439 protein-coding genes, 2 tRNA genes and 3 pseudogenes (1 of these 444 running past the window's edge) are annotated in these 454,782 nt (G+C 63.0%); 276 read left to right on the forward strand and 168 right to left on the reverse strand.

Translation table 11 applies throughout. The annotated features are described in order from the left end of the window. The first annotated feature begins 50 nt into the window (after positions 1-50). Positions 51-1,949, forward strand: coding sequence for a sulfate adenylyltransferase subunit CysN (gene cysN, locus I9018_RS04820; protein WP_241108856.1), 1,899 nt, complete (start codon positions 51-53; stop codon positions 1,947-1,949). A 115-nt stretch (positions 1,950-2,064) separates the two neighbouring features. Here the strand turns inward: cysN and I9018_RS04825 are convergent, their stop codons facing one another. From I9018_RS04825 to I9018_RS04835, 3 genes are read right to left on the reverse strand one after another with little or no spacing between them, the layout of a single operon-like run. After that, the gene (locus I9018_RS04825) at positions 2,065-2,970 is read right to left on the reverse strand and encodes an acyltransferase (protein WP_241108857.1); all 906 of its coding nucleotides are present in this window, start codon (positions 2,968-2,970) and stop codon (positions 2,065-2,067) included. Then, on the reverse strand, positions 2,971-5,070 hold the full coding sequence (pta, locus tag I9018_RS04830) for a phosphate acetyltransferase (protein ID WP_241108858.1): 2,100 nt from the start codon (positions 5,068-5,070) through the stop codon (positions 2,971-2,973). Between the two features lie 58 nt (positions 5,071-5,128). Continuing rightward, complete coding sequence (locus I9018_RS04835; RefSeq protein WP_124345766.1) at positions 5,129-5,467, reverse strand: DUF3565 domain-containing protein; 339 nt, start codon at positions 5,465-5,467, stop codon at positions 5,129-5,131. On the opposite strand from I9018_RS04835, the gene I9018_RS04840 reads away from it, so the two are divergent. From I9018_RS04840 to I9018_RS04850, 3 genes are all read left to right on the forward strand, one after another. After that, positions 5,436-5,921 carry a peptidylprolyl isomerase gene (locus tag I9018_RS04840; protein WP_022642345.1) on the forward strand — a complete coding sequence of 162 codons (486 nt, stop codon included), beginning with the start codon at positions 5,436-5,438 and terminating at the stop codon, positions 5,919-5,921. The two genes, I9018_RS04835 and I9018_RS04840, sit on opposite strands and share 32 nt — an antisense overlap. A gap of 117 nt (positions 5,922-6,038) precedes the next feature. Next, positions 6,039-6,521 (forward strand): glutathione peroxidase, encoded by a 483-nt coding sequence (locus I9018_RS04845; RefSeq protein ID WP_068584168.1) that lies wholly within the window; start codon positions 6,039-6,041, stop codon positions 6,519-6,521. Between the two features lie 212 nt (positions 6,522-6,733). Further along, entirely contained in the window at positions 6,734-7,837 is a 1,104-nt protein-coding gene (locus I9018_RS04850) for an NADH:flavin oxidoreductase (protein WP_241108859.1), read from the forward strand. On the opposite strand, the gene I9018_RS04855 is transcribed toward I9018_RS04850, so the two are convergent. Next, complete coding sequence (locus I9018_RS04855; RefSeq protein ID WP_241108860.1) at positions 7,834-9,105, reverse strand: glycosyltransferase family 1 protein; 1,272 nt, start codon at positions 9,103-9,105, stop codon at positions 7,834-7,836. The genes I9018_RS04850 and I9018_RS04855 overlap by 4 nt on opposite strands. A gap of 121 nt (positions 9,106-9,226) precedes the next feature. Then, a complete protein-coding gene (gene cysZ / locus I9018_RS04860) occupies positions 9,227-9,982 on the reverse strand; it encodes a sulfate transporter CysZ (protein WP_241108861.1) in 756 nt (251 codons plus the stop codon). 310 nt (positions 9,983-10,292) lie between these two features. Between cysZ and trxB the strand changes: the two genes are divergently transcribed. Continuing rightward, the gene (gene trxB, locus I9018_RS04865) at positions 10,293-11,255 is read left to right on the forward strand and encodes a thioredoxin-disulfide reductase (RefSeq protein WP_068584152.1); all 963 of its coding nucleotides are present in this window, start codon (positions 10,293-10,295) and stop codon (positions 11,253-11,255) included. A gap of 99 nt (positions 11,256-11,354) precedes the next feature. Here trxB and I9018_RS04870 read toward each other — a convergent pair whose 3' ends face one another. The 6 genes from I9018_RS04870 to I9018_RS04895 form a co-directional block, all read right to left on the reverse strand. Beyond that, complete coding sequence (locus I9018_RS04870) at positions 11,355-11,696, reverse strand: HopJ type III effector protein (RefSeq protein ID WP_068584149.1); 342 nt, start codon at positions 11,694-11,696, stop codon at positions 11,355-11,357. Beyond that, on the reverse strand, positions 11,689-11,985 hold the full coding sequence (locus I9018_RS04875; protein WP_068584146.1) for a DUF1244 domain-containing protein: 297 nt from the start codon (positions 11,983-11,985) through the stop codon (positions 11,689-11,691). Before I9018_RS04875 ends, I9018_RS04870 begins: the two co-directional genes overlap by 8 nt. Before the next feature lie 94 nt (positions 11,986-12,079). Then, complete coding sequence (gene folX / locus I9018_RS04880; RefSeq protein ID WP_068584143.1) at positions 12,080-12,451, reverse strand: dihydroneopterin triphosphate 2'-epimerase; 372 nt, start codon at positions 12,449-12,451, stop codon at positions 12,080-12,082. Next, positions 12,452-13,012, reverse strand: a complete 561-nt coding sequence (gene folE / locus I9018_RS04885; protein ID WP_068584140.1) for a GTP cyclohydrolase I FolE — start codon at positions 13,010-13,012, stop codon at positions 12,452-12,454. It abuts the gene before it with no gap. Between the two features lie 21 nt (positions 13,013-13,033). After that, positions 13,034-13,744, reverse strand: coding sequence for a dihydromonapterin reductase (gene folM, locus I9018_RS04890; protein WP_241108862.1), 711 nt, complete (start codon positions 13,742-13,744; stop codon positions 13,034-13,036). A 117-nt stretch (positions 13,745-13,861) separates the two neighbouring features. After that, complete coding sequence (locus I9018_RS04895; protein ID WP_068584134.1) at positions 13,862-14,431, reverse strand: antibiotic biosynthesis monooxygenase; 570 nt, start codon at positions 14,429-14,431, stop codon at positions 13,862-13,864. Positions 14,432-14,642: 211 nt separating this feature from the next. Here I9018_RS04895 and I9018_RS04900 point away from each other — a divergent pair, with 211 nt between their 5' ends. Next, positions 14,643-15,599, forward strand: coding sequence for a MerR family transcriptional regulator (locus I9018_RS04900; RefSeq protein ID WP_241108863.1), 957 nt, complete (start codon positions 14,643-14,645; stop codon positions 15,597-15,599). A gap of 17 nt (positions 15,600-15,616) precedes the next feature. On the opposite strand, the gene I9018_RS04905 is transcribed toward I9018_RS04900, so the two are convergent. Together I9018_RS04905 and I9018_RS04910 are read right to left on the reverse strand one after the other, a co-directional pair. Next, positions 15,617-16,222, reverse strand: coding sequence for a hypothetical protein (locus I9018_RS04905; RefSeq protein ID WP_241108864.1), 606 nt, complete (start codon positions 16,220-16,222; stop codon positions 15,617-15,619). Positions 16,223-16,275: 53 nt separating this feature from the next. After that, positions 16,276-16,749, reverse strand: a complete 474-nt coding sequence (locus tag I9018_RS04910; protein ID WP_068584125.1) for a PAS domain-containing protein — start codon at positions 16,747-16,749, stop codon at positions 16,276-16,278. Positions 16,750-16,903: 154 nt separating this feature from the next. Between I9018_RS04910 and I9018_RS04915 the strand changes: the two genes are divergently transcribed. Then, on the forward strand, positions 16,904-17,359 hold the full coding sequence (locus I9018_RS04915; RefSeq protein ID WP_068584124.1) for a flavodoxin: 456 nt from the start codon (positions 16,904-16,906) through the stop codon (positions 17,357-17,359). On the opposite strand, the gene I9018_RS04920 is transcribed toward I9018_RS04915, so the two are convergent. Continuing rightward, a complete protein-coding gene (locus tag I9018_RS04920; RefSeq protein WP_068584121.1) occupies positions 17,340-18,236 on the reverse strand; it encodes a LysR family transcriptional regulator in 897 nt (298 codons plus the stop codon). The two genes, I9018_RS04915 and I9018_RS04920, sit on opposite strands and share 20 nt — an antisense overlap. A gap of 98 nt (positions 18,237-18,334) precedes the next feature. Between I9018_RS04920 and I9018_RS04925 the strand changes: the two genes are divergently transcribed. The 5 genes from I9018_RS04925 (at position 18,335) to I9018_RS04945 (ending at position 22,264) form a co-directional block, all read left to right on the forward strand. Continuing rightward, complete coding sequence (locus I9018_RS04925; protein ID WP_124345771.1) at positions 18,335-18,721, forward strand: CidA/LrgA family protein; 387 nt, start codon at positions 18,335-18,337, stop codon at positions 18,719-18,721. Then, a complete protein-coding gene (locus I9018_RS04930; RefSeq protein WP_053134186.1) occupies positions 18,711-19,397 on the forward strand; it encodes an LrgB family protein in 687 nt (228 codons plus the stop codon). The genes I9018_RS04925 and I9018_RS04930 overlap by 11 nt, the downstream gene beginning before the upstream one ends. 143 nt (positions 19,398-19,540) lie before the next feature. Next, positions 19,541-20,323 carry a class II aldolase/adducin family protein gene (locus I9018_RS04935; protein ID WP_124345772.1) on the forward strand — a complete coding sequence of 261 codons (783 nt, stop codon included), beginning with the start codon at positions 19,541-19,543 and terminating at the stop codon, positions 20,321-20,323. Then, positions 20,323-21,225, forward strand: a complete 903-nt coding sequence (locus I9018_RS04940) for an alpha/beta hydrolase (protein WP_068584112.1) — start codon at positions 20,323-20,325, stop codon at positions 21,223-21,225. Before I9018_RS04935 ends, I9018_RS04940 begins: the two co-directional genes overlap by 1 nt. Before the next feature lie 127 nt (positions 21,226-21,352). Beyond that, positions 21,353-22,264: an SDR family oxidoreductase gene (locus tag I9018_RS04945; RefSeq protein WP_068584108.1), complete on the forward strand. Its 912-nt coding sequence runs from the start codon at positions 21,353-21,355 to the stop codon at positions 22,262-22,264. Positions 22,265-22,754: 490 nt separating this feature from the next. Here I9018_RS04945 and I9018_RS04950 read toward each other — a convergent pair whose 3' ends face one another. Beyond that, entirely contained in the window at positions 22,755-23,555 is an 801-nt protein-coding gene (locus I9018_RS04950; RefSeq protein ID WP_241110109.1) for an IclR family transcriptional regulator, read from the reverse strand. 167 nt (positions 23,556-23,722) lie between these two features. On the opposite strand from I9018_RS04950, the gene hmgA reads away from it, so the two are divergent. From hmgA to I9018_RS04970, 4 genes are all read left to right on the forward strand, one after another. Then, positions 23,723-25,027 carry a homogentisate 1,2-dioxygenase gene (hmgA, locus tag I9018_RS04955; protein WP_241108865.1) on the forward strand — a complete coding sequence of 435 codons (1,305 nt, stop codon included), beginning with the start codon at positions 23,723-23,725 and terminating at the stop codon, positions 25,025-25,027. Positions 25,028-25,030: 3 nt separating this feature from the next. Then, positions 25,031-26,335 carry a fumarylacetoacetase gene (gene fahA / locus I9018_RS04960; RefSeq protein ID WP_068584099.1) on the forward strand — a complete coding sequence of 435 codons (1,305 nt, stop codon included), beginning with the start codon at positions 25,031-25,033 and terminating at the stop codon, positions 26,333-26,335. A gap of 12 nt (positions 26,336-26,347) precedes the next feature. Further along, positions 26,348-26,986 (forward strand): maleylacetoacetate isomerase, encoded by a 639-nt coding sequence (gene maiA / locus I9018_RS04965; RefSeq protein ID WP_068584096.1) that lies wholly within the window; start codon positions 26,348-26,350, stop codon positions 26,984-26,986. Positions 26,987-27,134: 148 nt separating this feature from the next. After that, positions 27,135-28,505, forward strand: a complete 1,371-nt coding sequence (locus I9018_RS04970; RefSeq protein ID WP_068584094.1) for an aromatic acid/H+ symport family MFS transporter — start codon at positions 27,135-27,137, stop codon at positions 28,503-28,505. 7 nt (positions 28,506-28,512) lie between these two features. Here the strand turns inward: I9018_RS04970 and I9018_RS04975 are convergent, their stop codons facing one another. Both I9018_RS04975 and I9018_RS04980 read right to left on the reverse strand, forming a co-directional pair. Beyond that, entirely contained in the window at positions 28,513-28,980 is a 468-nt protein-coding gene (locus I9018_RS04975; protein ID WP_068584092.1) for a GNAT family N-acetyltransferase, read from the reverse strand. Positions 28,981-29,059: 79 nt separating this feature from the next. Next, positions 29,060-29,863, reverse strand: a complete 804-nt coding sequence (locus I9018_RS04980; protein ID WP_241108866.1) for a transglutaminase family protein — start codon at positions 29,861-29,863, stop codon at positions 29,060-29,062. Positions 29,864-30,045: 182 nt separating this feature from the next. Here I9018_RS04980 and I9018_RS04985 point away from each other — a divergent pair, with 182 nt between their 5' ends. Next, the gene (locus I9018_RS04985) at positions 30,046-31,065 is read left to right on the forward strand and encodes a Glu/Leu/Phe/Val dehydrogenase dimerization domain-containing protein (protein ID WP_068584084.1); all 1,020 of its coding nucleotides are present in this window, start codon (positions 30,046-30,048) and stop codon (positions 31,063-31,065) included. Between the two features lie 103 nt (positions 31,066-31,168). Then, positions 31,169-31,423 carry a hypothetical protein gene (locus I9018_RS04990; protein WP_241108867.1) on the forward strand — a complete coding sequence of 85 codons (255 nt, stop codon included), beginning with the start codon at positions 31,169-31,171 and terminating at the stop codon, positions 31,421-31,423. 201 nt (positions 31,424-31,624) lie between these two features. Here the strand turns inward: I9018_RS04990 and I9018_RS04995 are convergent. Further along, a pseudogene (locus I9018_RS04995) lies at positions 31,625-31,864 on the reverse strand (YebG family protein); the annotation flags it as partial. Positions 31,865-32,145: 281 nt separating this feature from the next. On the opposite strand from I9018_RS04995, the gene I9018_RS05000 reads away from it, so the two are divergent. Continuing rightward, positions 32,146-32,646, forward strand: coding sequence for a phosphate-starvation-inducible PsiE family protein (locus I9018_RS05000; protein WP_068584076.1), 501 nt, complete (start codon positions 32,146-32,148; stop codon positions 32,644-32,646). On the opposite strand, the gene I9018_RS05005 is transcribed toward I9018_RS05000, so the two are convergent. From I9018_RS05005 to I9018_RS05015, 3 genes are all read right to left on the reverse strand, one after another. Beyond that, positions 32,643-32,960: a DUF3509 domain-containing protein gene (locus I9018_RS05005; RefSeq protein ID WP_241110110.1), complete on the reverse strand. Its 318-nt coding sequence runs from the start codon at positions 32,958-32,960 to the stop codon at positions 32,643-32,645. The two genes, I9018_RS05000 and I9018_RS05005, sit on opposite strands and share 4 nt — an antisense overlap. A 219-nt stretch (positions 32,961-33,179) precedes the next feature. Continuing rightward, entirely contained in the window at positions 33,180-34,481 is a 1,302-nt protein-coding gene (locus I9018_RS05010) for a serine/threonine transporter (RefSeq protein ID WP_241108868.1), read from the reverse strand. 63 nt (positions 34,482-34,544) lie between these two features. Then, the gene (locus I9018_RS05015; protein ID WP_124345778.1) at positions 34,545-35,921 is read right to left on the reverse strand and encodes an L-serine ammonia-lyase; all 1,377 of its coding nucleotides are present in this window, start codon (positions 35,919-35,921) and stop codon (positions 34,545-34,547) included. Between the two features lie 135 nt (positions 35,922-36,056). On the opposite strand from I9018_RS05015, the gene I9018_RS05020 reads away from it, so the two are divergent. The 14 genes from I9018_RS05020 to I9018_RS05085 all read left to right on the forward strand — a co-directional run bounded on the left by I9018_RS05020 (position 36,057) and on the right by I9018_RS05085 (position 51,728). Continuing rightward, positions 36,057-37,004 (forward strand): LysR substrate-binding domain-containing protein, encoded by a 948-nt coding sequence (locus tag I9018_RS05020; protein WP_068584064.1) that lies wholly within the window; start codon positions 36,057-36,059, stop codon positions 37,002-37,004. A gap of 212 nt (positions 37,005-37,216) precedes the next feature. After that, entirely contained in the window at positions 37,217-37,624 is a 408-nt protein-coding gene (locus I9018_RS05025) for an HPF/RaiA family ribosome-associated protein (RefSeq protein WP_031320917.1), read from the forward strand. 358 nt (positions 37,625-37,982) lie between these two features. Then, positions 37,983-38,288 (forward strand): DUF3649 domain-containing protein, encoded by a 306-nt coding sequence (locus I9018_RS05030; RefSeq protein ID WP_241108869.1) that lies wholly within the window; start codon positions 37,983-37,985, stop codon positions 38,286-38,288. Continuing rightward, entirely contained in the window at positions 38,285-39,862 is a 1,578-nt protein-coding gene (locus I9018_RS05035; RefSeq protein WP_241108870.1) for a PepSY-associated TM helix domain-containing protein, read from the forward strand. The genes I9018_RS05030 and I9018_RS05035 overlap by 4 nt, the downstream gene beginning before the upstream one ends. Then, the gene (locus tag I9018_RS05040; RefSeq protein ID WP_068584046.1) at positions 39,863-40,189 is read left to right on the forward strand and encodes a DUF3325 domain-containing protein; all 327 of its coding nucleotides are present in this window, start codon (positions 39,863-39,865) and stop codon (positions 40,187-40,189) included. Positions 40,190-40,203: 14 nt separating this feature from the next. Next, positions 40,204-40,779 carry an RNA polymerase sigma factor gene (locus I9018_RS05045; RefSeq protein WP_068584041.1) on the forward strand — a complete coding sequence of 192 codons (576 nt, stop codon included), beginning with the start codon at positions 40,204-40,206 and terminating at the stop codon, positions 40,777-40,779. After that, positions 40,776-41,765 (forward strand): FecR family protein, encoded by a 990-nt coding sequence (locus I9018_RS05050; protein ID WP_068584038.1) that lies wholly within the window; start codon positions 40,776-40,778, stop codon positions 41,763-41,765. The genes I9018_RS05045 and I9018_RS05050 overlap by 4 nt, the downstream gene beginning before the upstream one ends. Positions 41,766-41,933: 168 nt before the next feature. Further along, a complete protein-coding gene (locus tag I9018_RS05055) occupies positions 41,934-42,341 on the forward strand; it encodes a biopolymer transporter ExbD (protein ID WP_068584035.1) in 408 nt (135 codons plus the stop codon). Between the two features lie 4 nt (positions 42,342-42,345). Continuing rightward, positions 42,346-43,125: a TonB family protein gene (locus I9018_RS05060; protein WP_068584032.1), complete on the forward strand. Its 780-nt coding sequence runs from the start codon at positions 42,346-42,348 to the stop codon at positions 43,123-43,125. A 42-nt stretch (positions 43,126-43,167) separates the two neighbouring features. Then, positions 43,168-45,408, forward strand: coding sequence for a TonB-dependent receptor (locus I9018_RS05065; RefSeq protein ID WP_241108871.1), 2,241 nt, complete (start codon positions 43,168-43,170; stop codon positions 45,406-45,408). Positions 45,409-45,436: 28 nt separating this feature from the next. After that, positions 45,437-46,081: a MotA/TolQ/ExbB proton channel family protein gene (locus tag I9018_RS05070; protein ID WP_068584027.1), complete on the forward strand. Its 645-nt coding sequence runs from the start codon at positions 45,437-45,439 to the stop codon at positions 46,079-46,081. Positions 46,082-46,212: 131 nt separating this feature from the next. Next, positions 46,213-47,916, forward strand: coding sequence for a bifunctional metallophosphatase/5'-nucleotidase (locus tag I9018_RS05075; RefSeq protein WP_241108872.1), 1,704 nt, complete (start codon positions 46,213-46,215; stop codon positions 47,914-47,916). Positions 47,917-48,228: 312 nt separating this feature from the next. Then, on the forward strand, positions 48,229-50,664 hold the full coding sequence (locus I9018_RS05080) for a TonB-dependent receptor (protein ID WP_241108873.1): 2,436 nt from the start codon (positions 48,229-48,231) through the stop codon (positions 50,662-50,664). Next, complete coding sequence (locus I9018_RS05085) at positions 50,664-51,728, forward strand: hypothetical protein (protein ID WP_068584019.1); 1,065 nt, start codon at positions 50,664-50,666, stop codon at positions 51,726-51,728. Before I9018_RS05080 ends, I9018_RS05085 begins: the two co-directional genes overlap by 1 nt. An 8-nt stretch (positions 51,729-51,736) precedes the next feature. Here the strand turns inward: I9018_RS05085 and I9018_RS05090 are convergent, their stop codons facing one another. Continuing rightward, on the reverse strand, positions 51,737-52,612 hold the full coding sequence (locus I9018_RS05090; RefSeq protein WP_241108874.1) for an AraC family transcriptional regulator: 876 nt from the start codon (positions 52,610-52,612) through the stop codon (positions 51,737-51,739). 154 nt (positions 52,613-52,766) lie between these two features. On the opposite strand from I9018_RS05090, the gene I9018_RS05095 reads away from it, so the two are divergent. Beyond that, positions 52,767-53,666 carry a DMT family transporter gene (locus I9018_RS05095; RefSeq protein ID WP_241108875.1) on the forward strand — a complete coding sequence of 300 codons (900 nt, stop codon included), beginning with the start codon at positions 52,767-52,769 and terminating at the stop codon, positions 53,664-53,666. Between the two features lie 54 nt (positions 53,667-53,720). On the opposite strand, the gene I9018_RS05100 is transcribed toward I9018_RS05095, so the two are convergent. From I9018_RS05100 to I9018_RS05110, 3 genes are all read right to left on the reverse strand, one after another. Next, positions 53,721-54,089, reverse strand: coding sequence for a hypothetical protein (locus tag I9018_RS05100; RefSeq protein WP_124345789.1), 369 nt, complete (start codon positions 54,087-54,089; stop codon positions 53,721-53,723). A 174-nt stretch (positions 54,090-54,263) separates the two neighbouring features. Next, positions 54,264-55,241, reverse strand: coding sequence for a D-glycerate dehydrogenase (locus tag I9018_RS05105; RefSeq protein WP_068605608.1), 978 nt, complete (start codon positions 55,239-55,241; stop codon positions 54,264-54,266). A 105-nt stretch (positions 55,242-55,346) separates the two neighbouring features. Next, positions 55,347-56,315, reverse strand: a complete 969-nt coding sequence (locus I9018_RS05110) for a LysR family transcriptional regulator (protein ID WP_241108876.1) — start codon at positions 56,313-56,315, stop codon at positions 55,347-55,349. A gap of 272 nt (positions 56,316-56,587) precedes the next feature. Between I9018_RS05110 and I9018_RS05115 the strand changes: the two genes are divergently transcribed. The 4 genes from I9018_RS05115 to I9018_RS05130 are packed head-to-tail and all read left to right on the forward strand — an operon-like array spanning position 56,588 to position 61,382. Next, positions 56,588-58,099, forward strand: a complete 1,512-nt coding sequence (locus I9018_RS05115) for an efflux transporter outer membrane subunit (protein WP_241108877.1) — start codon at positions 56,588-56,590, stop codon at positions 58,097-58,099. An 11-nt stretch (positions 58,100-58,110) separates the two neighbouring features. Further along, the gene (locus I9018_RS05120) at positions 58,111-60,318 is read left to right on the forward strand and encodes an FUSC family protein (protein ID WP_241108878.1); all 2,208 of its coding nucleotides are present in this window, start codon (positions 58,111-58,113) and stop codon (positions 60,316-60,318) included. Further along, positions 60,308-60,508: a DUF1656 domain-containing protein gene (locus I9018_RS05125; RefSeq protein ID WP_007930063.1), complete on the forward strand. Its 201-nt coding sequence runs from the start codon at positions 60,308-60,310 to the stop codon at positions 60,506-60,508. The genes I9018_RS05120 and I9018_RS05125 overlap by 11 nt, the downstream gene beginning before the upstream one ends. A gap of 10 nt (positions 60,509-60,518) precedes the next feature. Further along, complete coding sequence (locus I9018_RS05130) at positions 60,519-61,382, forward strand: HlyD family secretion protein (RefSeq protein ID WP_022642420.1); 864 nt, start codon at positions 60,519-60,521, stop codon at positions 61,380-61,382. Positions 61,383-61,424: 42 nt separating this feature from the next. Here I9018_RS05130 and I9018_RS05135 read toward each other — a convergent pair whose 3' ends face one another. The 4 genes from I9018_RS05135 to I9018_RS05150 all read right to left on the reverse strand — a co-directional run bounded on the left by I9018_RS05135 (position 61,425) and on the right by I9018_RS05150 (position 65,066). Next, positions 61,425-62,450 carry a sel1 repeat family protein gene (locus I9018_RS05135; protein ID WP_241108879.1) on the reverse strand — a complete coding sequence of 342 codons (1,026 nt, stop codon included), beginning with the start codon at positions 62,448-62,450 and terminating at the stop codon, positions 61,425-61,427. 49 nt (positions 62,451-62,499) lie between these two features. Beyond that, entirely contained in the window at positions 62,500-63,498 is a 999-nt protein-coding gene (locus I9018_RS05140; RefSeq protein WP_241108880.1) for a hypothetical protein, read from the reverse strand. A gap of 244 nt (positions 63,499-63,742) precedes the next feature. Next, positions 63,743-64,567, reverse strand: a complete 825-nt coding sequence (locus tag I9018_RS05145) for an SDR family oxidoreductase (protein WP_241108881.1) — start codon at positions 64,565-64,567, stop codon at positions 63,743-63,745. 34 nt (positions 64,568-64,601) lie between these two features. Continuing rightward, on the reverse strand, positions 64,602-65,066 hold the full coding sequence (locus I9018_RS05150) for a multidrug transporter (RefSeq protein ID WP_241108882.1): 465 nt from the start codon (positions 65,064-65,066) through the stop codon (positions 64,602-64,604). 286 nt (positions 65,067-65,352) lie between these two features. Between I9018_RS05150 and I9018_RS05155 the strand changes: the two genes are divergently transcribed. Continuing rightward, positions 65,353-65,835: a YhfG family protein gene (locus I9018_RS05155; protein ID WP_085596252.1), complete on the forward strand. Its 483-nt coding sequence runs from the start codon at positions 65,353-65,355 to the stop codon at positions 65,833-65,835. Beyond that, entirely contained in the window at positions 65,828-66,415 is a 588-nt protein-coding gene (locus tag I9018_RS05160; RefSeq protein ID WP_241108883.1) for a putative adenosine monophosphate-protein transferase Fic, read from the forward strand. Before I9018_RS05155 ends, I9018_RS05160 begins: the two co-directional genes overlap by 8 nt. Positions 66,416-67,089: 674 nt before the next feature. Here the strand turns inward: I9018_RS05160 and I9018_RS05165 are convergent. From I9018_RS05165 to yaaA, 14 genes and pseudogenes are all read right to left on the reverse strand, one after another. Next, positions 67,090-67,365 carry a short-chain dehydrogenase gene (locus I9018_RS05165; protein ID WP_233319779.1) on the reverse strand — a complete coding sequence of 92 codons (276 nt, stop codon included), beginning with the start codon at positions 67,363-67,365 and terminating at the stop codon, positions 67,090-67,092. A 437-nt stretch (positions 67,366-67,802) separates the two neighbouring features. Continuing rightward, positions 67,803-69,254, reverse strand: coding sequence for a mannose-1-phosphate guanylyltransferase/mannose-6-phosphate isomerase (locus tag I9018_RS05170; protein ID WP_085596249.1), 1,452 nt, complete (start codon positions 69,252-69,254; stop codon positions 67,803-67,805). Positions 69,255-69,356: 102 nt separating this feature from the next. Further along, entirely contained in the window at positions 69,357-70,013 is a 657-nt protein-coding gene (locus tag I9018_RS05175; RefSeq protein WP_053134255.1) for an alginate O-acetyltransferase AlgF, read from the reverse strand. A gap of 173 nt (positions 70,014-70,186) precedes the next feature. After that, positions 70,187-71,347 (reverse strand): annotated as a pseudogene (locus tag I9018_RS05180) (alginate O-acetyltransferase); the annotation flags it as partial. An 11-nt stretch (positions 71,348-71,358) separates the two neighbouring features. Continuing rightward, complete coding sequence (locus I9018_RS05185) at positions 71,359-72,936, reverse strand: MBOAT family protein (protein WP_241108884.1); 1,578 nt, start codon at positions 72,934-72,936, stop codon at positions 71,359-71,361. A 149-nt stretch (positions 72,937-73,085) separates the two neighbouring features. After that, positions 73,086-74,210 carry a mannuronate-specific alginate lyase gene (locus I9018_RS05190; protein WP_068583220.1) on the reverse strand — a complete coding sequence of 375 codons (1,125 nt, stop codon included), beginning with the start codon at positions 74,208-74,210 and terminating at the stop codon, positions 73,086-73,088. An 8-nt stretch (positions 74,211-74,218) separates the two neighbouring features. Further along, positions 74,219-75,667 carry an alginate O-acetyltransferase gene (locus I9018_RS05195; protein ID WP_241108885.1) on the reverse strand — a complete coding sequence of 483 codons (1,449 nt, stop codon included), beginning with the start codon at positions 75,665-75,667 and terminating at the stop codon, positions 74,219-74,221. Between the two features lie 11 nt (positions 75,668-75,678). Beyond that, positions 75,679-77,265 (reverse strand): mannuronan 5-epimerase AlgG, encoded by a 1,587-nt coding sequence (algG, locus tag I9018_RS05200; RefSeq protein ID WP_241108886.1) that lies wholly within the window; start codon positions 77,263-77,265, stop codon positions 75,679-75,681. A 26-nt stretch (positions 77,266-77,291) separates the two neighbouring features. Then, positions 77,292-78,770 carry an alginate export family protein gene (locus I9018_RS05205; RefSeq protein ID WP_277398111.1) on the reverse strand — a complete coding sequence of 493 codons (1,479 nt, stop codon included), beginning with the start codon at positions 78,768-78,770 and terminating at the stop codon, positions 77,292-77,294. A gap of 53 nt (positions 78,771-78,823) precedes the next feature. Continuing rightward, positions 78,824-80,218: an alginate biosynthesis TPR repeat lipoprotein AlgK gene (algK, locus tag I9018_RS05210; RefSeq protein WP_241108887.1), complete on the reverse strand. Its 1,395-nt coding sequence runs from the start codon at positions 80,216-80,218 to the stop codon at positions 78,824-78,826. A 2-nt stretch (positions 80,219-80,220) separates the two neighbouring features. Then, the gene (locus I9018_RS05215; RefSeq protein WP_124345800.1) at positions 80,221-81,390 is read right to left on the reverse strand and encodes an alginate biosynthesis protein Alg44; all 1,170 of its coding nucleotides are present in this window, start codon (positions 81,388-81,390) and stop codon (positions 80,221-80,223) included. A gap of 35 nt (positions 81,391-81,425) precedes the next feature. After that, the gene (alg8, locus tag I9018_RS05220; RefSeq protein WP_241108888.1) at positions 81,426-82,907 is read right to left on the reverse strand and encodes a mannuronan synthase; all 1,482 of its coding nucleotides are present in this window, start codon (positions 82,905-82,907) and stop codon (positions 81,426-81,428) included. Between the two features lie 95 nt (positions 82,908-83,002). Beyond that, on the reverse strand, positions 83,003-84,319 hold the full coding sequence (locus I9018_RS05225; protein WP_241108889.1) for a nucleotide sugar dehydrogenase: 1,317 nt from the start codon (positions 84,317-84,319) through the stop codon (positions 83,003-83,005). A gap of 813 nt (positions 84,320-85,132) precedes the next feature. Continuing rightward, positions 85,133-85,912, reverse strand: coding sequence for a peroxide stress protein YaaA (gene yaaA / locus I9018_RS05230; protein WP_068583196.1), 780 nt, complete (start codon positions 85,910-85,912; stop codon positions 85,133-85,135). 137 nt (positions 85,913-86,049) lie between these two features. On the opposite strand from yaaA, the gene I9018_RS05235 reads away from it, so the two are divergent. From I9018_RS05235 to I9018_RS05245, 3 genes are all read left to right on the forward strand, one after another. Next, entirely contained in the window at positions 86,050-87,174 is a 1,125-nt protein-coding gene (locus I9018_RS05235) for a polysaccharide deacetylase family protein (RefSeq protein ID WP_241108890.1), read from the forward strand. A gap of 359 nt (positions 87,175-87,533) precedes the next feature. After that, positions 87,534-88,928, forward strand: coding sequence for a PhoH family protein (locus I9018_RS05240; protein WP_068583191.1), 1,395 nt, complete (start codon positions 87,534-87,536; stop codon positions 88,926-88,928). Between the two features lie 104 nt (positions 88,929-89,032). After that, the gene (locus I9018_RS05245; RefSeq protein ID WP_022642444.1) at positions 89,033-89,950 is read left to right on the forward strand and encodes a LysR family transcriptional regulator; all 918 of its coding nucleotides are present in this window, start codon (positions 89,033-89,035) and stop codon (positions 89,948-89,950) included. A 6-nt stretch (positions 89,951-89,956) separates the two neighbouring features. Here I9018_RS05245 and I9018_RS05250 read toward each other — a convergent pair whose 3' ends face one another. Then, entirely contained in the window at positions 89,957-90,403 is a 447-nt protein-coding gene (locus I9018_RS05250; protein WP_085596238.1) for a DMT family transporter, read from the reverse strand. Positions 90,404-90,591: 188 nt separating this feature from the next. Here I9018_RS05250 and moaC point away from each other — a divergent pair, with 188 nt between their 5' ends. From moaC to I9018_RS05270, 4 genes are all read left to right on the forward strand, one after another. Beyond that, complete coding sequence (gene moaC, locus I9018_RS05255) at positions 90,592-91,065, forward strand: cyclic pyranopterin monophosphate synthase MoaC (protein ID WP_068583260.1); 474 nt, start codon at positions 90,592-90,594, stop codon at positions 91,063-91,065. After that, positions 91,062-91,304: a MoaD/ThiS family protein gene (locus tag I9018_RS05260; protein WP_241108891.1), complete on the forward strand. Its 243-nt coding sequence runs from the start codon at positions 91,062-91,064 to the stop codon at positions 91,302-91,304. Before moaC ends, I9018_RS05260 begins: the two co-directional genes overlap by 4 nt. A 1-nt stretch (position 91,305) precedes the next feature. Then, positions 91,306-91,758 (forward strand): molybdopterin synthase catalytic subunit MoaE, encoded by a 453-nt coding sequence (gene moaE, locus I9018_RS05265; RefSeq protein WP_068583267.1) that lies wholly within the window; start codon positions 91,306-91,308, stop codon positions 91,756-91,758. Between the two features lie 213 nt (positions 91,759-91,971). Further along, entirely contained in the window at positions 91,972-92,748 is a 777-nt protein-coding gene (locus tag I9018_RS05270; protein WP_068583269.1) for an ABC transporter substrate-binding protein, read from the forward strand. Positions 92,749-92,800: 52 nt separating this feature from the next. Here I9018_RS05270 and I9018_RS05275 read toward each other — a convergent pair whose 3' ends face one another. From I9018_RS05275 to I9018_RS05295, 5 genes are all read right to left on the reverse strand, one after another. Next, positions 92,801-93,430: a transcriptional regulator gene (locus tag I9018_RS05275; RefSeq protein WP_068608077.1), complete on the reverse strand. Its 630-nt coding sequence runs from the start codon at positions 93,428-93,430 to the stop codon at positions 92,801-92,803. Between the two features lie 85 nt (positions 93,431-93,515). Beyond that, positions 93,516-94,643 (reverse strand): FAD-binding oxidoreductase, encoded by a 1,128-nt coding sequence (locus I9018_RS05280; RefSeq protein WP_068583471.1) that lies wholly within the window; start codon positions 94,641-94,643, stop codon positions 93,516-93,518. Between the two features lie 29 nt (positions 94,644-94,672). Next, on the reverse strand, positions 94,673-95,626 hold the full coding sequence (locus I9018_RS05285; RefSeq protein ID WP_241108892.1) for an ornithine cyclodeaminase family protein: 954 nt from the start codon (positions 95,624-95,626) through the stop codon (positions 94,673-94,675). Positions 95,627-95,752: 126 nt separating this feature from the next. Next, positions 95,753-97,231, reverse strand: coding sequence for an ATP-dependent RNA helicase RhlB (rhlB, locus tag I9018_RS05290; RefSeq protein ID WP_241108893.1), 1,479 nt, complete (start codon positions 97,229-97,231; stop codon positions 95,753-95,755). A gap of 96 nt (positions 97,232-97,327) precedes the next feature. After that, complete coding sequence (locus I9018_RS05295; RefSeq protein ID WP_241108894.1) at positions 97,328-97,984, reverse strand: alpha/beta fold hydrolase; 657 nt, start codon at positions 97,982-97,984, stop codon at positions 97,328-97,330. Here I9018_RS05295 and I9018_RS32685 point away from each other — a divergent pair. The 6 genes from I9018_RS32685 to I9018_RS05320 all read left to right on the forward strand — a co-directional run bounded on the left by I9018_RS32685 (position 97,983) and on the right by I9018_RS05320 (position 102,154). Next, positions 97,983-98,117, forward strand: coding sequence for a hypothetical protein (locus I9018_RS32685; protein ID WP_277398093.1), 135 nt, complete (start codon positions 97,983-97,985; stop codon positions 98,115-98,117). The genes I9018_RS05295 and I9018_RS32685 overlap by 2 nt on opposite strands. Positions 98,118-98,246: 129 nt before the next feature. Next, the gene (locus I9018_RS05300; protein WP_068583486.1) at positions 98,247-98,906 is read left to right on the forward strand and encodes a FadR/GntR family transcriptional regulator; all 660 of its coding nucleotides are present in this window, start codon (positions 98,247-98,249) and stop codon (positions 98,904-98,906) included. Between the two features lie 14 nt (positions 98,907-98,920). Further along, the gene (locus I9018_RS05305; protein ID WP_241108895.1) at positions 98,921-100,192 is read left to right on the forward strand and encodes a CynX/NimT family MFS transporter; all 1,272 of its coding nucleotides are present in this window, start codon (positions 98,921-98,923) and stop codon (positions 100,190-100,192) included. Positions 100,193-100,290: 98 nt separating this feature from the next. Further along, on the forward strand, positions 100,291-100,761 hold the full coding sequence (locus I9018_RS05310) for a nuclear transport factor 2 family protein (RefSeq protein ID WP_241108896.1): 471 nt from the start codon (positions 100,291-100,293) through the stop codon (positions 100,759-100,761). 52 nt (positions 100,762-100,813) lie between these two features. Beyond that, complete coding sequence (locus tag I9018_RS05315) at positions 100,814-101,131, forward strand: GIY-YIG nuclease family protein (RefSeq protein WP_068583765.1); 318 nt, start codon at positions 100,814-100,816, stop codon at positions 101,129-101,131. A gap of 87 nt (positions 101,132-101,218) precedes the next feature. Beyond that, positions 101,219-102,154: a glutathione S-transferase family protein gene (locus I9018_RS05320; RefSeq protein WP_241108897.1), complete on the forward strand. Its 936-nt coding sequence runs from the start codon at positions 101,219-101,221 to the stop codon at positions 102,152-102,154. 16 nt (positions 102,155-102,170) lie between these two features. Here the strand turns inward: I9018_RS05320 and I9018_RS05325 are convergent, their stop codons facing one another. Both I9018_RS05325 and yejK read right to left on the reverse strand, forming a co-directional pair. Further along, positions 102,171-102,524 (reverse strand): glutaredoxin family protein, encoded by a 354-nt coding sequence (locus tag I9018_RS05325; protein WP_241108898.1) that lies wholly within the window; start codon positions 102,522-102,524, stop codon positions 102,171-102,173. Continuing rightward, positions 102,524-103,528 (reverse strand): nucleoid-associated protein YejK, encoded by a 1,005-nt coding sequence (gene yejK, locus I9018_RS05330; protein ID WP_022642461.1) that lies wholly within the window; start codon positions 103,526-103,528, stop codon positions 102,524-102,526. The genes I9018_RS05325 and yejK overlap by 1 nt, the downstream gene beginning before the upstream one ends. A 394-nt stretch (positions 103,529-103,922) precedes the next feature. Here yejK and I9018_RS05335 point away from each other — a divergent pair, with 394 nt between their 5' ends. After that, positions 103,923-104,204, forward strand: a complete 282-nt coding sequence (locus I9018_RS05335) for an HU family DNA-binding protein (protein WP_003440137.1) — start codon at positions 103,923-103,925, stop codon at positions 104,202-104,204. Positions 104,205-104,298: 94 nt separating this feature from the next. Here the strand turns inward: I9018_RS05335 and rlmF are convergent, their stop codons facing one another. The 5 genes from rlmF to I9018_RS05360 form a co-directional block, all read right to left on the reverse strand. Further along, complete coding sequence (gene rlmF, locus I9018_RS05340) at positions 104,299-105,324, reverse strand: 23S rRNA (adenine(1618)-N(6))-methyltransferase RlmF (RefSeq protein WP_241108899.1); 1,026 nt, start codon at positions 105,322-105,324, stop codon at positions 104,299-104,301. A gap of 154 nt (positions 105,325-105,478) precedes the next feature. Next, complete coding sequence (locus I9018_RS05345; RefSeq protein WP_241108900.1) at positions 105,479-108,325, reverse strand: valine--tRNA ligase; 2,847 nt, start codon at positions 108,323-108,325, stop codon at positions 105,479-105,481. A 119-nt stretch (positions 108,326-108,444) separates the two neighbouring features. After that, complete coding sequence (locus tag I9018_RS05350; protein ID WP_068583505.1) at positions 108,445-108,894, reverse strand: DNA polymerase III subunit chi; 450 nt, start codon at positions 108,892-108,894, stop codon at positions 108,445-108,447. A gap of 7 nt (positions 108,895-108,901) precedes the next feature. Next, positions 108,902-109,330, reverse strand: coding sequence for a DNA polymerase III subunit chi (locus I9018_RS05355; protein ID WP_068583509.1), 429 nt, complete (start codon positions 109,328-109,330; stop codon positions 108,902-108,904). 55 nt (positions 109,331-109,385) lie between these two features. Next, the gene (locus I9018_RS05360; RefSeq protein ID WP_241108901.1) at positions 109,386-110,876 is read right to left on the reverse strand and encodes a leucyl aminopeptidase; all 1,491 of its coding nucleotides are present in this window, start codon (positions 110,874-110,876) and stop codon (positions 109,386-109,388) included. 305 nt (positions 110,877-111,181) lie between these two features. Here I9018_RS05360 and lptF point away from each other — a divergent pair, with 305 nt between their 5' ends. The 8 genes from lptF (at position 111,182) to pdxJ (ending at position 119,579) form a co-directional block, all read left to right on the forward strand. After that, the gene (gene lptF, locus I9018_RS05365) at positions 111,182-112,300 is read left to right on the forward strand and encodes an LPS export ABC transporter permease LptF (RefSeq protein ID WP_068583515.1); all 1,119 of its coding nucleotides are present in this window, start codon (positions 111,182-111,184) and stop codon (positions 112,298-112,300) included. Then, positions 112,293-113,354, forward strand: a complete 1,062-nt coding sequence (gene lptG / locus I9018_RS05370; RefSeq protein WP_241108902.1) for an LPS export ABC transporter permease LptG — start codon at positions 112,293-112,295, stop codon at positions 113,352-113,354. Before lptF ends, lptG begins: the two co-directional genes overlap by 8 nt. Before the next feature lie 165 nt (positions 113,355-113,519). Continuing rightward, complete coding sequence (gene lepA / locus I9018_RS05375; RefSeq protein ID WP_053134309.1) at positions 113,520-115,319, forward strand: translation elongation factor 4; 1,800 nt, start codon at positions 113,520-113,522, stop codon at positions 115,317-115,319. Positions 115,320-115,324: 5 nt separating this feature from the next. After that, complete coding sequence (gene lepB / locus I9018_RS05380; RefSeq protein ID WP_016967828.1) at positions 115,325-116,179, forward strand: signal peptidase I; 855 nt, start codon at positions 115,325-115,327, stop codon at positions 116,177-116,179. 205 nt (positions 116,180-116,384) lie between these two features. Beyond that, on the forward strand, positions 116,385-117,074 hold the full coding sequence (gene rnc, locus I9018_RS05385; RefSeq protein ID WP_031320944.1) for a ribonuclease III: 690 nt from the start codon (positions 116,385-116,387) through the stop codon (positions 117,072-117,074). Then, positions 117,067-117,969 (forward strand): GTPase Era, encoded by a 903-nt coding sequence (gene era / locus I9018_RS05390; RefSeq protein ID WP_068583522.1) that lies wholly within the window; start codon positions 117,067-117,069, stop codon positions 117,967-117,969. The genes rnc and era overlap by 8 nt, the downstream gene beginning before the upstream one ends. Before the next feature lie 68 nt (positions 117,970-118,037). After that, the gene (recO, locus tag I9018_RS05395) at positions 118,038-118,727 is read left to right on the forward strand and encodes a DNA repair protein RecO (protein WP_068583524.1); all 690 of its coding nucleotides are present in this window, start codon (positions 118,038-118,040) and stop codon (positions 118,725-118,727) included. 108 nt (positions 118,728-118,835) lie between these two features. After that, on the forward strand, positions 118,836-119,579 hold the full coding sequence (gene pdxJ, locus I9018_RS05400) for a pyridoxine 5'-phosphate synthase (RefSeq protein ID WP_241108903.1): 744 nt from the start codon (positions 118,836-118,838) through the stop codon (positions 119,577-119,579). 94 nt (positions 119,580-119,673) lie between these two features. Here the strand turns inward: pdxJ and mltF are convergent, their stop codons facing one another. After that, positions 119,674-121,134: a membrane-bound lytic murein transglycosylase MltF gene (gene mltF, locus I9018_RS05405; RefSeq protein ID WP_241108904.1), complete on the reverse strand. Its 1,461-nt coding sequence runs from the start codon at positions 121,132-121,134 to the stop codon at positions 119,674-119,676. A 287-nt stretch (positions 121,135-121,421) separates the two neighbouring features. Here mltF and purL point away from each other — a divergent pair, with 287 nt between their 5' ends. Next, a complete protein-coding gene (purL, locus tag I9018_RS05410; protein ID WP_241108905.1) occupies positions 121,422-125,318 on the forward strand; it encodes a phosphoribosylformylglycinamidine synthase in 3,897 nt (1,298 codons plus the stop codon). A gap of 4 nt (positions 125,319-125,322) precedes the next feature. Continuing rightward, positions 125,323-125,634 (forward strand): YqfO family protein, encoded by a 312-nt coding sequence (locus tag I9018_RS05415; protein WP_068583537.1) that lies wholly within the window; start codon positions 125,323-125,325, stop codon positions 125,632-125,634. 75 nt (positions 125,635-125,709) lie between these two features. Here I9018_RS05415 and nagE read toward each other — a convergent pair whose 3' ends face one another. The 7 genes from nagE to I9018_RS05450 form a co-directional block, all read right to left on the reverse strand. Further along, positions 125,710-127,416: an N-acetylglucosamine-specific PTS transporter subunit IIBC gene (gene nagE, locus I9018_RS05420; RefSeq protein ID WP_241108906.1), complete on the reverse strand. Its 1,707-nt coding sequence runs from the start codon at positions 127,414-127,416 to the stop codon at positions 125,710-125,712. Between the two features lie 18 nt (positions 127,417-127,434). Then, the gene (gene ptsP / locus I9018_RS05425; RefSeq protein WP_241108907.1) at positions 127,435-129,957 is read right to left on the reverse strand and encodes a phosphoenolpyruvate--protein phosphotransferase; all 2,523 of its coding nucleotides are present in this window, start codon (positions 129,955-129,957) and stop codon (positions 127,435-127,437) included. A 28-nt stretch (positions 129,958-129,985) separates the two neighbouring features. Then, positions 129,986-131,008: an SIS domain-containing protein gene (locus I9018_RS05430; RefSeq protein ID WP_241108908.1), complete on the reverse strand. Its 1,023-nt coding sequence runs from the start codon at positions 131,006-131,008 to the stop codon at positions 129,986-129,988. Then, on the reverse strand, positions 130,989-132,095 hold the full coding sequence (gene nagA / locus I9018_RS05435) for an N-acetylglucosamine-6-phosphate deacetylase (protein WP_068583549.1): 1,107 nt from the start codon (positions 132,093-132,095) through the stop codon (positions 130,989-130,991). Before nagA ends, I9018_RS05430 begins: the two co-directional genes overlap by 20 nt. A gap of 29 nt (positions 132,096-132,124) precedes the next feature. Beyond that, a complete protein-coding gene (locus I9018_RS05440; RefSeq protein ID WP_241108909.1) occupies positions 132,125-132,856 on the reverse strand; it encodes a GntR family transcriptional regulator in 732 nt (243 codons plus the stop codon). A 270-nt stretch (positions 132,857-133,126) separates the two neighbouring features. Beyond that, positions 133,127-133,630: a L,D-transpeptidase family protein gene (locus tag I9018_RS05445; RefSeq protein ID WP_068583555.1), complete on the reverse strand. Its 504-nt coding sequence runs from the start codon at positions 133,628-133,630 to the stop codon at positions 133,127-133,129. A gap of 48 nt (positions 133,631-133,678) precedes the next feature. Next, entirely contained in the window at positions 133,679-134,230 is a 552-nt protein-coding gene (locus I9018_RS05450) for an NUDIX hydrolase (protein ID WP_068583558.1), read from the reverse strand. A 149-nt stretch (positions 134,231-134,379) separates the two neighbouring features. Here I9018_RS05450 and I9018_RS05455 point away from each other — a divergent pair, with 149 nt between their 5' ends. The 5 genes from I9018_RS05455 (at position 134,380) to purT (ending at position 137,615) form a co-directional block, all read left to right on the forward strand. Further along, a complete protein-coding gene (locus I9018_RS05455; protein ID WP_068583561.1) occupies positions 134,380-134,979 on the forward strand; it encodes a CoA pyrophosphatase in 600 nt (199 codons plus the stop codon). Between the two features lie 55 nt (positions 134,980-135,034). Beyond that, entirely contained in the window at positions 135,035-135,559 is a 525-nt protein-coding gene (locus tag I9018_RS05460) for a gamma carbonic anhydrase family protein (RefSeq protein WP_068583772.1), read from the forward strand. Continuing rightward, positions 135,556-135,771, forward strand: a complete 216-nt coding sequence (locus I9018_RS05465; protein WP_241108910.1) for a DUF1289 domain-containing protein — start codon at positions 135,556-135,558, stop codon at positions 135,769-135,771. The genes I9018_RS05460 and I9018_RS05465 overlap by 4 nt, the downstream gene beginning before the upstream one ends. 100 nt (positions 135,772-135,871) lie before the next feature. Continuing rightward, positions 135,872-136,339, forward strand: coding sequence for a VUT family protein (locus I9018_RS05470; protein ID WP_241108911.1), 468 nt, complete (start codon positions 135,872-135,874; stop codon positions 136,337-136,339). Between the two features lie 94 nt (positions 136,340-136,433). Next, the gene (gene purT / locus I9018_RS05475) at positions 136,434-137,615 is read left to right on the forward strand and encodes a formate-dependent phosphoribosylglycinamide formyltransferase (RefSeq protein ID WP_068583570.1); all 1,182 of its coding nucleotides are present in this window, start codon (positions 136,434-136,436) and stop codon (positions 137,613-137,615) included. A gap of 88 nt (positions 137,616-137,703) precedes the next feature. Here purT and I9018_RS05480 read toward each other — a convergent pair whose 3' ends face one another. The 3 genes from I9018_RS05480 to ccsA all read right to left on the reverse strand — a co-directional run bounded on the left by I9018_RS05480 (position 137,704) and on the right by ccsA (position 141,346). Next, positions 137,704-139,020: an MFS transporter gene (locus I9018_RS05480; protein WP_068583573.1), complete on the reverse strand. Its 1,317-nt coding sequence runs from the start codon at positions 139,018-139,020 to the stop codon at positions 137,704-137,706. Between the two features lie 283 nt (positions 139,021-139,303). Beyond that, the gene (locus I9018_RS05485; protein ID WP_241108912.1) at positions 139,304-140,533 is read right to left on the reverse strand and encodes a transporter associated domain-containing protein; all 1,230 of its coding nucleotides are present in this window, start codon (positions 140,531-140,533) and stop codon (positions 139,304-139,306) included. Between the two features lie 9 nt (positions 140,534-140,542). Then, complete coding sequence (gene ccsA / locus I9018_RS05490) at positions 140,543-141,346, reverse strand: cytochrome c biogenesis protein CcsA (protein ID WP_176719774.1); 804 nt, start codon at positions 141,344-141,346, stop codon at positions 140,543-140,545. A 217-nt stretch (positions 141,347-141,563) separates the two neighbouring features. On the opposite strand from ccsA, the gene ffh reads away from it, so the two are divergent. The 6 genes from ffh (at position 141,564) to I9018_RS05520 (ending at position 145,638) form a co-directional block, all read left to right on the forward strand. After that, complete coding sequence (ffh, locus tag I9018_RS05495; protein WP_068583582.1) at positions 141,564-142,940, forward strand: signal recognition particle protein; 1,377 nt, start codon at positions 141,564-141,566, stop codon at positions 142,938-142,940. Positions 142,941-143,189: 249 nt separating this feature from the next. Continuing rightward, positions 143,190-143,441 (forward strand): 30S ribosomal protein S16, encoded by a 252-nt coding sequence (rpsP, locus tag I9018_RS05500; RefSeq protein WP_007927680.1) that lies wholly within the window; start codon positions 143,190-143,192, stop codon positions 143,439-143,441. A gap of 4 nt (positions 143,442-143,445) precedes the next feature. Further along, positions 143,446-143,982, forward strand: a complete 537-nt coding sequence (gene rimM / locus I9018_RS05505) for a ribosome maturation factor RimM (protein ID WP_068583586.1) — start codon at positions 143,446-143,448, stop codon at positions 143,980-143,982. 2 nt (positions 143,983-143,984) lie between these two features. Continuing rightward, entirely contained in the window at positions 143,985-144,737 is a 753-nt protein-coding gene (trmD, locus tag I9018_RS05510) for a tRNA (guanosine(37)-N1)-methyltransferase TrmD (RefSeq protein ID WP_068583589.1), read from the forward strand. Between the two features lie 45 nt (positions 144,738-144,782). After that, positions 144,783-145,133, forward strand: a complete 351-nt coding sequence (gene rplS, locus I9018_RS05515; protein WP_009047143.1) for a 50S ribosomal protein L19 — start codon at positions 144,783-144,785, stop codon at positions 145,131-145,133. Positions 145,134-145,224: 91 nt separating this feature from the next. After that, positions 145,225-145,638, forward strand: a complete 414-nt coding sequence (locus tag I9018_RS05520; protein WP_022642499.1) for an acyl-CoA thioesterase — start codon at positions 145,225-145,227, stop codon at positions 145,636-145,638. 4 nt (positions 145,639-145,642) lie between these two features. Here I9018_RS05520 and I9018_RS05525 read toward each other — a convergent pair. Then, a pseudogene (locus I9018_RS05525) lies at positions 145,643-147,446 on the reverse strand (sodium:proton antiporter). 106 nt (positions 147,447-147,552) lie between these two features. Between I9018_RS05525 and xerD the strand changes: the two are divergent. From xerD to I9018_RS05555, 6 genes are all read left to right on the forward strand, one after another. Beyond that, positions 147,553-148,449: a site-specific tyrosine recombinase XerD gene (gene xerD, locus I9018_RS05530; RefSeq protein WP_068583594.1), complete on the forward strand. Its 897-nt coding sequence runs from the start codon at positions 147,553-147,555 to the stop codon at positions 148,447-148,449. A gap of 144 nt (positions 148,450-148,593) precedes the next feature. After that, positions 148,594-149,325: a thioredoxin fold domain-containing protein gene (locus tag I9018_RS05535; RefSeq protein WP_068583598.1), complete on the forward strand. Its 732-nt coding sequence runs from the start codon at positions 148,594-148,596 to the stop codon at positions 149,323-149,325. Positions 149,326-149,460: 135 nt separating this feature from the next. Continuing rightward, positions 149,461-150,765 (forward strand): homoserine dehydrogenase, encoded by a 1,305-nt coding sequence (locus I9018_RS05540; protein WP_241108913.1) that lies wholly within the window; start codon positions 149,461-149,463, stop codon positions 150,763-150,765. Positions 150,766-150,869: 104 nt separating this feature from the next. Further along, positions 150,870-152,279, forward strand: a complete 1,410-nt coding sequence (thrC, locus tag I9018_RS05545) for a threonine synthase (protein WP_068583604.1) — start codon at positions 150,870-150,872, stop codon at positions 152,277-152,279. Between the two features lie 88 nt (positions 152,280-152,367). Beyond that, a complete protein-coding gene (locus tag I9018_RS05550) occupies positions 152,368-155,961 on the forward strand; it encodes a transporter substrate-binding domain-containing protein (RefSeq protein WP_241108914.1) in 3,594 nt (1,197 codons plus the stop codon). A 91-nt stretch (positions 155,962-156,052) separates the two neighbouring features. Continuing rightward, positions 156,053-157,315, forward strand: coding sequence for an EAL domain-containing response regulator (locus I9018_RS05555; RefSeq protein WP_241108915.1), 1,263 nt, complete (start codon positions 156,053-156,055; stop codon positions 157,313-157,315). Here I9018_RS05555 and I9018_RS05560 read toward each other — a convergent pair. Continuing rightward, a complete protein-coding gene (locus I9018_RS05560; protein WP_241108916.1) occupies positions 157,312-157,974 on the reverse strand; it encodes a response regulator transcription factor in 663 nt (220 codons plus the stop codon). The two genes, I9018_RS05555 and I9018_RS05560, sit on opposite strands and share 4 nt — an antisense overlap. A gap of 196 nt (positions 157,975-158,170) precedes the next feature. On the opposite strand from I9018_RS05560, the gene I9018_RS05565 reads away from it, so the two are divergent. Next, positions 158,171-158,458, forward strand: a complete 288-nt coding sequence (locus I9018_RS05565; RefSeq protein ID WP_068583615.1) for a DUF3509 domain-containing protein — start codon at positions 158,171-158,173, stop codon at positions 158,456-158,458. Between the two features lie 167 nt (positions 158,459-158,625). Here the strand turns inward: I9018_RS05565 and I9018_RS05570 are convergent, their stop codons facing one another. Both I9018_RS05570 and I9018_RS05575 read right to left on the reverse strand, forming a co-directional pair. Then, positions 158,626-159,474 (reverse strand): TIGR02285 family protein, encoded by an 849-nt coding sequence (locus I9018_RS05570; RefSeq protein ID WP_241108917.1) that lies wholly within the window; start codon positions 159,472-159,474, stop codon positions 158,626-158,628. A gap of 40 nt (positions 159,475-159,514) precedes the next feature. After that, a complete protein-coding gene (locus I9018_RS05575) occupies positions 159,515-160,714 on the reverse strand; it encodes a CaiB/BaiF CoA-transferase family protein (protein ID WP_068583622.1) in 1,200 nt (399 codons plus the stop codon). A gap of 309 nt (positions 160,715-161,023) precedes the next feature. On the opposite strand from I9018_RS05575, the gene I9018_RS05580 reads away from it, so the two are divergent. The 6 genes from I9018_RS05580 to I9018_RS05605 all read left to right on the forward strand — a co-directional run bounded on the left by I9018_RS05580 (position 161,024) and on the right by I9018_RS05605 (position 171,204). After that, the gene (locus I9018_RS05580) at positions 161,024-161,644 is read left to right on the forward strand and encodes a YjfI family protein (RefSeq protein WP_068583624.1); all 621 of its coding nucleotides are present in this window, start codon (positions 161,024-161,026) and stop codon (positions 161,642-161,644) included. Between the two features lie 15 nt (positions 161,645-161,659). Continuing rightward, positions 161,660-162,355 carry a PspA/IM30 family protein gene (locus tag I9018_RS05585; protein ID WP_068583625.1) on the forward strand — a complete coding sequence of 232 codons (696 nt, stop codon included), beginning with the start codon at positions 161,660-161,662 and terminating at the stop codon, positions 162,353-162,355. Between the two features lie 66 nt (positions 162,356-162,421). After that, positions 162,422-163,063: an OB-fold-containig protein gene (locus tag I9018_RS05590; RefSeq protein ID WP_241108918.1), complete on the forward strand. Its 642-nt coding sequence runs from the start codon at positions 162,422-162,424 to the stop codon at positions 163,061-163,063. A gap of 36 nt (positions 163,064-163,099) precedes the next feature. Then, positions 163,100-165,172, forward strand: a complete 2,073-nt coding sequence (locus I9018_RS05595; RefSeq protein ID WP_241108919.1) for a flotillin family protein — start codon at positions 163,100-163,102, stop codon at positions 165,170-165,172. A 149-nt stretch (positions 165,173-165,321) separates the two neighbouring features. Next, on the forward strand, positions 165,322-170,469 hold the full coding sequence (locus tag I9018_RS05600; RefSeq protein WP_241108920.1) for a DNA repair ATPase: 5,148 nt from the start codon (positions 165,322-165,324) through the stop codon (positions 170,467-170,469). 45 nt (positions 170,470-170,514) lie between these two features. Continuing rightward, complete coding sequence (locus I9018_RS05605; RefSeq protein WP_241108921.1) at positions 170,515-171,204, forward strand: phospholipase D-like domain-containing protein; 690 nt, start codon at positions 170,515-170,517, stop codon at positions 171,202-171,204. 24 nt (positions 171,205-171,228) lie between these two features. Here the strand turns inward: I9018_RS05605 and I9018_RS05610 are convergent, their stop codons facing one another. Further along, the gene (locus tag I9018_RS05610; RefSeq protein WP_241108922.1) at positions 171,229-172,965 is read right to left on the reverse strand and encodes a hypothetical protein; all 1,737 of its coding nucleotides are present in this window, start codon (positions 172,963-172,965) and stop codon (positions 171,229-171,231) included. 218 nt (positions 172,966-173,183) lie between these two features. On the opposite strand from I9018_RS05610, the gene I9018_RS05615 reads away from it, so the two are divergent. The 3 genes from I9018_RS05615 (at position 173,184) to I9018_RS05625 (ending at position 176,909) form a co-directional block, all read left to right on the forward strand. Then, on the forward strand, positions 173,184-173,726 hold the full coding sequence (locus I9018_RS05615) for a YaeQ family protein (RefSeq protein WP_241108923.1): 543 nt from the start codon (positions 173,184-173,186) through the stop codon (positions 173,724-173,726). A gap of 57 nt (positions 173,727-173,783) precedes the next feature. Next, positions 173,784-175,493: a single-stranded-DNA-specific exonuclease RecJ gene (gene recJ / locus I9018_RS05620; protein ID WP_022642524.1), complete on the forward strand. Its 1,710-nt coding sequence runs from the start codon at positions 173,784-173,786 to the stop codon at positions 175,491-175,493. A gap of 309 nt (positions 175,494-175,802) precedes the next feature. Continuing rightward, a complete protein-coding gene (locus I9018_RS05625; protein WP_241108924.1) occupies positions 175,803-176,909 on the forward strand; it encodes an NADH:flavin oxidoreductase/NADH oxidase in 1,107 nt (368 codons plus the stop codon). A gap of 65 nt (positions 176,910-176,974) precedes the next feature. Here I9018_RS05625 and I9018_RS05630 read toward each other — a convergent pair whose 3' ends face one another. Beyond that, positions 176,975-178,600: a glucan biosynthesis protein D gene (locus tag I9018_RS05630; protein WP_241108925.1), complete on the reverse strand. Its 1,626-nt coding sequence runs from the start codon at positions 178,598-178,600 to the stop codon at positions 176,975-176,977. Between the two features lie 200 nt (positions 178,601-178,800). On the opposite strand from I9018_RS05630, the gene I9018_RS05635 reads away from it, so the two are divergent. Further along, entirely contained in the window at positions 178,801-179,334 is a 534-nt protein-coding gene (locus I9018_RS05635) for a GNAT family N-acetyltransferase (protein WP_241108926.1), read from the forward strand. On the opposite strand, the gene I9018_RS05640 is transcribed toward I9018_RS05635, so the two are convergent. The 10 genes from I9018_RS05640 to I9018_RS05685 form a co-directional block, all read right to left on the reverse strand. Next, positions 179,331-180,530, reverse strand: coding sequence for a DUF418 domain-containing protein (locus tag I9018_RS05640; protein ID WP_241108927.1), 1,200 nt, complete (start codon positions 180,528-180,530; stop codon positions 179,331-179,333). The genes I9018_RS05635 and I9018_RS05640 overlap by 4 nt on opposite strands. Beyond that, a complete protein-coding gene (locus tag I9018_RS05645) occupies positions 180,527-181,129 on the reverse strand; it encodes a TetR/AcrR family transcriptional regulator (protein WP_241108928.1) in 603 nt (200 codons plus the stop codon). Before I9018_RS05645 ends, I9018_RS05640 begins: the two co-directional genes overlap by 4 nt. A gap of 244 nt (positions 181,130-181,373) precedes the next feature. After that, a complete protein-coding gene (locus I9018_RS05650) occupies positions 181,374-182,393 on the reverse strand; it encodes a hypothetical protein (RefSeq protein WP_241108929.1) in 1,020 nt (339 codons plus the stop codon). A gap of 35 nt (positions 182,394-182,428) precedes the next feature. Next, the gene (locus tag I9018_RS05655; RefSeq protein ID WP_241108930.1) at positions 182,429-182,827 is read right to left on the reverse strand and encodes a hypothetical protein; all 399 of its coding nucleotides are present in this window, start codon (positions 182,825-182,827) and stop codon (positions 182,429-182,431) included. A gap of 233 nt (positions 182,828-183,060) precedes the next feature. Then, positions 183,061-184,485, reverse strand: coding sequence for a gamma-aminobutyraldehyde dehydrogenase (locus tag I9018_RS05660; protein WP_241108931.1), 1,425 nt, complete (start codon positions 184,483-184,485; stop codon positions 183,061-183,063). Positions 184,486-184,557: 72 nt separating this feature from the next. Further along, complete coding sequence (locus I9018_RS05665) at positions 184,558-185,073, reverse strand: DUF3156 family protein (protein ID WP_241108932.1); 516 nt, start codon at positions 185,071-185,073, stop codon at positions 184,558-184,560. Position 185,074: 1 nt separating this feature from the next. Continuing rightward, positions 185,075-186,502: an APC family permease gene (locus I9018_RS05670; protein ID WP_241108933.1), complete on the reverse strand. Its 1,428-nt coding sequence runs from the start codon at positions 186,500-186,502 to the stop codon at positions 185,075-185,077. A gap of 14 nt (positions 186,503-186,516) precedes the next feature. Continuing rightward, positions 186,517-187,668: an iron-containing alcohol dehydrogenase gene (locus I9018_RS05675; RefSeq protein WP_241108934.1), complete on the reverse strand. Its 1,152-nt coding sequence runs from the start codon at positions 187,666-187,668 to the stop codon at positions 186,517-186,519. Between the two features lie 189 nt (positions 187,669-187,857). Then, entirely contained in the window at positions 187,858-189,315 is a 1,458-nt protein-coding gene (locus I9018_RS05680) for a gamma-aminobutyraldehyde dehydrogenase (protein WP_241108935.1), read from the reverse strand. Between the two features lie 133 nt (positions 189,316-189,448). Further along, complete coding sequence (locus tag I9018_RS05685; protein ID WP_241108936.1) at positions 189,449-190,363, reverse strand: LysR family transcriptional regulator; 915 nt, start codon at positions 190,361-190,363, stop codon at positions 189,449-189,451. A 191-nt stretch (positions 190,364-190,554) separates the two neighbouring features. Between I9018_RS05685 and I9018_RS05690 the strand changes: the two genes are divergently transcribed. The 8 genes from I9018_RS05690 to I9018_RS05725 all read left to right on the forward strand — a co-directional run bounded on the left by I9018_RS05690 (position 190,555) and on the right by I9018_RS05725 (position 199,981). Further along, entirely contained in the window at positions 190,555-191,280 is a 726-nt protein-coding gene (locus I9018_RS05690) for a tellurite resistance TerB family protein (RefSeq protein ID WP_241108937.1), read from the forward strand. 204 nt (positions 191,281-191,484) lie between these two features. Beyond that, complete coding sequence (locus tag I9018_RS05695) at positions 191,485-193,107, forward strand: methyl-accepting chemotaxis protein (protein ID WP_241108938.1); 1,623 nt, start codon at positions 191,485-191,487, stop codon at positions 193,105-193,107. Then, positions 193,107-193,643 (forward strand): chemotaxis protein CheW, encoded by a 537-nt coding sequence (locus tag I9018_RS05700; protein ID WP_241108939.1) that lies wholly within the window; start codon positions 193,107-193,109, stop codon positions 193,641-193,643. The genes I9018_RS05695 and I9018_RS05700 overlap by 1 nt, the downstream gene beginning before the upstream one ends. Continuing rightward, positions 193,640-194,917, forward strand: coding sequence for a CheR family methyltransferase (locus tag I9018_RS05705; protein ID WP_241108940.1), 1,278 nt, complete (start codon positions 193,640-193,642; stop codon positions 194,915-194,917). The genes I9018_RS05700 and I9018_RS05705 overlap by 4 nt, the downstream gene beginning before the upstream one ends. Beyond that, positions 194,914-195,600 carry a chemotaxis protein CheW gene (locus I9018_RS05710; RefSeq protein WP_241108941.1) on the forward strand — a complete coding sequence of 229 codons (687 nt, stop codon included), beginning with the start codon at positions 194,914-194,916 and terminating at the stop codon, positions 195,598-195,600. The genes I9018_RS05705 and I9018_RS05710 overlap by 4 nt, the downstream gene beginning before the upstream one ends. Beyond that, positions 195,597-197,924, forward strand: a complete 2,328-nt coding sequence (locus I9018_RS05715) for a hybrid sensor histidine kinase/response regulator (RefSeq protein ID WP_241108942.1) — start codon at positions 195,597-195,599, stop codon at positions 197,922-197,924. The genes I9018_RS05710 and I9018_RS05715 overlap by 4 nt, the downstream gene beginning before the upstream one ends. Further along, positions 197,921-198,931: a chemotaxis response regulator protein-glutamate methylesterase gene (locus tag I9018_RS05720; protein WP_068583689.1), complete on the forward strand. Its 1,011-nt coding sequence runs from the start codon at positions 197,921-197,923 to the stop codon at positions 198,929-198,931. Before I9018_RS05715 ends, I9018_RS05720 begins: the two co-directional genes overlap by 4 nt. Before the next feature lie 48 nt (positions 198,932-198,979). After that, positions 198,980-199,981, forward strand: coding sequence for a PleD family two-component system response regulator (locus I9018_RS05725; RefSeq protein ID WP_068583692.1), 1,002 nt, complete (start codon positions 198,980-198,982; stop codon positions 199,979-199,981). Here I9018_RS05725 and I9018_RS05730 read toward each other — a convergent pair. After that, positions 199,963-200,490: a hypothetical protein gene (locus I9018_RS05730; protein WP_241108943.1), complete on the reverse strand. Its 528-nt coding sequence runs from the start codon at positions 200,488-200,490 to the stop codon at positions 199,963-199,965. The genes I9018_RS05725 and I9018_RS05730 overlap by 19 nt on opposite strands. 187 nt (positions 200,491-200,677) lie before the next feature. Between I9018_RS05730 and prfB the strand changes: the two genes are divergently transcribed. From prfB to I9018_RS05760, 6 genes are all read left to right on the forward strand, one after another. Beyond that, positions 200,678-201,773 (forward strand): peptide chain release factor 2 gene (gene prfB / locus I9018_RS05735; protein ID WP_103324112.1). Its coding sequence is split into 2 segments (ribosomal slippage): positions 200,678-200,749 and positions 200,751-201,773, totalling 1,095 coding nucleotides; the frame shifts between segments, so codons are not numbered across the junction. Positions 201,774-201,864: 91 nt separating this feature from the next. Then, positions 201,865-203,367 carry a lysine--tRNA ligase gene (lysS, locus tag I9018_RS05740; protein ID WP_241108944.1) on the forward strand — a complete coding sequence of 501 codons (1,503 nt, stop codon included), beginning with the start codon at positions 201,865-201,867 and terminating at the stop codon, positions 203,365-203,367. Between the two features lie 105 nt (positions 203,368-203,472). After that, a complete protein-coding gene (locus tag I9018_RS05745) occupies positions 203,473-204,189 on the forward strand; it encodes a TetR family transcriptional regulator (RefSeq protein ID WP_068583701.1) in 717 nt (238 codons plus the stop codon). A 114-nt stretch (positions 204,190-204,303) separates the two neighbouring features. Continuing rightward, entirely contained in the window at positions 204,304-205,602 is a 1,299-nt protein-coding gene (locus I9018_RS05750; RefSeq protein ID WP_176719777.1) for a flavohemoglobin expression-modulating QEGLA motif protein, read from the forward strand. Between the two features lie 131 nt (positions 205,603-205,733). Then, positions 205,734-206,660 carry an alpha/beta hydrolase gene (locus I9018_RS05755; RefSeq protein WP_241108945.1) on the forward strand — a complete coding sequence of 309 codons (927 nt, stop codon included), beginning with the start codon at positions 205,734-205,736 and terminating at the stop codon, positions 206,658-206,660. Then, positions 206,657-206,983 (forward strand): hypothetical protein, encoded by a 327-nt coding sequence (locus I9018_RS05760; RefSeq protein WP_068583710.1) that lies wholly within the window; start codon positions 206,657-206,659, stop codon positions 206,981-206,983. Before I9018_RS05755 ends, I9018_RS05760 begins: the two co-directional genes overlap by 4 nt. Positions 206,984-207,069: 86 nt before the next feature. On the opposite strand, the gene I9018_RS05765 is transcribed toward I9018_RS05760, so the two are convergent. The 3 genes from I9018_RS05765 to I9018_RS05775 all read right to left on the reverse strand — a co-directional run bounded on the left by I9018_RS05765 (position 207,070) and on the right by I9018_RS05775 (position 208,943). Then, the gene (locus I9018_RS05765) at positions 207,070-207,852 is read right to left on the reverse strand and encodes an OmpA family protein (protein ID WP_241108946.1); all 783 of its coding nucleotides are present in this window, start codon (positions 207,850-207,852) and stop codon (positions 207,070-207,072) included. Between the two features lie 49 nt (positions 207,853-207,901). After that, positions 207,902-208,315, reverse strand: a complete 414-nt coding sequence (locus tag I9018_RS05770; protein ID WP_068583715.1) for a DUF4398 domain-containing protein — start codon at positions 208,313-208,315, stop codon at positions 207,902-207,904. Between the two features lie 283 nt (positions 208,316-208,598). Continuing rightward, complete coding sequence (locus I9018_RS05775) at positions 208,599-208,943, reverse strand: pilin assembly protein (RefSeq protein ID WP_241108947.1); 345 nt, start codon at positions 208,941-208,943, stop codon at positions 208,599-208,601. A 205-nt stretch (positions 208,944-209,148) separates the two neighbouring features. Between I9018_RS05775 and ppc the strand changes: the two genes are divergently transcribed. From ppc to I9018_RS05810, 7 genes are all read left to right on the forward strand, one after another. Then, positions 209,149-211,779 carry a phosphoenolpyruvate carboxylase gene (gene ppc, locus I9018_RS05780; protein ID WP_241108948.1) on the forward strand — a complete coding sequence of 877 codons (2,631 nt, stop codon included), beginning with the start codon at positions 209,149-209,151 and terminating at the stop codon, positions 211,777-211,779. A gap of 289 nt (positions 211,780-212,068) precedes the next feature. Then, positions 212,069-212,716 carry an adenylate kinase gene (gene adk, locus I9018_RS05785; protein ID WP_068583723.1) on the forward strand — a complete coding sequence of 216 codons (648 nt, stop codon included), beginning with the start codon at positions 212,069-212,071 and terminating at the stop codon, positions 212,714-212,716. Between the two features lie 89 nt (positions 212,717-212,805). Continuing rightward, positions 212,806-213,480: a tRNA (adenosine(37)-N6)-threonylcarbamoyltransferase complex dimerization subunit type 1 TsaB gene (gene tsaB / locus I9018_RS05790; RefSeq protein WP_241108949.1), complete on the forward strand. Its 675-nt coding sequence runs from the start codon at positions 212,806-212,808 to the stop codon at positions 213,478-213,480. A 187-nt stretch (positions 213,481-213,667) separates the two neighbouring features. Continuing rightward, positions 213,668-213,967, forward strand: coding sequence for a hypothetical protein (locus I9018_RS05795; protein WP_068583729.1), 300 nt, complete (start codon positions 213,668-213,670; stop codon positions 213,965-213,967). Beyond that, positions 213,964-214,824: a DUF72 domain-containing protein gene (locus I9018_RS05800; protein ID WP_068583774.1), complete on the forward strand. Its 861-nt coding sequence runs from the start codon at positions 213,964-213,966 to the stop codon at positions 214,822-214,824. Before I9018_RS05795 ends, I9018_RS05800 begins: the two co-directional genes overlap by 4 nt. 30 nt (positions 214,825-214,854) lie before the next feature. Beyond that, positions 214,855-215,688, forward strand: a complete 834-nt coding sequence (locus tag I9018_RS05805; protein ID WP_241108950.1) for an isocitrate lyase/phosphoenolpyruvate mutase family protein — start codon at positions 214,855-214,857, stop codon at positions 215,686-215,688. A gap of 12 nt (positions 215,689-215,700) precedes the next feature. Then, positions 215,701-216,399, forward strand: coding sequence for an extensin family protein (locus I9018_RS05810; RefSeq protein ID WP_124345843.1), 699 nt, complete (start codon positions 215,701-215,703; stop codon positions 216,397-216,399). A 9-nt stretch (positions 216,400-216,408) separates the two neighbouring features. Here I9018_RS05810 and I9018_RS05815 read toward each other — a convergent pair whose 3' ends face one another. Continuing rightward, complete coding sequence (locus I9018_RS05815) at positions 216,409-217,026, reverse strand: energy transducer TonB (RefSeq protein ID WP_241108951.1); 618 nt, start codon at positions 217,024-217,026, stop codon at positions 216,409-216,411. A gap of 94 nt (positions 217,027-217,120) precedes the next feature. Between I9018_RS05815 and I9018_RS05820 the strand changes: the two genes are divergently transcribed. Then, positions 217,121-217,903: a class I SAM-dependent methyltransferase gene (locus tag I9018_RS05820; RefSeq protein WP_124345844.1), complete on the forward strand. Its 783-nt coding sequence runs from the start codon at positions 217,121-217,123 to the stop codon at positions 217,901-217,903. 21 nt (positions 217,904-217,924) lie between these two features. On the opposite strand, the gene I9018_RS05825 is transcribed toward I9018_RS05820, so the two are convergent. Continuing rightward, positions 217,925-218,569, reverse strand: a complete 645-nt coding sequence (locus I9018_RS05825) for a TetR/AcrR family transcriptional regulator (RefSeq protein WP_241108952.1) — start codon at positions 218,567-218,569, stop codon at positions 217,925-217,927. Between the two features lie 93 nt (positions 218,570-218,662). Between I9018_RS05825 and I9018_RS05830 the strand changes: the two genes are divergently transcribed. Both I9018_RS05830 and I9018_RS05835 read left to right on the forward strand, forming a co-directional pair. Next, a complete protein-coding gene (locus I9018_RS05830) occupies positions 218,663-219,751 on the forward strand; it encodes an efflux RND transporter periplasmic adaptor subunit (RefSeq protein WP_241108953.1) in 1,089 nt (362 codons plus the stop codon). A 6-nt stretch (positions 219,752-219,757) separates the two neighbouring features. Beyond that, positions 219,758-222,814: an efflux RND transporter permease subunit gene (locus tag I9018_RS05835; protein ID WP_241108954.1), complete on the forward strand. Its 3,057-nt coding sequence runs from the start codon at positions 219,758-219,760 to the stop codon at positions 222,812-222,814. A gap of 49 nt (positions 222,815-222,863) precedes the next feature. On the opposite strand, the gene I9018_RS05840 is transcribed toward I9018_RS05835, so the two are convergent. The 3 genes from I9018_RS05840 to plsB are packed head-to-tail and all read right to left on the reverse strand — an operon-like array spanning position 222,864 to position 226,532. Further along, positions 222,864-223,553 carry a DUF4197 domain-containing protein gene (locus I9018_RS05840; protein WP_068583754.1) on the reverse strand — a complete coding sequence of 230 codons (690 nt, stop codon included), beginning with the start codon at positions 223,551-223,553 and terminating at the stop codon, positions 222,864-222,866. 24 nt (positions 223,554-223,577) lie between these two features. After that, complete coding sequence (locus I9018_RS05845; protein ID WP_124345847.1) at positions 223,578-223,976, reverse strand: YbaY family lipoprotein; 399 nt, start codon at positions 223,974-223,976, stop codon at positions 223,578-223,580. Between the two features lie 51 nt (positions 223,977-224,027). Beyond that, on the reverse strand, positions 224,028-226,532 hold the full coding sequence (gene plsB, locus I9018_RS05850; RefSeq protein ID WP_241108955.1) for a glycerol-3-phosphate 1-O-acyltransferase PlsB: 2,505 nt from the start codon (positions 226,530-226,532) through the stop codon (positions 224,028-224,030). A gap of 247 nt (positions 226,533-226,779) precedes the next feature. Between plsB and I9018_RS05855 the strand changes: the two genes are divergently transcribed. Next, positions 226,780-226,989, forward strand: a complete 210-nt coding sequence (locus I9018_RS05855) for a cold-shock protein (RefSeq protein WP_022642562.1) — start codon at positions 226,780-226,782, stop codon at positions 226,987-226,989. A gap of 94 nt (positions 226,990-227,083) precedes the next feature. Here I9018_RS05855 and I9018_RS05860 read toward each other — a convergent pair whose 3' ends face one another. The 4 genes from I9018_RS05860 to I9018_RS05875 form a co-directional block, all read right to left on the reverse strand. Further along, positions 227,084-227,461, reverse strand: a complete 378-nt coding sequence (locus tag I9018_RS05860) for a hypothetical protein (protein ID WP_241108956.1) — start codon at positions 227,459-227,461, stop codon at positions 227,084-227,086. A gap of 85 nt (positions 227,462-227,546) precedes the next feature. After that, complete coding sequence (locus I9018_RS05865; RefSeq protein ID WP_068583788.1) at positions 227,547-228,356, reverse strand: putative RNA methyltransferase; 810 nt, start codon at positions 228,354-228,356, stop codon at positions 227,547-227,549. Further along, positions 228,356-229,507 carry a succinyl-diaminopimelate desuccinylase gene (dapE, locus tag I9018_RS05870; RefSeq protein ID WP_068583793.1) on the reverse strand — a complete coding sequence of 384 codons (1,152 nt, stop codon included), beginning with the start codon at positions 229,505-229,507 and terminating at the stop codon, positions 228,356-228,358. The genes I9018_RS05865 and dapE overlap by 1 nt, the downstream gene beginning before the upstream one ends. A 195-nt stretch (positions 229,508-229,702) precedes the next feature. Next, positions 229,703-232,294, reverse strand: a complete 2,592-nt coding sequence (locus tag I9018_RS05875) for a glycosyltransferase (protein ID WP_068583796.1) — start codon at positions 232,292-232,294, stop codon at positions 229,703-229,705. A gap of 213 nt (positions 232,295-232,507) precedes the next feature. Here I9018_RS05875 and tcdA point away from each other — a divergent pair, with 213 nt between their 5' ends. After that, on the forward strand, positions 232,508-233,323 hold the full coding sequence (gene tcdA / locus I9018_RS05880) for a tRNA cyclic N6-threonylcarbamoyladenosine(37) synthase TcdA (protein WP_083235899.1): 816 nt from the start codon (positions 232,508-232,510) through the stop codon (positions 233,321-233,323). Between the two features lie 139 nt (positions 233,324-233,462). Here tcdA and I9018_RS05885 read toward each other — a convergent pair whose 3' ends face one another. The 4 genes from I9018_RS05885 to I9018_RS05900 form a co-directional block, all read right to left on the reverse strand. Then, positions 233,463-233,870 (reverse strand): SufE family protein, encoded by a 408-nt coding sequence (locus I9018_RS05885; protein WP_241108957.1) that lies wholly within the window; start codon positions 233,868-233,870, stop codon positions 233,463-233,465. Next, the gene (locus I9018_RS05890; protein WP_241108958.1) at positions 233,867-235,072 is read right to left on the reverse strand and encodes a cysteine desulfurase; all 1,206 of its coding nucleotides are present in this window, start codon (positions 235,070-235,072) and stop codon (positions 233,867-233,869) included. The genes I9018_RS05885 and I9018_RS05890 overlap by 4 nt, the downstream gene beginning before the upstream one ends. Before the next feature lie 81 nt (positions 235,073-235,153). Further along, positions 235,154-236,188, reverse strand: coding sequence for a 2,3,4,5-tetrahydropyridine-2,6-dicarboxylate N-succinyltransferase (dapD, locus tag I9018_RS05895; protein ID WP_068583804.1), 1,035 nt, complete (start codon positions 236,186-236,188; stop codon positions 235,154-235,156). Positions 236,189-236,221: 33 nt separating this feature from the next. Continuing rightward, positions 236,222-236,530 (reverse strand): arsenate reductase, encoded by a 309-nt coding sequence (locus tag I9018_RS05900; RefSeq protein ID WP_241108959.1) that lies wholly within the window; start codon positions 236,528-236,530, stop codon positions 236,222-236,224. Between the two features lie 288 nt (positions 236,531-236,818). On the opposite strand from I9018_RS05900, the gene I9018_RS05905 reads away from it, so the two are divergent. Next, positions 236,819-238,465, forward strand: coding sequence for a Na+/H+ antiporter (locus I9018_RS05905; protein WP_241108960.1), 1,647 nt, complete (start codon positions 236,819-236,821; stop codon positions 238,463-238,465). Between the two features lie 124 nt (positions 238,466-238,589). On the opposite strand, the gene dapC is transcribed toward I9018_RS05905, so the two are convergent. The 3 genes from dapC to map are packed head-to-tail and all read right to left on the reverse strand — an operon-like array spanning position 238,590 to position 243,362. Next, positions 238,590-239,789, reverse strand: a complete 1,200-nt coding sequence (dapC, locus tag I9018_RS05910; RefSeq protein ID WP_241108961.1) for a succinyldiaminopimelate transaminase — start codon at positions 239,787-239,789, stop codon at positions 238,590-238,592. Between the two features lie 39 nt (positions 239,790-239,828). Further along, positions 239,829-242,531, reverse strand: coding sequence for a [protein-PII] uridylyltransferase (locus I9018_RS05915; protein WP_068580427.1), 2,703 nt, complete (start codon positions 242,529-242,531; stop codon positions 239,829-239,831). A 48-nt stretch (positions 242,532-242,579) separates the two neighbouring features. Further along, the gene (gene map, locus I9018_RS05920; RefSeq protein ID WP_068580424.1) at positions 242,580-243,362 is read right to left on the reverse strand and encodes a type I methionyl aminopeptidase; all 783 of its coding nucleotides are present in this window, start codon (positions 243,360-243,362) and stop codon (positions 242,580-242,582) included. Positions 243,363-243,767: 405 nt separating this feature from the next. On the opposite strand from map, the gene rpsB reads away from it, so the two are divergent. From rpsB to ispD, 23 genes are all read left to right on the forward strand, one after another. Beyond that, entirely contained in the window at positions 243,768-244,505 is a 738-nt protein-coding gene (gene rpsB, locus I9018_RS05925) for a 30S ribosomal protein S2 (protein ID WP_058434568.1), read from the forward strand. Positions 244,506-244,707: 202 nt separating this feature from the next. After that, positions 244,708-245,574, forward strand: a complete 867-nt coding sequence (gene tsf / locus I9018_RS05930; RefSeq protein ID WP_022642576.1) for a translation elongation factor Ts — start codon at positions 244,708-244,710, stop codon at positions 245,572-245,574. Positions 245,575-245,781: 207 nt separating this feature from the next. Further along, positions 245,782-246,525, forward strand: coding sequence for a UMP kinase (gene pyrH / locus I9018_RS05935; RefSeq protein WP_007924076.1), 744 nt, complete (start codon positions 245,782-245,784; stop codon positions 246,523-246,525). Then, complete coding sequence (gene frr / locus I9018_RS05940) at positions 246,522-247,079, forward strand: ribosome recycling factor (protein ID WP_022642578.1); 558 nt, start codon at positions 246,522-246,524, stop codon at positions 247,077-247,079. The genes pyrH and frr overlap by 4 nt, the downstream gene beginning before the upstream one ends. A 16-nt stretch (positions 247,080-247,095) precedes the next feature. Continuing rightward, on the forward strand, positions 247,096-247,851 hold the full coding sequence (uppS, locus tag I9018_RS05945; RefSeq protein ID WP_068580422.1) for a polyprenyl diphosphate synthase: 756 nt from the start codon (positions 247,096-247,098) through the stop codon (positions 247,849-247,851). After that, entirely contained in the window at positions 247,851-248,657 is an 807-nt protein-coding gene (locus I9018_RS05950; protein WP_241108962.1) for a phosphatidate cytidylyltransferase, read from the forward strand. The genes uppS and I9018_RS05950 overlap by 1 nt, the downstream gene beginning before the upstream one ends. Further along, entirely contained in the window at positions 248,654-249,844 is a 1,191-nt protein-coding gene (gene ispC / locus I9018_RS05955; RefSeq protein WP_068580418.1) for a 1-deoxy-D-xylulose-5-phosphate reductoisomerase, read from the forward strand. The genes I9018_RS05950 and ispC overlap by 4 nt, the downstream gene beginning before the upstream one ends. A gap of 49 nt (positions 249,845-249,893) precedes the next feature. Then, positions 249,894-251,246 carry a sigma E protease regulator RseP gene (rseP, locus tag I9018_RS05960; protein WP_241108963.1) on the forward strand — a complete coding sequence of 451 codons (1,353 nt, stop codon included), beginning with the start codon at positions 249,894-249,896 and terminating at the stop codon, positions 251,244-251,246. Positions 251,247-251,320: 74 nt separating this feature from the next. Beyond that, on the forward strand, positions 251,321-253,711 hold the full coding sequence (gene bamA / locus I9018_RS05965) for an outer membrane protein assembly factor BamA (protein ID WP_241108964.1): 2,391 nt from the start codon (positions 251,321-251,323) through the stop codon (positions 253,709-253,711). Positions 253,712-253,756: 45 nt separating this feature from the next. Continuing rightward, entirely contained in the window at positions 253,757-254,260 is a 504-nt protein-coding gene (locus tag I9018_RS05970; protein ID WP_068580411.1) for an OmpH family outer membrane protein, read from the forward strand. 3 nt (positions 254,261-254,263) lie between these two features. Continuing rightward, positions 254,264-255,319, forward strand: coding sequence for a UDP-3-O-(3-hydroxymyristoyl)glucosamine N-acyltransferase (gene lpxD / locus I9018_RS05975; RefSeq protein WP_068580409.1), 1,056 nt, complete (start codon positions 254,264-254,266; stop codon positions 255,317-255,319). A 109-nt stretch (positions 255,320-255,428) separates the two neighbouring features. After that, positions 255,429-255,869 carry a 3-hydroxyacyl-ACP dehydratase FabZ gene (gene fabZ / locus I9018_RS05980; protein WP_068580407.1) on the forward strand — a complete coding sequence of 147 codons (441 nt, stop codon included), beginning with the start codon at positions 255,429-255,431 and terminating at the stop codon, positions 255,867-255,869. Continuing rightward, a complete protein-coding gene (lpxA, locus tag I9018_RS05985; protein ID WP_068580405.1) occupies positions 255,866-256,642 on the forward strand; it encodes an acyl-ACP--UDP-N-acetylglucosamine O-acyltransferase in 777 nt (258 codons plus the stop codon). Before fabZ ends, lpxA begins: the two co-directional genes overlap by 4 nt. Beyond that, positions 256,642-257,775, forward strand: a complete 1,134-nt coding sequence (lpxB, locus tag I9018_RS05990) for a lipid-A-disaccharide synthase (RefSeq protein ID WP_164823744.1) — start codon at positions 256,642-256,644, stop codon at positions 257,773-257,775. Before lpxA ends, lpxB begins: the two co-directional genes overlap by 1 nt. Before the next feature lie 11 nt (positions 257,776-257,786). Then, a complete protein-coding gene (gene rnhB / locus I9018_RS05995; RefSeq protein ID WP_124348317.1) occupies positions 257,787-258,419 on the forward strand; it encodes a ribonuclease HII in 633 nt (210 codons plus the stop codon). 205 nt (positions 258,420-258,624) lie between these two features. Continuing rightward, the gene (dnaE, locus tag I9018_RS06000) at positions 258,625-262,149 is read left to right on the forward strand and encodes a DNA polymerase III subunit alpha (RefSeq protein ID WP_241108965.1); all 3,525 of its coding nucleotides are present in this window, start codon (positions 258,625-258,627) and stop codon (positions 262,147-262,149) included. Positions 262,150-262,288: 139 nt separating this feature from the next. Further along, a complete protein-coding gene (locus I9018_RS06005; RefSeq protein ID WP_022642588.1) occupies positions 262,289-263,236 on the forward strand; it encodes an acetyl-CoA carboxylase carboxyltransferase subunit alpha in 948 nt (315 codons plus the stop codon). A 134-nt stretch (positions 263,237-263,370) separates the two neighbouring features. Next, complete coding sequence (tilS, locus tag I9018_RS06010) at positions 263,371-264,687, forward strand: tRNA lysidine(34) synthetase TilS (RefSeq protein WP_241108966.1); 1,317 nt, start codon at positions 263,371-263,373, stop codon at positions 264,685-264,687. Positions 264,688-264,961: 274 nt separating this feature from the next. Continuing rightward, positions 264,962-266,593, forward strand: a complete 1,632-nt coding sequence (locus tag I9018_RS06015) for a CTP synthase (protein WP_068580396.1) — start codon at positions 264,962-264,964, stop codon at positions 266,591-266,593. A 5-nt stretch (positions 266,594-266,598) separates the two neighbouring features. Next, positions 266,599-267,444, forward strand: a complete 846-nt coding sequence (gene kdsA, locus I9018_RS06020) for a 3-deoxy-8-phosphooctulonate synthase (protein ID WP_124345857.1) — start codon at positions 266,599-266,601, stop codon at positions 267,442-267,444. 155 nt (positions 267,445-267,599) lie between these two features. Then, positions 267,600-268,889 carry a phosphopyruvate hydratase gene (eno, locus tag I9018_RS06025; protein WP_068580395.1) on the forward strand — a complete coding sequence of 430 codons (1,290 nt, stop codon included), beginning with the start codon at positions 267,600-267,602 and terminating at the stop codon, positions 268,887-268,889. Positions 268,890-269,061: 172 nt separating this feature from the next. Continuing rightward, entirely contained in the window at positions 269,062-269,340 is a 279-nt protein-coding gene (gene ftsB, locus I9018_RS06030; RefSeq protein WP_068580393.1) for a cell division protein FtsB, read from the forward strand. After that, positions 269,337-270,044, forward strand: coding sequence for a 2-C-methyl-D-erythritol 4-phosphate cytidylyltransferase (gene ispD, locus I9018_RS06035; RefSeq protein WP_068580390.1), 708 nt, complete (start codon positions 269,337-269,339; stop codon positions 270,042-270,044). The genes ftsB and ispD overlap by 4 nt, the downstream gene beginning before the upstream one ends. Positions 270,045-270,070: 26 nt before the next feature. Here ispD and I9018_RS06040 read toward each other — a convergent pair whose 3' ends face one another. After that, on the reverse strand, positions 270,071-270,970 hold the full coding sequence (locus tag I9018_RS06040) for a LysR family transcriptional regulator (protein ID WP_241108967.1): 900 nt from the start codon (positions 270,968-270,970) through the stop codon (positions 270,071-270,073). Positions 270,971-271,078: 108 nt separating this feature from the next. Between I9018_RS06040 and I9018_RS06045 the strand changes: the two genes are divergently transcribed. The 8 genes from I9018_RS06045 to rpoS all read left to right on the forward strand — a co-directional run bounded on the left by I9018_RS06045 (position 271,079) and on the right by rpoS (position 278,316). Next, positions 271,079-272,191, forward strand: a complete 1,113-nt coding sequence (locus I9018_RS06045; protein ID WP_068580384.1) for an S-(hydroxymethyl)glutathione dehydrogenase/class III alcohol dehydrogenase — start codon at positions 271,079-271,081, stop codon at positions 272,189-272,191. A 90-nt stretch (positions 272,192-272,281) separates the two neighbouring features. Continuing rightward, the gene (gene fghA, locus I9018_RS06050) at positions 272,282-273,127 is read left to right on the forward strand and encodes an S-formylglutathione hydrolase (protein ID WP_241108968.1); all 846 of its coding nucleotides are present in this window, start codon (positions 272,282-272,284) and stop codon (positions 273,125-273,127) included. A 52-nt stretch (positions 273,128-273,179) separates the two neighbouring features. Beyond that, entirely contained in the window at positions 273,180-273,653 is a 474-nt protein-coding gene (gene ispF / locus I9018_RS06055) for a 2-C-methyl-D-erythritol 2,4-cyclodiphosphate synthase (protein WP_241108969.1), read from the forward strand. Then, positions 273,650-274,708: a tRNA pseudouridine(13) synthase TruD gene (gene truD, locus I9018_RS06060; protein ID WP_241108970.1), complete on the forward strand. Its 1,059-nt coding sequence runs from the start codon at positions 273,650-273,652 to the stop codon at positions 274,706-274,708. The genes ispF and truD overlap by 4 nt, the downstream gene beginning before the upstream one ends. Continuing rightward, on the forward strand, positions 274,696-275,445 hold the full coding sequence (gene surE / locus I9018_RS06065; protein ID WP_124345859.1) for a 5'/3'-nucleotidase SurE: 750 nt from the start codon (positions 274,696-274,698) through the stop codon (positions 275,443-275,445). The genes truD and surE overlap by 13 nt, the downstream gene beginning before the upstream one ends. 41 nt (positions 275,446-275,486) lie before the next feature. Beyond that, the gene (locus I9018_RS06070; RefSeq protein ID WP_176719770.1) at positions 275,487-276,122 is read left to right on the forward strand and encodes a protein-L-isoaspartate(D-aspartate) O-methyltransferase; all 636 of its coding nucleotides are present in this window, start codon (positions 275,487-275,489) and stop codon (positions 276,120-276,122) included. A gap of 208 nt (positions 276,123-276,330) precedes the next feature. Continuing rightward, positions 276,331-277,203, forward strand: a complete 873-nt coding sequence (locus I9018_RS06075; protein WP_241108971.1) for a peptidoglycan DD-metalloendopeptidase family protein — start codon at positions 276,331-276,333, stop codon at positions 277,201-277,203. Between the two features lie 105 nt (positions 277,204-277,308). Beyond that, positions 277,309-278,316, forward strand: coding sequence for an RNA polymerase sigma factor RpoS (gene rpoS / locus I9018_RS06080; RefSeq protein ID WP_241108972.1), 1,008 nt, complete (start codon positions 277,309-277,311; stop codon positions 278,314-278,316). 526 nt (positions 278,317-278,842) lie between these two features. Here rpoS and fdxA read toward each other — a convergent pair. Both fdxA and mutS read right to left on the reverse strand, forming a co-directional pair. Further along, the gene (gene fdxA, locus I9018_RS06085; protein WP_007924025.1) at positions 278,843-279,166 is read right to left on the reverse strand and encodes a ferredoxin FdxA; all 324 of its coding nucleotides are present in this window, start codon (positions 279,164-279,166) and stop codon (positions 278,843-278,845) included. Positions 279,167-279,309: 143 nt separating this feature from the next. Further along, on the reverse strand, positions 279,310-281,889 hold the full coding sequence (mutS, locus tag I9018_RS06090) for a DNA mismatch repair protein MutS (RefSeq protein ID WP_241108973.1): 2,580 nt from the start codon (positions 281,887-281,889) through the stop codon (positions 279,310-279,312). Between the two features lie 186 nt (positions 281,890-282,075). On the opposite strand from mutS, the gene I9018_RS06095 reads away from it, so the two are divergent. From I9018_RS06095 to recX, 80 genes are all read left to right on the forward strand, one after another. Beyond that, positions 282,076-282,819, forward strand: a complete 744-nt coding sequence (locus tag I9018_RS06095) for an XRE family transcriptional regulator (RefSeq protein WP_241108974.1) — start codon at positions 282,076-282,078, stop codon at positions 282,817-282,819. A gap of 522 nt (positions 282,820-283,341) precedes the next feature. Continuing rightward, positions 283,342-283,692: a phage holin family protein gene (locus I9018_RS06100; RefSeq protein ID WP_022642604.1), complete on the forward strand. Its 351-nt coding sequence runs from the start codon at positions 283,342-283,344 to the stop codon at positions 283,690-283,692. A 95-nt stretch (positions 283,693-283,787) separates the two neighbouring features. Then, entirely contained in the window at positions 283,788-284,399 is a 612-nt protein-coding gene (locus I9018_RS06105; RefSeq protein ID WP_241108975.1) for a hypothetical protein, read from the forward strand. Continuing rightward, positions 284,396-284,986, forward strand: a complete 591-nt coding sequence (locus I9018_RS06110; protein WP_241108976.1) for a phage baseplate assembly protein V — start codon at positions 284,396-284,398, stop codon at positions 284,984-284,986. Before I9018_RS06105 ends, I9018_RS06110 begins: the two co-directional genes overlap by 4 nt. 43 nt (positions 284,987-285,029) lie before the next feature. Continuing rightward, positions 285,030-285,215: a hypothetical protein gene (locus I9018_RS06115; RefSeq protein WP_185700096.1), complete on the forward strand. Its 186-nt coding sequence runs from the start codon at positions 285,030-285,032 to the stop codon at positions 285,213-285,215. 4 nt (positions 285,216-285,219) lie between these two features. Further along, entirely contained in the window at positions 285,220-285,546 is a 327-nt protein-coding gene (locus I9018_RS06120) for a GPW/gp25 family protein (protein ID WP_022643382.1), read from the forward strand. Then, on the forward strand, positions 285,543-286,424 hold the full coding sequence (locus I9018_RS06125; protein ID WP_124345864.1) for a baseplate J/gp47 family protein: 882 nt from the start codon (positions 285,543-285,545) through the stop codon (positions 286,422-286,424). Before I9018_RS06120 ends, I9018_RS06125 begins: the two co-directional genes overlap by 4 nt. Before the next feature lies 1 nt (position 286,425). Next, positions 286,426-287,031 (forward strand): phage tail protein I, encoded by a 606-nt coding sequence (locus I9018_RS06130; RefSeq protein WP_241108977.1) that lies wholly within the window; start codon positions 286,426-286,428, stop codon positions 287,029-287,031. Continuing rightward, complete coding sequence (locus I9018_RS06135) at positions 287,028-288,848, forward strand: phage tail protein (protein ID WP_241108978.1); 1,821 nt, start codon at positions 287,028-287,030, stop codon at positions 288,846-288,848. Before I9018_RS06130 ends, I9018_RS06135 begins: the two co-directional genes overlap by 4 nt. A 3-nt stretch (positions 288,849-288,851) precedes the next feature. Further along, positions 288,852-289,385: a phage tail assembly chaperone gene (locus I9018_RS06140; RefSeq protein ID WP_241108979.1), complete on the forward strand. Its 534-nt coding sequence runs from the start codon at positions 288,852-288,854 to the stop codon at positions 289,383-289,385. 97 nt (positions 289,386-289,482) lie between these two features. After that, entirely contained in the window at positions 289,483-290,646 is a 1,164-nt protein-coding gene (locus tag I9018_RS06145; protein ID WP_241108980.1) for a phage tail sheath family protein, read from the forward strand. Positions 290,647-290,658: 12 nt separating this feature from the next. Then, the gene (locus I9018_RS06150; protein WP_022643387.1) at positions 290,659-291,168 is read left to right on the forward strand and encodes a phage major tail tube protein; all 510 of its coding nucleotides are present in this window, start codon (positions 290,659-290,661) and stop codon (positions 291,166-291,168) included. A gap of 12 nt (positions 291,169-291,180) precedes the next feature. Then, positions 291,181-291,486 (forward strand): phage tail assembly protein, encoded by a 306-nt coding sequence (locus I9018_RS06155; RefSeq protein ID WP_022643388.1) that lies wholly within the window; start codon positions 291,181-291,183, stop codon positions 291,484-291,486. A gap of 135 nt (positions 291,487-291,621) precedes the next feature. Further along, the gene (locus tag I9018_RS06160; RefSeq protein ID WP_241108981.1) at positions 291,622-294,210 is read left to right on the forward strand and encodes a phage tail tape measure protein; all 2,589 of its coding nucleotides are present in this window, start codon (positions 291,622-291,624) and stop codon (positions 294,208-294,210) included. Positions 294,211-294,219: 9 nt separating this feature from the next. Continuing rightward, positions 294,220-295,065: a phage tail protein gene (locus tag I9018_RS06165; protein WP_241108982.1), complete on the forward strand. Its 846-nt coding sequence runs from the start codon at positions 294,220-294,222 to the stop codon at positions 295,063-295,065. After that, on the forward strand, positions 295,040-295,246 hold the full coding sequence (locus I9018_RS06170) for a tail protein X (RefSeq protein WP_022643394.1): 207 nt from the start codon (positions 295,040-295,042) through the stop codon (positions 295,244-295,246). Before I9018_RS06165 ends, I9018_RS06170 begins: the two co-directional genes overlap by 26 nt. A 58-nt stretch (positions 295,247-295,304) precedes the next feature. After that, on the forward strand, positions 295,305-296,348 hold the full coding sequence (locus I9018_RS06175) for a contractile injection system protein, VgrG/Pvc8 family (RefSeq protein WP_241108983.1): 1,044 nt from the start codon (positions 295,305-295,307) through the stop codon (positions 296,346-296,348). Positions 296,349-296,435: 87 nt separating this feature from the next. Continuing rightward, complete coding sequence (locus tag I9018_RS06180) at positions 296,436-297,587, forward strand: glycosyl hydrolase family 18 protein (protein WP_241108984.1); 1,152 nt, start codon at positions 296,436-296,438, stop codon at positions 297,585-297,587. Between the two features lie 51 nt (positions 297,588-297,638). Continuing rightward, positions 297,639-297,830: a hypothetical protein gene (locus I9018_RS06185; protein ID WP_022643397.1), complete on the forward strand. Its 192-nt coding sequence runs from the start codon at positions 297,639-297,641 to the stop codon at positions 297,828-297,830. A 91-nt stretch (positions 297,831-297,921) separates the two neighbouring features. Continuing rightward, positions 297,922-298,413 (forward strand): phage tail tube protein, encoded by a 492-nt coding sequence (locus tag I9018_RS06190; protein ID WP_185700109.1) that lies wholly within the window; start codon positions 297,922-297,924, stop codon positions 298,411-298,413. Between the two features lie 8 nt (positions 298,414-298,421). Further along, positions 298,422-298,769, forward strand: a complete 348-nt coding sequence (locus I9018_RS06195) for a phage tail assembly chaperone family protein, TAC (RefSeq protein WP_103324153.1) — start codon at positions 298,422-298,424, stop codon at positions 298,767-298,769. A gap of 29 nt (positions 298,770-298,798) precedes the next feature. Next, the gene (locus tag I9018_RS06200; RefSeq protein ID WP_031321344.1) at positions 298,799-299,053 is read left to right on the forward strand and encodes a hypothetical protein; all 255 of its coding nucleotides are present in this window, start codon (positions 298,799-298,801) and stop codon (positions 299,051-299,053) included. A gap of 57 nt (positions 299,054-299,110) precedes the next feature. Then, on the forward strand, positions 299,111-300,337 hold the full coding sequence (locus I9018_RS06205) for a phage tail tape measure protein (RefSeq protein ID WP_241108985.1): 1,227 nt from the start codon (positions 299,111-299,113) through the stop codon (positions 300,335-300,337). 38 nt (positions 300,338-300,375) lie between these two features. After that, complete coding sequence (locus I9018_RS06210) at positions 300,376-300,714, forward strand: phage tail protein (protein WP_022643403.1); 339 nt, start codon at positions 300,376-300,378, stop codon at positions 300,712-300,714. Further along, positions 300,711-301,763: a pyocin knob domain-containing protein gene (locus I9018_RS06215; protein ID WP_241108986.1), complete on the forward strand. Its 1,053-nt coding sequence runs from the start codon at positions 300,711-300,713 to the stop codon at positions 301,761-301,763. The genes I9018_RS06210 and I9018_RS06215 overlap by 4 nt, the downstream gene beginning before the upstream one ends. Beyond that, positions 301,763-302,149 carry a hypothetical protein gene (locus I9018_RS06220; protein WP_241108987.1) on the forward strand — a complete coding sequence of 129 codons (387 nt, stop codon included), beginning with the start codon at positions 301,763-301,765 and terminating at the stop codon, positions 302,147-302,149. The genes I9018_RS06215 and I9018_RS06220 overlap by 1 nt, the downstream gene beginning before the upstream one ends. After that, positions 302,115-302,285, forward strand: a complete 171-nt coding sequence (locus I9018_RS06225; protein WP_241108988.1) for a hypothetical protein — start codon at positions 302,115-302,117, stop codon at positions 302,283-302,285. Before I9018_RS06220 ends, I9018_RS06225 begins: the two co-directional genes overlap by 35 nt. 159 nt (positions 302,286-302,444) lie before the next feature. Beyond that, positions 302,445-304,505: a pyocin knob domain-containing protein gene (locus I9018_RS06230; RefSeq protein ID WP_241108989.1), complete on the forward strand. Its 2,061-nt coding sequence runs from the start codon at positions 302,445-302,447 to the stop codon at positions 304,503-304,505. A gap of 46 nt (positions 304,506-304,551) precedes the next feature. Next, positions 304,552-305,235 (forward strand): phage minor tail protein L, encoded by a 684-nt coding sequence (locus I9018_RS06235; RefSeq protein WP_053134540.1) that lies wholly within the window; start codon positions 304,552-304,554, stop codon positions 305,233-305,235. 2 nt (positions 305,236-305,237) lie between these two features. Then, the gene (locus I9018_RS06240; protein WP_241108990.1) at positions 305,238-306,014 is read left to right on the forward strand and encodes a Mov34/MPN/PAD-1 family protein; all 777 of its coding nucleotides are present in this window, start codon (positions 305,238-305,240) and stop codon (positions 306,012-306,014) included. 55 nt (positions 306,015-306,069) lie between these two features. Then, complete coding sequence (locus I9018_RS06245) at positions 306,070-306,705, forward strand: tail assembly protein (protein WP_241108991.1); 636 nt, start codon at positions 306,070-306,072, stop codon at positions 306,703-306,705. A gap of 64 nt (positions 306,706-306,769) precedes the next feature. Beyond that, positions 306,770-307,378, forward strand: coding sequence for a tail assembly protein (locus I9018_RS06250; protein ID WP_241108992.1), 609 nt, complete (start codon positions 306,770-306,772; stop codon positions 307,376-307,378). A gap of 60 nt (positions 307,379-307,438) precedes the next feature. Then, the gene (locus tag I9018_RS06255; protein ID WP_241108993.1) at positions 307,439-310,534 is read left to right on the forward strand and encodes a host specificity protein J; all 3,096 of its coding nucleotides are present in this window, start codon (positions 307,439-307,441) and stop codon (positions 310,532-310,534) included. After that, on the forward strand, positions 310,531-310,818 hold the full coding sequence (locus I9018_RS06260; RefSeq protein ID WP_241108994.1) for a hypothetical protein: 288 nt from the start codon (positions 310,531-310,533) through the stop codon (positions 310,816-310,818). The genes I9018_RS06255 and I9018_RS06260 overlap by 4 nt, the downstream gene beginning before the upstream one ends. Continuing rightward, positions 310,815-311,546, forward strand: a complete 732-nt coding sequence (locus I9018_RS06265) for a hypothetical protein (protein WP_241108995.1) — start codon at positions 310,815-310,817, stop codon at positions 311,544-311,546. The genes I9018_RS06260 and I9018_RS06265 overlap by 4 nt, the downstream gene beginning before the upstream one ends. A 125-nt stretch (positions 311,547-311,671) precedes the next feature. Beyond that, complete coding sequence (locus I9018_RS06270; protein WP_241108996.1) at positions 311,672-312,256, forward strand: hypothetical protein; 585 nt, start codon at positions 311,672-311,674, stop codon at positions 312,254-312,256. After that, positions 312,253-312,435: a DUF2635 domain-containing protein gene (locus tag I9018_RS06275; protein ID WP_022642608.1), complete on the forward strand. Its 183-nt coding sequence runs from the start codon at positions 312,253-312,255 to the stop codon at positions 312,433-312,435. The genes I9018_RS06270 and I9018_RS06275 overlap by 4 nt, the downstream gene beginning before the upstream one ends. Then, positions 312,435-313,931 (forward strand): phage tail sheath subtilisin-like domain-containing protein, encoded by a 1,497-nt coding sequence (locus I9018_RS06280; protein ID WP_241108997.1) that lies wholly within the window; start codon positions 312,435-312,437, stop codon positions 313,929-313,931. The genes I9018_RS06275 and I9018_RS06280 overlap by 1 nt, the downstream gene beginning before the upstream one ends. 63 nt (positions 313,932-313,994) lie before the next feature. Further along, the gene (locus I9018_RS06285; RefSeq protein ID WP_022642610.1) at positions 313,995-314,342 is read left to right on the forward strand and encodes a phage tail tube protein; all 348 of its coding nucleotides are present in this window, start codon (positions 313,995-313,997) and stop codon (positions 314,340-314,342) included. Continuing rightward, positions 314,339-314,635, forward strand: a complete 297-nt coding sequence (locus tag I9018_RS06290) for a phage tail assembly protein (protein WP_031321005.1) — start codon at positions 314,339-314,341, stop codon at positions 314,633-314,635. The genes I9018_RS06285 and I9018_RS06290 overlap by 4 nt, the downstream gene beginning before the upstream one ends. A gap of 130 nt (positions 314,636-314,765) precedes the next feature. Further along, the gene (locus tag I9018_RS06295; protein ID WP_241108998.1) at positions 314,766-316,850 is read left to right on the forward strand and encodes a phage tail protein; all 2,085 of its coding nucleotides are present in this window, start codon (positions 314,766-314,768) and stop codon (positions 316,848-316,850) included. Beyond that, positions 316,837-318,075, forward strand: coding sequence for a DNA circularization N-terminal domain-containing protein (locus I9018_RS06300; protein ID WP_241108999.1), 1,239 nt, complete (start codon positions 316,837-316,839; stop codon positions 318,073-318,075). Before I9018_RS06295 ends, I9018_RS06300 begins: the two co-directional genes overlap by 14 nt. A 3-nt stretch (positions 318,076-318,078) precedes the next feature. Then, positions 318,079-319,119 (forward strand): phage baseplate assembly protein, encoded by a 1,041-nt coding sequence (locus tag I9018_RS06305; protein WP_085599305.1) that lies wholly within the window; start codon positions 318,079-318,081, stop codon positions 319,117-319,119. Positions 319,120-319,202: 83 nt separating this feature from the next. Further along, a complete protein-coding gene (locus I9018_RS06310) occupies positions 319,203-319,712 on the forward strand; it encodes a phage baseplate assembly protein V (RefSeq protein ID WP_068580487.1) in 510 nt (169 codons plus the stop codon). After that, positions 319,712-320,110 carry a phage GP46 family protein gene (locus tag I9018_RS06315; protein ID WP_022642616.1) on the forward strand — a complete coding sequence of 133 codons (399 nt, stop codon included), beginning with the start codon at positions 319,712-319,714 and terminating at the stop codon, positions 320,108-320,110. The genes I9018_RS06310 and I9018_RS06315 overlap by 1 nt, the downstream gene beginning before the upstream one ends. Beyond that, positions 320,100-321,140: a baseplate J/gp47 family protein gene (locus I9018_RS06320; protein WP_241109000.1), complete on the forward strand. Its 1,041-nt coding sequence runs from the start codon at positions 320,100-320,102 to the stop codon at positions 321,138-321,140. The genes I9018_RS06315 and I9018_RS06320 overlap by 11 nt, the downstream gene beginning before the upstream one ends. Then, a complete protein-coding gene (locus I9018_RS06325; protein WP_124345881.1) occupies positions 321,128-321,727 on the forward strand; it encodes a putative phage tail protein in 600 nt (199 codons plus the stop codon). The genes I9018_RS06320 and I9018_RS06325 overlap by 13 nt, the downstream gene beginning before the upstream one ends. 10 nt (positions 321,728-321,737) lie before the next feature. Further along, positions 321,738-322,679, forward strand: coding sequence for a hypothetical protein (locus tag I9018_RS06330; RefSeq protein WP_241109001.1), 942 nt, complete (start codon positions 321,738-321,740; stop codon positions 322,677-322,679). A 2-nt stretch (positions 322,680-322,681) separates the two neighbouring features. Further along, a complete protein-coding gene (locus tag I9018_RS06335; protein ID WP_241109002.1) occupies positions 322,682-323,080 on the forward strand; it encodes a phage tail assembly chaperone in 399 nt (132 codons plus the stop codon). Between the two features lie 13 nt (positions 323,081-323,093). Next, positions 323,094-324,014 carry a hypothetical protein gene (locus tag I9018_RS06340; RefSeq protein ID WP_241109003.1) on the forward strand — a complete coding sequence of 307 codons (921 nt, stop codon included), beginning with the start codon at positions 323,094-323,096 and terminating at the stop codon, positions 324,012-324,014. Further along, positions 324,014-324,532, forward strand: coding sequence for a phage tail assembly chaperone (locus I9018_RS06345; RefSeq protein ID WP_241109004.1), 519 nt, complete (start codon positions 324,014-324,016; stop codon positions 324,530-324,532). The genes I9018_RS06340 and I9018_RS06345 overlap by 1 nt, the downstream gene beginning before the upstream one ends. Positions 324,533-324,670: 138 nt before the next feature. Next, a complete protein-coding gene (locus I9018_RS06350) occupies positions 324,671-325,600 on the forward strand; it encodes a phage tail protein (protein WP_241109005.1) in 930 nt (309 codons plus the stop codon). Next, positions 325,601-326,092 (forward strand): phage tail protein, encoded by a 492-nt coding sequence (locus I9018_RS06355; protein ID WP_241109006.1) that lies wholly within the window; start codon positions 325,601-325,603, stop codon positions 326,090-326,092. A gap of 108 nt (positions 326,093-326,200) precedes the next feature. Beyond that, positions 326,201-327,094 carry a phage tail protein gene (locus tag I9018_RS06360; RefSeq protein WP_241109007.1) on the forward strand — a complete coding sequence of 298 codons (894 nt, stop codon included), beginning with the start codon at positions 326,201-326,203 and terminating at the stop codon, positions 327,092-327,094. Next, complete coding sequence (locus tag I9018_RS06365) at positions 327,095-327,592, forward strand: phage tail assembly chaperone (protein ID WP_241109008.1); 498 nt, start codon at positions 327,095-327,097, stop codon at positions 327,590-327,592. 12 nt (positions 327,593-327,604) lie between these two features. Then, positions 327,605-328,168 carry a glycoside hydrolase family 19 protein gene (locus I9018_RS06370; protein WP_022642626.1) on the forward strand — a complete coding sequence of 188 codons (564 nt, stop codon included), beginning with the start codon at positions 327,605-327,607 and terminating at the stop codon, positions 328,166-328,168. Positions 328,169-328,198: 30 nt separating this feature from the next. Further along, positions 328,199-328,714: a hypothetical protein gene (locus I9018_RS06375; protein ID WP_124345887.1), complete on the forward strand. Its 516-nt coding sequence runs from the start codon at positions 328,199-328,201 to the stop codon at positions 328,712-328,714. An 18-nt stretch (positions 328,715-328,732) separates the two neighbouring features. Further along, positions 328,733-329,257, forward strand: a complete 525-nt coding sequence (locus I9018_RS06380) for a hypothetical protein (protein ID WP_241109009.1) — start codon at positions 328,733-328,735, stop codon at positions 329,255-329,257. Between the two features lie 3 nt (positions 329,258-329,260). Further along, the gene (locus I9018_RS06385) at positions 329,261-329,872 is read left to right on the forward strand and encodes a phage baseplate assembly protein V (RefSeq protein WP_022642629.1); all 612 of its coding nucleotides are present in this window, start codon (positions 329,261-329,263) and stop codon (positions 329,870-329,872) included. A gap of 10 nt (positions 329,873-329,882) precedes the next feature. Continuing rightward, positions 329,883-330,215 carry a phage baseplate protein gene (locus tag I9018_RS06390; protein ID WP_124345890.1) on the forward strand — a complete coding sequence of 111 codons (333 nt, stop codon included), beginning with the start codon at positions 329,883-329,885 and terminating at the stop codon, positions 330,213-330,215. Then, positions 330,212-331,207, forward strand: a complete 996-nt coding sequence (locus tag I9018_RS06395; RefSeq protein WP_068580513.1) for a baseplate J/gp47 family protein — start codon at positions 330,212-330,214, stop codon at positions 331,205-331,207. Before I9018_RS06390 ends, I9018_RS06395 begins: the two co-directional genes overlap by 4 nt. Then, positions 331,204-331,938, forward strand: coding sequence for a phage tail protein I (locus I9018_RS06400; RefSeq protein ID WP_241109010.1), 735 nt, complete (start codon positions 331,204-331,206; stop codon positions 331,936-331,938). The genes I9018_RS06395 and I9018_RS06400 overlap by 4 nt, the downstream gene beginning before the upstream one ends. Then, positions 331,935-332,471, forward strand: a complete 537-nt coding sequence (locus tag I9018_RS06405; protein WP_068580518.1) for a phage tail protein — start codon at positions 331,935-331,937, stop codon at positions 332,469-332,471. The genes I9018_RS06400 and I9018_RS06405 overlap by 4 nt, the downstream gene beginning before the upstream one ends. 107 nt (positions 332,472-332,578) lie before the next feature. Further along, on the forward strand, positions 332,579-333,331 hold the full coding sequence (locus I9018_RS06410; RefSeq protein WP_085599271.1) for a hypothetical protein: 753 nt from the start codon (positions 332,579-332,581) through the stop codon (positions 333,329-333,331). Positions 333,332-333,342: 11 nt separating this feature from the next. Beyond that, on the forward strand, positions 333,343-333,579 hold the full coding sequence (locus I9018_RS06415; RefSeq protein WP_053135617.1) for a tail fiber assembly protein: 237 nt from the start codon (positions 333,343-333,345) through the stop codon (positions 333,577-333,579). Between the two features lie 87 nt (positions 333,580-333,666). Next, positions 333,667-333,870 carry a hypothetical protein gene (locus tag I9018_RS06420; RefSeq protein ID WP_022642635.1) on the forward strand — a complete coding sequence of 68 codons (204 nt, stop codon included), beginning with the start codon at positions 333,667-333,669 and terminating at the stop codon, positions 333,868-333,870. 2 nt (positions 333,871-333,872) lie between these two features. Continuing rightward, complete coding sequence (locus I9018_RS06425) at positions 333,873-335,039, forward strand: tail protein (protein ID WP_022642636.1); 1,167 nt, start codon at positions 333,873-333,875, stop codon at positions 335,037-335,039. Then, a complete protein-coding gene (locus tag I9018_RS06430; protein ID WP_241109011.1) occupies positions 335,039-335,545 on the forward strand; it encodes a phage major tail tube protein in 507 nt (168 codons plus the stop codon). Before I9018_RS06425 ends, I9018_RS06430 begins: the two co-directional genes overlap by 1 nt. Positions 335,546-335,792: 247 nt before the next feature. Then, a complete protein-coding gene (locus I9018_RS06435) occupies positions 335,793-336,362 on the forward strand; it encodes a phage tail assembly protein (protein ID WP_068580526.1) in 570 nt (189 codons plus the stop codon). Next, positions 336,359-336,484 carry a hypothetical protein gene (locus I9018_RS32690; RefSeq protein ID WP_022642640.1) on the forward strand — a complete coding sequence of 42 codons (126 nt, stop codon included), beginning with the start codon at positions 336,359-336,361 and terminating at the stop codon, positions 336,482-336,484. The genes I9018_RS06435 and I9018_RS32690 overlap by 4 nt, the downstream gene beginning before the upstream one ends. A 6-nt stretch (positions 336,485-336,490) precedes the next feature. Then, positions 336,491-338,989: a phage tail tape measure protein gene (locus I9018_RS06440; protein WP_241109012.1), complete on the forward strand. Its 2,499-nt coding sequence runs from the start codon at positions 336,491-336,493 to the stop codon at positions 338,987-338,989. Then, positions 338,989-339,372, forward strand: a complete 384-nt coding sequence (locus I9018_RS06445) for a phage tail protein (protein ID WP_068580530.1) — start codon at positions 338,989-338,991, stop codon at positions 339,370-339,372. Before I9018_RS06440 ends, I9018_RS06445 begins: the two co-directional genes overlap by 1 nt. After that, positions 339,365-339,577: a tail protein X gene (locus I9018_RS06450; protein ID WP_022642643.1), complete on the forward strand. Its 213-nt coding sequence runs from the start codon at positions 339,365-339,367 to the stop codon at positions 339,575-339,577. Before I9018_RS06445 ends, I9018_RS06450 begins: the two co-directional genes overlap by 8 nt. Positions 339,578-339,586: 9 nt before the next feature. Next, complete coding sequence (locus I9018_RS06455; protein ID WP_124345894.1) at positions 339,587-340,597, forward strand: contractile injection system protein, VgrG/Pvc8 family; 1,011 nt, start codon at positions 339,587-339,589, stop codon at positions 340,595-340,597. Between the two features lie 57 nt (positions 340,598-340,654). Next, complete coding sequence (locus I9018_RS06460) at positions 340,655-340,840, forward strand: Com family DNA-binding transcriptional regulator (protein ID WP_241109013.1); 186 nt, start codon at positions 340,655-340,657, stop codon at positions 340,838-340,840. 212 nt (positions 340,841-341,052) lie between these two features. After that, the gene (locus I9018_RS06465; protein ID WP_022642646.1) at positions 341,053-341,235 is read left to right on the forward strand and encodes a hypothetical protein; all 183 of its coding nucleotides are present in this window, start codon (positions 341,053-341,055) and stop codon (positions 341,233-341,235) included. Positions 341,236-341,432: 197 nt separating this feature from the next. Next, entirely contained in the window at positions 341,433-341,795 is a 363-nt protein-coding gene (locus I9018_RS06470; protein ID WP_241109014.1) for a hypothetical protein, read from the forward strand. A 113-nt stretch (positions 341,796-341,908) separates the two neighbouring features. After that, entirely contained in the window at positions 341,909-342,409 is a 501-nt protein-coding gene (locus tag I9018_RS06475) for a CinA family protein (RefSeq protein ID WP_241109015.1), read from the forward strand. 83 nt (positions 342,410-342,492) lie between these two features. Then, positions 342,493-343,545: a recombinase RecA gene (gene recA / locus I9018_RS06480; RefSeq protein WP_068580539.1), complete on the forward strand. Its 1,053-nt coding sequence runs from the start codon at positions 342,493-342,495 to the stop codon at positions 343,543-343,545. Between the two features lie 8 nt (positions 343,546-343,553). Further along, entirely contained in the window at positions 343,554-344,021 is a 468-nt protein-coding gene (recX, locus tag I9018_RS06485) for a recombination regulator RecX (protein WP_241109016.1), read from the forward strand. A 38-nt stretch (positions 344,022-344,059) separates the two neighbouring features. Here the strand turns inward: recX and I9018_RS06490 are convergent, their stop codons facing one another. Further along, complete coding sequence (locus I9018_RS06490; RefSeq protein WP_124345898.1) at positions 344,060-345,178, reverse strand: TIGR00730 family Rossman fold protein; 1,119 nt, start codon at positions 345,176-345,178, stop codon at positions 344,060-344,062. A 450-nt stretch (positions 345,179-345,628) separates the two neighbouring features. Between I9018_RS06490 and I9018_RS06495 the strand changes: the two genes are divergently transcribed. Beyond that, complete coding sequence (locus tag I9018_RS06495) at positions 345,629-345,823, forward strand: hypothetical protein (protein WP_124345899.1); 195 nt, start codon at positions 345,629-345,631, stop codon at positions 345,821-345,823. Here I9018_RS06495 and I9018_RS06500 read toward each other — a convergent pair whose 3' ends face one another. After that, the gene (locus I9018_RS06500) at positions 345,824-346,249 is read right to left on the reverse strand and encodes a quorum-sensing-regulated virulence factor family protein (protein ID WP_068580547.1); all 426 of its coding nucleotides are present in this window, start codon (positions 346,247-346,249) and stop codon (positions 345,824-345,826) included. 190 nt (positions 346,250-346,439) lie between these two features. Here I9018_RS06500 and I9018_RS06505 point away from each other — a divergent pair, with 190 nt between their 5' ends. Further along, entirely contained in the window at positions 346,440-347,150 is a 711-nt protein-coding gene (locus I9018_RS06505; RefSeq protein ID WP_068580549.1) for a tRNA-uridine aminocarboxypropyltransferase, read from the forward strand. On the opposite strand, the gene I9018_RS06510 is transcribed toward I9018_RS06505, so the two are convergent. After that, positions 347,134-348,042, reverse strand: coding sequence for a DMT family transporter (locus I9018_RS06510; protein ID WP_241109017.1), 909 nt, complete (start codon positions 348,040-348,042; stop codon positions 347,134-347,136). The genes I9018_RS06505 and I9018_RS06510 overlap by 17 nt on opposite strands. 237 nt (positions 348,043-348,279) lie before the next feature. On the opposite strand from I9018_RS06510, the gene erdR reads away from it, so the two are divergent. Both erdR and I9018_RS06520 read left to right on the forward strand, forming a co-directional pair. Further along, entirely contained in the window at positions 348,280-348,930 is a 651-nt protein-coding gene (gene erdR, locus I9018_RS06515; protein ID WP_241109018.1) for a response regulator transcription factor ErdR, read from the forward strand. Positions 348,931-348,998: 68 nt separating this feature from the next. Further along, a complete protein-coding gene (locus tag I9018_RS06520) occupies positions 348,999-349,367 on the forward strand; it encodes a diacylglycerol kinase (protein WP_176719838.1) in 369 nt (122 codons plus the stop codon). On the opposite strand, the gene I9018_RS06525 is transcribed toward I9018_RS06520, so the two are convergent. After that, positions 349,364-350,290 (reverse strand): LysR family transcriptional regulator, encoded by a 927-nt coding sequence (locus tag I9018_RS06525; RefSeq protein ID WP_068580557.1) that lies wholly within the window; start codon positions 350,288-350,290, stop codon positions 349,364-349,366. The two genes, I9018_RS06520 and I9018_RS06525, sit on opposite strands and share 4 nt — an antisense overlap. 119 nt (positions 350,291-350,409) lie before the next feature. Between I9018_RS06525 and fpr the strand changes: the two genes are divergently transcribed. Continuing rightward, entirely contained in the window at positions 350,410-351,189 is a 780-nt protein-coding gene (gene fpr, locus I9018_RS06530; RefSeq protein ID WP_003198368.1) for a ferredoxin-NADP reductase, read from the forward strand. Between the two features lie 67 nt (positions 351,190-351,256). Here fpr and tsaA read toward each other — a convergent pair whose 3' ends face one another. The 5 genes from tsaA to rimO all read right to left on the reverse strand — a co-directional run bounded on the left by tsaA (position 351,257) and on the right by rimO (position 355,200). Next, complete coding sequence (gene tsaA, locus I9018_RS06535; RefSeq protein WP_241109019.1) at positions 351,257-351,952, reverse strand: tRNA (N6-threonylcarbamoyladenosine(37)-N6)-methyltransferase TrmO; 696 nt, start codon at positions 351,950-351,952, stop codon at positions 351,257-351,259. Between the two features lie 12 nt (positions 351,953-351,964). Continuing rightward, on the reverse strand, positions 351,965-352,426 hold the full coding sequence (locus I9018_RS06540) for a DUF1456 family protein (RefSeq protein WP_068580561.1): 462 nt from the start codon (positions 352,424-352,426) through the stop codon (positions 351,965-351,967). Between the two features lie 61 nt (positions 352,427-352,487). Next, positions 352,488-353,198 (reverse strand): rRNA pseudouridine synthase, encoded by a 711-nt coding sequence (locus I9018_RS06545; protein WP_241109020.1) that lies wholly within the window; start codon positions 353,196-353,198, stop codon positions 352,488-352,490. 82 nt (positions 353,199-353,280) lie between these two features. Continuing rightward, positions 353,281-353,754, reverse strand: coding sequence for a GNAT family N-acetyltransferase (locus I9018_RS06550; RefSeq protein WP_068580565.1), 474 nt, complete (start codon positions 353,752-353,754; stop codon positions 353,281-353,283). A 108-nt stretch (positions 353,755-353,862) separates the two neighbouring features. Continuing rightward, complete coding sequence (rimO, locus tag I9018_RS06555; RefSeq protein WP_124345902.1) at positions 353,863-355,200, reverse strand: 30S ribosomal protein S12 methylthiotransferase RimO; 1,338 nt, start codon at positions 355,198-355,200, stop codon at positions 353,863-353,865. 297 nt (positions 355,201-355,497) lie between these two features. Here rimO and I9018_RS06560 point away from each other — a divergent pair, with 297 nt between their 5' ends. Continuing rightward, positions 355,498-357,399 (forward strand): potassium transporter Kup, encoded by a 1,902-nt coding sequence (locus I9018_RS06560; RefSeq protein ID WP_241109021.1) that lies wholly within the window; start codon positions 355,498-355,500, stop codon positions 357,397-357,399. 282 nt (positions 357,400-357,681) lie between these two features. On the opposite strand, the gene I9018_RS06565 is transcribed toward I9018_RS06560, so the two are convergent. From I9018_RS06565 to I9018_RS06580, 4 genes are all read right to left on the reverse strand, one after another. Next, positions 357,682-358,974, reverse strand: coding sequence for an AcvB/VirJ family lysyl-phosphatidylglycerol hydrolase (locus I9018_RS06565; RefSeq protein ID WP_241109022.1), 1,293 nt, complete (start codon positions 358,972-358,974; stop codon positions 357,682-357,684). Then, entirely contained in the window at positions 358,974-361,613 is a 2,640-nt protein-coding gene (mprF, locus tag I9018_RS06570; protein WP_241109023.1) for a bifunctional lysylphosphatidylglycerol flippase/synthetase MprF, read from the reverse strand. Before mprF ends, I9018_RS06565 begins: the two co-directional genes overlap by 1 nt. Positions 361,614-361,890: 277 nt before the next feature. Beyond that, positions 361,891-361,967: transfer RNA gene (locus I9018_RS06575), tRNA-Met, on the reverse strand. 196 nt (positions 361,968-362,163) lie between these two features. After that, a tRNA-Met gene (locus tag I9018_RS06580) sits at positions 362,164-362,240 on the reverse strand. A gap of 297 nt (positions 362,241-362,537) precedes the next feature. On the opposite strand from I9018_RS06580, the gene dinB reads away from it, so the two are divergent. Further along, complete coding sequence (gene dinB, locus I9018_RS06585) at positions 362,538-363,602, forward strand: DNA polymerase IV (RefSeq protein WP_068608071.1); 1,065 nt, start codon at positions 362,538-362,540, stop codon at positions 363,600-363,602. A 45-nt stretch (positions 363,603-363,647) separates the two neighbouring features. Here dinB and I9018_RS06590 read toward each other — a convergent pair whose 3' ends face one another. From I9018_RS06590 to I9018_RS06605, 4 genes are all read right to left on the reverse strand, one after another. Next, positions 363,648-364,601, reverse strand: coding sequence for a hypothetical protein (locus I9018_RS06590; RefSeq protein ID WP_241109024.1), 954 nt, complete (start codon positions 364,599-364,601; stop codon positions 363,648-363,650). Between the two features lie 17 nt (positions 364,602-364,618). Then, positions 364,619-366,334 carry a proline--tRNA ligase gene (locus I9018_RS06595; RefSeq protein ID WP_124345907.1) on the reverse strand — a complete coding sequence of 572 codons (1,716 nt, stop codon included), beginning with the start codon at positions 366,332-366,334 and terminating at the stop codon, positions 364,619-364,621. A gap of 128 nt (positions 366,335-366,462) precedes the next feature. Further along, a complete protein-coding gene (locus I9018_RS06600; protein ID WP_241109025.1) occupies positions 366,463-368,028 on the reverse strand; it encodes an AmpG family muropeptide MFS transporter in 1,566 nt (521 codons plus the stop codon). A gap of 44 nt (positions 368,029-368,072) precedes the next feature. Continuing rightward, complete coding sequence (locus tag I9018_RS06605) at positions 368,073-368,426, reverse strand: MGMT family protein (RefSeq protein WP_068581832.1); 354 nt, start codon at positions 368,424-368,426, stop codon at positions 368,073-368,075. A gap of 160 nt (positions 368,427-368,586) precedes the next feature. On the opposite strand from I9018_RS06605, the gene I9018_RS06610 reads away from it, so the two are divergent. Further along, positions 368,587-369,594 carry a DUF481 domain-containing protein gene (locus tag I9018_RS06610; protein WP_241109026.1) on the forward strand — a complete coding sequence of 336 codons (1,008 nt, stop codon included), beginning with the start codon at positions 368,587-368,589 and terminating at the stop codon, positions 369,592-369,594. 94 nt (positions 369,595-369,688) lie between these two features. Here the strand turns inward: I9018_RS06610 and I9018_RS06615 are convergent, their stop codons facing one another. Continuing rightward, positions 369,689-369,898, reverse strand: coding sequence for a cold-shock protein (locus I9018_RS06615; protein ID WP_017902777.1), 210 nt, complete (start codon positions 369,896-369,898; stop codon positions 369,689-369,691). A 351-nt stretch (positions 369,899-370,249) separates the two neighbouring features. Here I9018_RS06615 and dcd point away from each other — a divergent pair, with 351 nt between their 5' ends. Then, entirely contained in the window at positions 370,250-370,816 is a 567-nt protein-coding gene (gene dcd, locus I9018_RS06620; protein ID WP_012313046.1) for a dCTP deaminase, read from the forward strand. Between the two features lie 105 nt (positions 370,817-370,921). Then, positions 370,922-371,134, forward strand: a complete 213-nt coding sequence (locus I9018_RS06625; protein ID WP_083235678.1) for a hypothetical protein — start codon at positions 370,922-370,924, stop codon at positions 371,132-371,134. Positions 371,135-371,190: 56 nt separating this feature from the next. Here I9018_RS06625 and I9018_RS06630 read toward each other — a convergent pair whose 3' ends face one another. From I9018_RS06630 to I9018_RS06660, 7 genes are all read right to left on the reverse strand, one after another. Next, positions 371,191-371,955, reverse strand: coding sequence for an ATP-binding cassette domain-containing protein (locus tag I9018_RS06630; RefSeq protein WP_068581838.1), 765 nt, complete (start codon positions 371,953-371,955; stop codon positions 371,191-371,193). 13 nt (positions 371,956-371,968) lie between these two features. After that, on the reverse strand, positions 371,969-373,087 hold the full coding sequence (locus I9018_RS06635; RefSeq protein ID WP_241109027.1) for a succinylglutamate desuccinylase/aspartoacylase family protein: 1,119 nt from the start codon (positions 373,085-373,087) through the stop codon (positions 371,969-371,971). A 24-nt stretch (positions 373,088-373,111) separates the two neighbouring features. Continuing rightward, entirely contained in the window at positions 373,112-373,822 is a 711-nt protein-coding gene (locus I9018_RS06640) for an ABC transporter permease (RefSeq protein ID WP_241109028.1), read from the reverse strand. Continuing rightward, a complete protein-coding gene (locus tag I9018_RS06645) occupies positions 373,819-374,547 on the reverse strand; it encodes an ABC transporter permease (RefSeq protein ID WP_068581847.1) in 729 nt (242 codons plus the stop codon). Before I9018_RS06645 ends, I9018_RS06640 begins: the two co-directional genes overlap by 4 nt. Positions 374,548-374,603: 56 nt before the next feature. Further along, positions 374,604-375,386, reverse strand: a complete 783-nt coding sequence (locus I9018_RS06650) for a transporter substrate-binding domain-containing protein (protein ID WP_031321029.1) — start codon at positions 375,384-375,386, stop codon at positions 374,604-374,606. A gap of 327 nt (positions 375,387-375,713) precedes the next feature. Next, on the reverse strand, positions 375,714-378,143 hold the full coding sequence (locus I9018_RS06655) for a penicillin acylase family protein (RefSeq protein WP_241109029.1): 2,430 nt from the start codon (positions 378,141-378,143) through the stop codon (positions 375,714-375,716). Positions 378,144-378,290: 147 nt separating this feature from the next. Next, complete coding sequence (locus I9018_RS06660; protein WP_068581854.1) at positions 378,291-378,929, reverse strand: glutathione binding-like protein; 639 nt, start codon at positions 378,927-378,929, stop codon at positions 378,291-378,293. Positions 378,930-379,063: 134 nt separating this feature from the next. On the opposite strand from I9018_RS06660, the gene I9018_RS06665 reads away from it, so the two are divergent. Beyond that, positions 379,064-379,624, forward strand: a complete 561-nt coding sequence (locus tag I9018_RS06665; protein ID WP_241109030.1) for a cysteine hydrolase family protein — start codon at positions 379,064-379,066, stop codon at positions 379,622-379,624. 55 nt (positions 379,625-379,679) lie between these two features. Here the strand turns inward: I9018_RS06665 and I9018_RS06670 are convergent, their stop codons facing one another. Genes I9018_RS06670 through I9018_RS06685 form a run of 4 tightly spaced genes read right to left on the reverse strand, consistent with a single transcriptional unit; the run spans position 379,680 to position 381,403 of the window. After that, complete coding sequence (locus I9018_RS06670) at positions 379,680-379,880, reverse strand: SEC-C metal-binding domain-containing protein (protein WP_010221064.1); 201 nt, start codon at positions 379,878-379,880, stop codon at positions 379,680-379,682. A 6-nt stretch (positions 379,881-379,886) separates the two neighbouring features. Next, positions 379,887-380,372 carry an LEA type 2 family protein gene (locus I9018_RS06675; RefSeq protein ID WP_124345913.1) on the reverse strand — a complete coding sequence of 162 codons (486 nt, stop codon included), beginning with the start codon at positions 380,370-380,372 and terminating at the stop codon, positions 379,887-379,889. Positions 380,373-380,424: 52 nt separating this feature from the next. Beyond that, a complete protein-coding gene (locus tag I9018_RS06680; protein WP_068581866.1) occupies positions 380,425-380,901 on the reverse strand; it encodes a YchJ family protein in 477 nt (158 codons plus the stop codon). 4 nt (positions 380,902-380,905) lie between these two features. Continuing rightward, positions 380,906-381,403, reverse strand: coding sequence for a DUF6231 family protein (locus I9018_RS06685; RefSeq protein WP_068581869.1), 498 nt, complete (start codon positions 381,401-381,403; stop codon positions 380,906-380,908). A 190-nt stretch (positions 381,404-381,593) separates the two neighbouring features. On the opposite strand from I9018_RS06685, the gene I9018_RS06690 reads away from it, so the two are divergent. From I9018_RS06690 to I9018_RS06700, 3 genes are all read left to right on the forward strand, one after another. After that, positions 381,594-382,283: an OmpA family protein gene (locus tag I9018_RS06690; RefSeq protein ID WP_068581871.1), complete on the forward strand. Its 690-nt coding sequence runs from the start codon at positions 381,594-381,596 to the stop codon at positions 382,281-382,283. Positions 382,284-382,480: 197 nt separating this feature from the next. Continuing rightward, positions 382,481-382,759, forward strand: a complete 279-nt coding sequence (locus I9018_RS06695) for a DUF1145 domain-containing protein (RefSeq protein ID WP_068581884.1) — start codon at positions 382,481-382,483, stop codon at positions 382,757-382,759. After that, entirely contained in the window at positions 382,752-383,510 is a 759-nt protein-coding gene (locus tag I9018_RS06700; RefSeq protein ID WP_241109031.1) for a collagen-like protein, read from the forward strand. Before I9018_RS06695 ends, I9018_RS06700 begins: the two co-directional genes overlap by 8 nt. 52 nt (positions 383,511-383,562) lie before the next feature. On the opposite strand, the gene I9018_RS06705 is transcribed toward I9018_RS06700, so the two are convergent. After that, a complete protein-coding gene (locus tag I9018_RS06705; RefSeq protein WP_241109032.1) occupies positions 383,563-384,027 on the reverse strand; it encodes a CopD family protein in 465 nt (154 codons plus the stop codon). Between the two features lie 99 nt (positions 384,028-384,126). Between I9018_RS06705 and dinG the strand changes: the two genes are divergently transcribed. The 5 genes from dinG (at position 384,127) to pdxH (ending at position 392,116) form a co-directional block, all read left to right on the forward strand. Then, positions 384,127-386,271, forward strand: coding sequence for an ATP-dependent DNA helicase DinG (gene dinG / locus I9018_RS06710; protein WP_022642691.1), 2,145 nt, complete (start codon positions 384,127-384,129; stop codon positions 386,269-386,271). Positions 386,272-386,460: 189 nt separating this feature from the next. Next, on the forward strand, positions 386,461-388,821 hold the full coding sequence (locus I9018_RS06715; RefSeq protein ID WP_241109033.1) for a beta-galactosidase: 2,361 nt from the start codon (positions 386,461-386,463) through the stop codon (positions 388,819-388,821). Positions 388,822-388,924: 103 nt separating this feature from the next. Further along, positions 388,925-390,070, forward strand: a complete 1,146-nt coding sequence (locus I9018_RS06720) for a serine hydrolase domain-containing protein (RefSeq protein WP_241109034.1) — start codon at positions 388,925-388,927, stop codon at positions 390,068-390,070. Between the two features lie 141 nt (positions 390,071-390,211). Continuing rightward, positions 390,212-391,447, forward strand: coding sequence for an OmpA family protein (locus I9018_RS06725; RefSeq protein ID WP_241109035.1), 1,236 nt, complete (start codon positions 390,212-390,214; stop codon positions 391,445-391,447). 21 nt (positions 391,448-391,468) lie between these two features. Then, positions 391,469-392,116, forward strand: coding sequence for a pyridoxamine 5'-phosphate oxidase (gene pdxH / locus I9018_RS06730; protein WP_124345917.1), 648 nt, complete (start codon positions 391,469-391,471; stop codon positions 392,114-392,116). A 10-nt stretch (positions 392,117-392,126) separates the two neighbouring features. On the opposite strand, the gene I9018_RS06735 is transcribed toward pdxH, so the two are convergent. Then, complete coding sequence (locus tag I9018_RS06735; RefSeq protein ID WP_068581899.1) at positions 392,127-392,363, reverse strand: hypothetical protein; 237 nt, start codon at positions 392,361-392,363, stop codon at positions 392,127-392,129. Between the two features lie 174 nt (positions 392,364-392,537). Here I9018_RS06735 and I9018_RS06740 point away from each other — a divergent pair, with 174 nt between their 5' ends. Continuing rightward, positions 392,538-393,002, forward strand: coding sequence for a glycine zipper 2TM domain-containing protein (locus tag I9018_RS06740; RefSeq protein WP_031321034.1), 465 nt, complete (start codon positions 392,538-392,540; stop codon positions 393,000-393,002). Positions 393,003-393,079: 77 nt separating this feature from the next. On the opposite strand, the gene nhaA is transcribed toward I9018_RS06740, so the two are convergent. After that, entirely contained in the window at positions 393,080-394,267 is a 1,188-nt protein-coding gene (nhaA, locus tag I9018_RS06745; protein WP_068581907.1) for a Na+/H+ antiporter NhaA, read from the reverse strand. Between the two features lie 322 nt (positions 394,268-394,589). Here nhaA and I9018_RS06750 point away from each other — a divergent pair, with 322 nt between their 5' ends. Next, positions 394,590-395,684: a PLP-dependent cysteine synthase family protein gene (locus tag I9018_RS06750; RefSeq protein WP_241109036.1), complete on the forward strand. Its 1,095-nt coding sequence runs from the start codon at positions 394,590-394,592 to the stop codon at positions 395,682-395,684. A 40-nt stretch (positions 395,685-395,724) separates the two neighbouring features. On the opposite strand, the gene I9018_RS06755 is transcribed toward I9018_RS06750, so the two are convergent. The 3 genes from I9018_RS06755 to I9018_RS06765 form a co-directional block, all read right to left on the reverse strand. Further along, a complete protein-coding gene (locus tag I9018_RS06755) occupies positions 395,725-397,338 on the reverse strand; it encodes an NAD(P)/FAD-dependent oxidoreductase (protein WP_124345919.1) in 1,614 nt (537 codons plus the stop codon). Positions 397,339-397,450: 112 nt separating this feature from the next. After that, complete coding sequence (locus tag I9018_RS06760; RefSeq protein WP_241110113.1) at positions 397,451-398,125, reverse strand: hypothetical protein; 675 nt, start codon at positions 398,123-398,125, stop codon at positions 397,451-397,453. 70 nt (positions 398,126-398,195) lie between these two features. Continuing rightward, positions 398,196-398,795, reverse strand: a complete 600-nt coding sequence (locus I9018_RS06765; protein ID WP_068581913.1) for a short chain dehydrogenase — start codon at positions 398,793-398,795, stop codon at positions 398,196-398,198. Between the two features lie 105 nt (positions 398,796-398,900). Between I9018_RS06765 and I9018_RS06770 the strand changes: the two genes are divergently transcribed. Continuing rightward, on the forward strand, positions 398,901-399,809 hold the full coding sequence (locus I9018_RS06770) for a LysR family transcriptional regulator (RefSeq protein ID WP_241109037.1): 909 nt from the start codon (positions 398,901-398,903) through the stop codon (positions 399,807-399,809). Between the two features lie 148 nt (positions 399,810-399,957). Here the strand turns inward: I9018_RS06770 and I9018_RS06775 are convergent, their stop codons facing one another. From I9018_RS06775 to I9018_RS06820, 10 genes are all read right to left on the reverse strand, one after another. Further along, positions 399,958-400,932: a transposase gene (locus I9018_RS06775; RefSeq protein WP_241106977.1), complete on the reverse strand. Its 975-nt coding sequence runs from the start codon at positions 400,930-400,932 to the stop codon at positions 399,958-399,960. Positions 400,933-401,278: 346 nt separating this feature from the next. After that, on the reverse strand, positions 401,279-401,779 hold the full coding sequence (locus tag I9018_RS06780; RefSeq protein ID WP_124345921.1) for a DoxX family protein: 501 nt from the start codon (positions 401,777-401,779) through the stop codon (positions 401,279-401,281). A gap of 19 nt (positions 401,780-401,798) precedes the next feature. Then, the gene (locus I9018_RS06785) at positions 401,799-402,551 is read right to left on the reverse strand and encodes a DNA-binding domain-containing protein (protein ID WP_241109038.1); all 753 of its coding nucleotides are present in this window, start codon (positions 402,549-402,551) and stop codon (positions 401,799-401,801) included. Then, positions 402,548-403,438 (reverse strand): DUF692 domain-containing protein, encoded by an 891-nt coding sequence (locus I9018_RS06790; protein ID WP_241109039.1) that lies wholly within the window; start codon positions 403,436-403,438, stop codon positions 402,548-402,550. Before I9018_RS06790 ends, I9018_RS06785 begins: the two co-directional genes overlap by 4 nt. 22 nt (positions 403,439-403,460) lie before the next feature. Then, on the reverse strand, positions 403,461-403,763 hold the full coding sequence (locus tag I9018_RS06795; protein ID WP_022642707.1) for a DUF2282 domain-containing protein: 303 nt from the start codon (positions 403,761-403,763) through the stop codon (positions 403,461-403,463). A 154-nt stretch (positions 403,764-403,917) separates the two neighbouring features. Next, positions 403,918-404,619, reverse strand: coding sequence for an ABC transporter ATP-binding protein (locus I9018_RS06800; RefSeq protein ID WP_068581931.1), 702 nt, complete (start codon positions 404,617-404,619; stop codon positions 403,918-403,920). Next, positions 404,620-405,387 (reverse strand): high-affinity branched-chain amino acid ABC transporter ATP-binding protein LivG, encoded by a 768-nt coding sequence (gene livG, locus I9018_RS06805; RefSeq protein WP_068581936.1) that lies wholly within the window; start codon positions 405,385-405,387, stop codon positions 404,620-404,622. After that, complete coding sequence (locus I9018_RS06810; RefSeq protein WP_068581938.1) at positions 405,384-406,640, reverse strand: high-affinity branched-chain amino acid ABC transporter permease LivM; 1,257 nt, start codon at positions 406,638-406,640, stop codon at positions 405,384-405,386. The genes livG and I9018_RS06810 overlap by 4 nt, the downstream gene beginning before the upstream one ends. Further along, entirely contained in the window at positions 406,637-407,560 is a 924-nt protein-coding gene (gene livH / locus I9018_RS06815) for a high-affinity branched-chain amino acid ABC transporter permease LivH (protein WP_068581942.1), read from the reverse strand. Before livH ends, I9018_RS06810 begins: the two co-directional genes overlap by 4 nt. Before the next feature lie 230 nt (positions 407,561-407,790). Further along, positions 407,791-408,918 (reverse strand): branched-chain amino acid ABC transporter substrate-binding protein, encoded by a 1,128-nt coding sequence (locus I9018_RS06820; protein WP_241109040.1) that lies wholly within the window; start codon positions 408,916-408,918, stop codon positions 407,791-407,793. Positions 408,919-409,094: 176 nt separating this feature from the next. Between I9018_RS06820 and I9018_RS06825 the strand changes: the two genes are divergently transcribed. Continuing rightward, entirely contained in the window at positions 409,095-409,562 is a 468-nt protein-coding gene (locus I9018_RS06825; RefSeq protein WP_225926563.1) for a DUF2288 domain-containing protein, read from the forward strand. Between the two features lie 287 nt (positions 409,563-409,849). Here the strand turns inward: I9018_RS06825 and I9018_RS06830 are convergent, their stop codons facing one another. Continuing rightward, a complete protein-coding gene (locus I9018_RS06830) occupies positions 409,850-412,030 on the reverse strand; it encodes a hypothetical protein (protein WP_068581955.1) in 2,181 nt (726 codons plus the stop codon). A 197-nt stretch (positions 412,031-412,227) separates the two neighbouring features. On the opposite strand from I9018_RS06830, the gene I9018_RS06835 reads away from it, so the two are divergent. After that, entirely contained in the window at positions 412,228-413,121 is an 894-nt protein-coding gene (locus tag I9018_RS06835; protein ID WP_124345924.1) for an NAD(P)-dependent oxidoreductase, read from the forward strand. Here I9018_RS06835 and I9018_RS06840 read toward each other — a convergent pair. Together I9018_RS06840 and I9018_RS06845 are read right to left on the reverse strand one after the other, a co-directional pair. Continuing rightward, positions 413,015-415,291 (reverse strand): bifunctional diguanylate cyclase/phosphodiesterase, encoded by a 2,277-nt coding sequence (locus I9018_RS06840; protein ID WP_241109041.1) that lies wholly within the window; start codon positions 415,289-415,291, stop codon positions 413,015-413,017. The two genes, I9018_RS06835 and I9018_RS06840, sit on opposite strands and share 107 nt — an antisense overlap. 142 nt (positions 415,292-415,433) lie before the next feature. Next, on the reverse strand, positions 415,434-415,802 hold the full coding sequence (locus I9018_RS06845) for a YkgJ family cysteine cluster protein (protein WP_068581968.1): 369 nt from the start codon (positions 415,800-415,802) through the stop codon (positions 415,434-415,436). Between the two features lie 313 nt (positions 415,803-416,115). On the opposite strand from I9018_RS06845, the gene I9018_RS06850 reads away from it, so the two are divergent. Continuing rightward, entirely contained in the window at positions 416,116-417,462 is a 1,347-nt protein-coding gene (locus tag I9018_RS06850) for an MFS transporter (protein ID WP_068581970.1), read from the forward strand. A gap of 69 nt (positions 417,463-417,531) precedes the next feature. Here the strand turns inward: I9018_RS06850 and rapA are convergent, their stop codons facing one another. After that, entirely contained in the window at positions 417,532-420,381 is a 2,850-nt protein-coding gene (rapA, locus tag I9018_RS06855; protein ID WP_241109042.1) for an RNA polymerase-associated protein RapA, read from the reverse strand. A gap of 218 nt (positions 420,382-420,599) precedes the next feature. On the opposite strand from rapA, the gene I9018_RS06860 reads away from it, so the two are divergent. Beyond that, complete coding sequence (locus I9018_RS06860; protein WP_241109043.1) at positions 420,600-420,941, forward strand: aspartate-semialdehyde dehydrogenase; 342 nt, start codon at positions 420,600-420,602, stop codon at positions 420,939-420,941. Here the strand turns inward: I9018_RS06860 and I9018_RS06865 are convergent. From I9018_RS06865 to gcvA, 3 genes are all read right to left on the reverse strand, one after another. Beyond that, entirely contained in the window at positions 420,911-422,143 is a 1,233-nt protein-coding gene (locus I9018_RS06865; protein ID WP_241109044.1) for an aminotransferase class V-fold PLP-dependent enzyme, read from the reverse strand. The genes I9018_RS06860 and I9018_RS06865 overlap by 31 nt on opposite strands. Further along, entirely contained in the window at positions 422,140-422,610 is a 471-nt protein-coding gene (locus I9018_RS06870) for a RidA family protein (RefSeq protein ID WP_241109045.1), read from the reverse strand. The genes I9018_RS06865 and I9018_RS06870 overlap by 4 nt, the downstream gene beginning before the upstream one ends. Positions 422,611-422,675: 65 nt before the next feature. Beyond that, on the reverse strand, positions 422,676-423,560 hold the full coding sequence (gcvA, locus tag I9018_RS06875) for a transcriptional regulator GcvA (RefSeq protein ID WP_241110114.1): 885 nt from the start codon (positions 423,558-423,560) through the stop codon (positions 422,676-422,678). Positions 423,561-423,730: 170 nt separating this feature from the next. On the opposite strand from gcvA, the gene I9018_RS06880 reads away from it, so the two are divergent. Both I9018_RS06880 and ccoM read left to right on the forward strand, forming a co-directional pair. After that, positions 423,731-423,892: a hypothetical protein gene (locus tag I9018_RS06880; RefSeq protein WP_164487266.1), complete on the forward strand. Its 162-nt coding sequence runs from the start codon at positions 423,731-423,733 to the stop codon at positions 423,890-423,892. Between the two features lie 144 nt (positions 423,893-424,036). Then, positions 424,037-424,153, forward strand: a complete 117-nt coding sequence (gene ccoM / locus I9018_RS32695; RefSeq protein WP_007959205.1) for a cytochrome c oxidase subunit CcoM — start codon at positions 424,037-424,039, stop codon at positions 424,151-424,153. A gap of 148 nt (positions 424,154-424,301) precedes the next feature. Here ccoM and I9018_RS06885 read toward each other — a convergent pair whose 3' ends face one another. Both I9018_RS06885 and I9018_RS06890 read right to left on the reverse strand, forming a co-directional pair. Then, a complete protein-coding gene (locus I9018_RS06885; RefSeq protein ID WP_053135489.1) occupies positions 424,302-425,777 on the reverse strand; it encodes an inorganic phosphate transporter in 1,476 nt (491 codons plus the stop codon). Between the two features lie 375 nt (positions 425,778-426,152). Next, positions 426,153-426,353 (reverse strand): hypothetical protein, encoded by a 201-nt coding sequence (locus I9018_RS06890; protein ID WP_241110115.1) that lies wholly within the window; start codon positions 426,351-426,353, stop codon positions 426,153-426,155. 656 nt (positions 426,354-427,009) lie between these two features. On the opposite strand from I9018_RS06890, the gene pcaR reads away from it, so the two are divergent. The 9 genes from pcaR to pcaC all read left to right on the forward strand — a co-directional run bounded on the left by pcaR (position 427,010) and on the right by pcaC (position 436,463). Beyond that, positions 427,010-427,852, forward strand: a complete 843-nt coding sequence (gene pcaR / locus I9018_RS06895; protein ID WP_241109046.1) for a pca regulon transcriptional regulator PcaR — start codon at positions 427,010-427,012, stop codon at positions 427,850-427,852. 114 nt (positions 427,853-427,966) lie between these two features. After that, entirely contained in the window at positions 427,967-429,313 is a 1,347-nt protein-coding gene (locus I9018_RS06900; RefSeq protein WP_241109047.1) for an MFS transporter, read from the forward strand. Between the two features lie 268 nt (positions 429,314-429,581). After that, a complete protein-coding gene (locus I9018_RS06905) occupies positions 429,582-430,442 on the forward strand; it encodes a CoA transferase subunit A (protein WP_068581988.1) in 861 nt (286 codons plus the stop codon). Further along, complete coding sequence (locus I9018_RS06910) at positions 430,439-431,218, forward strand: CoA-transferase subunit beta (RefSeq protein ID WP_068581991.1); 780 nt, start codon at positions 430,439-430,441, stop codon at positions 431,216-431,218. The genes I9018_RS06905 and I9018_RS06910 overlap by 4 nt, the downstream gene beginning before the upstream one ends. Next, positions 431,215-432,420 carry a 3-oxoadipyl-CoA thiolase gene (gene pcaF / locus I9018_RS06915; protein ID WP_241110116.1) on the forward strand — a complete coding sequence of 402 codons (1,206 nt, stop codon included), beginning with the start codon at positions 431,215-431,217 and terminating at the stop codon, positions 432,418-432,420. Before I9018_RS06910 ends, pcaF begins: the two co-directional genes overlap by 4 nt. A 114-nt stretch (positions 432,421-432,534) precedes the next feature. Continuing rightward, positions 432,535-433,830, forward strand: a complete 1,296-nt coding sequence (locus I9018_RS06920; protein WP_241109048.1) for an MFS family transporter — start codon at positions 432,535-432,537, stop codon at positions 433,828-433,830. A 48-nt stretch (positions 433,831-433,878) separates the two neighbouring features. Beyond that, positions 433,879-435,243: a 3-carboxy-cis,cis-muconate cycloisomerase gene (locus I9018_RS06925; RefSeq protein WP_241109049.1), complete on the forward strand. Its 1,365-nt coding sequence runs from the start codon at positions 433,879-433,881 to the stop codon at positions 435,241-435,243. A gap of 11 nt (positions 435,244-435,254) precedes the next feature. Next, entirely contained in the window at positions 435,255-436,043 is a 789-nt protein-coding gene (gene pcaD, locus I9018_RS06930; RefSeq protein WP_068582003.1) for a 3-oxoadipate enol-lactonase, read from the forward strand. A 21-nt stretch (positions 436,044-436,064) separates the two neighbouring features. Then, positions 436,065-436,463, forward strand: coding sequence for a 4-carboxymuconolactone decarboxylase (gene pcaC, locus I9018_RS06935; protein WP_241109050.1), 399 nt, complete (start codon positions 436,065-436,067; stop codon positions 436,461-436,463). Positions 436,464-436,538: 75 nt separating this feature from the next. Here pcaC and adeC read toward each other — a convergent pair whose 3' ends face one another. Genes adeC through emhA form a run of 3 tightly spaced genes read right to left on the reverse strand, consistent with a single transcriptional unit; the run spans position 436,539 to position 442,300 of the window. Beyond that, positions 436,539-438,002, reverse strand: coding sequence for an AdeC/AdeK/OprM family multidrug efflux complex outer membrane factor (gene adeC / locus I9018_RS06940; RefSeq protein ID WP_241109051.1), 1,464 nt, complete (start codon positions 438,000-438,002; stop codon positions 436,539-436,541). Then, positions 437,999-441,139 (reverse strand): efflux RND transporter permease subunit, encoded by a 3,141-nt coding sequence (locus tag I9018_RS06945; protein WP_068582012.1) that lies wholly within the window; start codon positions 441,137-441,139, stop codon positions 437,999-438,001. Before I9018_RS06945 ends, adeC begins: the two co-directional genes overlap by 4 nt. 3 nt (positions 441,140-441,142) lie before the next feature. Beyond that, positions 441,143-442,300: an efflux RND transporter periplasmic adaptor subunit EmhA gene (gene emhA, locus I9018_RS06950; protein ID WP_068582014.1), complete on the reverse strand. Its 1,158-nt coding sequence runs from the start codon at positions 442,298-442,300 to the stop codon at positions 441,143-441,145. Between the two features lie 264 nt (positions 442,301-442,564). On the opposite strand from emhA, the gene emhR reads away from it, so the two are divergent. Together emhR and I9018_RS06960 are read left to right on the forward strand one after the other, a co-directional pair. Further along, entirely contained in the window at positions 442,565-443,197 is a 633-nt protein-coding gene (emhR, locus tag I9018_RS06955) for an efflux system transcriptional repressor EmhR (RefSeq protein ID WP_068582020.1), read from the forward strand. Between the two features lie 162 nt (positions 443,198-443,359). After that, on the forward strand, positions 443,360-444,244 hold the full coding sequence (locus tag I9018_RS06960) for a DMT family transporter (protein ID WP_241109052.1): 885 nt from the start codon (positions 443,360-443,362) through the stop codon (positions 444,242-444,244). 97 nt (positions 444,245-444,341) lie between these two features. Here I9018_RS06960 and I9018_RS06965 read toward each other — a convergent pair whose 3' ends face one another. Genes I9018_RS06965 through I9018_RS06975 form a run of 3 tightly spaced genes read right to left on the reverse strand, consistent with a single transcriptional unit; the run spans position 444,342 to position 446,912 of the window. Next, complete coding sequence (locus I9018_RS06965) at positions 444,342-445,391, reverse strand: alkene reductase (protein WP_068582026.1); 1,050 nt, start codon at positions 445,389-445,391, stop codon at positions 444,342-444,344. A 33-nt stretch (positions 445,392-445,424) separates the two neighbouring features. Next, on the reverse strand, positions 445,425-446,591 hold the full coding sequence (locus I9018_RS06970) for an MFS transporter (RefSeq protein ID WP_241109053.1): 1,167 nt from the start codon (positions 446,589-446,591) through the stop codon (positions 445,425-445,427). A gap of 18 nt (positions 446,592-446,609) precedes the next feature. After that, positions 446,610-446,912, reverse strand: coding sequence for a helix-turn-helix transcriptional regulator (locus I9018_RS06975; RefSeq protein ID WP_068582035.1), 303 nt, complete (start codon positions 446,910-446,912; stop codon positions 446,610-446,612). A gap of 154 nt (positions 446,913-447,066) precedes the next feature. Between I9018_RS06975 and I9018_RS06980 the strand changes: the two genes are divergently transcribed. Beyond that, positions 447,067-447,657, forward strand: a complete 591-nt coding sequence (locus I9018_RS06980; protein WP_241109054.1) for an ACP phosphodiesterase — start codon at positions 447,067-447,069, stop codon at positions 447,655-447,657. A 7-nt stretch (positions 447,658-447,664) separates the two neighbouring features. Here I9018_RS06980 and I9018_RS06985 read toward each other — a convergent pair whose 3' ends face one another. Together I9018_RS06985 and olsB are read right to left on the reverse strand one after the other, a co-directional pair. Next, positions 447,665-448,459, reverse strand: a complete 795-nt coding sequence (locus tag I9018_RS06985) for a lysophospholipid acyltransferase family protein (protein WP_241109055.1) — start codon at positions 448,457-448,459, stop codon at positions 447,665-447,667. After that, positions 448,459-449,214 (reverse strand): L-ornithine N(alpha)-acyltransferase, encoded by a 756-nt coding sequence (olsB, locus tag I9018_RS06990; RefSeq protein ID WP_068582048.1) that lies wholly within the window; start codon positions 449,212-449,214, stop codon positions 448,459-448,461. Before olsB ends, I9018_RS06985 begins: the two co-directional genes overlap by 1 nt. 141 nt (positions 449,215-449,355) lie before the next feature. On the opposite strand from olsB, the gene I9018_RS06995 reads away from it, so the two are divergent. From I9018_RS06995 to I9018_RS07020, 6 genes are all read left to right on the forward strand, one after another. After that, positions 449,356-450,252, forward strand: a complete 897-nt coding sequence (locus I9018_RS06995; RefSeq protein WP_068582052.1) for an acyl-CoA dehydrogenase — start codon at positions 449,356-449,358, stop codon at positions 450,250-450,252. A 70-nt stretch (positions 450,253-450,322) separates the two neighbouring features. Then, positions 450,323-451,420: a serine hydrolase gene (locus I9018_RS07000; RefSeq protein ID WP_241109056.1), complete on the forward strand. Its 1,098-nt coding sequence runs from the start codon at positions 450,323-450,325 to the stop codon at positions 451,418-451,420. After that, positions 451,417-451,746 (forward strand): amidase, encoded by a 330-nt coding sequence (locus tag I9018_RS07005; RefSeq protein ID WP_124345936.1) that lies wholly within the window; start codon positions 451,417-451,419, stop codon positions 451,744-451,746. Before I9018_RS07000 ends, I9018_RS07005 begins: the two co-directional genes overlap by 4 nt. Before the next feature lie 154 nt (positions 451,747-451,900). Next, positions 451,901-453,076, forward strand: a complete 1,176-nt coding sequence (locus I9018_RS07010) for a M20 aminoacylase family protein (RefSeq protein WP_241109057.1) — start codon at positions 451,901-451,903, stop codon at positions 453,074-453,076. 99 nt (positions 453,077-453,175) lie between these two features. Beyond that, entirely contained in the window at positions 453,176-454,486 is a 1,311-nt protein-coding gene (locus I9018_RS07015) for an MFS transporter (RefSeq protein WP_241109058.1), read from the forward strand. After that, a protein-coding gene (locus tag I9018_RS07020) for an amidase (protein WP_241109059.1) crosses the window boundary here: on the forward strand, positions 454,483-454,782 show its beginning. 1,164 nt of this gene lie beyond the right edge of the window; 300 of the gene's 1,464 nt are visible here — the first part of the coding sequence; its start codon is at positions 454,483-454,485; the stop codon falls past the right edge of the window. Before I9018_RS07015 ends, I9018_RS07020 begins: the two co-directional genes overlap by 4 nt.

A 454,782-nucleotide genomic window follows, 5' to 3' on the forward strand; every position in this document is an offset into this window, starting at 1 on the left:
TACGCCGACAAGCTTGCCGCTTGAAGCTTACAGCTTGGAGCTTGAACGCTATGAGCCACCAATCCGATCTGATCAGCGAGGACATCCTCGCCTACCTGGGCCAGCACGAACGCAAGGAACTGCTGCGCTTCCTTACCTGTGGCAATGTGGATGACGGCAAGAGCACCCTGATCGGGCGCCTGCTGCACGACTCGAAGATGATCTACGAAGATCACCTGGAAGCCATCACCCGTGACTCGAAGAAGGTCGGCACCACCGGTGACGATATCGACCTGGCCTTGCTGGTGGATGGCCTGCAGGCCGAGCGCGAGCAGGGCATCACCATCGACGTGGCCTACCGTTACTTCTCCACCGCCAAGCGCAAGTTCATCATCGCCGACACCCCGGGCCATGAGCAGTACACCCGCAACATGGCCACCGGCGCCTCCACCTGCGACCTGGCGATCATCCTCGTGGACGCCCGCTACGGCGTGCAGACCCAGACTCGCCGGCACAGCTACATCGCCTCCCTGCTGGGGATCAAGCACATCGTCGTGGCCATCAACAAGATGGACCTCAAGGGGTTCGACCAGGATGTGTTCGAGTCGATCAAGGCCGACTACCTGCAGTTCGCCAAGGGCCTGAAGATCCAGCCCACCAGCCTGCACTTCGTGCCGATGTCGGCACTCAAGGGCGACAACGTAGTGAACCGCAGCGAGCGTTCGCCGTGGTACACCGGCCAGTCGCTGATGGAAATTCTCGAGACCGTTGAGGTCTCCGGCGACCGCAACCTCACCGACCTGCGTTTCCCGGTGCAATACGTCAACCGTCCGAACCTGAACTTCCGCGGTTTCGCCGGCACCCTGGCCAGCGGCATCGTGCACAAGGGCGACGAAGTGGTGGTGCTGCCTTCGGGCAAGAGCAGCCGCGTCAAGTCCATCGTCACTTTCGAGGGCGAGTTGGAACAGGCCGGGCCCGGCCAGGCCGTGACCCTGACCATGGAAGACGAGATCGATATCTCCCGGGGCGATTTGCTGGTGCACGCCGACAGCGTGCCACCGGTGACCGATAACTTCGAAGCCATGCTGGTATGGATGGCCGAGGAGCCGATGCTGCCGGGCAAGAAGTACGACATCAAGCGCGCCACCAGCTATGTGCCGGGTTCGATCGCCAGCATCGTTCACAAGGTCGATGTGAACACCCTGGAAGAGGGCGCGGCCAGTGCCCTGCAACTGAACGAGATCGGCAAGGTCAAGGTCAGCCTCGATGCATCGATTGCCCTGGACGGTTACGAAAGCAATCGCACCACGGGCGCCTTCATCGTCATCGATCGCCTGACCAACGGCACCGTCGGCGCGGGCATGATCATCGCCCAGCCACTGGCCCACGGCAGCGCTACCCACCATGGCAAGCTGGCCCATGTCGCCACCCAGGAGCGTGCCCAGCGCTTTGGCCAGCAGCCTGCCACCGTGCTGTTCAGCGGCTTGTCGGGCGCCGGCAAGAGCACCCTGGCCTATGCCGTGGAACGCAAGCTGTTCGATATGGGGCGTGCGGTGTTCGTCCTCGACGGCCAGAACCTGCGTCACGACCTGAACAAGGGGCTGCCCCAGGATCGTGCCGGACGTACCGAGAACTGGCGGCGTGCGGCTCACGTTGCCCGTCAGTTCAACGAAGCCGGCCTGCTGACCCTGGCAGCGTTCGTGGCCCCAAGTGCCGAAGGGCGCGAGCAGGTCAGGGACTTGATCGGCAAGGAGCGTCTGCTGACGGTCTATGTCCAGGCTTCGCCAACGGTTTGTGCCCAGCGTGATCCCCAAGGCCTGTACGCGGCCGGTGGCGATAACATCCCGGGCGAGTCCTTCCCGTATGACGTGCCGCTGGATGCCGACCTGGTGATCGATACCCAGGCGCTGACCGTGGACGAGGGCGTCAAGCAGGTGCTGGACCTGTTGCGCAGCCGTGGCGCGATCTAAGGTAAGGGCAGCGGCGAGCTTCTAGCTTCAAGCTGCAAGAAAAAGCCCGCGGACAGGTGACTGTCTGCGGGCTTTTTTGTGTCTGTTCGAACGCGAAGAGGCCCTTACAGGCGCTTTATCGCTTGCCTGGATACTGCTGGTGCAGTTGCTCCAGCAGCGCGTCCTTGGCTTGCCAGCGCTGGTTGATCCAGTCCTGGAAGGCCTGCCGATAAACCGCGTCCTGTTCATAGTTGCGTCCGATGAACTGCTGCGCAATCGGTACTTCTTCGAAATGCACCACCACCTCCCTGACCTTGCCGCTGAGCAAGTCCCAGAAGCCGGGACGGCCGGCAGGGTAGTGGATGGTCACGTCGACGATCGATTGCAGCTGCTCGCCCATGGCATCCAGCACGAAGGCGATGCCGCCGGCCTTGGGCTTGAGCAGGTACTTGAATGGCGATTGCTGCTGGGCATGCTTGGCCTCGGTGAAGCGCGTGCCCTCGACGAAGTTGAAGATACCCACCGGATTGCTGCGGAATTTCGCGCAGGTCTTGCGGGTGGTTTCCAGGTCCTTGCCCTTTTTTTCCGGATGCTTCTCCAGGTAGGCCTTGGAGTAGCGCTTCATGAAGGGAAAGCCCAGGGCCCACCAGGCCAGGCCGATCACCGGCACCCAGATCAGTTCCTGCTTGAGGAAGAACTTCAATGGGCGGATACGTCGGTTGAGCACGTACTGCAATACCAGGATATCGACCCAGCTCTGGTGGTTGCTGGTGACCAGGTAGGAGTGCTGGTAGTCCAGGCCTTCAAGGCCCTGCACATGCCAGCGAGTGCGGCACACCAGCTGCATCCAGGCTTTGTTGTTACTGATCCAGGCCTCATGGGTATGGTTCATCAGCCAGTGGGTGAAACGCTGGGTGAAGGCAAAGGGCAGGGCCTTGAATATCGCCACGCAGAACAGGAACGAGCACAGCAAAATGGTGTTGAGCGCCAGCAACAGCGAGGCGATGGTGCCGCGTACGGCACCCGGTAGAAAGTCCAGCATTCAGGCATCCATGGGTCGGTTGGCGGCTTGGATCGCCGTCAGGGCGATGGTGTAGACGATATCGTCCACCTGGGCCCCGCGGGGCAGGTCATTCACCGGCTTGCGCAGGCCTTGCAGCATCGGACCCAGGCTGACGCAGTCGGAGCTGCGCTGCACGGCCTTGTGGGTGGTGTTGCCGGTATTCAGGTCGGGGAACACGAACACCGTAGCCTTGCCCGCCACCTGGCTGTTGGGAGCCAGTTGCCGGGCGACGTTCTCGTTGGCGGCGGCGTCGTACTGCAGCGGGCCGTCGATCAACAGCGAGCGCTGGGCTTCATGGGCCAGCAGGGTGGCCTCGCGGACCTTCTCCACCTCTTCGCCACTGGCCGAGTCGCCGCTGGAGTAGCTGATCATCGCGACCCGTGGAGGGATGCCGAAGGCCGCCGCCGAATCGGCGCTCTGCAGGGCGATCTCTGCCAGTTCGCTGGCACTGGGGTGCGGGTTCATCACACAGTCGCCGTAGACCAGCACCTGCTCGGGAAACAGCATGAAGAACACCGAGGACACCAGGGTGCAGCCCGGCGCGGTCTTGATCAGTTGCAGGGCAGGGCGGATGGTGTTGGCGGTGGAGTGGACGAGCCCGGAGACCAGGCCGTCGACCTCGTCCAGGGCCAGCATCACCGTGCCGATCACCACCGGGTCTTCCAGTTGTTGCTCGGCCATCGGGGCGTTGAGGCTCTTGCTCTTGCGCAGGGCCACCATGGGCTCGACATAACGCTCGCGAATCAGGTCCGGGTCGAGGATCTCCAGGCCCTCGGGCAGCTCGATGCCCTGGGCCCTGGCCACGGCGTGCACGTCGTCCGGCTTGGCCAGCAGCACGCAGCGGGCGATGCCACGGGCCTGGCAGATGGCAGCAGCTTGCACGGTCAGCGGCTCGCTGCCCTCGGGCAGGACGATGCGCTTATCGGCTTGCTGGGCGCGCTGGATCAACTGGTAGCGGAACACCGCGGGCGACAGGCGCATTTCCCGCGGGGTGCCACAATGCTGGTGCAGCCAGTCGGCATCCAGGTGGCTGGCGACGAAGTCGGTGATGATTTCCGCGCGCTCGCGGTCATCGATGGGGATTTCCTTGTTCAGGCCGTTGAGCTGGTTGGCGGTGTCGTAGGAGCCGGTGCTCACCGACAACACGGGCAGGCCGGCATTCAGGGCGCCACGGCACAGCTCCATGATCTTCGGATCGGGCAGGGTGCCGCTGGTCAGCAGCAGGCCGGCCAGGGGCACGCCGTTGATGGCCGCCAGACTTACGGCGAGGATGATGTCGTCGCGATCGCCCGGGGTCACCACCAGCACTCCGGGCTTGAGCAGCTCCACGGTGTTGCGCATGGTGCGCGCGCAAATGATGATCTTGGTCATGCGCCGGTTTTCGTAGTCCCCGGCGTTGAGTACCTGGGCGCCCATCAGGTCTGCCACGTCACGGGTGCGCGGAGCATTGAGTTCCGGCTGGAACGGGATGCAGCCCAGCAGGCGGAAGTCACCGCTGCGCAGCAGTGGCGAATGCTCTTTCAGGCGGGCGCTGAACGCCTCGATGCTTTCGTCGGTACGCACCTTGTTGAGGATCACCCCCAGCACTTTCGGATCCCGTGGGCCACCGAACAACTGCGCCTGCAACTCGACCCGCCCGGACAGCTCGGTCAACACTTCGTTTTCCGGGGCCGATACCAGGATCACCTCGGCATCCAGGCTCTTGGCCAGGTGCAGGTTGACCCGGGCCGCGTAGCTGGCGGCACGGGTCGGGACCATGCCCTCGACAACCAGCACGTCCTTGCCGATGGCAGCCTGCTGGTAGAGGGTGATGATTTCTTCCAGCAGCTCGTCCAGCTGGCCATCGCCCAGCATCCGTTCCACGTGGGCCAGGCCCAGGGGCTGTGGTGGCTTCAGGCCGTGGGTCCGCGCCACCAGTTCAGTGGAGCGCTCCGGACCGGTGTCGCCAGGGTGTGGTTGGGCAATGGGCTTGAAGAAACCGACCTTGAGGCCGGCGCGTTCCAGGGTGCGTACCAGCCCGAGGCTGATAGAGGTCAGGCCCACGCCAAAGTCGGTGGGCGCGATAAAGAAAGTTTGCATGCGAATTCTCGAAGGGTGCATGGCAAGGGCGACGGTCCATGGCCGCCTACCGCGATAGTCAGGGGCTAAGGTTATCGTTTCCCGCGTCTTGAGCACACCAGCCACACGCAAAGGGGCGACCTATTTTTTCTGCCCGCTGCGTTGGGTCCAGCACCCAGGCACGTGATTGCCATGGCGGCTGGTGGCGCAGGTGCTGGGTATGGCCGCAGGACAGTTCGACCACCCAGTGGCCGTCCTCATCCTGGTGAAAGCCGCAGATTGTCGAGGGCTGCTTCTGATTCCGTTTGTCCGGGTTCCGTTCGCTTTCGAGCGATTGCTTCGCTAAACTTGGACGTTCTTCATTCTTATGCAAAAGGTCCCGCCCCATGCTGATCGCCGCCAATAAGGCTGTCTCCATCGACTATACCCTCACCAACGACGCTGGTGAGGTCATCGACAGCTCTGCCGGCGGCGCCCCGCTGGTCTACCTGCATGGCGCAGGCAACATCATTCCGGGCCTGGAAAAGGCCCTGGAAGGCAAGCAGGTCGGTGACGAGCTGAAAGTCGCCGTGGAGCCTGAAGACGCCTACGGCGAATACGCCGCCGAGCTGGTCAGCACCCTGAGCCGCAGCATGTTCGAAGGCGTCGACGAACTGGAAGTGGGCATGCAGTTCCACGCTTCGGCTCCGGACGGCCAGATGCAGATCGTGACCATTCGCGATCTGGACGGCGACGACGTGACTGTCGACGGCAACCACCCACTGGCCGGCCAGCGCCTGAACTTCCAGGTCAAGGTCGTTGCCATCCGTGATGCCAGCCAGGAAGAAGTCGCCCATGGCCACGTCCATGGCGAAGGTGGTCATCACCACTGAGTTTCTGCGCTAAGCTCAAGATTGCTGGAAAGGCGCCCGAGGGCGCCTTTTTAGTCCGCGGCTTTTGGCTGTACTGTCGAGAGGCTGTCTTAAGAACACGGGAATTTGGAGTTCGTCATGAGTGCTTTTCACGACCTTAAACTGAAAGCCCTGGATGGTCAGGAACTGCCGCTCGCGCCCTTCAAGGGACAAGTCGTGCTGGTGGTCAACGTCGCGTCCAAGTGCGGCCTGACTCCCCAGTATGCGGCGCTGGAGAACCTCTACCAGCAGTACAAGGGTCAGGGGTTCAGTGTGCTGGGCCTGCCGTGCAACCAGTTCGCCGGACAGGAGCCTGGTACCGAACAGGAGATCCAGGAGTTCTGCAGCCTTAACTACGGGGTGAGCTTTCCACTGAGCAGCAAGCTCGAGGTCAACGGCCCGGAGCGCCACCAGCTGTACCGCCTGCTGGCGGGCGAGGGCGCCGAGTTTCCCGGGGACATCACCTGGAACTTCGAGAAGTTCCTGCTTGGCAAGGATGGCCGGGTCTTGGCGCGTTTTTCACCGCGTACCGCTCCCGATGACCCCACGGTGGTCCAGGCCATCGAGAAAGCCTTGAGCTGAAGCGACCTGGCGGGCTTGTCGCCGCGCCTGCTGTTCGCGCCTCATTCACGCCGCCGTATGGCGGCGTTTTTGCGCCAAGATCACTCAAATCAATAGTGCTGTGCAGGGTCTTGAGTGAAGAATATTATCCTCATCATAAGTGCGTCGGGCCCCGCCTGGCGTTGCCTTGTGCGTCGATTCTCGACTCCAGTCCTTTCCTGTCGGAGTGCAGCATGTCTGTCCAAGCCTTGTTCAAACCCTTTCAGCTGGGCGCGTTGGAATTGCCCTCCCGAGTCGTGATGGCCCCGATGACCCGGTCGTTCTCCCCAGGTGGCGTGCCCAATGCGAAAGTCGTCGAGTACTACCGTCGGCGGGCGGCGGCAGGTGTCGGCCTGATCATCACCGAAGGCACCACCGTCGGGCACCAGGCGGCCAATGGCTATCCCAATGTGCCGCAGTTCCATGGCGAAGCCGCGTTGGCGGGCTGGAAGAAAGTCGTGGATGCGGTGCATGCCGAGGACGGCAAGATCGTCCCGCAGCTGTGGCATGTGGGCAACGTGCGGCGCCTGGGCACCGAGCCGGATGCCAGCGTGCCGGGCTACGGTCCCAGCGAGAAGCTCAAGGATGGCAAGGTCGTGGTGCACGGCATGACCCACCAGGATATCCAGGAGGTGATCGCAGCGTTCGCCCAGGCTGCCAAGGACGCCCAGAGCATTGGCATGGATGGCGTGGAGATCCACGGTGCCCACGGGTACCTGGTGGACCAGTTCTTCTGGGAAGGCAGCAACCAGCGCACCGACGAGTACGGCGGCGACCTGGCCCAGCGCTCGCGCTTTGCCATCGAGCTGATCCAGGCGGTCCGCGCCGCCGTGGGTGCGGATTTTCCGATTATCCTGCGCTTCTCCCAATGGAAGCAGCAGGACTACACCGCCCGGCTGGTACAGACACCAGAGGCCCTGGAGGCATTCCTCACGCCATTGGTGGCGGCTGGCGTAGATATCTTCCACTGCTCGACCCGGCGTTTCTGGGAGCCGGAGTTCGAAGGCTCCGATCTCAACCTGGCGGGCTGGACCCGCAAGCTCACTGGCAAGCCCACCATCACCGTCGGTAGCGTTGGCCTGGATGGCGAGTTCCTGCAGTTCATGGTCAATACCGACAAGGTGGCCCAGCCGGCCAGCCTGGAGAACCTGTTGCAGCGCCTGGGCAACGACGAGTTCGACCTGGTGGCCGTGGGCCGCGCACTGCTGGTCGATCCGGACTGGGCGCAGAAGGTTCGTGAGGGGCGCGAGCAGGACATCCGGCCGTTCAGCCGCGAAGCCTTGATGACCTTGGTCTAACGCGCGTTGCCGGGCGGCGAGGGTGGCAAGCCCCTTGCCGCACCGAGCTTGCCAAGGGTGCTGGCCGAGGTCTCGATGCTGCTGGTACCGGAAGGCGCCAGCGAGTGCTGGCAGGCGCTGCGCAGTTGATCCTCGAACTGCTCGATCACCGCAGGCCAGCCTTGGCGGCTGGCATGCTGGCGAGCGTTGAGGCGCACCCGGCGCAAGGTTTCAGTTTCTTCGAGCAGCCAGTTGGCGGCATCGCAGAACGCATTTTCATCCCCCGGCATCGCCAGCACGCCGTTGTAGCCGTGGCGGATATGCTGAGCCGCTGCTGCTTGATCGTAAGCCACCACGGCCAACCCCGAGGCCAGTGCTTCGAGTACCACGTTGCCGAAGGTCTCGGTCAGGCTGGGAAACAGGAACAGGTCGCCGCAGGCATAGTGTGCCGCCAGCGCCTCGCCTCGCTGGCTACCGCAGAACAACGCATCGGGCAGGCTTTTCTCCAGGGCCGCCCGCTGCGGGCCATCGCCCACCACGATCAGTTTCATCCTCTGCTGTGGATAACTCGCTTGCAGGCGCTCGAAGCAACGCTTGAGCAGGCCCAGGTTCTTCTCCGGTGCCAGGCGCCCGACATGGATCACCGCCAGGTCGTCGTTATCCAACCCCCAACTGGCCCGCAGTTCGGCGACCCGCTTGGCCGGGTGAAACAACTGGCTGTCGACCCCGCGGGAGAGCAGCGCCAGGCGCTCGAAGTGGCGGCGCTCCAGTTCCAGGCACTGGCTGGCACTGGGTACCAGGGTCAGCTTCGAGCGGTTGTGGAACCAACGCAGGTAGTGGGTCAGCAGGCGTGTCAGCAGCCCCAGGCCGTACTGGCTGGAGTACTGCTGGAAGTTGGTATGGAAGCCACTGACCACCGAGATTCCCAGGCGTTTGGCCGCCCGCAGCGCGGACAGGCCCAGCGGTCCTTCGGTGGCGATATAGAGCACATCCGGGCGCTGGCGTTTCCAGCGGCGTAGCAGCTTGTGCATCGATGACTGGCCCCATTGCAGCCCCGGATACCCCGGCAGTGGCCAACCTCGGCACAGCAACAGGGCTTCGTCGCTGCTCCGGCTCTGATCGCAGCCTTGGCGCGGGCGCACCAGTTCCACCTGGTGCCCACGGGCCCGCAGGCCATCGCACAGGCGGCCAAGGGTATTGGCCACGCCGTTGATTTCCGGCGGGAAGGTCTCGGTGATGAGGGTGATATGCAGGGCTGGGCTCATGACCCCAGTGTCGGCTGGGGCCATGTCGTCATTGTGACTTCGCAGTGATGGATTTATGACCGCTCAGCGCTGCGGTTCCAGAGCGCTGCTTGCGGGCTGGCCCCTGGTCGATGTTGTGCAGGAGCCAGAACAGGGACGGACAGGTTCAGCGCTGTTGGCCCGGCAAGTTATCCACACCACGCTCGCGGACCCAGAACAGCGTCGCCCCGGCCACGGCGGCGGGCATCATCAGGATGTTGACGAAGGGAATCATCAGCGCCAGGTAGACGATGCCGCCGAAACCCAGGCTCTGCCAGCGCTTCTGGCGTAGCCAGGCGAGCATGTCCTGCCAGCTCATCTTGTGGTTGTCCGCCGGGTAGTCGATGTACTGGATCGCCATCATCCAGATGCCGAATAGCAGCCACAGCGGTGCGGCCACCAGGTTGACCACCGGAATCAGCGAGAGGATGAACAGGCCGATGGCCCGGGGCAGGAAATACCCCAGCTTGCGCATTTCCCGGGACAGGGTCCGAGGGATCATCGCCAGCAGCTCCCCCCAGCTGAACGGTGGAAAGTCATCGGTGCCACGCACCACGGTCTCGACCTTTTCCGCGAGGAATCCGTTGAACGGAGCGGCAATGATGTTGGCCAACAGGGTGAAGGAGAAGAACACCATCAGCACCACCAGCACCACGAACAGCGGCCACAGGATGTAGCTGAGAAAGCTCAGCCACTGCGGCAGGGTTGGCATCAGGGCGTCGACCCAGAGGCTGAACTGGTGGCCGGCGAAGTAGATCAAGCCGACGAACAGCACCAGGTTCACCAGCAGTGGCAAGAGCACGAACAGGCGCAGGCCGGGCGTGAGGATCAACTTGAGGCCCTCGCGCAGGTATTGCGGGCCGGACAGGACAGGGGCGGGCATAGAAGGCTCCGAGCAGAAGGAAAACGCGCCGACCTTACCGGCTTTGCACAAGGGGCGAAAGCACGGCGCACAGGGCGACATCAACGGTAACAAAGACCTTTTCAAATAGATGGCCAGAGAATAGAGACCGCCTATGAGCTGGATTGTTAAACCGTATTTCCTTAATCTTCGCCCCCTCTATACGCTGCACCCATTATTTTTTGGACGGACGAGTTTTAGCCTTCCCCAAGGTTTCGCCGTCCTTTTTTATTCCAGCCGGCAATCCGGCGTTCCGCGCCAGGGCATCCGGGCCGGTCGATAGGAGTGAGTCATGTCTGATGTACGTCATTCGCGTGTGATTATTCTCGGTTCCGGCCCTGCCGGTTACAGCGCCGCGGTCTACGCCGCCCGCGCCAACCTGAAGCCACTGCTGATCACTGGCATGCAGGCCGGCGGCCAGCTGACCACCACCACCGAAGTCGACAACTGGCCCGGCGACGTGCACGGCCTGACCGGTCCGGCGCTGATGGAGCGGATGCGCGAGCACGCCGAGCGTTTCGAAACCGAAATCGTCTTCGACCACATCAATGCCGTGGACTTCGCCGCCAAGCCCTACACCCTGACCGGTGACAGCGGCACCTACACCTGTGATGCCCTGATCATCGCCACCGGCGCCAGCGCTCGCTACCTGGGCCTGCCATCGGAAGAGGCGTTCATGGGCAAGGGCGTTTCGGCCTGCGCCACCTGCGACGGTTTCTTCTACCGCAACAAGCCGGTGGCCGTGGTCGGCGGCGGCAACACCGCTGTCGAGGAAGCCCTGTACCTGGCCAACATCGCCAGCAAGGTCACCCTGATCCACCGTCGCGATACCTTCCGCGCCGAGAAGATCCTGATCGACAAGCTCCACGCCCGGGTTGCCGAAGGCAAGATCGAACTCAAGCTCAACGCGACCCTGGACGAAGTGCTGGGCGACAACATGGGCGTGACCGGTGCCCGCCTGAAGAACAACGATGGCAGCTTCGACGAGCTGAAAGTCGACGGCGTGTTCATCGCCATCGGCCACACCCCGAACACCTCGCTGTTCGAAGGCCAGCTGGAGCTCAAGGACGGTTACCTGGTGGTACAAGGTGGCCGTGAAGGCAATGCCACCGCTACCAGCGTCGAGGGTATCTTCGCCGCCGGCGACGTGGCCGACCACGTCTACCGCCAGGCCATCACCTCGGCCGGCGCCGGTTGCATGGCAGCCCTGGACACCGAGCGTTACCTGGACGGCCTGCAGAACGCTTCGTTCTGATCGTCCTGAAATGAAAAAAACCGGCGCAAGCCGGTTTTTTCATGCCTCATGGAAAGCCTCGCGCAGCTGCCGCAGGCCCGGCAGCCCGTGGTAGCCGGATCAGGCCTTGCGCACCAGGGGCTGGGCGCTGAACTTCACTCCGGCCAGGCCATGGGCGATCAGGGCGCGGATATTGCCGTGGTCGCTGCCCTCGGGGGTGGCCAGTACCGAGCGGTAGTGCTCGCCGAAGGCCAGCAAGGCCTCCTGGTCGCTCAGGCCTTCGAGCAGGGCCAGGCCCAGGGTCTTGCACGAGCCTTCGTTCTGCCCGGCGGCATTGTCCACGCCGCCGTTGTTGAAGGCCTGGGGCTGGTAGTCATAACCGCTGGCGACAAAGGCCAGGGTATCGGCAAACGGGTGTTCGCCGCTGTTCAGGCTGGCGCGCAGGGTGTTGAGGTCAGTCATTGGGTTTTCCTTTGGCGAACGCCGCTTGCTGCTCGGCGCTGGCTTCTTTCTGGTAGAGATTTTTCCATTCGGCATAGGGCATGCCATACACCACTTCACGGGCCTCATCGAGGCTCACTTCGATCTGGCGCTGGTCGGCCTCGGCCTTGTACCACTTGGACAGGCAGTTGCGGCAGAACCCGGCAAGGTTCATCAGGTCGATGTTCTGCACGTCCTTGCGGTTGTCCAGATGGGCCACCAGACGGCGAAAGGCCGCCGCTTCCAGTTCCAGGCGTTGTTGAGGGGACATAAGACTCTCTGCACATAGAGGGGTGGGAACAGCTGCAAGCTACAAGCTACGAGCGGCAAGTCAAAGCCGAACCGCTTTTACTTGCCGCTTGCCGCTAGCGACTTGCCGCTAACGTGATGGACACCGATTCGGCAAAGCGCAGGGCGTGGGGTTTGTCGACTTCGACCTCGGCGTACTGCACCGAGGCATTGCCCATCACCAGGTCCAGCAATTCCTGGGTCAGTCGTTCCAGCAGCGCAAAGCGGTTGCCTTCGACATGGGCGATGATCGCCTTGGTAATGGTGCGATAGTTCAGCGCGTGATCGATGTCGTTGTCGCGCACCGCATCCTGGGCCGGATACAGGATGGTCAGGTTGATCAGCACATCCTGCTTGTTGAGGATCTCTTCCTCGTTGATTCCGATGTAGGTCCGCAGGAGCAGGTCCTTGACTCGGATACGAGCCATTCCAGGCTGAAGTTGTGGCATTTACTTGCTCCGTCCAATCAATTGCAGGAATTCCTGGCGAGTGGTGCTCAAGTCGCGGAAGGCGCCGAGCATCACCGAGGTATGCATGGTGGAATTCTGTTTCTCGACGCCGCGCATCATCATGCACATGTGCTTGGCTTCGATGACCACCGCGACGCCGGCGGCCTGGGTTACGCTTTGTACGGCGTCGGCGATTTCCCGGGTGAGATTTTCCTGGATCTGCAGGCGCCTGGCGAACATGTCGACGATCCGTGCGATCTTCGACAGGCCCAGCACCTTGCCGGTGGGAATATAAGCCACATGGGCCTTGCCGATGAAGGGCAGCAGGTGATGTTCGCACAGTGAGTACAACTCGATGTCGGCGACGATCACCATCTCGTCGCTGTCGGAGGCGAACAGCGCGCCGTTGACGATTTCTTCCAGGGACTGGCTGTAGCCATGACACAGGTACTGCATGGCCTTGGCCGCGCGCTTGGGGGTATCGAGCAGGCCTTCGCGCTCGGGGTCTTCACCGAGCCCCTTGAGGATGGCGCGGTAGTGCTGGGACAGGGAAAGGCTCATGCAAGGTCCTCGCGGGGCGGTCTACTTGACGTGCCGCCCGCCATTGACGGTCAGGGTGGTACCGGTGACGTAGGGGTTGTCCAGCAGATAACGCAGGCTCTGGTAGACCACCTCGGCGCCGGGCTCGATCCCCAGCGCGGACTTGGCCAGGGTCTTGGCGCGGTACTGCGCATCGTCGTCGGCATTGAACAATAGCAGGGCCGGGGCGATGCCGTTGACCTTGATCTGCGGTGCATATTTCGCGGCGAAGGACAGGGTCAGGCTATCCAGGCCTGCCTTGCTGGCGCAGTAGGCGATGTGCTTGCTGCTGCCCTTGCGGGTCACGTCGTCGCTGATGTGGATGATGTCCGCCGGGCTGGAGTGTTGCAGCAACTCGGCGCAATGCAGGTTGATCAGGTAGGGCGCCAGCATGTGCACGCCGAACATCCGGGCAAAGGCGTCGATCTCCTGGCCCGGGTTTTCCGGCAGCCATTCCGAGGCATTGTGGATGATTGCCCGCAGCCGATCGGTGTGCCGCTTGAGCTCGGCGATCAGGGCCATGATCCCGTTCTCGCTGGAGAGGTCGGCGAACAGCAGGGTTGCGCCCTTGTCGCGCAGGGTCTCGAGCCCCGGGCGCTGGCTGCGGTAAGTGACGATCAGCGGATGCCCGTCCTCCAGCAGGCGCAGGGCGCAATGCAGGCCGACACGCTGGCTGGCGCCGGTGATCAGGATCGGGGCAGTGGAGGCGTTCATGGTGGGCTCGCGTCGCGGGTAGAGCCGAACTATACCAGCGGCGGTGCTGCGCCGTGGGGTGGATCGCTGGAGGGCCGGTGCCGCCACATGCGGTGTGGCACCGGTCTGCACCAGGCTTTACGGGTTCTGCGTCGAGGGGGTCGCCGGCAGTGGGCGGGCCGGGGCGGCATTGAGCCAGTTGGCCAGCAACCTTGTGGACAGCGGGATGAAGAAATAGACCATCAGCGGGGTCAGGGCCAGGGTGCTGACGAATACCCGTGCCAGCATGCCGAGGTCGTTGAGCAGCGGCCCGAGGACGAAGTTGAACAACAGCGAGACCGGAAAGAACGCCAGCCAGATGGCTACGGCCTGTTTCCAGCGTGGTGGGCGTTGTCCGGCGGCGCCGAACCAGCCATCGATGCCGCTGACCCGGTGCTCCGAAGGATGGGCGAACAGGTCGCTACCCCGGGCCAGCCAGGCGGTGCGCGAGGCGGAGTGTTCCCAGGTATGCAGGGTCTGTTCGTCGACGAAGCGGAAAATGATCTGGAATTCATCGTCGCCGGGCGGTGGGGCCAGGACGCCGGAGCCCAGGTAGCCGGGAAAGTCGGTGGCCAGTTGTTCGCCTTCGCGCAGCCAGGCGATCAGGTCCTGGTAGCGGCCGTCGGCAACGCGCCGGGCCACCATCAGGGTGACAGGTGAGGTAGACATCATGTATCTCCGTAAAACCAATGCGTTGCCTGGGTAAGGCAATCGCTGACGGGGCACCGGGGTGTCGGGCCGCGTTCGGGACAAGCAAGGATTATTCCTGATTGGCACTGGAGTACCAAAGACAATGGTCGGATTTTCCCATGCTTGAAGCATCGCTACCCGGGCAGAGTAGAATGGCGACCATTTTGTTTACCGGTGTTTTCTCCTCCAGATGCCCGCCACCACTGAACTTGCCGTCGCCGCTCAAGCGCCCGATCCCCTTCGACCGGAGGCGCTGTTTCCGATTCGCGAAGTTGCACGCCTGACCGGGATCAACCCGGTGACTCTACGGGCTTGGGAACGACGCTACGGTCTGATCCAGCCGACACGCACCGAAAGTGGGCATCGCCTGTATTCCATGCACGATGTTGAGGCAGTGCGCGAGATCCTCGGCTGGATCGAACGTGGCGTGGCGGTGAGCAAGGTCGGCAAGATCCTGGCCAAGAGCCGGATGGCCCAGTCCCAGTGCCTGGCACCTGCCAATGAAGGGCTGCTGGGCGAATACGGCCGGTGGCGCGATCAGTTGAAGTTGGCAGTGAGCGCCTTCGATGAAGCGCAACTGGATCGCCTCTATGGCCAGGTGTTTTCCTGCTATGCGCTGCCGGTGGTGTTCCAGGAAATCTTCCTGCCGTTCTGGAAGCAGTTGCTACAGGATCGGGAAGTGTTTGGCCAAACCAGCGAGTGGCTGTTCCTGGATGGCTTCTTGCGCGGGCGGATCCTGCAACGCCTGGCACTGCAACGGGCGACGCCGCAGCACCTGTTGCTGACGGCATTCAACCAGCAATGTCGCGAGTTGGAACTGCTGGTGGCAGCGCTGTTGCTGGGGCATGACCAATTGGGCGTGCGCGTGCTGGGCCCCGGCGTGCCATTACAGGAGCTGACCCTGGTCTGTGAACAGCTCAAGCCCCAAGCCCTGGTGGTGTTTTCCAACCACGCACCCACGACGGAGTTGCCCAAGCGTCTCAAGCGCCTGGCGCTGACGTTGGATTGTCCATTGATGCTGGCAGGCGATGCTGCGGACCTGGCCCAGGACAGCTTCATCGATTCGCCGGTGGTGTGCCTGGGAAGCGAAGGGCGCGTGATGCAGCAGCGCCTGCGGCAGTTTCTCGGCGGGTACCTGGATACCTGAGGCCGAGTCGGCTGGTCTCAGGCGTGCAGGGCAGGATGGGTATGGCGATGCTGCTGGAGGATGAACTGGCGCAAGCGCTCGGTTTCCTCGGTATCGCTCTGGTCCAGGCGATAGGCATAGAAGCCGGCCTCGGTCGCCCGTTCGAACTGCCCGTGCAGGGCAATCCGCTCATATCCCGAAGGGCTGAACCACTGGGCAAACTGCCGAGGTGGTCGGGTTTTGTTGCTGATTTCCAGCAGCACGCCCTTGAACGACACTTCACGCACCCATAGGCGCCCGGGCTGGCCCTTGGCGTTCTCCAGGGCCACGGGCTCCGGCAGCGCCAGGCGCCATGGCCGCACCATGGGACCTTCCTCGAAAATACTGGGCACCCCCAGGCGCAGGTGCAGGGCGTGGAACTCGTCCTCCACCAGGTGCAGGGGGAAGGTCATCTGCTGATTGTCGAAATGAGCCTGGATGGTGACCTTTTCGTTGGCCGCCAGGCGGGTCAGCAAGTCACGGATCTGCGAGCCGCCGTTGACCAGCAGGCTGGAGGTGGTGTCGCGCACATTGAGGTGCGGGTTGTGTTGCATGGTCCGGATGAAGTCCAGCTCATCCTGGGTGAGAAGGGCGTCGCGCTGCATGATGATGCTCGAAAGGTGAAAGACAGATCCGCAGGAGATACCCCTACAGACCACTAAACCTGCGACTTATTAGCGCCGTTGGTCGCCTTGAGGGCGGCCAGTTCGGCCTGGGCTGCGGCCAGTTGCTGTTCCAGTTGCAACAAGCGCTGCTGTGCCTTGACCTGCACACTGACATCTTTTTGCACACCGATGAAATAGTTCAGCTGATCAGCATCGTTGAACACCGGGGTGATCGACAACTCGTTCCAGAAGTGGCTGCCGTCCTTGCGATAGTTGCGCAGCACCTCGCGGCACGGCCTGCCTTCCCTCAACGCCTGGCGAATCACCTGCAGGGCTGGCTGGTCACGATCGCCGGACTGCAGGAAGCGGCAGTCCTGGTAGAGCACTTCATCGGCGCTGTAGCCGGTCAGTCGTTCGAACGCCGGGTTCACATAGATCACGATGTTGTCCTCGCCTTCCTGTTCGGCGACCACGATGCCGTCGTTGGAGGCGTTGATCATCCGTTGCAGCAAGTGTGCATTGATCATTCCGAGGGTCCGTCATCGATCGGCGAGGGCTGGATTCTAAGGCATGTTGGCATTGTGTCTACAGGTGCTTTGCAGTGCACGACACGCCAGCGACGGGATTTTACTCCGTAGCTGTTAATATCCCAGGCTTTTAGTCAGCTTCAGGATCAGATTGATGAAAGTCGCCATCCTTTCCGGCACGGTGTACGGCACGGCTGAAGAAGTCGCCCGGCATGCCGCCAAGCTTCTCGACGCCGCGGGCTTCGAGGCCTGGCACAATCCGCGCGCGACCCTGGCGGATGTCCAGGCATTCGCTCCCCAGGCATTTCTCGCGGTGACCTCCACCACTGGCATGGGTGAGTTGCCGGACAACCTGCAACCCCTGTACTCGAGCATTCGCGATCAGTTGCCAGCGGCCTGGCGCGGTTTGCCCGGGGCGGTGATCGGCTTGGGCGACTCCAGCTATGGCGACACCTTCTGCGGTGGCGGCGAGCAGATGCGTGAACTGTTCGCCGAACTGGGTGTACGGGAGGTGTTGCCGATGCTACGCCTGGACGCCAGCGAGAGCGTGACCCCGGAAACCGACGCCGAGCCTTGGCTGGCACAACTGGTCAGCGCACTGCGGGGCTGACCGGCTGTTCCCGTAGCAGCGCCAGCCAGGCCTGTGCAGCCTTGGACAGATAGGCGCCTTCGCGCCAGATGAAGGCGATGTCCCAGCGCAGGTATTGCGGGGCCGTCAAGGTCAGGCGCACCACCCCCGGGCGCACCAGGGCCCGGGCCACCACGCTGGGCAGCAGCACCACACCCTGGCCGGCCGCTACCAGCGCCGCGAGGAAGTCCGCCTGGCCGCTGCGCCCGCCTTCCCTGGGGGTGAAGCCCACTTGCTGGCAGGCCTGGAGCAAGCGGTCGTTGAGCACGAAGCTGCGCTGATACAGCAGGAACGGGGTATCGGCCAGTTCCTCCAGGCGCACCTTGGCATTCATCGCCAGCGGATGATCGGCGGGCAGCAGGGCATCCAGCGGCTCATCGCAGAACGGCTGGTAGGCGAAGGCCGGGTCCTTGGGGGTCAGGCTGCCGCCCAGTTCCAGCTCGCCGCTGCGCACCGCCTGCTCGACGTTCAGGCTGCCGCCCTCGAGCAGATGCACCTGGATATTCGGATAGCGCCGCCGGTACTCGGCGAAGCGGCTGGCGAACAGCGTATCGCTGCCCAGCATCGGCAGGCCCAGGCGCAGCTCGCCCCGGGTCATGTGGCTCAGGTCGTCCAGTTCGCTGAGCAACTCGTTGCGCAGGCGCAGCATGCCCTCGGCCCTTTGCAGCACCACGTTGCCAGCGGCAGTGAGATGAATGTGCGAGCCCTGGCGCTCCAGCAACGGCGTGCCCAGGCTCTGTTCCAGCTGGGCGACCTGCTTGCTCACCGCCGACTGGCTGATATGCAGGGTCTTGGCGGCCTGGGTGAAGCCGCCCTGGTGGATCACTTCGACGAAGCTGCGCAGTTGCTTGAAATCCATGGTGGGAATTCCAGTTTGGAATGGCTTCCAGTCTAACAATTCGCTTCGGTGATGGCGGGGCTTTTCATAAAATAGGCCCCTGAGAGGACCGAACCCCCATGAACATTCCCACCTTCAAACGCCTTGGCCGCCTGCTGTGCGAGCTGGCGGTGCTGCTGGCCATCTATTTTCTCGGCTGCCAACTGGCTACCTGGCTGCCCTGGCCGATTCCCGGCGGGGTCATCGGCCTGGCCATGCTGTTGCTGGCCTTCGCCCTGGGTTGGGTCAAGCCGGCGGCCCTGCAACTGGGCGCTGGCCTCCTGATGGCGGAGATGCTGCTGTTCTTCATCCCGGCGCTGATGAGCCTGCTGGACTACGGCGGCCTGCTGCGCCAGGACGGCTGGCGGATCCTGCTGGTGATCGGCGTCAGCACCTTGCTGGTGATGTTGGTGACTGCGCTGACCGTGGAGCTGGTGTGCCGCTGGAGGATGCGCCATGAAGCTTGAGGCGATGCCGATGTTCTGGCTGGCGCTGACCCTTGGCGCCTATCTGTTCAGCCGCTGGATCTACCGGCGCACCGGGCGCTACCTGTTGTCGCCGCTGATCCTGGTGCCGGCGTTGCTGCTGGCGGTGGCGGTGCCGCTGCATACGGCCTACGCCGAGTATGCCGCCAATACCCACTGGCTGATGCTGGTGCTGGGTCCGGTGACCGTGGCCTTCGCCATTCCCATCTGGCAGCAGCGCCAGTTGCTGATGCGCCATTGGTCGGCGCTGTTGCTGGGCATGCTGGCCGGTAGCGCGGCGTCCATCGGCAGCTCCTTCGGCCTGGCCCGGCTCTTGGCCCTGGACAGTTCGGTAACCCTGTCGCTGGTGCCGCGCTCGATCACCACGCCATTCGCCATGCCCCTGGCCCATGACTTGGGCGGCGTACCTGAGCTGACGGCGGTGTTCGTGATGTTCACCGGGGTGTTCGGAGCGATGCTCGGTGGCGTGCTGTTGCGTTGGCTGCCCTTGCGCAGTGCCCTGGCCCGGGGCGCCCTGTTCGGGGTCGGTGCCCATGGCGCCGGGGTCAGCCGGGCCCACGAAGTCGGTGGCGAGGAAGGGTCGGTAGCGGGGCTGGTGATGGTGCTCACCGGGTTGTTGAATCTGTTTGCCGCTCCTTTGCTGGCGTCGCTGCTTTGACGTGAAGGCGCCGTGGCGCAACCCGGCTGCCGGCTGACCCGCTCGGTCATCAAGCTGGCTGCCAAGGCGACTCCGTGGTGTGGCTGGGGTGTCTAGACTCCGAGGGTCCTCCTTCCAATAAAAGCCAACATGAGGTCCCTGCCGTGAGCCTAGCCCCCGTTCAATCCACCGCGAGCGTCAAAGACCAGGTCAGCGCCCTGGAGTGGCAAACCCGCCAGGACCTGGCCGCCTGCTACCGACTGGTGGCGATGCATGGCTGGGATGACCTGATCTTCACGCACATCTCGGCCAAGGTGCCGGGCACCGACGAGTTCCTGATCAATCCGTTCGGCATGATGTTCCATGAGATCACTGCGTCCAGCCTGGTGAAGGTCGACCAGGCCGGCAACAAGCTGATGGACAGCCCCTACGAGATCAATCCGGCGGGCTACACCATCCATAGTGCGGTCCATGCCGTGCGCCACGATGTGCTCTGCGTGCTGCATACCCACACCGCGGCAGGGGTGGCGGTGTCGGCCCAGCAGCAGGGCGTGTTGCCCATCAGCCAGCAGTCGCTGTTCGTCCTTGCCAGCCTCGGCTACCACCCCTACGAGGGCGTGGCCCTGAACCCCGAGGAGAAGGTCCGGTTGCAGGCGGACCTGGGCGACAACAATTTCCTGATGCTGCACAACCATGGCCTGCTCACCTGTGGTGCGAGCATCGCCGACACCTTCCTGATGATGTTCATCTTCCAGCGTGCCTGTGAGATCCAGGTGCTGGCACAGAACGGCGGTGCCGAGTTGATTGCCATTCCCGCGCCGGTCCTGAGCGGGGCCAAGGCAATGATCGCCGGAGTCACCCGCAGTGCCCAGGGCATGGGCGGGGTGCTGGCCTGGCCGGCCCTGCTGCGCAAGCTCGATCAACTCGATACAGGTTACAAATCCTGATGCCTATCGCCGAGATCCCCCTGAGTGTCTGGCGTACGCACGGACAGGACTTCGTGTTCCGTGGCCAGGCCATCCGCTATTGGGTAGCAGGGCAGGGAGAGCCGCTGCTGTTGATACATGGTTTCCCCACTGCCAGTTGGGACTGGCACTACCTGTGGCAACCCCTGGCGCGGCGTTATCAGGTGATCGCCTGCGACATGCTCGGTTTCGGCGATTCGGCCAAGCCCCTGGAGCATGACTACAGCCTGCTGGAACAGGCGGACCTGCAGCAGGCCCTGCTGGCGCACCTGGGGATTGTCGAGCCGCTGCACCTGTTGGCTCATGACTATGGCGACAGCGTTGCCCAGGAACTGCTGGCGCGTCACTACGAGGAGCGCCTGGAGATCGCCAGTTGTGTGTTTCTCAATGGCGGCCTGTTTCCGGAAACCCATCGCCCGGTGTTGACCCAGAAACTGCTGCTCAGCCCGCTGGGCTGGATGCTCGGACGGGTCTTCAGTCGCGAGGGGCTGGCCAGGAGCCTGCGCCAGATCTCGGGCCCGCAAAACCGTCCCAGCGAGACGGTGCTGGACGACTTCTGGAGCCTGGTGCAGAGCAACGATGGCCCGCGCATCCTGCACAAGCTGATCGGCTACATCCCTGAGCGCAGGCAGCGGCGTGATCGCTGGGTCGAGGCCATGCAGCGCGGCGAGGTGCCGTTGCGGGTGATCGACGGCGCCCATGATCCGATCTCCGGGGCGCATATGGTGGAGCGCTACCGGCAACTGGTTCCGCGACCGGATACCGTGCTGCTGCCAGGTATCGGCCACTACCCGCAGATCGAGGCGCCCCTGGCAGTGCTCAAGCACTACTTGGCCTTTCGCGGCGGCCTGTTGGTCCCGGCGCAGCGTGTCGTGGGCTCCTGAGCGGCCAGTTGGGGCGACTATCCCGCTGTCTTATCGCGCACCATTCAGCTCTGGGCGTGTTCGTTGTGGGCATCGGCCGGCTGCCTGACACTCAGGGCCTTGTCCATTGGCCCTGCTGGAGTTCGGTATGAGTGAGTCTGTGCGCTTGGAAGATAAAGTAGTGATCATCACCGGGGCCGGCGGGGGCCTGGGACGGGCTCATGCGTTGTTGTTCGCTCGCCACGGCGCCAGGGTACTGGTCAATGACCTGGGTGGTTCGGCCCAGGGCGAGGGCGCCAGTGCCTCGGCGGCCGATCGGGTCGTGGCGCAGATCCGCGAGGCCGGAGGGATCGCCGAGGCCAACCATGACTCGGTCACCGATGGCGAGAAGATCGTGCAGAACGCGCTGGATGCCTTTGGCCGAGTCGATGTGGTGGTCAACAACGCCGGGATCCTGCGGGACAAGACCTTCCACAAGATGGACGATACCGATTGGGACCTGGTGTACCGGGTACACGTGGAGGGTGCCTACAAGGTCACTCGCGCTGCCTGGCCGCACCTGCGCGAACAGGGCTACGGGCGGGTGATCTTTACCGCTTCCACCTCGGGTATCTACGGCAACTTCGGCCAGTCCAACTACGGCATGGCCAAGCTGGGCCTGTACGGCCTGACCCGGACCCTGGCGCTGGAAGGGCGCAAGAACAACATCCTGGTCAACGCCATTGCCCCCACCGGTGGCACGCGGATGACCGAGGGGCTGATTCCGCCCCAGGTGTTCGAGCAGCTCAAGCCGGAGCTGGTCAGCCCGCTGGTGGTGTACCTGGGCAGCGAGCAGTGCCAGGAAACCTCCGGACTGTTCGAAGTCGGTGGTGGCTGGATCGGCAAGGTGCGCTGGGAGCGCAGCCTGGGGGCCGGTTTCGATCCGCGCCAGGGTTTCTCGCCGGAGGATGTCGCGGCCCATTGGCGAGAGATCTGCGATTTCGACGGCGCGGTCCACCCCAAGGACAACATCGAGGCGCTCGGGCAGATGATGCAGAATCTGCAAAAGTACGCGATCTGAGTGCCCATGGCGGCCGCTTCGAACACTCTCTTGCAGGCCGCGCCAGTTCTCTGGAACGGCGGCCGCGATTGCTCTTCTCGGGCGTCCTGCCCGGTCATTTCCCAGGCATAAAAAAGGCCGCTGCAAGAGCAGCGGCCGAAGTAAGACGTTAGATCAAGGAGCTACAAAATCAACGTCGGTGAACCTGGGTAGGCGGCTTGAACCGGGTCGTTTCAAGCCTGCCGAAATCTGTTGCCGAAAAGCCCTGGACAGCACTTTCATCGGGGGTGGAGCCAGGCTGTTTGCCCTGACTGCGAAAGAAGAATAAGCCCTGGCCGGTATTGGAAAAATAGCGATTCAGGACAAGGACTATTACAGCCAGAGCAATAGTCGTGGTGCTCGGCAGGTGCGCGCCGAGGCTGTTTGCCAGGCGCCACCGCCCGTGTGCAGAAGTCGGTGGATGGCCTGGCAGCAGGGGCCAGGTGCCGAGGCTGGCGAGTGGGCTGGGGGGTTATTCTGGCTGGGCCTGGTAACCCATGCGCCAGCTCGCGGCGCGGCAGGCCGCCAGCAGGCGTTGCGCCGCCGGACCATGCTCGTCGGCATGGAACAGCGATGTCGGCCCGACCACCGTCAGTACGGCGGCGATCTTGCCGGTGGCATCGAACACCGGCGCCGACAGGGCATCGACCCCGGGCATCAGCAGGCCATGGATGTGATGCAGGCCGCGCTGGCGGATCTGTTCGGCCAGGGCATCGTGGGCCTGTGTCTCGGCCAGGGCGTGGGAACTGGCTTCGGCCAATTCCTGCTGGCGCAGATCGAGGGTTTCCCGCTGCGGCAGGTAGGCGTTGAACACCAGCCCGGTGGACGAGCTGAGCAGGGGCAGAACCGAACCCAATTGGGTGACCACGGTCACCGCGCGCACCGCCGGTTCGATATGCACCACGGTGGCGCCGCGGTTGCCCCACACCGCGAGAAAACAGGTTTCGTTCAATTCATCGCGCAGTTCCGCCAGGGGCAGGGCGGCGACTCTCAGCACATCCATGCTGCCCAGGGCCGCCAGGCCCACCCGCAGGGCTTCACGGCCCAGGCCATAGTGGTTGGTGGCACTGTTCTGTTCGGCGAAACCGCTGGCGATCAACGCTTGCAGATAGCGATGAACCTTGCTCGCGGGCATCTGCACATGTTCGGCCAGGCGCGAGAGGGAGGTGCTCGGCGACAGTTCGGCCAGGGCCTTGAGGATGTCGGTCCCGACCTCGGCCGAGCGGACTTTCTGTTTACCGTTGCTATCGCTGCTGCTGGGCGATTTTTCCATGGAGGTGTAGGGGTCCCGTGACAAGTGGCGGTCTTTATAGCTTGACGCTCCCGGGCAATCAAATTACGTTATGCGTAATTGGATTACGATAAAAATAACCCAGGCGTGCCGATAACTCTTGTGAGGGAGTGGTGGGCCCCTGCCTACTCCAACTTCCAGGAGGCTCCATGAACCTCGATTCTTCGGCGTCCGCCCTCAGTTACCAATCCGGCTTCGGCAACGAATTTTCCAGCGAAGCCCTGCCGGGCGCATTGCCCATCGGCCAGAACTCCCCGCAGAAAGCCCCCTACGGCCTGTATGCCGAGCTGTTTTCCGGCACCGCGTTCACCATGACCCGCAGCGAAGCCCGGCGTACCTGGATGTACCGTATCCAGCCTTCGGCCAAGCATCCGGCTTTCGCCCGCCTGGAACGCCAATTGGCCGGTGGCGAGCTGGGCGACGTGACGCCTAACCGCCTGCGCTGGAGCCCGCTGCCGATCCCCGCGCAGCCGACGGATTTCATCGATGGCCTGGTGGCCATGGTGGCCAACTCGCCCGCGCAGAAACCTGCGGGTATCAGCGTCTATCACTACCGCGCCAACCGCTCCATGGAGCGAGTGTTCTTCAACGCCGACGGCGAGTTGCTGCTGGTGCCCGAACTGGGCCGCCTGCGCATCGTCACCGAACTGGGCGTGCTGGAGCTCGAACCGCTGGAGATCGCCGTGCTGCCGCGCGGCCTGAAGTTCCGCGTCGAGCTGCTGGACCCGCAAGCCCGTGGCTACATTGCCGAGAACCACGGCGCGCCGCTGCGCCTGCCCGACCTGGGGCCGATCGGCAGCAACGGCCTGGCCAACCCCCGGGACTTCCTGGCCCCGGTGGCCCATTACGAAGACCTGCGCCAGCCCACCGCCCTGGTGCAGAAGTACCTCGGCGAGCTTTGGGGTTGCGAGCTGGACCACTCGCCGCTGGACGTGGTGGCCTGGCACGGCAACAACGTGCCGTACAAATACGACCTGCGCCGCTTCAATACCATCGGCACCGTCAGCTTCGACCACCCCGACCCGTCGATCTTCACCGTCCTGACCTCGCCCACCAGCGTGCCGGGCATGGCCAACCTGGACTTCGTGATCTTCCCGCCGCGCTGGATGGTGGCCGAGAACACCTTCCGTCCACCATGGTTCCACCGCAACCTGATGAACGAGTTCATGGGCCTGATCCTGGGGGCCTACGACGCCAAGGCCGAGGGCTTCCTGCCCGGCGGTGCTTCGCTGCACAGCTGCATGAGTGCCCACGGCCCGGATGGCGAGACTTGCACCAAGGCGATCAACGTCGAGTTGCAGCCGGCCAAGATCGACAACACCATGGCCTTCATGTTCGAGACCAGCCAGGTGCTGCGCCCGAGCGGCTTCGCCCTGGAATGCGCGCAACTGCAGAACGACTACGATGCTTGCTGGGCTTCGCTGCCCGTCACCTTCAACCCGAATCGGAGATAACCCATGACCTTGTCCACCATCACCCGTAGCTGGGTCGAGTCTGCCAACGGTCACCCCGACTTCCCGTTGCAGAACCTGCCCCTGGGCGTCTTTAGCACCCAGGGTTCGGCCCCCCGCAGCGGCGTGGCCATCGGTGAGCAGATCCTGGACCTGGAGGCGGCGCTGGACGCCGGCCTGTTCGAGGGCCTGGCCAAATCCGCGGTGGAGGCTACCCGTGGCGGCCAGTTGAATGCCTTCTTCCAGCTCGGTCGCCCGGCTCGTGTGGCCCTGCGCGAGCGCCTGCTGGAACTGCTGGCCGAAGGCAGCAGCCTGCAAGGCAAGATCCAGGCCCTGGGGGCGAAGCTGCTGCCCCAGGCCACTGATTGCCAGATGCATGTGCCGGCCAGGATCAACGACTACACCGACTTCTACGTGGGCATCGAGCATGCGCAGAACGTCGGCAAGCTGTTCCGCCCCGACAACCCCTTGCTGCCCAACTACAAGTACGTGCCGATCGGCTACCACGGCCGGGCCTCGACCATCCGCGCCTCCGGTGCCGACGTGCGCCGGCCCAAGGGCCAGACCCTGCCGGCGGGGCAGAGCGAGCCGACCTTCGGCCCTTGCGCACGCCTGGACTATGAACTGGAACTGGGGATCTGGATTGGCCAGGGCAACGAGATGGGCGAGTCGATCGCCATCGGCGATGCCGCCGAGCACATCGCCGGTTTCTGCCTGCTCAACGACTGGTCGGCACGGGATATCCAGGCTTGGGAATACCAGCCGCTGGGGCCGTTCCTGTCCAAGAGCTTCATCACCAGCATCTCGCCCTGGGTGGTGACCGCCGAGGCCCTGGAACCTTTCCGCCAGGCCCAGCCGGCGCGCCCCGAAGGCGACCCGCAGCCGTTGTCCTACCTGCTGGACAAGCGTGACCAGGCCGCAGGCGCCTTCGATATCGAACTGGAGGTGCTGCTGATCACCCAGGCCATGCGCGAGCAGGGCTTGCCGGCCCATCGCCTGACCCTGAGCAATACCCAGTACATGTATTGGACCGTGGCCCAGATGGTGGCTCACCACAGCGTCAACGGTTGCCAATTGCAGGCCGGCGACCTGTTCGGCTCGGGTACCTTGTCCGGCCCGCAGAGCGGCCAGTTCGGCAGCCTGCTGGAGATCACCGAGGGTGGCAAGAAACCGGTCGAACTGGCCTCTGGCGAGGTGCGCAAGTTCCTTGAGGATGGCGACGAGATCATCCTGCGCGGGCGCTGCCGCCGTGAAGGCTTCGCCTCCATCGGCTTCGGCGAATGCCGGGGCACCGTCCAGCCAGCCCGCTAAGGGGAGTGCAGCATGGAGCTCTATACCTACTACCGTTCCACCGCGTCGTACCGGGTGCGCATCGCCTTGGGCCTCAAGGGCCTGGACTACCAGGCTGTCCCGGTCAACCTGCTGGTACCCAAGGGCGGCGCCAACCGTCTGCCGGAGTACCTGGAGATCAATCCCCAGGGCCGGGTCCCGGCCCTGCGCACCGACGAGGGCGACCTGCTGATCCAGTCGCTGGCGATCATCGAGTACCTGGAGGAGCGTTATCCACAGGTGCCGTTGTTGCCCGAGGACCTGGTCGGCCGTGCCCGCGCCCGGGCAGTGGCGGCAATCATCGGTTGCGACGTGCATCCGCTGCATAACTCCAGCACGCAGAACCTGCTGCGGGAGTGGGGCCATGAGGAAGCGCAACTGCTGGTGTGGATCGATCACTGGATCAGCCAGGGCCTGGCGGCCCTGGAACAGCTGATCGGCGATGAAGGCTTCTGCTTCGGCGAGCAGCCGGGGCTGGCCGATGTGTTCCTGATCCCGCAGTTGTACGCCGCCGAGCGCTTCAAGGTGTCGCTGGAAGCCTATCCACGGATTCTCCGGGTAGCGGCGCTGGCCGCCGAGCACCCGGCGTTCCAGGCCGCCCACCCGGCCAACCAGCCCGACACTCCGGCCTGACCCCTGGACGCCCTGATCCAGGGCGCACCCGGCCCCTGCAGCCGCCTTAGAGCGGCTGCAGGATCTTGAGTCCCACCACCAGAGGATCTGCCCAGGCGCCTCTCGCATCACCTTCCATAACCATAAGAAACCGAACAGGTACCTTGCGATGCAAAACCAGATTGCCAGCTTTCGTGCTGCGCTCGACGCCCGCCCGGTGTCCGGCTACCAGTGGTCGCTATTGTTGCTGCTCGCCTTGTTGTTGGTCACCGACGGCTATGACGCCCAGGTCCTGGGCTACGTGGTGCCGGCCCTGGCCCAGGACTGGGGGCTGGAAAAAGCCGCTTTCGGCCCGGTGTTCAGTGCCAACCTGCTGGGCCTGACCCTGGGCTCCCTGGCAGTGACACCCCTGGCGGATCGTTTTGGCGTACGCCGGATTCTCCTGTGTTGCGTGCTGATCTACGCCAGCCTGACGGTGCTGATGGTGTTCAGCCAATCCCTGGACAGCCTGATGGCCGCGCGTTTTATCTGCGGCATCGGCATGGGTGGGGCGATGCCCAGTGCCATGGCGCTGATGTCTGAATATTCCCCGCCGCGCCTGCGCACCCTGATGGTGACCCTGGCTGCCTGCGGTTTCTCCTTCGGTGGCGCGGCCGGTGGTTTCGTCGCGGCCGGTTTCATCGACCAGTTCGGCTGGGAGGCGGTGTTCCTGGCGGGCGGCGTAACGCCGTTGCTGCTGTTTCCGTTCCTGTTCTGGTGGTTGCCCGAATCCCTGCCGCGGCTGTTGCGTGATGCTCCGCCCTATGCGCGCTTGCGCAAGGTCAGCGCGCGGATGTTGCCGGACTGGCAGCCACCAGCGGCGACTGGCGATGAGGGTCAGCAACAGGCTGCTGGCAAATTCACGGTGGTGGAGTTGTTCCGCCAGGGGTATGCGCGGCCGACACTGCTGATCTGGTCGACCTTTTTCGTCAGCCTGATCCTGCTGTATTTCATGATCAGCTGGCTGCCGACCCTGTTGCTGGAAAGCGGCCTGGCCCTGAAACAGGCCAACCTGGTGACGTCGATGTTCCTGTTCGCCGGCACCCTGGGGGCCATTTGCATGGCCTGGCTCGCCGATCGCCTCAAGCGCAAGGTGCGGCTGTTGTCGGCGGTGCTGGCGGTGGCGGCGTTGTGTACCGTCCTGCTGGGGCTGAACCACGACAATCCGCGCTACCTGGTGGTGTTCGTATTCGCGGCGGGGTTCTGCATCATTGGTGGGCAACTGACCCTGAATGCCTTCGCCAGTAACTTCTATCCGGCCCAGGTGCGCGCCACCGGCACCGGCTGGGCGTTGGGGGTAGGGCGCTTCGGTTCGATCCTCGGGCCGCTGCTGGGCAGCATGCTGCTGGCGATGCATATCCCGGTGCAGCAGATTTTCTTCTTTTGCGCGGTGCCCGCCGTGCTGGCCGCGTTGCTGATCATCCGGGTGCGTGCACCCTCCGAAGGGACCGGCGGCGGCACAGGCGCGGCGCAACCGTTGCAGGCACCGCTCAAGTCCTGAGGCGGGGTCAGCAGGCCAGGTGCTTGATCATCGGTACGCAGGCCAGGGTCAGGCCACGGGGCGACTGGTACTGGGCGATGCGTTCGCCGACGAAGCCGCACTGGCGGTAGAAGTCCGCGGCATTCAGGGTCGAGTCCAGGATCAGGTGCGACAAGCCGGCCTGCACGGCCTGCTGTTCGATGTAGTTCATCATCTGCCGGCCGATTCCACGGCCCATGTAGGCCGGGTCGACGAAGACCGCGTCGACCTGTCCTGACTCAAGGTCGAGGATGGCACTGGCGGCGACCTGGCCGTCGATGACCGCCACATGCCCGCTGCTTTCCAGCCATTCGATGAAGGGCTGGCCAAGGTTGCCAGCGGTCCACACTTGCAGGTCGGCAGCCGGGTAGTACCCCGCGCATTGATGGTTGATGGCCTGGTTGCGAATGTCGAAGACCCGTTGTGCGTCTTCGCCGTGGGCTTTCCTGATCAGCATGGCGTGTCCATTCCCTGGAGTGAGCCGTTCATCCTGCCAGAGAACTGGAGAGATTGTCCGAGGGTTTCGCTTGTTGTGTTCAGTGAACCACCTTGTTCGGCGGCAGGTGCCCCAGGCGCTCGGTCAGGCGCAGGCGCTGGATCGGATCGTCGCTGAGCAGCAGTGCCCGCTCCAGGTCGAAGCGCTCGGCGTTGGGGCACTCCAGGCGTTGGTAGAGACTGGCCCGAGCCAGATAGTCGGCGGCGCTGCCATCGCCCAATTCCAGTACCCGCTCGGCGTCGATCAGGGCGCCGAGATGATCGTCATGGGACAAGTGCAGTTGGCGCAGGTTACGCGACAGGCGCTGGAACATCTGGCGTGGTTCAGCGGTGAGCAGGTGCTCGGCGTTGAGCTTGAGATGGGCGCCATACTGGCGTTGCAGCAATTCGCGGCAATCGTTGGGGTACAGCCGGCGTCCGCCGCAGGGATCGAGCAGGTAATCGGTGCCGGGTACCCGGAGCAGGAAGTGCCCGGGGAAATTCACGCCGACCAGTGGAATGTGCAGCCGCTGCGCCAGTTCCAGGGCGATCAGGGCCAGGGCCAGGGGCTGCCCCCGGCGCCGCTCCAGGACCTTGTCCATCAAGGCTGCCTGGGGCCTGAGCGGCAGGAATTCGTCCTGCTGGAACCCCAGGTCGTTCATCAGGCGCAACAACGGTTGTCCCAGTTCGTTGGCTGGCAGTGACGGCAGGCTGCCGCCGACCTGTTGCTGGATGTGCTTGAACTCTTCCAATAGCAGGCCGGGCACCAGAGCTGGCTCATGCTCGGCACCAATCCATAACGCTGCCTCCAGCAAGGCGGGCGGCGAGCGGTGCAGGCAGGCGAAGAAAGCTTGGCGCGGTTTCATGGCAACCTCCGACGGATGCCTCGTTTTAGCCCCGTCGTCGTGCTTCGTCCAGTCTCTGCGCAGTAGGTAGCGGGTTATTTCCCCTGGGTTGCAAGACGGCGCGGCTTATTCCTGCGTGGCGCAGCAATTTTCAGGCGCAAGCCTATACTGGCGACTACAAGAAGTGATTCGGGAGCCCGTCGATGTTCGCTCTCATGCACAGCACCCGCCTTGAATCGCTGCATCTTAGCGTCGACCCTCGAACCGGGTTGAAGGCAGTGATCGCCATCCATAACAACCGCCTGGGGCCCGCCCTGGGCGGTTGTCGTTATTTGCCCTATCCGGACGATGCCAGCGCTGTGGGCGATGCCGCGCGCCTGGCCCAGGGCATGAGCTACAAGGCCGCGCTGGCCGGTTTGCCCCAGGGCGGCGGGACCGCCGTGATCATCCGACCGGCCCATGTGGAAAGCCGCGCTGCGTTGTTCGAGGCCTTCGGTCGTTGTGTCGAGCAACTGGACGGGCGCTATATCACCGCCATCGACAGCGGCACCTCGGTAGCCGACATGGATTGCATTGCCCAAGAGACTCGTTACGTCACCAGTACCAGTGCCGCTGGCGACCCGGCCCCGCATGCGGCCATGGGCGTGTTCACCGGTATTCGCAGCACCGCCATGGCGCGCCTGGGCAGCGACAACCTAGAGGGCCTGCGGGTGGCGATCCAGGGCCTGGGCAATGTCGGTTATGCCCTGGCCGAACAGCTGCATGCCGCCGGCGCCGAGTTGCTGGTCAGTGATATCGATCCTGGCAAGGTGCAACTGGCCATGGAGCAGTTGGGCGCGCACCCGATCGCCAACGATGCCTTGCTCAGCACACCTTGCGATATTCTCGCGCCCTGTGGCCTGGGGGCGGTGCTCAACAGCCGCAGCGTGGCGCAACTGCGTTGCTCGGCGGTGGCAGGTTCTGCCAACAACCAACTGACCAACCTGCAGGTTGCCGACCAGCTGGAGCGGCGCGGCATCCTCTATGCCCCGGACTACGTGATCAACTCCGGAGGGCTGATCTACGTGTCGCTCAAGCATCACAATGAAGAGCTGCCAGTGATCACCGCCCATCTGTCGCAGATCAGCCTGCGCCTGACGGAGATCTTCGGCCATGCCCAGGCAGAAAAACGTTCACCGGCACGGATCGCCGACGAACTGGCGGAGCGAGTGCTCTATCGCTAGGTCCGCGCCCCCGGCCCCTGTCTATGTAACATCGGCACCTGGAGGGTTGGCATGCGAAGGCCAGCCACTGGAGTGCTCAACCACCACGGGAATGAACTGGACGATGCCTGAAGTGCTGGATGCTGAGCTGGACGAACAGCTGTCTTGCGTATTGCACGGTGCCGCGGATCTTGAGGCGATTCGCCAGGTGCTGGAGCTGTACAGGGACAAGGGATTTTCAGCGCAGGCGGTGTACCGCTATCTGGGTCAGGCCAGGGCTGGCGCTGTTGATGCCGTGGAAGACCGAATCCTGGAAGCCATGGACATCGCATCCGGGTATTGCCCGGCAGGTTGCAGGGTGTGGGACACCCCGCGATGACCGTTATGCGTGCCCCCAGGTGGCCTGGCGCAAGCTCGGTCGCCAGGCATGAAAAAAGCCCTGTGCCATTGGCACAGGGCTTGTTCGATCAGGGGCTGCCTATTTGGTGGCCTTGGTCGCTTTCGCAGGCTTGACCGGTGCCTCGGCTTCGGCAGGTTGCTCTTTTTCGACCGTCTCCACGACTGGCGCCGGCTCGCTGAGCAGCTCGGCCAGTGCGTCTGGCTGGCTCTTGAAGGCCCTGGCGAACACATCGCGGTTCTTGGCCATGTAGATCCCGGCTTCTTCCACTTGCTGCTCAGTCAGCGATGGCACAGCCTTTTGCAACACTTGCGCCAGCACTTCAGCCAGTTCGAGCATCTTGTCATGACGGTCAGCTTCGGCTTTATCCATGAACAAGCGCTCCAGATCTCGGCTGCTGCGGTATACCACTTCGACGGCCATTCACCACCTCACATGCCTTCACGATAATGGGTCGGTACAAATACTGTATCCATATACAGGTCGAGAGAATAGGCGAAACTATTTCCCTTGGATAGTGGCTTTTTAATGTAGACGGAATTTTTCCCCGAGTTGTGCCTCCCGCTCCTTGGGGCCAGGTGCACGTGCCTCGCCTGTGATGACCGCCATCTTACCGAGGTGCCCCTGGCCTTTTTTCTGCATGCAGAACAACCGTCACGTCCCATCCGCATCATCCGGTCGAAACGACCTAAGGAATAACCATCGTGAAAATCAATTGGGCCGAAAACCTGCGCCAGAGCGTTCATCAGCTGGCCGAGTCCCTGGGTAACCTGTTCGTCGAGTCGTTCCACTACCTGGCGCTGTTCGCCATCGGCGCGGTGACCGCCTGGGCGGCGGTGATGGAGTTCCTGCAGATGATCGAGGCGGGCCACATCAAGATCGACGACATCCTGCTGCTGTTCATCTACCTGGAATTGGGGGCGATGGTCGGTATCTACTTCAAGACCAACCACATGCCGGTGCGTTTCTTGATCTACGTGGCGATCACGGCGCTGACCCGCCTGCTGATTTCCAACGTTTCCCATCACAACCCGCCGGACCTGGGGATCATCTACCTGTGTGGCGGCATCCTGCTGCTGGCCTTTGCCATCCTGGTGGTGCGCTACGCCTCGTCGCAGTTTCCCTCGGTGAAGATCGAGCATCCACAGCGCAAGCTCGGTGCGGGCTCCAGCGAGCACCCTGAAGTGGAGAAGGGCGAACTCTAGAGCCGCGATGCCCGGGGAGCCTCCTGCGGTCCCGCCGCGGGCGGCAAGGGCAGTGGGTCGCCGTTGGTCATGGCTTCGAGGATGGCCACGGCGCTGTGCCCCTGCTCGATGGCGATGCCGAAGGCAATGCTCTGTACCAGGCGCTCGACACGCCGTGGATCGTTGCGCTGGGCGGCGCTGATCATGCGCTTGGCCACGACCCGACCCGCCTGGGACAAGGTCAGCATGAGGTTGCCATCCAGGCCCTGGATGCTCAGGTTGACCTGATACTGCGGGGTGAAGGTGTCGGTAATCAGTTGCAATGGATTGTCCATGAGGGTCACCGCCTGCTGGGATCGTGCAGTCATTGACCGGCCTGGGGCGAAATTAGTTCGCGATTGCAGACCGTCGGCCGGTCGTTCGTCGAGGCTTGCCAACGTCCGTATTCCTCATGCGGGATCAAGCAAGGGGCATGCCGCGGCCGGCGCCGGCCAATGAATCCGGGAGCAAAAAAAAGCGGACCGCAAGGTCCGCTTTTTCGTTGCCGCCCCGTTTCAGGGCAGGAAGGAGAAGATGATCGCCGACAGGGCGATCAGCCCGATCAACACCACGAACAGGTTCGACAGCTGGCCCGAGTACTGGCGCAGCGACGGTACGCGCTGGATCGCATACATCGGCATCAGGAACAGCAGGCAGGCGATGACCGGGCCGCCCAGGGTCTCGATCATGCCCAGGATACTCGGGTTGAAGGTTGCCACAGCCCAGCAGCTGAGCACCATGAACAACGCGGTGAGCTTTTCCAGGCGGCTGGAGGACAGGGAGCGGCCGCGACCACGCAGGCTTTTCACGATCAGCCCCTGGAAGCCTTCGCTGGCGCCGATGTAGTGGCCCAGGAACGACTTGGTAATGGCCACCAGCGCGATCAGTGGCGCGGCGTAGGCGATGACCGGGGTCTGGAAGTGGTTGGCCAGGTACGACAGGATCGAGATGTTCTGCGCCTTGGCCGCGGCCAGGTCCGCCGGCGACAGGGCCAGCACGCAACTGAAGCAGAAGAACATCACCGTCAGCACCATCATGGCGTGGGCCATGGCCAGGATGCCGCTGCTCTTGCGCTCGGCCTGCTGGCCATAGTGGCGCTTCTGGTCCACGGCGAAGGCCGAGATGATCGGTGAGTGGTTGAACGAGAACACCATCACCGGGATTGCCAGCCACAGGGTCTTGAGGAACAGCGGCATGGACATGCCGTCGCCGGCGGAGGCGAAGAACGCGCCGTTCCAATTGGGGATCAGGCTCAGGGCCAGCAACAGCAGGGCGGCGACGAAGGGGTAGACCAGCAGGCTCATGGCCCGCACGATCACGCCCTGGCCGCAGCGCACGATGGCCATCAGGCCCAGGATCAGCAACAGCGACAGTACCGCCCGCGGGGGCGGGGCCATCTGCAGCTGGTGCTCCATGAAGCTGCCCAGGGTGTTGGTCAGGGCCACGCTGTACACCAGCAGGATCGGGAAGATGGCGAAGAAATAGAGCAAGGTGATCAGCTTGCCGGCGCCGACCCCGAAGTGTTCCTCCACCACTTCGGTGATGTCCCCGGAGCGTCCGGACAGGACGAAGCGGGTCAGCCCACGGTGGGCGAAGAAGGTCATGGGGAAGGCCAGCAGCGCCAGCACGATCATCGGCCAGAAGCCGCCGACCCCGGCGTTGATCGGCAGGAACAGGGTGCCGGCGCCGATGGCGGTGCCATACAGGCCGAGCATCCAGGTGGTGTCGTGCTTGCTCCAGCCCCGGGAGGCTGGTGCGCTGTCGCGGGGTGTCGCTACGGCAGGATTTTGAGTAGCAGGTGTGGGTACATCGGTCATCGGTATCGCCTCGTTATTATTCTTGCTCGGGCTCACGTGTTACGGACGGTCAGGGAACGCTCCTCAGCATTCCACCCAGCTCACCGCCAGGCCGCCCCGTGAAGTCTCTTTGTATTTGTCGTGCATGTCGGCGCCGGTATCGCGCATGGTGCGGATCACCCGGTCCAGGGAAATGAAATGCTGGCCGTCGCCGCGCAGGGCCATCTGGGTGGCGTTGATCGCCTTCACCGCGGCAATCGCGTTGCGCTCGATGCAGGGCACTTGCACCAGGCCGCCCACCGGATCGCAGGTCAGGCCGAGGTTGTGCTCCAGGCCGATCTCGGCGGCGTTTTCCAGTTGTTCCGGGGTGGCTCCCAGGACTTCCGCCAGGCCGGCTGCGGCCATGGCGCAGGCCGAACCCACTTCACCCTGGCAGCCGACTTCGGCGCCGGAGATCGAGGCGTTCTTCTTGCACAGGATGCCCACCGCAGCGGCGCCGAGGAAAAAGTTCACGACATCGTCGTCGCAGGCTTGTGGGTTGAATTTCATGTAGTAGTGCAGCACTGCCGGGATGATCCCCGCCGCGCCATTGGTGGGCGCGGTAACCATGCGTCCGCCGGCGGCGTTCTCTTCGTTCACCGCCAGGGCATAGAGGTTGACCCACTCCATGGCCGACAGGGTCGAGGTGATGACGTTGGGCTTGCCGATCTCCAGCAGGTTGCGATGCAGCTTGGCGGCGCGGCGTGGCACGTCGAGACCGCCGGGCAGGATGCCTTCGTGGCTCAGGCCCTGTTCCACGCATTCGCGCATCACCGACCAGATATGCAGAAGGCCGCTGCGGATCTCGGCGTCGCTGCGCCAGGCCCGCTCGTTGGCCATCATCAACTCGCCGACCCGCAGGTCGTGGGTCTTGCACAGGGCCAACAGTTCGGCGGCGCTGTTGAAGTCGTAGGGCAGTTGCACGCTGGCGCCGGCGTCAGTCCCGGCCTCGACTTGCGCGGCCTCGACGATGAAGCCACCGCCCACCGAGTAGTAGGTCTGCTCCAGCAGGGTGCCGTGTTCGCCCAGGGCGACCAGGGTCATGGCGTTGGGGTGGTAGGGCAGGCTTTCGTCCAGCAGGAGCAAGTCCTGCTGCCAATCGAAGGCGATGCTCGAGCGACCGCCCAGCAGCAGTTGGCCGCTTTCGCGCAGTTGCTGGATCCGTGGACCGATGCTGCGCGGGTCGATGCTGTCCGGCCATTCGCCCATCAGGCCCATGACGCTGGCGCGGTCGGTGGCGTGGCCGACACCGGTGGCGGAGAGGGAGCCGTAGAGGCGGATCTGCACGCGCCGCACCTGCCCTTGCAGGCCCTGCTCGAACAGCGCCTGGGCAAAGGTCGCGGCGGCGCGCATCGGGCCGACGGTATGGGAACTGGACGGACCGATGCCAACTTTGAACAGATCGAAAACACTGATAGCCATGCTAAAGCCTTACAAGCAATGGAAGGTAGATCGCTGCCATTTTTTGTAGGCCAAGCGCAATGTCGGCGATACTGCCTCGGTCATTCAGCAGTGACCAACGAAACTTCCTAAGAGATCCTTTAGCAGGGCTAAACGATGAGTCGTCAGTTTCATGCCCAGACCTACGTCTGGCTGCATGTGTTTTCCTGTGCCGCGCGGCACTTGTCCTTCACCCGCTGCGCCGAGGAGTTGCACATCACTCCCGGGGCGGTAAGCCAGCAGATCCGCCAGCTCGAAGAGCGCCTGGGGTTTCGCCTGTTCCACCGCCGGGCCCGGGGGGTGGAGCTGAGCGCCGAGGGCCAGCGCCTGGCCCTTACGGTGAGCGAGGCCTACGGCAGCATCGATGCCGAATTGCGCCGCCTGGATGCGGGCATGATCGGCGGTACCTTGCGCCTGCGCTCGATCCCGTCGTTCCTTGGCAAGTGGCTGACCCCGCGTTTGCCGCGCTTGCAGCAGCGCTATCCGGAGATCCAGCTGCGGCTGGTGGCGGAAGACAGCAGCGTGGCCCTGCACGAGGGCGACTTCGACCTGGCCATCGACCTGAACGACGGCAGCTATCCGGGCCTGCAATCCACCGCCCTGCTGGACGAGCAGATCTTCCCGGTGTGCGCGCCGAGCCTGCTGCGCGGGCGACCACCGCTGCATGGTCCGGCGGACCTGGCGCACTTTCCGCTGCTGCACGACATCACCGCCTGGCGTGGCAGCTACGAATATGCCGAATGGGAGTTCTACCTCAATGCCATCGGCTTCGAGGGGGCGGATGTGCGTCGTGGCCATACCTTCAACCGTAACCACCTGACCATCGAGGCGGCGATCGCCGGGATGGGGGTGGCGATCGCCCGGCGCACCCTGCTCAACGACGAGCTGGAGCGCGGCACCCTGATCGTGCCATTCGGTGTCGCGGTGCCCAATCACAAGCGCTATGTGCTGCTCTATGCGCCCGGTGCGCTGAGCCATCCCGGGGTGCGGGCGGTGCATGACTGGTTGGTGGAGGAGGCGGAGATATTTCGCGGTCTGCACCCCCTGGGAGAGGGGCAGGAATGAGCTGTTTCGCGTCGTGTCGCAAGCGCGGCTGACTCCCCACACTAACAGCGCCCTGGCGGTTTGTCCGGCTTTATTTGCGTATGAATATTTATATTTTTCCAGGGGTTGAAATGTTCTTCGCCGTGCCTAATTGTGTAATCAAGAGGTCACGAAATGCTGGTCAAAGCCAGGTTCCAGGCCTCTTGCGAGCAAGCTGAAATAAGGGAAGAACTATGCAAATCCAAGTCCATAGCGATAACCATATTCAAAGCAGCCTTCGGATGGAGGAGTGGGTGCGCAGCACCGTTGAAAGCACGCTCGAACGTTACGAGGAAGACCTGACCCGAGTGGTGGTCCATCTGCGTGACGAGAACGGCGGCAAGTCGGGTCCCGATGACCTGCGTTGCCAGCTGGAGGCCCGGCCCAAGGGGCACCAGCCGATTTCCGTGACCCACAAGGCCGATACCCTGGAGCAGGCCATCGACGGCGCCACCGTCAAGCTGGAGAGTGCCCTGGAGCACATGTTCGGCAAGTTGCGCGCCAAGCGCCCGGCAGCAGTGTCCGACAATGACGGCAGTGAGGCGGATGCCCTGCTCGAAGAAGAATTCCTGGAAAACCAGCAAGCTGCGCTCAATAGCTGACAGCTGGATTTTCCCTCGACCCGACGGGCCTGCATTGCAGGCCCGTTTTCGTTTGGGCGGCCCAGAACGCGACCGAAGTCTACACGTACAGGATCCGTGGTTGCGGCCCGAAGTCATCGTGCGGGTGGCGTTTGACCGTGGTGATGGAAATGCCTGGTTCGCAGCCGATCTTGGCCTGGCAAAGGCCGTCCCGCAGGTACAGCAGGAACGCAGGCGACCGCCGGCAATTGGCGCGAATGGGCGGGCGGGGCGGTGACGCTTCGAGTCTTTTGCGTATGAGAATATTTATCATTAATATTGTCCTCCTCCTGTGCCCGGGCATGCGCGCCCGGGCTTTCTTTTGCTGCAAGGTCCGAACATGAAGAGCAAGGCCGGCGGGATTCCCGCTTCCTATCGTCTGGCAGTGGCATCAAGGGTCGGCGCCGCGGTCCTGGGCGGCTACTTGCTGGCGGCGCTGGCCTGCGCCTGCCTGTCCCTGCTGCTGCCGTTGTCCAAGGTCGACGCGGTGCTCAGTGGGATGATGAGTTCGTTCCTGTTCTACCTGTTGGCGGTGATCTGGTGCTTCGCCTGTCGTACGGCCTGGCACGCCTGGTTCGGCTTGCTCCTGCCTTGCCTGCTACTGGCGTTGGTGGCCGGTAGCGCCTATTGGGTGGCCCTGCCATGAAAGAGGGTTTGCGCCAGTCCATGGCCTGGTTGCACACCTGGACCGGGCTGTTGTTCGGTTGGCTGCTGTTCGCCATCTTCCTCACCGGGACCCTGTCCTATTTCAAGCACGAGATCAGCCACTGGATGCAGCCCGAGATCCCGGCGCGGGCGGTGAATGTCGAGGCCAGCCTGGGTCTGGCCCAGCGCTACCTGGAGCAGCATGGCCAGGGCGCGCAGCGCTGGTTCATCGGCCTACCCGATGCCCGTGAGCCGGCCCTGTCGGTGGCCTGGCAGGCACCGGGTAAACCGGGCGAGCGCGGCGCCTTCAGCGAGAAGCTGCTGGACCCGACCACGGGCAGCGAGCTGCATGCGCGAGAGACCCGGGGCGGCGAGTTCTTCTATCGCTTCCATTTCCAATTGCAGATGCCCTACCCATGGGGGCGCTGGCTGTCGACCATGGCGGCCATGGTGATGTTCGTTGCCCTGGTCAGCGGCATCATCATCCACAAGAAGATCTTCAAGGACTTCTTCACCTTCCGCCCGCGCAAGGGCCAGCGCACCTGGCTCGATGGGCACAACGCACTGGGCGTGCTGGTGCTGCCGTTCCACCTGATGATCACCTACAGCAGCCTGGTGATCTTCATGTCCATGGTCATGCCGGCGGGTGTCCTGATCGCCTACAAGGGTGACAACAATGCCTTCTTCCAGGACCTGCAACCGGCCGCGCGCAACACCCCGGCTGCAGGTGAACGGGCGCCGCTGGCGCCCTTGCAACCGATGCTCAGGCAAGCCTTGCAGCACTGGTCGGGAGGGCGTGCGCAGCGGGTGGTGGTGAACCATCCGGGAGACGCGAACGCCTCGGTGCAGGTCATGCGCCATGGGGCCGACCAGGTGGCCCGCAACTTCGGCAGCGCGCTGGCGTTCAACGGCGTCACCGGCCAGCCATTGTCGGAAAGTCCCGGGCAGTCGCTGCCCAAGGCCATTGGCGGCAGCTTCTATGGGTTGCACATGGGGGTGTTCGCCGGACCGGTGTTGCGCTGGCTGTACTTCATCTGCGGCCTGGCCAGCACCGCGATGATCGGCACCGGGCTGGTGATCTGGCTCGGCAAGCGCCAGCTCAAGCATGCCAAGAGCCCAGCCATGCCCTTCGAACTGCGCCTGGTGGAGGTGCTGAACATCGCCAGCATGCCTGGGCTGGTGCTGGCGGTGGCGGCCTTTTTCTGGGCCAACCGCCTGCTACCGGTGAGTCTTGCCGGTCGCGCCGACTGGGAAGTCAACGCTTTCTTCATTGCCTGGGGCCTGAGCCTGCTGCACGCCCTGGTGCGCCGCGGTCGTCGTGCCTGGATCGAGCAGTTGAGCCTGGCGGCCTTGCTATTGGCCGGCATCCCATTGCTGGATGCCTTGACAGGGCCACACCTGGCCGATGGTTTCCTCAGCCGGGGAGACTGGACCCTGGCCGGCTTCGACCTCGCTTGCCTGGTCAGTGGCCTGTTCCTGGGCTGGGCGGCGCGCAAGATGCAGCGCGCAACCCCGACGCCCGACCCCCACAAGCGGCGTGCTCGTTCGCGGCTGATTGATACCGAGGTGGATTGAATGCTCCTGGTGCTGTTGCTCTGTTATGCCGGCTTCACCGGTTTGTGCCTGTCCCTGGATCGGCACCACGGCGAGTTGCTGGGCAGCAAGCCGACGCCCCGTCGCCGTCATGGGCTGCGCCTGGGCGGCTGGCTGCTGCTGGGGTTGTCCCTGGTCGCTGCCGTGCAGGGCACCGGCTGGAGCCTGGGGCTGGTGCAGTGGTGCGCGGTGTTGATGTGCAGTGCCTTGCTGTTGGTCCTGCTATTGCCGTACCGCCCGCGGCTGGTGCTGTCGATGGCGGGCGCCAGCTTGCTGGCCAGCCCGCTCGCGGCCCTGGCCCAGCTCTGATCGGGAGCTGGCCGATGAATGCCCTGCCTCCGGAACCCGGCAAGCTGGATCACCACGATCCCCTGGGGAGCCGCGCGCATTTTCTCCAGGTATTCCTGTCCCAACGCTCGCAGATGGAAGCCCTGGTCAGCCGTCGGGTCGGTTGCCGGGCGACCGCCGCGGACCTGGTGCAGGACCTGTTCCTGCGTTTCTGGCGTCGCCCCCTGGTGCAGGTCGAGGAGCTGAGCACCTACCTGTTGCGCTGCGCCGCCAACATCGCCATCGACCATTTGCGCAGCGAGGGCGCGCGGGTGCGCGTCAGCGCCGGTTGGGTCCCGGAGCAGCAGGACCAGCATGGCCTGGAGCCCCAGGCCGTGCTGGAGGCCGGCAACGATTTGCGTCATGTGGAGGCTGCCCTGCGCAACCTGCCCCAGCGCACCCGACAGATCTTCCTGCTCAATCGTATCCACGGACGCAAGTACGCCGAGATCGCCAAGGCCATGGACCTGTCCCAAAGCGCCGTGGAAAAACATATGATGCGCGCCCTCGAAGCCTGCAAGGCCAGCCTGCGGGAACCCTCGACCACGCGTACGCCAAGGAATGCCCCGTGAACCAGCGCTCCACCGTCACCCCGACGCCCGCCCAGGAACAGGCCGCCCTGGCCTGGTTGAGCCTGCTCCACGACCAGCCCAGCAGTGGCGACCAGGCCACCTTCAGCCAGTGGTTGCAAGCCGACCCGGCCCATGTCGAGGCCTATGCCCAGGCCCAGGTGCTGTGGGAGTTGAGCGAACAGCCGGCACGTACCTTGGCCGCCGAAGACGCCCAGGCCCTGCAAGGCTTGCTGCAGCGCATGGATGGGGCCAAGGGGCATGCCCGCCGACGCTGGTCGGTGGGGCTGGCGATGGCTGCCAGTGTGCTGTTGGCAGTGGCCCTGGGAGCTGGCTGGCAACCGCGTCACTGGGTCGACGACCTGGGGGCCGACTACGTTTCGTCCCAGGGGCAGGTGCGCACGGTGGTCCTTGCCGATCACAGTGAAGTCACGTTGGACGCCGACAGCGCCATCGCCGTGGATTTCAGCCACGGCCAGCGGCATGTCCAACTGCGGCGCGGCGTCGCTTTCTTCAAGGTCAGCCATACCGGCGAGTCTTTCGTGGTGAGTGCCGAGCAGGGCGAGGCCCGGGTCCTGGGCACCGAGTTCGAAGTTCGCCTGCAACCCAGGGGTGCCCAGGTCACGGTCCTGTCCGGGCGGGTCGGGGTCACGCCGGCCGAGGGTGCGCCCCTGCAGGTGCTCGGCGCCGGCCAGCAGGTGGCCTACGGCCAGGGCCAAGCCGATCCGTTGCACGCCGCCGACAGCGCGACACAACTGGCCTGGCGCCAGGGCTGGTTGAACTACTATCACGCGCCCCTGGCCGAGGTGGTCGCGGACCTGCGCCGGTATTTTCCCGGACGCATCCTGCTGCTCAACGATGAGCTGGGCTCGCGGCGGATCAGTGGCAGTTTCTCCAGCAAGGACCCACAGGCAGTCCTGGACTCCCTGCAGGCGGTATTGGGTTTCAAACAGCACAAGATGCTCGGCCGGTTCATCGTCCTGCGCTGAGAAGCCTGTCCCAGAGCTCCCGAACATTCATCGATATCACTTCGTTCTGTCACCAAACCGTTACACGAGGCGCGGATGATCTGCGCATTCCTGAGTACATGGTCAGGATCGGAGAGGGTTGTGATTCAGCTCTCATAGGGGAGGGATGGCTGAAGCAGGAGCAAGTCGATGCGCAGCTGGGATGTAGCTAAAAAGAAAAAAGCCCATATCGAAATCATCCCGATGATCGATGTGATGATGTTTCTCTTGGTGTTCTTCGTACTCATCAGTCTCAACGTGATCCCGGCCGTGGGGATCAAGACGCAGTTGCCGGTCGCCAGCACCGCGCAACAGTTGAAACCGCAAAACAAGGCGGTCATCACCCTGGGCCTGCAGGAACGCCTGCAACTCGATGGCCAGGACCTGGATGAAGGTGCGCTGCTGGCACAACTCAAGGTGCTCAATACCGGCAGCGAAAAGCTGGTGATCATCATCAATAGCGACCAGGGCGTTGAGGTCAAGCGCCTGGTCTCGGTGATGGACCTGCTCAAGGGCAATGGTTTCTCGTCCGTCTCCATCGCCACACGCAAGTCCTGACGCCATGTTCAGTCTCTATCGAACCCGCAAGCTGCTGGCGTGCCTGCTGCCGGCCGGCCTTCTGTTGCTGGTGATCTACAGCAGCCAGTTGCAGCAGTTGCAGATCACGCCGGTGTATGACGAAAGCACCGTGGAAGTGGCCCTGGTGGATGCCAGCGAGCTGTTGGCCGCGGCCGAGCCGCCACCGCCCGAACCGGAGCCGTTGCCCATCGAGCCCGAGCCGCCGGTGGTGGTCCCGGATGAAGAACCCCTGGTGATCGAGCCGCCCAAGCCCAAGCCGGTGGTCAAGCCCAAGCCCATGGTGCCCAAGCCGCTGGTGGCCAAGCCCGAGCCCGCCAAGCCCGTGGCGCCTAAACCGGCCCCGGCACAGGTGGCCAAGAGCACCCCGACGCCGCAGCCCGCCGTGGCCGAGGCGCCAAAACCACCGGTGGCGACACCGGCCCCCGCACCGGCCCCCGCATCCGCGGCGCCAGCCAGTGCCATCAAGGAAAGCCTGTACACCGCCGCTTTGCGCAAGGAACTGGAAAAGCACAAGCAATACCCCAGCGGCCGCGAGGCCTCGTTGCAGCGTCCCCAGGGCGATGTGGTGATCTGGCTGGAAGTCGATCGGGCCGGCAACGTGCTCGACAGTGGCATCGAAAACAAGGCGCCGAACATGTTGCTCAACCGTGCCGCGCAAACCAGTTTGCGCCGCGTGGAAAAGGTCTCGCCATTCCCGGCGGACGCCTTCTCGGGCAAGAACAAGCAACGGTTCACCGCGACCTTTAGTTACAACGTGGAATAACCCATCACCTATTAACGAAAGTTGTAAGCAAGGGATTGACCCGTGAAGATCAATAAACTTTATGCCCTGCTTCTGGCATCGGGCCTGGGCAGTTTTGCGCCATTGGTTCTGGCCGACGATACCGTGGACGTCGGTGCGGTGAACGTTGCCGGCAAACAGTCCCTGGGCAATGGCCACATGATCAAGGAAGAAAGCGCCAAGGCGCGCTCCACCGTGACCAAGGAAGCCATGGACCAGATGGCGCCCACTGCCAACGCCGTGGACAAGCTCAAGTACACCCCGGGGATCAACGTCTCCAGCAGCGATGCCACGGGCCTGAGCGGCACCAGCTTCACCATGCGCGGGATGAACTCCGACCAGGTGGGCCTTTCTTCCGATGGCTTCCCGATCAACGACTCGGGTGACTACGCCATCTATCCGAACCTGATGGGCGACTCGGAAAACTTCAGCGAAGTGTTCGTCACCCAGGGCTCCTCCGAGGCCGATGGCCCGCATATCGGTTCCAGCGGTGGCAACATCGGCCTGGTGAGCATGCGCCCGACCAAGGATTTTGGTGTGTTCGTCAAGCAGTCGGTGGGCTCGAACAACCTGCGCAAATCCTTCGCCCGGCTGAACACCGGCGACCTGGGAGGCTTCAAGACCTGGGTCTCGGCCTCTCATACCGAAGGCGACAAGTGGAAGGGCAAGGGCACCCTGCGTGCCGACAAGGTGGAGTGGAACACCTTGTTCGAAGACGGCAATGGCAACTCCACCAACGCCATCTTCAAGTACAACAAGCAGGAGAACTACAACTACAACAGCGTCAGCAAGGCCCAGTTCCAAACCCAGGGCCGGCGCGTGGACTACTCGGAAAGCACCGTGTTCAAGAACGGTAGCGTGTCCCAGTCCTACAAGCTCAACCGCAACCCCTTTGAAAGCCTGACCGCCTCGGTGACCCAGCGCTTCCAGCTGCGTGACGACCTGAGCCTGACCTTCAACCCGTACTACGTATGGTCCAACGGCGGCAGCTTCAGCGGCCAGACCGCCACGACCTTGTCCAGTTCTTCCAGCAAGGCCGGCAACTATGACCTGAGCGGATTGCCCAGCGGCAGCTACTACCGGCCCTCCTGGACCGAGACCTGGCGCCCGGGGATGACCACCAAGCTCAAGTGGGACCTCAACGAAGAGCACAGCCTGGACTTCGGCTACTGGTACGAGCGTGCCCGCCAGCGCCAGACCCAGCCCTTCATCGGCATCAAGGGCAATGGCGCGCCCGAGAACGTCTGGGGCGACTACAACGGTTCCGACCAACTGGTGGATCGCAATGGCGCTACGGTCCAGGGCCGGCACCAGTACACCGTGACCCCGGCGCAGAAGCTCTGGGTGCAAGACACCTGGCAGGCGACCCCGGACCTGACCCTGACCGGGGCCCTGGCGTACCAGCATGTGGAGCGTGACGGCAACAACCTCGGCAGCCTGACCGACAAGCCGGAAAAGCGTAATGTCCGCTATCACGAGTTCCTGCCCAGCTTCAACGCCAAGTACCAGATCGACCCGAACAACCAGGCGTTCTACAACGTCACCCGCAACATGCGCACGCCGCCCAACTACGTGCTCTACAACAAGGGCGACTCCATCAGCCTGAAACCCGAGCTGAGCTGGAACCAGGAACTGGGCTGGCGCTACAGCGAAGACAACATGGCCCTGAGCGCGACGCTGTTCTACATCACCTTCAAGGACCGGCAGATCTCCACCACCGACCTCAACGGCGACTACGTGGTGGCCAACGTCGGCGAGGTGAAGAACCGCGGCCTGGAGCTGGAGTGGAGCGGGCTGCTGCCGCACAACTTCAACTACTACGCCTCGTACACCTACACCAAGTCCGAGCAGATGGACGACCTGACCAACAAGAACGTGCTGCTGCCGACCTCCGGCAAGCAACTGGTCAACGTGCCGCAGAACATGTTCAACCTGAGCCTGGGCTACGACGACTCGCGCTACTACGGCAACGTCGTCGGCAAGTACGTCGGCGCCTTCTACGGCGACCTGACCAACGACGAGAAGATCTCCGGGCGCACCGTGTTCGACCTCAACGCCGGTATCCACCTGCCGGTGGACAAGAAGGTGCTGAAGTCCGCGACCCTGCGTTTCTCGATGCTCAACGTGTTCGACAAGGAATACCTGGCCTCGACCCGCACCGTGTCGTTCAACTCGGTGAAGACCAATGGCCTGGCACCGAGCACCGCCTACTACAACGTTGGCGAGGAGCGGACCGCGATGGTCTCCCTGGAAGCTGCGTTCTGATTCGTTTCAGGCACAAGAGGACATGACGATGGACATGAATCTGCTGCACGACATCACCTTCTACACCATGTACGGCGCCGCCGCGATCGCCGCCTTCATCGCAGTGGAGCGGGGTATCTACTTCAGCTTCAGCCTGCGCCAGGCGAAGAAACTGGAGACCGTGCTCAACCCGAAGATGCACAGCGTCGACGACCTGCCGGCGCAGCTGCGCGAGCGCAACAGCCTGCCGCTGGAGATGGTCGCCGAACTGTTCGCCCACAAGCAGGGGCTGGCCAGCCACAAGGACCTGGAAGACCTCAGCGAGTCGATCTACATCGCCACTCGCAGCAAGCTGATGCATGGCCTGTGGCTGCTGGAGACGGTGGTCACTGCGGCGCCGTTGTTGGGCCTGCTGGGGACCATCCTGGGGATCATCGACACCTTCAAGGCCCTGGCCGAGACCGGTGTCTCCGACCCGGGCGAAGTCTCCAAGGGCATCGGCACCGCGCTGTACGCCACGGCCCTGGGTATCGCCATTGCCCTGGGCAGCATGATCTTCCACAACCACTTCCAGGATCGGGTCGAGCGCATTACCGACCACCTGAAGATCCTGCTGCTGCGCGCCGGCATGGGCACTGCCCTGAAGGCGCCGCCAGCTCCACAAGTGGTCCACGGCAGCCTGCAACCTGCCTGATGGCCTGACCGGTAGCCGCGGGTGCGGGCTGCGATCGACGATGAAACCGGTGCTGTTTCCAGTACCCTTCGCCGACTGATCGCTGCCTTCGCCGGCGGCTTTTTCTTGCCGACAATACAAGGACTTTTTCCATGTCGCGTCCTCGTCTCATGCCCCGGTTGCTGGGGGCACTGACTCTCGCCCTGGTCGCCCTGGCCGGTTGCAGTTCGCTCTCCCATGAGCCGCAGCCAGTGGCGGTGAACATCGTCGCCATCAACGACCTGCACGGTTACCTGCAAGCCAACCCCTTCAGCTTCAAGGACCCGAGCGCCCCAGGCGGCGTGCGCAAGCTCCAGGCCGGTGGTGTGGCCACCCTGGGTGGCATGCTCGGCCAGTTGCGCCAGCAAGACCCCCAGTTGCTGTTCATCGGCGCCGGCGACCTGGTCGGTGGCAGCCCGCCCTTGTCGGCCATGTGGGCCGACGAGCCGACCCTGGATGCCCTGCGCCAGATGGGCATGAAGCTCAGCGCCATCGGCAACCATGAACTGGACAACGGCAAGGCCGAGTTCCTGCGCCAGCTCAACGGTGGCTGCCAGTCGTCGCGGCCGGACAAGGCCTGCCAGTTCCGCCCGGACTATCCAGGCGCTGGCTTTCCCTACCTGGCGGCCAACCTGATGGACAGCGACACCGGCAAGCCGCTGCTGCCGGCCTACCGCATCGAACAAGTGCATGGGGTCAAAGTGGCTTTCGTCGGCGCGGTATTGCGTGACGTGGCCTCGGTGGTCAGCACCAAGGGCATGCGTGGCCTGCAGGTGGCGGATGAGGCCGACTCCATCAACAAGCTCATTCCCGAGCTCAAGGCCCAGGGGGCCAATGCCATCGTCGCCGTGGTGCACCAGGGCGGCTCGACCCCTGAACCGTTCGACAAGCCGGATTGTTCGCAACTTGGCGGCGACATCGTCGATGTGGCCAAGCGCCTCGATCCGGCGGTGGACGTCCTGATCAGCGCCCACTCGCACCAGGGCTACCTGTGCAAGGTCGGACCGTTGCTGGTGACCCAGGGCAACGCCTACGGCCACCTGCTGACTCACCTGACCCTGCAGGTGACTCCAGGCCAGCATCGCGTGACAGGCATCCAGGCGCTCAACCTTGTGGCCGATCCGGCGCGTTATCCACAGGACCCGGCTCTGGCCCGCCTGCAGCAGGACGTCGAGGCGCGGAGTAACCAGGTCTTGCTCAAGCCCGTGGGGGCGATTGCGGCTTCGCCGATTTCTCGTCGCACCGATGCCGCAGGAGAGATGCCCCTGGGCGATCTGATCGCCGACGCCCATCTGGCCGGCGGCCAGGCCAACGGCGCGCGGATCGCCTTCATGAACAATGGTGGCATCCGCAGCGACCTGGCCCTGGAGCCGGGGCAAAGCAAGATCAACTATGGACAGTTGGCGACCTTGCAGCCGTTCAACAACAACCTGATCGCCTTCGACCTTACCGGCCGGCAGATCGAGCAACTGCTCAACCAGCAGTGGAAGGGCACCGAGGACGCGAACATCCTGCAAGTGTCCCGGGGCTTCAGCTATCGCTGGGATGCCAAGCGCCCGGTGGACAGTCGCGTGGTGCCTGGCAGCATCCGCCTCGACGGCCAGCCGCTGCGCGCCGATGCCAGTTACCGGCTGGTGATGAACGGCTTTTTGGCCGATGGCGGTGACCGTTTCAGCCTGTTCAAGAGCGGCATCAACCGCAGCGACCTGGGAATCAGCGACCTGGACGCCATGTTGCGCTACGTCGGTGACATGGATCGCCAGGGCAAGCCGGTAGGGTCCGCCACCAGCGCCGGACGTATCCAGCGCAGCAACTGAGGCATCCGGGCGGCCACCGATTGGTGTTGGCCGCTCGGGCGTTGAAGGTCCTGCGGACCTTGTCGCAGCTTCGCGGGCTCAGCAGCGGCTACAGGTGCGTGCGTTCGCTCGCTTCGTGTAGCCGCTGCCGCAGGCTGCGCCCGGGCGCGCAGCGGCCGTAGATCCGGTTTGCCAGGTCCGCTCGTCGACTCACGCCAACGCGTCGGAAAATATTTTCAAAAAATTGCTGAGGTCTTTGTCCTCGACATCCGTGTACTGCTTGAAAGTGCGACTAATTCGCATTCATAGCGCTCCTACACACGAGTCTCAAGCATGAAGTCCAGGGCAAGTTCGGCGGTAAACGCTTCGGTAAAACGGTGGTTCGGCGCATCCGCGCTGATGGTGTCGGGGTTGGCGCTGTTGCCCCTGGGCGTGGCCCTGGCAGCCGAATCCGGCAGTGCCCAGCACAACACGCTGTTCAATTTCGCCATCGCGGCCAAGCCACTGCCCCAGGCCCTGAGTGATTTCACCCGGGTCACCGGTATCAGCGTGGTCTACACCACCGATACGCCCTATGGCGTCCAGGCGCCGGCGCTGCAAGGCCAGTTCGGGGCCGAACAGGCCTTGCAGCGCCTGCTGGGCGGTTCCGGGTTTACTTACCGGCGCAGCGATGCCCACACCCTGGTCCTCGAACCGCTGCCCCAAGGCGCCGGCTTGAACCTGGGTGCTACCAGCGTCACCGCCCAGGGCCCGGACGACAGCACCAGCTACCAGCCGCCGGCCACCACCTCGGTGGCGCGCAGCCAGGCGCTGACCCAGGAGATCCCGCAGATCATCAACGTGGTCCCGGCCCAGGTCCTGAAGGACCAGACCCCGCGCAACCTGGACGACGCGCTGAAGAACGTCAGCGGCATCACCCAGACCAACACCCTGGGCGGCACCCAGGATGCGGTGCTGCTGCGGGGTTTTGGCGACAACCGCAACGGCTCGATCATGCGCGACAGCATGCCGGTGGTGCAGGGCCGCGCCCTGAACGCCACGGCCGAGCGGGTCGAAGTGCTCAAGGGGCCGTCATCGCTGCTCTACGGCATCCAGGACCCGGGCGGGGTGATCAACGTGGTCAGCAAGAAGCCCGAACTGCAGCCATCCACAGCGCTGACCGTGCGTGGCTCGACCTACGGCTCGGGCAAGAACGGCAGCGGCGGCAGCCTCGACACCACCGGGCCGATCGGCGATTCCGGGTTGGCCTATCGCTTGATCGTCGATCATGAGGACGAAGACTACTGGCGCAACTTCGGCACCCATCGCGAATCCCTGGTGGCACCGTCCCTGGCCTGGTATGGCGAGCGCACCAAGGTCCTGCTGGCCTACGAGCATCGCGAGTTCCTGACCCCGTTCGACCGTGGCACGGCCATCGATCCCAAGACCAACCATCCATTGGACATCCCGGCCACCCGGCGCCTGGACGAGCCGTTCAACAACATGGAGGGCCGCTCGGACCTGTACCGCTTAGAGGTCGACCACGAACTTGGCGACGACTGGAAAGCCCACTTCGGCTACAGCTGGAACCGCGAGACCTACGACGCCAGCCAGGTGCGCCTGACCGCGGTGAATGCCAACGGCACCCTGACCCGGACCATGGACGGCACCCAGGGCGCCCTGACCACCGACCGCTATGCCACCGCCAGCCTCGAAGGCAAGGTGCAGCTGGCCGGCATGCAGCACGACCTGGTGTTCGGCCTCGACGACGAGTACCGCAAGATCTATCGCGCCGACCTGATCCGCGGCAAGAACACCAGTTTCAACTACCGCAACCCGGTGTATGGCCAGCAGGTGGCGGGCACTAACGTCAGCGCCCCGGACAGCGACCAGACCGACCTGCTGCGCAGCGATTCGCTGTTCTTCCAGGACGCCATCCACCTCACCGACCAGTGGATCCTGGTGGGTGGCGGACGCTTCCAGGAGTACGACCAGTACGCCGGCAAGGGCCGGCCGTTCCATGCCAACACCAACAGCAACGGGCAGAAGTTCGTGCCCCGTGCCGGCCTGGTGTATCGCTACACCGACCAGCTGTCGTTCTATGGCAGCTACACCGAATCGTTCAAGCCCAACTCCAGCATCGCCCAGCTGGCCGGTGGCACCGCGGTGCTGGATGGCTCCATCGAGCCTGAAGAAGCCAAGTCCTGGGAGCTGGGGGCCAAGCTTGATATTCCCGGGCGCATCACCGCCAGCGCGGCGCTGTTCGACATCACCAAGCGCAACGTGCTGGTATCCACCGCCACGGCCACCGAGACGGTCACCAGCGTGGCCGGCGAGGTGCACTCCAAGGGCCTGGAGCTGGACCTGACCGGCCAGCTCACTGACCAGTGGAGCCTGATCGGCAGCTATGCCTACACCGATGCCGAAGTGACCAAGGACACCCAGTACAAGGGCAAGCAGTTGCAGAACGTGGCCAAGAACAGCGGCTCGCTGTCGGCGGTCTACGACTTCGGCAGCCTGCTGGGCGGCGATCGCCTGCGGGGCGGTGCCGGTGCCCGTTATGTCGGCGAGCGCGCCGGCGATGCGCCCAACAGCTTCGACCTGCCGGGCTACACCGTGGCCGACGCCTTCGCCACCTACGACACCAAGCTCGAAGGGCAGAAGGTCAAGTTCCAGCTCAACGTGAAGAACCTGTTCGACAAGACTTACTACACCTCCTCGGTGAGCAAGTACTTCGTCTCCCTGGGCGATTCACGCCAAGTGTCGCTGTCCAGCACCCTGGAGTTCTGATGAAGATCCGTCACCTGTGGTTCCTGGCCCTGGGCTTCTGCCACCTGGCCCTGGCGGCGCAGCCCGAGGGCGCGGCGGACGATGCCCGCTGGTATCACCGTGAACACCAGGCGCTGTTGCCGGGCGCCGGTTCGAGCTGGGGCTTCATCGCCCTGGACCCGGTCCGGCCGTACCTGTTCCTGGCCCGGCGCGACAACGGCCTGAGTGTGTTCGATGTGGACAAGCAGCGCCCGCTGCGGACCCTGGAGCAGTCGGCGGGGGCCAATGGCGTGGTGTTCGTGCCCGAACTGGACCGGGTGCTGGTGCTCAATACCGACGGCAGCCTGGGCGTGGTGCAGTTATCCACACTCAAGCCGCTCAAGCGTATCGCCGTGACCCAGAGCAACCTCAACAGCGCGGTGTACGAGCCGAAAACCGGCCAGGTGATCATCGTCAGCGGGCGCCGGGCCGATCGCTCGACGCTGTTCGTCTTCGATCCGCAGCAGGAGCGGATCGTCGCCGCCCATGACCTGGCGGTGAAGAAGATCGACCCGCTGCTGCTCAAGGGCGATGGCAGCTTCTTCTTGCCGATGCGCGACGAAGGTGTGCTGGCGCGGTTGTCGTCCAGCAGCTTTGAGGTCCTGGATCGCTGGCAGTATCCCGATTGCCAGCGGCCCAGTGCCCTGGCCCAGGATGAGCAGCGTGCGCGGTTGTTCCTCGCCTGCCGCGGCGAACAACCGCGGTTGCTGGTGCTCGATCGCGACAACGGCGCGCTCAAGGCCAGCCTGCCGATCACCCGGGACGTCAACGCCCTGGCCTACGACCCGCAGTCCCGGCGCGTGCTGGTGGCCAGCGGGGTGGATGCCAACCTCAGCCTGATCACCCAGCTCGATGCCGACCACTATCAGGCGCTGGGCAGCGTCAGCACCCAACCCATGGCCTATAACATGGCGTTCGACCCGCGTAGCCGGAAGGTCTACCTGGCAGCGATGGACTTCACTCAACCGGCGCCGACCCCGGATGAGCCGAAGCCGGACCCGTTGTTCCATGCCAATACCTTCAGTGTCCTGACCCTGGCGCCCTGAGGCCGGGGTCAGCCGGCGAAAGCCTGGCGGTATTCGCCCGGGGTGCCGCCCAGGGCCTGGCGGAAGCGGTTGGTGAAGTGGCTGGCGCTGGCGAAGCCGCAGGCCAGGGCGATGTCCCCCAGGGGCCGGGTGCTGCTGCGCAACAGCAGGCGCGCCCGCTCCAGGCGCCGGGCCAGCACATATTGGTGCGGCGGCAGGCCGAAGCTTTCGCGGAACATCCGCGCGAAGTGGTATTCGGAGAGGGCGCACAGGCCGGCCAGTTGCCCCAGGCTCAGGGGCGTGTCGAGCTGGCTGTCGATGTAGTCCGCCAGCAGGCGCCTTTGGTGGGCGGCCAGGCCGCCCTTGAGGCGCAAGCCCTGGCGCAGGCCAGCCTGGTTGAGCAAGGCGTGGCCGAGCATCTCGTGGGCCAGGCTGCTGGTCAGCAGGCGTTCGCCGGGCTCGTCCCAGTTCAATTGGATCAGTTGCTGGAAGTGCCGGGTCTGCTGCGGGTCGTCGAGGAACACGCTCTCGCGCAGTTGCATCTCCCGGGGTTCACGGTCCAGCAGGGTGACGCAGCCCAGGGCGAACTGTTGTGGGCTGAAGTACACGTGGGCCAGGCGAATGTCGCCATTGATCACCCAGGCCGACTGGTGCTCGGCGGGCAGGATGCACAGCTTGCCCGGGCCGCCCATGGTCCCGGGCCGGTCGCGGCGGAAGGTACCGGTGCCGCCGGCGATGTAGCAGGACAGGGTATGGTGGCTCGGCGCGGCATATTCCTGGGCGTCGTGATGGTTGCTCCACATGGCCGCCCACAAGCCGTCCCCCAGTTCGGCGCTGTGCTCCAGGCGCGCGTTGGGCGAGCGGTTCAGGGCTTGGAAGACTTGCAGGCTATCCAGTGCGGACATGATGGTCGAATCGCGAGGTTCGTGTGCCGATGTTGCGCATCCTACTCCGTCGCGTCCGAGCTGCCAGCCGGTTGCCGATAAAAACCGCAAGTTTGTGCAAGCGCAGGCTGCTTGTCGGGCGCGAGACTGTGTTCCTTATACGAGGAGCCGTGCCATGAACCTGTCGTTGTACTTGTTGACCGTGCTGATCTGGGGCACCACCTGGATCGCCCTGAAGCTGCAGTTGGGCGTGGTGGCGATTCCGGTGTCCATCGTCTATCGCTTCGCCCTGGCGGCGCTGGTGCTGTTCGTCCTGCTCCTGGTCAGCGGCAAGCTGCAGGAGATGAACCGCCGCGCCCACCTGATCTGCCTGGCCCAGGGCCTGTGCCTGTTCTGCCTCAACTTCATGTGCTTCCTGCATGCCAGCCAGTGGGTGCCCACTGGCCTGGTGGCCGTGGTGTTCTCCACCGCGACCTTGTGGAACGCCCTCAATGCACGCTTGTTCTTCGGCCAGAAGATCGCCCGCAACGTGCTGCTCGGTGGCGGCCTGGGCCTGCTGGGGCTGGGGCTGCTGTTCTGGCCGGAGCTGGTGGGTCATAGCGCCAGCCCGCAAACCCTGCTCGGCCTGGGGCTGGGCCTGTTGGGCACCCTGTGTTTCTCGGCCGGCAACATGCTCTCCAGCCTGCAGCAGAAGGCCGGGCTCAAGCCCATGACCACCAACGCCTGGGGCATGGCCTACGGGGCGACGATGCTGGCGCTGTACTGCCTGGCCCAGGGCATTGCCTTCGATGTGGAATGGAGCACGCGCTACATCGGCTCGCTGCTGTACCTGGTGATTCCCGGCTCGGTGATCGGCTTCACCGCCTACCTGACCCTGGTGGGGCGCATGGGACCGGAGCGGGCGGCCTATTGCACCGTGCTGTTCCCGGTGGTGGCGCTGAACGTCTCGGCGGTGGTGGAAGGCTACCAGTGGACCGCCCCGGCCCTGGCCGGCCTGGTGCTGGTGATGTTGGGCAACGTGCTGGTGTTTCGCAAACCCAGGGCCTTGGCGGCAATTCCCGGAAAGCTGGCCTGATTCTCCACGCCGGCCTGTCGCTGCCGGCGGAGGGCGATCACGTCGGTGGGAGCGTTACTGGCAAGGATCGGACCCATAGTCCTGATGGCCCCGGCCCGGGTAGCATTTCACCTGGGTCGTCTTGTCAGTCACGGTCCAGCGCTCGTTCTCGATGGACAGGTTGAATATTGTCTTTTGCGCGAACACCGAGTCATCCAGCAACCCTGACTCCTCGATCTCGACCACCGCCTCGGTCGGGGACTCGCCGGTGACTTTCTGATTCACCATCACGTTGCTGGGTTCTTGCTGGAAGTGGCTGCCCATGGACTCCAGGGCCACTATCAGCGGCGACTTGGCCGTGGCGCTGGTCGCCTGTGCTGGTGATTGCTGATCGCAGGCCGCGAGGAAGAACGCCGGGGCCAGGAGTAGATATTTCAACTTCATGCAGGATCTCTCTGAGACAGTGGCCAGCCTACGGGCATTGCCTTGGCAGGGCAGGTTGGCCAAGCGGGCTTGGCCATCTGACTGGTGGCGCAGGTTTTCGTTCATCGCCCGCCGGCTGTGCCTGGCTATGCGGTTGTGGGCGCGAAGTGGGCCGGGGGTATCGTTTGCCGGCAGTTACTGGGCCTTCCACACCTGGGGGTTGACCAGGTCCTGGGGGCGCTGGCCCAACAGGGCACTGCGCAGGTTGCTCATGGCGCGCTCGGCCATGGCGTCGCGGGTCTCGCCGGTGGCCGAGCCGACGTGCGGCAGGGTCAGGGCGTTCTTGAGCTGGAACAGCGGCGACTGCGCCAGCGGTTCCTTTTCGTACACATCCAGACCAGCACCACGAATCTGGCCGTTCTGCAGGGCTTGGACCAGCGCCGGCTCGTCCACCACCGGGCCACGGGAAATGTTCACCAGGATCGCGCTGGGCTTCATCAACGCCAGTTCGCGCTGGCCGATCAGGTGCCGAGTCTGCTCGCTCAGCGGCACCACCAGGCAGACGAAGTCGGCCTCGGCCAGCAGCTGCTCGAGGCTGCGGTACTGCGCGCCGAGCTCCTGTTCCAGGGCGGCCTTGCGGCTGTTGCCGCTATAGAGGATCGGCATGCCGAAGCCCAGGCGCCCACGGCGGGCGATGGCCGCGCCGATATTGCCCATGCCGACGATCCCCAGGGTCTTACCGTGCACATCGCAGCCGAACAGCGCCGGGCCGACGCTGGCCTGCCACTGCCCGGCCTTGGTCCAGGCGTCCAGCTCGGCGACCCGGCGGGCGCTGCCCATGAGCAGGGCGAAGGCCAGGTCGGCGGTGCTTTCGGTGAGCACGTCAGGGGTGTTGGTGAGCATCAGCCCGCGTTCGTTGAAGTAGTCCAGGTCGTAGTTGTCGTAGCCCACCGAGATGCTCGACACCACTTCCAGTTGCGTGGCGTGCTCGAGCTGCGCGCGGCCCAACTTGCGGCCGACACCGATCAGGCCGTGGGCCCGGGGCAGGGCTTCGTTGAACTGGGCGGCGATGTCCCCCTGCTTGGGGTTGGGCACGATGACCTCGAAGTCCTGTTGCAGGCGTTCGGTCATCTGGGCAGTGATGCGGCTGAAGGCAAGTACAGTCTTTTTCATTGCAGGCAGGCTCGTCAGGCAGGCGGAAATGCCAAGCAAGCTAACATCAAACAGCCCGATCCATGGGCTTTTTCTGGCGCTGACAACGGCCCCGGGGCGGGCTGTTCACTTGCCGTGGCGGGTACCGGCCAGGGTGCCGCTCAGTTCATAGGAGGCCAGCTCGGTCTGGTTGGCCGCGAGGATCTCCGGCAGCGAACCGCGCAAGTACTCGACCCAGGTCTTGATCTTGGCATCCAGGTACTGGCGCGACGGGTAGATGGCGTACAGGTTCAGTTCCTGGGAGCGGTACTTGGGCATCACTCGCACCAGGGTCCCGTTGCGCAGGGCCTCGATGGCCGCGTACACCGGTAGCACGCCGATGCCCATGCCGCTGATGATCGCGGTCTTCATGGCGTCGGCCGAGTTCACCAGGAACGGCGAGCTGTTGATAGTGACCATTTCCTGGCCTTCCGGACCGTCGAAGGCCCACTTCTCCAGGGGAATCACCGGGCTCACCAGGCGCAGGCAGGCATGGTGCAGCAGGTCGCTGGGCTTCTGCGGGCAGCCGTGGGCCTTCACGTAGGCGGGCGAGGCGCAGACGATGCTGTAGGTGATCCCCAGGCGCTGGGACACGAACCCCGAGTCGGGCAACTCGCTGGCCAGGACGATGGACACGTCGTAGCCCTCGTCCAGCAGGTCCGGCACGCGGTTGGCCATGGTCAGGTCGAAGGTCACGTCCGGGTGCGACTTGCGATAGCGGGCGATGGCGTCGATCACGAAGTGCTGGCCGATGCCGGTCATGGTGTGCACTTTCAACTGCCCGGCGGGGCGGGCATGGGCGTCGCTGGCCTCGGCCTCGGCTTCCTCGACGTAGGCCAGGATCTGCTCGCAGCGCAGCAGGTAGCGCTTGCCGGCCTCGGTCAGGGCGATACGCCGGGTGGTGCGGTTGAGCAAGCGGGTTTGCAGGTGCGCCTCGAGATTGGAGACGGCGCGCGAGACGTTGGCCGTGGTGGTGTCCAGTTGCACGGCAGCGGCAGTGAAGCTGCCGGCTTCGGCGACACAACTGAAGGCACGCATGTTTTGCAAGGTGTCCATGGGGTGCTCTCAAAGGAGATTGCAAATTGTGACACGAAGTTTCTGTTTTTACAGGCGTCTGGGGATACGACCAAGGGATTATCGCGTTTACGGTAACAAAGATTCACAGGAATCCCAGCTTATCGCCGAACCGGCCGCCCCCTAGAATTGCGCCGATCCGCAGGAGCCTTGCCGACGAAGCGCCGTCCGACCCGATATCCGGGCCTGGACCGTTGGCCAGCCGGCACCTGCGAGAGATTTGCCATCCCCCTCGATCTCAGGAATTCGCAGCAGTGCCGCGTCGCATCAGCAGAGGGTTCAAGACCCTCAGTGTTTGGGCTTTATCGTTAGCAATCAGCGGCTGCATCGGAACCGGAGGCATTGCCCCACAAGGCAAGACACTTCCCGCTAATACATTGGCCACCGACGAGGCGATCCAGAGCGCCGCGCGGGATGCCCACTGGCCCAGTGCCCAGTGGTGGCAGGCCTATGGCGACCCGCAGCTCAACCGTTGGATCGACCTGGCCATACAAGGCAGCCCGAGCATGGCCATGGCCGCTGCCCGGGTGCGCCAGGCCAAGGCCATGGCCGGCATCGCCGAGTCGGCCGAGTCGCTGCAGGTCAAGGGCGATGCCACCCTCAAGCGCCACAACTGGCCCACCGACCCGTTCTACGGCCCCGGGGCGCTGTCCAACAGCACCACCTGGGACAACAACGCCGCCCTGGGCTTCAGCTATGCGCTGGACCTGTGGGGCCGGGAAAGCAACGCCACCGAGCGCGCCGTGGACCTGGCCCACATGAGCGTGGCCGAGGCCCGCCTGGCCCAGCTGGAGCTGGTGAATAACGTGGTGCGCAGCTATATCCAGCTGTCCCTGCACTTCGCCCAGCGCGATATTGCCCTGGCCACCCTCAAGCAGCAGCAACAGATCCTCGAGCTGGCGCGACGGCGCCTGGACGCTGGCATCGGCACGCATTTCGAGGTCAGCCAGGCCGAAGCGCCGCTGCCGGAAACCCATCGCCAGATCGACGCCCTGGATGAAGAAATCGCCCTGGCCCGCAACCAGCTGGCGGCCCTGGCCGGCAAGGGTTCGGGGGAGGGCGCGCGTTTGCAACGGCCGAGCCTGGCCCTGGGCGCGGCGCTGAAACTGCCGTCGGCCCTGCCCGCCGAGCTCCTGGGCCAGCGCCCGGACGTGGTGGCTAGCCGTTGGCAGGTGGCGGCCCAGGCCCGGGGCATCGATGTGGCCCATGCCGGTTTCTATCCCAACGTCGACCTGGTGGGCAGCATCGGCTTCATGGCCACCGGCGGCGGGGCCCTGGAGTTCCTCACCGGCAAGAAGCTCAACTACAACGTCGGCCCGGCCATCAGCCTGCCGATCTTCGATGGTGGGCGCCTGCGTTCGCAACTGGGTGAGGCCTCGGCCGGCTACGACCTGGCCGTGGCCAAGTACAACCAGACCCTGGTGGATGCGCTCAAGGGCATTTCCGACCAGTTGATCCGTCGCGAGTCCATGGACAAGCAGCAGTCGTTCGCCGCCGAGTCGGTGGCCGCCGCGCAGAAGACCTACGACCTGGCCACCGTGGCGTTCCAGCGCGGCCTGACCGACTACCTCAATGTGCTCAATGCCCAGACCCTGCTGTTCCATCAGCAACAAGTGCAGCAGCAAGTCCAGGCCGCGCGCCTGAGCGCCCAGGCCGACCTGGTGACTGCCCTGGGCGGTGGCCTGCAAGCCGGTCGCGACGTGCCCTCCGACAAACAGATCCAAGCGCCCAAGACCCCGGCGGCCCTGGCCGTCTTTGATCACTGAAGCAGGTTTCGATGACTTCCTTGCCCGCACCCTTGCGCTGGCTGTATTCCCTTGAGTGGCGCCGGGGTTTCTTCGACTGGGCACGCAGCGATGGCGTGACCTGGGTCTATATCTTCAAGGTGCTGGCGGCGGCGTTCCTCACCCTGTGGCTGGCCATGCGCCTGGAGTTGCCGCAGCCGCGCACGGCGATGATCACCGTGTTCATCGTCATGCAGCCGCAGAGCGGCCAAGTGTTCGCCAAGAGCTTCTATCGCTTCCTCGGCACCCTGGCCGGCTCGGCGGTGATGGTGGCGCTGATCGCCTTGTTCGCCCAGAACACCGAGCTGTTCCTGGGCTCGCTGGCGATCTGGGTCGGCATCTGCTCGGCTGGCGCTGCGCGCTATCGCAACTTCCGCGCCTATGGTTTCGTCCTCGCCGGCTACACCGCGGCCATGGTCGGCCTGCCGGCCCTGGCCCACCCGGAAGGCGCCTTCATGGCGGCGGTCTGGCGAGTGCTGGAGATCTCCCTGGGGATTCTCTGCTCGACCCTGGTCAGCGCCGCGATCCTGCCACAGACCGCCAGTGCCGCCATGCGCAACGCCCTATACCAGCGCTTCGGGGTGTTCGCGATGTTCGTCACCGATGGGTTGCGTGGGCGCAGCCAGCGCGACATTTTTGAAAGCAGCAACGTGCGCTTCATCGCCGAGGCGGTGGGCCTGGAAGGGCTGCGCAGCGTCACCGTGTTCGAAGACCCGCACATGCGTCGGCGCAACGGTCGCCTGAGCCGCTTGAACAGCGAGTTCATGGGCATCACCACGCGCTTCAACGCCCTGCACCAGTTGCTCGAGCGCCTGCGCAGCAGCGGTGCCGATCACGTCGTGGCGGCGATCAAGCCCGGGCTCTACGACCTGGCTGAGCTGCTGGACGGGTTCTCCGGCCGGGCCCTGACCAGCCCCGACGCGGCCCGCCTGGCCACGGCGCTGGCGGCCTATAAAGGCGAGCTGCCGGCACGGGTGCGCAGTCTGCGCGCGGCGTTCCAGGAAACCGCCCCCAGCGATGCCGAACAGCTGGATTTCCATACCGCCTACGAGCTGCTGTACCGCTTCGTCGACGAACTGCACAGCTACGCCCAGACCCACGCCTCCCTGGCCGAGCACAGCCATGAGCGCGAGCGCTGGGACGAGCCCTACACGCCACAGACCAACTGGCTGGCCTCGGCCGCCTCGGGGATTCGCGCCGCCTTCGTCCTGCTGGTGCTGGGCAGCTACTGGGTGGCCACCGCCTGGCCCAGTGGCGCCACCATGACCCTGATCGCCGCCGCCACCATCGGCTTGTCGGCCGCCACCCCCAACCCCAAGCGCATGGCGTTCCAGATGGCCTGCGGGACCTTTATCGGCGCCCTGGTGGGGTTCGTCGAGATGTTCTTCGTGTTCCCCTGGCTCGACGGCTTCCCGCTGCTGTGCCTGACTTTGGCGCCAGTGATCGTGCTGGGCTCGTTCCTGGCCTCGCGGCCCAAGTACGCCGGGGTCGGCCTGGGCTTGCTGATCTTCTTCAGCACCGGCTCGGTGCCGGACAACCTGACGATCTATAACCCCTACGCCTTCATCAACGACTACATCGCCATGGTCATGGGCATGCTGGTGTGCGCCGCGGCCGGGGCGATCATCCTGCCGCCCAACAGCCGCTGGCTGTGGCGCCGCCTGGAGCAGGACCTGCGCGGCCAGGTGGTGTATGCCATCAGCGGCAAGCTCAAGGGCCTGGCGTCGAGCTTCGAGAGCCGCACCCGCGACCTGCTGCACCAGGCCTATGGCCTGGCGGTGGGCCAGCCCAAGGTGCAGAGCGAGCTGCTGCGCTGGATGTTCGTGGTGCTGGAGGTCGGCCACGCCATCATCGAGCTGCGCAAGGAGCAGGCGATCCTCCCGGTGCACCCGGCCTATGCCGAATCCCAGCCCTGGCGCCAGGCGATCCGGGTCATGGGCCGTTCCCTGGTGCGGCTGTTCCTGCAGCCTAGCCAGAGCAACCTGGAGCGCGGGCTGATCGCCGTGGACCATGCCATCAGCCGGGTCCAGGCCACCGACGAACCCTTCGCCCCGCACTTCGACACCTCGGCCCTGCGCCGGGTGAAGAGCTACCTGCATTTCATCCGTACTTCGTTGCTCGACCCGCAATCGCCGCTGGCGGCCTATGCCGTGGCCAAGCCGGCGGTGCCTGCACCCCAAGGACCTGCACATGCCTCGTGAAATCGCCTTCCACGGCGTTTACATGCCGACCATGACCCTGATGTTCTTCATCGCCGCGGCCCTGGCCTGGGCCCTGGACCGGTTCATCTCCGGTTATGACCTGTATCGCTTCTTCTGGCACCCGGCGCTGCTGCGCCTGAGCCTGTTCTGCTGTCTGTTCGGCGCCATGGCGCTCACTGTCTACCGTTGAGACCCCCGCAATGAAAAAGTTCTTCAGCCTGCTCGCCACCCTGCTCGTGCTGGCCCTGGCCCTGTGGATCGGCCGTACCCTGTGGGAGCACTACATGTACACCCCCTGGACCCGCGATGGGCGAGTGCGCGCTGACGTCATCAATGTCGCCGCCGACGTCACCGGCGAGGTGGTGGACGTACCGGTCAAGGATAACCAGCTGGTGCACAAGGGCGACTTGCTGATGCAGATCGACCCCGAGCACTACCAGATCGCGGTCAAGCAGGCGCAATCGCTGGTGGCCTCGAAAAAGGCCACCTGGGAGATGCGCAAGGTCAACGCCCGGCGCCGCGCCGACCTGGACAGCCTGGTGATCTCCAAGGAAAACCGCGACGACGCCGGCAACATCGCCGACTCGGCCCTGGCCGACTACCAACACGCCCAGGCCCAGCTGGAAGCCGCCGAACTCAACCTGGCCCGCACCCAGGTACGGGCGGCGGTGGACGGCTACGTCACCAACCTCAACGTGCACCGTGGCGACTACGCGCGCATTGGTGAACCGAAGATGGCGGTGGTGGACATGAATTCGTTCTGGGTCTACGGCTTCTTCGAGGAAACCAAGCTGCCCCACGTGCGCGTGGGCGATAAAGCCGACATGCAGTTGATGAGCGGCCAGGTGCTCAAGGGCCATGTGGAAAGCATTTCCCGGGGGATCTACGACCGTGACAACCCCGAGAGCCGCGAGCTGATCGCCGACGTCAACCCGACCTTCAACTGGGTACGCCTGGCCCAGCGGGTGCCGGTACGCATCCATATCGACGAGGTGCCCGAGGGCGTGCTGCTGGCGGCGGGCATCACCTGCACCGTGGTGGTCCGCCAAGACCCGCAGGACTGAGCCGCCAGCCGCCGGCGAAACAGCGGCTGGCGCGGGAGTGCGCTACTTGTAGTGCTTGTCGAGGATGACCTGGGCCTTGTCCAGGATCTGCGCCACCGTCAGGTCGTCGTTGCCCAGGAGGGCGACGATCTGCTTGTTCTGCAGTACGTCGGCGTTGGCTTGCTTGAGCTGCGCCCGGCGGCTGATGACCATGTAGCTGGTGATCTGGCGGCGGTTGTGGATGTACGGCAGGTCGATGCCCTTGAGCATGGCCTGGCGGACGAAATCCCGACGTTCCTGGCTGGCCATGCCACGGAAAGTGTCCGGGTAGGCCTGCTGGATGATGGCCGAGTAGCGGCCGATATCTTCTTCCCGGGCTTGGGCGTACATCGCCTCCTTGCTGGTGACCTGGCCCAACAACTGGTTGTAGTGCTGCTCGGCGGCCAGCAGTTGCTCGGGGCTCAGGCGTGCCTTGAGTGCTTCGCGCTCACCGCTGGCATTGCGGTCGTCGATGATCTTCGACCAGGCATAGGCGCTTGCCAGGTCACCTTGTTCCTCGTGGATCTGGACCAGGGCCTGTTGCGACACCGGATAGCCGTGCTGGGCCGAGCGTTCCAGCCAGCGCTGGGCCAGGGCCCGGTCCGCGGTCATGCCCTTGCGGCCGAAACGGTACACCTGGTACAGCCCGTATTCGGCGCACCAATCGTTCTGGCTGGCGGCGTAGGCCAGGTAGTCGAACGACTGGCGGTTGGGCGTGGCATCGCTGGCGTCGCTTTCCTGTTCGGCGATCATCGACAAATAGCAGAACGCCCGGTGCTGCTCGGGGGCGGCCAGTACCAGGCAGCTCTTGGCCGCCGGATAGTCGTTGTCGTTGAAGTGCGCCATGCCGATGCCGTAGAGCACATCGCTGTCCATCTGGCGGTTGCAGTCCTGGGTGTCGGGTACCTGCGGCAGCAGGGTCTGCAAGCTCAGCTTGGGCAGGCTGTCATTCAGGTCCGGGACCTTGGTCGCGGCAGGTTGCGGGGTTTCGGGAGAGCATGCGGCCAGTACGGCGAGCAAGATCAGTGGCAATGCCTTGAGCAATTTCAAAGGATGTTCCCTGGTCGGTGATGGAGAAAAGACAATGACGCCGTGCAGCCTATGAGCCGCTTGGCGCAAGGATCGCCAGGGCCTGGGTCACGGTCGGTTCCAGGTCCAGGTCGGGGTTCTGCAACAGGGCCAGGACCTGGGGGTTTTGCAGGATGTCCAGTTGCGGGTCCCGCAGTTGCGCCTGGCGGGCGATGATCGCGTAGGTATAGAGCTGCAGCCGGTTGGTGAACGCAGGGAGCGCGCTGACCCGGCTCAGGGCCCGGTCCATGAAGGCATGGCGCTCGGTTGCCGGCATGCCCTCGAAGGCCGTGGGGCGCAGTTGATAGACGCCCGCCGTGTACAGCGCGATGTTCTGTTCGCGGTTTTGCTGGCGCACGCTGTCCTGGCTGGTCAGCTGTGGACTCAGCCGCTGGTACTCCTGCTCGCCTTCGCCCAGTTGCTGCGCGCTCATCTTCTGCTTCAGGCCCTGGATCTTCTGCTGGTCGTCCAGGACTTTGGCCCAGCTGTAGGCCAGGGCCAGGTTGCCCTTGTTGGTATGCAGGCGCACCAGGGTCTGCTGGGCGTCGGTGTCGCCATGGCGCGCTGAGCGCTCCAGCCAGCGCAGGCCCAGCGCGGTATCCGGGGTTTGCCCGCGCATTCCGAAGGTGAAGTTCTGGAACATGCCGAACTCGGCGCAGGAGTCGTTCTTGCGTGCCGAGTAGGCCATGTAGGCAAAGGCCTGGCGATCACGCCCGGCACGGTCCTTGGTGCTGTCTTGCTCCGCGATTTTCGCCAGGTAGCACAGGGCCCGGTCGTAGCTGGGTGCGGCCATGATCAGGCAACTGCGCGCCAGCTCGGGTTGGTCGTGGTCGTACAGCTGGTAGCCGAGGCCGAGCAGCAGCTCAGTGTCCAGCTGGGTGGTGCAGTACTGGTTGGGCGTGGCAGGGGGCAGCAGTTGCTCGAGGCCCACCTGGGGCAGGGTTGCGTTCAGTTCTTCGTCCGGCGACGGTTCGCCACAGCCGATGAGCAAGGTAGCCACGGCCAGCGGCAGCAAGTGTTGGGGCTTCAATGATGAGTTCCTGGTCTGCTTTGGGCGAAGTAGCGCATGGGCGGGCAGGAAAGGGCGGGAGGAGCAGCTTCAGCAGTTCCGTGCTTGAGACGCCAGCGATTCCATGCGGCTTGATCGAGGCCCGGGGCCTTGAGTGCGCGCATTCTACTAAGATTGCGCCGGGCTACAACCTGGGGGGCGCTGTTTCGAGAGGGCCCGGGGCAGATGCCTAGGTTGCAGGTTCCGGGCCCCGGACATCACGGGGTCAGAGCTTGGCGGCCAGGCCGAAGCGCTTCATCAGCCCCTTCTCCAGCAAGCCCTTGGGCAAAAGGTTGGCCAGTAGCGGCAGGGCGCGGCTGCCGTTGCCCAGGCGCACCAGGCGCGGCGGGTTGGGTTGTTGCACGGCCTTGAGCAGGCCGGCGGCGAATTCGCTGGCCGGGGTCGGCTTGTCCTGGGAGGCCTTGGCGCGGGAGCGGATGCCCTCGCGCAGTGGCCACCAGGGCGATTGCTCGTTGAGCAGTTGTTCGGCTTCATGCCCGGCGTTCTTGGCAAAGCTGGAGGCGATGGCCCCGGGCTGCACTTCCATGACCTTGATGCCGAACGGCGCCAGCTCCATGCGCAGGGCATCGCTGAGCGCATGCACGGCAGCCTTGGAGGCGCAATAGGCGCCAGCAAATGGCGTCACCAGCACCCCGGACACACTGCCGATATTCACCACCAGGCCACGGCTGCGACGCAGTACCGGGAACAGCGCCCGGGTCACCCCGACCACTGCGAACACGTTGGTTTCGAACTGGCGCTGCATGGCCTCCACGCCGCCATCGAGCAGCGGGCCCATGGCGCCGTAGCCGGCGTTGTTGATCAGCACATCGAGGCCGCCGTGCCGTTGGTTGATGTCCTCGGCCAGGGCGGCCAGGGCGGCGCCGTCATTCACGTCCAGCTGCACCGCGTGGAAGCCGGCGGCTTGCAGGGCGGCGACGTCCTCGGCCTTGCGGGCGCTGGGCAGGACGGTGTAGCCGGCCTGTTTGAAGGCATCTGCCAGGGCGCGGCCGATGCCGCTGGAACAACCGGTGATCAACGCTATGGGCATGGCGCGGTCCTTGTGCTGGGCGATGGGAAGGGGATCAGCGAGAGAAACTACCCTGCAAACGCTCGGCGCGAAACTCCAGGGTTTGCGGGCGATAGCCTGGGCGTAGCGGTGGCAGGGGCAGGCAGTCCTGCCAGTTGGCGCCGGCCTGCAATTCGCCGGGGCCGCGATAGCGTGGGGCGCTGTACTGGTTGTCGGCGAGGTTCACCGTGTCGCCCGGGGCGTAGGCGGCGACGCGCCAGCGCAGTTCGGTCAGGGGGACTTTGTTGCCGTTGTTGAGCTTGACCTGTAGCGGGCGGTCGGCGGGGCAGTGTTCGGGGGCGTAGGTCAGGCGCAGTTCCAGGCGCGCCAGCTGCTGGGCTTCGCGGTTGTCCAGCCAGACCACCCAGCCGGCCACCAGGGCCAGGCCGCAGGCGGCGGCCAGGGACACCGGGACGGCCTTGGCGGGGTAGCGCAGGAGCAGGATCAGCCAGGTAATGATCAGCAGGACGCCGATGAACATGACGCGAACCTCTGGGGAATGTGGGTGCATCCTACCTAAGCGTAGGTGGGGTTGGCGATGCAGGAACTCGACTCTTGATATTCACCTATTTGTTGGCGACCGGAGGCAGATGATGATTGAGCGCGTGGCTTGTCATTGGTGAATGGCCTTTGACGAACCGCTATTACAACCTGATGTGACGATCATCAGCTCTGTATGAAGAGCGACAGAGTGGTCTCTTTGCTAAGCGTGTGGATGCCCCATGGGGTGTATAATTTCCAGGCTTTGATAAAAGTCATGGGGTCGAATGATGGACGTATCGCTGCAGCAGATTTTCCAAACTGCACAGGTTGACGATCTGAAGGCATTGGGGAAGTTTCTCGAAATAAAACGCTTTGTCGAGGCCCAGCTTTACTTGAAGCTAGGCGCCAAAGGGTGGAACTCCTTGTTGCTGAAACTGAAAGCCATTCGTGCCTTGGAAAAATCGAGTTGCGAGTATGAACATTATTTTTGTACTACCACTTCTTATCCAGCCGCTCGAGCCAACGCAGCGAAAATGATTGGTTTTGAAATAACGGCAAAAAACTGGACGGAGTTGAAGGATGCGCTTCACGGGATCTCGACATGCGTCACTCCCCGCGAACTCGACCTGCATGAACGTTTCGAAAAGAAGAAACGCAAAAACTTCATGAATAGTTCAAGGCTTGAAGGCATCGAAATTCCTGCTTTTGACGAGAAACTCTCCCTGGAAAAAATCCTGGCCAAACATGGACGGCAGTTGAATGGATAAGTATGACGCCTCTAACGATCATTACTGCTATCCCAATTCATCGGTACTCAAGAATAAGCTGAATATCCAGGTGATGGCGGACCTGGAGGTCGCTGAAAGAGATATCACGGCTGTCACAGTCAGTAGGGTCGTCTATGTGGCACCTCCCTACAGTCTCGAGAATTTTAAAGTACTGCATCGGAAACTGTTTTCAGATCTTTATGAATGGGCTGGAGAGTTAAGAAATGTTGATATCTCCAAGGGCGGGACTCGTTTCTGTAACTGCGTGCGAATTGAAGCCGAGGCACTGAAGATTTTTTCCGCTCTTCAGAAAGACAGTTGGTTGGGTGGTCTTGATAAAGAAGAGTTCTGCAAGAAGCTGGCGGAGTTCTATTGCGAACTCAACATGATTCATCCATTTCGTGAAGGCAATGGTCGAGTCCAACGACTATTTTTCGAACATCTCGCCTTATCTGCAGGCTATGAACTCGACTGGGAAGATGTCAGCCAGTCTGAATGGCTCGAAGCCAATATCAATGGGGTCTATGTGAACTACGCCCCCATGACAGAAATATTCAAGCGCATCGTAATCTCCCTGTAGCCGCTACCGCAGGCTGCGCACGGGCGCGCAGCGGCCGCCTGGATCTTGAATTCGCTGAAGGTCCTGCGGCCCTTGTCGCAGCCTCGTGGGCTCGGCAGCAGCTACATGAGGTGATGTGCTTTCCAGGTCAATAAACTGCGACGCCTTTGTCGTTGCTCCGTGTCGAACCCGGACTGGCCTTTGAGCGTCGCTGCCCATTCAGCGACTGGGCTTGGTAACCCATTTCGATACAGGCGCAACAGCGCCACATTTCACTATTGCAGGCGCTTTTTTGTATCTGCACACTCGTGCAATGGCAGCTGTGCGTGGGGGGGCTCGTCCCTGCCGGGTTCCTGTATCTCCGGTTTACCAACCTGCGCGCAGCTGCCCCCCCTTCGCTTGGCAGCCCGTTTTGAAACAGCTGCCGCAGTGCCCCCTTTCGCTATTGCAAGCTCGTTGTGCGCCTGTGTATTCGTGCAATGGCAGCTGTGCGTGGAAGGGCTTCAGCCCTGCCGGGTTCCTGTATCTCCGGTCGACCAATCCGCGCACGGCTGCCACCCACAACAGGGCTATGCATTTTCTGATGCAGAGGGGGACGGCAGTGATCAATGAGGTGGGGTTGGAGATAAAGAAGAGGGGATAGGCCTGCAGATCGTTCCCCCCGCATTTGAAGGAGGGAACGATCACGGGGCGTTTTAGTTCAGGTACTGACTGCCACGAATCCGTCGACCCAACACATCCAGCAAATCACAACCATCGCGCAGCAGAATGGCGCTGGCGTGGGCGATCTGTGTCAGGTCGGTGGCATCGGCATGGCGGCTGTCCATGTGCACGATGCTTTCCATCAGTTGAGTCACCGCGAGGATGCGGTAGGCGGCGCTGGCATGCAGTTCGTCCAAGGGCGCTCGGGTGTCGATAAACAGGGTGGGTATGGAGGATTCGTTGCTAGTTAGCGCGATACGGTCGGTCATGCTGTGCTCCAAAGAAACAGTGCTGGAAAACTGCGTTCCTGAGAAAACAACCGAGCCGTCAACCTCGATCACGAATGAGTCGTAACAGGCGCGAGGATAGGGAGCGAGAAGAGGGCGGTCAACCCGATATGTGTAGCCTGAAACGACCTTTTGTATCCACAGGTGGCTGTTGATCTGGCTTGCCGCTTGCCGCTTGCCGCTTGCCGCTTGACGCTTGCCTCTTGCCCCTGCTTCTGAAAAAAATCCCCCTGTCCAACCGCCTGCGGATAGGGGACGCAGGCGACCGGAAGGGGGTTGAAAGGACTCGCTGGCAACGACTATCTGCTTCTACTTGCAGCTTGCCGCTTGAAGCTTACGGCTGCTCTTGCTTGCAGCTTGCCGCCTGAAGCTCACGGCTGCGTCTCTTGCCGCTTGCCGCTTGAAACTTGCCGCTGCTCTTACTGAGCGATAGTTTTCACCGAAACGCCCCGTTCCACCGGAGTAGAGCGGCCGTAGATATCCTCGAACCGCTCAATATCGTCCTCACCCAAATAGCTGCCCGATTGCACTTCGATGATCTCCAGGGGGATCTTGCCGGGGTTGCGCAGGCGGTGCACCGAGGCGATGGGGATGTAGGTGGACTGGTTCTCGGTGAGCAGGAACACGTTCTCGTCACAGGTGACTTCGGCGGTGCCGCTGACCACGATCCAGTGTTCGGCGCGGTGGTGGTGCATCTGCAGGGACAGGCACGCGCCCGGCTTGACCGAGATGTGCTTGACCTGGAAGCGCCCGCCCATGTCCACCGAGTCGTAGGAGCCCCACGGACGGTAGACCTCGCAGTGGTTCTGGGTCTCGCTGCGGCCTTGTTCGTTGAGGGTGTTGACCATCTGCTTCACGCCTTGGACCTTGTCCTTGTGGGCGATCATCATGGCGTCCTTGGTCTCGACCACGACGATGTTCTCCAGGCCGATCACCGACACCAGCTTGCCGTTGCCGTGGATCATGCAGTTCTTGCTGTCCTGGATCACCACATCGCCCTTGCTGACGTTGCCGTCGGCGTCCTTTTCATGCACGTCCCACAGCGACGACCAGCAGCCCACGTCGCTCCAGCCGGCACTGAGCGGCACCACGCAGGCGCGCTGGGTCTTTTCCATCACCGCGTAGTCGATGGAGTTGTCCGGGCAGCAGGCGAAGGTGGCTTCGTCGATCATCACGGTGTCCGGGTCCTGCTGGCTGCGTTCCAGGGTCAGCAGGCAGGTGTCGTAGATGTCCGGATCATGTTTTTTCAGCTCTTCGAGGAAGCGGCTGGCGCGGAACAGGAACATGCCGCTGTTCCAGAAGTAGCCACCGGCCTGGACGAACTCGGTGGCGCGTTTTTCATCGGGCTTCTCGACAAAGTGCGAGACCCGGCTGACGCCCTCCGGCAGCAGCGCATCGTGGGTCGACTTGATGTAGCCGTAGCCGGTTTCCGGCTTGGTCGCCGGTACGCCGAACAGCACCATCTCGCCGCGCTCGGCGGCCACGGTGGCCAGGGCCAGGGCCCGCTGCAGGGCTTTCTGGTCGTCCATCACGTGGTCGGCCGGCAGCACCAGCATCAGCTCGTCGCGACCTTCGTTGACCAGCATCATCGCGGTCAGGGCCACGGCCGGCGCGGTGTTGCGGCCGAAAGGCTCCATCAGGATGCGCTGGGATTCGAGGCTGCGGTTGCTCAATTGTTCGTTGACGATGAAGCGGTGGTCCTTGTTGCAGACCACGATGGGGGTGTCCATGCCTTCGAACACCAGGCGCTCCAGAGTCTGCTGGAACAGCGTGTGTTCGCCGGTCAGGGCGAGGAATTGCTTGGGGAACTGTTTGCGCGAAAGCGGCCAAAGACGTGAGCCGCTACCACCTGACAAGATCACCGGAATCATGTTGTTACTCCTAATAAATGCAGTTGGGAGCCGCAAGCTGCAAGCGACAAGTTAAAAGCTCTTCACTTGCCGCTTGAGGCTTGTGGCTGATAGCTCGCGCGATTAGCGCGTTGATACGGGGCGCTTGACCCAGACCGGCGACAGGTTGCTGCCGTTGCCGGTGACGTAGAGCACCGCCGCTTCGCCGCGCTCCAGGGCCACGGGCTTGAGGTCGCTGACCTTCTTCTGGCCGTCGTACAGGGCGAAGCTGACCTTCACCGGGTTGATTTCGCGTTCGCCGCGGCCCTTGGCGGCCACGGCCTGGACCACGTCGGTCTTGCCGTCGGCGGTCTTGAGCGTCAGGGCCTGGTCGCTGAGGTTCTGCACCCGCACCAGGGATTTCTGCTTGTTCTTGAACGGCGGCTCCTCGATCAGTTGCGGCTGGCCGCTGGCGTTGTTGACCAGGGTGTAATAGTGATCGGCGGCCAGTTTCACCGGCACGCTCTGGCTGCCCAGCTTGGCGGTGTAGTCGCCGCCGGGCATGAAGCTGAAGTCGCTGCTGGCCAGGGGCGCGACGTCGTTGACGTTGGTGCTGCCGATGGTGGCGCTGACTTCGCTGTTGCTGGCGTTGTAGATGCGTACGAAGGTCGAGCCCTTGGGCGCGGTGGGGCCGTACAGCGCGGCGTCGCCCCCGGCGAAGGCGGGCAGGGACAGGACGCTCATGCCGGCAGCCAGGGTGATGGCCTTGGCGAGACGACGCGGATTGATAGTGAAAGTCATGGGTGTCACCTCTCTTTTCAGTTGTGTGCCCGGTCGGGCGTCTCGGATGTGTTGAGTGCCACAGTTTGTTGGCCGGGCTGGATAGAAGCTGCTGCGCTCGGCAATCCAGCGTTAAAAACAGGCTCGGACCGCTCATTTACAGCTCGTAAACTCCGCGTCCTCGCCTGTTTTTGCTTTGTCTTGCCTTCGCTCGCGACGCTTCTATCCGGCCCAGCTTGGGCACCGGCTTGCTTGAGCTCTGCGACCCACTGCGGGTCGGCGTCGCCAATTTCGTTGTTCACCGGCAGGTAGCGTTCAGGGAATTCCCAGATCAGCACCTGGGGCGGGTGGTTCTTGAAGTCGTCGCTTTTGAGGTAGCTGAGCATCGGCAGGATCGGGCCGTGGCCGTCCTCGGCGTAGCTCAGCACATCGCTGTGCAGGGCCTGCTTGAGGGCGCCGACAAAGTTCCAGTTGGGGTTGGCGCTGTAGCTGGTGCCCACCAGGGTCACGGGCACTTCGTGGTCGGCGAACAGGTTGTCTGCGGCGCCGGCTTGCTCCCCGGCGGCGTGGGTCTCACGTTTTTGCAGGGGTTCCTGGGCCGGCATCAGGTTCTCGAACAACGGGTCCAGGGGCAGGAAGCGGCGCAGGTCGCCCTTGTGCTTGACGGTCTCCTGGGTCTGGGTGATGAAGCGTTGTGGCTGGCCACTGAGCGGGGTCTTGGCGGCGATGGCCTGGGCCAGTTGGTGGGCGACGACTTCGGCGCCGGCCGGCGTCCAGTGGGTGTCGGTGCGCAGGAACACTGGCTGGCCCTGTTGCTTGGCCTGTTGCAGGGGCCCCAGCAGGTCGGGGGCGAGGATCTTGTCGGCGGCCACCCGGGCATGGAAGTCCTGGTAGAGGTTGGCGTGGATGCGCGCCGGGCGCACGGCGTCCAGGTGTTCCGGATACAACCGCACCTTGGCCGGGACGATCGCCATCACCAGTTTCACCCCGTGCTGCTTCAAGGTCTGGCGCACACCCTCGACCAGGGCGTAGTTGCCCTGCAGGTTGAGTTCCTCGTTGACCACCGGATGGAATTCTTCATCGCTGTACAGCCACTGGTCGCGGCCGAGGATCACCCCCGGACGACCCTCGTTGAACAGCTTGAAGTCCAGCGCGGCCCAGAGGTTGGTACCCAGGCGCTTGATCGGGAACTGGTCGTCGTAGTGGGTTTCCACGGCCTTGGTCCAGCGCCCGTTGAGCACGGTGGCGTCACTGTTGGTGCTGAAGCCGAAGAAGCTGCGCGCCGACCACAGACCCAGGACCAGCAGGGTCACCAGGAACAGTGCGACGTAGAACAGGCGTAATGAGCGGGTCATGGGCGGCCTCCTCAGAACTGGAAGTACAGGAACGGCGAAAAGCTTTGCGCCGAGAGTTTGAGAATCGAGGCGATGAACAGCAGCAGCACCAGGGCGCGCATGGCATAGCGCGACCAGTCGGCGCTCCAGTAGGCCGGTTGCACCTGGGCCTCGCGGCCGACGATGTAGCCCGGCTGGTGGATGCTGCCGGGGTTGTCGCCGGGTGCTGCCTTGATCAGGCCGGGTTGGGCAGTGGCCGGGCCATCGGCCTGGGTGTCCAGGGCCGGGCCGGTTTCGGGCTTGCCCTTGGTCGGCGCCGGGTTGCGATACAGGTCGCGCAGGCCGAAGAACGCCAGGGTCAGGTAGGCCACGACCAGGGTCGCCACTTGCAGGCCGGTGAGGCTGGCGCGGTTGAGTTCCGACAGCGACCAGTCGCCGAAGCTGAACATGGCGCCGTACATGCGCCCGGCCACGTGCAGGTTCTCGGCGCGGAAGATCACCCAGCCCATCACCACCAGCAGGAAGGTCAGGGCCCAGCGGATCGGGTTGAGGCTGCGTGGGCTGGTACTGATGCCCAGGGCCTTCTCGATGGCCAACCACATGCCGTGCCAGGCGCCCCAGACGATGTAGGTGAAGTTGGCGCCGTGCCACAGGCCGCCCAGGAGCATGGTCAAGAACAGGTTGCGATAGGTGATCAGGGTGCCTTTGCGATTGCCGCCCAGGGTGATGTACAGGTAGTCGCGCAGCCAGGTGGACAGGCTGATGTGCCAGCGCCGCCAGAACTCGGTGATCGACTGGCTGATGTAGGGCTGCTTGAAGTTCTCCATGAAGCGAAAGCCCATCATCAACCCCAGGCCGATGGCCATGTCGCTGTAGCCGGAGAAGTCGAAGTACAGCTGCGCGGTGTAGGCCAGGGCGCCCAGCCAGGCGTCACCCGTGGTGGGGTGTTGCAGGGCGAAGCAATGGTCGGCGACCACCGCCAGGGTGTCGGCGATGAACACCTTCTTGATGAAGCCCTGCATGAAGCGCGTGCAGCCTTCGGAGAACTTGTCCAGGGTGTGGGTGCGGTGGTTGAACTGGTCCGCCAGGTCGCGAAAGCGCAACACCGGGCCGGCGATCAGGTGCGGGAAGATCGCCACGAACGCTGCGAAGTCGATCAGGTTGCGGGTCGCCGGGGTGTCGCCGCGGTAGACGTCGATGATGTAGCTGATGGACTCGAAGATGTAGAACGAGATACCGATCGGCAACAGCACGTGGGTCAGGATGAACGGCTCCAGGCCCATGGAGGTCATGATCGCGTTGAGGCTTTCGACGCCGAAGTTGGCGTACTTGAAGTAGCCGAGAATGCACAGGTCCACCGCCACTCCCAACAGCAGCCAGCGCTGGGCGGGCTTGGTCCTGACGCCGGCGGCGCCGACCTTCAGGCCGATCCAGTAGTTCCACAAGGTGACCGCGGCGAACAGCGCGAGGAAGTCCACCCGCCACCAGGCGTAGAACACGTAGCTGGCGATTAGCAGCAACAGGTTGCGATAGCGTTGCCCGCTCACGTAGTACAAGCCGAGGAACACCGGCAAGAACAGGAACAGGAACACATTGGATGAGAAAACCATCCCGAGCTCTCCATGTTTAACCAATAGTCAGGGGCCGCAGCCCCCCCAAACCCCCCCGTGGAAAACCATGGGAGGCGTATTGCATTCACCGACGCCGTCCGGCGTGCGCATCAACCCTCACAACGTCCCCTGTAGGTTCTGTGCATGGCCTACAGGCCTTTGTTGCCCTTTTCATGGTTCGGGTCGTAGACCTTGGTCAGGTCGCCGCCCAGGCGGAAGGTCTTGAACGGCTGCATCTTGTGCTTGCGTTCCAGCACATCCGGGGCGCAGGTGTAGAGGCTGCAGAAGGGCTCGAGCCAGGCGAATTTCGCGTCGACCTTGAGGTCGGTCATGTCCTGCTGCTTGCCGTTCTTGCGCTCGAAGGTGTCCGGGTCCTTGACCCCGGCCAGCACCCGCTCGCCCAGGCGCTTGAGCGCGCTGTTGTTTTCCTGACGCAGATCGACGCCGTTGACCTGGGCGAAGCTGGCGATCATCGCCAGCGGCGGCAGGGCGTAGTTGTGGTAGGCCAGGGCCCGTTGCTGGCGCTTGAGTTCGTTGGGCAGGTAGCCGTCGGCGTCGACCTGGCCTGCGCCGACCTTGTATTCCTTGACGGCCCAGTCGAACAGGTCGCGGCGGTTGGTGGCCACGGCGGTGGCCATTACCGACCAGGCGGCCCAGTAGGAATGGTTGTTGGTCTTGTCCAGGGGCAGGTTGTCCCAGTCGCTGACCACCTGGTCGGCCATCTTGCCGAACCAGGCCTCGATCTTCTGCGCCTGCTCCTGGTGAGTGGCCAGGGGATGGGAGTCGGAGAACTTCAGCCGCAGGTAGGCCGAGGCCATGCTGCCCAGGGCCCATTTGCGCATGGACTTGCCGGTGTGGTTGAAGTCCTTGGACATCAACGCGTCGGCCTGGGCCCAGGCACTGAGCCAGTTCAGGGTGCAGTCCAGCTGCTGCGGGCGACCGTCGCGCATGAACTGCATGACCTGCTTGCTGGTGCCGCGCTCGATCTTGGTGATGTCCGCGGTGCTGTCATGGAAGGCCTGTTGCGATTGCACGTTGAGGGTCGCCCGAGCCTTGTCCGAGCCTTCGTACTTGCTGCGAAACTGCAGGGCGCCGGTGTAGGGGGCCGGCATCGCATCGCAGCCGTCGCTGTTGTCGCCGGTCTTGAACTTGTCCACCGGGGCGTAATAACCCTGGGGCGGGCGCAGCGGCGCGGCGGCCTGGGCACTGCCAGCGACCATCGCCAGCCCCAGCAGGCCCGGTATCAGTAGTTGTGTCACGCGTGTGCTTTGCATGGATAACCTCACTGCCCGATCTGCGCGGTGCGTTGCTCGGCGCTCGGGAACACGTTGCGTTTGCAGATTTTCGCTTCGACCTTCTGCAAGGCGGTGCCGGCCTCGGGGCCCTGGATTTCCACCGCCAGCAGGTTTTGCGCGGCCCAGTCCTCGTCGGTACGCAGTTCGAAGGCGAAGCGCCCGTCGGTGTCGGATGTCTCCGGTTTTTCGATCTTGATGTCCTCGTGCCGGCCGTTCATGTACCAGAGGGTGGCCTGCAGGGTTTTCACCGAGGTGTCGGCGAAGCGGATGTCCACCTGGTGGGCGCTGTTGCGCAGGTCCTTGTTCTGGCTGTTGACCAGCAGCTCGTTCTTGCCGGGCTTCAAGGTGGTGCTGGCGCTCATCTGCGCCGGCTTGCCTTCGCAGCCGTTGTCCAGCAGCGCCATCATCTGCCGGTAGATGGTTTCCTGGTCCAGGCGGTACAGCGGCGAGAACTCCCAGATCAGGATCTTCGGCGGGTTCTTCTGGAACTCCTCGCTGCCCAGGTATTGCAGCATCGAGCCTTCCAGGCCGCCGCCGGGGAAGGCGACGTTGAGGATGTCGGCACCGATGGCCTCTTCCAGGAAACCGGCGAAGTTGTAGTTCTTGCCGCTGTGGCTGGTGCCCACCAGGGTGATCTGCGGGTTGCCGGAGTCGCCGAACAGATCGCCATCGCCGGCCTCGCCCTTGGGTTCGGTGGTGAACTGGTCCATGTACTGGATCGCATAGCTGGTGCCGCACAGCTGCCCGGCCATGTTGTGCAGGGTGCCGGTCTTGCCCATGCGCCCGGACTTGTGGGTCTCGAACTCGCGCCGGGGAACGTCGGCGAACGCCGGCAGGTGCTTGACCTTGTCGGCGACGATCCGCGCCGTGCGCTGGGCGCCGTAGGGGGTCCAGTGCTGGTCGCCACGGAAGTAGAAGTCGTGGGCCGGCAGGGTCTCGGGCAATTGCTCGTCGGTCAGCGGCGACAGGTCCGGGACCACGTAGCCCATCTGCGCGAAACGCCCGAGCATGGCCTTGTAGTTGGCCAGGGCCTTGTCGTAGTCGAAGCGGGCCTTGTCCGCCGGGTTGAGCTTGTTGCGGTTCACCAGGCCGCGGGTCGGCTGGTAGACCACCACCAGCTCCACGCCCTTGCTCTTGAAGGCTTCGTGCAACTGCTTGAGGCGGCGATAGCCTTCGGGTGTGGTGTCGAACTCGGTACGCAAATCCTCCTGGGTACGGAACAGCCAGTCGCCCTGGGCCTGTACCAGGGTGGTGAAGTTCTGCTGGTAGCGGGTCACGTAGTTCTTCGCATCGTGGGCGGCCGGGCACAGGTTGCAGCACGGCTCGGCCTTGAACGACGGCGCGGCGACCTCATCGGCCCGGGCCGTGGCGCTGGCGGCGAGGATGCCCGCGGCGAGGGCCGACAAGCCCAGGAATTTGATCAAGTGTGGGTGCATGCAAGTCATCCTCAATCGCGCATTTCGGTCTGGCGTTCGACGGGGTCGATCAATACGGCTTTGCGCTGGCGTACCAGCAGGTCGAGAATTTCGTCCTGGCGCTCGCCCAGCACGCCGGAGAAGCTGATGCCGCTGCTCTTGGTCGGTGCCAGCATCGACACCCGGTACAGCTCCACGCTCAGGGGCGAGTCGATGGACATCGGTCCGCTGCCGTTGGCCGCCAGCTCGCCGCCGACCACGATCAGCGAGACCTGGGCATCGAACGGGTCGAGCTTGATGTCGCGGTCGGTGTTGGTCAGGTCCTTGATGTGGCCGTAGACCCCGGTCAGGCCGTTGGCCATGGCGATGTTTTCGTACAGGCGAATGTTGACGCTGTTGCGGATGCGGATGCCGTGGCGGCGGTTGCTGACTACCTTGTTGCCGTAGATCAGGTTGTCGGCACTCTCGTAGAGGGTGATGCCGTCGGTGTGGTTGCGGTAGATCTCGTTGTAGGCGATCAGGTTGTTGATGCTGTTGCGGTCGATCACCAGCCCCGAGAGGTGGTTGTCGTAGCTGCGGTTGTTGAAGATGAAGCTGTCGTTCACCTCCCGGGAAATGATGATGCCGTGCTTCTTCCGGGTGCCGTAGACGGTGTTCTCGGCAATGATCAGGCCATGGGAACGGTCGTGGGGGTCGATGCCGTAGACGATGTTGTCGCGGTAGGTATTGCCCTTGAGCACGAAGCCTTCGGTCTCGTAGCAATAGAAGCCGTACCACATGTCCGAGAACGCAGAATCGATGATCCAGCCAGTGGGCTCGGGACGCTTGAGCACCTTGGCCATGTTCGGCGTGTACTGGGAAATGCTCACCCCGTAGGACTTGGAATTGGCGTAGCCGAAGCTCGCCATCTTGCTGTTGGCGATGTAGGTCTGGGTGCCGCCCCAGGCCAGCAGGAAGGGGCGAAACTCCTTGGCCGAGCGGAAGGTCGCCGGGCCGTTGTCCTTCTCGCGCCAGCCGGTGACCTGGGTATCGCGCACGAACAGCTGGCCATCGTTGACCAGGAACGCGCCGGCTTCCTGGGACAGGCGCAGCTCGCGGGTCTGCTGGTCGATCTCCAGGATGCCGTGGCGCCCGACCACGATCGGCAGGCGGGCCAGGTAGACCCCAGGGGCGGTTTCGCTGATGTACTGCTTGGGCAGCTTGCCTGCCAGGTCCTTGAGGTTGACGTAGCCATCGTCGACGAAGATCGCCTGGGGAATGCCGTGCTGGCGCACCACCCATTCGGCCATCTTGTTGTCGCCGCCGATGAAGTCCTTCAGGGCGTCTTCCTGCATCATCCGCCGCACGCTGATCTTGCCCGGCTTGCTGCGCACGATCTTCGCCGCCACGGCTTCGGCGGTGTAGCCGGAAAGGTCGGGCAGGGTCGGCTTGGCCAGGGCCAGCGGTTCGCTGGGGGCGCTGCTGACGGTGTAGGTCTTGGCCTGTTGCAGCTCCTTGACGACGGTCGGCGCCTTGGCCGTCTCGACGTTGCCCAGGGCCGTGCCGCTGGCCAGCAGCAGGGCACCGGCCAGCAGGCCCAGGGAGCCTTTGTGCAGCGGGGTGTGGGGATGGCGATGCATCTGGGGGACTCCGTTCATGGCTGGCCTCAGAAGCGCCAGATCACGTCGATGAAGGCGCGGTGCATATAGGAGTCGACGTCCTTGCCGTAGGCGTCGCCGGGCTTGAACACGCCACCGCGAAAACGCACCAGGGCCGCGGGCTCGTCGATCGACTGGCTCAGGGCCGCCGGCAACAGGCCTTGCTTGAAGTACTTGGTGACCACCAGGTCCATCTCCTGGCCGAGGTCCTTCTTGCCGTCTTGCAGGGGGAGCGAGGTGCTGCCCAGCAGGGCGCCGGTGGTGTCGTCGTAGTTGTTGTCCACCGCGTTGATACCGTTGCTGCCCACCGGCTTGTTGCCGTCCACGCGCCAGAACTTGTGGTAGACCAGGCTGGCGTCGTAGTCCTCGCGCAACTGCCAGGCGCCGAACAGGGTGGCGGTCTGGGTGTTGTTCATTTCGCCCCGGAAGGCTTCGCCGAAGCGGTGGACCCGGGAGCGGGTGCCGGTGAAATTGGAGCGGTTGCTTTGCAGGCCGTTCTGCTCGTACTCGGCGCTGGCCCGGGCATAGGCCGCGCCCACTTGCCAGTTCGGGTCCAGGCGCAGGCGCACCCCCAGGTCGGTGGCCCAGCCGTTGAGGTTGTCCCCGCGCTTGGCCTGGGTCGGGCGACTGCCGTCGGCGTTCAGCGGGTTGACCGTGTCGCGGTCGCCGCGCATGCCGGTGAGGCTGGCCCAGTAGTTGACGGTATTGGTGTTGCGCCAGTTATAGGCGTCGCTGTTGGCCTCCAGGCCGAGCCAGGTCAGGTCGCCGTTCTGCTTCTTGTCCAGCGGGTCGCTGGCGACTCCGGGCTCGGCATAGTCGAGCTTGCCGTCATCGTGGGTGTGATGGGCGCGAATGCCCACCCATTGGCCGGGCGTCCACTGGTAGGCGACGTCGGCGTAGGCGTGCAGGCGGTCCTTGTCCTTGGGCGCCAGTTCCTTGAGGTCGGTGCGGTATTCGCTGAAGCGCTCGGCCAGGCCCAGGTTGGCCCGCAGCAGGGTGGTGTCGAAGGTCCAGTTCAGCGCTTCGATGTTGGTGTCGCGCCATTGGCCGTCGTCGTTGCGCAGGCGCTGGCGGCCGAACTTCAGTTGCTCGCCGGGGTAGGCGGTGAAGCCGCTGTAGCCGACCCAGAACTCGCGCAGGGCCAGGTAGTTCTTCTTGGCCTTGCGGTCGTCGTTGGCCGACTGCTGGCTGGCATCGTCGCTGGATTGTTGCAGGGTGTCGGTCTCGATCACATCGGTGGAGGTCACCGCCTGGCCCATGGCATAGGCGCTCCAGTTGCCGCTTTCGCCATAGACCCAGGGACGCAGGTCCAGGCCGATGCCGTTGACGTCGCCGCCACGCTGGGTACCCAGGTCGCGGTCGTCCTCGGATTGCGCGGTGATCTTCACTTCCAGGCCGAAGTTCTTGGTTTCGCTCAGTGCCGCGAAAGAGGGTGTCGACCAGGCCAGGGCGACGCCCAGGGCCATGCCCAGTTTCGACAGGCGCAAGGGGGCTTGGCGGTCGCAGCCTGCGTCAGCGGCTACAAGGTGAGTAGAGCGTTTCATAGGGGTTCCTCGCCGTCTTCTTCCTGCAGGGCCTGCAGTTGCAGCGTGCTCTGGGCCAGGGTGCCGCGTACGGCCTGTTCCTGTTGCAGCAGGCGCTGGGCTTCGGCGCGTTGGCCGGGGGGCAGTTGTTCATCGAGTTGCTGGGCCAGTTCGTTGGCCTGGGGGGTGTCCTGGACCTTGGCCAGTTGGCTGAAGACGTAGGCATTGACCGGATCGGGGCGGGTGCCGCGGCCCTGGGAAAACAGCTGGGCAATGGCGAAGTCGGCGCTGTTCTGGCCGTTGCGGGCAGCGGTCAGCAGATGGTCCAGGGCCTTTTGCGGATACGCCTGGCCCAGGTAGCCACGGCGGTAGATCTGGCCCAGGTAGTAGTCGGCGGCGACCTCGCGGCCCTGGGCTTGCTTGAAGTGTTGCTCGGCCACCTTGGCATCGGCCGGCACCCACTTGCCCTCGTAGTAGAGCTTGCCCAGCAGCAGCTCGGCGCGGGGCTGGTCGGCGGCGCGGCCGTTGTCCAGGTACTTCATCATCTGTTCGACGTCGCCCAGTTCGGGGAAGTCGTAGAGCAGTTGCGCCAGGCTGACCCAGGACGCCGGGTACACCGGGGCCACTTGCTCGAGCAGGGCCTGGGCGGTTTTCTCGTCGGGCTTGCCGAGGCTGGCGTCGCCCAGGACCCGGGCCACGCTGTCGACCCGCTGGGCGCTGACCGTGCCACGGCCATGGCTGGCTTGCAGTTGCTTGACCAGCTCGGCTTGCTGCTCGGCCTGGCCGCGCTTCTGGTAGACGGTGGCCAGCTCGACGTAGCAGATATCGGTGCTGTTCAAGGAGGCCTTGCAGATTTTCTCCACCTCATCCAGGTGCTGGTCGTAGGTGCCCTGGGTGCGATACAGCAGGACCTGGGCCAGCCCGGCCTCGGGGTAGCCGGCGGCGCGCCATTGGCCGATCTGCCGCTGGGCGTCGACGTTGGGGAAGCTGTGGGGATATTGCAGGTAGAGCATCGCCAGGGGGATCAGGGTGTTGCCTTCGCCGTTGGCGAAGGCCTTCTGCAGCAGGCCCTCGGCTTCGTGCTGTTCGGCGTCGCTGGCCCCGGGCTTGGCTGCCAGCAACCGGCCCAGGCGCGCCTGGGCCCGTGGCGAGGTATCGGCGGCGGCGCGGTAGGTGGCCTCGGCCTGCTTGATCTGCGCCGGGTCGCGGCTCTCCACCTGGATATCCGCCAGGCCCACTTGCGCCTCGCTATAACCCAGGTCCGCCAGCTGGCGATAGTTCTGCTGGGCCAGGGCGGTATCGCCGCGCTTGAGGGCTTCGTTGGCCAGGCGCTGGTCCGGCAGGCCGGCGCAACCGGCCAGGGCCAGGGCAGCCACCAACGGCAACACCGCGAGTTGGGTAGGCGTGTTCATGGTTACAGACCTGCGGCCATGGCTTTGTCGATCAGCCAGTTCATCGAAGGCCCGCGGTCGCTGCTGACCTCCACCGGACGGCCGGCGAACTCGCTGCCCAGTGGCGCGTCGGGCTTGATCTGTACGCGGATATCCGAAGACAGGTCGTTGCCGTTGAGGCTGGTGCTGCTGACGATGGTGCCGGTGCGCACCTGGTCCTCACCGGCGACCTGCAAGTTGACCTTGGTGCCCGGGCGCACGTCGCCGAACTGGCGGTAGGAGAAGCGCGCCTCGACGGTGGCCAGGCTGCCCCGTGGCACCAGTTGGTAGATCACGTCGCCCTTGCTGGCGTACTGACCGTCGGCCACCAGCTGCTGGGCCACGGTGCAGTCACAGGGCGAGGTCAGGGTGCCGGTCATCTGCTTGCCGAACAGCTCCTCGACCTTGGCCGGCTGCAGCTGGTTCTCGTCCAGGTGGCCCTTGAGCACATCCAGCATGCTGGTGCTGAAGCTGGCCAGGGGCGCGCCCTTGGCCACGTTGCCGTTGGCCTGCACCAGGCTTTGCACGGTGCCGTCGCGGGGCATGGTCACGTTCATTCCCGGCACGTTCACCAGGCCGGCCTCGGCGTGGCTGACAAAGTACATGCCATACACCGACTTGAGGATGAAGCCGAAGGCGGCCAGGCCGACGATGAAGATGCCGGCGCTGAAGGTCACGGCCCGCAGGCGGCCCAGGGGGCTCATGCCGCTGCCGTTGTCCTTGCTCTTGCGCGCCTTGGTGAAGTTGTCGCGCTGCAGGGTGGCGAGCACGTCGCCCATGCTGACGAGGTCGCCGGCCAGGTGCGAGGTGATCAGGTGGCGCAGGGTGGCGATGTCCTGGGGTTCCAGGTTCTGGAACTGGCAGCCGACGCGGCCGTTCTGGCGGTCGAAGGAGCGCACTTGCAGCTCCACGTCCATGGCCAGGCCGAGGTTGTCGATGACGAATTGCAGGCGGCCCTTGTGCACGCTGCCCACGGCCAGCATCTGTTGCCCGGCGTTGAAGCTCAGGCCGCCGGCGGAGAGGTCGTGGATCCGCACCTCCAGGGGCTTGGCCTCGGTGCCGAAGAAGCGCAGCTTGGCCGGGATCCTGACCCGGGCGTGCTGGCGCTGGGCTTCGGATTCATGCACTACGTTGACGTTGACGGCGGTGTTCATAGGGTCGATTTCCTAGTTCATTCAGGCAGGGCGGTTCAGACCATCAGCAGCAGTACGGCGACGAATACGCTGCCGGCCGAGAAGGTCATGGTCCGGGACGACCAGGTGTTGAACCAACGTTGAAAACTGGCGAGGTCGCGGGTCAGCTTGGTGTCCTGGCGGGTCCAGGATTGCTGGTCGAGGCGGAAGAACACGTAGATCTTCACCAGGGCCCCGACGATCTGGTTGTAATAGAGGATCAGCGGATAGGCCGGGCCGATCCGGTGCCCCGAGCAGGACAGCAGCAGGGTCAGGATCAGCCGGGTGATGCCGATCCACAGCAGGTAGGCGAGGATGAACGCAGTGCCGTACTTGAAGCTGGCAATGATGGCCACCGTCAGGCCCAGCAGCGAGGTCCACATCGATACCCGCTGGTCGAACAGCACCACGCTGGTGAACAGGCCCAGGCGCTTGATCCCCAGGCCCAGGGCCCGGGAGTTCTGCCGCAGGTTGTTGCCGTACCAGCGGAACATCAGCTTGCGGCTGGCCTTGATGAAGCTCTTCTCCGGCGGGTGCTCCACGGTGTTGATCGCCGCGTCAGGCACGTAGAAGGTGTCGTAGCCCAGGCGCATCAGGCTGAACCAGCTGGACTTGTCGTCGCCGGTGAGGAACTTGAAGCGGCCCAGGCGCCAGTGTTGCAGGGAGTCGCTCTCGACGTCGGCGATGAAGTCCGGGTCGGTGACCACGGTGGCGCGAAATACCGACATGCGCCCGGTCATGGTCAGCACCCGCTTGGACAGGGCCATGGAGCACATGTTGATGTGCCGCTGGGCGAAGCGCAGCTTGTGCCACTCGCTCATGATGTAGCCGCCGCGCACTTCGCAGAATTCGTTGGTGGTCAGGCCGCCGACATTGCCGAACAGCTGGAACCAGGGCACGGTCTTGCGGACCACGCCTTCGGCCAGCACGGTGTCGCCGTCGATCACCGCGACCACGGCGCGCTCGTCCGGCAGGTGGCGGGAGATGGCACGGAAGCCAAAGGCCAGGCCGTCGCGCTTGCCAGTGCCGGGAATGCGCACGAAGTCCAGTTTGACCCGCTCGGGCGGGTTCATCCGCGCCCACAGGCTCTTGATCAGCAGCTCGTCGGACATCTCCACGATCGAGCAGACCACGGTGGTGGGAAAACCGCAGTCGATGGCCTCGCGGATCACCGAGCCGTAGACCTGGGCGGTGGTCAGCGCCTCGATGCGAAAGCTGGTGACCATCAGGTACACATGGGACGGGTCGGCCGCCTTGCCGAGCTTGCGTACCTTGCGCCGCAGGTGCGGGTAGACCACGTAGAGGAACAGCATGCCGCGCACAAAATGCGTGGCGCCCATGGAGTAGCGCCAGATGCCCACGGCACCGATCAGGAAGATGAAGTCCTTGGACTGCGAGTCGAAGGTCGAGGCGGGCAACAGCAGGGCCATCCCCATCAACAGACTCAGGTAGAACAGCCAACCGGCGGCCTGGAGCAGGCAGTGTTTTAGCCTGTGCATAATCAACGTCCTAAAATCAGTTGCAAGCTCCAAGCGGCAAGCTGCAAGCGCGGTGCTCATACTTGCGGCTTGACGCTCGGAGCTTGCCGCTGCCGTTACCAGCAAATGCCTTCGGTACGGCCCTGGGGGCAGGTGCCCTTGGACATGAAGCCCACCAGGTCGATGACCTGCTTGCCGTGGGGGACGTCCTCGACCAGGGCGCGGAACTTCTCGTCGCGGTTGCCCAGGATGATCAGATCGGAATGGTCGATCACCGCGTCGAAGTCCGAGTTGAGCAGGGACGAGACGTGGGGGATCTTCGATTCGATGTAGTCCTTGTTGGCGCCGTGGACCCTGGCGTACTCGACGTTGCTGTCGTAGATGCGCAGGTCGAAGCCCTTGCCGATGAGCATTTCCGCCAGCTCCACCAGCGGGCTTTCCCGCAGATCGTCGGTGCCGGCCTTGAAGCTCAGGCCGAGCAGGGCGACCTTGCGCTTGTCGTGGCTTTCGACGATGTCGAAGGCGTTCTGCACCTGGGATTCGTTGCTGCGCATCAGCGAGTTGAGCAGTGGCGCCTGTACGTCCAGGGCACCGGCGCGGTAGGTCAGGGCGCGCACGTCCTTGGGCAGGCACGAGCCGCCGAAAGCGAAGCCCGGGCGCATGTAGTACTGGGACAGGTTGAGGGTCTTGTCCTGGCAGACCACGTTCATCACCTCGCGGCCATCGACGCCCACCGCCTTGGCGATGTTGCCGATCTCGTTGGCGAAGGTGACCTTGGTCGCGTGCCAGACGTTGCAGGTGTACTTGATCATTTCGGCGACCTCGATGTCCTTGCGGATGATCGGCGCGTCGAGTTCTTCGTAGAGCGCTTGCAGCACATCGCCGGAGGCCTGGTCGAGCTGGCCGATGACGGTCATGGGTGGGAAGTCGTAGTCCTTGATCGCGGTACTCTCGCGCAGGAACTCGGGGTTGACCGCGACGCCGAAGTCGACGCCGGCCTTCTTGCCCGAGCAGTCCTCGAGGATCGGGATCACCACGTTCTTCACGGTGCCCGGCAAGACGGTGCTGCGTACCACCACCGTGTGGCGGGTGGCTTTGTCGCGCAGGACGAGACCGATTTCGCGGCACACCGATTCGATGTAGTCCAGTTCCAGGTCGCCGTTCTTCTTGCTCGGGGTACCGACGCAGATCATCGACAGGTCGGTATCGCGGATGGCTTCGGCGAAGTTGGTGGTGCCGCGCAGGCGGGCCGTGCGGACTCCCTGCTCCAGAAGTTCACCCAGGCCCGGCTCGACGATCGGCGACTTGCCGGCGTTGATCAGGTCGATCTTGTCTTTGGAGATATCTACGCCAACCACTTCATGGCCCCGGGCGGACAGGCAACCGGCACAGACTGCACCGACGTAACCCAAACCAAATATGCTGATGCGCATCGCATTTACCTCTGTGTTATTCACGCCATTAGATGGCCGGAGTTAATGTTTGCCAGCTGTAGTTGTGCACTGGGAAGTACGGAGAAAGACACCGTAATATCCTGTGCAGGCAGACTAAGTTCCGAGTGACTTAATATTTGCACTCATGTTGTGCGCAACTGATCCTTGTTGTTTGGATGTGCCCTTGAATGTTGCCGGCGGCTCCTGCTGCAGGACTCCCGAAAAACCATCCGTGTTCCTGTGGATGGCTGGATGCCACGTGGTTCGTGATCTCCAATTGCTTGTTGGGAGGCCTTGAAGGCCAGCTGCTCCTTGGCTTGTTAGGGGATAGTTAGGGGTCTTATCTCCTGTTGTTATTCGGTTAGTTCAAGTTTTCGTTACGCCGCTATAAGCGGTTTCATAACTTGATTAGTTTTTAAGCTGTCCATGTAAGTCATCTCGTACAACGTCGTTGAGAATCGTTACCGGTGGTATGAACGGTCTCCGCAGGCATAGTTCCGGTCCGCTCATCCTGTTTTCTGAAATTTCTTTGAATATTGAAAAAGATGGCACTGCTCGCAATTTGATAGCACTAAGGGTTTCGCCCTTTAGTTATGGGGAGTTAAAGCGGTGGGATATTTTTGTGCCACTACCGGATAAAAAAAGTGGTGCCACTACTGAAAAAAATCACTCTTGTCGAGTGAAAGAAAAGTCATGGAATTACATGAAGTTTTTATGGCGTCATTAAAATGACGATTTTTAGCGAGGAAATGTGCACATGATCACATTCTGGCGCGCTCGCCAGGAGCCGGCGAGCGCGGTAGGGGACGCGCTTTACTCCGGTGCGTGGTCGCGCAGGAACACCAGGTTGTCGGCCTTGGATTGTTCGGCGCTGAAACGGTAGCCCTGGACGTCGAACTGCTTGAGTTGGGCCGGGTCGTTGATGCGTTCCTGGATCACGAAGCGGCTCATCATGCCCCGGGCCTTCTTGGCATAGAAGCTGATGATCTTGTACTGGCCGTTCTTCAGGTCCTTGAACTCGGTATTGATGATCCGCGCCTGGAGGGCTGTGCGCTTGACCGCCGAGAAGTATTCGTTGGACGCCAGGTTGAGCAACAGGTCGTCGCCTTGCTCGGCCAGGGCTTCGTTGAGCCATTGGCTGATGCGAGTGCCCCAGAACGCATACAGGTCCTTGCCCCGGGCGTTGGCCAGCTTGGTGCCCATTTCCAGGCGATAGGGTTGCATCAGGTCCAGGGGGCGCAGCAGGCCATAGAGGCCGGAGAGCATGCGCAGGTGCTGCTGGGCGTAGTCGAAGTCCGCCTCGCCCAGGGTCTGGGCATCGAGCCCGGTGTAGACGTCGCCCTTGAACGCCAGCAGGGCCTGCTTGGCGTTGGCGGGGGTGAAGGCCGGGGTCCAGCTGCCGAAGCGTGCGGCATTGAGGCCGCCGATCTTGTCGGAGACGTGCATCAGCTCGCTGATCTGCGCCGGGGTCAGTTCCCGCAGTTGCTGGATCAGTTCCTGGGAGTGGTCGAGGTATTGCGGCTGGGTAAAGCGCTGGGTTACCGGCGGGGTCTCGTAGTCGAGGGTCTTGGCGGGTGAAATCACCATCAGCATGGGGCGTCTCCTTTAAGCGTCGGGGGATTCTAGGGGCTCGGGCCGTCGGACTCCACCTATCGAGGCAATAGCTGACGCGTGGCGCAGGTGGGGATCGGCTATAGTGCCGCGCGGGTTCTGTTCTGGAGGCATCCCTTTTGCGTATCGCGTTTTTCTTTTCGGCCTGGCTTTTGAGTGTGAGTGCGCTGGCGGCGCCCAATGATGTGGCGACCCTGGACCGCAGCACCTGGCCGGAAAAGCTCGACAGCCCGACCCTGTTCGACGTTGCCTCGCGAGCGGAGATCCTCACGTTCGCTCGTGCCTTGCTGGTCAGCGAGGCCTGGGACGAGGCCTCGTTGAAGCAGCGCCTGGGGCTGCGCATGATCAACATGGAGGCCATCGGCAGCCTGCGTGAACAGCTGTGGAAGCGCCTGTTGGAGAACTACGACTTCGCCCAGCAGAGCTGCGACCAGGACGCCTCCTTCTGTTTCCTGGTGGAGAACATGCAGCAGCTGCGCAAGCAGGCCGGCAAGTTCCAGCTGGGCGAGGATTCCTATTACGCCCGCTGGGGCGAACCGAGCCGGACCTTCCATGAACAGTACTTGGACGAATTGTTGCGCAAGGCCGCCCTGGCCCCGCAGACCAGCAGCGAGGTCTTGCGCCTGGGCGACTACGAGCGCAATGGCGACGAACTCCATGACCGGATGTTCCTGCTGACTTTCGACAGTGCCGCCAACCTGGCGCCGGACAACACCGCCTGGCTCACCGAGTACCTGCGCAAGTCCAACCTCAACGGTACCTTCTTCGTCCTGGGCAACGATATCCAGAGCCGCCTGAACCTGGCTTCGGTGGCCAGCCTGCAGTCCTTGTATTCGCGTCAGTGCGTTGGCGTCCAGGGCTGGGAGTTCCGCTCCCATAGCCATTGGCAGGATTGGCAGTACTCGATCCAGCGCAGTGCCGACCTGGTCAAGGGCAAGCTGCCGGAAAACTACGTGCCGCTGTTCCGCCCACCCATGGGCCAGCGCCGGGCAGACGCCCAGGCCTTCTTCAATGCCCAGGGCATGCAGGTGGCGTTGTGGGACATCGATGCCCAGGACGGCCCGGGCAAGCTCAAGGCCCAGGAGAGCGGCCAGCGGGTACTGACCCTGATGCTGTTGTGGCGCCGTGGAGTGATTGCCTTCAATGCCAAGCAGGATGGGGTCAAGGTCAGCCTGCCCTGGTTGCTGGGACAGACCGCGCAAAGCGGGATCGGTTGGGAAGACTGCCAGGATGCGTTTCGCTGAAAAACGCAAAATGCCCGTAAATACGGGACAGGGGCAGGAAAACCAGGGGAAAATGGCAAATCCGCAAGGGATTTCGAGGCAGGCGGACTTCCGACTTTAGCGGCGCCCGGGCCGCTCGCCAAGGGCTATTCGTCACTCTGAAAAATAAACATCAAAAAAGCGTCAAAGTGCTTTTTCCTGTCACGCTTTTTGGAGTATTACGGACTCAGACCGCCGAAACCTGCGACACAGGTGGCGTCTCCCAAGACTCCTTGTGTGTGCGGCTCACCTCCAACCCGGATGGGTGGATTTCGGTGGTTCTTCGAGGCGCGATACCCGATGGTATGGCGTCGACTGGCTCCCACATAAGGTGACCGAGTATGGATGACCGCGGACGCAGCCCTTCCTCCAACCAGCCAATCCTTTACGTACTCGATACCAATGTATTGATTCACGATCCCAACGCCCTGCTGAATTTCGAAGAACACCATGTCGTGATCCCGATGACCGTCCTGGAGGAGCTGGACAAGCTCAAGAGCGGGCATCACAGCGTGGCCGCCGAGTGCCGCCAGGCAATTCGCCTGATCGACAAGACCCTGGGCGAGGCCTCGCCCGAGGATGTCGAGCTGGGGGTGCCGATCCAGCGTGGCAAGGGCGATCCGAAGGGCTTGCTGTCGATCCTGATGAGCAAGCGCAACGAGCCCAACAGCCTGCTGCCGGACAACCTCAACGACAACATCATCATCAACCAGTTGGTCGATCTGCACGCGCGCAACAAGGACTTGTCCGTGGTGCTGGTGACCAAGGACATCAACATGCGCCTCAAGGCGCGGGCCTGCGGGATCGCCGCCGAGGACTACAGCACCGACCAGCTGGTGGACGACGTGGAGCTGTTGCCCAACGGCTTCCACAACATGAGCGGTTCGTTCTGGGACCGGGTGAGCAAGGTCGAGACTCGCCAGGATCACGGTCGGACCTGGCACCAGGTGCAGTTGAACGATGAGCTGCCGGTGGTGCACATCAATGAGTTCATCATCGACGAGCAGGGCTTCGTCGGCTGGGTCAAGGAAATCCGCGACGGTGTGATGCTGATCCTCGACCTGCACCAGGAGCCCCTGCTGCACCAGGAGGCCTGGGGCCTGAAGCCCCGTGATATCTACCAGGCCCTGGCCTTGTACGCGCTGCTCGATCCGGACATCCACCTGGTCAACCTGTCCGGCGCTGCCGGCTCCGGCAAGACCATCCTGGCCCTGGCCGCTGCCATCGAGCAGACCATGGTCAGCAAGCGCTACCGGCGCATCATCGCCACCCGCAGCGTGCAGGGGCTGGACCAGGAGATCGGCTTCCTGCCGGGCACCGAGGCGGAGAAGATGGAGCCCTGGCTCGGCGCGATCACCGACAACCTCGAGGCCCTGCACATGGATGACGAGAGCACCCATGGCAGCGTCGACTACATCCTCAGCAAGGTGCCGTTGCAGTTCAAATCCCTGAACTACATTCGCGGTCGCAGTTTCCAGCAGAGCCTGATCCTGATCGACGAATGCCAGAACCTCACCCCGCACCAGATGAAGACCATCATCACCCGTGCCGGCGCCGGTTCCAAAGTGGTGTGCCTGGGCAACCTGGCGCAGATCGATACCCCTTACCTGTCGGCCACCAGCTCCGGGCTGACCTACCTCACCGAACGCTTCAAGGACTTCCCCAACGGCGTGCACATCACCCTGCAAGGGGTGCCGCGCTCGATCCTGGCCGAATACGCCGAAAGCCACCTGTAGTTTCCTCCCACACCTGCCACGGGCGGCCTTCGGGCCGCCCGTTTTGCATCCGCCCCCGGCCTCTGGAGTATCCTGCGTTCCCGCCGTGAACCTGGAACGCCCGGATGGCCACTGTTTCCCTGCGTAATATCGACCTGAACCTGTTGGTGGTGCTCGATGCACTGCTGACGGAGAAGCACGTGACCCGCACCGGCGAGCGCCTGCACCTGAGCCAGCCGGCCATCAGCCACTCCCTGGGCAAGTTGCGCTCGCTCCTGGACGACCCGCTGCTGATCCGCCAGGGCAACGATGTGTTGCTCAGCCCGCTGGCCCGCAGTCTGCAAGCGCCGCTCAAGGAAATCCTCAGCCAGATCGAGACCCTGCTGGGCAAGTCCATCGACTTCGACCCGGCCGCTTCCCAGCGCATCTTCCACCTGGCGATGTCCGACTACGGCGCCGCGATCGTGCTGCCCCGGTTACTGGTGCGCCTGCGCCAGGAGGCCCCGCTGATGCGGGTGGTGGTGACCCAGGGCAGCCGCCACGAGATGTTCGAGCAAGTGGTGCAGGGCAAGCTGGACCTGGCCCTGGGGGTGTTTCCCGACCTGTCGGAGGAGGTGGTCAAGGAGGTGCTGTTCGAGGAGACCTTCAGCTGCCTGCTGGATCGCACGACCCTGGGCCCCGATGGCACCCTGGACCTGGCGCAGTACCTGGCCCGGCCGCATTTGCAGGTGTCGATGGATGGCTGTTTCAACGGCGAAGTCGATCATCGCCTGCGGGATAAGGGTTTGCAGCGCCAGATCGTGGTCAGCGTGCCCCATTGGGGCACGGCGCCGGGGATGATCCGTGGCACCGACCTGATCCTCACGGTGGCCAGTCGCACCCTGGATGAGCTGGCGCTGGAGGATGGCCTGGTGCGCCTGGCGCCGCCGATGCAGGTGCCGGCGTTCAATTTCGTCCAGGTCTGGCATGGGCGCTCCCGTGACGACCCGGCCCATGCCTGGCTGCGCGAGCAGATCCGCCTGGCCAGCGTGGCCGGACCCTGAGGAGGCTCAGCCGCGGACGGTGATCACGAAACCGCCAATCACCACCAGCACGCCGAAGAGCTTTTGCAGGCTGATGTCCTTTTGCGGCAGGCCCACCAGGCCGAAGTAATCGATGATCAGCGAGATCAGCAACTGGCCGATGATCACCGCCATGATGAAGTTGAGCGCTCCCAGGCGTGGCGCCATCAGCAGCGCCACGGTGATGTAGAGCACTCCGGCCAGGCCGCCGAGCCAGATCCACCAGGGCCCTTGGGCGGCGGCCAGCAGGTTGGGCCGGGGCACCTTGATGAACAGCAGCAGGACGCCCAGGGCCAGCAGGCTCACCAGCAGCGAGAGGCCGGTGGCCCAGAGCGGATGCCCCAGCAGGCTGCCCAGCCGGGCGTTGGTTCCAGCCTGCAGGGGCACGGCGAAACCGGCGAGCAGGCTGAGCAGGATCGGGATGAGCAAGGCCATGAAGAAGTTCCTCTGTGTCGTTGCCTGACCTTGTACGCGGATGCCGGCAGCGGCTCCAATTCGCTGTTCTGATGCGGGCCATTCGTCGGGTCGATTCCGGGCCGCAGGGCCCTGGTGGCGGCAGATTGTCCCGTGCGGAAAACTGACCGGCGGGTTTACAATCGCCCCACCTGATCAGGAGTAACGCCGTGCTGACTCATCTCGATTCCCAAGGGCGCGCCAATATGGTCGACGTCACCGACAAGGCCGTGACGTTTCGCGAAGCGACGGCCGAAGCCCGGGTGCGCATGCTCCCGCAAACCTTGCAGATGATCGTCAGCGGCGGTCATCCCAAGGGCGATGTGTTCGCCGTGGCGCGGATCGCCGGGATCCAGGCCGCGAAGAAGACCAGCGACCTGATTCCCCTGTGCCATCCGTTGATGCTCACCAGCGTCAAGGTCGAGCTGCGTGCCGAGGGCGAGGACAGCGTGCACATCGTGGCGCGCTGCAAGTTGTCGGGGCAGACCGGGGTGGAGATGGAGGCGCTGACCGCCGCCAGTGTCGCCGCGCTGACGATCTACGACATGTGCAAGGCCGTGGACCGGGGCATGATCATCGAGGGCGTGCGGGTGCTGGAGAAACTCGGCGGCAAGAGCGGCCACTACCAGGCGGAGCCGGCATGAAGATCAAGGTGAAGTTCTTTGCCCGTTATCGCGAGGCCATCGGCCTGGATGAAACCCTGGTCGACGGCGAGTTCCGTACCGTCGAGGATGTGCGCCAGCACCTGCTGCAAGGCGTGGGCGCCCCGGTGCTGGGGGAGCAGAACCTGATGTGCGCGCGCAACGAGGAGTTGTGCCAGTTGGCCGAACCCCTGGCCGACGGCGATGAGGTGGCGTTCTTTCCCACCGTGACCGGAGGCTGACATGGGCATTCGGGTACAGGACGCGGCATTCGATCCCGGTGCCGAACTCAATGCCATGCACGCGGCCAATGTCGGCGTTGGCGCGGTGGTGGGCTTCGTCGGCTACGTGCGTGATTTCAACGATGGCCAGGATGTCCACGGGATGTTCCTCGAGCACTATCCGGGCATGACCGAGAAGGCCCTGGCCAAGATCGCCGAGGAGGCCGGGCTGCGCTGGCCGTTGCTCAAGCTGGAGATCCTGCACCGCATCGGCGCCCTGGCCCCGGGCGAGCCGATCGTCTTCGTCGCCGCGGCCAGCGCCCATCGCCAGGCGGCCTTCGACGCGTGTGCCTTCGTGATGGATTACCTCAAGACCCGGGCGCCGTTCTGGAAGAAGGAACAGACCGCCGATGGCCCGCGCTGGGTCGAGGGCCGACACAGCGACCAGGCCGCCGCCGAGCGCTGGGAAGACTGATCCAGTACACGCCTTGGCGCATTCCTGCGCCTTGCGCAAAACCTGCCAAGCCGCGCGCCTGTTCCTGGTGATCACCAGGTGCAGGCGTTGCCGTGCCCCGTTGACGATGTGTACATTAAAGTCCAGTATGGATTTCAAAGTACAAAACAGCTCTGCCGTTCCACCTCTTCTTTCTGTCTTGCCAAACCAACAACAATTCGCGAGAGAACGAACATGAAAAAACTCCCCCTCATCAGCGGCCTGGTCCTGGGCCTGTTGGCGTGCACCCAGCTCTCGGCCGCCGAGAAGACCCTGCGCTTCGGGATCGAGGCCGCCTATCCACCCTTCGCCTTCAAGACCGCCGAAGGCAAGATCGGGGGCTTCGACTACGACATCGGCAATGCCCTGTGCGCGCAGATGCAGGTCAAGTGCGAGTGGACCGAGGTCGAGTTCGATGGGCTGATTCCATCGCTGAAGGTGAAGAAGATCGATGCCGCGCTGTCGTCCATGACCATCACCGCCGAGCGCCGCAAGTCGGTGGATTTCACCCATAGGTACTACTTCACTTCGTCGCGCCTGGTGATGAAGAAAGGCGCCGTGGTGGACGACCAGTACCAGAGCCTCAAGGGCAAGACCATCGGTGTGCAGCGTTCCACCACCACCGACCGCTACGCCACCGAGGTCCTGGAGCCCAAGGGCATCAAGGTAGTGCGCTATAGCAATAACGAAGAGATCTACATGGACCTGGCGGCGGGACGCCTGGATGCGATCTTCGCCGACACCATTCCGCTGGAGGACTTCCTGTCGATGCCCCGCGGCGCCGACTATGCCTTCGTCGGCCCGGAGCTCAAGGATCCGAAGTATGTCGGCGAGGGCGCCGGGATCGCCGTGCGCAAGGGTAACGAGCAACTGGTGGGCGAGCTGGACAAGGCCATCGCCGGCATCCGCGCCAACGGCGAGTACCAGAAGATCCAGGCCAAGTACTTCAAATCGGATATCTACGGCGACTGATGCCGCAGGCGTTTGCGAGCGATCGCTCCCAGGGGCGCTCGCTCGCCGAGGATCACTGTTCCTTGAGTTCCTTGAGGTGCTTGTACACCGTCGCCCGGCCCATGTTCAGCACGTTGGCCACATAGTTGGCGGCACTCTTGCCCTTGAATGCGCCTTCGGCGTGCAGCGCCAGCACCAGTTCACGCTTGTGGTCGCGGGTCAGCAGGTTCAGGCCCAGCTGGCGCTCGCGCAGCCAGTTGTGCAGGAAGGTATTGATCCGTTCCTGCCAGTCATCGCGAAACAGTGAGTCCGGTTGCGGGATCAGCTTGCTCGGAGACAGGAACAGGTCCAGCGCGGCCTTGGCATTCTCGAACAGCGAGATGTTCAGGTTGATGCACAGCACCGCCAGCGGCTGGCCCTTGGTGTCGCGCAGCACGGTGCTCAGGCTGCGGATCTTCTGGCCGTCCCAGTTGAGCTTTTCGTAGGGGCCGATGTTCCGTTCATCGCTGTCGCCGCTGAGCATGTCTTCCAGGGCCGCATCGTCACCCACTTCACGCTTGGACAGATTGTTGGCGATGTAGTCGACCTTCTGCGTGCGCAAGTCGTGGAGCACCACTTCGGCGTGGGGAAAGAACAGGGTGGCAATGGCGTCGGCGATTGCCCGGAAATTGTCCAGGACAGGGTCCTTGGCGGGTGTGGTCATGGGTGTACTCCTGGCGGCTTCAGCGCCCGCCGCTGGCGGGCGCTGGGAGTGTGCCGCAATCGTCCGGGCGCGTCATCCCGGGGTGTCAGCCCAGGCGGGCGGGGGACAGCATGGCGGTGTCCAGGCCGAAATCAGCCAACTCTTGCGGCAGTGCTGCGCCACGCACCAGGGCGGCGCTGGCCTGGCCCATGGCCGGTGAGGTCTGGATGCCGTAGCCGCCTTGGCCGGCCACCCAGAACAGCCCGGGCACTTGCGGGTCGAACCCGGCCAGCAGGTCGCCATCGCTGACGAAGCTGCGCAGGCCGGCCCAGGTCCGGGTCGGCCGGCGGATGCTCAAGGTCGTGGCTTCTTCGATCTGGTGGATGCCCAGGGCGATGTCCAGCTCTTCGGGCTGTACATCGTGGGGCGGCACCGGGTCGGCATTGGCCGGTGAGCCGAGGAACATGCCGGCATCGGGTTTCATGTAGAAGGATTCGTCGAGGCTGACCAGCATCGGCCAGTGCTGGCAGTCCGGGTCTTGCGGGCCGGCGAAGATGAACGCGGCGCGGCGCTTGGGCTGCAGGCCCAGTGGCCGGGCACCGGCGAGGACGCCGACCTGATCGGCCCAGGCACCGGCGGCGTTGATCAACACCGGGGCGCTGAAGGTCTGGCCGCTGGTGCGTACCAGCCAGTGGCCCTGGGCATCGCGCTCCAGCCCCAGGACTTCGCAATCGGTATGCAGTTGGCCCTGGTTGCGCCGGATGCCACGCAGGTAGCCCTGGTGCAGGGCATCGGTGTCGATGTCGCTGGCAGTCGGGTCGTAGAGGGCGCCGTGGACCTTTTCACGGCGCAGGATCGGCAGGCGCGCGCAAGCTTCGTCGGCGTCGAGCAGTTGCATCTGCGGCACGCTGGCCTTGGCGCTCAGGTACTGGCGCTGCAACTCGTCGGGATCGTTGTCGAAGTCCACGGTCATTTCGCCTCGCGGGCTCAACAGCGGATGCTCGCAGAAGCCTTCGGGCGGTTGGTCGAAGAACGCCCGGCTGGCCAGGGTCAGGGCGCGGACCTGGGGCGTGCCATAGGCGGCGGTGTAGAGTGCGGCGGAGCGGCCGGTGGAGTGATAGCCCGGATGAGACTCGCGCTCCAGCACCAGGACCCGGCCATGGGGCGACAGCCAGTAACCGGTGGAGGCTCCGGCGATTCCGCCGCCGATGATGATGAAATCTGCCTGGATCATGCAAAACTCCGAAAAATACCCATGGGCTGTTACGACTGGCGCTGCAAGTGGTACAGGGCGTTGGCCAGGGCGATGTCTTCCAGGCCCAGCCCGATGGAGCGGAAGAACACATGGCGTTCGCCGTGCGGACGCTTGGCCTGGCCGCTGAGCAGTTCCGGCAGGTCGCCAAGGATCATGTCGCTGTCCCAGTCGTGCTGCTCGCTGGCGACCAGCATCTCGCCGGCCGAGCCTGGGGTGGTGCGCCGATAGTCGCAGTACACCTGCATGTCTGGCAGCGCGGCGGGTGGGACCTCATGGGCACGTGGCGCATTGGTGCTGATGGAGGTGATCAGCGCTGGCTTGTCGAGTTGGCTGGGGTCGATTACCGGCCCGGCGGATGAGGTGCAGAGCAGGATCACATCGGCCTGTTCCAGGGCTTCGTCGCGCTGGCGGGTTATCTCAAGGCGGGGGTCGAGGGCCTTCCAGCGGGCGGAGTCTGCCTCGGACTTGTGCACCAGGTTCGGTGAATAGACGCGGATGCTCTGCCAATCCCGCAGGCCTTGTACATAGCGCAGGTGGGCCTGGGCCACGGGGCCGCTGCCGATGATCGCCAGGCGCCGGGCCGTGGCGTCGGCCAGGGCGTCCACCGCGACTGCCGTAGTGGCCGCGGTGCGTGCGGTGGTCAGTTCGCCCGCATCGCACAACAGCAGCGGTTGGCCGCTGTCCATGGACATCAGCAAGGTCCAGGCGGTGACCAACGGGCCTTCGGCGCGAACGATATAGGGGGAGGTCTTGACCCCATAGACCCGGTCTTCGGCCATGACCCCGAGATAGTTGATGAAGTCCCCGGCGCCCTGGGGGAATTCCACCTGTTGCTGGGCAGGTTGTACGGCGTGACCGGCGGCCAGGTCGCGGAACATCTTGCGCAGGATCTGCGGCACGTCGAGCTGCTCCAGCAACTGGCGGGCCTGGGGCTGGGCAATCACGAATGGCGTACTGGACATCGCGGAACTCCGTTTTTTTATAAACTCATTAGTCCATTATGGACTTTTAGTTTATTCGGGCAATATCCAGGCGAAAAAAAACGCAGCCCCAAGGCTGCGTCTTTACTGGGCCAGGTCCGCTTGGACTCAGGCTTGCGGGCGCTTGCGCTCCACGGCGCGCAGCAGCTCGGTGGGCGGCATTTCGCAACTGATCTTGCGCCCCAGCAGCTCCTCGATCGCTGGCAGCTGGTAGGAGTCGTCCTCGCCGGCGAAGCTGATGGATACGCCATCGGCGCCGGCCCGGCCGGTCCGGCCGATGCGGTGCACGTAGTCGTCGGGGACTTCCGGCAGGGTGAAGTTGATCACGTGGCTGATGCCGTCGATATGGATGCCGCGGCCGGCGACGTCAGTGGCCACCAGGACCCGGATCTTGCCTTCGCGGAAGCCTTCCAGGGTCTTGATCCTTTTGTGCTGCGGCACGTCGCCGGAGAGCTGGGCGGCGTTGACGCCGTCACGCACCAGGCGTTCCTCGATGCGCCGCACTTCATCCTTGCGGTTGGCGAAGACCATCACCCGTTCCCAGCCGTTGTCGTTGACCAGGTTGTACAGCAGCTTGTACTTGTCGGCACCGGCCACGGCGTAGATGTGCTGCTCGACGTTGGCGTTGGCGACGTTCTCGGCTTCGATCTCGACGATCGCCGGGTCGGTGGTCCACTGCTTGGCCAGGTTCATCACGTCGTCGGTGAAGGTGGCGGAGAACAGCAGGGTCTGGCGTTCGCTCTTGGGCGGGGTCTGGCGGATGATCTGCCGCACCTGGGGGATGAAGCCCATGTCGAGCATGCGGTCGGCTTCGTCCAGCACCATCACCTCGACCATGTCCAGGTGCACGTCGCCGCGCTGGTTGAAGTCCAGCAGGCGGCCAGGGGTGGCTACCAGGATGTCGCAGTGGCGGGCTTCGAGCTGCTTGAGCTGCTTGTCGAAGTCCATGCCGCCGACGAAGGTCATCACGTTCAGGCCGGTGTACTTGGTCAGGGCCGCGGCGTCCTTGGCGATCTGCACCACCAGTTCCCGGGTCGGCGCGATGACCAGCGCCCGCGGCTCGCCCATGTAGCGTTCCTTGGGCGGCGGGGTCTGCAGCAGCTGGGTGATGATCGAGATCAGGAACGCGGCGGTCTTGCCGGTGCCGGTCTGGGCGCGACCGATGGCGTCCTTGCCCGCCAGGGTGAAGCCCAGTACCTGGGCCTGGATCGGCGTGCAGTAGGGGAAACCCAGGTCGTGGATGGCGTGCATCAGTTCCGGGGTGAGCTTGAAGTCGTGGAAGCGGGTCTTGCCTTCCTGAGGCTCGACCACGAAGTCTTCCAGCTTCCAGGTGCTCACCGGCGGTTTTGGGGCGCGTGGACGACGCTGCTCGGCCTTGGGTTTTTCCGTGCGCGGCGCCTTGGGAGTGGAAGGGGCGGCCGGTGTGGTCACCGGTTCTTTATTAGTGGCGGTAGCGGGCGCGCTCCGTTCCGGCTGGTGGCCGTCATGGCGGCTGCTGGAAGGGGGGATGGGGGCGCTGGGGCTTGGCGCGCTTGGCTCTGCCTCGCTTTTACCGAAGATTTTCTTGAGTGCTTTGAGCACGGTCATCTCATCAATTGGTTAAGGAATGTACGCCGGCCAGTGTAATGCAAGAAACGGGCGCGGCGTAGTCTGTTGCTCGCCATGTGAACGACGGGCGGTTTTTTAGCGCAGACGCTCGCTCAACCAGGTGCCGATGTCGCGGATTTCCTCGGGCAACACTTCATGTTCCATCGGGTATTCCTGCCAGGTGGCGCTCACGCCGTGCTGCTTGAGGTATTCATAGGCCGTGCGTCCCATGGCGTTCTGCACCACTTCGTCATATTGGCCGTGCAGCGCCAGTACCGGAATCCGTTGCTGGCTGGCCGACAGGTGCAGTTCGTCGCTGAACGTCGGGGCATAGGTCGAGAGTGCCAACACCCCGCCCAGTGGACCTTGCCACTTGAGGAAGGCGGTGTGCAGCACCACTGCGCCGCCCTGGGAGAAGCCGGCGAGGAAGATTCGCGAGGCATCGATGCCGCTGGCCCGTTGCTCCTCGATCAGGCGGATGACTTCGTCGGCGGACTCTTCGAGTTGCTCGCGGCTGATGGCCCGGGCCGGGTTCATGGCCAGGATGTCGTACCAGCTGGGCATGGCGTAGCCGCCATTGATGGTCACGGCCCGCGTGGGGGCCTGGGGCAGGACGAAGCGGGTGCTCAGCAGTGTCTCTTGCAACGCCTCGGCCACCGGCAGGAAGTCGTAGCGATCCGCGCCCAGGCCGTGAAGCCAGATCACGCAGGCATCGGCAGGCTTGCTGGGCTGAAGAATCAGGGGCTGGGTCATGGTTGCTCCAATTGTGTGCGTACGCGCCGGCCCGGGCATGGTCCAGGGGCGCGGCAAGTTGATCGGTGAAGGTGGCGCCAGGGCCAGCGGTTGCTGGCGTAACACTAACAGGCTGGCGCCGGCCTGGGGATAGCCAGCTATGTCCTTCAACTTGCAGGATGAGGTACAGGAGAAATTGCAAGGCAGAACATTGAACTCCGAGAAAAGCCTGAATACCATGTCGGGCAATTCGTCCAATGATTGGATGATACGAGTAAATGCCATGAGTGAAATGCCTCCTTTGATCAAGCGTTCCCTGGTCGACCAGGCCCTGGAGCAGTTGCGCCTGCGGATCACCCAGGGCGCCTGGGCCATCGGCCAGCGCCTGCCCACCGAGCCGGAACTGGCGGCCGAGCTGGGCATCAGCCGCAACACGGTGCGCGAGGCGATGCGGGTCCTGGCGTTTTCCGGGTTGATCGACGTGCGCCAGGGCGACGGCAGTTACCTGCGGGCGGTGGCCGATCCCCTGGATATGCTCCAGGCCTTGTCCCAGTGCTCCCTGGAGCATGCCCGGGAAACCCGGCAGATCCTCGAGGTGGAGGCGGTAGGGCTGGCGGCCCTGCGTCGTACCGAACAGGACCTCAAGGAGCTGGCCATCGCCCTGGATGACAGCAGTGGGCACTTTCATGGTGACCTGGATCGCTACATCGCCTGCGACCTGGTGTTTCACCAGCGCCTGGTGGATGCCGCGCACAACCCGACGCTCAGCCAGCTGTACCGCTATTTCTCCAGCGTGGTGGGGGCGCAGTTGCGCCAGACCCTGAATGTCACGCCTCGGCGCCAGGATATCTTCGACCGGCATCAGCACCTGCTCGATGCCATCGAACAAGGCGATGCCGAACGCGCCAAGAACATTTCCCGCCAAATGATCAACGAATCCTGAAGCCGAGACTGACCATGTCCAACCACCAGGCATCCGCCCATACCCCGCCGCCTCCGGAACTGCTGATCGACGCCGAGGCCGACGATGAAGAAGTGCAGCAGGCTCCCCCGGTGCTGCGTCGCCCCTGGCTGTTGCTGCTGGGGTTGATCCTGGTGGCGCTGAACCTGCGGCCGGCGCTGTCGAGCATGGCGCCGCTGCTCAGTGATGTATCGCAGCACCTGGGGCTGTCGGCAGCCAAGGCCGGTTTGCTGACCACCCTGCCAGTGTTGTGCCTGGGGCTGTTCGCGCCGCTGGCGCCTGTGCTGGCCCGGCGTTTCGGCGCCGAGCGGGTGGTGCTGGGGATCTTGCTGACCCTGGCCCTGGGCATCGTCGTGCGCAGTTCTTTCGGTGAGGTCGGGGTGTTCGCCGGGAGCATCCTGGCGGGCGCCAGCATCGGGGTGATCGGCGTGTTGCTGCCGGGTATTGTCAAGCGTGATTTCGCGCGCCATGCCGGGACCATGACCGGGGTCTACACCATGGCCCTGTGCCTGGGCGCCGCCATGGCCGCGGGGGCTACCGTGCCCTTGAGCCATGCCTTTGGCGACAGCTGGGCCATGGGCCTGGGTTTCTGGGTGGTGCCGGCGCTGGTGGCGGGGGTGTTCTGGCTGCCCCAGGTCGGGCAGAAGCACGGCGCCCATCATGTGGCTTTTCGTGTACGCGGTCTGTTGCGTGATCGCCTGGCCTGGCAGGTGACCCTGTACATGGGCCTGCAGTCTTCCCTGGCCTACATCGTGTTCGGCTGGTTGCCGTCGATTCTCATCGGTCGCGGCCTGAGCCCGACCCAGGCGGGACTGGTGCTGTCGGGCTCGGTGATCGTGCAGTTGATCAGCTCCCTGGCCGCGCCCTGGCTGGCGACCCGGGGCAAGGATCAGCGCCTGGCCATCGTGATCGTCATGCTGATGACCCTGGGCGGCCTGTTCGGTTGCCTGTATGCGCCGCTCGATGGCCTGTGGGGCTGGGCGATCCTGCTGGGCCTGGGCCAGGGCGGTACCTTCAGCCTGGCCCTGACCCTGATCGTGCTGCGCTCGCGTGATCCTCATGTGGCCGCCAATCTGTCGAGCATGGCCCAGGGCATCGGCTACACCCTGGCCTCCATGGGGCCGTTCGCGGTGGGCCTGGTGCACGACTGGACCGGGGGCTGGAACGCCGTGGGCTGGATTTTCGCGGTGTTGGGGGGCGGAGCCATCATCGCCGGGCTGGGTGCTGGTCGCGCACTTTATGTACAGGTGCAGAGCGAAAGAATCTGACTGGCCTCACTACCGGTATTTACAGGGTAAATGCCGGTAGTGTTCCAGCGGCTTGCGGATTATCGTGCAGGCATTCCACGTCCGTTCGGAGTCTGTCCATGAGTGATGCCCATCGCGCCCTGATCAGCGAGTTCTACCGGGCTTTCCAGCGCCTGGATGCCGAGGCCATGAGCGCCTGCTACACCGAGGATGTGCTGTTCAGCGATCCGGCCTTTGGCGAGCTGCGCGGGCGTGATGCCGGTGATATGTGGCGCATGCTGGCCTCGCGGGCCAAGGATTTTTCCCTGACATTCGACAGCGTGCGTGCCGATGAGCGCAGCGGTGGCGCGCACTGGGTGGCGACCTACCTGTTCAGTCAGACCGGGCGCACCGTGGTCAATGATATCCAGGCGCGTTTCGTGTTTCGCGACGGCAAGATCTGCGAGCACCACGATCATTTCGACATGTGGCGCTGGGCCCGCCAGGCCCTGGGCACCCAAGGCCTTCTGCTGGGCTGGACACCGCTGCTCAAGAATGCCGTGCGCGCCCAGGCGCGCAAGGGTTTGAAGGCCTTCCAGAGCGGTCGCTGAATCCATCCTCTGTTAAGATCGCGGCTTGTTATCCACAAGCCCGATGCCTTTCGTGACCAGCCCCGATCCGTCCTCCGTCGCTTGCGCCGTGCCACCGGCGCCGGCCAGCAAACCCTGGTTCGTCTACCTGGTGCGGGCGGCCAATGGCGCCTTGTACTGCGGTATCAGCGATGATCCACAGCGGCGTTTCGCCAAGCATCAAAGCGGCAAGGGCGCGCGCTTCTTCCTCTCCAGCCCGGCGGTCGCGCTGGTCTACACCGAGGCCTGTCGCGACAAGAGCGAAGCCCTGCGCCAGGAGCGGCTGATCAAGAAGCTCAAGAAGAGTGCCAAGGAGTGCCTGGTGGCGGGGGCGGCTGCATCATCAATCTGACTGATGGTTTCCCATCAGTCGAATTCGTAGGTCATCGACTGATTGCGCGCTAAGCTCAAGCCTCTTTTTCTCATGGCGGAGACTGGTATGTCAGAGTTGATCCTTCATCACTACTCGACCTCACCCTTTGCGGAGAAAGCCCGCTTGCTGTTGGGTTTCAAGGGGCTTTCCTGGCGCTCGGTGAAGATCGCCCCGGTGATGCCCAAGCCCGACCTGACCGCGTTGACCGGTGGCTATCGCAAGACTCCGGTGCTGCAGGTCGGGGCCGACGTCTATTGCGATACGGCCATGATCGCCCGGCGCCTGGAGCAGGAAAAAGCCAGCCCGGCGCTGTTTCCCGAGGGCCAGGAGCTGACCAGCGCGACCTTCGCCGCCTGGGCCGACTCGACGGTGTTCCAGCATGCGGTGACCCTGGTGTTCCAGCCTGAATCGGCCGCGGTGCGTTTCGGCAAGCTGCCGCCGGAGGCGCGCAAGGCGTTCATGGCCGACCGGGCCGGGCTGTTCAGTGGCGGCAGTGCCAGCCGGGTACCCCTGGAGCAGGCCAGGCACCAATGGCCGACCTTCATGGCGCGCCTGGAGCAGCAGTTACAGCGCGAACCGGGGGACTTCCTGTTTGGCCCGCCGTCGATCGCCGACATTGCCATGGCTCACCCCCTGTGGTTCCTCAAGGGCACCCCGGTGACCGCGCCGCTGGTGGATGAATACCCGGCGGTCGCCGCCTGGCTGGCCCGGGTGCTGGATTTCGGCCACGGCGCCTCCAGCGAGATGAGCGCCGAAGAGGCCCTGGCGGTGGCGCACGCCGCCACACCGGCACCGCTGCCCCAGGAGGCTTTCGTCGATCCCAATGGTTTCAAGGCCGGCCAGCAGGTGGTGATTGCCGCGACCGACTATGGGGTCGATCCGGTGGCCGGGGAGTTGCTGTTCGCCGGGAGCGAAGAGCTGATCCTGCGTCGCGAGGACCCGCGCGCCGGTGTGGTGCACGTGCACTTCCCGCGCCTGGGGTTTGGCATCCAGGCCCAGTGACCTGCTGCCAAGGCCGCTACTTGGGCAGGGCGGCCATGATGGCGTCGGGATCGTAGGTGCGGATCAGGGTACCGTTCACGTCCAGGATCGGAATCCCGGCGCCGCCCAGGTCGATGTAGGCCTGGCGCGCGCTGGGGTCTTTCTCGATATCGAACTCCCGATAGGGAATGCCCTTCTGGTCGAGAAAGCGCCGGGTGGCCTTGCAGTAGCCGCACCAGTCGGTGGCGTACAGCACCACCCTGGCCTGGCTACGGGTGGTCTCGGAAACCGCCGCGCCAGGATCGAGCAATCGCTCGATCTTGCCCCAATGCTGGTAGAGCACCACCACCAGCAGGATCAGCAGGAACTTCTTCAAGACCCCCTGGAGCATCAGTTGCGACGCTTGAGCTGGTCAGTCAACTGAGTGGGCAGGCCCTTGATGATCAGGGTCCCGGCTTCTTCGTCGTACTCGATCTTCGAACCCAGCAGGTGGGCCTCGAAGCTGATGGACAGGCCTTCGGCGCGGCCGGTGAAGCGGCGGAACTGGTTGAGGGTGCGCTTGTCTGCCGGGATTTCCGGTGACAAGCCGTAGTCCTTGTTGCGGATGTGGTCGTAGAACGCCTTCGGCCGGTCTTCGTCGATCAATTCCGACAGCTCTTCCAGGCCCACCGGTTCGCCGAGCTTGGCCTGGCTGCTGGCGTAGTCCACCAGGGCCTTGGTCTTCTCCCGCGCCGAATCTTCGGGCAGGTCCTCGCTTTCGACGAAGTCGCTGAAGGCCTTGAGCAGGGTACGGGTTTCGCCCGGACCGTCGACACCTTCCTGGCAACCGATGAAGTCGCGGAAGTATTCCGAGACCTTCTTGCCGTTCTTGCCCTTGATGAACGAGATGTACTGTTTGGACTGCTTGTTGTTCTGCCACTCGGAGACGTTGATCCGCGCCGCCAGGTGCAGTTGGCCCAGATCCAGGTGACGGGAGGGCGTCACGTCCAACTGGTCGGTCACCGCCACGCCTTCGCTGTGGTGCAGCAAGGCGATGGCCAGGTAGTCGGTCATGCCTTGTTGATAGTGGGCGAACAGCACGTGACCGCCCACCGACAGGTTGGATTCTTCCATCAGCTTTTGCAGATGCTCCACCGCCACCCGGCTGAAGGCGGTGAAGTCCTGGCCGCCATCGAGGTACTCCTTCAGCCAGCCGCTGAAGGGAAAGGCACCGGATTCCGGATGGAACAGACCCCAGGCCTTGCCCTGCTTGGCGTTATAGCTTTCGTTGAGGTCGGCGAGCATGTTTTCGATGGCCGCGGACTCTGCCAGCTCCGAGTCGCGGGCGTGCAGGACGGCGGGGCTGCCGTCGGGTTTCTTGTCGATCAGGTGGACGATGCAATGACGGATCGGCATGGGCTTCTCGGCTGGTTTGAGGGGGAGGGCGGGCTCCCCGAAAAAGTGCCCAGTGTACCGCACCCAATGGTTTTGGCGGGGCTCGCCGGGCGATGAACGGCTTGTCGGTGCAGCTTATGCACTTTTTTACCGATTTAGAGCAATAAAGCTGACCAAATGGCTAGGTAGAGGCGGATATTTCCCCGTCTGTGTGCTAGTTTTGCCCCGTCTTACGCGGTGTCTCTGCGTTAAGCGTGCAGTCAGCATTTGTCGGGTCGAACCAAACCCAGATTTCGGTATCTATAACCCCGATCCGTCGTGGTTGTAACCGGGGTGCCAGATCCACAAGATCTGGCTCGATGGCTGACACTGCACTCTGCAATCCAAATGAATTTGATAGGGAAGGAACACCATAATGGCTATTACTAAAGACCAACTGATCGCCGATATCGCTGAAGCTATCGACGCGCCGAAAACCACCGCGCGTAACGCCCTGGATCAACTGGCCCAGATCGTTGCTGATCAATTGGAAAATGGCGGCGAAATCACTCTGCCAGGTATCGGCAAGCTGAAAGTGACCGAGCGTCCTGCCCGTACTGGCCGTAACCCATCGACTGGCGCTGCCATCGAAATCGCTGCCAAGAAAGTGATCAAGCTGGTTGTGGCTAAAGGCCTGACCGACGCTGTGAACAAGTAATACTTGCAGTGAAACCGTGCTCAGAGTCTTCCGGGCACGGTTTGTGTGATACCGACTCACGCAAGGTGAGTTGTCGCTGAATCCCCCGCCTCCTTCAGTTTTTCCTCGTCCAGCGTTCTTCAGCCCAGGCTTGCTGCTGTGCCTTGTCCTTGAAAGTCCAGGCAACGAAGCGGCTTTGTTTCTGTCCTTGGGACATCTCCACGACCCGACTTTCCAGGGCGCCGGCTTTTTGCAGTGCGGTTTCGATGGCTGGCAGGTTCGAGGCTTTTGACACCAGGGTGCTGAACCACAGCACTTGTTGGCCGACACCGGTGCTCTCGCTGATCAGTTGGCTGACAAAGCGGATCTCGCCGCCTTCACACCACAGTTCCCGGGCCTGGCCGCCGAAGTTCAACACTGGCAGCTTGCGCTTGGGGTCGGCCTTGCCCAGGGCGCGCCATTTGCGCTGGCTGCCACGGGTGGCTTCTTCCAGGGAAGAATGGAAGGGTGGGTTGCACAGGGTCAGGTCGAAGCGCTCGGCGCTGTCGAGAAGGCCGTTCAATATCTGCTTTGGATTGCCTTGTTGGCGCAGGCTGATGGCCTTGTTCAAGCCATTGGCCTGGACGATGGCCTTGGCGGCTGCCAGGGCGGTGCTATCAATGTCCGAGCCAAGGAAATGCCAGCGATAGTCGCTGTAGCCGATCAGCGGATAGATGCAGTTGGCACCAACGCCGACATCCAGCACCCGCACTGCGGCGCCCCGGGGAATCTCGCACTGGTTGTGGTCGGCCAGCAGGTCGGCGAGAAAGTGCACGTAGTCGGCGCGACCAGGCACAGGCGGGCAGAGGAAGTCCGCTGGAATATCCCAGTGGGCGATGCCGTAGAAGGCCTTGAGCAAGGCGCGGTTGAACACCCGCACGGCGGACGGGTCGGCGAAGTCGATGCTTTCCTTGCCGTAGGGGTTGAGGATCACGAACTGGCCCAGTTCCGGGGTGCCCTTGATCAGTTGCGGGAAGTCGTAGCGCCCCTGGTGGCGGTTGCGCGGGTGCAGGCTGGCTTTTTCCCGGGGTGCGGTGGCCTTGGCAACAATGGCGGGTTTGGGCTTCTTGCGCGGCGGCTTGGGGGTATTGGGGGCGGTCATGGAGGAATGGATTCGGGGCTGGCTCAAATTGGCGGGCATTGTCCCACAAGAGCAGCGGCAAGTTTCAAGCGGTGAGCGACAAGAGAGGAGCGGACAAGCGCCATAAAAAAGGGAGGCCCTGTGGGCCTCCCTGTTTGTCTTGCGCTGGTCGCCGTTACAGGCTGGAGATCCGCGCGTGCTGCTCGGCCAGCTTGCCCAGGGCCTGTTCGGCCTCGGCCAGCTTGGCGCGTTCCTTCTCGATCACCTCGGCAGGGGCCTTGTCGACGAACGAGGCGTTGGACAGCTTGCCGCCCACACGCTGCACTTCGCCTTGCAGGCGCTGGATTTCCTTGTCCAGGCGAGCCAGTTCAGCGCCTTTGTCGATCAGGCCGGCCATTGGCACCAGCACTTCCATCTCGCCGACCAGGGCGGTGGCCGACAGCGGTGCTTCGTCGCCGGCACCCAGCACGGTGATGGACTCGAGCTTGGCCAGCTTCTTCAGCAGGGCCTCGTTCTCGGCCAGGCGGCGCTGGTCTTCGGCTCCGGCGTTCTTCAGGAACAGGGTCAGGGGCTTGCCTGGGCCGATGTTCATTTCTGCACGGATATTGCGGGTACCGAGCATCAGGCCCTTGAGCCATTCGATATCGTCTTCGGCGGCCTGGTCGATGCGTGCTTCATTGGCCACTGGCCAAGGCTGCAGCATGATGGTCTTGCCAGTACTGCCTGCCAGCGGCGCCAGGCGCTGCCAGATTTCCTCGGTGATGAACGGCATGAACGGATGGGCCAGGCGCAGGGCTACTTCCAGCACGCGGACCAGGGTCCGGCGGGTGCCGCGCTGGCGCTCGACCGGAGCGTTGTCATCCCACAGCACAGGCTTGGACAGCTCCAGGTACCAGTCGCAGTACTGGTTCCAGATGAACTCGTACAGCGCTTGGGCAGCCAGGTCGAAGCGGAACTGGTCGAGTTGACGAGTGACTTCGGCTTCGGTGCGCTGCAGTTGCGAGATGATCCAGCGGTCTGCCAGGGACAGCTCGTAAGCCTCGCCGTTCTGGCCGCAGTCCTCGCCCTTGTCCAGCACGTAGCGCGCAGCGTTCCAGATCTTGTTGCAGAAGTTGCGGTAACCCTCGACGCGGCCCATGTCGAACTTGATGTCGCGACCGGTGGTGGCCAGGGAGCAGAAGGTGAAGCGCAGGGCGTCGGTGCCATAGCTGGCGATGCCGTCGGCGAATTCGGCGCGGGTCTGCTTCTCGATGGCTTTCTGCAGCTTTGGCTGCATCAGGCCGGTGGTGCGCTTTTGCACCAGGGTCTCGAGGTCGATACCGTCGATGATGTCCAGCGGGTCAAGGACGTTGCCCTTGGACTTGGACATCTTCTGGCCCTGGCCGTCGCGGACCAGGCCGTGGACGTAGACGGTCTTGAACGGAACCTGCGGCGTGCCGTCCTCGTTCTTCACCAGGTGCATGGTGAGCATGATCATCCGGGCGACCCAGAAGAAAATGATGTCGAAGCCGGTGACCAGCACGTCGGTGGGGTGGAAGGTCTTGAGGAATTCGGTCTGCTCCGGCCAGCCCAGGGTGGAGAAGGTCCACAGGCCCGAACTGAACCAGGTGTCGAGCACGTCGTTGTCCTGCTGCAGGGCAACGTCCGGGCCGAGGTTGTGCTTGGCCCGTACTTCGGCTTCGCTGCGACCGACATAGACCTTGCCGGACTCGTCGTACCAGGCCGGGATGCGGTGGCCCCACCACAGCTGGCGGCTGATGCACCAGTCCTGGATATCGCGCATCCAGGAGAAGTACATGTTTTCGTACTGCTTGGGCACGAACTGGATGCGGCCATCTTCCACGGCAGCGATGGCAGGTTCGGCCAGGGGCTTGGTGGAGACGTACCACTGGTCGGTCAGCCACGGCTCGATGACGGTGCCGGAGCGATCGCCTTTCGGCACTTTCAGGGCGTGGTCGTCGACGCTGACCAGCAGGCCGGCGGCGTCGAAGGCGGCGACGATCTGCTTGCGCGCCTCGAAACGGTCCAGGCCGGCGTATTCGGCCGGGATCTTGCCGTCGATGCTGTCGTTCAGGCTGCCGTCCAGGTTGAATACCTGGCAGGCGGGCAGGACGCTGGCGTTCTTGTCGAAGATGTTCAGCAGCGGCAGGTTGTGGCGCTTGCCGACTTCGTAGTCGTTGAAGTCGTGGGCCGGGGTGATCTTCACGCAGCCGGTGCCGAATTCGGGGTCGCAGTAATCATCGGCGATGATCGGGATACGCCGGCCCACCAGGGGCAGCTCGACGAATTTGCCGATCAGGGCCTTGTAGCGCTCGTCTTCAGGGTTCACCGCGACGGCGGAGTCACCGAGCATGGTTTCCGGGCGAGTGGTGGCGACGATCAGGTAGTCGTTGCCTTCGGCAGTCTTGGCGCCGTCGGCCAGCGGGTACTTCAGGTTCCACAGGAACCCCTTCTCGTCGTGGTTTTCCACTTCGAGGTCGGAGATCGCGGTGTGCAGCTTGGTGTCCCAGTTGACCAGGCGCTTGCCGCGGTAGATCAGGCCGTCTTCATGCAGGCGTACGAAGGCTTCCTTCACCGCTTCCGAGAGGCCGTCGTCCATGGTGAAGCGCTCGCGGCTCCAGTCCACGGAAGAGCCCAGGCGGCGGATCTGGCGGCTGATGTTGCCACCGGATTGATCCTTCCATTCCCAGACCTTCTCCAGGAACTTCTCCCGGCCCAGGTCGTGGCGGTTCTGGCCTTGGGCTTCGATCTGGCGCTCCACCAGCATCTGGGTGGCGATACCGGCGTGGTCGGTACCGGGCTGCCACAGGGTGTTGCGACCCTGCATGCGGCGGAAACGGATCAGGGCGTCCATGATCGCGTTGTTGAAGCCGTGGCCCATGTGCAGGCTGCCGGTGACGTTCGGCGGCGGGATCATGATGGTGTAGGAGTCGCCCGCGCCTTGCGGGGCGAAATAGTTCTCTGACTCCCAGGTCTGGTACCAGGAAGTTTCAATGGCGTGCGGCTGGTAGGTCTTATCCATGCGCGGCGGGACCCTATTGGCATTTATTCAGGAAAAGCCGGGAAGTATAGCGGAGGGGGGCGGCTGCAAGCCACAAGCGGCAAGCGACAAGATGGCCAGGCCCGGCTTTTGGTCGTGGCTTACGGCTTGCCGCTGGTGGCCGCTGCGAGCAGGCGTTCCAGGCGGGCGTCGAGGCGGCGCTTGATCTCAGTCTCGATATGCGGGGCGAAATCGTCGATCACGTCCTGCATGATCAGTTGTGCAGCGGCGCGCAGCTCGCTGTCCAGGTGGAGCAAGGCATCACCGTTGTTGCCGGCAGGCGCAGGCTGGGCGACGGGAGCAGGTGCGGGTGCGGGTGTTTTTGCCGGAGCAGGCGCAGGTTGCGGTTTGGCTTGTGCCGCAGGGGGAGCTTGAGGGGTAGCGGGTTGCGGGTTGCCTTCAAGGTCGAACAGCAGGGGGATCTGTCCTTCGCTGGTAACGGTCTCGGTCAGCAGTGGCGGTTGCAGGTTCTCGTCGCCGAGCAGTTGACGGATGGACTCTAGGTCATCCAGCAGATGCACGGACTTTTGTAGCGGGTTGGGAGTGTCCATCGGATGCTCAGAGTCGTTGTAAGCGGTGATCTTGCAGAGAATAGCCCTGTTCGCGATAGAAACGGAAACTCTCGCGGGCGGCCTGACGAATAGTGGGTTCTTCCACCACCACTTCGGCAATCCGGGCAAAGCGCTGGGCAAAGGCGGGGACCTTCAGGTCCAGATTCACCAGCAGGTCGTTGTGCTCGCCAGGGTCTTGGCCCAGGCCAAGGACGATCAGTCCCTCGGGCTCGCTTTCGGCTGGACCGTGGGGCACGAAGGCCTCTCCCTTGAAGCGCCAGAGGCGGGCATCGAGCTCGTCCCGTTGTGTCGCGTCGCTGCAATGCAGGTAGATGCGGTGGCCCATGCGCCAGGCCTTGTCGGTGAGCTTGCAGGCGAAATCCAGGCGCGCTGTCGGGTCCGCGCTGGGAAGGATATAGAAGTCGACTTTGGTCATCGGGGTTCCTGAACCGGGAAGGGCACGATGTTGCGCCCTTCCGCGGTCATGGTCTTCAGGCTTTGGCGCGGTCCAGCAGGTACTGGGTCAGGAGAGGAACGGGACGGCCAGTGGCGCCCTTGTCCTTGCCGCCGCTGGTCCAGGCCGTGCCGGCGATGTCCAGGTGAGCCCAGTTCATGTTCTTGGTGAAGCGCGACAGGAAGCAGGCGGCGGTGATGGTCCCGGCCTTCGGCCCGCCAATGTTGGCGATGTCGGCGAACGGGCTGTCCAGTTGCTCCTGGTACTCGTCGAACAGCGGCAGTTGCCAGGCGCGGTCGTCGGCTTGCTGGCCGGCGCTGAGCAGTTGGCCGATCAGTTCGTCGTTGTTGCCCAGCAGGCCCGAGGTGTGGGCGCCCAGGGCTACCACGCAGGCGCCGGTCAGGGTCGCGATGTCGATCACGGCCTGGGGCTTGAAGCGTTCGGCGTAGGTCAGGGCATCGCACAGTACCAGGCGGCCTTCGGCGTCGGTATTGAGGATCTCCACGGTCTGGCCGCTCATGGTGGTGACGATGTCGCCTGGGCGCGAGGCGCCGCCGCTGGGCATGTTCTCGGCGCAGGCCAGGATGCACACCAGGTTGACCGGCAGCTTGAGTTCGAGCACCGCACGCAGGGTACCGAAGACGCTGGCGGCGCCGCCCATGTCGTACTTCATCTCGTCCATGCCGGCACCCGGCTTGAGGCTGATGCCGCCGGTATCGAAGGTGATGCCCTTGCCTACCAGTGCAAATGGCTTCTCGGATTTCTTGCCGCCGTTGTACTGCATGACGATCAGCCGTGGTGGCTGCTCGCTGCCCTGGCCTACGGCGTAGAACGAGCCCATGCCCAGTTCCTTGATTTTCTTCTCGTCGAAGACCTCGACCTTCAGTGCCTTGAACTCCTTGCCCAGGGCCTTGGCTTGCTCGCCCAGGTAGCTTGGGTGGCAGACGTTTGGCGGCAGGTTGCCCAGGTCGCGGGTGAACGCCATGCCGCTGGCGATGGCCTGGGCGTGGGTCACGGCGCGTTCCACTTCAGCCTGGGCGGCCTTGATGGTCAGCAGGGTGATCTTCTTCAGTGGACGGGCTTCGGTCTTCTGACTCTTGTAGCGATCGAAGACATAGCCGCCGTCCAGCAGGGTCTCGGCCAGCAGGCGGGTCTTGCCATAGCTGTCGCGGCCCTTGACCGCTACTTCGTCCAGGGCCAGCACTGCATCGCTGCCGCCCAGGCTTTTGAGGGTGCCCAGCACGCCGCTGATGATCTTGCGGAACGGACGGTCGCCCAGTTCTTCATCCTTGCCGGTGCCAACCAGCAGCAGGCGTTCGGCCTTGAGCTTGGCCACGCCGTGCAGCAGCAGGCTCTGGCCCACTTTGCCCGCCAGGTCGCCACGCTTGAGCACGGCGCTGATGGCGCCACCGCTGAGTTCGTCGAGTTGCTTGGCGACGTTGCCGAGTTTGCGGCCTTCGCCGACGGCGACCACCAGGGTGGCGGTCTTCAACGTTTCCGGGCTAACGCTTTTTACAACCAGTTCCATGTCCGGGTCCCTGAATGAATGGTCAAAGCGCGCAGGAAAGACTCCAGCGCGGGGCATATCTATATATAAGAAGGCGTCGCGTGCTGCCGACGACAAAGCCGCCAGTTTGAACCTCGGCGCTTGCGGCTGACAACCCTCGTTTGCGGCAAGTCGGGTGCTTTGCAGCACCGGGTGAGCATCCACCGTGACAGGCGCACGCATTCACAGGATAATGCGCCATCCTTTTTCGGCGTCCCTGCATCCTGGGGCCGCTCGATCGTTTGCTTGTTCGGCCGCCTTAGCCTGACAACCCTGGAGTGTCTGGTTTGATCGTCTTTCGTTATCTATCCCGCGAAGTCCTGCTGACCCTGAGTGCCGTGAGTGCGGTGCTGTTGGTCATCATCATGAGCGGACGCTTCGTCAAGTTTCTCGCGCAAGCCGCCTCGGGCGCCCTGGATCCGGGATCGTTGTTCCTGATCATGGGCTTTCGCATGCCGGGCTTTTTGCAGTTGATCCTGCCCCTGGGCCTGTTCCTGGGCATCCTCCTGGCCTACGGGCGGCTCTATCTTGAAAGCGAGATGACCGTGTTGTCGGCTACCGGCATGAGCCAGCAGCGCCTGCTGGGCATGACCATGATCCCGGCGACCCTGGTGGCGCTGCTGGTGGCCTGGCTGAGCCTGAGCCTGGCGCCGCAAGGTGCCAACCAGTTCCAGCTGCTGCTGAACAAGCAGGACGCCCTGACCGAGTTCGATACCCTGGTGGCCGGACGCTTCCAGGCGCTCAACGATGGCACCCGGGTGACCTATACCGAGCAACTGTCCGAGGATCGCACCAAGCTTGGCGGGGTGTTCATCTCCGAAAAACGCCTGAACCAGGAGAAAAAGGACCAGGGGATCTCGGTGCTGGTGGCCGAGAAGGGGCACCAGGATATCCGTCCTGACGGCAACCGCTACCTGATCCTGGAGAACGGTTACCGCTATGACGGCAACCCGGGCGAGGCCAACTACCGGGTGATCAAGTACGACACCTATGGTGTGCTGCTGGAACGGCCGGATGTCAGCGAGGAGGTCACCGACCGGGACGCCATGCCGACTGCCGACTTGATCGGCAAGGACGACCTGCGCGCCCGTGCCGAGCTGCAATGGCGTCTTTCCCTACCGTTGCTGGTCTTCATCGTGACCCTGATGGCGGTGCCGTTGTCCCGGGTCAACCCGCGCCAGGGTCGCTTCCTCAAGTTGATCCCGGCGATCCTTCTGTACATGGCCTACCTGACGATCCTGATCTCGGTGCGAGGCGCCTTGGAGAAGGGCAAGATTTCTCCCACCCTCGGCCTGTGGTGGGTTCACGGCTTGTTCCTGGCCATCGGCCTGGGGCTGATGTACTGGGAGCCGTTACGCTTGAAAATGGCGAGTCGTCGCAGCATGAAGGAGATGGCTCGTGGTTAAGCTCGATCGCTACATCGGTAGCAGTGTATTGATGGCCATCCTGGCGGTCCTGTTGATCATCCTGGGCCTGGCTTCGCTGTTCGCCTTCATCGATGAGATGGGCGCCGTCAGCGATACCTATACCGTGATGGATGTGTTGAGCTACGTAGTGCTCACGGCGCCGCGCCGGGTCTATGAAATGCTGCCGATGGCCGCCCTGATCGGCTGCCTGATCGGCCTGGGAACCCTGGCCAGCAACAGCGAGCTGACCATCATGCGCGCCGCTGGCGTGTCGGTGGGGCGTATCGTCTGGGCGGTGATGAAGCCGATGCTGGTGCTGATGATGGTCGGCCTGCTGGTGGGCGAGTACCTGGCCCCCGCGACTGAGACCCAGGCCCAGGCGAGCCGCGCCCTGGCCCAAGGCTCTGGCGATGCCCAGAGCTCCAAGCACGGTCTCTGGCATCGCCAGGGCGACGAGTTCATTCATATCAACGCCGTGCAGCCCAACGGCCTGTTGTACGGGGTGACTCGCTATCATTTCGACGGCCAGCGCCACATGTTGTCCTCGAGCTTCGCTCGCCAGGCGCGTTTCCACGAGAACTACTGGCAGCTGACCGAAGTCACCACCACGTATTTCCGTGATGGGCATACCGAAGTCATCAATGCCCCCGAAGAGCGCTGGGATGTGGCTTTGAGCCCGCAGTTGCTGAGTACCGTGGTGATGGCGCCGGAGTCCCTGTCCATCAGCGGCCTGTGGGGTTATATCCATTACCTGGCCGACCAGGGGCTGAACAATGGCCGTTACTGGCTGGCGTTTTGGGTCAAGATCCTGCAGCCATTGGTCACTGCCGCCCTGGTGCTGATGGCGATTTCCTTCATTTTTGGTCCGTTGCGCTCCGTGACCCTGGGGCAGCGGGTGTTTACCGGGGTGCTGGTGGGCTTCACCTTCCGTATCGCCCAGGATCTATTGGGGCCTTCGAGCCTGGTGTTTGGTTTCTCGCCCCTGTTCGCGGTGTTGGTTCCGGCCGGAATCTGCGCACTCGCCGGATTCTGGCTGTTGCGCCGGGCGGGTTGATCCGGCGTTTCTGCCTCGTTTTGGTGCAACGCCCCGGCCAGCAAGCCGGGGCGTCTTTGTGTGGGCGGGGCTGACCGGCGAGCGTGACGCTCGTGCCGAGTATCAGGTACAATTCCCGGCTATTTTTCGGCGGGCCTTGCCTGCAGCCTTTTTGAGTGTTCATCCGTGAGTGATTTGAGTCATATCCGCAATTTCTCCATCATCGCCCACATTGACCATGGCAAGTCGACTCTGGCCGATCGCTTTATCCAGATGTGCGGCGGCCTGGCCGATCGCGAAATGGAAGCCCAGGTCCTGGACTCCATGGATCTCGAGCGTGAGCGCGGGATCACCATCAAGGCCCATAGCGTCACCCTCTACTACAAGGCACGCGATGGCGTGACCTACCAGCTGAACTTCATCGATACCCCGGGCCACGTGGACTTCACCTACGAAGTCAGCCGTTCCCTGGCCGCCTGCGAGGGCGCGCTGCTGGTAGTGGATGCCGGCCAGGGCGTCGAGGCCCAGTCGGTCGCCAACTGCTACACCGCCATAGAGCAGGGCCTTGAGGTCATGCCGGTGCTGAACAAGATCGACCTGCCCCAGGCCGAGCCGGAGCGGGTCAAGGAAGAGATCGAGAAGATCATCGGCATCGATGCCGCCGACGCCGTGACTTGCAGCGCCAAGACGGGCCTGGGCGTGGACGAGGTGCTCGAGCGCCTGGTGACCACTATCCCGGCACCGACCGGCAATATCGAAGACCCGCTGCAAGCGCTGATCATCGACTCCTGGTTCGACAACTACCTGGGCGTCGTGTCCCTGGTACGCGTACGTCATGGCCGGGTGAAGAAGGGCGACAAGATCCTGGTCAAGTCCACCGGCAAGATCCACCTGGTGGACAGCGTCGGTGTCTTCAATCCGAAACACACCGCTACCGCCGACCTCAAGGCCGGTGAAGTGGGCTTCATCATCGCCGGCATCAAGGACATCCATGGTGCGCCGGTGGGCGATACCCTGACCCTGAGCTCCACCCCCGACGTGGAAGTGCTGCCAGGCTTCAAGCGTATCCAGCCGCAGGTCTATGCTGGCCTGTTCCCAGTCAGCTCCGACGACTTCGAGGACTTCCGCGAAGCCCTGCAGAAGCTCACCCTGAACGACTCCTCGCTGCAGTACACCCCGGAAAGCTCCGACGCCCTGGGCTTCGGCTTCCGTTGCGGGTTCCTCGGCATGCTGCACATGGAGATCATCCAGGAGCGCCTGGAGCGCGAATACGACCTGGACCTGATCACCACCGCGCCGACGGTAATCTTCGAGCTGCTGCTCAAGACCGGTGAAACCATCTACGTCGATAACCCGTCCAAGCTTCCGGACCTGTCCTCCATCGAGGACATGCGCGAGCCGATCGTGCGGGCCAATATCCTTGTGCCCCAGGAGCACCTGGGCAACGTCATAACCCTGTGCATCGAAAAGCGCGGCGTACAGCGCGACATGCTGTTCCTCGGCTCGCAGGTCCAGGTGACCTACGACCTGCCGATGAACGAGGTGGTACTGGACTTCTTCGACCGCTTGAAGTCCACCAGTCGTGGTTATGCTTCGCTGGATTACCACTTCGACCGCTACCAGTCGGCTAATCTGGTGAAGCTGGACGTGCTGATCAACGGTGACCGGGTCGATGCCCTGGCCCTGATCGTGCACCGCGACAATGCCCACTACAAAGGGCGTGCGTTGACCGAGAAGATGAAAGAACTGATTCCTCGGCAGATGTTCGACGTGGCAATCCAGGCCGCCATCGGCGGGCAGATTATCGCGCGGACAACCGTCAAGGCCCTCAGAAAGAACGTACTGGCCAAATGCTACGGCGGTGACGTAAGCCGTAAGCGCAAGCTGTTGGAAAAGCAGAAAGCCGGTAAGAAACGCATGAAGCAAGTGGGTAACGTGGAGATTCCACAGGATGCCTTCCTTGCTGTGCTCAGGTTGGATAGTTAGGTCCTATGTCACTAAATTTCCCGCTGTTGCTGGTCATCGCTGTCTTCGTATGCGGTTTCCTGGCGTTGCTCGACCTGGTGTTCCTGGCTCCGCGTCGTCGCGCGGCCATTGCCAACTATCAGGGCAGCGTCAGCCAGCCGGATGGGCTGGTGGTCGAGAAGCTGAACAAGGAACCGCTGCTGGTTGAATACGGCAAGTCGTTCTTCCCGGTACTGTTCATCGTCCTGGTGCTGCGTTCGTTCCTGGTGGAGCCGTTCCAGATTCCGTCGGGCTCGATGAAACCGACCCTGGATGTGGGCGACTTCATCCTGGTGAACAAGTTCTCCTATGGCATTCGCCTGCCGGTGATCGACAAGAAGGTCATCGAGGTCGGTGACCCGCAGCGCGGCGATGTGATGGTGTTCCGCTACCCGAGCGATCCGAACGTCAACTACATCAAGCGTGTGGTCGGCCTGCCGGGCGACGAGGTGCGCTACACCAGCGACAAGCACCTGTTCGTCAACGGCCAGCCGGTGGCGGAACAGTTGGTAGGGGCCGAGCCAGGCACCCTGGGCAGCGCGGAGCTGTACAAGGAGAAACTCGGCGCCGCCGAGCACCTGATCCGCAAGGAAATGAGTCGTTACCGGGCCACCCCGGACGGTCGTTGGGTAGTTCCTGCCGGGCACTACTTCATGATGGGCGACAACCGCGACAACTCCAACGACAGTCGCTACTGGGACGATCCAAGCATTCCCAAGGACCTGCTGGGCATGGTTCCCGACAAGAACATCGTCGGCAAGGCCTTCGCAGTCTGGATGAGCTGGCCCGAACCGAAACTCAGCCACCTGCCGAACTTCTCGCGGGTTGGCCTGATCAAGTAATCACCCACGGCGCTGTTGAACACAGCGCCGAATGCTTTTCTGGCTCTTGCATAAAACGGTCGTACCCTCAGGCGACCCCTGGCCCGAAGCATGCAATCAACGATATTCAGGATGTGGATTTGAACACAGCGTTAATTGCCACCCGCACCTTGTGCGCGGCCCATAGGATGGCGAGTTTCGGTGACGAAACCAGCGTGGGTAAATCGTGAGCGTTTCTTTGAGTCGTCTCGAGCGCCAGCTCGGTTATTCCTTCAAGGACCAGGAACTGATGCTCCTGGCCCTCACTCATCGCAGTTTTGCCGGGCGCAATAACGAGCGCCTGGAGTTCCTGGGTGATGCGATCCTCAACTTCGTGGCCGGCGAGGCGTTGTTCGAGCGTTTCCCCCAGGCCCGCGAAGGCCAGCTGTCGCGTTTGCGTGCACGGCTGGTGAAAGGTGAGACCCTGGCGGTATTGGCCCGTGGTTTCGATCTGGGTGAATACCTGCGCCTGGGGTCCGGCGAGCTGAAAAGCGGTGGCTTCCGGCGCGAGTCGATCCTGGCCGATGCACTGGAGGCCCTGATCGGCGCGATCTATCTGGACGCCGGCATGGAAACTGCCCGTGACCGCGTGCTGTCCTGGCTGGCCTCGGAATTCGACAGCCTGACCCTGGTGGACACCAACAAGGACCCCAAGACCCGGCTGCAGGAGTTCCTCCAGTCCCGGGCCTGTGAACTGCCACGCTACGAAGTGGTGGATATCCAGGGCGAACCCCATTGCCGGACCTTTTTCGTGGAATGCGAAGTCACCTTACTGAATGAAAAAAGCCGGGGACAGGGCGTGAGCCGTCGCATTGCCGAACAGGTAGCGGCCGCCGCAGCACTGATTGCCCTGGGCGTGGAGAATGGCCATGACTGATTCAACTGCAACACGCTGTGGCTATGTCGCCATTGTCGGCCGCCCCAACGTGGGCAAGTCGACGCTGCTCAACCACATCCTCGGCCAGAAGCTGGCGATCACCTCGCGCAAGCCGCAGACCACTCGCCACAACATGCTGGGGATCAAGACCGAAGGCGCCATCCAGGCGATCTACGTCGATACGCCCGGCATGCACAAGAGCAACGAAAAAGCCCTGAACCGCTACATGAACAAGACTGCCTCGGCAGCCTTGAAAGATGTGGACGTGGTGATCTTCGTGGTCGATCGCACCAAGTGGACCGACGAGGACCAACTGGTCCTGGAACGCGTCCAGTACGTGCAGGGCCCGGTGATCCTGGCGATCAACAAGACCGACCGGATCGAGGACAAGGCCGAGCTGATGCCGCACCTGACCTGGTTGCAGGAGCAGTTGCCCAACGCCGAGATCGTTCCGGTATCGGCCCAACAAGGGCACAACCTGGATGCCCTGGAAGGCCTGATCGCCAAGCACCTGCCGGAAAACGACCATTTCTTCCCGGAAGACCAGATCACCGATCGCAGCAGCCGTTTCCTCGCGGCCGAGCTGGTGCGCGAGAAGATCATGCGCCAGCTGGGTGCCGAGCTGCCGTACCAGATCACCGTTGAAATCGAAGAGTTCAAGCAGCAGGGCCACACCCTGCATATCCATGCCCTGATCCTCGTCGAGCGCGATGGCCAGAAGAAAATCATCATTGGCGACAAGGGTGAGCGCATCAAGCGCATCGGCATGGAGGCGCGCAAGGACATGGAGCTGCTGTTCGACTCCAAGGTCATGCTCAACCTCTGGGTCAAGGTCAAGGGCGGCTGGTCCGACGACGAGCGTGCCCTGCGCTCCCTGGGTTACGGCGACCTGTAACCCTGCCGGCTCTTGTGTAGCGAGGGAGTTGCCGCCCTCGCCACATCCCACCTGAGAGTTGGACACCAATGCCTAGTAGCACTCCCTCTGGCCAACTTGCCTACGTCCTGCACAGCCGTGCCTATCGCGAGAGCAGTGCGCTGGTGGACTTTCTCACCCCTCAAGGTCGCTTGCGTGCGGTGCTGCGTGGTGCCCGCGGCAAGGCCGGGACGCTGGCCCGGCCTTTCGTTCCCCTGGATGTCGAGTTTCGCGGGCGGGGCGAATTGAAGAATGTCGGGCGTATGGAGAGTGCCGGAGTCGCTGCCTGGCTCAACGGCGAGGCGCTGTTCAGCGGCCTTTACCTGAATGAACTGCTGATCCGCCTGCTGCCGGCGGAAGACCCCCATCCGGCAGTGTTCGATCACTACGCTGCAACCTTGCAGGCCCTGGCCGAGGGGCGTCCGCTGGAGCCTTTGCTGCGAGCCTTCGAATGGCGCTTGCTGGACGATCTGGGCTACGGCTTCGCCCTTGACCAGGATATCCATGGCGCTCCCATCGCCGCCGACGGCTTGTATCGCCTGCAAGTGGATGCCGGGTTGGAGCAGGTGTTCCTCTTGCAGCCGGGGTTGTTCAACGGGGCAGAGCTGCTGGCCATGGCAGAGGCCGACTGGACTTCCCCGGGGGCACTGGCGGCGGCCAAGCGCCTGATGCGCCAGGCCCTGGCGGTTCATCTTGGGGGGCGTCCCCTGGTTAGCCGCGAGTTGTTCCGCAAGCCTTGAGCCCTTCGTTAGATGGCTCGATGACCTGAGCGTTATCGGCAAATGGCAACGGACCCCGTTCTGCCCGTATGCTGTGCGCCGAATCTTCATTTATTCAGGAGCGCTTTCGTGACCACCAGCAATCGCATTCTTCTTGGCGTGAACATCGACCACGTTGCTACCCTGCGCCAGGCCCGGGGTACTCGCTATCCTGACCCGGTCAAGGCGGCGCTGGATGCGGAAGAGGCGGGTGCCGACGGGATCACCGTGCACCTGCGCGAAGACCGCCGGCATATCCAGGAGCGCGATGTGCTGCTGCTCAAGGACGTGCTGCAGACCCGCATGAACTTCGAGATGGGGGTCACCGAAGAAATGATGGCCTTTGCCGAGCGCATCCGTCCGGCGCATATCTGCCTGGTTCCGGAAACCCGCCAGGAACTGACCACAGAGGGTGGCCTGGATGTAGCGGGGCAAGAGGAGCGGATCAAGGCGGCAGTCCAGCGCCTGTCGAAAATCGGCTCCGAGGTTTCGTTGTTCATCGACGCCGACGAGCGCCAGATCGAAGCCTCCAAGCGGGTCGGCGCGCCGGCCATCGAGCTGCATACCGGGCGCTACGCCGATGCCCAGACCCCTGGCGAGGTGGCGCAAGAGCTGCAGCGTATCGTCGATGGAGTGGCGGTAGGCCTGGCCCAGGGCTTGATCGTCAATGCCGGTCACGGCCTGCATTATCACAACGTCGAGGCCGTAGCGGCGATCAAGGGCATCAATGAGCTGAACATCGGCCATGCCCTGGTTGCCCATGCATTGTTCGTCGGCTTCAAGGGAGCGGTGGCGGAAATGAAGGCGCTGATCCTGGCGGCTGCCAAGGGCTGACCTACTGGCGTCCGGAGGCTGCGGCAAGGTCCGCAGGACCTTCAGCGATCAGGCTATCGCCGCAGCCTCGCTGCTGTGTCGGTAGCCGATCGCTTCAGAGCGGCGGGTTCTCTTCCGGCGGCTTGGCCTTGTTGACTCCCGGCACATGCAGGTTGCCCTCGGCGACCTGGTCACCCTCCAGCTGTGGCTGGGTCACCCAGGTGAGAATGTCGTAGTAGCGGCGGATGTTGGCCACGAAATGCACCGGTTCGCCACCCCGGGCGTAACCATAGCGGGTCTTGCTGTACCACTGCTTCTGCGACAGGCGCGGCAGCATCTTCTTCACATCCAGCCATTTGTTCGGGTTGAGCTTTTCCCGTTCGGCCAGCCTGCGCGCGTCGTCCAGATGGCCGGTGCCGACGTTATAGGCGGCGAGGGCGAACCAGGTCCGATCCGGCTCCTCGATCTTGTCGTCCAGCTGGTCCTTGATATAGGCCAGGTACTTGGCGCCGCCGCTGATGCTCTGCTTCGGGTCCAGGCGGTTGGAGACGCCCATGGCCTGGGCGGTGTTCTGGGTCAGCATCATCAGCCCGCGCACGCCGGTCTTGGAGGTCACCTCGGCCTGCCACATCGACTCCTGGTAGCCCACGGCCGCCAGCAGGCGCCAGTCGAGCTTCTCTTGCTTGGCCGAGGCCTTGAAGTGCTTCTCGTACTTGGGCAGGCGCTGCTGCAGGTGCTGGGCGAAGGTATAGGCACCGACATAGCCGAGTACGTCTACATGGCCGTAGTAACGATCCTTGAGGCGCTGCAGGGTGCCGTTCTTCTCCACCTTGTCGAGAAAGGCGTTGATCTCGTTGAGCAGGCTGTTGTCGTCGCCAGCGGCCACGGCCCAGCTCTGGCTGCGAGCGTCGCCGAGGTCGAAGGCCACTCGCACGTTGGGGAAGTACACCTGGTTCATTGCCAGCTCGTTGGAGTCCACCAGGGTCAGGTCGATCTGCCCTTCGTCCACCATGCGCAGCAGGTCCACCACTTCCACGGCGTCCGATTCTTCGTACTCGAGGCTGGGGTACTTGAGCTTGAGCTCGGCCAATTGTTCGGCATGGCTGCTGCCCTTGAGCACCATGATGTGCTTGCCCACCAGGTCCTGGGCGGTGGTGGGGCGGGATTGGCCGTTGCGATAGATGATCTGCGGCGTGACTTGCAGATACGGGTGGGAAAACCGCACTTGCTGCTTGCGCTGCTCGCTGCCCACCAGGCCTGCGGCCGCCAGGACCGGCCCCTTGGGCTGGCCCAACTGGTCGAACAGGTCGTCGAGGTTGTCGGCGGTCTCGATCTTCAGCTCGACCCCCAGATCGTCGGCGAAACGTTTCACCAGCTCGTACTCGAAGCCGGTTTCACCGTTGCGATCCTGAAAGTAGGTGGCAGGACTGTTCCGGGTGATCACCCGCAGTACACCATCCTCCTTTACGCGCTCCAGGGTACTGGGTTTTTCAACACAGGCACCGAGCATCAGGAAGAGTCCGGTAACGATGAGCCACTTGGCGCAGCGCGGACGTAAAGCCATAGGGGAAAACATTGGCGCAGTATACGCAAAGCGCAACGAGCGCCATATCTCGACAGCGAGTGGCGTGTCTGCTAGCGATGGTCGACCCGTGCTGGAACCCTCAGGAATGGGGCTTTCGCGGTCTGTGTGACAATTCAAATAACCCTTGGCGATGATGTCGATCAGCCTTTGTTATAGGGCTGTAGCCCCTGGCCGACACCCGGAGGGGCGAGGGCATAGTGTTTCGGGTGCCGATGCCGACGGTTTAAGTTAGAATGCACGGCCTCAAAGCACACCCCCTTCCCGAGGCTGTCCCGAAGATGTTGATCCTGCGCGGCGCTCCTGCCCTTTCTGCCTTTCGCCACAGCAAACTCCTTGAGCAACTGAGCCAGAAAGTACCGGCTGTCAGTGGCTTGTATGCTGAATTCGCTCACTTCGCCGAGGTTACCGGCGTCCTGACCGGCGACGAACAGCAGGTGCTTGCGCGCCTTCTGAAGTACGGCCCCAGCGTTCCGGTACAAGAGCCGACCGGCCGACTGTTCCTGGTCCTGCCACGCTTGGGCACCATCTCGCCCTGGTCGAGCAAGGCCAGCGACATCGCCCGCAACTGCGGCCTGGCGAAAGTCCAGCGCCTGGAACGGGGTATTGCCTTCTATGTAGCGGGCGAGTTTAGCGAGACCGATGCCCAGCTGATCGCCAGCGCCCTGCACGACCGCATGACCCAGATCGTCGTGGCCAACCTCGAAGAGGCCGGCGGCCTGTTCAGCCATGCCGAACCCAAGCCGTTGACCGCCGTGGACATCCTCGGTGGTGGTCGCGCCGCCCTGGAAAAGGCCAACAGCGAGCTGGGCCTGGCCCTGGCCGAAGATGAAATCGACTACCTGGTGACGGCCTTCCAGGGCCTGGCACGCAACCCCCACGACATCGAACTGATGATGTTCGCCCAGGCCAACTCCGAGCACTGCCGCCACAAGATCTTCAACGCCAGTTGGGACATTGACGGCCAGGCCCAGGAAAAAAGCCTGTTCGGCATGATCAAGAACACCTACCAGATGCACAACGAAGGTGTGCTCTCGGCCTACAAGGACAATGCCGCGGTGATCGTCGGCTCCGTCGCCGGGCGCTTCTTCCCGAATCCCGAGACCCGCCAGTACGGCGCGGTGCAGGAGCCGGTGCATATCCTGATGAAGGTCGAGACCCACAACCACCCGACCGCGATCGCTCCGTTCCCTGGCGCATCCACCGGCTCCGGTGGCGAGATCCGCGACGAAGGTGCCACCGGCCGTGGCGCCAAGCCCAAGGCCGGCCTCACCGGTTTCACCGTTTCCAACCTGCAGATCCCTGGCTTCGAACAGCCTTGGGAAGTGCCGTACGGCAAGCCCGAGCGCATCGTCGACGCCCTGGACATCATGATCGAGGGCCCGCTGGGTGGCGCGGCGTTCAACAACGAATTCGGCCGTCCGGCCCTGACCGGCTACTTCCGGACTTTCGAGCAGTCCATCACCACCCCCCGTGGTGAGGAAGTGCGTGGCTACCACAAGCCGATCATGCTGGCTGGCGGCATGGGCAACATCCGTGACGAACACGTGCAGAAGGGCGAGATCACCGTCGGCTCCAAGCTGATCGTCCTCGGCGGCCCGGCGATGCTCATTGGCCTGGGCGGCGGTGCCGCTTCCTCCATGGCCACCGGCACCAGCTCGGCGGACCTGGATTTTGCCTCGGTACAGCGTGAGAACCCGGAAATGGAGCGCCGTTGCCAGGAGGTCATCGACCGTTGCTGGCAGCTGGGCGACAAGAACCCCATCAGCTTCATCCACGACGTCGGTGCCGGCGGCCTGTCCAACGCCTTCCCCGAGCTGGTCAACGACGGCGGCCGTGGCGGTCGCTTCGAGCTGCGCAACATTCCCAACGACGAGCCGGGCATGGCCCCGCACGAGATCTGGTCCAACGAATCCCAGGAACGTTATGTCCTGGCGGTGGGCGCCGAGGACTTCGAGCGCTTCAAGGCCATCTGCGAGCGCGAGCGCTGCCCGTTCGCGGTGGTCGGCGAAGCCACTGCCGAGCCGCAGCTGACCGTGACCGACAGCCACTTCGGCAACAGCCCGGTGGACATGCCCCTGGAAGTGCTGCTGGGCAAGGCCCCGCGCATGCACCGTTCGGCCGTTCGCGAAGCCGAGCTGGGTGATGATTTCGATCCGAGCACCCTGGACGTCGCCGAGAGCATCGAGCGTGTCCTGCATCACCCGGCCGTTGCCAGCAAGAGCTTCCTGATCACCATTGGCGACCGCACCATCACCGGCCTCGTGGCCCGCGACCAGATGGTCGGCCCGTGGCAGGTACCGGTGGCTGACGTGGCGGTCACCGCCACCAGCTTCGATGTCTACACCGGCGAAGCCATGGCCATGGGCGAGCGCACTCCGCTGGCCCTGCTGGATGCCCCGGCGTCCGGGCGCATGGCCATTGGCGAGACCCTGACCAACCTCGCGGCCTCGCGCATCGGCAAGATCAGCGATATCAAGCTCTCCGCCAACTGGATGTCCGCTGCCGGCCACCCGGGCGAAGACGCGCGCCTGTACGACACCGTCAAGGCTGTCGGCATGGAGCTGTGCCCGGAGCTGGGCATCACCATCCCGGTGGGCAAGGACTCCATGTCCATGGCCACCCGCTGGAACGAAGAGGGCGTGGACAAGAGCGTCACCGCGCCGCTGTCGCTGATCGTCACCGGCTTCGCCCCGGTCACCGACATCCGCCAGACCCTGACCCCGCAACTGCGCATGGACAAGGGCACCACCGACCTGGTCCTGATCGACCTGGGTCGCGGCCAGAACCGCATGGGCGCCTCGATCCTCGCCCAGACCCACGGCAAGATCGGCAAGCAGGCTCCGGACGTCGATGACGCCGAAGACCTGAAGGCCTTCTTCGCGGTGATCCAGGGCCTCAATGCCGACGGCCACCTGCTGGCCTACCACGACCGTTCCGACGGCGGCCTGCTGACCAGCGCCGTGGAAATGGCCTTCGCCGGCCACTGCGGCCTGAACCTGAACCTGGATGCGCTGGCTGCCAGCGCGGCCGATATCCCGGCCATCCTGTTCAACGAGGAATTGGGTGCGCTGATCCAGGTTCGCCAGGATGCCACTCCGGGCGTGCTCGCTCAGTTCAGCGCCGCTGGCCTGGGCGACTGCGTGGCGGTGATCGGCCAGCCGGTCAACAACGGCCACATCAACATCTCCTTCAACGGCGAGAACGTGTTCGCCGGCGAGCGTCGTCTGCTGCAGCGCCAGTGGGCCGAGACCAGCTACCAGATCCAGCGCCTGCGCGACAACGCCGACTGCGCCGAGCAGGAGTTCGACGTGGTGCTGGAGGAAGACAACCCGGGCCTGAGCGTCAAGCTGAGTTTCGACGTCAACCAGGACGTCGCCGCGCCTTACATCAAGAAGGGTGTGCGTCCCCAGGTGGCAGTGCTGCGCGAGCAGGGCGTCAACGGCCAGGTGGAAATGGCCGCGGCGTTCGACCGCGCCGGCTTCAACGCCATCGACGTGCACATGAGCGATATCCTCGCCGGTCGTGTCGATCTCAACGAGTTCAAGGGCATGGTCGCCTGCGGCGGCTTCTCCTACGGTGACGTACTGGGCGCCGGTGAAGGCTGGGCCAAGTCGGTATTGTTCAACAGCCGTGCCCGCGATGCGTTCCAGGGCTTCTTCGAGCGCAACGACACCTTCACCCTCGGTGTGTGCAACGGTTGCCAGATGATGTCCAACCTGCACGAGCTGGTCCCGGGCAGCGAGTTCTGGCCGCACTTCGTGCGCAACCGCTCCGAGCAATTCGAAGGCCGCGTGGCCATGGTCCAGGTACAGGAGTCGAACTCGATCTTCCTGCAGGGCATGGCCGGTTCGCGGATGCCGATCGCCATCGCCCACGGCGAAGGCCATGCCGAGTTCGAAAGCGAAGAAGCGCTGCTGGAAGCCGACCTGTCCGGTTGCGTGGCCCTGCGCTTCGTCGACAACCACGGCAAGGTCACCGAGCGCTACCCGGCCAACCCCAACGGTTCGCCGCGCGGGATCACCGGCCTCACCAGCCGCGACGGTCGCGTCACCATCATGATGCCGCACCCTGAGCGGGTATTCCGTGCTGTGCAGAACTCCTGGCGTCCTGACGACTGGAACGAAGATGCAGGCTGGATGCGCATGTTCCGCAACGCTCGCGTCTGGGTGAACTGAGGCAATGTACAAGCTCAGCTTCTTCGTGCCTCCCAGCCATGTGGAGCAGGTCAAGAGCGCCGTGTTCGCCGCAGGTGGCGGACGCATCGGCGCCTACGACCAGTGCGCCTGGCAGGTGCTCGGCCAGGGCCAGTTCCGCCCCCTGGATGGCAGCCAGCCATTCCTCGGGCAGACCGGCCTGGTGGAGCGGGTGGAGGAATGGAAAGTCGAGCTGGTGGTGGCCGATGAACTGATCCGCGACGTGGTGATGGCGCTCAAGCAGAGCCATCCCTACGAGACTCCGGCCTACGAGGTCTGGCGTCTGGAACAGTTCTGAGGTTATCCACAGACAAAAAGCCCGCTGAGCCGGAAACGGCCAGCGGGCTTTTTTATGGGCGTGCAGGCAAGTCCTTCAGGCGCCGGCACCCACCTTGCGAGGTATCAGCGCTTGCATGGCGGCCTGCAAACCGAGTGCTTTCTCGCCAATCAATACATGCCAGACATCCCCTTCCAGGCGCCGAGTGCCCTGGCAGCCCAGGCCCCTGAGCGCCGCCTCCGACAGGCCCTGGCTGTTGTTCAGTTGGACCCGCAGGCGGGTCAGGGCCACGCAGTCCAGTTGCAACAGGTTATCGCGGCCACCCAGGGCGTTGAGCCATCGTTGGGCTTCTTGTGCAGGAACCGGGGTTGGCGCGGGGGCCGATTCGGGGGCGGTGGATGGGGCTGCCACGGGCGCCGTTGGCAGGGCCTGGCGGATTTCATCGGCGATGCTATCGGCGGTCGGGCCGACCACCACTTGCAGGCTGCAGCCCTTGCCAGGACGTACCACGGCCATGGCGCCCAGGGCCTTGAGCTCGGCGTCACGGGCCAGGTCGCGGTCGGCCAGTTCCAGGCGCAGGCGGGTGGTGCAGGCGCCCACGGTGATCAGGTTAGCGGCGCCGCCCAGGGCCTTGATGTAGGCGCTGGCGCGCTGGTCTTTGGCCAGCTCGCTCTTGCTGGCGGAGGGGCTGTCCTCGCGACCCGGGGTCTTGAGGTTGAAGCGACGAATGCAGAAATCGAACACCAGGTAGTAGATCACCGCATACAGCAACCCCACCGGCAGCACCTTCCAGCCATTGGTGGAGCGCCCCCAGCCCAGCGCCATGTCGATGGCGCCGCCGGAGAAGGTGAAGCCCAGGTGGATATCCAGCAGGTTGGTCAGGGCCATGGACATCCCAGTGAGCAGCGCATGCACCAGGTACAGCAGCGGCGCCAGGAACATGAAGGCGAACTCGATGGGTTCGGTGACCCCGGTGAGGAACGAGGTCAGGGCCATGGACAGGAAGATCCCGCCCATCACCTTGCGCCGCTCCGGCAGGGCATTGCGGTACATGGCCAGGCAGGCGGCGGGCAGGCCGAACAGCATCATCGGGAACATCCCGGTCATGAACTGGCCGCCGTTGGGGTCGCCGGCGAAATAGCGGGTCAGGTCGCCGGTGACCACGGCGCCGGTGTTCGGATCGGTGAAGCTGCCGAAGATGAACCAGGCCATGTTATTGAGGATGTGGTGCAGGCCGGTGATGATCAGCAGGCGGTTGAACACGCCGAAGACGAAGGCGCCGAAGCTGCCGCTTTCCAGCAGCAGTTGGCCGAAGCCGTTGATGCCATGCTGGATCGGCGGCCAGATCAGGCCGAACACCACCCCCAGGCCCACGGCGGTGAAGCCGGTGACGATGGGCACGAAGCGCCGGCCACCGAAGAACGCCAGGTACTCCGGCAGCTTGATGTCCTTGAAGCGGTTGTACAGCGCACCGGCCGTCAGCCCGCTGATGATCCCGGCGAGCATGCCCATGTTGATGCTGGCGTCCAGCACCTTGAGGGTCGAGATCATCACCAGGTAACCGATCGCTCCGGCCAGGCCGGCAGTGCCGTTGTTGTCCTTGGCGAAACCCACGGCGATCCCGATGGCGAAGATCAGCGCCAGGTTGCCGAAGATCGACTGGCCAGCATCGTGGATGATGGCGATGTCCAGCAGGTCGGTGTCACCCAGGCGCAGCAGCAGGCCGGCGATGGGCAGGATGGCGATGGGCAGCATCAATGCCCGGCCGAGGCGCTGCAGGCCCTCGATGAAGTACTGGTACATGGCGTCTCTCCTGGATTCTTATGGTTGTAGAGGCCAATGCTGCGCGCAGGCCTGGCGGACCGCGGCAGCACCCGGCAGGTCGAGCAACGTCGGGCTGAGTTGGCGGCACCGGCTGATCTCCAGCTGGCGTACCCGGTCCTTGATTTCCCCGACCTGCGGCGGGCTGACCGACAGTTCGCTGACGCCCAGGCCAATCAGCACCGGGGTCGCGAGCGGATCGCTGGCCAGGGCGCCGCAGACCCCGACCCAGCGACCGTGGCGTGCAGCCCCGGCGCAGGTCTGGGCGATCAGGCGCAGCAGGGCCGGATGCAGGGCGTCGACCCGGGCGGCCAATCCAGCGTGGTCGCGGTCCATGGCCAGGGTGTATTGGGACAGGTCATTGGTGCCGATGGACAGGAAGTCGGCGTGTTCGGCCAGTTGTTCGGCCATCAGCGCCGCAGCTGGCACTTCGATCATCACCCCCAGCTCCGGGTGCTGGCTGACTCCCAGTTCGCTGGCCAGGGTCTCAAGGCGCTGGCGGATGTGCAGCAGCTCGGCCACCTCGGTGACCATTGGCAGCATGATCCGGCAGCGTGCCATCGGCGAGACTTGCAACAGGGCCCGCAGTTGCTGGTCCAGTAGTTCGGGGCGCGCCTGGGCCAGGCGGATGCCGCGCAGGCCCAGCACCGGGTTGGCCTCGGCCGGCAGTGGCAGGTAGTCCAGCTGTTTGTCGCCGCCCACATCGATGGTGCGGATGATCACCGGTTTGTCGCCCATGGCATCCAGCACGTCCTGATAGGCCTGGCGCTGTTCCGCTTCGTTTGGTGCGTGCTGGCGGTCGACGAACAGGAATTCGGTGCGCAGCAGGCCGATGCCATCGGCACCGCCCTGGCAGGCCTCCCGAGCCTCATCGCTGGAGGCCACGTTGGCCGCGACCTCTATCGCCGTGCCGTCACGGGTCAGGGCCGGCTGCGCGGCCTGCTGTTGCTGCAAGGCGCGACGTTGCAAGCGGGCCCGATGGGCCTCCTGTACCTGTTGCAGGCGTTGCGGATCGGGCGCAAGTTCCAGGCGCCCGCCGTCGGCATCCAGCACCACCTGGCGACCGTTTTCCAGGTGCAGGACTTCCTGGCCCAGGGCCACCAGGCACGGCAGGCCCTTGCCCCGGGCCAGGATCGCCACATGGGAGGTTGCGCCGCCGGCAGCCATGCACAGGCCGGCTACGCCCTGGGCGCTCAGTTGCAGCAGGTCCGAGGGGGTCAGTTCTTCGGCGGCGACCAGCGCCCCGGGCGGCAGGTCGTAGTGCCAGGTTTCGCCCAGCAAGGCCCGCAGCACCCGCTGTTGCAGGTCGCGCAGATCGTTGGTGCGCTCAGCCAGCAAGGGGTTATCCAGGCTTTGCAGCACCTGGCACTGCTCGGCGATCGCCGCGCTCCAGGCATGGGTGGCGGCCCGGCCCTGGGCGATGGCGGCGTGGGCGGCGTCCAGCAGGGTCGGGTCTTCCAGCAGGGCCAGGTGGGCGTTGAAGATGTCCTGTTCCTCCTGGTCCCGACGCTGGCGGGCCTGATCCAGGGTCTGGCGGATATCGGCGCGTACCTGGTCCAGGGCCTTTTCCAAGGCTTGGCGCTGTTCATCAGGCTGGTGCTGGCCAAGGTCTTCCGGCAACTGCATGGCCTTAAGCCGCTGCAACGGGCCGGCGATCAGCCCTGGCGCGGCACAGACCCCATGCAATACGCCATCTTCAGCGGGGCGCCGAATGCTGGACGCGAGTGCGGCAGGTGTCGGGTGGGCGTCGCTCTCCAGCGCCGTGCCCAGGGTCTTGAGCAGCGCCTGTAAGGCGGCCTGGCAATCGGCGCCCTGGCAGCTGACCTGCACTTCATCCTGTTCGCCGATGCCCAGGCCCATCAGGGCTACCAGGCTGGTGCAGGGGGCACTCTTGTCCTTGAAGCTCAGCTGCGATTGGCTGGCGAAGCCGGCGGCGCATTGACGGACCAGGGCCGCGGGACGCGCATGCAGGCCGCCGCGGTGGGCAACCCGGACCCGGGCGCTGGCCTGTTCTGCCGAGCCCGGGGCGGCAGTTGCGTGTGTAGGGGCCTGGTTGCGCTGTGTGATATGCAGCAGCGGTTCGCCGACCTTGACGGTACCCAGGCTCAGCGGACGCTGGTCGAAACCCTCGCTGTTGGTCAGGATCAGCACGCTGATCAGGCTCCGGCAGTGCTGCGCGACATAGTCCAGGTCGAAGCGCAGCAGGGGTTGGCCGGCGTTGACGCGCTGACCCTCCTGGACCAGCAACTCGAAGCCTTCGCCTTGTAGCTCGACGGTGTCCAGGCCCAGGTGCAGCAGTAACTGTGCGCCGTTGTCGGCGCGCAGGGTCACGGCGTGCCCGGTCCGGGCGACCTGGATTACCACGCCAGGGCAAGGGGCGTGCAGGGTGTCGTTGAGCGGGTCGATGGCGATCCCGTCGCCCATGGCTCCGCTGGCGAACACCGGGTCGGGAACGCTACGCAGTGGCAGTACGGGCCCACTGAGTGGGGCACTGAGCGTCAGGTCATTATTGTTGTTGTGCATGGCGCAGTACTCATCGATCAAGGGGGGCTTAGTGAGTGCGGGTCACTTTGCTCAGGTGCCGTGGCTGGTCGGGGTCCATGCGGCGGGCCTCGGCCAGGCCAGCGGCCATGACATAGAAACTCTGGATCGCCAGGATCGGGTCCAGCGCCGGGTGGTTCGCCAGGCACAGCGGCAGGTCCCGTTCCTGGATATCGTCCGGTGCGGCCAGCAGTACCTTGGCGCCGCGCTGGCGCATGTCGGCGGCCAGGCTTAGCAGGCCGCCCTGTTCCGCCCCGCGTGGGGCGAACACCAACAGCGGGTAGTCGTGCTCGATCAAGGCCATCGGGCCATGGCGGACTTCGGCGCTGCTGAAGGCTTCGGCCTGGATCGCCGAGGTTTCCTTGAGCTTGAGCGCGGCCTCCTGGGCGATGGCAAAGCCTGCGCCGCGGCCGATCACCATCAGCCGCTGGCAGTCGCGCAGGGCCGCGACGGCCGGGCTCCAGTCCTGGGTGGCAGCCTGCTCCAGGCCTTCGGGCAGGGCCAGCCCGGCTTCCAGCAGGTGTGGGTCCTCATTCCAGTGGCCGATCAGGCGCGCGCTGGCGCTGAGGGTGGCGATGAAGCTCTTGGTGGCGGCGACACTCTGCTCGGTGCCGGCATACAGCGGCAGGGCGAATTCGCTGGCCGCTTCCAGTGGGCTGTTCGGCGCATTGACCAGGCCGACGGTGAGGGCGCCGCGCTTGCGCAGCAGGCGCACGCTGTTCACCAGGTCCGGGCTTTGGCCCGACTGGGAGAAGGCGAAGACCGCCTGGCCGCTGACCCGCAGTGGCGCTTGCTGCATGGTGACCACCGACATCGGCAGTGACGCCACCGGGATACCCACGTGCTGCATGGTCAGGTAGGCGAAATAACTGGCGGCATGGTCGGAGCTGCCCCGGGCCACGGTCATCGCCACTTGCGGCGGTTGGCGTCGCAGGCGACCGGCCACCTCCACCAGCGACGGCTCCAGGTGCTGTAGCTGGTTGCTCACGGCGGTGTGCGAGGACAGCGCCTCTTCAAGCATCTTGGAAGTCAAGCTCTTCTCCTTCGACCATGACGGCGGTCAGTTTGAGTGCGCGGTCCAGGCGCACGCTGTCGGCCCAACTGCCAGGTTGCAGGCGGCCGCGTTCGGGGAGGCCGAGGTAGTCGGCGGGAAATTGCGACAGGCGCTGCGAGGCGTCCGCCAGGGGCAGGCCGATCTTCACCAGGTTGCGTAGCGCCTGGTCCATGGTCAGGGTGCTACCGGCCAGGGTGCCATCCGGCAGGCGCACGCCACCCAGGCACTTGGTCACGGTGTGGCTGCCCAGCTTGTACTCGCCGTCGGGCATGCCCGCGGCAGCGGTGGAATCGGTGACGCAGTACAGGCATGGGATCGAGCGCAGGGCCACGCGCATTGCCCCGGGATGTACATGCAAGAGGTCGGGGATCAGCTCGGCGTACTGGGCATGGGCCAGGGCCGCACCGACGATCCCCGGCTCGCGGTGATGCAGCGGGCTCATGGCGTTGTACAGGTGGGTGAAGCTGGTGGCGCCGGCGGCCATGGCAGCCACGCCTTCTTCATAGCTGCCCAGGGTGTGGCCGATCTGCATGCGTATCCCGCGTGCGCTCAGGGCCCGGATCAGATCGTTGTGGCCCGCTACTTCCGGCGCGATGGTGATCACCCGTATCGGCGCCAGTTCCAGGTACTGCTCGATTTCGCTCAACAGCGCGGTATGGGCGAAGTTCGGCTGGGCGCCCAGTTTGCCGGGGTTGATGTAGGGACCTTCCAGATGCACGCCCAGGACCCGGGCGGACCCAGCCGGCCGCTGCCGGGCATACCGGCCGAGCTGTTCCAGCACATCGCGGATTTCCGCACTGGGCGCGGTCATGGTGGTGGCCAGCAACGAAGTGGTGCCGAAGCGCACATGGGTGCGGGCGATGGTCTCGAAGGCTTCGCTGCCCTGCATGATGTCCTTGCCGCCACCGCCGTGCACATGCAGGTCGATAAAACCGGGCAGCAGATAGGGCAGGTCGTTGTCCGCCGGATCGCAGGGGCTGCCATCGATGGCGGTCACCTTGCCTTCATGGTGGATCAGGTGGCCGCGGATCCAGCCTTGGGGCGTGAGTATGTTGGCTTCGGACATGGGCGTTTCTCGGATTCCTGGAGACTGGTTCAGCGTCGCAGTTCGGCGACGAAGTCGTAGTAGTCGTTGCGGCAGTAGGTATCGGTGACCTCGATCGGGGTGTTGTCTTCCAGGTAGCCGACCCGGGTCATCAGCAGCATGGCGGTGCCGGGGGCGATGCCCACCAGGCTGGCGAACTCGTCCGAGGCATTGATCGCCTGGATGTGCTGCAGCGCCCGTACCACGGGGCGCTTGATGCCATCGAGGTATTCGTACAGGGAGTCGCCCACCGCTTCCGGGCGGGCAATGATGCTGGCCGGCAGGGTGCTCATCTCGATCGCCATTACCACGTCGTCGGCTTTGCGCAGGCGCTTGAGGCGCGCCACCTTGTCGTTGGGCGACAGGCCGAGGCGAATCAGTTCTTCGTGGGTGGGGGGCGTGATGGTGCGTTCCAGCCATTGGGAGCCGGGCACGAAGCCCTTGAGGCGCAGCATTTCACTGAAGCCGGAAAGCCGCGACAGCGGTTGTTCCAGGCGTGGGGTGATAAAGGTCCCCGAACCCTGGTTGCGTCGGATCAGCCCCTGCTCGAAGAGCACTTCCAGGGCCTTGCGCGCGGTCACTCGGGAAATGCCCAGCAGTTCGCTGAGGTTGCGCTCGGAGGGCAGGGCCTGCTCGGCTTTCCACTGGCCAGCGTGAATCGCCGCTTCCAGGTTGCGGGCCAGTTGCAGGTACAGCGGGGTGGGTTGGGTGTCGTCCGGGCGCAGGTTCAGCAGGTGGTTCATGATCAGGTTTCCGATGCGGTTATAGGTTGTTGTCGCTCGGTAGTGCCGAAAAACTAATACCACTTAAATACCATGTCAACGCCACTGGTCCGCTGTGAGCGCACTGTAGCGGGCACTGTCGAGGTGCTGGCGAGCATAAAGGATTGAAGTGGTATTAGGCAGGTCTGGCAGCAAGGGCCAAAAGCCAGGGGGCGACCCGGGGCGGGTCGCGAAGTGGTATGGGCGTGCGGGTTTTGCGGGGCGGGGAAAATATTTTTTGCAGGAGGCGGGTTAAGGGCGGATCTCGATCATGGTGCCGTCCTTGACCAGGCCCCAGATCTCGCGCATGTCGACGTTGCGCATGGCGATGCAGCCGTCGGTCCAGTCCAGGGTATGGAAGTACTGCTCGGGGAATTCCTCGGTGTCCGGGGTGCCGTGGATCATGATCATGCCGCCGGGAGGCACGCCCTCGCGCCGGGAGCGGGCGGCGTCGCTGATGTTCGGATAGGAGATGTGCATGGCCAGGTAGTAGCGGTCGCTGGTCTTGCGCCAGTCGAGCCAGTACAGGCCCTCGGGCGTGCGCTTGTCGCCTTCCATGAGCTTGGGCCCCTTGGGTTTCTTGCCCAGGGAGATGCGATAGGTCTTCAGCGGTTTGCCGTCATTGATCAACTGCAGTTGATGGGCGGACTTGAGTACCAGGACTTTCTCGATGACCTTGCCGTCGAGGGTTTCCACCGTGGAGGCCTGGGAAACAGCGACAAAGGAACAGCACAGCAGGGCAAGCAACCAGCGCATTGACACGATATCCCCAGGCGCGCACGGGGTCCCGTGCACGATTATTGTTTAACTGATGGCAGGCTGGGCCAGCGGCGGGATGGATTCGGTGCGCACTTGGAAGGTGCCGGCCTGCCGGTCAGCGAAGAAGCATTCTAAGGTACGGCTGACAGTGCGAAAAGCCAGCTCGGACCAAGGGATGTCGGTTTCATCGAACAAGCGCACTTCAAGGCTCTCGGGGCCGGCGGCAAAATCCAGGTCGGCCAGCTCTGCGCGAAAGAACACATGCACCTGGCTGATATGCGGGACGTCGATCAGGGTATAGAAGCTCAAGTCGCGCACACGGGCGCAGGCTTCCTCGTAGGTTTCACGCACGGCTCCCTGCTCCACGGTCTCGCCGTTCTCCATGAAGCCGGCCGGCAGGGTCCAGTAGCCCAGTCGCGGCTCGATGGCCCGGCGGCACAGCAAGACCTTGCCTTCCCAGGTGGCCAGGCAGCCGGCGACGATATTGGGGTTCTGGTAATGGATGGTCTGGCAGTGATCGCAGACAAAGCGCAGGCGCGAGTCGCCTTCGGGAATGCGCTGGGTCACCGGGTTGCCGCACTGGCTGCAAAATTTCATCGAGGCTGTCCGGAAAAGGCTGCGGCTATCTTGGCGCGCGAGGCCTGTCGTCGGCAAGTTGTCGTTCCGCGACATGCCCCAGGAACGGGGGTTGGGCCGTTGCCGGGATTGGTGCATGATGCTCGGTAGCCAACAGATCGAGATGCCTCATGCTGGACGAGCTACTTCATCGGGTAAGTCATTACACGCCGCGTACATTGGAGACCGATCGACGTTTTCCCGAGGCCGCCGTGCTGGTGCCCATCACCCGCAGCGATGAGCCGGAGCTGGTGCTGACCCTGCGCGCCAGCGGGCTTTCGACCCATGGCGGAGAGGTGGCGTTTCCCGGTGGGCGACGCGATCCGGAGGACCCGGACCTGGTGTTCACCGCCCTGCGTGAGGCGGAGGAAGAGATCGGATTGCCCCCAGGCCTGGTGGAGATCATCGGCCCCCTGAGCCCGCTGATCTCCAAGCATGGGCTCAAGGTTACGCCGTATGTCGGAGTGATCCCCGATTTCGTCGAGTACCGCGCCAACGACGCGGAGATCGCTGCGGTCTTCAATGTCCCCCTGGAATTCTTTCGCCAGGACCCTCGGGAGCATACCCATCGCATCGACTACCAGGGACGCAGCTGGTACGTTCCCAGCTATCGTTTCGGCGACTTCAAGATCTGGGGGCTGACCGCGATCATGATCGTCGAGCTGGTCAACCTGTTGTATGACGCCGGGATCAGCCTGCGTCACCCACCGAAGAACTCCGTGACCCTCTGAAGCCATCGCACGTATGGCACTCACCCACGGCTGCCTGAGCCATGAGGACAACAAGATGAAATATCGCCTGGGCGATGCCCGAGTAGAAACCCATCCACAGAGCTGGGTCGCCCCGAACGCCACGCTGGTGGGCAAGGTCAAGCTGGAGGAGGGGGCCAACGTGTGGTTCAACGCCGTGCTGCGTGGCGATAACGAGCTGATCCTGATCGGCAAGCACAGCAACGTCCAGGACGGCACCGTGATGCACACCGACATGGGGTTCCCGCTGACCATCGGCACCGGGGTGACCATCGGCCACAACGCCATGCTGCATGGCTGCACCGTGGGCGACTACAGCCTGATCGGCATCAACGCGGTGGTCCTCAACGGCGCGAAGATCGGCAAGAACTGCATCATCGGCGCCAACTCGCTGATCGGCGAGGGCAAGGAGATTCCCGATGGATCGCTGGTCATGGGGTCGCCGGGCAAGGTGGTGCGCGAGCTCACCGAGCCGCAGAAGCGCATGCTCGAGGCCAGCGCCGCCCATTACGTACACAACGCCCAGCGCTATGCCCGGGACCTGGTCGAGCAGGAATCATGAGCCTTGCGGAGAAACCTGTCGCCTCGCCCTGCGTGAATATTTGCGCCCTGGACGAGCAGGACATCTGCATCGGTTGCCAGCGCACGGTGGACGAGATTACCCGTTGGGGCCGCATGGACAATACCGAGCGGCGTAGCGTATTGGCCCGCTGCCATGAGCGGGCCAAGGACAGCGGGTTGTTGTGGCTGGCGGGGGCTGGGGCAGGCAACTGATCGGTTGCGCAAGCCTTGTCGGGAGTCGAGGACTTTCTTGGCCCAATCCCCGGGCCTGAAGTAACCTGTACACCTTCCTGATAGCGACTTCTTGGCCCCCATGCTCTATCTGATCGCCTATATCAGCAGTGTCGTGCTGATCAACTACGCCTTTTCCACCGCCCCGCACCTGGACATCATCTGGTCGGCCTGGGGTGGACTGGTGTTCGTCCTGCGCGACATGGTGCAGACCCGCTTCGGCCACGGCGCCATCATCGCCATGCTGGTGGCCCTGGTGTTGTCCTATGTGACTTCCGACCCCGCCATCGCCCTGGCCAGCGCCACGGCATTCGCGGTCTCCGAATGCATCGACTGGTTGGTGTTCAGCATCACCAAACGCCCGCTGCACGATCGGCTGTGGATCAGCTCGGCGCTGAGCATCCCCCTGGATACCTTCATTTTCTTCGGCATGATCGACGCGCTGACCCCTGGGGTGATCCTCACTGCCCTGGCCTCGAAGTTCGCCGGGGTCACGGTGGTGTGGCTGGCCATGGCCTGGCGTTTGCGCAAAGCGGCGTGCGCCGGCTGAGCCAAAGGCCACGGTTCATGTAAAATGCCGCGCTTTCCCGGGTTGCCAGCCTGGCGCTCGGCCTTCGATGATCCGCTTGCTTGAGGACCTTCAGATGACTCGTATCGGAACTCCATTGTCGCCAACCGCGACCCGCGTCTTGCTTTGTGGCTGTGGTGAGTTGGGCAAGGAGGTGGTGATCGAGCTGCAGCGCCTGGGCGTCGAAGTGATTGCCGTGGACCGCTACGCCAATGCCCCGGCGATGCAGGTGGCCCATCGCAGCCACGTGATCAACATGCTCGACGGCGCAGCCCTGCGTGCCGTGATCGAGGCGGAAAAGCCGCATTTCATCGTGCCGGAAATCGAAGCCATCGCCACGGCGACCCTGGTGGAGCTGGAAGCCGAAGGCTTCACCGTGATTCCGACCGCCCGGGCCACCCAGCTGACCATGAACCGCGAAGGCATCCGGCGCCTGGCCGCTGAAGAACTGGACCTGCCGACCTCGCCATACCACTTCGCCGATACCTTCGAGGACTACAGCAAGGCCGTGCAGGACCTGGGTTTCCCGTGCGTGGTCAAGCCGGTAATGAGCTCCTCGGGCAAGGGCCAGAGCCTGCTGCGCAGCGCCGATGATGTGCAGAAGGCCTGGGACTATGCCCAGGAAGGCGGCCGGGCCGGCAAGGGCCGGGTGATCATCGAGGGCTTCATCGACTTCGACTACGAAATCACCCTGCTGACCGTACGTCATGTGGGCGGCACCACATTCTGCGCGCCCGTGGGCCATCGCCAGGAGAAGGGCGACTACCAGGAGTCCTGGCAGCCCCAGGCCATGAGCCCGAAGGCCCTGGCCGAGTCCGAGCGGGTTGCCAAGGCCGTGACCGAGGCCCTGGGTGGGCGCGGGTTGTTCGGTGTGGAGCTGTTCATCAAGGGCGACCAGGTGTGGTTCAGCGAAGTGTCGCCACGGCCCCATGACACTGGCCTGGTGACCCTGATCTCCCAGGACCTGTCACAGTTCGCCCTGCATGCACGGGCCATCCTCGGCCTGCCGATCCCGCTGATTCGCCAGTTCGGCCCATCGGCCTCGGCGGTGATCCTGGTGGAGGGCAAGTCCACCCAGACCGCATTCGCCAACCTGGGCGTTGCCCTGAGCGAGCCGGATACCGCGCTGCGCCTGTTCGGCAAGCCGGAAGTCAACGGTCAGCGGCGCATGGGCGTGGCCCTGGCTCGTGATGAGTCCATCGAAGCTGCCCGCGCCAAGGCAACCCGCGCCTCCCAGGCAGTCGTTGTAGAACTGTAAAAACATCCGTGGGCAAGCCTCGCTCCTGCCAGGTTGCGCCGACCTGCAGGAGCGAGCGGTGATCCGACTTGCCCGCGATGATGTCCCGTCAGCCGACCTGATTCAGGTCGTTGTTACGGGTTTCCTTCAGGCACAACACCGCGATCAGGCTCAGGATCGCCGCCCCCGAGACATATCCCCCGACCCAGCTCAAGCCGCCCATCGCCACCAGTTTCTGGGCGAAGAACGGAGCGGCCGAGGCTCCGACGATTCCTCCCAGGTTGTAAGCCGCCGAAGCGCCGGTGTAGCGCACATGGGTGGGGAACAGTTCCGGCAGCAGGGCGCCCATCGGCGCGAAGGTCACCCCCATCAGGAACAGCTCGATGCACAGGAACAGCGCCACCCCGGCGGTGGAGCCCTGGGTCAGCAGCGGTTCCATGGCGAAGCCCGAGAGGATCGCCAGGATGCCGCCGACGACCAGCACGGGCTTGCGCCCGAAGCGATCGCTGGCCCAGGCCGCCAGGGGCGTAGCGGCAGCCATGAACAGTACGGCGAAGCACAGCAGGCCGAGGAAGGTTTCCCGGCTGTAGCCCAGGGTCGATACGCCGTAGCTCAGGGAAAACACTGTGGAGATATAGAACAGCGCGTAGCACACCACCATGGCGGCGGCGCCCAACAGCACCGGCAGCCAGTATTGGCTGAAGAGCTCGATCAGTGGCAGCTTCACCCGTTCCTGGCGGGCCACGGCGTTGGCGAAGACCGGGGTTTCATGCAGCTTGAGGCGCACATAGAGCCCGACCATCACCAGCGCCGCGCTGAGCAGGAACGGAATGCGCCAGCCCCAGGCCCGGAACTGCTGGTCGTCCAGGCCCATGGCCAGGCCCAGGAACAACCCGTTGGCGGCCAGGAAACCAATGGACGGCCCCAGTTGCGGGAACATGCCGAACCAGGCGCGCTTGCCAGGTGGGGCGTTTTCGGTAGCCAGCAGCGCCGCGCCGCCCCATTCGCCACCCAAGCCCAGGCCCTGGCCGAAGCGCAGCAGGCACAGCAGGATCGGGGCCCAGGCGCCGATGCTGTCGTAGCCCGGCAGCACGCCGATCAGGGTGGTGCAGATGCCCATCAGCAGCAGTGAGGCCACCAGGGTCGACTTGCGGCCGATCCGGTCGCCGAAGTGGCCGAACAGTGCCGAGCCCAGGGGGCGGGCCAGGAAGGCGATACCGAAGGTGAGGAATGCCGAGAGCATCTGGGCGGTACCGGAGCTCTGGGGAAAGAACACCGGGCCAATCACCAGCGCGGCGGCGGTGGCGTAGACATAGAAGTCGTAGAACTCGATGGCGGTGCCGATGAAGCTGGCCGTGGCCACCCGGCTGGCGGAGTTGCCGGGGTGGTCGGTCGCGCCGGTGCTGTAGGTCGTGCTGGTCGTCATGCGGATATCCCTGACAGTCATTGCTCCAGTGGAGCGAATTATTATGGTCGAGCACCCAGGGATGTGGGTTTGGTGCGGGCGCGCTCGGGATGGGAGCGACGTCGAACGGTATGCGGGTATGTGCAGGATCTCGCAGGGTGCGGGTAGCACGCGGGGCTGCGGGGCTTGGGTAAGCGTTGCGATTATAGAAAGGCTGCTAACGATCCAACAAGGACTTGTCGCGGGTGTTCCCGGCTGGATAGGCCTGCCCTGAAGGCGGGCTCGGTGGCGCTTGGTGCAGTGGTCAGCGGATGGAGGGAACGCTGCTGGTGTGCCAGATCAGTACCCGGCTGACACGGTTTTCCTCGGTCTCGAGGATTTCCAGGCGGTAGCGGCCGATCTTCAGGCACACGGCGCTGTCGGGAATGGTTTCCAGGGCTTCGGTGACCAGGCCGTTGAGGGTCTTGGGGCCATCGCTGGGCAGGTGCCAGCCCAGGCTCTTGTTCAGCTCACGGATCGAGGCGGCGCCCTCCACCACATAGCGGCCATCGGCCTGGGGGTGGATGTGCGGGTTGTCGAGGCTGTGCTCGCTTTCGAATTCGCCGACGATCTCTTCCAGGATGTCTTCCAGGGTCACGATGCCCTGCACTTCGCCGTATTCGTCCACCACCATGCCCAGGCGTCGCTGCTGCTTGTGGAAGTTGAGCAGCTGCAATTGCAGCGGGGTGCTTTCGGGAACGAAATAGGGTTCGTGGCAGGCCGCCAGCAGCGCTTCCTTGGTCAGGCTGGCGTCGGGCAGCAAGTGGCGGATCTGGCGGGTATTGAGCACCGCCTCGACCTGGTTGATATCGCTGTGGAACACCGGCAGGCGGGTACGCCGGTTCAGGCGTAGCTGGGCGATGATCTGCTCGATCGGCTCGTCCAGGTTGATGCCGTCGACTTCGCTGCGGGGCACCAGGATGTCGTTGACGGTGATGTTGTCCAGGGCGTGGATGCCGGGCAGTGCGTGCTGTTCCTGGGGAGCCGGCTCGTCGTCCAGCAGGGCGGGGGCGTCATCGCTGTGCTTGACCACACTGGCCTTGCTGGCGAAGGGACGCAGCAGCAGTTGGCCCATGGCGTCGAGCAGCCAGGCCAGGGGGTAGACGAACTTCATGGGGATGGCGAGCAGGCCGTTGCCGAAGCTCAGGGTGCCCTCCGGATAGCGCACGGCCACGGCTCGCGGCAGGTACTCGGCCAATACCAGCAGGCCGCAGGTGCTGGCCAGGCAGGCTAGCCACGGGCCGTTCTCTGTCCAGTAAAACAGGGCCAGCAAGGTACTGATGATGACCGCCAGCACCCGGCACAGGGTGTTGCACAGGATCAGGCTTTCCTTGGGGAAGGCCAGTCGGGCTGCTGCTTTGTCACCCGAGCGCGAGCTGCTGCGCAGGGCCAGCAGGTGCAGCTGGGCGGCATCGATGGCGGTGAACAGTCCCGACCAGACGATCAGCAGGGCGATTACCGCGAGCATCGGGCCGGTGGGCAGGGAGTCGGTCATGGCCGGTGGTCAGATATGCAGGATGTATTCGCGGACCAGCTTGCTGCCGAAGTACGCCAGCATCAGCAGGCAGAAGCCGGCCAGGGTCCAGCGGATCGCCTTGTGCCCGCGCCAGCCCAGGCGGGTGCGACCCCAGAGCAATACGCTGAACACCACCCAGGCCAGGCAGGCAAGCAAGGTCTTGTGGACCAGGTGCTGGGCGAACAGGTTTTCGACGAACAGCCAGCCGGATATCAGTGATAGCGACAGCAGGGTCCACCCGGCCCAGAGGAAACCGAACAGCAGGCTCTCCATGGTCTGCAGGGGAGGGAAATTCTTGATCAGCCCGGAAGGGTGCTTGTTCTTCAGTTGATGGTCCTGGACCAGCAGGAGCAAGGCCTGGAACACCGCGATGGTGAACATGCCGTAGGCCAGAATCGAGAGCAGGATATGGGCCAGGATGCCCGGTTCTTCGTCGATCACCGGTACTGTGCCGGTCGGTACGAACTGCGCCAGCAGGGCTGTCAGGGCGCCCAGGGGGAACAGCAGTACCAGCAGGTTCTCCACGGGAATCCGCCAGCAGGCCAGCAAGGTCAGGGCAATGACGGCCGCGGCGATCAGGCTGGCGGCGCTGAAGAAGTCCAGGCCCAGGCCGACCGGGGTCAGCAAGTGGGTCAGCAGGCTGACGCCATGGGCCACCAGGGCCAGGACGCCAAGCGTAACCAGCAGGCGCTTGTTCGCCTTGGCGCCTGTGGCCAGGCGGGAGCCTTGATAGAGGGTCGCAGCGGCATAAAGGATGGCGGCGGCGAGGGTGGGTAGCAAGCTGGGTGACAAGGGGAGCATAAATCCTGTTAGGCAAGCCCGAAAGTCGTTGAGTTTGGCATAGAACCCAGAGCCCTGAAAGACCACGCGAGCAGACGGCGAGGTGTGCGCCACGCACAGTCTTCGCTATAATCCGCGACCTGCCCACGCCGCGGGCTCATCGAGCACCTGTTTATCACGCTCTGGGCCGCCATTACCCCGGTCTACCCTGGGCCTGAAAGGATCGAGCATGTTTGAAAACCTAACCGAACGTCTCTCGCAGACGCTGCGCCATGTCACCGGCAAGGCCAAGCTGACCGAGGACAACATCAAAGACACCCTGCGCGAAGTGCGCATGGCGTTGCTCGAGGCCGACGTCGCCCTGCCGGTGGTCAAGGATTTCGTCAACTCGGTGAAGGAGCGTGCGGTCGGCACTGAAGTGTCGCGCAGCCTGACCCCGGGCCAGGCCTTCGTGAAGATCGTCCAGGCCGAGCTGGAAAGCCTGATGGGCGCAGCCAACGAAGACCTGAACCTCAGCGCGGTGCCTCCAGCGGTGGTGCTGATGGCCGGTCTGCAGGGTGCGGGTAAGACCACGACTGCCGGCAAGCTGGCGCGCTTCCTTAAAGAGCGCAAGAAAAAGAGCGTGATGGTGGTGTCCGCGGACATCTACCGTCCAGCGGCGATCAAGCAGCTGGAAACCCTGGCCAACGATATCGGCGTGACCTTCTTCCCGTCGGACCTGAGTCAGAAGCCGGTCGCTATCGCTGAAGCAGCTATAAAGGAAGCCAAGCTCAAGTTCATCGACGTGGTGATCGTCGATACCGCCGGTCGCCTGCACGTCGACAGCGAGATGATGGACGAGATCCAGGCGCTGCACGCGGCCATCAAGCCGGTGGAAACCCTGTTCGTGGTCGACGCGATGACCGGCCAGGACGCGGCCAATACCGCCAAGGCCTTTGGCGATGCGCTGCCGCTGACCGGCGTGATCCTGACCAAGGTCGACGGTGATGCCCGGGGCGGTGCCGCACTGTCGGTGCGGGCCATTACTGGCAAGCCGATCAAGTTCATCGGCATGGGCGAGAAGACCGAGGCCCTGGATCCTTTCCACCCTGAGCGTGTCGCCTCGCGGATCCTGGGCATGGGCGACGTGCTCAGCCTGATCGAGCAGGCCGAGCAGACCCTCGATAAGGAAAAGGCCGACAAGCTGGCCAAGAAGCTGAAGAAGGGCAAGGGCTTCGACCTCGAGGACTTCCGCGACCAGCTGCAACAGATGAAGAACATGGGCGGTCTGGGTGGCCTGATGGACAAGCTGCCGAATATCGGTGGGGTCAACCTGTCCCAGATGGGTAACGCCCAGAACGCTGCGGAAAAGCAGTTCAAGCAGATGGAAGCCATCATCAATTCCATGACTCCGGCCGAGCGTCGCGATCCCGAGATGATCAGCGGTTCGCGCAAGCGCCGGATCGCCATGGGCTCCGGCACCCAGGTGCAGGACATCGGCCGCTTGATCAAGCAGCACAAGCAGATGCAGAAGATGATGAAGAAGTTCTCCGCCAAGGGCGGGATGGCCAAGATGATGCGCGGCATGGGCGGTATGTTGCCCGGCGGCGGTATGCCGAAGATCTGAGAATCCGCGCCGGCCATCATGCCGGCGCTCTTTTCCACGGGGACGTGGAAGCGGGCAGGCCTCCGATAGAAGCCTGTCCTTCCTGCTGCCGCTTGCGGCAGCTCCATGGCGAATCTGGATGGCAGCCGACGGGCGCCGGAAAAAGTCATTTGCAAAAGTCCGGATATTCCTTAGAATATGCGGCCTTTCGGGCACCCATGCCCGCTGTGCATTTAGATTTGCAGCACCGACTACAGGAACGATGTTCACATGCTAACAATCCGTCTTGCCCTTGGCGGCTCCAAAAAGCGCCCGTTTTACCACCTGACTGTGACCGACAGCCGTAACCCACGCGACGGTTCGCACAAAGAACAAGTTGGCTTCTTCAACCCGATCGCTCGTGGTCAAGAAGTTCGCCTGTCCGTGAACCAAGAGCGCGTAGCCTACTGGCTGAGCGTTGGTGCACAGCCATCTGAGCGTGTTGCTCAGCTGCTGAAGGAATCGGCTAAGGCTGCAGCCTGAACCTATGAACGCGACGCCAGCCCCTGCTGATGATTTGATCGTTGTCGGCAAAATTTATTCTGTTCATGGCGTTCGCGGCGAAGTGAAGGTCTTTTCCTTTACTGATCCGATTAAAAACCTGTTGCAGTACAAGGCCTGGACGCTCAAGCGCGAAGGCAGTGTGAAGCAGGTTGAGCTGGTCAGCGGACGAGGGAACGATAAGTTCCTGGTCGCAAAGCTCAAGGGTCTTGATGATCGCGAAGAAGCTCGTCTTCTGGCCGGTTACGAGATCTGCGTGCCGCGCAACCAATTCCCCGAACTGACCGACGGCGAGTACTACTGGTACCAGCTGCAAGGTCTCAAGGTCATCGACACCCTCGGGCAATTGCTCGGGCAGATCGATCACCTGCTGGAGACCGGCTCGAACGATGTAATGGTGGTCAAGCCTTGCGCTGGCAGCCTGGATGATCGCGAACGCCTGTTGCCCTATACCGAGCAATGCGTGTTGGCTGTCGACTTGGCCGCGGGCGAGATGAAGGTGGATTGGGACGCGGATTTCTAAGCGTGGCTAACTTGCGCGTAGAAGTGATCAGTCTGTTTCCCGAGATGTTTTCCGCCATCAGCGAATACGGCATAACCAGCCGCGCGGTGAAACAAGGGCTGTTGCAGCTCACCTGTTGGAATCCGCGAGACTACACCACGGATCGACATCACACTGTGGACGATCGCCCATTTGGCGGTGGACCGGGCATGGTGATGAAGATCAAGCCCCTGGAGGATGCACTGGTTCAGGCCAGGAGCGCAGCCGGGGAGGGCGCGAAGGTGATTTACCTGTCGCCCCAAGGCCGTCAACTGAATCAGTCGGCGGTACGCGAGTTGGCGAATGAGGATGCATTGATCCTGATTGCTGGTCGTTATGAAGGCATCGACGAACGCTTTATAGAAGCCCATGTCGATGAAGAGTGGTCGATTGGTGACTATGTACTGTCTGGGGGCGAGCTTCCGGCAATGGTCCTGATCGATGCGGTTACACGGCTGCTGCCCGGAGCTTTAGGGCATGTGGACTCCGCGGAGGAAGACTCCTTCACGGATGGTCTGCTGGATTGCCCGCACTACACCCGACCTGAGGTGTATGCGGATCAGCGTGTTCCCGACGTGTTGCTAAGTGGCAATCATGCACATATCCGGCGTTGGCGTTTGCAGCAGTCCCTTGGTAGGACCTACGAACGACGCGCTGATCTTCTGGAAAGACGCTCGCTTTCTGGAGAAGAGAAGAAGCTGCTCGAGGAATATCTCCGCGAGCGGGACGATAGTTAACAACGTATCGATGGTAGATCTGATGATTTACCTTAGGAGCACAGCATGACCAACAAAATCATCCTTGCACTCGAAGCAGAGCAGATGACCAAAGAGATCCCAGCCTTTGCCCCGGGCGACACCATTGTCGTTCAGGTGAAAGTGAAGGAAGGTGATCGTTCCCGTCTGCAGGCGTTCGAAGGCGTAGTTATCGCCAAGCGCAACCGCGGTGTGAACAGCGCGTTCACCGTACGTAAAATCTCCAACGGCGTTGGCGTAGAGCGTACTTTCCAGACCTACAGCCCGCAGATCGACAGCATGGCTGTCAAGCGTCGCGGTGACGTGCGTAAAGCCAAGCTGTACTACCTGCGCGACCTGTCGGGTAAAGCAGCTCGCATCAAGGAAAAACTGGCCTGAGTCCAGCTTCCGATGCAGAAAAAAGCAGCCTACGGGCTGCTTTTTTGTTGCCCGTCATTTATATCTCCCCAGTGTTTCAGGCAGTAGATCCATGTCCCCTCGCGAGCAAGAAATCCAGCGCCGTACCGAGCTGTCGGTCACCCGCGTGACCAAGGCGGTATTCCCCTCCACCACCAACCATCACAACACCCTGTTCGGCGGCACTGCCCTGGCCTGGATGGATGAGGTTTCGTTTATCGCCGCCACGCGTTTTTGCCGGCTACCGCTGGTAACGGTGTCCACCGACCGCATCGACTTCAATCATCCGATCGCTGCGGGCTCCATCGTCGAGTTGGTTGGGCGGGTGGTGAAGGTGGGCAATACCAGCCTCAAGGTCGAGGTCGAGGTGTTCGTCGAGAGCATGAGTTGCGATGGTCGCGAGAAGGCCATCCATGGCCTGTTCAGCTTTGTTGCCATCGACGATGACAAGCGCCCGGTTCCAGTGCTGCCGGGCTTCGCGGCGTAGATCGCTACTGGTTGTCCGGCTGGATCAGCGCGAGCAAGGTCCAGCCTGGTGCTGGCTTGAGGCTGCTTTCGGGTGTCAGTACATGGACCCAGCCCCCGGTATCGCGGGCAAACAGCAAGGTGGCGCGGTCGCCATGCAGCGCTTGGTAGTCCTCCCAGCCGAAGGCTTCCGTCAGGTGGGTGCTATAGAGCTCCGCGCCCTGGCCCAGCAAGCTGGCCAGCTTGGTGTAGGTCAGGGCTTCGCTCCCCAGCAATTGGCCGCGATGTTCATGACTGGCGCGGTGCTTGTCGGAGCGCCGGCTTTCCTGGCTATTGGCCAGGGCATGCAGGCGTTGATGGCCGAAATCATGGCGAAAGCGCATGGCGGCCAGGGTGTTCAGCTCCCCTGATGGCGAGAGCGCCAGTAGATGCCCAAGCCCTACCAGGTCCAGATGGGCATCGGCGTGTTGCGAGGCCGGGTTGCCGAAGTAGGTGGGCAGCCCCTCCATGCGTGCCGCGCGGATATTTTCCCAGCTGGAATCCGTGAGCAGTACCCGGCTGCCCAGTTGTTGCAGGGCCTTGGCGATGATTCGTGCCGGGCCATTGGCTCCGACGATCAGGAAGCCACTGGGGGCTGGTTCGGCCACTTTCAACAGGCGTGCCAGGGGGGCGTGCGGTTGCGCTTTGCAGAACCACGGTGCCAATGATCACGGCGAAGGTCAGGGGCACCAGCAGCAGGGCGCCTTGATGCCCGGCCTCATCCAGGCGAATGGCGAAGATTGCCGAGACCGCCGCCGCGACAATGCCCCTTGGGGCGATCCAGGCCAGCAGGGCTCGTTCGCGCCAGTTCAGGTTCGAGCCGGCGGTGGAGAGCATCACGTTCAATGGTCGGGCGATGAACTGGATCACCAGCAACAGGATCAGCACCAGCGGGCCCAGGGCGATCAGTGCCTTGAGGTCCAGGCGGGCCGCCAGCAGGATGAACAGTCCGGAAATCAGCAGCACGCTGAGGTTTTCCTTGAAGTGCAGGATATGCCGGACGTCCACGCCCTTCATGTTGGCCAGCCACATGCCCATCAAGGTTACCGCCAGCAGTCCTGATTCATGCATGACCCGGTTGGAGGCGATGAAAATCCCTAGCACACCCGCCAGGGTCGCCAGGTTGTGCAGGTACTCGGGCAGCCACTGGCGGCGCATGATCTGGCCCAGGACCCAGCCGCCAGCGATACCGAACAGGCTGCCGCACAGGATCACCCCGCCGAAGGTCATCAAGCTGTGGCTCAGGCCTGCGCCCTCGGCACTGGCGATGATGAAGCTATAGACCACCACCGCCAGCAGGGCGCCGATGGGGTCGATGACGATGCCTTCCCAGCGCAGGATATTGGCCACGGAGGCCTTGGGGCGTACGACCCGCAGCATGGGGACGATCACCGTCGGCCCGGTAACCAGGGTCAGGGTGCCGAACAGCAGCGCCAGCATCCAGTCGAAACCCAGTAGCCAGTGGGTGGCCAGGGTAATGACCGCCCAGGTAGACAGTGCGCCTATAGTGACCAGGCGGTGCACTACGCTACCGATCTCGCGCCACTCGGAGAGGTGCAGGGTCAGGCTGCCCTCGAACAGGATCAGTGCCACCGCCAGGGAAACCAGAGGCATCAGCAGCGGGCCGAACATCTCCTGGGGATCGAGCCAGCCCAGCACAGGTCCGGCAAGAATGCCGCTGAGCAACAGGAACAGGATGGCTGGCAACTTCAGTCGCCAGGCCAGCCATTGGCAGCCCAGTGCGGCAGCACCAATGCCGCCAAAGGCCAGCAGAATCTGTTGTTCGTTCATTGATGCACCCTGTTCCTTGAAATGGCTGGCTATGAAAGACTAGCGACCCTCCACGCAGTTCACTATTTTTTTGCGCAGCCTTCCAAGCTGTGCTTTTCGAGTCTTTATGCCGGCCATCGACCATCCCCTTATCGACCGTTTTCTCGACGCCTTGTGGCTGGAGAAGGGCCTTGCTGAAAACACCCGGGATGCCTATCGCAGTGACCTGGCGCTGTTCAACGGCTGGTTGCAGGAGCAGGGGGTGGAGTTGCCGCGCGCCGGTCGCGAACTGATCCTCGATCACCTGGCCTGGCGCGTCGAGCAGGCCTACAAGCCGCGTTCCACCGCCCGCTTCCTCTCTGGGGTACGCGGTTTCTATCGCTACCTGCTGCGCGAGAAACTGATCGACGTCGACCCGACCCTGCAGGTGGATATGCCGCAGCTGGGGCGCCCGCTGCCCAAGTCGCTGTCGGAAGCGGATGTCGAGGCCTTGCTGGCAGCGCCCGACCTGGGCGAAGCCATCGGCCAGCGCGATCGGGCCATGCTGGAAGTGCTCTACGCCTGTGGCCTGCGGGTTACCGAGCTGGTCAGCCTGACCCTGGAACAGGTCAATCTGCGCCAGGGCGTGCTGCGGGTCATGGGCAAGGGCAGCAAGGAGCGCCTGGTGCCCATGGGCGAGGAAGCCATTACCTGGGTCGAGCGTTATCTGCGCGGGGCTCGTTCCGAGCTGCTGGGTGGGCGTCCCAGCGACGTGCTGTTTCCCAGCCTGCGGGGCGAGCAGATGACCCGGCAGACCTTCTGGCACCGGATCAAGCACCAGGCCAAGGTCGCCGGCATCGGCAAGACCCTGTCGCCGCACACCTTGCGTCATGCCTTTGCCACCCATCTGCTCAATCATGGCGCAGACCTGCGGGTGGTGCAGATGCTACTGGGCCATAGTGACCTGTCCACGACCCAGATCTATACCCATGTGGCCCGTGCACGCCTGCAGGACTTGCACGCCAAGCACCATCCACGGGGCTGATCGGGGCTTGCTTGCTTTGCATCGCCCGTAGTCGGTGCAGGCAAACAGATGTGGTAGGCTTTGCCGGTTCGCCAAACGGGCGCTGGCGAGTCGTTGCTGCAGCGACCGCTCCCATTGCCCATTTGTCCGCCTTCAGGAGTTCCCATGCGCTTGACCCAGATTTTTGCCGCCGCTTCCCTGGCGTTGCTCAGCACTTTCGCCATGGCCGATGACAGTGCCGAGAAAGCCATTCGCAAGAGCCTCGAGACCCTGCAGCTCGAGGTCCCGGTGGAGAGCATCACCGCCAGTCCTCTTTCCGGGCTGTATGAAGTCAAGCTCAAGGGCAGCCGGGTACTGTACGCCAGCGCCGACGGCCAGTTCGTGGTCCAGGGCTATCTGTTCCAGCTCAAGGACGGCAAGCCGGTCAACCTCACGGAAAAAACCGAGCGCCTGGGTATTTCCAAGTTGATCAATGGCATTCCAGTCGCTGAAACTGTGGTCTATCCGGCCGTTGGCGAGACCAAGACCCATATCACCGTATTCACCGACACCACCTGCCCGTACTGCCACAAGCTGCACGCCGAGATCCCGGCGTTGAACAAGCTGGGCGTCGAGGTGCGCTATGTCGCATTCCCGCGTCAGGGCCTGGGCTCGCCGGGCGACGAGCAGTTGCAGGCAGTATGGTGTTCGGCGGACAAGAAAGCCGCCATGGACAAGATGGTCGATGGCAAGGAAATCAAGGCCGCCAAGTGCGCCAACCCGGTTTCCAAGCAATTCGCCCTGGGCCAGTCGATCGGTGTCAATGGCACGCCAGCCATCGTCCTGGCCGACGGTCAGGTAATTCCGGGCTATCAGCCTGCACCGCAGATCGCCAAACTGGCACTGGGTGCGAAATAATCCTGCATCGTCACGCTAGCCTTTGACGATCATGGCCCGTCGGTTGCAGCCGGCGGGTCATTAATAGAGAGCCGCGCTGTTTGCGGCTGATTTCCACGGCCGGCCTAGAGTCGGCCGTTTTATGGGGAGTTCAGAGTGAATCCGGTCAAAGTAGGCATCTGTGGGCTGGGTACTGTCGGTGGCGGTACCCTAAACGTACTTCAGCGCAACGCCGAGGAGATTGCCCGTCGTGCCGGGCGTGGAATCGAAGTAGCGCAGATTGCTACCCGTACGCCAAAGCCTCAGTTCCAGACGACCGGTATTGCGATTACCAACGATGTCTTCGCCGTGGCCAGCAACCCTGAGATCGATATCGTCATCGAGCTGGTGGGTGGCTACACCGTGGCTCGCGAGCTGGTGCTCAAGGCCATCGAGAACGGCAAGCATGTGGTCACCGCGAACAAGGCGCTGATCGCCGTGCACGGTAACGAAATCTTCGCCAAGGCCCAGGAGAAGGGCGTGATCGTCGCCTTCGAAGCCGCGGTGGCCGGTGGCATCCCGGTGATCAAGGCGATCCGCGAAGGCCTCTCGGCCAACCGCATCAACTGGCTGGCGGGAATCATCAACGGCACCGGCAACTTCATCCTTTCGGAGATGCGCGAAAAGGGCCGGACCTTCGAAGACGTGCTGGCCGAGGCCCAGGCCCTGGGTTATGCCGAGGCCGACCCGACCTTCGACGTGGAAGGTATCGACGCTGCCCACAAGCTGACGATCCTGGCCTCCATTGCCTTTGGTATCCCGTTGCAGTTCGACAAGGCCTACACCGAAGGCATCACCAAGCTGACCACGGCCGATGTGAACTACGCCGAGGCCCTGGGTTATCGCATCAAGCACCTGGGCGTGGCTCGTCGTACCGAATCCGGCATCGAGTTGCGGGTGCATCCGACCCTGATCCCTGCCGATCGCCTGATCGCCAACGTCAACGGCGTGATGAACGCGGTCATGGTCAATGGCGATGCCGCCGGTTCGACCCTGTTCTATGGTGCGGGCGCCGGCATGGAGCCCACCGCTTCCTCGGTGGTGGCCGACCTGGTGGACGTGGTCCGCGCCATGACCAGCGATCCGGAGAACCGCGTGCCGCACCTGGCCTTCCAGCCTGATTCGCTGTCCGATCATCCGATCCTGCCGATCGAGGCCAGCGAGAGCGCCTATTACCTGCGTATCCAGGCCAAGGATCATCCGGGCGTGCTGGCCCAGGTGGCGAGTATTCTTTCCGTACGCGGCATCAACATCGAGTCGATCATGCAGAAGGAAGTGGAAGAGCAGGATGGCCTGGTGCCGATGATCCTGCTGACCCACCGGGTCCTGGAGCGCCACATCAGCGATGCGATCACCGCGCTGGAGGCCCTGCAGGGCGTCGTCGGCCCAGTGGTGCGTATCCGCGTCGAACATCTCAATTAATGCAGCGGCAAGCTGCAGGTAGCCAGCGGCCAGTCAGAAGCGGATCTGCTTTGACTTGTCGCTTGTAGCTTGCAGCTTGCAGCTCAAACCGAAGGTTTGCTCTTATGCGTTACATCAGCACCCGCGGCCAGGCACCGGCCCTGAATTTCGAAGATGTACTGCTGGCCGGTCTGGCCAGCGATGGCGGTCTCTATGTGCCGGAGAACCTGCCGCGTTTCACCCAGGAAGAAATCGCCTCTTGGGCTGGCTTGCCGTATCACGAGCTGGCGTTCCGGGTCATGCGCCCATTCGTCAGCGGCAGCATCGCCGATGCCGACTTCAAGAAGATCCTCGAGGAAACCTACGGCGTCTTCGCCCATGGCTCGGTGGCACCGCTGCGCCAGCTCAATGGCAACGAATGGGTGATGGAGCTGTTCCACGGCCCGACCCTGGCGTTCAAGGACTTCGCCCTGCAACTGCTGGGTCGCCTGCTGGATCACGTCCTGGAGAAGCGCGGCGAGCGCGTGGTGATCATCGGCGCCACTTCCGGCGATACCGGCTCGGCGGCCATCGAAGGCTGCAAGCGTTGCGATAACGTCGACATCTTCATCCTGCACCCGCACAACCGGGTTTCGGAAGTGCAGCGTCGGCAGATGACCACCATCCTGGGCGAGAACATCCACAACATCGCCATCGAAGGCAACTTCGACGACTGCCAGGAGATGGTCAAGGCCAGCTTCGCCGACCAGGGCTTCCTCAAGGGCACTCGCCTGGTGGCGGTCAACTCCATCAACTGGGCGCGGATCATGGCCCAGATCGTCTACTACTTCCATGCGGCCCTGCAGCTGGGTGGCCCGGCGCGTTCCGTGGCGTTCTCGGTGCCCACCGGCAACTTCGGCGATATCTTCGCCGGTTACCTGGCGCGCAACATGGGCCTGCCGATCAGCCAACTGATCGTGGCGACCAACCGCAACGACATCCTGCACCGCTTCATGAGCGGCAACCAGTACGTCAAGGAAACCCTGCACGCAACCCTGTCGCCGTCCATGGACATCATGGTTTCGTCGAACTTCGAGCGCCTGCTGTTCGACCTGCACGGTCGCAATGGCGCAGCTATCGCTGGCTTGATGGATAACTTCAAGCAGGGCGGCGGCTTCAGCGTCGACCAGGACCGCTGGACCGAAGCGCGCAAGCTGTTCGACTCCCTGGCGGTGAATGACGAGCAAACCTGCCAAACCATCGCCGAAGTCTTCGCCCAGACTGGCGAGGTGCTGGACCCGCACACCGCCATTGGCGTGCGGGCGGCCCGCGAGTGCCGTCGCAGCCTCGATACACCGATGGTCACCCTCGGTACGGCGCATCCGGTCAAGTTCCCGGATGCGGTAGAGAAGGCCGGCGTCGGCAAGGCCCTGGAGCTGCCAGCGCACCTGGCCGACCTGTTCCAGCGTGAAGAGCGTTGCACGGTCCTGGCCAACGACCTCAAAGCAGTGCAGGCTTTTGTCAGCCAGCACGGCAATCGCGGCAAGCCACTCTGATCTACCGGTCTTGCCGATCACGAAGCCCGTCTCCTGACGGGCTTTGTTTTTTTGCGCACCTGTTGCCCAGCACAGGCAGGGAGCCCGGATGATGCCCCATCGAACTTCTCGCCGTTGCCCTGCGCTGTTCTGGCTGCTCGCCGGCCTGCTGGCCTGGGCCATGCTCCACGCCTTGCCGGCCAGCGCAGCGAAGAGCCTGCCCTTCAAGCTGGTGCCGGCTTTCATCGACCTCGAGCCGCTGGACCTGAAGCCTGCCGAGCGCCAATGGCTGGCGGCGCACCGGACCCTGCGGGTAGGCATCGCCATCGACGACTACCAGCCCATCGATATCACCCGCGACCGCAACCGTTACCAGGGCATCAGCGCCGATTACCTGGGGCTGGTGGGCGAACGACTGGGGGTGAGCATGGAGGTGCTGGGGTTTTCCGAGCGGGAACAGGCGGTCGAGGCCCTGCGCAACGGCACCATCGATATCCTCACCAGCGCCAACGGTTATGAGCGCGGTGTGCCGGGGCTGCGTTTCACCAGTGACTACATGCCGGACAAAGCCGTGGTGGTCGTGCGCCGTGACGAGCTGGAGCCCGATGACGACCTGGCCGGCAAGCGCTTGGTGCTGCTCGATGGCTATGCCAATGCCGCGCAGGTCCATGCGGCCTACCCGGACAGCCAGATCATGCTCTCGCCCAACCTCTACAGCGGCCTGGAGGCTCTGAACCAGGGCGATACCGATGTCTTTATCGGCAACGAGATCATCGTCCGCGCCTACAAGGCCCTGCGACCCTACCTGGCGGTGCAGATCCATGAGCAAAGCCGCTTGCCGCCCACTGGCTTCGCCTTCGCTACCCGTGATGACAACCCGCGCCTGGCGCAATTGTTGGAAGAGGCGCTGCAGAGCATCGACGAATCGCTGCGCCGGGAAATCCAGGCGCGCTGGACCACGGGCCTGGGCACCAACTCCGGCGAGCGCATCGAGCTGAGCGCCGAGGAGCAGGCCTGGATTCTCCAGCATCCCCATGTCCTGGTGGCGTCCCAGTCCTATCCGCCCCATGTGTTCAAGGACAAGGAAGGACGTTGGGTCGGCCTGAACATCGACCTGCTCAACCGGATTGCGCGCATGACCGGGCTGCATTTCGTCCACAAGCAGAGCGCGTCCACCGCCCAGACCCTGGAGTTGCTGGAAAGCGGTCAGGCGCAGATGAATACCACCCTGACCGACAGCGAGGACCGGCGGCTGTTCCTGAACTTCTCCCACGCCTTCGGTGGCGCCTCCTGGGTGTTCGTCGTTCGTCCCGAGGATCGTCGCCTGGGCAGCCTCAAGCAGATGGCGGGCGAGGTGTTGGCGCTGCCGGCCCGGCATACCCTGGAAAGCTATATCCGGCGCAACTATCCCGATATCCGTCTGCGCAGCGTGGCCAACTACGAGGAGGCTCGGGCCCTGGTCAAGAGCGGCGAAGCCCTGGCCACCATCCAGAACGAGATCCAGGTACAAGCGCTGGACCTGGCCTATGAAGGGTTGCGGGCAGGGCGCAGCGTCGAGGGGACCTGGTCCGCCGACGAGTTCGCCGTGCGCAAGGACCAGCCTGAATTGCTGAGCATCCTGAACAAGGCCCTGGAGGCCCTGCCAGTGGCCGAGCTCAGTGCCACGCGCCTGAAGTGGCTGGGCTCGACCCCGGTGCCGATGCCCGTCTGGCAACGGGTGCCGGATTGGGTCTACTGGGCCATCTGTACAGCGCTGCTGTTCGGTCTGCTGTCGCTGGCCTGGAGCAGCCGGCTCAAGCGCCAGATCCAGCAGCGGCTGGAGGCCGAGCAGCGCTTGAACGACCAGCTGGCCTTCAAGCGCGCGTTGCTCGACGGCATGCCCAACCCGGTTTTCGTCCGCGACCTGCAAGGGCGCCTGATCACTTGCAACAAGAGCTACGAACAGCAACTGGGCACTCGCCTGGAGCGGATCCAGGGGCGCCGGTTGATCGACCTGGACCTGCTGCCGGCAGACACCGCCCGCCAGCTGCATGACGAACTCATGCAACTGCTGGCCTCCGAGCAGTCGGTGTTCGCCGACCGGCAAGTGGAAACCCGCCACGGGCCGATCCACGCCTACCAATGGACGGTGCCGTTCTACAGCGCCGAAGGGCAGTTACAGGGGCTTTTGGGCGGTTGGATCGATATCACCGAGCGCAAGCGCCTGGAGAACCAGCTGGTCCAGGCGCGCCAGGCCGCCGACCAGGCCAATGCGGCCAAGAGCGCCTTCCTCTCCACCATGAGCCATGAAATCCGCACGCCGATGACTGCGATCATCGGCCTGCTGGAGCTGGAGAAGGAACAGGCCAGGGTGCGCGGCGCGCCGTTCTCCGAAGCCCTGCGGGTGGCGTACCAGTCCGCCCAGGAGCTGATCAGCCTGATGGGCGACAGCCTCGACCTGGCCAAGATCGAGGCCGGCTACATGCAACTGGCGCCACAAGCCACGGCCCTCAAGCCGTTCTTCGAGAGCATTCGCCAGCTGTTCGACGCCACTGCGCGCAGCCGCGGTGTGCAGTTGCAACTGGTGTTCGACGAACAGGCCAGGGGTCGCTACCTGTTCGATCCGCTGCGCCTGCGCCAGGTCTTGCACAACCTGTTGAGCAATGCCCTGAAGTTCACCAGCGAAGGCCAGGTGCGCATCCAGGTCGAGCGCCTGGAGGTGGACTGTGCTCTTGCCAGCCTGCGTATCAGCGTCGCGGATACCGGGCCGGGGATCAGTCCCGAGCAGCAGGAGAAGCTGTTCACGCCCTTCGTCCAGGCCGATGCCACGACTTCCCAGGCCCATGGCGGCACCGGCCTGGGGCTGAGTATCTGCCGCCAGTTGGTCGAGCTGATGGGTGGGCGCATCGAGCTGCACAGCGCCCCGGGTGCCGGGACGGTAGTGACCATCGAACTGGCGCTGGAACAGCTGGACGAGGACTCCACAGCCTCGGCCACGGCGGCCGAGCGCCCGCCTAGTCGCAGCATCGAAGTGCTGGTGGTGGATGACCTGAGCGCCAACCGCATGGTCCTCAGCCAGCAGCTGATGTTCCTCGGGCATCGGGTGGTAGCCTGCGACAATGCCCGGGAAGCGCTGGAGCGCTGGCAGGACGGCGGGTTCGACTTGGTGATGACCGACTGCCAGATGCCGGGCATGAGCGGTTATGCCCTGGTCGAGGCGATCCGGCGGTTCGAGGCGCAGCAGGGGCGCGGCGCTTGTCCGGTGATCGGTTGCACGGCCAATGCCTTCGAGGATGAGCATGAGCGTTGCGAGCGGGCGGGCATGGACCTGCTACTGGTCAAGCCGGTGACCCTGGATCAGCTGGCGCAGACGCTGGCGCGGTTCCTGCCGCCGCCCTCCTTCGATATCCAGACCCTGCGAGCGATGACCCAGGCCGACGAGCAGATACTGCAGCGCATGCTGCAGGAGTTGCAGCGCAACCTGGCCCAGGAGCGCCAGGCCCTGGAGGTGGCCATGCAAGATCGCCATCCAGGGCGCCTGGGCGCCACCTTGCACCGGCTCAAGGGCGTCTGTTGCCTGATCGATGCCTTGCCACTGGCCAAGGCCTGCATCGAGGCGCAGGCGCGGATCAAGGCCGGGGAAGGGATCGAGGAACGGTGGCCGGCGTTACGGGAGGCCATCGATAATTTGCATGGTGATATCCAGGCAGCCTTGGACGTTTAGGACTTGTCCTATGTGTGATTAAGGTTTGCCTGGTTACCGTGTCGACCCCTTAGTGGACTGTTCCCGCTTGTGTCGTACCGGAGGTTGCCCCATGCATTCGCTTAAAGTGCTGATTCTCGAAGACAACTCGTTCCAGCTGATGGCCCTGCACCAGATGCTCAACGCCAATGGCGTGTACAACGTGCTGGCCGCCGAGAACCTGGAGTCCGCACGGCGTTCGCTGGTGAGCAAGGGGCCGGTGGATATCGCCATCTGCGATCTCTACCTGGAAGAGGCCGATGGCCTGGAGTTGATCCGCGAACTGGCCCGGGAGCGGCAGGCCGAGGCCCTGATCATCCTCAGCGACGCCGAACCGGATGTGCTCGAAGGCGCCGCGGGCATGGCCCGGGAACTGGGGCTGAAAATCCTCGCCTGCCTGCCCAAGCCAGCGTCGGTGGCGGTGATCGGCGAGCTGCTCACGACCTACCAGCAGTTCTCTCGCCAGGGGCCGGCACTCAACCAGGCCTTGCTCCGGGACTTGCTGGCCCTGGATCTGTTCGCCCCCGAGGATGTCTCCCCAGAAGAAGGCGTAGCGGCGATCCTGGGGCACGGGGTGGCACACTTTCAGCCAGTCATCCAGCGGTGTGGCGGGTTGCATGGCGTCGAAGCGCTGGCGCGCTGGGAGCATCCGGAGCGCGGGCTGTTGATGCCGGCCGAGTTCCTGCCGTTGATCGAGTTCGCCGGCCTGCAGGAAGTGTTCACCTGGCACATGCTGGAGCAGGCGCTGGAGCTGGCGGCGGGAGTGAGGCTGGTGATGGGCCATGCGTTGCCGGTGGCGGTGAACATTCCGGTGGGCATCCTCGAGCGACCGCTATTCCCGCGTCAATTGGAGGTCTTGCTGCGGCGCTTCGAGATTCCTGCGCGGCTGTTGACCCTGGAGATCGTCGATACCACGTGCTTGCAAACCGACACCGCTCATGTGGAGGCCTTGCTGCGCCTGCGGATGATCGGCTGCAAGTTGTCCATCGGTGATTTCGGCGTTGGCGGTACCAGTCTGCAACGCCTTCTGGAGTTGCCTTTCACCGAGCTGAAGATCCCTCCGGCATTCGTCGCTGGCATGGCCATGGATGAGCGCAAACAGGCGCTGGTCGGTAGTGCAGTGGGCATGGCCCGGCGCATCGCCTTGGGCGTGGTGGTGGCGGGGATCGAGACTGAAGCCGAGTACCAGGTGGCCAAGACCATGGGCGCGGCCCATCTGCAAGGGTGCTTCATGGCGCCGCCGATGAGCGCCGCGGACATGCGCCAATGGCTGGCGCAAACCCTGGGGCGCGAGTCCGCGCAATCGGCGGTGCGGGCCGCCGGGATGTGTGCCTAGGCCAGTCCGTGTTCCTGGACGTAGATATACAAAGCCGCCTCGCTGGAAAGGCCCAGCTTGCGCATGGCACTGACCTTCTGTGCGCTGACGGTTTGTTTGCTGCGGTTGAGCTGGGCGGCGATCTCGCCCACCGCATGGCCGGCGGCGAGCAAGCGGATCACCTCCAGTTCCCTGGGCGATAGCTGTTCCTTGGAGACCAGGCGGTCGGGCCCCACTTCACCGGCCAGGCTCAGGGCCCGCTGGATGGCCTGGGCTACGTAGGGCTTGTGCTGGCGTGCGTGGGCAATGGCGCTGGGCAGCTCCTGGGCCAGGCTGGCCTTGCTCAGCAGGCCCATGACCCCAAGGTCGAGGATCGAGCGGAACAGCCCGGCGTGGTTGAGCATGGTCACCACCACGATGGGCAGTTCGGGATGATGCCGGCGTAGCTGCTCGAGCAGGCGCAGGCCATCGTTCTGCTGCTCCTCGGGCATCATGAAATCGGTCACCAGCACATCGCAGGGCGTGTCCTGTACCAACTGGAAAAGAGCGGATGGTGAGCTGGCTTCACCGACGATGACCAGGCTGTCGTCCTGTTCCAGCACGGCGCGCAGGCCGATCAGGAAGATCGGGTGGTCGTCGGCGAGGATGATGCGCAATTTGTTGTTCGGCGTTGCTTTCAAGGCTGGGCTCCAATGCAAAGGCAGCGTGGGCGGCCGTTTTCTGCCTGTCATATTACCCGTGCATGCTCGATTGACTCAGATCGGTAGCTGTAGGTGTGACGAACTTTCCTCTCTGAGCAACGGTCACTTGAATGTCAGAAAGCTACCGGCATTTTTGTTTTCGAACCTTAATTCGAGCTATTGAGTGGTGATCTAGATGGAAAGTATCAGTCTTTTGTTGAGCGAGGCACTGAGTCCGTACCAGGTGGCCCTGACCCCCTGCGGAGCCCATGGCGAGTGCCTGGTGAGCTTGAGCGATACCTCGGGAACCCTGGTGGTGGAGCGGGAAGTCAACCAGGCCCAGCTGACCGACAAGCGTTTGCTGACCGATGTCGTAGACGGCCTGCATCGGGATGTACTGATTGCCGAAGGCCGGCTGGAGCCCTGCGTGATCGCTGCATTGCGCCATGCCGCCGAAGGCAAGGCATTCGAACATCGCACATGAACGGATTTTCACGGAACCTTCCGTCAATCCCGTTAGTCAGAGTCATTGCCATCAGGAACAGGCATTTTGCTCCGATGCTTGTCAACCTGTTGGTACGGGTCGTATAGACCACGTTTAACCCCGAGTCGCTTCCCCACTTCTCGGGGTTTCTTTTGCCCGGCGTTTAATCAGCGGCCCTCGTGGCCCTGGAAAAAAGCCCGGGCGTCGGCGCGGTACTCATCGCGAAGTCCCGGCTCCAGCCAGGCGGCATACCGCTCCACCAGGAAGTCTTCGCGCAGCTTGAGCAGGGCCTGGTCGATCCGAGTGATGGCTTGTTGGCCCTGGGGGGTATTGGAGCAGCCGATGTGCAACTCCTGGTACTTGTCGGTTCCCTGGATCGGATAGAAAAGCAGGTCCTGCGGGTCGATGCCTTGCTGCGTGGCCTGATAGCGGATTTCCGGCCAATAGCCCAGTAGCCATTGCAGGCGTCCCAGGCGCTGCATCTGCAGCAGGCTGCCCAGGGCATCGTTGCCGTAGTGGGCGCGAATACTGCTTTCGGGGACCTGTTGCAGCAGCTTGTCGAGTTGCTGGCCATAGCTGCGTTCGGCGACCACTCCAAGCGGGCTCTTGCCACTGGCGAGCAGGGCCGGCAGGTCGACCTTGCCGTCCTGGATGAACTGCGCCAGTGACGCGCGATCGGCGCGGCGGACCGCCAGGCCGTTGCTCAGGACTCGAACGCTGGTGATGGAGTAGGTCACCCATTGCGCCCGCTCCTTGCTCCAGAGCAGCGATGGGTCGCACGTGAAACTGGGTTCACGGAGCATCTGCAGGCCCCGTGCACGGTTGACCCTTACCAGTTCGTGCTGGTACTCCGGCAGTTCGGCAATCAGCCTTGGCATGAGCAGGTCGACAACGCCCTGGCCTTTTTGCTCGCCTTCGAAAATGCTCAGCGGTGGCAGGTCTCGCAGCAGCCAGGTCAGCATCTCTGCGTGGCCCGGAGGACTGGGCAGCCAGAGCAGCAGTAGCGCCAATGGCATCGCCCGCCAGCGGCCGCTTCTGGTGCGCTGGCGGTCCAGTTCAGATCGCTCCGCTGCTGCGCAAGTCGCGGATCTGTTCGGCGCTGTAGCCCAGGCCCGTCAGCACTTCGCTTGAATGTTCGCCCAGTTGCGGCCCGACCCACTCGGTGCTGCCCGGGGTTTGCGAGAGCTTGGGCACGATCCCCGGCATCTTGAAGGGCTTGCCGTCCGGCAACTTGGCCTGGAGGAACATTTCCCGGGCCAGGAACTGCGGGTCGTGGAACATATCTTCTGCGCTGAAAATGCGGCTGGCTGGTACTTCGGCCTGGTTCAGGCGCTCCAGCACCTGCTCCAGGGGCAGGGAGGCCACCCAGCGATCGATCACGCCGTAGAGTTCGTCGCGACGGTTGTCTCGCCCGTCATTGCTGGCCAGGGTCGGGTCGTTGGCCAGGTCCTCGCGGCCGATGATCAACATGAAGCGCTTGAAGATCGCGTCGCCATTGGCACCGATCTGTACATGGCGGCCGTCGGCGCTGGTGTGGATGGAGGAGGGGGTGATGCCGGGCATGATGTTGCCGGTACGCTCGCGGATGAAACCGAACACATCGAACTCCGGAACCATGCTTTCCATCATGGCGAAGATCGCTTCGTACAGCGCCACGTCCACCACCTGCCCGAGGCCGCCGTTGACTTCGCGATGACGCAGGGCCATCAGGGCGCCGATCACGCCCCACAGGGCGGCGATGGAGTCGCCGATGGAGATCCCGGTGCGCACTGGCGGACGATCCTCGAAGCCGGTGATATAGCGCAGCCCGCCCATGGACTCGCCTACGGCACCGAAGCCCGGCTGGTCCTTCATCGGCCCGGTCTGGCCGAAGCCTGACAGGCGCACCATCACCAGCTTGGGGTTCAGGGCGTGCAGCACGTCCCAGCCCAGGCCGAGCTTCTCCAGCACACCGGGGCGGAAGTTCTCGATCAGGATGTCCGCCTCGCCCAGCAGTTGCTTGAGGATCGCCTGGCCGTCGGGGTGCTTGAGGTTGAGGGTCAAGGACTTCTTGTTGCGCGCCTGCACGAACCACCACAGCGAAGTGCCTTCATAGAGCTTGCGCCATTTACGCAGCGGATCGCCGCCGTCCGGGGACTCCACCTTGATCACCTCGGCGCCGAACTCGGCACAGATGCGCGAGGCGAAAGGGCCGGCGATCAAGGTGCCGAGTTCGATCACTTTCAATCCGGCGAGGGGCTTGCTGAGACTGTTCATGAGGCGTCCGCTGGGCTGGAAAATCCGCCTAGCCTAGACCATTGGTCGGCATTAAGGCAGCAGTCTGGCTGCTGCCTGGAGGTATTTTTTCGGCACGGGTGTGCCAATGATTGTGCTTCTCATCCGCTGGGCGAGCGGGTCTAATGACGCGCTTGAATGAAATGTCACGCCTGGACGATCTGTGCCTGTCAGGGTTTTTGAGGGCGTGGGGTGATGTTTTATTCTGAATGATTTTGTTACAAGTACCCCTCATATAAATTACATGTGATGAATTGCGAGTATTACATGTGATGTTTTAGTCTGTGCGCCATGGAAAACAAATCCTCAGCCCATTACCAACGTTTATTCCGCCAGCGCCTGCGTGACCAGGGCCTGGTGAAAAAGGAAGTCTGGATACTGCCGGAGAACGCCAAGGCGTTGCTGGCGGTTGAACGCCAACTGCGCCAGCCCTGCGAGGGGCTGGTTTCTGTGGAAAAGGATGGAGAAATGAGCATGCCGCAGATCTGGAATGCCCGATCGCTGTGCCAGGCCCTGGCGGCCACCGAATTGTTCACTGGCGGTGAAGCCAGCGTCGAGTTGCTCGAAGGCGCCGAGCCGAGCTTGCACGTGACCATGCGCGAGTACGGCGACCTGCCGTTGTTCGTCGCCGTGTCCGGCGAGCAGATCCTGGTGGAAGCACTGCTCTGGCCGCAGAGCGAAGTCACCGACGTAGCCGCGTTCAACGAGGAAGTGCTGCTCAGTCGCCAACTCTTCCCGTTGTCGAGCATTGGCCTGGAGACAGGCCCTGGAGGCGAGCGTTTCTACATGATGTTCGGCGCCCTGAGCGCCACCTCGATCCTCTCCAATGTGCTCTACGAGATCGAAACCCTGGCCGGCAACGTGATCAGGGCCACCGAGGCCTATGAAGGCTACCTGAAGGCTCAGGCCTGACCTGGAGGAATGCACATGAACGTATGGAGCAAGCTGCTCACTGCCCTGCGCGGTGGCGCCAACGAGGCGGGCGAAGCCCTGGTGGACAGCCAGGCACTGCGGATTCTCGATCAGGAAATCCGCGACGCCGACCAGGAACTGCGCAAGTCCAAGGAAGCCCTGGCCGAGATCATGGCGCGGCAGAAACTCGCCGCCGAGCGCGCCGACGCCACCGCGTCCAAGGTCGCCGAATACGAGAGTTATGCGCTCAAGGCCCTGGAAGCAGGCAATGAAAGCCTGGCCCAGGAAGTGGCGCAGAAGATCGCCAACCTGGAAAACGACCTGGTGGTGGAGCGCGAGCAGGCCGACGGTTTCGCCGCCAGCGTCGCCCAGTTGCGCAAGGCCGTGACCCAGGCCGAAGGCAACATTAAGCATTTGAAACAACAGGTCGATACCGTAAAGGCTACCGAAAGCGTGCAGAAGGCCCAGCAAGCCGTGGCCCAGCGCTATGGCGGCTCGCAGAGCAAGCTGCACACCGCGGTGGAGTCGCTGGAGCGGATCAAGCAGAAGCAGGCCGAGCGCGCGGCGAAAATGGAAGCCGCGGCCGAACTGGCCAGCACTGGCAACCCGGACGATGCCCTGGATGCCAAGCTGCGCGAAGCCGGAATCGTCGCCGGCAGCACCAGTGCCGACAACGTGCTGGCGCGTTTGAAGGACCGTAGCAAGTCCTGATTCATCGTTGTGTTTCAGGGGCGGGGCCGATGGGCCTTGCCCGGCTTTTTCAGGGATAGGAAAGCAATGGAAATCTTCCTGCGGACAGTCTTGTCGTTCCCCACTGTGCTGTTCAGCTTCATGCTCTGCCTGGCGGTGATCTACTGGGCCGTGGTCGCCATGGGGTTGCTCGAGGTGGACCTCCTGGATTTCGAGGCCGACTCGCTGCTCGACGGCGCCCACACCACCGAAGGCCTGGCCGGGCTGCTGATCAAGTTCAAGCTCAACGGCGTACCGGTCACCCTGGTGCTGACCCTGCTGATGTTCTTCAGCTGGTTCCTGACGTATTTCACCGAACTCTACATTTTCAGCCAGCTGCCCCTGGGTTGGCTGCGCTATCCCCTGGGCCTGCTGCTGGCGGTGCTCGCACTGTTCCTGGCGGCGCCCGTCTGTGCGGCGATCTGTGCTCCGTTGCGCCCGCTGTTTCACAAGATGGAAGCCACCAGCAGCAAGTCGGTGCTGGGGCAGACTGCCGTAGTGCGCAGTGGCCGAGTCACCCTGGAGCATGGCGAAGCCGTGCTCGAGGATGGTGGCGCGGGGCTGATCCTGCGGGTGCGTGCCGATGAGGCGCGGGCATTCAAACGCGGCGACCGAGTCGTGTTGCTGGAGTATCTGGAGGCGCAACACGCCTATCGGGTCATTACCGAGGACGAGTTTCGCGGCCTCTGAGCCCGGACTCCCTCAGAATCAAAGGAGATTGATTGCATGAACTTACCGTCGCTGCTGCCCATCCTGCTCGGGCTCGGCCTTGTCGTCCTGGTGGTCTTCGGCCTGCTGGCCCTGTTCAAGGCCTTCTACATCAAGGTCCCACAGGGCACGGCCCTGATCGTCAACGACATGTCTTCCACGCCCAAGGTGCATTTCACCGGTGCCCTGGTGTACCCGGTGATCCACCTCAAGGAATTCATGCGTATCTCGTTGATCACCCTGGAGGTCGATCGGCGGGCCAAGGACGGGCTGATCTGCCGCGACAACATGCGTGCCGACATCACCGTGGCTTTCTACCTGCGGGTCAACGAAACCCAGGAAGACGTGCTCAAGGTGGCCAAGGCCATCGGCGTCGACCGGGCTTCCGATCGTTCGGCGGTCAATGAACTGTTCAACGCCAAGTTCTCCGAAGCCCTGAAGACCGTGGGCAAGCAGTTCGACTTCGTCCAGCTGTTCGAGAACCGCCAGGACTTCCGTGATCGGATCATCGAGATCATCGGCAACGACCTCAACGGTTATGTGCTCGAAGACGTGGCCATCGATTACCTGGAGCAAACCGCCAAGCATTCCCTGGACCCGAGCAACATCCTCGACGCCGAGGGTATCCGCAAGATCACCGAGCTGACCGCGACCCAGAACGTCATCACCAACGAGCTGGAGCGCAACCAGGAGCTGGCGATCCAGAAGAAGAACGTCGAGACCCGCGAGGCCTCCCTGGCCCTGGAACGCCAGCAGGCCGATGCCGAGGCCCGGCAGAAGCGCGAGATCGAGACCATTCGTGCCCGCGAGGAAGCCGAGACCGCCAAGGTCAAGGAAGAAGAGCGGCTGAAGGCCGAGCAGGCGCGGATCCAGTCCCAGCAGGAAATCGACGTGCGCACCGAGAACCACCAACGCGAAGTCGAAGTGGCCCAGCAGAACCGCCAGCGTGCCGTGGTCATCGAGGTGGAGAAAGTCACCCGCGCCAAGGACCTGGAAGTGGTGGCCCGCGAGCGCGAAGTGGAGTTGCAGCGCATCGAGAAGGAAAAGGCCCTGGAGGAACAGCGCAAGAACATCGCCACGGTGATCCGCGAGCGTGTGGCGGTCGAGAAGACCGTGGCCCAGGAAGAAGAGCGCATCAAGGAAGTGCGTGAAGTGTCCGAGGCCGAGCGCGCCAAGCAGGTGGTGGTGATCCAGGCCCAGGCCGAAGCCGAGCAGGATCTGGTGCGCCAGGTCAAGCAGGCCGAAGCCGACGAAACCCGCTCCAAGCACAAGGCGGTGGAAATCAACAACCTGGCCCAGGCCGAGCTGGAAGCCGCGGCCAAGCAGGCCGAGGCCAAGAAGCGCCTGGCCGAAGGCCTGGAAGCCGAGCGCGCAGCGCCTGGCCTGGCCGATGCGCGGGTACTGGAAGTCTCCGCCGCGGCCCAGGAGAAAGAAGGCCTGGCCCTGGCCCGGGTACGTGCCGAGCAGTTGATCGCCGAGGCCCGTGGCGACCAGGAAAAAGGCCTGGCCGACGCTCGGGTGCTGGAAGCCCAGGCTGCTGCCAAGGAAAAAGACGGCCTGGCCGACGCCAAGGTCCTGGAAGAGAAACTCGGTGCCCAGGCACGCGGCGAGGAACAACTGGGCGCGGCCAAGGCCAAGGCTACCAAGGACCTGGGTTCGGCCGAAGCCGAAGTGCTGCTGCAGCGCCTGAACGCCGAGGCCGAAGGCCTGGGCAAGAAGTTCGGTGCCCTGGATGCCCTCAGCGACAGCGCTCGCCAGCACGAAGAGTTCCGCATGCAACTGGAGAAGAACTTCGAGGAAGCGATGGCCGCCATCGCCGCCAACAAGGACATCGCCAAGGAGCAGGCCGAAGTGCTGTCTGCGGCGCTCAGCAAGGCCAAGATCGAGATCGTCGGAGGCGAGGGCGACTTCTTCAACTCCTTCGCCAAGTCGCTGTCGGTGGGCAAGGCCATCGAGGGTGTAGTGGGCAAGAGCCCGGTGGTCCAGGACGTCCTGGCACGCCTGCTCAACGGCAAGACCGCACCGGCCGTAGCCGCCGAGCTGGCTGCCGCCGCCGCGCGCAAGGTCGAGGCACCCTCTGCCGAAGCCTGAAATACCTGAACTCACCTGCTGATGCACCGGTAGCCGCTGTCTTGGGCAGCGGCTACCGGGTGGGCTCCAGGGGTTGAGTCCGGGTACCGGGAGCCGGGTTCCAGGCTCCCGCTTTTTTTGCACACCGCCGTAGATCCAGGAAGGCCACGATGTCGGACGCTCAAGTCGCAACTCCCCCGCAGGACGTATTGGACAAGGCTGTCGCCGAAGGCGGCGCCTATGAGGTGCTGCAAAAGCGCCTGCAGGACCAGGGCCAACGCCTGCGCACCACCACGGACAGCCTCAACCAGAAGCGTCTGGACGAGTTCGGCAACAGCCGCATGGAAGTGGTCGGGCGGGCGCGCATCCGCACCGAGAACAACTGCATCGCCCGGGACATCGTCCAGGTCGGCGACTGCCTGTTGTTCGGCTACAACGTGTTCATGGGCCTGAAGAAGGAAACCAGCGTCGCCGACGTGTTTTCCCTGTACCGGCTGGTGGAGGAGGGCGAGGGCTACGAAGCCGAGTCCGTGCCCCTGGAAGGCAGTTTCCTGGGGGCCCAGGGCTTCCTCAACGATTTCAACGAGCTGTACACCTATTACAAGAACACCCGCCTGCTGCAGCTGGCGATTCGCGATGGCAAGCTCCTGGCCAGTTTCCAGATCGGCGAGCGAGTCACCGATGTGCGGGTGTTCCGCTGGTCGATCTCGGCGGATGGCCGAGACGTGCGCTACATCGACAACCGGGGTGAACGGGACATCGCCCTGCCGGCGCCCTTCGATTTCGAATGGAAGAAGGCCACCCGCGAGATGGTGGTCGAGGGCCGTTTCCCGCACCTGAACATCCTCGACACGGTGTTCGTCGAGACCATCGGCGGCGACCTGACCATCAAGGTCGAGAACAATACCGAGTCGGGCCTGGGCATCTACCGTGAAGAGGTACTGGACAAGACCCAGTCCCTGGACGACTCGCAGATCGAGTTCGCCCGCCTGGGCAGCCTGATCCTGCTCAAGGTGCTGCCGTATCGCGAGGAGCACTGGCGCTACCTGGTGTTCAACAGCCTGACCCGCCAGGTGGAGCGCATCGACGCCATGGGCCTGGCCTGCGTCCAGCTGCCGGAGGACCACGGGATCATCTTCCCCGGTGGCTACTACCTGCAAAGCGGCGAGTACAAGACCTTCGAGCAGTCCATGGAAGGCATGCGCTTCAAGCGCTCGGTCCGTTCGCCCAATGGTGAAGATGTGCAGTACATCTTCTACCACCCCGAGCAGGGGCGCTCGGTACTGCTGACCTACAACATGATCAACCGCCAGTTGCAGAACCCGCTGTTCGGCCATGGTTATGCGCGCCTGGAAGACGGGCGCATGGTGATCTTCGCCGCCGAGGGCGACGAGCCGACCCGTGTCCACCCGATGCAGGTCTGGCAGACCCCGTTCTTCACCGAAGAATACGCCGCGCGGCAACCGGCCCGCAGCGGCTTCCTGGGGCGCATCGGCAATGCCGAGCTGGTGCGCAGCGTTTCCGATCTCTATGACCTGTGCCGCGAGATCGACACCCCGGCGGTCTCGGTCCAGCGCTACTCGCTGCTGTGCCAGAACACCCGGCGCCTGTTCGACGTGTACCACTGGCTGGGCAGCGCCGAGCTCGATGGCCTGGCGCCGCTGCTGCGCGAAGTGGCCGCCACCTCGGAACTGGTGCTGGACGAATACGAGAAGGTCGAGAGCATCCGGCTCCAGTCGGAGCAGGCCATGGTGGCCGCCGAGGCCAAGCAGAAAGCCCTGCTCGATGGCTTGCTGGTGGACAGCTGGGACCAGGTACAGAGTTTCGTCGATGCCCTGAACGGCATCACCGCCCAGCGCGGCCTGCTGCTGACCATCCGCGACTATCGCTATATCGACGTGGTCCGCATCGACGCCATGGAGGCCGAGCTGCTCAAGGCCCAGGAGCGTACCGCCGCTGGCACCGCGACCTTCCTGGCCAGCGAGCAGGCCCTGCTGCCCTTGGTCAGCCAGCTGGAAAACCTCGATGCCCAGGCGCAGAAGGCCGAGACCGTGGCCCAGCTCGGCGAGCCCCTGGGTGCCCTGCAAGCCATGGCCGGCGACCTGGACATGCTCTCCAGCCTGATGGCTTCGCTGCAGATCGACGATGCCACCCAGCGCACCCGGATCATCGAATCCATCTCGCAGATCTACGCCCGGCTGAACCAGGCCAAGGCCCGCGCCGAACAGCGGCGCAAGGGCCTGGGCTCGACCGAGACCGTGGCGCAGTTCGGTGCCCAGTTCAAACTCTTCAGCCAGGGCATCACCAATGCCCTGGCCCAGGCCCAGGACCCCGAGCGTTGCGACGAGCAACTGTCACGGTTGCTGGTGCAACTGGAGGAGCTGGAAAGCCGCTTCGGCGACCATGAGCAGTTCCTCGGCGACATCCTCGGCAAGCGCGAGGAGTTGCTGGAAACCTTCGAGGCCCACAAGCAGTCGCTGCTCGATGAGCGCCAGCGCAAGGCCCAGGGCCTGCTGGACGCAGCGCGGCGGATTCTCGATAGCCTGGGCCGGCGCACCGCCCGCTTCACCCAGGCCGAGGAGCTCAACGCGTTCTTCGCCGCCGACCCGCTGATCCTCAAGCTGCGGGAGTTGGCCGAGCGCCTGCGCGAGCTCAAGGACAGCGTCAAGGCCGATGACGTCGAGGCGCGCCTCAAGGGCGCCCGGGACCAGGCCGTGCGCGCCCTGCGGGACAAGACCGAGCTGTTCGAGGAAGGCGGCAATGTCATCAAGCTGGGGCCGCGCCATCGTTTCAGCGTCAACACCCAGGAGCTGGACCTGACCCTGATGCCCCGGGGCGACGAGCTCTACCTGCATCTGACCGGCACCGATTTCCTCGAGCCCCTGCAAGACCCCGAGTTGGAAGCCCTGCGCGACTTCTGGCAGGTGGCCCTGGAGTCGGAATCGCCACAGCTGTATCGCGCCGAGTACCTGGCCGGACAGGTGCTGGACGCAGCGGACCGTGGCCAGGAAGGCCTGAGCCTGGAAAACCTCAAGCCACTGCTGGCCCACCCTGAGGAACTGGCCCGGGTGATCCGCGACTTCGCGGCGCCACGCTACAAGGAAGGCTACGAGAAGGGCATCCACGACCACGACGCGGCGGCGATCCTCCTGCAATTGCTGCCCCTGCGCGACAGTGCCGGACTGTTGGCCCATGGCCCGGCGGCCCGGGCCTTTGCCGCACTCTACTGGGACCGCCAGCAGGCCGAGCCGCAACCCCGGCAATGGGTGGAGCGTGCCCGTACCAGCCGGCACATCCAGCAGCTGTTCGGTCGGCGCGAGGGGCTGCTGCAATTGCAGGCGGAAATCCTCGTGGCCCTCGAAGACTGGCACCGGATGCAGGGCTTCGCCGTGGCCACCGAGCTGTTGCCCGAGGCCGCCGAATACCTGGTACAGGAGCTGGCTGCGGACCGTGTGGAGTTCACCTTCAGCAAGTACGCCCGGCAATTGCAGGAGGCCCTGGCCCTGCGCCTGCAAGGCGCGCGGGTGTGGGACGACTACCAGCAGGCTCTGGCGCGCCTGGCCGAGCGCCCCGCAGCGCAGTGGGCGTTGACCGGCAACTGGCTGGCGGCCTTGTGCGCCGAGGGCGAGTTCGCCCCGCTGGCCGGCTACGTGCCCGAGGCCGTGGCGCTGTCGCTGCTGGGCGAAGGTTTCGCCCGACGGCTCACCGAGGTCGACCTGCGTTTCACCGTGGACAACCTGATGGGCGAGCACCCGCGCATCGAGGAGCGCAGCCTGGCGCTGACGGTGGATGGTTTCTTTGCCCGCCTGCGCGCTCATCGTGAAACCTTCCTGCCAGGCTTGCAGCGTTACCAGAACCTGCGCCAGGGCATCGTCGCTGGTGAACGTGCGGCCCTGCGCTTGAGCGAGTTCAAGCCTCGGCCACTGAGTTCGTTCGTGCGCAACAAGCTGATCAACGACGTCTACCTGGGCTTCATCGGTGACAACCTGGCCAAGCAGATGGGCACCGTGGGCGAGAACAAGCGCACCGACCTGATGGGCCTGTTGATGCTGATTTCGCCACCGGGCTACGGCAAGACCACCCTGATGGAGTATGTGGCCCACCGCCTGGGCCTGATCTTCATGAAGATCAATGGCCCGGCCCTGGGCCACCAGGTGCGCTCCCTGGACCCGGCCCAGGCGCCGGACGCCACTTCGCGCCAGGAGCTGGAGAAGCTCAACCTGGCCCTGGAGATGGGCAACAACGTGATGCTCTATGTCGACGACATCCAGCACACCCATCCCGAGTTCCTGCAGAAATTCATCTCGCTGTGCGACGGCACCCGGCGCATCGAAGGCGTATGGAAGGGCGGGACCAAGACCTACGACATGCGCGGCAAGAAGTTCTGCGTGGTGATGTCGGGCAACCCGTACACCGAGTCCGGCGAGGTGTTCAAGATCCCCGACATGCTGGCCAACCGGGCCGACATCTATAACCTGGGCGACACGCTGGGCGGCATGCAGGAGGCCTTCTCCCTGAGCTACATCGAGAACGGCCTGACCTCCAACCCGGTACTGGCGCCGCTGGCCACCCGCGATATGGCCGACGTCTACCGTTTCGTCGCCAAGGCCGAGGGCAAGGCCTTCTCCAGCAACGAGCTGAGCCACAGCTACAGCGGTGCCGAGATCAACGAGATCACCACCACCCTGCAACGCCTGATGCAGGTGCGCGACGTGGTGCTGCGGGTCAACCAGCAGTACATCGCCAGCGCCGCCCAGGCCGACCAGTACCGCACCGAGCCGCCGTTCAAGCTGCAAGGCAGCTACCGCAACATGAACAAGATGGCGGAGAAGATCTCGGCGGTGATGAACGATGCCGAACTCCTGCAACTGATCGCCGACCATTACCAGGGTGAATCCCAGCTGCTGACCACCGGCGCCGAGGAGAACCTGCTCAAGCTCGCCGAGCTGCGCGGCAACCAGACCCCCGAGCAGGGCGAGCGCTGGACGCAGATCAAGCGCGACTTCGTGCGCAACCGCTCCATGGGCGGCAGCGACAGCGATGTCGGCACCCGCGTGGTGGCCCAGCTCAACGACCTGGTGGATGGGGTTCGTGGCCTGGCTCGGCCCACGGAGCAGCACAGGGTGCGCGAGGTGCTGGAGAGCCTCTCCGAGCAGTTGCAGAGCAGCTTCCTGCCGCTGGTCCAGGTGATGCACAAGAAGATCGATGTCGACCTGCATAGCCATCAGCGTATCGGCGATATCGCCCAGCGCCTCGATGAGCTGAGCCGCATGCTCAGCAATGGTGAAGTACCGACGCTCAAGGACCCTCAACCCTAGCCTGCCCAGCCACCGGCTCGCTGGTGGCGGCCCAAGGAAAACGACATGGATTTCGCCCATCTGGACCGGCAACTGCGCGACAGCCTGCTGGACTTGAAACTGAGCAACGAGGAGCGCGACGAGCTGCGCCAGCTGGGCAGCGAGCTCAGCGCCGACCAGGTGCGCTACTTGCGCAATCGTGCCTTCGACCTGGTGCGCGAGCTGAGCCTGGCGGACAGCGCCAACGTGCTGCCGGCCCTGAAATGGCTGGAGCAGGTGGTCAAGACCCTGGATGTCAGCGTCGCGCCGGTACGTGACATGGCCAGCGCCCACTTCAGCCCCGGCGAGGATTGCCGGCGCAAGATCCGCGAGCTGTGCCGCCAGGCCCGCAGCTCGGTGGATATCTGCGTGTTCACCATTTCCGATGACCAACTGAGCGACGAGATTCGCGCCTGCCACCAGCGCGGCGTGGCGGTGCGTGTGATCAGCGACAGTGAAAAGCAGTTCGATGTCGGCAGCGATATCGCCGCGCTACGGGAGGCCGGAGTGCCGGTGCGGATCGACGACACGCCGTTCCACATGCACCACAAGTTCGCCCTGTTCGATGGTCGCACCTTGCTCAATGGCAGTTTCAACTGGACCCGCAGCGCCACCACCGGCAATGAGGAAAACCTGCTGGTGATCGACCACCCGCAACTGGTGGCCAGCTACCTCAAGGAGTTCAACGAGCTCTGGGAGCGCTACGCGCCTCGTTGAAGGCGCGCAGCGGGAGCTTGTCGGTCAGCTCGTCTGGGAGGGGCGCCAGGCCAACCCGCTGGAAAACCGCTCCATCAACTGTTGCTGGAGTTCGCTGGCCCGCTCCGGGGAGCGCTGGTGCAGCTCCTCAAGGGCTTGATACAAGCGTGACAGGGGCTTCTTGTCGCTGAGCAGGGTGCTCAGGTTCAGGGCCTCGATGGCTTCGGCAAAGCGCTGGTGCTCGATGTGGTTGAGCAGCAGGTCTTCTTCCAGGGTCCGGCTACCGGCCTCCAGGGCGTTCAGGCGGTCTTGCAGGGCTTGGGCCTGCTGCACCTCGTCGATATCCAGGTAGGCGCTGGCGATATCCTCCAGGTAGAAGGTCTTATCCATCTCGTCCAGCTCCGGCAGGCTGTCGCTGTCCAGCAGCTCCAGGGCCTGTTCCAGCAAGATCCTGGCCTGTGGGGTTTGGCCCAGGGCGTGCAGCAGGCTGGCCTGTTCGCGAAGGCCGAGCAGTTGCTGCTCGCCTTCTTGCTGTTGGCGCAGCTTGTGAATTTCCTCCAGGCCGCTACGCACCAACCAGCTGTCCCGGCGATGGGCCGGCAGGCGGCTTTGGATCTGCAACTGCGTCTGCAGGGCCTGCATGCGCATGCCGCTCCAGAACTCGTGGTCGTCCCGGTAGCCATCGATCTGTTGCAGGGCCTTGGCCAGCAAGGATTCGCTCCATTGCGGCTGTGCAGCATGGTGCTGCTCGCAGAGAGTGAGCATCAGCCCCGGATGCTGGCTCGGCTCCGTCTCCAGGGTCTGGAGCATGGTTTCGGCTTCGTCCATCCGGCCCTGGGCGGCCAGGTGGTTCAACAGGATCAGCAGCAGACCATGACGATGCAGGTCCGGGGCGCTATCCAGCAGGCGCACGGCATCGTCGATCGACGGCCGGGCCAGGGCCAGGTCCATCAGTTCGCTGTACGTGGTGTAGTAGAGATCGTCGTCCAGTGCCGCCAACAGGCCGAGGGCCGAGTCCAGTTGGCCGGCACCGATCAGCGCGGCGATTGCCTGGGCCTGTTCTTCTGCGGGCAATGCTGCGGCCCGGGTGAGGATCGAGTCGAACCGGCCTTGGGCCGCACACGCATCGAACAGGCTGCGCAGTACGCTCTGGCGATAACTTTCATCGGACTCCGTGAACGCCGTCCAGGCCTGTTCGAGGCTGGCCAGTGCGGCATCCTGCTGGCCGGCCTGATGCAGCAAGCGAGCGAGCACCAGCAGGTTGCCGACGCTCTGGCGTTCGTGAGCGGCAGGCTGCCGTGGATCGCTCAGTTCCTGGAGCAGTACCAGGGCCTGGTCTTGTTCGCCACGGGCCTGGAGTATCTGGGCTTGCAGCAGCGGCCAGCTGGGCAGGGACTGCTCCCAGGCATCCAACAGTTCCAGGCACGCCTGGGTCTGGCCAGTGTCGAGCAGTGTTTCGACCAGGGTATTGAGGGCGTATTCCTGGGCGTGAGGCGGCAGTTGCTCGTATACCTTCCGGGCCTGGGCCTTTTGTCCTGCCAGATAGAGTTCGCTGGTCACCAGTTGCAAGGCCAGTAGCTGGGCCTCGCCAGGCAGGCGTTCTGCCAGTTTCAGCGCCAGCAGCGGTTCGGCCTTGCTCAGCAGCAGGGTCTGGCTGATCTGGGCGCTGATCTCGCCAGTCTCTGGCAGGCCTTGGTTGTATTTCGCGAGTTTCTGGCGGGTGTACAAGATCAGTGCGATGAACATCAGCACGATGACAAGCAGGGTGACAAAGAGGGTCATGGACTTCCTTTTCTACTGGGCTACGGCTCTGGCGCGGAGCGCGCCTGCCGACTCGCGGGGGGTTATAAAGCCGTGGGGCGGGCCTGGCAACCGACTTTACCCAGGCCGCGCACCTGGGTGAGCGGCGCCCTGGAGCCGGGCAACGGGCCAGCGGTCGGGCAGGGCGGCGGGTTTCGGGTTAGACTTGCCGCCTTTTCGCATACTCAAGAAGCCCGCACATGGCCCAGCCGTCCACCACCTACAAATTCGAACTGAACCTGACCGACCTCGACCGCGGGGTCTACGAAAGCGTCAAGCAGACCATCGCCCGCCACCCTTCGGAAACCGAAGAGCGCATGACCGTGCGCCTGCTGGCCTATGCCTTCTGGTACAACGAGCAGCTGTCGTTCGGGCGCGGCCTATCGGATGTGGATGAGCCGGCGCTGTGGGAAAAGAGCCTGGATGACCGCGTGCTGCACTGGATCGAAGTCGGCCAGCCGGACGCCGAGCGCCTGACCTGGTGCTCGCGTCGTACCGAGCGCACCAGCCTCCTGGCCTACGGCAGCCTGCGGGTCTGGCAGACCCGGGTGGTGGACGCGGTGAAGAACCTGAAGAATCTCAATATCGCCGGCGTGCCCCAGGACGTGCTGGAGACCCTGGCCAAGGACATGCCGCGGGTGATCAAGTGGGACGTGATGATCAGCGAAGGCACCCTCTTCGTCACCGACGATCGCGGCCAGCATGAAGTGCAGCTGGAATGGCTGCTGGGCGAGCGCGGCTGATTGCCCGCGCCGCTCCTGAACGACCCACCGTCCCCCAAGAGAAGTTGCTGTTAGCCCATGCGTATCGAACCCCGTGAGTTGCCCGCCGTCCTGCCCTTTCTCGGCGACCTGCCGCCGTTGTTGACCCGCCTCTACGCCGCCCGAGGCGTGCAGACGGTGGATGAGCTGGACAAGAGCCTGGCACGGCTGATCCCGTTCCAGCAGCTCAAGGGCATCGATGCCGCGGTGGACCTGCTGGTGACCGCCCTGGACCTGCGCCAGCGCATCCTCATCGTCGGCGACTTCGACGCCGACGGCGCTACCGCCAGTACCGTCGGCTTGCTGGGCCTGCGCCTGCTGGGCGCGGCCCATGTCGACTACCTGGTGCCCAACCGCTTCGAGTACGGCTATGGCCTGACTCCGGAAATCGTCGCGGTGGCCCTGCAGCGCCAGCCGCAGTTGCTGATCACCGTGGACAACGGCATCTCCAGCGTCGACGGCGTGGCTGCGGCCAAGGCCGCGGGCTTGCAGGTATTGGTCACCGACCACCACTTGCCGGGCCCGGAGCTGCCAGCGGCGGACGCCATCGTCAACCCCAACCAGCCGGGCTGCGAGTTTCCCAGCAAGGCCCTGGCCGGGGTCGGGGTGATCTTCTATGTGCTGATGGCGTTGCGCGCGCGGCTGCGTAGCCTGGGCCGCTACGAGAGCCGGCCGCAGCCGAATATCGGCGAGCTGCTGGACCTGGTGGCCCTGGGCAGCGTGGCGGACGTGGTGCCGCTGGATGCCAACAACCGCATCCTGGTGCACCAGGGCCTGGAGCGGATTCGCGCCGGTCGCGCCCGGCCGGGGCTCAAGGCGATCCTGGAAGTGGCCAAGCGCGACCATTCGCGCATCACCTCCACCGACCTGGGGTTCATCCTCGGGCCTCGGCTGAACGCCGCCGGACGCTTGGACGACATGAGCCTGGGTATCGAGTGCCTGCTCAGCGACGATGCGTCGGCGGCGCGGGCCATGGCCGCCCAGCTCGATGAGCTGAACCAGGACCGCAAGTCCATCGAGCAGGGCATGCAGCGCGAAGCCCTGGCCCAGCTCAAGGAGCTGCCGGTGGAATCGATGCCGTTCGGCCTGTGCCTGTTCGATGCCGACTGGCACCAGGGGGTGATCGGAATCCTCGCCTCGCGCCTGAAGGAACGTTACCACCGGCCAACCATCGCTTTTGCCGACGCTGGCGACGGCATGCTCAAGGGCTCTGCACGTTCGGTGCCGGGGTTCCATATCCGTGATGCCCTGGACGCGGTGGCCGCCCGTCATCCACAACTGATCAGCAAGTTCGGTGGCCACGCCATGGCCGCCGGCCTGTCGCTGCCGGAGCAGAACTTCCCGGCCTTCGCCGAGGCTTTCGATGATGAGGTGCGGCGCCAGCTCAACGAGGAAGACCTCACCGGGCGCCTGCTGTCGGACGGTACCCTGGCCGTGGAGGAATTCCACCTGGAGCTGGCCCGCGCCCTGCGCCACGCCGGCCCCTGGGGCCAGCACTTCCCCGAGCCGATGTTCCATGGGGTGTTCGAGCTGGTGGAGCAGCGCATCGTCGGCGAACGCCACCTGAAGGTGGTGCTGCGCAGCGAATGCGGTTCGCTGAAGCTGGACGGCATCGCCTTCGGCATCGATCGCGAAGTCTGGCCCAACCCGACCATCCGCTGGGTGGAGCTGGCCTACAAGCTCGACCTCAACGAGTTCCGTGGCCAGGAAACCGTGCAGCTGATGATCGCCCACATCGAGCCCCGCTGACGCACCTGTAGCCGCTGCCGAGCCTGCGAGGCTGCGACCGGTCGCGCAGCGGTCGCAGAAGCCCGCTGCACGGTCATGCGTAGCCTGCGGCAGCGGCGACATGGAGCGCTGCCTGGGGTTTTCGCTCGGCGAGTGATCAGGAACCCTGCTTCGGCCAATGTTGTCGTCTAGGCTGTTAGGACTGTCTGATTGGCCTTGTGACGTTTTGTCCTTTTCTCTTCCCGCGGGGGCGGGCGCTTCAACTTCGCAGTCACTCGTCGACCGTTCAAACAGATCCCTGGAGCCTGACCACTGACCGAGAGGTGCCCCATGAGTCTGCTGCTTGAACCCTATACCCTGCGTCAACTGACCTTGATCAATCGCATTGCCGTGTCGCCCATGTGCCAGTACTCGTCGGTGGACGGACTGGCCAATGACTGGCACCTGGTGCACCTGGGCAGCCGTGCCGTGGGCGGCGCCGGGCTGGTCTTCACCGAGGCCACGGCGGTCACCGCCGACGGCCGGATCACCGCCCAGGACCTGGGGCTGTGGAACGACGACCAGATCGAACCCTTGCGCCGCATCACCCGTTTCATCAGTGCCCAGGGCGCCGTCGCCGGCATCCAGCTGGCCCATGCCGGGCGCAAGGCCAGCACCCACCGGCCCTGGCTCGGCAAGTCCGGCAGCGTCAAGCCCGAGGACGGGGGCTGGGTGCCGGTAGGGCCGTCGCGGATCGCCTTCGACCCGCAGCACACGCCACCGACGCCACTGGACGAGCACCAGATCGCCGACGTCATCCAGGCCTTCGTCGCCGCTGCCAAGCGGGCCCTGGAGGCCGGCTTCAAGGTGGTGGAGGTGCACGCCGCCCACGGCTATCTGCTGCACCAGTTCCTCTCGCCCCTGAGCAACCAGCGCCAGGACCGCTACGGTGGTTCGTTCGAGAACCGTATCCGCCTGGTATTGGAGGTGACCGAGGCGGTACGCCGGGTCTGGCCGCAGGAGCTGCCGCTGTTCGTGCGGGTCTCGGCCACCGACTGGGTGGAAGACGGCTGGAACCCCGACGAAACCGTGGAGCTGGCCAGGCGCCTCAAGGACCTGGGGGTGGACCTGATCGACGTGTCGTCCGGTGGTACGGCGGCCAATGCCGAGATCCCCACCGGCCCCGGCTACCAGACGCGCTTCGCCGAGCGCGTGCGCAAGGAGTCGGGAATCGCCACCGGCACCGTGGGCATGATCACCGAGCCGGCCCAGGCCGAGCACATCCTGCGTACCTGCCAGGCGGACATCATCCTGCTGGCCCGGGAGCTGTTGCGCGATCCTTACTGGCCGCTGCATGCCGACGACGACCTGGGCGGACGCAACGCCACCTGGCCGGCGCAGTACCAGCGGGCGACCCACAGGGACCAGCCGATCCACGAATCGGACCTGCGGGACTGACCGTTTGCAGGCAAGAAAAACCGGCCAGTCAAGGAAATGGTAGGGGGCACCTCACCGGTAGGGCATCAAGGGTACTTGCGTTTCTCCGGGGCCGGCGGGAAGTACTGGTACAGCCAGGTCTCGCTCAGGGTGCGGTCGTTGGTGCGGATGAACAGCCGCAGTTCCACCGGGTCCACGCTGTCGTTGGTGGGGTACCAGTCGAAGAGGATGCGGTAGCCCTTGATCTCGTCCAGCACCAGTACGCTGAAGTCCTTGACCTGGCCGTTGGAGGCGGTGACCACCGGTTCGATGCCGGTGCCCGCCGGCAGGCGATCGAGGCCGCCGCCGGTGAAGTCCACGGCAAAGCGCCGCGCCCAGACGGGCGGATAGTGTTCGCCCGGGGCCCAGCCCTCGACGAAGCCGCCCATGCCCGAACGGGTGGCGTGGACCCGCGCCAGAGGCGTGCCCACCGGCGGTAGGGCGCTCCAGTAGAGCTTGTAGCCGTAGTTCAGCGAGTCGCCGGCAGCCACCGGCTTCTTCGGTGTCCAGAAGGCCACGATGTTGTCCATGGTCTCGCCGGTGGTGGGGATCTCCAGCAGGTCGACGCTGCCCTCGCCCCAGGCGGTGGTGGGCTCGACCCACAGGCTCGGGCGACGGCTGTACCAGTCCACGGTGTCCTGGTAGCTGGCAAAGTCATGGTCGGTCTGCACCAGGCCGAAGCCTTTCGGATCTTTGTCGGCGAAGGCGTTGAATTGCAGAGTCGCCGGGTTGTTCAACGGCCGGCAGATCCATTCGCCGTTGCCGCGCCACATGGCCAGGCGGTCGGAGTCGTGGATCTGCGGGTGGATGGTGTCGCACATGCGCCGCTCGTGGGTGCCGCAGCTGAACATGCTGGTCATCGGTGCGATGCCCAGTTGCTCGATGGCCGTACGCGCATTGACGTGGGCATCGACCTCCATCACCACGCGCTCGGCCTGGCAGTCGATGTCGAAGCGGTAAGCACCGGTGGCGCTCGGCGAGTCCAGCAGGGCATAGACCACGAAACGGGTGCTGTCCTTGTCCGGGGTCTCGAACCAGAACTGGGTGAAGTCGGGGAATTCCTCGCGATGCTTGGCGTAGGTATCGATGGCCAGGCCCCGGGCCGAGAGGCCGTACTGGCCGGTGGCGTCCACCGCGCGGAAGTAGCTGGCGCCGAGGAACGACACCACGTCGTGTCTATCCAGCTCCGGTGCCTTGAACAGCTTGAATCCGGCGAAACCCAGGTCGCCCTTGAGCTGCGAGGTGTCGACGCGGGTGTTCTGGTAGTTGAACAGCGGCGGACGGAAGTGCACCTCCCGCGACAGGCGGGTCTTGGGGTCGACGCTGTGCATGCGCACCGGCTGGCGAAAGCCCATGCCCACATGGAAGAACTGCACGTCCAGCTGGCCGTTCAGGTCATTCCACAGCGAGTGCTTGGCGTCGTACTGGATGGCATTGAAGTCCTGTGGGGTCATCTGCGCCAAGGTCGGCGGCAGCACCTGCTTGGTGTCCACGTACTGCTTGGCGGCCAGTTGTTTGGCCTGGGCCTTGAGGCGCTCGAAGTCGAATGCCTGTGCCTCGCCATCGGCGGCACCGGTACCGGCCCAGGCTCGGGCGGCCAGCAGGCCGCTGGCCGAAAGGCCGGTATAGGCCGCCAGGGCCATGGACGCTTTGAGGAGATTCCTACGATGCATGGTTAAGCCTTGTACAGGGAAAGATCCGCAGCCGTTCTTGGCCGCTCGGGGGATCGCGTGGATGAGGTCCGGCCATGCCGTTGGCCGGACCCGTCTGACCTTAAACAGATGCTGCGTAGAATAATCGGTTCGCCCAGGGCAGAAAAATGATTAGCTTGTGTCCATAGGTAACGACTTAACCAGCCCTAGGAAATTGCCCCATGCTGCGCCTGCGACCACTTGTCGAAGACGAAATCGCCTTGCTCAAGACCATCGACCGTGCCGAGATCATCGAAGCGTTCTACCGCCTGCAGGATGGAGGGCTGGTGCGTTATGCCCAGCATGAAGTGGTGACCGGTTGGCCGGTCGGAGAAGCCGAGCATGACGAGGTGATCTTGCAGCAGTGTTACCAGCGTGGCGGGTGGCTGCATGGGGCCTTCGACGACACGCGGCTGGTGGCGGCGGCGGTGGTGGATTGCCTGCCGATCGCCAACGCCGGGCTGGACCTGCGCCAACTGAAGTTCCTGCATGTGAGCCAGGGTTGGCGCGGGCTTGGCCTCGGTCGGCAGTTGTTCGCCTTGGCCCGGGAGCAGGCCCTGGCCATGGGCGGCCAGGGTTTGTATGTGTCAGCCACGCCGTCGCGGCATACGGTGGATTTCTACCAGGGCCTGGGTTGCCAGTTGCTGGACGTCCCGGACCCGGAGCTGTTGCGCCTGGAGCCCGAGGACATTCATCTGTACCTGCGCCTGGCCTAGGCCTGGCGGGGTTTGCTCCAGTTCGGCCAGGCGCCGATGGTCACCGCGCGCAGCAGCCATTCGCAAGGGCCGTACTGGTGATGGCGCAGCCACAGGGCACTGAGTTGCATCTGCACCAGGTAGATGGCGATCACCACCAGCGGCAAGGCCAACGGTGGTAAATGGTTGACCAGCCCCAGCCCGTAACCGGTGAACAGCAGGCAGAGGATCACTGATTGCAGCAGGTAGTTGCTCAGGGACATGCGTCCCAGGGGCGCCAGGCGCCGGCACAGGCGCTGGCCCAGGGATGAGTCGAAGGCCTTGAGCAGTAGCATGGCGTAGCTGGCCGAGAGCAAGGGCGCGGTCAACTGGCTGAGGCCATAGCCGATCAATTCCAGGCCACCCCCCGGGGCATAGGCGGCCCAGTAGCCGTAGAGCAGGGCGCCGCCCAGGCCGAGGGGCAGGGTGAACGCCAGCAGCCATGGCAGCCTGGGCTCGAAGCGATAGGGCGCCACCAGCAGCTCCTTGCGTCCGGCCACGTAGCCCAGCAGGAACATCGCCAGGGTGCTGGGCCCTTGCAGCAGCCACAGGGCCGAGGCGGTTTCCAGCAGGTGCGAAGCGTTGTAGGCCAGGGTCTCCAGCGCACTGCCGCCCAAGGCCATGTCCTTGAGCACCGATTCGCCGTCGGCCGTGCCGGTGTAGAGGCCGATCTCCAGCAGTTCGCCCCCCAACAGCAGGAATATCAGCGTGCTGGCGATGACCAGCAGCAGCGCCAGCACCGCCGCCGACTTGGCCGATAGCCCACGCAGTGCCAGCAGGATCAACCCGAGCAAGGCATACAGCGAGAGGATCTCGCCATAGAACAGCAGCGCGCCGTGCACCAGGCCGATGACCAGCAGGGCCAGTTGCCGGCGCCACATGCGCGGCACGAAGGACGCCCCCGAGCGTTCGGCGGAGCTCATCTGCAAGGTGAAGCTGTAGCCGAACAGGAAGGAGAACAGCAGGTAGAACTTGGCCTCGAAGAAGACCGACACCAGCCAGCGCACCAGGTGATCGAGGGCGCTGGAGTACGCCGGGTTGCTGGTTGGTGAAGCGTAGTAGGGGTCGGCGAAGGACCAGATGTTCACCGCCAGGATGCCCAGTAGGGCGAAGCCTCGTAGGGCGTCCACATGTTGCAGGCGTGCCGGTTGCGTGCCGGAAATACGCGCGGGGGTCATGTTCGGTTTCCTTGTAGCAGGTGCAGAGCCAGTTCTTGCAGGACAGGGCCCTGGGTCTGGGGAGCGAATTGCGGATCGACGGCAACCCGGGCGAACAGGCCGTCGATCATGACGGCAAGCCAGTTGGCGATTTGCTCGGCACACAGCCCAGGGCGGACCAGCCCCAGGTCGTTGGCCTGGCGCACGAGGGCGGCGAGTCCTTCACGCAAAAGCAGATCGTTGTGCCGTGCCAGTTTGCAAACCTGTGGATCACGGTGGCTGAGGGCGGCGATCTCCAAGGCCAGGCCGGTGTAGTGCGGGTCCTCGGCGAGCTGGCAGAGGTGCAGGAGAAAGCCCATCAGGGCCTCCAGAGGCTGTTGCTCCTGCAGCAGGTGTTCCATCTCCTGCTGGATCTGCTGGCCTTCGCGAGCGATCAGTGCCAGCAGCAGCGCCTGCTTGCTGGGGAAGTAATGAAACAGGTTGCCGGCACTCATCTGCGCGATCAGGCAGATGTCCGCGGTTCGGGTAGCCATGTAGCCATGTTCGGCGATGCAGCGGGCGCCAGCGTCCAGCAGTGCGTTGTATCGTGCTTGGCGTTGCACATGGTTGGCGGGACGCATGCAGGTGGGCCTCTTGAGTTAATTGAGCAGCTGCTCAATTAACTGCAATGGGCTGGGGCGGGGCAATGCAATTCTTGTTAAAAAGAGTCAAGAAATGTTGGCCAGGGGGCTAATGCCCTTCAGTTGAGCGAGGTGATCCCCTGTAGGTGTGAAGCGTGCTCGCGATGGATTTCAGGGCGCTCGCGCTACCGTCAATGAGCATCGCGGGCAAGCCTCGCTCTCAGGCTGGGTTTCGTCTTTGGCTTCAACCTGATGCTTTCGGCGAAGCCTCCAGGCATTGCGCCTCTTGGGCCGGCAGGCCCTCGGCAGTCAGCCTGGTCAGTGTCCCGAGCGCCGACAGGTGGTCACGCTGGATCGCCTCTTTGTAGCAGGCCAGGGCCCGGGCCTTGTCCGTGGTGCCCCAGCGCCCGCTGGACAGCGCGTCCGCCAGGATGTCGTAGAGCATGCCCGAGTCCAGCTTGCGCAGGGCCTGGAGGACGGCGGCCTCGGCCTTGCCCGGGTTCACACAGCTCTCGAACGAGCCATCGCCTTTCGGATCGCAGTAGTACATGGACAACATCACTGCCGCATCGGCATCCGCTTGGGCATAGGGCAGCAGCAGCTCCTCGGCTTCACCGGGCTTGAGTTCCGGCGCCATGCCCGAATAGCCCAGGCTCACGGCTTGCACGGCGGCCTTGGCCGAACCGTGCCTGGCGGCATCCACCAGGATGCGCTGACCCAGCTGGAAGAAGTACACCGTCAACGGGTACTGCTCGCGTCCGCCATATGCCAGGAACAGGTCGGCCTTGCGCGACTGACGCTGCAGGGCGGTTTCATCGGCGGGGGCTTGTTGATCGAGCAACCCGTCCATCGACCATTGCTCGATACGGGTGAGTTGCCAGCAGGCGCTGCGCTCGAAGACGAAGGCCTGGACCACGTCGCCCTGGGGGTCGTGCACCACCAGGGTATGGTCCTCCCAGAAGGTTTGCAGCCCCGACCGGGCCTGGGCCTTGGGGTCGAGCAGGGCCAGCAGGTGGCGGTTGTCGCCAGTGAGCTTGTGTCGCGTGGTGGCGACGCGGCCAAAGTCGTCATAGACCAGGCGCTGTTCGACCAGGGGTGAGTCACTGAACGCCAGTTGCAGTTCAGGGTCCGTGGCGAAGGCCTGGACAAAGGTCGGCAGGTCGCTGGACGGGCAGGTGGGGGCGGCAGCCTGGACGACCTGTGCGGCGGTGCCGAACAACAGGCAAACGAACAACTGGCGCAGCAGGTGGCGAGAAACGGGCATCGGCGAACTCGTTGGGAGTGAAGGCAGAAAGAAGGTCATGGCGTATCCGGGACGAACCAGCGACACCCGCGTTGGGCCAGCCAGATCGCCAGCAGCGAAGGCACTCCCATCAGCAGGCAATAGGCATAGCCGCGTATCGGGTGCTCGGGAAACATCGCCCAGGCGCTGAACGCCACCAAGGCGCCAATCAGGGCCAGCTTGAGCTTGAGGTTGGAAATCATCGCCAGTAGCCAGCCGCCGACGATCAGCAGGTAGAACAGCAGGTCCACCATCATGCCCAGGCCGAAGCTTCGAGCCGTGGCGCCGAACAGCTGGCGATACAGTGGAATGCCCCAGATATGCGCCAGGTAGAACAACAGTACCGGCAACGAATGGGCCACCAGGCCGGTGGTAATCCGCACCACATGGTAGTGGCCAGCAGCGTTCTGGCTCATGGGCGGCACGTGTTGGCCATGGCTACGGTGGGGTGGGGCATGGGCGCATCCTTGCTGCCGGAGGGCGATTGTGGTCAGTGAAGCCGGTGCTTTTCTGGCCGCGGATAGTGCCGCAACTGCGGATGCTTATCCAGTCGTCCTGCCTTTGCGCGACTGGCCGGCGTGGTAGTCGCGCCAACGCCAGGATGGGCTCGCCGTCTCCTGTGGGGGTCGATACAGGAGACGGCTGCCATTTAGTGCTTGAACATCACATGCCGCACGCAGGTGTAGTCTTCCAATCCATACATGGACATATCCTTGCCGTAGCCTGAGTGTTTCTGGCCTCCGTGGGGCATTTCACTGGCCAGCATGAAGTGGGTATTGACCCAGGTGCAGCCGTATTGCAGGCGCGCCGAGAGGCGATGGGCACGGCCGACATCGGCGGTCCAGACCGATGACGCCAGGCCGTAGTCCGAATCGTTGGCCCACTCCAGCGCCTGGGCTTCGTCCTTGAAACGGGTCACCGAGACCACCGGGCCGAAGACTTCGCGCTGGACGATCTCATCGTCCTGCTGGACGTCTGCCAGTACCGTGGGCTCGAAGAAGTAGCCGTTACCCGGCACCACTTTGCCGCCGGTCACCAGGCGGGTATGGGGCTGGGCTATGGCCCGCTCGACGAAACCGGCTACCCGGTCGCGGTGTTGGGCGGTGATCAGCGGACCCAGTTCGGTGCTCGGGTCGCCCTGCAGGCCGTACTTGATACTGCTGACGGCGGCACCGAGTTTCTCGACGAACCGGTCGTAGACCCCATCCTGCACATAGATCCGGCAGGCGGCGGTGCAGTCCTGCCCAGCGTTGTAGAAGCCGAAGGCGCGGATACCCTCCACGGCGGCGTCGAGGTCGGCGTCGTCGAAAATCAGCACCGGGGCCTTGCCTCCCAGCTCCATGTGCAGGCGTTTGACGCTGTTGGCGGTGCTGGAAATGATGTGCGAGCCGGTGGCGATGGAGCCGGTGAGGGACACCATGCGTACCTTGGGGTGGGTCACCAGGGGATTGCCGACGCTGGCCCCGCGACCGAACACCAGGTTGAGCACCCCAGCCGGGAAGATGTCGCGGGCCAGTTGGACCAGGCGCAAGGCGGTCAACGGAGTCTGCTCCGAGGGTTTGAGCACCACGGTGTTGCCGGCGGCCATGGCCGGGGCGATCTTCCATGCGACCATCATCAATGGGTAGTTCCACGGCGCGATGGAGGCCACCACACCCACTGGGTCGCGACGGATCATGGAGGTGTGGCCGGGCAGGTATTCACCCGCCGCCGAGCCTCCCAGGCAGCGACTGGCGCCAGCGAAGAAACGGAACACATCGGCGATGGCCGGAATCTCATCGTTGAGCGCGGCGGCCAAGGGCTTGCCGCAGTTGTCCGACTCCAGCCTGGCCAGTTCCTCGGCGTGCGCCTCGATGGCATCGGCGAGCCGGAGCAATAGCAGTGCGCGATCCTTCGGGGCGGTTTGCGACCAGCTGTCGAAGGCGCCGTCGGCAGCACGCACCGCGGCGTCCACCTGGGCCTCGCTGGCTTCGTTGATGTGTACCAGCACGCTGCCCTGGGCAGGGTCGTACACCGGTTGGGCCGGGCCTTCGCCAGTTACCAGCTGGCCGTTGATCAGCAATTTGGTTTGCATTGGACAGTCCTTTTCGGGGCCGGCGCGACTCCGGGGCAGCGCCGGTCGGGGGTTGAGCTCAGGCGTGGGTTCTCATGCTGCCTGGGCGAGGGGGCTGGCGAGCAGCAGTCCGGGCAGTCCCGAGATCAGGGCTACTTCTTCGTCCTTGAGACGCACGAAGTAGTGCATCGGTGGCAGCAAGGTCCAGATGAAGCAGCCAGGAATTGGCCGTACGAGCAGCTTTACCTCACCGTTGCTGCTCACCAGGCTGACCCGTTCGGTGTCCAGTTGGCGCAACTGCCGTGTCAGTTCGGGACGTTGTTCCAGCCAGCGGCCGAGGTCCGCCTCGGCGCTTTGCCACTGGCGTCCGCCGACCCAGTCGGCACGCCCCTCGGGCACATCGCCAAGAATGAGGCTGAAGCATAGGTCGAGCTTGTACAGGCGGCTGAAGAAGTGACGCTTGGCGTGATAGCTAAGATCTCGCACGACTGCGGCCTGACAATCCGAGACTCGCAGTTCGGCCAGGGTTGCCGGCTCGCAGCCAAATTGCGTGCACAGGCGCTTGAAGGCGAGTTGGGCCCGCATTTCGACATTGCCGAATATCGTCATCTCAGCGAGGCTCCACGGTTGGGCTGGCAGATGCAGATTCATCTTCCAGCAGGTGTTTGCGGTCAGCATCCGGCAGGTCGTAGAGCTGCTCCAGGGGCACTGGCCGGAACATCGGGATGCCCTTGTAGCGCAGCCAGCACGCGGCGTAGAGCACGATGGCCAGCATGAAACCGCCCGACAGGGTATAGATCTTCAGCTTCATTGCCGGTTCGGGGTGGATGGTCAGGATCATGTACAGGCAGGCGCTGATCCCGATGATCTGTGGTAACGGGAACAGCGGCGTACGAAACGGCCGGGCGATCTTCGGGTAGCGTCGACGGAGGATCATCACGTTGACCTGGGCAATCACATAGGACAGCAGCCAGGTGACGCAAGACGCCAGGATCAGGGTGGCGATCAGGTCCATGTCGATGCTCAACAGGAACGGAATGCACAGCAGCGTGAACACCGCGATGATGCCGACCCAGGGCGTGCGAAAGCGTGGGTGGATATAGGTGAAGGCCTTGGGCAGCAGTCCTTCGCGGGCCAGGCCGTAGAGCATGCGGGGTACGGCGGCCAGGTGAGAGCTGACGGAGCTGGCGCTGGCCAGGACAGTGATCAATACGATGACGACCATGCCCGTGTGGCCGAACATCGCTTGGGCACCTTCCACTTGGGGCGCAGTGGAGCCTTCGAGAACGTTCAGTGGTACATAGCGGGCGATTGCCTGGCCAAACAGCATGTCGGCGATGAAGATGGTCAGCAAGCCGAATAGCATGGCCTTGGGAATGGTCTTCTCCGGCTCAATGACCTCCTCAGCCATGGGGGCCACGTACTCGATGCCGACGAACAGCCAGATACCCAGCGCCAAGGACTGGAACACCACTTCCCAGCCCTTGGGGTTGAAGGGCACTGACTGGATCTCGCCCACGGTGCCGATGCTCAGCAAGCCCATCAGCCCCATGATGGAGGTGCCGACGATCATCGAGCCGGTGATCAGTACTTGTACCGAACCGAACACTCCGACACCCACCAGATTAACGATGAGGAAGAGCACCAGCATGGTGATCGCCACTGCGGTGGCGCTGACCGACGGCAGCATGCTCTGTACCGCCAGTCCGGCGGTGATGGACTCCATGGCCCCGGCCGCTGATACCAGCACAATGTAGCCGCCCAGCACACTGACGATGGCCATGAACGGGCCCATGGCGATCAGTGTGTAATCACCGATCATTCCGGCACCGGGCATGAAGGACGACAGTTCTGAGTAAGAGAAAGACACCAGGATGCTGACGACCATCGCCAGCAATGCGCTGATCATGAAGGCCGGGCCCACCAGACCCATGCTGTAGCCAAGGGACACCATGGTGGTGCCGGCGACGACCAGCCCGGTACAGGTGGCAAAGGCCCGCCAGAAACCCAGGGTTCGATTCAGGGAAGTCGATGTCATGGTCAAAGCCTCGCTCAGTATTGATAGGCCTGGCGGATGATCGCCAGATAGCTGTCCACGCTCATCGGCTTGGCGTTGCTGCTGTCGGAGATGTTGCTCTTGGATTTCTCGGCTATGGCCTGGAAGTCCTCCTCTCGCACTCCCGCGACCTCGCTGAAGCGTGGAATGCCCAACTCTCGGCCCATGTCGAACAGTCGTTGTACGGCTTGCTCGGCGGCGCTGGCCGCGTCCAGGGTCGGATCGATGCCCAGGGCATAGGCGACATCCGCATGGCGACGCAGGTCGGCATCGCGGTTATGGCTGAACACGAAGGGCAGGAAGATTGCATTCCCCACGCCGTGGGGGGTGTCGTACAGGCCGCCAATCGCTTCGGAGATACAGTGCACGCTGGCGATATCGGCGTTGCCGAAGGCCATGCCGGCAATCAGGCTGGCGATCAGCATCTGCTCCCGGGCTTGCTGGTTCCGTGGTTCTTGCACGGCCGCCCGGAGGTTCTGGCTTATCAGGCGAATGGCGTGTAGCGCCAGGCCGTCGCTGATGGGGTTGGCAGGCTTACCGGTGTAGGCCTCGATTGCGTGGGTCAGGGCGTCCATGCCGGTGCTGGCTGCGATCGCAGGTGGCAAGCTGGCGGTGATGTCCGTGTCTAGCAGCGCCAGGACCGGCCCGATGCGATAGTCCAGTAGGCTCATTTTGAACTGGCGGCGGGTGTCGGTGATCACTGAAAAAAACGTCACTTCGCTACCGGTGCCCGCCGTGCTTGGAATAGCCACGATTGGCAGCGCCGCGCGTTGCAGGGTGAACGCGCCTTCGTAATCCTCGATATTGCCATCATGGGTCAGCAGCACACTGATAGCCTTGGCGGCGTCCATGGCGCTGCCGCCTCCCACTGCGAGCACACCGTCGACGCCTTGGCCGCGATAACGTTGTGCGGCGGCGTTGCAATCTTCACTACGGGGATTGGGCTTGACGTCCGCCACTTCCGCATAGCGGATCTGGGCAGCGTCCAAGCTGGCATAGATGCTGTCCAGCAGGCCGGCTCTTTTCACCCCGGCATCGGTCACCAGCAAAACATGCTGCAGCCCCAGTTCTTGCAGATGTTCACCGGTACGGCTGCGCAGGCCTGGCTGCATGACGATTTTCGTCGGTAGTAAGAATTGAAAGTTCATGGTCATGCTGCTCCCGGCCTTCAAGGCTCTATGTTGGTTGTTCGTTGTCCGGTGTGTTGAATATGAATAACCGGCGAGCGCCCTCTCGACGGACAGGACGGCGTCGTTGTGGGTGCTTTGAAAGAAGACAATGACCAGGGACTCGCCTGGCCCACGCTTGCCGTTTGAGGCTTGCGCTCGGCAATGTCGCTAGAGCTGGCTTCCGTGGCGCGCCATGATGTGTCGCACCACGCTGTAGTCCTGCAGTGAATCGCTGGACAGGTCCTTGCCGTAGCCCGAACGCTTCAGGCCACCGTGGGGCATCTCGCTGGCCAGGATGAAGTGGCTGTTGATCCAGGTGCAGCCATACTGCAGGCGTGCGGCCACCTGCATGGCCTTGTCCAGGTTCTGGGTCCAGACCGAGGAGGCCAGGCCGTATTCCGAGTCGTTGGCCCAGTCCACCGCTTGCTCCAGTTCGTCGAAACGCGTGACGGTGACTACGGGGCCGAATACTTCGCGCTGGACGATTTCGTCCTGTTGGCGGCAGCCGGCCAGGAGTGTCGGTTGATAGTAGAAGCCGGCTCCGGCATGTACCGCGGCACCGGTGATGCGTTCGATATGTGGCTGGCCAAGGGCCCGCTCGACAAAGCTGGCCACGCGATCACGCTGGCGGGTGCTGATTAATGGGCCGAACTCGTTGTCGCTGTCACGCGGGCGGGCGAAGCGCAAACTGTCGACCGCGGCTCCCAGTTCAGCTACCAGGTGATCGTGAATGCCTGCCTGGGCATAGACCCGGCAGGCGGCAGTACAATCCTGACCGGCATTGTAGTAGCCGTAGCTGCGTATCCCCTGGATCACGGCATCGAGGTCTGCGTCATTGCAGACGATCACCGGGGCTTTGCCCCCTAGTTCCAGGTGCGTGCGCTTGAGGGTCTTGGAGGCGGCCTGGAGGATTTTCTGCCCGGTGACTATATCCCCGGTGAGGGATGCCATGCGTACCTTCGGGTGGCTTACCAGGTGGCTGCCCACCCCTTCGCCGCCCCCACAGACAATGTTGATCACTCCCGGTGGCAGCAACTGCGCCAGGGTCGGGGCCAGGGCCAGAATCGATAGCGGCGTGTGTTCCGAGGGTTTGAACACCAGAGTGTTACCAGCGGCCAGGGCCGGGGCGATCTTCCATGCGGCCATCATGATCGGGTAGTTCCAGGGGGCAATGGAGGCCACTACGCCGATGGGGTCGCGCCGCACCATGCTGGTGTACCCCGGCAAGTACTCACCAGCGAGCTGGCCGGTCTGGCACCGCACCGCGCCAGCGAAGAAGCGCAATACATCCACCGTGGCGTTCAGGTCGTCCTGGCGCGCCAGGTGCAGGGGTTTGCCACAGTTGAGGAATTCCAGGCGGGCCAGGTGCTCGGACTGTTCTTGCACGGCGTCGGCAATTGCCAGGAGCAGGTTGGAGCGCTGTTGCGGAGTGGTCCGCGACCAGGTGGCGAACGCGCTCTGAGCCGCAAGAATGGCACTTTCTACCTGTTCGATGCTGGCATCGGCTACGCGAGTCAGGATCTCTCCGGTGGCCGGATTGAGGATCGGCTCCTCCTCGCCTTCGCCAGCGACCAGTTCACCATTGATCAATAGCTTGGTGAGCAACGGAATCTGTGCGCCATTCATCTTAGAGGGTCTCTTGTTATATAGGGCCAATAGGGCTCCCCGAGGGGAGATGGCCTTCTCTAATTAGGAATGTACAGAGACTAATGGCGGAGTCTGGGTTGAACAAATACCAAATACTGAATGGGGCATTCGATTAAATAGATGGCTTTCGCCCGCCTGGTGGTTGTTCTCGCGCCACGGTGAGAAACGGGTCCACCAGGACCGGACGCGCGGTGCCGCGACGCCAGGCCAGGCCAACGTCCAGGGTCTGGCTAAGGTCCGCGAGGGGACGTGCCTCGATAATGTCGCCCTCCAGGGACCAGGGGCGGTAGGTCATGTCTGGCTGGATCGACAGGCCAAGTCCGGCAGCCACCAGGCTGCGCACCGCCTCGGTGGAGGCGGTGCGCAGGTTCACCCGTGGTTGCAAGCATGCCGAGCGCCACATGCGCTGGGCATTGCTGTCCATTTCGTCAACGTTGAGCTGAATCAGCGGCTCCCGGGCCACGTCCGCCAGGCTGATGCTGTCGTGCTCCAGCAGTGGATGCTGGGCCGGCAGCCAAAGGCGATGGGGGGAATGGGTCAGGACTTCGGTCTGCAATGCGTGGCGGTCTTCGAGGTTGGACAGGATCAGCACTCCGACATCGATTTCGCCACTGACCAGCAAGTGCTCGATATACGGCCTCTCGTCTTCCATGACGCGGATTTCCACATTAGGGAATGCACGCTGGAAGCGGGTCAGCAGGTCGGCCAGGTAGTAACCGGCTACCAGGCTCGTCACGCCAACGGTCAATTGTCCGGCTACCTGGTCGGTGCTCTGTTGCAGGCTGCGCTTGGCGTTGTCCACGGTGGCCAGGATCAGGTGGGCCTGGCGTAGGAACTGGTGGCCCTGGTGCGTCAGAGTCATGCCCTTGGCGTGACGGCTGAACAGGCTGACACCGATTTCCTGCTCCAATTGCTGGATCGCCAGGGTCAGGGTCGACTGGGAGATGAACACGGCCTGGGCGGCGGCGGAGATCGAGCCGGTCTCGGCCACCGCGATGAAGTGACGGATCTGGCGCAAGGTCATCATGATGAGGCTACCGGGCATTTTTTTAGATTTATCGGAGGCGCTATTGGTAAAGCCGATGACCTGTTTAGCACCTTTTCTTGCTTCAGCCAAAGCAACATTCAGAAGCATTATCGCCCCCTGGAGCTGGGCACTTCTCTCTAGTCTTGAGGCCTCAGGTGTCGAGGTGACACTGGTTTTTGCGGAGGTGGCAGATGAATACCCGTGGATTGCTCGACCAACTACTCAAGTCCGGCCAGGAGCTCCTGCAGAACAAGACCGGCAATTCGCCACAGGCCAGGCCGACGGCCGATTCGGTCGGTCTGGGCAGCTTGCTCGGGGCCAAGACCGGGGGGCTGGGCGGGTTGCTCGCTGGCGCCGGCGGTGGTGCCCTGGCTGCCGGAGCCATGGGCTTGTTGCTGGGCAACAAGAAGGTGCGCAAGTTCGGTGGCAAGGCCCTGACCTATGGTGGTTTGGCCGCGCTCGGGGTGCTGGCCTACAAGGCTTATGGCAATTGGCAGGCGCAGCAGGGCAGTGCGTCGGGTACCGAGCCCCAGACCCTCGACCGGTTGGCCCCGCAGCAAGTGGAGCAACACAGCCAGGCGATCCTCAAGGCGCTGGTGGCGGCCGCCAAGGCCGATGGCCATGTGGATGAGCGCGAGCGTGAGTTGATCGAGGGTGAGTTCCGCAAGCTCGATGACGATCCACAGCTGCAGCAGTGGCTGCACGGTGAGTTGAACAAGCCCCTGGACCCTGCCGATGTGGCCCGGGCCGCCAGCACCCCGGAGATGGCCGCCGAGATGTACCTGGCCAGCGTGATGCTGGTGGATGAGCAGCACTTCATGGAGAAGGCCTACCTTGAGGAGTTGGCGCGCCAACTGCAGCTGCCTGCAGGGCTCAAGGCGGAACTGGAGAACCAGGTACGCCAGGCCCAGTTCTGAGAGACCTGTCGAGCCTCTTGGCGATTCTGTCCTGTGCAATTGCCGAAATGCCTTTGTGCGACCGGTGAAGTCCTCTACAGGCCCCTGGCCAGAGCGGTTGCACAAAACCACTAAAAGTCCTGCCTGTGTCGTTAAACCACCCATAAAACCCGGATCGTCCTCGGCTATACTCCCCCCATTTTTGAATGGGTTCGAGGGCTGGCTGTGAAGAACTGGACGTTGCGCCAACGCATTTTGGCGAGCTTTGCGGTGATCATCACCATCATGCTGCTGATGGTCGTCGTCTCGTACTCGCGGCTGTTGAAGATCGAGGCCGGAGAGGAGCGCATGCGTTCCGATGCCATTCCGGGGGTCTATTTCAGTTCGATGATCCGTGGCTCGTGGGTCGACAGCTACTTGCGTACCCAGGCCATTCTCGGCCTGGACGAGGACAAGGGAGTTACGGCGCAGGACGAGGCCGACTTCAAGGGTTTCGAACAGCGCCTGCAGAAGTACATGGCCAGCTACAAGGAAACCCTTCGTGGAGAGAGCGACCTGAGGGAGTTCAACGATTTCGAGAACTACCACCAGAGCCTGCTCAAGACCCAGGCCACGATCCTGGACCTGCATCGGCGTAACCAGAATGCTGAAGCCATCCGCCTGTTCAATGAACAAATGACCCCCACTTGGGTCGCCGGTCGGATGAAGCTCAACGACATCATCGAAGAGAACAAGGGCGTGGCGGATTCGGCCGCTGCACAGATCGACGACGCGGTGCTCGCTGCCAAGATCAGCATGGGAGTTTCGCTGCTGGTGGCGATCTTGGTGGCCGGCCTGTGCGGCCTGTTGCTGATGCGCGCGATATTGTCGCCGATGAACCGTATCGTCGATATCCTGGAAATCATGCGCACCGGCGACTTGAGCAGGCGTTTGAACCTGGAGCGCAAGGACGAGTTCGGTGCGGTCGAGACCGGCTTCAACGACATGATGACCGAGCTCACGGCCCTGGTGTCCCAGGCCCAGCGCTCCTCGGTACAGGTCACCACGTCGGTGACCGAGATTGCCGCCACGTCCAAGCAACAGCAGGCCACGGCCACCGAGACCGCCGCCACGACCACGGAAATTGGCGCCACATCGCGGGAAATCGCCGCGACTTCGCGGGATCTGGTACGGACCATGACCGAAGTGTCCAGCGCCGCCGACCAGGCCTCGGTGTTGGCAGGGTCGGGCCAGCAGGGCCTGGCGCGAATGGAAGACACCATGCATTCGGTCATGGGCGCGGCAGACCTGGTGAATGCCAAGCTGGCGATCCTCAACGAGAAGGCCGGCAACATCAATCAGGTGGTGGTGACCATCGTCAAGGTCGCCGACCAGACCAACCTGCTGTCGCTCAATGCTGCCATCGAGGCCGAGAAGGCCGGTGAATACGGCCGCGGTTTTGCCGTGGTGGCCACGGAGGTGCGCCGCCTGGCGGACCAGACGGCGGTGGCGACCTACGATATCGAGCAGATGGTTCGCGAGATCCAGTCGGCGGTATCGGCCGGGGTCATGGGCATGGACAAGTTCTCCGAAGAAGTGCGCCGCGGCATGGCCGAGGTACAGCAGGTGGGTGAGCAGTTGTCGCAGATCATCCACCAGGTCCAGGCCCTGGCGCCGCGGGTGTTGATGGTCAACGAAGGCATGCAGGCCCAGGCCACCGGCGCCGAGCAGATCAATCACGCGCTGGTGCAATTGGGCGATGCCAGTAGCCAGACCGTCGAGTCCCTGCGCCAGGCCAGTTTCGCCATCGACGAACTGAGCCAGGTGGCCGTGGGGCTGCGTAGCGGCGTTTCGCGTTTCAAAGTCTGATGGATGAGCTCGCGCACAAGCGCAATGGCGCAGCCTCGGTGAAGACCGTGCTGTTCCTGGTTTTCCGCATCGGCCAGGAGCGGTATGCGCTGCGGGCCGTGGATGTGGTCGAGGTGTTGCCGCGCCTGCAACTCAAGCCCATTGCCCAGGCCCCGGGCTGGGTTTCGGGAGTCTTCGCCTACCGTGGCACGGTGGTGCCAGTGATCGACCTGTGCCAACTGACCTTTGGCCGGCCGGCGCAATTGCGTACCAGCACGCGCCTGGTGCTGGTGCACTATCGTGGCGAGGCCGAGCAGCCCGCGCGGGTCCTGGGGTTGTTGCTGGAGCAGGCCAACGACACCCTGCGCTGCGATCCGCAGCAGTTCCAGCCCTATGGCCTGGACAACGCCCAGGCCCCGTACCTGGGGCCGGTGCGCGAGGATGCCCAGGGGCTGTTGCAGTGGGTACGGGTCGATCACCTGCTGCGGCCCGAAGTGCGCGAGTTGTTGTTTCCCAGCCCGCCGCTTGACCTGGCTGCGCTCGAGGAGCCTCGATGAGCGGCGAACAACGGTTTTTCGATTTCCTCAAGGAGCGAATCGGCCTGGATGTCGCCTCCGTGGGGCCGGCGATCATCGAGCGTGCGGTGCGCCAGCGCTGCAATGCGTTGTATATCCATGGCAACGATGAGTACTGGCATCGGTTGCAAGGCTCGCAGGAGGAGCAGCAGGCGCTGATCGAGGCGGTGATCGTCCCGGAGACCTGGTTTTTCCGTTATCCGGAGTCCTTCGCCACGTTGGTCAAGCTGGCCTCGGCCCGCCTGGCCCAGATCAAGGGCATGCGTGCCCTGCGCTTGCTGAGCCTGCCGTGTTCCACCGGCGAAGAGCCTTATTCGATCGCCATGGCCCTGCTGGATGGCGGCCTGGCGCCCCATCAGTTCAAGATCGACGGCCTGGATGTCAGCCCGCTATCGGTGGAGCGGGCCCGGAATGCGGTCTATGGCAAGAATTCCTTTCGTGGCCAGGACACGGATTTTCGAGAGCGTCACTTCGTGGCCGAGGGTGATCGCTATCGCTTGAACGAGCGGGTCCGTGAGCAGGTGCGGCTACAGGTCGGCAATGTGATGGAGCCGGGGTTGCTGGCCTCCGAGCCGGCCTTCGACTTTGTCTTCTGCCGCAACCTACTGATCTATTTCGACCAGTCCACCCAGCGCCAGGTGTTCGAGGTGCTCAAGCGCCTGACCCATGAAGAGGGTGTGCTTTTCATCGGCCCGGCCGAGGGCAGCTTGCTGGGGCGCTTGGGCATGCGCTCGATCGGCATCCCCCAATCCTTTGCCTTCAGCCGCCACAGCGAACCTGCCCCGGAACAGCCCCTGGCTCCGCTGCCGCAGCCCTTGCCCCTACCGATGCCGCCACGCAGTGTGGCTCCCCCGGCGCCACGCCAGCGTCCCTTTGCCAGTCGCGTGGCGGCCCCGGCGCCCATCAACAGCGTGGCCCCGGCCAGCGATGGCGCGAGTCTGCTGGCAAGCATCACGGCGCTGGCCAATGAGGGCAAGAGTGGTGAGGCCCGGGCCGCTTGCGAGCGCTATCTGCAGCAACATGAGCCGGTGGCCCAGGTGTTCTATTGGCTGGGTTTGCTCAGCGACGTGGCGGGTAACGCCATCGAGGCCCAGGGCTTCTATCGCAAGGCCTTGTACCTGGAGCCGCAGCATCCCGAAGCCCTGGCGCACCTGGCGGCATTGCTGGCGTCCCAGGGCGACTTCGCCGGTGCCCAACGATTGCAGGAGCGTGCCGCCCGTAGCTCGCGCACTGCCGACAGTGAGTTGAAACGATGAGCCATTCATATTCATTGGACGTGACCCTTGAAGATGCGCAGGCCATCGATGACTGCTGGAATCGCATCGGCATCCTTGGCGACAAGTCCTGCCCCTTGTTGGCCGAACATGTCCATTGCCGCAATTGTTCTGTTTATTCCGCTGCGGCTACGCGCCTGCTCGATCGTTATTCGTTGCGCCAGGAGGACCGCGAGCACTCGGTGGTCCAGGAGGCCGACAGTGATGTGGTCACCCGTTCGCTGCTGATGTTCCGTCTGGGCGAGGAGTGGCTGGCATTGGCGACCCGCTGCCTGCTGGAAGTGGCGCCGCAGCAGGCGATTCACTCCCTGCCGCATCAGCGATCACGGGCATTGCTGGGGGTGGCCAATGTCCGTGGAGCGCTGGTGGCCTGCCTGTCGTTGGCCGAGTTGCTGGGGCTCGATAGCACACCGGGCACTGCCCCCTCGGGGCGGGTGATGCCGCGGATGCTGATCATCGGCGCCGAGGGCGGCCCCGTAGTGGTGCCGGTGGATGAGGTGCATGGCATCCATGCTATCGACGAGCGGATTCTCAACGGCGCCTCGACTTCCGGTGAGCAAGCCACTGCCAAGTACACCCGTGGCGTGCTGCAATGGCAGGGACGCAGCCTGCGCTGGCTGGATGAAGAGCAGCTGCTCTCGGCCGTGACCCGGAGCCTCACATGACCCCCGATCAAATGCGTGATGCCTCGTTGCTGGAACTGTTCAGCCTGGAAGCCGAGGCCCAGACCCAGGTGCTCAGTGCCGGGCTGCTGGCGCTGGAGCGCAATCCGACCCAGGCCGACCAGCTGGAGGCTTGCATGCGTGCCGCCCACTCCCTCAAGGGGGCGGCGCGGATCGTCGGGGTCGATGCTGGCGTGAGCGTCGCCCATGTCATGGAGGACTGCCTGGTCAGCGCCCAGGAAGGGCGCCTGTACCTGCAGCCTGAGCATATCGATGCTTTGCTCCAGGGAACCGACCTGCTGACGCGCATTGGCACGCCCGGTGGGGCGGAACTCGTAGCGGCGGATATCCAGGTCTATGTGGCGCTGATGGAGCGCCTGCTGGACCCGGGGGCGACAGCCGGCGGAGTATTGCCGGCGGCGCCCGGGTCGCCGCCGGACCTGCCGGATGCACCACTGGCGTTATCGCTGGACGCGCCCTTGGAGCCCATGCCCGAATCCCTGGTGGAGGTCGAGCCAGAACCTTCGCTGGACGCCGTGGTGGCCGCTGCACGTCCCAACAGGCGTATCACCGACGGTGGCGAGCGCGTGCTGCGGGTCACTGCCGAGCGTCTCAACGGACTGTTGGATCTGTCCAGCAAGTCACTGGTGGAGACCCAGCGGCTCAAGCCTTACCTGGCCACCATGCAGCGGCTCAAACGGATCCAGAGCAATAGCCTGGCGGCCTTGGAAAACCTCAATCTGCACCTCAAGGAGCATGCCCTGAGCCTCGAAGCCCAGGAGGCCTTGGAGGATGCGCGGCGACTGCTGGCGGAGTCCCAGCAATTGCTGGTGGAAAAAACCGCCGAGCTCGATGAGTTCGGCTGGCAGGCGAGCCAGCGTGCCCAGGTGCTCTACGACACGGCCCTGGCTTGCCGCATGAGGCCCTTTGCCGATGTGCTCGGTGGCCAGGTCCGCATGGTGCGTGACCTGGGGCGCAGCCTGGGCAAGCAGGTACGCCTGGAGATCGAGGGGGAAAAGACCCAGGTCGACCGCGATGTGCTGGAGAAGCTCGAGGCACCGCTCACCCACCTGTTGCGCAACGCTGTCGACCATGGCATCGAACTGCCCGAGCAGCGGCTGCTGGCGGGCAAGCCAGCCGAAGGGGTGATTCGCCTGAAGGCCTCCCATCAGGCCGGCTTGCTGGTGCTGGAACTCAGTGACGATGGGCACGGGGTGGACCTGGAGCGCTTGCGCCTGAGCATTGTCGAGCGCCAGCTCTCCCCGGCCCCGACAGCGGCGCAACTTAGTGAAGAAGAATTGCTGACGTTCCTGTTCCTGCCAGGTTTCAGCCTGCGCGACAAGGTGACTGAAGTTTCCGGTCGCGGCGTTGGCCTGGATGCCGTGCAGCACATGGTGCGCCAGCTGCGTGGGGCCGTGGTGCTGGAGCAGACCACCGGCCAGGGCAGTTGTTTCCACCTGGAAGTGCCGCTGACCTTGTCGGTGGTGCGCAGCCTGGTGGTGGAGGTCGGCGAGGAAGCCTATGCCTTCCCCCTGGCTCATATCGAGCGCATGTGCGACCTGGAGCCGGAGGCAATCGTCCAGGTGGAGGGGCGCCAGCACTTCTGGCATGAGGGCCAGCATGTGGGCTTGGTCGCGGCCAGCCAGCTGTTGCAGCGACCGGCGAGCCAGAATGACGCCTCGACCTTGAAAGTCGTGGTGATCCGCGAGCGCGATGCCGTGTATGGCGTCGCCGTGGAGCGCTTTATCGGTGAGCGGACCCTGGTGGTGCTGCCGCTCGACGACCGCCTGGGCAAGATCCAGGATATTTCTGCCGGCGCTTTGCTCGACGATGGACGCGTGGCCTTGATCGTCGATGTCGAGGACATGCTGCGGTCGGTGGACAAACTGCTCAACACCGGTCGCCTGGAACGCATCGCCCGGCATCATCAGCAACATGCACAGGCTGCGCGCAAGCGGATCCTGGTGGTCGACGACTCCCTGACGGTGCGCGAACTGCAGCGCAAGCTGCTGATCAATCGCGGCTACGACGTGGCCGTGGCCGTGGACGGCATGGACGGCTGGAACGCCTTGCGTTCGGAAAGCTTCGACCTGCTGATCACCGATATCGACATGCCGCGAATGGATGGAATCGAATTGGTCACACTCTTGCGCCGCGACAATCGCCTGCAGTCACTGCCGGTGATGGTGGTGTCCTACAAGGATCGTGAGGAAGACCGGCGCCGCGGTCTGGATGCCGGTGCCGACTATTATCTAGCCAAAGCCAGTTTCCATGACGACGCCCTGCTGGATGCGGTGGTGGAACTGATTGGAGGAGCGCGGGCATGAAGATAGCGATAGTCAACGATATGCCCATGGCCGTGGAGGCCTTGCGCCGGGCGCTGGCTTTCGATCCCAGCCACGAGGTGGTCTGGGTCGCCACCAACGGTGCCGAGGCGGTGAAGTATTGCGCCGAACTGACCCCGGACCTGATTCTCATGGACCTGATCATGCCGGTGATGGACGGCGTTGAGGCCACGCGGCGAATCATGGCCGAGTCGCCGTGCGCCATCGTGATCGTCACCGTCGATCGGCAGCAGAATGTCCACCGTGTGTTCGAGGCCATGGGCCATGGAGCCCTGGACGTGGTGGACACCCCCGCCGTGGGCGCGGGCAATGCCCAGGAGGCGGCGGCCCCGCTGTTGCGCAAGATCCTCAATATCGGTTGGCTGATCGGCCAGCGTGGCAGCCGCGTGCGTTCTGTGCCGCTGCCGCTGCGCAGCGGCATGCCACGCCAGAGCCTGGTGGCCATTGGCTCCTCCGCAGGCGGGCCGGCGGCACTCGAAGTATTGCTCAAGGGCTTGCCAAAGGACTTTCCGGCAGCCATCGTGCTGGTCCAGCATGTCGATCAGGTGTTTGCCGCGGGCATGGCTGAATGGCTCAGCAGCGCATCGGGCCTGCAGGTACGCCTGGCGCGCGAGGGCGAGCCACCGCAAAGCGGCACGGTGCTGCTGGCGGGAACCAACCACCATATCCGCTTGTTGAAGAACGGAACGCTGGCCTATACCGCCGAGCCGGTGAACGAGATCTACCGTCCGTCCATCGATGTATTTTTTGAAAGTGTCGCCAGTTACTGGAGTGGCGATGCGGTGGGTGTGCTACTGACCGGCATGGGGCGCGATGGCGCCCAGGGCTTGAAGCTGATGCGCGATCAGGGTTATCTGACCATCGCCCAGGACCAGAACAGTAGCGCGGTGTATGGCATGCCCAAGGCAGCCGCTGCCATCGGCGCCGCCGCAGAGATTCGCCCACTGGACAAGATCGCTCCACGTTTGCTGGAGATATTTGCCAAATGACTGATAAACGCAGCTGTCCTGGCCAGGTAGCACTTCAGGTGACAACCCATGAATGATTTACAGCTCGACGAATTCAAGACCGATGAAAACGCTGCCATGGTGTTGCTGGTGGACGACCAGGCCATGATCGGCGAGGCGGTTCGGCGTGGGTTGGCGAATGAGGAAAACATCGACTTCCACTTTTGCGCCGATCCGCACCAGGCCATTGCCCAGGCGATCCGCATCAAGCCCACGGTGATCCTCCAGGACCTGGTGATGCCGGGCCTCGATGGCCTGACCCTGGTTCGCGAGTACCGCAACCACCCGGCCACCCAGAACATTCCGATCATCGTCCTGTCCACCAAGGAAGACCCGCTGATCAAGAGCGCGGCCTTTGCCGCCGGGGCCAACGACTACCTGGTCAAGCTCCCGGACAACATCGAGTTGGTGGCGCGTATCCGCTATCACTCGCGTTCCTACATGACCCTGTTGCAACGGGACGCCGCCTACCGGGCGTTGCGGGTCAGCCAGCAGCAGTTGCTCGATACCAACCTGGTGCTGCAACGGCTGATGAACTCCGACGGCCTGACCGGTTTGTCCAACCGCAGGCACTTCGACGAATACCTGGAGCTGGAATGGCGCCGGGCCATGCGTGAGCAGAGCCAGTTGTCGCTGCTGATGATCGACGTCGACTACTTCAAGACCTACAACGACACTTTCGGCCATCTGGAGGGCGACGAGGCCTTGCGCAAGGTGGCCGCGGCAATCCGTGAGGCCAGCAGCCGGCCATCCGACCTGCCGGCGCGCTACGGTGGCGAAGAGTTCGTCCTGGTGCTGCCCAACACCTCACCGGGTGGCGCGCGCCTGGTGGCCGAAAAGCTGCGCCAGACCGTCGAGGCCCTGAAAATCCCCCATATCGCACCAGTGGAAGGGGCCAGCCTGACCATCAGCATCGGCCTGTCGACCATGACTCCGCAGCCCAACAGCCATTGCCGGCAGTTGATTTCGGCCGCGGACAAGGGCCTGTACCTGGCCAAGAACAATGGGCGCAATCAGGTAGGGATCGAGTAGCCGTCTTCGCTGGCAGGCTGTTGGTCCCCGGATATTTCGATAAAGGTATCGGGGAACAGGTGGTAGCAGTGGCTCGAGGTTTGTGGGCAAGTCAGCAGCACGGCTTCGACTCTGTACTGGGCATGGATGTTGAGTTTTCCTGCGCTGAACAGATTGTCGATCAGGTTGCTGGCGGCGATGGGGTAGTCACCGAAGGCGTAGCGCCAGTGGCCATTGCGGTGGGCGTTGACCCAGGTGGCGCTGAACTGCGCCTGCAACCATAGGGTGTGCGTGCCCACGGTGTTTTCCATGGCGCGGGTACGGTAATAGATCCACCACCAGAGAAACACCGCCAAAGGTACGGCCAGGGCCCAGGCCAGCAGCGTGTGGATGAACAGGCCGATGCCCAGCAGCGGTATGGCGGCGAACAGGCCGAGGATCAAGTACACCACCGCCTGCGAGCCCTTCAGGTTGCGCCTTTCCCGGGCGAGGATGTCGCGGATTTCTGCATCAGTGAGGGTTCTTTCCATGGAGGCTCGCTTGCGGTTTCTGCTGGCAGTGGGGCATGGGGATCAAGCATGAGCCCGGATTATAGAGGGCCCGGCATGCGGGTTGGCGTGGCTATTCACTGTTAAAGCCGCCAAGCGGGCTGCCGCCATTCAGTGATTCCGTTATAATCGTCGGCTTTCAAAAGTTCGCCAACGAGTGCTGCCATCCATGGAAATCAACCCGATCCTGAATACCATCAAGGACCTGACCGAGCGTTCCCAGTCCATTCGGGGGTATCTTTGACTACGATCAAAAGCATGACCGCCTGATCGAAGTCAACCGCGAACTGGAAGACCCCAACGTCTGGAACAAGCCCGAATACGCCCAGGCACTAGGGCGCGAGCGCTCCATGTTGGCGCAGGTCGTCGAGACCCTGGACAAGCTGTCCGGTGGCCTGGCGGACTGCAAGGACTTGCTCGACATGGCCGTCGAGGAGAATGACGAAGGGGCCGTGAGCGACGTCGAGACCGAGCTGCAGGGGCTGGAAGAAGCCCTGGCCCAGCTTGAGTTCCGTCGCATGTTCAGTGGCGAGATGGACATGAACAACGCCTACCTGGACATCCAGGCCGGCTCCGGTGGCACCGAGGCCCAGGACTGGGCCAACATCCTGCTGCGCATGTACCTGCGCTGGGCCGACAAGCGCGGCTTCGACGCCACCATCATGGAACTGTCCGAGGGTGACGTCGCCGGCATCAAGGGCGCTACCGTGCACATCAAGGGCGAGTACGCCTTTGGCTGGCTGCGTACCGAGATCGGCGTACACCGCCTGGTGCGCAAGAGCCCGTTCGACTCCGGCGCCCGTCGCCACACCTCGTTCTCGGCGGTATTCGTTTCGCCCGAGATCGACGACAAGGTCGAGATCGAGATCAACCCCTCCGACCTGCGCATCGATACCTATCGTTCCTCCGGCGCCGGCGGCCAGCACGTGAACACCACCGACTCGGCGGTGCGGATCACCCACGTGCCGACCAACACCGTGGTCAGCTGCCAGAACGAACGCTCCCAGCACGCCAACAAGGACACCGCCATGAAGATGCTGCGGGCCAAGTTGTACGAGCAGGAAATGCAGAAGCGCAACGCCGCCTCGCAGGCCTTGGAAGACACCAAGTCGGACATCGGCTGGGGCCACCAGATCCGTTCCTACGTACTGGATGACTCGCGCATCAAGGACTTGCGTACCGGCGTCGAGCGCAGCGACTGCCAGAAGGTCCTGGACGGCGACCTCGACCAATACCTGGAAGCGAGCCTCAAGCAGGGGCTGTAAACCGCACACCACCGCCGCGATACCGGCCGTTGCCGGTATTGCGCGCCCTGCCCGATAGGGGCAATGAACACCTGATGGAAAGAATGACGACATGAGCGACCTCAAGACCGAAGCGCAAGACCTGCAACAGGAAGAAAACGCCCTGATCGCCCTGCGCAAGGAAAAACTTGCCGCAGAGCGTGCCAAGGGCAATGCCTTCCCCAACGACTTCCGTCGCGACAGCTACTGCAACGACCTGCAGAAACAGTACGCGGACAAGACCAAGGAAGAGCTGGAAGCAGCGGCGATCCCGGTCAAGGTGGCAGGTCGCATCATGCTCAACCGTGGCTCGTTCATGGTGATCCAGGACATGACCGGCCGCATCCAGGTCTACGTCAACCGCAAGACCCTGGCGGAAGAAACCCTGGCCGCCGTGAAGACCTGGGACCTGGGCGACATCATCAGCGCCGAAGGCACCCTGGCCCGCTCCGGCAAGGGCGACCTGTACGTCGAGATGACCAACGTGCGCCTGCTGACCAAGTCGCTGCGCCCGCTGCCGGACAAGCACCACGGCCTGACCGACACCGAGCAGCGCTACCGCCAGCGCTACGTCGACCTGATGGTCAACGAGGAAACCCGCCACACCTTCCGTGTGCGCTCCCAGGTGATCTCCCACATCCGCAGCTTCCTGGCCAAGCGCGACTTCCTCGAAGTCGAGACGCCAATGCTGCAGACCATTCCTGGCGGCGCAGCGGCCAAGCCGTTCGAAACCCACCACAACGCCCTGGACATGGCCATGTTCCTGCGTATCGCGCCGGAGCTGTACCTCAAGCGCCTGGTGGTGGGTGGCTTCGAGAAAGTGTTCGAGATCAACCGCAACTTCCGTAACGAAGGTGTCTCGACTCGTCACAACCCTGAGTTCACCATGCTCGAGTTCTACCAGGCCTACGCCGACTACAACGACAACATGGACCTCACCGAGGAACTGTTCCGCGAGCTGGCGCAACTGGTCCTGGGCACCACCGACGTGCCGTACGGCGACAAGGTGTTCCACTTCGGCGAACCGTTCGTGCGCCTGTCGGTGTTCGACTCGATCCTCAAGTACAACCCGGAGCTGACCGCTGCCGACCTGCAAGATGTCGACCGCGCCCGCGAGATCGCCAAGAAGGCCGGTGCCAAGGTGCTGGGCCACGAAGGCCTGGGCAAGCTGCAGGTGATGATTTTCGAAGAGCTGGTGGAGCACAAGCTGGAGCAGCCGCACTTCATCACCGAGTACCCGTTCGAAGTCTCACCACTGGCCCGTCGCAACGACGACAACCCGGCCGTGACCGACCGCTTCGAGCTGTTCATCGGTGGCCGCGAGATCGCCAACGCCTACTCCGAGCTCAACGATGCCGAAGACCAGGCCGAGCGCTTTATGGCCCAGGTGGCCGAGAAGGACGCCGGTGACGACGAGGCCATGCACTACGACGCCGACTTCGTCCGTGCCCTGGAATACGGCATGCCGCCAACCGCCGGTGAAGGCATCGGCATCGACCGCCTGGTGATGCTGCTGACCAACTCGCCGTCGATTCGCGACGTGATCTTGTTCCCGCACATGCGGCCGCAAGCCTAAGATGTCGTGAATAAGAAGCCGCCTTTACCAGGCGGCTTTTTATTGTCTGGTTGGAACTGACGTACCGCTTTTGATTCTGTGTAATTGATAAGAGGAATACCTGTCGTGAACCGTGCAATTGCTCAAGAAGGTGCAGCTGGCATCGCCACTGCGGTGGCTGAAAGTGTTCAGTACCAAGGCCGCAAGGCCAGCCGCCAGGGCAGTGAACAACGCCGACAGGAGATCCTCGATGCCGCCATGCGCATTGTCGTGCGCGACGGCGTGCGGGCCGTGCGCCATCGCGCGGTAGCCGCCGAAGCCGGTGTGCCGCTGTCGGCCACGACTTATTACTTCAAGGATATCGATGACCTGCTCACCGATACCTTCGCCCAGTATGTCGAGCGCAGCGCGGCGTTCATGGCCAAGCTGTGGACCAGTAACGAAGGGTTGCTGCGGGAGATGGTGGCCTATGGCGACGGCAGCCTGGCTTGCCGTTCGCAACTGGCCGACGATATCGCGCGCATGACCGCCGACTACGTGCAGCGCCAGCTCAGCACTCGCCGCGAGCACTTGATGGCCGAGCAGGCATTTCGCCAGGAGGCGTTGCTCAACCCACGCCTGGCGCAGCTGGTGCGCTCGCACCAGCAGATCCTGCTGCAGGGCACTTGCCAGTTCTTCCAGGTCCTGGGGTCGCGGGAGCCACAGCAAGACGCCAAGGTGTTGACGTCTATAATCGGCCGAATGGAATATCAGGGCCTGCTCAACGACGCCGAGCCACTGGCCGACGAGGAAATGCTCGGTATCCTGACCCGCTACATGCACCTGGTGCTGGCTTCCGTGTGAGGTAGCAGTCCCGATCGGGAACGGATCAACCAGGCTCCAGGTCAATTCAGGACCGGTAAGGTCTTTGTCGCAGCGGTACGCGTTCAGCGGGCCGCCCAGTCACAGGTTCGAGCGATTCAACAGAGGGAATTTCGGGTGGACGATTACCAGCAGACGATACGCACTTTGTCCGATCGCATAGTGCTGGCACAGACACCGATTCGCGTCCTGGATGCGGTGAAATGGGACGAAAGCATTCGCAAGGGATTTCTCAAGGCCAAGGGCAAGGAAATGCCGGCGGTGGACCGCGCCTATTACGAGGGGCGCCCGTTGTCCTTCGACTCCGGTGCGGTGAAGCTGGAGTTCCAGAACATCGAGCGTGACATCACGCGTCAACTGGGCCAGTTCAGCCCGGTGGGGCAGATCATGCGCCGCATGTGCAAGGAATACCGCATGGTGGTGCGCATGCTGGAGGCGCGGGGTACGGGTGATTTCGGCCTGATTTCCCAGGAGTTGTATGGTGCCGCCTCCGACGCCTTCCATGCTGGCGACCCGACCCTGGCGGACCTCGGCCTGATGATGTCCGACTACCTGAACAACATCGACGGGCGCGGCGATCTCAAGGACGAACCCAAGACCTTGAGCGCCAAGGATGCCGTCGGCTTGCTGCAAGGCCGGTTGAACAAGGTGTTCGGCGAAGCCGAGGAAACCATCCGGGTCTTCGAGTCCGACGGTATCGTCGCCGATGCGGCGGCAGGGGCCGACTACATCAAGATCCGCAGCGATGCGATGTTCAACGATCGTGATGTGCGCGCCCTGGAAGTCCATGAAGGCCTGGTGCATGTAGGCACCACCCTGAACGGCCTCAACCAGCCGATCTGCACCTTCCTGGCCAAGGGCCCGCCCTCGTCGACGGTGACCCAGGAAGGCCTGGCGATCCTCATGGAGATCATTACCTTCGCCTCCTACCCCAGCCGCTTGCGCAAGCTGACCAACCGTACTCGGGCGATCCATATGGTGGAGGAGGGGGCGGATTTCCTGCAGGTGTTCGAGTTCTTCCGCGAACAGGGTTTCGAGATGGCCGAGAGCTACGGCAACGCCAGCCGGGTGTTCCGTGGTTCGGTGCCCAATGGGTTGCCTTTTACCAAGGACTTGTCCTATCTCAAGGGCTTCATCATGGTTTACAACTACATTCAGCTGGCTGTACGCAAAGGCAAGCTGGAGCAGGTGCCGTTGCTGTTCTGCGGCAAGACCACCCTTGAGGACATGCGCACCCTGCGGCAGCTGGTCGATGAAGGGCTGGTGGTGCCGCCCAAGTACCTGCCCGAGCAGTTTCGCGACATGAATGCGCTGTCGGCGTGGATGTGTTTCTCCAACTTCCTCAACCACTTGAGCCTGGATCGGATCGAGGCGGACTACTCCAATATCCTGTAGACCTGCATGGGGCCGAACATGGATGTACTCACAGATACCTGTCGCTGCCGCAAGGCCTCGCAGGATGTTCCGCGACTTGCACGATGGCGTTCGTGTCGCGTTCGCTCGCCGCTCGCGACAAGAAATGCCCGATGAGCAGATTACTCAAGTGCTGTGCGGTTCTTGTCCTGTTGTTGGGCCTGCAGGGGTGCAGTTCGCTGCTGTTCTACCCGGAGCCTGGCCTGCCATTCACTCCCCAGCGAGCCAAGCTCGAGTACCGCGACGTGACCCTGACCACCGCCGACGGCCTCAAGCTGCGTGCCTGGTGGCTGCCTGCCAAGGCCGGAGTAGCGGTCAAGGGTACGGTGCTGCACCTGCATGGCAACGGTGGCAACCTGGCTTGGCACCTGGGTGGCAGCTGGTGGTTGCCGGAGCAGGGTTATCAGGTCCTGTTGCTGGACTATCGAGGCTATGGGGTGTCCGAGGGGGAGCCATCCCTCCCGGCGATCTACCAGGACGTCGACGCGGCCTTCAAGTGGCTGGACCAGGCCCCAGAGGTCCAGGGCAAGCCGCTGGTGGTGCTGGGTCAAAGCCTGGGCGGTGCGTTGGCCATTCACTATCTGGTGGAGCATCCAGAGCGCCAGGGCCAGCTCAAGGCGCTTGTCCTCGATGGCGTACCGGCCAGCTATCGGGATGTCGGGCGCTACGCCCTGAGCACCTCCTGGTTGACCTGGCCCTTGCAGGTACCGTTGTCCTGGCTGGTGCCGGACGCCGACAGCGCCATCTACTCCATGCCGCGCCTGACAGGCGTGCCCAAGCTGATCTACCACAGTCTTGATGATCCGCTGGTGCCTCTTTCCAATGGCATCCGTCTGTATCAAGCTGCGCCGCCGCCACGGGTCCTGCAACTGACCCGTGGCGACCATGTGCAAACCTTTGCCGATCCGACCTGGCGCAGCGTCATGCTGCGCTACCTCGATGATCCGCAGCATTTCGACGGGTTGCGCCGCCTGGGGGAGATCCCCAATTACCCGGCGACACCGAATTCAACAGTTGAACCTCCAGAGAGTCCGCAATGAGTGAAGAACGCAACGCCATCCCCATGATCATCACCGGTATCTGCAGCATCCTCGGCACCGTGGCCTGCCTGTGGTACTACGGCTACCTGCATTTCGCCAAACCGGAGGATGCGTTGTTGCTCAACGACTTCACCATGCTCAAGACCGTGCCCGGCGAGGATTACAAGATCTCCCTGCAGCCCGCTGCCGAAGTGGCGCAGTGCATGGATGGCGTACTGGTGTTGTTCGATACCCAGCAAAAAGGCCTGACTGGAGTCCTGGTCAACAACAAGAAGCAGGCTGTGCGCTGCATGGGCCAGGAGACGCCGCAGCTGGAGCAATGATCCTGGCTTGCGGGAATGAAAAACGCCGCGGACCTCAAGGTGCGCGGCGTTTTGTTTTCTCTGCCTCTATATAGGCAGGGGCAGGATCAGCGCACCGAAGAGCGCGGCGCCACAGGCTGGTTGTCGTTGGAAATGGTCACTTCCACGCGACGGTTCATGGCCCGGCCGGATACGCTGCCGTTATCGGCTACCGGGTATTCCTTGCCATAGCCCTGGGAGACGATGCGCGCTGGATCGACACCCATGCGGATCAGGGCCATCTGCACGGAGCCGGCACGGCGCTCGGACAGCGACTGGTTGTAGGAGTCGCTTCCGGTGCTGTCGGTATAGCCTTCGACGATCACCTTGCGATCCGGGTTCTGCTGGAGGAACTGCGCCAGTTTGGTGATGTTGGCCAGGCCGCTGGGCTTGAGGTCGGACTTGTTGAGGGCGAACAGCACGTCACCGAACGTCACCAGGGTACCGCGGTCGGTCTGCTTGGCGTTGAGGCTGGCCTGCAGCTGCTTGATCTGTGCATCGCGGGCGTCGAGGATGGCGCGGGCGCGTTGGTCGCCGGCGTCCTTGAGCTTGATCTCGGCGGTGCGCAGGGCGATGGTTTCCTTGGCAACCTCAACCCGCTGGTTGGTCAGGTAGGCCAGCTGGTCGACCTTCTTCTCGTTTTCCTTGTCCAGATAAGCCTTGTCGGCCTTGTCCATCCAGTCGGAGGCGTCCTTGGTTTCCAGGGCGGCAAGCTTGCTGGCCTGTGGGTTGGCCTGCAGGGCCGAGAAGTTGGTGCGGGCATTTTCCAGGTTGGCGTTCGGCGGGGTGGAGCAGGCCGCCAGGGCTACGCTCATGGCCAACAGGGCAGGGATCATCAGTTGTTTGCGCATAATGTTCGTCCTTTCAATCGATTACGAGTACGTGGGAGTCGGCGGCGGCTTACTGCACGCTGCGCATACCTTCCTGACGCAGTTCCTGAACGCCTTTCTGCGAGTCCTTCAGCGCTTGCTCGGCCTTGGCGGCCTGGGCCTTGCGCTCGGCGACCCGGGCGTCCCACTCGGCTTGTTCTGCCAGGCGGCGAGCGTCGTCGTACTTCTTGTCATGCATGGCAATCTCGGCTTGCTTGAGCTTGTCCTGCGCCGATTTCATTTCTACAGCGGCAAATTCGGTGCCGCCCGCGCTCACTGCGCTATTGACCGCCGATTGGGTAACCGCGTACTGCTCGGAGGGCGGATTCCCGGCACAACCGGCCAGTACCATGCTGCTACCGAGGGCCAGCGCGGCCAGTTTCAGCCCGCGCAGAGAGGTGAACGAGGATTTGGCAGTGCTGATCTTCATGGTCTTCAACTCCATTGGGTAACTCCTGGGAAACATCAAAATCCACCCTGGTCCTGCGCCGTGACGCTGAGTGACGACAAGCGCTGATGGCAAAATTTGAAACGGCCGTTCCAGTGATGGCTAATGGGTCTGACCTGAGGCTTTTTTGAATAGTTCAGAGAAAGATGGCGACTGGCCCAAAAAAAATCTGACTGCTAGGACAACCCCGAAAACCGGGAACTTTTGCCGAGCGCAGGGGTATTCCCGGCACCTTTGAGTGCCGGGAATCAGGATTTCAAGAAGTGAAAAGCATGGCCAGTCAGTGCTTCGGTTTATCGGCCTGGCTCGACATCAGGTGCAGGTGCTGGCGAGACAGGGCGAGGAAGCGCGGGGTCGGACCGATGTCCTCGTACAGCGGGTCGCCTTCCTCGTCGGTGGCGACCACATGCGGGCCCTGGACATAGGGGAAGCTGGCTTCGAGTTCTTCCAGGGCGGCACCGATCAGTTCTCCCAGCAGCTCCTCGGGCTGGCGCTTGGGGTACATCTCGGCAAGGGCGGCCAGGCGCGCGGCGGCCTCCATGTCCAGGTGGATCCGGTAGCCGGTCCGGCTCAGGCGGCCCTTGGCGTTTTCTTCCCAATGTTGCGCAAGTTCACGGATTTTCATGGTGACCTCAAGAAACCCCCGCTCGTGGCAGGATGAGTTGAGTGGCCCGGTGTGTGCCGGTGCATGGCCCTTGTACGGCCTATTCTTGAGACTAGCTCCGTTGCCCAAGCTTGGCGCCGGCTCGTCCCATGCTTGCTAAGGGGCGCGTGCTAGCGGCACTCTTGAGCCTTCCGTGCTGCCTTCTTGTCTGCTGGAGAACACCTCGATGACCGATATTGATGCGCGCTTGCGCGAAGACGTTCACCTCTTGGGGGAACTGTTGGGCAATACCATCCGGGATCAGTACGGGGAGGGCTTCCTCGACAAGATCGAGCAGATCCGCAAGGCGGCCAAGGCCGACCGGCGTGGCTCGACGGGCGCCGAGTTGAGCGCCAGCCTCGATCCGTTGCGCGACGATGAACTGCTGCCGGTGGCCCGGGCGTTCAACCAGTTCCTCAACTTGGCGAACATCGCCGAGCAGTACCAGTTGATCCATCGTCGCGATGAGTCCCAGCCTGCACCGTTCGAGGCCCGGGTGCTGCCGGAGCTGTTGAGCCGCCTGCGGGCCGAGGGGCATTCGGCCGACGCCTTGGCCCGGCAACTGGGGCGCTTGGAAATCGAACTGGTGCTGACGGCGCATCCCACCGAAGTGGCGCGTCGGACGCTGATCCAGAAGTACGATGCCATTGCGGCGCAACTGGCGGCCCAGGACCACCGTGACCTCAGCAGCGCCGAACGAGGGCAGATCCAGGAGCGCCTGCAACGCCTGATCGCCGAAGCCTGGCATACCGAGGAGATTAGGCGGACCCGGCCGACGCCCGTGGATGAGGCCAAGTGGGGCTTCGCGGTGATCGAGCATTCCCTGTGGCAGGCGATTCCCAACTACATGCGCAAGGCCGACAAGGCGTTGTTCAACGCGACCGGGCTGCGCCTGCCACTGGAGGCGGCGCCGATCCGCTTCGCGTCTTGGATGGGGGGAGACCGCGATGGCAACCCCAATGTCACGGCAGCAGTGACTCGCGAAGTCTTGTTGCTGGCACGCTGGATGGCGGCCGACTTGTACCTGCGGGATATCGATCACCTGGCTGCCGAGTTGTCCATGCAGCAGGCCAGTGCCGCGCTGTTGGCCAGGGCGGGGGATAGCGCCGAGCCTTATCGGGCATTGCTCAAGCAACTGCGCGAGCGTCTGCGGGCCACACGCAGTTGGGCCCATGCGGCACTCAGCGCACCGGTGCCGGCGGGTGCCGAGGTGCTGCAGCACAACCGTGACCTGCTGGAGCCGTTGCAGCTGTGTTATCAGTCGCTGCATGAGTGCGGCATGGGGGTGATCGCCGATGGCCCGCTGCTCGATTGCCTGCGTCGGGCGGTGACCTTCGGCCTGTTCCTGGTGCGCCTGGATGTGCGCCAGGATTCCAGCCGGCATACCGCGGCCATGACCGAGATCACCCATTACCTGGGCCTGGGGCGCTACGAGGACTGGAGCGAGGAGGATCGCATCACCTTCCTGATGCGCGAGTTGGGTAATCGGCGCCCGTTGTTGCCCGGGTATTTCAAGCCCTCGGCGGACACTGCCGAGGTACTTGCGACCTGCCGCGAGATTGCCATTGCCCCGGCGGCGTCCCTGGGGTCCTACGTGATCTCCATGGCCGGTGCGGCCTCCGATGTGCTGGCGGTGCAATTGCTGCTCAAGGAGTCCGGAGTACTGCGACCGATGCGCGTGGTGCCTTTGTTCGAGACCCTGGCGGACCTGGATCATGCCGGGCCGGTCATGGAGAAGCTGCTGCACCTGCCAGGTTACCGCTCGCGCTTGCAGGGCCCGCAGGAGGTGATGATCGGTTACTCCGACTCGGCCAAGGATGCTGGCACCACCGCCGCTGCCTGGGCCCAGTACCGGGCCCAGGAGCGACTGGTGGATATCTGCCGCGAGCAACAAGTGGAGCTGCTGCTGTTCCACGGCCGTGGTGGCACCGTGGGACGTGGCGGCGGCCCGGCGCATGCGGCGATCCTGTCGCAGCCGCCCGGATCGGTCGCGGGGCGTTTCCGTACCACCGAACAGGGCGAGATGATCCGCTTCAAGTTCGGCCTGCCGGATATCGCCGAGCAGAACCTCAATCTCTACCTGGCAGCGGTGCTGGAGGCCACCTTGCTGCCTCCGCCCCCGCCGGAGCCGGCATGGCGCCAGATGATGGACGAACTGGCCAGCGATGGGGTGCATGCCTATCGCGCCGTGGTACGGGACAACCCGCAGTTCGTCGAGTACTTCCGCCAGTCCACGCCGGAACAGGAGCTGGGCCGGTTGCCCTTGGGCAGTCGACCAGCCAAGCGCCGGGCCGGAGGCATCGAAAGCCTGCGGGCGATTCCGTGGATCTTCGGCTGGACCCAGACCCGCCTGATGCTGCCGGCCTGGCTGGGCTGGGAGGCAGCCCTGAGCAAGGCGCTGGCCCGCGGCGAGGGCGAGTTGCTGGCGCAGATGCGTGAGCAGTGGCCGTTCTTCCGTACTCGTATCGACATGCTGGAGATGGTCCTGGCCAAGGCCGACGCGGACATTGCGCAATCCTATGACGAGCGTCTGGTGGAGCCGGAGCTGCTGCCGTTGGGGGTGCATTTACGCGACCTATTGTCGCAGGCGTGCGCGGTGGTCCTGGGCCTGACCGGGCAGTCGCAGTTGCTGGCCCACAGTCCCGAGACCCTGGAATTCATCCGCCTGCGCAATACCTACCTCGATCCCCTGCATTTGTTGCAGGCCGAACTGCTGGCGCGCTCGCGCAAGGAGGAGGCGCCCCAAGGAAGCCCCGTAGAACAGGCGTTGCTGGTCTCCGTGGCCGGTATCGCCGCTGGCCTGCGCAATACCGGCTGAGGGAGCAGCGGGCTGTCGGGCTATATAGGCAAGGCCCTTGTCGGGGTAAATCCAAGGTGTCGCTCAGATTCATCTGGCGACACTTTGTTATGGGGTTGCGACTTGTCCTACCTGGCCAAGCGGGCACGAAAACGCCGGGTTCTTCCGACTTTCGACTGCTTGTGTGGGCTGTGTCGGCTGTGTATCTTGATCAGCCTTTGGCCGTTTGGGCGGCTTTAACCCGATTTTTGAGATTGGCCCGACGAGGCGAATCCGAGCGTTTCTAAATAAAAAATTGAGGAGCACATCGATGCGCGTAATTCTGCTGGGAGCTCCCGGGGCCGGTAAAGGTACTCAGGCAAAGTTCATCACCGAGAAGTTCGGCATTCCACAGATCTCCACCGGCGACATGCTGCGTGCTGCGGTCAAGGCGGGCACCGAGCTGGGCCTGAAGGCCAAGAGCGTGATGGACAGCGGCGGCCTGGTTTCCGATGACCTGATCATCAACCTGGTCAAGGAACGCATCAGCCAGCCTGACTGCGCCAAGGGTTTCCTGTTCGATGGCTTCCCGCGCACCATTCCCCAGGCCGAAGCCCTGGTGAAGGCCGGTATCGAACTGGACCACGTGGTGGAAATCGCCGTCGACGACGAAGAGATCGTCCAGCGTATCGCCGGTCGCCGCGTGCACGAGGCGTCGGGCCGTGTGTACCACACCGTCTACAACCCGCCGAAGATCGCCGGCAAGGACGACATCACCGGTGAAGACCTGGTGCAGCGCAAGGACGACACCGAGGAAACCGTGCGTCATCGCCTGTCGGTCTACCACTCCCAGACCAAGCCGCTGGTGGAGTTCTACCAGCAACTGGCCGCCGCCCAGGGCAAGCCGAAGTACAGCCATATCCCTGGCGTGGGTTCGGTGGAAGTGATCACCGCCAAGGTGCTCGAAGCCCTGAGCTGAATGACCTGATCGTTTGATCGTTCAACGGCCCGCTTGCGGGCCGTTGCTGTTTATAATGCGTCACTTTTTTCAATGCTATGGAACCCCCGATGAGCACCTTGCTGGCCCTGGACACCGCGACTGAAGCTTGCTCCGTTGCTTTGCTGCATGACGGCAAGGTCACGAGCCATTACGAGGTGATCCCGCGCCTTCATGCGCAGAAGCTCTTGCCGATGATCAAGGAGCTGCTGGCCAATGCAGGCACCACATTGCAGGCGGTGGATGCCATTGCTTTTGGCCGTGGCCCGGGAGCCTTCACCGGCGTGCGGATCGCTATTGGCGTGGTACAGGGGCTGGCCTTTGCCCTGGATCGCCCGGTGTTGCCGGTGTCCAACCTGGCGGTCCTGGCTCAGCGGGCCCTGCGCGAGCACGGGGCGCCCCAAGTCGCGGCAGCCATCGACGCCCGCATGGACGAAGTCTATTGGGGCTGCTACCGGGAAGTCGCCGGTGAAATGCGCCTGGTAGGTAACGAAGCGGTGCTGCCTCCCGAGATGGCCGCCCTGCCTGAAGGCAGTGGCGGCGACTGGTTCGGTGCTGGCACCGGCTGGGGTTATGCCGAGCGGATCGGGGTCGACCCCATAGGCCAGGACGCGAGCATGTTGCCCCATGCCCAGGACCTGCTCACCCTGGCCCGGTTCGCTTGGGAGCGGGGCGAGGCGATCCTTGCCGATGAAGCACAGCCGGTCTACCTGCGGGACAAGGTAGCCACTCCCAAGGCCCGCTGAATATCCCAACAGGCATGGGACGATGGGCTGGCTGACCTGCGCGGCCAGCGCCAATCGTCCGGTTTTTGACGCGGATCCTGCCCGGATCCAAACCTTTTGGCTTTTCTGTGTTCTAGTTAACACTCAGGCATTTGCTAAGTCGAAGCGGTGCCGCTAAATTGCCATCATCGACCCCGGGCTTTTCAGTATGCGCATAGACGGCATCTCATCCAACTCCTACCCCATCAAGCGCAAGCCTCGCAAAGGCCGGGTGCAGGTAGACGAGTCCCTGGACGATATCGATGCCGCCGATGTCCAACCCGAACCCGCCGCCCAAGGGCGCTCCCAGTCAGCCTCCCGTACCAGCAATCTTCCCGCCCGTCCCCAGGACATGATCTTCCAGCGCGCAATGAAAAGAAGCGTGGCCAATGCCCTGGCCAGCTACCTGACTACCGCCGGTTTCGTCGAGTGGGACATGGAAGTCGTGGGCCTCGACCTGCACATCTGATGCTGCCTTATTTTCTCGGTTGCCCTTCCTGGAGCGAAAACGCCTGGCGCGAGTACCTGTACCCGGAAGATGCCCGGCCCAACGATTTCCTCGGCCTGTACTGCCAGGTGTTCAATGCCGTCGAGGGTAATACCACCTTCTATGCCCGGCCCGCGCCCGCCACGGTGGAACGTTGGGCGCAGATCATGCCGGGGCATTTTCGCTTCACCGCCAAGTTCCCGGGCGATATCAGCCATGGTGGCGACCTGCGTGAGCAATTGCCGGCCGCCGAGAGCTTCATCCAGTTGCTCAGCCCCCTGGGCGAGCGGGTGTCGCCCTTGTGGCTGCAACTGCCGGCCACCTTCGCGCCACAGCGCCTGGGCGAACTGATGGAGTTCATCGATGGCCTGCAGCGACCGCTGGCGGTGGAGGTCCGGCATCCGGAGTTCTTCGCCAAGGGCGATGCCGAGCGCATGCTCAACCGCCTGCTGCGCGAACGCGGTGTGGAGCGCATCTGCCTCGATCCACGAGCCTTGTTCAGCTGCACTTCCACGGCGCCCGCAGTGCTGCATGCCCAGTCCAAGAAGCCCAAGGTGCCGCCGCGCCCTGCGGCGTTCACCCAGTTTCCCCAGGTGCGCTTCATCGGCCATCCCGAGCTTGAGGCCAACGATCCGTTCCTGGTGCCCTGGCTCGATAAGGTCGCCGGCTGGATCGAAGAGGGGCGTACGCCGTATGTTTTCCTGCACACCTCCGACAACCGCATGGCCGCCGAACTGGCCCGGCGTTTTCATGCGCGCCTGATGCAACGTTTGCCTGGTTTACCCGCCTTGCCTGAGTTATACAGAGAACCCGCCGCGGAGCAGCTTGGCTTGCTCTGAGGTGCTTTCACAGCCTTCGAGGAGCGAGTAATGGACCGCGCGCAAACCCTTCGTGCCAACGCTTTCAAGGCCCTGCATGAGCGTGCCGGGGCTTTCGTCATTCCCAATCCGTGGGATGCCGGTTCCGCCAGGTTGCTGGCTGGCCTGGGCTTCGAGGCCCTGGCCACCACCAGTGCCGGTTATGCGTTTTCCCTCGCGCGCCCGGATGCCGAAGGCGCCTTGAGCCTGGCCGATACCCTGGCCAATGTGCGCGGCATCGTCGGTGCCAGTGAGTTGCCGGTGGCCGTGGACCTGGAGAACGGTTTTGCCGACAACCCAGGGGAGTGCGCCCAGGCCCTGCTGCAAGCGGCGGCTAGTGGCGCGGTGGGTGGTTCGATCGAGGACGCCACCGGCCGTGCCGAAGAGCCCATCTACGATTTCCAGCTGGCAGTGGAGCGCATCGAGGCCTGCGTCGCGGCGGTGCGCAGCCTGCCGTTCACCTTCACCCTGACCGCCCGGGCGGAGAACCAGTTGCACGGCTGCAATGACCTGGCGGACACCATCCGCCGCCTGCAGGCCTATGCCGAGGCTGGCGCCGACGTGCTCTATGCCCCGGCGCTGCGCAGTGCGCAGGAGATCAGCCAAGTGGTGCGGGCGGTGGCGCCCAAACCGGTGAACGTACTGATGTCCGGCGGCCTGGACCTGAGTGTGGCGCAACTGGCGGAACTGGGCGTCAAGCGCATCAGTGTCGGTTCGGCCTTGGCCCGGGCGGCCTATGGCGCGTTCTACCAGGCGGCGCAGGAGATCCGTGACCAGGGTCGCTTCGATTTCGCCGAGCGGGCGATTCCCTTCGGGCAGATCAATCAATTGTTCAAGCAGTCGTAAAAAGGAATTGGCGTGAGGGCAAGGAAGGTTGTGGGCGCCCTGGTGTTGCTGGGCGCCCTGTTGTTGATTGGCGTTCGGTTGGGCTGGCTGCCGCTGGCCGATGCCTGGAATCCCTGGGCGCCGCTGGATGTGCGGGCCAAGCCCAATCTGTTGACCCGCTTCAAGCTGTCACGACTGCAGGATGACCCACAGCTGTGCGACCAGGCCCTGGCGACCTCGGGCTTGCGCACCAGTCGGCAACCGGACAGTCGTGCCGACGTGGACTGCCCCTTGAGCAATACGGTGCGGGTGCAGGGTGGCGATATCGCCCTGAGCAGCAGCTTTCTAGCCAGTTGCCCACTGGCGGTGGCCTTTGCCCTGTATCAGCGTCATGGCTTGCAGCCGGCGGCGCAGCAGGTGTTTGGCCAGGGGGTGGCGCGTGTCGATCACCTGGGCAGTTTTGCCTGCCGCAACATGTATCACCGCAAGATTGGCTGGCGCAGCGAGCATGCCAGCGCCAATGCCCTGGATATCGCCGGTTTTCGCCTGAGTGACGGGCGCAATATCAGCGTGCTCAAGGATTGGCCGAAGGACAGTGCTGAGGGGCGGTTTCTGCGGCTGGCCAGGGACGGCGCCTGCGACGCCTTCAATGTGGTGCTGGGGCCTGAATTCAACAGCGCCCATCGCAACCACTTTCATCTGGACCTGGGGCCACTCTGGCGTTGTCGATGAGGGGGTGGGTCAGGCGGCGATCCGCAGGTTCTGCAGGATCAATGGGCGGGCCCAGCCCATGTCGAAGTCCATCTGCCGCTGTTGCTCGATGAGCTCGTGCGCTGGGTAGGGTTCGGCCGGCTTGTCCAGCAGGTCCATCTCGAACTCGGCGATCGGCAGGTGCAGCGGTCGCGGTTCCGGTGCCGGGCCTGGAGCGGGTACGGGCTGGCCGGCGTTGAGCACGATCGGACGGACCCAGCCACTCTCGAAATCCTGCTGGCGTTGCTGGGCAATGATTTCTTCAGGCGGGAAGGGCGGGGCCGGCTTGTCCAGCAATTCCATTTCGAATTCGGCGATCGGCAGGAACAGTGGCTCGGGCGGACGTATTTCGGTGTCCTGCACATCGCAGCCGCGTTGATTGACGATCTGGGCCAACAGTTGGGTGCCCCCAGCAGGCTCTACCGGCCCATCGACAGCCACCACAGGTGCTGCTTCAACGCTCGCGCCCTCTCCCCGTTGCTCGGCCAACGCCTGGGCAAAGAAGTCCTGCCACAGATGGCTGACGCCGCTCAGTGCCTGGGAATTGCGCAGGCCATAATCGCCGTGGGGCGAGATGTAGCCTATCGATGTGCGTTGAATGTCTGACATTGCTCTCGGTCGACGCTTGAGCTCTGGCAAAATGGCCGATAGTCCTGTTATCGGCAGTTTTTGCCGATCATTAATTTTTTGAGTGTGTTTTCAGATGAGTGAGCAACCTGCGGCCTGCCGCATCAACGTCGAGGCCCTGGAGGCCGGGTTCGAGTCCGAGGCCCGGCAGTGGGCCGAGCGCCTGGGCCTGCCGTTGCAGATCGAGGACGCCGAGTTCGCCTTGCAGGTGGGCCAGCAGGGGTTGCAACTGCAGCAACTGGGGCCCGAAGCGCCAGGACCGGTACGGGTGGACTTCGTCGAAGGTGGGGCCGCTCACCGACGCTTGTACGGTGGCGGAAGCGGGCAGATGATCGCCAAGGCGGTGGGCGTGGCCCAGGGCATACGCCCACGGGTGCTGGATGCCACGGCGGGCCTGGGCAAGGATGGTTTCGTCCTGGCAACCCTGGGGTGCGAGATGAGCCTGATCGAGCGCCAACCCTTGATTGGCGCGTTGCTCGAGGATGGCCTGGCCCGTGCCGCACAGGACGCCGAAGTAGCGCCGATCGTTGCACGAATGCACTTGCTCAAGGGCAACTCCATCGAGTTGATGCGCAACTGGGAGGGGGAGCCGCCCCAGGTGATCTACCTCGACCCGATGTTCCCCCACCGGGAGAAAAGCGCCCTGGTGAAAAAGGAAATGCGCCTGTTTCGTCCACTGGTAGGGGATGACAACGACGCTCCGGCGTTGCTGGAGGCGGCTCTGGCGCTGGCCAGCCATCGGGTCGTGGTCAAACGTCCACGCAAGGCGCCGTGCATCGACGGGCCCAAGCCCAGTCATGGCCTGGAAGGCAAGTCCAGCCGCTACGATATCTACCCGAAGAAGGCTCTCAAGGCCTGAGCCACATCGCTGGGCCGGGGATCAGTCCGGCCCTGGACGATAGGCACGCATGAACAGCTCCACCACTTCCCTGACGTGCGCCTGCGCAGCAGCCCCGGTCAGTGGCTGGCCACAGCCGAAGAGCACGCGAAAATTCGCCCCGCCCTTGAGCATGCAGAAAAAGTGCTCGGCCGCATTGCGTGGCTTGTCGATGCGCAGGGTGCCCAACTGGTCGATCTTGCCCAGCAGCCGCTCCATGCCTTGCAACACCCGCTCGGGTCCTGCCTGGATGAACATCTGCGAGAGCTTGGGGTCCTGGCTGCCCAGCGCCATGATCAGGCGGTGCAGGTTGACCGACTCGTCGCTGTTGACCAGTTGATGAAAGCCCCGCCCGATGCTCAAGAGCAGGTTTTCCACGGAGGTGTCGGGTGGCAGCTCGAAGATCAGCGTAGGCAGCTGTTCCTCGCACTTGGCCACGACGGCGGCGGAGAACAGCGTCTCCTTGTCATTGAAGTGGCTGTACACCGTGAGCTTTGAAACGCCGGCCTCGGCGGCGACCGCATCCATGCTGGTACTGGCGTAGCCGTTGCTCAAGAACAGCTTCTTCGCTGCGTCGAGAATGGCTTGGCGTTTTGCCAGATCCTTGGGCCTGCCTGGCCCAACGTGTGCGGCATTATTGTCGGACATTTTTCGCTGTTAATACTGGACTGGTGAGTTTGCTATTAATAACATACTGGCCAGTATAAATATTCCAAGCACCATTAGCGAAAGGTCGCCGCCATGTTCCGCTATGCCCTGCCAGTCAGCCTGGCTTTTTTTCTGTCTGCTTGTGGGCACGAAGAGCCCGTCCAAATTGGCATCCGGCCAGCCATGGTGGTCCAGCCGGAGCCTTCGGCAAGGGCATTGGACAGCTATCCCGGTGAGGTGCGGGCCCGCTATGAGCCGGACCTGGCGTTCCGTATCGGCGGCAAGGTCAGCCGACGGCTGGTAGAGGAGGGTGAGCGGGTCAAGGCCAACCAGCCGCTGGCCGAACTCGACCCGCAGGACGTACGCCTGCAACTGGAGGCGACCCGGGCCCAAGTCACCGCTGCCAGCGCCAACCTCGACCTGGTGCGTGCCGAGCGCGATCGCTACAAGGCCCTGCTGGACCGGCAGATGGTCAGCCGTTCCCAATACGATAATGCCGAGAATCTCTACCGCTCCGGCGAAGCGCGGCTCAAGCAGATCAAGGCCGAATTCGACGTAGCCAACAACCAGGCCGGTTACGCCGTGCTGCGCGTACCTCAGGATGGCGTGGTCGCCAAGCGTGCCGTGGAGGTGGGGCAGGTAGTGGCAGCGGGGCAGACGGTCTTCACCCTGGCCACCGATGGCGAGAGGGAGGTGCTGATCAGCTTCCCTGAACAGAACTTCGGTCGGTTCAAGATCGGCCAGCCGGTATCGGTGGAGCTGTGGACCCAGCCAGGGCAGCGCTTCGACGGACAGATCCGTGAGTTGTCCCCGGCTGCCGACCCACGCTCGCGAACCTTCGCCGCGCGCATTGCCTTCAACACGGGCAAGGTCCCGGCGGAACTGGGCCAGAGTGCCCGGGTATTCGTCCAGAGCGGCGAGCAAGTGTCGCTGTCGGTACCGCTGTCGGCCTTGACCGCCGAGGGCGGCGCCACCTACGTCTGGCGGATCGACGCCAATAACACCTTGCACAAGACCCCGGTACGGGTCGGCGCCTTCAACGAGAAGACCGTGCCGGTGCTCGAAGGCCTGAGCCCCTCCGACTGGGTAGTGGCGGCGGGCGTGCATGTGCTTCACGAGGGCCTGCAAGTGCGCCCGGTGGATCGCTCCAACCGTGTGGTCAACCTGGCGGCGAAGGAGTAGTCCCCGATGGGTTTCAACCTTTCCGCCTGGGCGTTGCGCAATCGCCAGATCGTGCTGTTCCTGATGTTGCTGCTGGCCATTGTCGGGGCACTGTCCTATACCAAGCTGGGCCAGAGCGAAGACCCGCCCTTCACCTTCAAGGCCATGGTGATTCGCACCAGTTGGCCGGGGGCCACGGCCCAGGAAGTGTCGCGCCAGGTCACCGAGCGCATCGAGAAAAAACTCATGGAGACCGGCGAGTACGACCGCATCGTGTCGTTCTCGCGACCTGGGGAGTCCCAGGTGACGTTCATCGCCCGCGACTCGATGCATTCCAACCAGATCCCCGAGCTCTGGTATCAGGTGCGCAAGAAGATCAGCGATATTCGCTACACCTTGCCACCCGGCATCCAGGGCCCGTTCTTCAACGATGAGTTCGGCACTACCTTCGGCAACATCTATGCGCTGACCGGGCAGGGTTTCGACTACGCGGTGCTCAAGGACTACGCCGACCGCATCCAGATCCAGCTGCAACGGGTCAAGGACGTGGGCAAGGTGGAACTGCTCGGCCTGCAGGACGAGAAGATCTGGATCGAGTTGTCCAACGTCAAGCTGGCGACCCTGGGCCTGCCCCTGGCAGCGGTGCAGCAAGCCCTGGAAGAGCAGAACGCGGTATCCACCGCCGGTTTCTTCGAGACGCCCAGCGAGCGGGTGCAATTGCGGGTTTCCGGCAACTTCCAGACGGTGGAACAGATTCGCAACTTCCCGATCCGGGTCGCCGGGCGGACTTTCCGCATCGGCGATGTCGCCGACGTTCGCCGAGGCTTCAACGACCCGCCCGCGCCGCGCATGCGTTTCATGGGGGAGGACGCTATCGGCCTGGCCGTGGCCATGAAGGAAGGCGGTGACATTCTGGTTCTGGGCAAGGCCCTGGAGGGCGAGTTCGCGCGGCTGCAGAAAACCCTGCCGGCGGGCATGGAGCTGCGCAAGGTCTCCGACCAGCCGGCGGCGGTGAAGACTGGGGTCGGCGAGTTCGTCCGGGTACTGGCCGAGGCGCTGATCATCGTACTGCTGGTGAGTTTCTTCTCCCTGGGCATCCGCACCGGGATGGTGGTGGCCCTGGCCATTCCCCTGGTGCTGGCGATGACTTTCGCCACCATGTATTACCTGGGCATCGGCCTGCACAAGATTTCCCTCGGTGCCCTGGTCCTGGCCCTGGGGCTGCTGGTGGACGACGCGATCATCGCGGTGGAGATGATGGCGATCAAGATGGAGCAGGGGTTCGACCGGATCAAGGCCGCCAGCTATGCCTGGACCAGCACCGCGTTCCCGATGCTGACCGGCACCCTGATCACCGCGGCGGGCTTCTTGCCGATCGCCACGGCCCAGTCGGGCACGGGTGAGTACACCCGTTCGATCTTCCAGGTGGTGACCATCGCCCTGGTGACCTCGTGGATCGCCGCGGTGGTGTTCGTGCCCTACCTGGGCGAGAAGCTGCTGCCGGACCTGGCCAAGCTCCATGCGGCCAAGCATGGCGCCGAGTCCAATCCCCACGGTACGCCGTTCTACCAGCGCGTACGTCGGGTGGTGGGCTGGTGTGTGGAGCGGCGCAAGACGGTGATCGTCCTGACCATCCTGGCATTCGTCGGCTCGGTGCTGTTGTTCCGCTTCGTCCCGCAGCAGTTCTTCCCGGCCTCGGGCCGCCTTGAATTGATGGTCGACCTGAAGCTCGCGGAAGGGGCTTCGCTGAGCAACACCGCCGATGAGGTCAAGCGCCTGGAAGCGATGCTCAAGGAGCATTCGGGCATCGATAACTACGTGGCTTACGTCGGTACCGGTTCACCGCGCTTCTACCTGCCGCTGGACCAGCAGTTGCCGGCCACCAGCTTTGCCCAGTTCGTGGTCCTGGCCAAGAGCATCGAAGACCGCGAGAGCCTGCGCAGCTGGTTGATCGACACCCTCAACGAACAGTTCCCAGCCTTGCGTTCACGGGTCACGCGCCTGGAGAACGGTCCACCGGTCGGCTATCCGGTGCAGTTCCGGGTGACCGGCGAGCACATCGAGGAAGTCCGGGCCCTGGCCCGCAAGGTGGCGACGAAGGTGCGGGACAATCCCCATGTGGTCAACGTTCACCTGGACTGGGAAGAACCGAGCAAGGTGGTCTACCTGAACATCGACCAGGATCGGGCCCGGGCCCTTGGCGTGAGCACCGCCAACTTGTCCAAGTTCCTCCAGAGTTCGTTGATCGGCTCGACCGTCAGCCAGTACCGCGAGGATAACGAGCTGATCGAGATTCTCCTGCGTGGAACCCGCGAGGAGCGTACCGAGCTGTCGTTGCTGCCGAGCCTGGCGATACCCACCGACAATGGCCAGAGCGTGTCGCTGTCCCAGGTAGCGACCCTGGAATATGGCTTTGAAGAAGGAGTGATCTGGCACCGTAATCGGCTGCCCACCGTGACCGTGCGGGCCGATATCTATGGCAAGGAGCAACCGGCGACCCTGGTCCAGCAGATCCTGCCGACCCTGGAACCGGTCCGTGCCGAACTGCCGGATGGCTACTTGCTGGAGGTCGGCGGAACCGTGGAGGATTCGGCTCGCGGCCAGAACTCGGTGAAAGCCGGCGTACCGCTGTTCATCGTGGTGGTGCTGACCTTGCTGATGGTCCAGCTGCGCAGTTTCTCGCGCACGGCCATGGTGTTCCTCACCGCGCCGTTGGGCCTGATTGGCGTGACGCTGTTCCTATTGGTGTTCCGCCAGCCCTTCGGCTTCGTGGCAATGCTGGGCACCATCGCCTTGTCGGGGATGATCATGCGCAACTCGGTGATCCTGGTGGATCAGATCGAACAGGACATCAAGGCCGGGCAGAAGCCCTGGGATGCGATCATCGAGGCGACGGTACGGCGTTTCCGGCCTATCGTGCTGACTGCCCTGGCGGCGGTGCTGGCGATGATCCCGCTGTCGCGCAGCGTGTTCTTCGGGCCGATGGCGGTGGCCATCATGGGAGGGCTGATCGTTGCTACGGTGCTGACCTTGCTGTTCCTGCCGGCACTGTATGCGGCATGGTTCAGGGTCAAGAAGACGTGAGAGCGAGTAACAGGAGCCGGAAGTCCGGCTCCTGTGGGTGACGCGGGGGTTACAGGCTGCCGAAGACTTTCTTGGCCAGGCTGGTGGCTGCGGCGGCCGGGTTCTGGCGAATGGTTTCTTCCTGTTTGCCGATCATCTCGAACAGGCCATTGAGCGCCTGCTCGGTGACATAACCTTCGATATTGGCGTTCTTGGCGTCCAGCACGCCCAGGGTTGCAGCCTGGCCCGCGAAGGAGTTGTACTGCTTGGCCAGGCCGACCTGGTCGGTGGCCTGCTTGACGATGGGCAGGAACTTGGCGCGGATCTGTTCGCGGCTGCTCTTGTCCAGGTACTGGGTGGCGGAATCCTTGCCGCCGGCGAGGATGCCCTTGGCATCGGCCACGGTCATTTTCTTCACTGCATCCACCAACAGGGCCTGGGCCTGCGGCACCGCTGCTTCAGCGGCCTTGTTCATGCTGGTTTCCAACTGCTCGACCTGTTCGCCCATGCCGAACTGCTTCATCTTTTTTGCCACTTTGCCGAGGTTGCCCGGCAACTCGATGCGTACATCGGGGTTGTTGCTGAAGCCGCCGGGGGTGCCCAGCTGCTTGACGGCGATCTGCGCGCCCTGGGTCAGGGCATCCTTGAGGCCGCCGTTGGCGTCACCCTGGGACAGGTCGCTCAGGGACAGGGCCAGGGCACTGGCGGAGATCATCAGGCCAGCGCACAGGCTGGTGAAACGGAGCGAGGTACGGAGCATGGCGGCTTCCTTGTGCGGTGAGGATTAACGGACAGCGTCGACACGGAGTTTCAATGGCTGTGCATCGCTGCCATCGAGTTTGACCCCGTTGTGTTCGGTGGTGATGAAGATCAGCTGGCCATCGACCTCGATGCGCGCGCTGATCGAATAGGTATGGCCAGGCTTGACCTGGGCCGGATCGTAATCGAGATGGAAGGGCAACGGTACCTGGCCCTTGACCGGCCCTCGTTGCTCGGCCAGTACCCGTGCTGGCGCATCGGCCAGGGAGACGTCCTGCAGGGTCACGCTGAGCGTGGCGGCAGGCGGCAGGGCGATCCGTTGCAGATAGAACACCTCACCGTCGAGGCTGGCCTTGGCCGCTGGCGATGTGGACTGACAGGCTCCCAGCAGTGCGGCAGCGGCCAGCAGGATGAGTCTTTTCATTGCGGTTCTCCCTCTTGAAGGCGCCGCCGATCAGGCGGCGCGGATCAGTATCTAGTCAGGCTGGGCCTCGGCTGCGTCCTGCTCGGCAGCATCTTCGCTGCGGTGCAAGGCGACCTGGCGGATCGACAGGCGAATCTCCGCGGGCAATACGCGCTTGGCGGCCCCTTCGGCCAGTTCTCCCAGCAAGTCGTGGTAGCTCAGCTTGCCGGCGTCGTCGCGCCGCAGCACATCCTGGTCCAGCAGGGTTTGGATGAAATGGCGGAACAGGCTCTTGTCGAAGAACTCCGGAGCGTTCAACCCATGCAGGATCGACAGGCGCTGGGCCATGACGGTACACAGGTCTTCGAGTTCTTCGGCGCTGATGCTGTTCTGGCCGCTGTTGAGCAACAGCGAAATGGCCATGTAGAAGCGCTGCAGGGTCTGGGCGATGCTCTTGGACAACAGGGTCAGCAGGACGAAGTGCCGCGAGCTGGGCGCCGGGCGCTGGTACATCTCTTTCTCGAAGCGCAGCAGGCCTTGTTCGACGAAGGCTTCCAGCCATTGGTCCACCACCGCGTCCAGTTCCTCCAGGGGCCAGCGGATGAACAGCTCGGCCTGCAGGTAGGGATACAGAGCCCGGGTGTAGCGCAGGATCTGCTCGCGGCTCATGCGCGAGGAGCTCTGGAAGAAACTCGCCAGCAAGGCCGGCAGGGCGAAGATGTGCAGCACGTTGTTGCGGTAGTAGGTCATCAGGACGGCGTTCTGCTCGTCCAGATAGAGGATCTTGCCCAGGGCGTCGCTCTGCTCGGCCAGCAACTGCATGTCTTTCACATGCTGGATCAGCGCCCGGCCATCGCCTTCGGGCAGTGTGGTGTGGGGCGAATAGGGCACGCGCCGCAGCAGGGCCAGGTACAGGTCCAGGACCCGGGCCATGGCACGGTCGTCCAGGGCCAGGCGGCTGGTGGAGAGCAGGGCCAGGGCCACCAGGTTCACCGGGTTGATCGCGGCGGCTTCGTTAAGGTGCTGTGCTACCCGTTCGCCCAGGCGATTGGTGGTTTCGTTGAGCCAGGCCGGGCGGTATTGCGGGCCCAGTTCCTGCGCGCGCCAGCCCGGTTGCTCCTGGTCGAGGAACTCTGCCAGCTTGATCGGTTCGCCGAAGTTCACCGCCACTTGGCCGAAGCGCTGCTTGAGCGCGCCAATGACCTTGAAGATGTCGAAGATCGACTCCTTCTTCTTGCTGGCACCGCGCAGTTCGCCCAGGTAGGTCCGTCCTTCCAGCACGCGCTCGTAGCCGATGTACACCGGCACGAAGACGATGGGCATGCGCGAGGAACGCAGGAAACTGCGCAGGGTGATGGCCAGCATTCCGGTCTTGGGTTGCAGCATGCGCCCGGTACGCGAGCGGCCGCCCTCGACGAAGTACTCCACCGGAAAACCCTTGGTGAACAGGGTGTGCAGGTACTCGTTGAACACCGAGGTATAGAGCGGGTTGCCCTTGAACGTGCGGCGCATGAAGAACGCACCGCCGCGCCGCAACAAACCGCCGATCACCGGCATGTTGAGGTTGATGCCGGCGGCGATGTGGGGAGGTGTCAGGCCATTGCGGAACAACAGGTAGGACAGCAACAGGTAATCGATATGGCTGCGATGGCAGGGCACGTAGATCACTTCGTGGCCCTGGGCGATCTTCTGTACGCCTTCGAGGTGGTTGACCTTGATCCCGTCGTAGATCTTGTTCCAGAACCAGCTCAGCACCACTTCCAGGAAGCGGATCGCGGTGTAGGTGTAGTCCGAGGCGATCTCGTTGCCATAGCGCAGGGCCTGGGCCTTGGCCTTTTCCGGGGAAATCTTTTCGCGTTCGGCCTCATCCTGGATCGCCTGCTTCACCAGGGGCTGGTTGAGCAGGCCCTTGACCAGGTTGCGCCGGTGGGAGATATCCGGGCCGATGACCGCGGCCTTGAGGTTGCGAAAGTGCACCCGCAGGATGCGCTGGGCCATGCGCACGGTGCGCTCGTGACCCTTGTTGTGCTCGATCAGATCCCGCAGATTGATCGGCGCCGAAAACTGCACCCGGGTCTTGCGCCCCAGGATCATGATGCTCAGCAGGCGACGCAGGCGCCCGGTGACGGCCCAGCTGTCGGCGAACAGCAGTTTCCAGGGGCTCGATTCGCTGTCCGGGGACTGGCCCCAGAACACGCTGACCGGAATGATCTGCGCGTCTTCGGCGGCATTCTGGGTCAGGGCACTGACCAGGCGGGTCAGGGTGGGCGGGGCTCCGCGCTTGTCCTGGCGGCCGAGCCAGTCCGGCTCCGGGGTCAGGTAGAAGAAGGCCGCAGGCTCCAGCAGAGTGCCCACCGACACGGGCAGCACCGGGCGGGGCAACCCGGCCTTGGTGCATTCGGTATCCACCACCGCAAGGTCGCTCAGGGATGGGTTTTGCAGGACGTAGAACACCGGCCGGCTGCGATCCAGGTCAAGGGTGAAGGATGACTGATTGATGGTTTCCGAGCGCACCCAGAGGTACAGCAGGCGGCGCAGGGTGCCAAACACGAGACGGCGGATCGGGGAGCGGGTCATACGGTTTCTGCGTGAGTGAATAGAAAACCGAGCAAGCGCTCGGGGAGAGTAGTGTGCCGGATTCGTCGAAAATCGGCAAAAACGCCGCTAAACAAGATTGAGTTGAGAGTTTTTGCGCCTGTCATATACTCGGCCAACTCTCCCGCGGTCTTGACGCTTGCACTCATAGAGAAGCACTCCAAGGGAAAGTTCTCCAGGTTTGGCGGCATAGCGCCAATTCAATAATAAAAAATTGAGGGATGGATTCATGACTACTCGTGAGACTGGCAGCGTGAAGTGGTTCAACGACGCCAAGGGCTACGGCTTTATCCAACGTGAAGGTGGCGCGGACGTGTTCGTCCACTACCGAGCGATTCGCGGTGAAGGCCACCGCTCGCTGACTGAAGGCCAGCAGGTGGAATACGCTGTGGTGGAAGGTCAGAAAGGTCTGCAAGCCGAAGACGTCGTCGGCCTGTAAGGGCTATGCCCTGTAGGCGCGAGGCGTGCTCGCGATAAACGCTATCGCGGGCAAGCCTCGCTCCTACCGAAATTGGAATCAGGCCTAAGCGCAATCAGGCGGTGCGCCAGGTAATCTCTTCCTCTCCATCGGCGCTGATGCGAATCCAGCGATCGGCGGACTCCTCACCTTCTTCCTCGACCCAACTGCCCGGTGCACAGCGCACTTCGACGTTGAGTGCGGCAAAGGCGGCGCGAGCGCAAGCGATGTCGTCATCCCAGGGCGTCTGGTCGCTTTCCAGGTACAGGCTGTTCCATTTGCCCACGGCCTTGGGCAACCACGTCACCGGAACCTCGCCAGCGGTGCATTTGTAGGTCTGGCCTTTCTGGACCCAGGCGCTGCAGGGGCCAAGCACGGCGCCGAGCCAGGCGGCGATGGCCTTGTAGTCGACGTCGGCGTCTTTCAGGTAAATCTCGATATCGGGCTGGCGCATGGATGTCCTCATTGCCGGTCTGAAAATCCATTCGCGGATTCATTCGACCCCGGGTCCACACCCGAGGCCTTGGGTTCAAATAGGGTTACTGCAACACGAAGTAATCGTAGCGCATCGATACGCTGACCTCGAAAGGCTGCGGTTGTTCGATCACCGCGGCCCGGCGTTCGGCACTGGCGCGCCAGCCATGGGGCGTCATCGCCAGCAGGTTGGCGCGATCTTCCGGCCGTTCCAGGCTTAGCTTGAACTCCAGGACCTCGCTATGGGCCAGGGCCATGCCCTGTGGCACCAGGGCCAGGTGCTTGTCGTCAGTGTATTCACGGACTTCGTCATACAGGCGTTCGCGCAGTTCCATCAGGTGGCCGCTGGTTGGCCCGACCTTCATCAGGCCGCCACCAGGGCTCAAGAGGCGCTTGGCTTCCTGCCAGTCCAGGGGACTGAAGACGCTGGCCAGGAACTGGCAGCTGGCGTCGGCCAGGGGGATGCGCGCCATGCTGGCGACCATCCACGTCAGTTGCGGCGCCCGGCGACAGGCGCGCTTGACCGCCTCCCGGGAGATATCCAGGGCGTAGCCATCGGCGTCGGGCAGGGCCTGGGCCAGCTGCGCGGTGTAGTAACCCTCGCCACAGCCGATGTCGACCCAGCGCTGTGGTGCCCGTTCGGCGGCCAGCTCGGCCAGGCGCGCGGCCACCGGGGCGTAGTGCCCGGCGTTGAGGAAGTCGCGGCGGGCCTCGACCATGGCCTGGTTGTCGCCCGGGTCGCGGCTGTTCTTGTGCTGCACCGGCAGCAGGTTCAGGTAGCCCTGGCGGGCACGGTCGAAGCGATGCCCGGCCGGGCACACCACGCCGTTATCCTGGGTGTTCAGCGGCGCGCTGCAAAGAGGACAGGCAAGCATCAGGCGAGCAACCGGACCAGGGTCTGGTAGTAGATCTCGGTCAGCACGTCGAGGTCGCTGGCCAGGATCCGCTCGTTGACCTGGTGAATGGTGGCGTTGACCGGCCCCAGCTCCACGACCTGGGTGCCCAGGGTGGCGATGAAGCGGCCGTCGGAGGTGCCGCCGCTGGTGGAGGCCTTGGTCTGGCGGCCGGTGACCTGCTTGATACTGGCCGATACCGCGTCCAGCAGGGCGCCTGGCTCGGTGAGGAACGGCAGGCCGGACAGCGCCCACTCCACATGCCAATCCAGCCCGTGCTTGTCGAGGATCGCCGCGACCCGCTGCTGCAGGCCTTCGACGGTGGACTCGGTGGAGAAGCGGAAGTTGAACAGGGCCACCAGTTCACCGGGGATCACGTTGGTAGCACCGGTGCCGGAGTTGAGGTTGGAGATCTGGAAGCTGGTGGGCGGGAAGAAGGCGTTACCGTCGTCCCAGTGCTCGGCCGCCAGTTCCGCCAGGGCCGCGGCGGCCAGGTGGATCGGGTTCTTGGCCAGGTGCGGATAGGCCACGTGGCCCTGGACCCCGCGGACCGTGAGCTTGGCGCCCAGGGAGCCGCGACGGCCGTTCTTGACCACATCGCCCACCAGGCTGGTGCTCGATGGCTCGCCGACGATGCACCAGTCCAGGCGCTCCTTGCGTGCCGCCAGGCGTTCGACCACGGCCTTGGTGCCATGGTGCGCCGGGCCTTCTTCATCGCTGGTGATCAGGAACGCCACCGAACCCTTGTGGTCCGGGTAATCGCCGACGAAGCGCTCGGCGGCCACCAGCATCGCCGCCAGGCTGCCTTTCATGTCCGCCGCGCCACGGCCGCAGAGCATGCCATGTTCGTCGATCAGGGCCTCGAACGGATCGTTCTGCCAGGCCTGGACCGGGCCGGTGGGCACCACGTCGGTATGGCCGGCGAAGCACAGCACCGGGCCCTCGTGCTTGCCATGGGTGGCCCAGAAGTTGTCCACGTCCTCGATGCGCATCGGTTCCAGCTGGAAACCGGCATCGCCCAGGCGCTGCATCATCAGTTTCTGGCAGTCGGCATCGACCGGGGTCACTGAAGGGCGACGGATCAGGTCACAGGCAAGTTGCAGGGTCGGCGAAAGCTCGGCATGGGCCGTCATGGGAAACTCCGGAGACGTTATAGGTAGGAGCGAGGCTGGCCCGCGATGGTCGCGAAGCGGTTTGCCCAAGGCGCCGCAAAGGTTTCATCGCGGGTCAGCCTGGCTCCTACTGTAATGGGGGCAAGGCGCGCAAAATGGCGGATATCTTAAAGCAAAACGGCGGCCTCAGGCCGCCGTTTAGTGCTTTGCGTCGATTCAGGCCGCAGGGGCCGGTTCAGGCTCCGGCGCCGGCTTGGGCAGCGACGACAGGAAGGCCATGACCAATGCCGCCACGTAGGGCAGCGACTGCACCAGGAGCATGGTCACCCAGAAACGCATGTCGTTGCTCGGCAGGCCCTGGACCAGGAAGATCCCCAACGCCGCGCCCCACAGCAGCAGCATGATGAACAGCTCTTCCCGAGCCTCGGAAATCGCCACCCAGAAACCATGGCTGTTGGCGTTCTTCGGCGTGCGGAAGAACGGGATGCTGCTGGTGAAGAAACCGTACAGCACCGCCTTGGCGATGGTATGGGACAGGGCCAGGCCGGCCAGGGCCGCGCAGAAGGCATCCTTGAGGTTCACGCCTACCGCACGGCGGTAGAGGAAGATGATCTTGCCGACCTTGAACACGAACAGCGCCAGGGGCGGGATGGCGAAGATCAGCAGCGGCGGGTCCACCTGCTTGGGCACGATGATCATCGCCGCCGACCACAACAGTGCGCCGATGGTGAAGAAGATGTTCATGCCATCGGCCACCCACGGCAGCCAGCCTGCCAGGAAGTGGTAGCGCTGGCCGCGGGTCAGTTCGGTGTCCTTGCCGCGCAGCAGGCTGGCGGTGTGGCGCTTGATGATCTGGATCGCGCCATAGGCCCAGCGGAAACGCTGCTTCTTGAAGTCGATGAAGGTGTCGGGCATCAGGCCCTTGCCGTAGCTTTCGTGGTGGTAGGCGGCCGACAGGCCCTTCTCGAACACCCGCAGGCCCAGCTCGGCGTCCTCGCAGATGCACCAGTCGGCCCAGCCCAGCTCTTCGAGCACCGAGCGCCGGGTCATGGTCATGGTGCCGTGCTGGATGATGGCGTCCCGGTCGTTGCGGGTAACCATGCCGATATGGAAGAAGCCCTTGTATTCGGCGTAGCAGAGCTTCTTGAAGGTGCTTTCGTTCTGGTCGCGGTAATCCTGGGGCGACTGCACGATGGCGATCTTCGGATCGGCGAAGTGCGGCACCATGTGCTTGAGCCAGTTGCGCTCCACGCAGTAGTCGGAGTCGATGACCGCGATCACCTCGGCATCCTTGGCGGTATGCGGGATCAGGTAGTTCAGCGCGCCACCCTTGAAACCGGCCAGGGGCGAGACATGGAAGAAGCGAAAGCGCGGGCCCAGGGTCTGGCAATAGGCCTGGACCGGTTCCCAGACGGCCGGGTCCTTGGTGTTGTTGTCGATGATCAGGACTTCGTAGTCCGGGTAATCGAGGTTGGCCAGGGCGTCCAGGGTCTGCTTCACCATCTCTGGTGGCTCGTTGTAGCAGGGCACGTGGATCGAGACTTTCGGCCGGTAGCCGGAATCGCCTTCCACCGGCAGGAACTCGCGCCGGCGCTTGCGCACCCACACGGCCTCGGCCAGTTCGTGAGCCTCGGTGAGCAGGACGATGAACACCCCAAGGGCGCCCAGGGCCAGGAGGAAGCCTACGGTCAGGCTGAACCAGGTGCTGTACTGCTGGCTGTAGTCATAGCCGATCCAGACCAGCACCGAACCGCAGAGGAAGGCGATGAAGGTCAGGAACGTCCGGCCACGCTGGCGCAGGGCCGAGCCGTCGATCAGCAGGATTGCCAGGGACAGCATCGCCAGGACCACCGAGCCGATGGCCAGTACCCGCCATTGCGGGATGGCAACGACCGGGCCTTCGAAGTTGAATTTCTGTTGGCGGGAGGCGTTGAACACGCCCCAGTAGGCGCCCACCGAACCTTCGTCGCTGGCCTTCCACGGTTGGTCGAAGGCTTCGATGACGAAGTAGTTGTAGCCCTGGCGGTTGAGCTGGTTGACCAGGGTCCGCAGGTAGATCGCCTGGTCCGCCGGGCTGGCGTCAGCCCCTCCACGCATCCGGCCGTTGCTCGGCCAGCCCACTTCGGACAGCAGCAGCGGTTTTTTCGGGAACATTTTCTTCAGGTCGCGAGCCCGGTCGAGCACGAACTGCTCGGCCTTGTTCACTGGAATGAACTCCCAGTAAGGCAGGATGTGCGCGGCGATCAGGTCGACGTGCTGGGCCAGTTCCGGATGCTCTTCCCAGACGTGCCACTGCTCGGAGGTGGTGACGGGCACCTTCACCGCGGCGCGGACCCGGTCCAGGACCACGGACAGTTGGTCGGCGGTGATTTCCTTGCGGAAGATCGCCTCGTTACCCACCACCACCCGCACGACACTGCGCGAGGTATTGGCCAGCTCGATGGCACGCATGATCTCGCGTTCGTTGCGCTCCAGGTCCGGGCTGATCCAGATCCCCAGGGTTACCCGCAAACCGAACTCTTCCGCCAGCCGGGGAATGTCCTCCAGGCTGCCGTCCACCGAGTAGGTACGAATGTTGTCGGTCAGTTTGCTCATGATCTCCAGGTCGCGACGCATTTCATCGTCGGACGGGTACTGGTCCTTTTGTGGGAACTGACCCAGCTGGAAGGGCGAGTAGGAGAAACCGGAGATCTGTTCCGGCCAGTCGGGGGCCGAGACTGGGCGGTTGATCAACGCCCAGAAACCAGTGAACAGCGCGGCGATGGCCAGCACTATCACCAGGTTGAGTCCAAATTTACGCGATGACATAGCTATTTCGGGTTCCAAGAAGTGTGGAACGAGGGAAGGGGCGGCAGGCGCCAAAACGGCGCGCATCCTACACTGGCCCTCAACTGAGCGTACAGCGCACAGGGGACAGCGAGACCTTGGGCACCGTAATTGGGTTTAAGTTCTTTACTTGTAGCTTGCGACTTAAAACTTGTCGCGGCGAAGCCCTATAATGCGCGCCGGTTTTTTTGGGTGATGGTCATGAGTACAGAAGATCCACGGTTTGCTGGTGTCGCTCGTTTGTATGGCATCGAGGGCCTGGAGCGGCTGCGGGCGGCCCATGTGGCGATCGTTGGTGTCGGCGGCGTCGGTTCCTGGGCGGCGGAAGCCATTGCCCGTTGCGGGGTAGGGGAAATCTCGTTATTCGACCTCGACGATGTCTGCGTCAGTAACAGCAACCGCCAACTGCATGCCCTGGACAGCACCGTGGGCCGGCCCAAGGTCGAGGTCATGGCCGAGCGCCTGCGAGGCATCAATCCGGATTGCACGGTGCATGCGGTTTCGGATTTCGTCACCCGTGACACCATGGCCGAGTACATCACCCCAGATATCGATTGCGTGATCGACTGCATCGACAGCGTGAACGCCAAGGCGGCGCTGATCGCCTGGTGCAAGCGGCGCAAGATCCAGATCATCACCACGGGTGGGGCCGGCGGGCAGATCGACCCGACCCTGATCCAGGTCTGCGACCTGAACCGCACTTTCAACGATCCACTGGCCTCCAAGGTGCGCTCTACCTTGCGGCGCGATTATGGTTTTTCGCGAACCGTGACCCGGCACTACAGCGTGCCTTGCGTATTTTCCACTGAGCAACTGCGCTATCCCAAGCCGGACGGCAGCATCTGCCTGCAGAAGAGCTTCGTCGGGGATGGGGTCAAGCTCGATTGTGCCGGTGGTTTTGGTGCGGTGATGATGGTGACCGCAACGTTCGGCATGGTCGCGGCGACCAAGGCGGTGGACAAGCTGGTAGCGGGCGTGCGCCGTCCGTCCGAGCGCAACAAGGCGGTGTAGCCTTGCGGCCATAGGCATTCACGGACTGGCCCGTGTAGCCGCTGCCGCAGGCTGTGTACGGGCGCGCAGCGGCCGCTGGGTCTTGAATCCGCTGAAGGTCCTTCGGGCCTTGTCGCAGCCTCGCGGGCTCGGCGGTGAGTTACACGCTGGCCAGTTCGCCCATCCGTTGCAACACGGCATTCAGGCCGTTGGCGCGCGATGGCGAGAGCTGGCGCGACAGCCCCAGCTGGTTGAACCAGTCCGCCAGGTCCACCTCGCGCAGCTCTTGCGCCGACAAACCGTTGACCCGCGCCAGCAACAGCGCCACCAGGCCACGGATCAGCCGGGCATCGGTGGCCGCGGCGAACTGCCAGCGGCCTTGATCCAGGGTCGCCACCAGCCAGACCTGGCTTTCACAACCGTGCACCCGATTGGCTTCGACCTTGGCGTTGTCGTCCAGGGCCGGCAGGCGTTCGCCCCATTGCATCAACAGGCGCGCCCGCTGTTCCCAGCCCGCGGCTTCCTGGAAGACCCGCAGCGCCGTGCTGGCCTCTTCCGGCAGGCTCATCGCAGTAGCTCCAGGGCCTGGTCCAGGGCTTCGAAGAAGCGCTCCAGGTCCTCTGAGTCGTTGTACAGCGCCAGGGACACGCGGATCGCTCCATGCAAGCCAAGGCTCTTGAGCAAGGGCATGGCGCAGTGATGGCCGGCCCGCACGGCGATACCCTGCTCGGTCAGCAGGTGTGCCAGGTCGGCGCTGTGCACGCCGTCGACCACGAAGCTGATCAGCGCCAGCTGCGGCGTGCCCAGCAGCCGGATGCCGTTGCGCGCCTGCAGCCCGTGCAGCAGGTAGGCATGCAACTTCGCCTCATGTTCGGCCACGGCTTGCTGGTCCAGGCCGCCGAGGTAGTCGAGGGTGGCGCCGAGGCCAATGACCCCGGCGATCGCTGGGGTTCCAGCCTCGAAGCCCAGGGGCGCCGGGCGGAACCTGGCGTGCTGGTAGTCGGCGTCCTGGACCATCTCGCCACCGAACTGCCAATGGCGCAGGCCCTTGAGCGCCGAATGACGACCGAAGAGCACGCCGACGCCTTCCGGGCCGTACAGCTTGTGGCTGGAGAACACATAGAAGTCGCAACCCATGGCCTGCACATCGTGCCGGCCATGGACCACGCCCTGGGCGCCATCGACCACGGTCAGCGCACCCTGGGCCCTGGCCATGGCCAGCAGCGGGGTCAAGGGTTGCCAGGCTCCCAGTACGTTGGACAGCTGGCTGACCGCCAGCAATCGGGTACTCGGGCCGATCAGGCGGCTCGCGGCGTCGATATCCACCAGGCCATCGGCGTCCAGAGGCAGGATCACCAGGGTCAGCCCGCGGCGTTGGGCCAGTTGCTGCCAGGGCAGCAGGTTGGCGTGGTGTTCCAGGGCGCTGACGACGATCTCATCGCCAGCCTCGAATTGATGCTCCAGGCCATAGGCCAAGAGGTTCAGCGCGGAAGTCGCGCCGTGGGTGAAGACCACCTGCCCGCTGTCACCGACATTCAGCCATTGCCCAACCTTGCTGCGGCTGTCTTCGAAGGCCTGGGTGGCATGGGCGCCGGGCAGGTGCTGGGCACGATGCACGTTGGCCGCGCCATTGGCGTAGTAGTGCGCCAGGGCGTCCAGCAGGGCCTGGGGCTTCTGAGTGGTGGCGGCGTTGTCCAGGTAGGTCTGGTCCTGGCGTTGCAGGGCGGCGATGGCCGGGAAATCGGCGCGCCAGGGGGAGGGTAAAAGCATGATGGCGAAACTCGTTCGAACAGGCCGGGCGCTGATGATAAGCGCCCGGCGGGTTCCGGTGGAACCGAGTGCTGGGCTCGCTTAGTTGTGAGCGTGCAGCGCTTCGTTCAGCTCGATGGCCGACTTGTGGGTCTTGCACTCCACCGCGCCGGTTTCCGAGTTGCGACGGAACAGCAGGTCAGGCTGGCCGGCCAGTTCCCGGGCCTTGAGGACCTTGACCAGCTGGTTGTTCTCGTCCAGCAGCGCCACCTTGGTCCCGGCGGTCACGTACAGGCCCGATTCCACGGTGTTGCGATCGCCCAGCGGGATGCCGATGCCGGCGTTGGCGCCGATCAGGCAGCCTTCGCCGACCTTGATCACGATGTTGCCGCCACCCGACAGGGTGCCCATGGTGGAGCAGCCGCCGCCCAGGTCCGAACCCTTGCCGACGAACACGCCAGCCGATACGCGGCCTTCGATCATGCCCGGGCCTTCGGTGCCAGCGTTGAAGTTGACGAAGCCTTCGTGCATCACGGTGGTGCCTTCGCCGATGTAGGCGCCCAGGCGGATCCGTGCGCTGTCAGCGATACGCACGCCGCTTGGCACGACGTAGTCGGTCATTTTCGGGAACTTGTCCACCGAGAACACTTCCAGCAGTTCGCCGCGCAGGCGTGCTTCGAGTTGGCGCTCGGCCAGTTCGGCCAGATCGATGGCGCCCTGGCTGGTCCAGGCGACGTTCGGCAGCAGCGGGAACACGCCGGCCAGGCTCAGGCCATGGGGCTTGACCAGGCGATGGGACAGCAGGTGCAGCTTGAGGTAGGCCTCGGGGGTGCTGGTCAGCTGGGCGTCTTCGGCCAGCAGGGTGGCGACCAGGGGCTTGTGGCTTTCGGCCAGGCGAGTCAGCAGGGCGGCCTGGGCGGCGTCGATACCCTTGAGGGCGTCGGCCATCTGCGCGGCCTGGGTGGTGCTGAAGGTGATGGCCTGGTTGCCTTCGCTGTAGCCGAGGATCGGCGCTACGGCGGCGACGATTTCAGCGGCTGGCTTGAGCAGCGGTGCTGCGTAAAACACTTCCAGCCAAGCGCCTTGGCGGTTCTGGGTGCCGACACCAAATGCCAGGCTGAACAGGGTAGTGGACATGCAGTTACCTCTTGCGAAATTGATTGAGCAGGCTTACTTGAGCGCCGCTGCGTAAAGGTCTGGCTTGAAGCCAATCAGGGTTCTGTTTCCGAGGTCGAGCACCGGACGCTTGATCATCGACGGTTGCGCGAGCATCAGTTCGACGGCCTTGGCCTGGTCGAGGTCGGCCTTGCTGGCGTCATCGAGCTTGCGAAAGGTAGTACCCGCGCGGTTCAGCACCACTTCCCAGCCGTGCTCGGCGCACCACTGGTTCAGGTGCTCGCGATCGATGCCGGAGGTCTTGTAGTCGTGGAAGTCATAGCTGACAGCGTGTTCATCGAGCCAGGTGCGCGCCTTCTTCATGGTGTCGCAGGCCTTGATGCCGAAAAGGTGCAACGTTTTGCTTGAAGCGGTCAAGGAATTGCCCCCTCTGGAGTGCTGGTAATCAAAGGTCCGGGATTATGCCACGACGGCGGCGCTTAGGCGTCGGCGGCGGCGGGGCTTTGTCGCATTGTGTTGCGCGGACCTGGGCGTTGCGACTTTCGTGCAGCGGTGTGAGTGCAGCTTAAGGGGCTAATATGGCACTTCTGCGGCGAATTGTTGCCGCGTTTGTGTGTCTGTTCTGAACGTCCGAACCAGGAACCCCGCTTTATGCAAACCGCCTATACCGTCCTCATCATGCTGATGCTGGTGAGCCTCTCGCGTCTTGTCGGGCGGGTGATTCCACTGCCACTGCCCCTGGTGCAGATCAGTGCCGGGGCCCTGCTGGCCTGGCCGACCCTGGGCCTGCACGTGGCCCTGGACCCGGAGCTGTTCTTGTTCCTGTTCTTGCCGCCGCTGCTGTTTTCCGATGGCTGGCGCATGCCCAAGCGCGAGTTCTGGCGCTTGCGTGGCCCGATCCTGACCCTGGCCGTGGGGCTGGTGTTGTTTACCGTGGTCGGTGCCGGTTATTTCATCCACTGGCTGCTGCCGACCATCCCCTTGCCGGTGGCCTTCGCCCTGGCGGCGGTGTTGTCGCCTACCGACGCCGTGGCGGTCTCGGCGATTTCCCAGAATCGCCTGCCGACGCCGTTGATGCACATGCTCCAGGGCGAGGCGTTGATGAATGACGCCTCGGGCCTGGTGACCTTCAAGTTCGCCCTGGTGGCGGCGGTCACCGGGGTATTTTCCCTGGCCAATGCCAGCCTGACTTTCGTCCTGGTGGCGGTGGGTGGCCTGGCAGTGGGCGTGGCTCTGAGCTGGCTGGTGGGACGCCTGCGGGCCTGGATGATCGCCCGTGGCTGGGACGATCCGGCAACTCACGTGGTGTTCATGTTGCTGCTGCCGTTCGCCGCCTATGTGCTGGCCGAGCGCCTGGGGGCCTCGGGCATCCTTTCGGCGGTGGCGGCGGGGATGATGCAGAGCTGGCTCGACCTGCTGCCGCGCCAGACCAGCACCCGCCTGCTCAATCGCAGTGTCTGGTCGTTGCTGGAGTTCGCTTTCAACGGCCTGATCTTCCTGCTGCTGGGCCTGCAACTGCCGGACATCATCAAGGCGGTGGTCAGCCACGAGACTTCACTCTGGCCGACCCTGGCCTATCGCTGCCTGGATGTGGTGGCAATCTTCCTGGTGTTGCTGGTGCTGCGTTTCATCTGGGTGCAGAGCATCTGGCGCCTGTCGGGCCTGCTGCGGCGCTGGCGCGGCAAGGGCGAGCTGACCCTGGTGCCCACCGCGCGCTCCTGCTGGCTGCTGACCGTGGGCGGGGTGCGCGGGGCGGTGACGCTGGCCGGCGTGATGTCGGTGCCTCTATTTTTGGGCGCGGGTGAAGCCTTTCCCGAACGTGACCTGCTGATCTTCATTGCCGCCGGGGTGATCCTGCTGTCCCTGGTAGCGGCCTGCATCGCCTTGCCGCTGTTGCTGCGTGGCATCGTCAAGAGCCTTGACGACAAGCGTCGGGGTGAAGTGCGCGATGCCTGGCGCAAGACTGCCGAGGCGGCGATCCATGCGCTCGAAGCCGAGGAGGTCGCCGAGTCCGGCGAGGCTCCGGATGCCGCCCAGGCCGCCCTGAGCAGCGAGCTCAAGGGCCGGTTGATGGCCGAGTATCGGCACCAGCTGGAGGTCTACAACGATTCTGCCGAGGCCCAGGCCCTGGCCCAGCAGATGGACTTGCTGGAGCGGCGCCTGCGGCTCAAGGCCCTGCGGGCGCAACGGCTGGAGCTGTATCGCCTGAGCCGCCAGCATCAGATCGGCGACGATGTGCTGCGTGAAGTGCTGGCGGAACTGGATTTGAGCGAGGCGAACCTGGGGCAGGTTAAGTGACGCTAATAATGTAGGAGCGAGCGGGCGGCGATCCGACTGGCCCGCGATACAGACGGCGCAATGCACCTGATGCACCGCGTTATCGTTCATCGCGAGCAAACTTCGCTCCTACAGGTTCGTGATATTACTTGCGGCGCTGGACGAAATCGCGAATCCGCTCGGCGGCCTCGACGCATTCGGCCAGTGGTGCCACCAGGGCCATGCGCACGCGGCCGGCGCCGGGGTTGGTGCCGTCCACATCGCGGGAAAGATAGGAGCCCGGGACCACGGTCACGTGTTCCTGTTCGAACAGGTCGCGGCAGAACGCTGCGTCATCACCGGCCACGTTCGGCCACAGGTAGAAGCTGCCGTCCGGGCGCTGCACGTCCATCACTGGTGTAAGGATTGCCAATACCGCATCGAATTTCTCGCGGTACAGCGCACGGTTGGCCCGCACGTGGACTTCGTCGTTCCAGGCGGCGACGCTGGCCAGTTGGGTCTGCACCGGCATGGCGCAGCCGTGGTAGGTGCGGTACAGCAAGAAGCCCTTGAGGATCTCGGCATCGCCGGCGACGAAGCCCGAGCGCAGGCCTGGCAGGTTGGAGCGCTTGGACAGGCTGTGGAACACCACGCAGCGCTTGAAGTCCTTGCGGCCCAGCTCGGCGCAGGCGCTGAGCAGGCCGGGCGGCGGCGATTGCTCGTCGAAATACAGTTCGCTATAGCATTCGTCGGCGGCGATCACAAAGTCATGCTCATCGGCCAGGGCGATCAGCTTCTTCAAGGTCGCCAGCGGAATCAACGCGCCGGTGGGGTTGCCCGGCGAGCACAGAAACAGGATCTGGCAGCGTTGCCAGATCTCGGCCGGTACCGCGTCGAAGTCCGGGTTGAAGCCGTTCTCGTCCAGGCAGGGCAGGTAGTGCGGCTTGGCTCCGGCCAGGAAGGCTGCGCCCTCGTAGATCTGGTAGAACGGGTTGGGGCTGACCACCAGGGCGTCCTCGCCACGGTTGACCACGGTCTGGGTGAAGGCGAAGAGCGCCTCGCGGGTACCGTTCACCGGCAGCACGTTACGCGCCGGGTCGATCCAGCCCTCCGGTACGCCGAAGCGCCGCTCGCACCAGGCGCCGATGGCTTCGCGCAGGGCGGGGATGCCCAGGGTGGTGGGGTACACCGCCATCTGGTCGAGGTTGTTGGCCAGGGCCTCGGCGACGAAGCTCGGCGAACGGTGCTTGGGTTCACCAATGGATAGGGCGATGGGCCGCTTGCCAGGGTTGGGAGTGACGCCGCCGAGCAAGGCGCGGAGCTTTTCGAACGGATAAGGTTGCAACTGGTTCAGAGCGTTGTTCATCGATGCGGGGTCTCAATCAAAGCGTCGGTTCATGACCTGTCAGATGCTCAGGCGGGTCATTTCGATAGTCGGTTCATGGCTGACGCTCAACTGGCTGACGATCGCATCCTGCAGGCGACTGCACAGCTGGGGGTCGGAAAGGGGCTGGTTGTGCGCGTCGGTAATGAAGAACACGTCTTCCACGCGCTCGCCCAGGGTGGCGATCTTGGCGTTTTGCAACGACAGGTCGAATTCCAGGAAGATCTTGCCAATGCGCGCCAGCAGGCCTGGGCGATCGGGAGCGCTGAGCTCGAGCACCGTCACCGGACGCTGGGCGTCGTTGTGGATGGTCACCTCGGGAGCAAAGGCGAAGTGCTTGAGTTGGCGCGGCACCCGGCGCTTGATGATGGTCGGGTAGTCGTCGGGGTTGCGCAGGGCATCGGTCAGGCCCTTGCGGATCTGCTCGACCCGCTCTGGGTTATTGCCGATGGATTCGCCGTCGTTGTCCAGGACGATATAGGTGTCGAGGGTGAACTGGCTGCTGGAGGTGATGATCCGGGCGTCATGGATGTTCAGGTTGAGCTGGTCCATGGCGGCCACGGTCACCGCGAAGAAGTCGTGCTGGTCGGGCGCGTAGATGAAGATCTGGGTACCGCCTTCGAACTCGCGTTGGGTGATTTCCTTGATCAGCACCAGCGGGCCGCCGTCGGCCGGTTGCTGGAGGATGGCGTCACTGTGCCAGGCGACGTCGCCGGCGGTATGGCGCAGGAAATAGTCGTCCCCCAGTTGCGACCAGAGTTGTTCCACTTCGTCCGGGTCGGTGCCATTGCGTACCAGGATGTCCAGGGCTGCGCTCTGGGTCTGGCGGATCTGCTCCTCGCGATCCACCGGGTTTTCCAGGCCGCGACGCAGGGCGCGCTTGGTCTCGGTGTAGAGCTGGCGCAGCAGACTGGCGCGCCAGGAGTTCCACAGGGTCGGGTTGGTGGCGTAGATGTCGGCCACGGTCATGACGTAGAGGTAGTCCAGGCGAGTCTGGTCCACCACGATCTGGGCAAAGTCGTGGATCACCTGCGGATCGGACAGGTCCTTGCGCTGGGCCGTGGTGGACATCACCAGGTGGTTCTGTACCAGCCACACGATCAGCCGGGTGTCCCACAGTGGCAGTTGGTGGCGGATGCAGAAGGCCTCGGCATCCACGGCACCGATTTCCGAGTGATCGCCGTGACGGCCCTTGCCGATGTCGTGATAGAGGCCAGCCAGGTAGATCAGCTCCGGCTTGGGCAGCTTGCCCATGAGCTTGCTGGCCAGCGGGAATTTCTCGGAAATGGGCGTGTACTGCAGCTTGCGCAGGTGCTTGATCAGGTTCAGCGTGTGGGCGTCCACGGTATAGATGTGGAACAGGTCGTGTTGCATCTGCCCGACGATGAAGCCGAACTCGGGCAGGTAGCGTCCGAGAATGCCGTAGCGGTTCATCCGGCGCAGGTTGCGATGGATGCCGATCTCGCATTTGAACAGTTCGATGAACAAGCTGGTGTTGCGGATATCGTGGCGGAAGTCGTCATCGATCAGGTGCCGGTGCTCACGTAGCAGGCGGATGGTGTCGGCGCGCACACCCTTGATTTCCGGGTGCTGGGCCATCAGCACGAAGATCTCCAGCATGGCGAACGGCGTGCGCTTGAACACGTTGTCGTTGATCGCCTCGATATAGCCATCGTGCAGTTGGAAGCGCGCGTTGATCGGTTGTACTGGCGCGGCATCCTCCGGGGCGAGGATCACTTCTTCGAAGTGCTGGATGATCAGGTCGCTCAGTTGGGCGATGCTCATCACCACGCGGTAGTACTGTTGCATGAAGCTTTCGATGCTCTGCTTCGCGTCATCGCCTTCGAACCCCAGCAGGGAGGCGATAGAGCGCTGGTGATCGAGCAGCAGGCGGTCCTCGGCGCGTCCGGCGAGCATGTGCAGGGCGTAGCGTACGCGCCACAGGAATTCCTGGGAGGCGGCCAGCAGCGCATTCTCGTTTTCCAGCAGGAATCCTTCTCCCGCCAGGGCTCGCAGGTTCAGGGTGCCGTACTGGCGCCTGGCGACCCAGAGAATGGTCTGGATATCGCGCAGGCCGCCGGGCGAGCCCTTGACGTTGGGTTCCAGGTTGTATTCGGTGTCGTTGTACTTGTGGTGGCGAGCCTTCTGTTCCGCGCGCTTGGCGAGGAAGAAATCCTTGCTTGGCCACATGTGTTCGGTGCTGGTGACGTCCAGCATGCGTTGGCGCAGGCGCTCGGGGCCGGCGATGGTGCGGCTTTCCATCAGGTTGGTGATGACCGTCAGGTCCGAGCGGGCCTGTTCGGCGCACTCGTCCACCGAACGCACGCTTTGCCCGACTTCCAGGCCAATGTCCCAGAGCAGGGTGAGGAAGCGTTCGATGGAGTCGCGAAAGATTTCATGATCGGCCTGGTCCAGGAGGATCAGCAGGTCGATGTCCGAATAGGGGTGCAGCTCGCCGCGACCGTAGCCTCCGACAGCCACCAGGGCAATGTCGGCCTCTTCGCTCCATTTGAACTGATCCCAGGCCTTTTGCAGGATGTTGTCGATGAACCAGGCGCGATCTTCGATGAGTCGGCGGATTTCCCGACCGCTGCGAAAGCGGTTGTCGAGCACTTCCCGTGCCTGGCGGATGGCTTTCTTGAAGGCCGCGATGGGACTGGCCTTCAGGGCCAGTTCCGCCTGGAACTGGCCGCGGTCGAAGAGTTCGGGATCCACCTGCGGCATCGATTGGCTTTCCTTTCTATCTATAAGGTCGGGACGCGGCCTGTTGGGTCAGGCGGACACTCGGGCAATGGTGTCGTCGCTGCGCAAGGTAAAGATCTCGTAGCCGGTCTCGGTCACCAGCAGCGTGTGTTCCCACTGCGCCGACAGCTTGCGGTCCTTGGTGATGGCGGTCCAGCCGTCGCCCAGGACCTTGGTGTCGGCCTTGCCCTGGTTGATCATGGGTTCGATGGTGAAGGTCATGCCAGCCTTGAGTTCCATGCCGGTGCCCGCGCGACCGTAGTGCAGGATCTGTGGTTCTTCGTGGAATACCTTGCCGATGCCGTGGCCGCAGAATTCGCGAACTACGGAGAAGCCGTTCTTTTCCGCGTGCTTCTGGATCACTTCGCCGATATCGCCCAGGCGGCAGCCCGGCTTGACCAGCTCGATGGCCTTGTACATGCATTCCTGGGTGATCTGCGACAGGCGTTCGGCCCAGACGGGTACGGTGCCGACGTGGAACATACGGCTGGTGTCACCGTGGTAGCCATCCTTGATGACGGTGACATCGATGTTCAGGGTGTCACCGTCCTTCAGCGGCTTCTCGTTGGGAATACCGTGGCACACCACGTGGTTGATCGAGGTGCAGATGGACTTCGGGAAGCCCTTGTAGTTCAGGGGGGCCGGGATCGCACCCTGCACGTTGACGATGTAGTCGTGGCAGATACGGTCCAGTTCTTCGGTGGTGACGCCGGGTTTGACATGCTCGGCAATCATTTCCAGCACTTCGGCGGCCAGTTTGCCGGCGACACGCATTTTAGCGATGTCCTCGGGAGTTTTGAGGGTGACGGTCATACAGGCTCTCTTGACGCTCAGGGCGCGGTAAACACGGAATGGCTAGAAAACTCGCCTGCCCAAGGCTCGGCCCGAGACTGGACAGCGAGGTTTCAGAAGCCGCAAAGATGAGATTCTAACAGAGGCACGGCCTAAATCTGAGGTTCTGCCGGCGCTTGCTTCTATACAGTGTTGCATTTGAGGCGAACCCAATGGCCGTGCAAAAGAACAGGCTGATCGGTGGGTGTGAATCCGGGTTCCGTTTTCGCCCTTGCTGTGGTATAAAATGCGCCGCTTTCCGGGGATGACCTCGAAAAGCACAAACCCACACACGTGTCGACACGATGACCTGGGTGCCCTCAGCCTAAGCTGTTGGTTGGTCATTGGGATACGTGGAGGCCTAACCCGACTTATTAAGGAACTATCATGTCCCAAGTCAACATGCGCGATATGCTGAAGGCCGGTGTGCACTTCGGTCACCAAACCCGTTACTGGAATCCGAAAATGGGCAAGTATATTTTCGGCGCGCGTAACAAGATTCACATCATCAACCTGGAAAAAACCCTGCCAATGTTCAACGAGGCTCTGACCTTCGTAGAGCGTCTGGCCCAGGGCAAGAACAAGATTCTGTTCGTCGGCACCAAGCGTTCCGCTGGCAAGATCGTTGCTGAAGAAGCAGCACGTTGCGGTTCGCCGTACGTCGATCACCGCTGGTTGGGCGGCATGCTGACCAACTACAAGACCATCCGTGCCTCGATCAAGCGTCTGCGTGACCTCGAAGTCCAGGCTGAAGACGGTACTTTCGCCAAGCTGACCAAGAAAGAGGCGCTGATGCGCTCTCGCGATCTGGAAAAGCTGGATCGTTCCCTGGGTGGTATCAAGGACATGGGCGGTCTGCCTGACGCGCTGTTCGTAATCGACGTTGATCACGAGCGCATCGCGATCACCGAAGCCAACAAGCTGGGTATCCCGGTCATCGGCGTTGTCGATACCAACAGCAGCCCAGAAGGCGTTGACTACATCATCCCAGGTAACGATGACGCCATTCGCGCCATCCAGCTGTACATGGGTTCGATGGCTGATGCCGTGATCCGTGGTCGCAACAACGTTGCTGGCGGCACCGAAGTGTTCGAAGAAGCTGCAGCACCGGCGGCTGAAGCCTGAGTAACTGACGCTTAGCGTTTACTCAGTACGCAAAAAGGGGGCTTGGCCCCCTTTTTGCCAACTCGAAAATCATTTCGTCGTAGCGTCCCGACAGTTTCTGTAATGCGCGGCTGCTATGAAGTGATTCGGGGTAGTGCCCAAGAATTGAGCGCCCGTTCGATCGGGTGGAATGGTTGAAAACCTATCCAAGAGGATTTTGAAAATGGCAGAGATTACTGCAGCGCTGGTTAAAGAACTGCGCGAGCGTACCGGCGAAGGCATGATGGACTGCAAGAAAGCCTTGACCAAGGCTGGCGGCGACATCGAGAAAGCCATTGATGACATGCGTGCTTCCGGCGCGATCAAGGCTGCCAAGAAAGCAGGCAACGTTGCTGCTGAAGGCGCTATCGCCATCAAGGACGACGGTAAAGCCGCCGTTCTGCTGGAAGTTAACTCGCAGACCGACTTCCTGGCTCTGCAGGATGACTTCAAGGCATTCGTCGCTGCCAGCGTTGAAAAAGCCTTCGCTGACAAGCTGACCGATGCAGCTCCGCTGATCGAAGCTCAAGAAGCTGATCGCCTGATCCTGGTTGGCAAGACTGGCGAAAACGTCAACATCCGTCGTCTGGCTCGCGTTGAAGGTGACGTGGTCGGTACTTACCTGCACGGTAACAAGATCGGTGTTGCGGTTGTCCTGAAAGGCGGTTCCGTAGAACTGGCCAAAGACATCGCCATGCACGTAGCTGCCAGCAACCCTGAGTTCCTGCTGCCATCGCAAGTTTCCGCCGAAGCCATCGAGCGCGAAAAAGGCGTCTTCCTGCAGCTGAACGAAGACAAGATGAAAGGCAAGCCAGCCGACATCGTTGAAAAAATGATCGCTGGTCGTATCAGCAAGTTCCTGGCCGAGGCCAGCCTGGTTGAGCAAGCTTTCGTCAAGGATCCAGAAGTCACCGTTGGTGCTCTGGCCAAGAAAGGCGGCGCTGAAATCGTTTCCTTCACTCGCTTCGCCGTAGGCGAAGGCATCGAGAAGAAAGAAGACAACTTCGCCGAAGAAGTTGCTGCACAACTGGCTGCTGCCAAGCAACAGTAAGACGGTTTTACAACTGTCGCCCGAAAGAGGCTGCCCGCTCACGCGCGCAGCCTCTTTTCAAATGGGCGGGGCAATTTAGTTTCCCGCTCCCGGAACCGGCCCGCAAAGTCGTGTTCTGATGGCGCTGTGACAGCGTCAAGCTAGAGTGAAAGCTGACTGAAAACAGTCCGCAAAGAATTTTTAAATACGCCGCAGGAGAGATTCGCAATGGCTCAGCAGGGCAGTGGTTATCAAGCTCGCTATAAACGCATTCTACTCAAGCTTAGCGGCGAGGCCCTGATGGGCTCGGAAGAGTTCGGGATCGACCCCAAGGTGCTGGATCGCATGGCGTTGGAGGTCGGTCAATTGGTCGGCATCGGCGTCCAGGTCGGCCTGGTGATTGGTGGTGGCAACCTGTTCCGTGGTGCCGCCTTGAGTGCTGCCGGTATGGATCGGGTCACTGGTGATCATATGGGAATGCTGGCCACCGTGATGAACGGCCTGGCCATGCGCGATGCGCTGGAACGTGCGAATATCTCGGCCATCGTGATGTCGGCTATTTCCATGGTTGGCGTGACCGATCACTATGACCGTCGCAAGGCGATGCGCCACCTGAACTCCAAAGAAGTGGTAATTTTCGCGGCTGGTACTGGTAACCCGTTCTTTACCACCGACTCTGCAGCCTGCCTGCGGGCCATTGAGATCGACGCCGATGTCGTGCTCAAAGCCACCAAGGTCGATGGTGTTTACACCGCAGATCCGTTCAAAGACCCGCATGCCGAGAAGTTCGATCATCTGACTTACGATGAAGTGCTGGATCGCAAGCTGGGCGTGATGGACCTGACGGCTATCTGCCTGTGCCGCGACCACAAGATGCCATTGCGCGTATTTAACATGAACAAGCCCGGCGCCCTGCTGAACATCGTGCATGGTGGCGCTGAAGGAACCCTGATCGAGGAAGGCGAACAATGATCAACGAAATCAAGAAAGACGCTCAGGAGCGCATGAAGAAGTCCTTGGAGTCCCTGGCCCATGCATTTGGCCAGATCCGTACTGGCAAGGCGCATCCAAGCATCCTGGGCAGCGTGATGGTGCCTTACTATGGTGCCGACACTCCGTTGAGCGGCGTCGCCAACGTTACTGTAAAAGATTCCCAGACCCTGCAGGTCGTGCCATTCGAGCGCAACATGCTGGGAGCGATCGACAAGGCCATTGGCAGTGCCGGCCTGAACCTCAACCCGACCAACCTGGGTGAGCTGCTGCTGATCAAGATGGCGCCGCTGACCGAGGAGACCCGCAAGGGCTTCACCAAGCAGGCGCGTGCCGCCGCTGAGGATGCTCGGGTTGCAGTGCGCAACATTCGCCGCGATGCCCTGGGCGAGCTGAAGAAACTGTCCAAGGACAAGGCTATCAGTGAGGACGAGGAGCGCCGCGCAGGTGCCGAAATCGACAAGCTGATCAAGGAGTTCGAGGGCCAGATCGCCAAGGCGACCGAGGAAAAAGAAAAAGACCTGATGGCCGTATAAGGATCAGGACGTTTTCATGGAAAAGACCAAACAGCCTGTGCCGTCTTCGGTGCCGCGCCACGTCGCGATCATCATGGACGGAAACAACCGCTGGGCAAAAAAACGCTTCATGCCGGGCGTTGCCGGGCACAAGGCGGGTGTTGACGCGGTACGTGCAGTCATCGAAGTGTGTGCCGAGGCCAAGGTCGAGGTTCTGACCCTGTTTGCCTTTTCCAGTGAAAACTGGCAGCGCCCAGCTGATGAAGTCAGCGCCTTGATGGACCTGTTCTTCAAGGCGTTGCGTCGTGAGGCCAAGCGCCTCAACGACAACAACATCAGCCTGCGGATCATTGGCGACCGTTCGCGCTTTCACCCTGAATTGCAGGCTGCGATGCGTGAAGCTGAAGCCATTACGGCTGGCAGTGATCGTTTTATCCTGCAGATCGCTGCCAATTACGGTGGGCAGTGGGATATCGCCCAGGCTGCCCAGCGCCTGGCGCGTGAGGTCCAGGCCGGTCATTTGCGCCCGGAAGACATTACCCCGGGACTGCTGCAGACCTGTCTGGCCACTGGCGACCTGCCGCTGCCGGACTTGTGTATCCGTACCGGCGGCGAGCGCCGCATCAGCAACTTCCTGTTGTGGCAGCTGGCTTATGCCGAGTTGTACTTCTCCGACCTGTTCTGGCCGGACTTCAAACACGATGCCATGCGCGATGCGCTGGCCGATTACGCATCTCGCCAGCGGCGCTTCGGTAAGACGAGCGAGCAGGTCGAGGCTGGAGCCCGGAGTTAATGCTTAAACAACGAATCATTACTGCGCTGGTTTTGCTGCCAATCGCCTTGTGCGGTTTTTTCCTGCTCGAAGGGTCCAGCTTTGCCTTGTTCATTGGCTTGGTCGTGGCTCTGGGGGGCTGGGAATGGGCGCGCCTGGCAGGTTTTGACGCGCAGCCGGCTCGAGTGCTCTATGCGCTGGTGGTGGCGGCCTTGCTGTTCCTGATGCACCTGGTTCCGGGCGTTGCGCCTTGGGTTTTGGGAGCGGCGGTGCTGTGGTGGGCAGTGGCGACGTTCCTGGTGCTGACCTATCCGCGCACTCGCGAGCAGTGGTCTGGCGCAGCCCCCAAGCTGCTGATCGGTCTGTTGATCCTGTTGCCGGCCTGGCAGGGGTTGGTCTTCATCAAGCAGCTTCCTATGGGTAACGGGTTGATCATGGCGGTCATGGTACTGGTCTGGGGGGCGGATATCGGTGCCTATTTTTCGGGCAAGGCCTTTGGCAGGCGCAAGCTGGCCCCGCAAGTCAGCCCAGGCAAAAGCTGGGAAGGTGTGTATGGCGGCCTGGCCTTGTGCCTGGTGATCACCGCAGTGGTCGGCTTGGTGCGTGGTTGGAGTTTTGCGCAGCTCTTCATGGGGTTGCTGGGGGCGGCTGTGGTGGTCTTCATCTCGGTGGTCGGCGACCTGACCGAGAGCATGTTCAAGCGCCAGGCTGGTATCAAGGACAGCAGCAACCTGCTGCCGGGTCATGGCGGTGTCCTGGATCGTATTGACAGCCTGACGGCAGCTATCCCGGTATTTGCCGTGCTGCTGTGGATGGCTGCGCCGTGAATGCCGTGCAACAGATTACCGTGCTGGGGGCCACCGGCTCCATTGGCCTGAGTACGCTGGATGTCATCGCTCGTCATCCTGACCGTTATCGGGTGTTCGCTCTAACAGGTTTCAGCCGTCTGGCCGAGTTGTTGGCGCTATGTGTACGTCATGAACCTCGTTACGCGGTGGTGCCTGATGCGGCGGCAGCCAGGCTCCTGGAGGAGGGGTTGCGGGCGGCCGGTTTGCCAACGGGTGTGTTGGTAGGCGAGCAGGGGCTTTGTGATGTCGCAGCTGCCCCCGAAGTCGATGCCGTGATGGCTGCGATTGTCGGTGCTGCAGGCTTGCGCCCGACTCTGGCAGCCGTGCACGCGGGCAAGAAGATCCTTCTGGCCAATAAAGAAGCGCTGGTGATGTCTGGCGCGTTGTTCATGCAGGCGGTAAAGCGCAGCGGTTCGGTGCTGCTGCCGATCGACAGTGAACACAACGCGATCTTTCAATGCATGCCAGCAGACTTTTCCCGTGGTTTGAGTCAGGTTGGCGTGCGGCGGATTCTCCTGACCGCGTCGGGTGGCCCATTTCGCCAGACTCCACTGGCCGAGCTTGAGCACGTTTCGCCGGAGCAGGCTTGTGCCCATCCGAACTGGTCCATGGGGCGCAAGATCTCGGTGGATTCGGCAAGCATGATGAACAAGGGCCTGGAGCTGATCGAGGCTTGCTGGCTGTTCGATGCTCGTCCTGCACAGGTCGAAGTGGTCGTGCACCCGCAAAGTGTAATCCACTCGCTGGTGGATTATGTCGATGGGTCGGTGCTGGCGCAGTTGGGGAATCCTGATATGCGCACCCCGATCGCCAATGCCCTGGCCTGGCCGGAACGTATTGACTCCGGGGTGGCACCGTTGGATCTGTTCGCCATTGCGCGCCTGGATTTCCAAGTGCCTGACGAGCAGCGCTTCCCTTGTCTGCGCCTGGCGCGCCAGGCGGCCGAGGCCGGGGGCAGTGCGCCGGCAATGTTGAATGCCGCCAACGAGGTGGCTGTCTCGGCGTTTCTCGATCAGCGTATTCGTTATCTGGAAATCGCGAGTATCATCGACGAGGTTTTGAGCCGCGAGGCTGCGGTCGCAGTCAATGAGCTGGACGCAGTATTCGCGGCGGACGCCAAGGCTCGGGTCCTGGCTGAACAATGGCTGCAACGTAACGGGCGATAGGGTTCGCGACCCGCGCGAGTGACGGCCAATAGGATTGCGGAGAAAGTAGATGAGCGCTCTCTATATGATTATCGGCACCCTGGTAGCCCTGGGCGTGCTGGTCACCTTCCATGAATTCGGTCACTTCTGGGTCGCCCGGCGTTGTGGCGTCAAGGTGCTGCGTTTCTCCGTGGGCTTCGGCATGCCTCTGGTTCGCTGGAGCGATCGTCAGGGTACCGAGTTCGTCATCGCCGCCATCCCCCTGGGTGGCTACGTGAAGATGCTGGACGAACGTGAGGGTGAAGTGCCCGTCGGTGAGCTCGACCAGGCCTTCAATCGCAAGTCCGTTCGTCAGCGTATCGCTATCGTCGCTGCCGGCCCCATTGCCAACTTCCTCCTGGCGCTGGTTTTCTTCTGGGCCCTGGCGATGCTGGGCAGTCAGCAGGTCAAGCCGGTCATTGGCGAGGTCGAGGTCGGTAGTCTCGCCGATCAGGCTGGTTTGAGCTCAGGTCAGGAAATCGTCTCCATCGACGGTGAGCCGACTTCCGGTTGGGCGGCGGTGAACCTGCAGCTGGTACGGCGTCTTGGCGAGAGTGGAACCTTGCAGTTGGTGGTCCGGGAGCAAGGGGCTACCGCGGATTCGCCGCGCCAACTGGTTCTGGACAAATGGCTCAAGGGAGCCGATGAGCCGGATCCGATTCGTTCCCTGGGGATTCGTCCTTGGCGTCCTGCCTTGCCGCCGGTCCTGGCGGAGCTGGACCCGAAAGGGCCGGCCCAGGCCGCTGGTCTGAAAACAGGCGATCGCCTGCTGGCGCTTGATGGCAAGCCCCTGGATGACTGGCAGCAGGTCGTCGATTGGGTGCGGGTGCGCCCGGATGCCAAAGTCGTGCTGCATGTCGAGCGCGATGGCGCTCAACTCGACATCCCTGTAACCCTGTCCAGTCGCGGCGAAAGCAAGGCGCCAAATGGATACTTGGGCGCTGGTGTGAAGGCCGTGGATTGGCCGCCACAGATGCTTCGCGAGGTCAGCTATGGGCCGATCGAGGCGATCGGCGAAGGTGCCCGGCGTACTTGGACCATGAGTGTCCTGACCCTCGAATCTCTGAAGAAAATGTTGTTCGGCGAGCTCTCGGTAAAAAACTTGAGTGGACCGATAACCATTGCTAAAGTGGCGGGCGCTTCTGCCCAGTCGGGCATTGCTGATTTCTTGAATTTCCTTGCTTATCTGAGTATTAGCCTGGGCGTTCTGAATTTGTTGCCCATCCCGGTGTTGGATGGGGGGCATTTGCTGTTTTATCTGATCGAGTGGGCGCGTGGTCGTCCCTTGTCGGATCGGGTGCAAGGTTGGGGGGTACAGATCGGTATCAGCTTGGTGGTCGGAGTCATGCTGCTTGCTCTGGTCAACGATCTGGGTCGTCTGTAATGCTTCGCTGAATTGCGAATCTGCCGCATTTTGCGGCAGTTTGTTTATTGCCAGTTGGAATAAGAAAGGACTTCATGAAACGTCTGCTGCTAACTGCGGTTCTCTCCGTATTGATGATCGCCGAAGTTCACGCCGAGTCCTTCACTATCTCCGATATTCGCGTCAACGGCCTTCAGCGCGTTTCCGCGGGTAGCGTCTTTGGTGCCTTGCCGTTGAACGTCGGCGAACAGGCGGACGACCGTCGCCTGGTGGAATCCACTCGTGCGCTGTTCAAGACCGGTTTCTTTCAAGACATCCAACTGGGGCGTGAGGGCAATGTCCTGGTCATCACGGTAGTGGAGCGACCATCGGTCGCCAGTATCGAGATCGAAGGCAACAAGGCGATCTCTACCGAAGACTTGATGAAGGGCTTGAAACAGTCTGGCCTGGCCGAAGGCGAGATCTTCCAGCGTGCGACCCTCGAAGGGGTGCGTAACGAGTTGCAGCGTCAATATGTCGCCCAGGGACGTTACTCGGCTACCGTTGAAACCGAGGTGGTTGCGCAGCCACGCAACCGTGTCGGCCTGAAGGTCAAGATCAATGAAGGCACCGTCGCGGCCATCCAGCACATCAACGTGGTGGGCAACACCGTTTTCCCCGACGAAGACCTGATCGGCCTCTTTGAACTCAAGACCACCAACTGGTTGTCGTTCTTCAAGAACGATGACAAGTACGCCCGTGAAAAGCTTTCCGGTGACTTGGAGCGCCTGCGTTCCTACTACCTGGACCGTGGCTATATCAACATGGATATCGCTTCGACCCAGGTGTCCATCACCCCGGATAAAAAACACGTCTACATCACCGTCAATATCAACGAAGGCGAGAAATACAGCGTTCGTGACGTCAAGCTCAGCGGTGACCTGAAAGTGCCTGAGGACCAGGTCAAGGCGCTGTTGCTGGTAGAGAAAGGGCAAGTGTTCTCGCGCAAGCTGATGACCACCACTTCCGAGTTGATTACCCGTCGCCTGGGTAACGATGGCTACACCTTCGCCAACGTCAACGGCGTGCCGCAGCCTCACGATGACGATCACACCGTCGATATCACCTTCGTGGTGGATCCAGGCAAGCGTGCCTATGTCAATCGCATCAACTTCCGCGGCAATACCAAGTCCGAGGACGAAGTGCTGCGCCGCGAAATGCGTCAGATGGAAGGGGGCTGGGCATCGACCTACCTGATCGACCAGTCCAAGACCCGTCTTGAGCGCCTGGGCTTCTTCAAGGAAGTCAACGTCGAGACTCCGGCTGTTCCGGGTGTCGACGATCAGGTCGATGTCAACTATGCCGTGGAAGAACAGGCCTCCGGTTCGATCACCGCCAGTGTCGGTTTCGCCCAGAGCGCTGGTCTGATCCTCGGTGGTTCCATCACCCAGAACAACTTCTTGGGTACCGGTAACAAGGTCAGCATCGGTCTGACCCGCAGTGAGTACCAGAGCCGCTACAACTTCGGTTATGTCGACCCCTACTGGACTGCCGATGGCGTGAGCCTGGGCTACAACGCTTTCTATCGCACCACCGACTACAAGGAACTTAATTCCGACATAGCCAGCTATGCGGTGGACAGCCTGGGTGCCGGCGTCAATGTGGGCTACCCGATCAGCGAGACTTCGCGCCTGACCTTCGGTCTTAGCGCGCAGCAAGACAAGATCAAGACGGGTCGTTACACCGTCGACGAAATCTTCGACTTCGTGAACAAACAGGGCAAGAGCTACCTGAACTTCAAGGCGTCTGCCGGCTGGTCCGAGTCGACCCTGAACAAGGGCGTACTGGCGACTCGCGGTCACTCGCAAAGCCTGGTGCTGGAAACCACGACGCCGGGTAGCGACCTGTCGTTCTTCAAGCTCGATTACCGTGGCCAGTTGTTCACTCCGTTGAGCGACAACTACACCATGCGCTTCCATACCGAGCTGGGTTATGGCGATGGCTTTGGCGATACCAAGGGCTTGCCGTTCTACGAGAACTACTATGCCGGTGGTTTCAACTCGGTTCGTGGTTTCAAGGACAGCACCCTGGGTCCGCGCAGTACGCCTAGCCGTGGTGTGGGTGTGACTGGTAACGCCGGGACAATCAATGATCCGGATCAGGACGCATTGCCGTTCGGTGGTAACGTGTTGATCCAGGGCGGCGCCGAGTTGTTGTTCCCGCTGCCGTTCGTCAAGGATCAGCGTTCCCTGCGTACCTCGTTGTTCTGGGATGTGGGTAACGTCTTCGACTCTCGTTGCGAGAGCACGTCCAACACCATCCCTTCGTCGAACCTGAAACGTAAGTGCGACGATATCAGCTTCACCAACCTGGCCAGCTCGGTGGGTGTCGGTGTGACTTGGGTAACCGCTCTGGGGCCATTGAGTTTTGCCCTGGCGATGCCGATCAAGAAACCGGACGACGCTGAAACTCAGGTGTTCCAATTCTCTCTCGGCCAGACCTTCTAAGCGCCTGACCCAAGATAACGACAATGGATTTTGTAGGAGTGCATCGTGCGTAAGTTGACTCAATTGGTTCTCCTGGCCTCCGTTCTGGTCGCGAGCCCGGCATTTGCCGAAATGAAAATCGCCGTCCTGAACTATCAGATGGCCCTGTTGGAATCGGACGCAGCGAAGAAGTACGCCGTGGATGCCGAGAAGAAGTTCGGTCCTCAGCTGAACAAGCTCAAGACCCTGGAAAGCAGTGCCAAGGGCATCCAGGATCGTCTGGTGGCCGGTGGCGACAAGATGCAGCAAGGCGAGCGTGAACGCCTGGAGCTCGAATTCAAGCAGAAGGCCCGCGACTTCCAGTTCCAATCCAAGGAACTGAACGAAGCCAAGGCCGTGGCTGACCGCGAGATGCTCAAGCAGCTCAAGCCAAAGCTGGACAGCGCTGTTGAAGAAGTCATCAAGAAGGGCGGTTTCGACCTGGTCTTCGAGCGTGGCGCAGTGATTGATGTCAAGCCTCAGTACGACATCACTCGCCAAGTTATCGAGCGCATGAATCAGCTGAAGTAAGACATGACTGTAACCATGAAACTCGGCCAGTTGGCCGAGTTCCTCGGTGCCACCTTGCATGGCAACGGGGAAAAGGAAATCACTGGGCTGGCTACCTTGCAGGAAGCCGGCCCAGCTCAATTGAGCTTTTTGGCAAATCCCCAATACCGCAAGTATCTGGCCGATAGTCAGGCCGGTGCTGTGTTGTTGAAGGAAGCCGAAGCGCAGTCCTATTCCGGTGATGCACTGGTGGTGGCGGACCCTTACCTGTCTTACGCCCGTGTTTCCCACCTGTTCGATCCCAAGCCCAAGGCGCCAGCCGGCATTCATCCTTCGGCAGTAGTCGCGGCTGATGCCGTGGTGGACCCGACAGCCAGCGTCGGCGCGTTCGTAGTGATCGAGAGCGGCGCTCAGATTGCGGCCGACGTAACCATCGGCGCTCATTGCGTGATTGGTGCTCGTAGCGTGATCGGCGAAGGTGGCTGGTTGGCGCCGCGCGTGACCTTGTATCACGATGTGCGCATCGGCAAGCGCGTGGTCATCCAATCCGGGGCCGTACTGGGTGGTGAAGGCTTCGGCTTTGCCAACTCCAAGGGCATCTGGCACAAGATTGCCCAGGTCGGCGGCGTGACCATCGGCGATGATGTGGAAATCGGCGTCAACACGGCCATCGACCGTGGTGCCCTGGCCGATACCATCATCGGCAACGGTGTGAAGCTCGACAACCAGATCCAGATCGCTCACAACGTCCAAGTCGGTGATCACACTGCGATGGCTGCGTGCGTAGGCATCTCCGGCAGTACCAAGATTGGCAAGCACTGTATGCTTGCTGGCGGCGTCGGCCTGGTTGGGCATATTGAAATCTGTGACAACGTGTTCCTCACCGGGATGACCATGGTGACCCACTCGATTACCGAGCCGGGTGCCTACTCTTCCGGTACAGCCATGCAACCGGCTGCCGAGTGGCGCAAAAGCGCGGCACGCATCCGTCAGCTCGACGATCTTGCGCGGCGTTTGCGCCAATTGGAAAAGCGTGTTGGGGACGTGACCCCCGACGGCAATGCTTCATCAGATGGCTGATACCATTTCCACATCAAGTGTGCACAGCCGCTAGACTGCCTCCTTGATTTGCTAGAGGAGCGTGCGTTAACCGCGTGCTCCCAATCTTTACTACAGGCTTCCCCCCGAAATGATGGACATCAACGAGATTCGCGAATACTTGCCTCACCGTTACCCTTTCCTGTTGGTGGATCGGGTGGTGGACCTGGATGTTGAGGGCAAGAGCATTCGTGCCTACAAGAATGTCAGCATCAACGAGCCATTCTTCAATGGCCACTTCCCTGCGCACCCGATCATGCCGGGCGTGCTGATCATCGAGGCGATGGCCCAGGCTGCGGGCATTCTTGGTTTCAAGATGCTCGACGTGAAGCCGGCTGACGGCACCCTCTACTACTTCGTAGGCTCCGATAAGCTGCGCTTCCGCCAGCCGGTACTGCCGGGCGATCAACTGATCCTCGAAGCCAAGTTCATTAGCTGCAAGCGCCAGATCTGGAAGTTCGAGTGCCAGGCATCGGTTGATGGCAAGCCCGTTTGTTCCGCCGAGATCATTTGTGCGGAACGCAAACTATGAGTTTGATTGACCCTCGCGCAATCATCGATCCGACGGCCATCCTGGCCGACGACGTTGAGGTTGGCCCATGGTCGATCGTCGGCGCTGGTGTGGAAATCGGCGAGGGTACAGTGATCGGGCCCCATGTGGTTCTCAAGGGGCCAACCCGGATCGGCAAGCACAATCGCATCTACCAGTTTTCATCGGTAGGCGAGGATACGCCCGACCTTAAGTACAAGGGTGAGGAAACTCGCCTGGTGATTGGCGATCACAATGTGATCCGCGAAGGCGTAACCATTCACCGTGGCACCATCCAGGACCGTTGCGAGACCACCCTGGGCGACCACAACCTGATCATGGCCTATGCCCACATCGGCCACGACAGTGTGATCGGCAACCATTGCATCCTGGTCAACAACACCGCATTGGCCGGCCACGTGCATGTGGATGACTGGGCGATTCTTTCCGGTTTCACCCTGGTGCATCAGTACTGCCACATCGGTGCCCACAGCTTTTCCGGCATGGGTACCGCCATCGGCAAGGACGTCCCGGCGTTCGTCACCGTGTTCGGCAACCCGGCCGAAGCCCGCAGCATGAACTTCGAAGGCATGCGCCGTCGTGGTTTCAGCGATGATTCGATCCACGCCCTGCGTCGCGCCTACAAGGTGGTCTATCGCCAGGGGCTGACGGTGGACCAGGCCCTGGCCGAATTGGCCGAGTCGGCCGAGCAGTATCCTGAGGTCGCACTGTTTCGTGACTCGATTCAGTCTTCGACCCGCGGCATCACCCGCTAATCATGAGCACTCTGCGTATTGCGCTGGTAGCTGGCGAAGCTTCCGGCGACATTCTCGGCGCCGGTCTCATGCGCGCCCTCAAGGCCCAGCATCCGGCGGTGGAGTTCATCGGTGTCGGTGGTCCGTTGATGGAAGCCGAGGGGCTTGTTTCCTATTTCCCCATGGAGCGCCTGGCGGTCATGGGGCTGGTGGAAGTTCTCGGGCGCCTGCGTGAACTGCTGGCGCGGCGCAAGAAGCTGGTCCAGACACTGATTGCAGAAAAGCCGGATGTGTTCATCGGTATCGACGCACCGGACTTCACCCTGAACATCGAGCTCAAGCTGCGTCAGGCCGGGATCAAGACGGTGCACTATGTGAGCCCGTCGGTGTGGGCCTGGCGGCAGAAACGGGTGCTGAAGATCCGCGAGGGTTGCGATCTGATGCTGACCTTGTTTCCTTTCGAGGCCAAGTTCTACGAAGAGAAAGGCGTGCCGGTGAAATTCGTTGGCCACTCGCTGGCCGATGCCATTCCTCTGGATGCGGATCGTGCCGGGGCTCGTGCTGAACTGGAATTGCCCGAGGGCCCCTTGGTGGCTCTGATGCCCGGCAGTCGGGGCGGCGAAGTCGGGCGCCTGGGCAGCCTGTTCCTGGATGCCGCCCAGCGCCTGCTGGCCTTGCGCCCTGGCGTGCACTTCATCTTGCCATGTGCCAACGCCCAGCGTCGTGCGCAGTTGGAAGAGATGCTGGCGGGGCGCGACCTGCCATTGACCCTGCTCGATGGGCAGTCGCACAAGGCCTTGGCAGCTTGTGATGCCGTGCTGATTGCCTCTGGTACCGCGACGCTCGAAGCCCTGCTCTACAAGCGACCGATGGTGGTGGCCTATCGCCTGGCGCCGCTGACGTTCTGGATTCTCAAGCGCATGGTCAAGAGCCCCTATATTTCCTTGCCGAACCTTCTGGCCCAGCGCTTGCTGGTGCCTGAATTGCTGCAAGACGATGCGACGGCCGACGCCCTGGCTGCGACGCTGTTGCCATTGATCGATGGGGGCCAGGAGCAGACCAGCGGTTTCGACCAGATTCACCGCACCTTGCGGCGAGATGCATCCAACCAGGCCGCACAAGCGGTACTCGGACTGATAGGTAAAGCCCAATGAGCAACTCCAAGATGCAGATGGGGCTGGATTTCACCCTGGTCGCCGATGCCGAAGACCTGGTCGCCGGTGTCGATGAAGTCGGGCGTGGCCCGCTGTGTGGGGCGGTGGTTACGGCGGCGGTGATTCTCGATCCGAAGCGGCCGATTCTCGGTCTCAACGATTCCAAGAAGCTCACCGAGGCCCGTCGTGAGCAGTTGTTCGACGAGATTTGCGAAAAAGCCCTGAGCTGGTGCATTGCGCGGGCGGAAGTCGAGGAAATCGATGAGCTGAACATCCTCCACGCCACGATGCTGGCCATGCAGCGGGCGGTCGAGGGCTTGAGCGTGACTCCCAAGCTGGCCATGATCGATGGCAATCGTTGCCCAAGGCTGGCGATGCCGGCCGAGGCGGTGGTCAAGGGCGATAGCAAGGTTCCAGCGATCGCCGCGGCGTCGATTCTGGCCAAGGTCAGCCGCGATCGGGAGATGGCGGCTTTCGAGCTGATCTACCCAGGGTATGGCATCGGCGGCCACAAGGGTTACCCGACGCCTGTGCATCTGGAAGCCTTGGCGCGCCTGGGGCCAACACCGATTCACCGGCGTTCCTTCGCTCCCGTACGTCTGGCCTATGAGGCGCGAGAAGCGCTGGGCCAGGTTCAGTCCTGAGGCTGATGTTTTAATTAAGGCCCGGTACAATCCGGCTGCTTTAAAGCTCCAAGAACGACGGCAAGAAAAACACTGGCGATAAAGCGCACCTGGCCTCGGCCGATGAGCGTTTACGCGGGTTGGCCTGCGCGGTAGCGCCGAGTTCGAGTCTTTAAACCGCCCGATGTCCGGGCCTTGTTGTTTTCGCGCTATTTACAGGATCACTATGCCGGCTTCATTCGTTCACCTGCGCCTGCACACTGAATTTTCCCTGGTCGACGGCCTTGTGCGGATCAAGCCGTTGGTCAAGGCCCTGGCTGGCATGGGCATGCCAGCGGTAGCCGTCACTGACCAGAGCAACATGTGCTCCCTGGTCAAGTTCTACAAAACCAGCATGGGGGCCGGGATCAAGCCGATCTGTGGTGCCGACCTGTGGCTGTCGAGCAAGGATCAGGACGGCCCCCTCAGCCGTATCAGCCTGCTGGCGATGAACGCCCAGGGTTATCGCAACCTCACCGAGCTGATTTCCCGTGGCTTTACCGAGGGCCAGCGCAATGGCCTGACCATCATCGAGCGTGAGTGGGTGGCAGAAGCGGCCGAAGGCCTGATCATGCTGTCGGCAGCCAAGGAGGGCGAGATCGGCATGGCCCTGGTGGATGGTGACCTGCAGGTCGCCGAGGCCCTGGCCCTGGAGTGGATGGCTGTTTTCCCGGATCGCTTCTACCTGGAAGTACAGCGCACCAACCGCCCCAACGACGAAGAGCAACTGCACGGTGCGGTGGCGCTGGCCGACAAGATCGGCGCCCCCCTGGTGGCGACCAACGATGTGCGTTTCATCAAGCAGGACGACTTCGAGGCCCACGAGACCCGGGTATGCATCGGTGAAGGCCGTGCCCTGGATGATCCGCGCCGCTCGAAGAATTACAGCGACCAGCAATACCTCAAGAGCGCCGAGGAGATGGCCGAGCTGTTCAGCGACCTGCCAGAGGCGCTGGAAAACACCGTGGAGATTGCCAAGCGCTGCAATATCACGGTGCAGCTGGGCAAGTACTTCCTCCCTGACTTCCCGACGCCCAACGGCATGGGCATCGACGATTACCTGCGCCACGTGTCCCATGAAGGCCTGGAAGAGCGCCTGGCGGTGCTCTGGCCCAAGGACACCACGCCCAACTATGAAGAGAAGCGCCAGCTCTACCTGGATCGCCTGAAGTTCGAGCTGGATATCATTATCCAGATGGGCTTTCCAGGTTACTTCCTGATCGTTATGGACTTCATCAAGTGGGCCAAGAACAACGGCGTCCCCGTCGGTCCGGGACGGGGGTCGGGTGCCGGTTCCCTGGTGGCCTATGTGCTAAAGATCACCGACCTCGACCCGCTGGCCTATGACCTGCTGTTCGAGCGTTTCCTCAACCCCGAACGTATTTCCATGCCCGACTTCGACGTCGACTTCTGCATGGACGGCCGCGACCGGGTGATCGACTACGTGGCCGAGGCCTATGGGCGCAACGCAGTAAGCCAGATCATCACCTTCGGCACCATGGCCGCGAAGGCGGTGGTGCGCGACGTGGCGCGGGTCCAGGGCAAGTCCTACGGCCTGGCCGATCGTCTGTCGAAGATGATCCCCTTCGAGGTCGGCATGACCCTGGAGAAGGCCTACGAGCAGGAGGAGATGCTGCGCGACTTCCTCAAGACCGATGAGGACGGCCGCGAGATCTGGGACATGGCCTTGAAGCTCGAAGGGGTTACCCGCGGTACCGGCAAGCACGCCGGTGGCGTGGTAATCGCGCCGACCAAGCTCACCGACTTCTCGCCGATCGCCTGTGACGAAGAGGGCGGTGGCCTGGTGACCCAGTTCGACAAGGACGATGTCGAGGCGGCGGGCCTGGTGAAGTTCGACTTCCTCGGCCTGCGGACCCTGACCATCATCAAGTGGGCGATGGAGACCATCAACCGCGAGCAGGCCAAGAGCAACCTGCCCGACGTCAACATCGACTTCATCCCGCTGGATGACAAGAAAACCTACGAGCTGCTGCAGAAGGCCGAGACCACGGCCGTGTTCCAGCTCGAATCCCGCGGCATGAAGGAGCTGATCAAGAAGCTCAAGCCCGACTGCCTGGAAGACCTTATCGCACTGGTGGCGCTGTTCCGTCCGGGCCCGCTGCAATCGGGCATGGTGGACGACTTCATCAACCGCAAGCACGGCCGTGCCGAACTGGCGTATCCGCATTCGGACTATCAGTACGAAGGCCTCAAGCCCGTGTTGGCGCCCACCTACGGCATCATCCTGTACCAGGAACAGGTGATGCAGATCGCCCAGGTCATGGCCGGCTACACCCTGGGTGGTGCGGACATGCTGCGCCGCGCCATGGGTAAGAAAAAGCCCGAGGAGATGGCCAAGCAGCGTGGCGGCTTCATCGAGGGTTGCGTTGCCAACAACATCGACGCCGACCTGGCCGGTAACATTTTCGACCTGGTGGAGAAGTTCGCCGGCTACGGCTTCAACAAATCCCACTCGGCGGCCTATGGCCTGGTTTCCTACCAGACCGCCTGGCTCAAGACTCACTACCCCGCGCCGTTCATGGCCGCGGTACTGTCGGCGGATATGCACAACACCGACAAGGTAGTTGTGCTGATCGAGGAAGTGCGCAGCATGAAGCTGCGCCTCGATGCGCCGGATGTGAACAGCTCCGACTTCAAGTTCACGGTCAACGACGATGGTCGTATCGTCTATGGCCTGGGGGCGATCAAGGGCGTGGGCGAAGGCCCGGTGGAAGCGATCGTCGAGGCCCGGGCCGAAGGCGGCCCGTTCAAGGACCTGTTCGACTTCTGCAGCCGGGTCGACCTCAAGCGCATCAACAAGCGCACCCTGGATGCGCTGATCCGCAGTGGCGCCCTGGACCGCCTGGGGCCTTACTTCCATGACGAGCTCAAGGCCTACCAGGCCAATATCGACCGCAACCGCGCCGTATTGCTGTCGGCCCTGGAAGAGGCGATCAAGGCGGCCGAACAGACCGCCCGGACCGCCGATAGCGGCCACGCCGACCTGTTCGGCGGGTTGTTCGTCGAGGAGGATGCCGACGTCTATGGCAACCACCGCAAGGCTCGCGAACTGACCCTCAAGGAACGCCTGCGGGGCGAGAAGGACACCCTGGGCCTGTATTTGACCGGCCACCCGATCGACGAGTACGAGGGCGAGATCCGCCGTTTCGCCCGCCAGCGCATCATCGACCTGAAGCCGGCGCGCGACACCCAGACCGTGGCCGGGATGATCATTGCCCTGCGGGTGATGAAGAACAAGAAGGGCGACAAGATGGGCTTCATCACCCTCGACGACCGTTCAGGGCGGATCGAGGCCTCGTTGTTCGCCGACTCCTTCATGGCTGCCCAGGCCCTGCTGCAGACCGACGCCATGGTGGTCGTCGAGGGCGAGGTCAGTAACGATGACTTCTCCGGTGGCCTGCGCCTGCGGGTCAAGCGGGTGATGAGCATGGAGGATGCCCGGACCAACCTGGCCGAAAGCCTGCGCCTGAAAGTCCACAGCGATGCCCTGAAGGGCGATCAGCTACGCTGGCTGGGCGATCTGCTCAAGCGCCATCGCGGCGCGTGCCCGATTTCCATGGAGTACAGTCGCGACGATGCCAAGACCCTGCTGCAGTTCGGCGAGGCCTGGCGCATCGACCCGGCGGACAGCTTGATTCAGGCCTTGCGTGACCAGTTCGGGAAAGACAACGTCTTCCTGCAATACCGTTGACGGTGAGGTGCCATCAGTGCGCCTCGTCGTTACTTGAATTTTTAATATCGACCTCATCGCGCCTGTCCCTTAAGGTAGGGCGCGAACAGATAACCGGCCGGCCCCAGCTTCACTGGATGTCGACCCCAGACGGACGCCTATGAACCCGAATTTTCTTGATTTCGAACAGCCGATCGCCGACCTGCAAGCCAAGATCGAAGAGTTGCGCTTGGTCGGTAATGACAATTCGCTGAATATCGGCGATGAGATCTCCCGCCTGCAGGACAAGAGCAAGACCCTGACCGAGGACATCTTCGGCAAGCTCACCAGCTGGCAGATCGCTCGTCTGGCGCGTCACCCGCGTCGTCCTTACACCCTGGACTACATCCAGCACATCTTCACCGAGTTCGACGAGCTGCATGGCGATCGCCACTTCTCCGACGACGCCGCGATCGTCGGTGGCGTTGCCCGCCTGGACGAGCAGCCGGTGATGATCATCGGCCACCAGAAGGGCCGCGAAGTGCGCGAGAAGGTTCGCCGCAACTTCGGCATGCCGCGTCCGGAAGGCTACCGCAAGGCCTGCCGCCTGATGGAAATGGCCGAACGCTTCAAGATGCCGATCCTGACTTTTATCGACACCCCGGGCGCCTATCCAGGCATCGACGCCGAAGAGCGTAACCAGAGCGAAGCCATTGCCTGGAACCTGCGGGTCATGGCGCGCCTGAAGACCCCGATCATCGCCACCGTGATCGGTGAAGGTGGTTCCGGCGGTGCCTTGGCCATCGGTGTGTGTGACCAACTGAACATGCTGCAATACTCCACCTATGCGGTGATTTCGCCAGAAGGCTGCGCCTCCATCCTGTGGAAAACCGCAGAAAAGGCCGCCGACGCCGCCGAAGCCATGGGTATCACCGCCGAGCGCCTCAAGGGCCTGGGGATCGTCGACAAAGTGATCGCCGAGCCGCTGGGCGGCGCCCACCGCGATCCGGCCGCCGCTTCCGCGCTGATCCGTGCCGAGCTCAGCTCGCAGCTGGCCATGCTCAAGGAGATGGATAACGACACCTTGCTGGCTCGTCGTTATGACCGCTTGATGAGCTACGGTCTCTGATCGACCGCTACCCTGCATTGCAGGAGTAGGCATGCTGGAAACCTGGCGCCGTTGATCGACTCGATCACGGCGCCATGTTATTTGTGGGACCAGCGCAAGGTTGCCCGATCGCTCATGCAGGTCCTGATAGCGTGATGACTTCTCTTTCCAACACTGTGCTGCGAAACCTGGCGCCCTGGCGTGAAGCCGCTGCCTGGCGCATTGCGTTCTCGGGTGGGCTCGACTCCACCGTTTTGCTGCATGTGCTTGCCGGCCTGGCATCCGAACATTCCTTTCCGCCCCTCTCGGCCGTGCATGTCCACCATGGCTTGCAAGGGGTGGCCGATGCCTGGCCGCCGCATTGCCAGGCAATCTGTGAGGCCCTGGGTATTCCTTTGCAAGTCGTGCGGGTGCAGGTGCGGGGTGGTGCCAGTCTTGAGCGGGCGGCACGTGAGGCGCGCTATTCGGCTTTCGAGGAGGTCCTGGCTCCCCGTGACCTGCTGCTGATGGCACAGCATCGGGACGACCAGGCCGAGACCCTGTTGTTTCGTCTGTTGCGAGGCGCCGGAGCCCGCGGGCTGGCAGCGATGCCGCGGAGTCGTCCGCTGGGGGCCGGGCATCTGCTTCGGCCCCTGCTCGATGTGCCGCGTGCCGAGCTTGAGCGCTATGCTGCCGAGCACGGCCTGGAGTGGGTCGAGGACCCTTCCAATGCCGACCAGCGGTACTCGCGTAACTACCTGAGGCATCAAGTCTTGCCCATGCTGCACGCGCACTGGCCCAAGGCGGCGGCGAGCATGAGCCGTAGCGCCGAGCACCTTGGCGAGGCCCAGGGCTTGCTCGACGAGTTGGCCCGGATGGACCTGGCAAGCGCGGCCCAATGTCCTGAGTTTTCCTGGCTCGGCCTCCCTGCCTTGGCTCTGGAGCCATTGCGGCAACTATCACCAGCGCGCCAGCGTAATGCCTTGAGCTACTGGTTGAGCGGGTTCACGCGCTTGCCGGATACCGATCATTGGCGAGGCTGGGAGAGTGTGCGCGATGCCCGGGAAGAGGGGCGACCGATCTGGCGCTTGGCGGATGGCGAATTGCATCGTGCTGCGGGAAATGTCTGGTGGCTGCGCGGTCCCTGGCTGCGACCGGTCGGGGAGGGAGTTGAATGGAGCGACCCATCTTGCCCATTGCTGTTGCCCGGGAATGGCCAGGTCTCGCTGATCGGACCCAGGCCCGAGGGGGCATTGTGCATTCGCTATCGCCAAGGGGGCGAAGTCATGCAACTGGCTGGGCGTGGTCATCGTGATCTCAAGCGGCTGTTGAACGAAGCCAGGGTGCCGGGATTCGTCCGTGGCAGATTGCCGCTGCTGTATGCGGGCGATCAACTGCTGGCGGTGGCGAACCTGCCGATGGCTGGCGCGAATACCCAGGCAGGCTGGCAATTGCATTGGCGACCACCGACCAGCGATCAAGGTTTGAGCTGAAAGGGGCTTTCCGGTAGACTACGCTCCCTTCTTGATACAACTTCTGTGGATTCGCCTGAATTGCAGGAGTTGCCGATTACCAAGCAGTCTTTGCTGGGCGATTCCAAAAAATGTGTAGCGAGCAACGTACCGGTGTTTTTGCATCCGGTCTGTCACAACGCGGCGGTTTTTTTGAAAGATGCACTGTGATTAATGCAGGTGATCGGGGGCTTCGGCCTTCCTTCGCTTTCCCCGGCGGCACTGACCGCTTTAACGCAGACTTCTAGGGTTTTTCATGACGCGCTACATATTCGTCACGGGCGGTGTTGTTTCTTCATTGGGGAAAGGCATTGCCTCGGCTTCATTGGCGGCCATCCTGGAGGCGCGGGGACTTAAGGTCACCATGCTCAAGCTGGACCCGTACATCAACGTCGACCCGGGCACCATGAGCCCGTTCCAGCACGGTGAAGTGTTCGTCACCCATGACGGCGCCGAGACCGACCTGGACCTGGGCCACTACGAGCGGTTCATCCGCACGACCATGACCCAGAACAACAACTTCACCACCGGCCGTGTCTACGAGCACGTGCTGCGCAAAGAGCGCCGTGGTGACTACCTGGGCGCCACCATCCAGGTGATCCCGCACATCACCGACGAAATCAAGCGCCGCATCATCAAGGGTGCCGGCGATGCCGACGTGGCCCTGGTAGAGATCGGCGGCACTGTGGGCGACATCGAGTCGCAACCGTTCCTCGAAGCCATTCGCCAACTGCGGGTCGAAGTCGGTTCCAAGCGTGCGATGCTGATGCACCTGACCCTGGTTCCGTACATCGCCACCGCTGGCGAGACCAAGACCAAGCCAACCCAGCACTCGGTCAAGGAACTGCGCTCCATCGGCCTGCAGCCTGACGTGCTGATCTGCCGTTCCGACCACCCGGTCGATGCTTCGTCGCGTCGCAAGATCGCGCTGTTCACCAACGTTGAAGAGCGTGCGGTGATCTCCCTGGAAGACGTCGACACCATCTACAAGATTCCTGGCGTACTGCACGCCCAGGGCCTGGACGACTTCGTCGTCGAGCGCTTCGGCCTGCAGTGCAACAGCGCCGACCTGTCCGAGTGGGACAAGGTCGTGGACGCCAAGCTGAACCCCGAGAAAGAAGTCACCATCGCCATGGTCGGCAAGTACATGGAGCTGCTGGACGCGTACAAGTCGCTGATCGAAGCGATGAGCCACGCCGGCATCACCAACCGTACCAAGGTCAACCTGCGCTACATCGACTCCGAGGACATCGAGAACCAGGGCACCGGCCTGCTGGAAGGCGCTGACGCCATCCTGGTTCCAGGCGGTTTCGGCCTGCGTGGCGTGGAAGGCAAGATCACCGCGGTGCAATACGCCCGTGAGAACAAGGTTCCGTACCTGGGTATCTGCCTCGGCATGCAGGTGGCGGTCATCGAGTTCGCCCGTAACGTGATGGGCTGGAAAGACGCCAACTCCACCGAGTTCGATCGTGCCAGCGGCCATCCGGTCGTGGGCCTGATCACCGAATGGTCCGACGCCACCGGCGCGGTCGAGACCCGCACCGAAGCCTCCGACCTGGGCGGCACCATGCGCCTGGGCGCGCAGGATTGCCAACTGGCTTCCGGCTCCAAGGTCCACGATTGCTACGGCAAGGATGTGATTACCGAGCGTCACCGTCACCGCTACGAAGTCAACAATGTCCTGTTGCCGCAACTGGTCGAAGCCGGCCTGGTGGTTTCGGGCCGTTCCGAAGACGGCGCACTGGTCGAAGTGGTCGAGTCGAAGGATCATCCATGGTTCGTCGCCTGTCAGTTCCACCCGGAGTTCACTTCCACCCCGCGTGACGGTCACCCGCTGTTCAGCGGTTTCGTCAAGGCGGCCCTGGCTCAACACCAGAAGAAGGCGTGAACCTGATGGCGCAGAAGATCATCCGCGTAGGCAACATCGAGATCGCCAACGACAAGCCCATGGTGCTGTTCGGCGGCATGAACGTGCTGGAAAGCCGCGACATGGCCATGCAGGTTTGCGAGGAATATGTACGGGTGACCGAGAAGCTCGGTATCCCCTACGTGTTCAAGGCCAGCTTCGACAAGGCCAACCGTTCGTCGGTGACCTCGTACCGTGGTCCGGGCATGGAAGAAGGGCTGAAGATCTTCGAGGAGATCAAGAAGACCTTCAACGTGCCAGTGATCACCGATGTGCATGAGCCTTACCAGTGCGAGCCGGTAGCCAAGGTATGCGACATCATCCAGTTGCCGGCCTTCCTGTCGCGTCAGACCGACCTGGTCGTGGCGATGGCCAAGACCGGCGCAGTGATCAACATCAAGAAGGCCCAGTTCCTTGCACCCCAGGAAATGAAACACATCCTGGCCAAGTGCGAGGAAGCGGGTAACGACCAGTTGATCCTCTGCGAGCGCGGTTCCAGCTTCGGCTACAACAACCTTGTGGTGGACATGCTCGGCTTCGGCATCATGAAGCAGTTCGAGTACCCGGTGTTCTTCGATGTGACCCACGCCCTGCAGATGCCGGGTGGTCGTGCCGATTCGGCCGGCGGTCGCCGGGCCCAGGTCACCGACCTGGCCAAGGCCGGCATGAGCCAGTCCCTGGCCGGCCTGTTCCTCGAGGCCCATCCGGATCCGGACAACGCCAAGTGCGATGGCCCTTGCGCCCTGCGGTTGGACAAGCTCGAGCCGTTCCTGGCCCAGCTCAAGGCCCTGGACGAGCTGGTCAAGAGTTTTCCGACGGTAGAAACCGCGTAAGACCGGTTTCTCCGGTAAAGTACCGCACGATTATTGCTCAGGCCCCCGGGCCTGAGCCTTATCGTCTGCAAGACTGCCTGCTTTCCCTACCTTGCCGACGGTAGAAGATTTCCTACAGCTGCGTCGTTTTCGTCAACTTTGGAGTGTTTACAACAATGGCAAAAATCGTCGACATCAAAGGTCGTGAAGTTCTCGACTCCCGTGGCAACCCCACTGTCGAAGCGGACGTGCTTCTCGACAACGGCATCATCGGCAGCGCTTGCGCTCCGTCCGGTGCTTCCACCGGTTCCCGTGAAGCACTGGAACTGCGTGATGGCGACAAGAGCCGCTACCTGGGCAAGGGTGTGCTCAAGGCGGTAGCCAACATCAACGGTCCGATCCGCGACCTGTTGCTGGGTAAAGACCCGATCGACCAGAAGGCGCTGGACCAGGCGATGATCCAGCTGGACGGTACCGAGAACAAGGCCAACCTGGGCGCCAACGCGATCCTCGCCGTATCCCTGGCTGCCGCCAAGGCCGCCGCCCAGGACCAGGACCTGCCGCTGTACGCCCACATCGCTAACCTCAACGGTACCCCTGGTGTCTACTCGATGCCGGTACCGATGATGAACATCATCAACGGTGGCGAGCACGCCGATAACAACGTCGACATCCAGGAGTTCATGGTACAGCCGGTTGGCGCCAAGTCCTTCTCGGAAGGTCTGCGCATGGGTACCGAGATTTTCCACCACCTCAAGGCAGTGCTGAAGGCTCGTGGCCTGAACACCGCTGTAGGTGACGAGGGCGGTTTCGCTCCGAACCTGGCTTCCAACGAAGACGCCCTGAAGGTGATCTCCGAAGCCGTGGCCAACGCCGGCTACACCCTGGGCACCGACGTGACCCTGGCCCTGGACTGCGCTGCCAGCGAGTTCTATGAAGACGGCAAGTACAACCTGGCTGGCGAAGGCCAAGTGTTCACCAACGAAGGTTTCGCCGAATACCTCAAGGGTCTGACCCAGCGCTATCCGATCATCTCCATCGAAGATGGCCTGGACGAGTCCGACTGGGCTGGCTGGAAGATCCTGACCGACAAGATCGGCGACAAGGTGCAACTGGTGGGCGACGACCTGTTCGTGACCAACACCAAGATCCTGAAGGAAGGCATCGACAAGAAGATCGCCAACTCCATCCTGATCAAGTTCAACCAGATCGGCAGTCTGACCGAAACCCTGGAAGCCATCCAGATGGCCAAGGCCGCTGGTTACACTGCCGTGATCTCCCACCGTTCCGGCGAAACCGAAGACTCCACCATCGCCGACCTGGCCGTGGGTACTGCAGCTGGCCAGATCAAGACCGGTTCGCTGTGCCGCTCCGATCGCGTATCCAAGTACAACCAACTGCTGCGTATCGAAGAGCAGTTGAACGGCAAGGCCAAGTACAACGGTCGTAGCGAGTTTCGCGGCTAAGCAGTAGATGGTAAAAAGACACCGGATTGTGTCGAGAAAATCGCTACAGCGAGTTTTTTGCCACTAATCTGATGCCTTAAGAGCACAAGCCTGGTTCTTCCAGGCTTCGTGCTATCAGTAGGATCGAAGTTGTAGGCATGGCTGTCTTTTTTCACTGGATACCCGATATTCGATGCGCAGTCCCAATTGGTTGTTCCTGGTCTTGCTCTTGCTGCTGGCTGGCTTGCAGTACCGCCTGTGGGTGGGGAATGGCAGCTTGGCCCAGGTAGCAGAACTGACCCAGCAGATTGCCGACCAGCACGCTGAAAACGAGCGCCTGCTGGAGCGTAATCGCGTACTCGATGCGGAAGTCATGGAATTGAAGAAGGGCATGGAGACCGTCGAAGAGCGGGCTCGTCATGAACTGGGCATGGTCAAGGAGGGCGAGACCCTCTACCAGTTGGCCCAATGAGCGAGTTGTCGCCGGCCTTCTGGGCCGTGATTCCTGCCGCGGGCGTGGGTGCCCGTATGGCCGCGGACCGCCCCAAGCAGTATCTGCAATTGGGCGGGCGCACTATTCTCGAACACAGCCTCGGCTGCTTTCTCGACCACCCCGGTCTCAAGGGGCTGGTCGTCAGTGTGGCACCGGACGATCCCTACTGGCCGACCCTGGCTTGTGCCCAGGACGCGCGGATCCAGCGGGTCGATGGTGGCGCGGAGCGATCTGGCTCAGTGCTCAATGCTCTGCTTCACCTGCATGCCCAGGGGGCAGCCGATGATGACTGGGTGCTGGTGCATGATGCGGCACGACCGAACCTAGCCCGCTCAGACCTGGACAAGCTACTGCTTGAGCTGGCTGACGATCTTGTGGGCGGCCTGCTCGCAGTGCCGGCCCGGGACACTCTCAAGCGCATCGACAAGCATGGCCGGGTCCTGGAAACCGTGGATCGCAGCTTGATCTGGCAAGCCTATACCCCGCAGATGTTCCGTCTCGGCGCCTTGCATCGAGCCCTGGCCGATAGCCTGGTGGCCGACGTCGCGATCACTGACGAAGCGTCGGCGATGGAGTGGGCCGGGCAGGCACCGCGCCTGATCGAAGGACGCTCCGACAACCTCAAGGTCACACGTCCGGAAGACCTGGAGTGGTTGCGCCAGCGTTGGGCCAACCGCCGCTGATCCCCCCTGTAGCCAGCCTGTTGCGTCTACCGCTTCTGGTATTCCGGACGCCGGGCCAGGCCCTCCTTGAGATAGTCCACCAGCTTGCGCACCTTGGGCGACAGGTGCCGTTGTTGCGGGTAGAGCGCCCACACTGCGGTATTGGGCGGCTGATGGGCTTCGAGCAGGGAAATCAACGCGCCACTGTGCAGATGTTCCAGCACGTAGTAATCCGGCAACTGGCATAGTCCGACCCCCTGCAGAGCAGCATCCAGCACCGCTTGCCCACTGTTGCAGCGCCAGTTGCCTTGCACCCGCTGCGCGAACTCCCGACCCTCCAGTTCCAGTTGCCAGATATCCGAGCTACCGATCAGGCAATTGTGGCGGCTCAACTCTGAAAGGCTATGGGGGCGTCCGTAACGCTCCAGGTAGGACGGCGAAGCACACAAGTACATGCGCCGTGGCGCCAGCCTTGCGGCCACCAGTCGCGAGTCCTGCAGCCGCCCGAGGCGAATCGCCAGGTCCAGCCCTTCATGCACCAGGTCCAGGGTGCGGTTACTCAGCTCGATGTCTACCCGCAATTGTGGGTAGAGGCCCATGAAGCTGGTCACCAGCGGCACGATGAAGCGCTCGCCGTAGGCTACCGCACAAGTCATGCGCAACATGCCCTTGGGTTCGCTGCCCAGGTCACCTACCGCACGTAGCGCTTCTTCGCGTCCATCCTGCAGGCGCTGGCAATGCTGCAAGAACGTCTGACCGGCCTCGGTCAGCGTCACCCGCCGGGTGCTGCGGTACAAGAGACGCGTCTGCAGGCGCTCTTCCAGGCGAACGATCTGTCGGCTGATATGGGAGGGGGAGACTCCAAGGCGCTCCGCTGCTGCGGTGAACTGACAGCACTCGGCAACGGCGACGAACTCATCGATGCCTTCCCAGCGGCTTTCGCTCATGTCGATTATCCCTGTATGGCAATAATGTTTTGCTTTTGTCCGGATTATTCCCTCACAGGGCGCTGTTTTACACTCCCTGTCTCGTTTTTATTCACTGGAGGACCCAGGATGATCAAGTCGCGCGCTGCCGTTGCCTTCGAGGCCAAGAAACCCCTTGAGATCGTTGAAGTCGATGTCGCCATGCCCAAGGCCGGTGAGGTGCTGTTGCGGGTCGTGGCTTCCGGGGTCTGCCATACCGACGCCTACACCTTGTCGGGTGCCGACCCGGAAGGGATCTTCCCGTCGATTCTCGGCCATGAAGGTGGCGCAGTAGTGGAAGCGGTGGGCGAGGGCGTGACCTCGGTGGCCGTGGGGGACCACGTTATTCCGCTGTACACCCCGGAATGCGGCAAGTGCAAATTCTGCCTCTCGGGCAAGACCAACCTCTGCCAGGCGATCCGCGCGACCCAGGGCAAGGGGCTGATGCCGGACGGCACTACCCGGTTCTCCTACAAAGGCCAGCCGATCTTCCACTACATGGGCACCTCGACCTTCTCCGAGTACACCGTGCTGCCGGAAATCTCCGTGGCCAAGATCCAGAAAGAAGCGCCTCTGGAGAAGGTCTGCCTGCTGGGCTGCGGCGTGACCACGGGTATTGGCGCGGTGCTCAATACCGCCAAGGTCAAGCCGGGTGACACCGTGGCGATCTTCGGCCTGGGTGGCATCGGCCTGTCGGCGGTGATTGGCGCCGTGAAGGCCAAGGCATCGCGCATCATCGCCATCGATATCAACCCGGCCAAGTTCGAGATCGCCCGCCAGCTGGGCGCTACCGACTGCATCAACCCCAAAGACTACGATCGCCCGATCCAGGAAGTGATCGTCGATCTCACCGATGGCGGCGTGGACTTTTCCTTCGAGTGCATCGGCAACGTGCAACTGATGCGTGCAGCGCTGGAGTGTTGCCACAAGGGCTGGGGCGAGTCGGTGATCATCGGCGTGGCCGGTGCCGGCCAGGAAATCGCCACCCGTCCCTTCCAACTGGTGACCGGTCGCGTCTGGCGCGGCTCGGCATTCGGTGGCGTACGTGGCCGCTCCGAGCTGCCCAGCTATGTGGAAATGTCCGAGAAGGGCGAGATCCCGCTGGATACCTTCATCACCCATACCATGGGCCTGGAGGACATCAACAAGGCTTTCGACCTGATGCACGAAGGCAAGAGCATCCGTACGGTCATCCACTTCTAAGAGCGGCGTCAAGCTGCAAGCCATGGGCTGCAAGAGGGGTCGCTACCTGCTTGCAGCTTGACGCTTGCGGCTTGTGGCTGGAGGTCTGCCATGAGTCTGGAAAATCTTTCGTGCCAGAAAAGCTTCGGCGGCTGGCATAAACGCTACAAGCATCATTCCCAGGTGCTGGGCTGTGACATGGTGTTCGCTGTCTACCTGCCTCCACAGGCCGAGCAAGGTGGCAAGCTACCGGTGCTGTATTGGTTGTCCGGGTTGACCTGCACCGACGAGAACTTCATGCAAAAGGCCGGAGCCCAGCGCATGGCGGCAGAGTTGGGGCTGATCATTATCGTTCCGGATACCAGCCCTCGCGGTGCCGGGGTGCCTGGCGATCCGGACGGAGCCTGGGACTTTGGCCTTGGCGCCGGGTTCTATCTCAACGCGACCCAGGCGCCATGGGCCCAGCACTATCGGATGCACGACTACGTGGTCAATGAGCTGCCGGAGCTGGTGGAAGCTCATTTTCCCGCCTCGAACAAGCGAGGTATCAGCGGACACTCCATGGGCGGGCACGGAGCCTTGGTGTGTGCGTTGCGTAATCCAGGTCGTTACCAATCGGTGTCGGCGTTTGCTCCCATCAGCAATCCTATGGATTGCCCCTGGGGACAGAAGGCATTTTCCCGTTACCTGGGCGAGGAGCGCTCGCGCTGGCGCGAGTGGGATGCCAGTGTCTTGATCTCTGAGGCCAGCGAAAAACTGCCACTGTTGGTCGATCAGGGCGATCGGGATGATTTCTTGACGAGCCAGCTCAAGCCCGAGGCCCTGCAACAGGCGGCGAAGAATGCGGGGCATGCGCTGACACTGCGATTGCAGCCGGGCTACGACCACAGTTACTTCTTCATCGCCAGTTTCATCGACGACCACCTACGGCACCATGCACGCGCTCTTAACGCCTAATGCTCGCCAAAGCAGGTAGAATCACGCCCTGACTTTTTCGGGGCGTTTTTTTATGCGTATTGGCCACGGCTACGATGTGCACCGTTTCGCTGAGGGCGAGTTCATCACCTTGGGTGGTGTGCGTATCGCCCATCATTCCGGGCTATTGGCCCATTCTGATGGCGATGTGTTGCTGCACGCACTCAGCGACGCCTTGTTGGGCGCCGCCGCGCTGGGCGATATCGGCAAGCACTTTCCTGACACCGACCCTCAGTTCAAGGGGGCCGACAGCCGTGTCTTGCTGCGGCATGTTGTCGCCCTGATCCATGCCAAGGGCTGGAAGGTCGGCAATGTCGACAACACTATCGTTGCCCAGGCTCCGAAGATGGCGCCCCATATAGAAAGCATGCGGGCCTTGATTGCCGCCGACCTGCAGGTCGAGCTCGATCAAGTGAACGTCAAGGCGACGACCACCGAGAAGCTTGGCTTCACCGGTCGAGAGGAAGGGATCGCGGTACATTCCGTGGCCTTGTTGCAACGCGCATGAACGAACTGCAACTGTTGGGCCCACTGGCCTATGGCGAGGCCCTGGGAAGCGCTGTACTGAAGGCTACGGCCGAGGATTTCCAGGTTGATGAAGTCCTCGATATCCCACTTAGCGGCGATGGCGAGCACCTGTGGTTGTGGGTGGAAAAGCGCGGCTTGAACACCGAGGAAGCGGCACGCCGGATCGCCAAGGCGGCCGGGGTGCCATTGCGCACGGTCAGCTATGCCGGGCTCAAGGATCGACAGGCTTTGACCCGTCAGTGGTTCAGTGTGCAATTGCCTGGCAAGGCCGATCCGGATCTTGCCGCCGCTGAAAACCACACCCTGAAGATTCTCAAGGCCATGCGCCATAGGCGCAAGCTGCAGCGCGGAGCCCATGCGGCTAACGGCTTTACCTTGCGTCTGACGGAGCTCAAGGCCGATCACGCGGCCATCGATGAGCGCCTGAAACTGATCGCCGAGCAGGGGATTCCCAACTACTTCGGTGCCCAGCGTTTCGGTCATGAAGGCGGTAACCTGGTCGATGCTCGTGATTGGGCGGTACGCGAAGCCTTGCCAGAGCAGCGCAACGTTCGTTCGCGATTGCTTTCGACGGCTCGCAGCTACGTATTCAATCAGGTATTGGCAACGCGAGTGGCCGACGGCAGTTGGCGGCGAGCGCAAGTGGGTGACTTGTTGGCATTCACCGACAGCCGCAGCTTTTTCATGGCCGGACAACCCGAGTGTTCGGACCCGCGGCTGGATATCCTCGACCTGCATCCCACCGGGCCGTTGTGGGGCGAGGGCGACTCCCCTGCCGGGGGCGCAATCCAGGCAGTGGAGCAAGGCGTTGCCGATCGCGAGCAAGCGTTGTGCAAATGGTTGATAAAAGCTGGTATGGCGCACGAACGACGCATCCTGCGGCTGCCCATTGGCGGTTTGACGTGGCATTATCCCGTGCCTGATATTCTGCAACTGGAATTCGTCCTTCCGGCCGGATGTTTCGCCACCGCCTTGGTGCGCGAGCTCGTCGATCTGGTGCCGGCAGGGCAGACGGACAGCCCATGCGTATTCTGATTTCTAACGATGATGGGGTAACTGCACCCGGTATCGCCGCGCTGCATGCTGCGCTGGCTGATCACGCCGAATGTGTGGTTATCGCACCGGACCAAGACAAAAGCGGCGCCAGCAGCTCGCTCACGCTCGACCGCCCGTTGCACCCGCATACTCTTGGCAATGGCTATATCAGCATCAACGGCACGCCCACCGATTGCGTTCACCTGGGGCTTAATGGCCTGTTGGAGCATGAGCCGGACATGGTGGTATCGGGTATCAACCTGGGGGCCAACCTCGGGGACGATGTGCTGTACTCGGGAACCGTTGCTGCGGCCTTGGAAGGGCGCTTCCTGCAACGCCCGGCCATTGCCTTTTCGCTGGTATCGCGGCAGGTGGAAAATCTTGCCACCGCCGCTCATTTCGCGCGCAAGCTGGTTCAAGCACAAGGTTTGCTGGACTTGCCACCACGGACGGTGTTGAACGTGAACATTCCCAACCTGCCTCTCGATCATATTCGTGGCATCCAACTGACTCGCCTGGGGCATCGAGCCCGTGCCGCCGCCCCCCTGAAGGTGGTGGACCCCCGCGGCAAGGCCGGCTATTGGATCGCCGCTGCTGGCGACGCCGAGGATGGCGGTCCTGGTACCGACTTTCATGCCGTGATGCAGGGGTACGTTTCCGTCACGCCATTGCAGCTGGATCGCACCTTCAATGATGCATTCAGGAGCCTGGATGGCTGGTTGGAGGGGCTGCGCTGATGGCCCGCGAGCAAGACGATCTGTTACGGCGGGGGATCGGCATGACCTCCCAGCGCACCCGTGAGCGCTTGATCCAGCGGCTTTATGATGAAGGGCTGTCCAATCCCCAGGTGCTGGAGGTCATACGGCGTACACCGCGACATCTGTTCGTCGATGAGGCCCTGGCCCATCGTGCCTATGAAGACACGGCGCTACCTATTGGCCATAACCAGACCATCTCCCAGCCCTATATGGTGGCACGCATGAGCGAGCTGCTGTTGGAGGCCGGCCCGTTGGACAAGGTGATGGAGATCGGTACCGGATCGGGCTACCAGACGGCAGTACTGTCGCAGTTGGTGGAACGGGTATTTTCGGTTGAACGGATCAAGGTTCTGCAGGATCGGGCCAAGGAGCGCCTGCAGGAGCTTAACCTGCGCAATGTGGTGTTTCGCTGGGGTGATGGTTGGGAGGGATGGCCGGCACTGGCGCCCTATAACGGTATCATCGTGACTGCCGTGGCTACCGATATTCCCCAGGCTCTGCTCGATCAGCTCGCTCCCGGCGGGCGGATGGTGATTCCGGTCGGCGCTGGCGAGGTACAGCAGTTGATGCTGATCATTCGTGAAGAACACGGTTTTGCCCGGCATGTCCTGGGAGCAGTGCGTTTTGTGCCCCTGCTCAATGGCCCTCTGGCCTGAGCATTTCTCGGGGCGGGGTGAATTCTCTCCGATTGGCTGTGTCTTACTGGCGTATTGATCGTCAATGAGTGGGGCTACGACCCGTAACAAACACTGGTTGTCTCGTACGCTGTGCCGGCGGTAAAGCGCTGGCACCCGGTTATACTTGCGTCATTTCGTGCCTGAGCCAGGCAATCTATATCGTCAAACACCAGAAAGGGAGCGGCGGGTGAGTCTCACAGTCATTGCGCAGCGTATGGGTACAACAAGCTTTCAGCGACTGATGATTGGCCTTGTCTTGAGTTCCTTGTTGGTCGGTTGCTCCAGCACCAAGTCCAGCAGCGTGGGTGTGGTTGATCGCAACAGTAATGCGGCGCCGCAGCGTCCGACTGTAACGACTGGCCAGTATGTGGTGCGTCGCGGCGATACGCTGTTTTCCATCGCCTTTCGCTATGGTTGGGACTACAAGGCGTTGGCGGCCCGTAACAATATTGCCGAGCCCTATACCATTCATCCGGGGCAAACCATTCGCTTTGATGGGCGTACTGGTACAGCACCGGCGACCGTGGTGACCAGCACCCAAACCAGTGCTTCCTCTTCCAGCAAGACGACGGTCATTCGTCGTCCGGCGACAACGACTACACCTCCTGCAACAGGTGCCAATTCCAGCCCCGCTGGCAAGCCCACACCAGCTCCGGCGCCCGTTCCAGCGGTGCCCGCAGGCCCTGCGCCGACAGGTTGGGGCTGGCCTTCGAGTGGCGTTCTCATTGGAAAATTTTCTTCAAACGGTAGTTTGAATAAAGGCATTGATATCGCCGGGGATTTGGGACAGCCTGTTTTAGCTGCGTCTGATGGGACGGTGGTTTACGCCGGGAGTGGCTTAAGGGGCTACGGCGAATTAGTCATCATCAAACACAACGAAACCTACGTCAGCGCTTATGGTCACAATCGTAAGCTACTGGTTCGGGAGGGGCAGCAGGTCAAAGTCGGACAGACAATTGCCGAGATGGGATCAACTGGTACAGACCGGGTGAAACTGCACTTTGAGATTCGCCGACAAGGTAAACCTGTAGATCCGCTGCAATTCCTGCCACGTCGTTGATCCGTTACCAGCCTGTTCCGTCACGTAGAGGGAACAGGTTCCAGCGATGCCAAGGATAAAGGCGCCGCTTGAGCCTGAGGTCGAACTCACCAAAGGACTATAACAATGGCTCTCAGTAAAGAAGTGCCGGAGTTTGACATCGACGATGAAGTTCTCCTGATGGAGAGCGGAATCGATATGGATTCGATGTCGAATAATGAGGGGGCAACTCCACCTTCCGTTCGCACCAAATCCAAAAGCTCCGCTGCAGTAAAGCAACACAAATATATTGACTACACTCGTGCGCTCGATGCGACACAGTTGTATCTCAATGAAATCGGCTTTTCTCCATTGCTCTCTCCCGAAGAGGAAGTGTACTTTGCGCGTCTGTCGCAGAGTGGCGATCCTGCCGGGCGAAAACGCATGATTGAAAGTAATTTGCGACTGGTGGTTAAAATCGCCAGGCGCTATGTCAATCGCGGGTTGTCGCTGCTGGACCTGATCGAAGAGGGCAACCTGGGCCTGATACGGGCGGTGGAGAAGTTTGACCCGGAACGCGGCTTTCGCTTCTCGACCTATGCCACCTGGTGGATTCGTCAGACTATCGAACGGGCGATCATGAATCAGACCCGGACCATCCGGTTGCCGATTCATGTGGTCAAAGAACTCAACGTCTACTTGCGCGCCGCTCGTGAGCTGACGCAAAAACTCGATCACGAACCCTCTCCTGAAGAAATTGCCAACCTGCTCGAGAAGCCGGTGGCAGAAGTCAAACGTATGCTTGGCTTGAATGAGCGAGTGTCTTCGGTGGATGTCTCGCTGGGGCCGGATTCGGACAAGACCTTGCTGGATACGTTGACCGACGAGCGCCCGACGGATCCTTGTGAACTGTTGCAGGACGACGACCTTTCGCAAAGTATCGATCAATGGCTCTCCGAGCTGACCGAGAAGCAACGCGAGGTCGTGGTGCGCCGTTTTGGCTTACGCGGCCATGAGAGCAGCACTCTTGAAGATGTTGGCCTGGAGATTGGCCTGACCCGTGAGCGGGTGCGGCAGATCCAGGTGGAAGGCCTCAAGCGCTTGCGTGAAATTCTCGAGAAGAACGGTTTGTCCAGTGAGTCGCTGTTTCAGTAGCCTCTGAACCGGCCGACAAGAAGCCCCGACTGGCATTACGACTGGTTCGGGGCTTTTTCATGGGCGGTATGAAAGCGCGTTGTCAGATGCTAGGGGTGAGAAACGGAAGTGTTCTTAATCGCTATGTAAGCCAAAGATTACTTTTTCGTAATCTATTGGTTTTTTGCGACTTCTGAGTTGTCTAGATAAGCTTGAGATGTTTTTTATCTTATTGATTTAAAAGGATTTTTTGTTTTGTATTGAACTGGTTGGACAAAATTTCCCGCTGATAGTGCGATTGCCGTTATCTGGGAAATCTCTAATATCAGCCCTGTGTCGACGGATAGACACAGCCATCAAGGACGATGGTCAGGACATCGCAAGAAGCGATTCATCAGGACGATGACAAGGAACACAGGGACTAGGGAAAAAATGTGGGCGGGTCATACCGCCCCTTTTTTCGCCTGTAGAAAAGTGGCTCGCAGAATTCCAGGTCCCAGAAATGCAAAAAGGCCCGCAAGGGGCCTTTTCAGGAACGCGGCAGCAATTAGCGTTCGAGATCCTTGATCTTGCCTTTGACGCCATCCCACTCTTCGGCATCGGGCAACGAATCTTTCTTTTCAGTGATGTTCGGCCAGATCTCTGCCAGCTCGACGTTCAACTGAATGAATTCTTGCATCTCTTCCGGGACTTCATCCTCGGAGAAGATGGCTACAGCAGGGCATTCAGGCTCGCACAGCGCGCAGTCAATGCACTCATCCGGGTGAATTACCAGGAAGTTCGGGCCTTCGTAAAAGCAGTCCACCGGACAGACTTCTACGCAGTCGGTGTACTTGCACTTGATGCAGTTGTCGGTGACGACGAAGGTCATTTCTAATTTTCTCCTCAGGCGGCGGCAGCGGAGCCCCTACAGGATTGGGGTCGCCAGGTTTGGGAGCGATAGTCTGTGGACCAGGCTAATAGTCCACAGCATCCCAAACCGCGCGAGATTCTAACAGCTTGAAGGCGTTCGCGTTAGATGCGTGTCTTCAATGTATAGAGCATTTCCAGTGCCTGGCGGGGTGTCATGCCATCCAGATCCAGTTTGGTCAGGTCTTCCAATACCGGGTGCGGCAGGCTAGCGAATAGATCGCTTTGCTGCGGAACCGAGGCTTTTCCAGGGGCCTGCTTGGGGGCCTCATGGGGCAGGCTCGTAGTTTCCAGGCGGCTCAAATGCTCTCGTGCGCGCGTGATCACAGCGCTCGGAACCCCAGCCAGCTGGGCTACGGCCAGGCCATAGCTCTGGCTGGCAGGTCCGGGTAGCACATGGTGCAGGAAGACGATTCGTTCGTTGTGCTCGGTGGCATTGAGGTGCACGTTGGCCACCAACGGTTCGTTTTCCGGCAGTACCGTCAGCTCGAAATAATGGGTGGCGAACAGCGTATAGGCCCGCAGATGGGCGAGACGTTCTGCCGCAGCCCAGGCCAGGGAAAGACCGTCGAAAGTACTGGTACCACGACCGACTTCGTCCATCAGCACCAGGCTGCGTTCGGTGGCGTTATGCAGGATGTTCGCGGTTTCGCTCATTTCCACCATGAAGGTCGAGCGCCCGCCGGCCAGGTCGTCGCTGGAACCGATCCGGGTGAAGATCCGGTCCACCAGGGACAACTCGCAACTTGCCGCCGGCACGAAACTGCCGATATGGGCCAGCAGCACGATCAGCGCGGTTTGTCGCATGTAGGTGGATTTACCGCCCATGTTCGGCCCCGTGATCACCAGCATCCGGGTGCTGTCGTCCAGGCTCAGGTCGTTGGCCACGAACGGCGTGGTCAGCACCTGTTCCACCACCGGATGACGGCCCTGGCTGATGCGCATGCAAGGCTCGCTGACGAAGCGCGGGCAGTTGAGATCCAGGTTCAGCGCCCGTTCGGCCAGGTTGCTCAGCACATCCAGCTCGGCCAGGGCCCCCGCGGTGTCCTGCAAGGGAGGCAAGTGGCTGATCAGGGTTTCCAGCAGCGCGTCGTAGAGCATCTTCTCGCGCGCCAGGGCACGGCTCTTGGCCGACAGTGCCTTGTCTTCGAAAGCCTTGAGCTCCGGCGTGATGAAGCGCTCGGCACCCTTGAGGGTCTGGCGCCGGATGTAGTCCGCAGGGGCCTGTTCGGCCTGCTTGCTCGGCAATTCGATGAAGTAACCGTGGATGCGGTTGTAGCCGACCTTGAGGTTGGACAGTCCGGTCCGGGCTTTTTCCCGAGCTTCCAGGTCGATCAGGAACTGGCCAGCGTTCTCGCTCAGCGATTGCAGCTCGTCGAGTTCGCTGTCGTAGCCGGTCTTGAGCACGCCGCCGTCGCGGATCACCGCTGGCGGGTTGTCGATGATGGCTTTCTCCAGCAGAGCCGCCAGTTCCGGATAGGTAGCGGTGGTGATGGCCAGCTGCTTGAGGTGGGGCGCTTCCAGCTCGGCCATGGCCACTTGCAGTTCCGGTAGCGCGGCGAGAGCATCCCGAAGGCGGGCCAGGTCCCGTGGACGAGCGTTGCGCAGGCCGATCCGCGCGAGGATCCGCTCGATATCACCGATTTCCTTCAACTGCGGCTGCAGGCGTTCGAAGCGATAGCCATCGAGCAGGCAGGTGATAGAGGACTGGCGCGCCTCCAGGACCTTCAGGTCACGCAGCGGCCGGTTCAGCCAGCGAGTCAGCAAACGGCTGCCCATGGCGGTCTGGCAGCGATCGACCACCGATTGCAGGGTATTGTCGCGCCCGCCCGCCAGGTTGGTATCCAGTTCCAGATTGCGTCGGCTGGCGCCGTCCAGCACCACCGTATCGTCCAGGCGTTCATGGCGCAGGCTGCGCAAGTGGGGCAGGGCGGTACGCTGGGTTTCCTTGGCATAGCTGAGCAGGCAACCGGCGGCGCCGATGGCCAGGGTCAGGGTTTCGCAGCCGAAGCCCTTGAGGTCCTGGGTGGAGAACTGCTGGCAAAGGCTCTTGTGCGCCGAGTCGCGCTCGAAGTCCCAGGGGGCACGCCGCCTTGTGCCACGGCGCTTTTCCGCTGGCAGGCCCTGTGGCCAGTCGTCCGGGATCAGCAACTCCACCGGATTGATGCGCTCCAGCTCGGCCAGCAGGTTCTCCCAGCCCTTGATTTCCAGGACGCTGAAGTTGCCGCTGGTGATATCCAGCACGGCCAGGCCGAACAGGCGCTCGTCACCCAGTACCGCAGCGATCAGGTTGTCCCGGCGCTCGTCCAGCAACGCCTCGTCACTCACGGTCCCCGGCGTGATGATACGCACAACCTGGCGTTCCACCGGGCCCTTGCTGGTGGCCGGGTCGCCCACCTGTTCGCAGATCACCACCGACTCGCCGAGCTTGACCAGCTTGGCCAGGTAGCCCTCGGCGGCATGGTAGGGGATGCCGCACATGGGAATGGCCTGGCCTGCCGACTGTCCCCGTGCGGTCAGGGTGATGTCCAGCAGCTTGGCGGCCTTCTTCGCGTCTTCGTAGAAGATCTCGTAGAAGTCGCCCATGCGATAGAACATCAGCTGATCGGGGTGTTGATTCTTGAGACGCCAGTACTGTTGCATCATTGGCGTGTGGGAAGACAAGTCGGAGGTATTTTTACTCATTGGTATATAGGCGGATTCGTTGAATGGCTGACGCAAAGGGGCCCCAGGAGCCCGGCTTTTTGCTGATGGCGGCAAGGTTACCACGGGTTCCCGCGGCCTCGCAGGCGCCAGGGGACGCTACGCTTGTCGGGCAAATGCATTAAATATGCAAATCAGCATTTGTCTTCCCTTGAAAGTTCGCGCAATATGCGCTTTATGCAAATACGCAACGTTTCTACCGTCTTAAGAGAACTGCTGGATCGCGATGGGATCTCCCCCACGGAGCTTCACCGTCGCACCGGCGTTCCTCAATCCACCCTCTCGCGGATTCTCAGCGGGAAGATCGTCGATCCCTCGGATAAACACATCTCCCGGATCGCCGAGTACTTCCAGGTGAGCACCGATCAACTGCGTGGACGTGCGGCTATTGCGCCGCTCCGCAGTGCGGTGCGCGACGAGATTCATTCGGAACTCAAGGACATAAGCCTGTGGGACGATGACACCCCCGTCGATGACGACGAGGTGTCGGTTCCCTTTCTGCGCGAGGTTGAATTGGCTGCTGGATCAGGAAGATTCGTCATCGAGGAAAGCGAGCGCGCCAGCCTGCGCTTCGGCAAGCGCAGCCTGCGGCACAACGGCGTGCAGTTCGACCAGGCCAAGTGCGTGACGGTACGCGGCAACAGCATGTTGCCGGTACTGCGTGACGGCGCCACGGTCGGGGTCAATGCCGGCAAGTGCGCCATTGGCGATATCGTCGATGGCGACCTGTACGCCATCAATCACAATGGCCAGTTGCGGGTGAAGCAGTTGTACCGCCTGCCCACCGGTATCCGCCTGCGCAGCTTCAACCGCGATGAGCATCCTGACGAGGACTACAGCTTCCAGGATATCCAGGAAGAGCAGATCAGCATCCTCGGTCATGTCTTCTGGTGGGGCATGTACGCCCGCTAACCCGTCACCTGCAAGCCAAGCCCGCTCCTGAGCGGGCTTTTTTTTGTCCTGGAAAAACCCTTCACCCCCAGTGTCTATGCGGCCTCCATGCATGGGAGCAAAAAACGCGCATAAATAAATGCATTTACGCATTGACTGCATATGCATGAATGCATAATATTCGTCTCAAGCCGTTCGAAAACGGCTGCAACAACGCTCTTTAGTGGCACAAGCAAAAGGCAGCGATGAACCGGCCTCGACGGTTCAGAGGGTTGGCAACTGACCCGGGTGTGCAGCGTAAAGCACCAGAAGCAGTTATCCGGCGGACAGGGGTCGCGGTCGGAGGAACAATTTAAATGGGTCCGTACCGCGCCAGTAGCGCCGAAAGACCAAGGATTGCATTACTGAAAAGCCCGGGCGACCGGGCTTTTTGGAATGCCTGCCTAACGTGGGCCGCCAATAGACAGGGACCCCTTGAATCATCGTTTCGAGTTTTTCATCAACCGGCCGCTGCTTTGGCCCCAATCCACACGGGAGACCTGAATGACAAACGAGCAACAAGCGTTGCTGGATATGCCGATCTGGATGGTCATCGTCCTGGCGCTGCTGGGTGGCGTGTCCGGTGAAATGTGGCGTGCCGACAAGGAGGGCGCCCGTGGCTGGGCACTGCTGCGACGCCTGGTGCTGCGTTCTGGAGCCTGTGTGATCTGTGGTGTCTCGGCGATCATGCTGCTGTATGCCGCCGGCGTCTCGATCTGGACCGCCTGCGCCTTCGGTTGCCTGACCGCCATGGCCGGCGCCGACGTCGCCATCGGCCTCTACGAGCGCTGGGCGGCCAAGCGCATCGGTGTGTGCGAGGTGCCCGAGCGTGACTCGCACTCCGATCGATCCTGAACGGCCTTTCATCAACCCCGTTTGCACCGGCCGGCAAGCCCGGGCGGGTGCACCTTGCCTGTGCCTGGCCGGTCGAGCGCCGGCCGGCGCTTTTCATGCATCTTGATCGACAGTGGTACCAGCGCGCCGGCCTGCGGGCCAGGGCCTCGCTGGTATCGCCGTCGGCCCGATGCCAGGACTGGACAATGAGCGAACTGACGATATTGCACGACGCTATCGCCGCCACGATCAAGGCGGCGATGCCCGCTGTCCGAGCGGTGGAGGCGTTCCCCGAGACACCCGATGGCCTGGCCAGGCCGGCAATCGTCTTTGCCATCACCGCCATGGACCCGGGGGCTGATCCGGGCGATGGCCGTAGCTGCGTGAAGACCACGTTCGAGGCCAGCATGCTGGTGGACGCCAACCTGCCAGGGGCCGCGTTGCAAGCTGTCGAACTGGCGGCGCAAATGGCCGACCTATTGCATTGCCAGCACTGGAACCTCGATTTCGTCGAGGGCACCACCAGCGTGCGGGCCAAGCCTGCCGACGCCACCAGCGAGTCGTGGCGCAAGAAGGCCTGGACCGTGCAATGGCAGCAGTTGGTGTACCTCGGCCAGGAACAGTGGCCCTGGGACAACCAGGGGCCGGGATCGCTACTGCTCGGTTTCAGCCCTGACACCGGACCCGGCAAGGAAGACGGCTACTTCTCTCCGGAGCAGCTGGCATGAGCTTTGTCGCCGCGACTCACGATCGCATGCTCGCCGGCCTGATCATTCCTTGCAGCGTGGTCGGGGTCGACCTGGCCGCCGCCATGGTGCGGGTCTCCGACGGCGCCGGCTGGACCAGCGCCTGGGTGCGCTGGCACAGCCAGGCCGCCGGAAAGGCCCGACACTGGCGGGCGCCGAGCCTGGGCGAGCAGGGGGCCTTGATCAGCCCCAGCGGCGAGCCGGCCCAGGGCACCTTCGTCCCGGGGCTGTATGGCAATGCCGGGACCCAGCCGGACAACCGCGACCACGTCGAGGTCTGGCGCTTCGACGATGGCGGCTCGCTGGTCTACGACTGGCAGGCCAAGAGCTACAGCATCAGCCTGCCCAGCGGCACCGTGACCATCCAGGTGGCCGGCAGCTCGGCGGTGATCAGCGATAGCGCGATCACGGCCAAGGCCGACACCATCAGTCTGACCGGGCAGATCACCTTGAACGGTGATGTGCAGATCAACGGCGCCAGCTTGCAGCACAACGGGGTGAACGTCGGTTCCACCCATACCCACCCGGGCGTGATGCCCGGCGGTGGCTCGACTGCCACGCCGCAATGACCACCCGCCCGCCACCGCGGGCTTTTTTATGCCTGGAGCAACCATGAGCAGCAAGAAAAAGAACACCGGCCCGGTCGTGTTCCGCGACACGGCCTACACCTCCCGCGTCCTGGTCCTGCCCGATGGGCGGATGCTGAACGTCGCCAATGGCCAGGTCGCGGTCGAGGCCAGTGACAACCTCGCCCGGGATTACCTGGGCCAGCACCCGGATCTGCAAGCGCAGGAGTGACGCGATGATCGGAATGGATCGCCGCACCGGCCAGTCGTTGTCGGGCATCGCCCATGTGCGCCAGTCCATCGAGGACATCCTGAGCACGCCCCTGGGCAGCCGGCGCATGCGCCCGGAATACGGCAGCAACCTGCGGCGCTTCGTCGACCTGCCAGTGACCGGTGGCTGGAAAAGCGCGGTACAGGCCGAAGTCGCCCGGGCGCTGTTGCGCTGGGAGCCGCGGCTGAAGCTGGAGCACGTGCAGGTGGTTTCGGTGGTGGCGGGCCAGATCACCTTTCAACTGACGGGCCAATACCTGGGTAATAGTGCGATTTTGGAGGTGACGGCATGAGCACCCTGGATTTATCGGCGCTACCGGCGCCACAGGTGCTGGAAGCCCTGGATTTCGAAGCGCTGTACCAAGACAAGCTGGCGACCTTCCGCCAGCACATGGGCGGCAACTGGAGCGCCGCCCTGGAGAGCGACCCGGTGGTCAAGCTGCTGGAGCTGGCGGCCTACCGCGACCTGCAATTGCGCGCCCGGGTCAACGATGCGGCCAAGGCCCTGCTGTTGGCCCACGCCCAGGGCAGCGACCTCGACCAGCTGGCGGCCAACGTCAAGCTCAAGCGCCTGGTCATCCGCCCGGCCGACCCGCAGGCGCTGCCGCCCACGCCGGAGGTCAAGGAGACCGACGACGCCCTGCGCGAACGCATCCAGCTGGCCTACGAAGGCCTGACCACCGCCGGCCCGCGCAACAGCTACATCCTGCATGCCCGCAACGCTTCGGCCCTGGTGGCCGATGCCGCGGCCCAGAGCCCGTCGCCGGCCTGCGTCACCGTCACCGTGCTGGGGCTGGAGGGCGATGGCAGTGTCGCCCCCGAACTACTGGCGACGGTGGCCACCGCCCTCAACGACGAGGACGTGCGGCCCCTGGGCGATCGGGTCACGGTACAGAGCGCCCAGGTGCTGCCCTACCGCATCGATGCGGTGCTGCACATGAAAGGCCCCGGGCCGGAAAGCGATGCCGCGTTGGCCGAGGCCCGGCGCAAGCTGGCGGCCTGGATCAATCCGCGCCGGCGCCTCGGGCTGGAAGTGCCGCGCTCGGCCATCGATGCCCAGTTGCACGTCGCCGGGGTCTCCCGGGTCGACCTGGCCAACTGGCAGGACATCGCCCCGACCCCGGCCCAGGCAGCCTACTGCACCGGCTACAGCATCACGCTGGGAGGCTGACATGAGCAGCCTGCTGCCGATCAACGCCACCCCGCTGGAGCGCGCCCTGGCCGCCGCCAGCACCGGCGACACCGCCGTCGTCCTGCGTACCTTGTACAACCCCGACACCTGCCCGGCGCACCTGCTCTCGCAACTGGCCTGGGCCTGGTCGGTGGACCGCTGGGACCCGACCTGGTCCGAGACGGTCAAGCGCAACGCCATCAAGGCCTCGTTCTTCATCCATGCCCGCAAAGGCACCATCGGTGCGCTGCGCCGGGTGGTGGAACCTTTGGGCTACCTGATCGAAGTGGTCGAGTGGTGGCAGATGGTGCCCCAGGGCGAGCCGGGCACCTTCGCCCTGAAAGTCGGTGTGATGGAAAGCGGCATTTCCGAAGCGACTTACCAGGAGCTGACCCAACTGATCGACGACGCCAAGCCGGTCAGCCGCCATATGAGTGGCTTGGCCATCAGCCTGGAAACCGCCGGGACTATCGGTTACGGCGTCTTCCTGGAGCAGGGCGAAGAGCTCGACGTGTATCCCCCGGCATCTCGCGATATCGAAGTGATCGGCCGTTTGGCGCCGGTCGTGTGCATTGACGAAATAGACACCCTGGATGTGTACCCATGATTGATTCCAACAGTCAGTTCTTCGCCACCCTCACCGCGGTGGGCGAGGCGAAGCAGGCCAACGCCACCGCCCTGGGCATTCCCTGGACCTTCAAGGAGATGGCGGTGGGGGATGCCAATGGCACCGACCCCGTACCGAACAAGACGCAGACCAAGCTGATCAACGAATGGCGTCGGGCGCCGGTCAACCAAGTGCGAACCGACCCTGCCAACCCGAATGTCATCATCACCGAGCAGGTGATCCCCCCTGATGTCGGTGGGCACTGGATTCGTGAAATCGGCCTGTTCGATGCCGACGGTGACCTGGTGGCGGTGGCCAGCTGCGCCCCCACCTTCAAGCCTCTGTTGGCCCAGGGCACCGGCAAGACCCAGATCATCCGCATGAACTTCATCGTGTCGAACACCGCGCAGATCGTACTCAAGATCGATCCGTCGGTGGTGCTTGCGACCCGGCAGTATGTGGATGACTCGTTGGCCACAGCGCTGCCTGCGAACAAAACGCCAGGCACTTATCGGCAGGTCACCATCGACAAGCGTGGCATCGTTACAAGCGGAAGCAATCCAACGACCTTGGAGGGAAGCGGCATCACTGATGGGGTGACGAAAACCGAGCTGAGTAATGCAGTGAACGCTCTAGTTCCTAAGACCGGCGGCACCATGACCGGGTCCGTGATCTTGTCAAATGGCGGTGATGACACCCCCGAGTTCGGCTGGAAATCTCCCACCTGCGAAGCATTCATGGATGTGCTGACCAATCAGGTGCGCATTTCTGCAAATTATGGTGGGACCTTTCATACACCGCTCTTGCTGAACATTCCGGCGAAGGCAGCAAGCGTGTTCGGCTACGGCTTGTGGCATACCGGGAACTTTGACGCTTCGAAGAAAGCCGACGTGGCCACTACTTACACCCGCCTCGAAACTGATCAGCAAATCAACTACAGGGCGCTGCGCGACAAAATCACCACGGTGGGCATGGCGAGCAATGATCCGAATTTGCCGTACATGCACCGCGAAAGTGACGGCGTTGTTTATTACCTGCAACCCCGCCTTGGCTTTACCCCCGTTCAGCAGGGCGGCGGAACCGGTCAGCTAGCAAATAAGATCATGATTGGATGGTCTGCCCAGGGACTGAAAGCACAAGTTGATACGCTCGATCTTGGTCTGCTGTGGAATAGTCAAAACTTCAACCCAAACGACAAAGCAGACAAAGTCGCTACAACTAACGCGTTGGCGCAGTGCATCAAACTTGGGCAGTCTGTTCAGTCGGGGTCGAACCCTAGTTTTAGCTCCAGCGGATCTGGACCGATTGCGTATCTCTCGGGCGCAAGTGGAGCGGTAGAAATTCACAACGGCGGTGTTGCGAATGCATCTGCTGTCGCGATGTTCAATCGCATGGGAGTATTTGCCACGTACTTCGGCCTCGACACTGACAATCAACTCAAGGTCGGCGGCATTTCAATGGGCAATGTTGCCCACACGGTCTGGCACTCCGGCAATACGCCGAAGAACACCGCCTCGCTCGTACAGAACGGCTGGAAAAAGGACGCGGACACTGGAGAGATTGTTCAGTGGATTGAAGTCGTAATCGGTGAAATTTCAGGCAGCCGGATACAGTCCGTCGCGTGGCCTACTGCTTTCCCCAACGCCTTTCTCAATGCACAGGTCAGCTTTCGCCAGGGGGCATCAAACCTGCCGTGCAACATCGGCGCGGCTTATTCAAGCCCGACCCAAGCGGGGTGTGTTGTGCGCATAGATGAATGGAGTGGTATTGATCAGGGCACCTCTCTAACCCTGGTCGTCCAAGCAAGAGGATATTGATTTATGAGCATTTTCTTTCACGCAAAAACACTCGGTTTTTATGATGATGCCGTGCACGGAAGTCGGACTATTGTCGTTCCTGATCCTGATTGGAAATCAACTGGAGAGGCCGGAGAGTTTGCACCGCCGCTTGAGCAAGCCAACCCGGATTGCACGCTACCTCCGGCCGCCGAGCTTGTAGAGATAACGGAAAAACTCTACACGGAATTGTTCAGGGCACAGACAGCAGGGCAGCAAGTAATCGCTGCCGGAAAGGATGGGTATCCGACCCTGGTCCCGGTGCCGGGTCCAACTATCGAGGAGATGAAACAGCGCGAGCGACAGGCGAGGGATCGGGAGTTGCTTTCAACTGACCCGCTTGTCGCCCGACATCGTGATGAACTAGACGCAGGGGGCGCGACAAAGCTAACCACGGTGCAGTACAAGGAGTTGCAGGAGTATCGCCAGACCTTGCGAGACTGGCCTGATGCTCCGGACTTTCCCGATCGGGATAAACGGCCTCCGGCTCCTGACTGGCTTGTCGGTATGACCCCATAAACGCCCCGCACTGACGGGGCGTTTTCATTCCCGCGCTTCGGCGCCTGTTCCACCCACGGCCTCGCACATGCGGGGTCTTGTCTTTTTTGGAGACTCTATGAGCTTTTTCCACGGCGTCACCGTCACCAACGTGGACACCGGCGCACGCACCATCGCGCTGCCCACGTCCTCGATCATCGGCCTGGTGGACACCTTCACCGAGGGCCCGGGCGTCAGCGCCAAGGCCAATGACCTGCTGCTGATCACCAGCGAGCGCGAAGCCATTGCGGCCTGGGGCCCGAATGCCGCGATCACCAAGGCCTGCCAGGCCATCTACCAGCGGGCCAAGGCGGTGATCGTCGCCTGTGGCGTGACCAAGGTCGAGGATGCCGAGCAGCAGGCTTCGGCGATCATTGGCGGCGTCCTGGCCAACGGCAAGCGCACCGGCCTGCAAGCGCTGCTGGACGGCAAGAGCCGTTTCAACGCCCAGCCACGCCTGCTGGTGGCGCCCAAGCACAGTGCCACCCAGGCGGTCGGTACGGCCCTGGTGGGCCTGGCTGACAAGCTGCGCGGCCTGGCCATCATCGACGGCCCCAACAGCACCGATGAAGCGGCCATGGCCTACGCCAAGAACTTCGGCGCCAAGCGCGCGTTCATGGTCGATCCGGGCATCCAGTATTGGGACACCGCCGCCAGCGCCACCGTCGATGCCCCGGCCTCGGCCTGGGTCGCCGGCCTGTTCGCCTGGACCGACAACGAGTACGGCTTCTGGGCCTCGCCTTCGAACAAGGAGTTCGTCGGGGTCACCGGTACCTCCCGGGCCATCGAATTCCTGGACGGTGACGAGAGCTGCCGCGCCAACCTGCTGAACAACGCCAACATCACCACCATCATTCGTGATGCCGGCTTCCGCCTGTGGGGCAACCGCACGCTGTCCAGCGACCCCAAATGGGCCTTCGTCACCCGAGTGCGGACCATGGACATCGTCATGGACGCGATCCTCTACGGCCACAAGTGGGCAGTAGACCGCTCCATCACCGCCACCTATGTGAAGGACGTCACCGAGGGCCTGCAGGCCTTCATGCGCGATTTGAAGAACCAGGGCGCGATCATCAACTTCGAGGTCTATGCCGACCCTGAGTTGAACACCGCCAGCCAGCTGGAGCAGGGCAAGGTGTACTGGAACATCCGCTTCACCGATGTACCGCCTGCCGAGAACCCGAATTTCCGCGTCGAAGTCACCAACCAGTGGCTGACCGAAGTCCTCGATAAAACCGCTTAAGGAGCCGCAGCAATGGCAATGATTCCCGAAACCCTGGCGAACATGAACCTGTTCGTCGATGGCATCAGCTTTCAAGGCGACGTGCCGAGCCTGACCCTGCCCAAGCTCACCCTCAAGACCGAGGAACACCGGGTCGGCGGCATGGACCTGCCCATCGAGCTGGACATGGGCATGGAGAAGCAAGAGGCCGGCTTCACCACCACCGGTGTGCGCCGCGAATCCCTTAAGCTGTTCGGCCTGACCGACAGCAGCGCCTTCAACGGCGTGTTCCGTGGCGCCTTCAAGGGCCTCAAGGGCAAGACCACCCCGGTGATCGTGACCCTGCGCGGTTTGCTCAAGGAAGTCGACATGGGCGATTGGAAGTCCGGTGACAAGGCCGAGATCAAGCACAACGTCGCCGTGAGCTACTACAAGCTGGAAGTCGACGGGCGCCTGATCTACGAGATCGATGCCCTGGGCATGAAACGCGTGATCAACGGTGTCGACCAGCTCGCCGCCCAACGTTCGGCCCTGGGCCTGTAAGGAACTTCCTCGATGTCTGAAGCAATCAATGGCACGCCGTCCTGGATGGTGTTGAGCCCCGAGAACGTGGTGATCAGCCTCAGCAAGGCGGTGTCGATGAACGGCGTGCAGTGCGACAAGCTCACTCTGCGCGCGCCCACCGTGCGTGATATCCGCGCTGCCAACAGCGCGGCGGCCGGCGATGACGAACAGCGCGAGCTGATGCTGTTCGCCAGCCTGGCCGAGGTCGGCAGCAAGGACCTGGAGGGCCTGACCCTCAAGGACTACCAACGCCTGCAGGCCGGTTATTTTCGCCTGGTGCAAGACGACGAGCTTTGACCCGGCAGTGATGAAGGTGGCGGCGAAGCGGCTCGCTCGCGAGCTGCATTTTTGCGCTGAGGAAATCATGACCATGCGCTATTGCGACATGGTCTGGTGGCTCACGGATTGAGCCTGTCACCACGGGGGCGGCAAATGGCGAACAACACGCTGGTATCGACAGTGATAAAGATCGGCGGCGCCCTGGACGCGACCTGGGCTGCTGCCACCAAGACGGTGGAAGACCGGATCAAGGCGCTCGACGAGCAGGCCAGCAAGGCCCGGGGGCTGGCGACGGCCATCGGTGAAACCCAGCGCCTGCGCCGGGAGCTGAACCAGGCCCGCAAACAAGGCGCGCTCTGGGTCGGTGACTTGCAGGCCAAGCTGGACAGTAGCCTGGACGGATTGCGCAAGCAGGGCATCCAGGTACGCAAGCTAAACCAGGAGTACCAGGCCCTGGGCCGTGCGGCCCGGGGCCTTGAGCTCAGGGCCACGGGCCAGCGGCAGATCGAGCAGGGCAAGACGGACCTCAAGTCCAGCTACGAGCTGGCGAAAAAAGCCGTTGGGGCGCTGGCGGTGCCGGTCAAGATCAACGCCGACTACCAGGCGACGATCCGCGACATCGCCATCAAGGGCAATATCGCCAATACCCCGCAAGAGGCGCAGCTGGCACGCAATGTCCTCCAGGTTTCCCGGGATTCCGGGCTGGGTCGCGGCGAGGTCGCCAGCCTCATCGCCGGGATGACCGCCAATGGCACGTCGTTGGACAAGGCCCAGCAGTATGCCGGGCTGGCGGCCAAGTTCGTGGTTGGCCAGGGGACCGGCGTCGGCGACACCGCGACCCTGATCCGGGCCCTGGAGACGCAGGCCGGGATCACCGATCCCAAGACCCTGGAGCGGGCCCTGGAGGCCATGGCCCTGCAAGGCCAGGCGGGCAACTTCGAGGCGGCCGACATGGCCCGCTTGCTGCCCGACCTGCTGGAGAGCGCTGCGAAAATGAAGCTCACCGGCATGGATGCGGTGAGCCAGGTGGGGTCGATGCTGCAATTGCAGATGTCGACGGCCAACGGCGCCGATGAGGCCGCCGGCAACCTGAAGAAGTGGATGGGCGAGATTCGCTCACCGGCCACTGCCGCGGCTTATGCCAAGGCCGGCATCGACTATGAGGGATCGCTGCAGACCGGCCTGGAAAAAGGCATGTCGACCCTGGAGGCGAGCTTCGCCCTGGCCATGAAGTACATCCAGGTCACCGACCCGGCCAAGGCCGCGCAGATGACCGCGGCCCAGGCCCAGATCAGCCAGCAAACCGACCCGCAGAAGGCCCAGGCGATGCTGGCCGCCCTGGCGCAGTCGCTGCGCGGCGACAACCTGTTCGTCAACATGCAGGTCAATGCGGCGTTGCAGGCCTACGCCCAGGGCCAGGATGGGTACCAGAAGCTCAAGCAGGACTCGCTGACGGCCTCCGGCGTGCTGGACAAGAACCAGGCCGAGCGCCGGGGGACGTCGGCGCAGATCTGGAAGGAAGCCGATGGTGCGGTCGACAACCTGCAGCAGGCGTTCGGCCAGGCCCTGACCCCGGCCACGGACCGCTTGGGCCAGAGCATCACCTGGCTGGCGAACGGCATGACCGAGCTGACCCACCAGGCCGCTCCGGCGGTACTGGGGGTGACGGTCCTGGCCGGCAGCCTGCTGGCGCTGAAGAAGTTGCAAGCGGCCTACACCCTCGGCAAGGGCCTGTTCAACGTGGCCCGGGGCTCGATGATGGGCAACCCGGACTTCATCCAGAAGGTGCTGGTCACCAACCCGGGGGCACTGGGTGGCGGTGACTACGACATCGACACCAGCCGTGACAAGAAAGGAGGCAAGGGACGCAGAGGTGGTCGGGGCGCAAAACCCAAGGGTGGCTTGGCCAACAAGGCCGTCCAGAAGTTGAAGGACCTCCTTGGTTCAGGTAATGCGGGCAGGGCAGGCAAGGCGAGCAAGGGCGCCCTGGTCTTGGAAGCAGGAATCTCGGCGGTTAAAAACAGCGGTAATGTGATCAAGCCGCTGATCAAGGGCGGCAGCGTCCTGTCCGTGGCCGGCGCTGTCTATCAGGCAGCAGACACCTACCAGAATGCCAAGACCCGGGACGAGAAAGCCGAAGGTTATGGCAAGGCTGCCGGAGGCCTGGCCGGTGGCGTGCTGGGTGCAGCGGCAGGTGCTGTGGCCGGTGTTGCCGCCTCCGCCATGACCGGTGCCATGGTTGGCTCCGCGGTACCGGTACTCGGGACGGTCGTTGGTGGCATCGTTGGGGCTGGGGTGGGAATCCTGTCGGCCTGGGCTGGAACCGAAGCAGGTGGTTACCTGGGCAAGAAACTGTTCGGCGGCGATGACTCGCTCAAGTCGATGCCCGCCGCTGGCCCGCTGATGATGCGTGACGCCGGCAAGAACATCCCGCCGGTCATGGACGATATCGCCAACTCCTTCAAGAGCGGGCAGACCCCGCCGCTGATGGGCCAGGTGGTGCGTTCCATGCCGCCGGCGCCCGGCCCTTCGAGCACCCTGGCCGAACCCTTCAAGGCCCCCTTGGCGCCGGCGATCGAGCAGCAGTTCAGCTTTGCGCCGGCGATATCGGTCACGGTCCAGGGCGATGTCAAGGACCCGGCGCAACTGGCCCGGGAACTGGAGCCCTACCTGCGTTGGCAGTTCGACGAGTACAGCCGCCAGGCCTCGGCTCGCCAGCTGTCCGATGCACCTCACGTTTAAGGAGACGCCATGGCCTACATGGAACAGCTGCAATCGGGGTTGCAATCCCTGGTGGCGGCAGCGGAGGCGGGGCGGCGCAGCGCGGACGAGATGCTGGGCCCCATGAACGGGGCCATCGGCGATATCACCGGCGCCGCCCTGGAGCTGGAGAACCTGCCCGTGGTCGGGCCGCAAGTCGGCACCCGGCTGCGCCGCATCCTGCGCGGTATCGATGCCGCGCAAAGCCGGGTCGGCGAGGTGGCGGCCCAGTACAACCAGGCCGTCACGGTAGCCGGGCAGGTGCAACAGCGCCTCGGCGCCTTGCAAGAGCAGACGGCCAAGGTCGGGGCGGCGATCAACCGTATTGGCGGGCAGATCAGCCCGGCCCTGGGCACGATCTTTCCCAGCAGCCTGTTCGCTGCCAAGGAAACGCCCACCGCCGAAGCGGTCAAGCCGTTCCCGCACCTGCTGATCCTCCAGCCCCTGGGGGCTGCTTCCCAACCCTATTACTTCAACCTGGACACGGCGGCCTTCGATGAACTGCGGCGCCAGACCAGCTTTCGCTGGACTGGCCAGGAGCGCCTGGGGCGCAGCAGTGCCCAGCAGGCGGTGGGCCTGGGCGACGAACGCATCAGCCTCAAGGGTTCGATCTTCCCCGGGTTCAAGGGCGGACTGGGGCAGTTGCAGGCCTTGCGCAGCATCGGCCGGCAGTTGCGCCCCTTGAGCCTGACCACCGGCTACGGCGAGGTCCTGGGCACCTGGTGCCTGACCAGCATCGACGAAGACCAGGGCCACTTGCTGGCCGGCGGCATTCCACGCAAACAGGCCTTCTCACTGGAGTTCGTAAGCTATGGCGACGACTTGCAGAACCTCTGACGGCGATCTGCTCGACACCTTGTGCCAGCACTACTACGGGCATTTGAACGGCACCGTCGAGGCGGTGCTGGATGCCAACCAGGGCCTGGCCGACGAGCCCCAGCCATTGCGGGCCGGGGTGCTGATCCTGCTGCCGGACCTGCCGGCACCGGAGCAGGCGCTGGTCCAGCTATGGGACTGAGCCCTGGTCTCGCTCCTGCAAATTCCTTTACTGATCGGCACCCAGTGCGAGGCGTTTTATGACCCCAGAGTTTCGTATCGTTGCCGATGGCCGGGACATTACCAGCCAGATCAACGACCGGTTGCTGTCCCTGCGCACCTCGGACAAACCCGGCATGGAGTCGGACGAATTCGAGCTGCGCATCGACGACCGCGATCGTGCGGTGGCGCTGCCCAGCCGTGGTGCGAGCATCGAGGTGTTCATGGGGTATGCCGGCCAGGGGCTGACCCGCCTCGGGCGCTACACCGTGGATGAGGTGGTGGTCTCCGGGCCACCGGACACCCTGGAGATCCGCGGCAAGGCCAGCGACATGCGCGGCAGTGGCAAGACCACCCGCAGCGGCAGCTGGGAAGACGTACCGCTGCAACAAGTGGTCCGCGACCTGGCGGCCCGTAACGGCTGGACCCCGGTGTGCCCGGTGGCGCTCAAGGTCCTGCGGGTCGACCAGCTCAACGAGTCCGACTTCAACTTCATCACCCGCCTGGCCCGGCAATACGACTGCACCGCCAAGGTCGCCGAAGGCAAGTTGCTGGTGCTGCCGCGCCAGGCGGGACAGAGCGCCAGCGGCAAGGCCCTGGGCAAGGTCACCATCCACCGCCACGAGGTGAGCCGCTACCAGTTTCGCCTGGGCGACACCAGCAGCCACAAGGCGGTGCAGACCCGTCACCAGGACAAGAAGAGCGGCAAGCTGCAGGTGATCGAACTGGGTAACGACAGTGCCCCGCCCGGGGTGCCCGCGGTGCACACCGACCGGCATATCTACCCGAACAAATCCGCGGCAGAGCAGGCCGCCAAGGCGCGCCTGGCGGCGTTCAACCGCAGCACCGCGGCCCTGCGCCTGGATTTGCCCGGGCGCATCGACCTGTTCGCCGAACGCCTGATCGACGCCCAGGGTTTCAAGGCCGGGCTGGATGGCGAGTACCTGGTGGATTCGGTGGAGCAGGTCTTCAGCCCGTCGGGCTGGAGCACCACGGTGGAGTGTAATGGCGGCAAGCAGGGCAAGGCCCGGGCCAAGGGCAAGCCGAAACCCAAGGCCAAGCCGCTGAAGGTGCTGCAACTCTAGGTCGGCGGCGTCCGCTGCGAGCCTTTGGACGGTCCCTTTGCGGACGTCCGGTTTTTTTCCCGATGCGGTTCACCCGCAGGAGATTTCATGAATTCCAACTTCATCCAGCCGGCCTCGACGCGAGGCATCCGGCGGTTCTTGCGTGGCCTGCTTGGCGGCTGCGCCCTGGCACTGGCCAGTGCGGCCCAGGCCGCGCCCTTGGTCCTGGCCTACACCGACGGCCAGGTCGAGACCTCCTACAGCAACCTCAAGGCTTTTTATCGCAACCTCTCGGCCGTGGGCCTGGGCAGCACCTACGGCCTGACGGTCACCGGCCAGTTGCACCAGGAGGGCATGAACGACACCACCCGGCAGATCATCGCGTTCGCCAAGTCCAAGTCCTTGCCGCTGTACCCGACGGTATCGGACTACAACCAGGACATCGCGGCCTTCGACCCGGCCATTTCCCACTCTATCGTCAACAGCAAGGCCTTGAGTGCCAGCACCATCAAGCAGTTGGTGACGCTGGCCCGGGATAACGGGTTCGCCGGTATCAACCTGGACTTCGAACAGGTGGAACCGCGCAACGCCAAGGCGTTTTCCGCCTATGTCAAAGCCCTGGGCCAGGCCCTGCATGCCCAGGGGCGCAAGCTGATCATCAGCGTGCCGCCCAAGCTCGACGACCAGCAGCCCGAATACCTGCAAGGCTACGACTACCGGGCCTTGGCAGCAGCGGTGGATTACTTCCAGCTGATGACCTACGACCAGGTGGGCCCGGGCTGGAGCAGCGGCGGCTTCCACGGCGAAGTCTGGCCGGGCCCGGGCTCGGGCCTTGACTGGCAGCAAGCGCTGCTGGCCTACGCAGTGACGCGGGTACCGGCCGGCAAGCTGCTGTCCGGGCTGGCGGCCTACGGCCAGGACTACAGCATCGGCAATCGGGTGCACTGGTCGGCCTATGAGGAAATCATCGCCGAGCACAACGCCGTCACCCACCTGGACGCCCCCTCGGCCACTCCTTACGCCACCTGGGGTTCGGTCAACAGCTTCGCCGACGGCGTCGAGTGGAGTGCGGAGCGAGCACAGCCGGTGCTCTGGTATGAAGACGCCCAAAGCATTCGCAGCAAGGCCGCCCTGGTCAGGCGCCTGGGCCTGGGCGGCACCAGCGTCTGGGCCATGGGCTACGAAGACGCAAGTTTCTGGAGCGCACTGCAGGCCGGCCTGGCCAAGGCCCCGGCGTTGCTGCCCAGCGGACGCGAATGACGCAGTCCCGCGCTCGCCCAATAACCTTCGATGGATACGGAGCACCCAGCCATGAATGACGAAGAACTGGCGGCCATCAATCGCCTGATCGCCGCCCTCCAGGCCCAGGCCGATGGCCAGTCCGCCTTGAACGGCGCGATCCGCCTGCTGGCGCAGAGCAACCAGGCCCTGGTGGACCTGATCAAGAGCCGAGAACCGGACCCCAACGCGCCACCCTACCTGGACGGCTCGCCAACTCCCTGAGCCCTGGCCCCGGCGCCTTTGGTCCGCACCCGAGCAACACACCCTCGACCCGCCACCAGCGGGTTTTTCATTGTTTTCTGGAGAACACCCGATGTCGATTCTTACCCAAGGTACGCAAATCTTCGCCCTGGTCCCGCCTGTGACCGGCAGCGGCCCCTACACCGTGCTGGAAGTCGAGCACGTCACTTCCTTCGAGCCCGGCGGCGCGCCTGCCGAGCAGATCGAGGACACCACCCTCGACGCCCAGGAGCGCAGCTACAAGAAAGGCCTGCGTACCCCTGGCACCGCCAGCCTGGGGCTCAACGCCGACCCGGCCAACGCCAGCCATGTGCGCCTGCACCAGCTGTCCGAAGCCAATGGCGAGACCAGCATCAAGTGGGTCGTGGGCTGGTCCGACGGCAAGGGCGTCGCGCCGACCGTCAACGCCAAGGGCGATAACTTCGAGCTGCCCACCACCCGCACCTGGTTCGCCTTCGACGGCTACGTCTCGGACTTCCCGTTCAACTTCGCCCTCAACGCCGTGGTCACCACCACCGTGACCATCCAGCGCACCGGTGGCTCCACCTGGATCAAGAAGGCCTGAGCATCGCCATGAACCTCAAGCAACTCAAAGCCAAGGGCGGCATCGTCGATGCCCAGCCCGTGAAGAAGCAGGTGAGCTGGACTCACCTGGACAGCAAGACCGGCAAGGAGGTGACCGACACCTTCACCTTGCACATCCGCCGGCAGTCCTTCGGGGTCATCGAGCGATTGTTCGCCGACAGCGACAACGAGCAGAGCCGCAACGCCCGCTACATCGCCGCTTCGGTGGCACTGGGCACCGATGGCGGCGAGGCCCTGAGCTACGAGGATGCCTACGGCCTGGAGCCGACCCTGGGGTTTTTGATCCTCAATGCGGTCAATGAGGTCAACGGCACCGGCGGTGCGGCAAAAAACTGACGGCCGCCGATGAGTTCTGGCACGAGTTGGTGCTGAACGGAGTCGGCGGCCGGACGATTGCCGAAGCCAAGGAACGCATGACCTACCACGAAGCCCTGGCATGGGGACGCTATATCGACCGATATGGCTCCTTGCATACCGGTAGGCGGCTGGAGGCGGGCAGCGCCCTGGTGGCGTTGCAGACCCACCGGCTGGGCGGGGGCGTGGCGGAGTTGTTGGACTTCATGCCCCATGAACAACGTTTGGGCCTGTCGCTCGAACGCGCGATGAACGAGTGGCGCTGATTCCAGGCCACTTTTCCCGAACCCGTTTCGACGGGTTTTCATGACCCGGAGAACCCCATGGCAACAGCTTCCCAAGGGCTGGACCTGAGCGGCCTGGAGCGGGCCCTGGACAAGGCCCAGCGCATCACCGACCAGGCCATGCGCAACATGCAGCGGCGCATCGACGAGGCCGGCAAGAAAATCGCCGAGTCCATGACCCTGTCGTCCGCCTCGGCGCTGGACGCCAGCGCCAGTGCCTTCGACGACCTGCGCAAGGCCTATGACCCGGCCACCACCGCGGTCGACCAGTACCTCAAGAAACAGGGCAGCCTGGCGGCGTTGCTCAAGCAGAACAAAAGCGCTGAAACCGACTACGCGCAGACCCTGGAGCAGCAATACCAGCAAAGCGTGCCGCAAGTGCCCAGCACCTACACCGAACGGGCAGGGATTAGCTTTCCCCAAGGCGATGCCTATGGCCGGATCACCCAGGACAGCGACGACTATGCGACTCGGATCGAAGACCTGAAAAGCAAGAGCGACGATGCCAAGCAGCAGGTGCAGGGTGACTTTGCCCAGATGACCGAGTTGCTCGATGGCTGGAAGACTGGTGCGGTGTCCGCTTTCGAGGAGTACGTGAATAAGGGCAATGACGTGGCGGGCCAGACCAAGGCGGTCTTCACCAATGCCTTCCAGAAAATGGATGAGGCGATTGTGCAGTTCGCCACCACGGGCAAGTTTTCCTTTTCCGACTTCGCCAGTTCGGTACTCAAGGACATGGCAACCCTGGCGGCTAAGACGGCGGCCTCTGCTGGTTTGAGCTGGATGTTCGGTCTAGCCAAGACGGCGGTTTCGAGCTTCTTTCCCAGCGCCGCCCCTGCGGCACAGTCGTTCTCGCTTGGCGGTGCCACCACCGTTTTTAACCCCCAGCTCGATGTATCCAACGTGCACTATGCCAAGGGCGGGGTCTTCAGCAACACCGTGGCCAGCGCTCCGACCCTGGCGCCCATGGCCTTGTTCGGCGAAGCCGGGCCCGAGGCGATCATGCCCCTGAGCCGGGGCGCCGATGGTTCCCTGGGCGTGGTGGCGCTGGGGGGCGCACCGGCCGGCAGCACCAGCAACCAGCAGGTGGTGATCCAGCAGACCATCAACGTCGGCGAAGGCCAGGGCGCTGCCCAGGGAGCCGGCGCCAACCAGCAGAACCTCGCCAACGCCTATGCCAGCGCCGCCCGACAAGGCGCTGCCGAACAGATCGCCCGTGACCTGAAGCCGGGCGGCCAGATCTGGTCCGTCATCAACGGCCGCTGATACCCAGCGGCCGCGACGGCTCACGCCCGGAGAAAAGCATGACCATCGAAACCTTCGCCTGGGTGCCCAAGGTGGAACCCGTGGGCACCGTCGAATTCCGCCTCAAGTCGGCCCGCTTCGGCGACGGCTACCAGCAGGTGGTCCAGGACGGCATCAACAACAAGACCCAGTCCTGGCCGCTGACCTTCGTCGGCGACGAAAGCCGGATCAAGCCGATCATCGCCTTCATCGACGCCCATCGCGGCGCCACGCCGTTCTACTGGACCCCACCCCTGGGAGAGCAGGGACTGTACCGCTGCAAGACCTACCAGCCCTCGCCGTTGGGCGCAGGGATGTACACCCTCAGCGCCACCTTCGAACAGGCCTTCCATCCATGACCCTCAAAACCATCAAGGCGGGCGCCCAGCCCAACGATGGCACCGGCGACAACCTGCGCAGCGGTGCCCAGATCATCAATGAGAACTTTGCCGTGCTGGATCAGCGAGCAGTGGCTGCTGATGTACAGCTTGCCAAGCTCAATGGCATGACCCAGGAGCTTTACGGGCTTACTACGGGGCAGGGACATGAGGAAGCCGTAAAGGCAATCCTGCTCAAGTACGGCATTGGCACGACCATTCTGGATGTAGGCGAAGACCTCCTGGATTGGATCAGCGTAACCTGCGCAGCCCTGGTCCGGAACAAAGGGCAATCGCGGCTCCCTACCGCTGCTGACCATTACGTGGTGACGTACCCGGTTAATGCGACCTACCTCGGACAGACCGCCATCAACTTCACAACTGGTCAGTTCTACACCCGGATCAAGGCGGGCGGCTGGGGCGGCTGGCGTGAGTTTCTGATCAAGGGGGACTACGGCGTCGGGTCCACGAATAACGCCCTGTACGTCGGGAACACCGCCAGCCCGGACGACTACACGACGGGCGGCTATGTCACCGGCCAGTTCAACATATACGGCTGGAAGGTTGGAGCACTTGTTACACAAGGCGGGAGCAGCGCGACTACCGTCTCGCAACAATTCACGGATTACGCAACGGGGAAAATGTTCACCAGGGGGAAGCCAAACGGAACCTGGACCCCGTGGCAAACCGTACTCTACGACGGGGACGAGGCACAGTACATCGAGAACGCCAATGGCAGGGCTATCAAGCACAAGTGCGGAGCGCTGCAATGCTGGTTTAGTTCTGGGTCAACAGGGGCTACAACGATTCCGATTGGGTCGCTATTCGGCTCGCCTCAGTACACCTATACGTTCCCTGTTCCGTTCGTTTCGGCCCCCGTCGTTGTCTGGAGCACAGCCGACGAGGCGGGCGCGCTCGTGTGGGGGGTTCACGCAGCATCTAACGATACGATCACCATCGGGAACCTCGTTTCGGTTGGGAGCGGCGCAACTGCACGCCCTCAATACTTCGCCACAGGACGCTGGAAATAATGATCGACATCCGCTTTTCACCCATCGCATCGACCGCCCTTGAGCCGCTCAAGTCGCTATCCGTCAAGGGTTACGTCATCACGCTCAACGGCGAGGTGTTCGACTTCACCGAGCTACAGCCTGGCTACCAGCTTGAACAGGTCGACATTGAGTCGGACTGGTTTGTTGATCGCGCCGTCATGTCGCTTGACGGCGTGCTGTCCGTGGCGATCCTCATGCCCTACGACGAAGCCACGGCCACCGATGCCATCCGCTTCCCTGAGCCTGTGACCGTCACCGCGGCCGGCCCGGTGGATATCCCCACCGATCACCCCGCACAGCCCCCCGTAACTCCAACCGTCGAGGACGACCATGGACTTCTCGCAGAGCAAGAAAACCTTCACTGAGCAGGACCGGAAAGCCAACGAGGCCCGGGAATACCTGCGCCAGACCGACTGGCTGGTGGTGCGAAAACTTGAGACCGGCAAAGAACTCCCGGCAGATATCGCAGAGAAACGTGCCAAGGCTCGCAGCCTGATCTAGGCGCAGCCAGAGCCCACCCCACCCGCCAGCGTGCGGGTTTCTTTTTGCCTTGTGCAAAGCCCTGGTGACCATCGTCGGACTGGCCTCCTGATCGGCTGCTCCTGACCACCGAGTAGAGGGCAAGCCCCTCAGTACCCATCTTTAGCAGGCTGTTCATCCATGACCCTCAGAACCATCAAGACGGGCGCCCAGCCCAACGATGGCACCGGCGACAATCTGCGCACCGGTGCCCAGATCATCAATGAGAACTTTGCCGAGCTGGATCAGCGAGCGGTTCTGGCCAGTACTGAGATCGGTAAGCTCGATGCCCTGACCAAGGCGCTTGCAGACAAGACCGGACCTGGTCTCGACCCTGCTGTGCGAGCGATTCTTGCACGCTGGGGGCTAGGAGATTCGGTAACGACTCTTGAAGAGCGCCTGCTTAGCTGGATCACGGTTTCCGCATTGGTGTTTGTGTTCCCTCAAAACGGGCAGAACTCCTTGCCTACGAGGGAGACGGGGTACTACGTCGTGCATTTGCAAAACGCCGACCCCAAATATGCGGCCCAATTGGCTTTTAACGGTTCTATTGGCGTCATGTTCCGTCGGGTCAAGGCCGGTGATGCATGGACGCCGTGGACTCGGCTGATGCAACAAGGTGATTTTGGAGTCGGGTCCAAGGACGATGCCGCTTACGTAGGTAACAACCTAAACCCCAACGACTATCTCACTGGCGGTGACGTAGTGGGCCAGTTCAACATGGACGGTACGTTGAGAACCGGTGCCCTGATCGTACAGGCTGGTAGCAACGCCACGGCGTGCGCGCAGCAGTTTGTAGACTGGGCGTCGGGCCGCATGTACAGCCGTGGAAAGTCTGGTAGTGCTTGGACCAAGTGGCGCTTTACTGTTTCGGTCGGTGACTTCGGGCTTGGAGCCAGAGCGCTAGAAGGTCCGGGAGCCCCAGATATGGACGCTCCCATCGGAGCCGGTTTCTATGGGTGGACAAAAAGCTATAAGGGCGCGCCATCAACCATTTCCAATGGTGAATACATCCATTTGCCCGGTAATGATGACTACGCATCCCAGATAGCGGCCTCGCATGACTCCGACAACCTGTGGTACCGCCGCAAGACCGCGAGTTGGCAGACGTGGAAGCGGTTCATGATGGAGGGGACCCGCCTGCCTCGAAACTCCAACGTTGACTTGAACAACCTCACGTCAAGGACCGAGATCTGGTGCGACTCCAATTGCATGAACCTTCCACTGCCAGGGGACTGGATAGTCGAAGTCTTCTCTCTGGACGCCGGAATCGGCGATTACGTGCTGCAACGAGCAACATTCACCGTCGGTTCGACTGTGCCTGTCTTCCATCGCAGGCGTGTAGCTGGTGTGTGGGGCGCGTGGTTCCAGGGTGAGGATTCATCCGTCGTAATGAACGACATGAACGCTGTCGTTTCATCGGGTAAATACAGGATCACCGCTTCTACGCTCAATACGCCGTTTCCAAACATGTGGGGCACGGTTGATGTAAGCATGTACGACGCAACCAACTGGACTCAGTTGTTGGTTAGCACCTCGGATGGGACGGTCTATTCCAGGAACTTGATCAACGGCAGCATCGGCCAGTGGCATGCCTGCATCAAGCAAGGCGACTATGGAGTCACTGGTTCTATCCAGCGGGTGTCCGGCGCTGATGCCAATAACTTGCCCAAGAGTTCAGGAAAATTCTGGATCGATGGATCGGGAGTCAACCAACCTACTGCAGGGGCTGACTACTTTATCGATCAGACCTATATCAGCGATATGTGGATCACCCAGCTGGCTATTGGACTACAGGCGAGGGGGATCTGGTCCAGGGTCAAGAACGATCCGGCTGGATGGTCGCCCTGGACTCAAGTCGGTGGTTCCAAGGTATGGGTGAGCGATTGGAGGAAGTTTACGGCCAATGGGCAGTCGTCCTTCGTGCATAACCTGGGCGCTATCTCGACAACGATCACCTGGGAGATCCGGTTGACCGTCGTGACTGCGGGGTACCCGGCAGGAACCGTGCTGAGGCACGAATTCAATGTGAACCCCGCCTATCCGACTGGCCTGACGACCTACGATCTGGGGGCTAACCAGTTTGCGGCGAAGATGACCAATGGAGCCAACCTCGGTTGTGTCGTCGACAGGAACACCGGGGCTTCCACCTGGCTGCCCTGGGCCAACTGCGAAGTCCGCGCAATTGTGACCGCCGCCTGAACCAACCCGCCATCGCGCGGGTTTCTTTTTGCCTTGAGGAAACACGATGCCAATTACGGCCGATATCCAGACCCTGGAGCCTGGCGCGTGGGTGGAGCTTTTCGAGCTCGACGCCACCAGCCTCGGCGCCGAACTCTACCGTTTTCACGGTTACCCCCAGCAGTCGTCGATCTTCTGGCAGGGGCTCGAGTATTCCCCCTGGCCGATCCAGGCCGAGGGCTTCGAAATGACCGGCAAGGGCTCGCAGCCGACCCCGACCCTGTCGGTGGGCAACGTCGATGGTTTCATCACCGCCCTGGTGCTGTATTTCGAAGACCTGGTAGGGGCCCGGCTGATTCGCCACCGGACCCTGGGCAAGTACCTGGACGGCCAGCCCGAGGCCGATCCCGAGGAGGAGCTGCCGCCGGACATCTGGTACGTCGAGCGCAAGGTCGCCGAAGACAACGAGGTGGTGCAGTTCGAGCTGTCCAGTGCCCTGGACTTCAACGGCGTGCAGCTGCCACGGCGGCAGATCGTCGCCAACGTCTGCTGGTGGCTCAGCTGCGGCGGTTATCGCGGCCCTTACTGTGGCTACAACGGCGGCCCGGTGGCGGACGTCAACGACGTGATCGTCACTGATGCCGCCAAGGATAAATGCGGCGGGCGCCTGAGCAGCTGCAAGCTGCGTTTCGGCGAGAACAACCCGCTGCCCTACGGTTCGTTTCCTGCGGCGGGCCTGCTACGGAGCTGAACATGAACAAGGCGAACCTTGCGGCCATCGAGCGCCACGCCCTGGCCGAATACCCCCGCGAGTGCTGCGGGTTGCTGATTCGCGAAGGTCGGCGGCGGGTCTATGTACCGTGTCGCAATACCGCCGCCACCCCCAGCGAGCACTTTCGCCTGGCTCCTGCGGACTACGCGGCAGCCGAGGAGCGCGGCGAGGTGCTGGCGGTGATCCACAGCCACCCGGATTACCCGGCCACGCCCAGCGAGGCGGACCGGGTGGCCTGCGAGGCCTCCGGGTTGCCCTGGCACATCGTCCAGGTGCTGGCGGACGACGCCGGCCAGCCGCGTATTGGCCAGTGGGCCCAACTGGCGCCCAACGGCTACCAGGCACCCTTGGTTGGCCGGGCCTTCGCCCATGGCGTGCACGACTGCCTGAGCATCATCCTCGACTACTACCGGCGCGAGCTGGGCATCGAGCTGGGCAACTACCAGCGCGAGGACGGCTGGTGGGACAAGGGCGGCAACCTCTACCTGGAGCACTTGCCCGAGGCCGGTTTCGAGCGGGTAGGGGACCTGCGCCAGGGCGACGTGGTGTTGATGCAGATCCGCTCGCCAGTACCCAACCACGCGGCCATCTACCTGGCCGACGGCGTGCTCAAGAGTGAGCCGGCGCACTACCCGGCGCCGGGCTCCATCCTGCACCACCTCTATGGCCGCGACAGCAAGCGCGACACCTATGGCGGCTACTGGGACGAGGTCACGGTCAGCATCTGGCGCCATCGCCAGCTCATGGCGTCGGCTTGAGGCCGCTGCCTTTCCCGGCTGCCAACCGGGGATCTTTCTTCCTGGGAGTCATGTGATGAATCAGCAAAAAGTCCGGATCGTGCGTTTGTACGGCTCGCTGGGAGCCCGCTTCGGCCGGGTGCATCGGTTGGCGGTGGGCAGTGCTGCGGAGGCGATCCGCGCCTTGTGCGTGCTGGTGCCGGGATTCGAGGCTTTCCTGATGGAGTCCAAGGATCGCGGGGTGACCTATTCGCTGTTCCTCGGGCGCGACAACCTGGGCCAGGATCGCCTGCACGCTCCCTGCGGCAACAGCGATATCCGCATTGCCCCGCTGCTCATCGGCAGCAAGCGCTCGGGCGGGTTGCAGACCATCATCGGCGTCGCCCTGGTGGTGGCAGCCTCCTATTTCACCGGTGGCATAGCCGCCACTGGCAGTACTGCCTCAGGCCTGATCGGCACCGGCGCTTCCAGCGGCTGGACTTTCGCCGCCAGCATGGGCATTTCCCTGGCCATGGGCGGGGTGATGCAGATGATGTCGCCGCAGCTCAAGGGCCTGGGGGCCATGGACCGTCCCGACAATCGTGCCAACTACAGCTTCAACGGCCCGGTCAACACCACGGCCCAGGGCAACCCGGTGGGCCTGCTCTATGGCCAGTTGATCGTCGGCAGCTCGGTGATCAGCGCCGGCATCTACGCCCAGGACCAGCTCTGAAACAGCGGTCTGCGTTGTCCATCCAAACCCGCCGCAGCGGGTTTTTTATCGCCAGGAGAACCCCATGGGCTTGGCCGTAGAACCACAAAAGATGCAAACCGTGCTGCTGTCCGGCTCCCTGGCACGGCTGTTCGGGCGTGAACACCGGGTGGCCATCAGCGCAGGCTTCAAGGACGTGATGGGTTACTTCCGGCAGTTCCCGGGTTTTGAGCGCTACATGGTGCAAAGCGCCGACAAGGGCCTGCGTTTTGCCGTGTTCAACGGCCGGCGCAACCTGTCCGAGACCGATATCCACCAGCCCCTGGGCAAGCAGGTGATCCGCATCGCCCCGGTGCTCGGCGGCTCCAAGCGCGCTGGGGGCCTGCAGACCATCCTCGGCGCGGTGTTGATGGCCGTGGCCTACTACAACCCCTTCGGCTTTCTCACCGGCCCGGCAGTCACTGCCATGATGATGACCGGAGCGACCATGGTGATGGGCGGCGTGACGCAGATGCTCGCGCCCATGCCCAAGGGCCTGGGCGCCCAGGAGCGTCCGGAAAACCGCCCCAGCTACAGCTTCAACGGGCCAATCAACACCACGGCCCAGGGCAATCCGGTGGGCCTGCTCTATGGTCAGTTGACCATCGGCAGCACCGTGATCAGCTCCGGCATCTACGCCCAGGACCAACTCTAAGCATTCCCGTCTTCCACCTGCCTGCGATGCCGCGGGCCTCATTTCGCCTGAAGGAAAGCCATGACCGACCCCATTCTCGCCGGTAGCAAGGGCGGCGGCGCCAAGCCGCCCCGTCCCTCCGTGGAAGCCCCGGACAGCCTGCACAGCACGGCCTATGCCCGGATCCTCGATCTCGTCAGTGAAGGCGAGATCGTGGGCCTGAAGAACGGCAAGCGCTCGGTGTTCCTCAACGAGACGCCCCTGGCCAACGCCGACGGCAGCCTGAACTTCTCCGGGGTCAGCCTCGAGACCCGCAACGGCAGCCAGGACCAGACCTACATCCCGGGCTTTCCGGCGGTGGAGAACGAGTCCCAGGTGGCGGTGGAACTGCGCAGCGACCAACCCTGGACCCGCGCCATCACCAACCTGCAACTGTCGGCGGTGCGCATCCGCCTGGCAGTCTCGCGTCTGGCACAGACCAACACCAGCAACGGCGACACCAACGGTTACACGGTGCGTTACGCCATCGAGCTGTCCACCGATGGCGGGGCGTTCGTCGAAGTGCTGCAATCGGCCTTCAGCGGCAAGAGCTCCAGCAAGTACGAGCGCTCCCACCGGGTCGACCTGCCAGCGGCCAAGGCCGGCTGGACCGTGCGAGTGCGGCGGCTGACGGCGAACTCCAGCAGCGGGGCGATCGCCGATACCACCAGCGTGGAGTCCATCACCGACGTGATCGACGCCAAGTTGCGCTACCCGGGTTCGGCGATCATCGGCCTGCAGTTCGATGCCTCGCAGTTCCAGTCGATTCCCAACCGCTCTTTCGAATTGCAAGGGCGGATCATCCGCGTGCCGAGCAACTACGATCCGGCCTCCCGGGCCTACAGCGGCGTGTGGGACGGCACCTTCAAGTCGGCCTGGACCGACAACCCGGCCTGGATCTACTACGACCTGCTGCTGCACCAGCGTTATGGCCTCGGGCACCTGCTCAACGCCGCCCAGGTGGACAAGTGGGAGCTGTACCGCATTGGCCAGTACTGCGACCAGCCGGTGTCCGATGGCAAGGGTGGCACCGAGCCACGCTTCACCTGCAACCTCTACCTCTCGGTACGTGCCGATGCGCTGAAAGTGCTGCAGGACCTGGCCACCACCTTCCGCGGCATGGCCTATTGGGGCGCGGGGTCGGTGATGGCGGTGGCCGACATGCCGGAAGACCCGGTGTACACCTACAGCAACGCCAACGTGATCGACGGCAAGTTCGTCTACGGCGGCTCGGCGAAAAAGACCCGCTACAGCGTGGCCCTGGTGAGCTGGAACGACCCGGCGGACTTCTACCGGCAGAAGGTGCAGTACGTCGACGATCCGGAAGGCATCGCCCGTTATGGCGTGCAGCAGACCGAGATCACCGCCACGGGCTGCACCTCCCAGGCCCAGGCCCAGCGCATCGGCAAATGGGCGCTGCTGACCAACCGCCTGGAAACCGAAAGCGTGAGTTTTTCCGTGGGCCTGGACGGCACCCTGGTGCGTCCGGGGCAGGTGATCCGCGTGGCGGACAACGATCGGGCCGGCCGGCGGATCGGCGGGCGCCTGCGCTCGGCGACCCTGGACGCCCTGGTGCTGGATGCCGACGTCAAGGCCTTCCCCGGCGATACCCTGACCTTGATCATGCCCACAGGCAAGGCGATCTCCCGGGTGATCAAGTCCGTGGGCTACCCGCTGACCTGGGACAGCACCGGCATCACCTGGGACAGTGGCGCCACCACCCTCGACACCACCGGCTTTCCCGCTGAAGTGCAGCGGGTGGTGCTGGAGAAAAAACTCGAGCAACTGCCACCGGTGCACTCGATGTGGGCCATCGATTCGCCGACCCTGGCGGTCCAGCAGTTTCGCGTGTTGTCGGTGGCCGAGGACTTCTCCGACTCGGCGATCAAGTACAGCATCAGTGCGGTCAAGCATGTCGGTGCCAAGTTCGCGGCGATCGACAACGGCGCGCGCATCGACCAGCCACCGGTGACGGTGATCCCGCCGAGCGTGCAGAACCCACCGAAGAACGTGCGGGTGCGCAACGAGCATTTCGTCGACCAGGGCAGCGCGGTCGGGGTCATGACCATCGACTGGGAACGCCCGGACAACGCCATCGCCTACGAGGTGCACTGGCGCAAGAACGACGGGGATTGGGTGTTCGCCGGACGTACCGGGGGCAACGCCTTCGAAGTCAGCGGTATCTATGCCGGGCGCTACGTGGCCAAGGTCCGGGCGATCAACGCCCTGGACATTGGCTCGGTGTTCGCCACCTCGGCCGAGACTGTGCTCAGTGGCAAGACCACACCGCCGCCGATGGTGGCTTCCTTCAACGCCGAGTCGATCGTGTTCGGCATCAAGCTCAAGTGGAGCATCCCTGCCGGGCTGAGCACCGCCGACCTGCAACGGACCGAGATCTGGTACAGCCAGGGCAGCGACGTGGCGACCGCCACCAAGTTCGGCGACTACGCCTACCCGCAGACCGACCTGACCATCATGGGCCTGGCCGCTGGCGTACGGTTCTTCTTCTGGGCGCGCCTGGTGGACAAGATCGGCAACCTGGGTGCCTTCCATGGGCCGGTCACCGGGCAGTCATCCTCGGATGCCGGGCCGATCCTCGAATACCTCAGCGACAAGATCAGCGAGACGCAACTGAGCCAGCACCTGCTGCAGAAGATCGAGTCCGGCGGCGGCGCCCAGGTCGAAGTCGAGACCGTGAAGCGCGAGCTGGCGGCGATGTACTCGATCAAGACGCAACTGACGGTGGATAACAAACCCTATCTGGCGGGGATTGGTGTCGGGGTCGAGAACGATAAGGGGGTCATTACCAGTCAGGTATTGGTTGCGGCTAATCGGTTTGCAGTGGTCGATCCCAATACCGCCAAGGCGGTATCTCCGTTTGTTATTGAGAATGGCGCTACTTATATAAATTCTGCGTTTATTCAGAACGGCAGCATCAATATGCTGAAGATTGGCGATAACTTGCAGTCTGATAATTATGTGTCGCAAACGACTGGTTGGAAGCTTGGTAAAGATGGGAGCTTCGAGATCAACGGCATTGTGCCTGGGCAAGGTCGGATGACGATCAATAATCGAGCGATAAAGATTATCGACTCGCTTGGGGTCGTGAGGGTCCAGATGGGAGATCTGACAGCATGAGCTTTGGAGTGAGAACGAAAAACAAAAATAATGATGTTATTAGTGAGTTTTCCGGGCGCTACCTCAGGTTTGTGAAAAGTATCAGGGTTGAGGCCCTGCAAAAAGGGAGTTTCACTTTTTCCGGAGATCCGAAGTTTACCAGGTACTTTTTTATTGCAGATCAGCCGGTTTCTACAGTTCCGCCATTCATTGATATTTCAGGTAATACGATTTCATGGCGCCCATATGCTACTTCTCCAGCTTTTCATGTGGGTGGGTACATACTGTTGGGAGCTTACTCATGAACTATGGTGCTGTTTTTAGAAATCCGGGTGGAGACTTGGTCATCGATTCGGACTTCCTTAATTATGGGTTGGTTGCCAGCGGGACTTATACCACTACTGCCGGTACGTCTATTGGCGGTCCAGTGATTTCATTCGGTTCTGCCTCTACCAGCATCGCTCCGCCACTCATTGCCGCGAAATGGTCGGCTAATGATGGGCTTTATTGCTGGGGTGTGAAAGCTGTAGGTAGCCCTGGCGCCTGGACTGGATTCCAGTTGCTTCTCCAAGCAATACCCGCAGCTAATGTAGTCGTTTCTTATGCGGTGTTCTCGGCGAATCCAATATCTGCAAGCGGTTTGGGTCTGATTGTAAGGAACTCTGAAAAAGTTCCAACATTCGATTCGGAGTTCACTCCGCTCGCCATTGCCGGATTTCTGGATCCACAAGGCTGGGCCATACTGTCGAGCTCGCTTCCTTATGCTGGATATAGAGTGACAACCTATACAAGGATGAATCCAATTCAGGGTGCCAGTATGATTTTGTCAACTCATAGATTCGGTGACCTTGTCTATCCTGGTGGGGTAGAGGGACGGTCCCCTGTTGCCATTGCATCCTATGGCTATGGATACGGTTCTAATGGAACCTTGAGGCTGATCGTCACTTTGGATACGGCTAGTTCTTCGGCAAACCCCTCAGCACTTTCAACGCCCAATGCGTATGTGTCTGCACTCACTTTTGTTGGATTTTGATTGTGGCTCCAATTTTTCGGCGATCTTTATATTTAAGTGATCTGAGTGTTGATTGGGTTATGTAATTTTGGACTTTTATAACGGTCCTGGTTTACAGGGCTACTACGTGAGTTCTCAGGAGGCTTATGGGGTTGATAAAGGTTTTAGAACAGATCAAAACCAACTGTCCCAGTATGACTGGTCGTATTGTTGGAAGCGTTAATCCTGAAGTTTTGCCAGTCGGCATCGAACAGTCACTTCCTGCGGCACTCATCGCACTGCTAAGTGACCTCGCCACCCCCTCCACCGCACAAAACACCTTCCGCCAGATCATCCGCGACCGCTTCGAAGTCGCCTTGCTGCTCGATGCCACTCACCCGCAACAGGCCCTGGACCAGCTCCATGAGCTGCGTGCCGAAGTCTGGCGCGCGCTGGTGGGGTTCAAGCCTGGGGCCGAGTACAGCCCGATCCAGTACGAGGGCGGTGAGTTGGTGCCGGTGGGCAATGAGCGGTTGCTCTATCGCCTGCGCTTTTTCGCCGAGTTCCAGTTGGGGCGCAATCGTTCCGGGCAGCCGGCGGAAACCTGGCATGAACGTGAACTCGACGGCTTGCCGTCCTTTACCGGGGTCACGGTGCGGGTCGATGCCATCGATCCGGCGGACCCCAATTTGAAAAGCCCGGGTCCCGATGGGCGCCTGGAGCTGACTTTCTCAGGAGAGCTGAAGCAATGAGCAAACGCATCACCGTGCTGCCGGCCGCTGGCCGTGCCGTACCCGATCCGGAAGCGGGCGACCTGCTGCCGGTCACCGGCCGTGAAGTCACGGACAACGCCTGGTGGCGTCGCCGTCTGGCCGATGGCGATATCACCATCAACGCCGTGCAAGCGGCACAACCGAAGGGAGCCCAATAATGGCGATCGGATTCAGCAATATCCCCGCGGACATTCGTGTTCCGCTGTTCTATGCCGAGATGGACAACTCGGCGGCCAATAGCGCCTCGTCGGCCATGCGCCGCCTGATCGTCGCCCAGGTCAACGACAACGTGCCCGCCAGCGACGCGGGCAAGCTGGTGCTGGTGTCCAGCGTGGCCCTGGCCAAGAGCATTGGCGGCCAGGGTTCGATGCTGGCCTCCATGTACGAGACCTTCCGCAAGACCGATCCGGTCGGCGAGATCTGGTGCCTGCCGCTGCACAACAGCGAAGGCAGCGTGGCCAAGGGCACTTTGACCCTGACCGGCAGCGCCACCGAGAGCGGCGTGCTCAACCTCTATGTGGGCGGCGTGCGGGTCCAGGCCGCCATCGCCAAGGGCGCCACCGCAGCCCAGGCGGCCACCGCCCTGGTGCAGAAGATCAACACCTCGGCCGACCTGCCGCTGAGCGCCAGCGCCGCCGAAGGCGTGGTGACCCTGAACGCCAAGTGGACCGGCGACAGCGGCAACGACATCAGCCTGCAGCTCAATCGCCTGGGCAAGAGCAATGGCGAGAGCACCCCGGAAGGCCTGGCCATCGTTATCGGCAAGATGGCCGGTGGTGCCGGCGTGCCTGACCAGGTCGCCGCGGTCGCTGCCCTGGGCGATGAGCCGTTCGAGTTCATCTGCATGCCCTGGACCGACGTCGCCAGCCTCAACACCTGGCAAGCGGTCATGGATGACAGCGTGGGTCGCTGGTCCTGGGCCAAGCAGCTGTTCGGCCATGTCTACACCGCCAAGCGCGGCACCGTGGGCACCCTGGTCGCCGCCGGGCAGGCGCGTAACGACCAGCACATGACCATCCAGGCCCTGGAACCGGGCGTTCCGCAACCGGCCTGGGTCCAGGCTGCGGCACTGGCCGCGCGCACCGCGGTGTTCATCTCCGCCGATGCCAGCCGTCCGACCCAGAGCGGCAGCCTGCCAGGCCTGGACCCGGCCGCGGCCAGCGAGCGCTTCACCCTGACCGAGCGCCAGTCGCTGCTCAACTACGGCATCGCCACCGCCTACTACGAAGGCGGCTACGTGCGCATCCAGCGTTCGATCACCACCTACCAGAAGAACGCTTTCGGCCAGGCGGACAACTCCTACCTGGACAGCGAGACCCTGCACCAGTCGGCCTACATCGTGCGCCGCCTGCAAAGCGTGATCACCAGCAAGTACGGGCGCCACAAGCTGGCCGCCGACGGCACCCGCTTCGGCGCCGGCCAGCCGATCGTCACCCCGAGCACCATTCGCGGCGAGCTGATCGCCCAGTACGCCAAGCTGGAGCTGGAAGGCCATGTGGAAAACGCCGAGCTGTTCGCCGAGCACCTGGTGGTGGAACGCGATGCCCGGGACCCGAACCGCATCAACGTGCTGTTCCCGCCGGACTACATCAACGGCCTGCGAGTCTTCGCGCTGCTCAACCAGTTCCGCCTGCAGTACGACAACGTCGCCTGAACGCACGTTCGACTGTGAATCCAGCCCACCTTGCGTGGGCTTTTTATTGAAGGGAGAAACACCATGGGTCAAGTGATTGCGGGCACCTGCTACGTCAAGGTCGACGGTGCTCAACTGACGATCAACGGCGGCTGCGAGGCGCCGCTGATGTCCACCAAGCGTGAAACCGTCGTGCCGGGTTTCTACAAGGAAGTCGAGGTCACCCCGACATTCAAGGTCACGGCGCTGCACACCCCGGACTTTCCGCTCAAGCAGCTGGTGGCCGGTACCGACATGACTGTCACCTGCGAATTCAACAATGGCAAGGTCTTCGTCCTGGCCGGCGCCTACCTGGTGGACGAGCCGGTATCCAAGGGCGACGACGCCAGCATCGCGCTGGTGTTCAACGGCGTGAAGGGGACCTGGCAATGACTCAAGTCGTGAAGCTGCAAGTGGCCATCGAAGCCCACGGCGAAACGCTCGACGAACTGACCCTGCGCCGCCCGACGGTGCAGGAGGTGCGCAACATCAAGGCGCTGCCGTACCGGATCGACAAGAGCGAGGAAGTGAGCCTGGACATGGATGTCGCGGCCAAGTACATCGCGGTCTGCGCCGGTATCCCACCGTCCTCGGTGAACCAGCTGGACCTGGCCGACCTCAACGGCCTGAGCTGGGCCGTCGCGAGTTTTTTCATGAGTGCGGCGTCGCAGCCATCGGCGACCTGATCGCGGCCGCCTATGACCTGGCCTGGTTCTGGAAGGTTGACCCCGAACAGATGATGGCCAGGCCATTGGATGTGCTCCGCGAGTCACTGGAGCACGCGCAACGGATCAATGCGATGCAGCAGGTGCAGTGATGGCCAATATTCAACAAAGCATGAGCCTGACGAACATCCAGACCACGGTGCACATGTCCGTGGTGGTGCTCGGCGCACAGAAACTCGAAGCCCAGATGTCGGGGATCCGCGCCAGGATCGGCGCCTTCAAGAAGAGCATCGAGGGCAGTGGCCTCGGCTCCCTCGACCTGGGCGGCTTTATCAAGGGTGGCGGTTTGCTGGAGCCGTTCATCCATGGCATCAAGCAGGCGATCAAGGCCGAGGACGACCTGCAAGCCAGCAGCCAGCAACTCACCCAGCTCAAGGTACCGCAAGTGCCCCTGGGTGAAACCTCGGCCCACCTCAAGCAGTTCGACGACGCCTTGCAAGGGGTGTCGCTGAAGATGGGCCAGGCGCTGCTGCCGGCGGTCAACAACTTGATCACCGGGCTGACCCCGCTGATCAGCAGTGTCGGTGCCTTCGTTGCCGACAACCCGGCCCTGGTGGAAGGCTTGGCCGCTGCGGCCGTGGCTTTCACCGTGGTTACCACCGGGGCCATGGGCCTGGCGGCGGTGGTCGGCCTCTTGGCCTCGCCGGTGGGGATCGTGGCGGCGGCGATCGCCGTGGCCGCTGGTTTGATCATGGCCTACTGGGAGCCGATATCCGGGTTCTTCAGCGGGATCTGGAACAGCCTGCAGCAGGCGGCGCAGGTGGCCTTCGCCACCTTCAAGAGCCTGTTCGGCTGGAGCCCGTTGCAGGCCCTGGCCGGTGCCTGGGGCTCGCTCACGGGGTTCTTCTCCGGGCTCTGGAGCTCGGTGGTCGGCGAGGCGACCCAGGCCTGGGCACCGCTCAGCGAGTTCTTCAGTGGCTTGTGGCAGGGCATCCAGGCCCTGGCGTTGCCGCTGCTGGATTTCTTCAAGACCTTGTTTTCCTGGAGCCCGCTGGGGCTGGTGATCGATAACTGGCAGCCATTGACCGGGTTGTTCTCGGCGCTGTGGGAGCTGTTGCGGGCACTGTCGGTGCCGGTGATGAGCTTCTTCAAGACCCTGTTCGACTGGTCGCCCCTGGGCCTGGTGATCAACAACTGGCAGCCGCTGCTGGGCTTTTTCGGGCGCTGCTGGGATGGCCTGCGGGCGCTGTCGGAACCGGTGCTGGGGTTCTTCAAGACCCTGTTCGACTGGTCGCCCCTGGGCCTGGTGATCAACCACTGGCAGCCGCTGCTGGGCTTCTTCGGGCGCTGTTGGGATGGCTTGCGGGCGCTGTCGGAACCGGTGCTGGGCTTCTTCAAGACCTTGTTCGACTGGTCGCCCCTGGGGCTGGTGATCAACCACTGGCAGCCGCTGCTGGGCTTCTTCGGGCAGTGCTGGGATGGCCTGCGGGCCCAGGCGGAACCGGTGCTGGGGTTCTTCAAGACCCTGTTCGACTGGTCGCCCCTGGGCCTGGTGATCAATAACTGGCAGCCGCTGATGGACTTCTTTTCGGCCACCTGGGACCAGTTGCTGGCGCTGAGCGCGCCGGTGGGCGAGTTCTTTCGGGCGCTGTTCGATTGGTCGCCGATGCCGCTGATCAATGCGGCCTGGGAGCCCGTAGCCGGATTCTTCAGTGGCTTGTGGGACTCGCTGCTGGCGATCACGGCGCCGGTCCAGGGGTTCTTCCAGGAGCTGTTCAACTGGTCGCCCATGGACAGGGTCACGGCCAACTGGCAGCCGATCGCCGACTGGTTCTCGGCGTTCTGGGACAAGCTCAAGGGCACCCTGGGCGGTATCCGGGAAATGCTCGGCGGCAGCTTTGGCGGCTTCATCGCCAAGATCACCGGCAAGGTCGAAGGCCTGACCGAGGCCCAGCAGCGGACCAACGCCGAAGGCAAGGGCCAGTTGGCCCCGGCATTCTTCGGTGCCGAGGCTTCGCCGGCGGCGCGCAACCTGAACCAGGGCTCTGGTGCGTTGGTGCAACAGAGTGCGGCCAACAACCGCACGCAACTCGAAGGCGGCCTGACGGTGCGCTTCGAAAACGCCCCGGCGGGCCTGCGCACCAGCCAGCCGCAGACCAACCAGCCGGGCCTGGCGGTGACTCCGCGCATCGGCTATCGCTCACTTTCCCTAGGAGGTTCCAATGAGCTGGCGTGATCGGTTGTTGCCGGCGTCGTTTCGCGGCGTCGGTTTCTGGGTCGACCAGGCCAAGACCCCGGTGGGCCAGAAGGGCCAGTTGCATGAGTACCCCCAGCGCGACCAGCCCTTCTACGAAGGGCTCGGCCAGCAGGCCAAGGTCCACGACCTGACGGCCTTCATCGTGGGCGAGAACTGCCTGGAGCAGCGCGACCAGCTGCTCCAGGCCCTGGAGCAGGGGGCCGGGGAACTGGTCCACCCTTGGCTGGGACGGATGCAGGTCAAGGTCGGCGAGTGCGAAATGACCCATACCCGCCAGGACGGCGGCCTGGTGACGTTCGCCCTCAAGTTCCACCCCGACCAGCCGTTGCTGTTCCCCACGGCGGTGGTCAACTCCCGCGAGCAATTGCTGGTGGCCGCCGACAGCCTGCTGGGTTCGGCGGTACGGCGCTTCGAAGAGGCCATCAGCCTGATCAAGGCCGCACGGATCGCGGTCAAGGAACTACGCGATTGCCTCAAGGACGTCTACGCGGTGATCGAGCATGAGTTCAAGGAACTGATCGACACCTACAAGGACCTGCGCCAGCTGGTGCTGGCGCTCAAGGAGCTGCCCCGGGAGGTCAGCGCCGAGTTCAAGGGCTTGCTCAAGGACATCCGCGAGCTCAAGGACTTCGCCCGCGAGGGTTATCGCGGGGTGCTGGCCAATGCTTCGCAAGAGGTCGAGGCGGCGAAGAAGATCGACACGCCCAAGCTCACCACCGGCAAGGACACGGTGGCCGCGGCCCAGGCCATGGCCAACCTGGTGCAGGACATGCTGCTGGTGAAGCTCGGCTACCAGGTCGCGCAGATGCCGGCGGCGGCGCCGGTGGTCAAGCTCAACTCCACGCCTTCGGTGGCCCAGCAGGCGGTCCAGCCGGTACGCCGCCTGGATGTGCCGGTGGCCGAGGATGTGCTGAGCCTGCGCGATGCCCTCAATGAGGTGATCTGGCAGGCCGCGCTCAAGGCCGATGCCCTGCATTACCAGGCGCTCAACAGCCTGCGCCAGCAGCTGTTCGGCCATCTCACGGCGGTGTCGTCCACCGGGGTGCGGCTGCTGACCCTGTCGCCCAAGCAGAGCCTGCCGGCCCTGGTGGTGGCCTACCAGCGGTTTGGCGATGCCACCCGGGTGGGGGAGGTGAGCCAGCGCAACAAGGCGGTGCATCCTGGCTTCCTACCGCCGGCCGACCTGAAAATCGCCGAGGTGTAGGCCATGAACCCAGCACAAGATGCCGTCACCCTGACCGTTGACGGCCTGGACTACGGCGGCTGGAAAAGCGTCGAGATCAGCGCGGACCTGGAGCGCCAGTTCCGCAGCTTCAGCCTCAACATCACCTGGCAGTGGCCGGGGCAACTGGAGGTCAAGCCGATCAAGCCCGGCTCGCGTTGCCAGGTGCGTATCGGCAGCGACCTGGTGCTCACCGGCTACGTGTACAAGGCGCCGGTCAGCTATGACGCGCACCAGGTCAGCCTGAGCATCGAAGGCAGTTCGTTGACCCAGGACCTGGCCGACTGTGCGGCCATCAACCGCCCGAGCCAGTGGCAGGAGCAGAGCCTGTTGAGCATCGTCCAGGCCCTGGCGGGCGCCTATGGCGTGGGCGTGGTCAGCGAGATCCCGCAGACCGCCAAGCTCGGCAAGCACAGCATCGTGCCCGGGGAGACGGTGTTCCAGTCCATCGACCGTTTGCTGACCCTGTACCGGGTGTTCTCCACCGATGACGCCGAGGGCCGGGTGCTGCTGGCCAAGCCCGGCAGTAGCGGGCGGGCCAGCGATGCCCTGGAGCTGGGCAAGAACATCCTGTCGGCCAATGCGCCGATGGATTTCAGCCAGGTGTTCTCCGAGTACCGGGTCATTGGCCAGCACAAGGGCAGCGACCAGAAAAGCGGCGCTGCGGTCGCCGAGGTCTCGGGCCAGGCCCGGGACCCGAGCATGGCGCGCAAGCGGGTCACGGTGATCAGCGAAAGCGCGCAGCTGACCCCCGAACTGGCCCAGCAGCGGGCCGACTGGGAGAGCGCCACCCGCATGGGCAAGGCGCTGACCACCAGCTATCGGGTCCAGGGCTGGCGCCAGGGCAACGGCGATTTGTGGCGGCACAACACCCTGGTGCGGGTGATCGACAAGGTCCTGGGCTTCGACCAGGACATGCTGATCTCCAAGGTCACCTATTCGCTCTCCGAACAGGGCTCGATCACCACCTTGCAAGTGGCGCCGCCGCACACCTTCGACGCCAACCCCGTCCCCGCGAAAACCTGAGCCGCCCCCGGCGGCGTACAGGCCACCGGGGCCCGCCATTGCCTGCCCGATGCGTCGGGCCCGGGCCAGCCAAGGAATCCACCATGAGCCTACTGACACGCCTGTTGGCGCGCGGCACCGTCGTGCTCGCCAACTCGGCCAACAAATTGCAATCGCTCCAGATGCGCCTGACCGCCGGCGAGGTGAATGACGACATGGAGCATTTCGAGCCCTACGGTTTCACCAGCAATCCGCTGGCCGGGGCCGAAGGCATCGCCACCTTCCTCGGTGGCGACCGCTCCCACGCCGTGGTGCTGGTGGTCGCTGACCGCCGCTATCGCCTCCAGGCCCTGGCACCCGGCGAGGTAGCCATCTACACCGACGAAGGCGACAAGGTGCACTTCAAGCGTGGCCGGGTGATCGATATCCAGACCGACACCCTGAACATTCGCGCGGCCACGGCGGTGAACATCGATACGCCGACCCTGACCCAGACCGGCAAGATCGTCTCCCAGGGCGACCAGGTGGCCGGCGGCATCAGCCAGATGCGCCACCCGCATGCCGGCGTGCAGCCGGGCCCCGGCCAGACCGGCGCACCGGTGGGAGGCCCATGATGTTCCTCAGCCACGACCTCAAGACCGCGCTGACCCGCGCGGTGCTGATCAGCCTCTACACCTGGCGCCGCGCCGCCGACGATGACGTGCTCGACGATGACGAGCGCTTCGGCTGGTGGGGCGACAGTTTTCCCACGGTGGCCGACGACCGCATCGGCTCGCGGCTGTGGTTGCTGCGCCGGGTCAAGCTGACCCGCCAGACCCAGCTCGATGCCGAGTTCTACGCCCGCGAAGCCCTGCAATGGCTGATCGACGATGGCCATTGCAGCGCCGTGGACATCAGCAGCGAACGCCTCGACGCCCAACGCCTGAACCTGCGCATCGTGCTGGTACTGGCCGGTGGCGAGCGCCTGGACATCAACCCCGAACACAGTTGGCAGGTGACCTATGCCGTTTGAAACGCCTTCGCTGCCGGTGCTGATCAAGCGCACCCAAAGCGACCTGGCCAGCGATTCGCTGCGCCAGTCCGATGCCCAAGTCCTGGCCCGAACCCTCAGCGGCGCCGCCTTTGGCCTGTATGGCTACCTGGATTGGATCGCCGAGCAGATCCTGCCGGACAAGGCCGATGAGTCGACCCTGGAACGGATCGCCGCACTGCGCCTGAACCAGCCACGCAAGGCCGCCCAGGCGGCCAGCGGCAACGTCAGCTTCATGGCTTCGGCCGGGGCGGTGCTGGATGTCGATACGCTGCTGCAGTCCAGCGATGGCCGCAGCTACAAGGTGACCGCCGCGCGGACCACCAGCAGCGGCCTGAACAGCACCAGCATCGCTGCCCTGGATGCCGGTTCCCTGGGCAATGCCGAGGCGGGCCTGAGCCTGATCCCGGTGCAGCCGATCCAGGGCATCAGCGGCAGCTTCACGGTGCTGGCGCCAGGGTTGGTGGGCGGCGTTGCGCGCGAAAGCCTGGAGTCGCTGCGCTCGCGGGTGGTCCGTTCGTACCGGGTCATTCCCCATGGCGGCTCGGCCCAGGACTACGAGACCTGGGCCCTGGAGTGCCCCGGCGTGACCCGCGCCTGGTGCCGCGGCAGCTACCTCGGGCCGGGCACCGTGGGCCTGTTCGTGATGCGTGACGACGATCCGCACCCGGTGCCGGATGCCGCGCAACTGGCCGAGGTGCAAGCGCATATCGAGCCGCTGCGGCCGGTGACCGCCGAGGTCCACGTACTGGCCCCGGTGCAGCAGCCGGTGACCTATCGCCTGCGCCTGAGCCCGGACACCAGCGCCGTGCGCGCCGCGGTGGAAGCGCAGTTGCGCGACCTGCACCACCGTGAAGCCGGTCTCGGCGAAACCTTGCTGCTGACCCATATCGCCGAAGCCATCAGCAGTGCCACCGGCGAGAACGACCACAAGCTGATGGCGCCCAGCGCCGACGTACCGGCCGCCAACAACCAGCTGCTGACCTTCGGAGGTTGTGTATGGCTGGAATGAGAAGCGCGGCCCAGTACCAGGAACAACTGCGCAGCTTGCTGCCCAGCGGCCCGGCCTGGGACCCGGAGCACGTACCGGAACTGGAGCAGGTGCTCGAAGGCATCGCCCAGGAACTGGCGCGCCTGGATGCCCGGGCCGCCGACCTGCTCAACGAGATGGACCCGGCCGGGGTCAGCGAGCTGGTGCCGGACTGGGAGCGGGTAATGGAGCTGCCCGACCCCTGCCTGGGGGCCACGCCGCTGTTCGACGACCGCCGCCTGGCGGTGCGCCGGCGCTTGCTGGCGGTGGGTAGCCAGGCGCTGAGCTACTACGTGGAAATCGCCCGCAGCCAGGGTTACCCCAACGCCACCATTACCGAGCTGGAGGCTCCGCGCATGGGTCGCGCCCGCTTCGGCTCGGCGCACTTCGGCACCTGGCAGGCGCAGTTCATGTGGACGCTCAACACCGGCGGCCGGTTGCTGCTCGGGCGGCGCTACGGCGCCAGCTACTGGGGCGAACGCTTTGGCATGAACCCCGGATCGGCCCTGGAGTGCCTGATCCACCGCAGCGCCCCGGCCCATACCCGGGTGCATATCAATTACGACTAGAGGGCAGGTGATGGACTTTCCCAGAAGTGTGCCCAGCGCGGGGCTGGTCAACGGCCGGTTCGCCGACGAAAACCCGCTGACCGGGACGCCCGGCTCGTTGATCACCGCCGCCTGGGGCAATGGCGTGACCGAGGAGTTGCTCAATGTGATTCGTGCGGCGGGCATCACGCCAGCCGAAAGCGAATCGGACCAGCTGCTCAGGGCCTTGAAGGGCGTGCTGGCCCAGGATGCCCAGCCCCTGGCCGCGTTGGCCTTTCCCACCGTGGCCACGGCCGACGGGCGTATCGCGGTGACACCGGGTACGGCTGCGGCGGGCTGCACGGTCATGGTGCCCGGCGGGGTGCTGGTCAGCCTGGGCGAAGAAGCCCTGGTGGGCATCACCGCCCGTCCGCGGGCGCTGTACAGCGTGCCCTGGATTTCCCCTGACCTGGATATCAACAGCACCTATTTCTTGCGCATGCAGGTCATGGGTGGGGCGTTGGGTTGCTACCTGCAAAAGGGCACCGACAACGATGCCGTTCCCCCTGCGCTCAAGGGCGCCGCCGGCGCCTCCGGAGGCGGTTTCGATTCCACCTGCATCGACATGCTCCTGGCCAAGGTGGTCACCGCCGGTGCCGGGACCTTGCCCAAGCTGACTTTGCTGGCCAACAAGGCGCGGCTGGAAGCCGTGGGGGTCTGGTCCGGAGCTAGCGGCAGTTACTCGTTGCCCCTGAACTGGGCCAGGAAACCCCGGGCCTACGTTGCGGGAATGATGGACTACGACGACTACGTCAAGACCGACTACACCATCGTGGCCGAGGACACTGGCCATAACTTCAGGGCGGCGACATCGGCCATGCCCGAAGGAGGTTTCAGCGATCGCTATATGGGGCGCGTGCTGATCCTGTCCTGGGCGCAGAACGTCACAAGTGTTGTCGGGTTGATCAACGCCCGTGTCAGATGGGAGGCCTAGGGATGAAAGCCTTTATCGAACAGGGCGTCGTGACGGCCCTGGTGAGCGGTGATATCGACGGTGGCGTCGAGCTGCCGCCAGGCCTTGCGGTGACCGTCGGCTGGCGCTACCAGGATGAGCTGTTCAGCCCGGCTCCGGACAGCCTTGGCGCCGAACCACAGCAGCCGCTTTTGCAAGCCGAACGCGACTGGCGCCGCACGGCCCTGGCCGGGACCGATTGGCTGGTGGCCCGCCACCGCGATGAACTCGACGCTGGCACCCCGGCGACCCTGGGGCGCAAGCAGTTCGCCAAGCTGCTGGCTTACCGCCAGGCCCTGCGGGACTGGCCGGCCTCGGCCGGCGAGTCGCAAACCCAAGCGCGACCCGAGCCGCCCAAGTGGCTGGCGAAGTTGCCCCACTGACAGGACATGAACCATGGATTACCCGAAAAGCGTACCCAGTGCGGGCCTGGTCAATGGCCGCTTCGTCGATGAAAACCCGCTGACCGGCTCGCCGGGATCGCTGATTCCCGCCGACTGGGGCAATGGCGTCACCCAGGAGATCCTCAACGTCATCAAGGCGGCCGGCCTGGTGCCGGATGAACGCAAGAGTGACCAGCTGACCCAGGCCATTGGCGAGTTGCTCGACTTCAAGCGCTTGAAGAACACCCCCACCACCCTGGGCGGCTACGGCATTAGCGATGCCAGCGGACGCCTGTTGGCGGTGAAGCAGTTCGAAACCGTGGGCATCACCCTGTACCGACCCGACCCCAGGGCCAAGCGCATTCGCGTGCGCCTGGTGGGCGCTGGTGGTTCCGGCGGCGGCTGCCAGCCGGTGCCTGCAGGTAGTTTCACCGTGGGCGGTGGCGGTGGTTCTGGCGCCTATGCTGAGGGCTTGTTCGATGTGACCTCACAGATGCTGGCGGGGGTGCCCATTACCCTGGGTGCCGGTGGCGAGGCGCGAACGGCGGTGGGCGCCAGCGGCGGTAGCGCCTCTTTCGGCAGCTACATGAGTGCTTCTGGAGGTATGGGTGGCCAGGTGATCACCTTTGTGTCGGATGCCCCCGGATTCGTCCAGGGGGGCGCAGGAGGTCAAGTGGTGACGGGCGGCAACCTTTCCAGCGCCCGTGGCATACAGGGCGGTTATGCCATGAACAATCCGAACTGGGGAACGTTGGCGGGCTGCGGCGCAGCCAGTCCGTTCGACGGCGGGACTGCCGCTACCGGACTGAACAACATAGGCCTCCCCGGGGTGCGTGGTTCGGGAGGCGGCGGCAGTTGTTCGTTCCTAGCCACTGCCGCCTGCTTGAGCGGCGCCGGTGGCAATGGCTTTTGTGAAATCTGGGAGTACGCGTGATGGCCCGTTATGTCCGTGTGGAAGAGGGCGTGGTGGTCGAGTTGATCGAGACCGGCGACTACACCATCGCTGATTTGTTCGCCCCGCAGTTCCTCGCGTCCATCCACCCTGCGCCCCCGGGGCGCGAAGTGCGGGTGGGCATGGAGTTGCAGGCCAGCCCAGTGCCGGCTGCGGTGGCTGAGGCAAGTGAGCCGGTGGCTGCGCCGCTGGCGACACCGCCAGGCGACAAGCTGGAGGCCGTGGCCCGGGCCCATGTGGCCGAAGTGGTGGCCCAGGGGGCGGAAGCCCGGGAGCGCCAATGGCGCAGCGACAGCCTGGAAGCCAGCCAGTGGCTGGCGGCCCGGCACCGCGATGAACAGGACCTGGGACGCGGCACCAGCCTTAGCGCGCAGCAGTACCTGGAGTTGCTGGAGTACCGCCAGGCCCTGCGCGAATGGCCCGGTTGCCAGGGGTTTCCGGCCGTGGCGGCGCGCCCGCAGGCCCCCCAATGGTTGCCAGGCAATCTGCCTGGCCAATGACCGGCACGAATCCTTCGAGCCGTTTTCAATCATCTCAAGACGCCTGCCCGCCACCCGGGTGCCGACGTTGCCTGGCCGCTGGCCGAGCCGCGTTGCACCCGGGACGTAGCGGTGGGCGTCCTTATCAGGACATCACCTGTGGACTATCCAAAAAGCGTGCCCAGCTCCGGGCTGGTCAATGGCCGGTTCATCGATGAAAACCCGGTTGCCGGCACGCCGGGGTCGCTGATCCCGGCCAGCTGGGGCAACGCGATCACCGATGAAATCCTCAATGTGCTGTCGGCCGCGGGCATCGCTCCGCTGGAAGGCAGCAACAACCAGCTGATCACCGCGCTGCGCAGCGGTGCGCTGTTCCAGACCAAACCGCAGTTCGACAACGGTAAGTCGGCGGCCACCACCGAGTTCGTGCAACGCGCCCTGGGCTCGCTGCGCGATGTGGCGGTCTACAACGCGGCCACCACCCTGACCGCCGCCGATATCGGTCGTTGCGTGCGCTTCGGTTATGGCGGCTACAGCATCACCTTGCCCGCGGCCGGACCGGCCATCGCCAATGGCAGCGCCCTGTACCTGATGAACACCGGCACCGGGACCATGACCGTGGTGGTCAATGGTGGCGACAAGATCGCCGTCGGCAACGGCTACCTGAGTAGCTTCGAATTCGGCGTGGGCGATTCGGTGGTGCTGGTCAAGCATCTCAATGGCGAGTGGACGGCGCTGCTGGGCAGCGTACCGATGCGCTACATGCCGGGTTTTGCCTGTTCATTGAACACCACGGGTTATCAGAAATTGCCCAGTGGCTTGATCGTGCAGTGGATCGCCGGTGGTTCCGACAGCAATGGCAACATGATCGTCTCGTTGCCTATCCAGTTTCCCAACGCGGTACTGGGCGGCATTGCCAACGAACTCAATCCCCTGGGCTGGGGTGCCACGGGCCGGACCACGGTCTGGGCCTTCGACCTGCCCAGCAGCAACAAGGCGGTGGTGGTGGCCAAGTCCCGGGACATCATCGGCAACAACGTACCGGTGCCCAATCCCATTGGCGGCCGCATCCTGGTTTGGGGGTATTGAATGAGCAAGTATTTTCTAGCGCAGACCTTGGGGTTCCTGTGCTCCGACGAGCATGAACCGGCGCTGCTGGAGCAGGCGGTGAAGATCACCGACCTGGAGTACCAGAAGCTGTTCGAGGGACAGGCCCAGGGCCAGGCCATCGCCGCCGACGAGTTGGGCCGGCCGATCCTGGTGGAACGCCCCGGGCCTTCGGCCGAGACCTTGGCGCTGATCGAGCGCGCCTGGCGCGACGGCCAATTGCAGGAGACCGACGGCGTGGTGGCGCGCCATCGCGATGAGCTGGACGCCGGTGGCGCCACCAGCTTGTCGGCGGCTCAATTCCAGAGCCTGCAGGATTATCGGCGGCTGTTGCGCCAATGGCCGGCCCAGGACGAATTCCCCGCTAGCGACAAGCGCCCCGTACAAGTGATGCCGGCACCGGCAGCGGCTCCCGCGGTGAAGCGCACCCGGGCCAGGAAGCCCGCGCAACCGGCACCGGAAGCTTCGTCCTGATGCGGCACTGATATTCATCTTCAGCGTGAGCTGTCCTGACCGAGCACCGCCATAAATGGCGGGACTGTGCTCGTCAGTCGAAAAGCCAGAGATGGCAGGAGTTAAACAATGGATTATCCAAGGAGCGTGCCCAGCGTTGGCTTGGTCAACGGCAGGTTCGTGGATGAGGATGCCGTGGCGGGAACCCCCGGGTCGCTGATTTCCGCGAGCTGGGGCAATTCGGTGACCGAAGAATTGTTGAACGTTATCCGGGCCTCGGGTACCACACCGGTCGAAGGGGTGAACAACCAGCTGCTGACCGCCTTGCGTGGCAAGGGGGCTTTCGATACGGCGCCGAAGTTCGATGCGAGCAGCAAGGTCGCGACCACCGAGTTCGTGCAACGGGCCCTGGGCAGTTACTCGGGGCAAGCCAACTATGATCGCGACGTGGCCCTGGCCCCTGGCGATGTCGGCAAGCTGATTGCCCTGACGGCCCCGGTGACCGTGACCTTGCCCGAGTGGGCGGCGGTGGCACCCGGTGGCCTGGTCACGGTGTTTGGCTGGGGCGCAGCCTTTACCGTGCAGGGCCGGGCTGGTGACAACCTTTCGCAGATCTCCGGTGCCAGCAGTGGCCCGATGACCTTCACCGCAGGTACCCGGGCGGTGTTCCGGCGCAACCTGTATGACCGCGGCTGGAGCCTGGACGACGGCGATGCCGCGCTGAAGTATTCGCCCATGTTCAGCGCTTCGTATGGCGCTTCGGGTTTTCAGCGACATCCGAGCGGCATCATCGATCAGTGGGGAATTTGCACCAGCAATGAATCCGGTGACGCCTACGTCACCTTTCCGGTTGCCTTTCCAAATGGCGTGCGCTCCATTGTGGCCAACCATGCCGGCACCGGTGCGGCCATGGTGATTGCGGTATGGAACAAGGTAACCAACCAAGGTTGCCAGCTGAGGGTTTTCAACCACTTGGGGAACAGCTCGCAGTGGCTCATCTATTACCGAGTAGTGGGGTACTGAATGAACAACTCGACGATCTTTTTCAGCCCAAGCACCTGTGGTGCCTACTTGCCGGCGATCCATGGCAGCGACATGCCGGACGATGTGGTGGAGGTGCCCGAGCGCTACTGGCATTCGCTGTTGAGCGAGCTGGCCCTGAGCCCGAAGAAAATGGCCGCCAGGGACGATGGTTATCCGGTCCTGGTCGACTTGCCGGCCCCCGATGCGCAGTGGCTACAGGAGAACGAACGTAGCTGGCGCGACGCGCAGTTGCTGCAAACCGATGGGATGGTGGCCCGGCATCGCGACCAACTGGAGGCTGGGGTAGACACGAGTCTCTCGGCCGCCGAGTTCGCCAGCTTGCAGCAGTATCGCCAGCAGTTGCGCGACTGGCCTGTCCAGCAGGCTTTTCCGCAGCAGGCGCTGCGCCCGCAACTGGCGGTGGCCGAATCGATTTCGGCCGAGTCCAGGAGCTCATCCAACCCACTGTTCGCGCTGTTTCGTGGGAAGAACAAATGAAAGGAATCCTCTATGTCGATCACTGAAGAGCAGTTGCTCAAGATCATGCCGAACGCCCGCCGCCAAGCGGGCGTTTTCGTATCCCCGCTCAACGCTGCCATGGCTCGCCGGCAGATCGATACGCCCAAGCGCCAGGCGGCGTTCCTGGCGCAGATCGGCCATGAATCGGGGCAGTTGCAGTACGTGCGCGAGCTGGGCAACGACCAGTACCTGAGCAAGTACGACACCGGCACCCTGGCCGCGCGGCTGGGCAATACCCCCGAGGCCGATGGCGACGGCCAGCGCTATCGCGGGCGTGGGCTGATCCAGGTCACCGGGCGCAGCAACTATCGCCAGTGCAGCCTCGGCCTGTTCGGCGACGAGCGCCTGCTGGAGTTGCCCGAGCTGCTGGAGCAGGCGCAATGGGCCGCCGAATCGGCAGCCTGGTTCTGGGAGAGGGCGGGGCTCAATGCCCTGGCCGATCGTGATGAGTTCAACGCCATCACCCGGCGCATCAATGGCGGCTTGAACGGCCTGGAAGATCGCCGCCAGCTCTGGGGCCGGGCGCGCTCGGTACTGGGCCTGCCGGCAGCCTGAGGCCGCCGGCCTGCGCCAAGGAGAATCAGCATGAACATTCGCAGTTGGCTGGCCGTGGCGGTCATGGCCGGGCTGCTCTATGCCCTGGGCTACATCACCGGGGTCGGCAGCGAGCGTAGCCGCAACCACGTCCTGGACGAGGCGCGCCTGCGCCAGTCCTTCGAACAGGGCCAGGCCCTGGGTACGGTCAAGGAGAAGGTGGTGGTCGAGTACGTCGACCGCATCGTCAAGGTGTACCAGGCGGGCGCCACGATTACCAAGGAGGTTCCTATCTATGTTTCCCAAGCCGCTGATAGTGCTTGCGTGGTGCCTGCCGGTTTTGTCCGGGTGCACGACGCCGGCGCCCGCAACCTGCCCGTGGCCGGAGGCCCCCGCGGCACTGATGGCGCCGCCTCGGGCCTTGCACTCTCTACCGTCGCCGCCAGCGTCGTCGACAACTACAACCAGTGCCACGCCAACGCCGAGCAACTGAAGGCGTTGCAGCAGTGGGTGCGCGAGTCCCAGGCGCTGCTGCAGGGCGCCCCAGCGGTGGCCCGGCATCCCTGAGGGGAACAGGAGACTTTCATGTCCGTACCGGATATTCGTAAACCTTCCGAACTGCTGCAGGCCATCGAGCGAGGCTTGCGCCAGGCCGAACCAGGCCTGCAGGTGGGCACGCGCCAGGACTTCGGCAACACCTCCGGGCAGCCGTGGTTTTTGCTGGATATCGAGCGTAACCAGCAGGCCCCGCGTTCCTCCCAGGGGCGCCAGGTGCAGTTGCTGCGCATCGTCCTGCAGCTGTGTGTGCCGCGCCAGGCGGGTTCGACCCAGGCCGCCTGGGACCTGGCCAGCCGGCTGCTGACGGTGCTGGCGGATAACCGCTGGGGCTGGTCGGCCGAGCAGTGTGGCGCGGCGGGCAACATCGTCGCGCAGCCTTTGCCGGTGACCGATCCGCAGTCGACCCATGACGCCTGGAGCTTGAGTTTCGACCAGGCCATCTACCTGGGGCCGGCGCTGCTGGATGACCCTGTGGGCAAGCCGTTGTTTGCCCGCACCTGGGAAGTCTCCAGCATCGACGATCCGAGCCAATACCGAGCCCTGGAGGACTGAACCATGTTCGATGCCTTCCTTAGGGTGCAACTGGCCCCGATCATCGAGCGCCTGGCCGAGATGGAAACCGAGCTGGACGACCTGCATCGGCGTGCCGAGAGTTTCTGCCGGATCGGCGTTTGCCATTCGGTGGACGCCGCCAGCAATACCTGCCGGGTCAGCCATGGCGACCTGCTGACCCCGGCCATCCGTTTCTTCAACCCCAGCGCCGGGGAGCAGAGCGAGTCGCGCATTCCTTCGGTGGGCGAGCAATGCCTGTTGCTCAACCACGGCGCGGGGGAGGGCGGGGGCCAGTCGGTGGCTTTGTTCGGCCTCAACAGCCAGCGCTTTCCCCCGGCCTCCACGGTCGCCGGCCTGACCCGTCGGCAATACCGCGACGGCAGCCAGAGCAGCTACGACGACACCAGCCACACCCTGAACTGGAGCAACGGCCCGGCGGCATTCAGCGGCAGCCGTGAGGCGCTGGAGTTGAGCCTGGGCAATGCCCGCCTGGTGATGACTGCCGATGCCGTGGACCTGAGCCTGGGCGCCAGCGGCCTGCGGCTGGACGCCGGAGGTGTGCACTTGCGCGGCCCGCTGGTGGAGCACCAGGGCCGAGTCATCAGTACCGCATAAGGAGTTCGCCATGATCGGCGTTGATAGATACACCGGGGCAGCGGTCGATGACTGGCTGCAATTTGTCCAGCGTGCCACCCGGGCGCTGACCACCCCTTTGGGCACCCGGCAGAAGCGGCCGCTGTACGGTTCGCTGATTCCCCAGTTGCTGGGGCGCAATCTTGGCGACGACCTGTTGGTCCTGGCCCAGAGCCACGCCGCCGAGGCGTTCTACAACAAGGCTAACGGCATCGCCGACTTCGAGCCCGAGGTTATCGTCGCCAGCCGCCAGGGCGCGGGCTTGCTGCTGCGCTTCGCCGGGACCTGGAACAACCGCCGGCAATCCTTCGAGGTGGTGACATGAGCATGCTGATTCCCGGGCAGAACCAGCTCGAAGAACCGGAGATCGTCAAGGTCGATGAGTTCGAGCCGTTGCTGGCCGAGTTCAAGGCCTTCGTCCTTGACTATGTGGCTGCCCGTTCCCCGGAGCAGGCGACCAAGTTGCGCACCAGCCTGGACAACGAAAGCGAACTGCTGACCATGGCCCTGGAGGCCTTCTGCGTGCGCTTGCAGACCCACGAGCGCAAGTACAACGCGCGGATCCGGCAGATGCTGGCGTGGTGGGCCACTGGCAGCAACCTGGACGCGCGCCTGGCCGACATGGGCCTGGAGCGCCAGCTGCTGGTGCCGGGCGACGACCAGGCCTTTCCGCCGGTGCCGCCGGTATACGAAAGCGACGACGATGCGCGGCTGCGCTACTACCTGGCGCCCCATGCGCCAGCGGCCGGTTCGCGCATGCAGTATCGACGGGAGATCTTCACCCTGGGGGAGCGGCCGGTGGTCAAGGTCGACTCCGGCGCCGCCGGGGTGGTGACGGTCACCTACACCTTCGACCCGGATGGCTTCGCCGCCCAGGTCAAGGATGGCAATGCCCGGCGCACGGCGCCGGGGGAGGTGATGGTGACGGTGCTGTCACGCTCCGGGGATGGCACGCCGTCGGCAGAATTGCTTGATGGCGTGCGCAGGCACTTCGCCCGCCCGGATGTGAAGCCGGAAACGGATCGGGTCACCGTCCAGGCAGCGCAAATCTTGCCCTACCGGATTCGCGTGGTGGCCAAGATCAATCCGGGACCCGATTCCGGATTGACCAAGGTCGCGACACAGCAACAGCTCCAGGCCTATGCCGACAGCTGTCACCGCCTGGAGGGGCGGGTCGACCCGAGCTGGATCGATTTCACCTTGCACAAGGCTGGCGCGGTGCAACTGGAGATCCTCGAACCTTTGCAGCCCATAGTCACCAGTGCATTCCAGGCGCCTTATTGCCTGGGGGTTGAAGTGGAGGTGCGGATTCTATGAACGAAGACAATGCACCTTCGAGCTTGCTACCGAGCAACAGCTCGGCACTGGAAAAGGCTCTCGACCTGGGGTTTGACCGGTTGCTGGAGCGTGTGGCACCGCCGTTTCCCCAGTTGATGGACCCGGCCCGTACCCCGGCGCAGTTCCTGCCTTACCTGGCCGCAGACCGTGGGGTCAACGAGTGGGATGCCGGAGCCGGTGAAGCCGAAAAGCGCCTGACCGTGGCGTTGTCCTGGCAGATCCAGCGCCAGGCCGGGACCCACAAGGCCTTGAGCCATGCGGTCGAGTCCCTGGGCTTCAAGCCCAATATCGCGGCCTGGTACGAACAACGGCCCCAGGCACACCCCTACACCTTCGATGTGCAGGCCGTCATCGTGCGGGACTGGTCCAGTGGCGATCACAACCGCTTGATACGGCGCATCAACGCCGCCAGGAGCGAGCGCGACGAGGGCACCATCACCGTGGTTCACCAGACCGCTGCCGGCCTGGGCGTGGCTGCGGCGGCCGAGCCGGGCCTGAGCATCGGCGATGACAGCCACCCGGGCGCATTGCCGCAGATCCGCCTGCATGGGGCTTTGGGCCTGGGCGCTGGGGCCGCTACGCCATTGAGCGATGGCGAGCTGTGCCTGGCCGGCGTGCTGCCTGAATTCGGGCTCGATGCCCGACTCAACAATGCTGGGGTTGCCCAGCACTACACCATCAACGACTACGACCTCAGGGCGCAGCTATGACAGAAGACATTACGCGCTTGGTTCGCTTCACTTCCGCCGGTCTGGAGGAAGTGCTGGCGGCCAAGAACCAAGGCTTGAAAGGGCAGATCACCCACATCGGCGCCGGTACCGGTCGCTACGATCCGAGCGGTTCGCAAACCAGCCTTCGCGATGAGCGGCAACGGGTGGCAATCGTGGATTACGAGGACCTGGGTTCGAACCAGCTACGGATGGCGGCGCTGTTCGATGGCGCGGACGAATACGAGATTGGCGAGTTCGGTTTCTACCTGGCAAGCGGTACGTTGCTGGCGGTGTATTCGGTGGCCGGCAAGCTGCTGACGTACAAGGCCGCCGCTGCCCGGGTGCTGCAGAAATTCACCCTGGATATCTCGCCGTTGCCGGCCCAGAGCGTGACCGTGGTGGTCGGGAGCGAGAATCTCAACATCTTGCTGGCAGATGAGCTGGCCACGCTCTCGGCGGCCAGCATCGACCATATGAACCGGGGCCTCGACGTGCTGTTTCGCCTGCGAGCCCTGGAAAAAAGGACCGTCTGACGGGCCTCGAATCAGGCTTGCAGGTGCCAGTGAAGTGGTTCAGTCACTGGTGCTGAATAGGCAACGCCGTTGTGAACAGTCGCAACGCAATCTAAGGAGTTAGGACTTTGAGTACAGAACAGCAACTGGCCGCGGTGGTAAACGCGGCGAACAACTTGACCAATACTGTCACGGGCAAGATCGGCGAGATCGACCAGGCCATTGCCAAGGCTCGCCAGCAATATGACTCGCAACTTGCGGATCTCCAGGGTCGCCTGCCACGCCTGGCCGTTACCAAGAACTTCACCCTTTTACCCAACTCGGCCGGGACACTGATCGACAACTGGGGCATTCATGCCCAGGTCACCACGACTCAACTGCGTGCCATTTCTTCGGTGTCCCAGGCGATGGGGCGCCCGGTTGCGGATGTCGACTTCATGCTGAAGGTGCAGGCGGATGTCCGGGAGCAGTATCCGAATTTCGATATCCGGGCATCGGACTATTGGCGCGGGGCGATCAACGTCTGGCAAATGAAATGGACCCAGATCGACTCCAGCCCCTGGTTGGCCTTTCCCTACGCCAGCGACCAGGCATTGGCGAACGGTGCCGCTGCGGTGCCGCTGAACACTTCGCTGACCCTGGGTGCTTTCGTGCGAGTGATTGAAGGGTCGATCGCTGGCGCCTGGAGTCACGGTGCCGAGAAGGGCAAATGGCGCTGGTGCTCGACCGTGATGTCTCCTTCGGCGTTGTTTGGAGCCTATTTCCACTTGCATCCAATGCGAACTTCGTCCAACGGACTGATTGAAATCATGCTGGCCGGTGCTTGCACCGGCGCGGTCACCAATCCAGGTGACTGGGGCACCATGCTGGCCATTAGCTAAGGAACAACACCATGAAACCTACCTTTGTACCTGCCGAGCTGCATCCGATCATCAAGTGGGAAATGATTCGCAAGGCGCGCGATGAAGACCTGGCCGCCAGTGACTATGCCGCCATGCCCGACTACCCCATGGGCGAAGCCAATCGTCCGGCGTTCGCCGCCTACCGCCAGGGGCTGCGGGATATTCCCGAGCAGGGCAGCGATCCGGATGCGGTCGCCTGGCCGGCCAAGCCGGAATTCCTCAAGTAACTCTTCCGCCGCGCAAGCGGTTTTTTTACGCCTGAACAAAGCCCCGTCCCGGGGTTTTTGCGTTTTTGTCTCTGGAGAAACATGCATATGGCTATCCGCCAGAAATACACCGTGCTCGTGCCATTCCCTACCGGTGGTGGGCACTGGTCGAGCGTCGGCGAAGAACTCGACCTGCTCGATGTCCAGGCCAGCGCGCTGCGCAGTGCCGGGCGCCTGGAGCTGACCAGCGTCCTCGCGGCGCAGACCCCATCCACCAAGGCCGCCAAGGCCGCGACCAAGAAGGCTGACTGACCATGGCTGAGGTTTTGAACTTCGAGCACAACGGCATTACCGTCAATGCCAGCGAATCCCCCGAGGCCATGGGTGGCCTGGGCGACAACGTCATCGGCCTGGTGGGCACCGCGCCCAACGCCCATGCCTCGCTGGCCAAGAACACGCCGATCCGCATCAGCAACTTCAGCACCCAGGCGTTGCTGGACCCCACCGGCGCCGAGGCCGGCACGCTGTTCCAGGCGGTGCTGCAGATCCTCAAGGTGGTCAAGGTGCCGGTCTACGTGGTGATCGTCGACGAGGGCGCGACCCCGGCCGACACCCTGAACAACGTGATCGGCGGCGACGAGGCGGTGACCGGGCGCAAGCTGGGCCTGGCGGCCCTGAGCAGCGTGCCCGAGGACCTGACCATCATCGGCGCCCCGGGCTTCACCGGCAGCAAGGCGGTGGCCGGTGAGTTCGCCGCGTTCGGCAAGCGCATCAAGGCGCGGGTGGTCCTCGATGGCAAGGATGCCTCGGTGGCCGACCAGGTGGCGTACAGCAAGGAACTGGGCGGCGCCGACCTGGGCTTCGACCGTTGCCTGGTGGTGCACAACCTGCCGGCGGTGTACTCCAAGGCGGCCAAGGCCAATGTGTTCCTGGCCCCGTCGAGCCTGGCCATCGCGGCCCTGGCCAAGGTCAAGCAGTGGGAGAGCCCGGGTAACCAGGTGACCTTCGCCGAAGATGTTTCGCGCAGCGTGGAATACAACATCCTCGACACCTCCACCGAGGGCGACCTGCTCAACCGCTACGGCATCAGCTACTACGCACGCACCGTGCTGGGCGGCTTCTCGCTGCTGGGCAACCGCTCCATCACCGGCAAGTTCATCAGCTACGTCGGCCTGGAGGACGCCATCAGCCGCAAGCTGGTCAAGGCCGGGCAGAAGGCCATGGCCAAGAACCTGACCAAGTCGTTCATGGACCAGGAGGTCAAGCGCATCAACGACTGGCTGCAAACCCTGGTGGCCGACGAGACCATCCCGGGCGGCAAGGTCTACCTGCACCCCGAGCTCAACAGCGTCGAGAAGTACAAGAACGGCACCTGGTACGTGGTCATCGACTACGGCCGCTACGCGCCGAACGAGCACATGATTTATCAACTCAATGCCCGCGATGAAATCATCGAGCAGTTCCTGGAGGACGTTCTCTAATGTTTACCAACCGAGTCAGACAGGCCATCGCGGCCACCCTGCAAGGCCTGCCGCTGTCGGCGACGGTGGAGGAGTTCACGCCACCGAAGATCGAGTTCGAGATGCAGGAAATGCGTGGTGGGCGTTTCATCGGCGAGGAAATGGCCAAGGGCGGCAAGGTCCTGGGGGCCAAGCTGGTGCTGCAGGGCGCAGGTCCGGAAATCATGCTGGCCCTGGGCGTCAGCGTGGGCGACGACATCCTGCTCAACGTCCGGGAAGCCGGGCAGGACCAGGACGGCAACACCTACTTCATCTACCACACCGTGGGCGGCAAGTTGAAGTCGCTGGAAGAGGCCCCGCTGAAGATGGGCGAGCAGCCCAAGACCACCCTGGACTTGAGCTGCCGTACCTACAACCGCCTGGAAAACGGCGTGCCGGTGATCGACGTCGATGTGCGCACCCAGAAGTTCATGCTCAACGGGGTCGACATCCTCGGCGCGGCGCGGCGTGCGGTGTTGCTGCCCTAAAAGGCGCGACCCTTCTGCCAATGCCAGTCAGTCAAGCGCGGTGATCCCCTGTAGGAGCAGCCAGTCGACGCTCGATTGCTCGCGAGGGGCGTTAAAGCCAGTGGATAAACCCAGCGCTCTGGCGTCCATCGCGGGCAAGCCTCGCTCCTGCAAGTTCCCCAACTGATCGGCATTGCCCTTCCATGCCTCCGGTGCCTGACGTGTTCTGCCGCCGGCGGCGTTTTTGTTTTTCCAAGGAATTGATCTTATGTCCTGGACACCTCCGGTCCATGTGCTGCTGGCGCCGATTACCGGCGACGATGGCAGCACCCTTGAGCGGATCACGCTCAAGCCTTTGTTCTACGCTGCGCAAAAAGACGCCCTGGCCCGTGCCGGGGATGATGAAGACGATCAGTTCTTCGCCCTGGCCAAGCTCGCCACGGGGCTGTCCGACAAGGAGCTGGACCAGCTCAAACGTCCGGACTACGTGAGCATTGCCCAGTACGTACACGATATGTCGACCCGTCCGACTTCCTACTTCTTGGAGCAGGACGAGCAGGCCGACCCGGACCAGGTACCGCTGCTGTTGCCGCTGGACCTGGCCGGCCAGGGCCGGACGTCGCTGACCCTGGAGATGCCAGCGCTGCGCGCGACCAGGGTGATGAAGAAACTCGCGACGCCCAAGGAACGGGCCGAGTTCATCACCGCCCATTGCACCGGCCTGATGATCCCGGACCTGGCCATGCTGACCGTGCCGGACTGGACCCAGTTGCAGGTGCGCATCGACGATTTTTTAAACAAACCGGCGGACTTCTTTCGCAGCGCGACATCGAAGTGATCCTCGATGTGGTGCCGCTGATCTACTCGGTGACCGAGGCCGAGATCCTGGAGTGGGACGCCGGCAAGGCAATGCGTCGCTACGACATAGCGATGACCCGCCTGGGCCTGAACAAGGAGTAGCGTGCGATGGCACAAGGTAACTTTTCCCTGAGGTTCGCCGCGGTGCAACAGGCTGGCGGATTGTCCGCCGATGTTGCAGCGACGTTGCGGTGGTCGGCCCCTTTGCCGGAGCGCGATGGCGCCCTTGGCGGCGGGCTCAGGCAGCTGGTTCGCGGGCAGGAACGACTGCTGGCGGTGGTCGAATCCCTAAGGGGCGTGCTGGTCTCCCAGCGTTCGTTGCTGATGACCCTCAATGACCGCCAGGTCCTGGCCGCACCTGCTGCGACGCAGCCAGCCAAGGCCTCGGTGCTGGACAACAAGCCCCTGAGCCATCTCAAGCCGGCCATCGGCCTGGATACCGCGATGGTGGAGCTCAAGCGGGTGCTGCCGCTGACCGCCGAGCAGCAGCGGCAGATGGTGGAGCAGCACATCAAGCTGGCCAACGAACCCTTGGTGGCGCCCACCGGTGCCACGGCCACCGACCTGGTGCGGGTCGGGCTGGCGGCGGCCAAGGCCGGGGTCGGCGTCGAGGGTTCGGGCGCTTCGGCCCAGTACCAGCCGCAGCAGGTGCTGGACTTTGCCCGGGATGCGGCGCTGGTCGGCTCCGGCCTGGAGTTGAAGGTCAAGCAGGCGGGGGACTTGCTGTTGGGCTGGCGCAGTGCGATGCAGCTCGACCGCGGCCAACGCCTGGACCTGGCCGATGCCACCCAGCACTTGGGCAGCGGGCTCAAGGTCTCGGCGGCGGACATCGGTTCGATCCTCGGCCGTTATGGTGGTAACGCCATGGCCGCGGGCATGAGCCCGGAACAAGCGGCCGCGCTGCTGGCCGCCTTGCTCAAGTCGGGGGCCGACCAGGCCAGTGCCGGAGTGGCATTGGCCCAGTTCAGCCAGGCCCTGGTCCAGGGTGACAAGGCCTCGCCGGAGCAGCTAGCGGCCTGGCGTGAGCTCAAGCTCGATCCACGAGCCGTGGCTCGCGATATGCAAACCCAGGCGCCGCAGACGATCCAGTCGGTGCTTGCGGCGTTGCAGGCGCAACCGGCCGAACGCCAGGGCGCCATCGCCGCGCAGCTGTTCGCCGACAATGGCGCGTTGCAGGCGCTGTTGCCACGCCTGGACGGGCTGGCCCAGGCCTTTGCCCTGGTGGCGGACAAGCCGCAGTACGCCAGCTCGCTGCGGGATGGCCAGGGGGCGGTGGCCAAGGCTGCCCAGGAGGCCGCGCAAACGCCCCAGGCCCAGTGGAACCGCCTCGATGCCCAGGTCGATGGCTTCAAGAGCTCCGTGGGTTCGGCGGTGCTGGCCGACTATGGCAATTCGTTGACCGGCGCTGGGGCGGTGCTGCAGAAGTTCGGCGAACTGGCGCAGATGTTCCCTCATGTGGCCGCTGCCTTGGCGGTCTCGGTGGCTGCGGTTTCGGCGCTGGTGAAGCTCAAGGGCCTCTACACCGATGTCAGTGACCTGTTCTCGTTGGGCAAGAAGCCTCGCGGGCCCCAACCTCCGGCGGGAGGGGCGGGTGGTGGTATTCGCTCACGGCTGGGCCCGGTGTTCTCGCGCATGGCGGGCACGGTTGCGAACCTGGCCGGCAGGAGCGCGGCCGCCGTGCAAGCGGCGGGCAGGGGGCTGGGCGCGGCGGTGTCTGGCCTCGGGACCCGATTGGCCACGATGACCCGGCAGGCTTCTGCCAGGGTGGCTGCCAGCGCCGGGCAGCTGTCATCGCGGTTGGCCGGCATGGTGTCGAACCTGGCTGGCAGGAGCGCGGCCGCCGTGCAAGCGGCGGGCAGGGGGCTGGGCGCGGCGGTGTCTGGCCTCGGGACCCGGTTGGCCACGATGACCCGGCAGGCCTCTGCCAGGGTTGCTGCCAGCGCCGGGCAGCTGTCATCGCGGTTGGGAACCGCGATGGCCGGGTTGGCCACCCGAGCGACAGCCATGGCGCGCCTGGCCGCTGAGCGGGTGGGTTCCACGATGGGCCGGCGTTTTTCCGGCGGGGCGCCGCGACTTCCAGGAGGGGCCGGGGGCAAGCTGATGGGCAAGCTATTCCGCCCCTTGAGCCTGATCGAGGCTGGAGTCGACCTGGTACAGGGCTGGCGCGAGGGTGACTCCGGCAAGGTCGGGGCCGCCGTGGGTTCGATCGGCGGTGGCTTGGCGGGCACGTATGCCGGGGCCAGCACCGGAGCGGCGATCGGCACGCTGATTTTCCCGGGTGTCGGTACTGCCATCGGTGGCCTGTTGGGTGGCGCCTTGGGTGGCCTGGCCGGCGGCGAAGCCGGTACCTGGCTCGGTGACAAGCTTGGGCGCCAGGCGGACCGCCTGGCCGCGCCGGCGGCGGTCAGCCAGAACCTGGCGGCAGCCCAGGCGGAGAACCGGCAGATCAACTTTGCCCCGGTGGTGCATATCCACGGCCAGGACCAGGCCAGCGCCCAGCAACTGGCCGACCGGGTGGTGCAGCAACTGCAAGCGCAGTGGCTGCCGCTGATGGGCGATTCACTGGCCGTGCGGCGTGGCGCGGCGTTGACCGATGGAGTGGCGTGATGAAACAACAGATGGCATTGGGAGATTTCATCTTCGGCCTGTCCCGCAGCTTTGCCTATGACTCCCTGGTGCGCACCACCGATGGGGGCTGGAAGCCCCTGAACATCCTGGTGAGCAAACCGCGCACCAACCAGGGCGGGCAGGGCCTGGAAACCTTGAAAATCACCGGCAAGGCCATGTACGGCGTGGCCATGGCGCGTCTGGACGAGTTGCGCGCCTTGCAGGCCCGCCGCGTGCCGCTGCCGTTGATCGACGGTGTGGGGCGCAACTGGGGGCGTTGGGTGATCAAGAGCGTCACCGAAACCCAGAGCTCGGTCATCGACGACGGTACGGCGATGCTGATCGATTGGGTGCTGGATCTGGAGGAGTTCGTCAATGCGTAGGGCTCGAAGCATCGCCGGCGATTCGGCGAACCTGTTGTTGTACCGCGAATTGGCCCGCAGCGACGACGAGGTCGAGGAGGCGTTCTGGCGCCTCAATCCCGGTCTCGCGGAGTTGGGGCCTGTGTTGCCGGCCGGAGTCTGGGTGCTGCTGCCGGAAGTGGAAGCGCGGCCGCGGGCGCTGGCGCCGGTTTCGGCCTGGGATTGAGGAGGCCACATGACACTTGGATTTACACCCGTGGTGGAGATCTACGGCGCCAACTCGGAGCTGATCATGCAGCGCTTGCTGGATTGGCAGCATGTGGATGCCGCGGGCATCGAGTCCGACCAGCTCAAGCTGACCCTGGATATCGAGGGCCTGGAGGGCCTGCCGAGCCTGGGCGGGAAGATCGGCTTGCGGGTCGGCTATCGGGAAACCGGGTTGGTGGACAAGGGCTTGTTCGTGGTGAACCAGCGCACCCCGTTGCTGTTCCCCATGCGCTTGAAGCTGGTGGCCACTGCCGCGCCCTTTGGCGCGGCCGATGAGAGTGGTTTCCGCCAGCGTCGCAGTGCCAGCCATGGGCCAACGACCCTGGGCGCACTGTTTCGCCAACTGGTCAGCCGCCATGGTTTTTCGCCCCGGGTGGCTCCGGAGCTCGAAGGCAAGGCCATCGAGCACATCGACCAGTCCAACGAGACCGACATGGGCTTCCTGACGCGCCTGGCTCGGCGCTACGACGCGGTCACCAAGCCGATCAACGGGCTCTATGTGCTGGCCCGCAGCGGCCAGGTCAAGTCCCTCTCGGGCAAGCCGCTGGAAGATGTGACGCTGAGCGTGACCCGTGACAACCGACCGGGGGACCGGGCCTTCATCACCGCCTCACTCGATGAGGAAGCACGGATGAAGTACAGCGGTTGCATCACGGCCTGGTGGGACGCTGCGGCAGGTCAGGAGCGGCGGGTGAGCTTGGGGATCAAGCCGTTCAAGACCTTACGCCAGCGGTATCAGAGCGAGGCCGAAGCGCGGGCAGCGGCGGAAGGCGAGATACGCAAGCTGGAGCGGGCGGCGCGCAAGGTCAACATCGACTGCCCGGGCAATCCCGCCCTGGCGGCCGAAGGCTTGCTGCTGCTGGACTCAAGCTGGCCGGGGTTCATGCAGGGGCGCTGGTCGATCGACAAGGTGACGGCCAGCGGCAGCCACGAGCAGAGCTATCGCTGCCTGGTCAACGCCAGTTGCCTGGGTGACTAGGGGGCGCGTGGCCTGGGCGTTGCGGGCCAGGACGGTTGAAATCAAAGGAGTTGAGAAATGCTCAAAGAATGCAGATGCGGTAGTTGCAAACGACTGCTCGCCCGGGTGGGCGAGTTTACGGAGCTCCAGATCAAGTGCTCGCGTTGCGGCACCTTGAATCATGTGAAGGGCTTGAACCTCGGGCGATCGCCTGGCATGGGGACGGCGGCCACCACGGAACAGGGGGCGTTCGAGCCCGGTTGAGCCTTCTCTCATCATCATGCGCCTTGGTGCGGCCGCGCCAGGGTGGTGACGAATGCTGTTTCCCAAGGCCCGTCGGCAGGGAAGTAGCTAGCTCTTTTGCACCGTAAACGGTCGGCAGGGCAGAGATCTGCCGGGTGCTTGACCGGGTGCAAAAAACTTCCCGGACAAGGGTGTCCGGGGAGACATTCAAATAGTAAGGAGAAACAAAAAAAATGGCTGAGAAATACATTTCGGTGACCGCGGTGAACGGTCAGGCGGCGCTGGTTTCCGTAGGCAGCGTTTCCAAGGTGATCGACCAGGGCAACTACCGGGTGATCTACCAGGGCTCGGACACCAACAACTACCAGGTCACCAATACCCTGGCTTCGTTGAAAGTGGCGCTGAACGCGGTGTAGGTGCTGTGGCAGGCAGCGTTGCGTGAAGCTTGGGAACTTCGTGCGATTGCCTTCGAGCGGCATGGATACGGAGTCTTCATGGGACACGCAATGCCCTGCATCGCGCACGAGCCAGAGAGCCTGGAGCTCCCCTCATCGCCCTTGAGCGACGCTTCTTGCGCAATCCTGCGCAGGACAATCGACTTCAAGGTGAAAAAATGGAAGCAGTTCCAGTGGGTAACCACTTCGTATCGATCTATCCGATTCCGGCCGGCATCACCACCATCGTGGATCCGGCCAAGAACACCCATGGTGTCACCCTTCGCACGGGGTACATCGCGCCATCCAACGGCGCTGTCGACCTCTACTGTGGCCAGGTGGCGCCGACAATGCCCGGCGACAGGACCGTGCCCATCATTTTCTCGGGCAATGGCAACAGCGCCGCCGGGTCGCATTCGGAAGTCGTGTTGCCCTATCCATTGTTCGTTCCTGCGGGTAAAGGGCTGTGGCTGGGTACTTCGGTGCCTGCCAGCACCCCACGACCCGCTGGCATTGCCCTAACCTGGGACTTCCTGGGTTGATCTGCCCCAGGGTCCTGGTCTCACGAGGGTGAGGGCCCTGGGACGGCGTGTCACTTGCAAGCCATGGGGCCTGGTGTAGGTTAGGCACATGCCCGCCTCATCAGGAGATCAATGTGAAAGAAATCACCCAGCTTGCCGCGGAACTTGGCCGTCGCCTGCAGGTTCTCAATGCCCACGTCAGTACGGCGGAGTCTTGCACGGGCGGCGGGATCGCCGAGGCCATCACCCGGGTACCGGGCAGCTCGGCCTGGTTCGAGGCCGGCTACGTGACCTATTCCAATCGCCAGAAGACCGAGCAATTGGGGGTGCCCACGGGACTTTTCGAGTCGGTGGGGGCGGTCAGTCGCGAGGTGGTGGAGGCCATGGCCCGTGGTGCCCAGGCTCGTAGTCGTGCGCGTTTTGCCGTGGCGGTCAGTGGCGTTGCCGGGCCGGATGGCGGTTCACCGCACAAACCCGTGGGCACGGTGTGGCTGGCCTGGGGCGTGGGGGATAGGCTGATTACCGAGTGCCGGCACTTTCCGGGGAACCGGGACGAGGTCCGCCGACAAACGGTGAAGGCCGCCCTAGAGGGGTTGCTGCAACATGCGGCGGCAGAAATCGCAAATCAGGGGTAGGCGATCCTCGAACGCTGTGGAATAATACTGGCTACTTATACAGGTGTTGGCCGTCAGGCCTTATTGATTACGTGAGGACTTTAATGGACGACAACAAGAAGAAAGCCTTGGCTGCGGCCCTGGGTCAGATCGAACGTCAATTCGGCAAGGGTGCCGTAATGCGTATGGGCGATCACGACCGTCAGGCGATCCCGGCCATTTCTACTGGCTCTCTGGGTCTGGACATCGCTCTGGGCATTGGCGGTCTGCCGAAAGGCCGTATCGTTGAAATCTACGGTCCTGAGTCGTCCGGTAAGACTACCCTGACCTTGTCGGTCATTGCACAGGCGCAGAAAGCCGGCGCCACTTGTGCGTTCGTCGACGCCGAACACGCCCTCGATCCAGAATACGCTGGCAAGCTGGGCGTCAATGTCGACGACCTGCTGGTTTCCCAGCCTGACACTGGCGAGCAAGCCCTGGAAATCACCGACATGCTGGTGCGTTCCAACGCGGTTGACGTGATCATCGTCGACTCCGTGGCAGCCCTGGTGCCCAAGGCCGAGATCGAAGGCGAAATGGGTGACATGCACGTGGGCCTGCAGGCTCGCCTGATGTCCCAGGCGCTGCGCAAGATCACCGGCAATATCAAGAACGCCAATTGCCTGGTTATCTTCATCAACCAGATCCGTATGAAGATCGGCGTGATGTTCGGTAGCCCGGAAACTACCACCGGTGGTAACGCCCTGAAGTTCTACGCTTCTGTTCGTCTCGACATCCGCCGTACCGGTGCCGTGAAGGAAGGCGACGAGGTGGTGGGTAGCGAGACCCGGGTCAAGATCGTCAAGAACAAGGTGGCTCCACCTTTCCGCCAGGCCGAGTTCCAGATCCTCTACGGCAAGGGTATCTACCTTAACGGCGAGATCATCGACCTGGGCGTGCTGCATGGTTTCCTGGAGAAATCCGGCGCCTGGTACAGCTACCAGGGCAACAAGATTGGCCAGGGTAAGGCCAACTCTGCCAAGTTCCTGCAGGACAACCCTGAGATCGGCAATGCCCTCGAGAAGCAGATCCGCGACAAGCTGTTGAGCGGTTCGCCGGACCTCAAGTCCAACCCGGTCAAAGAGACCGAAGACGACATGGCCGACGCTGACTTCTGATTGACTCCATGATCGCCGTACTCGATACCCTCGTCGCTGTGCGGCGAGCGGCAATGGACCTGCTCGCGCGACGCGAGCATGGTCGAGTCGAGCTGACGCGTAAACTGCGTCAGCGCGGCGCCCCTCCTGAAATGATCGACACTGCCCTTGACCGCTTGACGGAAGAAGGCTTGTTGTCTGAATCCCGTTATCTTGAAAGTTTCATCTCTTATCGCGCCCGTTCCGGTTATGGACCGATGCGGATCCGTGAGGAACTTGGCCAGCGTGGTTTACAGCGTGTTGATATCGAGCAGGCCTTGCGCGAGTGCGGAATCGACTGGCAAGAGCAATTGCGGGATGTCTGGCAGCGCAAGTTTTCCGGACAGTTGCCCGCAGATGCCCGGGAGCGTGCCAAGCAAGGGCGTTTCCTGGTTTATCGCGGATATTCCATGGACATGATCAACCGCTTGCTGAGTCGTCGCAGCCTGGATGATTGAGGCAGTGCCCACTGCAGGGTGCAGTGGGCGATCGCCGATCAGTTGACCTTGCTGGTTTCCCTTTCCCGTTGAGTTGGTCGGGGCTGATGCCTGGGCCCGTTTTCCGGCAGGTTGATAAAGTCGATCAACTCCCGCAGACGACCATTGTCCCGAGCGTTGAAGGCGAATGACAGTCGCGTCAGGTGACTGAACTGTGCCTCATCCTGTTCCTCAGGGTTGTAGACCTGTTGTTGGAACTGGCCACTCAGGCACAGATCGGCGAATTCGTCCTGCATGACGGCCAATGCTTGCTCATTGAGGGGGTGGTTCATGCGGATGACGAATTGCTGTTTGAGCCAGCGGCTGGAGTGGAAATTGGCATAGAACTGCTGGATTTCCTGCACCGCTTCTTCAGTGCTGTGTACCAGGCGCATCAACTTCATGTCGCTGGGCAGGATATAGCGATTGGCTTCCAGCTGGTCGCGGATGAAGTCCAGCGCGCCTTGCCAGAATTGCCCGCCAGGGGTATCCAGCAGCACCACCGGTACCAACGGGCTCTTGCCGGTCTGGATCAGGGTCAGCACTTCCAGGGCTTCATCGAGGGTGCCAAAGCCCCCAGGGCAGAGGACCAGCGCATCGGCTTCCTTGACGAAGAACAGTTTGCGGGTAAAGAAAAAGTGGAATGACAGCAGGTTTTCCGTCCCACCTACGGTCGGGTTGGCGTGCTGCTCGAATGGTAGGGTGATGTTGAAGCCCAGGCTGTGTTCCAATCCGGCGCCAGCGTGGGCTGCCGCCATGATGCCGCCACCGGCTCCGGTAATGACCATCAGGTCGGAACGAGCCAAGGCGGCTCCCAATTCCTTGGCCATGGCATACAGCGGGTGTTCGCTGGGGGTGCGTGCCGAGCCGAAAACGGTCACCTTGCGCCGCCCTTTGAACTGTTCCAGCACCCGAAAGGCATGTTCCAGTTCGCGCAGCGCCTGCAGGACGATCTTGGCATTCCAGCGATTGAGATCCTCTTCCGCCATGCGCAGGACAGTAAGGACCATATCGCGGTAGAGGGGGAGATTCGGGCTGTTGGGAGCAACCCGCTTGAGTTGTTCTTCGACCTGGCCTGTGAGGTCGACGCCGTTGCTTTGAAAATGACGGGCCAAGAGGTCATTCGTTTGGTAGGGCATTCAGCTTCTCCTTCTGCACAGAACCTTGCGCACGCTCGATATGTTCGAGCGCGCCACGACACTGCCTGTGTCGCTGCCTGCCTGGTCCAACGCACGAGCAGTGTTTCGAGCCGATCACCGGTGGTCGTTGGGTGTGCCCGGCTCATCCTCAGAGGTTCTGCTTTCCTTTATGTGAGAAAAACGTGCACTCAAGACTCAGGTGGCGGACTCCTGGGCCGCCGTTGGGCAGTTGATGGGAACCTTCGAACATGACTTGATCATGTCCCCATAAAGTCTTGGCTGGCAACCGTTTCTTGCTGGGTTTTCAAGGGATGAACGCCGCTTATCAGAACGGGCGGCAACCTTCTGAAGCTCTGATTTACTGAGCTGTAGCGCTTGGCTCGGGAGCGGTATCCGGGAGGCGGTCCAGGTCGCTCTTGTCGGTACAGGCCAAGGGCATGGAGGCGATGGATGACCACTGTGGTGCTGGAAATCGATCCACAGCTTTACCTGCTGTTGCAAGAAGCTGCGCTGGCCCATCGATTGAGCCTGGAAGAGGAGTGCCGGCGCCGATTGGCGGGAGAGGAGCGGCCCTCAAGATACCTGCAGGCCTTGGTAGCGGAGTTGCGCGCCGATGATCAACAGCGGCGCGCAACCCGTACATGATTATTTCTTCTTGGGTGCGCTCTGCGAAGGGCAGTCCGACTCTTGGAAACGCGCCGAAGCGACTGGACGGTTGGTTCGGTTCTCGGTGAACTCGTAGCGCATGACCGCGCCCTTGGCCATCAGCTTGCGATAGTTGGGGTTGCGGCAGACGCTGGCACCCAGTTGCAGGTAAACCGCCTTGGGGTTGGCGCGCATTTCGGCAGCATGCCCGGCCTGGACGCTGAGGTGGTTGATCAGCTCCTTGCCATCAACGGTATAGCCTTGATCGAGGATATTCTCGTTGATTTCCCGAGGAGTGCCGATGTTGCTCTCTTCTGCGACCTTCTCCAGCATCTTGCTCAGTTCGAACTCTTGCAGGGATGCGGCCTGGACGCCCAGGGGCAGGGCCAGCAGAAGGGCGACGGTAGGAATGGTAAAGCGCAACATGAAACTCTCCTGGTGCAGTGACTGATGCTTCGACCAGTCACTCGACTGTGCGTTCAGTGGCGACGGATTATAGGGGGAGAGTCGGGAAGGCGGTACAGGTTTGCATGGACGGCTCTGATAAACTTCTCGGACTTTTCTTTTCTCGAGTCATTTTCGTGTCGAATCTCTCCCTCCTTTGGTGCGGCCAGCAATGAGCCATGCGGTTTCCCGTTTGCGCGACCAGCGCATGGCTCGTGTGGTCAAGCCCTTTTTAGCCAGGGGTTCCCGGGCTGAGCGTTGCCCTCGTTGCCGGGTGATTCCCACTCATTGCCTGTGTGCCTGGCGGCCAAACGTCAGGAGCGATTCGGCCATGTGCCTGATCATGCACGATGTCGAACCGCTCAAACCGAGCAATACCGGTTGGCTGATTGCCGATGTGGTCACCGATACCTCGGCCTTTCACTGGTCACGTACCGAGGTCGATCCGCAATTGCTGGCTTTGCTCGCCGATCCGCAATGGCAGCCCTACATCGTGTTCCCGGGAGAGTTCGTGGCCCCTGAGCGAGTCGTCAGCGAGGTCAGCCGGGAAGAGGGCAAGCGTCCGTTATTCATCCTGCTGGACGCGACCTGGAGCGAGGCGCGGAAGATGTTCCGCAAGAGTCCTTATCTGGAGCACTTGCCGGTCTTGAGCCTTTCGTCCGAAAAGCTCTCGCGCTACAAGCTACGGCGTTCCAAGCGTGATGATCATTTCTGTACCGCGGAAGTTGCAGCCTTGTGCCTGGAGTTGGCGGGGGATGAGCAGGTCAGCCAGGTCCTGGATGCCTACCTTGATGTATTCAGCACCCATTACCTGTCAGCGAAGTTCCAGAAAGCGATCGACCCGGATGATGAGGTTCACACTCGACTCAAGCCTTTTGTGTAGGGCTGCCTGCCTGGGATGGTTTTTGTGGCCATAGCTGGGCAACCAGCATTCCGCTGAGCATCAAGGCGCAACCCATGTAGCCGCGCATTTGCAGGGACTCATCCAGCAACCAGGCTCCGGCGGTGGCGGCGAATACCGCTTCCAGGGACAGGATGATGGCCGCGTGGGAGGCGATGGCGTGCTTCTGGGCGATGACTTGCAGGGTGTAGCCGATGCCAACGGCAACGACGCCACCATAGAGAATGGCCGGACCGGCACCGACGATGGCCGGCCAATGGATCGGCTCAAGGCACAGGGCAAGGATCAGGCTCGCTGCCGAGCAGGTGGCAAATTGCAGGAAGGCCAGGCGGATCGGGTCATGCCGGCTGGCGAACAGGCCTACCAGGATCACGTGCCCACCCCAGACGAGAGCCCCGATCAGCTGCAACCAGTCTCCGGAGGCGACATGGAAACCCTCGCCGACACTCAGGAGGAACATGCCCACCACCGCCAGCACCGCCCCAAGCCAGGTGCCCAGTGCCGTCCTGTGGCCAAGCAACAGGCCCAGTAGCGGCACTACAATGACGTAGAGACCGGTAATGAATCCGGCATTGGTGACGCTGGTGAACATCAGCCCGACTTGTTGCAGGTTGATTCCCAGGGCCAGGGCCAGCCCCATGAGCATGCCCCCCCTTAATAGGCCCGGGGTAAGAAAGGGTTCGGCTGGGCGATCGGTTGCAGGCCTACGTAGCACCAGCGGTAAAAGGCAAAGTGAGCCCAAGGCAAAGCGCAAGCCGGAATAAAGGAAGGGACCGATGTGATTCATGCCGGAGGTTTGTGCGACAAAAGCCGAACCCCAGATCACTGCGGTAATCAGCATCAGGACATCGGCACGCAAGGCTTGGTTGCGCATGGGAGCTCTCTTATTAGTTAGCGGGCCAAGATGCCGCAAAGCTTGAAACTTGACCACCCCGGCTTCGCTGGGCATGCTTGGCGCCGGTTAGGGCGCCAGCGCTGTTTGAACCGCCTTTTTACTCAGGCTTTTCGCGGCGTTCTTGCTCTTTGGGTACCGCATTCTGGCGAGTACCCTGATTGTTTTGGCCTGGGCTGAATGTATCGGCCCAGCCATGAAAACAGGATCATCTGAAAAATGGCCACATACGAAATCCTGATTGCCGATGACCACCCGCTTTTTCGCAGTGCGCTGCACCAGGCCGTTACCTTGGGCCTGGGGCCTGAAGTGCGACTGGTAGAGGTGGCGAGCATCGCCGAGCTGGAAACCCGCCTTACCGAAAAAGCCGATTGGGACCTGGTCCTTCTGGACCTGAACATGCCCGGCGCCTATGGCTTTTCCGGGTTGGTGCTACTGCGAGGCCAGTACCCGCAGATTCCGGTTGTGATGGTCTCGGCCCAGGAAGAAGCATCCGTCATGGTCCGTTCCCGCGAGTTCGGTGCCAGTGGCTTCATTCCCAAATCCAGCTCCCTGGAGGTTATCCAGCAAGCCGTGCGCAACGTGCTGGATGGTGATGTCTGGTGGCCGCCGCAAGCCTTCGAAGAAGTCAGCGTCTCGGAAGAGGCCAAGGCCGCTAGCGAAGGCCTGGCGAGCCTGACGCCCCAGCAGTTCCGGGTTCTGACCATGGTGTGCGAAGGTTTGCTGAACAAGCAGATCGCCTATGAGTTGAGTGTGTCGGAGGCGACGATCAAGGCCCATGTGACCGCGATCTTTCGTAAGCTGGGGGTTCGTACCCGTACCCAGGCTGCTTTGCTCCTGCAACAACTTGAGTCAATTTCCGGTCATTGATCGGCGGTTCGTTCACGCTTTTTTGACTTTTGTTGAACTAGTTTCCTCACTCCTTCTTTTCAGTTGCTCTGCTTATGTCGCCTTTCAAAGGTCAAACCGGTCTTAAACGTATCCTCAATGCCGCAGGCTATTCCTTCGATGGCTTGCGCGCGGCTTTCACAGGCGAGGCGGCCTTTCGGCAGCTGGTACTGCTCAATGTGATCCTCGTCCCCCTGAGCTTCCTGCTCAACGTCAGCCGGGTCGAAAGGGCGTTGTTGATCGCCGTGTGCCTGCTGGCGCTGATCGTGGAACTGCTCAATTCGGCGGTAGAAGCGGCCATCGACCGGATTTCCCTGGATCGTCACCCCTTGTCGAAGAACGCCAAGGATATGGGCAGCGCCGCGCAGTTCGTCGCCCTGAGCATGATCACGATCGTCTGGGCGGTCATCCTGATCTAGGGAATGCTTGGCAGGACGATCTCGTCGCTGCGTCGCACGCCTGCCGTGAACGAACGGCACAGCTCCAGGAACTCACGCATGGCCGAGGTCTGGTATTTCTGCTTGTGCCAGATGAAGTAGAACTGCCGGGCCAGGTCCAGGCCCGGTGTCTCCACCGGTACCAGGCTGCCGCGACGAAACGCATCGCGCAGCGCCAGCCGGGAAATACAGCCAATCCCCAATCCTGATTCCACGGCGCGCTTGATGGCCTCGGTGTGTTCGAGCTCCAGGCGAATATTCAGCGCACTACGGTGGTGACGCATGGCCTGGTCGAAGGTCAGGCGTGTTCCCGAACCCTGCTCGCGAAGGATCCAGGCTTCGCGAGTCAGCTCCTCCATGGTGGCGTGGCCGCGTTTGGCCAAGGGGTGTTGCGGTGCGCAGAACACCACCAGCTCGTCCTCGACCCAGCTTTGCACTTCGATGTCCGGGTGATTGCAGTCGCCCTCGATTAGACCCAGATCAATTTCGTAGTGGGCAACCTGTTGCACGATATGCGCAGTGTTCTGCACATGGAGCTTGACCTGGCTCTCCGGGTGCACCTGCATGAAGCTGCCGATCAACAGGGTTGCCAGGTAGTTGCCGATGGTCAGGGTCGCGCCCACCGACAGCGAGCCGAAGCCGGACTTGCCATTGAGCAGGTCTTCGATTTCCTTGGCCTGGTCCAGCAGCGCCACGGCCTGGGGCAGCAATTGCTTGCCCAAGGCATTGAGACTCAGGCGCTTGCCCGCCCGGTCGAACAATTGGCAACTGGACTGGCGCTCGAGTTCGGTGATCGAGGTACTCGCCGCCGATTGCGACAGGGCCAATAGCCCGGCAGCCCGGGAAACGCTCTCTTGCTGGGCGACGGCGACGAAGACTTGGAGTTGACGGATAGTGAATCGCATATCGATATAACCGATAACCCTTATCTTAATAATCCAGTTAACAGATATTGTCGCCGCCATTAGAATGCTGTGCAATTGCGCTCATGGTCAGCGCAGGCAATTTCTAGGAGTCCCCGTACATGAGCAACATGAACCACGAGCGTGTCCTCAGTGTTCATCACTGGAACGACACTCTGTTCAGCTTCAAGTGCACCCGCGATCCGGGCCTGCGCTTCGAGAACGGTCAGTTCGTGATGATCGGCCTGCAACAGCCCAACGGCCGTCCGCTTATGCGTGCCTACTCCATTGCCAGCCCGAACTGGGAAGAGCATCTCGAATTCTTCAGCATCAAGGTTCCTGACGGTCCGCTGACTTCCCAGCTGCAGCACCTGAAGGAAGGCGACGAGATCATCATCAGCAAGAAGCCAACCGGTACCCTGGTACTGGATGACCTGAAGCCAGGCAAGCACCTCTACCTGCTCAGCACCGGTACCGGCCTGGCACCGTTCATGAGCGTAATCCAGGATCCGGAAACCTACGAGCGTTTCGAAAAAGTGATCCTGTGCCACGGCGTACGCTACGTCAATGAAGTCGCCTACCGCGAGTTCATCACCGAGCACCTGCCGCAGAACGAGTTCTTCGGCGAGGCCCTGCGCGAGAAGTTGATCTACTACCCCACCGTGACTCGCGAACCGTTCGAGAACGAAGGCCGCCTGACCGACCTGATGCGCAGCGGCAAGCTGTTCCGGGATATCGGCCTGCCGCCGATCAACCCTCAGGACGACCGCGCCATGCTGTGTGGCAGCCCGAGCATGCTGGATGAAACCAGCGAAGTGCTCAACAGCTTCGGCCTGACCGTCTCGCCACGCATGCGTGAGCCAGGCGACTACCTGATCGAGCGCGCTTTCGTCGAGAAGTAAGCACCCGTATCAGATAAAAAGCCCGCGTTGCCTTTCCAGGCAACGCGGGCTTTTTTGTTTTCGGGTTTCAGTTGGCGGGCACGGCTTCCAGCACCCGGATTAGCCCCGGCTCGGGGTAATGCCAACGTACGTCCAGGTCCCAGAACTGGGCGCCGTATTCTCGCTCGGGGCCGGGTGTCTGGTAGGCCGGGCGAGGGTCCTGGGCCAGGCATTGCTCGATCAGCTCCACCAACGGTTCCTGAAGTCGCAGGGCGTGCATCTTCGCCTGCTCCAATGCCTGGTCTTGCCATTGCACTGGAATGAGCTGCGGCGTGGCGCTGGCGATCTCGTTGTAGGCCCCGCTGACGATGTCGGCATAGGGCACGTAGGGCTTGATGTCCAGGATGGGCGTGCCATCGAGCAGGTCGATGCCGGAAATCCACAGGCGTCCCGCTTCGACCTTGTCCAGCTTGACCACCGACTGGCCGATGCCATTGGGCCTGTGGGTGGCTCTTGTGGCGAAGACGCCCATGGACTTGTTGCCCCCGAGGCGCGGTGGGCGCACCTTGAGCCGGGGTTTGTCTTCCAGGGCCTGGTGGAACAGGAATAGCAGCCAGACGTGGCTGACCTGCTCCAGGCCCTGCACCGCCTCACCTTGATCGAAGGGCGCCACCAGTTCCAGTACGCCGCGGGCTGCCGGGGCCAGTTGCGGTTGGCGTGGAATGGCGAACTTCTCCTTGAAGCAGGAGCGCACGAAGCCGATGGGGGAGACGCTGTAGGCCATGGTCCGGGAAGCTCAGCCGCGTACGCGCAGGGTCAGGCCCTTGAGGAAGTTGCGCAGCAACTGGTCGCCGCAAGGACGGTAGTTGTTGTGGCCGAACTTGCGAAACAGTGCGCTCAGCTCGGGCTTGGATACTGGGAAGTTGGCAGCCTTGAGCACAGCGTGCAGGTCATCTTCCTTGAGTTCGAAGGCGACGCGCAGTTTCTTCAGGATGATGTTGTTGGTCACTGGCAGTTCGACAGGCAGCGGCGGGCGGCTTTCGTCCTTGCCCCGCTTGAAGATCACCAGGCCATCGAGGAAATACGCCATGACCTCGTCAGGGCAATGCACGAAACCTTCTTCCTCGTCTTTCTTCAGGTAGCTGACGATCTGTTCCAGGCTGACGTCGAAGCCGGTGAGCTTGATGATCTCGACGACTTTCTTGTCGCTGATATCGAGCATGTAGCGCACGCTGCGCAGTACATCGTTATGAATCATGTTGGGGTCCTGGTCTATGCGCATGGAGCGCCCGCGCAAGGGCACGGGGCAGGGAAGGCGTTCAGAATTTCTCTTTGGTCGACAGGTAGCGCCACTGGCCCAATGGCACCTTGCCAATGGACACGCCACCGACACGAATACGGCGCATGGCCACGACCTTGAGGCCGACGGCCTGGCAGAGCAGGGCGATCATCCCGGGCTGAGGGTTCTTCAGGGCGAATCGCAGGCGGTTTTCACTCTGCCAGCTGGCTTTCACCGCAGGCAGCTCGCGACCCTTGTAGCTCAGGCCGTGGCTCAGGCGATTGAGGCCATGCTCGATCATTTGCCCGGACACCTCCACCACATACTCCTGCTCGATCCTGGCGGCATCGGCGGTGAGCTTGCGCAGCACTCGCCAATCCTGGGTGAACACCAGCAGGCCACTGGCGTCCGCCTGCAGGTCCTCACTGGCGCTCAGGCGCACGAAGTGCCCACGCAGCGGACGCTTGCCGAAGCGGTGTTCATCCGACAGGCTGGCGGCATTGATCGAGAGCCGGGCGCTGTCCAGATCCTGGCCAGCCGGTACGTTGAGCAGGATGGTGATCGGTTCCGGTGCCGTGGCTTTGGCTTCGGGGTCTAGCGCTACCTTTTGTGTTCCGACCTTGAACTGTGGCTCATCGATGACTTCACCATCCACGGTGACCCAGCCACCTTCGATGAACAGTTCGGCCTCCCGGCGGGAGCAGCCAACCAGTTCGATAAGGCGTTTGGAAAGGCGAATCGGGTCAGTCATGACGCAAACCATTGCAAAAGAGGGCGACTATTGTACCTGCCTGGCGTCGCTTAATCGCGAGTCCATTTGCGGGCTGTGGCCATTAGCCGCGTCCGACCTGCAACTGCGCAGGTTTCAGGCGCATGTGCAGCAGGGGATAGGGCTGGCCCATGCCGTCCTGCGCCGAACGCCCGACGATCTCGAAGCCCTGCTTGAAGTAGAAGCCCAAGGCCTGGGGGTTCTGCTCATTGACGTCCAGTTGCCGGGCATTCAGGTGCTCCACGGCATAGTTCAGCAACTGTCGCCCCAGGCCCAGGCCGCGGTGGGCGGGATGGATGAACAGCATCTCGACCTTGCCTGCCGCGACGCCGGCGAAACCGGTGATGCGTTGCCGCTGGTCGCGAGTGCAGATCAGCATCACGGCATCCAGGTAGCGGGTCAGCACCAGCTTTCGCAGTTGCTCGATGTAGCTGTCGGGAAGAAAGTCGTGGGTGGCGCGTACGGAGGCTTCCCAGACCTGGGTCAGTTCTGCGTAGTCACTGAATTTCGGAGTCTGGATGACCGAATGTTGGCGCATGCCGCCTGCTCCTGGGTTAAGGATTGACGCGTAGTCCAGAGCAAACGATAGACCTAAAAAAGCCCCGCATCTCGTCGCGAGAGCGGGGCTTGGCAGTTTTTTTACGCCTTACAGGATCTGGGCCCAGAGATCGTACTCGTCGGCGTCGGTCACCCGGCAGCGGACTTTGTCGCCCGGCTTCAGGTGGCTGGCATTGTCGATGAACACGTTGCCGTCGATCTCCGGGGCATCGAAGAAGCAGCGGCCTACGGCGCCTTGCTCGTCGACTTCGTCGATCAGTACTTCGATTTCCTTGCCGACGCGCTGTTGCAGGCGCGCCGAGCTGATTTCCTGCTGGTGCGCCATGAAGCGCTCCCAACGATCCTGCTTGACGTCGTCCGGCACCACTTCCAGGTCCAGGTCGTTGGCCGGGGCGCCTTCTACCGGCGAGTACTGGAAGCAGCCGACGCGGTCCAGCTGGGCCTCGGTCAGCCAGTCCAGCAGGTACTGGAAGTCTTCCTCGGTTTCGCCGGGGAAACCGACGATGAAGGTGGAGCGGATGATCAGCTCGGGGCAGATCTCGCGCCAGGCCTTGATGCGGGCCAAGGTCTTGTCTTCGAAGGCCGGGCGCTTCATGGCCTTGAGCACTTTCGGGCTGGCGTGCTGGAACGGGATGTCCAGGTACGGCAGGATCTTGCCGGCGGCCATCAGCGGGATCAGCTCGTCGACGTGCGGATACGGGTAGACATAGTGCAGGCGGACCCAGACGCCCAGGGTGCTCAGGGCTTCGCAGAGTTCGGTCATGCGGGTCTTGACCGGTGCGCCGTTCCAGAAACCGGTGCGGTACTTGACGTCGACGCCATAGGCGCTGGTGTCCTGGGAAATCACCAGCAGTTCCTTGACCCCGGACTTGACCAGGCGCTGGGCTTCGTCAAGCACGTCGCCCACCGGGCGGCTGACCAGCTTGCCGCGCATCGACGGGATGATGCAGAAGCTGCAGCTGTGGTTGCAGCCTTCGGAAATCTTCAGGTAGGCGTAGTGCCGTGGGGTCAGCTTGATACCTTGTGGCGGCACCAGGTCGATCAGCGGGTTGTGGTCCTGCTTGGGCGGTACCACTTCATGCACGGCGCTGACGACCTGCTCGTACTGCTGTGGTCCGGTTACGGCCAGCACGCTGGGGTGCACATCACGGATATTGCCTTCTTCCACGCCCATGCAGCCGGTCACGATGACCTTGCCGTTTTCCTTGATCGCTTCGCCGATCACTTCCAGGGATTCGGCCTTGGCCGAGTCGATGAAGCCGCAAGTGTTGACCACCACGACGTCGGCGTCCTGGTAGGTGGACACCACGTCATAACCTTCCATGCGCAGTTGAGTGAGGATGCGCTCGGAGTCGACCAGAGCCTTGGGGCAACCCAGGGAAACGAAGCCGACCTTGGGGTTGGCTGGCGCAGTAGGGGTGGACATGTCTAACCTCGGTATAGGTGTCTGGCCGCTCGGCGATCTGGATGGATGCGCTGGCGGTGAACGGGCGCTTTGGGCGCCTCTGATCAAAAAGTGCGCAATTCTAGCGATGAGCAGCGCACTTGACCAGCTTTATGCGGGGAAATACGACGAGTGCTGCGCTATGCTTCGCGCCGTTGCATGCATGAGAATTCTTGCAGTCAATCAAACGTCTGTAACAACAAGTAAAGCCGCACATGCTGCAATACCAAAGCATAGCGTTTCATTCTAAAAAGCCGGGTCTGGAATCAGGAGTATTGGATGGGTCAGGCAAGTAGTCAGGCGGCGGGCGCCGAGCATTCGGCCGCACGGCCGTTGAGCATGCTGGTCGCCGCGGTAGGGGTGGTTTATGGCGACATCGGTACCAGCCCGCTCTATACCCTCAAAGAAGTCTTTTCCGGCAGTTATGGTGTCCAGGTCAACCACGATGGCGTATTCGGCATCCTGGCGCTGATCTTCTGGTCGCTGGTCTGGGTCGTCTCGATCAAGTACGTGCTGTTCATCCTGCGCGCCGACAACCAGGGCGAGGGCGGGATCATGGCCCTGACGGCATTGGCCCGTCGGGCATCGGCGTCGTATCCGCGACTGCGTTCGGTGCTGGTGATCCTTGGCCTGATCGGCGCCTCGTTGTTTTATGGCGACAGCATGATTACCCCGGCGATCTCGGTGCTCTCGGCGGTCGAGGGGCTGGAGCTGGCGTTCAGTGGCCTGGAGCATTGGGTCGTGCCGTTGGCGCTGGTGGTCTTGGTGGCACTGTTCCTGATCCAGAAGCACGGTACCGACCGCATCGGCAAGCTGTTCGGTCCGGTGATGGTGGCCTGGTTCCTGGTCCTTGGGGGCTTGGGTATCCACGGTATCGCCCAGCATCCGGAAGTGCTGCAGGCGTTGAACCCGGTATGGGCCGTGCGCTTCTTCATGTCCCATCCGGGCATGGGCGTGGCGATCCTGGGGGCCGTGGTACTGGCCCTGACCGGTGCCGAGGCGCTGTATGCCGACATGGGCCACTTCGGGCGCAAGCCCATTGCCCGGGCCTGGTTCGCCCTAGTGCTGCCGGCGCTGGTACTGAACTACTTCGGCCAGGGCGCTTTGCTGCTGGAGAACCCCGAGGCCGCGCGCAACCCGTTCTACCTGCTGGCACCGGGCTGGGCCCTGATCCCGCTGGTGGGGCTGGCGACCCTGGCCACGGTGATCGCCTCCCAGGCGGTGATATCCGGGGCCTTTTCCCTGACCCGCCAGGCCATCCAGCTGGGTTACATCCCGCGGATGTATATCCAGCACACTTCCAGCGCCGAGCAAGGACAGATCTACATCGGTGCGGTGAACTGGTCGCTGATGGTCGGGGTGATCCTGCTGGTGCTGGGCTTCGAGTCCTCCGGCGCCCTGGCCTCGGCCTATGGCGTGGCGGTGACCGGCACCATGCTGATCACCAGCATCCTGGTGTCGGCGGTGATGCTGTTGCTGTGGAAGTGGTCGCCGGTACTGATCATGCCGATCCTGCTGGGCTTCCTGCTGGTGGATGGGCTGTTCTTCGCCGCCAACGTACCGAAGATCGTCCAGGGCGGTGCCTTCCCGGTGCTGGCGGGGATCGTGCTGTTCGTCCTGATGACCACCTGGAAACGCGGCAAGGAGCTGTTGGTGGATCGCCTGGACGAAGGGGGGCTGCCATTGCCGATCTTCATCGGCAGCATCCGCGTGCAGCCACCGCATCGGGTACAGGGCACCGCGGTGTTCCTCACTGCTCGTCCGGATGCCGTGCCCCATGCCTTGCTGCATAACCTGTTGCACAACCAGGTGCTGCATGAGCAAGTGGTGTTGCTGACGGTGGTCTACGAGGATATTCCGCGGGTGCCGACCCAACGCCGGTTCGAGGTGGACTCCTACGGCGAAGGCTTCTTCCGGGTGATCCTGCACTTTGGTTTCACCGACGAGCCGGATGTGCCCGAGGCCCTGAAGCTGTGCCACCTGGACGAGCTGGACTTCAGCCCGATGCGCACCACCTATTTCCTCAGCCGCGAGACGGTGATCGCCTCCAAGCTGGTGGGCATGGCCCGCTGGCGCGAAGTGCTGTTCGCCTTCATGTTGAAGAACGCCAACGGCAACCTGCGCTTCTTCAAGCTGCCGGTGAACCGGGTGATCGAGCTGGGAACCCAGGTCGAGATCTGAGGCCGCCCAAACAAAAAGCCCCCGCCTGGCTCAGTGTAGGAGCGAGGCTTGCCCGCGATGGACTTCAGAGCGCTGCGTTTACCCAGTAGACACGCGCTACGACCATCGCGAGCAATCGAGCGTCGACCGGCTGCTCCTAAACGGGATCAAGCACTACCACCTGGTGGGGGCCTTTTTGTGCCTGCCTATAGGGCGGGCGATGTTGTACCAGACGAAAAAAAGCCCTCGCTGGGAGGGCTTCTATTTTGCGGGTGTCACCGTGTCCGGTGACCCGGGCGCCACTTAGTTGCTGGCGTTTTCCTTGCCCTGGCGCTTCTCGATGATCTCCACCAGGCGCTTGGCCAGGGCTGGGTAGTTCTCGTCGAAGTGGTGGCCGCCTGGCAGCTTCATTGCTTCGCCAACCGCGGTCTTGTCGGTGCAGCCACTCTCGTTGACCTCTTCAACGCCGTAGATGCACACCACCTTGGCTGCTGGCAGCTTGGCCATTTCCGGCCCGGTGGCGGCTTCTTTGCCGGCGTTGCCCAGCCAGCCCTCGACTTCGATCTCGAAGCTGCCGGTGCGGGCGAAGGCCAGCAGGATAATGGCGTCCACTCGTTGCTGCTCGGCTTCCGGCAGGCGATTGTAGATAGCTGGCAGTACGTCGGCGCCGAAGGAGTAGCCGGTCAGGACGAAGCGCTTGGTGCCCCACTTCTGCCGGTAGTGCTGCATCAGCTCGGTGAGGTCGGTGGCGCTTTGTTCCGGAGTCTTGTGCTGCCAGTAGTAGCGCAGGGTATCGATACCCACCACCGGATACCCGATCTTGGCCATTTCCCCGGCTACGTCGCGGTCCAGGTCGCGCCAGCCGCCGTCCCCGGAGAGGAACAGGGTCACGGTGTCCTTGGCCTGGCCGGCCGGGACTTCCACCACCGGGATGTTCAGCCCGCCATTGTCCGAACCTACCAGCAGCTTGCGCAGTTCGTTGTTCAGTACTTGTGGCAGGTGGATGTCGTAGTCGCTGATGCTGGTGGTGGCGTTGGGGGTGTCGCGCACGAAGCCGGCGCTCTCGTCGTCCGGGTTGTCGTTCCAGGCGACCAGCCAGTGGCCGTGGGCCAGGGTCTTGGGCAGTGGGTCGGTGCAGCCGGGTGCCGGGTTGATGGTGAAGCCCACCGATACCGCCTGGGCCTTGTCGTCGCTTTGGGAGGCGATCCAGCGCCAGGCCAGGGCCGCGCCCGGGCCGATACCGCTGACCAGGGTAGCGGGGCCGTTGAGTTGCGGCAGGGCGTTTTGCAGCGCTTGCTCCTGCAACTTGCAGTCATCCTTGGGCAGGACTACCTGGACGATTTGCGCCGCGCCACTACGGCTCAGGGCCAGCAGTTGCTTGTCGCTCAGGGTCGAGTCCGGCAGTACCGCCACGATGACGCGGGCCTTGGCAGTGGTGCCGGGGGTTACGCGAGTCAGGGTCGAGCCGTCGGCCTGGGTCAGTTGCTCCAGGGCTGGTTCCGGTGCCGGGCGGTTCCACCACCAATAGCCGCCACCCGCAATCACAGCCAGGACCACCAGGGTGGCCAGCAGATACCGCAAAGAACGTTGAATCATCAGCGTTTCACCAATCCAGTCAGGCCGCCCGCGATCAGGGCGGCGGTGTCGGCCAGTGCGACCAGCGGGTCCAGCCCTGCTGGCACGGCCATGTAACGGGGTTCCCAGTCAGGCTGGAACTTGTCTTTGAAGCGGCGCAGGCCCTGGAAGTTGTAGAGCTGCTCGCCGCGGCGGAACACCATCGAGCCCAGGCGTTGGGTCAGCGGTGCTCCACGGCGCGGTTGCAGGCCGGAAAGGGGCACCATCCCCAGGCTGAAGCGGGCATATCCATGATTTTTATAATGTTGGATCAGGCCGACCATCATGAACTCCATGGTCAGCTTTGGAGCATCCGGGTGCGCGCGCATCAGGTCGAGACTGGCCAGGTCATGGTTGTAGGTCTCGAGCAGGTTGGCAAAGGCCACCGGACGTCCTTCAAAACGAATGATCGCGATACGGAAATACTTGAGGTATTCGTCGCTGAAGCGGCCCAGGGAGAAGCCTTTCTCCCGGACGTTCTTGCCGGTCAGCCAGGCATCGGAGATGACCTTCAGCTCGTCCATCGGCGCTTGCCCGGCGTCGTGGATCTCCAGCGACAGGCCGTCGCGGGTTCCACGGTTCCAGGTGTAGCGCAGGTCCTTCATCTCCTTGCCCTTGGCCTCGAGGTCGAAGCGCTTGAGATCGACCCGGGCTTCTTCGCCGAGCTTGATCGCCGTCAGGCCGATGTCCATGTAGTAAGGCAGGTTTTCCGCCCGCACCTGGTAGAACACCGGGCGCGCGTGATGCACATCGCACAGGTCGCGGAACTGCCAGATCATCTCGGCGCGTTGCTGGGTCGGACCGATCGGATCGTACAGCGCTACCAGGCTGCGGCCACGACGGGCATACATCAGGAAGGCGTCGTCGTTGGGATGGAACAGCAGCGCCTTGTCGCCGGTCAGTGCCAGGCCGCCATCGGGTTGGGACGAGGCCATGAGGACCTTCGCCGCCTTGTCCAACTCCTCGCTCGTGGGCAGGTGGATCACGGGGCGCGCGGTGCGCAGCAGCCAGGTCAGGGATACCACCAGCAACAGCACCGCGGCTCCCAGCAATGAGCGCAGGCCACGGGGCGCATCGGCATCCAGGGTGAATTGCCACCACAGCTGGTGGCTGTAGGGGACATCCTGGTAGGCGAACAACAGCAGCCAGATGGAGGCCCCCAGCACGCAGAAGCTGGCCACCAGGTACAGCGGTGAGAAGGGCAGTTCGGTCAGGCGGCTAGGGCGATAGAACGAGCGACGGAAGACCGCCAGCAGACTGGCGGTCAGCGTCATCAGGCAGGCTTCCTCCCAGTCAAAACCCTTGAGCAGCGAGAGCAGGGCACCCACCAGCAACAGGATGGTGGTGAGCATCCAGGCGGCCGACAGGCGCCGACGCAGGCCCTGGGCCAGTAGCAGGCAGAGTACGCCGATCAGGCTGGCGCCGAAGTGCGAAGCATCCACCAGGCGGTGGGGAATCAGGAAGCCAACATGTTGCAGGCGTGTGTCGATTTCCGGAGTGGCGCCGGAGAACAGCAAGACGACGCCGGAGAGGAACACCAGCACGGCAAGGATAGGCGCAGCAAGGCCGGAGGCCACCCGTAGCGATTGCCGGGTCTGGAACAGGCGCTGGGCCTCATTGATCAGCAACAGCACGCAGGCCACGAGCATGGGCAGCACTACGTAGATCAAGCGATACAGCAGCAGCGCGGCGGCCAGGGGAGCGGCTCCGAGCTTATCGGCGAACGCCGCCAGCAGGATCGCTTCGAATACCCCGACACCGCCAGGAACATGGCTGAGTACCCCGGCAGCCAGGGCCAGCAGGTAGACCAGCAGGAAGGCACCGAACGGTGGGGCTTCAGGCAGCAGCAGGTAGAGCACGGTGGCGGCTGCGGCTACGTCCAGGGCGGTGATGATCAACTGCAGGAAGGTCAGGCGTGGCCCGGGCAGGCGCAGGGTACGGCGTCCTACTCGTACCAGCAGGTTGTCGCGCAGGGGCTGTTCGGGCAGGCGCCGCCGATAGATACCGATGGCCAGGACGGCGCCGAGTAGCAGGACCGCCAGTGCAATGCCCGCCAACAGGCCTTCAGGCAGGTGCAGGGCCACGGAGGCCGCGGGCAGGTTGCTCAGGGTTGCCAGGGCCGCGAGGGGCGGCAAGGCACAGCCCAGGGAAAGGCTGGCGAACAGGGTCATGTGGGCGACGTCGGAGGCCCCCAGGCCATGGCGCGCATAAAGGCGGTAGCGTACCGACCCGCCGGAGAGCAGCGACAAGCCGATGGCGTTGCCAATGGCGAAGGCCGTGAAACCACCCAGGGCCAGGGTGCGTCCACTCAGGCTGACACCGGCGTACCGGCTGGCGGACCACTCGTAGCCCAGCAGGATGATGAAGCCTGCGATGGTTGCGCCCAATGCACCGAGCAGGGTTGGCTTGGGTACTTCCAGGATTGAATCGTGGAGTGCGTAGAAGTCCAGTTCGCTGAGCAGGTGGCGGCAGGCGATCAAGGCAATGGCGAACAGCAGGAGTGTCACCACCAGCCCCAGTGGTTGGCGATATTTGCTCAACAGGTCCAGCCAGCGCAAACGAGTGGCTGCAATGGGTTGTACGGTATCGGTGTCTTGTGAGTCAGACGTGTTGGCGCGCATCAATCACCTCGTGGATTGTGCGCGACAGGATGGGGGTATCCAGCCAAGTTACCAATCCCTGTAGAAAAAATAATTTCAAATATTAACGCGTCTCACCGTGGCCCGGCGACCTTGTGCGACCAGCAACAAGGCAGGTACTCGAGACAGAGCATAGCTCGCATACTGAAGAGTCGAAGTATCGCTGAAGGTTCGTAATACTTTTGCAGGTCATTGTTGCGAAAGGATTTTTTCACACACAAAAAAAAGGCCACTCTTTCGAGCAGCCTTTTTTGATATATGGTTGCGGGAGCCGGATTTGAACCGACGACCTTCGGGTTATGAGCCCGACGAGCTACCAGACTGCTCCATCCCGCGTCTGTGGGGCGGCATTCTACAGGCGAACCGTCGAGTGTCAACCGTTAATGCCCAAAAGGGTCAAATAAGTGTCGAATGCCCCGGTTCGCTCTCTAACTGAAGGCCAGGCAAAGAGTTTATCGCTTGGGTCAGTGAGTTTTTGGAAAACGAACACGCAAAAAAAAGGCCACTCTTTCGAGCAGCCTTTTTTGATATATGGTTGCGGGAGCCGGATTTGAACCGACGACCTTCGGGTTATGAGCCCGACGAGCTACCAGGCTGCTCCATCCCGCGTCTGATGTGGCGGAATTCTACAGAGGATTTTAAGTGTGTCAATCATTAAATTTTAAAAAAGGCTTCCTGTTCAAATGCTTAGCACTCGATCAAGGGCTTTTCAAATGGCTTGGGGCCAGGTGGGGCGGGGCTTTCAGCTCTATTGGAGGCTGTGAGGCCATTGAGCGAATAAATTTCATCTGGCTCGCCTGTGTTGCCTGGCGATGATGCAAGGTACTGGTGCTATATACAGGTGTAGGTAGATACTTGTTTCTGTTTCCACTCAAGCCCCCGTCTTTTCATGATCCCTGCCTTCATATGATGCAACGCAAAATCATCCACATCGATTGTGATTGCTTCTATGCGGCCATCGAAATGCGCGATGACCCGCAGCTGGCCCGCAAGCCTTTGGCAGTGGGCGGCTCAGCAGAGAGGCGGGGAGTGATCGCTACCTGCAATTATGAGGCGCGGGCGTACGGTGTGCGATCGGCCATGTCATCGCGGCATGCGCTGGCCTTGTGCCCGGACCTGGTCATCGTCAAGCCGAGAATGGATGCCTATCGTGAGGCATCGAAAGAGATCCATGGGATCTTTCGCGACTACACCGACTTGATCGAGCCGTTATCGCTGGACGAAGCCTACCTGGATGTCTCCGACAGCTTGAGTTTTTCCGGTAGCGCCACGCGCATTGCCCAGGACATTCGTCGCCGGGTCTCCAACCAGTTGCATATCACGGTGTCGGCCGGTGTCGCGCCGAACAAGTTTCTGGCCAAGATCGCCAGCGACTGGAAAAAGCCCAACGGACTGTTTGTGATTACCCCGGATCAAGTGGAGGATTTCGTCTCCGAACTGCCGGTGGGAAAATTGCACGGCGTGGGCAAGGTGACTGCGGACAAGCTGGGGCGGCTGGGCATTGCCAACTGCTTGCAACTGCGGGACTGGGGCAAGCTGGCGCTGGTGCGCGAATTCGGCAGTTTTGGCGAACGGCTTTGGGGCTTGGCCCGGGGTATCGATGAGCGACCGGTACACAATGACAGCCGCAGGCAATCCATCAGCGTGGAAAATACCTACGATGTTGACCTGCCGGATCTAGAGAGCTGCCTGGAGAAATTGCCCGAGCTGATGGCAACCCTGGCCGGGCGGATAGAGCGCATCGATAGCAGCTATCGGCCAGGCAAGCCGTTCGTCAAGGTGAAGTTCCATGACTTTACCCAGACCACCCTGGAGCAGGCCGGGGCCGGGCGTGACCTGGACAGTTATCGGCAGTTGCTCAGCCAGGCCTTCAAGCGTGGTGGCAAGCCCGTGCGCTTGCTGGGGATTGGTGTGCGTCTGCATGACTTGCGCGGTGGCCATGAACAGCTGGAGTTGTTCCAGGGTCAGTAGCGGGCGTTGGGTGCCATGGCGGGTCCATGGCACGGGGGTGGAGGGTCAGTTGCTGCCGGGGTCGGCTACCAGGCGGCCTGCATTCTTGGTCAGTGACTTGAGAAACTCTTTTTGCAGCTCAGGATCGTTGCGAGTCAGCTCGATCAGGCTCTGCTCCAGTTCGCTCGCTTCTTCTTCCAGGCCCAGCTGCGACAGGCGCTTGACCCGGTGTACCCATTCGCTCACTTCGTCGTCTTCAAGATCGTCGTAGATCAGGGCGTGGGCCTCCAGCAATTTGCTGCGCAAGCCATTGCTGATGCTCAGGGATGAGTCCGAATGCACTTCATCCTGTGCATCCTCGACGCTGATCTGCAGCTTGCCGATTTGCTTCAGGTCCTGTTCGGAAAAAGGATCGTCCAACAGGTTCAGGCGCAAGATGCCATTGCGATCGGTGCTCAACTCATAACTTTGCTTGCCGACCTTGACCTGTACCGGGCGTTCGCTCCAGGGCAGGCTCGAATATTCCATGCGTTTGTCACGCTGGACTTCTTCGATCGCCGCCAGGTTCTGCTGGGCACGACCATGGGATGGCATGTTCATGAACGGGTTGAGCCCGGATACGCCGTAGCTGAGCCAGTCCTTGGTGACGCTGTCCGGCAGGTTGCCCAGGGCGAATACATTGACCACGTTGGCGCCAGCACCGGCCACCAGGGCTACTGCGCCCAGCGGGATCTCATAGACCTTGCGCCAGGGCTGGTAGGGCGTATAGCGGTCGTAGCGGCGCGTGACTTCGAACTCAGTCACTTCGAAAGTCTTTTGCTCGTGGATGCGTACCCGGCGTTGCGGCAGCTCAAGCACCTTAGGCTCGCCGACATCGATTTGCAGGCTGTGGTCGAGCAGTTTGCGCTCGATCCGCTCCTCGTGTTCGCTGCGTTGCGACATCTGGTTGGCGCAGCCGCTGACCAGCAGGGCGCCGCACAAGGCGGCGCCACCGAGGCTTAAGGTGTTTCGCTTGAGCATGACGTCTCTATCTGGTTTCAGCGACGGATACGGGCTTGGAGGAAGGACAATACGTCGGCTACAGGCAGCGCTTGTGCCTCGGCCTCGGTACGGCTCTTGTACTCCAGGTTGCCATCGGCCAGGCCGCGGTCGCTGACCACGATCCGGTGTGGAATGCCGATCAGTTCCATGTCGGCGAACTTGATACCTGGGCTGGTCTTCTTGTCGCGATCGTCCAGCAGGACCTCGAAGCCGGCGGCGGTGAGCTGCTCATAAAGCTTGTCGGTCGCTTCGCGAACCAGGTCGGTTTCATAGCGCAGAGGAACCAGGGCGATCTGGAATGGCGCCAGGGTATCGCTCCAGATGATGCCTTTCTCGTCGTAGTTCTGTTCGATGGCGGCAGCGACCACGCGGGAGACGCCAATACCGTAGCAGCCCATTTCCAGGGTGACCGGCTTGCCGTTCTCGCCCAGCACTTCGCACTTCATCGCCTGGCTGTACTTGTTGCCCAGCTGGAAGATGTGCCCGACTTCGATGCCGCGCTTGATTTCCAGCACGCCCTTGCCGTCCGGGCTTGGATCGCCGGCTACCACGTTACGCAGGTCGGCCACGGCTGGGACCGGCAGGTCGCGTTCCCAGTTCACGCCGAAGTAGTGTTTGTCGTCGATGTTGGCGCCCACACCGAAGTCGCTCATCAGCTCCACGGAGCGGTCGATGATGATCGGCAACGGCAGGTTCACCGGGCCCAGGGAACCGGCGCCAGCGCCGATGGCGGCGCGCAGCTCGGCCTCGGAAGCCATGACCAGCGGATCGGCAACGCCAGGTTGCTTGGCGGCCTTGATTTCGTTGAGTTCGTGGTCGCCACGGATGATCAGGGCGATCAGCTTGCCTGGCTCTTCGGCATGCACCACCAGGGTCTTGACGGTCTTCTCGATCGGCAGGTTATAGCCTTCCACCAGTTGCGCGATGGTCTTGGCGTCGGGAGTGTCTACCAGGCGCATGGCTTCGGTTGGTGCAGGGCGCGAGGTTTCACGAGGCAGGGCCTCGGCTTTCTCGATGTTCGCCGCGTAGTCGGAGCCATTGCTGAAGATGATGTCGTCTTCGCCGGATTCGGCCAGTACATGGAACTCGTGGGAGCCGGCGCCGCCGATGGAGCCGTTGTCCGCTTCCACTGGACGGAACTTCAGGCCCAGGCGGGTGAAGATATTGCAGTAGGCCTGGTGCATGCGGTCGTAGGTGACCTGCAACGACGCTTGGTCGGCGTGGAAGGAGTAGGCGTCCTTCATGATGAATTCACGACCGCGCATCAGGCCGAAGCGTGGACGAATCTCGTCACGGAACTTGGTTTGGATCTGGTACAGGTTCAGCGGCAACTGCTTGTAGCTGCTCAGCTCGTTACGGACCAGGTCGGTGATCACTTCTTCGTGGGTCGGGCCGGCGCAGAAGTCGCGGTTATGGCGGTCTTTCAGGCGCAGCAGCTCAGGACCGTATTGTTCCCAGCGGCCGGATTCCTGCCACAGCTCCGCGGGCTGGATGCCCGGCATCAACACTTCAAGCGCACCCGCGGCGTTCATTTCTTCGCGAACGATGGCTTCGACCTTGCGCATTACCCGCAGGCCCATCGGCAGCCAGGTGTACAGGCCGGAGGCCAGTTTGCGGATCATGCCGGCGCGCAGCATCAGCTGGTGGCTGATCACGACCGCGTCGGAAGGCGTTTCTTTTTGTGTGGCGAGCAAATATTGACTGGTGCGCATGGTAGGCCGTTGTCGGTTGCTTAAGACTGGAAGTGACGGAGCATTGTACGGGCGAGTTCCGTTGGCGTACAGAACTGTGCTTGGAGGGGGGGGAAGGGGAGCGAAAAGCCCGCAACCCCCGGGAATTTCTAGGATTCTTCGCCGACGGCGTTGCCGTTGGTGGCGGTTTCGGCCTCAGGCTTGGGACCGTCGCGACGGCTTTCCTGGAACCAGTGCACGGCGATCAGGATCAGTGTCGGTACTCCGAGCATCGCAGTGATGAAGAAGAAATCGTGATAGCCGAACTTCTCCACCATGACTCCCGAATAGCCGCCGATCAGGCGTGGCAGCAACAGCATGATGGAGCTGAGCAACGCATATTGGGTCGCCGAGAACTTGAGGTTGGTCAGGCTCGACAGGTAGGCGACGAACGCTGAAGTGGCCATGCCTGAACTGAAGTTGTCCAGGGAAATGGTGACGATCAGCATCTTCAGGTTCGGCCCCATGTCGGCGAGCATGAGAAACAGCAGGTTGGTCGCGGCGGACGCGGCGCCACCGATGAACAGGATCGGCAGGATGCCGAAGCGCACGATCAGCAGGCCGCCCATGCCGGCACCGATCAGGGTCATGATCAGGCCGAAGATCTTGCTGACCCCAGCGATCTGGTCCTTGGTGAATCCCTGGTCGATATAGAACACGTTGGCCATGACCCCCATGACGGTGTCCGACATGCGGTAGGTGGCGATCAGCCCCAGCAACAGGAAGGCTTGCCAGCGGTAGCGCAGGATGAAGTCGTTGACGGGCGTCAGCACCGGTGCCAGGCCTCGACGGCCCATGGCCGACAAGCACAGTGCAGTGAGGGTTATGTAGAGAATGGCGCGCAGGAAGGCCCGGTCTTCCAGCAGCAGGTCCAGCAGGCTGACGCCATGGAAGATCACGCTGGCGAAGTCGGTGTTGTACAACTGGGTGAAGGTGGCGGGCACGGAAACCAGCAGCACGATCAATACGAATACCGAGATCAACTGGTGGGCGAAGCTGTAGCGCCCGGCCGATAGCTGGGTGCGCAACGGCACCGCCGGTTCACGCATCAGCAAGGTGGTGACCAGGGCCGGGATCATCAGGACCCCGAACAGCACATAGGTGCCGGTCCAGGCCGAATGCTTGTAGCTGAAGCCGGTGGAGCCGAAGCCCTCGGCAAAGAACAACGCGCCAGCGGTAGCCAGCAGCACCGCTACCCGATAACCGGACATGTAGCTGGCTGCCAGGGCCGCCTGGCGGCTATCGTCGGCGATCTCCAGGCGGTAAGCGTCGATGGCGATGTCCTGGGTGGCCGAAGCGAAGGCTACGACCACGGCGATGGCGATCAACCAGGAAAGATGCTTCTGCGGATCGCAGAAACCCATGCCGATCAGACCGAGAATCACCAGCGCTTGTGCCAGCACCAGCCAGGAACGTCGTCGCCCCAGTTTGCCCAGCAACGGTAGGCGCCATTGGTCGAGCAGGGGCGACCAGACCCATTTGAAGGCATAGGCCAGGCCGATCAGGCTGGCATAACCGATGGTCTCGCGGGCCACACCGGCCTCGCGCAACCACACTGAAAGCGTCGAGAACACCAGCATGTAGGGCATGCCGGCAGCGAAACCAAGCAGCAACAGCACGAGCGTCGAGGGGCTGGCATAGGCGGCAAGTGCGGCGCGCCAGGTTTTACGGGGCATGGGCTGGAGTCTGCCTCAAGAATTACGGAAACAAAGCGCGCACTCTAACCGCTGTGCTCTACCGGGCGCCAGCCATGACGTTGAATATCCACGCGATTGTTGCGTACAGGGACTCCCTCGTCGCGCAGTCGCGCGCGCTGTTCGTCGCCTGATGGGCTACCGGCCGGCAGGCTGATGCGGCCGCCGGCACCCAGCACCCGGTGCCAGGGCAGGCTGGTGTCCTCGGGCAGTTGGCTGAGGGTGCGGCCTACCCAGCGGGCCGCCCGTCCCAGGCCCGCCATTTCTGCCAGTTGGCCATAGCTGACCACCTTGCCCTGGGGAACCTGGGCAAGGGTCAGGTACAGCGCCGTGCGTCGGATTTGTGCCGGGGTTTGTGGCGCTTCAGTGGGCTCGGTCACATTCGCGGTTCCAGATAAAAGGAAGAGGCCCTGCTCGATTGTGCTGATGAAAGGCAAATGAGGATTGAACTCACTCTCAATACCCTGGTCAGTCGTGATTAAGGAATTATTCGCTGGGAATAATGCCGCTTTTTTGCAAGATCGAGTCCTGTATTTACTTATGTTGTCTAGAACTTTGCTGTGTTTCGCGGTACTCGGCGCCTCCATGCCGGTTTGGGCCGATACCGTGTGGTTGAAAAATGGCGACCGCCTCAGTGGCAAGATCAAGGTTTTCGATGGTGGCAAGCTACTGATCCAGACTGATTATGGCGGCGCCATCTCGATTGACTGGAAGCAGGTCAAGACCCTGGAGAGCGACCAGGAGCTGTTGGTCAAGCAGGATGCCTACTCCGGAGAGAAGGCCAAGTCTTTGCAGCCGGCGGCAGAGGGCAAGGTCACCCTGGCCAATGGCGAAGCGCCCAGGACCGTGGAACTGGCGAGTATCCAGCAAATCATGAAGCCCAAGCCGCTGGTGGAAGACATCGCGTGGAAGGGTAATGTCGACCTTGCCCTGGACTACAAGCGGGCGGAAAAGGATACCGATCGTTATGACATCGACTTCAAGACCTCGGCGCGCCACGGTGCCTGGAGGCATAACGCCGAAGGCGAGTACAACCGCGAATTCCAGAACAAGGTGGTGACCACTGATAACTGGAGCGCCGAGTACGCCCTGGACCGTTTCATTACCCAGCAGTGGTTCTGGCAGGGGCGCTTGACCTACAAGCGCGACAAGGTCGAGGAGCTCAAGCAACAGCGGGTGGTGGGTACCGGTCCCGGCTACCAGTTCTGGGACGATGAACTGGGCGCCTTCTCCCTGGGGTCGTTGCTCAACCGGACGGACTACACCTATGCCAGTGGCGGCAAGGACAACTTCTATTCCCTGGCCATGAAGTGGGACTACAACCGTTACCTGATTGGCAAACGGGTCGAGTTCTTCACTGGTGGCGAGGTCAGCAAGCCGCTTTCCGGGGTGGCCGACTATGCCCTCGATGCCGAATTGGGGTTGCGTTACAAAGTCACTGACTGGGCTTCGCTGAACCTCAAGGCCGAAAAGGACCTGATTCGTGGTACGCAAAGCAGCGACCTGGACAAGACCCGCTACACCGTAGGTTTCGGCGTGGCTTGGTAAGTTCGGATCTGCTGGCCTGCGGGGGAGGGGAAAGCCTGCAGGCACAAAAAAGCCCCGCTGATGAGAGCGGGGCTTTTTACTGGATCAGTGCAAGTTAGATAACTTGTACTTCTTCAGCTTGCATGCCTTTCTGACCGCGGGTAGCGATGAAAGAAACCTGCTGGCCTTCTTTCAGGGTTTTGAAACCGTCAGCCTGGATGGCTTTGAAGTGTACGAACAGGTCGTCACCGGATTGTGGGGTGATGAAGCCGAAGCCTTTTTCATCGTTGAACCACTTAACGGTACCGGTTTGGCGATTAGACATGGTGTATCTCCTTGGACAAAGTTAACTGCGACTCAGGAAAAGCCTGGGCCGAGACTGAGTGCAAAGAGCAGGAAAAATTCTTGGAGATGGTTGGATCGAAATTCAACATCGTGTAGAGATTCTCAGTGACACAAGCAGCACAGTGGCGCCACCTTAACCCTTTTTCCTGAACGTGCCAATGGTCAGTGCGAAGGTTTCTCAGTTTTCGTGATCGATGGCTGGGTGACTGCCTTCCAGCCCTTGAAAATCGTGGGATGGAGCAAGAAAAGCCCCCTGGACTTTGAACCCTGCCTCGCGCCCCGGTAAGATGCCGTTCAGAATTTTTCACCTCGTTATTTCAGGACATCCGCCATGAGCATCAAATCGGACAAGTGGATTCGCCGCATGGCGCAAGAGCACGGCATGATCGAACCGTTCGTCGAGCGCCAAGTGCGTGGCGAGCACGACAGCCGAGTCATTTCCTTCGGCGTTTCCAGCTACGGCTACGACGTACGCTGCGCCGATGAATTCAAGGTATTCACCAACATCAATTCGGCCACCGTCGACCCGAAGAACTTCGACGCCGGCAGCTTCGTCGATGTGAAGAGCGATGTCTGCATCATCCCGCCGAACTCTTTCGCCCTGGCCCGTACCGTCGAGTACTTCCGTATTCCGCGCAACGTACTGACCATTTGCCTGGGCAAGAGCACCTATGCCCGTTGCGGCATCATCGTCAACGTGACCCCGCTGGAACCGGAGTGGGAAGGCCACGTGACCCTGGAATTTTCCAACACCACGACCTTGCCGGCGAAAATCTACGCCAACGAAGGTGTGGCGCAGATGCTCTTCCTGGAGTCGGATGAAGAGTGCGAAGTGTCCTATAAGGATCGTGGCGGCAAGTACCAGGGCCAACGTGGCGTGACCCTGCCACGCACCTGAATCCGTTCGTCTGACGAATAGCGGGAATTCCTGGGCAGGCAGACACTCTATTGGAGTGTCTGCCGGTACGCGCAAGGCGTACCGGGTACAGCCCAGGAGTGCCCCATGAAGATAGATCCCCTAATAAGTGCCACTTTGGCGAGGTTGGAACCCAATCAGGTTGGGGTACTGGCCTGGACCCTCCTGGCGCACCCTCCTGTCAGCATGGCCGGCGGTATTCCTGGCCAGCCAGATCCTGATTCCCCCCAGCCTCCCGAACCCCACGAACCGGGCGAACCGACATTGCCGGACGAGCCGCCACCGGTCCCCGTGGCCTGACTCTTCCTTGTGTCCTTGCCCGTGTCCAGGTTGCGGATACGGGCAAACCTTGGCTGCTACTTCAGGTTGCCGCTGAGAAACTGCTGGAGTCGCTCGCTCCTGGGGTTGCCCAGTACGTCTTCGGGGGCTCCTTCTTCCTCCACCAGGCCCTTGTGCAGGAACAGCACCTGGCTGGAGACCTTGCGGGCAAAACTCATTTCGTGGGTCACCATGATCATCGTCCGGCCCTCTTCCGCGAGGCCCTGGATCACCTTGAGCACTTCTCCCACCAGTTCCGGGTCCAGGGCCGATGTGGGCTCATCGAACAACATGACCTCCGGCTCCATGGCCAGGGCCCGGGCAATGGCTACCCGCTGTTGCTGGCCGCCGGAGAGAAAGGCCGGGTACTGGGTGGCGACCCGGGCCGGTAGACCGACCTTGTCCAGGTAGCGTCGGGCCCGTTCCTCGGCCTCCTGGGTGCTGACCCCCAGCACCCGGCGCGGGGCCATCGTGATGTTCTCCAGCACGGTCATGTGGCTCCACAGATTGAAATGCTGGAACACCATGGCCAACCGGGTGCGTATTCGCTGTAGCTCAGCGGGATCGGCCACATGCATGCCATGGTGGTCCTTGACCATGCGGATCTGCTGGCCGTCCAGGCTCATGGCACCATCGTTCGGGGTCTCCAGGAAGTTGATGCAACGCAGGAAGGTGCTCTTGCCCGAGCCGCTGGCACCGATCAGGCTGATCACGTCGCCAGTCTTGGCCTTGAGGGAAACTCCCTTGAGCACTTCATTATCGCCATAGCATTTATGCAGGCCTTCAACGGTCAATTTGTACATGGGGCGTGCATCCTCAAGGCGAAAGTAGATAGCCGCTGCGATAGGCCGCATGGCCTGCGACATGGGCGATCGCCATGCCGGCCGTGGCCATGCGGCGCAGGGAGCGGGCGTACATGAGCCCGGCATTGGTGCAATGAATGGGAGTGACCCGATCATTGATCGGGTCGATGATTTCGGCCAATTGCTGTCCGGCTTCCAGGTACTGTCCTGGCAAGGCTGTGAAGACCAGCAGGCCGCCCACTGGCGTCACCACCGGCTCGACCCCGGCCAGGGGCGTGGCCGGGAATGGCAGGTCGGGCAGCTCCGGCGCCTGGCCGTCAATGGCGCCGTAGTGGGTCAGGTAGTCCAGCAGGGCCTGGCAGTCCTGGCTGGCGGTGGGGTGATCGACATCGCCCTGGCCACGCAACTCGAGCGTGACCGCAAAGCTTCCAGGAGCAATGGCGAAGCGCTCGCCAAAGCGTTGTTGTAGCCGCCACCAGAACAGGGTGAAGCATTCGTCGAATGACTGGCCCCCTGAGTCGGTGGCCAGCAGGCTGGCCTGGGAGCCGATATAGCGGGCCAGGGGTTCCACGTGTGGCCAGGCTTCGGGAGTGGTGTAGAGGTGCTCAACCGCTTCGAAGTCGCAATGCAGGTCCAGCACCATCTCGGCATCGCAGGCCAGCCGCTGCAGGACCAGGCGCAGGGATTGCAATTGTGTCTCGGGGCGTTGGCGCGACAGGGCATCGGCCAAGTGTCGGCGGATCAGCTCGAGGTTGTGCCGCGGGTCGTCGTTGAGCAGCCCGGCGACGGCGTCACCCACCTGCTCGCTCAGGTCGCTGAACCAGCGATTGAAGTTCTGCCCGCTCTCCTGTTCATAGCGTCCCAGGGGAACGTCCATCAGTACCTGTTCCAGGCCGATGGGATTGGCCACCGGTACCAGGACGATCTGATGGCGCAGGCGGCCACTGGCCTCCAGCTGTCCCAGGCGTTGCTTGAGATGCCAGGCCACCAGCATGCCGGGCATTTCGTCGGCATGCAGGGAGGCCTGGATGTAGATCTTGCCCGGGGCCTGGGCGGGGCCGAAGTGAAAGCTGTGGACCTGCCGCGCGGTGCCCGGCAATGGGGCGAGCAGGTCGTGGATTTCATGACGCATTGCTTGGGTTTCCTGCTGCAAGTCCTAGTGAGCCGGGCCGAGAAAGGCCAGCCAGCGACGTTCGGCCAGGCGGAACAGGCCCACCAGGGTGAAGGTCACGCACAGATAGATGAGGGCGGCGATGCCGAACGACTGAAAGGTCAGGAAGGTCGCCGAGTTGGCGTCGCGAGCGATTTTCAGCACGTCGGGAATGGTCGCGGTGAAGGCCACCGTGGTGGAGTGCAGCATCAGGATCACTTCGTTGCTGTAGTAGGGCAGTGAGCGACGCAGGGCCGAGGGCATGATCACATGGGCATACAGCTTCCACCCGCTCAAGCCGTAGGCCTTGGCGGCCTCGACCTCGCCATGGGCCATGCTGCGGATCGCCCCGGCGAAGATCTCCGTGGTATAGGCGCAGGTGTTCAGGGCGAAGGCGAGGATGGTGCAGTTCATCGCATCGCGAAAGAACGCATCCAGTACGGGCTGGGCGCGGACTGCGGCGATGCTGTAGATGCCGGTGTAGCAGATCAGCAACTGGATATAGAGCGGCGTGCCGCGGAACAGGTAGGTGTAGAACTGCACCGGCCAGCGCACCAGGCGCCGGGGCGAGACCCGGGCGATCGACAGCGGGATCGACACCAGGAAACCGATGGCGATCGAGGCCGTGAGCAGCCACAGGGTCATGGCCAGGCCGGTGATGTGATAACCGTCGCTATAGAGGAACGGGCGCCAGTATTCCTGCAGGAGTTCGATCATCGCACGGCCTCCCGAGCGCCTGCGGCATAGCGCCGTTCAAGCCGACGCAGGACGAAATTGGAAGCGCTGGTGATCAGCAGGTAGATCAGCGCCGCCAGGATCAGGAAGTAGAACAGCTGGTAGGTACTCTTGCCGGCATCCTGGGCGGCCTTGACCAGGTCGGCCAGGCCGATGATCGACACCAGGGCCGTAGCCTTGAGCATCACCATCCAGTTGTTGCCGATACCAGGCAGGGCAAAGCGCATCATCTGCGGGAAGACCACGAAGCGAAAGCGTTGGCCGCGCTTGAGGCCGTAGGCGGTGGCCGCTTCCACCTGGCCTCGGGGCACGGCGAGAATCGCGCCACGGAAGGTCTCGGTGAAATAGGCACCATAAATGAAGCCCAGGGTGATCACCCCGGCGCTGAACGGATTGATCTCGATGTATTCCCACTCCATGAAGTCGGTGAAGGAGGTCAACCAGGTCTGCAGGCTGTAGAAGATCAGCAGCATCAGCACCAGGTCGGGCACGCCGCGGATCAAGGTGGTGTAGAGCTGGGCAGGTATGCGTAGCAAGGCGAGGCTGGAGAGTTTGGCGCTGGCACCGATCAGGCCCAGCAGCACGCTGACCAGCAGCGACAGGACCGACAATTTGACGGTCATCCAGGTACCTTCCAGCAGCAAGGGGCCGAAACCCTTCAGGCTGAACGCGGAAAGCCCCAGGTTCGTTAGGAGTTGTTCGAGCATCGATCAGTGACCTGTGACGATAAAAAAGGCGCCCATCGAGGATGGGCGCCGGTAGGTTATTTACCGCTGTAGAGGTTCAGGTCACCGAAGTGTTTTTTCTGGATGGTGGCGTAGGTGCCATCATCGTGTAACGCTTTGATACCTTTATCCAAGAGCGCTTTCAGCTCTTTGTTACCTTTGGAGATACCCACTGCAGTCTTGGCCGGCAGCAGGGGGTCGTCCACGGGTTTGCTGATCTCATAGTCGGCGCCCTGGGGCGATTTGAGGAAGCCCAGCTCGGCTTGCAGCATGTCCTGGATCGAGGCATCCAGGCGCCCGGAAGTCAGGTCGGCATAGACCTGGTCCTGGTTCTGGTAGGCCTGGGTCTTGATCCCGGCCTTGTCCAGCACGGCCTTGGCGTAGGCTTCCTGGATGGTGCCCTGCTCGTAACCGATGGTCTTGCCCTTGAGCGAGGCGGTGTCTTCGCTCAGCCCCGAGCCTTTCTTGAACACGAAGGCGGTGGGGCCCGAGAACAGCTCGTTGGAGAAATCGATCACTTTTTCCCGGGCCGCAGTCACGGTCATGGACGAGATCACACCATCGAACTTGTTGGCCTTGAGGCCCGGGATCATACCGTCGAAGTCGCTTTCGACCCATTTGCACTTGACCTTCAGCTCGGCGCAGATGGCGTTGCCCAGGTCGATGTCGAAGCCCACCAGGCTGCCGTCCGCGGCTTTGGACTCAAAAGGGGCGTACGAGGGATCGACGCCGAAGCGCAGTTCCTTGTACTCCTTGGCCAGGGCCGAGCCGGCGGCCATGCACAGAGCCAGTGCAGAAAGGGTCAGCAATGCTTTTTTCATTATTCAATCCCTAAGAGCCGATATGAGCGCTTGTGGCGCATGGGTGCTGTTACTGCAGCGTATGAGACTTAATGAAAGTAGCAATTTCCGAACCAGAGTCCCGAACAGGTGTTTTAAAAGCTCGGGCTGGGCGGCGGACAAGCAGCGGCGTGCGTTGAAAGAGGGCGGTTTTGGGGAGGGGCCAGGACGGTGCGGGGTGCAGGCAGAGCGTGCTCCACGGGCGCGCGATGCGGTGCCAGGGGCGGATGTTGCCCTGGGTTGGTGCGGCTGGTTATCGAGGCACAACCGCCTGCGCAGGGCGCAGGCGGGAGAGTCTGGCGTGCGGTGTTACTTGCCAGGAACCAGGGTCAGGCGGGTCTTGCCGTAGCTACGGTCGAAGTTTTGCGGTTGCATCGGGAGGCTCAGGTATTGGGCCTTGAGCCAGCCATCGATACCGTTGGCATAGTTCGGGCTGACCGGGTTGCCGGACTGGCCACTGCTATTGAGGCCCATCAAGGGTTCGCTGAGGCCGAAGTCGACGATGAAACGCAGGGCCGGAGTCGCCGTGATGGTGAAATCCTGTCCCCAGTGGTACGGCGCCGCGTTGAGGGTGTTGTGGTCGCCCCCGGCCTGCAGCGGGCCACGGATGGCTTTGCCGTTGTCGTCGGTCCAGCGATAGCTGTGCAGCTTGCCCCACTGCCAGGACTTGCGATCGCTGCCCAGCAACTGCTCGCCCTTGGTGATGCTGGCGGCCAGGCTGCGGGCCAGGATCGCCGGTTTATCCTCCTTCTGCGGGGTGCGCGAATCGTCCCAGAATGGGCTGTCTTCCCGGCCCAGCAGGTGATCGGCCTGGGCGGCGTAGGACTGCTCGCCATTGGCGACGAAGGCCTGCCAGGGCGCTGCGGATTCCGGGCCCAGTTTGTCGAGGAAGATCTGCCGGGCGCTTTCCTGCAGGAACAACTCATAGAGCGCTGCGTCCGCCGAGCCCGCGCTGATCTTGCCGTCGAACGCCATCAACCGGCTGTAGGCCTCGCGAGCCTTGGCCCGCTCGGCGTCGGGCAGGGCCTCGATGGCTTTCTTCAATGGCTGGGCCATGCCGGGGGCTTCGAACATGGTCTTCAGCTTTGCGGCGAACAGGCTGGTCTGGTCGTATTGCAAAGCGATCAGGCTGCGACTGTCCTGCTTGCCGCTGGAGGCCAGTGCCGCCATGCGCTCGGCGCGTTCCGGGGCGTACCAGGAATTGGACAGCTGCATGCCGTAGCCATGGGGGATCACTCGCTGGTTGGCAATGGCGATCCAGCCCTGGGGCGGGTCCTGGTCATAGGGGTGGAGCATCGGGTCGGCATAACCATCCCAATCGTAGCGGCCGTCCCAGCCCGGGGAGGGCAGCAGGCCTTCGCCTTCACGGCGATTGGGGAAGCGGCCGGTGACTTGCCAGCCGATGTTGCTGGCATCGGCGAACACCAGGTTCAGGGCAATGGCCCGGATTTCCCGGCTGGCGTCCGAGGCCTTCTCGGCATTCTGGGCCCGGGACAGGTCGAAGAAGGCGTCCAGGGTGCGGTCGTCCTTGAGTTCGGGGGTCTGCAGCGCCAGGCCCAGGCCGTTGGCCAGTGCATACCCCTGGGCACTGTTGAGCAGCGGGCCGTGGCGGGTTTCGTACACCGCCTCGCGAATCGGCCGCTGGCCTTTGACGAAGTAGGTCTCATTGCGCACGGTCACCGGCTGCCATTTGCCGTTGTTCTGGTAGTACAGCGAGTTGCCCTGGCGCTTGAGTTTTTCCAGGAACAGGTCCTGGTTGTCGCCCACCACCGAACTCAGGCTCCAGGCCACCTTGCCATTGAAGCCCTGGAGAATGGCTGGCAGGCCGGCGATCGAGGCGCCGGCGGCCTGGTACTTCGGCGCCCGGATCTGGACGTAGTGCCAGGCGGCGATCTGGCTGTCGCTGGCCAGCAGGCTGCGGCCACTGCGGCTGCGCTGGGGAGCGATGGCCAGGCTGCTGCCGCCGCTGAGGCCCAGGCTGTTGAGCTGGGCCAGCCGGTTGGCCGCCTGGCTGACGTCGCCCAGCCCGGGAATGGCCAGGTTCAGGCCCTTGAGCTTGTCGGCCTCGGCCAGGGGCAGAGGCTCATCGGGGTAGCTGGGGGTCAGCCATGGCAGCTTGTCGGTGCCGACTTTTTGCGCCAGTACCAGGGTATTGATCTCTTCGAGCAGGTTGGCGGACTGGCCGAAATTCAACAGGCAGAAGATCAGCGCCGAATCCTCGGCCTTCCAGTATTCGGGGGTATAGCCATGGGCCGCCAGGTCCGGTGGCAGCTTGTCGCGATAGCGGAACAGGTAGGCGTTGACGCCCCGGGCATAGACTTCGAAGAAGCGCTTGATCCGTGGCGACGAGGCCTTGTACAGCTCGTCGGCGCTTTTCTTCAGGTTGACCGCGCGCATCAGGCGATCGACGTCCAGGGCCTCGGCACCGGACATCTCGGCCAAGCGGCCCTGGGCCAGCAGGCGCAGGGTCACCATCTGGCCGATGCGATCGCTGGCATGCACGTAGCCCAGGGTGAACAGGGCATCGTGGAAGCTGTTGCTTTCGATCAGGGGAACGCCGACGGCGTTGCGTCGCACGGAAACGTTCTGTGCCAGGCCCTTGAGGGGTTGCACGCCAGAGGCCGGAGGCAGGCTGTCCTGGGCATTCCAGGACTGGCATCCGGCCAGGCTCAGGGCGCCGGCCACTGCTGCGGCGACGCCGAACCGGGGAAGAAAATGTAAGAAGGCTGGCGAGGCCATGGCAAAGCTCCTGCGGGGGGTAGCGTCGATAAAGGCGCTACGTTAGTGAGCAGGCGAGTGCCGCGCAAGCGGGGCGACAGGTATTTGTCGGGCGCTGCGCACATGACCTTCGCCAGCAGGCCGGTGGACGGTGGGCGGACGTCTTGATCAGGCCGGGTTGACCCGCTCCACCAGGGCATAGGCACGCTCGGTGGCCGGACGCGCCTGGATGCTGTCGAACCAGCGGTGCAGGCGGGGGAAGTCCTCGAGTCGCTGGCTCTGTTTCTTGTGGGACGCGACCCATGGATAAATCGCCATGTCGGCAATGCTGTACTGCTGGCCGGCGACGAACGGCCGGTCTGCCAGGCGCCGCTCCAGCACCCCGTACAGCCGCGCCGTTTCATCGATGTAGCGCTTGATCGCGTAGGGAATCTGTTCCGGTGCGGCATGGCTGAAGTGATGGTTCTGCCCGGCCATCGGTCCCAGGCCGCCCATTTGCCAGAACAACCACTGCAGGGTTTCCTGGCGGCCGCGCAGGTCCTTGGGCAGGAACTGGCCGGTTTTTTCCGCCAGGTACAGCAGGATGGCGCCGGACTCGAACAGCGACAGAGGCGCGCCCCCGTCGAGGGGTTGGTGATCGACGATGGCCGGTATGCGGTTGTTGGGGGCGATCCTGAGGAAGTCAGGCTTGAACTGTTCGCCCCGGCCAATGTTGACCGGGTACAGGGTGTAGGGCAGTCCGGCCTCTTCCAGGAACAGGGAAATCTTGTGACCGTTGGGGGTGGTCCAGTAGTACAGGTCGATCATGCAGTGCTCCAGGTGGGAAGTATCCGGGGTCGACGACAGCAAATTCGGGGGCTGGGTACTCGATGGCTCGCTGGGCGAGGGAGGCCATGCTGAAGTGGGTACAATCCGCTGATCGTCCCGGGAGAATCGACTCCATGTCCCTCAACGTTGATACGGCACTGATCATCATCGACCAGCAACAAGGCATCCTGCACCCGCGGCTTGGCCCGCGCAACAACCCTCAGGCCGAGGAGCGCATGTTGCAGTTGCTGGCCCACTGGCGTGACCGAGGCTGGCTGGTGATTCATGTACAGCATCTGTCGCGCTCCACGGAGTCGGTGTTCTGGCCCGGGCAAGCCGGAGTGGAGTTCCAGCCACGCTTTCGCCCGCAGGAGGCCGAAGGGCTGCTCCAGAAGCAGGTGCCGGACGCATTTTGCGCCAGCTCGCTGGAAGCGCAGTTGCGCCAGAAGGGGATCGGGCAATTGGTGATTGTCGGCGTGGCCACCAATAACTCAGTAGAGGCAACGGCGCGGACGGCTGGCAACCTGGGGTTTGCCGTGTGGGTGGTGGCCGATGCCTGCTACACCTTCGACAAGCCCGATTTTGCCGGACGGCGACGCTCGGCCCAGGAGGTACATGACATGTCGCTGGCCAATCTGCATGGCGAGTACGCCACGGTGGTGAATCTGGAACAGCTCCTTGCAGGAACTGCCTGATAGGAGGAGCGCTTGCCGGCAAGCCAGTGCCGGCAGGCGTCGGTTCACGGCTTGATCAGGCGCCGTGGCACTTCTTGAACTTCTTGCTGCTGCCGCATGGGCAAGGATCGTTGCGACCGACGTCTTTCAACGCGTTGCGCACAGGCTCCTGGTGGCCGTGGTTGCAGTGCGGGCCGTGAACATGGCCATGGTCGTGATCATGATGGTCGTGATCGTGGTTGCAGTCAGGGCCATGGACATGGGGTTGCTGGGTCATTGCGGGTCACTCCGGGATAAAATCGCCGGGAATTATCACGCCATTGCGCTTCAGGTGCACGTCTTTGCCGATGAATAATCCCACCTCCAGTTCTCCTTCCAGGCGGTAGGGAATGGGATGGTCGGGCTTGTGCAGGAGTTTCACCAGGTCACGAATCTGCGGCCACAGGTTGGTGCGTACCGGCACCTTGAAGTAGCGGCTGCTGTGGGGGCTGACGGTGAACCATTGCTCATGCTCACCGTCGCTGAGCAGGAAGCGCTCCAGGTAGACCCGATAGGTCAGGCGGCGCACGGTCAGGTCGTCGTCGTTGGGGTTGTCTACCCGCAGGTGCAAGGTGAAGCGCTGTTCCAGCAGGTTGGCCTTGACCACTTCGACCTTCACCAGATGCACCTCGGGGTCGGGCTGCTCGTCGGTGAACCAGGACGCGCAACCGGACAGGCCCAGGATCACTGGCAGGCAGATGGCGCGTAGCAGGCGTAGCTCACCAAACATTGCAAGACTCCCTTTGTAGTGGCTGCTGCCCATCCTGGGCCTGGATCGATCTTCAGCGGATGAAGTAGCTGGCGCAGCACTTCTTGTATTTCTGTCCACTGCCACAGGGGCACGCGTCGTTGCGCCCAGCCTTGAGGGGCACCGTGGGGTCGATGAAATACCAGCGTCCCTGGTTCTGGACGAAGGACGAGCGTTCGCGATGGCTGTGCTCGCCCTGGCTATCGTGCCAGCGGGCGGTGAAGGTCACGAAGGCGTGTTCGGGCTGGCCGCCGAAGACCTCCGAACTTTCCACGTGCAGCCCCAGCCAGGTGCTTTGCGCGCTCCAGTCGCTGATGGACTGGCGATCCAGACCCGGCTGCTGCACCGGCAGGGTCGTGGCCAGCAGGTAATCCACCTGCCCCAATACATAGGCGCTGTAGCGCGAGCGCATCAGGGCTTCGGCGCAGGGCGCCGGATGGCCCGCGTGGTAGTGGCCGCAGCAGGCATCCAGCAGGTTGCCGCTGCCGCAGGGACAAATCGAGGCACTCATTGTGTTACCACCAGTACTTTCCAAAATTTTCCGGGTTTGCCCAGAAGCGTGAGTTGAGCCAGTCGGGCACTTGCTTGTATTCAAGCAGATCGTAGGTAAACAGGGTCAGCACCTGCTGTTCCCGCTGGAAGCGTTCGCTGGCTTGCAGGGCCAGGGAGAAAAAATCGGTTTCCTGCCAGTTGCAGGCGGCCAGGTCGGCCAGCACGGCGATACGGCTGGCATTGAGATTGCGAATGCCGCCCAACAGGTTCAAGCCGTCGCGCTTGGGCAGGTGCTCCAGGCAGTCCACCGCCAGGGCGAGGTCGAAGCGTCGTGCCGCCAGGTCTGCCGGCAAGGGGCCGGGGGCGGCCTGGAAGACGTCGCATGCAGGGTGGGCTTGCTTGAAGGCAGCCAGGGCCGGGAAGTCGCTGGCCCCGATCAGCAGCAGCTGTTTGGGTGCATAGCGCTCCAGCAGGGCGGCCAGTGCCTGTTGTGGTGTTCGGGAAGAAATGCTGGCACTCATCATCGGTCCTCGGTCAGAGCGCCCAAGACTAGCGTGCCGGCATCCTCGGGCCTAGAGCGGTTCGCCAGTTAATCCACGATCCCCCCGTATTTACGGGACAAAACCGGGGCTGGCCCTTTGCTGGCGCAGATCAATGGCCAGGTCTTTACTCCGTGAATCGGCCTCGAGCCGATCCCTGAGGAGAAATCAGATGAGCATCATTCGTACGGCAGTACCCCTGGTTCTGTTGACCGGTGTGTTGACGGGTTGTGCAGGCCTGCAGAAAACCGACTGGCCGATCTGCGCCGCGGTGGGTGGCGTCACGGGCGCGGCGCTGGGCGCCACCGAAAGCTCGGCATGGGCGGGCGGTGGCGCACTGTTTGTCGGCGGCCTGGCAGGCGCCTACTGCTGGGTGCATGGCGATGGCGACGAGGACGGCGATGGCGTGCCGGACAGTCGCGACAAGTGCCCGCATACGCCCAAAGGCGTGCAGGTCGATGCCAACGGCTGCCCATTGCCTCCACCCGTGGTGGAAGAGGTCGTGGTGGTCAAGGAAGAAACCATCGTCATTCGCGATGTGCACTTCCATTTCGACTCGGCCAAGCTGACCGATGCCGACAAGGCCAAGCTCAACACCATCGTGACTCGCCTGAAGCAGGAGTCCGCTTCGGCGCAGCTGCGCGTGACTGGCCATACCGACAGCGTCGGCAAGGCAGCCTATAACCAGAAACTGTCTGATAAACGCGCTCACTCGGTGGTGGAGTACCTGATCGAGAACGGCGTTTCCCGCTCCAGCTTCGTTTCGGTCACCGGTGCCGGTGCCAGCAAGCCGGTGGCGGATAACAAGACAGCTGAAGGACGGGCGATGAACCGGCGCACCGAAATCCAGATCAATCGTTGAGGCATATCGCCCCGCGCGTCCCATGGAGCGCGCGGGGTCCCGGGGCATTTCAGAAGAGGGCGACCAGAAGATCAGGGGCGCGATCCTCGTCGATCCGGCAGCTAAACTGTCGTCGGGGAGAATTTGCATCGCCCTCTGGCTTATCCCGGTAAGAAGTCGTTACTGTGCGCGCAAAGAATAATTCACAAGGGGAGCATATGAAGGTTTTATGGGGGCTGGGGAAGTTTCTAACGCTGGTGTTCTGGCTGGTGGTGTTGATCAACCTGGCCAAGCCATTGATCAACCCGCTGCACCTACTGGTCAATCTGGCCGGTTGTCTCTTGTTGCTGACCCACCTGCTGGAGCTGGCGCTGTTCAATGGCAGCCTCACGGGGCGGGCGCATCCCTGGCGTGATCGCTTGCAGATCCTGCTGGTAGGCGTCTTCCACCTGCAAACCCTTCCAACCCCTGTCGTTGTCGAGGCCGACCATGCGTAAGCTCTGCCTGCTCGCCCTATTGTGTAGCCCCCTGGCCATGGCCCAGGACGTCAAGGTCGACACCAACTCGTTCATGCGGTTGCCCAATACCGCCAGCACCTTGCAGTTGCAGCGGCTGGACGTCGCCGACCATGCCACTTTGCTGGTGCCGGCCAATGTGACCGAGCTCAAGGTCGAGCAGATGCACTTGGGGCGCGAAGCGCGGATTGCCATCGTGCCCACGCAGCAGAGCCTGCAGTTGCTGGTCCGACATGCGCAGTTGGACGCTGGCAGCCAGATCACCTCCCGAGGAGCGCCGGGTACCTATGAGAAGACGGCCAAGCCCGGTCGCAACCTGAATTTGCGCATCGAGTCGCTGGACGCCCAGGAGTTGTCGGTGGATGCCCGGGGCGGTGCCGGGGCACCAGGGTATGTCGGTCTCGATGGTGCCAATGGCCAGGAGCCTGGCTGCACCTGGGGCGAAGCCGGGCGCGGTGCCGATGGTGACAATGGCGGCAACGGGCACCCAGGCGCGGCGGGTGGCCAGGTTCGCCTGGAGCTGCCGCGGGATTTCCCGAGTGAGCAGATCAAGGTCCTGGTCGATGGTGGCGCCGGTGGCCTGGCCGGTGTCGGTGGCAAGCCGGGGGCTGGTGGCAAGCCCAAGGGCTGCCTGGTCTATCGCACCGATGGCGGCAAGAGCGGGCGTCCCGGCGCCCAAGGCGAGCCCGGGGCGGTGGGCGCGGCAGGGTCGCTGACGGTGCAACGCCTGTAGCCGTTCCGTCAGTCGTCTATATAGATCGCCCGCTTTCGCGGGCGATTTCGTTTCAGAAGGTCGGTCGGGCTGCCGCCAGGGTCACCAGCAGCAGGCCGATGATCAAGTTGATGCCTACCAGGCGGCGGATGCGCCCCAGCACCGCGGCCCCGGCCGGCCAGTCCTGGCTCGCCACTGCCTGGCGCAGCTCTGGCAGTTGCAGCGACTGGATGCGGATGAACAGGGCGGTCATCACCAGATAGATCCCCATCATGATCTGCACATAGCGCGGGGCGGTTTCAAAACCGTTGAAGCGCAAATGCAGCAGGCCGATGCCACTGATCGGCAGGATCACCACCGCTACCCAGACCCAGGCGAAAAAACGCGGGAATACCTGGGCCCACAATTGAAGCCGCTGTGGACCCTCCAGGGCCGCCACGGCTGCAGGGCGCAGGACCATCCAGGCGAAAAACATGCCGCCGACCCAGACCAGGGCGGCCAGGACGTGCAAGCTGTAGGCGAGGGCGAAAGCGGTCATTCGGGTACTCCGTTCTGCGCAGGATGAATTAGCGGGGTATGATAGCGGCCGATTCGAACCACTGAAAATTTATCCAGCGTTTTGTGCGCCTGAAGAACCATGATCAGCAACGAACTCAAAACCACGATCCAGGGCGCCTACTCGCGTTTTCTCGAAGCCAAGAGCCTCAAGCCGCGCTATGGCCAGCGCCTGATGATCGCCGAGGTGGCCAAGGTCCTGGGTGACGTCGATACCGACGACGAGGGCCGGCGCAGCGGCGATCCGGCGGTGGTCGCGGTAGAGGCCGGCACCGGTACCGGCAAGACCGTGGCCTACAGCCTGGCGGCGATCCCCACGGCCAAGGCCGCCGGCAAGCGCCTGGTGATCGCCACCGCCACCGTCGCCCTGCAGGAGCAGATCGTCTACAAGGACCTGCCCGACCTGATGCGCAACAGCGGCTTGAACTTCAGCTTCGCCCTGGCCAAGGGGCGCGGGCGCTACATGTGCCTGTCCAAGCTCGACATGCTCCTGCAGGAAGGCCACGCGCAGACCGCCACCGCCCAGCTGTTCGAGGAAGAAGGCTTCAAGATCGAGGTGGACGAGGCCAGCCAGAAGCTGTTCACCAGCATGATCGAGAAACTGGCCGGCAATAAGTGGGACGGCGACCGCGACAGCTGGCCCAACGCCCTGGAAGACGCCGACTGGGCGCGCCTGACCACCGACCACAGCCAGTGCACCAATCGCCATTGCCCCAACTTCGGCCAGTGCGCCTTCTACAAGGCCCGGGAAGGCATGGGCAAGGTCGACGTGATCGTCACCAACCACGACATGGTCCTGGCCGACCTGGCCCTGGGTGGCGGCGCCGTGCTACCCGACCCGCGCGACACCCTCTATGTGTTCGACGAAGGCCATCACCTGCCGGACAAGGCCATCGGCCACTTCGCCCACTACACCCGGCTGCGCTCCACCGCCGATTGGCTGGAGCAGACCGCCAAGAACCTCACCAAGCTCCTGGCCCAGCACCCGCTGCCGGGTGACCTGGGGCGGCTGATCGAGCAGGTGCCGGAGCTGGCGCGGGAGATCAAGACCCAGCAGCAGTTCATGTTCACCGCCTGCGAGCAGATCGCCGATTTCAAGACCGGTGAAGACATGGAAGGCCGCGAGCGGCCGCGCCATCGTTTTGTCGGCGGGCTGATTCCCGATCACATGCGCGAGATGGGCATCGAGCTGAAGAAAGGCTTCTCGCGCCTGACCGACCTGTTCACCCGCCTGACCGACCTGCTCAAGGAAGGCATGGATGGCGAGGTCAACATCGGCATCGCCAGCAACCAGGCCGAGGAGTGGTACCCGCTGTTCGGCAGCCTGCTGGCCAGGGCCTCGGGCAACTGGGAACTGTGGACGGCCTTCACCGTCGAGGACCCGGAAGACAACCCGCCCATGGCCCGTTGGTTGACCCTGGCTGAGAGCGGCTCGCTGTTCGATATCGAGGTCAACGCCAGCCCGATCCTGGCCGCGGAAATGCTGCGCCGCAACTTGTGGAACGTGGCCTACGGCGCCCTGGTGACCTCGGCAACCCTGACCGCCCTGGGCACCTTCGACCGCTTCCGCATGCGTGCCGGCTTGCCGAAGAAAGCGGTCACCGCCGTGGTGCCCAGCCCGTTCCACCATGCCGACGCCGGCGTGCTGCGGGTTCCCGACCTGCGGGCCGACCCACGGGATGCCGCGGCCCATACCGCAGCGATCATTCGCGACCTGCCGGAACTGGTGGAAGGCTCCCGGGGCAGCCTGGTGCTGTTCTCCTCGCGCAAGCAGATGCAGGACGTGTTCGACGGCCTGGATCGCGACTGGCGCAAGCAGGTGTTCATCCAGGGCAACCTGTCCAAGCAGGAGACCCTCAACAAGCACAAGGCCCGGGTCGATGGTGGCGATTCCAGTGTGCTGTTCGGCCTGGCCAGCTTCGCCGAAGGGGTGGACTTGCCTGGCGCCTATTGCGAGCACGTGGTGATCGCCAAGATCCCGTTCTCGGTTCCGGACGATCCGGTGGAGGCCGCGCTGGCGGAGTGGATCGAGGCCCGGGGCGGCAATCCGTTCATGGAAATCTCGGTGCCGGATGCCTCTCTCAAGCTGGTCCAGGCCTGTGGCCGGCTGCTGCGTACCGAGCAGGACCGCGGCACCATCACCCTGCTGGATCGGCGCCTGGTCACCCAGCGCTATGGCAAGGCGATCCTCAACGCCCTGCCGCCTTTTCGCCGGGAAATATCCTAGGCTGGCCCAGACCGCATTGCGCCGGGCAGGCGAGCACGCCGCCCGGCGACGGCTTGGGTATCCACATCGTCCAGGGTATTTTCCCTGGTTTACCGGGCAGGGCCGCACCTTTGCGCGCCCCGCTGTCTATTTCACGTCAATGCTTGAGCACCGGCCGCCCAGCGGCCCTACAAGGAGAAACCGGCCCATATGATTCGCCGCTCGTTGCCCGTCGTAATTGCCCTGTTGTTTGCCGCGCCTGTGTTGGCGGCCCCTGCCGGACAACAAACGTTGTTCAACTTTGTCCGCCCGGCCTCGGTGGTGCAGGTAGCGACCCAGGATGCCAACCTGCCGCAGTACAACGCCGAACAGACGGCCGAGGGTGAAGTGCTGCGGCGGGTGACGTTCAACCCGACGCTGCGTCCCAGCTTGCGCCTGAGCCCCCAGGAGGGTGCCTGGGACTGGTCGCAATCGGGGCTGATGAGCCTGCGTATCCAGAGTGCGATGAATTGGGCCCTGACCCTCTACGTGACCATCCAGAGCAACGATGGCCAGACCCTGGTCAGCCGAGTCGATTTACCCGCCGGCCCGGCGCAGACGCTGCTGGTGCCCTTGGTGGCCAGCAGTGCCCTGGAGCAGGGCATGAAGGCCGCGCCGCCGATGCCCATGACCGTGGACGGCCAGCGCATCCTGCTGGCCAGCAGCGAAGGGCAGCTGGACCGCAGCCAGGTGGTATCGGTGACCCTCTCTCTGGACAACCCCAAGGCTTCGCAAAGCATTCTCCTCGAGCGTTTTGGTGTGCAGGACAGCGAGGGTGTGGTTCGCGCCGTGTATGGCTCCCTGGTGGATGGCTATGGCCAGTCGACCCGGGACCGCTGGCCGGAGAAGGTCGCCAGCGACGAGCAGCTCAAGGCTGCAGCCAGCAAGGAGCAGCAACAGCTCAAGGGCTGGCTCGCCGAGCGCGAAAAGGCCCCCCTGGATCGCTTCGGCGGCTTGAGCCAGGGGCCGGCCTTCAAGGCCAGCGGCTTCTTTCGTACCCAGAAGCGTGATGGTCGCTGGTTCCTGGTGACTCCCGAGGGGCATCCGTTCTATTCCCTGGGGGTCAACACCCTGGCTGCGGACAACAATCGTACCTATGTCGCCGGGCGCGAATGGATGTTCAGCGACCTGCCCAAGGACGGCGAGCCGCTGGCGGCCTACTACGGTGACGGCGACAACCGTGGCGGCAACGGCGCCGACCGGGGCCGGGGCTACAACAGCGGGCGCTGGTACGACTTCTACCGGGCCAACCTGCAGCGTACTTATGGCGCACCTTGCGCCGCTGCTGGCGCGGCCGTGTCGGCGCCCGACCAGGCGGCCCCCTGCGCGGCACCGGGGTTCGACCAGAAGCGCTGGCTCGGCCACACCCTGGACCGCCTGCAAGCCTGGGGTTTCAACACCATCGGCAACTGGAGCGCGCCGGCCCTGGGCCTGGCCGCCCGGGTGCCCTACACCCTGCCGCTGTCGATCGTCGGCGACTACGCCAGCATCAGTACCGGCAGCGATTGGTGGGGCGGCATGCCCGATCCCTTCGATCCGCGCTTTGCCATGGCCACCGAGCGCGCCGTGGCCATCGCCGCCCGGGATCATCGTGACGATCCGTGGTTGATCGGTTACTTCGCCGACAACGAGCTGGCCTGGGCAGGTCCGGGAAATGACGCGAAATCCCGCTTCGCCCTGGCCTACGGCACTTTGCGCCTGACCACCGATGTCCCGGCCAAGCGCGCTTTCCTCAAGCAACTGCGCGACAAGTATCGCAACCAGCAGGGGCTGTCCAAGGCCTGGGGGATCGATCTGCCGGCCTGGGAGTTGCTGGAAGACCCGGGCTTCGAGGCGCCGCTGCCAAGCCCCGAGCATCCCGAGATCGAGGCTGACTACCGGCATTTCCAGCGAGTCTTCGCCGATACCTACTTCAAGACCATCGCCGATTCGTTGAAGTGGCACGCCCCCAACCACCTGCTGCTGGGAGGGCGGTTTGCCGTCAGCACACCTGAGGCGGTGGCTTCCTGCGCCCAGTATTGCGACGTGCTGAGCTTCAACATGTACACCCTCAAGCCCCAGGACGGGCAGGACTTCGCCTACCTGCGCAGTCTCGACAAGCCGGTGCTGATCACCGAGTTCAACTTTGGCTCCCGGGATCGCGGCCCGTTCTGGGGCGCCGTCACCGAACTGGCCCGGGAGGAGGAGCGGGGACCGGCCTATGCCAACTTCCTCAAGCAGGCGCTGAGCGAGCCATCCATCGTCGGAGTGCACTGGTTCCAATACCTGGACCAGCCGGTGACCGGACGCCTGCTGGACGGTGAGAACGGTCATTTCGGCCTGGTGGGTATTACCGATGTGCCGTTCCAGGGCTTTGTCGAGACCGTGCGCAAGGGCAACCTGCTGGCGTTGGAGCAACTGGGCAAGGCCGCGCAGCTCGCGCGGGTCCAGGCCGAGCAGGCGGCCGCCAGCGGGCCTGCGGCGCAAAACCGGAACGCACCGAGCGCCACGGGTGAAGCGCATGTCGGTGGCCATTCCGGCAACGGCCACTGACGACTTTCGGGCCCCGCCGGGTGGGCCCGGTTGTTCCCAAATCCCCTCGAGGCTGAAACAATGCGCGCCACGTTGCCGAGCATTGTCGCAGGGGGATTCAGGGGTGCAGATTCAAGGTCATTACGAGCTCAAGTTCGAGGCGGTACGCGAGGCTTTCGCAGCGCTGTTCGAAGATCCCCAGGAGCGTGGCGCCGCGCTATGCATCCAGGTCGGCGGGGAAACCGTGGTCGACCTCTGGGCCGGCACGGCTGACAAGGACGGCGCCGAGGCCTGGCACAGCGATACCATCGCCAACCTGTTTTCCTGCACCAAGCCCTTTGCCGCCGTGACCGCATTGCAACTGGTGGCCGAGGGCAAGCTCAAGCTGGACGCGCCGGTGGCCGACTACTGGCCGGAATTCGCCGCGGCGGGCAAGGCGGCCATCACCTTGCGCCAGTTGCTGTGCCACCAGGCCGGTTTGCCGGCCCTGCGCGAGATGTTGCCGCCCCAGGCGCTGTACGAGTGGCAAACCATGGTCGACGCCCTGGCGGCCGAGCAACCCTGGTGGATGCCGGGGGAGGGGCACGGTTATGCCGCCATTACCTATGGCTGGCTGGTGGGCGAGCTGATCCGGCGGGCCGATGGCCGCGGCCCGGGCGAATCCATCGTGGCCCGCGTGGCCAAGCCCCTGGGACTGGACTTTCATATCGGCCTGGCCGACGAGGAGTTCCACCGGGTGGCGCATGTCGCACGGGGCAAGGGCAATGTCGGCGACGCTGCGGCCCAGCGCTTGTTGCAAGTGACCATGCGCGAGCCTGAGGCGATGACTACCCGGGCCTTTACCAATCCTCCGTCTATCCTGACCAGCACCAATAAGCCGGAGTGGCGGCGCATGCAGCAGCCAGCGGCCAACGGCCATGGCAATGCCCGCAGCCTTGCCGGGTTCTACAGTGGCCTGCTTGATGGCAGTTTGCTGGAGGCCGAGATGCTCGATGAGCTGACCCGCGAGCACAGCCTGGGCATGGACAAGACCCTGTTGACCCAGACGCGCTTCGGCCTGGGCTGCATGCTGGACCAGCCCGATGTGGCCAATGCCACTTTCGGTCTGGGTGGGCGGGCCTTCGGGCATCCGGGGGCGGGTGGTTCGGTAGGTTTTGCCGATCCGGAGCGCGATGTAGCGTTCGGATTTGTCACAAATACCCTGGGACCCTACGTGTTGATGGATCCTCGTGCACAGAAACTGGTGCGGATTTTGTCGGATTGTCTGTAAAAAGGTTGCTGTTAAGAACTTTTTTTGCTTAAACATGCGTGGAAAGCTGCAGGATGGAACCCTGTGGCTTTTATAATTTCCAAGCGTCTGTTTATAACGGTTATTTAGACCGAATTTTTTATCTCATTTTGTGGATATCCCATGTCGTCGAACAAGTCTCTAGCCTTGGCCATCTGCTTGACCGTAACCGGTTGTGCACAAACCCCACAAAATGAAGCGGACGGCGGCCATTGGTGGTCGTTCGGTACCGATAAGGCCAGCAGCAAGGAAGTTTCGGCTGCCCCTGCCAACGACAAACCCGCTACCGCCGAAGCCGCTCCGGCTGCCCCGGCGAGCAAACCAGCCGCTCCGGCTGCTGCTGGCAAGGCCACCGCGTCGGCCAAGCAGGCCGCTCCTGCCGCCAAGCCTTCCGCTGGCAAGCCTGCTGCAACCGCCGCTGCCGAGCCTGCCCCGGCTCCTGTCGCCGCGACCCCAGCCCCAACCCCAGCTCCAGCCGCTCCGGTCGCCAAGGCCGAGAGCAGCAACTGGTGGTGGCCGTTCTCTTCCTCCAAGGATGAGGCCGACAAGCCGGTAGCCGATGCCAAGAAGGCCGAGCCAGCTCCAGCGGTGGCCAAGGCCGCCGACTCCGAGAGCAACTGGTGGTGGCCATTTGGCAAGAGCCAGCCCAAGCCCCTGAGCAAGGTCAACGTGGCGGACATTCCGATGCCTGACCCGAAAATCACCCAGGCCTGGCTGGACGACTACGAGCCTCGCCTGCGTGAAGCGGTGAAGGACAGCAAGCTGCAAGTGGAGCGTCGCGAGAACGTGCTGGTGGTTACCGCGCTGGTCGATGCTTCTTTCAACCCGGATCGTCCGGCCATGCTGCTGCCCGTCACCCTCGGCCCGTTCACTCGCGTGGCCAAGGCGGTGGAAGGCGACCCTAAGACTGCCGTGCTGATTCTCGGCCATGCCGACGCCACCGGCCCGACCCTGGCCAACCAGAAGTTGAGCCGTGATCGTGCCCAGTCCGTGGCCGCTATCTTCAGCCTCAGCGGCTTGAAGCAAGACCGCCTGATGCTGCGTGGCATGGGCGCGGTGATGCCGCGTGCCGCCAACGACAGCCCACAAGGTCGCTCGCTGAACCGTCGCGTGGAAATCATGCTGACCCAGCGCAGTACCATGCTTGGCCTGCTGAGCAAGTACAACCAGCCGACGCCGTCCGAGACTGAAATGGTTGCCGTGCAGGACGCCAAGCCTCCGGTCCCGGCCCCGGCCAGCAAGAAAGCCGCAGCCGCCAAGAAGGCCCCGGCCAAGAAGCCAGCGGCCAAGAAGGCTCCGGCCAAGAAAACCGTCGCGGCTGCCAAGAACCCTACGGCCACCGCCCAGGCCAAGAACTGATTTGCAGGATAAGGAAGCAGCATGACTCAGTCTCTGGCTGATATGCGCCGCGACTATACCCGTGACGGCTTGTCCGAGGCCCAGGCCCCGGTCGAGCCCTTCACGTTGTTCCACCAGTGGTTTGCCGATGCGGTGAAAACCGAGCAGCCACCGGTGGAGGCCAATGCGATGACCCTGGCGACCGTCGATGCCGACGGCCGTCCCCACTGCCGGGTGCTGCTGCTCAAGGGATTGGACGAACAGGGTTTTACCTTTTTCACCAACTACGACAGCGCGAAGGGACAGCAACTGGCTGCACGGCCCTTTGCCGCCATGACCTTCTTCTGGCCGACCCTGGAGCGCCAGGTACGGATCGAGGGGCGGGTAGCGAAGGTCAGTGCGCAGGAATCGGATGCCTATTACCAGGTGCGTCCCCTGGGAAGTCGCCTGGGAGCCTGGGCATCACCGCAGAGCCGGGTGATTGCCGATCGTGCCGAGTTGCAGGAGCTGCTCAAGGCCACCGAGGCCCGCTTCAGCGATAGCCAGCCCGATTGCCCCGAGCATTGGGGAGGCTATCGCCTGGTGCCGGAACGCATCGAGTTCTGGCAGGGGCGTGCCAGTCGCCTGCATGACCGCTTGAACTACCGCCTGCAGGCCGGGGAGTGGGTCCGCGAACGCCTGGCTCCCTGAACCTTGCCGATCACTCGCCGGGATAACCGGCCGCAGCGGCCTCCAGCCATTGCGGCAGGTCCCGGCGTTTTACTTTCTGGCGCTGGGCTTCTGCCAGTCGCTGCAACATGTACTGCTTCTTCTGTTCGTCGCTGCCCGCCATGGACAGCGCCAGGTCCCGGTCTGTCCAGCGCTTGATGCGTACGTACAGCCACCAGTGGAAATACAGGCCGGCGACCGTGACCACGAAGATGATGAAGTAATCCATGGAAAATCCTTTGTTCGATAGCGTTATGCTGGAGGCTGGGGCTACCGTAGCGAGGGTGCCAGGTGCTCATTCAGCCTGTACTTGGGCTGAATGAAAGCAATTTTATCCGGGCCGCGCCGTGACAGGTGTCAAGCTGCGGAGTCTAATGATTTATTGTCCCTTGGAGTTGATCCTATGCGTAAGTCTGTTTTGCTGGTTGCGTCCTTTACCACGATGGCCATGTTGCTCGGCGGTTGCGCCTCCAACCTGACCGGTGATTCCTATTCCCGTGATGAAGCGCGTCGTGTGCAAAACGTGCGTCTGGGCACCATCGAATCCCTGCGTCCAGTGAAGATCGAAGGCACCAAGACCCCAATCGGCGGCGCTGCTGGCGCAGTGATCGGTGGTGTGGGTGGCAGCGCCATCGGCGGTGGCCGTGGCAGTATCGTCACTGCAGTCATCGGTGCTGTGGCTGGCGGCCTGCTCGGCTCGGCTACCGAAGAAGGGCTGACCCGTACCCAGGGCGTGGAGATCACCGTGCGTGAAGACGACGGCAGCATGCGCGCCTATGTACAACAAGTTCAGGAAAACGAAGTGTTCCGTGTTGGCGACCGCGTTCGCATCATGACCGTCAACGGCACCAGTCGTGTAACTCGCTGATTTTCCATCAGCCAAACAAAACCCCGGCCAGGCGACTGACCGGGGTTTTGTTTTTTAAGCCAGGGCTCCTTGGGATATCAGGAGGCTACTGGATTGCTCTTGCGGCTGGCGGCAGCCGTCACGGCATAACCGATCAGCGCGGCCAGCAGTGAGCCGGTGAGAATACCCATGCGATCCATGCCCGCGTATTCGCTGGCGCCAGGGACAAAGGCCAGGGAACCGACGAACAGGCTCATGGTGAAGCCGATTCCGCAGAGAATCGCCACACCGAACACCTGCCCCCAATTGGCGCCGGCAGGCAGTGCGGCAAGACCGGTCTTGACCGCCAGCCAGGTCAGGCCGAATACACCGACCGTCTTGCCCAGCAGCAGGCCGACGGCGATGCCCATCGGTACGAAGTGGGTGAAGCTCTCCAGCGTCACGCCGCTGAGCGACAGCCCGGCGTTGGCAAAGGCGAACAACGGCAAGATGCCGAACGACACCCAAGGGTGCAGCGCATGCTCAAGGGCCAGCAATGGCGACGGCTCGGCGTTACGAGTGCGCAGGGGAATGCAGAAGGCCAGGGTCACGCCTGCCAGGGTGGCATGGACACCGCTCTTGAGTACGCAGACCCAGAGGATCAGGCCGATGATCATGTAGGGCCCGAGCTTCACCACGCCCATTCGGTTCATCGCGACCAGGGCGGCGATGCAAGCTGCCGCCAGCATCAGCGACAGGGTCGACAGGGCGCCTGAATAGAAGATCGCAATGATCACGATCGCCCCCAGGTCATCGATGATCGCCAGGGTCATCAAGAACAGCTTCAACGAGGTCGGTACCCGCTTGCCCAGCAGCGCCAGTACCCCGAGGGCGAAGGCGATATCGGTGGCGGTAGGAATCGCCCAGCCGCTGAGGGCTGGCGGGTTGTCGCGGTTCAGGTACCAGTAGATCAATGCCGGCACCAGCATGCCGCCAATGGCCGCAGCGCCAGGCAGGACTATCTGCGAAGGCTTGGACAACTGGCCATCGAGGACTTCCCGCTTGACCTCCAGGCCGATCAGCAGGAAGAACAGCGCCATCAGGCCGTCGTTGATCCACAGCAGCAACGGCTTGGCGATCTTCAAGGCGCCCACCTGGGCAACCACTGGGGTTTCCAGGAGACCGTTGTACAGCCAGGACAACGGCGAGTTGTTGATGATCAAGGCCAGGACGGCAGCAGCGATCAACAGCAGTCCGCTGGCGGCTTCCATGGCAAAGAAACGGGTGAAAGTACTACGCAGAGGCAAGGTCGCTCTCCATTTAAAACCAGACAAAGGTGGCACACCCTAACCCGTACACTTGGTTGTTAAAACAAAAGTTATATTCTTTTTTGTTATAAGTAGAAAGCAAGCGGCCTGCTGAAAAAGTCCGCTGGCAGTTGTGTTTCCAATTGCTTCACAGCTGTACCTGTCAGGGCTGGAAGATATTTCCTAACATGTCCATCCCCGTAGCTTGCAGGGCCTTTCCCGACAACGGGAAGTGCCTTGTCGTCCCGGGCCTGGATCACCTATGCAGGGTGCATTTCATCTTCTTGCGCCGGTATGGCGTTCGATCCGCAGAGAATAGAACATGAGCGACAATCGCCAGTGGGCCCGTGAGGCCATCCGCATCATCGAAGCCGATTTCCAGCGCAGCGCCGATACTCACCTGATCCCGTTGGCGTTGCCCGGGCGTCCGGGCATTGAGCTGTACTTCAAGGACGAATCCAGCCATCCCACCGGTAGCCTCAAGCACCGCCTGGCCCGTTCGCTGTTCCTCTATGCCTTGTGCAATGGCTGGCTCAAGCCCGGGGCGCCGGTAATCGAAGCCTCCAGCGGCTCCACGGCGATTTCCGAGGCCTACTTCGCGCGACTGCTGGGCTTGCCCTTTATTGCGGTGATGCCGGCCACCACCTCCCAGGAAAAGATCGCCCAGATCGCCTTCTATGGCGGCAAGAGCCATCTGGTGCAGGACCCCACGCAGATCTACGCCGAGTCCGAGCGCCTGGCCCGTGAAAGCGGCGGGCACTTCATGGACCAGTTCACCTACGCCGAACGCGCTACCGACTGGCGGGCGAACAACAACATCGCCGAGTCGATCTTCCAGCAATTGCGCTTCGAGCGTTACCCGGAGCCTGCCTGGTTGATTTCCAGCCCGGGTACTGGCGGCACCACTGCAACCCTGGGACGCTATGTGCGTTACCGCCAGCACCAGACCCGGGTGCTGTGCGCCGATGCCGAGCGCTCGGTGTTCTTCGACTACTACAACAGCGGAGATGCCAGCTTGCGCCTGGATTGCGGTTCGCGGATCGAAGGCATTGGCCGGCCCCGGGTCGAAGCCTCGTTCCTGCCCCAGGTCATCGATGCCATGGTCAAGGTCCCGGACGCCCTGTCCCTGGCGGCCATGCACTACCTGGCCCAGCGCCTCGGGCGGCGGGTCGGTGGTTCCAGCGGCACCAACCTGATCGGTGCCCTGATGGCCGCGCAGCAGATGGCATCTACCGGCGAGGCGGGGTCGATCGTGGCGATTCTCTGTGATGGTGGCGAGCGTTATGCGACCACCTACTACGATGAGCAGTGGCTGGCGGAGCAGGGCTATGAATTGACGGCCTTGATCGAGGCAGTGGCCGCGAGCGTAGAGCAGGGGGCTGCCTTGCCTGCCAGCGTATTGCGCGCTGGTATCTGAATGATGAGGGAGCTGCACCGGCAGCTCCCTCATTCCGGCCTCAGCCTTGGATACCGAGGATGTTGCGGGCCACGGCTTCGGCGATACGGATGCCATCGACGCCGGCGGACAGGATGCCCCCGGCATAACCGGCGCCTTCACCGGCCGGGTACAGGCCCTTGAGGTTCAGGCTCTGCATCGAGGCATCGCGAGTGATGCGCAGTGGTGACGAGGTACGGGTCTCGATCCCGGTCAGCACCGCGTCATGCAGGGAGTAACCCTTGATCTGCCGCTCGAAGGCCGGCAGGGCTTCGCGGATGGCTTCGATGGCGAAGTCCGGCAGGGCCAGCGCCAGGTCACCCAGGTTTACCCCAGGCTTGTAGGACGGCTCGACGCTGCCGATGGCGGTGCTGGGCTTGCCGGCGATGAAGTCACCCACCAGCTGCGCCGGGGCCTGGTAATTGCTGCCGCCGAGGACGAAGGCGTGGGACTCCAGGCGTTCCTGGAGCTCGATACCCGCCAGCGGGCCGCCCGGATAGTCCACTTCCGGGGTGATGCCCACCACGATGCCGGAGTTGGCGTTGCGCTCGTTACGCGAGTATTGGCTCATGCCGTTGGTGACCACGCGGTTCGGCTCGCTGGTAGCCGCCACCACGGTGCCTCCCGGGCACATGCAGAAGCTGTACACCGAGCGGCCGTTCTTGGCGTGGTGCACCAGCTTGTAGTCGGCGGCGCCGAGTTTCGGGTGCCCGGCGTACTTGCCCAGGCGGGCGCTGTCGATCAGTGATTGCGGGTGCTCGATGCGGAAGCCGACCGAGAACGGCTTGGCCTCCATGAACACGCCCTTGGCGTGGAGCATGCGGAAGGTGTCGCGGGCGCTGTGGCCCAGGGCCAGGACCACATGGCGCGAATGCAACTGCTCGCCGCTTTCCAGGACCACGCCGGTCAGTTGCTCGCCGTCCACCAGCAGGTCGGTGACTTTCTGCTCGAAGCGCACTTCACCGCCCAGGGCGATGATCTCTTCGCGCATCTTCTCCACCATGCTGGTCAGGCGGAAGGTGCCGATGTGCGGCTTGTTGATGTAGAGGATCTCTTGCGGCGCGCCGGCCCGGACGAACTCAACCAGGACCTTGCGACCGTGGTGCTGGGGGTCCTTGATCTGGCTGTACAGCTTGCCGTCGGAGAAGGTTCCGGCACCGCCCTCGCCGAACTGCACGTTGGACTCGGGGTTGAGCACGCTCTTGCGCCACAGGCCCCAGGTGTCCTTGGTGCGCTGGCGCACTTCCTTGCCGCGCTCGAGGATGATCGGCTTGAAGCCCATTTGCGCCAGCAGCAGGCCGGCGAAGATCCCGCAGGGCCCGAAGCCCACTACGATCGGCCGTTCCTGGAGGTCGGCCGGGGCCTGGCCCACGACCTTGTAGCTGACATCCGGCGCCGGGTTGACGTTACGGTCGTCAGCGAACTTCTGCAGCAGGGCCGCCTCGTCGCGTACGGTGAGGTCGATGGTGTAGATGAACAACAGTTCCGAGGACTTCTTGCGCGCGTCGTAGCTGCGCTTGAACAAGGTGAAGTCCAGCAGGTCGTCGCTGGCGATGCCCAGGCGCTGCACGATGGCGGCGCGCAGGTCTTCATCGGGGTGGTCGAGCGGCAACTTGAGTTCGGTGATTCGTAACATGACAGGGTCCGGGTAGGCGGTGCGCAACAGTGCGCCGGCTTGCTTTGCACAAACCGGCGATTATAAGCCGCAATCCACCCTTGCCGTGAGGCTAAAACGGTTGCTCGTCGAATCAGTCGTTGCGCGAGGCCCCGAAATAACCGCAACCGCGCTGGACCTGGCCATCCACCCGCAGCTCCGCGCTCAGGTGCTGGACGCTGCCGGTGACGCTATCGACGCAGCGTTGTGGTGCAACCCACAGTTCCACGCGTTGGTGGTTGGCTTCGCTGGTGAGGTTGAAGCGGCCGTCGCCCAGCTGTTCTTCCAGATAGGGCAGGGCCAGGGTCGGTTGGCCGACTCGCTCGATCATCATGCCCCGGGTGCTGACATCGACGTTCCACACCGGGTTCTTGCCACTGGCCCGCAGGATCAGGCGCTGGAAGTTGGGATCGCCGCAGGCACTGGAACGCTCGACCCGATACAACTGGCGCAGGTCCAGTTGGCCATCGCCGCTACCACTGGCAGAGAACTTGCCTCGCAGGTCGGCGAACAGCTTGCCCTGCTTTTCAGCCAGGGTCGCGGCCTCTTGCAGCACGCTGGTGCCCCCACCATCGGTGATGACGTAGCGGCGATCTTCAGTGCAAGGCTTGAACAGCAACTGGCCGTCGGCGGCGCTGAGTTCGCCCTGCATCCGGGTCAGGCCGGCCATGGAAGGGGCGCTAGGCTGATCATTGAACAGGGGCAGCACCTGGCAGCCGGCAAACAGCGGCAGCAAGGCAAAGCAAAGCAGGGAACGGGCGGTGCGCATCATGGGGCCTCCAGGCGGAAGCCGACACGTTACGCAGCCCGACCGTTCACCACAACCCCGGATTCAGCGCTCAACCGACGTGATAGGTCTGGCCGGTCTGCAAGCCTTCCACGCTCTTGGCATAGGCCAGGCCCACGTCGGCGCCCGCCACGGGCTTGAAGCCGCGGAAGTACGGGGCGTAGCTGTCCATGGCCTCCAGCAGCACGGTGGGGCTCACGGAGTTGACGCGCAGGCCCCGCGGCAGGTCGATGGCCGCCGCCCGGACAAAGCTGTCGATGGCTCCGTTGACCAGGGCGGCCGAGGCCCCGCTGCGGATCGGGTCATGGCTCAGCACGCCGCTGGTGAACGTGAAGGAGCCTGCATCGTTGGCGTATTCGCGGCCGATCAACAGCAGGTTGACCTGGCCCATCAGTTTGTCTTGCAGGCCCAGTTGGAAATGCTCGGCGGTCATCTCCCCCAGGGGCGCGAAGGTGACGTTGCCGGCGGCGCACACCAGGGCATCGAAGCGGCCGGTCTTCTCGAACAGGGCGCGGATCGACTGGCTGTCGCTGATATCCACCTGGAAGTCGCCGCTGCTGCGGCCGATACGGACGATTTCGTGGCGCTGTGCCAGTTCCCGGTCCACCGCCGAGCCAACAGTGCCGTTGGCACCGATCAGGAGAATCTTCATGGGCTGTTCCTCGTGAGAAGGGAGATGAGGTTGCAGTCTAGAGTGGTTTTTTTCATGGATTAACGCGCTAATAGGCAACCTTTGGTTTTCTGGTGGAAACAATCCATGAGCGAGATGGATGACCTCGCGGCTTTTGCCGTATTGGTGGAGGCCGGCAGTTTCACCTTGGCAGCCCAGCGCCTGGGGTGCAGCAAGGGCCAGCTGTCCAAGCGCATCAGCGCCCTGGAGGCGCGGTTCGCAGTGGTGCTGCTGCAACGCACCACCCGCCGCCTGGACCTGACCGCCGCCGGTGCCGCGCTGCTGCCCCAGGCCCAGGCGCTGGTGGCCCAGGTGGAGCGCGCCCACCAGGCCCTGGCCCGGCTCAAGGACGATGTCGCAGGCCCGGTGCGCCTGACGGTGCCGGTGTCCCTGGGGGAAACCTTTTTCGACGGCCTGTTGCTGGAATTCTCCCGGCAGTATCCCCAGGTGCAGATCGAACTGGACCTGAGCAATGCCTACCGCGACCTGGCCCGGGAGGGCTTCGACCTGGCGGTGCGCTCCGCGGTGGACAATGACCAGCGCCTGGTGGCCCGGCCGCTGCTGGCCTGGCATGAAGTGACCTGCGCCAGCCCGGCATACCTGGAGCAATACGGTGAGCCCCGCACACCCATGGAGCTGGCCAACCATCGCTGCCTGCTCAACAGTCACTACAGCGGGCGTGAGGAATGGCTCTACCACCAGCGTCACGAGCTGTTGCGGGTGCGGGTCAACGGGCCGTTCGCCAGCAATCACTACAACCTGCTGAAAAAGGCCGCCCTGGTGGGGGCCGGTATCGCCCGGCTGCCATCCTATGTACTGCATGGCGAGCTGGCCGATGGTCGCCTGCGCTGGCTGTTGCGGGACTACCAGACCCGCAGCATGCCCATGTACCTGGTGCATCCCTACCAGGGGGGATTACCCAGGCGCACCCAGGTCCTGGCCGATTACCTGATGGACTGGTTCCGCCGCAGCGGCGAAGCCCTGGACCGCTTGTAGCCGCCTCGAGCCGATCCGCCGGCCATGGCCACACGAAGCGAGCTTGGCGTAGGGCCTTTGCGCACGACCGCTCAGGCGGGTTCTCCGGACGATCCTGCGGCAGCGGCTACACGAAACGAGTTGGCTGTTGTAGATACCGTCTTGCCCGTTACCGGGCAAGCGCCAATTTCGGGTCATAAGGATGGCCCGATTTCAGCACGCCAAATACGATGTGCAGCATCTTGCGCATCACCGCACAGACGATCTGTTTGCCCGCTTTACCCTTGGCGCGCAGCCGCTCTTTCATCGCCATGAGGGGCTCACTCATGTTCATGGCGGTGATGCTGGGTAGGTACAACGCTCGGCGGATACGCCCCGAACCAGCCTTGCTGATCAGCGTGCGGCCCTTGAATTTGCCGGATTCGGCCAACTGCGGATTCAACCCCGCAAACGAGACTACGGCCCGGGCGCTACGAAACTCCTTGAGATCGCCCAGTTCGGCCAGGATCACTGACGCGGTCTTCTCGCCGATACCGTCGATGCTCAACAGCAGATCCCGTTTGCCCCGCAAGTCGGGATCATCGTCGACATGCTGCTTGATCATCTGGCGGGTCTGGACGATGTCTTTTTCGATGTGGCTGATGTGCGACTGGATCGATTCCTGAACCACCGTATCCGCCACTTCCTGGCGATTACGTTCCATCTGCAGCATCTCCTGCAGGTCGTCCAGGCGTCGCAGCAGGACCCGTAGCCGGCGGATCGCCACAGGCTCCGGCGCCCAGGGCGTCAAGGGTGACTCGTGCTTGGCCTGGGCAAAGGCGGCCAGCAACTTGGCGTCCACCTTGTCGGTCTTGTAGTTGATTCCTTCGCTTTTCTTGAAGTAATGGACCCGGGCTGGGTTGACCACGATGACTTCGTAACCCTGGTGGTACAGGTGCTCTGCCAGGGCTTCGTGATAAACGCTGGTGGCTTCCATGACGACCCTGGCGTCGGGCTGCGCATGCAACTTGAGCCACTGGTCGAGCTGGGCGAAGCCCTCGGCATTGTTGGGAATCTTGCCGCGTGTGCGGTACTTGCCGTTGGGCAGAGGCGTGGCGACATCGAATGTGTTCTTGGCGATATCGATCCCGATGACGTTAGACATATTCTCTTCCTCGTATGCGCGGGTTGAGGATCATCCATCACTCGGTCTCAGCCTTGTTGATGCGAGCTACCGTGCGATGCAGGGCTCAGGATACCGTTCGGACTTAGCGAGTGAGGTTGAAGAGGAGGAGCTCAATCTACAGTGCAGGCTCAAGGCCTTAGCCGCTGCCCGGCTTCATTCCTCTTCCTCGATGATCAGTCGAGAACTATCGCGTGTGTAAACGCGATAGTCGAGATACAAGCCGCTGCCGAGCCTGCGAGGCTGCGCCATGGTCCGCAGGAGCTTCCAGCGCCAGCCCGGCCAAGCTCATTATTCAATCGATCCGGCTACAGGATGCAGAGTCGCTTCAATGTCCGAGTCGGCGACGCAGCAGGTGGTCGACAGACAGCACCCCAGGCCCGCGAGCCATCAGTAACAGCAGGATGGCCATCCAGGTGCCATGGGTCGGGTAGGCGTCCGGGTAGACGAACAGCTGGATCACCAGGGTCATGCCCAGCAACGCCAGGGCAGAAAAGCGCGTGGCCAGGCCGAACAGAATCAACACCGGGAAAAAATGCTCGGCAAAGGCCGCCAGGTGCGCCGCCAGTTCCGGAGCCAGTATCGGCAAGTGGTACTCGCTCTGGAACAAGGGAATGGTCGAGTCCGCCAGGTGCGGCCAACCGAACTCGAACGTCCCGGAAACCAGGTCGATGGCCAGTCCTTCGACCTTGGTCTGCCCGGATTTCCAGAACACCGCGGCGATACTGAAGCGCGCGATGAAGGCCACCAGGCTGTAGGGGATGAGTTCCAGTTTCTGGCAGGCCCGCATCAGCAGGCTGGCGATAGGGGAGTGGGTCCGGGTATTCATGATCGGTCTTCTTCTGCGGTTACAAGTCAATGAGTGCGCCGTGGCCAAGCAGCAGGCCCAGGCAACGGCCCAGGTCGAAGTCGGCTTGGGCGTCCAGGGCCTGGGCGGCGGCGACCGCCAGCGGTTGCCGGGTGCGCAGGCTGTCGGTGAAGGCCAGGCAGCCGGCATCCACGGCCAGTACCTCGACCTCCAGGGCGTTGCGTAGCACCAGGATGTGTTGTTCCCGATGCAGGTAGAACGATGGCCATTGCCGGCCATCCTGGTGCGCGGCCCACAGGCTGGCCACGGCGTAGCTCGATTGCAGGCTGCGCAGCGATGGATGCAGGTGCAGGTGCAACCGGCCAAGCTGCTCCGGCCGGCTCATGGCTTCTTGCAGTTGCGCCGCTGCCAATGGCCGGGCATCGGCGGCGTGATAACTCTCGACCCGCAAGCGTTCCAGGCGGGCGATATCGGCCAGGTAGGGCAAGGAGGCGGCCGGAGTGAAGTCATCGATGAATTCGGCAAACCCCTCGCCGTAATCGTTGAGCCGTGGGGTGCTGGGAGGCTGGCGCTCGATATAGGTTCGGGCCATGGCCCTGAAAAACGCTTGGCCCACCAGTTGCTCCACCACCGGGTAGCTGTCTGCCAGGGCGTTGATCAGCGAGCCCTGTACATTGTTGCGATAGACCGCGAAGCGGCTGGCCGGATCGGCGCCGTTGCTGCTGTACAGGCCCGGCGGGCAGGCCTGCCCGGTGTCCAGCAGGGCCTTGGTGAACTCAGCCTGGCTGCTCATGTGCGCTCCTTGAGCTGGCGCAGCAACGCCTCGGCCTTGCCGGCTTCGGCCTGGAGGGTGGCGAAGGGCGGAATGCGATTGTCCCTTTCGATCAGCGTGGCCATGGGGCCGATACGTTCCAGGACTTGCTGGTACAGGGCCCAGACGGCATCGTCCACCGGGGCGCCGTGGTCGTCGATCAACAGGCGATCTCCCAGCCCATCGCGGTCCTCGGCAAAGCCTGCCAGGTGGATTTCCCCTACGGCATGCAATGGCAGCGCCTGCAGGTAGGCCAGCGGCTCACGCTGGTGATTGACGCAGCAGACATGCAGGTTGTTGATGTCCAGCAAGAGGCCGCAACCGCTGCGGCGGACCACCTCGCTGATGAAGTCCGGCTCATCCAGGGTCGATCGCTGGAACTGCAGGTAGGTGGCCGGGTTCTCCAGCAACAGCTGGCGACCCAGGCGTTGCTGTACCTGGTCGACGTGTTCGCAGACCCGTTGCAGGGTCGGTTGGTCATAGGCCAGGGGCAACAAGTCGTTGAGAAACACCGGGCCATGGCTGGACCAGGCCAGGTGCTCCGAAAAGGACTGGGGCTGGTAGCGCTCGATCAAGGCCGCCAGGCGCGCCAGGTGCTGGTTGTCCAGCGGGCCTTCGCCACCGATGGACAGGCCGACACCATGCAGCGACAGCGGGTAGTGCTCGCGAATCAGGCCCAGGTAGTGATGGAAGGGGCCGCCGTCCACCATGTAGTTCTCGGCATGGACCTCGAAGAAACCGATGTCGGGCCGTTGGCCGAGCACTTGCTTGAAGTGCTCGGTCTTGAGCCCCAGGCCAGCACGAGGCGGCAGGCTTGGCGCCAAGGCCCGAGTGTCGTTGTGGCGGTGCGGGTTCAGGGGCATGTTCATGATCGACACTCAGGCCGCGGCATCAGGACTTGGCCTTGAAGGCCGCGAGTTGGCCGAAGCCGGTGGGGGAGGTGCTGCTGGCGGTTTTCTCGCAGGTGCCCTTGGGCACCAGTTTCCAGGCGTTGGCCTGATGGTCGGTCTTCGAGGTGCCCGCGCAGGTGGTTCCAGCACCTGCCGCACAATCGTTCTTGCCCTTCATGGCGACGCCGAAGCACTTCTCCATGTCGCCCTCGGCATGGGCCGTGACCGGCAGGGCGGCGATGCTCAGGGCAGAGCCCAGCGCCAGGACCAGGGCAGTGGCGGACAGGGTACGAGGATGGCTCATGTTGTTTCTCCAGGTTTGGGTTGGGACAAGGAAGCATTTGTGCTCGCTTGTCCTACTAGAGATGGCACCTGGCGATTCGTTACAGCCCCTGGCGATTTTTTATTGGCCCCGAAAAAAAACGGCCCCGAAGGGCCGTTTCTGGTTCCGCTGGCGCTTAGCCGCCGAGATAGGCGTCGCGTACCTTGGGGTCGGTCAGCAAGGCTTCGCCGGTGCCTTGCATCACCACCCGGCCGTTTTCCAGGACATAGGCGCGATCGGCGATCTTCAGCGCCTGGTTGGCGTTCTGCTCCACCAGGAACACCGTCACGCCGTCACGGCGCAGTTGTTCGATGATGTCGAAGATCTGCTGGATGATGATCGGCGCCAGGCCCAGGGACGGTTCGTCCAAGAGCAACAGCTTGGGCTTGCTCATCAGCGCCCGGCCGATGGCGAGCATTTGCTGCTCGCCGCCGGACATGGTGCCGCCACGCTGGGTGAAGCGCTCCTTGAGCCGTGGGAACAGGTGCAGGACCTTGTCCATCTGCTCCTGGAAGTCGCCCTTGTCGGTGAAGAAACCGCCCATGGCCAGGTTTTCCTCTACCGTCAGGCGGGCGAATACCCGGCGTCCTTCGGGCACCACGGCAATGCTCTTGCGCATGATGTGCGCCGAGCTTTGCCCTACCAGTTCCTCGCCCAGGTAGCGGATGCTGCCGCTGTGGGCCTGGGGCGAACCACAGAGGGTCATCAGTAGGGTGGACTTGCCGGCGCCGTTGGCTCCGATCAGGGTGACGATCTCGCCCTGGCGGATCTCGACGTTGACGCTGTGCAACGCCTGGATCTTGCCGTAGTAGGTGGAAACGTTCTCGAACTGCAGCATTTACGCTTCCCCCAGGTAGGCTTTGATCACTTCGGGATTGTCGCGGATCTGCTCCGGCGTACCGTCGGCCAGTGGCGTGCCCTGGTTGATCACGACGATGTGGTCGGAAATGCTCATGACCAGCTTCATGTCGTGCTCGATCAGCAGCACGGTGACGTTGTGCTCCTCGCGCAGCATGCTGATCAGGGCCTTGAGGTCCTCGGTCTCCTTGGGGTTGAGGCCGGCGGCCGGCTCGTCGAGCATGAGGATTCGCGGGCGAGTCATCATGCAGCGGGCGATTTCCAGGCGCCGTTGCTGACCATAGGCCAGGGTCCCGGCAGGGCGGTTGGCGAACTCGCGCAGGTTGACCTTGTCCAGCCAGTAGCCGGCGTACTCCATGGCCTCGCGCTCGCTCTTGCGAAACGCCGGGGTCTTGAACAGGCCGGACAGGAAGTTGGTGTTCAGGTGGCGATGCTGGGCGATCAAGAGGTTCTCGACCGCGGTCATGTCCTTGAACAACCGCACGTTCTGGAAGGTCCGTACCACGCCCTTGCGGGCGATCTTGTGGCCGGGCAGGCCCTGGATCGGCTCGCCGTCCAGCAGGATGCTGCCGGCGCTGGGCTGGTAGAAGCCGGTGAGGCAGTTGAACACGGTGGTCTTGCCGGCGCCGTTCGGGCCGATCAGCGCCACCACTTGTTTTTCCTTGACGGTCAGGGCCACGCCGTTAACCGCCAGCAGGCCGCCAAAACGCATGGACAGGCCGGTTACTTTGAGGATCTCGCGGCTCATTTTCGCAGCTCCATGTGAGGGCGTTGCATGGGCAGCAGACCTTGGGGACGCCAGATCATCATCAGCACCATCATGGCGCCGAACATCAACATCCGGTATTCGCTGAATTCACGCATCAGTTCAGGCAGGAGGATCATCACGATCGCCGCGAGGATCACCCCCAGTTGCGAGCCCATGCCACCGAGCACCACGATGGCGAGGATGATCGCCGACTCGATGAAGGTGAAGGACTCCGGGGTCACAAGGCCCTGGCGAGCAGCGAAGAAGCTGCCGGCGAAACCGGCGAAGCAGGCACCCAGGGTGAACGCCGAGAGCTTGATCACGGTGGGGTTCAGGCCCAGGGCGCGGCAGGCGATCTCGTCTTCACGCAGGGCTTCCCAGGCACGCCCGATCGGCATGCGCAGCAGGCGGTTGATCACGAACAGCGCCAACAAGGCCAGCAGCAGTGCCACCAGGTACAGGAAGATCACCTTGTTGATCGAGTTGTATTCCAGGCCGAAGAACTCGTGGAAGGTCTGCAGGCCTTCTGCAGCCTTGCGCTCGAAGGTCAGGCCGAAGAAGGTCGGCTTCTCGATGTTGCTGATGCCGTTGGGGCCACCGGTGAGGTCGGTCATGTTGCGCAGCAGCAGGCGGATGATTTCACCGAAGCCCAGGGTCACGATCGCCAGGTAGTCACCGCGCAGGCGCAGCACCGGGAAGCCCAGCAGGAAACCGAAGGTGGCCGCCATCAGGCCAGCGATCGGCAGGCAGATCCAGAAGCTCAGGCCGAAGTAGTGCGACAGCAGCGCGTAGCTGTAGGCGCCAACGGCATAGAACCCCACATAGCCCAGGTCCAGCAGGCCGGCCAGGCCCACGACGATGTTCAGGCCCAGGCCGAGCATCACGTAGATCAGGATCAGCGTGGCAATGTCCACCGCTCCCCGGGAGCCGAAGAACGGCCAGACCAGGGCGCCGACGATCAGGGCCAGGATGAGCCAGCGCTGGGTGCTCGGCAGGGTCAGGAAGTTGCTGGCCTTGGCCGGGATCAGCGGCATTTTCGGCGAGGACTTCCACATGGCGCTGACCTGGGTATGGAACAGCACCCGCAGGAACATCAGCACCGAACACACCGCAATGGTGGTGAGGATGGCCGGGCTGGTGCCGTGGACCTCCAGGTTGATGCCGACGATGCTCAGTTTCAGGCCCAGGATCGGATACGCCACGGCCCATACCAAGAGTGCGCTGAAGAGCGCTTGCTTAATATTCCTAGTCATACTTTCTCAACCTCCGGACGGCCCAGAATGCCGGTCGGCCGGAACAACAGCACCAGAACCAACAGGCCGAACGCCACGACATCCTTGTACTGGTCGCCGAACACGTCGGCACCAAAGGCTTCGGCCACCCCCAGCACCAGCCCGCCGAGCATCGCGCCCGGGATACTGCCGATGCCGCCCAAGACCGCCGCCGTGAAGGCCTTCAGGCCCACCAGGAAGCCGGCGTTGGGGTTGATCACGCCATACTGCATGCTCAGCAGCACGGCGGCGATGGCCGCCAGCGCAGCACCGATCACGAAGGTCAGGGCGATGATGTTGTTGGTATTGATCCCCAGCAGGTTGGCCATCCGGATGTCCTCGGCGCAGGCACGGCAGGCGCGGCCCAGGCGAGAGCGGGAGATGAACAGGGTCAGGCCGAGCATGGCGATGAGGGTCACCACGAACACCACGATCTGCATGTAGGAGATCAGCACTTCCTGTGCGCCACCCGGCCCGATGGAAAAGCTGCCCGGGATCAGGTTGGGAATGGACTTGTCCTTGGAGTCCTGTGCCAGCAGAACGGTGTTCTGCAGGAAGATCGACATACCGATGGCGGAGATCAGCGGGATCAGGCGGTTACTGCCACGCAAGGGGCGGTAGGCGATCCGTTCGATACTGTAGCCATAGGCACTGGTGACGACGATGCTCGCGATGAAGGCTGCGGTCATCAGGAGTGGGACGCTGTCGAGTCCCATCATGGCCAGCCCCGCGATGGCGATGAACGCCACATAGGAACCGATCATGTAGACCTCGCCGTGGGCGAAGTTGATCATTCCAATGATGCCGTAGACCATCGTATAGCCGATGGCGATCAGGGCATACGTGCTGCCAACGGTCAGGCCGTTAACCAGCTGTTGGAAGAAGTGATAGATGTCAGGCATTACAACGCTCCTAAAAACCTGATACGCATTTCACTGGTGGAGTCATTTTCCCGCCCAGGCCCCGTGGGTCTGCACCCACTTCGGGCTGGACTTTGCCAGCGAACCGCTGATGACGGTTTTGAGATTTTCAGGTGGACAGGCTTCCGGATCACGGGAGCACGGCCCATAGATTCGTAAAACAAAGCCCACGGCAAGCCGTGGGCTCTATCGGCAGTCAGCCAGGCGCAGCCTTACTGGGGCGAGACTTGGGTCTTGGGCTTACCGAAGTGCCACTCGTAGACCACGAACTTGAAGTCCTTCAGGTCGCCCTTGGAGTCGAAGCTCAGGTCGCCAGTCGGGGTCTTGAAGGTACCGGCGTGGATGGCTTCAGCCACCTTGGCCGCGTCTTCGCTCTTGGCGTTGGTGATGGCGCCGGCGATGACTTCAACTGCGGAGTAGGAAGGGAATACGAAAGGACCGCTCGGGTCTTCTTTCTTGGCCTTGAAGGCGTCAGCCAGGGCGACGTTGGCCGGGTCCTGGTCGAAGGATTTCGGCAGGGTGACCAGCAAGCCCTCGGAGGACTCCTTGGCGATCTGCGAGATGGAGTCGTTGCCCACGCCCTCCGGACCCATGAACTTGGCGTTCAGGCCTTTTTCCTGGGCTTGGCGCAGGATCAGGCCCAGCTCTGGGTGGTAGCCGCCGTAGTAGACGAAATCGACGTTGGCTTGCTTGAGCTTGGCAATCAGGGAGGAGAAGTCCTTGTCGCCGGCATTGATGCCTTCGAACACCGCGACCTTGGTGCCTTTTTTCTCCAGGGTCTGCTTCACGGCGGTGGCGATGCCTTCACCGTACTGCTGCTTGTCGTGGAGCACGGCGACGATCTTGGGCTTCACGTGGTCGGCGATGTAGTTGCCGGCGGCCGGGCCCTGGGCGCTGTCCAGGCCGATGGTGCGGAACACCATCTTGTAGCCACGGGCGGTGATATCGGGGCTGGTGGCGGCGGGGGTGATCATCACCACGCCTTCATCTTCATAGATGTCGGAGGCGGGTTGAGCGGAGCTGGAGCAGAGGTGGCCGATCACATACTTGACGCCATCGTTGACCACTTTGTTGGCGACGGCCACGGCCTGCTTGGGATCGCAGGCGTCGTCGTATTCGACGGCTTCGAGTTTCTTGCCGTTCACGCCGCCCTTGGCGTTGATCTGTTCAATGGCCATCTTGGCACCACTGAACTGCATGTCTCCGTACTGTGCTACAGGGCCGGTTTTGGGGCCGGCGATACCGATCTTGATGGTGTCAGCTGCGAACGAATGGCCGGCAACACCTGCCAGGACCATAGCGGCAAACAGTTTGGAAATCTGCTTAGTAGCCTTATTCATAGTGCTCCACTCTTACTGTTGTAATTTTTATAGTTCCGGCGGCCTTGAGTCGCAGAACCGAGTCAGATATCGCGATATCCCTCGGAAATGTCCCTGGCAACTGTACCGGTACAGTGTAGTGCGCCGGTCGTTCGCTTGAAAAGCTGGCTGCTGGGGGCAAAAACGCGGAATGTCGCTTGCTTGAAAGAAAAAGACAGATTTGCGGCGTGGCTTTCGCAACGAATCGGCGTCAATCCCTGGCGCTTCTGAGCTTCTCGATCTTTGACGCTTTTGCTTCTGGGTTTTTCTGCCAGGGCACCGACGTTATGATTGCGCCGATTTCTTTTCTGGACAGTCCCATGACTCAAGAACCTAGCACCCTCTATGCCAAGCTGCTTGGTGAGACCGCATCGATCAGTTGGAAGGAACTGGAACCGTTCTTCGCCAAGGGTGCCCTATTGTGGGTCGATGCCGACCTGGATCTGATCGAAGCCGCCCAGGCGGTGGCCGAGAATCAGGCGGAAAAAGTGGCGGCCTGGTTGGCCGAAGGGAAGGTTGAAAAGCTGTCTGCGACGCGGGCATCCGATCTATTGGAGCGTGATCCGACGCTGTGGGCGGTGGTGGTATCGCCCTGGATCCTGACCCAGGAACGAGCGTCGAGCTGAGGCTGTGCGCCGATCTGGTGCGTGCTTTTGTGGGACAAAAGTGTGTAGCCGAGTAACCGTGAATCCAGTGATGGCATCTTGCCGTAGAGAAACGCCCCACCCGTTATTCGGCCAGGGTGACGTTCACGGAATGGGAACAGTTTCAAGCCCAGCCGACGGGCTGCTCAATTGTTGTGCAACCTGAACATGCCAGCCGGCCTTGAGCGATTCATTCGCTGGCTCGCCGGCTCGTGCGTCACCGAGGCTGCTGCCTCGGTTCGTAGTGGAGCCGGCGGGCTGGCGAGGCCTCAATAGGCGGTCTTGCCGGTGTGGCTATTCAGGGAGATGACCCGGGTCTTGCCGATGCGATGACGGTAGATTTCCCGCAGGTACTTGATGGCCTTCTTCACGCAATCCCGGGATAGGCGGATGTCATTGATCGAGACGAACTTGTCCTTGTCGTTGATCAGTTCGCGGTACTTCTTCTCGTACATCGGCTTGATCGCATACCAGTTGGTATCCAGGATCTTCGCCGGGTTCTCGAACTCGTTGAGCAAGTCGTCGATACGGTCTTCTTCGAAGTGGTCGCTGGTGATGAAATCCAGGACGGAATTGTCCAGGGTGTCGTCGAAGCGGTACGGATTGCGTGCGAAGCAGCGCTTGATGAAGGCCACGATCAGGGTCAGGAAGTCGTCCGACAGGCAGGGGCTCTTGGCGATCAGGGTGGTCAGCGACAAGTTGGCCGAGGCGCCGATCACCAACGCGTAGCGCTTGAGCGTGGTGTTGGGGAACAGGCTGTTGAGGTGGGTCTTGAGCCGGTTCAGGTCCATGTAGGACAGCTTGTAGTCCTTGGGCAGCGAGACGATGGACACCACCGACGAGCAGTTCTTGAAGAAGTGCAGGTCGTGCAGCGCCGCGGCGTCGAAGCCCGAGGCCTTGTATTGCTCCAGTGCCGCGCGATAGCGCTTGGACTCTATGGGCAGCAGGCTGATGCCCTCGATGGCCTGGGTCTGCTTGTTGAAGTGCGGCAGGTCGATGGAGCGGAAGAACAGGTCGTCGATGTTCAGGCGCTGCGGCTCTTTCTCGAACACCTTGAACTTATCGCCGGTGGGCACCGGTTGCTCGGGCACCACGGACTCGGCATAGGCGATCGCCACCGGGCCGGCCAGGCTCATGAACAGGTCGTTGGCATCCAGGCGGATGGTCTCGCCGATATCGATACCGGCACGCCGGAAGTAGTTCTGGTCGTAGTCGGTGGTCACCGCCTGGGCGGTGAGGATGTTGAAGATCTGCTGGGAGATGTACTGGTTGGCGTGCTTCTCCATGGCGTTGACGTCGATGTTCTGGATGTTGCCGTCATCGCTTTCTTCGGCGTAGCGCATGATGTCGTTGGAGATCAGCATCATCGCGTTCCATGGGCGGATCCGCCCCATCACGCTGGCTTCGCTGCTGTCTTCGTTATCAAAGTTGTAGGAGAAGTCCCACTCCTCGGACAGGTACTTGCACAACAGGCGGCCGGCGTTGATGTGCAGGGCCTCGGACATCTCGCTGCGATGGTCGGAGATGTTCGGCAGCACGCAGATGCCGCTGGTGAAGATCGGCTCGAAGACGAAGGAGTGCCCGCTCTTGCTGTCGTGCTCGTCCATCGGCTTGGTGTCGAAGGTCTTGTTCATGTACGAGTACTGCTGGGCCAGGCCGAACTCCGAGGCCATGCCCGAACCCGTACCGCCACCGGCGCTGAAGATCGAGAAATACAGGCGCGACTGGTTGGCCTTGATCCCGCAGGAATCGATCAGGTACGAGTGGATCATCTTCCAGTCGGGGCTGGAGAAACGCTGGGTGTCCTTGTTGAGGATGATCTTGGCCAGGTACTGGCCGAGGATCGGTGCGTTACCGGCACCGCCAGCATGGACCTCGGAGAGGTCCATGATCTTCATCTTGCTGTAGTCGCGGATGAAGCCGCTCTTTTCACCCTTGCGGGAAAAACGGATACGGCCGGCGATGTCTTTGTCCAGGTCGCCGAGCATCACCAGCGGTTCGACCAGGAATACCGGCTTGCTGGCCTTGTTCTGTCCCAGGCGCAGGTTCTGGCGGATCCACTGGCCGGGGCTGTAGCTGCCCTCGTAGGCCTTGTCCTCATTGTTGAATTCGTTGAGGTAGAACTTGCGGGCGTTGTACACCAGCTCCGCGACGTCCAGGGCGATATTGGAGCCGCAGCGGCCCAGGCCGATCAGGCAGACCGAAGGGAACTCCTGGTCGCGGCGGTTTTCCTGCTCGTCCTCCAGGTGCGCCGGGCGCGGGAAAACGGTGTCGCGCAGGCCGTCGAGGTTGTCGAGGATGCGGTCGGTATTGGTTTCGGTGAAGTACAGGTATTGCTGGGGCGACTGAGGGCGTGAACTGGACAATGGCTTCGTATCTGAGTGGCTTGGAAGGGGAGAGGTCAGCGTCATCTCGGAAACTGCGTTGGCAGGATTATTCTTAGAAGTCATTGTGCGCCATATGCCTGGTCAGGTTGGCTCGGGGACAAGGTGTCGTCGAACCATCACGGAATGGGACCTCGTCGCTGGGTGGAGCGCGAATTTTGCCCAAGGCGCCAAAGGTTTTCTAAAAGACGCTCGGGGGAATCCTTTCCTGAATCATCATGGATCGGCCAGTATTCAATGATCTTTAATCCAATGAGGGCAATATGATGTCAGCGTTACCTTCGCTCGGTTTTGCCGGAATTGGCCTGATGGGCCTGCCAATGTGCCGGCGCCTGCTGGCTGCGGGCTATTCGCTGACGGTGTGGAACCGCGATCCGCGAAAGTGCGCACCGCTGGTGGCCGCCGGGGCGCGACAAGTTGCCGCGCCGTCGCAGCTCTGCGAGCAGGCCGACCTGGTGCTGTTGTGCCTGGCCAATACCGAGGTGGTACGCGAGGTGGTCTTTGGCGCCGCCGGCATCGCCGAGGGCGCCAGGCCTGGCCAACTGTTGCTGGACCTGTCGAGCCTGGAGCCGGCCGCTACCCGGGAAATGGCCGCCACGCTGGCCCGCGATACCGGCATGGGTTGGGTCGACGCTCCGGTGTCCGGCGGGACCCAGGGGGCGGAGGCCGGGAGCCTGGCGATCATGGTCGGTGGCGAGCCGGCAGACGTCGAGCGAGTGCGTCCGGTGCTGCTGGCCATGGGGCAGCGGGTGACACACATGGGGGCCGTGGGGGCGGGTCAGGTGACCAAGGCCTGCAACCAGATGATCGTTGCCTGCAACGCCCTGGTGATTGCTGAGGTCGTGGCCTTGGCCGAGCGATCCGGGGTCGACGCACGCTTGCTGGCCGAGGCCCTGGCAGGAGGGTTCGCCGACTCCAGGCCTTTGCAGATCCTGGCGCCGCAAATGGCCGAAAGCCGTTTCGAGCCCGTGAAGTGGCATGTGCGCACCCTGCTCAAGGACCTGGACGGCGCGGTGAAGCTGTCCCGGGAGCAGGGCGCCGCGACGCCGATCAGCGGGTTAGCTGCGCAGTTGATGCGCTTGCATGGTGGGCAAGGCTATCTGGAAAAAGATCCAGCGACTCTGGTTCGGCTATTCCGAGACCCGTCAGCGGGTTGACACCACCGGCATGGCGCTGGTCGAGCTCCTCCAGCACGGCATGCAATTCCTGCAGCGTGACCGGGCGACTGAGCAGGTAGCCCTGCAGGTAGTCGCAGCCGTAGTGCTCGAGGAACTGTTGCTGCTCCAGGGTCTCGACCCCTTCGGTGACCACCTGCAAATGCAGGGTATGGGCCATGACGATGATCGCCTGGACGATTTCCATGTCCTGGGTCGACTTGGGGATGTCCTGGATGAACGAGCGGTCGATCTTCAGGGTATTGAGTGGCAGGCGCTTGAGGTAGGCCAGGGATGAATAGCCGGTGCCGAAGTCGTCGATCGACAACGACACGCCCAGGCCGCGAATCTGCTTGAGCAATGCCAGGGTGCTGGAGATGTTGCCCATCAAGGCGTTCTCCGTGACCTCCAGCTCCAGGCGTTGCGGCGCTACCTGGGCATTGTGCAGGGCGCTTTCGATTTCTCCTGCCAGTTCCTCGCGAGTCAGGTTCAGGGCCGAGCAATTGACTGCGATCTTCAACTCGCCACGGCCGTGGCGCGAGAGGTAGGCCAGGTCCTGGCAGGCCTTGCGCAGCACCCAGTTATCCAGCTCGGCGATCATGCCGTTGGCCTCGGCGATGCTGATGAAGCGATCCGGGCTCAGCAGGCCGTGCTGCGGATGTTGCCAGCGCACCAGGGCTTCGAGCTTGGTGACCCTGGCGCCCTTGAGATCGTAGATCGGCTGGTAGTACAGCTGCAGCCCCTGGTTGTCACGCAGGGCGTTACGCAGTTCCTCCTCCAGTTGCAGCTCCAGGGTGGCCCTGGTCTTGAGGCTGGAACTGAAGAAGTGCAGGTTGTTGCGACCTGCATCCTTGGATTGGTAAAGGGCCAGGTCGGCGTTCTTCAGCAGTTCCTCGCACGTCTTGCCGTCGTCGGGAAAGATACTGATGCCGATGCTGGTGGTCATCACCATGCGCCGGCCGCCCAGCTCGATCGGCTCCTTCATCTTTTGCATGATGCGATGGGCCATGTTCCGTGCCTCTTCGCGGTCATACAGGTTGATGAGGATGCAGAACTCATCGCCCCCCAGGCGCGCTACCACGTCCTCGTGATTGCGGGTGGAGTTCTTGATATGCCCGGCAATCACCTTGAGCAGTTCGTCCCCAGCATCGTGGCCGAGACTGTCGTTGATACGCTTGAAGTGGTCGATATCGAGGAACATCACCGCCAGCATGCCGCCGAAGGTGGACTTTTCCATGAGTTTTTCAGCGAACAGCTGGTTGAATCCGCGTCGGTTGATCAGGTTGGTCAGGGCGTCGTAGTGGGCCACGTGTTGCAGCGACACCCGGGCCTGGTCCAGTTGCGAGAGCAGGGTATTGACCCGGCGCAGGTCGCGTTCCTTGTGCTGCAGCTTCTTGTCCGCAAGGGCTGCGCTGATACCGCTGCCGATGATCAGCAGAATGATCACGCACAGGGTCAGCCCCAGTTGCAGGTGGCCGTTGGGCACTATCGGGCCTGGCGGGTTGCCGGCTGGCAGGACGAGGGTCATGGACCACATGCCGGTGAAGTGCATGAGTACGATGGCGCCACCCAGTACCAGGCTGCTGGCGTACTTGAGCAATTGATGGAACATTCCACTGCCATCACGCAGATAGCGTGAAAGCAGCAGGGCGGCGAGGCTGCAGGCGATAGCCACCAGCAGCGACAACATCATGAGTGAAGGTTCGTAGTACTGGCTGGCGACCGAGCGAATGGCCGCCATGCCCACGTAGTGCATGGCGCTGATGCCCAGGCCGATCCACAACGAGGCCAGCGCATAGCGCCATAGCGGCAACTGGGCGTGGCTCAGGGTATCCATCGCCATCCAGGCTGCAACCAGGGCGATGAACAGTGACAACAGGGTCAGGGGCAGGTCGTAGCTGATCTCGAAGGGGGCCTCGAATGCCAGCATGGCGATGAAGTGCATGGCCCAGATACCGCCAGCCAGGCAGCAGGCGCCGACCCAGCGCCACAGGCGTTGGCTGGTGGCGTGTTCGACATGGCTGACGCGCTCGGCCATGTCGAGCGTGGCGAAGCTGGCGGCGCAGGCCACCAGGTAAGCCAGGAGTACCAGCACCGGATTGTGGCTGCAATGGAGAACCACCTGCCCGCTGTCCGGAAGCTCGGTAATGAAATGCAAACCCAGCCAATCCATAGCGTGCCCATTATTGAGTCATCTGGCATTGGCGGACTCGTGCGCCAATAAGTGCTTGGAGTATAGAAGGCACCCGGTGGCTGCAATGGGCGGTGGCACTTTGGTTCTAATGATTTGCTTCTTGAACCTATCGCCAATAGTGCTAAGCGCTCTCCTCGTACCAGGGCTCGTCGTTTGCCGGTTCCAGCGGGGCGAGGCCGAAGGCGGCGCGGGCTGCATCGCAATCGCCGTTGTGCTGGCCGTCGACCCAGGAGGCCTCGAATTCCCGGCACGGACTGGCGCGCTGGGCGTAGATCGAGCAGCTCACGCCTTTGCCGACCTCCCCTTCAAGGGCGATGCAGCGTGGCGACTTGCAGTCGGTGCCCAGCATCGCCACCCGGCTGGGGCTGATGCTCTGGACCAGTTCGTCGGGGACCGTTCCGCCCGAGGAGGCGCATTCGCCCCAGAAAAAAGACACACGAAAGTATGAACAGCAGGCACCGCAATTCAGACACGGACTGGCTTCGGACATAGGCGTATTCAACGGAGGAAGGTGTGGATGAGGGGGCAGGCAAGGCGGCTATTCTAGGCTTCGCATCGGCCTTGGGAAGGGGGGGCGCAAGGTATTTTTTTGATCTCTGCCAAGCCCTTGAAAAGACTAGCAAAGCCCCGGGATGCGGGGGCTGTGGCGACGTTCGAGAGCCTGGCGCAGGCGCCTCTGCGAGAGCCTGGCGGGATACCCGGGTATCAGACTGGCGAATGATCACAGACAGGCGCGGCGCGGCTGACTAGATTGCAGTGTCCAGGCTCGTGCCTGGTCCAATAACAATAAAAGAGGTCGACCCATGGATAACTCGACTCAAGCGGCAAATGCCTGGCGCATCCTGTTCCTGTTGTTCCTGGCCAACCTGTTCAATTTCTTCGATCGCACCATCCCCGCGATCATCATCGAACCGATCCGCATGGAATGGCACTTGAGCGATTTCCAGCTGGGGATCATCGGCACCGCCTTCACCATCGTCTACGCCATCGCCGGCCTGCCCCTGGGGCGGATGGCCGATACCGGCTCGCGCAGCAAACTGATGGGTTGGGGGCTGGCGGTCTGGAGTGGGCTGACTGCGGTCAATGGCATGGTCGGCAGCTTCTGGAGCTTCCTGCTGGTGCGCATGGGCGTCGGCATCGGTGAGGCCAGCTACGCGCCGGCGGCCAACTCGCTGATCGGCGATTTGTTCCCGGCTCACCGTCGGGCCCGGGCCATGGGCATCTTCATGCTTGGCCTGCCCCTGGGCCTGTTGCTGGCCTTCTTCACCATTGGCGCCATGGTCAAGGCATTCGATAGCTGGCGCGCGCCGTTCTTCATCGCCGCAGTACCGGGCCTGCTGCTGGCGGTGTTCATGTTCTTCATCAAGGAACCCAAGCGCGGGGCAGCGGAAGCGACCAAGGTGTCCCAGGAGCGAATCGAGCGGCCGATCCGCCGGGTACTGGCGATCCCGACCTTTCTCTGGCTGACCTTGGCGGGCCTGACCTTCAACTTCGCTACCTATGCCTGCAACTCGTTCCTGGTGCCGATGCTGCAGCGCTACTTCCTGATGCCCTTGCAGGAGGCGGCGGTGGCCACGGGGCTGATCGTCGGGGTAACCGGCCTGGTCGGCCTGACCCTGGGGGGATGGGTGGCCGACAAGATTCACCAGCGCGTCGCCAACGGCCGGTTGTTGTTCGCCGCCGCCAGCCTGCTGATTTCTACCCTGTGCACGGCCTGGGCCCTGCATGCGGGAAGGATCGAGATTGGCGTGTTCGTGGCGGTGTTCAGTATCGGTTGGTTGTTTGCCTACAACTTCTATACCTGCGTCTACACCGCGATCCAGGATGTGGTGGAGCCCCGTTTGCGGGCCACCGCCATGGCGCTGTTCTTCGCCGGTCTGTACCTGCTGGGGGGCGGCCTGGGGCCGGTGGTGGTGGGGGCGCTGTCCGATCACTTCGCCCATTCGGCGATGTATGCCGCCGAGGCGGGGCAGATGACCGAAGCGTTCAAGGCCATCGGCCTGCACGACGCCATGTACCTGATCCCGGTGGCGCTGCTGCTGACCTTGGTGTTCCTGCTCATGGCTTCACGCAGCTTCGTGCGTGATGCCCAGCGCATGCGCGAGGGGCTGGCGCCGGGCGAACCGGTTGGAGCGCCAGCGACCGCCTGATCGTTCCTACGGACGACGATAAAAAAGGCCCGCATGAGCGGGCCTTTTTCATGGCGGCGCAACCGGTGGTCAGCCGGCCACCAGGACCCGGATCGCTTCCAGGCGCAGGGCGGCTTTCTCGAGCATGGCCAGGCCTTGCTCGCGCTGCTTGCGCAAGGCGACCAGTTCACTGTCGCGGACGGTAGGGTTGACCGCCTGCAATGCGGTCAGGCGCGCCAGTTCTTCATCGGTATCGGCGGCCAGGCGACGCTGGGCCTCGGCCACGCGCTCGGCGTGACGGGGGGCGACCTTGGCCTCGCCGGCGTTGATCTTCGGCGCCAGCTGGTCGCGCTGGGCCTGGATGAACTTGTTGGCGCTGGCCTTGGGCACGCTTTCCAATTGGTCGTTCAGGGTTTCGAAGGCCACCCGTGGCGACAGGTCGTTGCCATTGGCGTCCAGCAGGCAGCGCAGGGCGGCCGGCGGCAGGTAGCGGCCCAGTTGCAGCGAGCGCGGAGCCACTACTTCGCTGACGTAGAGCAATTCCAGCAGCACGGTACCGGGCTTGAGCGCCTTGTTCTTGATCAGCGCCACGGCGGTGTTGCCCATGGACCCGGACAGCACCAGGTCCATGCCGCCCTGCACCATCGGGTGTTCCCAGGTGATGAACTGCATGTCCTCGCGGGACAGGGCCTGGCCGCGGTCGTAGGTGATGGTCACGCCTTCGTCGTCGCCCAGGGGGAAGCTGGCGTCGAGCATCTTCTCGCTGGGCTTGAGGATCAGGGCGTTTTCCGAATGGTCCTCGCTGTCGATGCCGAACGCGTCGAACAGGGTCTCCATGTAGATCGGCAAGGCGAACTGGTCGTCCTGCTCGAGGATCGCTTCCACCAGGGACTCGCCTTCGCCGGCGCCACCGGAGTTCAGCTCCAGCAGGCGGTCGCGACCTGCGTGCAGCTCCGATTCCAGGCTCTCGCGTTCACCACGGGCTTCGTCGATCAGGGCTTGCCACTGGCCGTCGTCGGCGTTTTCCAGCAATGGCAGCAGGCGTGGGCCGAACTGGTGCTGCAGGGCATTGCCGGTCGGGCAGGTATTGAGGAAGGCGTTCAGCGCCTCGTGGTACCACTGGAACAGGCGCTCTTGCGGGCTGGTCTCCAGGTACGGCACATGCAGCTCGATCACGTGCTTCTGGCCGATCCGGTCCAGGCGGCCGATCCGCTGTTCCAGCAGGTCCGGGTGCGAGGGCAGGTCGAACATCACCAGGTGATGGGCGAACTGGAAGTTGCGGCCTTCACTGCCGATTTCCGAACAGATCAGCACCTGGGCGCCGAACTCTTCGTCGGCGAAGTAGGCGGCGGCGCGGTCGCGCTCGAGGATGTTCATGCCTTCGTGGAAGACCGTGGCCGGGATGCCGGACCGTACGCGCAGCGCGTCCTCCAGGTCCATGGCGGTCTCGGCGTGGGCGCAGATCACCAGGACCTTGGTGCGCTTGAGCATCTTCAGTTGGTCGATCAGCCACTCGACCCGAGGGTCGAACTTCCACCAGCGCTGTTCGTCGTCGCCGGCATCGGGCTGGGCCTGGAAGCTGACTTCCGGGTACAGCTCGGCGTGTTCGCCCAGGGGCAGTTCCAGGTATTCGTCCGGGCACGGCAGCGGATAGGCGTGCAGCTTGCGCTCCGGGAAGCCCTGGACCGCGGCGCGGGTATTACGGAACAGCACGCGGCCGGTGCCGTGGCGGTCCAGCAGTTCGCGTACCAGGCGTGCGCTGGCTTCGCTGTCGCCATCATTGACGGCGGCCAGCAGGGCTTCACCTTCGTTGCCGAGGAAGCCCTGGATGGTCTTGTGCGCTTCGGGAGACAGGCGGCCCTGGTCCAGCAGTTCTTGCACGGCCTCGGCCACCGGACGGTAGTTCTCGCTCTCGGCGCGGAAAGCCGCCAGATCGTGGAAACGGTTCGGGTCCAGCAGGCGCAGGCGGGCGAAGTGGCTGTCCTGGCCCAGTTGTTCCGGGGTCGCAGTCAGCAGCAGCACCCCAGGGATGGTCTCGGCCAGTTGCTCGACCAGGGCGTATTCCGGGCTGGCTTGTTCTTCGTGCCAGACCAGGTGGTGGGCTTCGTCCACCACCATCAGGTCCCAGCCGGCGGCGAACAGCGCGTCCTGGGCCTTTTCGTCGTCCACCAGCCATTCCAGCGCCACCAGGGCCAACTGGGTGTCTTCGAACGGGTTGCTGGCATCGCTTTCGATGAAGCGTTCTTCGTCGAACAGTGCGACCTGCAGGTTGAAGCGCCGGCGCATTTCCACCAGCCACTGGTGCTGCAGGTTCTCCGGAACCAGGATCAGCACCCGGCTGGCACGGCCCGACAGCAGCTGGCGATGGATCACCAGGCCGGCCTCGATGGTCTTGCCCAGGCCCACTTCGTCCGCCAGCAGGACCCGTGGCGCGATACGGTCGGCGACTTCACGGGCGATATGCAACTGGTGGGCAATGGGTTGGGCACGCACGCCGCCCAGGCCCCAGAGTGGCGATTGCAGCTGGCGGCTGGTGTGTTCCAGGGTGTGGTAGCGCAGCGAGAACCAGGCCAGCGGGTCGATCTGCCCGGCGAACAGGCGATCGCTGGCCAGGCGGAACTGGATGAAGTTCGACAGCTGGGTTTCCGGCAGGGTGACCGGTTCGTTCTGCCCATTGAGGCCGTGGTAGACCAGCAGGCCGTCGATGTCCTCGACTTCCTGGACGGTCATTTTCCAGCCTTCGAAGTGGGTGATGCTGTCACCCGGCGAGAACCTCACGCGAGTGAGGGGCGCATTCCGTAGCGCATACTGGCGAGTGTCGCCAGTGGCCGGATAGAGCACGGTCAGCAAGCGGCCGTCCTGTGCCAGAACGGTGCCTAGACCTAGCTCGGCTTCGCTGTCACTGATCCAGCGTTGCCCCGGTTGATACTGCTGCGCCATGCTGCCTGACTCCCGCTTTGAAAAAGCCGACTATCTTAACGGAACGTAGCTTGCAGTCCAAAGAACTCTGATTAAAACCCTTGGAGAAAAAGTAGCGTAAGCGGCGTATTCGTCGGGGCGCAGGGCACTATTGGCTGACGACTGGGTCACACTTTTGCGACCGATGGCTCAAGTCGCCCATGCCGCGGCCGACAGCCTGCCGACAGGAGACCAATAACATGTTGCCACCGATGCTCCCCTTGAGCGCCGTGCCCGTCACCTCCCAGCAGGATCCGATCCGCCAGCGACCGGATATCCCGCCTGTGGTGCCGGTGCAGGAGAGCTCCAACGAAAGCACGATCGACCTGCAAAAGCGCGATGCCGAGCAGTCGGCCCTGCTTTTGCGCGAGGAGCAGCAACGCCAGCAGGAGCGGCAACGTCACCAGCGTGAAGAGCACGAGGACCCGGAGCAGCATCTGGCGGTGCCCGGCGACGAATTGAATGCCGACAACACGGTGCCGGTGGTGCCATTGATCGAAGATGCCCCGCGTCAGGGGTTGTGGGTCGACGTCGAGGTCTGACTCCCGGGGCCGCAAGCGGCCCGTTCCCGAAGCGCTTGCAGCAGGCGCTCGATTTCTTCCTCGCCGGTCAAGTGGCTCAGGGCGATCCGCGCAATGCTGGTCAGGCCGCGGGCCTGCATGTCCAGCGGGGTGTAGGCCACGCCGTTGGCTCCGATATTGATGCCCTGGCGCGCCAGCTGTGCCTTGAGGGCAAAACTGTCCCAACCTGCCAGCGTGAAGGCGATCAACCCCGATTGCTGCCCGGGCGTGCCCAGGTCCTGGCGTTGCAGGCCGGGGATGTGGTCCAGGGCCTGGCGCAGCCGGTCGCTGAGGTCTCGGATGCGCTGGTGGATGGCCGCGATGCCGATCGCGTTGAGTTCCTGCAGGGCATTGGCCAGTCCGGCCAGCAGTACTTGTGACATCTCGCTGGTTTCAAAGCGCCTGGCATCGCCACGCAGGCTGAAGCCTTGCCCATTCCAGGGGGCCGACAGCACATCCCGGGGCTGGGGTTGCAAGCGTTCGAGGAAGCCAGGCCTGATATAGAGCAGTGCCGTGCCCCGTGGGCCGCGCAGGTACTTGCGTCCAGCGCCCTTGAGCACGTCGCAGCCCAGGGCCTGGACATCGCAGGGTATTTGCCCCAGGGCCTGCCCGGCATCGATGAAGTAGGGAATGCGCCAGCGGCGCACCACCTGGCCAATGGCAGCCGCCGGATTGATCAGGCCGCCATTGGCCGGAAGCCAGGTGAGGGCGATCAGCCGGACCCGGGCATCGAGCATGGACTCCAATGCCGGCACCGATACCGCGCCATGGCTGTCGCAGGGAATCACCTCCAGTTGGGCGCCGGCCGCCACGGCACTGGCCATGCAGGCCAGGTTGCCGCCCCATTCATGTCGTCCCACGAGGATTCGATCGCCGGGTTGCCAGCGGGGCAGGGCGCTGAAGGCCATGCCCCAGGCAGCCGAGCCACTGCTGGTCAAGGCGATGGCGGTAGTTGAAGTATTGAGCAGGCGGGCTGCGGCCTGGCGGGCTTGTTCCGACCAGTCTGTAGCCGTTGCGGCCTCCATCGGCCCTGCATGGGCCTCGTGTTGCAGTTGCCCAAGCATGGCATCCAGGGTGCCCTGGCTGGGTAGCGACGCTCCGGCGTGGTTGAAGTGGCAGACCCGGGCGCAGCCAGGGGTCGCCTGGCGCAAACGAGCGAGGTGCCCCGGGTCCAGATTGTTCATGGCCTGAGCTCGAAGATCGCGTCCACTTCTACGGCAACACCGGCCGGCAAGCTGGCCACTCCAACGGCGGTACGGGCATGCCGCCCTTTCTCCCCGAGGGCGTTGACCAGCAGGTTGGAGGCGCCATTGGCCACGGTGCTGTGGTCCTGGAAGTCGCCGCTGGCGGCAATGAAGACGCCCAGCCGGTCGATGCGTTGCAGTTGTGCCAAGTCATCGTCCAGGGCCGCCCCCAGTTGGGCCAGCAAGCCCAGTGCGGCCAGCTCGGCAGCCTCGGCGCCCTGTTCCGGCGAGAGGCTTTCGCCAAGCCGCCCGAGCAGGACCGGGCGGCCCTGTTGCAGGGGAATCTGCCCGGAAATGAATAGCAGGTTCTGGCTGCGCACGTGGTTGACGTAGTTGGCGGCGGGCTGGCTGGGTTCAGGCAGTTCCAGGCCCAGTTGTCGTATGCGCTGCTTGAGTGAGTCGTGCATGGTCGGTCCTCGAGTGGAAGGCTGGCAGCTTCGGCCTTCGCTCCAGGAGCGACAAACGGATAGATCTAATCCGACGTATCTATATTTCTCATGGGTGCCTGTCCCGATAACCATTGGGCGAAACACTGCGCCGCCGGATTCAGCCGATCTTCGGCGCTGACCAGCCAGTAGCCGATCTGGCTTTCCAGGGCGGGCAGGTCGAACGCATCTACCAGGCTGCCCTGGGCCAGGTGGCGCTGGATCAGTTGGCGGCGCCCCATGGCGATGCCCTGGCCGGCTACCGCAGCTTCCACCACGATGTTGTAGTCGTGCAGCATCACCTGCGGGTGCGGGGCGAGGTTGACGCCGTACCTGGCGCTCCAGTCGTCCCATTCAAAGGGCTGGTGGGAGCGGGACATCAACAGCGGTGCCTGAGCCAGGGTGGTGGCCTTGAGTTCAGGGCTGCAGACGGGAGACAACTGCTCGGCGAGAAAACGTGTGGCATGGACCTTCGGCCAGGGGCCCTTGCCGTAGCGAATGGCCAGGTCGACTTCGGCGCCGGCGACGTTCGCCAGTTCGATGGCCGGCTGCAGTTCCAGCTGGATCTCTGGATGGCGTCGGCTGAAGTCCGTCAGTCGCGGTGCCAGCCACAAGGTGGCAAAGGAGGCCAGCAGGCCCACGCGCAGGACCTGTCGGGTGCTGGGGGCGAGCAGCTCCTGGGTTGCCAGGGCGATTTGTTCCAGGGCTGGACGGATCTGTTGGTAATAGGCGGCTCCCGCGGCAGTCAGGTCGATGGCCCGGGTGCGGCGGACGAACAGCGATTGACCCAGGTAGTCCTCAAGCTTGTGGACTTGATGGCTGACTGCGCTTTGGCTCACGCACAGTTCGTGGGCGGCCTTGATAAAGCTCAGGTGGCGGGCCACGGCTTCGAAGGCGCGTAGCGCCAACAGTGGCGGCAGGTGCTTGGGCATGTCCACTAAGCGTTTCCTGGGGCGGTTCCGAATGGGCCATTGTGCGGATAAAAAATCCCGGCGGCAGCGATTTTATAGCCCGGTTGCGGGTCTGATGGCTGGTCAGGGGCCGCGTCAAACCGCATTATTGATCCCATTCGCCATTGAACCTCTGTGATACCAGGCAAGCCATGAATCAAGAACCCAAGCTGATCGATCTGAATGCCGAACGCGCCAAGCGCGTACATGACCTCAATGAGAAGCGCCTGAATGAAGTACGCCAGGCTTTCGAACAGGCGATGCCCTTGGGCAAGACCAAGAAAAAGCCAAAAAACAAACCGAAAAAGCGCTGATCAGGGCGTTTTCCGTTGATATAGGTCAGTTATTCCCCCTTCCTCGCTCCCCGTCTTTGGCGTCATTGACGCCGGTCAATTTTCCCCTGCGCCTCTTTGGTTAACTTAGCTCCATCGCAACGAGGCACGAGCAGGAGGCTGGTCATGTTTTTCGACAATGTGGTGTTCGCCGGAGTGCTGACAGTCGGCCTCATGGTTTTGTTCTTCGCAGGTTTTGGATTCTTCATCTGGAAAGACGCAAACAAGCGTAAAAAACCTTAAGTCTCTCCAGAGCAACGAGCACGCAAGGCATTTTGGGCAACTTCGGTTGCCCTTTTTTTTGCCCGCGAAAAAGTGGCCCGGCATTGAATGCCAGGCATAAAAAAGGTGCGCCCTGGGGCGCACCTTTTTTCTGGCCGGGACTCGCTCGTCAGCTGCCCAGGACCTTGGAAGCGGCCCAGAACAGGCCGGCCGACAGGGCTACGGTGGCGGGCAGGGTCAGGACCCAGGCCATCAGGATGGTCTTCACCGTACCGCTCTGCAGGCCGCTCTTGTTGGCGACCATGGTCCCGGCCACGCCGGAGGAGAGCACGTGGGTGGTGGAGACGGGCAGGCTGAACACGTTGGCCAGGCCGATCAGGCCGGCTGCGGTGATCTGCGCCGACATGCCCTGTGCATAGGTCATGCCTTGCTTGCCGATCTTCTCGCCGATGGTCTGCACCACGCGTTTCCAGCCGATCATGGTGCCCAGGCCCAGGGCCAGGGCCACGGCCAGGATCACCCAGAACGGTGCGTACTCGGTGGTGGCGGTCAGGTCCTTGCGCAGCTTGTCCAGGTCGGCCTTTTCACGGGCGGCCAGGCCAGGCAGCTTGCCGACCTTTTTCGCCGTGTCGTCCAGGCACAGCAGGTAGCGGCGCACTTCGATACGGTCTTCCGGGGACAGCGAGTGGTAGTCGGAAACGCCTTTGAGGCTGCTCAGCAGGGCGCTGATGGTCGGTTCGGTCTGCTGTGGGTTGCAGCGGAACTTGCCGGGAAGGTCGTCCTTCACGCTCTTGCCCAGGGCCAGGAACTCGCCCAGGGATTCATGGTTGCGCTGGTAGAACTGGCTCAGGTGCAGGGTGGCGTCGCGGGTACGCTCGATCTGGTAGGTGGTGCTGTTGAGGTCCAGCACGAATTGCGCGGGCACGATGCCGATCAGCACCAGCATGATCAGGCCGATGCCTTTCTGGCCATCATTGGAACCGTGGACGAAGCTTACGGCCATGGCCGAGATCACCAGTACCAGGCGGTTCCAGAACGGTGGGTGCTTCTTGTCGTCGACCTTGCGCCGTTGCTCCGGGGTCTTGTGCATCTTCGAGATCGGGCGCCACCACTTCAGGCCGATCAATACCAGCGCTGCAATAATGAAGCCGGCCATGGGCGAGAACACCAGGGATGCACCGATATCGATCGCCTTCTGCCAGTTCACGCCGTCGCCCAGGGGGATGTCGTTGAGCAGGGCATTGGCCAGGCCGACACCGAGGATCGAGCCGATCAAGGTATGAGAGCTGGAAGCTGGGATGCCGAAGTACCAGGTGCCCAGGTTCCAGGCGATGGCCGCGGCCAGCAAGGAGAAGACCATGGCCAGGCCGTGGCCGGTGTTGACGTTGATCAGCAACTCGACCGGCAGCAGATGGACGATGGCATAGGCCACGCCGACACCGCCAAGGAGCACGCCGAGGAAATTGAATACACCGGAAAAGAATACGGCCAGGTGCGGCGGCATGGCTTTGGTGTAGATAACAGTGGCAACCGCATTTGCGGTGTCATGAAAGCCGTTGATGAACTCGTAGGCGAGGACAAAAGCCAGGGCGAGCAAGAGGCTCACAAGCACCCAAGCATCCAGTCCGCTGAATAAATCGATCATGAAGGTTTTCTGACCCGGTCATAAGGGGGCGCGATTATGCCAGAAAACCCTGCTAATCAATGCACAAGGTGCTCACCGGTAACATTCTTCAACGAAAAAGCTGACCCAGGGCAGAGTTTTTTCCGATCCACACCAGAGGCCGCAACCCACTGATTTCACTGGGGGAGGGCGGGTTGAACGCAAGTCGGAGCCAGGTTTTCTCGAGGTTAAAACGTTTGTATGAAATTTCAGGGAAAGGGCTTGTCGGGTGCTGTCTCTCGCCAGGATGGAGCTAGACAGAGAGCGGCTCGGGGTGTTGAGCGTCGATGACTGGCCTGGCCGTCGAGATCATCGATCGGACCAGGAGCAAGCCCCAGGGGTGTCAGGCCGATAACGTCACGGTTGTTCGCTCTTGAGCTCTTTTTCCATCTTTTGCAGTTCTTGGCTGAAGGCTTGGTCGGCGATGCTTGCGCGTTTGCGCCAAGGTTTACGTTCAGGCTCTGGTTGGGCGGCATAAAGGGTGACTTCGCCACCGTAAACTTCCTTGTAACGTTGTTCCTGGCGCTCAAGTTCCGCGCGCAGTTCGTCTTTCGTCACAGTGTTACCTAATTGAGTAAAGGTCCATCCCGGTGTAACGCATGGCTGGGTACGGCTGTAAAGAACTTGGGCATCGCCCACTAGAGCTCCTTGCTCCTGGCTCTTTCGCTCGTACCTTCTTGTTGTATGCGGCTACGCCACCGGATGAAGACAACTGTCGTAGCAACAGTGTTGTTTGTTGCAGGCGAATGAACCGAATCTAGTTTAGGGTCAAGCGCTTGCATTCGGCGACCAACTAAAGCTTGAGGTCACCTGGGCGAGATATCGCAGAACTGATTCTGCACTCCACACTCGACTAGTATAGCTTTGCTAAAGAATAACTCTATGACTGAGAAGCTTAAAATAGCCAACTTTATTATGAGAGTTTTGTTACATAGAAGTGTAATGGTTGCTCAAAAAAGGAGCGCCTAGTGTCGGTTTGTACAAGTCCAAATGAAGTGAATCTACCGGTTACGGGTTACAAAAATGGCATTGCAGCGCATAGAGCTTCCACTGGCAGCGATGCGAGCCCATGAAGCAGGGATACCGTGCCCGAATCCATAGGCTACGATGAGCGCCCCATAGTTCGATAATCGCCCTGGGTCGCTGGCAAGAACTTGTACTGCATCTCCAATGCAGTTTGTAATACGGCAGAATTTCGCCGCACAGAGCCCGCCATGAACGACCAGATGCGCAACTCCTTCACCTCGGCGGCGCCGCCGATCGTAGCGTCCGCGGCGAAGAGGATTCAGGCATTTGCCGGTGATCCGGACTTCATGACCTCCCTGGCCCGGGGCCTGGCGGTGATACAGGCGTTCCAGGAGCGCAAGCGGCACCTGACGATTGCCCAGATCAGCCACCGTACGGAGATTCCCCGGGCAGCGGTGCGGCGTTGCCTGCACACCCTGATCAAGCTTGGCTATGCCACTACCGACGGGCGTACCTACTCGTTGTTGCCCAAGGTCCTGACCCTGGGCCACGCGTATCTGTCGTCCACGCCCCTGGCCGTGTCCGCGCAGCCTTACCTCGATCGCATGAGCGAGCAACTGCACGAAGCTTGCAACATGGCCACCCTGGAGGGGGATGACATCCTTTATATCGCTCGTTCGGCCACCACCCAGCGGCTGATTTCCGTCGACCTTTCGGTGGGCGGGCGGTTGCCAGCCTATTGCACCTCCATGGGTCGGATCCTGCTGGCTGCGCTGGATGACTCATCGTTGCGTGAGTACCTCGAGCGTGCCGATCTGCAAGCCAAGACCAGTCGTACCCTGCATACCCCAGAGGCCCTGCTCGAGTGTTTGCACCAGGTTCGCCAGCAGGGTTGGTGCATTGTCGATCAGGAACTGGAGCAAGGGCTGCGTTCTATCGCGGTGCCGGTGTACGACGCTTCGGGGCAGGTGCTGGCGGCGCTGAATGTCAGCACCCATGCTGCTCGGGTCAGCCATAGCGAACTGGAGCAACGTTTCCTGCCTGGCCTACTCAGCGCTAGTCGTGAGCTCAGTGCCCAGTTGTTCGCTTAAGTCGTTCGATAAACGCACGAATATGCCGTTGGTGAATTGACGCTGTTTCCCCTGGCTCTTTAATGTCGCTGCAGCGAGATGGGTGACCTGTGTTCCAGCCTGGAAACAATAACAATGAACCAGCCGCAATCCGTTGTAGGAAACTGCCTGGATGTGCAGTCCTTTATCAATAACCAGCCCTTGTCGCTGTATCAGTGGCGCGTGGTGCTGTTGTGTTTCCTGATTGTCTTCCTCGATGGCCTGGACACCGCGGCGATGGGCTTTATCGCCCCGGCGCTGTCCCTGGACTGGGGGATCGAGCGCGCCAGCCTTGGCCCAGTGATGAGCGCCGCATTGATCGGCATGGTATTCGGAGCCCTGGGCTCCGGTCCGCTGGCTGACCGTTTTGGGCGCAAGATGGTGCTGGTAGGCGCGGTGCTGCTATTTGGCGTCTTTAGCCTCGCCTCGGCCTATAGCACTAGCGTCGACCAGTTGCTGGTGCTGCGTTTTCTGACCGGGTTGGGGCTGGGGGCGGGAATGCCCAACGCCACGACGTTGCTTGCCGAGTACACCCCCGAACGCCACAAGTCGTTGTTGGTGACCGGCATGTTTTGCGGTTTCAACCTGGGCATGGCCGCTGGCGGATTCATTTCTGCCACATTGATCCCCGCCTTCGGTTGGCACAGCTTGCTGCTGGTGGGTGGCATCTTGCCGATCTTCCTGGCCCTGGTGCTGATGGTGTGGTTGCCGGAGTCGGCGCGTTACCTGGTGGTTCGCCATCATGCTCCCGACAAGGTGCGCAAGGCCCTGGCACCGATCGCTCCGTCCATGGTCCATCAGGCCGGCAGTTTCAGTGTGCCGGAACTGCAAACGGTCAAGGCGCGCAATGTCTTGGCCGTGATCTTTGGCGCGACCAGTGGCATCGGCACCTTGCTGCTGTGGCTGACTTATTTCATGGGGCTGGTGATTGTCTACCTGCTCACCAGCTGGTTGCCCACCTTGATGCGCGACAGCGGGGCGAGCATGGAGCAGTCAGCCTTCATCGGCGCCCTGTTCCAGTTGGGGGGCGTGCTCAGTGCGGTGCTGGTGGGGGGGGCGATGGATCGCTGTGATCCGCACCGGGTCATCGGTGCCTGCTACCTGCTGGCCGGGATCTTTGCTTATGCCGTCGGCCAGAGCCTGGGCAATATCACATTGCTCGCCACCTTGGTGCTGATCGCCGGGATGTGCGTCAACGGCGCGCAGTCGGCGATGCCATCCCTGGCCGCACGCTTCTATCCCACCCAGGGCCGGGCCACCGGAGTCTCGTGGATGCTGGGCATCGGTCGTTTCGGCGCCATCCTCGGAGCCTGGATGGGCGCGACCCTGTTGGGCCTGGGGTGGAGCTTCGAGCAAGTCCTGACGGCGCTGGTGGTTCCAGCAGTCCTGGCCACTGCCGCGGTCGTGATCAAGGGCCTGGTCAGCCGGGCTGATGCCACCTGAAATCCACCCTGGGCGATTGCAGGTGGCGCCTGGCCGCCGGGGAGGGTCATCGCGAGGGCAGGCGCCTGCCAGAGCCGACACACCTGTCCAGGACCCGGAATTCCCGTGCTGAAAGCGCAATCGATAGCTTTGCAAGAATATGTTCGATAATCGAACACTTAGTCGATTATCGGATTGTTCGACGTTTTTGCCCGGCTTAACCTTCAGCCACTGCCAGGCGCCACGGCGTCTTTTTCCAGTCGCTGGACACCAACCGGGAGAACCATCCATGGCTGCAATCCTCTCGCTACGCGAGGCCGTGAAGCAGTTCATCCACGACGGCGATACCGTCGCGCTTGAAGGCTTCACCCACCTGATCCCTACGGCCGCAGGCCATGAAATCATTCGCCAGGGCAAGCAGGACCTGACCCTGGTGCGGATGACCCCGGACCTGATCTACGACCAGTTGATCGGTGCCGGCTGTGCTCGCAAGCTGGTGTTCTCCTGGGGGGGGAATCCCGGAGTGGGGTCGCTGCACCGCCTGCGCGATGCCGTGGAGAAACACTGGCCGCGGCCATTGGAGATCGAAGAACACAGCCATGCCGACCTGGCCAACGCCTATGTCGCCGGTGCCTCGGGCTTGCCGTTCGCGGTGCTTCGCGCCTATGCCGGCTCCGACCTGCCCAAGGTCAATCCGCTGATCAAGAGCGTGACGTGCCCCTTTACTGGCGAGGTGCTGGCGGCAGTACCTTCGGTTCGTCCCGATGTCACGGTGATTCATGCCCAGAAGGCCGACCGCAAGGGCAATGTGTTGCTGTGGGGCATCCTCGGGGTACAGAAGGAAGCAGCCCTGGCGGCCAAGCGCTGCATTGTCACCGTCGAGGAAATCGTCGACGACCTGGCCGCGCCGATGAACGCCTGTGTGCTGCCGACCTGGGCCTTGAGCGCGGTCTGCCATGTGCCGGGCGGTGCTCATCCGTCCTACGCCCATGGTTACTCCGAGCGTGACAACCGTTTCTACCAGGCCTGGGACCCGATTGCCCGGGATCGCGAGACGTTCACCGCATGGATCGACCACTACATCCGCGGCACCGCCGACTTCAGTGAATTCCAGGCCAAGCTGGCCGCAGCCCCGGAGGCCAAGCAATGACCTACTCCACGAGTGAGATGATGACGGTCGCTGCGGCCCGGCGGTTGCAGAACGGCTCGGTGTGTTTCGTCGGTATCGGCCTGCCATCCAAGGCCGCCAACCTGGCGCGCCTGACTTCCTCGCCCGATGTGGTGCTGATCTATGAGTCTGGCCCCATCGGTGCCAAGCCCAGTGTCCTGCCGCTGTCCATTGGCGATGGCGAGCTGGCGGAGACCGCCGATACCGTGGTGCCCACCGGTGAGATTTTCCGCTACTGGCTGCAGGGTGGGCGGATCGACGTAGGATTTCTCGGTGCAGCCCAGGTCGACCGTTTCGGCAACATCAACACCACGGTGGTCGGTGACTACCACCAGCCCAAGGTTCGCCTGCCCGGGGCCGGTGGTGCTCCGGAGATCGCAGGCTCGGCAAAAAGCGTGCTGATCATCCTCAAGCAGTCCGCCCGTTCCTTCGTCGACAAACTGGACTTCGTGACTTCGGTCGGCCACGGCGAGGGCGGTGATTCACGCAAGCGCCTGGGGCTGCCGGGAGCCGGGCCGGTGGGGATCATCACCGACCTGTGCATCATGGAGCCTGAGGCCGATAGCAACGAGTTCATCGTCACCTCCCTGCACCCTGGGGTCACTCGCGAGCAGGTAACGGCCGCCACCGGCTGGGCCATTCGTTTCGCCGATGAAGTCGCCGAGACTGCCGCTCCCACCGCTCGCGAGCTGACGGCCTTGCGTGAGCTGGAGGCGCGCACCGCCCAGGCCCATGGCCAAGCCCCAGGAGAAGCCTGATGCGCGACGTATTCATCTGCGATGCCATTCGCACCCCCATCGGCCGCTTTGGCGGTGGTTTGTCGACTGTACGGGCCGATGACCTGGCGGCGCTGCCCATCAAGGCGCTCATGGAGCGCAATCCACAAGTGGACTGGAGTGCACTGGATGAAGTGTTCCTCGGTTGTGCCAACCAGGCTGGCGAGGACAATCGCAACGTGGCGCGCATGGCCCTGTTGCTCGCCGGCCTGCCCGACAGCGTACCGGGGGTGACCCTGAACCGCCTTTGTGCCTCGGGCATGGACGCCATCGGCACGGCGTTTCGCGCCATTGCCTGCGGTGAGATGGAGCTGGCCATCGCCGGCGGTGTCGAGTCCATGTCGCGCGCGCCCTTTGTCATGGGCAAGGCCGACAGTGCCTTTTCCCGCAGCATGCAGCTGGAGGACACCACCATCGGTTGGCGTTTCATCAATCCGCTGCTCAAGGCCCAGTACGGCGTGGATGCCATGCCGCAGACCGCCGACAACGTGGCAGACGACTATCGGGTCTCCCGGGCAGACCAGGACGCCTTCGCCTTGCGCAGCCAGCAACGTGCCGCTGCCGCCCAGGCCGCTGGCTTCTTCGCCGAGGAAATCGTTGCGGTGCGGATCGTCCACAAGAAGGGCGAGACGCTGTTGGCACAGGATGAGCATCCCCGCGCGGATACCAGCCTGGAGGCGTTGGGGCAGCTCAAGCCGATCAACGGGCCAGGCAAGACCGTCACCGCCGGCAATGCTTCTGGAGTCAACGACGGCGCTGCGGCGCTGATCCTGGCCTCTGCCGAGGCGGTGCACAAGCATGGCCTGACACCCAGGGCCAGGGTACTGGGCATGGCCAGTGCAGGAGTCGCGCCGCGGGTCATGGGCATCGGTCCGGTACCGGCGGTACGCAAGCTCACCGAGCGCCTGGGCCTGGCAGTCAATGCCTTCGACGTGATCGAGCTCAACGAGGCGTTCGCCAGCCAGGGCCTGGCGGTATTGCGTGAGTTGGGGCTGGCCGACGATGCGCCGCAGGTCAATCCCAATGGCGGGGCCATCGCCCTGGGGCATCCCTTGGGCATGAGCGGCGCGCGACTGGTACTGACGGCCCTGCATCAATTGGAGAAGACCGGCGGCAAGCGAGGCCTGGCCACCATGTGCGTGGGGGTGGGCCAAGGCCTGGCGCTGGCCATCGAGCGGGTTTGATGCGGTGCGTCAGTGGCCGCGGCAGCGGTTGCTGGCCGCTGTTCACTGATTGCGTGGAACGGGAATGTTGCCAAGTGTGTCTAGACTCACACTGTCCCCCATGAGTGAAAAGACATGACTACAACGACAAGTCACTACACCGCAGAGGAGCGCAGCAAAAGGATCTTTGCCATCGTCGGCGCTTCGTCCGGCAACCTGGTGGAATGGTTCGACTTCTATGTCTACGCCTTCTGCGCCATTTACTTTGCCCCGGCTTTCTTCCCTTCCGACGACCCTACGGTGCAGTTGCTCAATACCGCCGGGGTATTCGCCGCCGGGTTCCTGATGCGTCCGATAGGTGGTTGGTTGTTTGGCCGGGTCGCCGATCGCCATGGGCGCAAGAACTCGATGATGATCTCGGTCTTGATGATGTGCGCCGGTTCCCTGGTCATCGCCTTTTTGCCCACCTACGCCAGCATCGGTGCCTGGGCGCCGTTCCTGCTGCTGATGGCACGCCTGTTCCAGGGGTTGTCGGTGGGGGGCGAGTACGGCACCACTGCGACCTACATGAGTGAAGTGGCGCTCAAGGGCCAGCGTGGCTTCTTCGCCTCTTTCCAGTACGTGACCCTGATCGGTGGGCAATTGCTGGCGGTGCTGGTCCTGGTGATCATCCAGCAATTTCTCGACGAGGCTGAACTCAAGGCCTGGGGTTGGCGCATTCCGTTCGTGATCGGCGCCATTGCCGCGTTGATCTCGCTGCTATTGCGGCGTTCGCTGAAGGAAACCAGCAGCAGGGAAACCCGCGAGGACAAGGAAGCCGGCAGCGTTGCCGCCTTGTTCAAGCATCATTCGGCGGCGTTCATTACCGTTTTGGGGTACACCGCCGGCGGTTCGCTGATTTTCTATACCTTTACCACCTACATGCAGAAGTACCTGGTGAATACCGCCGGCATGCCGGCCAAGATGGCCAGCTATGTAATGACTGGCGCGCTGTTCCTGTACATGTGCATGCAGCCGTTGTTCGGCATGCTGGCGGATCGGATCGGCCGGCGTAACTCCATGCTCTGGTTCGGTGCTTTGGGCACGTTGTTCACGGTGCCGTTGCTGTTGAGCCTGAAGACCGTCAGCAGCCCGCTCCTGGCTTTCGTTCTGATCACCCTGGCCCTGGCCATCGTCAGTTTCTACACCTCAATCAGCGGTCTGGTGAAGGCCGAGATGTTTCCGCCACAGGTGCGGGCGCTGGGGGTAGGGCTGGCTTACGCGGTGGCCAATGCGATCTTCGGCGGCTCGGCGGAATGGGTGGCCCTGAATTTCAAGAACATGGGCATGGAGAACACCTTCTACTGGTACGTTACGGCGATGATGGCGATCGCCTTCCTGTTCAGTCTGCGATTGCCCAAGCAAGCCGCGTACCTGCACCACGATCTTTGACTGGCCAACCTGCACCGCTAAAGGGAGCAGGTTGCCAAAGGACTGTTTATGACCCCAGCTGCGAGCAACCAACTGTTCGATGCTTATTTCATTGCCCGGGAAATGCGCGGCGTGTTCTGCGACCAGGGGCGGGTCCAGGGCATGCTTGACTTCGAAGCCGGGCTGGCCCGGGCCGGAGTGCGGGCTGGGCTGGTTCCGGCCAGTGCGCTAGGGCCTATCGAGGCTGCCTGCCAAGCCGGCCTTTATGATCTTGAAGCCCTGGGCGAGGCCATCGCCACGGCCGGCAATCCGGCCATCCCCCTGGTCAAGGCCCTGGGCCAGCAGGTGGCGCAGCACAGTATCGAGGCCGAGCGTTATGTGCATCTGGGAGCCACCAGCCAGGACGCGATGGACAGTGGGCTGATCCTGCAATTACGCAGTGCCTTGTTCTTGCTGGAGCAGGACCTGCAGCGCCTGGGCGATGTGCTCGCTACCCAGGCCCAGCGCCATGCCCTGACCCCTCTGGCAGGCCGGACCTGGCTGCAACAGGCCACTCCGGTGACCCTGGGGATGAAGATCGCTGGTTGGCTGGGGGCGCTGACGCGCAGTCGCGAGCGCCTGCAACAACTCAAGCCGCGCCTTCTGGTGCTGCAGTTTGGCGGCGCCTCCGGCACCCTGGCGGCTTTGGGCGAGCAGGCACTGCCGGTGGCCCGGGCCCTGGCCGAGGGGTTGCAACTGCGCCTGCCGGAGCAGCCCTGGCACACCCAGCGCGACCGCCTGGTGGAGTTCGCCTCGGTATTAGGCTTGCTGGCCGGTAGCCTGGGCAAGTTGGGGCGGGACGTCAGCCTGTTGATGCAGACCGAAACTGCGGAAGTATTCGAGCCTGCGGCGGCGGGCAAGGGCGGTTCATCCACCATGCCCCATAAGCGCAATCCGGTGGGCTCGGCCGTGCTGATCAGCGCGGCGACCCGGATTCCCGGGTTACTGGCGACCCTGTTCAGTGCCATGCCCCAGGAGCATGAGCGCAGCCTGGGGTTATGGCATGCGGAATGGGAAACCCTTCCAGAGATCTGCTGCCTGGTTTCCGGCGCCTTGCGCCAGGGCCTGTTGTTGGTGGAAGGCCTGGAGGTGGATGGACAACGCATGGCTCGCAATCTGGAGCTGACCCAGGGATTGGTATTGGCCGAGGCGGTGAGTATCGCCCTGGCCCAACGGCTGGGGCGGGAGGCCGCCCATCATCTGCTGGAGCAGTGTTGCAGGCGTGCGGTGGCCGAACAGCGCCATCTGCGTGCGGTATTGGGCGACGATGAAAAGGTCGCCGCCGAACTGTCGGCGGCGGAACTGGATCGCCTCTTGGACCCGGCGCATTACCTGGGCCAGGCGCAAGCCTGGATCGAGTGCGCCGTGGCTGAACATTTTGCCTTTAAGGCCTGAAGGAGAAAGCCGTGGGATTCGTGAAACTCGCCGGGGGCGAACTGCACTATCAACTGGAAGGCCCGGCGCAGGCGCCGGTGCTGGTGTTGTCCAATTCCCTGGGTACCAACCTGCACATGTGGGACAAGCAGATGCCGATCTTCAGCCAGCACTGGCGGGTGCTGCGCATGGATACGCGGGGTCATGGCCGGTCCCTGGTCACCGATGGGCCCTACAGCATCGAGCAACTGGGGCGCGATGTCCTGGCCTTGCTCGATGCCCTGGATATCCCGCGAGCTCATTTTTGTGGCCTGTCCATGGGTGGGCTGATCGGCCAGTGGCTGGGGATCAACGCCGGTGAACGCCTGGACAAGCTGGTGGTGTGCAACACCGCCGCGAAGATCGCTGATCCTACGGTGTGGAACCCGCGGATCGAGACGGTCTTGCGTGACGGCCAGGCTGCGATGGTAGCCCTGCGGGATGCCTCCATCGCTCGCTGGTTCACTGCCGATTACGCCGAGGCCCATCCGGACCAGGCCAAGCTGATCACCGATATGCTGGCCGCCACCTCGCCCGAGGGCTATGCGGCCAACTGTGCGGCGGTGCGTGATGCCGACTTGCGCGAACAACTGGCGGCGATCAAGGTGCCGACCCTGGTGATCGCCGGCAGCGAGGATGCGGTGACTCCACCTGCCGGAGGGCGCTTTATCCAGCAGCAGGTAGCGGGTGCCGAGTACGCCGAGTTTCGTGCCGCGCACCTTTCCAATGTCCAGGCTGCCGATGCGTTCAGCGCTCGGGTCGTGGATTTCCTGCTGGCTTGAGATCGATCGAAGGAGCCTTGCATGGATGAGAAACAGCGTTATGCCGAAGGTCTGGAAGTACGGCGTGCGGTCTTGGGCGATGCCCATGTCGAGCGCAGCCTGGCGGCCCTGAGCGAGTTCAATTCGGAGTTCCAGGACATGATTACCCGCCATGCCTGGGGCGACATCTGGACCCGTCCGGGCTTACCACGACATACCCGCAGCCTGGTGACCATCGCCATGCTGATCGGCATGAATCGCAACGAGGAGCTCAAGCTGCACCTGCGGGCGGCTGCCAACAATGGTGTGAGCCGGGGGGAAATCAAGGAGGTGATCATGCAAAGCGCGATCTACTGCGGGATTCCTGCGGCCAACGCCACCTTTCACCTGGCCGAGTCAGTGTGGGACGAGTTGGGAGTGGAGTCTCGCCGGGCGCCTTAGGCGAGGGGGCGTGGCGTTCAGGTACAAACGAAAAACCCACCGTCAGGTGGGTTTTTCATGCAGCCAGGTCAGGCTTTAGAACAGGTGCAGCGCGGGGGCTTTCTTTTCCGCCGTTTGCTCGTTCTTCGCGGTCTGCTCGCTCCAACCGCCACCCAGGGCCTTGTACAGGTTGACCTCGCTGGTCAGCTGCGCCAGGCGATCGGTGATCAGCGCTTGTTGAGCACTGAACAGCGAGCGCTGGGCGTCGAGGAAGGTCAGGTTGCTGTCGACCCCGATGCGGTAGCGGCGCTCGGCCAGACGGTAGTAGTCCTGGTTGGCGCTGACGAAATCACGCTGGGCCTGCAACTGCTGGTTGTAGGTCTGGCGTGCGGCCAGGCCATCGGAGACTTCCTGGAAGGCGGTCTGGATGGACTTCTCGTACTGCGCGACGCTGATGTCCTTCTGGATCTTGGAGTAGTCCAGGCTGGCGCGCAGGCTGCCGGCGTTGAAGATCGGCAGGTTGATCTGCGGCTGGAACAACCAGGTACCCGAGCCGCCCTTGAACAGGCCGGAGAGATCCGGGCTCAGGCTGCCGGCGTTGGCCGTCAGGCTGATGCGCGGGAAGAATGCCGCGCGGGCCGCGCCGATATTGGCGTTGGCTGCCTTGAGCTTGTACTCGGCCTCGAGGATGTCCGGACGGCGTTGTAGCAATTCCGACGGCAGGCCCGCTGGCAGTTCGCTCAGCAGGTCGGCCGACAGCGGTTGCGAGGCTGACAGGTTGGCCGGGATCGCAGTGCCCAACAGCAGGGTCAGGCTGTTTTCATCCTGGGCCACCTGGCGGGTGTAGCGGGCCAGTTGCACCCGGGCGTTTTCCACTGAGGTACGCGACTGGCTCAGGTCCAGGGCGGAAGCCACGCCGACCTCGTTGCTGCGGGAAGTCAGGCGGTAGCTTTCTTCGTAGGTCGCCAGGGTTTCCTGGGTCAGCTTCAGCAGTTCCTTGTCGGCCTGCCAGGTGATGTAGGCGTTGGCAACGCTGGCCACCAGGCTGATCTGGGTGCTGCGCCGCGCTTCTTCAGTGGAGAAGTAGTTCTGCAGCGCTTGCTCGCTCAGGCTGCGCACGCGACCGAACAGGTCCAGCTCGTAGGCACTGATGCCCACGGTAGCCGAGTGCTGGCCGGTGATCCGGTCCTCTCCTTTCCCGTTTACCCGGGCCGGCGTGCGTTGGCGCTGGCCGCTGACGTTGGCGGAAACCGCGGGGAACAGGTCCGCCCGCTGGATCTGGTACTGCGCCGCATAGGCATCGATGTTCAGCGCCGCGACCTTCAGGTCGCGGTTGTTTTCCAGGGAAACCTGGATCAGCTGCTGCAGCGCCGGGTCATGGAAGAACTGCCGCCAGCCCTGTTCGGCGGCCGCCACGTTGGCGGCCTCCTTTGGCGAGTAGGCCGGGCCTTGGGGGAATTGCGCCGCCACCGGCGCGTCCGGGCGCTGATAATCCGGTATCAGCGAGCAACCACTTAGCGCGATGGCGGTGATTGCCAGGGAGAGTAGCGACTTGCTCATTGGCCAGCCTCATTAGAATTTTCAGTGGTTTCTGATTGGTCCGCTTTCCTGCGGCCCATGGACGACACGACGACGAAGAACAGCGGGACCCAGAAGATCGCCAGGATCGTCGCGGTAAGCATACCGCCAATTACACCGGTACCGATGGCATGCTGGCTACCGGCACCTGCACCACTGGAGGTGGCCAGGGGCACGACCCCGAGGACGAAGGCCAGGGAGGTCATGATGATCGGTCGCAGACGCATGCGGCAGGCTTCGACCGCGGCATCGATCAGAGAGCGTCCCTGCTCGTGCAGTTCCTTGGCGAACTCGACGATCAGGATGGCGTTCTTCGCCGCAAGGCCGATGGTCACCAACAGACCTACCTGGAAGTACACGTCGTTGGATAGGCCGCGCAGGCTGGTGGCCATCAGCGCACCGATGATCCCCAGTGGTACCACGAGCATGACCGCGATCGGAATCGACCAGCTTTCATACAGGGCCGCCAGGCACAGGAACACCATCAACAGGGACAAGGCGTACAGCGCTGGCGCCTGGGAACCCGAGAGGCGTTCCTCGTAGGACAGGCCGGTCCAGGAGATACCGACACCTGGCGGCAGCTTGGCGGCAATGGCCTCGACCTCGGCCATGGCTTCACCGGTGGTGTAGCCAGGAGCCGGGGCCCCGAGGATCTCCATGGCCTCCACACCGTTGTAACGGGCCAGCTTCGGCGAACCGTAGATCCACTCACCCTTGGCGAAGGACGAGAACGGCACCATGGTCCCGGCGCTGTTGCGCACGTACCACTTCTTCAGGTCCTCGGGGCTCATGCGCGCACCGGGTTGGCCCTGGATGTACACCTTCTTCACCCGACCGCGGTCGATGAAGTCGTTGACGTAGCTACTACCCAGGGCGATCGACAGGGTGTTGTTGATATCGCTGAGGGTCACGCCCAGGGCGCTGGCGCGCTCGTCGTCGATGGTCAGCTGGTATTGCGGCTCGTCGTTCAGGCCGTTCGGACGGACTTGGGACAGCACCTTGCTCTGGGCTGCCATGCCGAGGAACTGGTTGCGTGCAGCCATCAGTTTCTCGTGGCCGATACCGGCGCGGTCCTGGAGGAACACGTCGAAACCGGTGGCGTTACCCAACTCCAGTACCGCAGGCGGGGCGAAGGCAAACACCATCGCGTCGCGGAAACTGAAGAAGTGCATCTGCGCGCGTTGGGCCAGGTTGAACACGCTGTTTTGCGCAGAGCGCTCGCCCCATGGCTTGAGCATGATGAAGGCCATGCCGGAGCTCTGGCCGCGGCCGGCGAAGTTGAAGCCGTTCACGGTGAACACCGAGGCAACGGTGTCCTTTTCCTTGTCCAGCAGGTAGGAACGCATTTCGTCGACCACCACCTGGGTCCGCTCGGCACTGGAGCCGGCTGGCGTCTGTACCTGGGCGAACAGTACGCCCTGGTCTTCTTCCGGCAGGAACGCGGTCGGGATACGGGTGAACAGCCACATCATGCCCACCACGATCAGCAGGTAGGCCAGCAGGTACGGCGCCTTGTGCCGCAGGATGCTGGCGACGCCGCGCTCGTAGCGTTTTACGCTGTAGTCGAAGGTACGGTTGAACCAGCCGAAGAAGCCGCGCTTCTCGCCATGGCCTTCAGGGATGGCCTTGAGCATGGTGGCGCACAGGGCCGGGGTGAAGATCAGGGCTACCAGTACCGACAGGGCCATGGCCGAAACCACGGTGATCGAGAACTGCTTGTAGATCACGCCGGTGGAGCCGCTGAAGAACGCCATCGGCAGCAATACAGCCGACAGCACCAGGGCGATACCCACCAGGGCGCCCTGGATCTGGCCCATGGACTTCTTGGTCGCTTCCTTGGGCGACAGGCCTTCCTCCTGCATCACCCGCTCGACGTTCTCCACCACGACGATGGCGTCGTCCACCAGCAAGCCGATGGCCAGTACCATGCCGAACATGGTCAGGGTGTTGATGCTGAATCCGGCTGCCGCGAGGATGCCGAAGGTACCCAGCAGTACTACCGGAACCGTCATGGTGGTGATCACCGTGGCGCGGAAGTTCTGCAGGAACAGGAACATCACCAGGAACACCAGGACGATGGCCTCCACCAGCGTCTCGACCACGCTCTTGATCGATTCGGTCACCACCGGGGTGGTGTCGTACGGGAATACCACCTTCATGCCTTGCGGGAAGAAGGGTTCCAGATCGCTGATGGTCTTGCGCAGTGCTTTTGCGGTATCCAGGGCGTTGGCACCGTTGGCCAGCTTCACCGCCAGGCCGGAAGCCGGATTACCGTTGAACTGGGCGCTGATGGCGTAGTTCTCGCCACCCAGGGCCACATCTGCAACGTCACCCAGGCGTACCTGCGAACCATCCTTGTTGACCTTCAGCAGGATCGCCTTGAACTGCTCGGCAGTCTGCAGGCGGGTCTTGCCGATGATGGTGGCGTTCAGTTGCTGGCCAGGCATGGCAGGCAGGCCGCCGAGCTGGCCGGAGGACACTTGCACGTTCTGTGCGGCAACCGCGGTCTTCACATCCACCGGGGTCATGTTGAAGTTGTTCAACTTGGCCGGGTCGAGCCAGATACGCATGGCGTACTGGGCACCGAACACCTGGAAGTCACCGACGCCCGGGGTCCGGGAAATCGGGTCTTGCATGTTCGACACGATGTAGTTCGACAGGTCGTCCTTGGACATGCTGCCGTCCTCGGATACCACGCCGATCACCAGCAGGAAGTTCTTCACGGCCTTGGTCACGCGGATACCTTGTTGCTGCACTTCCTGGGGCAGCAGCGGGGTGGCCAGGTTCAGCTTGTTCTGTACCTGGACCTGCGCGGTGTCCGAGTTGGTGCCCTGCTCGAAGGTGGCAGTGATGGTCATGCTGCCGTCGGAGTTACTTTCCGAGGACACATAGCGCAGGTTGTCGATACCGTTGAGCTGTTGCTCGATCACCTGGACCACGGTGTCCTGCACGGTTTGTGCAGAAGCACCTGGGTAGGTCACGGAGATCGCGATCGATGGTGGTGCGATGCTCGGGTATTGGTTGATCGGTAGTTTGAGGATCGCTAGAGCCCCGACCAACATGATCACCAGGGCGATTACCCAGGCGAAGATCGGACGGTCGATAAAGAATTTCGACATGGTTTACTCCCCTTTGCCGCCTGCAGTCTTGTCAGTTGCCTGTGCAGGGGCCGGGTTCTTCGCAGGTACGTTGGTGGCTTCGCTGGCCTTGACTTCAATGCCCGGCTTGACGAACTGCAGGCCTTCGGTGATCAGGCGATCGCCGGCCTTCAGGCCGTCTTCAACCAGCCACTGGCTGCCGACCGTGCGGCTGGCCTTGAGCTGGCGCAGCTCGACCTTGTTGTCCGCACCCACTACCAGCGCGGTAGGGGCCCCCTTGAGGTCACGGGTCACGCCTTGCTGTGGCGCCAGGATCGCCGCGCTGTTCACCCCGGCTTGCAACTGGGCATGTACGAACATGCCAGGCAGCAGGGTGTGTTCCGGGTTCGGGAACACTGCACGCAGGGTCACCGAGCCGGTGGTCTCGTCCACCGAGACTTCGGAGAACTCCAGCTTGCCGTCGAGCTTGTACTGGCTGCCGTCTTCCAGGGTCAGCTTGACCTTGGCAGCGTTGTCGCCAACTTTCTGCAGGCGACCGCTTTCCAGCTCGCGCCGCAGCTCCAGCAACTCAACCGAGGACTGGGTGACATCGACGTAGATCGGATCCAACTGCTGGATCACTGCCATGGCAGTAGCCTGGCCGTTGCTCACCAGGGCGCCCTCGGTCACCGAGGAGCGGCCAATGCGGCCGGTCAGCGGCGACAGCACTTTGGTATAGCGCAGGTTGATCTGGGCGTTTTGCAGCGAGGCCTCGGACTGCAGGCGGTTGGCCACGGCAGTGTCGTATTCCTGGCGGCTCACGGCCTGTTCACTGACCAGTTGCTTGTAGCGATCGGAAATCGACTTGGTCGACTGCAGGTTCGCTTCGGCACTTTTCAGCGTGGCTTCATAGATCGATGGATCGATCTGATAAAGCTGCTGGCCTTCCTTCACATCACCGCCTTCCTTGAACAGGCGCTTGAGAATGATCCCGTTTACCTGTGGACGAACTTCAGCAATACGGAACGCAGTGGTCCGCCCCGGGAGTTCGGAGGTCAAGGTAAAGGCTTGTGGTTGCAAGGTGACGACGCCGACCTGAGGGGCTTGAGGGGCAGGGGCCGCCTCTTCCTTTTTACATCCGCTGAGCAGTGATGCCAGGGCGACGGCAGTGACCAGGGCGGTAACAGCTGGCTTGAATTGCATGAAGATCCTCGGGTCAGGCACGCAAGATGCGCACAAGAAAAGTGGAAGGATAAAAAGAATTGGCTGAGTGGATTAGTAGCTTGCTAATGAATATACTTACGTACATGGTTGTTTGTAAATACCTTAGCGGAGTACCCATCCGGTTACAAAAGCTCCCGCTGGTGTTGAATTGTAGGCTGGGTAAACGGCACCCGAGATGTCGTTCCATTTTATTCAGAAGGCCCTCGCGTATCGCTGGAGGGACCTGATCGAGGTTTTACTGCCATGGTCCGTCGTACCAAAGAGGAAGCTCAAGAAACCCGTGCCCAGATACTCGAAGCGGCCGAAAAGGCCTTTTACGAACGTGGCGTGGCGCGTACTACCCTGGCCGATATTGCGACGCTGGCAGGCGTGACGCGCGGGGCGATCTATTGGCACTTCAGTAATAAGGCCGACCTGGTGCAGGCCATGTTCGACAGCATGCGCGAACCCTTGAGCGAAATGGCGGCCGCCGGTGAAAATGTAGAAGAGTTGGATCCATTGGGTTGGATGCGCAAGCTGCTCATTCATCTGTTTCATCAAATAGCCCTGGACCCGAAAACCCGACGCATCAATGAAATTCTGTTTCATAAGTGTGAGTTCACCGATGAAATGTGCGACCTGCGTCGTCAGCGCCGTGCGGCCAGCCTGGAGTGCAACCTGCATATCGAACTGGTGCTGAGCAACGCAGTCAATCGCGGCCAGTTGCCGGAAAACCTCGATACAAGGCGGGCGGCTATCAGCATGCGGGCCTTTATCGATGGCATTCTCTACCAGTGGCTGTTGGCCCCGGACAGTTTTGCCCTGCATACCGAAGCGGAGCGCTGGATTGACATTGGACTCGACATGTTGCGCCTGAGTCCGAACCTTCGTCATTAAGACAAAATGCGTAATTGAATCTGGTTGTGTCAAGATTTATGACAAGGGAGTTCACTCTTGCTCTCGCCAGGTCGCGGCGGGGTGCTTTTATATACCGTGCCAGGCATATCTTGATAGATAGCGAGCTACGTATTTTGTAGGTAATTTGTTGCGGGTGTGTGAATGAGTGTGAGTCCTTCACCGTTCAACGACACAGAGCAGCCCCTGAAGGGGATTGTCCTGATTTGCCTGGCCGTCTTGCTTTTTGCCAGCCACGACACCCTGTCCAAGTACCTCTCGGCCTTTTACCCCATCGTCATGGTGGTATGGGCTCGCTATGTGGTGCATACCTTGCTGATGCTGGTGGTGTTCGTGCCGCGTAGCGGTTTTTCCGCGGTGGTGCGGACCAAGCGTCCCGGCTTGCAGTTTCTCCGGGCCTTGTGCCTGATCGGAACCAGCATGCTGTTCACCAATGGCCTGCGCTACATCCCCCTGGCCGAGGCTACCGCCGTCAACTTTCTCGCTCCCTTGCTGGTTACAGCCCTGTCCGTACCGTTGCTGGGCGAACGGGTCGGCCGTGGCCAATGGCTGGCCGTACTGGCCGGGTTTGTCGGGGTGCTGATCGTGGTGCGTCCCGGTGGCGCCTTGTTCACCCCGGCGATCCTGCTACCCCTGGGATCGGCTCTGTGCTTCGGTTTCTATCAATTGCTGACCCGCAAGCTCAGTGGCATCGACAGCCCGACCACCAGCAACTTCCTCACTGGAATCCTCAACAGCCTGATCATGAGCGCACTGCTGCCGTTCTTCTGGAGTACGCCGACGTTGCTCCATGGCCTGTTCATGATTGGCCTGGGCACTTGCGGCATGCTCGGCCACCTGCTGCTGACCCAGGCGTTCCGCCATGCTGCGCCCGCCATGCTGGCTCCCTTCAGTTACGGGCAGATCCTGTTTGCCGGGATGTACGGCTACCTGATCTTTGGCCATACCCCGGACAGCTATGGGCTCGTGGGGATCACGGTGATCTGCCTCAGCGGCCTGGCAGTGGCCTGGACCCAACGCAAGCGCTGAACCCGAGTCGCTGCCATATGCGGCACCGGGATCGAATGATCGACAGGCAATAAAAAGCCCCGGCTCTGGCGAGTCGGGGCTTTTTTCTCACGGGGCCTTACAGCACCGGGTAGTCGATGTAGCCGACCGGGCCCTTGGCGTAGAAGGTTTCCGGATGCGGCTCGTTCAATGGAGCATCGGCTTTCAGGCGGGCAGGCAGGTCCGGGTTGGCGATGAAGGGTACGCCGAAGGCCACGGCATCGGCCTTGCCTTCGGCCAGCCAGGCATTGGCGCTGTCCTTGGTGAAGCGTTCATTGGCGATGTACAGGCCGCCGAAGGCTTCCTTGAGCTGTGGCCCGAGGCTGTCAGAACCTTCCTTCTCGCGAGCACAGATGAAGGCGATGCCACGCTTGCCCAGTTCACGGGCGACATAAAGGAAGGTTTGTGCCAGGTCGGCATCGCCCATGTCATGCAGGTCGGCACGTGGCGACAGGTGCACGCCGACGCGGCCGGCACCCCAGATCTCGATCATGGCATCGGTGACCTCCAGCAGCAGGCGGGCACGGTTCTCCAGGGAGCCACCGTACTGGTCGGTACGCTGGTTGGTCGTGCTTTGCAGGAACTGGTCCAGCAGGTAGCCGTTGGCGGCGTGGACTTCCACACCGTCGAAGCCGGCGGCCTTGGCGTTCTCCGCACCGACGCGGTAGGCCTCGATCACATCGGCGATCTCGGCGGTTTCCAGGGCCCGTGGCGTTGGGAAGTCGGCCAGTGGCCGCACCAGGCTGACATGTCCCTTGGGCTGGATGGCGCTGGGTGCCACTGGCGCCTCGCCGTCCAGGTAGATCGGATGGGAAATCCGTCCCACATGCCACAGTTGCATGAAGATCTTGCCGCCGGCGCCGTGCACTGCCTTGGTCACGTTGGCCCAGCCGCGGACCTGGTCGTTGGACCAGATGCCAGGGGTATCGGGATAGCCGACGCCGATCGGCGTCACCGACGTGGCTTCACTGAGAATCAGCCCGGCCGAGGCCCGCTGTACGTAGTACTCGGCCATTAGGGCATTGGGCACCCGGCCGGCATCGGCACGGCAGCGGGTCAGCGGCGCCATGATGATGCGGTTGGGCAGTTCGATGTCGCCGAGTTTGAGCGGATCAAAGAGAGTGGTCATGGAATGCAGCCTTCTTTAAAGGAAAGGAACGTTTCAGTGAGTCGCAGGGGCCAGTTCGGCATTGCCGCCCTGGCGGAAAGTGATCAGCGTCACCAGCAGGGCCAGGATCGCTAGCGCTGCGGCTGCCAGCGGCACGTTGGTGAGTCCGAAACCGTGGGCGATGACGCTGCCGCCGACCCAGGCACCCAGGGCGTTGCCGATGTTGAAGGCGCCGATGTTCAGGGTCGAAACCAGGTTGGGCGCGGCCTTGCCGAAGGTCACTACGTTGACCTGCAGGGCCGGGACCGCGGCGAAGGAGGCGGTGGCCCAGAGGAACAGGGTGATCTGCGTGGGGATCAGCGCGACGCTGGTCCAGGTCAGCACGGTGGAGATCACGGCCATGGCCGCGAACACGCCCACCAGGGTGGCGCCCAGGCGCTTGTCGGCCATCTTGCCGCCGATGATGTTGCCCAGGGTCAGGCCCAGGCCGATCAGCAGCAGGGTCCAGGTCACGCCCTTGGGCGATACGCCAGTGACTTCGCCCAGCAGCGGGGCCACGTAGGTGAACAGGGTGAACATCGAGGCTGCGAACAGTGCGGTCATACCCAGGGACAGCCAGATCCCGGCACCCTTGAGGGCCGCCAGTTCCGCACGCATGTCGAGTTTCTCCTCGTCGCGCTTGGCTGGCAGGAACCGTAGCAGGCCAATCAGCGCTACCACGCCGATCACCGTCACCGCCCAGAAGGTCGAGCGCCAGCCGGCTTCCTGGCCCAGCGCAGTTCCCAGGGGGACGCCGAGCACGTTGGCCAGCGTCAGGCCGGTGAACATCAGGGCCACGGCCGAGGCGCGCTTGTTGGCCGGCACCAGGCCGGCGGCCACCACTGAACCGATACCGAAGAAGGCTCCGTGGCACAGCGCCGTAATCACCCGTGCGAACATCAGCACGTTGTAATCACTGGCCAGTGCACACAGCAGGTTACCGATAATGAAGATCCCCATCAGTGTCACCAGGGCGGCCTTGCGTGGCAGCCGGGCGGTGGCCAGGGCCATGAATGGTGCGCCGATGGCCACGCCCAGGGCGTAGCCGGTCACCAGCCAGCCTGCGCCGGGAATCGACACCCCGAGGTCCGCCGCCACATCGGGCAGCAAGCCCATGATGACGAACTCGGTGGTGCCGATGGCGAAGGCACTCAAGGCCAGGATGAGAAGCGAAAGGGGCATTATCGGGTCCTTGTCAGATCAGAGCTGTTGGCTCATTTGCGTGAGGAACTGCTGGATGGTGTCCTCGTTGCGTTTGAAAAAATGCCATTGGCCGACTTTGCGGCTGGTGACCAGGCCGGCGCGCTGCAAGGTGGCCAGGTGGGCCGATACGGTCGACTGCGACAGGCCGCAGCGTTGATCGATCTGCCCGGCGCAGACACCGTGCTCGTTGCTGTGGGCCTGGTCGGGGAATTCGACTGTCGGGTCTTTCAGCCAGTGCAGGATTTCCCTGCGAACCGGGTGCGCCAGGGCTTTTATTATTTCGTCGAGGTCGATGGACATGGCGTTGCTCGCTTTTCCATGAAACGTTGTATCGCGATGAGGCGAAATTTAAATCGTTATTTCGCGATATACCAATATGATTTTGATCTTACTTAAGCATTTATCGGTATATCGGGTTATAACGATATGGTGGGCGCGGTGCTAAGCTGCGCAAATGAATTATCTCGCACATCTGCACCTCGGCGGCCAGCGCCCGGGTCAATTACTTGGCAGCCTCTACGGCGACTTCGTCAAAGGCCGCCTGCAAGGGGAGTTCGCCCCGGAGGTCGAGGCGGCGATCCAGCTGCATCGGCGTATCGACATCTACACCGACAGCCATGCGCTGGTGACGGCGGCGTTGGGACGTTTTTCCCTGACCCGGCGGCGTTACGCCGGCATCGTCATCGACGTGTTCTTCGATCACTGCCTGGCCCGGGACTGGGTCCAGTACGCCGATCACCCGCTGCAGTCGTTCACTGCCAATGTGTACCAGGTATTGGCCGCCGAGCCGCAGCTACCAGGGCGCCTGGCACAGATCGCGCCCTACATGGCGGCCGATGACTGGCTGGGGTCCTATCGGGATTTTCAGGTGCTGGAGCAGGTTCTGAGGGGCATTGCCCGGCGTCTGTCGCGGCCTGAGGAACTGACCGCGGCGATGGGCGAGCTGGAGCGGCTATACCAGCCCTTGAGCGAGGATTTTCGCGAGTTCTACCCGCAGTTGCAGGCCTTCGCCGCGCAGTACACCGCCCCGTCGCCGGGGCGCTGAAGCCCTTTCAGGCGGCGACCAGTTCGCCATTGCGGCGCGGTTCGGCTGGCTGCAATACATCATCGAACAGGGCTTTGTGCACCGCCTGCTGGGCCTGGAAGGCCAGCGCCGCGCGTTCCTGGCCCTGGCAGGGAATCGGCTTGAGCAGGTGGATTTCCACCTGGCCCTGGTCGTTGGCGAACAGGCGCAGCAGGTGGGACAGCAGGTCATCGTCGCCCACGAAGGGGGCCAGGTTATCAATCTGGCCATCACGCAGGTAACGGATCGCCACCGGTTGCAGGCACACCTCGGCCTCGATGGCACTGGCCAGCAAGCGACCATGGAAGGTACGCAGGCCCCGGCCGTCGGTCGTGGTGCCTTCGGGAAACAGCAGCAGGGGATGCTGCTCCTGCAGGTGCCGGGTCATTTGCTTGCGGATCAATTGGCTATCCCCGGCGCCGCGGCGGATGAACAGGCTGCCAGCCTTGGCGGCCAACCATCCGGCCACGGGCCAGGTACGCACTTCAGCCTTGGACAGGAACGACAACGGCGCGAGCATGCCCAGCAGCGGAATATCGGTCCAGGACACATGGTTGCTGACCCAGAGCATCGGCTGGCTTGGCAAGTCACCATGTACCCTGACCTGGAAAGGCAGGGCGTTGCTCAGGCGAGCCATGAAGAAGCGCGACCAGCGTTGGCGCCGGACCATGGAGTGGCTCACCCTCAGGCGTTCCAGTACCCCGAAGACGCTGGCCATGCTCAGGCCCAGCGCCACCACCAGCAGCACCCGGGCGATGCGCCCGTAGACCCGGAGCCGGCGCATCAGACAGCCGCCTTGAAGTGCCGGGCATAGCGTGGGCACAGTTCGTCGCGCTTGAGCAGGATGAAGACGTCCGCCACCTGGAAGTCCTGGTCCCAGCAGGGCTCGCCGCAGATCTTCGCGCCCAGGCGCATATAGGCCTTGAGCAGTGGCGGCATTTCGGCGATGACGTTGGAAGGAATGTCCAGGCTCGGCAGTGGGTGCTTGGGTTCGGCGCGCAGGTGCTCGTTGCTCAGGTAGCGTTCGCGCAGGCGCTGCATGATGGCATGGGCCTGCACGCCACCGTCTTGCATGGGGATGCTGGCGCAGCCCATCAGGTAGCTGTAGCCACCTTCGTTGAGGACTTCGGCCAGTTCGCCCCAGAGCACCGCGATGGTGCCGCCATTACGGTAGGCCGGGTCGACGCAAGTGCGGCCGATTTCCAGGATCGGCCCCTGCAACTGCACCAGGCCGTGCAGGCTGAACTCTTCCTCACTATAGAAACGCCCCAGGCTGCTGGCGGCCTGGTGGTCCAGCAGGCGGGTGGTGGCCACCAGGCGCCCGGTGTTCAGATCGCGCACACCGATATGGCTGCAGTGAACGTCGTAGTCATCCATGTCCAGGCCCAGTTCAGCGCCCTTGAGCTTGGCGTTGAACTCATCACTGAAGACGTTGAAACGCAGGGCCTGGGCTTCCAGCAGGGCTTGGGCGCCGATCAGGCGCTCGGCTTGCAGGCGGCGTTCAGTGCCGGTGTCGCTGATGCGGGCGATCTGAGTCATCGTGAATCTCCGTGCGGGCTACCGACCCGCCTTGGGTTGCAGCCAATCGACTTTGTTGTGCAAAGTCAGGCTATGTAGCCGCGGTGTCATCGCCATGAAACTTTGGTGATGCTTATGTGACAGCCCCTGAGGATCTTCGAAATGCCCTGGCAAGCCCTGCTCGAGACTCGTGAACGAATGCCCGCCAACCCCGATCTGGCGGAGGGTTACGGCGCTTTGCTGGCCCATCTTGGCGCGGTCACGCCTTTCGAACTGGCGGTGCTTGGCGGGCGCTTGATGGCGACGCCGGGGTTGGCGTTCCTGGTGGGATACCAGGCGGCATTGCGCATGTTGTGGCCCAGCGCGCCGCCCAGCCTGGGGGCCTTGTGCGCGACCGAGCGTCGCAGCCTGCGCCCGGCGGACATGCAGACGCGGTTGCAGGATTTGCGCCTGCACGGACGCAAGGATTTCGTCACCGCCGGGGATGCCGCCGACTGGCTGCTGGTGGCGGCCCGCAGCGAGGCCCCTGGCGAGCAGCCAGGGCTGCGCCTGACCGTGGTCTACCCGGGGGAGCCGGGCGTGAAGGTCCAGACCCTGCCGGCTATCGCCTTGATGCCGGAGATCAGCCACGGTTGCCTGCTGCTGGACAACGCCGCCTGCGAGCTGCTGGCCGGTGATGGCTGGGATGCCTATGTCAAACCCTTCCGCACCCTGGAAGACATCTATGTACTGAGTGCCATGGGCGCCTGGCTCTACGGGGTCGGCCAGGACAGCGGCTGGCCGCAGCCCCTGTTGTTGCAATTGTTGGGGTTGCTGGCCGGTTGTGCCGAAGCCAGCCGGCAGAACCCGGCCCTGGCCAGTGGGCATGTCCTGTTGGGCGGGCTGTTCGTGCAGTTCGAAGCGTTGAAGCCGGAGATCGCCATGGCGTTCGCCCAGGGCCCCGAGTTCTGGCGCGAGCAGTGGACCCGCGACCAGGCCTTGCTCGACCTGGCTTCCGGCGCCCGAGCCAAACGCCTGGCCAAGGCCCTGGCGGCCTTGCACGAGCCGGCGGGACGCTGAGCGCGCCAATGCAGTGAAACTGTCATCGGCCTGGGCTAGGCTCGGTCATTGGTTTTCTTGAGTGTCCTCCATGTCCAAAGGCTCCTTCTTGCTGGTGCTGCTTGCCTGGCTCGGTCTACCGGCCTGGGCCGAGGAGTGGCCGGCAGAGCAGTGGAGTCGGGCCGCACAAGCCTCGGGGCCGGCGCTCCAGGCACTGGAGGACTATGCCTTTACGCCTCGCGACGATGAGTCGCGCCAGGGCGTGCGTACCGATGCCCTGCTGGTGGTGCACGATGGCCGCCTGCTCTACGAGCGCTATGCCGGCCCGACCGGGCCGCAAACCCCGCACCTGATCTGGTCCGCCAGCAAGAGCGTACTGGCGGTGGTCATGGGGGGCGCCTATGGCGAGGGGCGCTTTACCCTGCAGGACCGGGCAGCGGGTTTCTACCCGGCGCTCAAGTCCCACCCGGACATCACCCTGGCCGACCTGCTGCACTGGGGCTCGGGGCTGGCCTGGCAGGAAGACTACGAATATGCGCCGCTCAACTCGTCGGTGGTGGCCATGCTCTACACCCGTGGCCATGGCGATATGGCGGCCTTCGCCGCGCAGCAACCGGCGGCGTCTGCCCCCGGCCAGGTCTTTCGTTATTCCAGCGGCGACAGCAACCTGCTGGCCGCCAGCCTGCGTGCGATGGTGGGAGCGCAGCAATATGCCGACTATCCGTGGCATGCCCTGTTCGAACCCCTGGGCATTAGCCAGGCGGTGTGGGAGCGCGATGGCGCCGGAACCTTCGTGGCCTCGTCCTACCTCTACATGAGCGCACGCGACCTGGCCCGCATTGGCCTGTTGATGCAGCGCGAGGGCCGCTGGCGCGACCGGCAACTGTTGCCCAAGGCCTGGGTCGAGTTCTGTCGCACTCCTTTCTCCGGCTACCGAGCGGGCCAGGATGTAGCGGTGGCCGGTGGGCACTGGTGGCTCAACCGTGCGTTGGACGGCGCTTCGCGACCCTGGCCCGATGCTCCCGCCGAGACCTACGCGGCCCTGGGGCATTGGGGGCAAGCCCTGTATGTATTGCCGCAGCAGCGCCTGGTGATCGTGCGCTATGGCGACGATCGCGACGGCAGCTACCAGCACAACGAGTTGCTCAAGCGGGTGCTGGCAGCCTTTCCCGGTTCGCAGCAGCCATGAGCCGGCCCAGCCTGGTCCTGCGTCATCCGTGGCTGTGCCTGCTGCTGGTCGGGTTGCTGGCGCTGGCGGCGTGGGCCTGGCAGCAGCGAGTGGCCCTGCAAGCCTTCCCGGATATCCTCGGCGCCTATACCGCCAAGGAGTACTGCTCCTGCCGCTACGTGATGGGGAACCCGGCCGACTATTGTCGCGCCTACGTCCGCCAGTACCTGCCCATCAGCGACTTCAACGATGACTCCCAGGCCCGACGCGTTACCGCCAGTGCCCTGGGGCGCACCCATGGCGCGTCCTGGCTGGGGCCACGGGAAGGCTGTCGCCTCGACCCCTGAGCCATCCTTCGGTTCCATCCAGCGGAACCAGATTCGATTGTCCTGTGCATCGGCCCGCGGTTATCTAGCGCAGAGCGTCGCGCACGCCCTGAGATCCCGTGCCGCGCCCCGTACAACAAGAACGGGAACCCACCCGGCCCAGAGGACAGACGCCATGACCCGACATCAGCACATCCTTGCCTGGCTCGACGACATCGCCGGCGACCTGCGGGACATCCGCCAGGACATCCATGCCCACCCTGAACTGGGCTTCCAGGAAAATCGTACCGCCGCACTGGTGGCCCGCCTTCTGGAGGATTGGGGATTCGAGGTGCATCGGGGCGTTGGCTGCACCGGAGTGGTGGGTGTCCTGCGCAATGGCCAAAGCTCGCGAACCCTGGGCTTGCGGGCGGACATGGACGCGCTGCCGATCGTCGAGGACAGCGACGTACCTTATAGCAGCCGTCATCGTGGCTGCATGCACGCCTGCGGCCATGACGGCCATACCACGATCCTGCTGGGAGCTGCCCGTTACCTGGCGGCCACTCGGCAGTTCGATGGCACCCTGAACCTGATCTTCCAGCCGGCGGAAGAAGGGCAGGGCGGTGCCGAGGCCATGCTTGCCGATGGCCTGTTGGAGCGCTTCCCCTGTGATGCCTTATTCGGGTTGCACAATATGCCTGGCTTGCCGGCCGGGCACCTGGGGTTTCGCCAGGGGCCGATGATGGCCTCCCAGGACCTGCTTGAAGTGGTGGTCGAGGGTGTCGGCGGCCACGGTTCCATGCCACACCTGGCGGTGGACCCGTTGGTGGCGGCGGCCAGCATGGTCATGGCCCTGCAAACGGTGGTGGCGCGCAATATCGATGCCCAGCAGGCGGCGGTGGTCACCGTCGGTGCGTTGCAGGCCGGCGAGGCCGCCAACGTGATCCCCCAGCAGGCGTTGTTGCGCTTGAGCCTGCGCGCCCTCAATGCTCCCGTGCGCGAGCAGATGCTGGAACGGGTCAAGGCAATCATCCAGACCCAGGCCGAAAGCTTCGGCTGCAGCGCCAGCATCCTGCACCGCCCGGCATACCCGGTGCTGGTCAACAGCCCGGAGCAAACCGAGTTCGCCCGGCAAGTGGCGGTGGAACTGCTGGGCGAGGCCGCGGTGGATGGCAACACGCCAAAACTGATGGGCAGCGAAGACTTCGGCTGGATGCTACAGCGCTGCCCGGGCAGCTACCTGTTCATCGGCAATGGCGTGGGGCAGCCGATGGTGCATAACCCCAGCTATGACTTCAACGACGACATCCTGCTCACCGGTGCGGCTTATTGGTGCGCCCTGGCGGAAAGCTGGCTCAAGCCTTTCTGACCCCACCCTCTCCCTGTTCCCGATTGCCCGGGCGCGCCTGCGTGCGCCCGGCACTTTCCCGAGCCCGCAAGAAGGCTCAAAAGTAGCCAAGGAGCCGCCATGAGCGTTTCGATACCCACTGCCTCCAAGACCCGGCAAGTGATTGCTGCCGTCGTCGGCAATGCCCTGGAATGGTACGACTTCATCATCTATGGCTTTCTCGCCAGTTTCATCGCCCGGCAGTTCTTCCCGGGTGGCGATGAGTACACCTCGCTGCTGATGGCCCTGGCCACCTTCGGCGTGGGTTTCTTCATGCGTCCGGTAGGCGGTGTGCTGCTGGGGATCTATTCCGATCGCAAGGGGCGCAAGGCGGCGATGCTGCTGATCATGCAACTGATGACCCTGGCCATCGCGATCATAGTGTTCACCCCTGGTTACGCGGCTATCGGCCTTGGAGCGCCGTTGCTGATCGTGGTCGCGCGCATGCTCCAGGGGTTCGCCACCGGTGGCGAGTATGCCAGCGCCACGGCCTACCTGGTGGAGAGTGCGCCGCCCCACCGCAAAGGCTTGTATGGTTCCTGGCAGTTGGTCGGGCAGTGCCTGGCGGTGTTCAGTGGCGCGGCGATGGCTGCGGCGGTGACGCATTTTTTCTCGTCACAGACCTTGGAGCAGTGGGGATGGCGCCTGCCGTTCGTGGTGGGCCTGCTGATCGGCCCGGTAGGGCTGTGGATTCGCAAGTACATGGAAGAGCCCGATGCCTTTGTCGAGGCGCGCAAGCACGTGCGCGGCAACGGACCTGGATTGCTGGAGGTGATCCGCACCCAGCGCCGGGGAATCCTGGTCGCAATGGGCCTGGGGTGCGGCGGCACCGTATCGTTCTATGTCCTGCTGGTGAACATGCCGACCTTCGCCCATAACAATCTCGGCCTGCCCCTGGACCAGGTGCTGCTGGTTCAGATGCTCGCCGTGGCACTGATGACCCTGGTCATCCCCCTGACGGGAGCCCTGTCGGATCGTTATGGCCGGCGGCCGGTGCTGATGGTCTTCACCCTGGCATTCTTCGTGCTGGTCTACCCCCTGTACGCCTGGGTCGCTGCTGCCCCGTCCATCGAGCGCCTGCTGGTGATGCAACTGCTGTTGTGCGCTGCCATCGGCGGTTCTTTCGGGCCTGCACCCACGGCCCTGGCCGAGCAATTTCCCATCGAGGTGCGTTCCACCGGAGTGTCGGTGGCGTATAACGTCACCGTGATGCTGTTCGGTGGTTTCGCACCGCTGGTCGTGACCTGGCTCAGCAAGACCCTGGCCACGCCGGTAGCGCCTGCCTTCTATGTGTTGTTGACTTCGGTCCTGAGCCTGCTAGCCATCTACTGCCTGCATGACCCGCTCAGGACCGTCAAACCCGATGCCCTGCCCCTGGGAGGTGAGTCTTGAGCAAGCCCCATGAATCCTCGACGAACGATTCGATCGTCGAGCTCGACGCCCAGGCATTGTCCCGGGCGATCCATGGCCGTGAGCTGTCCTGTCGGGAAGTGATGCAGGCCTATCTGGCACAGATCGAACGTCTCAACCCTGAGGTCAACGCACTGGTATCGCTCTGTGAACCCGAGATCCTGCTGGACCAGGCCGACGAGCGTGATCGGCAACTGCTCCAGGGGCAATCGCAGGGCTGGATGCATGGCATGCCCCAGGCGATCAAGGACCTGGCAGCGACCGCTGGCATGACCACC

The organism is Pseudomonas sp. MPFS (assembly GCF_022537035.1).
GTDB classification, from domain to species: Bacteria; Pseudomonadota; Gammaproteobacteria; order Pseudomonadales; family Pseudomonadaceae; genus Aquipseudomonas; species Aquipseudomonas sessilinigenes.

Coding starts and splice junctions, on each gene's coding strand:
- I9018_RS06255 (WP_241108993.1), top strand. CDS start 307,439: ATGACCGACCCCATTCTCGCCGGTAGCAAGGGCGGCGGCGCCAAGCCG.
- rpsP (WP_007927680.1), top strand. CDS start 143,190: ATGCTAACAATCCGTCTTGCCCTTGGCGGCTCCAAAAAGCGCCCGTTT.
- I9018_RS06465 (WP_022642646.1), top strand. CDS start 341,053: ATGGCTGAGAAATACATTTCGGTGACCGCGGTGAACGGTCAGGCGGCG.
- I9018_RS05085 (WP_068584019.1), top strand. CDS start 50,664: ATGAAGATCCGTCACCTGTGGTTCCTGGCCCTGGGCTTCTGCCACCTG.
- I9018_RS06655 (WP_241109029.1), bottom strand. CDS start 378,143: ATGGCCTCGCCAGCCTTCTTACATTTTCTTCCCCGGTTCGGCGTCGCC.
- I9018_RS05110 (WP_241108876.1), bottom strand. CDS start 56,315: ATGGACACCTTGCAAAACATGCGTGCCTTCAGTTGTGTCGCCGAAGCC.
- I9018_RS05555 (WP_241108915.1), top strand. CDS start 156,053: ATGCATTCGCTTAAAGTGCTGATTCTCGAAGACAACTCGTTCCAGCTG.
- I9018_RS05915 (WP_068580427.1), bottom strand. CDS start 242,531: ATGCCGCAGGTGGATCCCGAACTCTTCGACCGCGGCCAGTTCCAGGCG.
- I9018_RS06740 (WP_031321034.1), top strand. CDS start 392,538: ATGCGTAAGTCTGTTTTGCTGGTTGCGTCCTTTACCACGATGGCCATG.
- I9018_RS06370 (WP_022642626.1), top strand. CDS start 327,605: ATGTCGATCACTGAAGAGCAGTTGCTCAAGATCATGCCGAACGCCCGC.
- I9018_RS05470 (WP_241108911.1), top strand. CDS start 135,872: ATGCTCTATCTGATCGCCTATATCAGCAGTGTCGTGCTGATCAACTAC.
- I9018_RS04910 (WP_068584125.1), bottom strand. CDS start 16,749: ATGATCAATGCACACTTGCTGCAACGGATGATCAACGCCTCCAACGAC.
- I9018_RS06835 (WP_124345924.1), top strand. CDS start 412,228: ATGATGTCAGCGTTACCTTCGCTCGGTTTTGCCGGAATTGGCCTGATG.
- I9018_RS06375 (WP_124345887.1), top strand. CDS start 328,199: ATGAACATTCGCAGTTGGCTGGCCGTGGCGGTCATGGCCGGGCTGCTC.
- I9018_RS06680 (WP_068581866.1), bottom strand. CDS start 380,901: ATGAGTGCCTCGATTTGTCCCTGCGGCAGCGGCAACCTGCTGGATGCC.
- I9018_RS06335 (WP_241109002.1), top strand. CDS start 322,682: ATGAAAGCCTTTATCGAACAGGGCGTCGTGACGGCCCTGGTGAGCGGT.
- I9018_RS05690 (WP_241108937.1), top strand. CDS start 190,555: ATGAATACCCGTGGATTGCTCGACCAACTACTCAAGTCCGGCCAGGAG.
- ccoM (WP_007959205.1), top strand. CDS start 424,037: ATGTTTTTCGACAATGTGGTGTTCGCCGGAGTGCTGACAGTCGGCCTC.
- folE (WP_068584140.1), bottom strand. CDS start 13,012: ATGAGCCTTTCCCTGTCCCAGCACTACCGCGCCATCCTCAAGGGGCTC.
- I9018_RS06800 (WP_068581931.1), bottom strand. CDS start 404,619: ATGCTGCAGTTCGAGAACGTTTCCACCTACTACGGCAAGATCCAGGCG.
- lepB (WP_016967828.1), top strand. CDS start 115,325: ATGTCACTAAATTTCCCGCTGTTGCTGGTCATCGCTGTCTTCGTATGC.
- I9018_RS05345 (WP_241108900.1), bottom strand. CDS start 108,325: ATGGATAAGACCTACCAGCCGCACGCCATTGAAACTTCCTGGTACCAG.
- I9018_RS05900 (WP_241108959.1), bottom strand. CDS start 236,530: ATGAAGAAGGCGCGCACCTGGCTCGATGAACACGCTGTCAGCTATGAC.
- kdsA (WP_124345857.1), top strand. CDS start 266,599: ATGGCGCAGAAGATCATCCGCGTAGGCAACATCGAGATCGCCAACGAC.
- I9018_RS04950 (WP_241110109.1), bottom strand. CDS start 23,555: ATGGAAAAATCGCCCAGCAGCAGCGATAGCAACGGTAAACAGAAAGTC.
- alg8 (WP_241108888.1), bottom strand. CDS start 82,907: ATGCACAGGCTAAAACACTGCCTGCTCCAGGCCGCCGGTTGGCTGTTC.
- I9018_RS04905 (WP_241108864.1), bottom strand. CDS start 16,222: ATGCAGCGCGACGCCCTTCTCACCCAGGATGAGCTGGACTTCATCCGG.
- mprF (WP_241109023.1), bottom strand. CDS start 361,613: ATGCGCGCCAACACGTCTGACTCACAAGACACCGATACCGTACAACCC.
- dinB (WP_068608071.1), top strand. CDS start 362,538: ATGATGCAACGCAAAATCATCCACATCGATTGTGATTGCTTCTATGCG.
- I9018_RS05820 (WP_124345844.1), top strand. CDS start 217,121: ATGAGTGAGCAACCTGCGGCCTGCCGCATCAACGTCGAGGCCCTGGAG.
- rapA (WP_241109042.1), bottom strand. CDS start 420,381: ATGGCGCAGCAGTATCAACCGGGGCAACGCTGGATCAGTGACAGCGAA.
- I9018_RS06565 (WP_241109022.1), bottom strand. CDS start 358,974: ATGATTCAACGTTCTTTGCGGTATCTGCTGGCCACCCTGGTGGTCCTG.
- I9018_RS06695 (WP_068581884.1), top strand. CDS start 382,481: ATGAAGGTTTTATGGGGGCTGGGGAAGTTTCTAACGCTGGTGTTCTGG.
- I9018_RS06005 (WP_022642588.1), top strand. CDS start 262,289: ATGAACCCGAATTTTCTTGATTTCGAACAGCCGATCGCCGACCTGCAA.
- I9018_RS05195 (WP_241108885.1), bottom strand. CDS start 75,667: ATGCACCCACACTTGATCAAATTCCTGGGCTTGTCGGCCCTCGCCGCG.
- I9018_RS06390 (WP_124345890.1), top strand. CDS start 329,883: ATGATCGGCGTTGATAGATACACCGGGGCAGCGGTCGATGACTGGCTG.
- I9018_RS06675 (WP_124345913.1), bottom strand. CDS start 380,372: ATGTTTGGTGAGCTACGCCTGCTACGCGCCATCTGCCTGCCAGTGATC.
- I9018_RS06290 (WP_031321005.1), top strand. CDS start 314,339: ATGACTCAAGTCGTGAAGCTGCAAGTGGCCATCGAAGCCCACGGCGAA.
- I9018_RS06185 (WP_022643397.1), top strand. CDS start 297,639: ATGAATGACGAAGAACTGGCGGCCATCAATCGCCTGATCGCCGCCCTC.
- I9018_RS04870 (WP_068584149.1), bottom strand. CDS start 11,696: ATGACTGACCTCAACACCCTGCGCGCCAGCCTGAACAGCGGCGAACAC.
- recX (WP_241109016.1), top strand. CDS start 343,554: ATGATCGCCGTACTCGATACCCTCGTCGCTGTGCGGCGAGCGGCAATG.
- I9018_RS06725 (WP_241109035.1), top strand. CDS start 390,212: ATGTCGTCGAACAAGTCTCTAGCCTTGGCCATCTGCTTGACCGTAACC.
- I9018_RS06215 (WP_241108986.1), top strand. CDS start 300,711: ATGACCCTCAAAACCATCAAGGCGGGCGCCCAGCCCAACGATGGCACC.
- I9018_RS06600 (WP_241109025.1), bottom strand. CDS start 368,028: ATGCCCCGTAAAACCTGGCGCGCCGCACTTGCCGCCTATGCCAGCCCC.
- frr (WP_022642578.1), top strand. CDS start 246,522: ATGATCAACGAAATCAAGAAAGACGCTCAGGAGCGCATGAAGAAGTCC.
- I9018_RS05185 (WP_241108884.1), bottom strand. CDS start 72,936: ATGGTTTTCTCATCCAATGTGTTCCTGTTCCTGTTCTTGCCGGTGTTC.
- fahA (WP_068584099.1), top strand. CDS start 25,031: ATGACCTTGTCCACCATCACCCGTAGCTGGGTCGAGTCTGCCAACGGT.
- nagA (WP_068583549.1), bottom strand. CDS start 132,095: ATGTCCGAAGCCAACATACTCACGCCCCAAGGCTGGATCCGCGGCCAC.
- I9018_RS07005 (WP_124345936.1), top strand. CDS start 451,417: ATGAGCCGGCCCAGCCTGGTCCTGCGTCATCCGTGGCTGTGCCTGCTG.
- I9018_RS04930 (WP_053134186.1), top strand. CDS start 18,711: ATGAAGCTTGAGGCGATGCCGATGTTCTGGCTGGCGCTGACCCTTGGC.
- I9018_RS06610 (WP_241109026.1), top strand. CDS start 368,587: ATGTTGTCTAGAACTTTGCTGTGTTTCGCGGTACTCGGCGCCTCCATG.
- I9018_RS05300 (WP_068583486.1), top strand. CDS start 98,247: ATGAGTGAAATGCCTCCTTTGATCAAGCGTTCCCTGGTCGACCAGGCC.
- I9018_RS06435 (WP_068580526.1), top strand. CDS start 335,793: ATGTCCTGGACACCTCCGGTCCATGTGCTGCTGGCGCCGATTACCGGC.
- I9018_RS05625 (WP_241108924.1), top strand. CDS start 175,803: ATGAGTCTGCTGCTTGAACCCTATACCCTGCGTCAACTGACCTTGATC.
- I9018_RS05635 (WP_241108926.1), top strand. CDS start 178,801: ATGCTGCGCCTGCGACCACTTGTCGAAGACGAAATCGCCTTGCTCAAG.
- I9018_RS04985 (WP_068584084.1), top strand. CDS start 30,046: ATGTTCGCTCTCATGCACAGCACCCGCCTTGAATCGCTGCATCTTAGC.
- I9018_RS05720 (WP_068583689.1), top strand. CDS start 197,921: ATGAAGATAGCGATAGTCAACGATATGCCCATGGCCGTGGAGGCCTTG.
- I9018_RS05645 (WP_241108928.1), bottom strand. CDS start 181,129: ATGCGTCCCGCCAACCATGTGCAACGCCAAGCACGATACAACGCACTG.
- I9018_RS06295 (WP_241108998.1), top strand. CDS start 314,766: ATGGCCAATATTCAACAAAGCATGAGCCTGACGAACATCCAGACCACG.
- I9018_RS06270 (WP_241108996.1), top strand. CDS start 311,672: ATGGGGTTGATAAAGGTTTTAGAACAGATCAAAACCAACTGTCCCAGT.
- I9018_RS05175 (WP_053134255.1), bottom strand. CDS start 70,013: ATGACTTTCACTATCAATCCGCGTCGTCTCGCCAAGGCCATCACCCTG.
- I9018_RS06470 (WP_241109014.1), top strand. CDS start 341,433: ATGGAAGCAGTTCCAGTGGGTAACCACTTCGTATCGATCTATCCGATT.
- I9018_RS06590 (WP_241109024.1), bottom strand. CDS start 364,601: ATGCTCAAGCGAAACACCTTAAGCCTCGGTGGCGCCGCCTTGTGCGGC.
- I9018_RS06355 (WP_241109006.1), top strand. CDS start 325,601: ATGAGCAAGTATTTTCTAGCGCAGACCTTGGGGTTCCTGTGCTCCGAC.
- I9018_RS05105 (WP_068605608.1), bottom strand. CDS start 55,241: ATGAAAAAGACTGTACTTGCCTTCAGCCGCATCACTGCCCAGATGACC.
- I9018_RS06640 (WP_241109028.1), bottom strand. CDS start 373,822: ATGATCGAACTCCTGCAGGAATACTGGCGCCCGTTCCTCTATAGCGAC.
- lpxD (WP_068580409.1), top strand. CDS start 254,264: ATGACTGTAACCATGAAACTCGGCCAGTTGGCCGAGTTCCTCGGTGCC.
- I9018_RS05285 (WP_241108892.1), bottom strand. CDS start 95,626: ATGTCCAGTACGCCATTCGTGATTGCCCAGCCCCAGGCCCGCCAGTTG.
- adeC (WP_241109051.1), bottom strand. CDS start 438,002: ATGAGCAAGTCGCTACTCTCCCTGGCAATCACCGCCATCGCGCTAAGT.
- I9018_RS06210 (WP_022643403.1), top strand. CDS start 300,376: ATGACCATCGAAACCTTCGCCTGGGTGCCCAAGGTGGAACCCGTGGGC.
- I9018_RS05825 (WP_241108952.1), bottom strand. CDS start 218,569: ATGTCCGACAATAATGCCGCACACGTTGGGCCAGGCAGGCCCAAGGAT.
- I9018_RS05590 (WP_241108918.1), top strand. CDS start 162,422: ATGGAAATCTTCCTGCGGACAGTCTTGTCGTTCCCCACTGTGCTGTTC.
- I9018_RS06670 (WP_010221064.1), bottom strand. CDS start 379,880: ATGACCCAGCAACCCCATGTCCATGGCCCTGACTGCAACCACGATCAC.
- I9018_RS05680 (WP_241108935.1), bottom strand. CDS start 189,315: ATGAATGGCGCACAGATTCCGTTGCTCACCAAGCTATTGATCAATGGT.
- I9018_RS06870 (WP_241109045.1), bottom strand. CDS start 422,610: ATGCACGACTCACTCAAGCAGCGCATACGACAACTGGGCCTGGAACTG.
- uppS (WP_068580422.1), top strand. CDS start 247,096: ATGGAAAAGACCAAACAGCCTGTGCCGTCTTCGGTGCCGCGCCACGTC.
- I9018_RS06965 (WP_068582026.1), bottom strand. CDS start 445,391: ATGACCACTCTCTTTGATCCGCTCAAACTCGGCGACATCGAACTGCCC.
- I9018_RS06960 (WP_241109052.1), top strand. CDS start 443,360: ATGAGTGTGAGTCCTTCACCGTTCAACGACACAGAGCAGCCCCTGAAG.
- I9018_RS06265 (WP_241108995.1), top strand. CDS start 310,815: ATGAACTATGGTGCTGTTTTTAGAAATCCGGGTGGAGACTTGGTCATC.
- I9018_RS05615 (WP_241108923.1), top strand. CDS start 173,184: ATGGCCCAGCCGTCCACCACCTACAAATTCGAACTGAACCTGACCGAC.
- I9018_RS06400 (WP_241109010.1), top strand. CDS start 331,204: ATGAACGAAGACAATGCACCTTCGAGCTTGCTACCGAGCAACAGCTCG.
- I9018_RS06660 (WP_068581854.1), bottom strand. CDS start 378,929: ATGATCGACCTGTACTACTGGACCACCCCCAACGGTCACAAGATTTCC.
- I9018_RS05150 (WP_241108882.1), bottom strand. CDS start 65,066: ATGTTCATCGGCGTCCTGCTGATCATTACCTGGCTGATCCTGCTCCTG.
- lysS (WP_241108944.1), top strand. CDS start 201,865: ATGAGCGACCTCAAGACCGAAGCGCAAGACCTGCAACAGGAAGAAAAC.
- purT (WP_068583570.1), top strand. CDS start 136,434: ATGACTCGTATCGGAACTCCATTGTCGCCAACCGCGACCCGCGTCTTG.
- I9018_RS05485 (WP_241108912.1), bottom strand. CDS start 140,533: ATGACCGACTCCCTGCCCACCGGCCCGATGCTCGCGGTAATCGCCCTG.
- I9018_RS06925 (WP_241109049.1), top strand. CDS start 433,879: ATGACCCCAGCTGCGAGCAACCAACTGTTCGATGCTTATTTCATTGCC.
- I9018_RS05580 (WP_068583624.1), top strand. CDS start 161,024: ATGGAAAACAAATCCTCAGCCCATTACCAACGTTTATTCCGCCAGCGC.
- I9018_RS05715 (WP_241108942.1), top strand. CDS start 195,597: ATGACCCCCGATCAAATGCGTGATGCCTCGTTGCTGGAACTGTTCAGC.
- I9018_RS05170 (WP_085596249.1), bottom strand. CDS start 69,254: ATGATTCCGGTGATCTTGTCAGGTGGTAGCGGCTCACGTCTTTGGCCG.
- I9018_RS05310 (WP_241108896.1), top strand. CDS start 100,291: ATGAGTGATGCCCATCGCGCCCTGATCAGCGAGTTCTACCGGGCTTTC.
- I9018_RS06995 (WP_068582052.1), top strand. CDS start 449,356: ATGCCCTGGCAAGCCCTGCTCGAGACTCGTGAACGAATGCCCGCCAAC.
- dapD (WP_068583804.1), bottom strand. CDS start 236,188: ATGTCCACTACCCTGTTCAGCCTGGCATTTGGTGTCGGCACCCAGAAC.
- I9018_RS05630 (WP_241108925.1), bottom strand. CDS start 178,600: ATGCATCGTAGGAATCTCCTCAAAGCGTCCATGGCCCTGGCGGCCTAT.
- I9018_RS06365 (WP_241109008.1), top strand. CDS start 327,095: ATGAACAACTCGACGATCTTTTTCAGCCCAAGCACCTGTGGTGCCTAC.
- I9018_RS06070 (WP_176719770.1), top strand. CDS start 275,487: ATGACCTCCCAGCGCACCCGTGAGCGCTTGATCCAGCGGCTTTATGAT.
- I9018_RS05035 (WP_241108870.1), top strand. CDS start 38,285: ATGAAAGAGGGTTTGCGCCAGTCCATGGCCTGGTTGCACACCTGGACC.
- I9018_RS06420 (WP_022642635.1), top strand. CDS start 333,667: ATGGCTATCCGCCAGAAATACACCGTGCTCGTGCCATTCCCTACCGGT.
- ppc (WP_241108948.1), top strand. CDS start 209,149: ATGACCGATATTGATGCGCGCTTGCGCGAAGACGTTCACCTCTTGGGG.
- I9018_RS05575 (WP_068583622.1), bottom strand. CDS start 160,714: ATGAACAGTCTCAGCAAGCCCCTCGCCGGATTGAAAGTGATCGAACTC.
- I9018_RS04850 (WP_241108859.1), top strand. CDS start 6,734: ATGTCTGTCCAAGCCTTGTTCAAACCCTTTCAGCTGGGCGCGTTGGAA.
- truD (WP_241108970.1), top strand. CDS start 273,650: ATGAACGAACTGCAACTGTTGGGCCCACTGGCCTATGGCGAGGCCCTG.
- I9018_RS06525 (WP_068580557.1), bottom strand. CDS start 350,290: ATGCGATTCACTATCCGTCAACTCCAAGTCTTCGTCGCCGTCGCCCAG.
- I9018_RS05570 (WP_241108917.1), bottom strand. CDS start 159,474: ATGCCATTGGCGCTACTGCTGCTCTGGCTGCCCAGTCCTCCGGGCCAC.
- I9018_RS05655 (WP_241108930.1), bottom strand. CDS start 182,827: ATGAGCCAGAACGCTGCTGGCCACTACCATGTGGTGCGGATTACCACC.
- pta (WP_241108858.1), bottom strand. CDS start 5,070: ATGCAAACTTTCTTTATCGCGCCCACCGACTTTGGCGTGGGCCTGACC.
- adk (WP_068583723.1), top strand. CDS start 212,069: ATGCGCGTAATTCTGCTGGGAGCTCCCGGGGCCGGTAAAGGTACTCAG.
- I9018_RS06790 (WP_241109039.1), bottom strand. CDS start 403,438: ATGAACATGCCCCTGAACCCGCACCGCCACAACGACACTCGGGCCTTG.
- I9018_RS06755 (WP_124345919.1), bottom strand. CDS start 397,338: ATGTTACGAATCACCGAACTCAAGTTGCCGCTCGACCACCCCGATGAA.
- thrC (WP_068583604.1), top strand. CDS start 150,870: ATGCGTTACATCAGCACCCGCGGCCAGGCACCGGCCCTGAATTTCGAA.
- purL (WP_241108905.1), top strand. CDS start 121,422: ATGTTGATCCTGCGCGGCGCTCCTGCCCTTTCTGCCTTTCGCCACAGC.
- bamA (WP_241108964.1), top strand. CDS start 251,321: ATGAAACGTCTGCTGCTAACTGCGGTTCTCTCCGTATTGATGATCGCC.
- I9018_RS05865 (WP_068583788.1), bottom strand. CDS start 228,356: ATGCTTGCCTGTCCTCTTTGCAGCGCGCCGCTGAACACCCAGGATAAC.
- I9018_RS06405 (WP_068580518.1), top strand. CDS start 331,935: ATGACAGAAGACATTACGCGCTTGGTTCGCTTCACTTCCGCCGGTCTG.
- I9018_RS05190 (WP_068583220.1), bottom strand. CDS start 74,210: ATGCAAAGCACACGCGTGACACAACTACTGATACCGGGCCTGCTGGGG.
- I9018_RS05725 (WP_068583692.1), top strand. CDS start 198,980: ATGAATGATTTACAGCTCGACGAATTCAAGACCGATGAAAACGCTGCC.
- I9018_RS06240 (WP_241108990.1), top strand. CDS start 305,238: ATGAACAAGGCGAACCTTGCGGCCATCGAGCGCCACGCCCTGGCCGAA.
- yejK (WP_022642461.1), bottom strand. CDS start 103,528: ATGCCGATCCGTCATTGCATCGTCCACCTGATCGACAAGAAACCCGAC.
- I9018_RS06125 (WP_124345864.1), top strand. CDS start 285,543: ATGAGCACCCTGGATTTATCGGCGCTACCGGCGCCACAGGTGCTGGAA.
- folX (WP_068584143.1), bottom strand. CDS start 12,451: ATGCCACAACTTCAGCCTGGAATGGCTCGTATCCGAGTCAAGGACCTG.
- I9018_RS05360 (WP_241108901.1), bottom strand. CDS start 110,876: ATGGAACTGGTTGTAAAAAGCGTTAGCCCGGAAACGTTGAAGACCGCC.
- I9018_RS06195 (WP_103324153.1), top strand. CDS start 298,422: ATGAACCTCAAGCAACTCAAAGCCAAGGGCGGCATCGTCGATGCCCAG.
- dapC (WP_241108961.1), bottom strand. CDS start 239,789: ATGAACAACGCTCTGAACCAGTTGCAACCTTATCCGTTCGAAAAGCTC.
- I9018_RS05320 (WP_241108897.1), top strand. CDS start 101,219: ATGTCAGAGTTGATCCTTCATCACTACTCGACCTCACCCTTTGCGGAG.
- rplS (WP_009047143.1), top strand. CDS start 144,783: ATGACCAACAAAATCATCCTTGCACTCGAAGCAGAGCAGATGACCAAA.
- I9018_RS06690 (WP_068581871.1), top strand. CDS start 381,594: ATGAGCATCATTCGTACGGCAGTACCCCTGGTTCTGTTGACCGGTGTG.
- I9018_RS06460 (WP_241109013.1), top strand. CDS start 340,655: ATGCTCAAAGAATGCAGATGCGGTAGTTGCAAACGACTGCTCGCCCGG.
- rpsB (WP_058434568.1), top strand. CDS start 243,768: ATGTCCCAAGTCAACATGCGCGATATGCTGAAGGCCGGTGTGCACTTC.
- I9018_RS06190 (WP_185700109.1), top strand. CDS start 297,922: ATGTCGATTCTTACCCAAGGTACGCAAATCTTCGCCCTGGTCCCGCCT.
- I9018_RS06225 (WP_241108988.1), top strand. CDS start 302,115: ATGGACTTCTCGCAGAGCAAGAAAACCTTCACTGAGCAGGACCGGAAA.
- I9018_RS04900 (WP_241108863.1), top strand. CDS start 14,643: ATGCCCGCCACCACTGAACTTGCCGTCGCCGCTCAAGCGCCCGATCCC.
- I9018_RS06860 (WP_241109043.1), top strand. CDS start 420,600: ATGTTGCCACCGATGCTCCCCTTGAGCGCCGTGCCCGTCACCTCCCAG.
- I9018_RS06455 (WP_124345894.1), top strand. CDS start 339,587: ATGACACTTGGATTTACACCCGTGGTGGAGATCTACGGCGCCAACTCG.
- folM (WP_241108862.1), bottom strand. CDS start 13,744: ATGAACGCCTCCACTGCCCCGATCCTGATCACCGGCGCCAGCCAGCGT.
- I9018_RS06705 (WP_241109032.1), bottom strand. CDS start 384,027: ATGACCGCTTTCGCCCTCGCCTACAGCTTGCACGTCCTGGCCGCCCTG.
- I9018_RS06250 (WP_241108992.1), top strand. CDS start 306,770: ATGGGCTTGGCCGTAGAACCACAAAAGATGCAAACCGTGCTGCTGTCC.
- I9018_RS05250 (WP_085596238.1), bottom strand. CDS start 90,403: ATGGCCTTGCTCATCCCGATCCTGCTCAGCCTGCTCGCCGGTTTCGCC.
- dapE (WP_068583793.1), bottom strand. CDS start 229,507: ATGACGGCCCATGCCGAGCTTTCGCCGACCCTGCAACTTGCCTGTGAC.
- I9018_RS06885 (WP_053135489.1), bottom strand. CDS start 425,777: ATGATCGATTTATTCAGCGGACTGGATGCTTGGGTGCTTGTGAGCCTC.
- I9018_RS06175 (WP_241108983.1), top strand. CDS start 295,305: ATGACCCCAGAGTTTCGTATCGTTGCCGATGGCCGGGACATTACCAGC.
- I9018_RS05355 (WP_068583509.1), bottom strand. CDS start 109,330: ATGACCAAAGTCGACTTCTATATCCTTCCCAGCGCGGACCCGACAGCG.
- rhlB (WP_241108893.1), bottom strand. CDS start 97,231: ATGACCGTGCTCAAAGCACTCAAGAAAATCTTCGGTAAAAGCGAGGCA.
- I9018_RS06985 (WP_241109055.1), bottom strand. CDS start 448,459: ATGCGCCGGCTCCGGGTCTACGGGCGCATCGCCCGGGTGCTGCTGGTG.
- livG (WP_068581936.1), bottom strand. CDS start 405,387: ATGAGCCGCGAGATCCTCAAAGTAACCGGCCTGTCCATGCGTTTTGGC.
- I9018_RS06315 (WP_022642616.1), top strand. CDS start 319,712: ATGTTCCTCAGCCACGACCTCAAGACCGCGCTGACCCGCGCGGTGCTG.
- I9018_RS05415 (WP_068583537.1), top strand. CDS start 125,323: ATGTACAAGCTCAGCTTCTTCGTGCCTCCCAGCCATGTGGAGCAGGTC.
- I9018_RS06750 (WP_241109036.1), top strand. CDS start 394,590: ATGAGCGACAATCGCCAGTGGGCCCGTGAGGCCATCCGCATCATCGAA.
- pcaR (WP_241109046.1), top strand. CDS start 427,010: ATGAACGACCAGATGCGCAACTCCTTCACCTCGGCGGCGCCGCCGATC.
- tsaA (WP_241109019.1), bottom strand. CDS start 351,952: ATGGCCTACAGCGTCTCCCCCATCGGCTTCGTGCGCTCCTGCTTCAAG.
- I9018_RS06385 (WP_022642629.1), top strand. CDS start 329,261: ATGTTCGATGCCTTCCTTAGGGTGCAACTGGCCCCGATCATCGAGCGC.
- I9018_RS05465 (WP_241108910.1), top strand. CDS start 135,556: ATGAGCCTTGCGGAGAAACCTGTCGCCTCGCCCTGCGTGAATATTTGC.
- I9018_RS06045 (WP_068580384.1), top strand. CDS start 271,079: ATGATCAAGTCGCGCGCTGCCGTTGCCTTCGAGGCCAAGAAACCCCTT.
- I9018_RS06715 (WP_241109033.1), top strand. CDS start 386,461: ATGATTCGCCGCTCGTTGCCCGTCGTAATTGCCCTGTTGTTTGCCGCG.
- I9018_RS06150 (WP_022643387.1), top strand. CDS start 290,659: ATGGCAATGATTCCCGAAACCCTGGCGAACATGAACCTGTTCGTCGAT.
- I9018_RS06505 (WP_068580549.1), top strand. CDS start 346,440: ATGAGCCATGCGGTTTCCCGTTTGCGCGACCAGCGCATGGCTCGTGTG.
- I9018_RS05045 (WP_068584041.1), top strand. CDS start 40,204: ATGAATGCCCTGCCTCCGGAACCCGGCAAGCTGGATCACCACGATCCC.
- I9018_RS05840 (WP_068583754.1), bottom strand. CDS start 223,553: ATGCTCCGTACCTCGCTCCGTTTCACCAGCCTGTGCGCTGGCCTGATG.
- rimO (WP_124345902.1), bottom strand. CDS start 355,200: ATGTCCACCCCTACTGCGCCAGCCAACCCCAAGGTCGGCTTCGTTTCC.
- I9018_RS05260 (WP_241108891.1), top strand. CDS start 91,062: ATGAAGATCAAGGTGAAGTTCTTTGCCCGTTATCGCGAGGCCATCGGC.
- I9018_RS06840 (WP_241109041.1), bottom strand. CDS start 415,291: ATGGATTGGCTGGGTTTGCATTTCATTACCGAGCTTCCGGACAGCGGG.
- I9018_RS06300 (WP_241108999.1), top strand. CDS start 316,837: ATGAGCTGGCGTGATCGGTTGTTGCCGGCGTCGTTTCGCGGCGTCGGT.
- map (WP_068580424.1), bottom strand. CDS start 243,362: ATGACCGTCACCCTCAAAACTCCCGAGGACATCGCTAAAATGCGTGTC.
- I9018_RS06980 (WP_241109054.1), top strand. CDS start 447,067: ATGAATTATCTCGCACATCTGCACCTCGGCGGCCAGCGCCCGGGTCAA.
- I9018_RS05005 (WP_241110110.1), bottom strand. CDS start 32,960: ATGGACAATCCATTGCAACTGATTACCGACACCTTCACCCCGCAGTAT.
- cysZ (WP_241108861.1), bottom strand. CDS start 9,982: ATGCCCGCCCCTGTCCTGTCCGGCCCGCAATACCTGCGCGAGGGCCTC.
- I9018_RS05670 (WP_241108933.1), bottom strand. CDS start 186,502: ATGACATCGACTTCCCTGAATCGAACCCTGGGTTTCTGGCGGGCCTTT.
- lpxA (WP_068580405.1), top strand. CDS start 255,866: ATGAGTTTGATTGACCCTCGCGCAATCATCGATCCGACGGCCATCCTG.
- algK (WP_241108887.1), bottom strand. CDS start 80,218: ATGAACACGCCTACCCAACTCGCGGTGTTGCCGTTGGTGGCTGCCCTG.
- I9018_RS06130 (WP_241108977.1), top strand. CDS start 286,426: ATGAGCAGCCTGCTGCCGATCAACGCCACCCCGCTGGAGCGCGCCCTG.
- I9018_RS05860 (WP_241108956.1), bottom strand. CDS start 227,461: ATGCGCCAGCCCGATATCGAGATTTACCTGAAAGACGCCGACGTCGAC.
- I9018_RS05055 (WP_068584035.1), top strand. CDS start 41,934: ATGCGCAGCTGGGATGTAGCTAAAAAGAAAAAAGCCCATATCGAAATC.
- I9018_RS05015 (WP_124345778.1), bottom strand. CDS start 35,921: ATGGCTATCAGTGTTTTCGATCTGTTCAAAGTTGGCATCGGTCCGTCC.
- ffh (WP_068583582.1), top strand. CDS start 141,564: ATGTTTGAAAACCTAACCGAACGTCTCTCGCAGACGCTGCGCCATGTC.
- I9018_RS06120 (WP_022643382.1), top strand. CDS start 285,220: ATGATCGGAATGGATCGCCGCACCGGCCAGTCGTTGTCGGGCATCGCC.
- I9018_RS06105 (WP_241108975.1), top strand. CDS start 283,788: ATGCATCTTGATCGACAGTGGTACCAGCGCGCCGGCCTGCGGGCCAGG.
- I9018_RS05025 (WP_031320917.1), top strand. CDS start 37,217: ATGCAAATCCAAGTCCATAGCGATAACCATATTCAAAGCAGCCTTCGG.
- I9018_RS06845 (WP_068581968.1), bottom strand. CDS start 415,802: ATGTCCGAAGCCAGTCCGTGTCTGAATTGCGGTGCCTGCTGTTCATAC.
- I9018_RS06550 (WP_068580565.1), bottom strand. CDS start 353,754: ATGCGCCAACATTCGGTCATCCAGACTCCGAAATTCAGTGACTACGCA.
- I9018_RS05445 (WP_068583555.1), bottom strand. CDS start 133,630: ATGCGCTGGTTGCTTGCCCTGCTGTGCTGTTCCTTTGTCGCTGTTTCC.
- I9018_RS06165 (WP_241108982.1), top strand. CDS start 294,220: ATGGCCTACATGGAACAGCTGCAATCGGGGTTGCAATCCCTGGTGGCG.
- I9018_RS06205 (WP_241108985.1), top strand. CDS start 299,111: ATGGCAACAGCTTCCCAAGGGCTGGACCTGAGCGGCCTGGAGCGGGCC.
- I9018_RS06220 (WP_241108987.1), top strand. CDS start 301,763: ATGATCGACATCCGCTTTTCACCCATCGCATCGACCGCCCTTGAGCCG.
- I9018_RS06325 (WP_124345881.1), top strand. CDS start 321,128: ATGGCTGGAATGAGAAGCGCGGCCCAGTACCAGGAACAACTGCGCAGC.
- I9018_RS04945 (WP_068584108.1), top strand. CDS start 21,353: ATGAGTGAGTCTGTGCGCTTGGAAGATAAAGTAGTGATCATCACCGGG.
- I9018_RS05240 (WP_068583191.1), top strand. CDS start 87,534: ATGGATGACCGCGGACGCAGCCCTTCCTCCAACCAGCCAATCCTTTAC.
- I9018_RS06115 (WP_185700096.1), top strand. CDS start 285,030: ATGAGCAGCAAGAAAAAGAACACCGGCCCGGTCGTGTTCCGCGACACG.
- I9018_RS06345 (WP_241109004.1), top strand. CDS start 324,014: ATGGCCCGTTATGTCCGTGTGGAAGAGGGCGTGGTGGTCGAGTTGATC.
- I9018_RS06445 (WP_068580530.1), top strand. CDS start 338,989: ATGAAACAACAGATGGCATTGGGAGATTTCATCTTCGGCCTGTCCCGC.
- I9018_RS06110 (WP_241108976.1), top strand. CDS start 284,396: ATGAGCTTTGTCGCCGCGACTCACGATCGCATGCTCGCCGGCCTGATC.
- I9018_RS06490 (WP_124345898.1), bottom strand. CDS start 345,178: ATGCCCTACCAAACGAATGACCTCTTGGCCCGTCATTTTCAAAGCAAC.
- I9018_RS05550 (WP_241108914.1), top strand. CDS start 152,368: ATGATGCCCCATCGAACTTCTCGCCGTTGCCCTGCGCTGTTCTGGCTG.
- I9018_RS06765 (WP_068581913.1), bottom strand. CDS start 398,795: ATGAAGATTCTCCTGATCGGTGCCAACGGCACTGTTGGCTCGGCGGTG.
- I9018_RS05305 (WP_241108895.1), top strand. CDS start 98,921: ATGTCCAACCACCAGGCATCCGCCCATACCCCGCCGCCTCCGGAACTG.
- I9018_RS06160 (WP_241108981.1), top strand. CDS start 291,622: ATGGCGAACAACACGCTGGTATCGACAGTGATAAAGATCGGCGGCGCC.
- surE (WP_124345859.1), top strand. CDS start 274,696: ATGCGTATTCTGATTTCTAACGATGATGGGGTAACTGCACCCGGTATC.
- I9018_RS05460 (WP_068583772.1), top strand. CDS start 135,035: ATGAAATATCGCCTGGGCGATGCCCGAGTAGAAACCCATCCACAGAGC.
- I9018_RS06100 (WP_022642604.1), top strand. CDS start 283,342: ATGACAAACGAGCAACAAGCGTTGCTGGATATGCCGATCTGGATGGTC.
- plsB (WP_241108955.1), bottom strand. CDS start 226,532: ATGACCCGCTCCCCGATCCGCCGTCTCGTGTTTGGCACCCTGCGCCGC.
- I9018_RS06700 (WP_241109031.1), top strand. CDS start 382,752: ATGCGTAAGCTCTGCCTGCTCGCCCTATTGTGTAGCCCCCTGGCCATG.
- ispD (WP_068580390.1), top strand. CDS start 269,337: ATGAGCGAGTTGTCGCCGGCCTTCTGGGCCGTGATTCCTGCCGCGGGC.
- I9018_RS04925 (WP_124345771.1), top strand. CDS start 18,335: ATGAACATTCCCACCTTCAAACGCCTTGGCCGCCTGCTGTGCGAGCTG.
- dnaE (WP_241108965.1), top strand. CDS start 258,625: ATGCCGGCTTCATTCGTTCACCTGCGCCTGCACACTGAATTTTCCCTG.
- I9018_RS06625 (WP_083235678.1), top strand. CDS start 370,922: ATGAAGATAGATCCCCTAATAAGTGCCACTTTGGCGAGGTTGGAACCC.
- I9018_RS05950 (WP_241108962.1), top strand. CDS start 247,851: ATGCTTAAACAACGAATCATTACTGCGCTGGTTTTGCTGCCAATCGCC.
- pyrH (WP_007924076.1), top strand. CDS start 245,782: ATGGCTCAGCAGGGCAGTGGTTATCAAGCTCGCTATAAACGCATTCTA.
- recA (WP_068580539.1), top strand. CDS start 342,493: ATGGACGACAACAAGAAGAAAGCCTTGGCTGCGGCCCTGGGTCAGATC.
- I9018_RS07015 (WP_241109058.1), top strand. CDS start 453,176: ATGAGCGTTTCGATACCCACTGCCTCCAAGACCCGGCAAGTGATTGCT.
- emhR (WP_068582020.1), top strand. CDS start 442,565: ATGGTCCGTCGTACCAAAGAGGAAGCTCAAGAAACCCGTGCCCAGATA.
- I9018_RS06230 (WP_241108989.1), top strand. CDS start 302,445: ATGACCCTCAGAACCATCAAGACGGGCGCCCAGCCCAACGATGGCACC.
- I9018_RS05145 (WP_241108881.1), bottom strand. CDS start 64,567: ATGCCCATAGCGTTGATCACCGGTTGTTCCAGCGGCATCGGCCGCGCC.
- I9018_RS06820 (WP_241109040.1), bottom strand. CDS start 408,918: ATGAATAAGGCTACTAAGCAGATTTCCAAACTGTTTGCCGCTATGGTC.
- I9018_RS06330 (WP_241109001.1), top strand. CDS start 321,738: ATGGACTTTCCCAGAAGTGTGCCCAGCGCGGGGCTGGTCAACGGCCGG.
- I9018_RS04895 (WP_068584134.1), bottom strand. CDS start 14,431: ATGTCTACCTCACCTGTCACCCTGATGGTGGCCCGGCGCGTTGCCGAC.
- I9018_RS04825 (WP_241108857.1), bottom strand. CDS start 2,970: ATGCTGGACTTTCTACCGGGTGCCGTACGCGGCACCATCGCCTCGCTG.
- I9018_RS04970 (WP_068584094.1), top strand. CDS start 27,135: ATGCAAAACCAGATTGCCAGCTTTCGTGCTGCGCTCGACGCCCGCCCG.
- I9018_RS05845 (WP_124345847.1), bottom strand. CDS start 223,976: ATGAAAAGACTCATCCTGCTGGCCGCTGCCGCACTGCTGGGAGCCTGT.
- I9018_RS32685 (WP_277398093.1), top strand. CDS start 97,983: ATGGTTGCTCCAATTGTGTGCGTACGCGCCGGCCCGGGCATGGTCCAG.
- ftsB (WP_068580393.1), top strand. CDS start 269,062: ATGCGCAGTCCCAATTGGTTGTTCCTGGTCTTGCTCTTGCTGCTGGCT.
- rimM (WP_068583586.1), top strand. CDS start 143,446: ATGAACGCGACGCCAGCCCCTGCTGATGATTTGATCGTTGTCGGCAAA.
- I9018_RS05775 (WP_241108947.1), bottom strand. CDS start 208,943: ATGAAAATCCGTGAACTTGCGCAACATTGGGAAGAAAACGCCAAGGGC.
- I9018_RS06665 (WP_241109030.1), top strand. CDS start 379,064: ATGTCCCTCAACGTTGATACGGCACTGATCATCATCGACCAGCAACAA.
- I9018_RS05610 (WP_241108922.1), bottom strand. CDS start 172,965: ATGACCCTCTTTGTCACCCTGCTTGTCATCGTGCTGATGTTCATCGCA.
- I9018_RS05730 (WP_241108943.1), bottom strand. CDS start 200,490: ATGGAAAGAACCCTCACTGATGCAGAAATCCGCGACATCCTCGCCCGG.
- I9018_RS05275 (WP_068608077.1), bottom strand. CDS start 93,430: ATGACCACACCCGCCAAGGACCCTGTCCTGGACAATTTCCGGGCAATC.
- emhA (WP_068582014.1), bottom strand. CDS start 442,300: ATGCAATTCAAGCCAGCTGTTACCGCCCTGGTCACTGCCGTCGCCCTG.
- I9018_RS05350 (WP_068583505.1), bottom strand. CDS start 108,894: ATGGACACTCCCAACCCGCTACAAAAGTCCGTGCATCTGCTGGATGAC.
- I9018_RS06905 (WP_068581988.1), top strand. CDS start 429,582: ATGGCTGCAATCCTCTCGCTACGCGAGGCCGTGAAGCAGTTCATCCAC.
- I9018_RS06415 (WP_053135617.1), top strand. CDS start 333,343: ATGAAACCTACCTTTGTACCTGCCGAGCTGCATCCGATCATCAAGTGG.
- tcdA (WP_083235899.1), top strand. CDS start 232,508: ATGGTCATGAGTACAGAAGATCCACGGTTTGCTGGTGTCGCTCGTTTG.
- cysN (WP_241108856.1), top strand. CDS start 51: ATGAGCCACCAATCCGATCTGATCAGCGAGGACATCCTCGCCTACCTG.
- I9018_RS06155 (WP_022643388.1), top strand. CDS start 291,181: ATGTCTGAAGCAATCAATGGCACGCCGTCCTGGATGGTGTTGAGCCCC.
- I9018_RS05650 (WP_241108929.1), bottom strand. CDS start 182,393: ATGCCCGTTTCTCGCCACCTGCTGCGCCAGTTGTTCGTTTGCCTGTTG.
- I9018_RS06865 (WP_241109044.1), bottom strand. CDS start 422,143: ATGAACAATCTGGACCCGGGGCACCTCGCTCGTTTGCGCCAGGCGACC.
- I9018_RS06170 (WP_022643394.1), top strand. CDS start 295,040: ATGGCGACGACTTGCAGAACCTCTGACGGCGATCTGCTCGACACCTTG.
- eno (WP_068580395.1), top strand. CDS start 267,600: ATGGCAAAAATCGTCGACATCAAAGGTCGTGAAGTTCTCGACTCCCGT.
- I9018_RS06260 (WP_241108994.1), top strand. CDS start 310,531: ATGAGCTTTGGAGTGAGAACGAAAAACAAAAATAATGATGTTATTAGT.
- mltF (WP_241108904.1), bottom strand. CDS start 121,134: ATGTTTTCCCCTATGGCTTTACGTCCGCGCTGCGCCAAGTGGCTCATC.
- I9018_RS05295 (WP_241108894.1), bottom strand. CDS start 97,984: ATGACCCAGCCCCTGATTCTTCAGCCCAGCAAGCCTGCCGATGCCTGC.
- fdxA (WP_007924025.1), bottom strand. CDS start 279,166: ATGACCTTCGTCGTCACCGACAACTGCATCAAGTGCAAGTACACCGAC.
- I9018_RS05165 (WP_233319779.1), bottom strand. CDS start 67,365: ATGACCGACCGTATCGCGCTAACTAGCAACGAATCCTCCATACCCACC.
- I9018_RS06880 (WP_164487266.1), top strand. CDS start 423,731: ATGAATCAAGAACCCAAGCTGATCGATCTGAATGCCGAACGCGCCAAG.
- I9018_RS06285 (WP_022642610.1), top strand. CDS start 313,995: ATGGGTCAAGTGATTGCGGGCACCTGCTACGTCAAGGTCGACGGTGCT.
- I9018_RS05710 (WP_241108941.1), top strand. CDS start 194,914: ATGAGCCATTCATATTCATTGGACGTGACCCTTGAAGATGCGCAGGCC.
- trxB (WP_068584152.1), top strand. CDS start 10,293: ATGTCTGATGTACGTCATTCGCGTGTGATTATTCTCGGTTCCGGCCCT.
- I9018_RS05885 (WP_241108957.1), bottom strand. CDS start 233,870: ATGAGCCTGCCGGAAGAGGCCAGCACGGCGCTGCGGGTCTTCCAGGAA.
- I9018_RS06380 (WP_241109009.1), top strand. CDS start 328,733: ATGTCCGTACCGGATATTCGTAAACCTTCCGAACTGCTGCAGGCCATC.
- I9018_RS06320 (WP_241109000.1), top strand. CDS start 320,100: ATGCCGTTTGAAACGCCTTCGCTGCCGGTGCTGATCAAGCGCACCCAA.
- I9018_RS05010 (WP_241108868.1), bottom strand. CDS start 34,481: ATGACCGATGTACCCACACCTGCTACTCAAAATCCTGCCGTAGCGACA.
- I9018_RS05605 (WP_241108921.1), top strand. CDS start 170,515: ATGGATTTCGCCCATCTGGACCGGCAACTGCGCGACAGCCTGCTGGAC.
- I9018_RS06630 (WP_068581838.1), bottom strand. CDS start 371,955: ATGTACAAATTGACCGTTGAAGGCCTGCATAAATGCTATGGCGATAAT.
- I9018_RS06545 (WP_241109020.1), bottom strand. CDS start 353,198: ATGACTGACCCGATTCGCCTTTCCAAACGCCTTATCGAACTGGTTGGC.
- hmgA (WP_241108865.1), top strand. CDS start 23,723: ATGAACCTCGATTCTTCGGCGTCCGCCCTCAGTTACCAATCCGGCTTC.
- I9018_RS05020 (WP_068584064.1), top strand. CDS start 36,057: ATGAGTCGTCAGTTTCATGCCCAGACCTACGTCTGGCTGCATGTGTTT.
- maiA (WP_068584096.1), top strand. CDS start 26,348: ATGGAGCTCTATACCTACTACCGTTCCACCGCGTCGTACCGGGTGCGC.
- rnhB (WP_124348317.1), top strand. CDS start 257,787: ATGCAGATGGGGCTGGATTTCACCCTGGTCGCCGATGCCGAAGACCTG.
- I9018_RS06595 (WP_124345907.1), bottom strand. CDS start 366,334: ATGCGCACCAGTCAATATTTGCTCGCCACACAAAAAGAAACGCCTTCC.
- I9018_RS04980 (WP_241108866.1), bottom strand. CDS start 29,863: ATGAAACCGCGCCAAGCTTTCTTCGCCTGCCTGCACCGCTCGCCGCCC.
- fghA (WP_241108968.1), top strand. CDS start 272,282: ATGAGTCTGGAAAATCTTTCGTGCCAGAAAAGCTTCGGCGGCTGGCAT.
- I9018_RS06945 (WP_068582012.1), bottom strand. CDS start 441,139: ATGTCGAAATTCTTTATCGACCGTCCGATCTTCGCCTGGGTAATCGCC.
- I9018_RS06305 (WP_085599305.1), top strand. CDS start 318,079: ATGAACCCAGCACAAGATGCCGTCACCCTGACCGTTGACGGCCTGGAC.
- I9018_RS05815 (WP_241108951.1), bottom strand. CDS start 217,026: ATGTCAGACATTCAACGCACATCGATAGGCTACATCTCGCCCCACGGC.
- rlmF (WP_241108899.1), bottom strand. CDS start 105,324: ATGACCGCCCCCAATACCCCCAAGCCGCCGCGCAAGAAGCCCAAACCC.
- ispF (WP_241108969.1), top strand. CDS start 273,180: ATGCGTATTGGCCACGGCTACGATGTGCACCGTTTCGCTGAGGGCGAG.
- I9018_RS05705 (WP_241108940.1), top strand. CDS start 193,640: ATGAGCGGCGAACAACGGTTTTTCGATTTCCTCAAGGAGCGAATCGGC.
- I9018_RS06095 (WP_241108974.1), top strand. CDS start 282,076: ATGCGCTTTATGCAAATACGCAACGTTTCTACCGTCTTAAGAGAACTG.
- I9018_RS06040 (WP_241108967.1), bottom strand. CDS start 270,970: ATGAGCGAAAGCCGCTGGGAAGGCATCGATGAGTTCGTCGCCGTTGCC.
- I9018_RS05095 (WP_241108875.1), top strand. CDS start 52,767: ATGAACCTGTCGTTGTACTTGTTGACCGTGCTGATCTGGGGCACCACC.
- I9018_RS05160 (WP_241108883.1), top strand. CDS start 65,828: ATGGATAAGTATGACGCCTCTAACGATCATTACTGCTATCCCAATTCA.
- I9018_RS05535 (WP_068583598.1), top strand. CDS start 148,594: ATGCGCTTGACCCAGATTTTTGCCGCCGCTTCCCTGGCGTTGCTCAGC.
- I9018_RS06615 (WP_017902777.1), bottom strand. CDS start 369,898: ATGTCTAATCGCCAAACCGGTACCGTTAAGTGGTTCAACGATGAAAAA.
- rpoS (WP_241108972.1), top strand. CDS start 277,309: ATGGCTCTCAGTAAAGAAGTGCCGGAGTTTGACATCGACGATGAAGTT.
- I9018_RS05755 (WP_241108945.1), top strand. CDS start 205,734: ATGAGCAGATTACTCAAGTGCTGTGCGGTTCTTGTCCTGTTGTTGGGC.
- recJ (WP_022642524.1), top strand. CDS start 173,784: ATGCGTATCGAACCCCGTGAGTTGCCCGCCGTCCTGCCCTTTCTCGGC.
- I9018_RS05455 (WP_068583561.1), top strand. CDS start 134,380: ATGCTGGACGAGCTACTTCATCGGGTAAGTCATTACACGCCGCGTACA.
- I9018_RS05100 (WP_124345789.1), bottom strand. CDS start 54,089: ATGAAGTTGAAATATCTACTCCTGGCCCCGGCGTTCTTCCTCGCGGCC.
- I9018_RS06430 (WP_241109011.1), top strand. CDS start 335,039: ATGTTTACCAACCGAGTCAGACAGGCCATCGCGGCCACCCTGCAAGGC.
- I9018_RS05440 (WP_241108909.1), bottom strand. CDS start 132,856: ATGAACCACCTGCTGAACCTGCGCCCGGACGACACCCAACCCACCCCG.
- I9018_RS06635 (WP_241109027.1), bottom strand. CDS start 373,087: ATGCGTCATGAAATCCACGACCTGCTCGCCCCATTGCCGGGCACCGCG.
- I9018_RS05640 (WP_241108927.1), bottom strand. CDS start 180,530: ATGACCCCCGCGCGTATTTCCGGCACGCAACCGGCACGCCTGCAACAT.
- I9018_RS05770 (WP_068583715.1), bottom strand. CDS start 208,315: ATGGAGTTGAAGACCATGAAGATCAGCACTGCCAAATCCTCGTTCACC.
- I9018_RS05130 (WP_022642420.1), top strand. CDS start 60,519: ATGAAAAAGTTCTTCAGCCTGCTCGCCACCCTGCTCGTGCTGGCCCTG.
- I9018_RS04915 (WP_068584124.1), top strand. CDS start 16,904: ATGAAAGTCGCCATCCTTTCCGGCACGGTGTACGGCACGGCTGAAGAA.
- I9018_RS06310 (WP_068580487.1), top strand. CDS start 319,203: ATGAGCCTACTGACACGCCTGTTGGCGCGCGGCACCGTCGTGCTCGCC.
- I9018_RS05700 (WP_241108939.1), top strand. CDS start 193,107: ATGGATGAGCTCGCGCACAAGCGCAATGGCGCAGCCTCGGTGAAGACC.
- I9018_RS04875 (WP_068584146.1), bottom strand. CDS start 11,985: ATGTCCCCTCAACAACGCCTGGAACTGGAAGCGGCGGCCTTTCGCCGT.
- I9018_RS06280 (WP_241108997.1), top strand. CDS start 312,435: ATGGCGATCGGATTCAGCAATATCCCCGCGGACATTCGTGTTCCGCTG.
- I9018_RS06975 (WP_068582035.1), bottom strand. CDS start 446,912: ATGTCCATCGACCTCGACGAAATAATAAAAGCCCTGGCGCACCCGGTT.
- xerD (WP_068583594.1), top strand. CDS start 147,553: ATGCCGGCCATCGACCATCCCCTTATCGACCGTTTTCTCGACGCCTTG.
- I9018_RS05855 (WP_022642562.1), top strand. CDS start 226,780: ATGACTACTCGTGAGACTGGCAGCGTGAAGTGGTTCAACGACGCCAAG.
- I9018_RS04845 (WP_068584168.1), top strand. CDS start 6,039: ATGAGTGCTTTTCACGACCTTAAACTGAAAGCCCTGGATGGTCAGGAA.
- I9018_RS04920 (WP_068584121.1), bottom strand. CDS start 18,236: ATGGATTTCAAGCAACTGCGCAGCTTCGTCGAAGTGATCCACCAGGGC.
- I9018_RS05245 (WP_022642444.1), top strand. CDS start 89,033: ATGGCCACTGTTTCCCTGCGTAATATCGACCTGAACCTGTTGGTGGTG.
- I9018_RS06140 (WP_241108979.1), top strand. CDS start 288,852: ATGAGCATTTTCTTTCACGCAAAAACACTCGGTTTTTATGATGATGCC.
- I9018_RS06510 (WP_241109017.1), bottom strand. CDS start 348,042: ATGCGCAACCAAGCCTTGCGTGCCGATGTCCTGATGCTGATTACCGCA.
- I9018_RS04855 (WP_241108860.1), bottom strand. CDS start 9,105: ATGGCCCCAGCCGACACTGGGGTCATGAGCCCAGCCCTGCATATCACC.
- I9018_RS05805 (WP_241108950.1), top strand. CDS start 214,855: ATGGACCGCGCGCAAACCCTTCGTGCCAACGCTTTCAAGGCCCTGCAT.
- I9018_RS05125 (WP_007930063.1), top strand. CDS start 60,308: ATGCCTCGTGAAATCGCCTTCCACGGCGTTTACATGCCGACCATGACC.
- I9018_RS06770 (WP_241109037.1), top strand. CDS start 398,901: ATGAGCGAGATGGATGACCTCGCGGCTTTTGCCGTATTGGTGGAGGCC.
- I9018_RS05120 (WP_241108878.1), top strand. CDS start 58,111: ATGACTTCCTTGCCCGCACCCTTGCGCTGGCTGTATTCCCTTGAGTGG.
- I9018_RS06900 (WP_241109047.1), top strand. CDS start 427,967: ATGAACCAGCCGCAATCCGTTGTAGGAAACTGCCTGGATGTGCAGTCC.
- I9018_RS06910 (WP_068581991.1), top strand. CDS start 430,439: ATGACCTACTCCACGAGTGAGATGATGACGGTCGCTGCGGCCCGGCGG.
- I9018_RS06780 (WP_124345921.1), bottom strand. CDS start 401,779: ATGAATACCCGGACCCACTCCCCTATCGCCAGCCTGCTGATGCGGGCC.
- fpr (WP_003198368.1), top strand. CDS start 350,410: ATGAGCAACATGAACCACGAGCGTGTCCTCAGTGTTCATCACTGGAAC.
- I9018_RS05070 (WP_068584027.1), top strand. CDS start 45,437: ATGGACATGAATCTGCTGCACGACATCACCTTCTACACCATGTACGGC.
- I9018_RS05080 (WP_241108873.1), top strand. CDS start 48,229: ATGAAGTCCAGGGCAAGTTCGGCGGTAAACGCTTCGGTAAAACGGTGG.
- I9018_RS05225 (WP_241108889.1), bottom strand. CDS start 84,319: ATGCGCATCAGCATATTTGGTTTGGGTTACGTCGGTGCAGTCTGTGCC.
- I9018_RS05090 (WP_241108874.1), bottom strand. CDS start 52,612: ATGTCCGCACTGGATAGCCTGCAAGTCTTCCAAGCCCTGAACCGCTCG.
- recO (WP_068583524.1), top strand. CDS start 118,038: ATGCCTAGTAGCACTCCCTCTGGCCAACTTGCCTACGTCCTGCACAGC.
- I9018_RS05665 (WP_241108932.1), bottom strand. CDS start 185,073: ATGACGATATTCGGCAATGTCGAAATGCGGGCCCAACTCGCCTTCAAG.
- I9018_RS07010 (WP_241109057.1), top strand. CDS start 451,901: ATGACCCGACATCAGCACATCCTTGCCTGGCTCGACGACATCGCCGGC.
- I9018_RS06180 (WP_241108984.1), top strand. CDS start 296,436: ATGAATTCCAACTTCATCCAGCCGGCCTCGACGCGAGGCATCCGGCGG.
- I9018_RS05335 (WP_003440137.1), top strand. CDS start 103,923: ATGGCTATTACTAAAGACCAACTGATCGCCGATATCGCTGAAGCTATC.
- algG (WP_241108886.1), bottom strand. CDS start 77,265: ATGCATCGCCATCCCCACACCCCGCTGCACAAAGGCTCCCTGGGCCTG.
- I9018_RS05600 (WP_241108920.1), top strand. CDS start 165,322: ATGTCGGACGCTCAAGTCGCAACTCCCCCGCAGGACGTATTGGACAAG.
- I9018_RS06440 (WP_241109012.1), top strand. CDS start 336,491: ATGGCACAAGGTAACTTTTCCCTGAGGTTCGCCGCGGTGCAACAGGCT.
- I9018_RS05060 (WP_068584032.1), top strand. CDS start 42,346: ATGTTCAGTCTCTATCGAACCCGCAAGCTGCTGGCGTGCCTGCTGCCG.
- I9018_RS04840 (WP_022642345.1), top strand. CDS start 5,436: ATGCTGATCGCCGCCAATAAGGCTGTCTCCATCGACTATACCCTCACC.
- I9018_RS06650 (WP_031321029.1), bottom strand. CDS start 375,386: ATGAAAAAAGCATTGCTGACCCTTTCTGCACTGGCTCTGTGCATGGCC.
- tilS (WP_241108966.1), top strand. CDS start 263,371: ATGACTTCTCTTTCCAACACTGTGCTGCGAAACCTGGCGCCCTGGCGT.
- I9018_RS05675 (WP_241108934.1), bottom strand. CDS start 187,668: ATGAACTTTCAATTCTTACTACCGACGAAAATCGTCATGCAGCCAGGC.
- I9018_RS06235 (WP_053134540.1), top strand. CDS start 304,552: ATGCCAATTACGGCCGATATCCAGACCCTGGAGCCTGGCGCGTGGGTG.
- I9018_RS06145 (WP_241108980.1), top strand. CDS start 289,483: ATGAGCTTTTTCCACGGCGTCACCGTCACCAACGTGGACACCGGCGCA.
- tsaB (WP_241108949.1), top strand. CDS start 212,806: ATGAGCACCTTGCTGGCCCTGGACACCGCGACTGAAGCTTGCTCCGTT.
- I9018_RS06450 (WP_022642643.1), top strand. CDS start 339,365: ATGCGTAGGGCTCGAAGCATCGCCGGCGATTCGGCGAACCTGTTGTTG.
- livH (WP_068581942.1), bottom strand. CDS start 407,560: ATGCCTGACATCTATCACTTCTTCCAACAGCTGGTTAACGGCCTGACC.
- I9018_RS06785 (WP_241109038.1), bottom strand. CDS start 402,551: ATGAGCAGCCAGGCTGAGTTCACCAAGGCCCTGCTGGACACCGGGCAG.
- I9018_RS06425 (WP_022642636.1), top strand. CDS start 333,873: ATGGCTGAGGTTTTGAACTTCGAGCACAACGGCATTACCGTCAATGCC.
- olsB (WP_068582048.1), bottom strand. CDS start 449,214: ATGACTCAGATCGCCCGCATCAGCGACACCGGCACTGAACGCCGCCTG.
- tsf (WP_022642576.1), top strand. CDS start 244,708: ATGGCAGAGATTACTGCAGCGCTGGTTAAAGAACTGCGCGAGCGTACC.
- I9018_RS06735 (WP_068581899.1), bottom strand. CDS start 392,363: ATGGATTACTTCATCATCTTCGTGGTCACGGTCGCCGGCCTGTATTTC.
- I9018_RS05040 (WP_068584046.1), top strand. CDS start 39,863: ATGCTCCTGGTGCTGTTGCTCTGTTATGCCGGCTTCACCGGTTTGTGC.
- I9018_RS06645 (WP_068581847.1), bottom strand. CDS start 374,547: ATGCTCGAACAACTCCTAACGAACCTGGGGCTTTCCGCGTTCAGCCTG.
- I9018_RS06920 (WP_241109048.1), top strand. CDS start 432,535: ATGACTACAACGACAAGTCACTACACCGCAGAGGAGCGCAGCAAAAGG.
- ptsP (WP_241108907.1), bottom strand. CDS start 129,957: ATGCACAACAACAATAATGACCTGACGCTCAGTGCCCCACTCAGTGGG.
- pdxH (WP_124345917.1), top strand. CDS start 391,469: ATGACTCAGTCTCTGGCTGATATGCGCCGCGACTATACCCGTGACGGC.
- I9018_RS05585 (WP_068583625.1), top strand. CDS start 161,660: ATGAACGTATGGAGCAAGCTGCTCACTGCCCTGCGCGGTGGCGCCAAC.
- gcvA (WP_241110114.1), bottom strand. CDS start 423,560: ATGCCCAAGCACCTGCCGCCACTGTTGGCGCTACGCGCCTTCGAAGCC.
- I9018_RS04835 (WP_124345766.1), bottom strand. CDS start 5,467: ATGGAGACAGCCTTATTGGCGGCGATCAGCATGGGGCGGGACCTTTTG.
- I9018_RS05660 (WP_241108931.1), bottom strand. CDS start 184,485: ATGCAAACCAAATTGCTGATCAACGGCCAGCTGGTAACTGGCGAAGGC.
- mutS (WP_241108973.1), bottom strand. CDS start 281,889: ATGAGTAAAAATACCTCCGACTTGTCTTCCCACACGCCAATGATGCAA.
- I9018_RS05565 (WP_068583615.1), top strand. CDS start 158,171: ATGGAAAGTATCAGTCTTTTGTTGAGCGAGGCACTGAGTCCGTACCAG.
- I9018_RS06340 (WP_241109003.1), top strand. CDS start 323,094: ATGGATTACCCGAAAAGCGTACCCAGTGCGGGCCTGGTCAATGGCCGC.
- I9018_RS05595 (WP_241108919.1), top strand. CDS start 163,100: ATGAACTTACCGTCGCTGCTGCCCATCCTGCTCGGGCTCGGCCTTGTC.
- I9018_RS05685 (WP_241108936.1), bottom strand. CDS start 190,363: ATGATGACCTTGCGCCAGATCCGTCACTTCATCGCGGTGGCCGAGACC.
- I9018_RS06760 (WP_241110113.1), bottom strand. CDS start 398,125: ATGCGCACCGCCCGTTCCCTGCTTTGCTTTGCCTTGCTGCCGCTGTTT.
- I9018_RS06685 (WP_068581869.1), bottom strand. CDS start 381,403: ATGAGTGCCAGCATTTCTTCCCGAACACCACAACAGGCACTGGCCGCC.
- I9018_RS04940 (WP_068584112.1), top strand. CDS start 20,323: ATGCCTATCGCCGAGATCCCCCTGAGTGTCTGGCGTACGCACGGACAG.
- I9018_RS06275 (WP_022642608.1), top strand. CDS start 312,253: ATGAGCAAACGCATCACCGTGCTGCCGGCCGCTGGCCGTGCCGTACCC.
- I9018_RS06560 (WP_241109021.1), top strand. CDS start 355,498: ATGGGTCAGGCAAGTAGTCAGGCGGCGGGCGCCGAGCATTCGGCCGCA.
- dinG (WP_022642691.1), top strand. CDS start 384,127: ATGATCAGCAACGAACTCAAAACCACGATCCAGGGCGCCTACTCGCGT.
- I9018_RS04990 (WP_241108867.1), top strand. CDS start 31,169: ATGCCTGAAGTGCTGGATGCTGAGCTGGACGAACAGCTGTCTTGCGTA.
- I9018_RS06775 (WP_241106977.1), bottom strand. CDS start 400,932: ATGTCTAACGTCATCGGGATCGATATCGCCAAGAACACATTCGATGTC.
- I9018_RS05835 (WP_241108954.1), top strand. CDS start 219,758: ATGGGTTTCAACCTTTCCGCCTGGGCGTTGCGCAATCGCCAGATCGTG.
- I9018_RS05030 (WP_241108869.1), top strand. CDS start 37,983: ATGAAGAGCAAGGCCGGCGGGATTCCCGCTTCCTATCGTCTGGCAGTG.
- I9018_RS06500 (WP_068580547.1), bottom strand. CDS start 346,249: ATGTTGCGCTTTACCATTCCTACCGTCGCCCTTCTGCTGGCCCTGCCC.
- I9018_RS06015 (WP_068580396.1), top strand. CDS start 264,962: ATGACGCGCTACATATTCGTCACGGGCGGTGTTGTTTCTTCATTGGGG.
- I9018_RS05875 (WP_068583796.1), bottom strand. CDS start 232,294: ATGTCATCGCGTAAATTTGGACTCAACCTGGTGATAGTGCTGGCCATC.
- dcd (WP_012313046.1), top strand. CDS start 370,250: ATGAGCATCAAATCGGACAAGTGGATTCGCCGCATGGCGCAAGAGCAC.
- I9018_RS06850 (WP_068581970.1), top strand. CDS start 416,116: ATGGATAACTCGACTCAAGCGGCAAATGCCTGGCGCATCCTGTTCCTG.
- pcaC (WP_241109050.1), top strand. CDS start 436,065: ATGGATGAGAAACAGCGTTATGCCGAAGGTCTGGAAGTACGGCGTGCG.
- I9018_RS06395 (WP_068580513.1), top strand. CDS start 330,212: ATGAGCATGCTGATTCCCGGGCAGAACCAGCTCGAAGAACCGGAGATC.
- I9018_RS05280 (WP_068583471.1), bottom strand. CDS start 94,643: ATGATCCAGGCAGATTTCATCATCATCGGCGGCGGAATCGCCGGAGCC.
- rseP (WP_241108963.1), top strand. CDS start 249,894: ATGAGCGCTCTCTATATGATTATCGGCACCCTGGTAGCCCTGGGCGTG.
- I9018_RS05830 (WP_241108953.1), top strand. CDS start 218,663: ATGTTCCGCTATGCCCTGCCAGTCAGCCTGGCTTTTTTTCTGTCTGCT.
- I9018_RS06135 (WP_241108978.1), top strand. CDS start 287,028: ATGATTGATTCCAACAGTCAGTTCTTCGCCACCCTCACCGCGGTGGGC.
- I9018_RS06495 (WP_124345899.1), top strand. CDS start 345,629: ATGACCACTGTGGTGCTGGAAATCGATCCACAGCTTTACCTGCTGTTG.
- I9018_RS06830 (WP_068581955.1), bottom strand. CDS start 412,030: ATGACTTCTAAGAATAATCCTGCCAACGCAGTTTCCGAGATGACGCTG.
- I9018_RS05520 (WP_022642499.1), top strand. CDS start 145,225: ATGTCCCCTCGCGAGCAAGAAATCCAGCGCCGTACCGAGCTGTCGGTC.
- I9018_RS06810 (WP_068581938.1), bottom strand. CDS start 406,640: ATGACTAGGAATATTAAGCAAGCGCTCTTCAGCGCACTCTTGGTATGG.
- erdR (WP_241109018.1), top strand. CDS start 348,280: ATGGCCACATACGAAATCCTGATTGCCGATGACCACCCGCTTTTTCGC.
- I9018_RS06540 (WP_068580561.1), bottom strand. CDS start 352,426: ATGATTCATAACGATGTACTGCGCAGCGTGCGCTACATGCTCGATATC.
- era (WP_068583522.1), top strand. CDS start 117,067: ATGACTGATTCAACTGCAACACGCTGTGGCTATGTCGCCATTGTCGGC.
- I9018_RS05795 (WP_068583729.1), top strand. CDS start 213,668: ATGCGCATAGACGGCATCTCATCCAACTCCTACCCCATCAAGCGCAAG.
- I9018_RS05325 (WP_241108898.1), bottom strand. CDS start 102,524: ATGCTCCAGGGGGTCTTGAAGAAGTTCCTGCTGATCCTGCTGGTGGTG.
- I9018_RS04975 (WP_068584092.1), bottom strand. CDS start 28,980: ATGCTGATCAGGAAAGCCCACGGCGAAGACGCACAACGGGTCTTCGAC.
- fabZ (WP_068580407.1), top strand. CDS start 255,429: ATGATGGACATCAACGAGATTCGCGAATACTTGCCTCACCGTTACCCT.
- I9018_RS05215 (WP_124345800.1), bottom strand. CDS start 81,390: ATGAACACCGCCGTCAACGTCAACGTAGTGCATGAATCCGAAGCCCAG.
- I9018_RS06970 (WP_241109053.1), bottom strand. CDS start 446,591: ATGCCCCTTTCGCTTCTCATCCTGGCCTTGAGTGCCTTCGCCATCGGC.
- I9018_RS05155 (WP_085596252.1), top strand. CDS start 65,353: ATGATGGACGTATCGCTGCAGCAGATTTTCCAAACTGCACAGGTTGAC.
- I9018_RS05760 (WP_068583710.1), top strand. CDS start 206,657: ATGAGTGAAGAACGCAACGCCATCCCCATGATCATCACCGGTATCTGC.
- I9018_RS05270 (WP_068583269.1), top strand. CDS start 91,972: ATGAAAAAACTCCCCCTCATCAGCGGCCTGGTCCTGGGCCTGTTGGCG.
- yaaA (WP_068583196.1), bottom strand. CDS start 85,912: ATGCTGATGGTGATTTCACCCGCCAAGACCCTCGACTACGAGACCCCG.
- I9018_RS07000 (WP_241109056.1), top strand. CDS start 450,323: ATGTCCAAAGGCTCCTTCTTGCTGGTGCTGCTTGCCTGGCTCGGTCTA.
- I9018_RS05075 (WP_241108872.1), top strand. CDS start 46,213: ATGTCGCGTCCTCGTCTCATGCCCCGGTTGCTGGGGGCACTGACTCTC.
- I9018_RS05480 (WP_068583573.1), bottom strand. CDS start 139,020: ATGACGACCAGCACGACCTACAGCACCGGCGCGACCGACCACCCCGGC.
- I9018_RS05905 (WP_241108960.1), top strand. CDS start 236,819: ATGCAAACCGCCTATACCGTCCTCATCATGCTGATGCTGGTGAGCCTC.
- moaE (WP_068583267.1), top strand. CDS start 91,306: ATGGGCATTCGGGTACAGGACGCGGCATTCGATCCCGGTGCCGAACTC.
- I9018_RS06360 (WP_241109007.1), top strand. CDS start 326,201: ATGGATTATCCAAGGAGCGTGCCCAGCGTTGGCTTGGTCAACGGCAGG.
- I9018_RS05890 (WP_241108958.1), bottom strand. CDS start 235,072: ATGCTTTTACCCTCCCCCTGGCGCGCCGATTTCCCGGCCATCGCCGCC.
- I9018_RS05450 (WP_068583558.1), bottom strand. CDS start 134,230: ATGAAATTTTGCAGCCAGTGCGGCAACCCGGTGACCCAGCGCATTCCC.
- nagE (WP_241108906.1), bottom strand. CDS start 127,416: ATGTACCAGTACTTCATCGAGGGCCTGCAGCGCCTCGGCCGGGCATTG.
- I9018_RS06245 (WP_241108991.1), top strand. CDS start 306,070: ATGAATCAGCAAAAAGTCCGGATCGTGCGTTTGTACGGCTCGCTGGGA.
- I9018_RS05765 (WP_241108946.1), bottom strand. CDS start 207,852: ATGCGCAAACAACTGATGATCCCTGCCCTGTTGGCCATGAGCGTAGCC.
- I9018_RS06795 (WP_022642707.1), bottom strand. CDS start 403,763: ATGAGCCATCCTCGTACCCTGTCCGCCACTGCCCTGGTCCTGGCGCTG.